Consider the following 461373-nt stretch of genomic DNA (forward strand, 5'->3'; position numbering starts at 1 on the left):
CGACGAGCTGATGCAGGGCCGCTCGCCGGCGCTGGACCTCGACTCGGTCTACGGCCGCGGCCCGCGCGACAAGGACGACCAGGTCTTCTACGCCCAGGACGGCGTGAAGTTCAAGGTCGGCACCACGACGCCGGTGCCGTTCCCGGACGAGGGCACCAACGTCCCGTTCGAGGGCTTCGACCTGCCGCGCCGCGGCGGGACGGGCGGCACGGCGGCGGATCGGCGGCTGCCGCTGATCCCGGACGCCCGCAACGACGAGAACCTCGTGGTGGCGCAGACGCATCTCGCGTTCCTGCGCTTCCACAACCGCGTGGTCGACGAGCTCGCGCTCACCGGCCTCACGGGTGAGCGGCTGTTCCGCGCCGCCAAGGAGCTCGTGGTGCGGCACTACCAGTGGATGCTGAAGACCGACCACCTGCCGCGGATCATCGACCCGGCGATCGTGGAGGACGTCTTCACCAACGGCCGCAGGTTCTTCGAGGTGCCCGGCCGCAGCCGGCACGACTCGCCGACCATGCCGATCGAGTTCTCGGTCGCCTCCTACCGCTTCGGGCACAGCCAGGTCCGCGGCGCGTACCAGTGGAACCGCGTGTTCCGCAGCGGCGGTCCGGTGGGAGCGCCGGCGTCGTTGTTCCAGCTCTTCACCTTCACCGGGGTGAGCGGCAACTTCGACCCGTCGTCCGCGCTGCCGGGCGACCTCGACGACGTGACCAGGGGCGACTTCTTCACGTTGCCCAGCAACTGGATCGCGGACTTCCGCAGGCTCTACGACTTCACCGAAGCGGACCGCGACGACCTGGCCGCGCCGGCGGAGTTCGACGGCGGCAACGTCACGAAGCGGATCGACACGCTGCTGGTCGACCCGCTGACGCAGCTGCCGGCCGGCACGTTCGGCGGCCGCGGCACGCAGTTCCGGGAGATCGAGCGCAACCTCGCGTTCCGGAACCTGACCAGGGCCTCGATGATGGAACTCGCCACCGGTCAGCAGATCGCCGAGTTGTTCGAGGCCGAGCCGCTCACCGCCGAGCAGATCCTGGTGGGCAACGGCGGCGCGGTCCTCGACGGCCTGTCCGAACAGCAGAAGGCGCAACTCGTCGAGGCCACCCCGCTGTGGTTCTACGTCCTGCGCGAGGCCGAGGTCGGCAACGGGCGGATGGGCCCGGTCGGCGGCCGGATCACCGCGGAGGTCTTCCACCGCGCGATGGAGGGCAGCCGGATCTCGATCGTGCGCTCGCCGTACTGGCGGCCGACCCTCGGCCCGGACTCCGGCACGTTCCGCATGGTCGACCTGCTGCTGTTCGCGTTCGAGGGCAAGGCCGACCTGCTGAACCCGCTGGGAGATCCGATCAGCTGATCCTTCCTCGTTCGTCCTGTCTGACTGGGTGGTGGCAGTCAGACAGGAGAGGGAGATCATGTCGAGTCCGGAAACCACACGCCGTGCAAGCACGGAAGAACGCCTGACTCGTTTTGCGCGAGAGTCGGGAATTCCTCTGCTGCGCATTGGGCTGGGGGTCGTGTACCTCTGGTTCGGCGTGCTGAAGCTCTTTCCCGGTGGCAGCCCTGCCCAGGATCTCGTCGAACGCACGGTCTCCGTGCTGACGTTCGGGATCGTCCACGGGGATTTGGCCCGAGTGAGTGCCGCGATCACCGAGATCGGGATCGCACTGGTTCTGCTGAGCTTCCGCGCACCGCGATTGTGCGCGGTCCTGCTCGTCGGCCACGTCGTGCTGGTGTCGACACCGCTGGTGTTGTTCCCCGGCGAGATGTGGGCCGGTCCGCTGCGGGCGTCGTTCGAAGCCCAGTACATCCTGAAGAACCTGGTGACCGTCGCCGCCGCGGTGGTCATCGCCTCATCGCACCCGAGGGTGCGATGACCGGGAGCCGCTCGATCCTCGGGGTCGGGCGGCTCCCGCCGTTATAGGTTTTCCTGATGGGGGCATCACTCGCGCCGCTCGCGCATCCGGCTTTCCGCTGGCTTCTCGCGGGCCGCTTCACGACCATCGCGGGCAACGCCATGGCGCCGATCGCGCTGGCGTTCGCCGTTCTCGACCTCACCTCGTCGATCACGTCGCTGGGCATCGTCGTCGCTGCACGGTCGCTGACCAACGTGGTGTTCCTGCTGTGGGGAGGAGTGGTCGCGGACCGGCTGCCACGCCACCTCGTGCTCGCCGGGTCGTGCGCGGTCAGCTTCGCCAGCCAGGCCCTGATCGCCGTGCTCGTGCTGACCGGCACGGCGTCGGTGACCTGGTTCGTGGTGCTGTCGGCGGTCAACGGGATGTCGAGCGCCTTCTCCCTCCCGGCCTCCGCCGCGCTGGTGCCGCAGACCGTGCCCGCCGGCCTGCGGCTGCAGGCCAACGCGTTGCTGCGCCTGGGGTTGAACTCGGCGCGCATCGGCGGCGCGGCACTGGGCGGACTGCTGATCGCCTTCACCGGTCCGGGCTGGGGCCTCGCCGTGGACGCGCTCTCGTTCGCGCTGGCAGGCGTGTTCTTCGCGTTCGTGCGCGTCCCTGCCGCGCAGGCCGCCGCCGAGCACAAGCCGTCCGCGCTGGCCGAGCTGAAGGTGGGCTGGACGGAGTTCGTGTCACGGCAATGGGTCTGGGTCGTGGTCGTGGCCTTCACGTTCGTCAACGCGGCCCTCGTCGGCGGCGTGATGGTCCTCGGCCCGGTGCTGGCGGACACGACGTTCGGGCGCGAGATGTGGGGCCTGATCCTGGCCGCGCAGACCGCGGGCATGGTCGCCGGCGCGTTCGTCGTGATGCGGATCAGGGTGCGCCGGCCGCTGCTGCTCGGAGTGGCGTGCGTGGCGGGCTTCGCGTTGCTGCCGGTGGCCATGGTCGTGCATCCGGCGCCGTGGCTGTTGCTTCTCACGTCGTTCGCGTCCGGGCTGGGCCTGGAGCAGTTCGGAGTGGCGTGGGAGGTGGCGTTGCAGCACCACGTGCCTGCTGACCGGCTCGCACGCGTGTACTCCTACGACATGCTCGGCTCGTTCGTGGCGATTCCGCTGGCCCAGCTCGCGATCGGGCCGGTGTCGCACGCGTTCGGGACGTCGGCGGCCCTGCTCGGGTGCGCCGCGATCTACCTGCTCGCGACCGCGGGGATGCTCGCATCCCGGTCCGTGCGGTCGCTGGAGAGCGTGCCGGAGCCGGTTCGCTGATCCGTGCAACGTGACAGGAGTCCGAGGCGTCTATGTGGACGGATGCGCGGTGATGATCAGCACTCGATACAGTTCGACCGCGCTGGATCCACTTCAAACTGGGGAAGTGAATGAAACTGAAGCGTTTTGCCGTGCTGGGCACGGTTGTCGCGCTCGCGGGTGCGAGCCTCGCGCCGGCGGCGTCGGCCGACGAGTACCACCGCCCGCTGGCCGACCGGCTGCGTGAGGCGATCGTCGCGCAGAACTTCAAGGACGTCATCGACCTGACCCCGCCGGAGCCGGGCGCGCGGTCGGCGGGCAAGCGGGAGAAGTACGACGCCTCACCCGCCGAGCTGATGAACAAGGCCCGGTCGTTGACGGCCGCGGCGGCGGGCAAGCCGTTGCACCAGACGCCGAACATGGACGCGGCGATCATCGAGCTCGACGTCCTGGGCCGCCCGAAGTCCGTGGCGAACGTGCTGCTCAGCCCGCAGTACCCGAACGGCGTGGTCGTCCCGGTCACGCAGAAGGGGCTGTCCACCGACCAGGTGCGCTACCGCTGGTGGGACGACACCGAGTGGGACGTCAACGGCGGCAAGGGCACCGTCGACGTGCTGCCGGGCCGGGAGAACGCGGCGATCGACTTCTCCTCGCCGTACCCCGCGTCGGTGCTGAAGCTGATGGTGGGCTTCGGCGTCCTGCGCCTGGCCGACCAGGGCAAGATCGACCTCGACGCCGACTACGTCTACGCCCCGGACCCGGTGCGCCCGGCGTGCGGCGGCCCGTCGGTGAAGAAGATCCGGCAGCACTTCGACGAGATGATCACGAAGTCGCAGAACGAGTCGACCTGCTCGCTGATCAAGCTGATCCACGACCACAACGCGTGGGGCGAGGTCAACCAGACGTTCGCCGACCTCGGCATGCCGACCCTGATGGTCACCGGCACGCTGCCGGGCAACGGCGGCCAGTGGATCGGCTCCAACATGAGCGGCCTCGACACCGCGAAGCTCCTGCTGCTGGTCAACGGCGGCGCGGGCGTGCTGTGGACGACCGACAAGGGCAAGCAGGTCACCCGCAACGAACTCTCGTCCTCGTCGCGGAAGTTCTTCCAGGAGACGCTGGCGGGCCAGGGCCACAACGAGATGCTGTCCACGCCGAACTGGTGCGGCCGCGACTACCCGACGCAGGGCATCCCGCAGCAGGTGCCGTCGCGCTGGATCAAGCCGGACGGCACCGTGACCGTCGGCGACGCGGTCTACGACCGTGACGTCCGCCCGTGCAACGACGCCGCCGAGGTGACGTTCGCGCACAAGACGGGCTGGGTCGACACGACCGGTTCCGACGCGGGCATCGTGAAGTCGTTGCGGGGCAAGGACAACCGCAACTACATCGTGGTCGTGTTCTGCAACCTGGGCACCGACTACGTGGACGCGAACCGCCCGGCCGACCCGCCCGGCGTGTACCCCGTGCTGTACACGCAGAAGTACGCGCAGCTCGGCAAGGCGATCGACACCATCATGAAGAACCTGTAGTCAGCGGTGCGGCACCGCGGTCACACGGCCGCGGTGCCGATCAGCCCGTTGCGCGTCACCCGTTCCGCCAGCTCGGCTTCGGAGAGGTCTTCCGTGCCAGAGGGCCGGCGCGGCAGCACCATGTACCGCGACTCGGCGTTCGCGTCCCAGACCTCGATCCTGGTGGTCCCGGGCAGCGTCAGCCCGAACTGCTCCAGCACCTCCCGCGGGTGGCTGACCACCTTCGAGCGGTAGGCCGTGCTCTTGTACCAGGTGGGGGACGGCCCGAGCAGCGAGAGCGGGTAGCAGCTGCAGAGCGTGCAGACGATGACGTTGTGCACGTCCTCGGTGTTCTCGACGACGTGCAGCCGTTGCACCTGCAGGCCGCCGCCCATCGACAGGCCGAGCTCGGGCAGCGCCTCGTTCGCGTTCTCCAGCAGCCGCCTCCGGAAGCCGTCGTCGGTCCAGGCCCGTGCCACGACCCGGAATCCGTTGGCCGGTGAGGCCTTGTGCGCGAACGCCTCCAGCACCTGGTCCAGTTCCCTGGGGTCCAGCAGCCCCTTCTCCTCGAGGATCGCTTCCAGCTCCCGCACGCGCGCGGCGATCGGGGAGTCGTCGTGGTCGTCACTCATCGCTGAGGTAGTCCTCCCAGAGGGACAGCGTCACGTTGTGGTCGCCGTGGCCGAACAGTTCGCGTGCGGAGAACCGCACCAGGTACACCTGTTGTGGCTGCTGGACTCCGCGCGCGCTCAGGTCCGCCAGTGGGTGGACGCCGTCGCCGCCGATGACCGTGCCGAGGCGGCCGCGCGCGTAGTGCGGGAGCCGGGTGTGGTGATCCGGGTCCACTGTGGACGTCCGGACGCGGTCGCCGGTGCGGTAGCGCTCAGACAACGCCGCGCTCCTTCAGCAGGGTCTGGATCGCGCGGAACCAGTTCTCGTAGTACGACGACTCGTGCGACATGGTCCGTTCGACGGCATCGCGGAACTGGTCCAGGTTGTAGACGCCCTGCCTGATCAGCGCCCGGTTCATGGCCATCACGTGCGCTTCCCAGTCCGCGTGGAAGGGCGGCTCGTCGAGCTCCTCGATCACGGGCCCGAACCCGTCCTGCCCGCCGACGTCGTTGATCCTCGGCATGTCACCTCCTGCGCTCAGCCAGATTCTGCGCCGCCTCACGCCAGTTCGGGAAGTGGAACTCGAATCCGGCCTGCCCGAGCCTGCCCGGCACGACCCGGCGGCTCTTGAGCAGCAGCTCGGTGTCGGTGCGCAGGGCGAACGCCCCGAGCCCTGCCATCCAGCGGGTCGCGGGCAGGCCCACGGGCACGTTCCAGGCCTGGCGGAGGTCGCGCATGAACTCCCGCTGCGGCACCGGGTTCGGCGCGGCCAGGTTGACCGGCCCCGCGATCGGCTCCCTGATCAGCAGCGCGACCGCTCGCACGAAGTCGTCGTCGTGGATCCACGAGACGTACTGGTGCCCGCCCGCCACCGGGCCGCCCAGTCCGAGCCGGGCCAGCCACGACAGGTAGTCGAAGACGCCACCGCGGTCGGGGCTCATCACCATCGCGGACCGCAGCGCGACCTTGCGGGTGCCCGGAGTGTCGGCCTCGTCCAGCTCGGCCTCCCAGCGCTTGGCGATCTCGACGCTGTACGCCCAGTACCCCGGCACGTCCGGCTCGCGCCCGCCGATGATCCCGGTCTCCTCGTCGTTGGCCGCGTCGAACCGGTGCGCGTAGATCGTCGCGGTGCTCATCTGCAGCCAGACCGCGGGCGGGTCGTCCGCCTTCGCGATGGCCTCGCCGACGACCCGTGCCGAATCCACCCGCGACCGCATCATCTGCCGCAGGTTCTCCGCCGTGTAGCGGCAGCTCACGCTCCGCCCGGCCAGGTTGATCACGACGTCGGCCCCGTCGATCTCGTCGGCCCACCTGCCCAGCGTGTGGCCGTCCCACCGCACGCCGGCGTTGCGGCTGATGATCACCACGTCGTGGCCCGCCGCCCTGAGTGCGCGGGTCAGCACGCCGCCGACCTGCCCCGTACCGCCTGGAATCACGATCTTCATGTCTGGTCGTCCCCCTCGGTGCCGACGCTAGCCCCCGGTCGCTGAGAGGTGTTTCAGCTATGCTCCGGCAAAACGCTCAAACGAACAGGCGGTCGGTCATGCGGGAGTCCAGCGAGGCACGGCGGCAGCGGATTCTGGCCGTCACAGCGTCGCGGGGCACGGTCAAGGTGAGCGATCTGGCCGAGGAACTGGACGTTTCGATCGTCACGATCCGGCGGGACGTCGAGGAGCTCGCCAGGCTCGGCAAGCTGCGCCGCGGGCACGGCGTCGCGCGATCGCTCACCCCGGTCGAGCAGCCGGCGCCGAAACAGGCGACGAACGGCGCGATCGCGTTGGTCGTGCCGGAGCGCCACACGTACCTGTACGAGACGATGAACGGCGCCCGCAAGAGGCTCGAAGAGGCCGGTATGCGGGTCGTCCTGCACATCGCGCCGCAGGTCAGGGGTGCCGAACGGCCCATCGTCGAGAAGGCGCTGACCGAGCAGGTGCAGGGGCTGCTGATGGCGCCGCGCTGGCGCACGTCCGAGGAGGAGGCAGAGGACGACTGGCTCGCGGACACCGGCGTGCCGACCGTTCTCATGGAACGCCGCCCGAGCGGAGGCCTGCGGGCGATGAACTCCGTGTGTTCGGACCACTGGTACGGCATGCATCTGGCCGTGAAGCACCTGACCGACCTCGGCCACCGTCGGATCGTGCTGGCCGCACGCGAAGACAGTCCGACGGCGCGGGTGCTGCGCAGGGCGTTCCGGGAGATCTCGGCGGACCTGGAGGACGCCGTCACGGTGCGGAGCTCGCCGGACACCGGGCTCGTGGACGTGCTGCGGGAGCATCGCGCCACGGCGGCGGTGCTGCACGGCGACGAGGACGCGTTGATGCTGGTCCAGCAGATGATGCACGCCGGGATGGAGGTGCCGCGGATGTGCTCGGTCGTGTCGTACGACGACGTGGTCGCGTCGCTCGGCAGCATCCCGCTCACGGCCGTCGCTCCGCCGAAGACGGAGGTCGGCCGGGTCGCCGCGGAACTGCTGCTGCGGAAGCTGAAAGGCGAGGTCACAGCCTCCGAACGCATCGAGCTGCTGCCGACGTTGAAGATCCGCTCATCGACTGAGCGTTTGACCGTTTCTTGACGACAAACCGATCAGGCGATCAGGATGCGCTCCATGCGCCTGAGTCGTCGCACACTTCTCGCGGCGGGTCTCACGGCACCATTGGCGGCCTGCTCCACTCCGCAACGCCGCGGTGCCGGAGGTCCGGTAGAGATCACGTTCTGGTCGGCCCTGCGAGGTAGTCAGCAGGTCGTCGACGCGTTCAACTCCTCGCAGAACCGCATCAGGGTGGTCTTCCAGCAGATCCCCTCGGGTGGGCAGGGCGGCTACGCCAAGCTCAGCAACGCGGCTCGTGCGGGCAACGCACCGGACATCGCCACGATCGAGTACCCGCAGGTGCCGGGGTACGCGATCGACGGCGTCGCCAGGGACATCACCGACCTCGTGACCGAACGCGTCAAGCAGAAGCTCCTGCCGCAGGCGCTCAAGCTCACGACCTTCGACAACCGCGTGTTCAGCGTCCCGCTCGACATCGAGCCGATGGTCCTGCACTACCGCGAGGACCTGTTCCGGGCCAACGGTTTCGAGATCCCGGCGACCTGGGACGAGTTCGCCGATCTCGCCCGCACGGTCAGGAGCAGGTTCCCGGACAAGAAGCTCGCCCTGTTCCCCACCGACGGCGGCACGCAGTTCGCGTGCTTCGCCTGGCAGGCAGGCGGGCAGTGGTTCGACACCGGTGACGGCAGGTGGCGCGTGTCCCTCGCCGACGGGCCCACCCAGAAGGTCGCGGCCTACTGGCAGCGGCTCATCGACGAGGACGTCGTGTTCCGCAACGCGGGCGACAGCAAGCAGCACGACGCCCAGATCGGCCAGGACCGCATCCTCACCAGGCTCAGCGGCGCGTGGGACGCGGGCGCGCAGATGCGGGCGCGGCCCGGCCAGAAGGGCAAGTGGCGCATCGCCCCGATGCCGGTCTGGGACGAGCAGGTGGTCGGCACGCACGGTGGCTCCACCTTCGCGATCACCAAGGACTCCCGGGAGCCCGAGGCGGCCATGGAGTTCATCGAGTGGCAGACCACCCACCCGGACGCGCTCACCGCTCGCCTCAAGAGCGGCACCAGCAGCCAGTACCCGGTCGCGCCCGGTCTGGTAGAGGCGGGCGCCAAGGCGTTCCCCGGCGAGTACTACGGCGGTCAGGACATCTACCGGCTCTTCGAACGGGAGGCGAACAAGATCCGCGACGGCTGGGTGTGGGGGCCGCGGATGACCGCCACCCTGAAGGTGATGCAGGACGGGTTCGCGAAGGCGGGCGCCGGTGAGGGCACGCTGATCGACGCCGTGCGGACGGCCCAGAGCGGCACGATGCCGGACCTCAAGGCCCTCGGTCTGTCCACCGAGGAGGGTGCGCGGTGAAGGGCAGACTCGCCTGCGCCGTCCTGATGGCGCCGTTCTTCCTGTTGCTGGTCACGGTGTTCCTGATCCCGACCGGCACCGCGATCTGGCTCAGCTTCTTCGCCGCCGACCAGCCGGGACTGGGCTTCGGCCCGGAGAGCACGGTGTTCGTCGGCCTGCGCAGCTATGTGGCCGTGCTCAGCGACCCGACGTTCCTCAACGGCCTGCTGACCGTGGTCCTGTACTGCCTGCTCTACATCCCGCTGATGGTCGTCGGCGCGCTCACCCTCGCGCTGCTGCTGGACTCCGGGGTGGCGAAGCTCCGCGGCTGGATGCAGATGGGTCTCTACCTGCCGCACGCCGTTCCGGGCATCATCGCGGCCCTGATCTGGCTCTACCTCTACACGCCGGGGCTGAGCCCGATCATCGACCTGTTCGCCCAGGCCGACATCCAGATCAACTTCCTCGGCATCCACACGGTGCTGCCGTCGATCGTGAACATCGCCCTGTGGAGCAACCTCGGCTACAACATGGTGATCTTCTACGCCGCGTTGCAGGCCGTGCCGCGCGAAGTCCTGGAAGCGTCCGTCGTGGACGGAGCGGGCCCGGTGAAGCAGGCCTTGAGGATCAAGGCACCGCTGGTGCGCGGCGCGATCGTCACGGTTGGCATCTTCACGCTCATCTGGGCGTTGCAGCTGTTCACCGAACCCGTGCTGCTCAGCCAGTCCACGCCCATGATCAGCGCCCGGTTCTCGCCGAGCATGTACATCTACGACGCCGCGTTCACCCGCAACAACTACGGCCTCGCCGCGGCCGCTTCCGTGATCCTGCTGGCATTCACGGTCGCCCTGTCCTTCGGCGTCACCCGCTGGACGAACAGGAAGGCCGCCTGATGACCCTCCTCGGCCGGACCACGGTGAACGTGGTCATCGGCGTCGCGGTGCTCTACACCCTGCTGCCGGTGATGTGGCTGGTGCTCGCCGCCACGAAGAACGTCGACGCGTTGTTCCAGAGCAACTTCTTCTCGTTCAGCGACTTCAGCTTCTCCGAGAACGTCAAGAACCTGTTCGCGATGGACAAGGGCCTGTACGGGCGCTGGTACCTCAACAGCCTGCTGTACGCGGTGATCGGCGCCGCCGCCAGCGCGTTCATCTCGATCGCCTCCGGGTACGCGTTCGACAAGTACTCCTTCCGCCACAAGGAGAAGCTCTTCGGGCTCGTGCTCGCGGCGGTCATGGTGCCGCAGACCGTGCTCGCGCTGCCGCTGTACCTGATGGCGTCCGAGGCGGGCCTGGTGAACACGTTCTGGGCGGTGTTCATCCCGGCGCTGTTCAACCCGTTCGGCGTCTACCTCGGCCGGATCTTCTCCCAGGGCTACGTGCCGGACGAGGTGCTGGAGGCCGCCCGCATCGACGGCGCGGGCGATCTCGCCACCTACTTCAAGGTCGCGCTGCGGATGCTGGGGCCGGGCATGGTGACGCTGTTCCTGTTCCAGCTCACCACGATCTGGAACAACTTCTTCCTGCCCATGGTGATGTTGTCCGACCAGAAGCTCTACCCCGTCAGCCTCGGCCTCTACCAGTGGAACAGTTCGGCCACGGTGTCTCCCGAGTACTACCCGGTGGTGATCATGGGATCTCTCTTCGCGGTGCTGCCGCTGATCGTCGCGTTCATGTTGCTGCAACGGTTCTGGAAGGCCGGCATGACCGCGGGAGCCGTCAAGTGAGGGCCGCGGGCGTGATGTCGGAGGAGGCCGCTGCCGCCGTCCTCGCGCCCGTGCTCCACGATCTGAAGGCGCTGTGCGACTTCGAGGGCGTGAGCGAGGACTTCGCCGGCGTTCCCGACGTCGACCTGCTCGTCACGGGCTGGGGCTGCCCGCCGATCACCGCCGAGGTGCTCGATCGGCTGCCCAGTCTCCAGGCGATCGTGCACACCGCCGGGTCGGTCAAGGGCTTCGTCACCGACGCCTGCTGGGCCCGGGGGATCGCGGTGTCGTCGGCCGCCCAGGCCAACGCGCTGCCGGTCGCCGAGTACACCGTCGCGATGATCCTGCTGAGCGGCAAACGGGTGCTCGAACGTGCCCGCGAGTACCGCGAGACCAAGCGGATGTCGGTGTACGGGGTCTCGTCATCAGTGGGCAACTTCGGCGCCACGGTCGGCATCCTGTCCGCGTCGCTGATCGGCCGGCGGGTGATCGAGCTGCTCGCGCCCTACGATTTCCAGGTGCTGGTGCACGATCCGTTCGTGACCGAAGTGGACGGTGCCGAGTCCGTGAGCATCACCGAGCTGTTCGACCGCAGCGACGTGGTCAGCGTGCACACGCCGTTGCTGCCGGAGACCGTCGGGCTGGTCAGCGCGGAGCTGCTCGGCCTGCTGCGCGACGACGCCGTGCTGATCAACACCGCCCGCGGCGCCGTCGTCGACCAGGACGCGCTGGCGGGCGAGGCCGGTCGGATCCGGGCGGTGCTCGACGTGACCGATCCCGAGGTGCTGCCGGCGGACCACCCGTTGTGGCGCAACGACCACGTGCTCATCACGCCCCACCTGGCGGGCTCACAGGGCAACGAGTGGGGCCGCCTCGGGCAGCACGCGCTCGGAGAGGTCCGCAGATGGGCGGCCGGCGAGCCGTTCGAGACACCCGTACCCGCGGAACGAAGGGAACACATCGCGTGAGCCACAGCCGCGAACAGTGGGTGGACACGGCGGACGCGCTGCTGGGCTCCGCCTGGCGGTACGCGTCCCCGGACCAGGCGTTTCTGGATCTGCCGGGCAGGCCGTCGCGCAGCGGTGTCCGGTCGGACGGGCTGGAGGGGTACGCCCGCACGTTCCTCGCCGCCGCCTTCCGCACCGCGCACGGCGAGGACCCGCACAACTGGCTGGAGCGCTATGCCGCGGGGCTGGCGGCCGGCACGGCGGGGGAGTGGCCCGCGATCTTCGACGTCGGCCAGCCCATGGTCGAGTCGGCCTCGGTGGCACTGGGCCTGCGCCTCACCAAACCGTGGCTCTGGGACAAGCTTCCCGAGGCCGTGCAGGACCGGGCGGAGGCCTGGCTGCGGGAGGCGCTGCGGCACGTTCCCGCCGCCAACAACTGGTACTTCTTCCCGTACACCGTGGCGTCGTTCCTGGAGTCGGCTGGACGCGGTGACGACGAGACCCGTCAAGCTCAGGACCGCGCCATGGAACTGCTCCAAGGCTGGTACGTCGGCGACGGCTGGTACTCCGACGGCGACGGCCGCGCGTTCGACCACTACAACGGCTGGGCGCTGCACCTCTACCCGGCGCTGGACGCGCACCTGAACGGCCGCCCCGTCACCACCCACCTGCGCGAGCACCTGGAGAGCTTCCACCTGATGTTCGGCGCGGACGGCGCGCCGCTCTACTTCGGACGATCGCTCACCTACCGCTTCGCCGCCGCGTCGGCCGTGGCACTGGGCGCGCTCACCGGTGAGACGCCGCTGAGCCCCGGCCACTCCCGTCACCTCATCGGCAAGACCCTCCAGTACTTCCTCGACCGGGGATCGCTCACCGACGGCCTGCTCAGTCTCGGCTGGCACGGCCCGCACGAGGCCGGTCTCCAGGTCTACTCCGGACCGGCCTCGCCGTACTGGGCGTCGAAGGCGTTCGTCTGCCTGCTCGCCGGCCCCGACCATCCACTGTGGACGGCACCGGAGGAGAGCCCGGACGAGGACCGCACGCTCGCACTGCCCGGCCCGGGTTTCCTGATCCAGCGGCACAACGGCGTGACGCGGCTGCACAACCACGGCAGCGACCACGTCCGTCCGTTCGAGGGCGAGTACGCGACCGAGGACGACCCGCTGTACAGCCGCTTCGCCTACTCGACGGCCAGCGGCCCGACGGCGCGGCACAACGTCGCCGACAACCACATCAGCCTCGTCGTCCGGGGCGACCGCAGCGTGCGCAGGCGGATCCACCCGCTGGGCGCGGCGGACAACTGGGCCGCCTCCTGGCACCGGCCGGTGTTCGACGCGAACCAGCACATGGTGCCGGGCCTGCGGATCGAGAGCGTCACGGCCGTCTGGGACGACCAGGAGCTGCGCATCCACCGCGTGATCGGCGCACCGCCCGGCACGAGGGCCGAGCTCACCGGCTGGGCCACGGACCTGCCGTCCTCGCTGGTCGGCGTGCGGGGCTGGACCGGCGAGGAGTCGCGGACCGCGCCGCAGGGCACGGCGTTCACCACCACGGCGAAGGTCCCCGTGCTGACCGCGGACGTCGAGGGCACCGTGACGCTCGCGGCGGTGGCGGTGCTCAACGGCACCGTTGCGGAAGTCGACTGGAATGCCCGTGTCGACGAGATCCTGCGGCTGACCCTGGACGCCTGAACGGGGTACGACGGCGGGGGTGAGGCTCGCCGGCCGCGCCTGAACGGGGTAACGCGGCGGCGGCAGGCCCGATGAAGGGATGTGCGCATCACCCTTCTCGCCGCCGCCGCGTTCCTGCTCGCAGCCTGCACCTCCACCCCGGAGGCCGCGCCGTCGCAGGTGCCGCCGGCCCCGACGACCGTCGAGCAGCCCGCGGGCAACGGCCCCAACTGCGCGAACGCCAACTCCTCCGTCGTGGGCAAGGCTCTCGGGCTGCGCCTGCAGGGCCAGCAGGAGACCGTCGACAAGGCGGTCACGACCTGCCGGTACGTGGGCGCGGGCATGCCGGTCGAGGTGCGGTTCACGGCGAACGCGACCGCCACCACGTTCGCCAAGGGCAAGCCCGAGAAGGCCAAGGCGCTCGAGGGCCTGTTCGACGAGGCCTACGAGGCGACTGCCGGCGGTGCCGAGACCGCGCAGCACACGGTGGCCGCGCGCAAGGGCAAGACCCAGATCGAAGTGATGTCCCCGGCGGGCGTCGAGCCGTCGAAGAAGCTGATCACCGACCTGTTCGGCCGCATCTAGACGGGGATGTCGAAGAACGAGAGCACGCGCGCGCCGGGTGCCAGCCACGGTTCCAGCAGCGCGTTCGCCCGGCCGGGATCGCGGTGGAACAGCCCGACCCGCACCGCGAACACCAGGTCGAACCGACGATCGCCGAGGTTCATGTCCTCCAGCGACGCGATGAGGAACTCCGCCTTGCCCGACGCCACGTACGACGCGTTGCGGCGGGTCGCGGCCTCGATCATCCTGGTGGAGCGGTCGATCGCGGTGAGCGTGCCGGTGGACAGCAGTTCGCACACCAGGGTGGCGGCCACGCCCTGACCGCAGCCGATCTCCAGCACCCGGTCACCGGGCCGGATCGCGAGTTGGCCGACCACACCCCGCAGACGCTCGCTCATGGTCCACATGATGCGTCAGCACGGCGGGCGGGGCTACTCCCGCAGCCCCTGCCCGAAGTGATCGAGTGCTGCGACGGTCAGCCCAGGCCGCCCAGGTTGACCATCCAGCTGACGCCGAACCTGTCGACGAGGTCGCCGTACTCGTCGCCCCACATCTGCTTCTCCAGCGGGGTACCGACCTTGCCGCCGTCGGCGAGCGCGTTGAAGTAGTCGCGCAGCACTTCCTCGTCGCCCGACAGCGACACCGTGATGCTGGAGCCCGACCTGTGCTCCATGCCGGGAGGTGTGTCGGCGGCCATGATCGTGTAACCGGCGTCGGTCTCCAGCTGCGCGTGCATGATCTGGTCGGCCTGCGGCGTGTCCTGCATGCCGAACTCGCCGAAGGTGTTCATCTTCAGTTCGCCGCCGAAGACCGACTGGTAGAACTCCATCGCCTGGCGAGCTTGACCGTCGAAGCTGATGTACGGGTTGAGGCGAGTGGCCACCGGAATCGCTCCTTCTCCGAAGATGGACACGCATCCTCGCAAACCCTTGGCACACCTACAACTTGAACTTCATCGAAGAAGAATTCTATTCAGTGACTCCCGGGTCACCCTGTGCGACTTTGCCCGTGTACATGAGTGTGGCTTCGGGTGTGAGCGGGTGGAACGTTCCGGCGCGCACGTCGCGGTAGGCGCGTTCCAGCGGCGACCGCTTGAAGAACGACCGTCCACCCAGGACCTCCATCGCGATGTCCACGACCTCGATCGCCTCCACGACGGCCTGCCGCTTGGCCAGCATCACGGTGACGGTCGACTCGGCGTTGGCCGTGTAGTCGTCGCCGAGCTCCTCGATCGAGCCCATCAGCGACCACCACGCGGTGCGCAGCTTGTAGTCCATCAACCCGATCTGCCTGGTGGCGTTCTTCGACGTCGTCCGCACGGCCACGTCCCGCGCACCCGACGCGATGCCGAAGTACGTCGCCCCGCAGACCGGTGCGAAGTGGACGACCGCGGCGAACAGGGGCGCGCCGAACTCGCCGTACGGCCGGCGGGCGGCGATCTTCTCGGCGGGGATGAACACGTCCTCCAGCACGACGTCGTGGCTGGCCGTGCCGCGCATGCCGAGCGTGTCCCACGTTTCCTCGATGCGCACGCCGTCGGCGTTCAGCGGCGCGCTGAAGTGCAGCACCTCGTCGCCGAGAACAGCGGACGTCGCCACGACGTTCGCGCGCGGCGACTGGCTGCAGAACGCCTTGCGGCCGTTCACCAGGAAACCGCCGTCCACCGGTGTCGCCGTCGTCGTGGGCCACAGCCAGTCCGAGCCGCCGCTGGTAGCGATGACCAGGCCTTCCGCTGCCACGCGCCGCAGCACGCCCTCCGCGTCCGGCGCGCCCTTGCGTCTGCGATATCCCTGCATCAGCGTCAGGTACAGGTGCATGGTGACGGCCAGCGCGGTCGCGCCGTCGTGCCGGGCGAGCTCGGCCTGGGCGTAGCAGACCTGGCGCATCGTGGCGCCGAGCCCGCCCAGTTCCTCGGGTACGGCCAACGCCAGATAGCCCTCCTCGCGCATGGCCTCGTACGCCTCGCTCACGAACGTGGCGTCGCGGTCGTGCTCGGACGCGTGGGCCGCGGCGATCGTGCCGATGCGGGCGGCCATGTCCGCGAACTTCGCGTCGTCGTCTCTGGTGACGGTGGGGAACGTGCTGGTCACCCGCGGTGTCTCAAGTGTTGTCATGCGACAAACGTAAGAACGCGCAAGCCCCGCAGGTAGTTCTGAAAGTGAACCGGACGGCGGTAACGAAACGCCGCCGGCGACGGAGACTTTCCCTGTGAGGACGTATGCGCAGTACTGCCCGATCGTCCGCGCCGTCGAGGTGCTGGGCGACCGGTGGACGTTGCTGATCGTGCGGGACATGCTCGTCGGTGCCACGCGCTTCAACGAACTCTCCCGCGGCCTGCCGGGACTCTCGCGGGCCCTGCTGTCCCGGCGGCTGCGGCAGCTCGCGAACGCCGGACTGGTGCAGCGCAACGGCGACGGCTACACGCTGACGCCGCCCGGGCTGGCGTTGCGCCCCTTGGTGTTCGGCCTCGCCGACTGGGGCGCCCGCTACGCGTTCGGCGATCCGCGCGCGGACGAGCTCGACCCCGAGGTGCTGATGTGGTGGATGCACGGCCGCGTCGACACCGGCACGCTGACCAAGCGCGCGAACATCGAGGTCCGCATCCAGGACCGCCGCCGCACGTTCTGGCTCGTCGTCGAACCCGGTGACGCCTCGATCTGCTACACCGACCCCGGCCTGGAGGTCGACGCCGTGCTGGCGTCCGACATCGCGACGCTCTACCGGATGTGGGAGGGCGAGGTCGGCCTGCTCGACGCGGTGCGCGCGGGCACGATCGAGCTGACCGGGTCGCGCTGGGTGGTGCGCGGCCTGCCGGGGTGGCTGAAGCTCAGCCCGGTCGCTGAGCACGTGCGCGCCGCCAAGGCGGACGCCTGACCAGCGGCGACAAGAATTTCGAAGATTTTCTGGGCGGTCGTGTCGATCCGGGCTGGTGCCCGTTCGACGCATCAGTGGAAGGACACGACAGCCCAGGAGGAACTCGACATGACCGCCACGATCACCAGCCCCGCCGTTGTTGTTCGCAAGTCGGCCGCCGCCCGGCACGCCACGCTCGTGACCCGCGTGCTGACCGGTCTGCTGTTCACCGTCACCGGCCTGAACGGGTTCCTGAACTTCATGCCCGCACCGGACCCCAGCACGATGGCGCCCGCCGGGGTCGCGTTCACGACCGCCTTGTACGCCACCGGTTACATGCTGCAGCTGGCCTCGGGTGTGCAGCTCGTCGCCGGTGTCCTGCTGGTGGTCGGCCGGTTCGTCCCGCTGGCGCTCGCGATCCTGGCTCCGATGGTCGTGAACATCTTCCTGATCCACGTCTTCCTGGAGCCGTCGGGTCTCGGCATCGCGATCCTGGTGGTGCTGGCCGAGATCGGTCTCGCGTGGGCGTACCGCGACAAGTTCCGCCCGATGCTTCAGGCCCGCTAGACCCCTACCGCGCCATGAACGCGGCGAGCAGCGCCTGCACCTCGTAGACGTCGACGCCCTTGCCGAACTGCTTGGAGATCGGGGCGTCGGCGCTGGAGACCCAGATCTTCAGTTCCGCGTCCATGTCGAAGTGGCCGGCCGTCTCGACCGAGAACTGCGTGATCGCCTTGTAGGGCACGGAGTGGTACTCGACCTTCTTGCCCGTCATGCCCTGCTTGTCGACCAGGATCAGCCTCCGGTCGGTGAACAGGAACGAGTCGCGCACCAGCTGGTACGCCGCGTGGATCTGTTCGCCCTGCGCCAGCAGCCGCCCGAACTCCTTCGCGGCGTCCCGCGGGTCGAGCTTCGACGCGTTCCCCATCATTCCGCTGAGAAGTCCCATACGTCCACGTTTACCAGGCTTTCCGAAACCTTGTCCCGGTACTGGGCTTCTACTGTCCGAGCGCTTCCCGTCGTAGCCCGAAAGTGGATCTCAACAGCCACTCGATCGGGGAGAACGACACAATGCGCAAGCACCTCATCGGCGCCGCCGGACTGGCGGGGGTCACCGCCCTGCTCGTCGGATGTTCCAGCGCCCCAGCGCAATCCGCCACCACGGAGGCGGCGCCGACGCCCGAGCAGATCAAGGCGTTGTTCGCCGACTGGAACACCGCCCTCGCCACGGGGGACGCCCAGAAGGTGGCCGATCGCTACGCTCCGAACGCGGTTCTGCTGCCCACGGTGTCGAACCAGGTGCGGTCCACGCGGGCCGAGATCGTCGACTACTTCGAGCACTTCCTGCTGAACAGGCCGAGCGGGGAGATCCTCGACTCGCACGTCGCCGTCCTCGACGCCGACGACGCGATCGACGCGGGCACCTACCGGTTCTCGCTCACCAAGGACGGCAGGCCGACGACCGTGGACGCCCGCTACACGTTCGTCTACGAGAAGATCGGCGGGAAGTGGCTCATCGTGAACCACCACTCGTCGGCGATGCCGGAGCAAGCCTGATCCGCACGCACAACCCGCCGCTGGACGAGGCCTCCAGCGACACCGCGCCGCCGTCGTCGGTGACGAGCTGCTTGACGATCGCGAGGCCCAGGCCCGATCCGCCCTTGCCGGTGAGGCCCTGACCGCGCCAGAACCTGTCGAACGCCCGCGCCCGGTCGGCCTCCGGCAGGCCGGGGCCGGCGTCGATGACCTCCACCAGGCCCGGCCGCGTGGTGCGGACGAGGATCGTGGCGCCGTCCGGGGACACCTCCAGCGCGTTGGACAGCACGTTGTCCAGCACCTGCTCGAGGTGTCCCGGCGTCGCGAGGACGCGGATGTCGAAGCCCTCGCTGACCAGGGAGATCGAGCGTTCGTCCGCGGCGGCGCGCCACGCGGTGAACCGTTCCGCGACGACGTCGAGCACCTGCACCGGTTCGGGGTGGGGGACGTCCGCCTCGGCGCGTGCCAGCGCCAGCAGGCCGTTGACCAGCCTCGACATCCGCACGACCTCGGCCGTCGCCATGTCGACGTCCTCGCGGACCACCGGGTCGTCGACGCCGTCGGCCACGTTGTCGAGCGAGAGCCGCAGCGCGGTCAGCGGGGTGCGGAGCTGGTGCGAGGCGTCGCCGATGAACGCCCGCTGCGAGCCGACCAGCGTGCCGATCGTCTCGGTGGCGGTGTTCAGGGTCCTGGCGAGCGTGCGGGTCTCCGGCGGTCCCGTCTCCTCGGCCCGCGCGGACAGGTCGCCGTCGCGCAGCCGGCCCGCCATCGCGTTCAGTTCGCGCAGCGGCCGGGTGACCCTGCGCGCGAGCCACAGTCCCAGGAACGCCGCCAGGATCAGCACGCCCACGGCGAGCGCGGCCCGGAAACCCCAGATCTGCCAGAGCCGTTGCGTGATCCGATCGTCCGGATAGGACAGGCGGATCGCGCCGACGACGGTGCCGTCCGGTGTCTTCGCCGGAACCGTGAGCTTCAGTCCCTCGTCGTCCCAGACCGTCGACTCCGCCTGGGGTTCGAGGACGTCGATGCGGCCGGGCGTCTGGCGTTCGTAGGCGTCGACCAAGGCGTTCAACGACCTGGTGTCGCCCGACGCGAGCAACAACGCGGCGGTGTCGGCCTCGCGGCGCGCGGTGTTCTCGGCGTCGCCGTAGATCTGAGCGTTCAGCGTGAACGCCACCGGCACCGTGAACGCGGCGATCGCCACCGCCACCAGGAGCAGGTAGCTCCAGGCGAGCTGGCGGATCACGGGAGCACCAGCCGGAATCCCACGCCCCGCACGGTCTCCAGCGAGGCCGCGTCACCGAGCTTGCGGCGCAGCACCCCGACGTGCACGTCGAGCGTCTTGGTGGGGCCGAACCAGTTCTCGTCCCACACCGCCTCCATGATCTGCTCGCGGGTGAACACCGCGCCCGGCTCCTCGGCGAGGAACGACAGCAGGTCGAACTCCTTCGGTGTCAGCTCGACCTCGTCCCCGTCGAGGTGGACCCGCCGCCCGCGCCGGTCGATGCGCACCCGCCCTTGCACCTCCGGCTCGGGTTGAGCAGGCTGCACGCGCCGAAGAACCGCACGCATCCGTGCGACGACCTCGCGCACCCCGAACGGTTTGGTGACGTAGTCGTCGGCGCCGATCTCCAGTCCGACCACCCGGTCGACCTCGTCGGACCGTGCGCTGATCACGATGATCGGCACGTCCCCGCGCGCACGCAGTTCACGGCAGACGTCGAGGCCGTCCATGTCGGGCAGCCCCAGATCGACGAGCACCAGAGCGAAGTCTCCGGCCGTCAGCGCTTCCGCACCTGTGCGCACCCACGTGACCTCGAACCCGTAGCGGGACAGACCTCGCGTGAGCGATTCCGCGATCGGCTCGTCGTCCTCCACCAGCAGCACCCGCATGGGCGCTGATCATTCCACTGAACGAGGCAGGGCGTTGCGCAGGCGGATGCCGCTGAACTCCAGCGCGCTCGCCGTGACCTCGTCCCAGAACGGCCAGAGGCTGGGCAGCACGCGCAGTTCGATCCCTGCCTCCTCGTGCAGCGCGAACAGGTCGCCGACGCGTTCGGCCGGACCCAGCGGCACCACCGGTTCGGTCGCGACGTGGGCGTGCGCACCGCCGGCGCCGTCCTCTCCGAACGGCCGGAACATGCTCGCGGGCAGCCGGTACGCGTACAGCTCGACGGTCCGCATCCGTTCCAGCCACCCGTACTCGATCGCGTGCACCCTGCTCGTGCCGTCGCTCGTCCACGCCATGGCCCGCGGGCACTGCCGGGGAAACCAGTAGTCGGGGGAGCGTGCGGCATCCACGGCCCACACGTACTCGCCGGGCTGCCGCGCGGTCGCCGCCAGATGCGGGACGAACCGGGTGATCGAAGGATCTTCGGAGAAGTGCAACACCTGACCGTGTGCGGGCCGCATGTGGTCATACTGGCCCGCATGCGGAGGTTGACGCTCGTGGTTTTGCTGGTCCTCGCCGGCTGCTCTTCAGGCGGTGCGGACAACGCGGTCGGCTTCACCGCCGTCGACCTCACGGCCCCGCCCGAAGCGTTGGCGACGCACGGCGACATGCTGGTCATCGGTACCCGCCCGGCCGACCACCCCGAGCTGGTCACGCGGACGAAAGACGGCGCGCTGAACAACTCCAGGCTGACCCCGGCGACCCCGTACGGCAAGGAAGCGCACTGGTACGGCATCACGTCCGACGGCACCACGATCACCGGTGTCGGCGGGGAACGAGGTGGCGCGCACGGCAACGTCCGCTGGAGCGCCTGGACCGGCGACACCCGTGCCATCGACGAGAAACCGCAGGCCTTCAGCACGTTCGGCGGCTACGGCGCGGGCGAGCTGATCGGCCCGGTGCGCACCGCGAAGGGCCCGTTGATCATCGGCACCTGGCAGAGCGCCAAGGCGGGCCTCGACCTCGCGGCCTGGACGTTCGCGGACGACACCTGGACCCGCCAGCCGTCCGAAGGCACCGCGCTGGAGAGCTCGCAGGAGCTCCTGCGGTTCCCGCTGGCCGTCACCCCGGACGGCGACGGCGCCATCGTCGTCGGCTGGCAGATCGCGAAGGGTGTGGTGAGCGCGGCGATCTGGCGGTTCGACGGCACCACCTGGACCACCGCGACCCTCCCGGACGGCGACGCCGCGCTGGCCGCTCGCTGCTGGAACGGCACCTGCCACGTCGTGGGCCGCAGCAAGGGCAAGCTCGCCTGGTGGTCGGGCCCGGACTGGAAGAGGCTGACGACCCCGGACGTCCCGGTGGGCGACGACGACACCCTGGCGGCCCCGGTCGACGTCAACGGCACGCCGACGCTGCTGGTGGACCACGGCGGGGTGAAGCTGGTGTCCGAAAAGGACGAACGCCCCGCGGCGGGCCCGTCCGGCAAGGTCGTGGCGGCGGAGAAGGTCGGCGACCAGGTGTTCGTGATCGCGGGCGGCCGCTTGTGGCGCCTCACCTAGAAAGCAAGGCCCGCAACGTCTCCAGCCCGTCCAGCACGGCCTTGCGCTCCGCGGGGGAGGCCGCGTCCAGAGCTCGGGCGAGCCGTCCGTACGGGCCTTCGGAGATCTCCCGCGTGTAACCCCGCACAGGCTCGGTCACCTCGATCCGCGTGTACCGGCGATCGTGCGGATCGGGTTCCCGGGTCAGGAGCCCGCGCGCCTGCAGCCGATCGACGATCCCGGACGTCGTGGAGTGCGACAGGCTCAGCCGCCGCGCCAGTTCGGTGACCGTCGCCGAGCCCTCCACCACCAGCGACCTGATCAGCTCGACCTGGGGCGCGGTCAGCCCTTTGCGGGCCTGGTCTCCCGACGGGTCGACGGCCGTCGTCAGTAGCTCCTGCCGCAACGCGCGCAGGTGCGCCATCACCGACTCCGCGTCCTCGAAAACCTCAGCCACAGAACGCAGTCTAGAGGTACGTTGCACACGACGCGTCGCATACGACGGATCAAAGGGGCAAAGATGGCGATCACACGCGTACCCACGCCTGCCGGTGACGAGGCCTGGCTGATCACCGGTTACGACCAGGTCAAAGCCCTGCTCGCGGACCGCAGGCTCGGCCGCGGCCACGCCGACCCGGACAACGCGCCGAGGTTCAGCACCTCCGCGATCCTCGGCAGGCCCCAGAAAGCCACCGCGCAGGAGGAGAACGAGCGGCACGCGTGGATGCGCGGAATGCTCGCGCCGGAGTTCTCCGCGAAGCGCGTGGAGACGATGCGCCCACGCGTGCGTCATCTGCTGCACGACCTGCTCGACGACCTGGTGGAACAGGACCAGCCGGCCGATTTCCACGAGGCGGTGTCGTTCTCCCTGCCGGTGCTGGTGATCTGTGAACTGCTGGGTGTCCCCGTGGAGGACCGGGAAGAGTTCCGCCACTGGTCGGAGGCCATGAGCACGCTCAACGACGAGCAGAAGTCGCTGCAGGGCTATGCGAGGCTCTGGAAGTACATGAGCGAACTCGTCGCGCTGAAGAAGGCAAATCCGGGCGACGACGTCATAACCCGCATGATCGAGCAGAATCCGGACGCCCGTGAACAGGAAATAGCCCAGCTCAGCGCCGGTCTGCTGTTCGCGGGTCACGAGACGACGGTCTCCGCGATCGACCGCGCGGTGATGCTGCTCAGCCTCCACCCCGGTCATTGGGACGTGCTCAAACGAAATCCGGAGAGCATCCCGGGCACCGTCGAGGAGGTCCTGCGTCACCGCTCACCCGTGTCGACGCGTTCGGAAGACTCCGGGCTGCCCCGGTACGCGATGGAGGACATCGAGGTCGAGGGCACGACCATCCCCGCGGGCGACCTGGTGCTGCTCGGCATCGACCAGGCCCACCGCGACGAGCACCGGTTCCCCGACCCGGCGGCCTTCGTCCAGCGCGTGCCCAACCCGCACCTCGCGTTCGGGCACGGCTTCCGGTTCTGCGTCGGCGCCCCGCTCGCCAGGGTCGAACTGACCGAGACCCTCGAAGCCCTTGTGACGCGCTTCACGACGTTCGGCCTAGCCGGAGACCTCTCCGCACTGAGCAGGAGGACGGAACAGCTGGTGGGCGGGGTGGTCCAGCTCCCGGTCCGCTGGACGGAGGCCTGACCTGCTCCTTATCGATGCAGTAACCGTGCAGTCACAAGAGGCTCCACAGCGTGATGCCCGGTTTCTGATCACATTGCGCTGCTTGTCCCACATCTTCTGGTCAATGCATTCACCCGGATGCGTCACATCCATCCGTGGTGAGACAGAACTTCACGGTGAATACGGCGATCCGGCCGCACAATGGTCACGCTTCGGCACACAATTGGCGAGAGTCAACTGTTGATGTGGCAGTTCGGCCGACCTTTCCTCCACGCATGGGTGACTATGGCCCGGTCAGTGGGCCCCCGCGTATTGGTGGGGTGGGCAGCGGTCCGCCAGATCGGCGGTTAATCTCTTGCAACTCGTCCACTGCAATCCAGTGTGCCGATGTCGCAACCACCGGGGAGAGGACTGAACACGGGTGGCCGGATTTCTGTTGCGGCGGTTGGTCAACTACGTGGTGCTCGCCCTAGTGGCGACGTTCCTCGCGTTCACGTTGGCCTCCGCCACCTTTGACCCGATCGGGGTGCTGCAACAGCGCAACCCACCGCCACCGGCGGCGACGATCGAGGCGAAGAAACGAGACCTGCACCTCGACCAGCCGATTCCGCAGCGGTTCGTCACGTGGATGGGCGGGGTGGTGCAGGGCGACTTCGGCCGCACGATCACCGACCGCCCGATCACCGACGAGCTCGGCAGGCGCATCGGCGTGAGTTTGAGGCTGTTCCTGCTGGGCATCACCATCGGCATCCTGTTCGGCGTGCTGCTCGGTGTGGTGAGCGCGATCCGGCAGTACAAGTTCAGCGACTACTTCGCGACCCTGTTCAGCTTCATACTGCTGTCCACGCCGGTGTTCGTGCTGGGCACGCTGCTCAAGATGGGCGCACAGGGGATCAACGACTCGATCGGCTCGAACGTGCTGATCTTCGTCGGTGAGACGACGCCCGGGTTCCAGGGCAACTGGTTCGAGCACCTCGGCGACCGGCTGCAGCACCTGGTCGTGCCGACGCTCGCGATCGCGCTCGGTCAGATCGCCTACTACAGCCGCTACCAGCGTTCGTCGATGCTCGACGTGCTCGGCAGCGACTTCCTGCGCACCGCCCAGGCCAAGGGACTGACTCGCCGCAAGGCGCTGTTCAAGCACGGCCTGCGCACCGCGCTGATCCCGATGGCGACCCTGTTCGCGTTCGGTTTCGGCCTGCTCGTCGTCGGTGGCACGTTCACCGAGCGGATCTTCGGCTGGTTCGGCATGGGTGACTGGCTCATCACCGGCATCTCGGCGCAGGACACGAACATCACCGCCACGGTGACGCTCTTCGTCGCGGTGTGCGTGCTGTTCTCCGGCTGGCTCGCCGACGTGCTGTACGCCGCGCTCGACCCCCGAATCCGTGTGAACTAGGCAAGGTGACGACGACGTGACCGTGATCCTCAACGAGGGCGACTCCGCGGGAACCGCCGGCGCCGCCTCCGGCAGCCCCGCCGACGCGGCGCCCGAACCGGGCAGGGCGATGACGCGTGGGCGTCTGGTGTTCATCCGGTTCCTGCGCAACAAGCTGGCGCTGGTCGGCCTCGGCCTGATCGTCGCGATGTACCTGATGGCGTTCCTCGGCCCGCTGTTCTCGCAGTGGACCTATGACCAGCAGGACTACGAGGCGTTCCTCCAGCCGCCCTACGCCGACCACATCTTCGGCACCGACAAGATCGGTACCGACCTGTTCGCGCTGACCATGCGCGGACTGCAGAAGTCGCTGCTCATCGGTCTGCTGGTGGCGCTGATCTCGACGACGGTGGCCGCTGTCGTCGGTGCGACCGCCGGGTACTTCCTCGGCCTCGCCGACAAGACGCTCATGTGGGTCGTCGACCTGCTGCTCGTCCTGCCGTCGTTTCTGATCATCGCGATCCTGAGCCCGTGGTTCCGGGGCAAGTCGTGGTGGCTGCTGGTGATCATGCTGGCGGCGTTCCAGTGGATGATCACCGCGCGCATCGTGCGCGGCATGACGCTGACGCTGAAGGAACGCGAGTTCGTGAAGGCGGCCAAGTTCATGGGCCAGCCCTCGGGCACGATCATCCGCAAGCACATCGTCCCGAACATGGCGTCGCTGCTCATCATCGACGCGACCATCAACGTCGGTTCCGCCGTGCTCGCCGAGACGGGCCTGAGCTTCTTCGGGTTCGGCGTGCAGTCGCCCGACGTGTCGCTCGGCACCCTGATCGGCCTGTACGCCGAGTCCGCGACGACCTTCCCGTGGCTCTTCCTGTTCCCGGCGAGCTTCCTCGTCGTGTTCGTGCTGGCGGTGAACTGGGTCGGCGACGGTCTCAGGGACGCGCTCGACCCCACCTCCACGCGCGTGCGCCGCAAGGAGAAGAAGGACATCAAGGAGAAGGCCGCGTCATGACCAGTTCGGAGATCCTGTTCGACGCGCCGGCCGACCCGCTGGCCTCGGGACCGGTTCTGCAGGTCGAGGACCTTCACGTGTCCTTCCCGAGCGAGGCCGGCCGCGTGCAGGCCGTGCGCGGCCTGAGCTACCACGTCTCGCCGGGCGAGGTGCTCGGCATCGTGGGCGAGTCCGGCTCCGGCAAGTCCGTGTCCTCGCTCGCGGTCATGGGCCTGCTGCCGCCCTCGGCGCGCATCACCGGTTCGATCAAGTTCCAGGGCCGTGAGCTCATCGGCCAGAGCGACACCGAGCTGTCGAGGATCCGCGGCCGCCGCATCTCGATGGTGTTCCAGGACCCGCTGTCCGCGCTGACGCCCGTCTACACCGTCGGCGACCAGATCGCCGAGGCGATCCTGGTGCACCGCAAGGTGTCCAAGGCCGCCGCGGCCAAGCGCGCGGTCGAGCTGCTCGACCTCGTCGGCATCCCGAACGCCGTCGAGCGCGCCAAGGCGTTCCCGCACGAGTTCTCCGGCGGCATGAGGCAGCGCGCGGTGATCGCGATGGCGATCGCCAACGACCCCGACCTGATCATCGCCGACGAGCCGACCACCGCGCTCGACGTGACGGTGCAGGCGCAGGTGCTGCAGCTGCTCGAGACCGCGCAGGAGGTCACCGGCGCGGGCATCGTGATCATCACCCACGACCTCGGCGTCGTCGCCGGGTTCGCGGACCGGCTGATGGTCATGTACGCGGGCCGTGCCGTCGAAAAGGGCAAGGTCGACGACATCTACCAGCAGCCGCGCATGCCGTACACGCTCGGCCTGCTCGGCTCGATCCCGCGTCTCGACGTCAGCGAGAAGCAGGCGCTGGTGCCGATCAAGGGCCAGCCGCCGTCGCTCACGGACCTGCCGGACGGCTGTCCGTTCGCGCCGCGCTGCCCGATGGTCGTCGACGCCTGCCACACCGCCGAGCCGCCGCTGGTGGACGTCGACGGTTCGGCCGAGCACCAGGCCGCCTGCATCCGCACCAACGAGATCGCCGAGACCGACGCCGAGGGCGCCGAGGCGGCGGTCGAGATCTTCGGTGCCGAGGTGGCCGACGCGCCCGAGGTCGCGAAGATCCCGCGTGAGCAGCGCGAGATCGTGCTGGAGCTCGACCAGCTCGTGAAGGAGTACCCGGTCAACAAGGGCGTGGTGTTCAAGCGCCGCGTCGGCACCGTGCACGCGGTCGCGGGCATCTCGTTCGACGTCCGCGAGGGCGAGACCCTGGGCCTCGTGGGCGAGTCGGGCTGCGGCAAGACCACGACGCTGATGGAGATCCTCGGCCTGCAGAAGCCCATGGGCGGCGGGATCTCCGTGCTGGGCACGAACGTGTCCGATGTGGACAACAAGCGCCGCTTCGAGATCCGCCGCGACATGTCGGTGGTCTTCCAGGACCCGATGGCGTCGCTCGACCCGCGCCTGACGATCTTCGACTGCATCGCGGAGCCGATGCAGGTCCACGGCTACGCCAAGGACGTGATCGGCCGGCGCGTGCCGGAGCTCATGCGGCTCGTCGGCCTGCGCCCCGAGCAGCTCTCGCGCTATCCCGGCGAGTTCTCCGGCGGTCAGCGGCAGCGCATCGGCATCGCGCGGGCGCTCGCGCTCGAACCGAAGCTCGTCGTCCTCGACGAGCCGGTGTCGGCGCTCGACGTCTCCATCCAGGCGGGTGTCATCAACCTGCTGGAGGAGCTGAAGGCCAAACTGGGCCTGGCCTACCTGTTCGTGGCACACGACCTCTCGGTGGTGCGCCACATCGCGGACCGGGTGGCCGTCATGTACCTCGGGAAGATCATCGAGATCGGCGAGGTGGACGCGGTGTTCGAAGCCCCGCGCCACCCGTACACGCAGGCACTGCTGTCCGCGATCCCGATCCCGGACCCCGTGAAGGAGCGTCAGCGGGAGAGGATCCTCCTCACCGGCGACCTGCCGAGCCCGGCGAACCCGCCGTCCGGCTGCCGGTTCCGCACGCGCTGCTTCCTGCACGCCTCGTTGCCTCCCGAGAAGCAGCGCAAGTGCATCGAGGTCGAACCACCGCGCGAAGTCCAGGCCCCCGATCACGAGGCCGCCTGCCACTTCGCCCAGATCCGTCAGGTCCTCTGATGCATCCGTCGCCTCAGCAGACCTGCGAGCAAGAGGAACAGTGTCCCCGGCAACTGGTGTCCGGGCACGAGGGAGGTTCACGACAGTGAGTCGACGTACCAAGGTGGGAGTGATCGCCATTGCCGCGGTCGCGCTCACGCTTACCGCGTGTGGGGGGCCGAGCAAGACCGACTCCGGGCTCAAGGGCGCGGACAACGCGGTCGGCCAGGCGGACATCAACCCGCAGGACGCGTCCAAGGTCAAGGACGGCGGGGAGTTCCGCTGGCCGGTCGACCAGTTGCCGGACAACTGGAACTACTACCAGGTCGACGGCACGAACGCCGACGGCAGCCGCATGATCAACACGATGATGCCGCAGCTGTTCAAGCAGAACGCGGACTCGACCATCGAGGTCAACAAGGACTACCTCGAGGAAGCGAAGCTCGCGTCGAGCGACCCGCAGGTCCTCGAGTTCAAGCTCAACCCGAAGGCCAAGTGGTCGGACGGCACCGCGCTGTCGTGGCAGGACTTCGAGGGCATGTGGAAGTCCCTCAACGGCACCGACAAGTCCTTCGACGTCGCCGGCACCACCGGTTACGAGGACGTCGAGAAGGTCGAGAAGGGTGCGACCGACCAGGACGTCAAGGTGACGTTCAAGAAGAAGTTCGCCGAGTGGAAGGGCATGTTCTCGCCCCTCTACCCGAAGTCGGTGTCGGCGTCCGCCGAGGAGTTCAACAAGGGCTGGGCCGACAGCCCGAAGATCACCGCCGGTCCGTTCAAGGTCGGCACGATCGACCGCACCGCCAAGATCGTGACCGTCGTCCAGGACCCGGCCTGGTGGGGTGACAAGCCGAAGCTGGAGAAGATCACGTTCCGCCAGGTCGACCGCACCGCGCTCGCGGACGCGCTCGCCAACGGCCAGATCGACTTCTTCGACATCGGCGCGAGCGTCGAGAACTTCCAGCGGGCGAAGTCCATCCAGGGCGTCACCGTCCGTCAGGCGGTCTCGCCCGACTACTCGCACATCACCTTCAACGGCGCGGACTCCTCGATCCTCAAGGACCCGAAGCTGCGCCTCGCGCTGATGCGCGGCATCGACACCAAGTCGATCACGCGTGCGATTCTCGGCCCGATGGTGAAGGGTGAGCCGCAGGTCACCGGTAACCACTTCTTCCTGCTCGGCACCAAGGAGTACAAGGACAACTCCTCGGTCGCGTCCTACGACAAGGAAGCCGCGAAGAAGGCGCTCGACGACCTGGGCTGGAAGCTCGAGGGCGAGACCCGCAAGAAGGACGGCAAGGAGCTCGTCGTCCGCCTGGTCATCCCGACGCCCAACCCCATCTCGGACAGCCTCGCGAAGCTCGTCCAGTCGCAGATGAAGGACATCGGCGGCAAGGTCGACATCGTGGCCGTCCCGTCCGCCGAGTTCTTCAAGCAGTACGTCAACGTCGGCAACTTCGACCTGACGTTCTTCCGCTGGCTGGCCTCTGCCACGCCGATCTCGGACAGCAAGGGCATCTACTCGCTCGACCCGGCCAGCACCAACCAGAACTACGGCCGCATCGGCTCCGAGGAGATCAACAAGCTGCTCTCCGACGCCAACTCCGAGCTGGACGACGCCAAGCGCGCCGCTCTCGCCAACGAGGCCGACGTGAAGATCTGGGAGCTGGGCCACCAGCTGCCGGTCTACCAGCTGCCCGGCGCGGTCGCGGTGAAGAGCAACGTGGCGAACTTCGGTGCCGTCGCGTTCGCGAACCGTCCGTACGACTACATCCACATGGGCTTCACCGCGTGATGTAGTTCGCTGACAGTTGCACAACGGCCCAGCAGGCTCAACGCCTGCTGGGCCGTTCGCTGTTCAAGTGCGTGTGACCGGTGCGCCGAACGGCTGTACGTTCACTGTGTGCCAGAGGAAAGGCACGCAGAGTTCAACTGGTTGCTGGGGGTAACTTTCACATGTCCAAGACGCGCACTGTGCTCGGCGGACTGGCGTTCGCCGCGGCGTTCGCCGGCGTGGTCACGGCCGCACCTGCGTCCGCTGCTCCGATTCCGGGCTGTGCCACCTCGGTCTGCATCGGCCTCGACTGGCGGGACGGCAACTTCTACCAGGTCACCGGGTACCACGACGTGGCACTCAACCCCGAGATCTACGGGCACATCCATCTGACCGGGCCGGGCGGGCTCGACCTGAACACCAACGACAAGGTGCGCCCGATCATCACCGGTAGTGGTGTCGGACCGGGTCGTGCGTGTGCCGAACTGTGGAAGGCCCTGGGTGGCGGCCAGTACAGCCTGGTGAACACCGCCTGCATCGACATCTGATCCTGAGGTGAGAGCCGTGCCCGCGCAGATGGCGCGGGCACGGCCTTTTCGTCTCGTGGTTACGATGACCGGGCGATGACCTCCCAGACCTCCCAGCCTGTTCGCGCTCTGCGTCACGGGTTCGCCGTGACCGCTCTCGTGCTCCTCGTGTCCCTCGTGGTCGCCCTGCTCTCGTGGCTGTCCTATTCGGATGGTCGCGCTCTCCTGTCCTCCCTGACCGCACGCGAGGTCGGCTCGGTGGTCTCGTTCGCCGACGACGAGGTCGAGGTGCGCTGGCCGTCCGGCACCGCCCGAATCGCCTACGAGGACGGCGATCGGATCGTCGGCAAGCAGACGCAGGTGGCGTTCGACCCGGCGAACCCTTCGCGCGCCGTGATTCCCGGCGCGGACCTGCTGGTGGAGACCGACCGGGCACTTGGTGGCGTGACGTTCGCCGTCGCGGTGGTGCTGCTGGTGCTCGTCGCCGGCGCGGTTAGGGTTCTGCTCGCGGTACGGGCAGTGCGCGCGCCGCCCGTCATCGTGTCCGTGCGGCGCATCCGGCTGCAGTCGGGCCTCATGGTGCGGTCGTGGCTGGAGATCGAGGGCCCGGCGGAGCGCTGGCTACCCGTCTACTACGACCCGGTGCTCGTGACGCTGCCGTCGCCGGCGTCGGTCGAGCTGCGCGGCGGGCGGGTCGCCGTCATCGACGGCGTGACCGTCTACCCGTCCGGCCGCCCGGTGACGAAGCATCCGCGTGGCCGTCGTCTCGACAACCCCGCGCAGCCCGATTCGGAGACGCGCGCGCCGCGCGGACTGCTCACCCAGCTGCGCGTCGACTCCGTGTTCATCGTGCCCGCGCCGTTCGCCGGCCTGTTCTGGGCCTACGTCGACAACAGCGGCTTCACCGGCTGGATCACGGCCACGGTGATCGCCGCCGCACTCGGCCTGTGGTGGGCGGCTTTGCGAGGTTCCGACCCGTCGTAATGCTTCGTGCTCGGTGAGCGACCTCTCCGTAGGAGGCCGTTATGACCCACGTCACACTGCGCGTGCACGAGAACGGGGCCGACGACGAGCGCATCGAGCAGCTGACCGCCTTCCTGCGGTCCGAGCTGAGTGAACTCGTCCCCGTCTCCGGTGTCACCGGCGAGGCCCCCGAAGGCGCCAAGGCCATCGACCTGGCGGAGCTCGGCACGCTGCTGACCACGGTCTCCCAGTCCACGGTCCTGGCCGCGCTGATCAACGCCGTGTCGTCGTGGCTGGGCCAGCGCCGCGAGCGTTCCGTGACGGTCGAGGCGGAGGGCGAACCCCTGGAGCTCACCGGCGCGCCGACCGAGGCGGAGCTGGCGGAGCGTTCCGCGTGGCTGGGACGCCACCTGCACCGTTACGCCCTGATCATCGCGAGCTACGAGTTCGCTGATCCCGGGCTGTCGTCGCTGCGCGCCCCCGCCCACGACGCCGCACGCCTGGGGGAGGTGCTGGCGGATCCGCGCATCGGCGGCTTCCACGTTCGCACGCTGATCAACTCCCGGGCCGCCGAGGTGAACGAGGCCGTCGAGGACTTCTTCGCCGACCGCGATCCCGACGACCTCCTGGTGCTGCACTTCTCCGGTCACGGCGTCAAGGACGAGGCGGGCGAACTCCACTTCGCCACCTCCGGCACCAAACTCTCCCGTCTCGCGGGCACGGCCGTGGGCGCGGACTTCGTGGCCCGCCGCATGAACCGCTCCCGGTCCCGCCGCATCGTGCTGCTGCTCGACTGCTGCTACTCCGGCGCGTTCGGCAGGGGCATGGTCGCCCGCGCGGGCGGCACCATCGGCCTGGAGGAACAGTTCGGCGGCAGCGGCCGGGCCGTCATCACGGCCTCGTCGGCCATGGAGTACGCCTTCGAGGGCGCGGCGGTGGCCGACTCGTCCGAGGGCGAACCGTCCGTCTTCACCTCCGCCCTGGTGGAGGGCCTGGAATCGGGCGACGCCGACCGCGACCAGGACGGCCACGTGGGCCTGGACGAGCTCTACGAGTACGTCTACGACCGCGTCCGCCGCGCGACCCCGCACCAGACTCCCGGCAAGTGGATGCTCGACGTGCGAGGCGACCTGCGCATAGCCCGCCGCGCCCGCCCGGTCTCGGTGCCGGCTCCGCTACCCGCGGAACTGCGGGACGCGATCGACCACTCGCTGCCGGGCGTGAGGGCAGCCGCGATCCCGGAACTGCGCCGCCTGCTGTCGGTGGCGCACGAGGGACGGGCGCTGGCGGCGAGGCTCGCGTTGCGGCGGCTGACGGACGACGACAGCCGCATGGTGGCGAGAACGGCCCGCGAGGCCCTGGGAGAAAAGCCCGCCCTGCCCACCCCACCCGCCCTGGGCACGGCTTCAACGCCGACCACCGCACCGACCGCCCCATCGGCTGCGACCGCCGCTCCGAAGACCGCGTCGGCTGCGACGGCCGCTCGAACTACCGCATCCGCTACGACCGCCCCACCCGCTCCGGTCACCGCTCCAGCTGTGACCACCGCACCGACTGCCGGATCCGCGCCGACTGCCGGGTCCGCGCCGACCACCGCTCCGGCTTCGGCCACCGCATCGGCTACCGCACCTCCTTCGGTCACTGAGACTGCCTCGACGCCCGCGTCGGCGACCACCGCACCCGCAACGACGTCCAAGTCGCCGACCAGGGACGACCTCACCGCGCGAAAACTGTCGGTGCCTCCTGAGACGATGGGAGTGGGGGATTCTGCCTCCCTGGGGGCCGACGAGGCGGAATCGATTCCGAAGGAGCCGAGCCGAACCTTGTTCACCGCGTCAGGCTCCGGCTCGGCTCGCTCTGGCTCGGTTCCCAAGCGGGCACCGGACTCCGCAACTGGTGGCACCACAGCTGGTGACTCCACGGTTGGCAGGTCCGCAGCAGGCCACGCCACCGTTGGCGACCCCGCGCCTGGCGACTCCACACTCGGCGGCTCTGCAGCGGATAGCGCTTCTGCTGGCAGCTCCGCATCCAGCGGCTCCGTAGTCGCAGGCTCCGCAGCCCATAGCGCCGCAGCCGGCAACTCCGCACCCATCTCACTCGCCACCGTGCTGCCCCGCCTCGCCGCGGGCCTCGCCCTGGTGCTCCTGGTCGTCGGCCTGATGGAGATCCCCGGCGGCATCCTCAGGGGCCTCGACACCGGCCCCAACAGCTTCGTGTTCGCCGCGGTCTGGCCGTGGGCGCTGGCAGCGGCGCTGTTCGTGATCACCTGCCGGGACCACCCGTGGGCGCCGGGAGCCGCGCTGGGCCTGCTGGCCGGCACGACGGGCCTGTTCAGCGGAGGCGACACCTTCACCTGGGTTCCGTTCGCGCTGGCGGCTACCGCACTGGCCGTCGCCTGCACGACGACGACCCCGTGGTGGCTGGCGGCGGCGGGAGGCGGGCTGGGAGCGGTGGGCGTCTACGTGATCGCGTCGATGGGCCACGACCTGACCTCGATCAACGGCGACGGCGTGGACGCGACGCTGATCGGCACGGCCGCCGCTCTCACCTGCCTCGCGGCCTACCGCGTCTGGCGCGACCGGTGGTGGCCCGCCGCGGTCGCGCCGGCCCTGCTCGTGCTGGACGCGGTCCTGATGCTGTCGGAGGACGTCCCGTCGTTCGTCACCCACGCGAGCCTGGCGGGCCTGGTCGTCATCCCGCTGGTCGCCACGCTGACGACCGGCCCGGCCAGGCTGGCCGCCTACATCACCATCGCGGCCGGACTGCTGGTGCGCGCCAACGACTACGTGTCCGCGAGCGAGCCGACGTTCACGAGCGTCGCCCACGTGACGCTGCCGCTCGCGGCCGCGCTCGTCGCCTACTTCTCGCGCTCCCGCTGAGCCTTGCGCCGCTTGCCCTCGTGCATCGCTACGACGCGGGCGACCGGGATGGTGTGCCCTTCGGCGATCAGGTCGTCGGGCAGGCGTTGCGGCTTCGGCATGAGCGACGCCCACGGGTCGCCCTCGAAGCGGGTCTTGATCGTGAAGTCGGCCGGCGTGACGTCCTTCAACGACTCCCACGGCACGGGGAACGAGATCGGCAGACCCTCGCGCAACCGTGGGCTGTAGGCGGCGACGACCGTGGCGCCCCAGGCTCGCGTCGAGTCCAGGAACACCTTCCCGCCCCGCTCGGCCCGGATGTACGCGGTGGTCGCGAGCGAGGGATCGAGCTTCTCCGCCCGCACCGCCACCGCGCGCGTCGCCGCGGCCACGTCGTCGGGGGAGTGCTCCTCCAACGGCACGAAGATGTGCACGCCCTTGGCGCCGCTCGTCTTCACGATGCTTTCCAGACCGGCGTCGACCAGCGCCTCGCGGATCAGCAGCGCCGAGCCGACCACGACGTCGAAACCGGCGCCCTCGGGTGGGTCGATGTCGAGCACCATGTGGGTCTGGTGGTGGTCCTCGCCGAAGTGGTCACCGAGGTACAGCGGCACGTGGTACTCGACCGCCCGCTGGTTCGCGAACCACATGAGCGTCTGCTCGTCGTCGCAGATCGCATACTTGATCCTGCGATGCGACGCCTCGGCCCAGACCTCGACGGTCTTCACGTACGAAGGCGTGTACTTGGGGACGTTCTTCTGCATGAACGGGTCCTGACCATCCTTGGATCCTTTTCTGGGCAGGATCCGCCACACCGACAGCTGCCGCCCGGCGAGCACCGGCACGAACCTGTCCGCCACGAAGTCCAGGTACTCCACCAGGTCACCCTTGAGCAGGCCGCCGAACAACGGCTGGTCGAGCGACGAGAACTTCAGCGGGCTACTGCTCATCGGGGACCTCGAGTTCGTCGCGGGCGGCCCACTCCAGCAGCGGTTCGATCGACCACACCGCGTCGTCGATCCCGGCGTGCAGGTCGCCCAGTTCGGCATAGCGCTTCGGCACGGTGGCGATGGTGAAGTCGTGCGGGTCGACGTCCGGGATCTCGTCCCACCGGATCGGCGTCGACACCGTCGCCTCCGGATAGCCGCGCACGGAGTACGCGCTGGCGATCGTCCTGTCGCGCGTGTTCTGGTTGTAGTCCACGAACACCAGCGACGGGTCGCGGTCCTTGCGCCACCACGTGGTCTCGACGTCGTCGGGCGCCCGTCGTTCGACCTCGTGCGCGAACGCCAAAGCCGCCTTGCGCACGTCCTGGAACCCGAAGTCGGGCTTGATCCGCACGTAGATGTGCAGGCCTTTCGACCCGGACGTCTTCGGGAACCCCGTCGCGCCCAGCTCGGCCAGCACCTCCTGCGCCACCAGCGCCACCCGTCGCACCCGGTCGAACGTGCACGTCGGGCCGGGGTCGAGGTCGATGCGCCACTCGTCGGGCTTCTCGGTGTCCGCGGCACGCGAGTTCCACGGGTGGAACTCCACTGTGGACATCTGCACCGCCCAGATGACGTCGGCGAGGTGCGTTACGCACAGTTCGTCGGCGTGCCGGTTGTAGCGCGGAAAATGCACCCGCACGGTCCGCACCCACGGTGGCGCGCCGTTCGGAAGCCTTTTCTGGTGCACTTTCTCGCCCGTGACGCCCTCGGGGAACCGGTGCAGCATGCACGGCCGTTCCCGCAACGCGCGGACGATTCCGTCGCCGACGGACAGGTAGTAGTTCGCGAGATCCAGTTTCGTCTCGCCGCGCGCGGGAAAGTAGACGCGGTCGGGGTTGGAGATCCGCACGACGCGGTCCTCCACCTCGAGCTCCACAGCCGGGGACTTGCCCATGCCGTCCAACCTAACTCTTCCGAGGCGTTTCCTCAGTGCAAACGGTGCTTGCATCGACGCCGTGGCCTCCACACTCGACACCGATCTCTGGTTCCGGCGGCTCTCCGAGGCGCCTCCTGACGCACCCCGGCTGGTGTGCTTCCCGCACGCGGGCGGCTCGGCGAGCTGGTACCAGCCGTTCGCCCAGCACTTCGAAGGACGGGCCGAACTGGTCGCGGTCCAGTACCCGGGACGGCAGGACCGCAGGTCAGAGCCGTTGATCGACGACATCCGCGTGCTGGCCGGCCAGATCGCGCCCCTGCTGACCCGCGATCGCCCGCTGCACCTGTTCGGGCACAGCATGGGCGCGATGATCGCGTTCGAGGTGGCGCTGCGCCGCGATCCGGACCACCTGTTCGTCTCCGGCCGCCGCGCGCCGCAGCTCGTCCGCGACGACCGCGTGCACCAGCGCGACGACGCCGGTCTGATCGCCGAGGTCCGCAAGCTCGCGGGCACGAACGCACGGGTGTTCGACGACGAGGAACTGGTGCGGATGGTGCTGCCGGCGATCCGCGCCGACTACCGGGCCGCCGAGACCTACCGCTACCGGCCGGGCCCGGCGCTGCGGTGCCCGCTCACGGCGCTGACCGGCGACGCCGACCCGAAGGCGTCGGTGGACGAGGTGGGGCGATGGCGTGAGCGCACGACCGGTGATTTCACGCTCAAGGTGTTCTCCGGCGGCCATTTCTTTCTGTCCGACAACAGAAGCGCGGTCGCGGCCTTCGTTTCCGGCGAATCCCCTAGTGCCTGAACCCCTAATTTTGCAAGGGATTCAGGTCCGTCCCGTGTCGGACCAAGCGGTAAGGCGATGAGAGGAAACGGGATGACCAAGCGGGCACTGATCACCGGGATCACCGGCCAGGACGGGTCGTACCTCGCGGAGCACCTGCTCAGGCAGGGTTACGACGTGTGGGGACTCGTCAGGGGACAGGCGAACCCGCACAAGATGCGGGTGTCGCGGCTCATGTCCGAACTGTCCTTCGTGGACGGTGACCTGATGGACCAGGCCTCGCTGGTGTCCGCTGTGGACCTGGTGCAGCCGGACGAGGTCTACAACCTGGGCGCCATCTCGTTCGTGCCGATGTCGTGGCAGCAGGCCGAGCTCGTCACCGAGGTCAACGCCATGGGCGTGCTGCGCGTGCTGGAGGCGATCCGCATCGTCTCGGGCCTGTCCAGCAGCCGCCACAACGGCGCCTCGGCCAAGCACATCCGCTTCTACCAGGCGTCGTCGTCGGAGATGTACGGCAAGGCCGCCGAGACGCCGCAGCGCGAGACCACGATCTTCCACCCCCGCAGCCCCTACGGCGTGGCGAAGGCCTACGGGCACTTCATCACCCGCAACTACCGCGAGTCGTTCGGCATGTACGCGGTCGGCGGCATCCTGTTCAACCACGAGTCGCCCCGCCGCGGCGCGGAGTTCGTGACCCGCAAGATCTCCCTCGGTGTCGCGAAGATCGCGCAGGGCCTGCAGGACAAGCTGGCGCTGGGCAACCTGGACGCGTTGCGCGACTGGGGTTTCGCGGGTGACTACGTCCGCGCGATGCACATGATGCTGCAGCAGGAGGAGCCCACGGACTACGTCGTCGGCACCGGCGAGATGCACTCGGTGCGCGACGCCGTGCGCCTCGCGTTCGAGCACGTGGGCCTCAACTGGGAGGACTACGTCTACATCGACCCGGTGCTGGTTCGCCCGGCCGAGGTCGAGATCCTGTGCGCCGACACCACCCGTGTGCGCGGCGAGCTCGGCTGGAAGCCCGAGGTCGACTTCTCGGCGCTGATGAAGATGATGGTGGAGGCCGACCTCAAGCACGTCGCCACCGAGCACCAGTACGGCGAACTGCTGGCCGCCGCCAGCTGGTAGATCCACCCTCCCGGGATCCACAGCCGTTGTAGTTTGCGGCTGTGGATCTTTTTTCGCGTTCCCTGGGGGAGCTGCTCGACACGGTCGCACGGCTCACGGACGACGATTTCGAGCAGCCGTCCGGATGCGCGGGCTGGCTGGTGCGGGACCTGGCGTGCCACTTCGTGATCGACGCGCAGGACGTGCTGATCACCCTCGTGACGCCGTCGTCCGAGGCGCCGACGCACGACGCCGTGACGTACTGGAAGGTCGCTCACGAGCCCGCTGACGATCCGCTGTCGGCGTTGATCGTCCGGCTGGCGGCCGCGTACGGCGAACCGTGGATGCTCAAGTTCCACGTCGACGACGTGGGCCGGGCGGCGCTGCGGGCCGGTCGGCTGGCCTCGCCCTCCGCCCGCGTCTCCACCCAGGACATGGTGCTCACCGCGGCCGACTACCTGGGCGCCTACGTCTGGGAGTGGACGCTGCACCACCTGGACCTGGTCGCGCACCTGCCGGACGCCCGCCGGCCACACTCCGACGCGCTCGCCCGGTGCCGGGAGATGCTCGAACAGATCGCCGGTGCCTTCCCCGCCTCGTGGCCGGACGAGGACGTGCTGCTGGTGGGAACGGGACGGCGCGCCCCGACCGAGGCGGAGCGCGCCGAGCTGGGGGAGCTGGAGATCCCGTTCGTCCTAGGCTGAGTACAGCCGGGCGTAGAAACCCCTGGCGGCCATCAGTTCCTCGTGCGTGCCGCGTTCCACCACGGCGCCCTGGTCCATGACGACGATCAGGTCGGCGCCCCGGATCGTGGACAACCGGTGCGCGATCACGAAGCTCGTCCGTCCCGCCCGCAACGACGTCATGGCCTGCTGGATCAGGACTTCCGTGCGGGTGTCGACGGACGACGTGGCCTCGTCCAGCAGCAGGATCGCGGGCTGGGCGAGGAACGCGCGCGCCAGCGTGATCAGCTGCCGTTCGCCCGCGGACAACCCGCCGTGCTCCTCGTCGAGCACCGTGTCGTAGCCGTCGGGCAGCGACCGCACGAACCTGTCCACGCACATGGCCTTCGCGGCCTCGATGACCTCTTCCCGCGTCGCACCGGGCCGTCCGTAGGCGATGTTCTCGGCGATCGTGCCCTCGAACAGCCACGTGTCCTGCGAGACGAGGCCGATGGCCGAGCGGAGCTCCTCACGGGTCAGGGTCGTGATGTCCGTGCCGTCCAGCAGGATGCGGCCGCCGTCGAGCTCGTAGAACCGCAGCAGCAGGTTGCCCAGCGTCGTCTTGCCGGCACCGGTCGGCCCGACGATGGCGACGAGCCGGCCGGGCGCCGCGGACAGCGACAGATCGTCGATCAACGGCTTGTCCGGCGTGTAGCGGAAGGAGACGCGGGAGAACTCGACGTGCCCGCGCACCGGCGAGATGGTCGCGGGCCTGGCGGGCGCCGGCGACTGCTCCGGTTCGTCCAGCAGCTCGAACACCCGCTCGGCGGAGGCGATGCCGGACTGCAGCTGCCCGGAGAAGTTCGCGACGTCGATGATCGGCCGCGAGAACATGCCGGAGTACTGGATGAACGCCTGCACATCACCGATCGACACAGAGCCCGACGCGACCCGCAGCGCGCCGACGACGGCGACGAGCACGTAGTTGAGGTCGGTGATGAACCGGGTCACGGGCCCGATCAGACCGGAGATGGCCTGCGCGCTGAACGATGATCGGTACATGGTGTCGTTGCGCCCGGCGAACTCCCGCGCGGCCTGCTCCTGACGGCCGAACGCGGTGATCAGCGCGTGGCCGCTGTACATCTCCTCGACGTGCGCGTTCAACGCGCCGGTCGACTGCCACTGCTCGGCGAACTTCGGCATGGCTCTCTTGGAGATCCACGCCGCCAGCAGCAGCGCGATCGGCACGCAGATCAGCACCAGCACGGCGAGTTGCACAGAGATCACCAGCATGATCGCCAGCACGCCGAACACCGAGATGACCGACGTGAGCATCTGCCCGATCGACAGCTGCACGGTCCGTTGCAGGTTGTCGACGTCGTTGGAGACGCGGGAGAGGATCTCGCCGCGCGGGTTGCGGTCGAAGTAGGCCAGCGGGAGCCGGGTCAGCTTCGCGTCGATCTCCTCGCGCAGCTTGAAGACCGCGTGCTGGACGATGTTGTTGACGACCCTGCCCTGCATGAGCATCGACATCGATCCGATGATGTACAGACCGAGGATCAGCAGCAGCAACTTGCCGAGCGTGTCGAAGTCGACGCCCTGGCCGGGCACGAAGTCGACGGTGCTGATGACGTTCGCGAGGGTGTCCTTGCCCTCGGCCCGCAACTGGGCGAGGACCTGCTCCTCGGTGGCGCCCGCGGGCAGGCCGCGGCTGACGAGGCCGGTGAAGATGAGGTCGGTGGCGCGGCCGAGCAGGATCGGGCCGAGCAGGTTGAGCCCGATCGTCACGACCGCGAGCAGTCCGATGACCACGAGCTTGCCCCGGTACGGCACCAGCAGCCCGAACAACCGCCTGGTGGTCCTGGGTTTCTTCGGTTCCGCGACCTCGGACCGGACTTCGGGATCGGCGAGCAGGGTCATCGGACGGTCCCTCCGACTGGCTGGGAGAGGGCGATCTCCCGGTAGGTCTGGTTGGTGCCGATCAGCTCGGCGTGCGTGCCGGAACCGACGACCCGGCCGTCCTCCAGCACGATGACCCGCGACGCCGCCTCGACAGTGCTGATCCGCTGGGTGACCAGCAGGATCGTCGCGTCGTGCAGCTCGCGGTCCAGTGCCGCGCGCAGCCGGGACTCGGTGCCGAGGTCGAGCGCGGAGAAGCAGTCGTCGAGCAGGTAGATCTCGGGCCGCCGCACCAGCGCCCGCGCGATGGCGAGGCGTTGCCTCTGTCCACCTGAGACGGTCGACCCGCCCTGCGAGATCGGCGCGTCGAGCCCGAGCGGCCGGACGAACTCGGCGGCCTGCGCGATCTCCAGCGCATGCCACAGCTCGTCGTCGGTCGCGTCCTCCTTGCCGTACCGGAGGTTCGACGCGATGGTGCCGCTGAACAGGTGCGCCTTCTGCGGCACGTAACCGATGATCCGGTGCAGTGCCAGCGGGTCGAGGTCGCGGATGTCGGTGTCGTTGACCACCACCTGACCGCCGGTGACGTCGTAGAGCCGCAGTGCCAGCGACAGCAGCGTCGACTTGCCGCTGCCGGTGCTGCCGAGGATCGCGACCGTCTCGCCCGGCCGGGCGGTGAGACTGACGTCCCGCAGCACCGGCTTCTCCGCGCCGGGATAGCCGAACGTGGCACCGCGCAGTTCCAGATGCCCGCGCGTGGCCATCTTCGTGATGGGCGTTTTCGGCCTGGCGATGCTCGACTCGGCCAGCAGAACCTCGTTCACGCGGTTCGCGGACACGGCGGCGCGCGGGGCCTCGGTGAACACGAGCATCGCCATGATGATCGCGACGATGATCAACGTGACGTAGGACAGCAACGCGAGCAGCGCGCCGAGCTGCATGGTCCCGTCGTCGATGCGATGACCGGAGAACCAGATGATGCCGATCGTCAGCACGTTCATCACGGTCATCACCATCACCGGCATCGTCGCCATGATCCGCCCGACCCGCCGCGATGTTCCGTACAGCTCACCGTTGGTGGCGTCGAACCGCCCGCGTTCGTGCTGGTCGCGGACGAACGCCCGGATCACCCGAACACCGATGATCTGCTCGCGCAGCAGGTGGTTGATGCGGTCGAGATAGCTCTGCATGGCCCGGTAGAACGGCGACAGCCGCTTGAGCATCAACGTCAGGCCGGCGATCACGACGACGACCAGCGCGATCAGGATCATCGACACCGGAACGTCCTGCACGAGGGCCAGCGCGACGCCGCCGACGCACATGATGATCGCCGACACGGCGACGTCGGCGGTCGTGAGCACGATGCTCTGGACCTGACCGACGTCGTTGACGGTCCTGGTGATCAGCGACGGCGCGCCGATCTGGTCGACCTCCCGCGCCGACAGGGTCATGACCTTGCGGAACACCTTGTCGCGCAGGTCCCGGCCGAGACCGGAGGACATGCGGGAGCTGAGCAGCATCGCGCCGCTCGCGGTGAGGATCTGCACCGCCGCGACCCCGAGCATCGTGAGGCCGGTGCCCCAGATGTAGCCGGCGTCGCCGAGCAGCACGCCGTTGTCGATGATCTGCGCGTTGAGCGTGGGCAGCAGCAGGGTCGCGGCGGTCTGGACCAGCTGGAGCACCACCAGGAGCACGAGTGTTCCCCGGTACGGCCGGAGGTGGTGGTTCAGGAATCGGGCGAGCACACGACCCAGCACACCTCAGCAGTGGCACCGGCAATCCCTAGACTTGCAGGGCTCGTTTCTCTCGGGCATTCCCTAGGGCCGGTCCTCCTACCTTGAGGTGCATGAGCGAAATCCTGAGCGCCATCGAATCCGACGACGCGGTGGCGCGGGACTTCGAGGCGCTACCGGTGCCGGAGAGCTATCGCGCCGTGGTGGTCGAGGAGAGCGACGCCGACATGTTCGCGGGCCTCCCGACCTGGGAGAAGGACCCGCGGCGGTCGCTGAAGATCCGCGAGGTCGCGACACCGGAGCTGGCGCCCGGTGAGGCGCTGGTCGCCGTGATGGCGTCCGCGATCAACTACAACACCGTGTGGACGTCGATCTTCGAGCCGGTGTCGACGTTCGGGTTCCTTCGCCGGTTGGGTGGCAAGCACCAGCTGCCGTACCACGTCGTGGGCTCCGACCTCGCCGGTGTCGTGCTGCGCGTCGGACCCGGCGTGACGGTGTGGAAGCCGGGCGACCGCGTGGTCGCGCACTGTCTGGACGTGCCGTTGGAACGTCCAGACGGCCACAACGACACGATGCTCGACCCGCAGCAGCGGATCTGGGGCTTCGAGACGAACTTCGGCGGCCTGGCCGATCTGGCGCTGGTCAAGGCGAACCAGCTGATGCCGAAGCCCGAGCACCTCACGTGGGAGGAGGCCGCCTCGCCCGGTCTGGTCAACTCCACCGCGTACCGCCAGCTCGTCTCCGCCAACGGCGGCAACATGAAGCAGGGCGACACGGTCCTGATCTGGGGCGCGTCCGGCGGACTGGGTTCCTACGCCACGCAGTTCGCGTTGAACGGCGGCGCGACCCCTGTCTGCGTCGTGTCCTCGCCGGACAAGGCGGAGATCTGCCGGTCCATGGGCGCGGAGCTGATCATCGATCGTTCCGCCGAGGGATATCGCTTCTGGAAGAACGAGCACGAGCAGGACCCGCGCGAGTGGAAGCGGTTCGGCGCGCGCATCCGCGAGCTGACCGGTGGCGAGGACCCGGACATCGTGTTCGAGCACCCCGGCCGGGAGACGTTCGGCGCTTCGGTGTTCGTGGCGCGCAAGGGCGGCAAGATCGTCACCTGCGCCTCCACCTCGGGATACCTGCACCAGTACGACAACCGCTACCTGTGGATGAACCTGAAGAGCATCGTCTCGTCGCACTTCGCGAACTACCGCGAGGCGTGGGAGGCGAACCGGTTGGTGGCCAAGGGGAAGATCCATCCGACCCTGTCCAGGGTGTACTCGCTCGACGAGACGGGGCAGGCCGCGCACGACGTGCACCGCAACGCCCACCAGGGCAAGGTCGGGGTGTTGTGCCTGGCGCCGTCCGAGGGTCTCGGCGTGCTGGACCACGAGCTGCGCGGCAGAAACATCGACGCGATCAACCGATTCCGCTCCTCTTAGTGAAGGTTCCCGCTATGACGGAAGAAGTAGTCGCGCCGGCTTCGGCGTGCCCGTTCCCCTTCGCCCGTGATCCGCAGAACCCGCTCGACCTGCCGCCGGAGTACGCCCGGTTGCGCGCCGACCGGCCGGTGCAGAAGGTGACGACACCGGCGGGCGACACCGCGTGGCTGGTGGCCAGGTACTCGGACGTGCGGGCTCTTCTCGCTGACACAGAACGGTTCTCCGCCGAGGTGATGAACCCCGGCTACCCGCGTTACCTGTTCCCGGTCGACCCGCAGCCGGGCGCGTTCGTCACCGTCGACCCGCCCGACCACACCCGGTACCGGCGCATGATCATGTCGATGTTCACCAAGAAACGGGCCGAGGAGGTACGTCCGTCGGTGCAGAAGCTGGTGGACGAGCGGATCGACGCGCTGCTGAAGGGCCCGCAGCCGGTCGACCTGGTCACGCACTTCGCGCGCCCGATCCCGTTGACCGTCGTGTGCGAACTGCTCGGCGTCCCCTACAAGGACCGCCTCGCGTTCGGCCGCTGGATCAACACCCTCGTCGAGACGACGTCGTCACAGGCCCACCGCAACGCCGCGGCGGGAGCCCTGTTCGGCTACCTGACGAAGCTCGTGGCGCAGAAGGAGAAATCGCCCACTGACGACGTGCTCGGCCGGTTGGTCGTGAACCAGATGGCCGCGGGCGAGCTGAAACGCGAAGAGGCCGTCGTCATCGGCATGATGCTGCTGTCGGCCGGTTACGACACCACGGCGTCGTCGATCGCGCTGAGCATCCTGACCCTGCTGGAACACCCGGAACAGCTCGTGAAGCTGCGTGAGAACCCGCACCTCGTGGTCGGCGCCGTCGAGGAACTGTTGCGGCATCAGAACGTGATGCAGTGCGGTGTCGGCCGGGTGGCCCGGGTGGACCTGGAGATCGCCGGGCAGCAGATCAAGGCGGGGGAGGGGATCATCGCCCTTCTCTCGTCCGCGGACCGCGACGAGAGCGTGTACTCGGATGCCGACAAGCTCGACATCACGCGTCAGGACTCGACGCCGCTGGCGTTCGGGCACGGCATCCACAGCTGCATCGCGAAGTTCCTGTCCCGCGTGGAACTCCAGGTGGCGTTGCTGACGCTGATCACCCGCATCCCGACTTTGGCATTGGCCAAGCCGGCGGAGGAACTCCGGTTCCGCGACGGTGCCATCGTCTACTCGCTGCGGGAGCTTCCCGTTACCTGGTAAGAGCTTCGTCGTTCAGGGGCACCCCTCGCCGCAGGGGTGCCCCTGTCCGTTTCTAGGGGTATGCCAGGCGCCCGGACGCGAGGATTCCTGACAGGTCGCGTCTCGAGATGGGTTGAGGGATGGACAACGAACAGAAGCTCCGGGACTACCTCCGCCGGGCAAGCACGGACCTTCAGCGCACCAAGAGGCGCCTGCAGGACATCGAGGCTGCCGCGGCGGAACCGATCGCCGTGGTCGGCATCGGCTGTCGTTTCCCCGGCGGGGTGCGCGGTCCCGAAGATCTGTGGCGGATGGTCGTCAACGGAGAACACGGCATCCGTGCCTTCCCCGACGACCGCGGCTGGGATCCCGAGATGCTCGCCCTGTCGTCGAGCGACCAGGGTGGTTTCCTCGAGGGAGCGGGCGAGTTCGACGCCGACTTCTTCGGCATCTCACCCCGCGAGGCCCTCGGCATGAACCCGCAGCAGCGCGTGCTGCTGGAGGTCACCTGGGAGGCCCTGGAACGCGCGGGCATCGACCCGCACGCGTTGAAGGGCACGCAGACCGCGGTCTTCGCGGGCGCGATGAACCAGGACTACCAGCTCGGCCCCGGCGAGGGCGGCGAGGGCATGGTCCTGCTCGGCTCCTCGAACTCGGTCATCTCGGGTCGCATCTCCTACACCCTCGGCTTCGTCGGCCCGTCCGTCACCCTGGACACGGCCTGCTCTTCTTCTTTGGTGGCAATGCACCTGGCGATGCAGTCCCTGCGCGCCGGTGAGTCCACTCTGGCCTTGGCCGGCGGCGTCACCGTCATGGCGAACCCGGCGACCTTCGTGGAGTTCTCGCGCCAGGGCGGCCTGTCCTCGGACGGCCGCTGCCGCTCGTTCGCCGACGCGGCCGACGGCACGGGCTGGTCCGAGGGCGTCGGCATGCTCGTGCTGGAACGCCTCTCCGACGCACGCGCGAACGGCCACGAGGTGCTGGCCGTCCTGCGCGGTTCGGCCGTCAACCAGGACGGCGCCTCCAACGGCCTGACCGCCCCGAACGGCCCGTCGCAGCAGCGAGTCATCAAGTCCGCGCTGGTGAACGCCCGCCTGACCAGTGACCAGATCGACGTGGTCGAGGCACACGGCACCGGCACCGTCCTGGGCGACCCGGTGGAGGCCCAGGCACTTCTGGCCACCTACGGCCGCAACCGCTCGCCCGAACAGCCCCTGCTGCTGGGTTCGGTGAAGTCGAACATCAGCCACACCCAGGCCGCGGCGGGCGTGGCCGGTGTGATCAAGATGATCATGGCTATCCGGGCGGGCGTCGTGCCCCAGACGCTGGGCGTCGACGCGCCTTCCACCCACGTCGACTGGGAGGCCGGCGCCGTTCAGCTGGTCACCTCGAACACCCCGTGGCCTTCCACCGGTCAGCCGCGCCGTGCGGCCGTGTCGTCGTTCGGCCTGTCCGGCACCAACGCGCACACGATCATCGAGGAAGCGCCCGCCCAGGAATTGTCAGACCTCCCTGAGATGATTGGGATGGGGGGTGGATCCCCCCAGGGGGCCGGTGAATCCGTATCGATTCCGAACAGGGCCGCCGCGTCTGACCAGGCCGAAGCCCTGCCGGTGGCGAGCGCGGGCGCCGTGCCGTTCCTCGTGTCGGGCCGGTCGCGTGATGCCCTGCGGGAACAGGCCGAGCGCCTGCTCGCCGTCGCCGGCGCCGACCCTCTCGACCTCGCCTACTCCCTCGCCACCACCCGCGCCTCGTTCGACCATCGCGCCGCGATCGTCGGCGACCTCCGCACCGGCCTCGAAGCCCTGCTCAACGGCACCCCCGCCCCCGGCCTGATCCAGGGCACCGCCGCCCGAGCCAAACAGGCCTTCCTGTTCACCGGCCAGGGCGCCCAGCGCCTGAACATGGGCCGCGACCTGCACGCCCGCTTCCCGGTCTTCGCCGAGGCGTTCGACGAGGTCCTGAACCACCTGGACCCGGACCTCCAAGCCGTCATCTGGGGCGACGACGAGGAAGCCCTCGACCAGACCCGCCACACCCAGCCCGCGCTGTTCGCCGTCGAGGTCGCCCTCTACCGCCTCGCCGAGTCCTGGGGCCTGAAGCCGGACTTCGTCGCCGGCCACTCCATCGGCGAGATCGCCGCCGCCCACATCGCCGGCGTGTTCAGCCTCGAAGACGCGGCCAAGCTGGTCCAGGCCCGCGCACAGCTCATGCAGAACCTCCCGGCCGGCGGCGTGATGATCGCCGTCCAGGCCACCGAGGACGAGGTCACCCCGCACCTGACCACGAACGTCTCCATCGCCGCCATCAACGGCCCTACGAGCATCGTCATCGCGGGCACCGAAGCGGAAACCCGCGAAGTCGCCAAGCACTTCGAAGACCGCAAGACCAAGCAACTGCACGTCTCCCACGCGTTCCACTCGCCGCTGATGGAGCCGATGCTCGACGAGTTCCGCGAAGCGATCGCGGACATCACCTTCGAAGCGCCGATCATCCCGCTGATCTCCCACCTCACCGGTGAACAGGCCCGCGTCGAGCAGATCACCACCGCCGACTACTGGGTCTCTCACGTTCGCGAGACCGTGAGATTCGCCGACGGCATCAGCTGGCTGAAAACCCACGGCGTCACCCAGTTCCTGGAGATCGGCCCCGACGGCGTCCTGTCCGCGCTGGTCGAAGAAGGCGCCATCCCGTTGCTGCGCAAGGGCCGTGACGAGATCGAGGCCATCACCACGGCGTTGGCGGGCCTGCACGTCCGCGGCACCAAGGTCGACTGGAACGCCTACTTCGCGCAGACGAACACGAAACGCGTCGACCTGCCGACGTACGCGTTCCAGGCGAAGCGCTACTGGCCCAAGGGCGGCGGCGGTTTCCACGACCCGCGCGCCGCCGGACTCGGTGCCGCACAACACCCGCTGCTCACCGCCACCGTCTCGTTCGCCGACCAGGACGGCGCGCTGCTCACCGGCCGCCTGACCCGGCAGACCCACCCGTGGCTGGTCGATCACGCCGTGCGCGGCGCGGTCCTGTTGCCCGGCACGGCCTACCTGGAACTGGCGATCCGCGCCGGTGACGAGGTCGGCTGCGACCGCGTCGAGGAACTGACGCTGACCGCGCCGTTGCTCGTCCCCGAACGCGGCGGCGTCCAGGTGCAGCTGTGGATCGGCAACGCCGACGCGAACGGCCGCCGCACCGTCAAGATCTACTCGCGCGCGGAGGGTTCCGACGACGAACCGTGGACGCAGCACGCGATCGGTCTGCTCGGCGCGCCCGCACGCGAACTCTCCTTCGACACCGCGGTGTGGCCGCCCGCCGGCACCACCGCGATCGACACCGAAGGCTGCTACGAGAACTTCGCCACGATGGGCTTCGAGTACGGGCCCGTCTTCCAGGGACTGAAGGCGGCCTGGCGCGGCGAGGACGGCGTCGTCTACGCCGAGGTCGCGCTGCCGGAGGGCGTCGACCCGGCCGGATTCGGGCTGCACCCGGCACTGCTGGACGCCGCCCTGCACGCCGCGATCATCTCCGGTGAGGGCGAGGCCGGGCTGCCGTTCTCGTGGGAGGGCGTGTCGCTTCACGCGACCGGCGCCTCCTCGCTGCGCGTCCGCCTGACCCGTTCCGGCGACAACGCCTACGCCATCGCCGCCGTCGACGGTGCCGGCGCACCGGTCGCGTCCGTCGACTCCCTCGTGGTGCGGCCGGTCGCGGTGCAGTCCTCCGTGGACCGCGACTCGCTGTTCAAGGTCGACTGGGTGCCGGTGACGGTGCCCGCGGCCGACGCGGACGCTGACGTCCTGATCGTTCCCCTGCAAGGGGATGAGGACGTCGTCGCGTCGGTCCACGAACTGACGGAGCGCGTTCTCGGCCTTCTGCAGGAAGAGCGCGACGAACGCATCGTGTTCGTGACGAGCAGCTCGGACCTCGCGTCCGCCGCGGTCTGGGGCATGGTGCGTTCGGCGCAGTCCGAGTCGCCGGGCCGCTTCTCGTTGATCGAGCTGGACGGCACGGAAGCCTCCCAGGCCGCTCTCGCCGCGGCCGCCGGATCCGACGAGCCGCAGCTGGCGTTGCGCGACGGTGAGATCTACGCGCCGCGCCTGGCCCGCGCCGAGATCGAGGAAACGCCGATCGACTGGGGCCGGCAGGTCCTGATCACCGGCGGCACGGGCGGCCTGGGCAAGGTCATCGCCCGGCACCTGGTCGCCGAGCACGGCGTCCAGAACCTCCTGCTGGTCAGCCGCCGCGGCACAGGCGACGTCTCGGACCTGGAAGCGTTGGGCGCCACTGTCTCCGTCGTGGCCTGCGATGTCGCAGATCCTGAGGCACTCGCTGCTCTCGTTGCGGCGCACGAGATCTCGTCGGTCGTGCACAGTGCGGGCGTGCTGGACGACGGCGTGATCTCGTCGCTGACCCCGGAGCGCCTGCACACGGTGCTGCGCCCCAAGGTCGATGCCGCCTGGAACCTGGCGCAGGCGCTGCCGGACGTGCCGCTGGTGCTGTTCTCGTCGCTCGCGGGCACCTGGGGCACGGCCGGCCAGGCGAACTACGCCGCCGGCAACCACTTCCTCGACGCGCTCGCGGAGCACCGCCCGAACACCGTCTCGCTGGCGTGGGGCGCGTGGGCCGTCGAGGGCATGCTGTCCGACGCGGACGCCGAACGCATGACACGCACCGGAATGCCGCCGCTCACCGTGGAGCAGGGTCTCAGCCTGTTCGATCGCGGTGTCACCTCCTCGGTGCCGGCGCTGGTGCCGGCACGCCTGGACCTGGCGACGTTGCGGCAACGCGGCGAAGTGCCGCCGCTGCTGCGCGGCCTGATCCGGATGCGCACGCGCCGCGCCGCTTCGGGTTCGGAGACCGCGGACACGTTGATCCGCCGCCTGTCGGTGCTGGGCGCGGAGGAACGGTCGGACGCCGTGCTGGAGCTCGTTCGCGGCCAGGTCGCGGCCGTGCTCGGCCACGCCTCCGGTGACGAGATCGAGCCGTCCCGCCAGTTCCAGGACCTGGGCTTCGACTCGCTGACCGCCGTCGAGCTGCGCAACCAGCTGACCGCGGTGACAGGCCTGCGCCTGCCCGCGACGATGGTGTTCGACTACCCGACGCCCGACGCCCTGTCCGCCCACCTGCTGGACGAGCTGTTCGCCGGCGACACGGATGTCGTTGTGCCGGAACAGGTGCGCGCCGCCGCCTCGGACGATCCGATCGTCATCGTCGGCATGGGCTGCCGCTATCCGGACGGCATCGGCTCGGCCGACGACCTGTGGCGGATGGTGTCCGAGGGCGGCGACGCCGTGTCGGGCCTGCCGTCGAACCGCGGCTGGGACCTCGAGAACCTCTACCACCCCGACCCCGACCACCCCGGCACGACGTACTCGCGCTCCGGTGGCTTCCTGCACGACGCGGGCGAGTTCGACGCCGGTTTCTTCGGCATGTCCCCGCGTGAGGCTCTCGGCACGGACTCGCAGCAGCGCATCCTGCTCGAGGTCGTGTGGGAGGCGATCGAACACGCCGGGATCGACCCAGTCTCGTTGCGCGGTACGCAGACCGGCGTGTTCGCGGGCGTCATGTACAACGACTACGGTGCGCGTCTGGCCGGTGGTGACTTCGAGGGCTTCCAGGGCTCCGGTACGTCACCGTCCATTGTGTCCGGCCGGGTCTCCTACACCCTCGGCCTGGAAGGTCCCGCGGTCACCGTCGACACCGCGTGTTCGTCGTCGCTGGTCGCGATGCACTGGGCGATGCAGGCCCTGCGCGCGGGGGAGTGCTCGCTGGCGCTGGCCGGTGGCGTGACGGTCATGTCGACGCCGACGGCGCTGGTCGAGTTCTCCCGGCAGCGCGGTCTGTCGCCGGACGGCCGCTGCAAGGCGTTCTCCGACTCGGCCGACGGCGTCGGCTGGTCCGAGGGCGCCGGTGTCGTTGTGCTGGAACGACTTTCCGATGCCGTGCGCAACGGACACCCCGTACTCGCTGTTGTACGAGGATCGGCCGTGAACCAGGACGGCGCCTCGAACGGCCTGATGGCGCCGAACGGCCCCGCTCAGCAGCGCGTGATCCGCGCCGCACTGGCGAACGCGGGCCTGGCAACGTCCGATGTGGACGTCGTCGAGGCGCACGGCACCGGCACGACCCTGGGCGACCCGATCGAGGCGCAGGCCCTGCTGGCCACCTACGGCCAGAACCGCTCGGAACCCCTGCTGCTCGGCTCGGTGAAGTCGAACATGGGCCACACGCAGGCCGCCGCGGGTGTCGCGGGCGTGATCAAGATGGTGCAGGCGATGCGTCACGGCGTGCTGCCGCAGACCCTCCACGTCACCACGGCCTCCTCACACGTCGATTGGACCGAGGGTGCCGTCGAACTGCTGACCTCGTCGCGTTCGTGGCCTGCCGTGGAACGCCCGCGCCGTGCCGGTGTCTCGTCGTTCGGCATCTCGGGCACCAACGCGCACGTCATCATCGAGCAGCCGCCAGCCGTTGAGGTCACGCCGTCCGAGCCTTCCTCGGTCGTCGTGCCGGTGGTGTTGTCCGGCCGCACTCGCCGTGCCGTGCGAGGACAGGCCGCGCGTCTGCGTTCCTACGTCGAGTCCTCTGACGTTTCGTTGCACGACTTGGCTTTCTCGCTGGCGACGACGCGTTCGGCGTTCGAGCAGCGGGCCGCTGTGGTGGCTTCTGATCGTGAGTCGCTGCTGCGGGCCTTGGGCGCGCTGGCGACGGAGAACCCCGACGCCGCCGTGATCGAAGGCGAGGTCGTGCCGGGCAAGGTGGCGTTCCTGTTCTCCGGACAGGGATCGCAGCGCCTGGGCATGGGTCGTGAACTCCACGCCCGCTACCCGGTGTTCGCCGCCGCACTGGACGAGGTGCTCGACCGGCTTCCCGTTCGTGACGTGATGTGGGGTTCCTCCGAGGAGGACCTGCGGCAGACCGGCAACGCCCAGCTCGCCCTGTTCGCCTTCGAGGTCGCGCTGTTCCGGCTCGTGCGGTCGTGGGGCGTGAAGGTCAACGCCGTGGTCGGCCACTCGATCGGCGAGGTCGCCGCCGCGCACGTCGCCGGTGTTCTGTCGCTGGACGACGCCTGCACCCTCGTGTCGGCCCGCGCCCGCCTGATGCAGGCGTTGCCGACCGGTGGCGCGATGGTGGCGCTTCAAGCGACGGAAGCCGAGATCGCCCCGCTGCTGACGTCCGGTGTCTCGATCGCCGCGATCAACGGCCCGGAATCCGTGACGATCGCCGGCGTGGACGACGAGGTTCGTAGGATTGTTGAACGATTCCACGAGCGCAAGTCCAAGCAGCTCGACGTCTCGCACGCCTTCCACTCGCCGCTGATGGAGCCGATGCTCGACGAGTTCCGCCAGGTCGTCGAGGGCCTTTCGTTCAACAATCCGACGATCCCTCTGTTCACTGGTGGGATTGTTCAACAATCCGACTACTGGGTGCGCCACGTCCGCGAGGCCGTCCGCTTCCACGACGCGGTCGAGGCGGCCCGCGACGCCGGCGTGACGACGTTCGTGGAGATCGGTCCGGAGGGCGCGCTGTCGGCGCTCGTCGACGGCTCGATCCCGGTGCTGCGCAAGGACCGTTCGGAAGCGGCGTCGGTCGCGCTGGCCCTGGGACGGCTGTACGCGTCGGGCGTGTCCGTGGACTGGAAGACCTTCTTCGGCCCGGCACAACGGGTGTCGCTGCCGACCTACGCGTTCCAGCACGAGTACTACTGGCCGCTCGGCTCCACCGCCCCGGCCGTGACCGACACGGACGCGGATCCGGCCGACGCCAAGCTGTGGGCGGCCATCGAACGCGGCGACGCCCGCGAACTCGCGGCACTGCTCAGGCTGGGCGAGGAGCAGAGCGCGTCGCTGGACTCCCTGATCCCGGCACTGTCGTCGTGGCGCGCGGGCAACCAGGAGAAGTCGCTGCTCGACTCGTGGCGCTACCGCGTGCTGTGGGCACCGGTCCGCGTCACGGGCACGCCGGTCCTGTCCGGTCACATCGCCGTGCTGACGACCCCGGCCGTCGACGCCGAGCCCTACCGCGCCGCCCTCGCCGCGCACGGCGCCGAGGTCACGGTCGTCACCTCGCTCGCCGACGTGCCCGAGTGCGATCTGATCGTGTCGCTGGTGGCGCTGGACGAGTCGCCCTCGGACGTCCTCACGACCGGCCTGGAGCAGTCGGTCCTGCTGGTCAAGTCCGTCGGGACGCCGATCTGGACGGTGACGTCCGGCGCGGTCGCCGCCGAGACCTCCGACGAGGTGCGGTCCGCGGCGCAGGCCGCGGTCTGGGGCTTCGGCCGCGCCGCCGCACTCGAACTCCCGCAGCGCTGGGCCGGTCTGATCGACATGCCCGCGGCGCCCGACGAGAACGCGTTGCGCCGCTTCGTGTCCTGCGTCGCCGGTCTCGACGGCGAGGACCAGTTGGCTGTCCGCTCGTCCGGTGTCCTGGGACGCCGGCTCGCACATCGCCCCGTTGACGCGCTGCCGTCCGACTACACCGCGCACGGCACCGTGCTGATCACCGGCGGCACCGGTGGGCTCGGCGCCACGACCGCGAAGTGGCTGGCGGAGCGCGGCGTTCAGAACCTCGTGCTCACGTCCCGTCGTGGCATGGACGCTCCCGGCGCCGCCGAACTCAAGGCAGCCCTGGAGGAACTCGGACCGCGCGTGTCCATTGTGGCCTGTGACGTCGCCGACCGCGACGCCCTGGCTGCGGTCGTCAACGACATCCCGGATCTGTCCGGTGTCGTGCACACCGCCGGTGCCGCGCAGCACGCCCCGCTCGAACTGACCGAGTTGCCGGAATTTGCGAACGTTTTGTCCGCCAAGGTGACCGGTGCGGCGAACCTCGACGCGCTGGTCGGCGAGGTCGACTTCTTCGTGTTGTTCGGCTCGATCGCCGGCGTGTGGGGCAGTGGCGGCCAGGCCGCCTACGGTGCCGCGAACGCCTACTGCGACGCACTCGCCGAAGCCCGCCGCGCCCGTGGTCTGCGCGCGACGTCGATCGCGTGGGGCCCGTGGGCCGAGGTCGGCATGGCCACGCACGAGGCGATGTCCGACAACCTGGCGCGCCGCGGTCTCACGTTCCTGAAGCCCGACCAGGCCGTCGTGGAACTGAACCGCGCCGTGATGCACGACGACACCTGCGTCACCGTCGTGGACATCAACTGGGACACCTACTTCCCGCTGTTCACCTCGGTCCGCCCCGCGCCGCTGCTGTCCGACCTGCCCGAGGTCAAGGCCCTCGCGGTCGTCGAGGAGGTCAAGCGCGACGACTCGGAGTTCGCGAAGAACCTCCGTTCACTGTCCGAAGAGGATCAGAAACGCAAGCTCGTCGAACTCGTGCGCGCCGAAGCGGCCGCGACGCTCGGCCACAGCTCGGTCGAGGAGGTGGGGGAGAACCGCGCTTTCCGCGACATCGGCTTCGACTCGCTGACCGCCGTCGAGCTGCGCAAGAAGCTGTCCGACGCCACCGGTCTGCCGCTGCCCGCGACCCTCGTCTTCGACTACCCGACCCCGCTCGTGCTCGCCGACCACCTGCTGGCCGAACTCCTCGGCTCGGCGGAGGAGGCGCTGACCTACACGGCGAACGTCGACTCGGACGAGCCGATCGCGATCGTCGGCATGAGCTGCCGCTTCCCCGGCGACGCGAACACCCCGGAGGCGTTCTGGGAGATGGTGCTCGCCGGCACCGACGCGATCACGGAGTTCCCGGCGGACCGCGGCTTCGACATGGCGCAGATGTACGACCCGGACCCGGACCGCCCCGGCACCACCTACACCACCGCCGGCGGCTACCTGCCGGACGCGGGCGACTTCGACCCGGCGTTCTTCGGCATCTCGCCCCGCGAGGCCACCGGCATGGACCCGCAGCAGCGTCTCCTGCTCGAAACCACCTGGGAGGCCGTCGAACGCGCGGGCATCGACCCGGCGGCGTTGCGCGGCAAGAAGGTCGGCGCGTTCATCGGCTCCTCCTACATCGAGTACGGCGGCGGTGACGGCGGCTCCGAGGGCTACCAGGTCACCGGCAGTTCGCCGTCGGTGCTGTCGGGCCGCGTCGCCTACGTGTTCGGCTTCGAAGGCCCGGCCGTCACCGTCGACACCGCCTGCTCTTCCTCTTTGGTGGCAATGCATCTGGCGTGCCAGTCGCTCCGCACGGGCGAGTCGGCGTTCGCCGTCGCCGGTGGCGCGACGATCATGCCGAACCCGAAGCCGCTGATCGCGTTCTCCCGCCAGCGCGCTCTCGCGAAGGACGGCCGCTGCAAGTCGTTCTCCGACACCGCGGACGGCATGACCCTGTCCGAGGGCATCGGCATGCTCCTGCTGATGCGCCAGTCCGACGCTCTCGCCGCCGGGCACCGCGTCCTGGCCGTGATCCGCGGTTCGGCAGTGAACCAGGACGGCGCCTCGAACGGCCTGTCCGCCCCGAACGGCCCGTCGCAGCAGCGCGTCATCATGCAGGCCCTCGCCAACGCCAGCGTGACCACAGCGGACATCGATGCCCTGGACGCGCACGGCACCGGCACATCTTTGGGCGACCCGATCGAGGCGCAGGCCCTGTTCAACACCTACGGCCGCGACCGCGACGCCGACCGCCCGCTGCTCCTGGGTTCGGTGAAGTCGAACATCGGCCACACCCAGTCCGCCGCCGGTGTCGCGTCCGTCATCAAGATGGTCATGGCGCTGCGGCACGGCGTCCTGCCCCGCACGTTGCACGCCGCCGAACCGTCCACGCACGTCGACTGGAGCCCCGGCACCATCTCGCTGCTGCAGGACACGACGGCATGGCCCGAGACCGGCCGCGCCCGCCGCTGCGCCGTCTCGTCGTTCGGCATCTCCGGCACGAACGCGCACGTGATCTTGGAATCCCCGAGTACGCCGGAATTGTCAGACCTGCCTGAGATGATTGGGATGGGGGGTGGTTCCCCCCAGGGGGCCGGTCAATCGGAATCGATTCCGCCGAACGGAGCAATGTCGCAGTCGGGCGCAGCGGTGCCGTGGCTCGTGTCCGCCAAGTCCGACTCCGCCCTGCGCGCACAACTCGAAGGCATCCGCGCGGTCGACGCCGACGCGGCCGACATCGCGTACAGCCTGAGCCTGCGCCCCCACTTCGACCACCGCGCCGTCCTGATCGACGGCACCGACACCAGGGGCATCGCCGACCTGGAGCGCAAGGTCGCGTTCATCTTCCCCGGCCAGGGCTCGCAATGGGTCGGCATGGGCGCGCAGCTCCTCGACGAGTCGCCGATCTTCGCCGCCCGCATGGCCGAGTGCGCCGCCGCCCTGCAACCCCACCTCGACTGGAACCTCCTCGACGTCCTCCGCAACGCGGGCAGCCTCGACCGCGTCGACGTCGTCCAGCCCGCGAGCTGGGCGATGATGGTGTCGCTCGCCGAGGTCTGGAAGCACCACGGCGTCACCCCGGACGCCGTCATCGGCCACTCCCAGGGTGAGATCGCCGCGGCAGCGGTCAGCGGGGCACTGAGCCTCGAGGACGCCGCCAGGGTCGTCGCCCTGCGCAGCCAGGCCATCGGCCGCGTCATGTCGGGCCGCGGCAGCATCGTGTCCATCGGTCTGTCGGCAGCCGAAGTACTGCCACACCTCGAAGAATGGGGCGACCGCCTCAGCCTCGCCGCCACCAACGGCCCGCGCGGCGTCGCCGTCTCGGGCGACCTGGAGGCGCTGGACGCGTTGTGCGGCAAGCTGGTCGAGCAGGGCGTGCGAGTCCGCCGCATCGAGGTCGACTACGCCTCGCACTCGGCCCAGGTCGAGGACATCCGCGAGGACGTCCTCAACGACCTCGCCACCATCACCCCGCTCACCCCGCACACGAAGTTCCTCTCCACGGTCACCGGCGAGTGGAACGACGCGAACACCGACGCCGAGTACTGGTTCACGAACCTCCGCCAGACCGTGCACCTCCACGAAGCCGTCGAGCAGCTGATCGGCACAGGACACCAGGTGTTCGTGGAGGTCAGCTCGCACCCGGTCCTCACGCCGGGCGTCCAGGACGCGCTCGAAGGCAAGCGCGGCGTCGTCACCGGCACGCTGCGCCGCGACATCGGCGGCCTGCAGCGCGTCCTGCAGTCACTGGCGGAGGTCTGGGTCCGCGGCTACCCCGTCAAGTGGCACCTCGACGGCACCCGCGTCGACCTGCCCACCTACCCGTTCCAGCACGAACGGTTCTGGATCGGCCCGCCGCAGCACCCCGTCGCGGCACCCGGCTCGGACCCGGCCGACTCCGCGTTCTGGCAGGCCGTCGAACAGTCCGACCTCGCCACCCTCACCCAGAGCCTGCACCTCGACGAGGCCACCCTCGCCGCCGTCCTGCCCGCCCTGAACACCTGGCGCCAGAGCAGTCGCGATCAGTCCACAACGGACTCCTGGCGCTACCGCACGACGTGGAAGCCGTTGCGCGGACTCGACAACGGCAGGCTCACCGGCACCACGACCGTCATCACCACCGACGCCATCGACGACACCGACGTGGTCACCGCACTCGGTGACGTGCACCGCGTCATCCTCGACGCCGACGACGACCGCGCCTCGATCGCGGCCAAGCTCAGCGAGACGGACCGCGTCGTCTCGCTGCTGCCCACCGACGAACGACCCGGAACCCTCGGCCTGCCAACAGGTCTGCTGCTGACCGTCCACCTGATCAACGCGCTCGGCGACGCCGGGATCAACGCCCCGGTCTGGAACGTCTCCCGCAACGCCCTCTCCACCGGCCGCTCCGACACCGTCGACCACCCGGTGCAGGCGCAGGCGATCGGCATCGGCTGGACCGCCGCGCTGGAGCACCCGCAGCGCTGGGGCGGCTCCCTCGACCTGCCGGAACAGCTCGACCAGCGTGCGGCGCAACGGTTCGTCTCGGCACTGGTCAACGCCGGCGACGAGGACCAGCTCGCGATCCGCGCGTCCGGCACACTCGCCCGCCGCGTCGTCCGAGCCCCGTCCAAGCCCACCGAGAGCGACTGGACCCCGCGCGGCACCACGATCATCACCGGCGGCACCGGAACGCTCGGCCCGCACGTCGCGAGGTTCTTCGCGCACAAGGGCGCCGACCACCTGGTGCTGACCAGCCGTCGCGGCCTCGACGCTCCCGGCGCCCGCGAACTCGTCGCGGAGCTGGAAGAACTCGGCACGCCCACCACGGTCGTCTCCTGCGACATCGCCCAGCGCGACGACGTCGAACGCATGCTGAACGACCTGCGCGCGGAAGGCCGCGAGATCCGTTCGGTCATCCACACCGCCGCGGTGATCGGCCTGCACTCCATCGACGGATCCACTGTGGAGGGTCTGAGCGAGATCCTCGCCGCCAAGGTCGACGGCGCCGCCCACCTGGACGCGCTGCTGACCGAGGACCTCGACGCGTTCGTGCTGTTCTCCTCCATCTCCGGAATGTGGGGCTCAGGCAACCACGCGTCCTATGTGGCCGGTAACGCCTACCTGAACTCGTTGGCCGCCAACCGCCGCGCGCGTGGCCTGCGATGCACCTCGATCTCGTGGGGCATCTGGTCCGACGACATCGGCCTCGGCCGCGTCGACACCGACCAGATCCGGCGCAGCGGCCTGGAGTTCATGAAGGCACGCCTGGCACTCGCCGGTCTGCAGCGCGCGATCGAGGACGACGACACCGAGATCGCCATCGCGAACATCGCGTGGGACCGCTACCACCCGGTCTTCACGGCGATGCGCCCGAGCACGCTCTTCGAAGAACTGCCGGAGGTGCGCGCTCTCGCCGTCGCCGCCGAGCAGGCCACGAGCTCGGACAACGACTTCGCGGCCAAGCTCAGGACCCTGCCGCCCGCCGAACGCGAGCAGCAACTGCTGGAACTCGTCCGCGCCGAAGCCGCGTCCGTGCTGGGCATGGCCTCGACCGACGCGCTGACCGAGCACCGGGCGTTCCGCGAGGTCGGCTTCGACTCGATCACCGCCGTCGACCTGCGCAACAAGCTCGCCGCCGCAACGGGTCTGACGCTGCCGACGACGATGGTGTTCGACCACCCGAGCCCGCTCGCGCTGACCGAGTTCCTGCTCGGCGAACTCCTCGGCGCCGACACCCCGTCCACCGCCCCGGTGATCGCCTCGGCCGCGTCCGACGAGCCGATCGCGATCATCGGCATGGCCTGCCGCTACCCGGGAGGCGTTGCCACACCGGAAGACCTGTGGAACGTCGTGATGAACGGCGTCGACGCGATCTCCGGCTTCCCCGCCGACCGCGGCTGGGACGGCGACTCCCTCTACAACCCCGACCCGGACGCCCCCGGCGGCGCCTACTCGGTGCAGGGCGGCTTCCTGCACGACGTCGCGGACTTCGACCCCGGCTTCTTCGGCATCAGCCCGCGCGAGGCCCTGTCGATGGACCCGCAGCAACGCCTCCTGCTCGAAACCGCCTGGGAGTCCATCGAACGCGCCGGCATCGACCCGCAGTCGCTCAAGGGAACCCTGACCGGCGCCTTCATCGGCGCCTCCTACCAGGACTACTCGGCGGGCGGCTCCGACCAGCCCGGCGACGAGGGCCACATGATCACCGGCACGCTCTCCAGCGTGCTGTCCGGCCGCGTCTCGTACCTGTTCGGCCTCGAAGGCCCCGCCGTCACCCTCGACACGGCCTGCTCCTCTTCGTTGGTGGCACTGCACCTGGCCTGCCAGTCACTGCGCGACGGCGAGTCGTCTCTGGCGCTGGCCGGTGGCGTCTCGGTCATGGCGACGCCCGGCGCGTTCGTCGGCTTCAGCCGGCAGCGCGCCCTGGCTCGCGATGGCCGCTGCAAGGCCTACTCCGACGCCGCCGACGGCATGACCCTCGCCGAGGGCGTGGGCCTGGTGCTGCTGGAGCGGGTGTCCGACGCGGTCCGCAACGGCCACCGCATCCTGGCGGTCGTGCGCGGCTCCGCGGTGAACCAGGACGGCGCCTCCAACGGCCTCACCGCCCCGAACGGCCCGTCACAGCAACGAGTGATCCGCCAGGCCCTGGCCAACGCGCGCCTCGAACCGTCCGAAGTGGACGCGGTCGACGGCCACGGCACCGGCACGGCTCTGGGCGACCCGATTGAGGCCCAGGCCCTGCTCGCCACCTACGGCCAGAACCGCTCGCAACCACTGCTGCTCGGCTCGATGAAGTCGAACATCGGCCACACCCAGATGGCCTCCGGCGTCGCGTCCATCATCAAGATGGTGTTGGCGCTGCGGGCAGGCGTGCTGCCGCGCACCCTCCACGTCGACCAGCCCTCGACGAAGGTCGACTGGTCGTCCGGCTCCATCAAGCTCCTCGCCACCGAGGAGTCGTGGCCGCAGACCGATCACGCGAAGCGCGCCGCCGTCTCGTCGTTCGGCCTCTCCGGAACGAACGCCCACGTGGTGCTCGAAGAAGCCCCGAGCGTTCCGGAATTGTCAGACCTCCCTGAGATGATTGGGATGGGGGGTGTTTCCCCCCAGGGGGTCAGCCAGTCGGAATCGATTCCGCCGAACGGAGCAGTGCCCGTGCTGCTGTCGGCGCGCGCGGACGAGGCCCTCAAGCAGCTCGCGGGTCGCCTCCTCGACGTCGACGCGGACCTCGGAAACCTGGCCGCCTCGCTCGCCACCCAGCGTTCGACGTTCGAGCGGCGTGCCGTCGTCATCGCGAGCGACCGCGACGAGCTGGTGCGCGGCCTGACGGCGTTGCGCGACGATCAGCCTGACAAAGCTGTCGTGCGCGGGCAGACCACGCGCGGCCGCACGGCGTTCCTGTTCACCGGACAGGGTTCGCAGCGGCTCGGCATGGGTCGTGAGCTGTACGAGCGCTACCCGGTGTTCGCCGACGCCCTCGACGCCGTCTGCGCCTACCTCGACGCGGACCTCGACCGCCCGCTGCGCGACGTGATGTGGGGCGAGGACGAGAGCGAGCTCAATCAGACCGGCTACGCCCAGCCCGCGATCTTCGCGGTCGAGGTCGCCCTCTACCGGCTCGTCGAGTCGTGGGGCGTCACCCCGGACTACCTCGCGGGCCACTCCATCGGCGAGATCGCCGCCGCGCACGTCGCGGGCGTCCTCAGCCTGGACGACGCGTGCGCGCTGATCTCCGCCCGTGCCCGTCTCATGCAGGCGCTGCCGACCGGCGGCGCGATGATCGCCGTGCAGGCGACGGAGGGCGACATCACGCCGTTGCTCACCGAGCGCGTCTCGATCGCCGCCGTCAACGGGCCGACCAGCATCGTGATCGCCGGCGACGAGGCTGAAGCCGAGGCGATCGCGGGCCGGTTCGAGAAGACCAAGCGGCTCAAGGTCAGCCACGCGTTCCACTCGCCGCTGATGGAGCCGATGCTCGACGAGTTCCGCGAAGTCGTCGACGGGCTTTCGTTCAACAATCCGACGATCCCGTTGTTGACTGGTGGGATTGTTCACCAATCCGACCACTGGGTCCGGCACGTCCGCGACGCCGTCCGGTTCGCCGACGTCGTCACGCAGCTGGAAACCAAGGGCGTGCGGGCGTTCCTGGAACTCGGCCCGGACGGCGTGCTCACCGGCATGGCCCAGGAGTCGCTCACCGAAGAGGTGGTGCTCGTCCCCGCGCTGCGCCGCGACCGAGACGAGGTCGTCACGCTGCTGACCGCACTCGCGGGCCTGCACGTGCGCGGCACGACCGTCGACTGGCCCGCGTACTTCGCGGGCGCCACGGCCGAGGTCGAGCTGCCGACGTACCCGTTCCAGCACCAGCGGTTCTGGCCGGAGCCCGTCACCGCGACCGCCACCGACGGGGACTTCGTCGACGACGACTTCTGGGCCGCCGTCGAACGCGAGGACTTCACCGCACTGGCGCAGTGGCGTTCACGCAAGCAGCAGTCCACTGTGGACTCCTGGCGCTATGCGGTCACCTGGAAACCGATCACCGCGCAGTCCGCACTCACCGGCCCGTGGCTCGTCATCACCGACCACGACGCGTCCGAACTGATTGGAGCACTGGGCGTCGAGACCGTCACGGTCAACGCCACCACAAGGACAGAACTCGCCGAACAGGTCCGCGGTGACTACGCCGGCGTGCTGTCGCTGCTCGCGATCAACGCCGAGGCCGAGGACGCACTGGTTCGCACTTCCGTTGTCGTGCAGGCACTCGGCGACGCCGGACAGGACGCCCCGCTGTGGGTGGCGACGAGCGGCGCGGTGTCGGCCGGCGGCGGCGAGCCGATCGCGAACCCGGACAGCGCCACGGTCTGGGGCCTCGGCCGCGTCGTCGCGCTGGAGCACCCGACGCGCTGGGGCGGCCTGATCGACCTGCCCGCACAGCTCGACTGGAACACCGCGCGCCGCATCCCCGGCGTGCTGGCCGGTACGGGCGAGGACCAGGTCGCGGTGCGGCCGTCCGGCGTCTACGGCCGCCGCCTCATCCACAGCACCCCGAGCGCGCTGCACCGCGACTACCGGCCGGGCCGCGTGCTCGTCACCGGCGGCACGGGCGCGATCGGCAAGCAGGTCGCGCAGTGGCTGCTCGACCACGACGCCGAACAGGTCGTCCTCGTCAGCCGCACCGGGACCGCGGACTTCGACGACCCGCGCGTGGTCGTCAAGGCCTGCGACGTCGCCGACCGCGACGCACTGGCGGCACTGCTCGCCGAGCACCCGGTCACGTCGGTGTTCCACGCGGCGGGAGTCGTCGAGGACGGCCTCGTCGAGTCGATGGACGCCACGTCGTTCACGAACCTGTTGCGCGCCAAGGTCCACGCGACCCGCAACCTGCACGAGCTCACGGACAACCTCGACGCGTTCGTGCTGTTCGCGTCGACCGCGGGCGTCATCGGCGGCGCGGGCCAGGGCAACTACGCCGCGGCCAACGCCTTCCTCGACACCTTCGCCGAGCACCGCCGCCTGCAGGGACTTCCGGCCACCTCGGTGGCGTGGGGACCGTGGGGCGGGGCCGGAATGGCGGTCGCGGGCGGCGTCGCGGAACGCCTGAAGCGCGGCGGTTTCACGCCGATGGAGCCCGCCCTCGCGTTGCAGGCGCTCCACCAGGCCATCGAACACGGCGACGCGGCCGTGCTGGTCGCCGAGATCGACTGGGAACGATTCCTGCCCGCGCTCGCCGGTCTGCGTCCGGCACCGCTGGTCGGCGACCTGCCTGAGGTCAAACGCTTCCACACCAAGGAAAAGGTCGTCGAGAACGAGCAGCCGCAGTTCCGCAAGGCGCTGGCGGGCCTGTCGAAGGCCGAACGCAACCGCGCCGTGCTGGACCTGGTACGCGGTCAGATCGCCGCGGTTCTGGGCCACGGCAACGCCTCCGACATCGATCCGGACCGCGCGTTCCTCGACCTCGGCTTTGATTCTCTGACAACGCTGGAACTCCGCAACCGCCTGCAGGTCGCGACCGAACTGACGCTGCCCGCGTCGTTGCTCTACGACTACCCGACCCCCTACGACCTGGCGGACTTCCTGCTGGGTGAGGTCGGTGACGTTCCCGCCGAGGTGGTCACGCAGCGGGTCGACGACGACCCGATCGCGATCGTCGGCATCGGCTGCCGCTTCCCCGGCGGTGTGACGTCGCCGGAAGCGTTCTGGGACCTGGTTTCCTCCGGCGGCGACGGCATCAGCTCGTTCCCGGCCGACCGCGGCTGGGACCTGGCCGCGCTGGGCGCCGGTGCGTCGGCGTCGCTGGAAGCCGGCTTCCTGAGCGGGGTCGCGGACTTCGACGCGCACTTCTTCGGCATCTCGCCGCGGGAAGCGCTCGCGATGGACCCGCAGCAACGTCTGGTGCTGGAAACCGCCTGGGAGGCACTGGAACGCACCGGCATCGACCCGCTGTCGTTGAAGGGCAGCGCGACCGGCGTGTTCGTCGGCACCAACGGCCAGGACTACGAGAACGTCCTGCGCCGCTCGCTCGACCCGGACATCCAGGGCTACCTCGCCACCGGCAACACGGCGTCGGTCATGTCCGGACGCCTGTCCTACGTCCTCGGACTAGAAGGACCCGCCGTCACCATCGACACGGCCTGCTCGTCGTCGTTGGTCGCAATGCACTGGGCGATGCGCGCGCTCCGCTCTGGTGAGTGCTCTCTCGCGCTCGCCGGCGGTGTCAGCGTCATGTCGAGCCCCGACTCGTTCGTCGAGTTCACCACCCAGGGCGGACTCGCGCCGGACGGCCGCTGCAAGGCCTTCGCCGACGGCGCCGACGGCACGGCGTGGTCCGAGGGTGCGGGCATCCTCGTGCTGGAACGCCTGTCGGACGCCATCGCTGCCGGTCACGAGGTTCTGGCCATCGTGCGCGGCTCGGCCGTCAACTCCGACGGTGCCTCCAACGGCCTCACCGCCCCGAACGGCCCCTCACAGCAGCGCGTCATCCGGCGCGCTCTCGCGGACGCCGGTCTGTCCGTGAGCGACATCGACGCCGTGGAGGCGCACGGCACCGGCACGACCCTGGGCGACCCGATCGAGGCGCAGGCGCTCCTCGCGACGTTCGCCGACCGCTCCGAGCCGCTCTACCTGGGCTCGGTGAAGTCGAACATCGGCCACTCGCAGGCGGCGGCGGGCGTCGCGGGCGTCATCAAGATGGTCGAGGCGATGCGTCACGGCGTGCTGCCCCGCACGCTCCACGTGGACGCGCCGACCTCGCACGTCGACTGGACGTCGGGCCCGGTCTCGCTGCTCACCGAGAACACGGCCTGGCCTTCCGCCGGCCGCCCGCGTCGCGCCGGAATCTCGGCGTTCGGCCTCTCCGGCACCAACGCCCACGTGATCTTGGAAGCGCCGGCTGCGGGGATCCCCCCAATTTCCAGCGTACCTGCCGAAAACGCAGGTCAGGGCGTCGCGCAGGAATCTGTGGACAACTCCGTGCCTGTGGACAACTCGGCAGTTGTCGATCTTGCCGGCCCGGAGTCGCCGGCCTCTCGTGCGACGATTGGAGTGGGGACTTCGCGTCCCCCCAAGGGGGCTCCCGTCGTTGTTTCGGCGAAGTCCTCCGATGCGCTGCGCGCTCAGATCGACCGCCTCCGCGGGGTCGAGGCCGATGAGCTCGACCTCGCGTTCTCTGCGGCCACGACGCGAGCGCAGTTCGCGCACCGTGCGTTGTTGATCGACGGCGTCGAAGTCACGAGCGGTGTGGCACGCAAGGCGGGCACGACGGCGTTCCTGTTCGCCGGTCAGGGCTCGCAGCGCCTCGGCATGGGGCGTGAGCTGTACGAGCGGTTCGACACGTTCCGGCAGGCCCTCGACGAGGTGCTCGCCCACCTCGACCCGAACCTCAGGAACATCATCTGGGGCGAGGACGGGGAGCGGCTCGACCAGACCGGCACCACGCAGCCCGCACTGTTCGCGATCGAGGTCGCGCTCGCCCGGCTCGTCCAGAGCCTCGGCGTCCTGCCCGACCACGTCGCCGGCCACTCCATCGGCGAGATCGCGGCCGCGCACATCGCCGGCGTGCTGACCCTCGAGGACGCCGCGAAGCTCGTCACCGCCCGCGCCGCGCTCATGCAGGCACTCCCGGCCGGCGGCGCGATGGTCTCCGTCCTCGCCACCGAAGCCGAGGTTCGCAAACAACTCGGCAAGTCCAAGAAGGTGTCGATCGCCGCGGTCAACGGACCGAACAGCGTCGTCATCGCCGGTGACAAGACCGCAGTGGCCAAGATCGCCAGGAAGTTCGAGAAGACCAAGCAGCTCACCGTCAGCCACGCGTTCCACTCGCCGCTGATGGACCCGATGCTGGACGACTTCCGCGCGGCGATCGCAGGCATCACGTTCACCTCGCCCCGCATCCCGATGGCCACCACCGGCGACGTCACGACCGTCGACTACTGGGTGAACCACGTCCGCGACACGGTCCGCTTCCACGACAACGTCCAGAGCCTCGGCAACGTGGACACGTTCGTCGAGATCGGCCCGGACGGCGTGCTCGCCGCGATGGTCGACGGAGCCGTTGCCACGCAACGCAAGGACCGCGACGAGGTCAGCGCGTTCGCTCTCGCCCTCGGCACGCTGCACGTCCGCGGCGCCGAAGTCGACTGGTCGGAGTACTTCGCCGGCACCACCGCGAAGCGCATTCCGCTGCCCACCTACGCGTTCCAGCGCGAACGCTTCTGGCCCACCACGACGCCGAAGTCCGTCACCGACGACTGGCTGTACGAGGTCGTGTGGGAGCAGCAGCAGGTCAGGACCACGACCGAAGGCACCTGGCTCGCGATCGGGGACACCACGGGCTTCGCGGGCGACACCGTCACGGAACTCGTGCCCGGTGACTACGCCGGCGTGATCGCGACGGGCGGCACCAGCCCGTTCGAGATCCTGAACACCCTGGCCGAGAACGACATCACGGCCCCGCTGTGGTGTGTCAGCGACGAACCCGCTGTCTGGGGTGAAGGCCGCGTCGCCGCGCTCGAACAGCCGGAACGCTGGGGCGGCCTGATCCGCGTCGACACCGACACGTGGGCGATTCCGTCGCAGGAACAGGAAGTCGCGTTCCACGACGAAGGCGTGTTCGTGCCACGACTGCGCCGCATCGAGGCCACCGCCCCGTGGGCGCCGACGGGCAAGATCCTGCTCATCGGCGCGGAAGGCCCGATGGGCGAGCAGCTCAGGGCGCTGGAGAACACCACCGACACCCTGACCGACGACGTCACCGCGGTGATCCACCTCGGCGGCGCCGACTCCCTGCGGCAGCTCGACGAGCAGCTGGGCGACCGGGACCTGGAAGCGTTCGTGGTCTTCGGTTCCGTCGCCGGGACCTGGGGTTTCCGCGGCCAGGCCCAGCAGGCCGCGCACAGCGCGATCGTCGAGGACTTCGCGCGGCAGCGGCGAACCCGTGGCCTCAAGGCGACCTCCATCGCGTACTCGCCGTGGGAGGGCACGACCGACCAGAGCATGACCGCACATCTGCGGATGAGCGGCATCCCGGTCCTCGACGCCCCGAACGCCATCGCGGCACTGCACAGCGCGGTCGCGAGTGGACGGACGAACGTCGTCGTCGCGAACGTCGACTGGAGCACGTTCCAGCAGCCCAACAAGCTGTTCAGCGGGTTCGTGCAGGAGAAGGCGGTCGTCGAGCCGGTTCTCAAGCAGGTGATCGAGCGGTTGCCCGAGTACGAACGACACGGCGCCCTGCTGACCCTCGTCCGGGAGAAGGCGGCGTTGGTCCTCGGCCACAACGGGACCGACGCGATCGAGCCGGACGTGCCGTTCCGCGACCTCGGTTTCGACTCCCTCACCGCCGTCGACCTGCGCAACCAGATCCAGACCGAGTCGGGCCTGCAGCTCAGCGCCGCGCTCGTGTTCGACTACCCGACACCGAACGAGCTCGCCGAGCACCTGCTCGCCGAACTCCTCGGCGGCGCGGACGAGGTCGAGTTCGTCACCAGGACCCTGACCGATGACCCGATCGCCATCGTCGGCATGGCCTGCCGCTACCCCGGTGACGTGCGGTCGCCGGAAGACCTGTGGAAGCTGCTGCTCGACGGCGTCGACGCCATCGGGGAGTTCCCCGCCGACCGCGGCTGGGACCTCGCCACCCTCTACAGTGGACAGAGCGTCACCCGCAGCGGCGGTTTCCTCTACGACGTGCCGAACTTCGACCCGGACTTCTTCTCGATCTCGCCGCGGGAAGCGATGGTCATGGACCCGCAGCAGCGCATCGTGCTCGAAACCGCCTGGGAGGCACTGGAACGGGCGGGTGTCGACCCGGCCACGATCCGCGGCAGCGTCACCGGTGTGTTCGTCGGTGGTGGCAGCGGCGAGTACCGGCCGTCGCCCGAGGAGACGGGCCTGGAGTGGCAGACCGCGCAGTCCGCGTCGCTGCTGTCCGGCCGCCTCGCCTACACGTTCGGCCTGCAGGGCCCGACGGTCTCGGTCGACACGGCCTGCTCGTCGTCGCTGGTCTCGCTGCACCTCGCGGCCCAGGCGCTGCGCACGGGGGAGTGCGAGATGGCGCTGGCCGGCGGTGTGTGCGTGATGTCGACGCCGGTCGGGTTCATCGAGTTCAGCGCCCAGGGCGCGCTGTCGGAGGACGGGCGCTGCAAGGCGTTCTCCGACGACGCCGACGGCACGGGCTGGGCAGAGGGCGTCGGCATGCTGGTGCTGGAGCGGCTGTCGGACGCTCAGCGCAACGGCCACGAGGTGCTCGCGGTCGTGCGCGGCTCGGCGATCAACTCCGACGGCGCGTCGAACGGCCTGACCGCCCCGTCCGGACCGGCCCAGCAACGGGTCATCCGGCGGGCGCTGGCCGCGTCGGGACTGCGTCCGTCCGATGTGGACGCGGTGGAGGCGCACGGCACCGGCACGAAGCTCGGCGACCCGATCGAGGCGCAGGCGCTGATCGGCGTCTATGGGCAGGATCGGCCGGCGCCACTGCTGCTGGGCGCGGTCAAGTCGAACATCGGCCACACGCAGGCGGCGTCCGGTGTGGCGGGCGTGATCAAGATGGTGATGGCGATGCGGGCGGGCGAGTTGCCTCGCACCCTGCACGCCGAGACGCCCTCGTCGCACGTCGACTGGACCGCCGGCGCGGTGCAGCTGCTGCAGGAGCGCACGGCGTGGCCCGCGGTCGACCGCGCACGACGCGCCGCTGTGTCGTCGTTCGGCGCCAGCGGCACCAACGCGCACGTGATCTTGGAAGCGCCGGGAGCGTCGGGGATCCCCCTAATTTCCAGCGTACCGGAAGAAAGTGCTGGTCAAGGGGCCGCTCGGCGATCTGTGGACAACTTCGCCGTGCTGCCGGTGCTGGTGTCCGGTCGGACGTCGTCTGCCCTGCGTGACCAGGCCGCGCGCCTGCTCGACGTGGACGCCGACCTGCTCGACATCGCCCGCTCGGCGGCCACCACGCGCGCCTCGTTCGACCAGCGCGCGGTCGTGCTGGCGAGCAGCCGCGACGAGCTGACCGGCGCGCTGGCCGCGCTGGCGTCCGACATCCGCAACCCCCTGGTCGTCCGCGACGAGGTGGCGCGCTCCGGCAAACTCGCGTTCCTGTTCGCCGGTCAGGGCTCGCAGCGGCTCGGCATGGGCCGGGAACTGCACGCCAGGTTCCCGGTGTTCGCGGCGGCGTTCGACGAGGTCCTGAGCCATCTCGACCCCGGCCTGAAGAACATCGTCTGGGGCGACGACCAGGACGCGCTCAACCTCACCGGCACCACGCAGCCCGCGCTGTTCGCCGTCGAGGTCGCGCTGTTCCGCCTCGCCGAGTCGTGGGGCCTCAAGCCGGACTTCCTGGCGGGCCACTCGATCGGCGAGATCGCGGCCGCCCACGTCGCCGGGGTGCTCAGCCTCGAAGACGCCGCGAAGCTCGTGACCGTGCGGTCGGCGCTGATGCAGGCGCTGCCCGAGGGCGGCGCGATGGTCGCGGTCCAGGCCGGCGAGGACGTCGTCCTGCCGCACCTCACCGACGGTGTGGTGATCGCGGCGGTCAACGGCCCCGAGTCGGTCGTGATCGCCGGACCGGAACAAGCCGTTGTCGCGATCGCGGAACGCTGGAAGGCCAAGCGTTTGCGCGTCTCGCACGCCTTCCACTCGCCGCTGATGGACCCGATGCTGGACGAGTTCAGGTCCACTGTGGAGTCACTGACGTTCCAGCAGCCGCGGATTCCCGTGGTGGCGGAAGGCGATGTGACCGACCCCGAGTACTGGGTGCGGCACGTGCGGGAAGCGGTCCGGTTCGCGGACAACATCAGGACCCTCACCGGACGCGGCGTCACCACGTTCGTCGAACTCGGCCCGGACGCCACGCTGTCCGGTCTGGTCGAAGGAATTCCGCTGCTGCGCAAGGACCGCGACGAGGAGCAGTCGATCGTCGGCGCACTCGCCCGCCTGCACACCCGCGGCGTGAAGGTCGACTGGGCCGGCTTCTTCGGCACCCAAGGCCGCAAGATCACGCTGCCGACCTACGCGTTCCAGCACCAGCGTTTCTGGCCTTCGACCATGGTCGGCTCCGCGAAGCCCGCCGCACCGGCGAGCGACGACACGGCGTTCTGGGCCGCGGTCGAGGGTGAGGACTTCGGGTCGTTGCAGAACGTCCTGAGCGTCGACACCGACGCGCTGTCGCAGGTGCTGCCCGCGCTGCTCGACTGGCGCAAGCAGCGCACCGACCACGCGCTCGTCGACAGCTGGCGGCACCGGATCACCTGGAAGTCGTTGGACACCAACAGGTCCGGTGAGCTGACCGGCACGTGGCTGGCAGTGACGACGGGTGCCGACGAGTGGAGCGACGCGGTCATCGACTCGCTCGGCGTGAGCGTGGTGCGGATCGACGTCACCGCGCCGGACCGCGAGGCCATCGCGGACGAACTGCGCTCGCTGGGCACGTCGTTCACCGGTGTGCTGTCGCTGCTCGGACGCGCGGACGCCGGTGAGGGCAGCGCGCCCGCCGGTGTGCTGCTGACCGCCGCGCTGATCCAGGCACTCGGCGACGCGGGTATCAACGCGCCGCTGTGGTGCGCGACCCGTGACGGAGCCGCCGTCAACGGAACGGCTCTCGAGGATCTGACGCAGGCCGCGATCCACGGCCTCGGCCGGGTCGTCACGCTGGAACACCCCGAACGCTGGGGCGGCCTGGTCGACCTGCCCTCCGTCATCGACGACAGGGTCGCGAACGGGCTCACGTCCGTCCTTTCCGGACTCGACGGCGAGGATCAGGTCGCGGTGCGGGCCAACGGGTTGTCCGGCCGGCGACTGGTCGCCGCACCGGCGCCTGTGCCGGCACAGGAGTGGCAGCCACGCGGCACGGTCCTGATCACCGGTGGTACCGGTGCGCTCGGAGGCCACGTCGCCCGGATGCTCGCCCAGAACGGCGCCGAGCACCTGGTTCTGGTCAGCCGCAGCGGCCTGAACGCGCCGGGTGCCGACGAGTTGCGTTCGGAACTCGTCGGCCTGGGTGTCGACGTCACGATCGCCGCGTGCGACGTGGCCGACCGGAAGTCGTTGCGGGCAGTGCTTTCCGCGCTCCCGCAGCCGTTGACGGGCGTCGTGCACACCGCCGGCATCATCGACGACGGTGTGCTGGACAAGATGACGCCGGAACGGTTCGAGGCGGTGTTCCGCAGCAAGGTCACCTCGGCACTGCTGCTGGACGAACTGACGGCTGACCTCGACGCGTTCGTGCTGTTCTCCTCCGCGTCGTCGTCGGTCGGCAGCCCCGGCCAGTCGAACTACGCGGCGGCCAACGCGATGCTCGACGCGCTCGCGGATCGCCGGCGGGGCCAGGGGCTCGCGGCGACGTCGATCGCGTGGGGTGCGTGGGGTGGCGGAGGAATGGCCGACACCGAAGATGCGCTGGCCAACGCCAAACGAGCCGGTATCGCCTCGATGGACCCGGTGCTGGCGTGTGTCGCTCTGCGGCAGCTCGTCGGCGAGGGCCTGTCCACGGCGGTTGTGGCGGCGGTCGACAAGGGCAGGTTCTCCGGTGGGTTCAGGCCGAACCCGCTGCTGCGCGAACTGGCCACCGAGGCCGCGGTCGAAGCCCCGGTCGCCGAGGGCGCGTTCCGCGAGAAGCTGCTGGCGTTGCCCGCGGCGAAGCGGCACGACGAGGTGCTGGAGCTGGTGCGGACACGGGCGGCGGAGGTGCTCGGACAGGCCGACGTCGATGCCGTGCGCCCCGATCGGCCGTTCCGCGACCTCGGGTTCGACTCTCTCGCGGTGGTGGAGCTGCGCAACCAGCTCAACGCCGCCACGGGCCTGGCGCTGGCGTCGACTCTCGTGTTCGACCACCCGTCACCGGAGGAGCTCGCGACGCACGTGCTGACCGAGCTGATCCCGGATGCCGCCGCGGTGGACACCGAGGAGTCGGAGATCCGCGGCCTGCTGGCACGGGTACCGCTCACCCAACTGCGCGAGATCGGCGTGCTGGAGCCGTTGCTGCAGCTCATCGGCAAGGGAACAGCTCAGTCTGACGAGGACATCGACGAGATGAGCGTCGACGACCTCATTCAGGCCGCGCTGGACGGCCACACCGACTGATCCGGGACTCCGGGCGGCCGGTCACTTCCCCGGAGGTGACCGGCCGCCGGTTTTTCTGAGGAATTCGCTACCGCTTCCGCTGCTCCAATTGCTGGCGGGATGACCGTGTCCGGCTGGACTGACGGAGCTGATGAATGAGTACCTCCAGCGAGAAGGTGGTCGAGGCCCTCCGCGCCGCGATGAAGGAGGCGGAGCGGCTGCGCAAGCAGAACCGGCAGCTCGTCGCCGCCGCCACCGAACCGATCGCGATCATCGGGATGGCCTGCCGCTTCCCCGGCGGCATCAGCTCGCCGGAGGACCTGTGGGAGCTGGTGTCGTCCGGCCGCGACGCGATCACCGGCTTCCCGGCCGACCGCGGCTGGGACATCGACGCGCTCCTGGGCGGCGGCGTTGACGAGCGCGGCCACAGCGTGTCCGTGCAGGGCGGCTTCCTGCACGGCATCGCGGACTTCGACCCGGCGTTCTTCGGCATCTCGCCGCGTGAGGCCGTGACGATGGACCCCCAGCAGCGTCTCTTGCTGGAGACGTCCTGGGAGGCCCTGGAACGTTCCGGCATCGATCCTTCTTCTTTGCGCGGCTCCCGCACCGGTGTTTTCGTCGGCACCAACGGCCAGGACTACGAGCACCTGCTGATCCGAGGCCTCGACGACGCCACCGGTGACGTTGGTACGGGTATCGCGGCGTCCGCGGAGTCCGGTCGCATCTCCTACGCCCTGGGTCTTGAAGGCCCGACGTTGACGGTCGACACGGCGTGCTCCTCTTCTCTGGTCGCACTGCATCTGGCCGTGCACGCTCTCCGCGCGGGGGAGTGTTCACTGGCTCTCGCGGGCGGCGTCAACGTCATGTGCACGCCGGGTTCGTTGGTCGAGTTCTCGCGACAGGGCGGACTCGCGTCCAACGGTCGATGCAAGGCCTTCTCCGACGACGCGGACGGCACGGGCTGGTCCGAGGGCGTCGGCGTGCTGGCACTGGCCCGCCTGTCGGACGCTCAGGCTTCGGGCTACCCCGTTCTGGCCGTGGTGCGCGGTTCGGCCGTCAACTCCGACGGCGCCTCCAACGGCTTTACCGCCCCGAACGGCCGCGCCCAGCAACGCGTCATCCGCGCCGCCCTCGACCGCGCCGGCCTCGGTCCGTCCGATGTGGACGTTGTGGAAGCTCACGGCACCGGTACACCGCTCGGCGACCCGATCGAGGCCCGCAGCCTGCTGGCGGCGTACGGCGCTGATCGTCCTTCGCCGCTGCTGCTGGGGTCGGTGAAGTCGAACATCGGCCACACCCAGGCCGCCGCCGGTGTCGCGGGCATCATCAAAATGGTGCAGGCGATGCGGCACGGCGTCGTGCCCGCCACCCTGCACGTGTCCCGCCCGTCCACCCACGTCGACTGGACCGCCGGCTCCGTCGAACTCGCCACCTCGGCCGTGGCCTGGCCTTCCACCGGCCGCGCCCCTCGCGCCGCCGTCTCGTCGTTCGGCGTCTCGGGCACGAACGCGCACGTGATCTTGGAAGCTCCGAGCGTGCCAGAACTGTCAGACCTGCCTGAGATGATTGAGATGGGGGCTCGCGACCCCCTGGGGGCAGGCCAATCCGAATCGATCCCGAAGAGCGGGCCGCCGTGGATCGTGTCGGCGAAGTCGGAGGCCTCGCTCGCGGCGCAGATCGAACGGGTGCGCGCGCTCGACGCCGACCCGGTGGACGTCGGGTACTCGTTGGCGACCACGCGCGCGTTGTTCGAGCACCGGGCCGTGCTGCTGGACGGCACCGAAATCGCGAGGGGCTTGGCGCGGCGGACCGAACTGGCACTGCTGTTCTCCGGTCAGGGCGCGCAGCGCGCCGGTATGGGCAAGGAGCTGTACACCGAGTTCGCAGTCTTCCGTGAAGCGTTCGACGAGGTGTTGCGGCACCTCGACCCAGGACTGCGCGACGTCATGTGGGGCGACGAGGAAGCGCTGAACCAGACGGGCAACACGCAGCCCGCGCTGTTCGCGTTCGAGGTCGCCCTCTACCGGCTGCTGGAGTCGTTCGGCGTCACCGCCGCGCACGTCACCGGCCACTCGATCGGCGAGATCGCCGCCGCGCACATCGCGGGCGTGTTCAGCCTCGAAGACGCCGCCAAGCTCGTCCAGGCACGCGCGAGCCTCATGCAGGCGCTGCCGGCCGGAGGCGTCATGATCGCGCTCCAGGCCACCGAGGGCGAGATCACCCTCACCCCCGGCGCCTCCATCGCGGCGATCAACGGACCGGATTCCCTGGTCATCGCAGGCGTCGAGAGCGAAGTCCGCGCGATCGTGGCGCGGTTCGAAGGCCGCAAGAGCAAGCAACTCGCCGTCAGCCACGCGTTCCACTCGCCGCTGATGGACCCGATGCTCAACGCCTTCCGCGAAGCCATCGGCGGCATCACGTTCCACAGCCCGGCGATCCCGATGACCGGCGACGTCACCAACCCCGAGTACTGGGTCCGCCACGTCCGCGACACCGTCCGCTTCCACGACGCCGTCACCGGCCTGGGCGACAGGACGCTGTTCGAAGTGGGCCCGGACGGCGTGCTGTCCGCGCTCGTCAACGCGATCCCCACCCAGCGCAAGGACCGTGACGAGTGCACCGCGTTGATCACCGCCCTCGCCCGGCTGCACGTCGTGGGCGTCGGAGTCGACTGGACACCGTTCTATCCCAACGGCAAGCGCGTCGACGTCCCCACTTACGCGTTCCAGCACGACCGCTACTGGCCGTCGGTGTCGGTGAGCGCGGGCGATGCCGCCGGACTCGGCCTCTCCCCGGCGGACCACCCGCTGCTCGGCGCCGCGATGACCGTCGCGGGCTCCGGCGAACTGATCCTCACCGGCACGCTGAGCAGGACGGGCTGGCTCGCCGACCACGTCGTGTTCCCGACCGCGGGCGTGCTGGAACTGGCGTTCCGCGCCGCCGACCTCGCGGGCTACGAGCGCGTCGAGCAGCTCACGCGGATCGCGCCGCTCGTGCTGCCCGACAGCGGCGCCGTTCAGGTGCAGTTCCACGTCGGACGCGACGGCGCGTTCCGGTTTCACGCGCGGCGCGGCGACGCGGACTGGGTCGAGCACGCGACCGGCCTCCTCGGAGCAGGCGTTCCGCTGCCGGCCAGGGAAAGCGAGTGGCCACCGAAGGGCGCGACGGTCGTCGATCTCGACGGCTTCTACGACGGAACCCCCTACGGGGAGGCGTTCCAGGGGCTGCGCGCCGCCTGGAGGCGGGGACAGGAGGTGTTCGCCGAGGTCGCTCTACCCGGTGACGCAAAGGGTTTCGGTGTCCATCCCGCGCTGCTCGACGCCGCCACGCACGCCGCCGCGTTCCTCGGTCTAGAAGGTGTGCCCACGAACTGGCAGGGCGTTTCCCTTTACGCGAACGGCGCTGAGGTCGTTCGGGTAAGTCTGTCCGTTGTGGACGGTGGTATGAAGCTTGTCGCCGTCGACGTGGCCGGGGACCCGGTGCTGTCCGCGGACACCGTGACCATCGAACTGTTGGGCGAACTGAGCACCCGAACCGGCGTCGACTCGCTGTTCCGCCTCGACTGGGTGCCCGTCACCTGCACACCCGCCGACGTCACCGTCGCGCACTTCGCCGGTGAGCAGACACCGGAGTCCGCGCACGCGCTGGCCGCGGCCGCGCTCGACGCACTTCAGCGGGCCACCGGAAAACTGGTCTTCGTCACCCGCGGAGTCGTGACCGGGGACGACGTCGCGGCCGCGGCCGTCTGGGGACTGGTGCGGTCCGCGCAGACCGAGGACCCCGGCCGCTTCCTGCTCGTGGACCTCGACGACGCGCCGGAGTCCGAAGCGCTGCTGCCCGGCCTCGGTGGACTGATCGACGCGGGGGAGACCCAGGTCGTCGTCCGCGCGGGTGAGGTGTTCGCGGGCAGGCTGGCGCGCGCCACCGACATCGTCGCGGGCGAATGGGATCGCGGCGGCACGGTGCTCATCACCGGCGGCACGGGCGGGCTCGGCGCCGTCCTCGCCCGCCATCTCGTGACGCGCGGCCAGCGCCGGTTGCTGCTGGTCAGCCGCCGCGGTCTGGACGCCCCAGGTGCAGCGGATCTGCGTGACGAACTCACCGCGCTGGGCGCCGAAATCGAAGTGAAGGCCTGCGACGTCACGGAACGCGCTGCTGTGGCCGACCTGCTGGCCGGCGAGCGGCTCACCGCCGTCATCCACACGGCGGGTGTGCTGGACGACGGCGTGATCGGTTCGCTGACACCCGAACGACTTTCCGCTGTCCTGCGGCCGAAGGTCGACGCCGCCTGGCACCTCCACGAACTCGCCGGCGACGCGCGGCTCGTCCTGTACTCGTCGGTGTCCGGCGTGATGGGCGCGGCCGGCCAGGGCAACTACGCCGCCGCCAACGCGTTCCTCGACGCCCTGGCTGCTCACCGGCACGGGCTCGGCCTCCCCGCGCTGTCACTGGCCTGGGGCGCCTGGGACACCGGCATGACGTCCACTTTGGACGAAGGCGATCTGCGCCGAATGCCGATGCTGTCGGTGGAGCAGGGCCTCGCGCTCTTCGACGCGGCCGTCACCTCCGGTGAGTCCCTGCTCGTGCCGCTGGCATCCGGTGGTGCGGCGCAGGGTGACGTTCCCGCGATCATGCGCGGCCTGGTGCGAGCGGGGCGGCGCACGGCCGCGCGCGAGATCGTGGCAGGCGGGCTGCTCGCGAAACTCGGCGGATTGTCTGGTCCTGACCGCGTGCGGACCATCGCCGACATCGTGCGCGTGGAGGCCGCGAAGGTCATCGGCTACGCCAACGCCGACGCGGTGGGAGCGGAGAAGGAGTTCCGCGCACTCGGTTTCGACTCGCTGACCGCGATCGAACTGCGCAACGCCCTCGCCTCGGCCACCGGCCTGACGCTGCCCGCGACGTTGATCTTCGACTACCCGACGCCGCTCGTGCTGGCCGAGCACCTGCTCGCCGAACTGACCGGCGAGAGCACGGACCTCGACGTCACCGCGCAGGCCGTCGCGGACGCGGACGACCCGATCGTGATCGTCGGCATGGCCTGCCGGTTCCCCGGCGGCGTCTCGACTCCCGAGGACCTGTGGCGCCTGCTGGCCGACGGCACCGACGCCATCGCGAGCTTCCCGGCCGACCGCGGCTGGGAGCAGGACGCGCTGGCCGCCGGTGGCACAGTCGAAGGCGGTTTCCTCTACGGTGCAGCGGAGTTCGACCCGGCGTTCTTCGGCATCTCGCCTCGTGAAGCGCTCGCGATGGACCCGCAGCAACGTCAGCTTCTCGAAGTCTCCTGGGAGGCAGTCGAACGCGCAGGCATCAACGCGGCCACGTTGCGCGGCTCGAAGACCGGCGTCTTCGTCGGCACGAACGGCCAGGACTACACGAACCTCGTGCTGCGGGCGCGCGGCGACATCGAGGGCCACGCCTCGACCGGCCTCGCCGCCGCGGTGATCTCCGGCCGCCTGTCCTACACGTTCGGCTTCGAGGGACCCGCGCTCACCATCGACACCGCCTGCTCTTCTTCCTTGGTGGCACTGCACCTGGCCGCGCAGTCGCTGCGCTCGGGGGAGTCGTCGCTGGCGCTCGTCGGTGGCGTGACGGTGATGTCCACACCGATGAACTTCGCCGGCTTCAACGCCCAGGGCGGCCTCGCGGCGGACGCGCGCTGCCGGGCCTTCTCCGACAACGCCGACGGCACCGGCTGGGCCGAAGGCGTCGGCGTGCTGGTCGTCGAACGCCGGTCGGACGCGATCCGCAACGGCCACACGGTGCTTTCGGTGGTCCGCGGCTCTGCGGTCAACCAGGACGGCGCTTCGAACGGCTTGACCGCACCGAACGGCCCCGCCCAGCAACGCGTCATCCGCCAGGCCCTCGCCAACGCCGGTCTGTCCACTTCGGACGTGGACGCCGTCGAGGCCCACGGCACCGGCACCCGCCTGGGCGACCCGATCGAGGCCCAGGCGCTGCTCGCCACCTATGGCCGCGACCGCGCTGGAGCACCGCTCCACCTGGGCGCGATCAAGTCGAACCTGGGCCACACCCAGGCCGCGGCGGGCGTCGCCGGCGTGATCAAGATGGTGCTGGCCTTCCAGCACGGCCTGCTGCCGCGAACCCTGCACGTCACCGAACCGTCCTCGCACGTCGACTGGTCCGCGGGCGCCGTCTCGCTGCTCACTGCGAACACCCCGTGGCCCGCCGTGGATCGCCCGGCCCGCGCCGGCGTCTCGTCGTTCGGTCTCTCGGGCACGAACGCGCACGTGATCTTGGAAGCTCCGAGCACGCCAGAACTGTCAGACCTGCCTGAGATGATTGAGATGGGGGCTCGCAGCCCCCTGGGGGCCGGGCAATCCGAATCGATTCCGACGGCTGGCGTGGTGCCGCTCGCGGTGTCGGCGAAGTCCGAGGCGGCGTTGCGCGCGCAGGTCGAGCGGATCAGCGCGGTCGAGGCGGCGCCCGTTGATATCGGGTACTCGTTGGCGGCCACGCGGGCGTTGTTCGAGCATCGGGCTGTGCTGCTAGACGGCGAGGTGCTGGCCAGCGGTGAGGCGTCGGGGAAGACGCTCGCCATGGTGTTCTCCGGGCAGGGTGCGCAGCGGCTCGGCATGGGGCGTGAGCTGTACGAGGCGTTCCCGGTGTTCGCCGTGGCGTTGGACGCGGTGCTGGAGCACCTCGGCGACGTCCGCGATGTCATGTGGGGTGACGACGCCGAGGCCCTGAACCAGACTGGCAGCACGCAGCCGGCGCTGTTCGCGGTCGAGGTGGCGCTGTACCGGCTGGTGGAGTCCTTCGGGGTCGTCCCGCGGCTGCTCGCCGGGCACTCGATCGGCGAGATCGCGGCCGCGCACGTCGCCGGGGTGTTCAGCCTCGAAGACGCGGCAAAGCTCGTCCGGGCACGCGCGCGGCTCATGCAGGCGCTGCCGCAGGGTGGCGTGATGATCGCGCTGCAGGCGACGGAGGCCGAAGTGGCACCGCACCTGACCTCGGGTGTGTCCATCGCGGCGATCAACGCGGCTGACTCTCTGGTCATCGCGGGAGTCGAGGACGAAGCCCGCGCGGTCGTCGCCCGCTTCGAGGGCCGCAAGAGCAAGCAGCTGAAAGTCAGCCACGCGTTCCACTCGCCGTTGATGGACCCGATGCTCGACGAGTTCCGGCGGGCGATTCAAGGACTCACGTTCACTCAGCCAAGCATCCCGATCGCGTCCACGGGCGATGTCACCGATCCCGAGTACTGGGTCGGCCACGTCCGCGACACGGTCCGCTTCGCCGAGAACGTCGGCAAACTCCGGGAACAGGGTGCGAGGGCGTTCCTGGAGATCGGCCCGGACGGAGTGCTGGCCGCGCTCGTCGACGGAGCGATTCCGGCGCTGCGCAAGGATCGTGGCGAGCACAAGGCGTTCGTGACGGCACTCGCGCGGCTGCACGTCAGCGGCACCGACGTCGACTGGTCTGGTTTCTACCCGGGCGGGCGCGTGATCGGCCTGCCGACCTATCCGTTCCAGCACGAGCGGTTCTGGCCTGAAGCGGCGACCGCGGCGGTGGCGGCGGATCCGGCCGACGCGGCGTTCTGGACGGCCGTCGAGCAGGAGGACGTCGCCTCGCTGGCCGCCACGCTCGACCTCGACGGCGAGACGCTGGCCGGTGTACTACCGGCGCTGTCGGCGTGGCGTGGCAAGCGGCAGGCTCAATCCACTGTGGACTCCTGGCTGCACAGGGAGAGCTGGCAGCCGATCGCCGGTCTCATCGCGAAACCGGGTAGGTGGCTCGTGATCGGCGAGGCCGGCGAACCGCTCCTGACCGCGCTAGGGGACGTGACGGTCCTCGCTGCCGGACAGGACCGGGAACAACTGGCCGAGCGGGTGGCCGAGTTCGCGCAGGTCCCGTTCACCGGTGTCGTGGCATTGCCGGCGCACGAGCCCATCATCAGCACGACCGCGCTGATCCAGGCGCTCGGCGACGCCGGAGTCATGGCACCGCTGTGGGTGCTGACGCGCGGCGCGGTGTCGACCGGGCGCGCGGACGCCGTCACCGACCCCTGGCAGGCCGGTGTGTGGGGGCTCGGCCGGGTCGCCGCGCTGGAGCACCCGAACCGCTGGGGCGGCCTGATCGACCTGCCCGCCGAACTGGACGAGCGAGCGGCGCAGCGGGTCACGGCGGTGCTGAGCGGCGACGAGGACCAGGTCGCGGTGCGGGCATCGGGTGTGTTCGGCCGGCGGATTCTCGTGGCACCACGGGCGACGGGCGAGTGGCAGCCGCGCGGAACCGTCGTGATCACCGGTGGCACGGGCGCGCTCGGCAAGCACGTCGCGCGGGACCTGGTCGCGCGTGGCGCGGAGAAGGTCGTGTTGCTGAGTCGTCGCGGCCTGGACGCGCCGGGCGCGGCGGAGATCGTGGCCGAGTTGGGCGTCGAAGTTGTGAAGTGCGACGCCGCGAACCGCGCGGAGCTGGCCGCGGTGCTGACGGACGACGTGAAAGCCATCGTGCACGCGGCTGGTGTGCTGGATGACGGTGTGCTCGACGGGCTCACGCCGGAGCGGTTCGCCGACGTGTTCCAGGCGAAGGTCACCTCGGCGTTCCTGCTCGACGAACTGACCCGCGAACGTGAGCTGGACGCGTTCATCCTGTTCTCGTCGGTCGCGGGCGCGATCGGCAACCCCGGCCAGGCCAACTACGCCGCCGCCAACGCCGTTCTCGACGCCATCGCGACGCAGCGCCGTGAACAGGGCCTGTCCGCGACTTCGATCGCGTGGGGCGCGTGGACCGGTGACGGCATGGCTGGTGAGGAACGCGTCGCGCGGACGATCAAGTCCGTCGGGGCGTCCACTTTGGACCCGCATCTCGCGGTCGCGGCGATGCGAGGAGTAGTGGCGGAGGCCGCGCCCACCGCGGTGATCGCGGACATCCACCACCCGCAGCTGCTCGGCGCGTTGCTGAGCCTGCGGCCCTCGCCTGTGCTGGCCGAACTGCCTGGCGCCCGCGAGGTGCTGGACGAGCTGGCGGCCGCGCGCCGCGACAGCGAGTCGGCCGCCGCGGAGTTGCGTCGCAGTCTGCGTGAACTGCCTGCCGCGGAACGGATCGAGCCCGTCCTGGACCTGGTCAGGGTGCGCGCCGCGCAGGTGCTCGGCCACTCCGGCAAGGAGGCGGTGGCGAGCGACAAGGCGTTCCGCGACATCGGGTTCGACTCGCTGACCGCCGTCGAACTGCGCAACCACCTGACCGAGGTCACCGGACTCGCGCTGCCCGCCGGCCTGGTGTTCGACTACCCGTCGCCGCGCGTGCTGGCCGAACACCTCCTGGCGTCGTTGCTCGGCGAGAGCGCCGACGTCGACGACGTGTCGGTCGTGCAGACCACCGACGACATCGCGATCGTCGGCATGGCGTGTCACTTCCCCGGCGACATCGACTCGCCGGAAGACCTGTGGCGGTTGCTGGTCGCGGGCGAGGACGCGATGTCGGACTTCCCCGCCGATCGCGGCTGGGACCTGGCCTCCTTGCAGAGCTCGACGTTGCGCGGCGGCTTCCTGACCGGTGTCGCGGACTTCGACCCGGCGTTCTTCGGGATCTCGCCGCGCGAAGCACTGGCGATGGACCCGCAGCAACGCCTGCTGCTGGAAACCTCCTGGGAGGCCGTCGAACGCGCCGGCGTCGACCCCGCCTCGTTGCGCGGCTCGCGGACGGGCGTGTTCGTCGGCACGAACGGGCAGGACTACCAGCACGTCGTCATGGCTTCCAACGAGGACCTGGAAGGCCACGCCGGCACCGGTCTCGCGGCGTCGGTGATCTCCGGTCGCATCTCCTATGCGCTGGGACTGGAAGGGCCCGCGGTCACGATCGACACGGCGTGCTCGTCGGCTCTGGTGGCGCTGCACCTCGCGGCACAGGCGTTGCGCGGCGGCGAGTGTTCGCTGGCGCTGGCCGGTGGCGTCACGGTGATGGCGACGCCGACGTCGTTCTCCGGCTTCTCGCGGCAGGGCGGGCTCGCTCCGGACGGGCTGTGCAAGGCGTTCTCCGAGTCCGCGGACGGCACCGGCTGGTCCGAGGGCGTCGGCATCCTCGTCGTGGAACGGCTTTCCGACGCTGTCGCCGCCGGGCACCCGGTGCTGGCGGTCGTGCGAGGCTCGGCGTTCAACCAGGACGGCGCGTCCAACGGCCTGACCGCGCCGAACGGCCCTTCGCAGCAGCGAGTCATCCGGCAAGCGCTTGCGTCCGGCGGGCTGGCACCGTCCGATGTGGACGCGGTCGAGGCGCACGGCACCGGAACCGTGCTGGGCGACCCGATCGAGGCTCAGGCGCTGCTGACCGTGTACGGACAGGACCGCGCCGAGCCACTGCGGCTGGGTTCGGTGAAGTCGAATCTCGGCCACACGCAGGCAGCGGCGGGCGCGGCGGGCGTGATCAAGATGGTGATGGCGTTCCAGCACGGCCTGCTGCCGCAGACCCTGCACGTGACCGCGCCTTCGTCGCACATCGACTGGTCGGCGGGCGCGGTCACACTGCTGACGGAGAACACCGCTTGGCCCTCGGTCGACCGGCCCTGGCGCGCGGGCGTGTCGTCGTTCGGCATCAGCGGCACGAACGCGCACGTGATCTTGGAGTCCCCGAGCTCGCCAGAACTGTCAGACCTGCCTGAGATGATTGAGATGGGGGCTCGCAGCCCCCTGGGGGCCAGCCAAGCGGGATCGATTCAGCAGGGTGGCGGGGTGCCGCTCGCGGTGTCGGCGAAGTCCGAGGCGGCATTGCGCGCCCAGGTCGAGCGGATCAGCGCGGTCGAGGCGGCGCCGGTTGACGTCGCGTACTCGCTGGTGAGGTCGCGGTCGTTGTTCGAGCACCGGGCCGTGTTGCTGGACGGTACCGAGATCGCGAGTGGGGTCGCGGGTGAGCACACGCTGGCCGTGCTGTTCTCCGGGCAGGGGTCGCAGCGGCTCGGCATGGGCCGGGAGCTGTACGCGCGGTTCCCGCAGTTCGCGGACGCGTTCGACGACGTGCTGGCGCATCTCGATCCGCAGCTCAAGAGCGTGATCTGGGGCGACGACGAGGAGAAGCTCAACCGGACCGGGTACACGCAGCCGGCGTTGTTCGCGTTCCAGACGGCGCTCTACCGGTTGCTGCAGGCCTTTGGGATCAAGCCCGCCCACCTCGCCGGGCACTCCATCGGCGAGATCGCGGCGGCACACGTCGCGGGCGTGCTCACCCTGGAGGACGCGGCGAAGCTGGTCAGTGCGCGCGCGAGCCTCATGCAGGCGTTGCCGCGCAACGGCGCGATGGTCGCCGTGCAGGCGACCGAAGAAGAGGTGAGCGAGCACCTCACGAGCAAGGTGTCGATCGCGGCCGTCAACGGGCCGGCCAGCGTCGTCGTCGCGGGCGACGAGGCCGAGGTCGAGGCCATCGCGAGCCGGTTCGAGAGGACGAAGCGGCTCAAGGTCAGTCACGCGTTCCACTCGCCGCTGATGGAACCGATGCTCGGCGACTTCCGCGACGCCATCAGCGCCATCACGTTCCACGCACCGAAGATCCCGATCAGCGCGACCGGCGACGTCACCGATCCCGAGTACTGGGTCAGTCACGTCCGCGACGCGGTCCGGTTCACCGACAACGTCGCGAAGATCCCGGCGACCAGGTTCCTGGAGATCGGCCCGGACGGCGTGCTCTCGGCGCTCGTCGACGGCGCGATCCCGACGCTCAGGAAGAACAAGCCCGAGCAGGCCGCGCTGGCCGCCGCACTCGGTCGGCTGCACGTCGACGGAATCGACGTCGACTGGACGCCGTGGCTCCAGGGCGGCCGGCTGATCGCGCTGCCGACCTACCCGTTCGACCACGAGCGGTTCTGGCCCAAGGCCACCGTCGGCGGTCGCGCGGGCGACCCCGCCGCCTACGGGCTCAGGTCCGGCGGGCACCCGTTGCTCAGTGCGGCGATCGCCGTCGCGGGCACCGACGAACTCGTGCTCAGCGGCCGTCTCAGCCTCGCGACGCACCCGTGGATCGCCGATCACGTCGTCGGTGGAGCGGTGCTCTTCCCCGGCACCGGGTTCCTCGACTTCGCGATCCGTGCCGGCGACATGGTCGGCTGCGACCGCGTCGACGGACTCACGATCGTCGTACCACTGGTGTTGCCCGAACGGGAGGCCGTCGCTGTTCAGGTGCGGGTCGGAGCGCCGGACGAGCACGGGCGCCGACTCGTCAGCGTGCACTCGCAGCACCCCGGCGCGGACGAGTGGATCCAGCACGCCAGTGGCACTCTCGCCGAAGGGCCGCACCAGGCCGAGTTCGACACGAGCGAGTGGCCGCCCGCGAACGCCGAAAGCCTTGAGCTCGAACGCTTCTACGAGACGCTCGCGGAAAGCGGACTGGCGTACGGGCCGATCTTCCGAGGCGTGCAACAGGCCTGGCGCAACGGTGACGAGGTGCTCGTCGAGGTCGCGTTGCCGGACAGCGTGGACGACGCGGCGACGTTCGGCGTGCACCCCGCGCTGCTCGACTCCGCGCTGCACGCCATCACCTTCGTGGAAGGCGCCGGTCAGGGGCTGCCGTTCGAGTGGAACGGCGTGTCCCTGCACGCCATCGGGCCGTCGCGGCTGCGCGTGCGGCTGAAGCACACCGGCGGCGACGCGGTCGAGGTCACCGCCGTCGACGTCGAGGGCGCGCCGGTGCTGTCGGTGAAGTCGCTGGTGGTCAGGACGCCCGCGGCCAGCGCGCCCAGCAACCCCGTGCAGGACTCGCTGTTCCGCGTCGAGTGGGTGCCCGTGCAGGTCGGCGAGGCGACCGAGATCGACGCACGGGTCGTGGAGATCAACGGCGAGTCCGCGCACGAGACGACCCAGCGCGTGCTGGAGATCCTGCAGAACGCCGAAGAACGCGTCGTGTTCGTGACGCGCGGCGCCGCGGCGATCGGGGACGAACCGATCAGCGAGCTCGGCGCGGCGGCGGCCTGGGGACTCGTCAGGTCCGCCCAGGCGGAGAATCCCGGCCAGTTCCTGCTCGTCGACCTGGACGAGCACAGCGAACTGACGCCCGGCATGCTCGTCACCGAGGAACAGCAGCTGATCGTCCGTCGCGGCACTGTCCACGCTGGACGGTTGGCGCGTCTGCAGACCGGACCGACGCTGGTGCCGCCGACCGGAACGCCATGGCGTCTCGACACGACCGCGAAAGGCAGCCTGGACAACCTCGTTCTGGCGCCGTGGACGCCAGAACCGTTGCAGGGCAAGCAGGTTCGTGTCGCGATCCGGGCGGCCGGGCTCAACTTCCGCGACGTCCTGAACGCGCTCGGCATGTATCCGGGCGAGGCGGGCTCGTTCGGTGCCGAGGCCGCCGGTGTGGTCGCGGAGATCGGGCCCGAGGTCGAGAACCTGAAGGTCGGCGATCGCGTGTTCGGCATGCTGTTCGGCGGCATGGGACCGGTCGGCGTCATCGAAGAGCCCTACCTGACCAGGCTTCCGGACGGCTGGACGTTCGAGCAGGGCGCGTCGGTGCCGCTGGTGTTCCTCACCGCCTACTACGCGTTCATCGAGCTCGGGAACGTGCGGCCGGGGGAGAGGGTCCTCGTCCACGCCGGTGCCGGTGGTGTTGGTATGGCGGCGATCCAGGTTGCCCGGCACCTCGGCGCGGAGGTGTTCGCCACCGCCAGTGAGGGCAAGTGGGACGTGCTGCGCGGCCTTGGCCTCGACGACGACCACATCGGCAATTCCCGCGACGTCAGCTTCGCCAGCAGGTTCCCGCAGGTCGACGTCGTGCTGAACGCGTTGACCGGCGAGTTCATCGACGCCTCGCTGCGACTGCTCGGCGAGGGCGGCCGGTTCCTGGAGATGGGCAAGACCGACCTGCGGGAGGACGTGCCGGGCATCTTCTACCGGCCGTTCGACCTCGGCGAGGCGCATCCGGACCACGTCCAGCGCATGCTCGTCGCGCTCGTGGACCTGTTCGAACAGGGTGTGCTGACCACGTTGCCCATCGCGGCCTGGGACGTGCGGCGGGCGCGCGACGCGTTCCGGTTCATGAGCCGTGCCCAGCACATCGGCAAGATCGTGATCACCGTGCCCGCGGGCTGGGACCCGTCCGGCACCGTCGTGATCACCGGCGGCACCGGTGGTCTGGGCGCGGAGCTCGCCCGGCACCTCGTCGCACAGGGTACGAAGAAACTCCTGCTGCTCAGTCGTCGTGGCCTCGACTCGCCGGGCGCGGAGGAGCTGCTGACGCTGGACGCGGACGTCACGATCGCCGCTTGCGACGTGGCCGACCGGGACGCGCTGGCGGATGTCCTCAATGGACATGAGGTGACCGCTGTCGTGCACACGGCCGGTGTGCTGGACGACGGCGTGATCGCGTCAATGACGCCCGAACGCCTGGAGAAGGTGTTGCGGCCCAAGGTGGACGCGGCCTGGAACCTGCACACGCTGGTGCCGGACGCGCACTTCGTCCTGTACTCGTCGGTGTCCGGTGTGCTCGGCACCGCGGGTCAGGGCAACTATGCGGCGGGCAACGCGTTCCTCGACGCGCTGGCCCAGTACCGGCGTTCGCTGGGGCTGCCGGCGGTGTCGCTGGCGTGGGGTGCGTGGACGTCCGAGGTCGGCATGACGAAGACGATGGACGCGTCCGCGTTGGAGCGGCTGGAGAAGTCGTCCATGCCGCCGATCTCGCTGGAGCACGGACTGGCGTTGTTCGACGCGGCGATCGGCGTGGACGAACCACTCGTCGTGCCCGCGCGGATCATCACCGGTGCCGGCACGACCATGGTGCCGCCGTTGCTGCGCAACCTCCTGCGCGGCGGCCGCCGAACCGCGGCGCGTGCACAGGGAACCGTTGCTCTGCAGGGGTTGCAGGACGTTCGTCCGGCCGAGCGGGTCCGCACGCTCGTGGACCTGGTGCGGGGTGAGGCCGCCGCGGTGCTGGGACACGCCTCAGCCGACGCCATCGACGGCGATCGCGAGTTCCGGCAGCTCGGCTTCGACTCGCTGACGTCGGTGGAGTTGCGCAACCGGCTCGGCACCGCGACGGGGCTGACGTTGCCCGCGACGCTGGTGTTCGACTACCCGACCCCGCAGGCGCTGGCCGAGCACCTCGTCGCCGAGCTGTTCGGTGGAATGGTCGAGGTCGAGGACTCGGTTCGGGTGTCGGACGAGGCCATCGCGATCGTCGGTATCGCCTGCAAGTTCCCCGGTGGCGTGTCGTCGCCCGAGGAACTGTGGGAACTGGTGCTGGGCGGGCGGGACGCGATCGGCGGGTTCCCGGCCGATCGTGGCTGGGACGAGAACCTCGTCGGCGACGGCGCCGGGCAGTCCGTCACCGGGCAGGGCGGGTTCATCGAGGGCATCGCCTCGTTCGACCCGGCGTTCTTCGGGATCTCGCCGCGTGAGGCCGTGTCGATGGACCCGCATCAGCGGCTCGTGCTGGAGACGTCGTGGGAGGCGTTGGAACGCACGGGCATCGACCCGCTGGCGTTGCGCGGCTCGCGGACCGGCGTCTACGTGGGCGCGTCCGGGCAGGACTACGCGCACCTGATGCTCGCGTCCGAGCAGGCACTGGAGGGGTATTCGGGCACCGGGACCTCGCCGAGCGTGATCGCCGGCCGCGTGTCGTACGCGCTGGGGCTGGAAGGCCCGTCGATGACGATCGACACGGCGTGCTCCTCGGCGCTGGTCGCGCTGCACCTGGCGGTTCAGGCACTGCGCAACGGCGAGTGCTCGCTTGCGTTGGCCGGCGGTGTGCAGGTGATGTCGGCGCCGGGTGCGTTCATGGAGTTCTCGCTGCAGGACGGGCTGGCTCGTGACGGCCGGTGCAAGCCGTTCTCCGACACCGCCGATGGCACGGCGTGGTCCGAGGGCATCGGTGTGCTCGTGGTCGAGCGTCTGTCCGACGCGGTCGCCGCCGGGCACGACGTGCTCGCGGTCGTGCGTGGCTCCGCGGTCAACCAGGACGGCGCGTCCAACGGCCTGACCGCGCCCAACGGACCCTCGCAGCAGCGGGTGATCCGGCAGGCACTGGCCTCGGCGGGCTTGAAGTTCGCTGACGTCGACGCGGTCGAGGCGCACGGCACGGGCACCACTTTGGGTGACCCGATCGAGGCCCAGGCGTTGCTCGCGACCTACGGTCAGGACCGCTCGGAGCCGCTGCTGCTCGGCTCGATCAAGTCCAACATCGGTCACACGCAGGCAGCCGCCGGTGCCGCCGGTGTGATCAAGATGGTGATGGCGCTGCGCCACGGCCTGCTGCCGCGCACGATCAACTTCACCGCGCCTTCGTCGCATGTCGACTGGACTGCCGGTTCGGTGTCGTTGCTGCGGGAGAACACACCGTGGCCCGCCACGGATCGGGTGCGTCGCGCCGGCGTCTCGTCGTTCGGCATCTCGGGCACCAACGCGCACGTGATCTTGGAGGCCGCACCGGCCGTTCCGGAATTGTCAGACCCGCTTGAGATGATGGGAAAGGGGACCTCGCGTCCCCCCAAGGGGGCGCCTCTCGTTTTTTCGGCGAAGTCCCCCGCTTCGCTGCGCGCTCAGATCGAGCGGGTCAGCGCGGTCGAGGCCGACGCGTTCGACGTCGGGTTCTCGCTGGTGAAGCGCTCGCGGTTCGAGCACCGCGCGGTGCTGCTGGACGGCGTGGAGGTTGCTCAGGGGCAGGCGGGAAGGCGCAAGCTCGCCGTGCTGTTCTCCGGGCAGGGCTCGCAGCGGCTGGGCATGGGGCGTGAGCTGTACGTGCGGTTCCCGGCGTTCGCGAAGGCGCTCGACGAGGTGCTCGAGCACGTTGACGTCCGCGACGTCATGTGGGGTGACGACGACGCGGCGCTCGACCAGACCGGGAACACGCAGCGCGCGCTGTTCGCCGTCGAGGTCGCGCTGTTCCGGCTCGCCGAGAAGTTCGGCGTCGAGCCCGACTTCGTGGGCGGTCACTCCGTCGGCGAGATCGCGGCCGCGCACGTCGCCGGAGTTCTCAGCCTCGAAGACGCCGCGAAGCTCGTCAACGCGCGTGCCGCGCTCATGCAGGCACTCCCTGCCGGGGGAGCCATGATCGCGGTCGAGGCCACCGAGGAAGAGGTCACGACCACCGGGCAGGTGTCGATCGCGGCCATCAACGGGCCCAGGTCGCTGGTGCTCGCCGGCGAGGAGACGGCGGTCCAACAGATCGCTGACGGGTTCAGGGCGATGGGTCGCAAGACTAAGCGTTTACCGGTCAGCCATGCGTTTCACTCGCCGTTGATGGAGCCGATGCTGGACGACTTCCGCGCCGTGGTCGCGGCGCTGGACCTCGCCGCGCCGCGCATCCCCGTCGTCTCCAACCTGACCGGCACCGTCGTGGGTGCCGAGCTCGCCGAGCCGGAGTACTGGGTGCGGCACGTCCGGGAAGCCGTGCGGTTCGCGGACGGCGTCACGGCGCTCGAAGCCGCAGGCGTCACCGCGTTCCTGGAGATCGGGCCGGACGGTGTGCTGTCGGCGCTGGTCGACGGGGCGATCCCCGCGCTGCGCAAGGATCGCGACGAGACCACGGCCTGGCTCACCGCGCTCGCACGACTCCATGTCGCGGGCACGAACGTCGACTGGGCGGAGGCGTTCGAGGGCACCGGCGCCCGGCGCGTCGACCTCCCCACCTACGCGTTCGACCACGACCACTACTGGCCGACACCGATGGCCCAGGCCGCCGACGCCTCCGGGCTCGGCCTCGGCCCGGCCGACCACCCGCTGCTCGGCGCCGCGCTGAGCGTCGCGGGGGAGGACTCCGTCGTGTTCACCAACCGGCTCGCGGTGGCGTTCCCGGAGACGGCGTTCGCCGAGATCGCGTTCCGGGCGGCCGACCAGGTCGGGTACGGCACGGTCGAGGAACTCACCGTCACCGGGCCGCTCACACCCGGCGTGCTGCAGGTGTGGATCGGCGCGCCGGACAACGGAAGGCGTTCCTTCACCGTCTACACGCGACCGAACGACGAGCAGCCGTTCAGCAGGATCGCGAGCGGAACACTTGCGGAAGGTGAGTACCGGGCAGGATTCACGGTCAGCGAGTGGCCGCCGAAGGGCGCGACGGCGATCGGCGAGCAGATCTGGCAGTCGGGAGACGCGGTCTACGCGGAGGTCACGCTGCCGGAAGGCGCCACCGACGCCCAGTTCTACGGCGTCCACCCGGCACTGCTCGACTGCGCGACCCGGATCACCGACGACACCCAGGTTCCGTTGGAGTGGCGCGGTGTCAGCCTGCACGCGGTGGGCGCAGACACGGTGCGGGTCAGGCTGCGCGACGGAGAGTTCGCCGCCGTCGACACCAGCGGTTCGCCGGTCGTGTCGGCGCGGAACGTCGTCTTCGGCACACCGCTCGCGGCCCAGCACCACCAGGACTCGCTGTTCCGCCTGGAATGGGTGCCCGCACCCGAAACCCAGCCCGCCGCGGACGTGCGCGAGGTGCGGTTCACCGGCGAGAGCGTCGACCAGGCGCACGAACTGGCCGCCAAGGCGTTGGAGCTCCTCCAACAGTCCGAGGAACGGCTGGCGTTCGTGACGAGCGGCCTCGCGAGCGCGACCGTCGAAGGCCTGGTCCGCACTGCCCAGACCGAGAACCCGGGACGTTTCCTGCTCGTCGACACCGACGGCAGCACTCCGCTGCCCACCGGACTGCTCGACGCGGGGGAGACCCAGGCGCGTGTCCGCGAAGGCGAGACTTACGTGGCCCGCCTCGCCCGCGTCACTGACACGGTCGACACGGCCGAGTGGGACTCGGAAGGCACCGTTCTGATCACCGGCGGCACCGGCGGTCTGGGCGCGGAACTGGCCCGACACCTCGTCGCCGAGCGCAACGTCAAGCGCCTGCTGCTCGTCTCCCGGCGCGGTCCGGAAGCGCCGGAAGCCGTTGCATTGCAAGCAGAACTCACGGCGCACGGCGCGGACGTCACGATCGCCGCCTGCGACACCGCCGACCTCAAGGCGGTGAAGAAGGTGGTGAAGGGCGTCAAGCTGACGGCTGTCATCCACACCGCCGGTGTTCTCGACGACGGCATCATCGGCTCGCTCACCCCGGAGCGGCTCGCCACCGTCTTCACACCCAAGGTCGACGGCGCCTGGAACCTCCACGAGGCCACGAAGAAGCAGAACCTCCAGGCGTTCGTGCTCTACTCGTCGGTGTCGGGCGTGCTCGGCAGCGCAGGGCAGGGCAACTACGCCGCGGCCAACGCCTTCCTCGACGCACTGGCCGAACACCGGCGCGCGCAGGGCTTGCCGGCGACGTCGCTGGCGTGGGGTCCGTGGGCACAAACCGGTGGCATGACGGCACACCTGCAGGACGGCGCGATGGACCGCATCGGCCGCACCGGCATGCCGCCGCTGTCCGTCCGGCAGGGCATGGCGTTGTTCGACGACGCGACCTCACGCGAGGACGCGGTGCTCGTTCCCGCCCGCATCACCACCGGCCGCACGAACGGCCCGGTCGCGGCGGTGCTGCGTGGCCTCGTGCGCGGCGGGAAGCGCGCTGCGGGCACCGGAGAGTCGTCCACTGTGGACTTCGCGGCGACGCTCGACGCCGTGCCCGCCGAGGACCGGGTGAAGTACCTCGTCGACCTCGTGCGCGGCCACGCGGCAGGCGTCCTCGGGCACGCGACGCCCGCGGCGATCGACAACGACAAGCAGTTCCGCGACCTCGGTTTCGACTCGCTGACCGCCGTGGAGTTGCGCAACAGTCTCGCGTCCGCGACGGGCCTGAAACTGCCCGCCGGCCTCGTTTTCGACTACCCGACACCTGACGAACTCGCCGGCCACCTCGCGGGCGAACTGCTCGGTGACGACGCCGGGCCGTCGCTCGCGACCGAACTCGACAGGTTCGAGGCCGTGCTGGCCGCGAGCCCCGACGAGGACAGGGCCGGAATCGCCGCCCGCCTGCGCACGCTGCTCGCCCAGTACGGCGGCGCGAAGTCCGAGGAAGCCGTGAACGACCGCATCAACTCGGCGACCGTCGACGACGTGTTCGCCTTCATCGACAACGAACTCGGCCGACGCACCGAGCGCTGACCCCACCACGCGGACGGAAGGTTTCCGGCGATGCCGAACGAAGAGAAGCTCGTTGAGTACCTGAAGTGGGTCACCGCCGATCTCGCCCAGACCCGCCGGCGGCTGGAGGAGGTCGAGTCCGGCAAGCATGAGCCGGTCGCGATCGTGGGCATCGCCTGCCGCTTCCCCGGTGACGTCCGCTCGTCGGAAGACCTGTGGGAGTTGGTGTCGCAGGGCCGCGACGCCATCACCGGGTTCCCGACCGACCGCGGCTGGGACCTCGGCACCCTGGCCGGCGGCACCAGCGCGACGCTGCAGGGCGGATTCCTCTACGACGCCGCCGACTTCGACCCCGGCTTCTTCGGCATCTCGCCGCGTGAGGCGCTGGCGATGGACCCGCAGCAGCGACTCCTGCTGCAGGCCACGTGGGAGGCCGTCGAACGCGCGGGCATCGACCCGACGTCGTTGCGCGGCTCGCGGACCGGTGTGTTCGTCGGCACCAACGGCCAGGACTACGGCCACGTCCTGATCGCCTCGCAGGAGGACGTCGAGGGGCACGCGGGCATGGGCACCGCGGCCAGTGTCATCTCCGGCCGCATCTCCTACACGTTCGGTTTCGAGGGCCCGGCCGTCACCGTCGACACCGCGTGCTCCTCGTCGTTGGTGGCCCTGCACCTTGCTTCTCAAGCGCTGCGCAACGGCGAGTGCTCGCTCGCACTGGCCGGTGGCGTCACCGTCATGGCGACGTCTTCGAACTTCGCCGGATTCACCCGGCAGGGCGGCCTCGCGACCTCGGGCCGGTGCAAGGCGTTCTCGGACGACGCGGACGGCACCGGCTGGGCCGAGGGCATCGGTGTGCTGCTCGTGGAGAAGCTCTCCGACGCCCAGCGCAACGGTCATCCGGTGCTCGCCGTCGTCGCCGGCAGCGCGATCAACCAGGACGGCGCCTCCAACGGCCTCTCCGCCCCGAACGGCCCCGCCCAGCGCGAGGTGATCAAGGCCGCGCTGGCCTCGGCGGGCCTGTCGGCGTCCGATGTGGACGCCGTCGAGGCCCACGGAACCGGGACGGTGCTGGGAGATCCGATCGAGGCCGAGGCGCTCCTCGCCACCTACGGGCAGGACCGCGCGACGCCACTGCGGCTCGGCGCGATCAAGTCCAACATCGGCCACACCCAGGCCGCGGCCGGCGTCGCGGGCGTCATCAAGATCGTGGAAGCACTGCGTCACGACACCCTCCCGCCGACCCTGCACGTCAGCGAACCCTCGTCGCACGTCGACTGGTCGGCGGGCAGCGTCACCCTGCTGACGGAGACCACCGCCTGGCCGCGGGGCGGCAAACCCCGCCGCGCCGGCATCTCGTCCTTCGGGGTGAGCGGCACCAACGCCCACGTGATCATCCAAGAGGCCCCAGAACTGTCAGACCTGCCTGAGATGATTGGGATGGGGGAGGAAAGCCCCCTGGGGGCCAGCCAGCCGGAATCGATTCAGGGGCTGGCGGGCCGGCATCCGCTCGTCGTCTCGGCGAAGTCGGCGAACGCCCTGAAAGCGCGCGTCGAGCAGGTCAAGGCCCTCGAAGGAGAGCCGCAGGACATCGCGTACTCGCTGCTCACCACCAGGCCGACGACGTTCGACCACCGCGCGGTGCTCCTCGACGGTGACGTCATCGCGAGCGGGACCGTGCAGCGCAAGCCGTTCGCCGCGCTGTTCTCCGGCCAGGGTGCCCAGCGCGTCGGCATGGGCAAGGAGCTGTACGAGGCGTTCCCCGTCTTCCAGGAGGCCCTCGACGCCGCCCTCCACCATCTTCCCGCGGGCCTGAGGCAGGTCATGTGGGAGGACGAGACCCGGCTCGACCAGACCGGCCACGCCCAGCCCGCGCTGTTCGCGTTCGAGGTCGCGCTGTACCGGCTGCTGGAGAGCTACGGCTTCAAGGCCGACCACGTCGCGGGCCACTCGATCGGCGAGATCGCCGCCGCGCACGTCGCCGGCGTCCTGAGCCTCGAAGACGCCGCGAAGCTCGTCACGGCCAGGGCGAGCCTCATGCAGAACCTCCCGGCAGACGGCGTGATGATCGCGCTTCAGGCCACCGAGGCCGAGGTCGCGCCGCACCTCACCGCGGGCGTCTCCCTGGCCGCCGTCAACGCCGAGGACTCGGTCGTCGTCGCCGGTGTCGAGGAGGAGGCGCGGAAGATCGCCGCGCGGTTCGCCGACCGCAGGACCAAACAGCTGAAAGTCAGCCACGCGTTCCACTCGCCGCTGATGGAGCCGATGCTCGACGACTTCCGGGCCGCCATCAGGACCATCACGCTGAACCCGCCGAAGATCCCGTTCAGCGCCACCGGCGACGTCACGAACCCCGAGTACTGGGTCAGCCACGTCCGCGACACCGTGCGCTTCGCCGACAACGTCAGCCGCGTCAAGGAAGCCACCCACGTCGAGATCGGCCCCAGCGCCGTCCTGGCCGCCCTCGTGGACCGCGCCATCCCGACGATGCGCAAGGACAAGGACGAGGTCACGGCGTTCATCACGGCCCTGGCCACGCTCTACACCGCCGGTGCCAGGATCGCCTGGCCCACCGAAGGCCAGAAGACCGCGCTGCCCACCTACCCGTTCGACACCGAGCGGTTCTGGCCGCGGAGCACCATGGCCCCCGGCGCCCAGCCGAACGCCAGCCGCCCCGCGCTCTACGAGCTGAACTGGGTGAAGTCCACAGTGGACGCGCCGGGCATCACGGGCGCGCGCTGGGCGATCATCGGCGGTGACGAGTTCGACCTCGCCCACGTCCTGTACGCGGCGGGCCAGTCCGTCAGCGGCTACGGCGAAACCCTCACCGAGGCCGCCCAGAACACCACGCCGGACGTGTTCGTCGTGGCCGTCACGGGTGACAACACCCCGGAGACGACCCACGCGCAGACCCAGCGAGCGCTGAGCATCCTGCAAGAGGCGCTGACGTTCGAGAACTCGCGCGTCGTCTTCGTCAGCCGCGGCGCCGCGGCAGGTGAAGACCTGGCGGCGGCCGCTGTGTGGGGCCTGGTCCGCACCGCGCAGGCCGAGAACCCCGGCCGGTTCCTGCTCGTCGACAGCGACGGCCTCGACGTCTCCGGCGCCCTGCTCACCTCGCTCGTCAACGGCGACGAACCGCAGGTCGTCGTCCGCGAGGGCAAGGTCGAGGTCGCCCGCCTCAGGGAACTGCCCGAGAACCCGGACGCCAGGTACGAGTGGAGCGAGGACGACACCGTCCTGATCACCGGCGGCACCGGCGGGCTCGGCGCCGAACTGGCGAAGCACCTCGTCACCAGGCACGGCGTCCGGCACCTCCTGCTCGCCAGCCGTCGCGGCGAGGAGGCGCCCGGCGCCCAGAACCTGAAGCAGGAGCTGGAGAACAAGGGCGCCACCGTCACCATCGCGGCCGCCGACGTCTCGAACCCCAACGACGTCCAGACCCTGTTCGCCGCCACCGAACGCCCGCTCACCACAGTCATCCACACGGCGGGCGTGCTGGACGACGCCCTCGTCGACGCGCTCACCCCGGACCGCCTCCGAGCCGTCCTCACGCCCAAGGTCGACGCCGCGCACCTGCTCGCCCAGCGCGACCTCAAGCTGCTGGTGCTCTACAGCTCGGTCTCCAACGTCATGGGCGCGCCCGGCCAGGGCAACTACGCCGCCGCCAACTCCTACCTCGACGCCCTCGCGCAGACCAGGCCGAACACCATCAGCCTCGCCTGGGGCCCGTGGGCGCAGGACAGCGGCATGACCGCGGGCCTGAGCGACGCCGCCCTGGACCGCATCGCCCGTTCCGGCATGCCGCCACTCGCCGCCGAACAGGGCCTCGCACTGCTCGACGCCGCACTCGCCGAGAACAGGCGCGTCGTGATCCCCCTGCACGTCAACCGCAACCAGCAGCGCGTCGCCCCGCTGCTGCGCGACATCGTCGACGAGCAGCTCCTCCCGCAGCAGAGCCAGCTGGCGGCCGTGACCGTTCTCGACCGGCTGCGCAACCTCGACGCCGACGACCGCGTCGACCAGGTCCGCGAACTCGTCGTCGGCACGTGTGCCGCGCTGCTCGGCCACAACGACAAGTCCACAGTGGATGCCGAGAAGAACTTCCTGGAACTGGGCTTCGACAGCCTCATCGCCGTCGAACTGCGCAACCAGCTCAACGACATGCTCGCCCTCAAACTCCCCGGCAGCGCCGTGTTCGACAGCGGCACCCCGGCCGCGCTCGCCGCGAGGGTCGACGCCGAACTGGGCACCATCACCGGGCCCGCCACGAGCAACGGCATGACGGTCGCCACGCACGACACGGTGTTCGGGCTGTTCATGGACAGCGTCACGGGCGGCAAGGTCGTCGAAGGCCTGAGACTGCTCAAGGCCGTCGCCAACCTGCGCCCCATGTTCGACAGCCCGGCCGAACTGGAGGACCTGCCCGTCCCCGTCACCCTCGCCGACGGCCCGAAACTGCCGAAACTGGTCTGCGTCAGCGCACCCGGCGCCACCGCCGGCGTGCACATGTACGCGAGGCTCGCGGCCCATCTGCGCGGCAAACGCCACGTCTCAGCACTGCCGCTCATCGGGTTCAACGAAGGCGAAGCGTTGCCGCGCACCACCGAAGCAGCGGCCAGGTTCGTCGCGGAAAGCATCCTCAACGGCACCGACGGCGACCCGTTCGTCCTCGTCGGACACTCCTCCGGCGGCACCCTCGCCTACTTCGCGGCCGCCGTGCTCGAGGAGACCTGGGGGATCACCCCGGAAGCGGTGATCATGCTCGACACCCTGAGCATGAACTACAACTCCAGCGAGGGCATGGACTTCGGCGCCGTCACCACGAACTACTTCAACACCATGGACTCGCCCGCGGTGAACATGAACAGCACGCGGCTGTCCGCGATGGCGCACTGGTTCCCGCTCATCATCGACACCGGCCTCCACACGACGGTCCCGAAACTGCTCATCCGCTGCGCCAACGAGGTCAAGGGCACCGACCTCGTCACGACCAGCCAGGACGTCGACGTGCCCGCCGACGAGATCCGCGTCGTCGCCACCGACCACATGGCGATGGTCAAGGAGGACGCGGGCGTCATCGCGGACGTGATGGAGGACTGGCTCAGCACCCGTATCGAGAAACTGGAAGGCGTCCGATGACCACATCGCAGGAACTGCCCCTGATCGGGGTCGAACTGCCGTCGATCCTGACGTTCAGCGAACTCCGGCTGCGGTTGCGGGAACAGGCGCCGGTGTGCCGCATCCGGACGCCCGCGGGCGACGAGGGCTGGCTCGTCACCCGCCACGCCGAGGTGAAGTCGCTGCTGCAGAACCAGAAGCTCGGCCGCAGCCACAAGGACCCGGCCAACGCTCCGCGGTACTTCCGCAACCCGATGCTCGACATGCTCATCACCGCCGACGACATCGAGGTCGAGAAGGAGCGCCACGAGAAGAAACGCGTCCTCTACACCAAGAGCTTCGCCGCCCGCCGCGTCATCGAACGCCGCGAGCGCGTCGTCGGCATCGCGAACGAGAAGCTCGACGCGATCATCGCCGCCGGTCAGCCCGCCGACCTGCACAGCGCCTACTCGATGGACTACTCGCAGCAGGCGCTCTGCGACATGGTCGGCATCCCCGTCGAGGACCGCGCCAAGCTCCTGGAGATGATGGACACCGTCGGCGCCTCCGACCAGGAGTCCGCCGAGGCCGGCATGGACCCGCTGTTCGGATTCGCCGCCGACATCGGCGAACGCCGCAGGTCGGAACTCGGCGACGACGTCATCTCGCGGTTCATCGAGACCGGTCTGACCAACTCCGAGATCGGCCTCCACGTCGTCACGCTGCTGTTCACGGGCCTCGCGGGCCTCGCGAGCCACCTCGACTTCGGCGTGCTGCTGTTCCTGCGCAACCCCGAGCAGCGCGCGAAGGCCATGGCCGATCCGGAGATCATGGCGCGCGCCGTCGACGAGGTCATGCGCGCCACGATCAGCTCGCCCGTCCTGCCCCGCTACGCCAGCGAGGACATCGAGATCGGGGGCGTCACGATCAAGGAGGGCGACCTCGTGATGCTCGACTTCAGCCTCGCCAACTTCGACCCGCGCGCGTTCGAGAACCCGAACGACTTCGACGTCACCCGCTCACCGAACCACCACTTCACGTTCGGTCACGGCATGCGGCACTGCACCGGCGCCCCGCTCGTGCGGATCATCCTCGCCGTCGCCTACACCGCGCTGTTCGAACGCCTGCCCACGCTGCGGCTCGCGGTGCCGGAGTCGGAGCTGGAGTCCCACCCCGGCGGCAGGCTCGCGGGCGGTCTGGAGAGGTTTCCCGTCACCTGGTGAGCAGGGTCACTCCGCTTCTTCCTCGAGGCGCGCCTTCTCCGCCAGGCGCGCCTCTTCGGCCTTGAACTCCTTGTAGGTGGCGCGCTCGCGCACCAGCCAGTCCGGGTTCTCGTCCTTGATGGCGGTGATCTGGTCGGTGGTGAGCGCCTCGGTGATGCCGGCGCGCACCAGGCCCGACGCCGAGATACCGAGCTTCTGCGCGATGAGCTGCTTGGGGTGCGGGCCGTTGCTGCGCAGGTTCGCCAGCCACTCCGGCGGGTTGGCCTGCAGCTCGTTCAGCTCGTCGCGCGACACGACGCCGGCCTGGAACTCCTCGGGGGTGGCCTCGAGGTACACGCCGAGCTTCTTGGCGGCGGTGGCGGGCTTCATCGTCTGCTGCGACTTCATGCGGAAAAGAGTAACGGGCTCGTCCGGTAGCCTCAGCACGTGACCGGCTCTTTCACGCTCGCGTACGTCCCAGGTGTGACGCCGGGCAAGTGGGCACGGGTCTGGGAGGAACGCCTGCCGGAGACCCCGCTGACCCTCGTTCAGGTGACCGTCGCCGAAGCAGGGGCGAAGGTGCGGTCCGGTGAGGCCGACGCCGCACTGCTGCGGCTGCCCGGCGACCGCGAGGACCTGCACGCGATCCCGCTCTACACCGAGACCAGCGTCGTCGTGTTCCCGAAGGACCACGAGTTCGCCGCGGCCGACGAACTGTCCGTCGAGGACCTGGCGGAGCACGTCCTGTGGCAGCCGCTCGACGACCCGCTCGACTGGGACGAGCAGCCCGGTCAGCCGCCGGTCGAACGGCCCGAGACCACCGCGGACGCCATCCAGATCGTGGCCGCAGGCGTCGGCATGCTGGTCGTACCGCAGTCACTGGCGCGGCTGCACCACCGCAAGGACCTCAAGTACGTGCCGCTCTCGGACGCGCCGCAGTCCCGCGTGGCGCTGTCGTTCCCGATCCGCGACGAGAACCCCGAGCTGATCGAGCACATGATCGGCATCGTCCGCGGCCGCACGGTCAACAGCACCCGTGGGCCCGCGCCGGAGCCGGTCAAGAAGCAGGCGCCCCAGCAGCAGCGACGAGGCCCCGCGCCCCAGCAGAAGCGGCAGCCTGCCAAGCGGGCGAAACCCCGTCGCGGTCGCTGACGTCAGTCGTGCACCGTGATCGCCTGGGCCGGGCAGATGCCCCTGGCCGTCCTGGCGGCCGACTCCGCGTCACCCGAAGGGCTGGCGTCGAGCACCGTGACGAACCCGTCGTCGTCCTGGTCGAACACGTCCGGCGCGGCCAGCACGCACTGTGCCGAGCCGATGCACTTGCCGGTGTCCACACTGATCCGAGCCATGACGATCCCTTCTCACCAACGCACAGGTAGCGCGTGGAGTCCGAAGAGGACTCCGTCGTACTTGAACCGCAGCTCTTCGAGCGGCACCGCGACCTCCAGGGTCGGGATCCGCTTGAACAGGCCGCGGTAGGCGACGTCCATCTCCAGCCGCACCAGGTTCTGCCCGAGGCACTGGTGCACGCCGTACCCGAACGCCACGTGCCCGGTGGCCGAGCGGGACGGGTCGAACTCGTCCGGCCGCTCGAACATCCCCGGGTCGTGGTTCGCGCCGGCCACGAGCGGCACGATGCCCTCGCCAGCCCTGACCAGCTGGCCGCCGATCTCGACGTCCTCGACCGCCACCCGCAACGCCACCAGATCCGCGACGGAGTGGTAGCGCAGCAGTTCCTCGATCATGCGGTCGTCGTCGATCCACTGCTTCTGCTGCAACAGCGTGACGACGCCGAGCGAGATGTTGTTCGCCGTCGTCTCGTGGCCCGCGATGAGCAGCAGCATCGAGACGCCCGAGAGCTCCTGCGGCGTCAGCAGACCGCCCTGCAGCAGCTTGCTGATCAGGTCGTCACCGGGACGCTTGGACTTGATCGTGATCAGCCGGTTGATGTAGCGCAGCAGGTGCTCGGACGCCTTGTCCCGCTGCTCGTCGGTCGAGGTCAGCGTCACGAGGACCTTCGTCTTCTCCTCGAAGAAGTCGCGGTCCACCTTCGGCACGCCCAGCAGGGCCGAGATCACCAGCGACGGCACCGTCAGCGAGAAGTCCTCGACCAGCTCGGCCGTGTTCCCCCTGGCCAGCATCTGGTCGATGGCGTGGTCGACGATCTGCTCGACCGCCGGCCGCAACGCCCTGATGCGGCGCACCGTGAACTCGGGGATCAACGCCTTGCGGAACCTGTTGTGGTCCGGCGGGTCCAGCGACACGAACCAGCCAGGCACGTCGTCCGCGGACGGTGCGCCCACGGTGCGCGACGGACGTGGAAACCCCTCGTGCGTCGGGTTGGAGCTGATGCGCGGATCGGTGAGGACCGCGCGCACCTCCTCGTGCCTGGTCACCAGCCACACCGTCTCGCCCGACGGCAACGCGGCCTTCGTCAGGCCGGGTTTCGTGCGGAACCCCTCGTACTCGGGAGGAGGGAACGGCACGCCGGGGCGGCGCATCATGAACGGGACCAGGTCAGTGCTCGTCATGTCTCATCCCTCGTAGAACCGGCGGACCTGCGCCACGATGTGGTCCTGGTCGTCCTCGGTCAGCTCGGCGTGGGTGGGGAGGTACAACCCGTCCTCGGCGAACCGGTTCGCGTTCAGCGTCGGCCACACCGGGTCGAGATAGCCGGGCTGCCTGCTCATCGGCTTGAAGAAGAGACGGGTCTCGACACCGTTGTCCGCCAGGAAGGTCCTGAGCTCCTCACGGCGTTCCGCGCGCAGGTCGTACATCCACAACACGTCCCGCGGCGGCATGAGGGTGATGCCGGCGATGCCACGAAGACCCTCGTCGTACCGCTTCTCGATCTGTGCGCGCGTCGCGATGATCTCGTCGAGGCGTTCGGTCTGCGCGAGCGCGACCGCGGCCTGCAGGTTGGTCATCCGGAAGTTGTAGGCGAGCTTCTTGTGCAGGAAGCTGTGGTCGCTGGTGAACGCCATGCCGCGCAGGTGCGCCATCTGCCGCGCCAGGTGGGGGTCGTTCGTGACGCAGACGCCGCCCTCGCCCGAGGTGATGACCTTGTTGGCGAACAACGAGAACGCGGCGATGTCACCGGTCGGCTTGACGCCGTGCGCCTCGGCCGAGTCCTCGACGACGCGCAGGTTGTACTCGTAGGCCAGTTCGAGGATCGGGTCCATGTCGCACTGCCGGCCGTAGACGTGCACCGGCATGATCACCTTGGTGCGCGGGGTGATCTTCTCCTCGATCTTCGTGACGTCGATGTTCAGGTCGTCGGCGCAGTCCACGAAGACGGGGGTGGCGCCGGTGTAGGTCACGGCCCACGCCGACGCGATCATCGTGAACTCGGGCACGATCACCTCGTCGCCGGGACCAACGCCCAGAGCCCTCAGCGCGAGCGTCAGAGCAGTTGTGCCGGAGGAACACGCGACGCCGTACTTGACGTCGTTGTAGGAGGCGAAGGCCTCCTCGAACTGCGGCACGTACGGCCCCTGCGAGGAGATCCAGCCGTCCGTCACGGCCTTCGTCGTGTACTCGAGCTCGTTGCCGCGCAGCGAAGGCATCGAGACGGGATAGCGGTAGCTCATCGTCAACTCACTTCGAGGCCAGTGCGGGCAGAGAGAGGATCAGGTCGGCGGCGGTCTTGCGGCCGCCGGCGGAGTGCTGCAGCGCCGCGAGACGTTCGGCGTTCTCGGTGAACCCCGGGTCGTCCAGGACGCGGGTCAGCTTGTCCACCACGTCGTGCGGGTCGACGGTGTGCGGCTTGTCCAGCGTCAGCCCGACACCGAAGCTCGTGGCGCGGATCGCCTGGTCGTAGCAGTCGACCCACAACGGCCGTGAGACCATCGGCTTGCCGAAGTAAATGCTTTCGGTGTAGGCGTTTCCGCCCGCGTGCGTGAAGAACAGCTTGACGTTCGGGTGCGCCAGCACGTCGAGCTGCGACGGCACCCAGGTCTCGATGCGCAGGTTGCCGGGAAGCGTGGAAGGCAGGAACTTCTGCTGGTCGCGCGGCAGCTTCCACAGGACCGAGTGCTTGCCTTCGAGGCTGTGGGCGACCTGGACGAACGCCTCGACCTGGTCCCGGGTGAGTCGCGTGATCGTGCCGAAACCCATGTACACAACGGACTTCTGCGCGTCCAGCCAGGTGCCGAGTTCGCCGGGTTCTGCCTGGGGGAGCGGCGGCACCAGCGCGCCGACGGTGCGGATCTTCTCCGGGACGTCGAACGGGTAGTCCATCTCCGGGATCGAGTAGCACAGCACCATTTCGGCCTGCTCGACCCGCGCGAACTGACCGGACGCCTTGGGGGAGATGCCCAGCTCGGCGATCACCTTGGCGTTGCGCGCGTTGCGGTCCTTGTTGTCCTTGGTGAACGCGGTCGCGAGCGTGCGCCAGCCGAAGAGCCTGTTGGCCCAGCGCTGGGTCCAGGACATGCCGGCGGGCAGGCCGGTGTGCGGGCGCGGGAAGTCCTTCGGCGTGTAGGAGGGACCGATCGGGATCGCGGACGTCACGAGGTTCGACGCGACGAACGGGTTGCTGATCACGTACGGCACGCCCTTGGTGATGGCGACCTCGTAGCCGAACATGCACATGGACTCGACGATCATCAGCGCCGGCCGGATCTCGTCGACCAGCTCCGAAAGCTTGCGGTACTTGGGAATCCGCTGCTCGGGACGGTTGGTCTGGGCGATGACGGCCTTGCGCGCCTTGAACCGCGACCGCTGGGTCACCTTCGCGTAGACGTCGTCGGGCCAGGTGACCGAGGACATCTCCGGGATCACGTCCCCCAGCGAGAAGAACTCGATCGGCGAGCCGACCGCGGCCGCCTCGACCTCCTCGCGACCCTTGTCGTCGGTGGCGAACCACAGGTCCTCGACGCCGCGGCGCGACAGTTCCTCCGCTAGCACGAGCATCGGGTTCAGCAGGCCGCTCTCCGGCAGACTGACGAACAGGATCGGCCGCTGGCTCATGGACTTCACCCTTCGGACTGACGCCTGATGACCGCGAGCCTGCCGGACCCCGAGGTGCCCTGTCCCAGGGCGGCGGCCTTCTCCAGAAGAAGACCTAGTGTTCGAAAGCACCGGTACTCCAGGAGAACACCTAGAACTGGCGCGTATCGATTTGATGGGGATGCGTCCGCCTGCGACGCTCGATGCCTCCTGGCGAGAGGTACATCATCATGACCGGGACGTCTGACAACGGCATGACCAAGGCGAGGCTCGCGGGCCTGATCGAGCGGGACGACCAGTGGGCCACCTTGGAGACGTTGTTGACCGACTCCCTGTCAGGATCTGGAAGGGTCGCTCTGCTCACCGGCCCTGTCGCTTCAGGCAAGACCGAGCTGCTGCACGCGTTCGGCGAGGCCTCCGGCGCCGGCTTCGTCAAGGCCACCTGCTCGGCGTTCGAGCGCGATCTGCCGTTCGGGGTGGCGAGCCAGATCTTCCACCCCCTGGACGCGCCGGACGAGGTCGGCGAACTGCTCGACGCCGCCGCCCGCAGCGCTGACGGGCCGACCGCGCGCCAGTTGCACGCGTTGTGCCTGGCGCTGCTGGATCTCACGGCCGAGACGCCACTGGTGATCGGCATCGACGACGTGCAGCACGCCGACTCGTCGTCGCTGCACTGGCTGCTGTACCTGATCCGCCGCATCGGCCAGGCGAAGGTGCTGCTGATGCTCACCGAGACCGCCTCGCCGCGCGCCGCGCACACCGCCCTGCACACCGAGTTGTTGCGCCACCCGCACTGCCGCGACGTCCAGCTGGCGCCGCTGGGATCGTTGGACGAGCTGTTCGAGGCGTCGGTGCACGCCGTGGACGCGATGGCGTTGTCCGGCGGGAATCCGTTGCTGGTGCGGTCGTTGCTCGACGACCAGCGGCTCTGCAAGCCGCGCGACGACGGCGGTCTGGTGATCGGCCCCGGCTACCGGCGAGCGCTGGTCAGCTGCCTGCACCGCAGCGACCACCACGTGCTGCCCGTCGCGCGGGCGCTGGCCGTGACAGGGGAGCAGGCGACGCACGAGTCGCTGGGGCGGCTGGCTCGCACCGACACCGACACCGTGGCGTCCGCGCTGGACGTGATGAACGAGGCCGGGCTGCTGCGCGACGGCTGGTTCCGCGACCCGGCCGCGCGAGGTGCCGTGCTGGACGATCTGTCCACTCAGGACCGCAAGGAGATGTATCTCGGGGCGGCCCTGCTGCTGCACGACGAAGGTGCGCCCGCCACGGAGGTCGCTCCCTACCTGGTGATGGCCGACCACTCCGAGAACCCGTGGATGGTGCCGGTGTTCGTGGAGGCCGCCGAGCACGCCCTGCGCGACGAACAGATCGACACGGCGTTGCGCTACCTGGAACTGGCCCATCGGGCGTGCGTCGAGGTGCACGGACGCGCGGCGATCGCGGCGAAGCTGGTGCGGGTGGAGTGGCGGGTCAACCCGTCCGCGGCCGGCAGGAGGCTCGGCACGGTCGTGCCGGCGATGCGGGCCGGGCAGCTCTCCGACCGGGACGTGACGTCGCTGGTGCAGCCGATGCTGTGGAACTGCCAGGTCGACGAGGCCACCGAGGCGATGGACCGGGTCCGGCGCACCACCACGTCGAGCAACGGCCTGCGCGCCATGGAACTGTGGCTCGCCTGCTCGCACCCGACCCTGGCCCGGCGGGCGACGTCCACCCCGGAGGCCGTGAAGACCCGGACGGTGAGCCTGACCTCCGGACCGATGCTGAAGGCCGTCACCGCGCTCGCGAACGTGCTGACGTACGGCAACAACGACGCTTCGGCCACCGACGCCGAGCACGTTCTGCAGGCCGCGCGGCCGTCCGACAGCGGCTGGTGGGGGCCGGAGTCGGCGATGCTGGCGTTGCAGGCCCTGGTCTACGCGGACCGGCTCGACGTGGCGGCGCAGTGGTGCGACAAGCTCCTGGACGAGGCGCGGACCAAGAACCTCGCGGTCGCACGCGCCTTCTTCTCCTGCGTGCGCGCCGAGGTGTCGCTGCGGCGCGGCGACCTGACCACCGCTTTCGAGCACGCCCAGAACGCCCTGGACCTCATGCCCGCCGGTGGGTGGGGCGTGGCGCTGGGCATGCCGCTGGGGATCCTCATCAACGCGGCCACCAAGATGGGACGGCACGAGGACGCGGCGTCGTTCCTGGAACAGCCGGTGCCCGAGGCGATGTTCCAGTCCCGGTACGGGTTGCACTACCTGTACGCGCGCGGCCACCACTACCTGGCGACGTCCCGGCACTACGCGGCGCTCGCGGACTTCCTGTCCTGCGGCGAGCTGATGACGTCCTGGGGTGTGGATCAGCCAGGCGTGGTGCCGTGGCGGACGTCGGCCGCGGAGGCGTGGCTGCTGCACGGGGCGAACCGGGACGAGGCCAAGCGGCTGATCAACGAGCAGCTCGCCCGGCTGGGCCCGGACGCCTCGCGCACCCGAGGGGTGGCGTTGCGGTTGCTGGCCGCCACCAACCAGCCGCACAACCGGCCGCAGTTGTTGCAGGACGCCGTGGTGATCCTGGAGGAGTGCGGGGACCAGTACGAGCTGGCCCGCGCTCTGGCCGATCTGTCCAAGGCACATCAGGCCTTGCGGGAACATCGGCGCGCGTGGACCGTCGCCCGGCGGGCGTGGCACGTGGCGAACGTCTGCGACGCCGCCGAGTTGTGCGAGGAGTTGCTGCCCTCGCGCGGGAAGGCCGACGGCGAGGACGCGCCGGCCGAGGAGAAGCCGGCCGATCCGATCGCGACGCTGACGGACGCGGAACGGAGGGTGGCCGCGCTGGCCGCCGTGGGGTACACGAATCGGGAGATCGCGTCGAAGCTCTACATCACGCCGTCGACCATCGAGCAGCATCTGACGCGGGTGTACCGGAAGCTGAACGTCAAGTACCGCAAGGATCTCCCGGCGGATCTGCACTCGTACCTGCCGAGCACGGCGTGATCCTCCACTGAGGACGCCACGCTTTCACTCGATCGTGTTCGCGCTGGCCCGTTATCAAAACGTGATCTTGCGGTAGTGTCGAACACATGAGCGAACCGGACCCGTGCCTCCTCTCGACTGACGAGCTGCTCAGCAGCGTCGTCAGCGAGGTCGTGGAGATCAGGGTTCGTGAGCACGCGGTGCTGCGGAAGCTCGCCGAACTGGACCGTCGCGGCGCCGCCGAGGAACTCGGTTACAAGGACCTGCCGCAGGTGCTGCGGCACGCGGTCCGCTGGGACCTGAAGACCGCTCGGCAGTGGCTCGCGAACGCGCACGCCCTGAGTCACGACATCACCCCGACGGGCAGCAGGCTGGAACCGGATCTCCCGGTGACCGCCGCCGCGGTCGCGGAGGGCACGCTGTCGGCCGACCACATCTCCGCCGTCGCCGAGGTGATGAAGAAGCTTCCCGCCGCGGCCGAAGCCCCGGTGGTGGAGTTCGCGCAGGCCCACGAGCCGAGCGCGGTCCGCTCCTTCGGCAAGGAACTGGCCTACCGCCTCTACCAGGACGACCCGGAGCCCCGCGACACCGAGCCCGCACCGCCGACGAACCAGCACGTGATGCGCTGGAAGGGCGAGTGCCTGGAGATCTGGGCGAAGCTCGACAAGATCACCGGCGCGAAGTACGAGGCGCTGATGGACCCGTTGGCCAAGCCGCGCCCGGAGACGCCCGAGGAAGGCCCGGACCTCCGCACGCGCTCCGAACGCGAGGGCGACGCACTGGCCGAGCTCGTCGACCTGATGCTGCGCGCCGACCAGCTGCCCGAACACGGCGGCGAACCGGTCAGCCTCACCCTGACGATGCGCTACGAGGACCTGGTGAGCCAGGCGGGCCAGGCGATGCTCGACAACCGCGAGCGCATCCCGGCCGCCGAAGCCCGTCAGCTCGCCTGCAACGCCGGCATCATCCCGCTGGTCCTGGGCGAACGCTCCCAGCCGCTGGACATCGGCCGCAAGGCCCGCACGTTCCCCGCCGCGATCCGCCGAGTGCTGGTGGCCCGCGACCAGGGCTGCGCCTTCCCCGGCTGCGAGCGCCCGCCGAAACACTGCGACGCCCACCACGTCCGGTTCTGGTCCAACGGAGGCGGCACCTCCGTCGACAACGCCGTGCTGCTGTGCCGCAACCACCACCGCATGATCCACCACAGCGAGTGGGAGATCAGGATGGTGCACGGCCTCCCGCGCTTCTACCCACCGGGCTGGCTGGATCCGGACCGCGCCGCCCGCCGCAACGTGCTCCACGCTGAGAGCCCGGGCACGCTGACGCCCAGCTGGGTGTTGCCACGACCACGTCCTCGACCGGCTCCGGCCTTGGTCTAGCGCACCAGCGGCAACTGCGCCTTCAAATCGTTCACCAGCGCGGGCAGGTCGGCCCGGTCCGCTGCGAACCCGAACACGTAGTAGTCCGGCCGCACCAGCGCCGCCACCTTCTTGTACCCGGCCAGCCAAGGGAGATAGAGGCGCTCGACGTCCACGACCTCGTGCGCACGGGCGATCTTCGGCGGAATCCCGGCCGGCATCACCCGCACCAGGTGCGTTCCCAGCGACTTCAGGAACTCCAGCTCGTCCTCACCCAGCGCCTCGTACGGGTCGAGCGTCGTGATCAGCTGCCACCCGCGTCCGACGACGTCGTCGAACCGGTCCCGCTGGGTTCCCCGCGCCACCACGCCCTGGGGCGACAGTTCGCCGTGCGGCAGGGCGATGTCCGGAGTGCGCCGGACGATGCCGTCCTCCAGTGCGTAGGCGGACGGCGCGAGGTCCACGCCCTCGGGCTTGGCCTGCATGGCGATCAGGAACGCGTCCCGCCGGGCCGCGGCCACCGGGTCGAGCTCCGACACGATCTTGCCCACCTCGATCGACATCTCGATCGTGTGCCGTACCTGCAGGGCGCGCTCGGCCTGGTACGCGTCGAGCAACGAGTCAGAGGCCAGGTCCCGCAGCACCAGGTCGAGCTTCCACGCCAGGTTCACCGAGTCGCGGATGCCGGAACACATGCCCTGACCGGCGAACGGCGGCATCAGGTGCGCCGAGTCCCCGGCCAGCAGCATCCTGCCGTTGCGCCACTTGTCCGCCATCGCCGCCTGGAACGTGTAGACGATGTTGCGCGTCAGGTCGGCGTTCGCGGGGGTCACGTCGTAGGGCGCCAGAAGCTCCCACATGCGCTCCACAGTGGACATCTCTTCGATCGACTCGCCGGGCAGCCGCATGAACTCCCAGCGCCGGTGCCCGCGGCCGGACGCGACGATCGTCGTCGGCCGGGCCGGGTCGCACACCTGCACGTCGTTCGGCCGGAACGCGCGCTTCTCGTGGAAGACGACGTCGACCAGCAGCCAGTCGTGCTTGAAGTTCAGGTCGATCATCCGCGAGCCCATGACGTCGCGGACGAAGCTGTTGGCGCCATCGCAGCCGATGACGTAGGACGCCGTGACGTCACCCTCGTGGTCAGGGCCGGGCGCGGTGATCGACACGTGCGAGCCGTGGTCCTCGACCGCCTCCACCTTGTGCCCGAACAACGTCGTGATGTTCGGCAAGGTCAGCACGTGTTCGCGCAGCGCCCGTTCGAACGTCGGCTGGTGCATCACGGTCGCGATCGGCCAGCCGTCGCGGCCGGGCTCGTACGGCGCCTCGAAGCTGAACAGCTCGCGGCCCTCGGCGTTCTGGAACATGTACTGGCCCAGGGGTTCGCCGAGCTCCATCAGGTCGGCGCCGATGCCGGCCGAGGCGAACGAGCGCGCGGTCTCGCCGTCGAACGCGACGACGCGCGGGAACGGGTACTGGCCGCGGTACTTCTCCAGCAGGACGACCCGCCATCCCCTGTGCGCGAGGAGGATGGACAGAACGAGGCCGACCGGGCCGCAGCCGACTACCGCGACGTCGGCGGTGTGTGACTTCATCAGTTTCCCTGTCTGCCTGGGGGAATCAGTACACCGAGTCGATCACTCCGAGCGCCTGTCCGGGGTTCAGCCGCGGGTCGCAGAGGGTCTCGTAGCGCGCGGAGAGAGCGTTCTCGTCGGGGACGGACCCGCCGACGCACTCCGTCACGTCCGTCGCGGCCACTTCCAGGTGCAAGCCGGCCGCGTGCGCGCCCTCGGTCTCGAGGATGTGCCGGAACGCCGTGGCCTCCTCGATGATATGGGTGACATGTCGAGTCTTTCGCCCAGATTCGGTGGTGACCGTGTTGCCGTGCATGGGGTCCGAGATCCAGACGACGGGGTGGCCGGCGCGCCGGACCGCGCGCACGATCGGCGGCAGGGCGACGTGGATGTCCTCGCGGCCCATGCGGACGATGAGCGTCAGGCGGCCGGGCGTGTGGTGCGGGTCGAGCAGCTGGCACAGCCGCACGACGGTCTCGGGGTCGGCCGTCGGGCCGACCTTCACGCCGACCGGGTTCGCGATCGCCGAGAACATGCTGACGTGCGCGTTCTCGAGCTGGCGGGTGCGCTCGCCGATCCACGGGAAGTGCGTCGAGGTGAGGAACTGCTCACCGGTGCGCTCGTCGGTGCGGATGAGCGCGTTCTCGTAATCCAGCACCAATGCCTCGTGAGCGACCCACGGGCCACCGGACAGTTCCTCGACACTTCCCGACCAGTGGGCGCGCACTTCTCGGATGACGGCGGCCGATGCGTCGTAAGCCTGCAACATTCGCTCCGGATCGTGCCTGCGGGCGAAAACGTCAGGCTCGAACGAATTGACCAGCTCACCGCGGAACGACGGCAGATCGACTCCGTCGATCGTTTCGAAGTTGCTCGAACGGGGCTTCGCGTACTGCCCGGCCATGCGTCCGAAACGAGCCACCTGCTGCCCGGTTCGTTCCGCCAGCCGGGACGCGATGCGCCCGATGTTGCGCACCTTTCCGGAAGTTGTCACCGGGTCGACGTCTGAAAACGATTCCGCGCAGTCCCCGAGCTGCAGGACACGCGCCTCACCGAGGGCGGCGAGACCCAGAGCGCGTTTCGCCTCGCGAATTTCGGAATGCGCGACCAGGGGGAGCGCGCCGGACAGTTCGGCCTCGATCAGGTCGTAGTCGGGGTGGTGGTGCCAGTGCGGCTGCTGCGTCGCCGGCAACGTCATCCACGGGGCCGCCGTCTGCGTCTGCGTGAACTCGGTCAGCTTCACCGTCTGAGGCATTGTTCTCGCTCCTGTATCTGGTTCGGCCGGACGAGTCAGGCGATGATGCCCTCGATCTCCACGAGGAGATCGGCGCGGCAGACGTCGACGTTCAGGTACTGGACGCGGGCGTTCGGGGAGAAACGCTCCTCGCACATCCTGCGGACCGCCGGGATGTCGGAACGGTGACGGACGTACACCTTGATGTTGTCGAGGTTCAGCAAGGAATTGCCCTGCGTGATCTCGTAGTCCGCCAGGTTCTCGTCGGAGATGAGGTGCTCGATGTTGTCCAGTGACAACTTCACCTGCGCCTCGACGTCGCCGTCGTGCAGGGTCTCGTGGCCGCGGATGCTGGCGGTGCCGGCCACGTAGATCTGCCCTGACCTGCGGTCGGTGTGCGTGCCGGCGAGGTAGGTGGCCCGCGCGAACTTGGGCGGGCGTGGGCCGTACTGCCGCGGGTAGTGGTAGGCGGCCATCTGCTTGGAGTTCTCGACCGACGTCAGCGCGGCGGAGCGGGAGGCGAGGAAGTAGAACGCGATCCCGCCGCCCTGCGACCCGATTCCGGTCGCGCTCGGGACCTCCTTGTCGCCGAAGTGGAAGAGTTCGAACGCCTCGGCGCGGCCCTTGCAGAAGTCCCGGTAGATCTCCAGGCCCTCGGCGTTGTCGCCGTTGATGTCGTTCAGGAAGTTCCACATGCGGAAGCAGTTCTTGTAGCCGAGGCCGTCCATCAGGTCGAGCGCGGCGACGTAGGCGGCGCGGGTGTCCTCGGTGTAGCGGCCCGTCGGGGCGATCCGCCCGGCGACGAGGAGGTACTCGCCGTCGTGGGCGTAAACGACGCCGTGGTGCTCGCCGGTCTCGACGGTGCCGGTGGTCGTCCACACCTCCGCGAATGCCTCGCCGAGGTCGCTCGCCATGTGCAGGTCGAGCGTGAGGAGGCCATTCTCGACGCGCGGGTCGGTGCACTCGGTCGTGTAGTTGACGACTCCGAGAACGTTTCCGGTGGCCGCTGCGTGGCTGACTTCGGTGAGGCCGGTGAACACCGAGCTGGGAAGGTTCACCGTCTGCTGCGCCTGAGTCATTGGAATGCCCCTCCGAGGAGTAGGTAAAGAATTTTGCGGAGTGGAGCTGAATTATTGTTTCCGGCTGCTCTTCCGGGCCGGTGATCAAAGATTAGCCACCGGGCGGGCTTCGCAAAACTCCTGCGCCAGGAGAAAGCACTTTCGGCCGGATGATAGGGGGATCGTAGGGGGGTGCTAGGGGATTTCCTACTTACCGGCTCGATGAGGCCGAGGCTAGCATCGCTCGAGGTGCAGGCCACGTCTCCAGTAAGCCGGTAAATAGGGAGCGACGTCGGGATGTTTCGAACCGAACTGATCCGGCCGTTGTCCGAACTGCTGCGTCACCACGCCGCGAACCAGCCGGAGAAGGTCGCGTTCGCGGACTCGCGCCGCGCGGTCACGTACGCGGACCTGGAACTGCGCACCCGGCGGCTCGGCGGGCATCTCGCCGGCCTGCGGCTGCAACCAGGAGACCGGGCGCTGATCTTCCTGGGCAACAGCGTCGACATCATCGAGAGCTACCTGGGAGTCACGCGCGCGAACGCGGTCGCGGTGCCGTTCAACCCGCACTCCGCCGACGCCGAGCTCGCCTACGTGCTGGACGACAGCGGCGCCCGCGTCGTGATCACCGACTTCGCGCACCTCGACCAGGTCCGCAAGCTCCTGCCGGGCCGCCCCTACCTCCAGGTGGTGGTGAGCGGCGACGAACCGCTCCCGCGCGGCGGTTCCGTTGTGTCGTACCAGGAACTGACCTCGACGGACCCGGCTGTTCCCGCGCGGGACGACCAGGGCCTCGACGACGTGGCGTTCATGCTCTACACCTCCGGCACCACCGGCAAACCGAAGGGCGTGCTGTCGACCCAGCGCAGCTGCCTGTGGTCGGTCGCCGCCTGCTACGCCCCGGTCATCGGCCTGAACCACGAGGACAAGGTGCTGTGGCCGTTGCCGCTGCACCACTCTCTCGCCCACGTGCTGTGCGTCGTCGGCGTCACGGCGGTCGGTGCTTCGGCCCGCGTCCTCGACGGGTTCGCCGCGGACGAGGTGCTGACCGCGCTGGAAGGCGACGACTACACGTTCCTGTGCGGTGTTCCCGCCATGTACCACCATCTTCTGGAAGTCGCGCGCACCCGCGAGGTCTCCGCGGGCACGGTGCAGCGCTGCCTGACCGCGGGAGCCGCGTGCCCGCCGGCGTTGCGCGTCGAGTTCGAGGCCCTGTTCGGTGTCGCGCTGCTCGACGGCTACGGCAGCACCGAGACGTGCGGCCTGATCGCGGTGAACTGGCCGCAGGGCACCAGGGTTCCGGGTTCGGTCGGCCTGCCGGTGCCGGGTCTCGCGGTGCGGCTGGTCGACCCGGACACCTGCGTCGACGTCGACGTGGAGGCCGAGGGCGAGGTGTGGGTGCGCGGCCCGAGCCTGATGGCGGGTTACCACAACCAGCCGGAGGCGACGGCGCAGGCGATGCCGAACGGCTGGTACCGCACCGGCGACCTGGCCAAGCGCGACCTCTACGGCTACGTCACGATCACCGGCCGCGTCAAGGAGCTCATCATCCGCGGCGGCGAGAACATCCACCCCGGTGAGGTGGAGGAGGTGCTGCTCAAGGTCCCCGGTGTCGCCGACGCCGCCGTGGTCGGCAAGCCGCACGACATCCTCGGCGAGGTGCCGATCGCGTTCGTCGTGCCCAGCAGGCAGGGCCTCGACCCGGTGCGCCTGTACGACGCCTGCCGCGAGCAGCTGTCGAACTTCAAGGTGCCGGAAGAGCTGTACGAGATCGACCACATCCCGCGCACGACCTCGGGCAAGATCACCCGGCACGTGCTGCTCGACCGCCCGGCCCGGTTGCGGGCCGCGAGCGGCGGGCAGCACGAGTCGTTGCTGCGCATGGACTGGGCGCCGATGACGTCGGTCCGCACCGCCGGGCTGGAACTGGCGAAGCGCTGGGCGGTCGTCGGCCCGGACATGGTCGGGTTGACGGCGTCCCTGGCCTCTGCCGGTGTGCACGTGGCCACCTACCCGGACGCGGCCTCGCTGCACGTGTCCGTTGTGGACGGCGAGCCCGCGCCGGACGTCGCGGTGCTGTGCTGCCCCGACGACATGGACACCGGCGGCAAGCTCACGACGGCCGCGCAGGAGGCGTTGCGCAAGGTCGGCGGTGTGCTGCGGACGTGGGTGAACGACGACTGGTTCGCGCACTCCCGCCTGGTCGTGCTGACGCGCGGCGCGGTCGCGGCCGGTGTCGAGGACGTGCGCGACCTGGTGCACGCGCCGGTGTGGGGACTGCTGCGGTCGTTGCAGGTCGAGTTCCCGAACCGGTTCACGCTGATCGACGTCGACGACCAGGCGCCGTCCATCGGCGTGCTGCCGCGCGCGGTCGCCGCCGGCGAACCGCAGCTCGCGATCCGCTCCGGCATCGCGTTGATGCCGCGGCTGAAGCGAGTCTCGGCGTCGGTCGACAGCGACGAGGTGCTGCGCATCGACCCCAAGCGCACCGTGGTCGTGACCGGCGCGGACGGCACCATGGGCGCCGCGCTGACCCGGCATCTCGTCGCCGCGTACGGCGCACGCCACCTGCTGCTGATCAGCCCGCGCGGCCGCGCCGACGAGGCGACGGCCCAGCTGGAGTCGGAACTGTCCTCACTGGGCGCGAAGGTCGCGGTCGCGGCCTGCGACGTGGCGGATCGCGCCGCGCTGGCCGAGGTGCTCGGCAAGCTCAAGCGACCCGTCACCGCGGTCATCCACGGCGAGGGCGAGCATCCGGCGAAGCCTTCGGTCAACCTGCCGCGGCCGGACGTGTTCCGGTCCGTTGTGGACGGTGCGGTGAACCTGCACCAGCTCACCAAGAGCGGCGACGTCACCGCGTTCGTGATGCTCTGCACGGTCGCCGGCGCGCTGGGCCTGGTCGGGTCCGGGGAGCAGGCGGCGGCGAACTCGTTCCTCGACGCGCTGGCCCGCTACCGCCGCAAGCGCGAGCTGGCCGCGACCTTCCTCGCGGTCGGGTCGACGGACGCGCCGACCACGGCGTCGCGGGTGGGCGAGCTGTCGGCGCACGAGTTCAGCGCGATGTTCGACGTCGCGACCTCGGCGGGGCTCGCGCAGGCCGTCATCATGCGGATCAACAGTGCGGCGCTGCGGGAGCAGACGTCGTCGACCGAGGTTCCGGCATTGCTGCGCGGCCTGATCGACGTCTCCGCGCGGCTCGCCACCCCGGACGAGCGCGACCTCTCCGCCTTACGCCAGCGCCTGGTCGCGATGTCGCCGGAGGAGCAGGACATCTTCCTGCTCAACCTGGTGCGCACCGAGGTCGCGGGCGTGCTCGGACTGACCGGTGCCGAGCGCGCCGAGGCGAAGAAGACGTTCCGCGAACTCGGCCTGACCTCGGTGACCGCGGTCGACCTGCGCAACAGACTGACCGCCGCGACCGGCCTGCACCTGTCCGCGCCGGTCGCGTTCGACTACCCGACTCCGGCCGTGCTGGCCCGGCACCTGCGGGCGGAACTGCTGGGTGAACGGGCTTCCGCCGTGCCGCTGGAGATGGTGCGGTCGGCGCCGGACGAGCCGATCGCGATCGTTGGCATGGCCTGCCGTTATCCCGGTGGGGTGTCCTCGCCGGAAGACCTGTGGCGGCTGGTGATGACGGGCGGCGACGTCGTGTCGCCGTTCCCCGCCGATCGCAACTGGGACCTGGAGAAGCTGTTCGACGGCGCCTCGCACACGCGCGCCGGCGGGTTCCTGCACGACGCCGCCGACTTCGACGCCGAGTTCTTCGGGATCTCGCCGCGGGAGGCGCTGGCGATGGACCCGCAGCAGCGGTTGCTGCTCGAAGTCTCCTGGGAGGCCCTGGAACGCGCGGGCATCGACCCCGCGACGTTGCGCGGCACCAACGGCGGTGTGTTCGCGGGTGTGATGTACCACGACTACGGCGCCGGACTGCTGGACGCGCCCGCCGGGACCGAGGGGTACTGGACGACCGGCACCGCGGGCAGCGTCGTGTCCGGCCGAGTCGCCTACACGCTGGGACTGCAGGGGCCGGCCGTCACCGTCGACACCGCGTGTTCGTCGTCCCTGGTCGCCCTGCACTGGGCCGCGCAGTCGCTGCGGTCGGGCGAGTCGTCGATCGCGCTGGCCGGCGGTGTGACGATCATGTCGACGCCGCAGACGTTCGTGGAGTTCTCCCGGCAGGGCGGGCTGTCGGCGGACGGCCGCTGCAAGGCCTTCTCCGACTCCGCCGACGGCACGGGCTGGTCCGAGGGCGCCGGTCTCGTCGTGCTGGAGCGGTTGTCCGACGCTCGCCGCAACGGTCATGCGGTTCTCGCGGTGCTGCGCGGTTCGGCGATCAACCAGGACGGCGCGTCGAACGGCCTGACCGCGCCGAACGGCCCGTCGCAGCAGCGCGTGATCCGGCAAGCGCTTGCGTCCGCTGGATTGTCCACTTCGGACGTCGACGCGGTGGAGGCGCACGGTACCGGCACGACTCTGGGTGACCCGATCGAGGCGCAGGCGTTGCTCGCGACCTACGGCCAGAACCGCACCGGGCCCGATTCCTCCGGGCCGCTGTGGCTGGGCTCGGTGAAGTCGAACATCGGCCACACGCAGGCCGCGGCGGGTGTCGCGGGCGTGATCAAGATGGTGATGGCGTTGCGGCACGGCACGTTGCCGCGCACCCTGCACGTGACGTCGCCGTCGGCGCACGTGGAGTGGGGGAGTGGCCGCGTCGAGCTGCTGACCTCGGAGCAGCCGTGGCCGTCGGTGTCGCGGGAGCGCCGGGCCGCCGTGTCGGGCTTCGGTGTCTCCGGCACGAACGCGCACGTGATCCTGGAGGAGGCGCCCGAGGTCGAGGTGACGCCGGAGGAACCGTCGTCGGTGCTCTCGGTGGTGCCGTGGGTGGTGTCGGCCAAGAACGCCGCCGCGTTGGACGCGCAGCTGGAGCGGTTCCGGGCGGTGCAGGCTCCCGTTCTGGACGTCGCGGCGTCGCTGGTGTCGACGCGGACGCAGCTGGAGCACCGCGCTGTGGTCGTGGACGGCACGGAGATCGCGCGCGGCGTGGCCTCCGAACGTCCGCTGGCGGTGTTGTTCTCCGGGCAGGGTTCGCAGCGGCTCGGCATGGGACGTGAGCTGTACGAGCGGTTCCCCGTGTTCGCCGCGGCGTTCGACGCGGTGCTGGAGCACCTGGACGGCTCGCTGCGCGATGTGATGTGGGGCCACGACTTCGACGCGCTGAACGAGACCCGGTACACGCAGCCGGCGTTGTTCGCGATCGAGGTGGCGCTGTTCCGGCTCGCCCGGTCGATCGGTGTGCGGCCGGACTTCGTGGGCGGGCACTCGATCGGCGAGATCGTCGCCGCGCACGTCGCGGGTGTGCTTTCCCTGGAGGATGCCTGCCGGCTGGTCGACGCGCGGTCGCGGCTGATGCAGGCGCTGCCGCCGGGCGGGGCGATGGTCGCGGTGCAGGCCACGGAGGAGGAACTGCTGCCGCTGCTGGGGTCCGGGGTGTCGATCGCGGCGGTGAACGGGCCGCGTTCGGTCGTCATCGCGGGTACCGAGGACGGCGTCGAGGCGGTCGTGGCCCGGTTCGCTGATCGCAAGACTAAGCGTCTCCCGGTCAGCCATGCGTTTCACTCGCCCTTGATGAACCCGATGCTGGACGACTTTCGCGCGGTCGTCGAGGGACTGTCGTTCTCCGAGCCGCAGATCCCGGTCGTGTCGAACGTGACCGGGCAGCTCGCCGTGCGCGAACAGCTGACCTCGCCGGAGTACTGGGTGCGTCACGTTCGTGAAGCCGTGCGGTTCTCCGACGGCGTGCGGGCGCTGGGGCGTCAGGGAGTCTCGGCGTTCCTGGAACTCGGGCCCGACGGCGTGCTGTCGGCGCTGGTCGCGGAGATGACCGAGACGGGCGCGGTACCGCTGGACACCGCTGTCGTGCCGATGCTGCGCCGCGAACGACCGGAGGAGGCGTCCGCCGTGTCGGCGTTGGCGCGCCTGCACGTCGTGGGTGTGCCGGTCGACTGGTCCGTGCTGTTCGAGGGCACCGGAGCAGTGCGCGTCGACCTGCCGACCTACGCGTTCCAGCGGTCTCGTTTCTGGCCGGAGCCCGAGGTCGCGGTCGGCGGGGCCGATCCGCTGGACGCGGCGTTCTGGCAGCTGGTCGAGAACGATGAGCTGGCGTCCGTGCTGGAGCTGGATCCCGAGGTGGCGGCGGCGGTCGTGCCGGCGTTGTCGTCGTGGCGAACACGGCAGCGGTCGCAGTCCATTGTGGATTCGTGGCGGTTCCGCGAGTCGTGGAACCGGCTGTCGCTGTCCGGTGCCTTTTCCGGATCGTGGCTGGTCGTCGTGCCGCCGGGGGAGCGGGACACCTGGACGCGGGACGTCGTGGAGATCCTCGGCGGTGTCGCCGTGTCGCTGGACAAGGTCTCGGGTTTGGCGGGCCGGGAGTTCACGGGTGTCGTGTCGCTGCTCGGTGTCGCGGATGACTCGGGTGACGTGCCTTACCCGCTGTCCGGAACGTTGGAGCTGCTGAAGGCTCTCGAAGGCGTCGAGGCTCCGTTGTGGACGGTGACGCGCGGTGCCGTGTCGACCGGTCACGGGGACATCGTGACGTCGCCGGTGCAGGCCGCGTTGTGGGGCATGGGCCGGGTCGCCGCTCTGGAGATGCCGCGCCGGTGGGGTGGCTTGATCGACCTTCCGGGCGGCGTGGACAACCAGATCGCGCAGGGCCTGCAGGCCGCGCTGAGGAACTCGCTGGGCGAGGACCAGATCGCGGTGCGCGGCAACGGTGTGTTCGCCCGTCGCCTGGTGCCCGCGCCGCGCGGGGAGCACGGCGAGGACTGGGAGCCGTCCGGCACGGTCCTGATCACCGGCGGCACCGGTGCGCTGGGCGGGTTCGTGGCTCGCGCTGTTGCCGCGCGGGGTGCTTCGCGCATCGTGCTGACCTCGCGCCGGGGCTCGCTCACCCCGGGGATCGAGCACCTGGTGGCCCAGCTCGAAGGCTTCGGCGCCGAGGTCTCCGTCGAGGCCTGCGACGTCGCCGATCGTGCTGCTCTCCAGGAGTTGCTGGACGACCTGCCCGATCTGACGGCGGTCGTGCACTGTGCCGGAGCCGACAGCGGTGACGCACCTCTGCGGGAGTTGACCGCCGACCAGCTCGGAGAGCTGTTGCGCGCCAAGATGGTGGCCGCGCGGAACCTGCATGAGCTGACCGGAAGCCTCGACGCGTTCGTGCTGTTCTCGTCGGGCGCGGCGGCGTGGGGCAGCGGCGGCCAGCCCGCCTACTCGACCGCGAACGCCTACCTGGACGGTCTCGCGCAGTTCCGGCGGGGCCAGGGCCTGGTGGCGACGTCCGTGCAGTGGGGCGCGTGGGCCGAGGCCGGCATGGCGACCGACCCGCACGCCTACGACCAGTTGCGCCGCCACGGCGTGCTGCCGATGGATCCCGAGCTGGCGCTGACCGCGCTGGTGCAGGCGGTGTCGGACGGCGAGACCGTGCTGACCGTCACGAACACCGACTGGGCCCGGTTCGCGCCTGGCTTCACCGCGTCGCGCCCGTCGCCGCTGTTCTCGTCGATTCCCGAGGTCGTCGCGGCACTGGTGCCCGATGCCGACGTGACCGGCGCCGAGGTGGCGTTGCAGGAGAAGCTCGCGGGCCTGTCGGAGGCCGATCGTTCGCGGGTGCTGCTGGACCTGGTGCGTTCCGAGGCCGCCGCGGTGCTCGGCCACTCCGGCGTCGAGTCGATCCACGCCGAGAAGGCGTTCCGCGACCAGGGTTTCGACTCGCTGACCGCCGTGGAGATGCGCGACCGCCTGAAGTCCGCGACGGGTCTGCCCGTGCCGTCGGCCCTGGTGTTCGACCACCCGACGCCGCGCCTGGTCGCCGAGCACCTGCTGACCGGCCTGTCCGCCGCGACGGACGGTTCGGCGCTGGCCGAGCTGACCCGGCTCGAAGCCGCGGTGGTTTCGTCGTCCGCTGATCACGACGCGATCCGCGAGCGCCTGGAGAAACTGCTCGGGCGCCTGAAGAAGCCGGTGTCCACTTCGGACGACGACATCCGCAACGTCTCCGTCGAGGACCTCCTGAACATCATCGACGACGAGTTGCTCGACCTCTCGTAGAAGCAGTTGCCCGCACGAAATGAGGACGGACCAGTGCAGGAAGAGCAGCAGGACAAGGTTGCCGACTACCTGAGGCGAGTCACGGTCGAGTTGCGCCGGTCTCGCGAACGCGTCCTCGAACTGGAGCAGAAGCACAGCGAGCCCATCGCGATCGTGGGCATGTCGTGCCGCTTTCCCGGCGGGGTGACCACACCCGAGCAGCTGTGGGAGGCCGTGGTCTCCGAACGGGACCTGGTCTCCCCGTTCCCGGCTGACCGCGGCTGGGACCTGTCCTCGCTGCGTGATCAGTCGCTGGCGCAGGAAGGCGGGTTCCTGCGCGACCTGGCGTCGTTCGACGCCGGCTTCTTCGGCATCTCGCCGCGCGAGGCCCTGGGCATGGACCCGCAGCAGCGCATGATGCTGGAGCTGACGTGGGAGGCCCTGGAACGCGCGGGCCTGGACCCTGCCGCGTTGCGCGGCTCGCAGACCGGCGTCTTCGTGGGCACGAACGGCCAGGACTACGCGGACCTGGTGTCGGTGGACGGCGACGGGCACGCCTCCACCGGCCTCATCGCGTCCGTGCTGTCGGGCCGTCTCTCCTACACGTTCGGCTTCGAGGGTCCCGCTGTCTCCGTCGACACCGCCTGCTCCTCTTCCTCTGTCGCCATGCATCTCGCGATGCAGGCCTTGCGCGGCGGCGAGTGCTCGCTGGCACTGGCGGGTGGCGTGACGATCATGGCCACGCCGAGCTCGTTCATCGAGTTCACCCTGCAACGCGGCCTCGCCTCCGACGGCCGCTGCAAGGCCTTCTCCGACTCGGCCGACGGCGTCGGCTGGGCGGAGGGCGCCGGCCTGCTCGTGCTGGAGCGGCTGTCGGACGCCGTGGCCGCCGGCCACCAGGTGCTGGGGCTGCTGCGCGGTTCGGCCGTCAACCAGGACGGTGCCTCCAACGGTCTGACCGCACCGAACGGCCCGTCGCAGCAACGCGTGATCCGCGCCGCGCTGGCCTCCGCCGGTCTGGCGCCTGCCGACGTCGACGCAGTGGAAGCGCACGGCACCGGCACCACCCTGGGCGACCCGATCGAGGCCGCCGCCCTGATCGCCACCTACGGCCAGGACCGCGCCGTCCCGCTCTACATCGGCTCCATCAAGTCCAACATCGGTCACACGCAGGCGGCGGCGGGCGTCGCCTCGGTGATCAAGGTCGTGCAGGCGATGCGGCACGGTGTCCTGCCACGCACCCTGCACATCACCGCACCTTCGTCCCACGTCGACTGGACGGCGGGCTCGGTCTCGCTGCTGACCTCCGCGACCCCGTGGCCGCCCGTCGACCGCCCGCGCCGCATCGGCATCTCGTCGTTCGGCGTCTCGGGCACGAACTCGCACCTGATCCTGGAAGCGCCGCCCACCCCGGAATTGTCAGACCTGCCTGAGACGATAGAGATGGGGGCCGAAAGCCCCCTGGGGGCCAGCAAGTCGGAATCGATTCCGAGCGTGCCGTGGCTCGTTTCTGCCAAGTCCGAGGCGGCGCTCACCGCTCAGATCGCCCAGCTGCGGGAAGTCACCGCGGACGCGAAGGACATCGGCCACGCCCTGTCCGTGCGGACGCTGTTCGAACACCGCGCGGTCCTCCTCGACGGCGCTGAGATCGCGCGCGGCATCGCCGGCGAGAAGCAGCTCGCGATGCTGTTCAGCGGCCAGGGCTCCCAGCGTCTCGGCATGGGCCGCGAACTGTACGAGGCGTTCCCCGCGTTCCGCAGCGCGTTCGACGAGGTCGCGCAGCACCTCGACGTGAGCGCGATGTGGGGTGACGACGCCGACGCCCTGGACCAGACCGGTACCGCGCAGCCCGCGATCTTCGCGCTGCAGGTCGCGCTCTACCGTCTGTTTCAGGAGTTCGGGGTCAAGGCAGACCACGTCGCCGGTCACTCGATCGGCGAGATCGCCGCCGCGCACGTCGCGGGCGTGCTCAGCCTCGAAGACGCCTGCACCCTCGTCCAGGCCAGGGCCCGGCTCATGCAGGCCCTGCCCACTGGCGGCGTGATGATCGCGCTCCAGGCCACCGAAACCGAGGTGACCCCGCATCTCACCGCGGGCGTGTCCATCGCCGCGATCAACGGCCCGGACTCGCTCGTCGTCGCCGGTGCGGAAGACGAAGCCCGCGCGGTCGTCGCCCGGTTCGAGGACCGCAAGTCCAAGCAGCTCCAGGTCAGCCACGCGTTCCACTCGCCGCTGATGGACCCGATGCTGGACGACTTCCGCGCCGCCATCGCACACCTGACCTTCAACGCGCCCACCATTCCGGGCCTGGGCGACGTCGCGAACGCCGGCTACTGGGTCCGCCACGTCCGCGCCGCGGTCCGCTTCCACGACACCGTGCAAGCTCTGGGCGACAGGAGGTTCCTGGAGATCGGCCCCGACGGCGTGCTGTCCGCGCTGGTCGACGGCATCCCCTCACTGCGCAAGGACCGCCCCGAAACCCAGACCCTGATCACCGCGCTCGCCCGCCTCCACGTCGCGGGCACCGACGTCGACTGGACGCCGTTCTACGAAGGCGCCACCAGGATCGACCTGCCGACGTACGCGTTCCAGCGCCAGCGTTTCTGGCCGTCGACCCCGAAGAACGCCGACGCCTCCGTACTCGGCCTCACCGCCGTCTCCCACCCGCTGCTCGGCGCGGCGATGGAACTGGCCGACGGCCAGGGAGTCGTGTTCACCAGCAGGCTCTCTGCCACCACCCACCCGTGGCTCGCGGACCACGTCGTCGGCGGCCGGATCCTGTTCCCCGGAACCGCTTTCGTCGAACTCGCGTTGCGCGCCGCCGACGAACTCGGCCTCGACCGTCTGGACGAACTGACCCTCTCCGCGCCGCTGGTGCTCAACGATCCGGTGCAACTCCAGGTCGCGGTCGGCGCCCAGGACACGACAGGACGCCGCTCCCTCGCCGTCTACTCACGGCTCGACCCGGACACGCCGTGGCTCGAACACTGCACCGGCTACCTCACGTCCGGCACCGCGACCGCCCCCGACACGTCGGTGTGGCCGCCACAGGGAGCGGAACCCGTTTCTCTGGAAGAGTTCTACGAGCGGTTCGCGGACAACGGCTTCGCGTACGGCCCGGCATTCCAAGGCCTCCAGGCGGTCTGGCGAGTCGGCGACGACGTCTACGCCGAGGTCTCCATCGCAGCCGAGGCCGACCGCTACGGCCTGCACCCCGCCCTGCTGGACGCCGCGCTGCACGCCGCCGACCTCAGCACGTCCGAGGGAGGCATGCCGTTCGCGTGGCAAGGAGTCTCGCTGCACGCGACCGGTGCGTCCGCGCTGCGCGTGCGGATCCGGCCTCAGGGCGAGTCGTTCGCGATCACCGCGACGGATCCCCACGGCACCCCGGTCATCTCGATCGACTCGCTCGTCACCCGCCCGATCCCCGCCGACGACTCCGGAATCGCGCGCGAAGCCCTGTTCCACGTCGACTGGACCCCCGTCGCCCTTCCCACCGAGACCGCCGCGGCCGAGGTCGAGCACGTCGTCTCCGAGAGCACTCCGATCGAGTCCGCGCACGCCCTGACTTCGCGGGTGCTCGCGCGCCTGCAGCAGTGGATCGCCGACGAACGACAGGACCGCCTGGCGTTCGTCACGCGTCCCGGCGACCTGGGCGCGGCGGCCGTGTGGGGCCTGGTGCGGTCGGCGCAGACCGAACACCCAGGCCGTTTCGTGCTGGTGGAGGCGGACGGCGACGTTCCGGCGGAGGTCTTCGCGCTGGACGAGCCGCAGATCCGGTTGCGCGGCAACGAGGTGTTCGTGCCGCGCCTGGCCCGCCTGACCCCGGCCGGCGAGTTCTCCTGGCAGGGCAAGGTTCTCATCACCGGAGGCACCGGCGGACTTGGTCTCGTGATCGCCCGCCACCTCGTTGCCACGCACGGCGTCCGCGACCTGCTGCTCGTCTCCCGGCGCGGCGAGGCCGACGTCACGGAACTGGAAGCGCTGGGAGCACAGGTCACCGTCGAGACGTGCGACGTCTCCGACCGTGCCGCCGTTGGCGATCTGCTGGCACGCCACGAGGTTCGCGCGATCGTGCACACCGCGGGCGTCCTCGACGACGGTATCGTGGAGGCCCTGACGCCCGACCGCCTCGGCACCGTGTTGCGTCCCAAGGTGGACGCCGCCTGGCACCTGCACGAGCTGGCCACGAACGTCGACGCCTTCGTCGTGTTCTCCTCGGTCGCGGGCACGATCGGCACGGCGGGCCAGGGCAACTACGCCGCCGCCAACGCGTTCCTCGACGGCCTCGTGGAACACCGCCGCGCGAACGGCCTGCCCGGCACGTCGCTCGCGTGGGGCCCGTGGATCGCGGGCATGCTGTCCGGTGCCGACGCGGAACGCATGGCGCGCAACGGAATTCCGGGCTTCACCGTCGAGCAGGGCGTCGAGCTCTTCGACGCGGCCATCACCGCCGGCAACGCCGTCCCCGTGCGCCTCGACCTGCCCGTGCTGCGCGGCCGCGGTGACATCCCGCCGATGCTGCGCGGCCTGATCAAGACCCGTCCGCGCCGTGTCGTCGCGGGCTCGGACACCGCCGTCTCGCTCACCGGACGCCTGGCGTCGCTCGACGGCACCGCGCGCCTGGAAGCGTTGCTGGACCTCGTGCGCGGCCAGGTCGCCACCGTCCTCGGGCACGCGGGCACCGACGAGATCGACCCCGGACGCGCCTTCCAGTCACTGGGTTTCGACTCGCTCACGGCCGTCGAACTCCGCAACCAGCTCACCGCCGTCACGGGTCTGCGCCTGCCCGCGACCCTGATCTTCGACTACCCGAACGCCGGCGTGCTCGCCTCCTACCTGTGCGACGAACTCTTCGGCGCTGACACGATCGTTCCTCTGGCACAGGCGCGTTCCGCGGTCTCCGACGACCCGATCGTGATCGTCGGCATGGCCTGCCGCTACCCCGGAGGCGTGTCGTCGCCGGAAGACCTGTGGCGCCTGGTGGTCGACGGTGTCGACGCCGTCACCGACATGCCGTCCAACCGCGGCTGGGACGTCGACGCGCTCTACCACCCGGATCCCGACCACATCGGCACCTCGTACACCCGCTCCGGCGGCTTCCTGCACGACGCACCGCTGTTCGACCCGGCGTTCTTCGGCATGTCCCCGCGTGAAGCCCTCGCGACCGACTCGCAGCAGCGCCTGCTGCTCGAAACCGCCTGGGAGTCCCTGGAACGCGCCGGCATCGACCCGGTTTCCCTGCGCGGCAGTGCGACCGGTGTCTTCGCGGGCGTCATGTACACGGACTACTCGGTCGTGATCAGCGGCAGCGAGTTCGAGGGCTACCAGAGCATGGGCAGCGCCGGAACGTTCGCGTCCGGCCGCGTCTCCTACACCTTCGGCTTCGAGGGCCCGGCCGTCACGGTCGACACCGCCTGCTCTTCGTCTTTGGTGGCACTGCACCTGGCCTCACAGGCCCTGCGCAACGGTGAGTGCACCCTTGCTCTCGCCGGCGGCGTCACGGTGATGTCGACCCCGTCCACGTTCATCGAGTTCTCCCGCCAGCGCGGCCTGTCCGCCGACGGCCGCTGCAAGTCCTTCTCCGACACCGCGGACGGCGTGGGCTGGTCCGAGGGAGTGGGCCTCCTCGTCCTGGAACGCCAGTCCGACGCGATCCGCAACGGCCACACCATCCTCGCCGTCGTGCGCGGCTCCGCCATCAACCAGGACGGCGCCTCGAACGGCCTGACCGCCCCCAACGGCCCCTCCCAGCAACGCGTCATCCGCTCGGCCCTGGCCTCCGCGGGCCTGTCGGTCGCCGACGTCGACGTGGTCGAAGCCCACGGCACCGGCACGACCCTGGGCGACCCGATCGAGGCCCAGGCACTCCTCGCCACCTACGGCCAGGACCGCGCCGAACCACTTCTACTCGGCTCCATCAAGTCGAACATCGGCCACTCCCAGGCCGCCGCGGGTGTCGCAGGCGTGATCAAGATGGTGCACGCGATGCACCACGGCCTCGTCCCCGCCACCCTGCACGCGGACGAGCCCTCCACCCACGTGGACTGGGAAGCCGGCGACATCACCCTGGTCACGACCTCCACCGAGTGGCCGGCCGCGTCCCGCCCGCGTCGCGCCGGCGTCTCGTCGTTCGGCGTCTCGGGCACGAACGCGCACGTGATCTTGGAAGCTCCGAGCGCGCCAGAACTGTCAGACCGGCCTGAGATGATTGAGATGGGGGCTCGCAGCCCCCTGGGGGCCGGGCAATCCGAATCGATTCCGCAGAGTGGCGCGGTGCCGTGGTTGCTCTCGGCGAAGTCCGCGGCGTCGCTGGACGGGCAGATCGACCGGGTGCTCGCGCTGGAGGGCGATGCGCGGGACATCGGGTACTCGCTCGCGCTGAAGACGACCTTCGACCACCGGGCCGTGGTGCTCGGTGGCCAGGTCGTGGCCCAGGGTGCGGCGAGCGGGAAGCCGCTCGCGTTCGTCTTCTCCGGGCAGGGGTCGCAGCGGCTGGGCATGGGCCGCGAGCTGTACGAGGCGTTCCCCGCCTTCGCGCGGGCGCTGGACGACGTGTTGGAGCATCTCCAAGGCGTCCGCGAGATCATGTGGGGCGACGATGCCGAGGCGCTGGACCAGACCGGGGTCGCGCAGCCCGGGATTTTCGCGGTCGAGGTGGCGTTGTTCCGGTTGCTGGAGTCGTTCGGGGTGCGGCCCGATCAGGTCGCCGGGCACTCCATCGGTGAGATCGCCGCGGCGCACGTCGCCGGAGTGCTCAGCCTTGAGGACGCGGCCAAGCTGGTCCAGACGCGGGCCGCTCTCATGCAGGCGCTGCCGTCCGGTGGCGCGATGGTGTCGGTGATCGCGTCTGAGGAAGAGGTGCGCGCTCAGCTGATCGACGGTGTGTCCATTGCCGCCGTCAACGGACCTCGGTCCGTGGTCATCGCCGGCGTTGAGGCAGAGGTCCTGGCCCTCGCGGAGAACTGGAAGAACAAGCGGCTGAAGGTCAGTCACGCGTTCCACTCACCGCTCATGGAGCCGATGCTCGATGACTTCCGTGAGGCGATCAGTGGGCTGACGTTCCACGAGCCTGTTGTCGGAATGTCGACATCCGGGGATGTCACGACCGTCGACTACTGGGTCAATCACGTCCGTGACACCGTGCGGTTCCACGACAACGTCACGCGGTTGGGTGACGTGACGCTGGTCGAGGTCGGGCCGGACGCGCAGTTGACGGCGATGGTTGACGGGTTGATTCCGACGTTGACGCGGGTCAAGTCTGATGTTGAATCAATGTTGACCGCACTCGGTCATGTACATGTCAACGGAATCAATGTTGATTGGTCGCAGCTGTACACCGGCGGTCGACGCGTCGACGTGCCGACGTACGCGTTCGAGCACCAGTCGTACTGGCCGGAGAACACCGCGAAGTCCGACGTCAGGTCGGCCGGGCTCGGCGCGGTGGAGCACCCGCTGCTCGGTGCGGCTGTCGAGCTCGCGGGTGGCGCTGGCTACCTGTTCACGGCTCGGCTGTCGCGCCGCTCCTGGCTCGCTGATCACACCGTGCACGGCGCTGTGCTCGTGCCGGGCGCGGCGCTGGTCGAGCTGGCGGTCCGGGCGGCCGACGAGGTCGGGCTGGATCGCGTCGAGGAGCTCACGCTCGCCGCGCCGCTGGTGCTGCCGGAGAGCGGCGGCGTCCAGGTTCAGCTGATCGTGGGCGTCGAGGAGAACGGCCGCCGCTCGATCACCATCTACTCACGCGCTGAGGCCGCGGCCGACGAGCCGTGGACGGAGCACGCCACCGGTGTGCTCGGATCCGGCGGAACCGTCGCTGAGGTCGGCGAATGGCCGCCGCGCGCCGATGCGATCGACATCGCGGACGCCTACGAGCGGTTCGCGGAGAACGGGTTCGAGTACGGACCCGCGTTCCAGGGACTGCGGGCGGCGTGGCGTAGCGGCGACACCGTGTTCGCCGAGGTCGCGTTGCCCGAGGGCGTGTCGGTGAGCGGCTTCGGGCTGCACCCCGCGCTGCTCGACTCCGCGTTGCACGCGGCGTTGCTCGTCGACGACAGTGCCGGGCTCCCGTTCTCGTGGGAGGGTGTCCAGCTCCACGCGACGGGCGCGACGGCGTTGCGCGTGAAGCTGACCCGTGACGGCGACAGCCTCGCCATCGCGCTCGCCAACACCACCGGCGCACCGGTCGCGTCGGTGGACGCGCTGGCGGTGCGCGCCGTCTCGGCCGAGCAGCTCAGCACGAGTGACCGCGACTCGCTGTTCCAGCTGGACTGGGTCGAGGTCGGTCTGCCCGCCGAACCCGCCGCGGACGTCGTGGTGGAGCACGTCGTCGCCGACGGCGAGGTCGTCCAGGCCACGCACGCGCTCGTGGCGCAGGCACTGGCGCGGCTGCAGGAGTGGATCGCCACCGAACGGCCCGAGAAGCTCGTGTTCGTCACCGGCCAGGGATGCCTGGCGGGCGCGGCGGTGCGGGGCCTCGTGCGGTCGGCGCAGACCGAGCACCCCGGCCGGTTCGGCATCATCGACACCGACTCCGGCGAGTTCGTCGCACGGGCGTCGGGCATCGACGAGCCCGAGCTGATCATCCGCGACGGCGTGGTGAAAGCCGCCAGGCTCGCGCGGGCGGCCGGTGTGCGGAGCGAGGTCACCTGGCAGGGGCCGGTGCTGATCACCGGCGGCACCGGTGGACTGGGCGGCGTCATCGCGAAACACCTCGTCGCACAGGGCGTCGAGGACCTGGTGCTGGTCAGCCGACGCGGCGAGAAGCCCGAATGGGTCACCGAACTGGACGCGCGCGTCACCGTCGCCAAGTGCGATGTGTCGGACCGCAAGGCCGTGCGGAAGCTGGTGAAGAAGTACCCGGTCCGGTCGATCGTGCACGCCGCCGGCGTGCTGGACGACGGCGTGATCGAGTCGCTGACGCCGGAGCGCCTCGCGACCGTGCTCAAGCCCAAGGTCGACGCCGCGTGGCACCTGCACGAACTGGCGGGCGACCTGGACCGGTTCGTGCTGTTCTCGTCCGTCGCCGGAACGCTCGGCAGCGCCGGCCAGGGCAACTACGCGGCGGCGAACGCGTTCCTCGACGCGCTCGCAGAACTCCGGCCGAACACCGTCTCGCTCGCCTGGGGCGCCTGGGAAGGCGGCATGGCCGGGCATCTGTCCGAAGTGGACGTCGAACGCATGCGTCGCGCCGGCATGCCGCCGATTTCGGTGGAGCAGGGCGTGGAGCTGTTCGACACGGCCATTGCACACGGCGGCGGCGCGCTGGCACCGTTCCGGCTCGACCTCGCCGTGCTGCGGGCCAAGGGCGAGGTGGCGCCGGTGCTGCGCGGCCTGGTCCGGACGCGCTCGAAGCGTTCGGTCGCCGGCTCGGACACCGCTGTCACCCTCGTCGCGCGGCTCTCCGCACTGTCCGAGACCGACCGGTTCGAAGCGCTGCTCGACGTCGTCCGCGTGGAGGTCGCCGGGGTTCTCGGCCACGTCAACGCCCAGGTGATCGACCCGGCGCAGCAGTTCCGCGACCTCGGTTTCGACTCGCTGACCGCCGTCGAACTGCGCAACCGCCTCACCGCGTCGACCGGCATCCGCCTGCCCGCGACGCTGATCTTCGACTACCCGACGTCCGGCGCGCTGGCGTCCTACCTGCGCGACGAGTTGCTCGGAGCCGTCGCCGTCACGCCGAACCTGCCCGCGCTGGTGTCCACTTCGGACGATCCGATCGTGATCGTCGGCATGGCCTGCCGCTATCCCGGCGGCGTCACGACTCCGGAAGAGCTGTGGCGGCTCGTGATGGACGAGGTCGACGCCGTCACCGGGTTCCCGTCCGATCGCGGCTGGGACCTCGAAGGCCTCTACCACCCGGATCCCGACCACATCGGCACCTCCTACACGCGGTCCGGCGGTTTCCTGCACGACGCGGCCGAGTTCGATCCGTCGTTCTTCGGCATGTCACCGCGGGAGGCGCTGGCGACCGACACCCAGCAGCGCCTGCTGCTGGAGACCGCCTGGGAGGCCCTGGAACGCGCGGGAATCGACCCGGCGTCGTTGCGGGGCAGCGCGACCGGCGTGTTCACCGGCCTGATGTACAACGACTACCAGTCCGTAGTCGGTGGCGGCGACATGGAGGGACACCAGGGCCAGGGCAGCGCGGGCAGCGTCGCCTCGGGCCGCGTGTCCTACGTGTTCGGGCTCGAGGGCCCCGCCGTCACGGTCGACACGGCGTGCTCGTCGTCACTGGTCGCGATGCACTGGGCGATCCAGTCGCTGCGGTCGGGGGAGTGCTCGCTCGCGCTGGCCGGCGGCGTGACGGTGATGTCCACACCGTCGACGTTCATCGAGTTCTCCCGGCAGCGCGGCGTTTCCGAGGACGGGCGCTCGAAGGCGTTCTCCGACTCGGCGGACGGTGTCGGCTGGGCCGAGGGCATCGGCCAGGTCGTGCTGGAACGCCAGTCCGACGCGCTGCGCAACGGCCATCGCATCCTCGCGGTCGTCCGTGGATCCGCGGTCAACCAGGACGGCGCGTCCAACGGCCTGACCGCCCCGAACGGCCCGTCACAGCAACGAGTCATCCGCGCCGCCCTGGCTTCCGCCGGTCTCACCGTCGCCGATGTCGACGCCGTCGAGGCGCACGGCACCGGAACGCCGCTGGGCGACCCGATCGAGGCTCAGGCCCTGCTCGCCGTGTACGGCCAGGACCGCGACGAACCGCTGCTGCTCGGCTCCGTCAAGTCGAACATCGGCCACTCGCAGGCCGCCGCCGGTGTCGCGTCGGTGATCAAGATGGTGCAGGCGCTGCACCACGGCGTGCTGCCGCGCACCCTGCACATCACCGAGCCGTCGTCGCACGTCGACTGGGAGGCCGGCGCCGTCGAACTGCTGACCTCGACGCGCGAGTGGCCTTCCGTCGCCCGCCCGCGTCGCGCCGGTGTCTCGTCGTTCGGCGTCTCGGGCACGAACGCGCACGTGATCCTGGAAGCGCCGAGTCTTCCCGAAGCCCGGCCGGTGCAGTCACCGGCTGGTCCGGTGCCGTGGCTGGTGTCGGCGAAGTCCGCGGAGGCGTTGGAAGCCCAGGTCGAGCGGATCCGCGCGGTCGAAGCCGACCCGGTCGACGTCGGGTTCACGCTGGCCGCGCGGACGGCGTTCGAGCACCGCGCGGTCGTCCTCGGCGAGGACGTCGTCACCGGCCAGGTCACGACCGCGGGCAAGACCGTGTTCGTGTTCCCCGGCCAGGGCTCGCAGTGGGTCGGCATGGGTAGCGAACTGCTCGCCACCAACGAGGTGTTCGCCCAGAAGATCGCCGAGTGCGACGCGGCGCTGCGGCCGTTCGTGAACTGGTCGTTGATCGAGGTCCTCCGCGACGAACTGCCGCTGGACCAGGTCGACGTCGTGCAGCCCGTGCTGTGGGCGGTCATGGTGTCGCTGGCCGAGGTCTGGCGTTCGCACGGCGTCGAGCCGCAGGCGGTCGTCGGCCACTCGCAGGGTGAGATCGCGGCGGCGGCCGTCGCCGGGGCGCTCACCCTCGACGACGCGGCACGGGTGGTCGCGCTGCGCTCGCAGGCCGTCGACGAGGCGTTGTCGCGCAAGGGCGGCATGCTGTCGGTGCCGTTGCCGGTGGACGAGGTGCGGCCGCGGATCGCGCGCTTCGAGGACCGGGTCGCGGTCGCGGCCGTGAACGGGCCTCGCGCCACGGTCGTCGCGGGCGAGGTCGAGGCGCTCGCGGAGATCGTGCTGGAGTGCGAGACGCAGGGCATCCGGGCGCGCATGATCGCGGTCGACTACGCCTCGCACACCCCGCAGGTCGAGGCGATCCGTGAACGCGTGCTGGCTGATCTGGCGGAGCTGCGGCCGCGCACCGGCACGATTCCGTTGTACTCCACGGTGACCGGCGAACCCATCGACACCACGATCATGGACGCCGGCTACTGGTTCACGAACCTGCGGCAGACCGTCGAGTTCCAGAACGCCACCAGCGCCCTGCTGCGCGACGGTTTCCGGTTCTTCGTCGAGCCGAGCGCGCACCCGGTGCTGACGTTCGGTGTCGAGCAGACCGTCGAGCACCACGACACCGAGGCCGTCGTGCTCGGAACGTTGCGGCGCAACGAAGGCGGCCACCTGCCCATCGCTCTCGCGCAGGCTCACGTGCGAGGGCTCGACGTCCGGTGGGACTTCCCCGGCGGTGAGCTGATCGACCTGCCCACCTACGCGTTCCAGCGACGGCGGTTCTGGCCGTCCCGGCAGGTACGGCCCGGCGAGCACCCGCTGCTCGGAGCCGCGGTCAGCGTCGCGGGCAGCGAGGACGTGCTGTTCACGTCGAGGCTGTCGGCGCACTCACACCCATGGCTCGCGGATCACGCCGTCAATGGGACTGTTCTGTTGCCTGGCACGGCATTCGTCGAACTCGCGGTCCGGGCGGGTGACGAGGTCGGCTGCGAGCAGCTCGACGAGCTCACGATCTCCGCACCGCTCGTCCTCGACGGATCAGTGCAACTGCAGGTCGCGGTGAAGGCCGAGGACGCGAGCGGACGCCGCCAGATCGCGATCTACTCGCGCATCGAGAACGACGCGCCGTGGACGCAGCACGCGTCCGGAACGGTGTCGACTGGCAGCGCTACCAGCGACTTCGATGCGTCCATCTGGCCGCCTCAAGCCGAAAGCGTTGACGTCGAAGGAGCTTACGAGCGCTTCGCGGACATGGGCTTCGAGTACGGGCCCGCGTTCCAGGGCCTGCGGGCGGTGTGGCGTTCCGGCGACGACGTGTACGCCGAGGTCACCACGTCCGAGGAGACCACGGGCTTCGGCCTGCACCCGGCGTTGCTGGACTCCGCGCTGCACGCCGCGTTGCTCGCGAAGGACGGCGCCGGGCTGCCGTTCTCGTGGGAAGGCGTGTCTCTGCACGCCACCGGTGCGACGGAGCTGCGGGTTCGGCTGCGCTCCCACGGTGACGCGATGGAGATCGCGCTCGCCGACACCACCGGTCAGCCGGTCGCGACCGTCGAGGCGCTCGTCGTGCGGCCCGTCGCGTTGCCGCGCAACGAGGTCGACCGCGACTCGCTGTTCCGCATCGAGTGGACGCCTGCCGCGTTGCCGTCCGACGCCGCGGAGAACGTCGTCATCGAGCACGTCGCAGGCGACGGCGACGTCATCGAGTCGACGCGCACGCTGACGACGCGAGTGCTCGCCAAGCTCCAGGAGTGGATCTCCGGCGAACGCACCGAGCGGCTGGCATTCGTGACCCGCGAGGGGGATCTGGCCGGGCAGGCCGTGTGGGGCCTGGTGCGGTCGGCGCAGACCGAACACCCCGGCCGGTTCGTGCTGGCCGACATCGACGACGAAGCCGTTCTGCCGCAGGCGCTTGCCACGGACGAACCGCAGGTGCGCATCAGGCAGGGTCAGCTCTTCGCGCCACGGCTCCAGCGCGTCGCGGCGGCCCAGGAGACCGTCTGGGAGAGCCCGGTGCTGATCACCGGTGCGGGCGGGCTCGGTGGCGTGATCGCCCAGCACCTCGTCGCCGAGCACGGCGTCACGGAGCTGATCCTGGCCAGCAGGAGCGGTCGCAGGCCCGACTGGGAGGTGGACGCGGCCGTCAAGGTCGTCAAGTGCGATGTCAGTGACCGCAAGGCATTGCAGCGTCTGCTGAAGAAGCACCCCATCAAGTCGGTCGTGCACACCGCCGGAGTGCTGGACGACGGCGTGATCGAATCGCTCACACCCGAGCAGTTCGACACGGTGTTGCGGCCCAAGGTCGACGCCGCGTGGCACCTGCACGAGTTGCTGCCCGACGCCAGGATCGTGTTCTTCTCCTCCGCCGCCGGCATTCTCGGCGGCGCGGGCCAGGGCAACTACGCGGCGGGCAACGCGTTCCTCGACGCGCTCGCCGAGCACCGCGGCAACGCCGTCTCGCTGGCCTGGGGCACGTGGGAGGCGACGGTCGGTCTCACCGGTTCGCTGACCGACGCCGACCGGGAACGCCTGGTGCGCGCCGGAATGCCACCGATCACACCGGCGCAGGGCACCGCGTTGTTCGACGCGGCGCTCGCGACCGGGGAAGCGGTGCTGCTGCCCGCACGCCTCGACCTCGCGGCGCTGAGGGCACAGGGTGAGGTTCCCGCGTTGCTGCGCGGCCTGATCCGGACACGTGCTCGCCGCGCGGTCGCCGGTTCGGACGCGGCGACGGGGCTGGCCGCGAAGCTGCGCCCGCTGGGCGACGCCGAGCGCCTCGACGCGGTGCTCGACCTGATCCGCGCGCAGGTCAGCGCTGTGCTGGCGTTGGAGGGCTTCGACGCCTCGCGGGCGTTCCGCGACCTCGGGTTCGACTCGTTGACCGCCGTCGACCTGCGCAACCGCCTCACCGCGGTCACCGGACTGCGGCTGCCCGCGACCCTGGTGTTCGACTACCCGACCGCTCACGTGCTCGCGACGTTCCTGCGTGACGAACTGTTCGGCGCGGACGGCGGCGGTGTCGTCACGACGCGGACGGTGTCGGACGACGACCCGATCGTCGTCGTCGGCATGGCCTGCCGGTTCCCCGGCGGGGTCAGCACGCCCGAGGACCTCTGGCGGCTCGTGCTGGACGGCACGGACGCGATCTCCGAGTTCCCGTCCGACCGCGGCTGGGACCTCGACACCCTGTTCTCCGGCAACGACATCGGCACCTCCTCGACGCGTCTCGGCGGCTTCCTGCACGACGCGGGCGAGTTCGACCCGGCGTTCTTCGGCATGTCGCCGCGGGAGGCCCTCGCGACGGACTCGCAGCAGCGCCTGCTGCTGGAGACCGCGTGGGAGGCGTTCGAACGTGCCGGGATCGACCCGGTCTCGTTGCGCGGCAGCGACACCGGCGTGTTCGCGGGCGTCATGTACAACGACTACGCGCAGCTGCTCGGCGGTGAGTTCGAGGGCCATCACGGCACCGGCTCGTCCCCGTCGGTCGCGTCCGGCCGAGTGTCCTATGTGCTCGGTCTGGAAGGTCCGGCCGTCACGATCGACACCGCCTGTTCTTCCTCTTTGGTGGCAATGCATCTCGCGGCGCAGTCGCTGCGGACGGGGGAGTCGTCGCTGGCGCTCGCCGGTGGTGTCGCGGTGATGTCGACGCCGGCGACGTTCGTCGAGATCTCCCGGCAGCGCGGCGTCTCGCCGGACGGCCGCTGCAAGGCGTTCTCCGAAGGCGCGGACGGCACCGGCTTCTCCGAGGGCGTCGGCCTGCTGGTGCTGGAACGCCAGTCGGACGCCCTGCGCAACGGTCACAACGTCCTCGCCGTGCTGAAGGGCACCGCGGTCAACCAGGACGGCGCGTCCAACGGCCTGACCGCGCCGAACGGCCCGTCGCAGCAGCGGGTGATCCGCGCGGCACTCACGTCCGCCGGTCTGACCCCGCTGGACGTCGACGCCGTCGAGGCGCACGGCACGGGCACCTCGCTGGGCGATCCGATCGAGGCGCAGGCGCTGCTCGCCGTCTACGGGCAGGACCGCGCCGAGCCGCTCTACCTGGGCTCGATCAAGTCGAACATCGGCCACACCCAGTCGGCGGCCGGTGTCGCCGGCGTGATCAAGATGATCATGGCGCTGCGCCACGGCGTGCTGCCGCGGACGTTGCACGTGTCCGCGCCGTCCTCGCACATCGAGTGGGACGCGGGTGCCGTCGAACTGCTCACCTCGTCCCGCGAGTGGCCCGCGGTCGACCGGCCGCGTCGCGGCGGCGTGTCGTCGTTCGGCATCAGCGGCACGAACGCCCACGTCATCATCGAGGCTCCGGAATTGTCAGACCTCCCTGAGCTGAGTGGGATGGGGCCTCGCAGCCAGGTCGGCGCGGTGCCGCTCGCGGTGTCCGCGAAGTCTTCTGGTTCGCTGCGGGCGCAGGTCGAGCGGATCAAGGCGCTCGTGGCCGGCGGGCGTGACCCGATCGACGTCGGATTCTCGCTGGCCGCCCGTAGCAGGTTCGACCAGCGCGCGGTGATCGTCGGCGACGAGGTCGTCGAAGGCGCGGTCGCGGACGCGGGGCCAGGGCCGGTGTTCGTGTTCCCCGGCCAGGGCAGCCAGTGGCACGGCATGGCGGTCGCGCTGCTGGACGAGGACGAGACGTTCGCCCGGTGGATGGCCGAGGCCGACCGGGCGATCGCCGGGCACGTCGGGTGGTCGGTCATCGACGTGCTGCGCGGTGAGGCCGAGCTGCTCCAGAGCATCGAGGTCCTGCAACCCGCCCTGTTCGCGATCATGATCTCGCTCGCTCAGACGTGGCGCGCGAACGGCGTCGAGCCCGCGGCGGTCGTCGGGCACTCGCAGGGGGAGATCGCCGCCGCCTACATCGCCGGTGCGCTCACCCTCGACCAGGCCGCGCGGATCGTGGTCAGGCGGTCGCAGCTGTTCGCGGACGAACTCGTCGGCAACGGCGCCGTCGCGAGCATCGCGTTGCCCGCGCCGGAAGTCGAGAAGCTGCTGCCGCCGGAGCTGGCGATCGCGGGCGTCAACAGTCCGCACGCCTGCACGGTCGCCGGCGACGTCCCCGCGCTCGAGAAGTTCGTGGAAAGCTGTGTCGCCCAGGACATCCGGGCTCGCGTGATCGGCTCGACCGTCGCCTCGCACTGCGCACAGGTCGACCGCCTGCGCGGCCAGATCCTCGACCTGTTCGCGGACATCACGCCGCAGCCCGGCACCGTGCCGTTCTACTCGACCGTCACGGCCGGGCGCATCGACACCACGACCCTCGACGCCGAGTACTGGTTCCAGAACGCCCGGCAGCCCGTCAGCTTCGCGAAGGTGGTCGAGAAGCTCGTCGCGGACGGCCACCGCGTGCTGATCGAGTCGAGCGCGCACCCCGTGCTGATGCTGCCCGCGCAACAGACAGCGGAAGCGATCGGCACCGAGATCGTCGCCATCGGGTCGCTGCGCCGTGACCAGGGAGGCAACCGCCGGTTCACCACCTCGCTCGCCGAGGCGTGGGTCGCGGGTCTCGACGTCCGGTGGCGGTACCCGGGTGGCCGAACCGTCGCGCTGCCGACCTATCCGTTCGACCACCAGAGGTTCTGGCCCGAACCGCTCGTCAAGGACACCTCCGACCCGGTCGACGCCGAGTTCTGGGAACTCGTGGACAACGGCGGCCTGGAGGACATGGGCGTCGGGCAGGGCGTCGCGCACACGCTCGCTCAGTGGCGCAACCGCCGCAAGTCAGAATCCACAATGGACACCTGGCGGTACCGCGACCAGTGGACCCCGGTCACCGTCAGCGGAACGCCGACCGGCTCCTGGCTGGTCGTCACGTCCGGCACGGTCGCTCAGGACGTGATCGACGCGCTCGACGCCGTTCACCTCGACGTCGACGAGCAGATCACCCGCGCCGACCTCGCCGCGTGCCTGCCCGAAACGATCGACGGCGTCATCGCGATGACCGGCTTGCAGGCGACGATCACGCTGGTCCAGGCACTGGCGGAAGCCGGTGTCAGCGCGCCGATCTGGGCCGTCACCCGCAACGCCGTCGCGGTCGGCGGCGAGCAGGTTGACCCGGCGCAGACCGCGATCTGGGGCCTCGGCCGTGTCGCCGCACTCGACCTGCCCCGCCGCTGGGGCGGCCTGATCGACCTGCCCGCTTCGCTGGACGACAAGGCCGCACAACGGTTCGCGGCCGCGTTGACCGGCACGGAGGACCAGGTCGCGATCCGTGAGAACGGCGTGTTCGCCCGCCGTCTCATCCGCACGAACGCTCACCACAGCCCGGACTTCCAGGCGTCCGGCACCGTGCTGATCACCGGTGGCACGGGCGCGCTCGGCGGCCACGTCGCCCGCTGGATGGCCGAGGCCGGCGCCGAGCACCTGGTGCTCACCAGCCGCCGCGGCCTCGACGCACCCGGTGCGGCCGAACTCAAGGCAGAGCTCGAAACGACCACCCGCGTCACGATCGCGGCCTGTGACGCGGCGGATCGGGACGCCCTGGCGGCTCTGCTGGCGGGCATCGACGACCTCACGACGGTCGTGCACGCGGCGGGCATCGGCACCGGCGACGCCCCGATCGACGAGATCCAGTACGGGAACGTCACCGCGTTGCTCGACACGAAGATCACCGCGGCCCGACATCTGCACGAACTCGCGCCACAGGCCCGTTTCATCCTGTTCTCGTCGGGTGCGGCGAGCTGGGGCAGTGGTGGCCAACCCGCGTACGGCGCGGCCAACGCCTACCTCGACGGCCTCGCTCACCTGCGCCGGTCGCAGGGTCTGAAGGCGACGTCGATCGCCTGGGGCGCCTGGGCGGAAGCCGGTATGGCGGCCGATCACGGCATGTACGAGGCGCTGCGACGGATCGGCATCGACGCGATGCCACCGGAGCTCGCGATGAAGGTGCTGCGCCAGGCCGTCGCCGACGATCAGACCCAGCTCACCGTCACCAACATCGACTGGGCCAGGTTCGCGCCGAGCTTCACCGCGGAACGCCCGAGCCCGCTGCTCAGCGGCATCGCCGAGGTGCGTGCGGCGCTGGCCGACGAGGTCGTCGAGGAGTCGGAGCTCAAGCAGCGCCTCTCCCGGTTGACCGAGGCCGAACGCGACCGCGCACTGCTCGGCCTCGTTCGCACCGAAGCGGCGAAGACGTTGGGCTACCAGGAAAGCGAGCAGGTCCCGGTGGCCCGCGCGTTCCGCGAGCTCGGCTTCGACTCGGTCACCGCGGTCGAGATGCGCAACCGGTTGAAGACCGCGACCGGACTCGCACTGCCCGCCACCCTCGTCTTCGACTACCCGACCGCGACCACTCTGTCGCAGCACCTGCGTGACGAACTGTTCGGTGGAACGCACCAGATCGAGGTCCGCGCGGCCACGATCGCCACCGACGACCCGATCGCGATCGTCGGCATCGGCTGCCGCTACCCCGGAGGCGTGACTACGCCGGAAGCGTTGTGGGAACTGGTCTTCGAGGGACGGGACGTGATCTCGCGGTTCCCTGCCGACCGCGGCTGGGACCTGGAGCGGCTCGCCAGTGCGACGTTCGAGGGTGGTTTCCTCGACGCCGTCGCCGACTTCGACGCGGGCTTCTTCGGCATCTCGCCACGCGAGGCCGTCGTGATGGACCCGCAGCAGCGCCTGCTCCTGGAGACCTCGTGGGAGGCGCTGGAACGCGCGGGCATCGACCCGACGTCGTTGAAGGGCAGCCTGACCGGCGTCTTCGTCGGCACCACCGGCCAGGACTACGAGTCGCTGCTCAACCGCTCGCTGGAGGAGACCGGCCCGTACGCGACGACGGCGTTCTCCGCGTCGGTGCTGTCCGGCCGCATCTCCTACCTGCTCGGCCTCGAAGGCCCGGCCGTCACGATCGACACGGCCTGTTCGTCGTCGCTGGTCGCGATGCACTGGGCCGCACAGGCTCTGCGCAACGGTGAGTGCGACCTCGCGCTGGCCGGTGGTGTCGCGGTGATGACCACGCCGAACGCCTACTCGGCGTTCACGGCGGCCGGCGGACTCGCGCCGGACGGCCGCTGCAAGGCGTTCGCGGAGTCCGCCGATGGCACCGGCTGGTCCGAAGGCGCCGGTGTGGTGCTGCTGGAACGCTTGTCGGACGCTCGTCGTCACGGCCACGAGGTGCTGGCCGTGCTGCGCGGTTCGGCGGTCAACCAGGACGGCGCCTCGAACGGCCTGACCGCGCCGAACGGCCCGTCGCAGCAGCGCGTCATCCGGCAGGCGCTGGCGAACGCCGGACTGGCACCGTCCGAAGTGGACGCCGTCGAAGCGCACGGCACGGGCACGACCCTGGGTGACCCGATCGAGGCTCAGGCCGTGCTCGCGACGTACGGGCAGAACCGGGAGACCCCGCTGCTGCTCGGCTCGATCAAGTCGAACCTCGGCCACCCGCAGTCCGCCGGCGGTGTCGCCGGTGTCATCAAGATGATCATGGCACTGCGCAACGGCGTGCTGCCGCGGACGCTGCACGTCGACGCGCCGTCGTCCAACGTGGAATGGCGGACCGGCAACGTCGAACTGCTCACCGAGCGCCGGGACTGGCCCGCGAACGGCCACGTGCGCCGTGCTGGTGTCTCGTCGTTCGGTGTCTCGGGCACGAACGCGCACGTGATCATCGAAGAGGCGCCGGAGTTCGCGGCCGTGGCCCCCGAGGTCACGGCGACCGCCTCGGTGGTGCCGCTCGTGGTGTCGGGCCGGTCGGAGGAGGCGCTGGCCGATCAGCTCGCGGGCCTCGGTGCGGTCGACGCTTCGCAGCTCGATCTGGCCTATTCGCTGGCGGTGTCGCGCAGTGCGTTCGAGCACCGGGTGGTGCTGGTGGACGGCGTGGAGATCGCCAGGGGAGAGGCGGGCGAGCGCGACCTGGCGCTGCTGTTCACGGGGCAGGGATCGCAGCGGCTCGGCATGGGCCGGGACCTGTACGAGCGGTTCCCCGTGTTCGCGGACGCCTTCGACGCCGTGCTCGCGCACCTCGACCCGGCGTTGCGGTCGATCATGTGGGGCGAGGACGCGGACGCGCTGGACCAGACCGGCAACGCCCAGCCCGCGATCCTCGCACTGGAAGTGGCGTTGTACCGGCTCGCGGAGTCGTTCGGCATCAAGGCCGACAGGCTCGCGGGGCACTCGATCGGCGAGATCGCGGCCGCGCACGTCGCCGGAGTGTTCAGCCTCGAGGACGCGTGCACGCTGATCTCCGCGCGCGCCTCGCTGATGCAGGCACTGCCGACCGGCGGCGCGATGGTCGCGATCGAGGCCGCCGAGGAGGAGATCACCCCGCTGCTCACCGAGGGCGTGTCCATCGCTGCGGTCAACGGCCCGAACGCCGTGGTCATCGCGGGCGTTGGACAAGAGACCCGTAGGATTGTTGAACAACTCAACGATCCTACGTCCGGATCTGGTCCGCGCAAGGTCAAGCAGCTTCAGGTCAGCCATGCGTTCCACTCGCCGCTGATGGAGCCGATGCTGGACGCCTTCCGTGCGGCCATCGCCGGCATTTCGTTCAACAATCCGACGATCCCGTTGTTGACTGGTGGGATTGTTCAACAATCCGAGTACTGGGTGCGGCACGTGCGGGAGACCGTGCGCTTCCACGACACGGTGCGCGCGCTCGACGGCAGCACGTTCCTGGAGATCGGACCGGACGGCGTGCTGTCGGCGATGGTCAGCGGCATTCCGCTGCTGCGCAAGGACCGCGGCGAGGAGCAGGCGTTCGTCGGCGGGCTCGCCCGCCTGCACGTCAGCGGCGCGACCGTGAACTGGGGCGCGCTGTTCGAAGGCACGGGCGCGCGGCGGATCGACCTGCCGACCTACGCGTTCCAGCACGAGCGCTACTGGCCGACCGTGCTCGACGCGACACCCGTCGACCGCGCCAAGTCCACTGTGGATTCGTGGCGGCACCGCGAGTCGTGGGAGCGGATCACTCCGCGTGGCGCGATCTCCGGGACCTGGCTCGTGCTCGGTGCCGAGGACGACTTCGCCCGCGAAGTCGCGACGGCCGTCAACGGCACAGTGGTGAGGGAGGTGCCGGAGAGGCCGTTCGACGGCATCGTGTCGCTGCTCGCGTTGGACGGCGACGCCGACGAGAACGGCGTACCGCACGGCGTGATCGCGACGATGGAGCTGATCCAGTCGTTGGCGCGCAAGGGTGTGAGCGCACCGATCTGGGCGGTCACGCGAGGTGCGGCGACCAGCGCGACGCAGAGCGCGGTCTGGGGCCTCGGGCGCGTGGCGGCGCTGGAGCTGCCCGCGCAATGGGGCGGTCTGGTCGACGTGACCGGTGACGTCGCCGAGTTGGCGGCGGTGCTCGCCGGCGACGAGGCCGAGGTCGAGATCCGGTCTGAAGGCGTGTTCGCCAGGCGCTACGACGCTGCTCAGCCTACCGAGGCGAGGTGGGAGCCGCACGACACCGTGATCGTCACCGGTGGCACGGGCGCGCTCGGCACGCATGTCGCCCGCGACCTCAAGCAGCGCGGCGTCGAGAAGATCGTGCTGGTCAGCAGGCGCGGTCTCGACGCACCGGGAGCCGCCCAGCTCCAGGAGGAACTGGGCGCGGAAATCGTGGCGTGCGACGTCGCGGACCGCACGGCCGTTGCCGACCTGCTGAACACGTACTCGCCGAACGCCATCGTGCACACCGCCGGTGTTTTGAGCGACGGCGTGCTGGAAGGCCTTGCGCCGGAACGGTTCGCGGACGTGTTCCGCTCGAAGGTCGCCTCGGCCCTGGTGCTCGACGAGCTGACGCGTGATCGTGAACTGGACGCGTTCGTGCTGTTCTCGTCGGTCGCGGGCGCTCTCGGCAACCCCGGTCAGGCCAACTACGCGGCCGCCAACGCCGTGCTTGACGCCATCGCACGCGACCGGCGCGCGCAAGGGCTCAAGGCGACATCGATCGCGTGGGGCGCATGGGCCGGTTCCGGGATGGCGGACGGTGTCGGCGCCGACCTGAGCGCGATCACGATGCGGCCCGATCTGGCGGTGGAGTCGATGTGGCGGGCCGTCGCGGAGGACGCGCCGACCGTCGCCATCGCGATCCTGCCGGACAAGAAACCCAAGGCGCGCAAGAAGATCGAGGTCAGCGGTGACGTGCTGGAGGTCGTCCGCACGGCCGTCGCGTCGGTGCTCGGCTATGCCGGACCGCACGCGGTGGGCGTGGACAAGGAGTTCCGCGACCTCGGGTTCGACTCGCTGACCGCGGTCGAGCTGCGCAACCAGCTGTCGGCGGCGACCGGCCGGACGTTGCCCGCGTCGCTCGTCTACGACTACCCGACGCCGCGCCGGCTCGCCGGCCACCTGCGCGGGGGAGCGGCCGAGTCGCAGGAGAACGTCGTCGCGCGTAACGACGAACCGATCGCGATCGTCGGCATGGCCTGCCGCTTCCCCGGTGACGTCACCACGCCGGAACAGCTGTGGCAGCTGCTGGTCGACGGACGGGACGGCATGGGCGCGTTCCCGGCCGACCGCGACTGGGACGTCGAGTCGGTGCTGTCGATGTCGGTGACGCGCGAGGCCGGATTCCTCGCCGGGACCGCGGACTTCGACCCGGCGTTCTTCGGGATCTCGCCGCGTGAGGCGATGGCGATGGATCCGCAGCAGCGGTTCCTGCTGGAGACCACGTGGGAGGCGCTGGAACGGGTCGGCGTCGACCCGCTGTCGTTGCGGGGGTCGCAGACCGGTGTCTTCGTCGGCACGAACGGCCAGGACTACGCGACGCTGCTGACGTCGTCGGCCGAGGACACCGAGGGCCACGCGGCCACGGGACTCGCGGCGTCGGTGATCTCGGGTCGCCTGTCCTACACGTTCGGCTTCGAGGGACCGGCCGTCACCGTCGACACGGCATGCTCCGCCTCTCTCGTGGCGATGCATCTCGCGGTGCAGGCGCTGCGCGGTGGTGAGTGTTCGTTGGCTGTGTCCGGTGGTGCGACGATCATGACCACGCCGTTCGCCTTCGCGGAGCTGACCCGGCAGGGTGCTCTGGCGGCGAACGGCAGGTCCAAGGCGTTCTCCGACGACGCCGACGGTGCCGGGTGGTCCGAAGGTGTCGGCATGGTCGTCATGGAGCGGCTGTCCGACGCGGTGCGCAACGGCCATCAGGTGCTCGCGGTGATCCGCGGTTCTGCGGTCAACCAGGACGGCGCGTCCAACGGCCTGACCGCACCCAACGGTCCTTCGCAGCAGCGCGTGATCCGTGCCGCTCTCGCGAACGCCGGTCTGTCCGTGGGCGATGTCGACGTCGTCGAGGCACACGGCACCGGCACCGCCCTGGGTGACCCGATCGAGGCGCAGGCCCTGATCAACACCTACGGCGCGGACCGGTCGTCACCGCTGTGGCTGGGTTCGGTCAAGTCGAACATCGGCCACACGCAGGCGGCGGCGGGTGTCGCGGGCGTGATCAAGATGGTGCTCGCCCTGCGGAACAACCTGCTGCCGCAAACGCTGCACGTCGCCGCGCCGTCCTCACACGTCGACTGGTCCGACGGCACGGTCGAGTTGCTCACCGAGGCCCGTGGCTGGGAGACCAACGGCCACCCGCGCCGCGCGGGCGTCTCCGCGTTCGGCATCTCGGGCACGAACGCCCACATGATCCTCGAAGAAGCCCCAGTTCAGGCCAGTCGGCCGGAGTCCATTCATCAGGTCGGCGCGGTGCCGCTGGTCGTGTCGGCGAAGTCGCCGGCCTCGTTGAAGGCGCGCATCGAGCAGGTGCGCGCGCTGGAGAGCGATGCGAACGATCTGGCGTTCTCGTTGCTGACGACGAGGTCGGTGTTCGACCACCGTGCGGTGCTCATCGGGGACGAAGTGGTCCAGGGCGTCGCGCAGGAGAGTGCGCCGGTGTTCATCTTCCCCGGTCAGGGCAGTCAGTGGCACGGCATGGCGGTCGCGTTGCTGGACGAGGACGAGACGTTCGCGCACTGGATCACCGAGTGCGACGCGGCGATCGGCAGGCTCGTCGGCTGGTCGGTGATCGACGTGCTGCGCGGCGAGGCTGAACTCCTCGAACGCATCGAGGTGCTGCAGCCGACGCTGTTCGCGGTCATGGTGTCGCTGGCCCAGACGTGGCGCGCGAACGGCGTCGAGCCCGCCGCGGTCGTCGGGCACTCGCAGGGTGAGATCGCCGCCGCCTACGTCGCCGGGGCCCTCGGCCTCGACGAAGCGGCCAAGATCGTCGTGCTGCGGTCGCAGCTGTTCGCGGACGAGCTCGTCGGGAACGGTGCCGTGGCGAGCGTCGCGTTGCCGGTCGAGGAAGCGCGAAAGCTCATCGAGCAGTGGCCGGTGCTGTCCATCGCGGGCATCAACAGCCCCAACGCCTGCACGGTCGCCGGTGCCCTGCGGGAGCTCAACGAGTTCGTGGAACTGTGCCAGGCCAGGGAGATCCGGGCACGGGTGGTCGCCTCGACGGTGGCCTCGCACGGCCCGCAGGTCGAACCGTTGCGCGAGAAGCTGATGAGCCTCCTCGGCACGATCACACCGCGCTCGACCGACATCGCGTTCTACTCGACGGTCAAAGCCGAACGCGTCGACACCGCGACCCTCGACGCCGACTACTGGTACGAGAACGCGCGCCGTCCCATCGAGTTCGTCGCGGTCACGAGGAAGCTGATCGAGGACGGCTACCGCGTGTTCGTCGAAGCGAGCCCGCACCCGGTGCTGACGATGTCCGCGCAGGCCACGGCCGAAGCGGACGGCACAGAACTCGTCACGGTCGGCTCGCTGCGCCGCGACCAGGGCGGAAGCCACCGGTTCACCACCTCGCTCGCCGAGGCGTGGGTCGCGGGCCTCGACGTGCGGTGGAAGTGCGAGGGCCGCAGGATCGACCTGCCGACGTATCCGTTCAGCCGCAGCAGGTTCTGGCCCAAGGCCGGTGCCAAGACCGTCAACGCCGAGGACAGCGCGTTCTGGCAGCTCGTCGAGAACGGCGAGCTCACCGGCGCTCTCGGCGTCGACGCGGAGAACGTCCTGCCCGCGCTCAGGGAATGGCGCGCGAAGCAGCTGACCCAGTCCACTGTGGATGGCTGGCGCTACCGCGACTCGTGGCAGCTCCTGCGCGGCGTCCAGGCCACCGGCATCAACGGCACCTGGCTCGCGGCCGTTCCCGAGCACGTCGACGAGTGGACCGAGTCGGTGCTGCGGACGTTCGGCGACGACCTCGTGCGGGTCACGGTCCGCGCCAACGCCGAACGCGCGCTGCTCGCCACCGAACTGATCGGCATCGAACCGGTCGGCGTGATCTCGTTGCTCGGCACGGAGAACACCCCGCACCAGGAGTTCACCGCGACGCCGCTCGGTCTCGCGCTGAACGTCCTGCTCCTGCAGGCACTCGGCGACGCCGGCAGCACCGCGCCGTTCTGGGCGGTCACGAAGCAGGCGATCTCGACCGGCGCGACCGATCCCGTGCACCACCCCGAGCAGGTGGCGTTGTGGGGCCTCGGCAGGGTCGCGGCGCTCGACCTGCCGCGCCACTGGGGTGGCCTGGTCGACCTGCCGGGGACCATCGACGGCCAGATCGAGCAGGGCCTGGTCGCCGCCATCACGAACGGCGGCGGCGAGGACCAGCTCGCGGTCCGCGACACCGGCGTTCACGGCCGCAGGCTCGTCCCGGCCCAGCGCGCGCCCCAGTCCACGGAGTGGATCCCGCGCGGCACAGTGTTGATCACCGGCGGCACCGGCGCGCTGGGCGGCCACGTCGCCCGCTGGGTCGCCGGACGCGGCGCCGAGCACGTGCTGCTCACCAGCCGCCGCGGTGATCAGGCCCCCGGAGCGGCGGAGTTGCGTGAAGAGCTGGAAGCGTTGGGAGCGCGCGTCACCATCGCGGCCTGCGACGCGTCGGATCGGGAGAGCCTGAAGTCGGTGATCGACACGGTGCCCGACCTGCGGGCCGTCGTGCACGCGGCCGGCGTCGTCGAAGGCAACGCGGCCACCGACGCGGTGGGCATCGATCAGCTGGATCGCTTGCTCAAGGCCAAGATGACGTCGGCCTGGCTCCTGCACGAACTGACGAGCGACCTGGACGCGTTCATCCTGTTCTCGTCCGGTGCGGCGAGCTGGGGCAGCGGCGCACAACCCGCGTACGCCGCCTCGAACGCCTACCTCGACGGCCTCGCGCACTTCCGGGCCTCCCAGGGCCTCAAGGCGACGTCGATCGCGTGGGGTGCCTGGGCGGACTCCGGAATGGCGTCGGAGAACGAGGAAGGCGCCGAACAGCTGCGTCGCCGCGGCGTGCACACGATGAAACCCGACCTCGCGATCACCGCGCTGCAGCATGCGGTCGAGGACGGCCACACGTCGCTGACGATCACCAACATGGACTGGCAGAAGTTCGCGCCGAGCTTCACGGCGTCGAGGCCGAGCCCGTTGCTGATGGGCATCCCGTCGGTCCGGGAAGCCCTGGAAGAGCCCGAAACGACGGACTCAGGGCTCAAGGAACGGCTCCTGGCGTTGCCTGAGGCGGAACGCGCACGCACGTTGCTCGACCTCGTCCGCACGGAGGCCGCGGCGACACTGGGCTTCGAGGGCGCGGAGGCGTTCGGGCCGGCCAGGGCGTTCCGCGACGTCGGCTTCGACTCGGTGACAGCGGTGGACCTGCGCAACCGGCTCAAGGTCGTCACCGGCGTGGCGCTGCCCGCGACGCTGGTGTTCGACTACCCGACGCCCGCCGCGCTGGCCCAGTTCATCCGCACGGAACTGCTCGGCGAGGCCGCGAGCACCACCAACGACCCCGACGCGCCGATCCGGGACGCGCTGGCGGCGATCCCGATCAGCCGTCTGCGGCAGGCGGGGCTGCTGGACCTGGTGCTCCAACTTGCTCAGGACAGTGGGGAAAACAACAGCGCCGGAGATGTTGTGCTTGCAGCCGAGGCGGAATCGATCGACGACATGGACGGCGAAGCCCTCCTGCGTCTGGCGATCGGGGACGCCATGGACTAGCGGGCGATCCGAGAAGGAAGCGCGATGACCACCTCTGCTAACCAGTACGTCGAGGCTCTGCGGTCGTCACTGAAGGAGATCGACCGGCTGCGCAAGCAGAACCAGCAGCTGATCGCGGCAGCGGTGGAACCGATCGCGATCGTGGGCATCGGCTGCCGGTACCCCGGCGGGGTGGCCTCGCCCGAGGAACTCTGGCAGGTCGTCGCGGAAGGCAGGGACGTGATCGGCGGATTCCCCGCCGACCGCGGCTGGGACGTCACCGATCTCGACTCCGCCACGATCGAAGGTGGTTTTCTCGAAGACCCGGCGTCGTTCGACGCCGGGTTCTTCGGCATCTCGCCCCGCGAAGCCGTCGTCATGGACCCGCAGCAGCGCCTCCTGCTCGAAACCGCCTGGGAGGCCCTGGAACGCGCGGGCGTGAACGCGCAGTCGTTGCGCGGCACCAAGACCGGTGTGTTCATGGGCACGACCTCGCAGGACTACGCCGATCTGCTCTCGCGCTCGGGCGAGGACGTCGGCCTGTACGCCACGACCGCGTTCGCCGCTTCCGTTCTCTCCGGTCGCATCTCCTATCTGCTGGGCCTGGAAGGTCCCGCTGTCACCGTCGACACGGCTTGTTCTTCTTCTCTGGTGGCACTGCACCTCGCCTCGTCCGCGCTGCGTGCCGGTGAGTGCGATCTGGCGCTCGCCGGTGGTGTCGCGGTCATGACGACGCCCGCCGGGTTCGCCGCCTTCACCTCGCAGGGCGGGCTCGCCGGAAACGGGCGCTGCAAGGCGTTCTCGGACGACGCGGACGGCACCGGCTGGTCCGAGGGCGTCGGCGTGCTGGTGCTGAAGCGACTCTCCGACGCGCAACGCGCCGGCGACAAGATCCTCGCCGTGGTCCGCGGTTCCGCCGTCAACCAGGACGGCGCCTCCAACGGCCTGACCGCTCCGAACGGGCCCTCACAGCAGCGCGTCATCCGTCAGGCACTGCAGAACGGCGGCCTCGCACCGTCCGATGTGGACGCCGTCGAGGCGCACGGCACCGGAACCACGCTGGGCGACCCGATCGAGGCGCAGGCCATCCTCTCGGTGTACGGGCAGGACCGCGCCGAGCCGCTCTACCTCGGGTCGATCAAGTCCAACATCGGCCATCCCCAGGGCGCCGCCGGTGTCGCCGGTGTGATCAAGGTCGTCATGGCGCTGCAGAACGGACTGCTGCCGCGGTCCCTGCACCTCGGCACGCCCTCCACCCAGGTCGACTGGACCAAGGGCAACGTGTCGCTGCTGCACGACGCGCGGCCGTGGCCCTCGGTCGACCGCCCGCTGCGTGCCGGTGTGTCCGCGTTCGGCGTCTCGGGCACGAACGCGCACGTGATCCTCGAACAGGCTCCCGCGCTGGTCGTCGAGGGTGCTCCTGTCGTCTCCGCTCCCGCTGTGCTGCCGTGGGTTCTGTCCGGTCGCACCGCCGCTGCCCTGGACGCGCAACGGGATCGGCTGCAGGCGGTCGTGGACTCCCTGTCACCGCTGGACATCGCGTTCACCCTGGCGACGGCGCGGGCGTCGTTCGAGCAGCGTGCCGTGGTGCTGCCGGACGGCACCGAGCTCGCCCGCGGGGTGGCCGCCGACGAGACCACACTCGCGTTCCTGTTCTCCGGCCAGGGATCGCAGCGTCTCGGCATGGGACGTGAGCTGCACGCCCGGTTCCCCGTGTTCGCCGCCGCGTTCGACGCCGCGCTCGACCACCTCGACCCTGCTCTGCGTTCGGTGATGTGGGGCGACGACGCCGCCGCGCTGGACCAGACCCGCTACACGCAGCCCGCGTTGTTCGCCTTCGAAGTCGCCCTGTTCCGGTTGCTGGAGTCGTTCGGACTCGTGCCGGAGCAGGTGGCGGGCCACTCGATCGGTGAGATCGCGGCCGCGCACGTCGCCGGTGTGTTCTCGCTGGAGGACGCCTGCACGCTGGTGACCGCGCGTGCCTCGCTGATGCAGTCGCTCCCGGCCGGTGGCGTGATGATCGCCGTGCAGGCCACGGAGGACGAGGTCCTTCCGCTCCTCACCGGTGGCGTCTCGATCGCCGCGATCAACGGCCTGACCTCGCTGGTCATCGCCGGCGTGGAAAGCGAAGCACAAAGGATTGTTGAACAACTCAACGATCCTACGTCCGGCGTCGCGTCGCGCAAGTTCAAGCAGCTGCAGGTCAGCCACGCGTTCCACTCGCCGCTGATGGAGCCGATGCTGGACGACTTCCGCGCGGCGATCTCCGGCATTTCGTTCAACAATCCCTCAATTCCCTTGGTGACTCATGGGATTGTTGAACAATCCGAGTACTGGGTTCGGCACGTTCGCGACGCCGTGCGGTTCCACGACACCGTGACCGCGCTGGGTGACAAGACGTTCGTCGAGGTCGGCCCGGACGGCGTGCTCGCCGCGATGGTCGACGGCGCGATCCCGACCGCGCGCAAGGACCGCGGCGAGGAACTGGCGTTCGTGACGGCGCTGGCGCGGCTGCACGTCGCGGGCGTTCCCGTGGACTGGACCCGGCTGTTCGAGGGTTCCGGGGCACAGAAGGCAGACCTGCCGACGTATGCGTTCCAGCGGCAGCGGTTCTGGCCGCGTCCGAAGACGCAGTCCGGCGACGTGCGCGGCGCCGGCCTCGGCTCGGTCGGTCACCCGCTGCTCGGTGCGGCCGTGGAACTGGCGGGCTCGTCGGGCCACCTGTTCACGTCCCGGTTGTCGCTGGCGACGCATCCGTGGCTCGCGGACCACGTCGTGATGGGACGGGTTCTGTTCGCCGGCACCGCTTTCCTGGAGCTCGCCGTTCGCGCCGCGGACGAGGTCGGCTGCGACCGCGTCGAGGAACTCACGCTCGCCGCGCCGCTCGTGCTGACGCCGGACACCGCCGCCCAGGTGCAGGTCTCCGTCGGCGCGGCCGACTCCGAGGGCAAACGCAGCGTCGCGATCTTCTCGCGGGCCGAGGGTTCCGTTGACCTGCCTTGGCTTCAGCACGCTTCCGGTGTGCTCGGCTCCGGTACCGACGCGGTCTCGTTCGACGCCTCGGTGTGGCCGCCCGCCGGTGCCGAGTCCGTCGACATCGCCGGATCGTACGAGCGCTTCACCGACATGGGCTTCGACTACGGCCCGGTCTTCCAGGGCCTGCAGGCGGTGTGGCGTGGCGGCGACGGTGTCGTCTACGCCGAGGTGTCGCTGCCCGAGGGCGTCGACGGCGGTGCGTTCGGGCTGCACCCGGCTTTGCTGGACGCCGGCATGCACGCCGCCGGGTTCGGTGACCTCGGCTCGATCAGCCGCGGCGGGCTGCCGTTCTCCTGGCAGGGCGTGTCGCTGCACGCGTCGGGCGCTTCCGCGGTGCGGGTGCGGCTGTCGCGCGGCGAGGACGGCTCGATGGAGATCGCCGTCGCCGACGCGACCGGCGCTCCCGTCGCGTCCGTGGAGGCTCTGCAGACGCGGCCTGTTCCCGTTGACGAGCTGGGGTCCGGGGTCGAGCGCGACTCGTTGTTCCGCCTGGAGTGGGCGCCTGTCGAACTGCCGGCCGGGTTCGCGGAGCAGACCGTCGCTGTGCTCGGGCCGGACGTGCTGTCGCTGGCCGCCGGCCCGGTCGTCTCCGAGTTGACGGACGCCGACCTGACGCTGGTTCCTGTGGTCGGCACGGATGTTCGCGAGACGTGCGCGCGAGTGCTGTCGCTGATCCAGGAGTTCGTGGCGCGACCTGAGGGCCGGCTCGCGTTCGTGACGCGCGGCGCGGTGGACGGCGACGATCTCGCCGGAGCCGCCGCGCGTGGCCTGGTGCGGTCGGCGCAATCAGAGCACCCCGGCCGTTTCGTGCTGGTGGACCTGGACTTCTCCGATGCCTCCGTGGGCGCGGTGCTGCACGCGTTGACGACCGACGAACCGGTGCTGGCGATCCGTGACGGTGTCGTTCTCGCGGCCCGCCTTGCCCGTGCCGCGCTGCCCACTTCGCGGTTGTCCTGGTCGGGTCGCGTGCTCGTCACCGGTGGCACCGGCGGGCTCGGTCAGCTGGTGGCCCGGCATCTCGTTGTGGAGCATGGTGTTCGCGAACTGCTCCTGGTCTCGCGCAGTGGCTCTGCCGACGTCTCGGCGTTGCGGGAGCTCGGCGCGGACGTGATCGTCGAGGCATGCGATGTCTCCGATCGTTCGGCGCTCGAATCGTTGCTGTCGCGGCACTCCGTCGGCGGCGTCGTGCACACGGCCGCGGTGCTGGACGACGGTGTCGTTGAATCGTTGACGCCGGAGCGCATCGCCGTGGTGCTGGGCCCGAAGGCAGATGCGGCGCTGCACCTGCACGAGCTGTTGCCTGACGTGCCTTTCGTGCTGTTCTCGTCGGCCGCGGGCACGTTCGGTGGCGCCGGGCAGGCGAACTACGCCGCTGCCAACGCTTTCGTCGACGCTCTCGCCCGCGTGCGCCGCGCATCCTGTCAGCACGCTGTCGCGCTCGCGTGGGGAGCCTGGGAGCAGACGTCGGGCATGACCGCCGCGATGTCGGACGCGGACATGCGGCGCATCGCCCGATCCGGCATGCCTCCCTTGAAGGTCGCCGAGGGTCTGGCCCTGTTCGACGCTGGTGCCGCCGGATCGGACGCGTTCCTGCTGCCGCTTCGGTTGGATCTTCCCGCGCTGCGCGCCCAGGGCACGCCGCCGCCGTTGCTGCGTGGCCTGATCAAGACTCCGAAGCGCCGTGCCGCCGCGCAGTCCGTTGCGGCGGAAGGGCTTGTCGCCGAACTGTCGCGGCTTGGCTCCGATGCCCGGCTGGAAGCGTTGCTGGGCCTGGTCGCCACCGAGGTCGCCGCCGTGCTCGGCCACGGCAGCGCGTCCGAAGTGGACAGGACTCGCACGTTCCAGGGGCTCGGGTTCGACTCGCTGACCGCTGTCGAGCTGCGCAACCGCCTGACCGCGTCGACCGGCATCCGCCTGCCCGCGACCCTGATCTTCGACTACCCGACCGCCGGCGCCCTCGCCTCCTATCTGATGGACGAACTCTTCGGTGCGGACGTCTTCGTGCCGGAAGTGATCACCGGAGCGGTGTCCGACGACCCGATCGTGATCGTCGGCATGGCCTGCCACTACCCGGGTGGTGTGGCGTCGCCGGAAGACCTGTGGCGCCTGGTGTTCGAGGAGCGTGACGGCATCACCGGCTTCCCGTCGAACCGCGGCTGGGACCTGGACGGGCTCTTCGATCCGGACCCGGACGCCGCGGGCAAGACGCACGTGATGCAGGGAGGTTTCCTGCACGACGCCCCGTCGTTCGACCCGGACTTCTTCGGCATGTCCCCGCGCGAGGCGCTCGCCACGGACGTGCAGCACCGGCTGCTGCTGCGGACCGCGTGGGAGGCCTTCGAGCGTGCGGGCATCGACCCGGCTTCCGTTCGTGGCTCCAAAACGGGCGTGTTCGCGGGCGTGATGTCCAACGACTACTCGACATTGGTGTCCGACGACATCTTCGAGGGCTACCAGGGCACCGGCACCGCGCAGAGCGTGCTGTCCGGCCGTGTCGCCTACACCTTCGGCCTCGAAGGCCCTGCGGTCACCGTCGACACGGCTTGCTCTTCTTCTTTGGTGGCACTGCACCTCGCGTCCTCGGCCCTGCGCAACGGCGAATGCTCACTGGCACTGGCCGGTGGCGTGACCGTCATGTCGACGCCGGGTTCGTTCGTCGCGTTCTCCAAGCAGCGCGGCCTCGCGATGGACGGCCGCTGCAAGTCCTTCGCCGACGCCGCCGACGGCACCGGCTGGGGTGAAGGCGTCGGCCTCCTCGTGCTGGAACGCCAGTCCGACGCGCTGCGCAACGGCCACACCGTGTTGGCGGTCGTGCGAGGTTCGGCGGTCAACCAGGACGGCGCCTCGAACGGCCTGACCGCCCCGAACGGGCCGTCGCAGCAACGCGTGATCCGCTCCGCTCTGGCTTCGGCCGGTCTTGCTGTGGCCGATGTCGACGTCGTCGAAGCGCACGGCACCGGCACCACCCTGGGCGACCCGATCGAGGCGCAGGCACTGCTCGCGGTGTACGGCCAGGACCGGCCGTCGCCGCTGCTGCTCGGCTCCATCAAGTCGAACATCGGCCACACCCAGGCCGCCGCGGGTGTCGCCGGCATCATCAAGATGGTCCACGCGATGCGCCACGGCGTCGTGCCCGCGACGCTGCACGTCGACCAGCCGTCGACCCACATCGACTGGACCGCGGGCGAGGTCTCCCTGGTCACGACCGCGACGACGTGGCCTTCCGTCGCCCGCCCGCGTCGCGCCGGTGTCTCGTCGTTCGGCGTCTCCGGCACGAACGCGCACGTGATCTTGGAAGCTCCGATTCAGCAGGCCGAGGCGGCTCCGGTGTCCGCGCCCCCTGCGGTGCCAGTGCCCTACGTGGTGTCGGCGCGCTCGGCGGACGCGTTGGCCGGGCAGGTCGAGCGGATCAAGGCGTGGCCGGGGGACACGGCGGACATCGCGTTCTCGTTGCTGACCACGCGCGCGTTGTTCGACCACCGGGCTGTGCTGCTCGACGGCGAGGTGTTGGCTCGCGGTGTCGCCAAGGCCAGCGATTCGGCGTTCCTGTTCAGCGGGCAGGGGTCGCAGCGGATCGGCATGGGCCGTGAGTTGTACGGGGCGTTCCCCGTGTTCGCCGAGGCGCTCGACGTGGTGCTGGCCAACCTCGATCCGGCTGTCCGCGAGGTCATGTGGGGCGACGACCAGGAGGCGCTCAACCAGACCGGGGTCGCGCAGCCCGCGCTGTTCGCGTTCCAGGTCGCGCTGTACCGGCTGTTCGAGTTCTACGGCGTGAAGCCGCGCCACATCGCGGGTCATTCCATCGGCGAAATCGCCGCCGCGCACGTCGCCGGTGTGCTCAGCCTCGAAGACGCCTGTCAGCTCGTTACGGCGCGTGCGTCGCTCATGCAGCCGTTGCCCGCCGGTGGCGCGATGGTGTCCGTGGTCGCTTCCGAGAAGAAGGTGCGCGAGCACCTGACCGATGGCGTGTCCATCGCGGTGGTCAACGGGCCTCGGTCCGTGGTGATCGCCGGCGTCGAAGAAGAAGTGCTCGCCATCGCGCAGAAGTGGAAGAACAAGCGGCTCAAGGTGTCGCATGCGTTCCACTCGCCGTTGATGGAGCCGATGCTGGACGACTTCCGCGAGGCGATCAGCGGGCTGACGTTCCACCAGCCTGTTGTCGAAATGTCGACGTCCGGCGATGTCGCCACTGTCGACTACTGGGTGAACCACGTCCGCGACACCGTTCGCTTCCACGACAACGTCACCGCATTGGGTGACGTCAAGTTCGTGGAGATCGGGCCGGACGGCGTGCTGTCCGCGATGGTGGACGGCTGCGTGCCCGCGGTGCGGCGCAACGGTGACGAGGTCAAGTCAATGTTGACGGCGTTGAGTCGAATCAATATTGACGGCGTCAATGTTGATTGGAACAGGTTCTGTCAACATGGCCGGAAGATCGACCTGCCGACTTACGCGTTCGAGCAGCGAACGTTCTGGCCAGAGGTGTCCACGCGCTCGGATGTCCGGTCGGCCGGTCTCGGGGCGGTCGAGCATCCGCTGCTCGGCGCCGCCGTCGAGCTCGCCGGCGGAGAGGGCCTGCTGTTCACGAGCAGGCTGTCGCTGCGCACTCACCCGTGGCTGCGGGACCACTCACTGCACGGCAAGGTCCTCCTGCCGGGTGCGGCACTCGTCGAGCTCGCGCTGCGTGCCGCGGACGAGGTGGGCCTCGATCGAGTGGACGAGCTGACGATCGCGGCGCCGCTGGTGCTGCCCGAGTCCGGTGCCGTGCAGGTGCAGATCCGGGTCGGCGTGGGCGGTGACCGGCGGGCGGTGGCGATCCACAGCCGTCCGGAGGACAGCGACCTGCCGTGGACCGAGCACGCGTCCGGTTTCCTGGCGTCCGGCGCCACGACCGCGGACTTCGACACCTCGACGTGGCCGCCCGCGGGCGCGGAGGCCGTGCAGATCGACGGCGCGTACGAGCGGTTCGCGGAGCTCGGGTTCGACTACGGGCACGCGTTCCAGGGCCTGCGTGCCGCGTGGAAGCTGGGCGACCAGGTGTTCGCCGAGGTCGCGCTCCCCGAGGACGTCACCGCGACCGGTTTCGGCATCCATCCGGCGCTGCTGGACGCGGCGCTGCACGTCGTGGCGTTCGCGGACCAGCGGACCGAGGGCGCGGTGCCGTTCTCGTGGGAAGGCGTCGCGCTGCACGCGGTCGGCGCCACGTCGTTGCGGGTGCGGCTGCGGACCACCGGCGACAGCTCCATGGAGATCGCCCTCGCCGACGCCGCCGGTACGCCGGTCGCGACGGTCGGCTCGCTCGTCACGCGGGCCGTGTCGGCACAGCAGCTCAGCGCCGCGCAGGACGCGTTGTTCGGGCTGGACTGGGTGCCGATCACGCTCACCGAGGCGGTTCCGGCGGCTCACGTCGTCGAGCGCGTCGAGACGGAAGGGTCTCCGGTCGAGGCCGCGCACGCGGTGACGGCTCAGGCGCTCGCGAAGATCCAGGAGTGGATCGCCGCCGAACGCGCCGAGAAGCTTGTTTTCGTTACGCGACAAGGTGATCTGGGTGCATCGGCGGTCTGGGGGCTCGTGCGGGCCGCGCAGTCGGAGCACCCCGGCCGGTTCGCGTTGATCGAGACCGACGGCGACCTGCCGGACGCGGCGCTCGCGAGCGCCGAACCGCAGCTGCGGGTGCGGGGCGGCGAGGTCTTCGTGCCGCGCGTCGCCCGTGTCGCCGCCGGTGACAATGTTGTGCTGGAAGGACCTGTGCTGATCACCGGCGGTACCGGTGGGCTCGGCCAGGTCATCGCGCGGCACCTCGTGGCCGCACACGGTGTCCGCGACCTGGTGCTGGTCAGCCGGCGCGGTGAGACGCCGGACTGGGTGGCGGAGCTGGACGCGTCGGTCACGGTCGCGGCCTGCGACGTCGCCGACCGGCACGCCGTCGCCAACCTCCTTGCAGGCCATCAGATCCGTTCCATCGTGCACACCGCCGGCGTGCTGGACGACGGCGTCATCGAGTCGCTCACGCCAGAACGTCTCTCGAAGGTGTTGCGTCCCAAGGTCGACGCCGCGTGGAACCTGCACGAGCTCGCCGGCGACGTCTCGGCGTTCGTCGTCTACTCGTCCGGTGCGGGCATCTTCGGTTCGTCTGGCCAGGGCAACTACGCGGCGGGCAACACGTTCCTCGACGCGGTGGTCGAGCACCGGCGTTCGCTGGGCCTGCCAGGCGTGTCGCTGGCGTGGGGCGCGTGGGCGGAGACCGGCATGCTGTCCGGCGCGGACGCCGAGCGGCTCGCCAAGTCGGGCATGCCGCCGATCACGCCCGCGGAAGGTGTCGAGCTCTTCGACGCCGCACTGTCCTCCGGTGCCGCGCTGGTGTTGCCGCTGCGGCTCGACCTGCCGGTGTTCCGTGCGCGTGGCGAGGTTCCGGCTGTGCTGCAGGGGCTCGTGAAGGTCCGTGCTCGTCGGGCGGCGGCGTCCAGCACCTCGTCGTCGCTGGTGCGGAAACTGACCGGTCTCGACGCCGCCGGTCGCCTGGAGGCGTTGCTGGACCTGGTGCGGGCCGAGGTCGGTGCGGTGCTCGGACACAGCGGTGGCGAGACGATCGACCCGTCGCGCGCCTTCCAGTCGCTGGGATTCGACTCGCTGACCGCGGTCGAGCTGCGCAACCGCCTCGGTGAGGTCACCGGGCTGCGCCTGCCCGCGACGCTCACGTTCGACTACCCGACCGCCGCCGTGCTCGCCGGTTTCCTGAAGGACGAGCTGTTCGGCGCTGTCGACGCGGGGGCGTCTCTGCCCGCTTTGGTGTCCACTTCGGACGATCCGATCGTGATCGTCGGCATGGCCTGCCGCTATCCCGGAGGCGTGTCGTCGCCCGAGGACCTGTGGCGGCTCGTGGCCGAGGGCGCCGACGCGATCACGGAGTTCCCGGTCAACCGCGGCTGGGACGTCGACGGCATCTACCACCCGGACCCCGACCACGCGGGCACGACCTACTCGATCGCCGGTGGCTTCCTGCACGAGGCGGGGGCGTTCGACCCGGCCTTCTTCGGGATGTCGCCGCGCGAGGCACTGGCCACGGATTCACAGCAGCGCCTGCTGCTGGAGACCACCTGGGAGGCGCTGGAGCGTTCCGGGATCGACCCGGCTTCGTTGCGGGGCAGTGCGACCGGCGTGTTCACCGGTGTCATGTACAACGACTACGCGTCCATTCTGGACGGTGCCGAGTTCGAGGGACACCAGGGCCAGGGCAGCGCGGGCTCGATCGCTTCGGGCCGCGTCTCCTACACGTTCGGCTTCGAGGGCCCGGCCGTCACGGTCGACACCGCGTGCTCTTCTTCCTTGGTGGCGCTGCATCTGGCGTCGCAGGCGCTGCGGTCGGGGGAGTGCTCGCTGGCTGTGGCAGGTGGCGTGACGGTGATGTCGACGCCCACCACCTACGTCGAGTTCTCCCGTCAGCGTGGACTTTCCGTCGACGGACGGTGCAAGGCGTTCTCCGACGACGCGGATGGCACCGGCTGGGGTGAGGGCGTCGGTCTGCTGGTGCTGGAGCGCCAGTCTGATGCGGTTCGCAACGGCCACACGGTGCTGGCGGTCGTGCGCGGTTCGGCCGTCAACCAGGACGGCGCTTCCAACGGCCTGACCGCGCCGAACGGCCCATCGCAGCAACGCGTGATCCGTTCCGCGTTGGCTTCGGCCGGGTTGTCGCCGGCTGATGTCGACGCGGTCGAGGCGCACGGCACCGCCACCAGGCTGGGTGACCCGATCGAGGCGCAGGCGCTGCTGGCGGTGTACGGGCAGGACCGCTCCGAGCCGCTCTACCTGGGTTCGATCAAGTCGAACATCGGCCACACGCAGGCGGCCGCCGGTGTCGCGGGCGTGATCAAGATGGTGCAGGCGCTGCGCCACGGCGTGCTGCCCGAGACGCTGCACGTCGGCACGCCGACCACGCAGGTCGACTGGGAGTCCGGCGCCGTCGAGGTGCTGACCTCGTCCCGCACGTGGCCTTCGGTGTCGCGCGCCCGTCGCGCCGGTGTCTCGTCGTTCGGTGTGTCGGGCACGAACGCGCACGTGATCTTGGAAGCTCCTGGCGCTCCGGAATTGTCAGACCTGCCTGAGATGATTGGGATGGGGGCTCGCGACCCCCTGGGGGCCGGCCAGTCCGAATCGATTCCGCAGGTCGGCGCGGTGCCGTTGGCGGTGTCGGCGAAGTCGGCGGCGGCGTTGCGGGCGCAGGTTGAGCGGATCGCGGCGTTGGTGAGCAGTGGCGTGTCCGCTGTGGACGTTGGGTTCTCGTTGGCCACCACGCGGGCGTTGTTTGACCACCGGGCCGTGGTGCTTGGCGGTGAGGTCGTCGCTGAAGGGGTGGTGGCAGGGAGGCCGTTGGCGTTCCTGTTCTCCGGGCAGGGGGCGCAGCGGATCGGGGCCGGGCGTGAGCTGTACGAGGCGTTCCCGGTGTTCGCGGAGGCGTTCGATGCCGCGCTGGTCAACCTCGATCCGGCGGTGCGCGAGGTCATGTGGGGCGATGACCAGGAAGCGTTGAACCAGACCGGGGTGGCGCAGCCGGCGTTGTTCGCCGTTGAGGTGGCGCTGTACCGGTTGATCGAGTCGTTCGGGGTACGGCCGGACCATCTGGTCGGGCACTCGGTCGGGGAGATCGCGGCAGCGCACGTTGCAGGTGTCTTGAGCCTTGAGGATGCGTGCTTGCTGGTTACGGCGCGGGCGGCTCTCATGCAGGCGTTGCCGACTGGTGGCGCGATGGTGTCCGTCATTGCTTCCGAAGAAGAGGTCGCCCCACACCTCACCGCGGGCGTGTCGATCGCGGCGGTCAACGGGCCGCGCGCGGTCGTGATCGCCGGCGTGGAAGACGAGGTGCTGGCTGTTGCGGAGCGGTGGAAGAGCAAGCGGTTGAAGGTGTCGCACGCGTTCCACTCGCCGTTGATGGAGCCGATGCTGGACGACTTCCGCGAGGCGATCAGCGGGATCGAGTTCCGTGAGCCGGTTGTCGGAATGTCGACATCCGGCGATGTCACGACCGTCGACTACTGGGTCAATCACGTCCGTGACACCGTGCGGTTCCACGACAACGTCACTCGGCTGGGTGACGTCACGCTGCTGGAGGTCGGGCCGGACGCGCAGTTGAGCGCGATGGTGGACGGCTCCACGGCGGTGTTGAGGCGTGACCGCGGTGAAGTCACGTCAATGTTGACTGCACTCGGTCAAGTACATGTTGACGGAATCAATGTTGACTGGACGCCGCTGTACACAGGTGGACGGAAGGTCGATCTGCCCACCTACGCGTTCGAGCACCAGATGTTCTGGCCGAAGGCGGCGCGCAAGGCCGGTGACGTCGGTGCGCTCGGGCTCACGCGGGTGGAGCACCCGCTGCTCGGGGCGGCGGTCGACGTGGCCGGTGCGGACGGGGTGCTGTTCACGAGCCGGTTGTCGCTGGGCTCGCACCCGTGGCTCGCGGATCACCGGGTGTTCGGGCAGGTGCTGCTGCCCGGCACGGCGTTCCTGGAACTCGCGGTTCGGGCGGGGGACGAGGTCGGGCTCGACCGCGTTGACGAGCTGACGCTGGCCGCGCCGCTCGTGCTGCCCGAACAGGGTGCTGTGCGGGTTCAGGTCGCGGTGGGCGAGGAAGAGAACGGACGTCGTACGGTCGGAGTCTTCTCACGGCCGGATGGCGAGAACGCGCCGTGGACGCAGCACGCCACCGGTTTCCTGGCGAGTGGCACGACTGCCAGTGACTTCGATGCGACCGTCTGGCCGCCGGACGCGGAAAGCGTTGACGTCGAAGGGGCCTACGAGCGGTTCGCGGAGAACGGCTTCGAGTACGGGCCGGTGTTCCAGGGGCTGCGGGCGGTCTGGCGCGGGGACGGCGAGGTGTTCGCCGAGGTCGCGCTGCCCGAGGACGTGGACGGGGCGGCGTTCGGGCTGCACCCGGCGCTGCTCGACGCCACGCTGCACGCCGGCGGGTTCTTCGGCGGGGCCGAGGCGGGGCTGCCGTTCTCGTGGGAAGGCGTGTCGCTGCACGCCACCGGCGCGGCGTCGGTCCGGGTGCGGCTGCGGCGTAACGGGGACGCGTGGGTGATCGCGGTCGCCGACACCACGGGTGCTCCGGTCGCGACGATCGGGTCGCTGGTGACGCGGGCGGTGTCCGGGCAGCAGATGAGCGCGGTGGACCGCGACTCGTTGTTCCGGCTCGACTGGGTGCCGGTGTCGCTGCCCAATGCCGGTGCGGCCGCCGTGTGTGTGGAGGAGTTCGTCGGCGACGGGGACGTCGTCGCGCAGACGCACGCTCTCGCCGCCCGTGCGCTGGAGTTGGTGCAGCGCTGGATCGCTGAGGAACGTGCCGAACGGCTCGTGTTCGTGACGCGGCAGGACGACCTGGCCGCGAGCGCGGTGCACGGCCTGGTCCGGGCCGCGCAGAACGAGCACCCCGGCCGGTTCACGCTCATCGACACCGATGCCGAGGTGTCCGAGCAGGTTCTCGCGATCGACGAGCCGCAGCTGCGGGTGCGCGATGGTCAGGTGTCCGTGGCGCGGCTCGCGCGGGCCGAGGCGGCGGAGCAGGGCGAGTTCACCGGGCCGGTGCTGATCACCGGCGGCACCGGTGGGCTGGGACGGGTGATCGCGAAGCACCTCGTCGAACGTTACGGCGTCCAGGAACTGGTGCTGGTCAGCCGCACCGGCAAGGCCGACGTGTCCGATGTGGACGCCAAGGTCACCGTCGTCGCGTGCGATGTCAGTGACCGCAAGTCGCTGCAGAAGGTGTTGAAGAAGCACAAGGTCCGCAGCGTCGTGCACACCGCCGGTGTGCTGGACGACGGCGTGATCGAATCGCTCACTCCGGATCGGCTCTCGGCCGTGCTCAAGCCCAAGGTCGATGCCGCCTGGAACCTGCACGAGCTCACCAAGAACCTCGACAACTTCATCGTCTTCTCCAGCGCCGCCGGCACGTTCGGGGCCGCGGGGCAGGCGAACTACGCGGCGGGCAACGCGTTCCTCGACGCGCTGGCGCAGCACCGGCGTTCGGCCGGACTGCCGGCGGTGTCGTTGGCGTGGGGCGCGTGGAACCAGACCGGCATGCTGTCCGAGGCCGACGCCGAACGCATGGCACGAGGCGGAACTCCGCCGCTGTCGGTGGAGCAGGGGCTCGCGCTGTTCGACGCGGCGATCGCAGGTGAGGACGCGGTGCTGTTGCCGTTGCGCCTGGACCTCGCGACGTTGCGCGGCCACAACGAGATCCGCCCGCTCTTGCGCGGACTGATCCGCACGAAGGCGCGTCGCGCGGCGGCCCAGGCCGACTCGGGGCTGGTGCAGCGGCTCACGGCGGTGTCCCCGGAGGCACGGCTCGCCGCGCTGCTCGACCTGGTGCGCACCGAGGTCGCCGCGGTGCTCGGCCACGACGGTGTCGCCGCGGTGGACCCGGCGAAGGCGTTCCAGGACCTCGGGTTCGACTCGCTGACCGCGGTCGACCTGCGCAACCGCCTGACCGGAGTCACCGGGCTGCGCCTGCCGAGCACGCTGATCTTCGACTACCCGACGTCCGCGGTGCTCGCGGGTTTCCTGCGCGACGAACTGTTCGGCGCTTCGAACGCGGTGTCCGAGCTGCCCGCACTGATGTCCACTTCGGACGACCCGATCGTGATCGTCGGCATGGCCTGCCGCTATCCCGGCGGTGTCGCCACGCCGGAACAGCTGTGGGATCTCGTAATCGACGGGCGCGACGCCATCACGGAGTTCCCGTCCAACCGCGGCTGGGACCTCGACTCGCTCTACCACCCGGACCCCGACCACGCCGGCACCTCGTACACGAAGTCCGGTGGCTTCCTGCACGACGCCGACCAGTTCGATCCGGAGTTCTTCGGCATGTCGCCGCGTGAGGCGGTGTCGACCGACGCGCAGCAGCGTCTGCTGCTCGAGGCGTCGTGGGAGGCGCTGGAGCGGTCCGGGATCGACCCCGTCGCGTTGAAGGGCAGCCCGACCGGCGTGTTCGCCGGTGTCATGTACAACGACTACTCGCTGCTGCTCGAAGGCGATTCCGAGGGCTACCAGACGACCGGCGGTTCGCCTTCGGTGGTGTCGGGCCGTGTCTCCTACACGTTCGGCTTCGAGGGGCCCGCGGTCACACTCGACACGGCGTGCTCGTCGTCGTTGGTCGCGATGCACTGGGCGATGCAGGCTCTCCGCGCCGGTGAGTGCTCGCTGGCGTTGGCCGGCGGCGTGACCGTGCTGGCTTCTCCCGGTGCGTTCATCGGGTTCTCACGGCAGCGCGGGCTCTCGCCGGACGGCCGCTGCAAGGCGTTCTCCGACTCCGCCGATGGTGTGGGCTGGTCCGAGGGTGTCGGTGTGGTCGTGCTGGAGCGGCTGTCTGATGCTGTTCGCAACGGCCACGACGTGCTGGCCGTCGTGCGTGGTTCGGCGGTCAACCAGGACGGCGCGTCCAACGGCCTGACCGCGCCCAACGGTCCCTCGCAGCAGCGGGTGATCCGTCAGGCGCTGGCGTCCGCCGGTTTGTCCCCTGCGGACGTCGACGTCGTCGAAGCGCACGGCACCGGTACGTCTTTGGGCGATCCGATCGAGGCGCAGGCGTTGCTCGCGACCTACGGCCAGGACCGGCCGTCGCCGTTGCTGCTCGGGTCGATCAAGTCCAACATCGGTCACACCCAGGCTGCGGCCGGTGTGGCGGGCGTGATCAAGATGGTGCAGGCGTTGCGGCACGGCGTCGTGCCGCAGACGCTGCACATCGACGCGCCGTCGTCCCACGTGGACTGGGAGGCGGGGTCGGTCCAGCTGCTGACCGGCAATGCCTCGTGGCCTGAGGTCGCCCGTGCCCGCCGCGCCGCGGTCTCGTCGTTCGGTGTCTCCGGCACGAACGCGCACGTGATCTTGGAGGCTCCGAGCGCTCCGGAATTGTCAGACCTGCCTGAGATGATTGAGATGGGGGCTCGCGACCCCCTGGGGGCCAGCCAGGCGGGATCGATTCAGGTCGTGGGTGCGCCGCTGGTGGTGTCGGCGAAGTCGGCGGCGTCGTTGCGGGCTCAGGTCGAGCAGGTCGGCGCACTCGTGGCGAGTGGTGTGTCCGCTGTGGACGTCGGGTTCTCGCTGGCGACCACGCGGGCGTTGTTCGACCACCGGGCGGTCGTGTGGAACGGCCTTGAGCTTGCCGCTGGTGTGGTGCGGAACCGGCCGCTTGCCTTTGTGTTCTCCGGTCAGGGGTCGCAGCGCGTTGGCATGGGGCGTGAGTTGTACGAGGCGTTCCCGGTGTTCGCGGAGGCCTTGGACGCCGCACTGGTCAACCTCGACCCCGCGCTGCGCGAGGTCATGTGGGGCGACGATCAGGAGGCGCTCAACCAGACCGGCTGTGCGCAGCCTGCGATCTTCGCGGTCGAGGTGGCGTTGTTCCGGCTGCTGGAGTCGTTCGGGGTGCTGCCCTCGCGGCTCGCCGGGCATTCGATCGGTGAGATCGCCGCCGCGCACGTCGCGGGTGTGCTGAGTCTGGATGACGCGTGCTTGTTGGTGACGGCGCGTTCGGCGCTCATGCAGGCGTTGCCGTCCGGCGGTGCGATGGTGTCCGTCATCGCGTCCGAGGACGAGGTGCGTGAGCACCTGACGGATGGTGTGTCTGTCGCTGCCGTCAACGGGCCGCGGTCTGTGGTGATCGCTGGTGTTGAGGCAGAGGTGCTGGCCCTTGCGGAGCTGTGGAAGAGCAAGCGGCTGAAGGTCAGTCACGCTTTCCACTCGGCGTTGATGGAGCCGATGCTGGATGACTTCCGTGAGGCGATCGGTGGACTGACGTTCCACGAGCCTGTTGTCGGAATGTCGACATCCGGGGATGTCACGACGGTCGACTACTGGGTCAATCACGTCCGTGACACCGTGCGGTTCCACGACAACGTCACGCGGTTGGGTGACGTGACGCTGGTCGAGGTGGGGCCGGACGCGCAGTTGACGGCGATGGTTGACGGGTTGATTCCGACGTTGACGCGGGTCAAGTCTGATGTTGAATCAATGTTGACTGCACTGAGTCAAGTACATGTCGACGGAATCAACGTTGATTGGGCGCGGTTCTACGGCGGCGGTAAGCGCATCGAGCTGCCCACCTACCCGTTCAACCGGCAGCGGTACTGGCCGGCGAGCGCCGGGAAGGCGTCGGACGCCTCGGGGCTCGGACTGGTCAGCGTCGGGCACCCGTTGCTCGGCGCGTCGGTGGAGCTCGCCGAGGGCGAAGGTGTGGTGTTCACCAGCCGGGTGTCGCTGAGCACGCACCCGTGGCTCGCCGACCACGTGATCATGGGTCGCAACCTGGTGCCGGCCGCCGTGCTGATCGAGCTGGCCATGAGGGCAGCGGACGAGGTCGGGCTCGACCGGGTCGACGACCTCACGCTGGCAGCGCCGCTCGTTCTGCCGGAGCGCGGTGCCGTGCAGGTGCAGTTGAAGGTCGGTGCGGAGAGCAACGGTCGTCGGCAGTACGCGATCCACTCACGGCTTGAGGACGCGCAGGACGTGCCGTGGACGCAGCACGCGACCGGTTTCCTGGCGAGTGGCACGACCACGGGCAGCTTCGACGCTTCCGTCTGGCCGCCTGCCGGGGCCGTGGCGATGGACTACGAGGAGTGCTACGAGCGGTTCGCGAGCGCCGGGTTCGCCTACGGGCACGCGTTCCAGAACCTCAAGGCGGCCTGGCGGGTCGGCGGGGAGATCTACGCCGAGCTCGCGTTGCCGGAGGGCGTCGACGGGGCCGCATACGGTCTGCATCCGGCGTTGCTCGACTCGGCGCTGCACGCGGCGTTGTTGGACGAGACGCTCGACGCCGGTCTGCCGTTCTCGTGGGAAGGCGTGTCGCTGCACGCGACCGGGGCGAGCGAGCTGCGCGTCAAGCTGACCCGCGACGAGGGCGGCATGCGCAGGACGATCGCGCTGGCCGACGTCACGGGTGCGCCGGTCGCCACGGTCGAGGCCGTGATCGTGCGTGCGGTGAACGTCGAGCAACTCGGCGAGGCCAGGCAGAGTGAGCTGTTCGGGCTCGAGTGGGTGCCGGTCACCCAGGAGGACGTCGCCGCGCCCGCGTCGGTCGCGGTGCTCGGGCCGGACGTGCTCGATCTCGGGTTCCCGGTCGTCGGCACGATCACCGACGCCGACGCGGGACTTGTGCTGGTACCGATCGTGGGATCGGAGGACGTGCTCGGCAGCACGCACCGCAACACGGCGCGCGTGCTGGGGCTGGTGCAGGAGTGGATCAGCAGCGGCAAGGACGGCAGGCTCACGTTCGTCACGCGGGGGGCGACCACCGGTGAGGACATGGGTGCCGCCGCGGTCTGGGGTCTGGTGCGGTCGGCGCAGTCGGAACACCCGGAACGCTTCGGGTTGATCGACCTGTGCGGCAACAACCTTTCCACCGCGATGGTCTCAGTGGCGTTCGGGGTCGACGAGCCGCAGCTCGTGGTGCGTGACGGCGAGGTGCTGGCCGCACGGCTGGCGCGGGTCACCGGCGAGTCCGAGGTCCGGTGGGAAGGCAAGGTCCTGGTCACCGGCGGCACGGGCGGACTGGGTGCTGTCGTCGCAAAGCATCTCGTCGAGGCGCACGGCGTTCGGGAGCTGCTGCTCGTGAGCCGTCGCGGCCAGGCCGACACGGCGGAGCTGGAAGCGTTGGGAGCACAGGTCACCGTTGCGGCGTGTGACGTGACCGATCGGGATGCTGTCGCGGAACTTCTTGCACAGCACGAGATCCGGGGTGTCGTGCACGCGGCCGGTGTGCTGGACGACGGCGTGATCGAGTCGATGACGCCGGAGCGCCTCGCGACCGTGCTCAGGCCCAAAGCTGATGCCGCCTGGCATCTGCACGAGCTGACGTCCGATCTCACCGCGTTCGTGGTGTTCTCGTCGGCGGCCGGTGTGTTCGGCAACGCCGGGCAGGCCAACTACGCGGCGGGTAACGCGTTCCTCGACGCGCTTTCCGCGCGCCGCAAGGCGTCCGGGCTGCCCGCGACGTCGATGGCCTGGGGCGTGTGGGCCGGTGTCAGCGGCATGACCGGCGAGCTGACCGAGGCCGAGGCCGCGCGGATGGCCACCGCCGGCATGCCGCCGATCACGGTCGAGCAGGGGCTGGAGCTGTTCGACGCGGCCGTGACGAGCGGGGCGGCGCTGACCGTTCCGGTGCGGCTCGACCTCGCGACGTTGCGGGCACGCGGTGCGGTGGCGCCGTTGCTGCAGGGGCTGATCCGGGTCAGGGCACGGCGGGCGGCTGCTGGTTCCGGCACCGCTTCCGGGCTGGTGCAGAAGCTCGGCGCGATGGACGTCACCGACCGGCGCTCGGCTCTCGTCGACCTGGTGCGCACGCAGGTGTCCTCGGTGCTGGGCCACGCCTCGATCGACGCCGTGGACGCGACGCGGGCGTTCCAGGACCTCGGGTTCGACTCGCTGACCGCCGTCGAGCTGCGCAACCAGCTGACCGAGGCGACCGGGCTGCGGCTGCCGGCGACGCTGGTGTTCGACTACCCGACGGCGATCGCGCTGGCCGATCACCTGCACGCCGAGCTGTTCGGCTCGGCGGACGTGGTGGCGGATCTGCCCGCGTTGGTGTCCACTTCGGACGATCCGATCGTGATCGTCGGCATGGCCTGCCGGTTCCCCGGTGGCGTGACGTCGCCGGAGACGCTGTGGGACCTGGTGGCGTCGGGCACGGACGCGATCACGCCGTTCCCGGCGAACCGCGGCTGGGATCTCGACTCGTTGTTCCACCCGGACCCCGACCACCTCGGCACGTCCTACGCGCGCGCCGGTGGCTTCCTGCACGACGCGGACCAGTTCGATCCGGCATTCTTCGGGATGTCGCCGCGGGAGGCGCTCGGCACGGACGGGCAGCAGCGCATCCTGCTGGAGACGACCTGGGAGGCGCTGGAACGGGCCGGGATCGACCCACAGGCGTTGCGCGGCAGTCGAACCGGTGTGTTCGCCGGTGTCATGTACTCGGACTACGCGCAGATCCTGGAGTCCGACTCCGAAGGGCACCAGGGGGCCGGGACCTCGCCCTCGGTGGTGTCGGGCCGGGTGTCCTACACGTTCGGGTTCGAGGGGCCGTCGGTGTCGATCGACACCGCGTGCTCGTCGTCGCTGGTCGCGATGCACCTTGCGGCGCAGGCACTTCGGGCCGGTGAGTGCTCGCTGGCGCTGGCTGGCGGTGTGACGGTGATGTCGACGCCGGGTGCGTTCGTCGGGTTCTCCCGTCAGCGGGGGTTGTCGGAGGACGGGCGGTGCAAGGCATTCTCCGACTCCGCCGATGGCGTTGGTTGGTCTGAGGGTGTGGGTCTGCTCGTGTTGGAGCGTCAGTCTGATGCGGTGCGTCTTGGCCACACGGTTCTTGCTGTCGTGCGCGGATCGGCGATCAACCAGGACGGCGCTTCTAACGGGCTGACGGCGCCCAACGGGCCGTCGCAGCAGAGGGTGATTCGGCAGGCGCTGGCGTCTGCTGGACTGACCACTGCTGATGTCGACACGGTTGAGGCGCACGGCACGGGTACGACTTTGGGGGACCCGATCGAGGCGCAGGCGTTGCTCGCGACCTACGGGCAGGATCGTGCGGTGCCGCTGCTGCTCGGTGGCATCAAGTCGAACATCGGGCACACGCAGGCCGCCGCGGGTGTGGCGGGCGTGATCAAGATGGTGCAGGCGATGCGGAACGGCGTTGTGCCGCCGACCCTGCACGTGACTTCGCCTTCGTCGCACGTCGACTGGAACGAGGGGGCGGTCGAACTCGTCACCGAGGCGACGCCGTGGCCTGCGGTTTCGCGGCCGCGTCGGGCCGGTGTCTCGTCGTTCGGGCTTTCCGGCACCAACGCGCACGTGATCTTGGAAGCGCCGGAAGCCCCGGGGATCCCCCCAATTTCCAGCGTACCGGACGAAAATGCTGGTCAAGGGGCCGCTGGGCGATCTGTGGACAACTCGGCGCCTGTGGACAACCTGGTGCCGTTCGTGGTGTCGGCCAGGACCGCGGAGGCGTTGCCCGGGCAGATCGAGCGGGCCAAGGCCGCTGAAGGGGCACCTGAGGATGTGGCGTTCTCGTTGTTGAACACTCGGGCGCGGTTCGATCATCGGGCCGTGGTGCTCGGGGACGAGGTGCTGGCGTCCGGGGTCGCGCTGTCGCAGCGGTCGGTTGCGGTGCTGTTCAGCGGGCAAGGGGCGCAGCGGGTTGGCATGGGGCGCGAGTTGTACGACGCGTTCCCGGTGTTCGCCGAGGCGCTTGACGCCGTGTTGATGTACCTCGACCCGGCTGTTCGGGACGTCATGTGGGGTGACGACCAGGAGGCGCTGAACCAGACCGGGGTGGCGCAGCCGGCGTTGTTCGCCGTCGAGGTGGCGCTGTACCGGCTGCTGGAGTCGTGGGGTGTCCAGCCCGATCAGGTTGCCGGGCATTCCATTGGAGAGATCGCGGCGGCGCACGTTGCCGGTGTGGTGAGCGTCGAGGACGCGTGTCTGCTGGTCACCGCGAGGTCCGCGCTCATGCAGGCGTTGCCTGAGGGTGGCGCGATGGTCTCGGTTCAAGCTTCTGAGGACGAAGTTCTGCCGCACCTCACGGATCGCGTGTCAATCGCGGCGGTCAACGGGCCCAAGTCAGTGGTGATCGCGGGTGCGGAAGACGACGTGCTGGCGATCGCTGAGCGGTGGAAGAGCAAGCGGCTGAGGGTGTCGCATGCGTTCCACTCGCCGTTGATGGAGCCGATGCTGGACGACTTCCGCGAGTCGCTCGCGGAGATCACCCTGCGAGAGCCGAGCATTCCTGTGGTGGCCAGCGGGGACGTCACGACCGTTGACTACTGGGTGAACCACGTTCGGGACGCGGTGCGGTTCACGGACAACGTGCGCGGGCTTCGGGATGGTGGCGCGACCACGTTCGTCGAGGTGGGGCCGGACGGAGTGCTCAGCGGGTTGGTCGAGGACTCGATTCCCCTGCTGCGCAAGGACAAGGGTGAGCGCGTTGCTGCTCTGACGGCGTTGGCTCGTCTGCACGTTGAAGGGGTGAAGGTCGACTGGAGCGGGTTCTGCGCCGGTGGCGAGAAGATCGACCTGCCCACCTACGCGTTCGACCACCAGCGGTACTGGCCCTCGGTGCGGATCGGCGGAGACGACGCGTCCGGCATCGGCATGGTCGCGGTCGGGCACCCGTTGCTGATCGCGTCGGCGGAACTCGCTGACGGGGAAGGGTTCCTGTTCACGAGCAGGCTGGCGGCGCGCACGCATCCGTGGATTCGCCACCACACGATCATGGGACGCGTGATGGTGCCGGGTGCGGCGCTCGTCGAGCTCGCGCTGCGGGCCGGGGACGAGGTCGGGCTGGACCGGCTGGAGGAGCTGACGTTGTCGGCACCGGTGATCCTGCCGGAGCACGGTGGGCTCGCGCTGCAGATGAAGGTGTCCGCCGGCGATGAGCGCCGGACGTTCACCATCCACGCGCGGCCTGACGAGGTGGCTGACGCGCCGTGGACCCAGGTGGTCAGCGGTGTGCTGGCCGGAGGAGAGCAGCGCGTCGAGTTCGACGCATCGGTGTGGCCACCCAAGGCTGAAGTTGTTGACGTGGAAGGGTGTTACGAGAAGTTCGCGGAGGCCGGGTTCGCCTACGGCGGGCTGTTCCAGGGGTTGCGGGCGGCCTGGCGTGACGGCGACACCACGTATGCCGAGGTGGCGCTGCCGGACGACGTCAACGTCAAGCCGTTCGGGCTGCATCCGGCGTTGCTCGACACCGCGCTGCACGTCTCGCTGCTCGACGAGAGCGGGGTCGCCGGGCTTCCGTTCGCGTGGGAGAACGTGTCGCTGCACGCGACCGCGGCTACGGCGTTGCGGGTGAAGATGACGCGCGACGGCAACGGGCTGCGGATCGCGCTCGCCGACCCCGCCGGCAACCCGGTGGCGTCGGTCGAGTCGCTGGTGATGCGGGCCGTCGCGGCCGAGCAGCCGGCTGAGCTGGACGCTTTGTTCGCGGTGCGGTGGACGCCTGTCGCGGTGCCGCCGGCCGAGGCGGGCAAGACGGTCAGCGTGCTCGGGCCGGACGTGCTCGGGTTGTCCGTCGGACGGGTCGAGGGCCTGCTTTCGCTGGCGGACACGGACGTTGTGCTCGTGCCGGTCGCGGGGGAGCAGAACGCCGAGTCGGTGCGGGCCGTGACGCACCGGGCGTTGGAGCTGGTCCAAGAATGGATTCGCGAGGACCGGGACGGGCGGCTCGTGTTCGTCACGCGCGGCGCGGTCGAGGGTGATGATCTGGCCGGTGCGGCGGTGTGGGGGCTGCTGCGGACCGCGCAGACCGAGCACCCGGACCGGTTCGGGTTGATCGACCTGGACGCCGAGGAGTCGTCGCTCGCGACGCTGCTCGGGGTGCTGGACCTGGACGAGCCGCAGCTGGTCGTGCGGGACGGTGAGGCTCGGGCGGCGCGTCTGGGACGGGTCGCGGGCCGGACCGCTGAGGGCGGCTGGGAGAGCCCGGTGCTGATCACGGGCGGCACTGGCGGACTTGGGCGGATCGTGGCACGGCACCTGGTGGAGACGCACGGGGTCACCGAGCTGGTGCTGGTGAGCCGCAGCGGTTCCGGTGATGTGAGTGAGCTGGAGGCGTTGGGTGCGAAAGTTTCTGTTGTCGCCTGCGATGCCGCTGATCGGGCCGCGTTGTGGGAGGTGTTGAAGCAGCACAAGGTTCGTGGTGTCGTGCACGCGGCCGGTGTGCTGGACGACGGTGTGATCGAGTCGCTCACGCCGGAGCGGGTCGACGATGTGTTGCGCGCCAAGGTGGATGCGGCACTGAACCTGCACGATCTCGCGACCGAGACGTCCAGGTTCGTGATGTTCTCGTCGGCGGCCGGGGTGTTCGGCAACGCCGGGCAGGGCAACTACGCCGCCGGCAACGCGTTCCTCGACGCACTGGCCGCGCACCGGCAGCTCAACGGGTTGCCCGGCGTGTCGCTGGCGTGGGGTGCCTGGGACACCGGCATGGTGTCGGCCGAGGATGCCGAACGGATGCAGCGCTCCGGCATGCCGGCCATCTCGTCCGAGCTGGGGCTGCGGTTGTTCGACGCGGCAGTCGCCGGAGCGGAACCCGCGGTGGTTCCGGTGCGGCTCGACCTGGCGGTGCTGAAGCAGAACGGCGACGTGAAACCGTTGCTGCGCGGGCTGATCCGGGTCAAGGCACGGCGCAAGGTCGCGGGGTCGGAGACGGCCTCCGGGCTGGTGCAGCGACTGTCCGTTCTGGACGAAGCCGGGCGGAGTGAAGCGCTCGTGGACCTGGTTCGCGGCGAGGTCGCGGCGGTGCTCGGCTACGACACGATCGCGGCGGTCGACCCGGCGCGGGCGTTCCAGGAGCTCGGGTTCGACTCGCTGACCGCGGTCGAGCTGCGCAACCGGCTCACGGCGGTCACCGGGCTCAAGCTGCCGGCGACCGTGGTGTTCGACTACCCGTCGTCGGCGCAGCTGGCCGGGTACCTGAAGGACGAGCTGCTCGGAGCGGTCACGGACGTCTCGGACCTGCCCGCACTGGTGTCCACTTCGGACGATCCGATCGTGATCGTCGGCATGGCCTGCCGATACCCCGGCGGTGTCTCCTCGCCGGAGGACCTGTGGGACCTGGTGGCTTCCGGCGTCGACGCGATCACGCCGTTCCCGGCGAACCGCGGCTGGGATCTGGACACGTTGTTCCACCCGGACCCTGACCACCCCGGCACGTCGTACGTGCGTGCGGGCGGCTTCCTGCACGACGCGGACCAGTTCGATCCGGAGTTCTTCGGGATGTCGCCGCGGGAGGCCGTCGCGACGGACTCGCAGCAGCGGCTCATGCTGGAGACCGCGTGGGAGGCGTTGGAGCGTTCCGGGATCGCGCCGGCATCGTTGCGTGGCAGCTCGACGGGTGTGTTCGCCGGTGTGATGTACAACGACTACACGCAGCTCATCGGCGGTGCGGACACCGAGGGCTTCGGCTCGACCGGTGCTTCGCCTTCGGTGATCTCCGGGCGCGTGTCCTACGCGCTCGGGCTTGAGGGGCCGTCGGTGTCGATCGACACCGCGTGCTCTTCGTCGTTGGTGGCGCTGCATTGGGCCATGCAGGCTCTTCGGGCCGGCGAGTGCTCGTTGGCGTTGGCCGGTGGTGTGACCGTGATGTCGACTCCGGGGTCGTTCGTCGGGTTCTCCCGTCAGCGTGGTCTGTCAGAGGACGGGCGGTGCAAGGCGTTCTCGGACACGGCAGATGGTGTCGGTTGGTCTGAGGGTGTGGGTCTGCTCGTGTTGGAGCGTCAGTCTGATGCTGTGCGTCTTGGCCACACGGTTCTTGCGGTCGTGCGTGGTTCCGCGATCAATCAGGATGGCGCGTCCAACGGGCTGACGGCGCCTAACGGGCCGTCGCAGCAGAGGGTGATCCGTCAGGCGTTGGCGTCGGCCGGGTTGTCCGCTGCTGATGTCGATGCCGTCGAGGCTCATGGCACCGGTACGTCTTTGGGCGACCCCATCGAGGCCCAGGCGCTGATGGCGACGTACGGGCAGGATCGGGACGTGCCGCTGCTGCTCGGTGGCATCAAGTCGAACATCGGGCACACGCAGGCGGCGGCCGGTGTCGCGGGCATCATCAAGATGGTGCAGGCGATGCGGCACGGGGTGTTGCCGCGGACATTGCACGCTTCGACGCCTTCGTCGCACGTCGACTGGAGCGAGGGCGCGGTCGAGCTGCTGCAGGAGAACACCGCGTGGCCCTCGGTGGAGCGGGCGCGGCGGGCGGCGGTGTCGTCGTTCGGCATCAGCGGCACGAACGCACACGTGATCTTGGAGGCGCCGGGAGCGTCGGGGATCCCCCCAATTTCCAGCGTACGCGATGAAAATGCTGGTCAGGGGGCCGCGCGGGAATCTGTGGACAACTCGCGGCCTGTGGACAACCTCGTGCCGTTGGTGGTGTCGGCCAAGACAGACGCGGCGCTGGACGGGCAGGTCGAGCGGATTCGGCAGGCCCAGGGAGCGGCCGAGGATGTCGCGTACTCGTTGCTGACGAGCAGGACGTTGTTCGATCACCGGGCCGTGGTGCTCGGCGGTGAGGTCGTGGCTCGTGGGGCGGTGAGCAGGAAGCCGGTGGCGTTCCTGTTCAGCGGGCAGGGGTCGCAGCGGATCGGCATGGGGCGTGAGCTGTACGAGGCGTATCCCGTGTTCGCCGAGGCGCTCGACACCGCGTTGCAGCACCTCGACCCCGGGCTGAAAGAAGTCATGTGGGGTGAGGATCAGGAGGCGCTGAACCAGACCGGGTTCGCGCAGCCGGCGCTGTTCGCCGTCGAGGTCGCGCTGTACCGGCTGGTCGAGTCGTTCGGCGTCAGGCCGGATCACGTTGCCGGGCACTCGATCGGTGAGGTCGCGGCGGCGCACGTCGCCGGTGTGCTGAGCCTCGAGGACGCTTGTCAGCTGATCACGGCGCGGGCCGCGCTCATGCAGGCGTTGCCGCGAGGGGGCGCGATGGTGTCGGTGATCGCCTCGGAGGAGGAGGTGACGCCGTACCTGACGGGCAACGTGTCGATCGCGGCCATCAACGGGCCGCGGACCGTGGTGCTGGCGGGCGAGGAGGACGAGGTCCTCAAGATCGCCAAGCAGTGGAAGTACAAGCAGCTCAGGGTGAGTCACGCGTTCCACTCGCCGTTGATGGAGCCGATGCTGCCGGACTTCCGGGAGGCGATCAGCGAGATCACCTTCACCGAACCGGCGATCGCGTTCCAGACCGCCGGTGACCCCACCACGGTCGACTACTGGGTCGGCCACGTCCGGGATGCCGTGCGGTTCCACGACAACGTGACCGCGCTGGGAGACAGGACGTTCCTGGAGATCGGGCCCGACGCGGCGCTCACCCCGCTGGTCGACGGAGCGATTCCGACGATCAAGCGGAACGAGAACGAGGTCACGCGGTTCCTCACGGCGCTCGGCCAGGCTCACGTCGAGGGCGTCAAGGTCGACTGGACACCGCTGCTCGGCCACGCCAAGAAGATCGACCTACCCACCTACGCGTTCCGCCGGCAGTCGTACTGGCCGAAGGTCGTGGAGGGCGCGAGCGATGTGAAGGCGGCTGGTCTGGGCAGTGTCGGGCACCCGTTGCTCGGCGCGGCGGTCCAGCTCGCCGGGCAGGACGGGCACCTGTTCACCAGCCGGATCTCGCTGCGGACGCACGCCTGGCTCGCCGACCACGTGATCATGGGACGGGCGCTCGTGCCCGGTGCGGCGCTGGTCGAGGTCGCGCTCAAGGCCGGTGAGGAACTCGGGCTGGACACGCTGGACGAGCTCACGATCGCGGCGCCGCTGATGCTGCCCGAGCAGGGCGGCGTGCAGATCCAGGTCGCGATCGGCGCCGAGGAGAACGACAGGCGTGCCGTCACGATCTACAGCAGGCCCGAGGACACCGACCTGCCGTGGACCGAGAACGCCGGCGGCACGCTCAGCACCAGCGAGAGCCGCGGAACCGCGCTGACCGAGTGGCCGCAGGGCGAGCCGATCGAACTGGACGGCGTCTACGACAAGTTCGCCGAGATCGGGTTCGCGTACGGGGACACGTTCCAGGGCCTCAAGAACGCGTGGCGCCACGACGGCGCCATCCTCGCGGAGGTCGCGCTGCCCGACGGCGTCGAACCCGGCGCGTTCGGCATTCATCCGGCGCTGCTCGACGCCACGCTGCACACCGCGTTGCTGCAGGAAGGCGACGGGGGAGCGGGGCTGCCGTTCAGCTGGGAGGGCGTGAAGATCCACGCCACCGGTGCGGCAGCGGTCCGGGTCAGGATGACCAGGGACGACAGCGGCGCGATGCACATCGTCGTCGCCGACCCGCAGGGCAACCCGGTCGCCGAGGTCCGGTCGCTCGTGGTCAGGGCGGTCAACACAGGGCAACTCAACGAGAACACCACCCGCGACGCCCTGTTCACGCTCGACTGGAATCCGATCACCGCCACCGAACCCGTCAACGCCACCGTGGCCATCGCGGGCGAGGACCACTTCGGACTGGTCGACCACTTCGTCGCCGGGCGCGTCTACGACACCATCGAGACCGCCGACGCCGAGGTCGTCCTCACCGAGATCAGGCCCTGCTCCGACGACGTCGTGGACTCCGCGCACGCCGCCGTGAGCGATGCCCTGATCAACGTCCAGGAGTGGATCACGGCGAACCGGCCGGGAAGGCTCTGGTTCGTCACGAAGAACGCCATCGCGGCGAGCGGCACGGAAGCACCGGATCCCGTCGCCGCGGCGGTCTGGGGCCTTGTCCGGGTCGCGCAGTCCGAGCACCCCGGCACGTTCGGGTTGCTCGACATCGACGACGAACGCTCCAGCCTCGCCGTGCTGCGGCAGGCGATCCAGGCAGAGGAACCGCAGATCGTCATCCGCGACGGAGAGATCCTCGGCGGCCGCCTCACCAGGGCGGAACGCGGCGAGGCCACCACCGACTACGGCAAGGTGCTCATCACCGGTGGCACGGGCGGTCTCGGCCGGATCATCGCGAAGCACCTCGTCGAGAACCACGGTGTCCAGAACCTCGTCCTCGCGAGCCGCACCGGCCAGGCAGACGTCAGCGACCTCGAAGCGAACGTCACAGTGGCGGCCTGCGATGTCAGTGACCGCGACGACCTCGCCGCACTGCTCGACGCGCACAACCCGGCGACGGTCATCCACGCGGCGGGCGTCCTGGACGACGCCACCATCGAGACCCTGACGCTGGACCGCATCGACCCGGTGCTCCAGCCGAAGGTCGACGCCGCCTGGTACCTGCACGAACTGGCGCCGGAAGCCACCCTGATCCTGTTCAGCAGCGTCGCCGGCACGTTCGGCAACGCGGGCCAGGCCAACTACGCGGCGGCCAACGCCTTCCTCGACGCCCTTGCCGCACAACGCAAGGCGCACGGCCAGAAGGCGATCAGCCTGGCGTGGGGCGCCTGGGACACCGGCATGCTCAGTGCCCAGGACGCCGAACGCATGGCCCGCTCCGGAATGCCGGCGATCACCGAGGAACTCGGCGTCACCCTCTTCGACGAGGCACTCCAGACCGGCGCGGCGGCACCCCTTCCGGTGAAGCTGGACTTCGCGGTCCTGCGCAACCACGAGGTCGCACCGCTGCTGCGCGGCCTCGTGCGCACCAGGTCGAAGAAAGCCGTGGCAGGCCAGGAAACGGCGGACTCGCTGATCGCCCGCCTGACCGCGCTCACCGACCAGGGACGCACCGACGCGTTGCTGGACCTGGTGCGAGGCCAGGTCGCCGAGGTGCTCGGCCACGGCGAGAACGAGCAGATCGAGGGCGACCGGCAGTTCCAGGATCTCGGCTTCGACTCGCTCACCGCGGTCGAACTGCGCAACCGCCTCGGCGGCGCGACGGGGCTGAGGCTGCCCGCCACGCTGGTGTTCGACTACCCGACGCCGAACGACCTGGTGGCACACCTCAGGACCGAGCTGCTGGCCGACGCGCCGGAGGCCGGGCTCCCGAGCGTGCTGGCCGACCTCGACGCGTTCGAGAAGGCGCTCGCCGCGGCCAGCGTGGATCCCGCGCTGCACCGGCAGATCGCCGGACGGCTCGACGTCCTGCGCACGAAGTGGGCCAAGAACACCAGCACCGAGAAGGACTTCGAGTCGGCTTCGGACGACGAGATGTTCGCGATGCTCGACGAAGAACTCGGTCTCTAGGCTAGGAGACGGACATGCTCGTGATCGGTGTGGTGGGGCTCGGCAGCCTCGGGGAGGGCCTCGCGAAGGTCCTGCTCGAGAACGGGGCCGAGGTGATCGGCGTGGACAGCGATCTCGGTGTGCTGGCGCGCGTCCACGACAGGCTCGGCGGTCCCCGGCTGGGCCTCGCGACCGAACTCGTCGACCTCAAGCGGGCCGACCTCGTCATCGAGGCGTTGCCGGAGGACTTCGGCGTCAAGGAGACCGTGCTGCGGCAGCTCGCCGACCAGTGCGCGCCGGGCACGGTCTTCCTCACCGCCACCTCGACGCTGTCCGTGGCGAAGCTCGCCATCGCGTCCGGCGCGCCGGAGCGCGTCGTCGGACTGCGCTACTCCATCCCGCCGCCGTACGGGCGGCACGCGAGCCTGATCGGCACGTCCATGGCCTCCCCGGAGGCGTTTCACCTGGCACGCAAGGCGGTCCGGCTGGCAGGGACCGAGCTCGTGAGCCTCGGCTGCCGGCCCGTCGAGGCCGCCACCGCGCTGCTGTACGCGTGCATGAACCGCACGATGAACCTCGCCGACGAGGGCCACGCGACCGTCGAAGACCTTGACGCCGCCCTGAAACTGGGCTGTGGACTCAAGTTCGGCCCGCTGCACCTGCTCGACCTGATCGGACTCGACACCGTCCGCAAAGCTCTCCACCACCTCCACGACAGCACCGGTTCCGACTCCTACGTCCCGTCTCCGCTGCTGGTCCGCAAGGTTGAGGAAGGCCACCTCGGGCGGAAAACGGGCCGGGGCTTCCACCGGTACGACGACCGCGGCGAGATCCAGCCCCCGCCCCGCCACCGGGTCAGCGACGGCGAACCACGTGAGATCCGCCGTGCCGGCGTCGTCGGCGCCGGGCTGATGGGCCGGGGAATCGCGGAAGTCCTGATCGTCGCGGGCATTCCCACCACTCTCGTCGCCCGCACACCGGACAAGGCCGAGGACGCGCGGCAGCGGATCTGTTCGTCCCTGACCAGACTCGTGCAGAAAGGCAGGATGTCCGAACAGGACCGTCAGGACGTTCTCGCGAGGCTCACCACCGGCACGGGCTACGAGGCGCTCGCCGAGGCCGACATCGTCATCGAGGCCGTCGCCGAGAACATGGCCGTGAAAAGCGCTGTGCTGCAGGGCATCGACGTCGCCGTCAAACCCGGCGCCATCATCGCCACCACCACGTCGAGCCTTTCCGTCACCGACTGTGCGAACGCCACGAGCCGTCCCCAGGACGTCATCGGGCTGCATTTCTTCAACCCCGCCCCGGTCATGAAGCTCGTCGAGATCGTCCGCACCGGCCACACCGCCGACGACGTGCACGCCACCGCCCACGCGCTGGTGAAGTGGCTGCGCAAGACCGGCGTGGACTGCGCCGACCGGGTCGGGTTCATCGTGAACCACGTGCTGTTCCCGTACCTCAACGACGCCATTCGCCTGCTCGGCCGCACCGACGTCACCGTCGACGAGATCGACACGGCGATCGTCACGGCGTTCCACCACCCGATGGGCCCCTTCACCCTCCTCGACACCATTGGCCTCGACATCTCGCTCGCCATTCTCGAGACGCTCAGCGCCGCCTCTCCCACAGGAGAACCCGCACCCGCCGAGGAACTGCGCCGGCTCGTCGCCTCCGGTCACCTCGGGCAGAAAACGGGCCGCGGATTCCGGCTCGGGAACAAAGGAAAGTGAGGCATTCTCCTGACATTGAACGCGGTACAACGGCATCAGGCAGCACGTCGTTCGCAGAGAGGTGGTCATCAACGATGGCCGAGGAGGTCGGCACCCGACGGCGGCACGTGGCGATCTTCGCCAACCCCGCGCAGGGCCAGGCACTACCGGCGCTCGCGGTGATCGAGGAACTGGTGCGCCGCGGCTACCGCGTCACCTACGCCACCTCGTCCGAGGTCGCCGCCCGTCTCGCGCTGAGCGAGGCGACCGAGGGCAGGTGGGACGTGGTGGGGTTCCTCGACGACAGCTCGTCGCCGATCTCGCTGGCCCGCGGCTACTTCGCGGGCGACCTGCCCGACCTCGTCGTCTACGACAGCACCGCCGTCGACGTCGCGAGGGCCGCCGCGGAGACCTGGGACGGCCTGCCCGACGACGACTTCGTGGACGCGGCCTTCCGCGAGTTCCTCACCCGCTTCGGACTCGCGTTCCTCCCGGAGAAACCGAGCCTCTACCGGGTTGTGCCGGGCCGCGTTGTGGCGTATTAGTTCACTGACTGGAACCGGCGGTGGATTCGCCACCCGCACAATGCGGAATCACCGTGCCAGACTTTGACACTTGCCTCGCGGAGTTTGCGGTCCGGTCACCTGGGGCATTTATCCTCGGCGCAGGGTCACTCTTCGAGCCTGAGGCGGTAGGCGGTGGACGACCAGTCGGAGCTCTTCGGTCGTGAGAGCGTGCTCACCGCGGTGGCGCACCACACGACCGCGGCTCGCCGTGGCAGAGGCGCGCAGGCCGTGCTCGTGCGCGGGGGCCGTGGCTCCGGCAAGTCCGCCGTCCTGCGCCTGGCCGCCGCGACCGAGACTCGTGCCGGGACAACGGTGCTGAGCGCGGGCGGCCGCGGCGAACGTCTGCCGCTCACCGTCGCCCGCCGGTTGCTCGCCCAGGCCGGCACGGGAGTTCCGGAACTGACGGACACCTCTGCCGCCTCCTTCTACCGCGCGTACCGGGGCATGTGGCGTGATGTCGTGACGCTGGCGCGAAAGTCGCCCGTCTGTCTCGTCCTCGACGACCTCGACGCGTGCGACGACGCGACCGTCCGCTGGGTGGACTTCGTGCTGCGCAGGCTCGGCGACGAACCGGTCAGCCTGGTGCTGTCGCAGAACTCGCCGCTGCACGTGGATCTGGCCAGCGCGCACGTGGTCGACCTGCAGCCGCTCACCACGCCGCAGGTCGCCGACATGATCTCCACGACCCTGCACTTCCCGCCGGACGCGGTGTTCACGAACCTGTGCCTGCGCCTGTCCGGCGGCATCCCGAGTCACCTCACGACCGTGCTCGCGGACATCCGCGCCGCGCAGGCGTTGCGGCAGGAGTCCGTCGAACTCGTCGCCGCCAGGAGGCTGCGCGACCTGCCGGAACACCTGCGTGCCATCGCCACCGCGCTCGTGGTCGTCGACCGCGAGGAACTCGTCGGGCCGCTCGCCGGGGTCTCCACGCGGGTGGCCGAGAACGGGATCTCCACCCTGCGCCGCCACCACCTGCTCGGCGACGGCCTGCCCGACCACGTCCGCGCCTGGTACCGGGCGGGAGTGCTCGACGTGCTCGACCCGGCCGAGGCCGCCGAACTGCGGCACCGCGCGGCCGTCGTGCTGGACGAGTTCGGGCACGACGCGGGCGCGGTCGCCGACCAGCTCGTCCACCTGCCCGCCGTCGACGCGCCCTGGATGTCGCAGGTGCTGCACGAGGCGGCCGCGGGAGGGCAGCCCCGCGACGCGTCCCGCTACCTGCGCCGGCTCGTCGAGCTCAGCCCGGACGACGTCGAGTTGCGGGTCACCCTGGCGACCGAGCTGTCCCGGCACGATCCCGCACAGGCGTGCGAACACCTCGCCGCCGCGTTCCACCGCACCACCGACCCGGATCTGCGGGCCGCGCTCGCCGTGAAGCACGCGCTGACCGGGCGCACCCGCACGTTCCTGCGGCTGGCCAGAGACCCCGCGCTGTCCGCGGACCTGGTGACGCTGCTCGACGCCGTGCAGCTGTCGATCGACCTCGACGACGCCCGCGTGGCCGCGGCGGCCGTCGCCAGGGCCACGCCACCGCCGGCGGGAGACACGACGGCGCGACGGTGTCTGCTCGGCGTCGTCGCGGAGGCCGTCATGCGCGGCGGGGGAACGATGGACGCCGCCGTCGGGTACGCGCGGGCCGCCCTCACCGACTCGGAGGCGCTCACCGACTGGTCGATGCTGTCCGCCGCGACGGTTCTGCGCGTGGCGGGCCACACGGGGGAGGCGCTCTCCGTGCTGGACCGGGCCGTGGACGCCTTCTCCGGCAACGGGGATTCGCTCGCCCGCTGCCGATCACTCGTGCAGCGCGCACTCGTCCACATGTCGCTGGGTGATCTCCCGCGCGCCACCCAGGACGCGGCGACGGCGGTCCAGGCGATGCGCGACGGCGGCTGGCGGCTGCCCCGCGCGATCGTCCTGCTGGCCTGGCTGTCGTTGCAGACCGGCAACACCCCGCTCGCGGAGAAGCTGCTCGACGAGGTCGACGAGGACGACGTCCGGCACCTCACCCCGGTCCACCGCGAGTACCTGCGCGCGTCCGGCTGGCTCGCGGTCGTGCAGGACGACCTCCCGCTGGCGGCCGAACGGATGACGGCCTGTCAGAAGGTGATGATCGAGGTCGGGCTCAGCGACCCCGGCGCGCTGCCGACGTGGATCGACGTCGTGCAGGTGATGACGCTGGCCGGACGGGACGCCACCGAAGCCATGCGTGAGGCGGACCGGCTGGCAAAGGCGTGGCCGACCAGGGAGTCGGCCGCGTTCTCCCTGCTGGCACAGGCTTATGCCACGACCGGGCTCGGCGCGATGGACATGGCCAGGGCCGCCGCGGACGGGTTCGCGGCGGTGCCGTCGCTCATCCAGCAGGCGCGGACCGAACTGCTGCTGGGCCAGCGGTGGGCCGGCTTGGACGATCTCCGGCAGGCACGGGCGCACCTGCGGGCCGCCGTCGGGCTGGCGTTGCGGGCCGGAAGCAGGGCACTCGCCGACTCGGCCAGGACGGTGCTGCTCGGCGTCGGCGGGCGGATGCGCGTGCCGTCCACTGTGGACGGCCTGGCGGTGCTGACGGCCAGTGAGCGCAAGGTCGTGGACCTGGCGGCGGCCGGTGTGACGAACCGGGCGATCGCCGACCACCTGTTCGTGACGCTGCGGACCGTCGAGGTGCACCTGACCCGCGCCTACCGCAAACTCGGGATCTCCAGCCGTGCGGAGCTGGCGGACTACCTGGCCTCGTGATGATCCTGCTCGAACGCACCGGCGAACTGCTCCGGCTCACTCAGGCGCTGCACCGCGCCCGCGAGGGGAACGGTGGCCAGGTCGTCATCACCGGACCGCTCGGCTGCGGCAAGTCCGCGCTGCTCGACGCGATCCGGACGCGGGCCACCGGCTTCCGCGTGCTCACGGCCACCTGTTCCGCGCTGGAGCGGGACTTCGCGTTCGGCGTCGCCCGCCAGTTGCTGGATCCCGTGCTGGCGCAGGACAGCGCCCGCCTGCTCAGCGGCCCGGCAGGGCTGGCGAGACCCGTGTTCGAGGAGGACACGCCGGTCGACTCGGTGTTCGCCGTGCAGGAAGCGGCGATCAGCGGACTCACCGCGCTGGTGCGGGCGATCGGCGCGGAACAACCGGTGTTGGTGCTGATCGACGACCTCCAGTGGGCCGACGACCCGTCGCTGCACTGGCTGGTGACGCTCTCCGCGGTGCTGGAGAGCGAGCCGGTGCTGCTCGTCGCGGCCACCAGGGACTGCGCGCGCGGACTGATCGGGAGCACCGAGATCCGGCCGGAACCGTTGTCGCCGCGGGCGATCGCCGAACTCGTCGAACGCCGCGTCGGCAGGCGCCCCGACGAGGAGTTCGTCGCCGCGTGCCACGCCGTGACCGGCGGCAACCCGTTGTTCCTGTGCGCGGTGCTGCACCACGTCACCAGCCCCACCGCCGACCAGGTCCCGCACGTCCGGGAGCTGCGGCCCGCGCGGCTCAGGGAACGGCTCGTGCGCGACCTCGCCACCCAGCCGCGGTTCGCCCAGGACTTCGCCAAGGCCGCGGCCGTGCTCGGGGAGGACGAGCTCGTCGGCCGGCTCGCCGGGCTCACCGACCGGCAGGCGCGCGAGGCCCAGCGCGTCCTCGACCAGGCCGGTCTCGTGCTCGGCAGGCCGGTGATCAGGGACGCGATCGAGGAGTCGATGCCCGTCGCCGAACGCGACGACTGGCAGGCGAAGGCCGTGAAGCTGTTGCACGACAACGGCAGGCCCGCCGAACAGGTCGCGGCCCGGCTGCTCACCGTCACCTCCGCGCAGGGCCCGTGGGCGATCGAGGCGCTCGGCGAAGCCGCCGCGACGGCGTTGCGCAGAGGCGCGCCCGAGGTCGCCGCCCGCTACCTGCGCCGCGCGTTGCGGGACGTGGCAGGGGATTCCGAGCAACGCGCCCGGCTGCTCGTCGATCTCGCCACCGCCGAACGCCTCTTCGACCCCGCCGCGTCCGTCCGGCACATCTCCTACGCCGTGCCGTTGTTCCGCGAGGTCGAGGAACGGGCGGCCGCGCTCGTGCGGATCGCGCCGACCGCCCTCGGCTCGGCACCACGGCCCGTGCGCGACCTCATCGACCACGTCGCCGCCGGTCTCACCCACAACCCGGAGCTCGCGTACCGGCTCGAGGCACGGCAACGGTGTGCGTGGCACTCCGATCCCGCGTCGCTCGCCGACGCCGCGCACCGCCTCCGGCAGATCAGCGGCGCCACCCCCGGCGAACGCGAACTGCAGATCGTGCTGCTCGACGCCGCCATGCTCACCGCCCGCATGCCCGCGCACGAGGTCGCGGCCATCGCACGGACCGTGTTGCGACAGGAACCGCCACACCCCAAGCACGTGCACACCGCGTTGCCGTTGCTCATCAAGGTCCTCGCCGCCGCCGACGCCGCGCACGAGGCCGTGCCGTGGCTCGACCAGGCGTTCGGGCAGGCGACGACCACCGTCGAGCAGGCCCTGATCCGCGCCCAGCAGTCGTTCGTCCTCATGCACCTGGGCAAACCGGGGGAGGCGCGCGCGGCCGCCGAACACGCCGTCGACCTCGCCGTGCTGGACTGGCGCGGCGACACCACGACCGCCGCGATCGGGCTCATCGCCGTCGCGATGGACCTGCGCGATCCCGGGCTGATCGCGAAACTCCTCGCCTCCCGGCCCGATCGCGACGAACCCGCGGGCGTGGAGGCGGTGTACCGGATGCTGCACGCGATGGGTGAGGCGCTGGCGGGGGAGCACGCGCAGGCGCTCGAACATCTCCAGGACTGCGGTCGCGTGTTCGACGCCGCGGGGTGGCGCAATCCCGTGCTGCTGCCGTGGTGCGTGTACGTCGCACGGCTGCATGCCCAGCTCGGAGACTTCGCGGCCGCGAGAGAAGCCGCGGCGGCCGGCTGGGACCGCGCCGTCCAGTGGGGCGCTCCGCTCGGCATCGGACGGGCGCTCACCGTGCTCGGCCGCTACACGCCCGGCGGCCAGGGCCTCGAGATGCTGCGCGAGGCCGTCGAGGTCCTGCGCGCCAACCCGTTCGAACGGGCCAAGACGCTGCTTCACCTCGGCGCGCGCGAACGCGCGGATGGCGACCCCCAGGCACAACGCCGTCTCAGCGACGCGTATCAGCTCGCGGTGGAAAGCGGCGCCGAAAGACTGGCTCAGAGAATCGCGAAGGAACTCGACGGTAATTCCCCCGGCATCGTCGTGGCACTGACCCGCGCCGAGTTCAAAGTCGCCGGGCTCGTGGTCCGCGGTCTCACCAACGCCGAAATAGCGGACGAACTCGCCGTGACCTCACGCGCGATCGAAAAGCACCTCACGAACTCGTTCCGCAAGCTCGGCATCCGCCGCCGCACGGAACTGGCCGGCGCACTCGCCAGGGCCTACCCGCCCGACGCGTAACACCGGCGACACATCTACGAATTTCTTGTGCGCATGTGCCGCACAGTTGAGCTGTGCCTCAGTTACCGCGCGGTGGCGTCTCGATCGGTCGCGCGGCATCCTCGCAGTTCAGAGCTGTATCGCGCCATCAGGTGAGACGCAGCCGAAACGCCCTACCGAAATACGCGGACGCCTCCCCGAACCCCCAGCCCACCCCTACCACAACATTAGGGGCCACCCCTCACACCTCGTTGACCGGGTTCGGCAGATCTTCCTACGATTCAACGTGTCAAGGTGAGATTCGGGAAATAGTTCTAGATCGCCTCGATGCCGCCTCAAGTTTCATTTCTGCACGAGAGGGATTCTCTCTGATGCACACTGTTGCCGCTGGTTCTCTCGCCACCGACCAGATCGCCGTTCCGGACGCGGACGTGTTCCGCTCCCTGCTCGAACGCTCCGGTCTCTGCCTCGCTCGTCTCGACCTGCAGCTGCGCGTGGTCGAGGCCAACGACGACTTCGTGACCCAGTTCGGCCACTCCCGCGAGTCACTGCTCGGCCGCAGCTTCTACGAGCTGCTGCACCCCGGCGTGCACGGCCCGATGCGCAAGCAGTTCGACCGCCTCGTCGAGGGCCGCCGCCAGCGCTTCGTCGAGCACCTCGCCGGCATCGGCCCGCGCCACGCCGTCTTCACCGGCGACATCACCGGCATCGCCGTCCACGACGTGCACGGCGGCCTGGTGCAGTTCGTCGTCGTCGTGAACCCGGAGAAGGGCGAGCAGCCCAACGCCGTCGTGGTCGACCGCAACCGCATCCTCACCGACCTCGACGCCCGCATCCTGGAGGGCATCGCCACCGGCGAGTCGACCGTGCGCCTCGCGTCGCGGCTGTTCCTGTCGCGTCAGGGCGTCGAGTACCACGTCGGCACGATGCTCAAGAAGCTCAAGGCCCCCAACCGCGCCGCGCTCGTCTCGCGCGCCTACAGCCTCGGCGTGCTCAGCGTCGCCAGCTGGCCGCCCCGGGTCTCCGCCGACTACATCAAGTAGGCCGTCGTGGAGGAGATCCTCGACCGGGCGGCGGAGGCCGCCCGTGAATGGGGCACGACCCGGCCGGACGAGCGGGCGGCGGCACTCGACGCCGTCGCCGAGGCGCTCGACCGCGAGACCGGCGACCTGGTCGCGCTGGCCGAGTGGGAGTGCAGGCTCCCCGGCGAGGGCCTGCGCGCGGAGGTGGCCCGCACCACCTTCCAGCTGCGCTCGTTCGCCGCCCACCTGCGCTCGGGCGCGGTCGACGGGGTCGTCGTCGACCGCGAGGACCCGGCGTGGCCGGCCGGACCGAGGCCGGACCTGCGCCGCATGCTGGTGCCGCTCGGACCGGTCGCCGTCTTCGGCTCCACCTCGTACCCGTTCGCGTTCTCCGTGGCCGGCAGCGACACCGCGTCGGCACTGGCCGCCGGATGCCCGGTCGTGGTCAAGGCGAGCCACAGCTACCCCGATCTCGCCGACCGCACCGCCGAGATCGTCGAGGCAGTGCTGCCCAAGGGCGTGTTCGCGCTCGTGCACGGGCAGCGCCGCGCTCGTCAGCTCGTGCTCGACCCGCGGATCAGGGCCGTCGCGTTCATCGGCAGCAGCCGCGTGGGCCGCGAACTGCACCACCTCGCCGCGACCCGGCCCGAACCGATCCCGTTCTACGGCGGGTTCGGCAGCGTGAACCCCGTGTTCGTGACCGCTCAGGCCGCTCGCAGGCGCGGCCGGGAGATCGCGCGAGGGTTCGCCGGCGCACTGGCGCAGCAGAGCGGGCAGCTCTGCACGAAGCCCGGACTTCTCGTCGTACCAGAGACTTTCGCCGACGACGTCGCCGCCGAGGTGCGCGCGTTGCGGGCGGAGCCGTTGTTCAACAAGCTCGTGGCGAAGCGGTTCGAGACCGGTGTGGAGGCGTTGACGGAGTTCCTCGACGTGCTCGTCGAGGGTGGCTCCGTGGCGGGTGGGCACGCGCCGACCCTGTTGCGCACCACCGCGACCGACGTCCTGAACGGCCACGACGAGGTGCTCAGCGAGTGCTTCGGGCCCGTGTCCGTCGTGGTGACCTACCGCGACAGCCACGAACTGCTGGAGCTCGCCGCCACGTTGCCGGGACAGCTGACCGCGACCGTGCACGGCGAGGACGACGACGTCCTGCCCGAGCTGGTCAGCGAACTGACCGGGCGGGCGGGGCGGATCGTGTGGAACCAGTGGCCCAACGACATCGCGACGACCCCGGCCATGCACCACGGCGGTCCCTGGCCCGCGACCACGTCGCCGTTCCACACCTCCGTCGGCGTGCGAGCCGTCGAACGGTTCCAGCGTCCCGTGGTGTTCCAAGGGTTTCCCAGCCGCTTCCTCCCGGAAGTCCTGGCTGACGAACGGTGAGGAAGGTCGGAGAATGCGCGCAGCGGTGGTCGCGGGACTCGGGTCATGGCTCCCGCCGCGGGTGGTCACCAACGACGAACTGACAGCCAGACTCGACACGACCGACGAGTGGATCAGATCGCGGATCGGGGTCGCCACGAGACACGTGGTCGAACCCGGCATGGCGACCTCGGACCTGTCGGTCGAGGCGGCGCGGCGGGCACTGCGGTCGGCGGGCGTGCCGGGCGCGGGAGCGGTGATCCTCGCGACGACGACACCGGACAGGCCCTGTCCCGCGACGGCTCCGGAGATCGCGTCGCGGCTGGGACTGATCGACGTCCCGGCGTTCGACATCGCGGCCGTGTGCACTGGATTCGTGTACGGGCTGGGCGTCGGCGCCGGGCTGATCACGGCCGGCATCGTGGACAGCCTCGTCATGATCGGCGGCGACGCCTACTCGACGATCCTCAACCCGCAGGACCGCACCACGTCCGTCATCTTCGGCGACGGCGCGGGCGCGGTGGTGCTGCGGGCGGGATCGCCGGACGAACCGGGCGCGCTCGGGCCGTTCGACCTCGGCTCGGACGGCGAGCTGTCCGACCTGATCACCGTGCCGGCCGGTGGGTCGCGGCAGCGGTCGTCGCGCGACATCGTGCCGCACGGCGACAAGTTCTTCCAGATGGAGGGCCGGGAGGTCTTCGCGAACGCGGTCGCGCGCATGTCCGCCGCGTCGCGCAACGCTATCAAGCGGCAGGGCTGGGTCGCGTCCGATGTGGACAGAGTGATCGCGCACCAGGCCAACACCCGCATCCTGGACGCGGTGTCGGCGGAGCTCGGGGTGCCGCGGGACAAGTTCATCTCCAACATCACCGACGTCGGCAACACCTCCGCCGCCTCGATCCCGCTGGCCCTCGCGCACGGCGTGCGGTCGGGGGAGCTGGAGGCGGGGCAGAAGGTGCTGCTCACGGCGTTCGGAGGCGGCCTCACGTGGGGCGCCACGTCGCTGGTGTGGCCGGAGCTCAGTCTCTCGGAGTGAACGCGGAAAAGGCCGGGAGGGCATGCCCTCCCGGCCTTTTCGTTGCTGCTAGACGGGAAGCACTCGCCGGAAGATCGGCACGGACACCGCGGCCACGACGACGTGCATGACCATCAGCGCGAACACGCCGACGAGGTTCGCACCCGGCAGGAAGAAGACCGGGACGTCGGCGAGGAACGACACCACGACCACGATCGGGACCAGCTTGCCGAGCGTGCGTGCGGGATCCTTGGCGCGCTTGCGGATCGTCGCCCACGCGATCGCGGCGATGATCACTCCCAGCGCGGTCAGCACGACGTAGCCCTGGGGTTTCAGGCCTTCGACGGCGTTCGGGTCGGCACCCAGCGCCTGCGCCAGGTACGACACGACGGCGTTGCCGATCGAGGCCACCACGATCGCGGCCACGACTCCGAGCACGACCTTGCCCGTGCCGGCCCTGGTTTCTGTTGTCATTGGAGGATCTCCCTGCGTTGGCGGTTGGGTCAGCGCTGCGAAGGCACAGCGGGCATGCCCACGCGGACCCGGCGGGACAGCTGGGCGGGGTCGGTGAGGAAGATGCTCTTGCGCTCGATCGAGATCCAGCCGCGCTGGGCGAAGTCCGAGAGCGTCTTGTTGACGGTGTCACGGCGCGACCCGACGTACTGGCCGAGCTCCTCCTGGGTGAGGTCCTCGATCATCAGCACCGCGCCGCGGCGGTCGGTGCCGAACCGTCCGGCCAGGCGCAGCAACGCTTTCGCGAGCCGCGCGGGGGCGTCCATCTGCACCAGGTCCATGCGCATCTGGTGCGACTCGCGCTGCCGGCGGGCGATCTGGCCCAGCAGCCGTTCGGTGATCTCCGGGCACAGCGCGAGCCACTGCGTCAGGTCCGCCCGCGAGATCCGGCCGGCCCGCACGTCGGTGATCGCGACCGTCGTCGACACCGACGGCGCCGCGTCGAACAGCGTCGGCTCCACCAGGAGATCGCCCGCGCAGTGGAAGTCCAGCACCAGCTCGCGGCCGTCGGGGGAGACGCAGCAGGTCTTCGCCTTGCCCGACCGCAGGACGATCAGGTCGTCGGCGGGCACACCGAGCCGCAGCAGCACGTCGCCGCGGCCGAACTCGACGGGGGCGAGGGCCTGCGCGAACTGGCGCCAGGCCTCGTTCGACGGCGTGAGGATCGGCGGCCGCGCCGGGGCGAGCAGCTGAGGTGCCATGCACCCGACGTTAGGGTCGCGGGCACTGGCATACCGCTGGAGAACGCTGGGGGTTTCCCCACTGCCCGCGCTGAAATCCTTCAGCGGCGCGAAAGAGGGGAGGGACCCGTGCTCTTCGACGTCGGTCGTCTGCTGCACGAGGAGTTCCTCGCCGTCTATCGAGCTGCCGCCGCTGACGCCGACGGCTGGGAGGACGCCGCCGTGGCCGTGGCGCATCGCGTCGGCTCACGGTTGCGTTCGGCGAAGGTCCCGGTCGCGCACGTGGTCGTGGCCCTGCGGTCCACCGACAGGTTGCTGACCGAGGCCATGCTGGACGACGGCGGTGACTGCCGTGCGCTGGCCGCCGCCGGAACCGCGCTGGCCGCCGAGCTGATGTCGTCGTTCTGCGCCGCCGACGACGGGCTGGCGGACGCGGTGCTGGCCGGTGGCGCACCTGATGGCGCGGCCGCGTTCTACACCGTCGTCTCGGTGCGCGGAGCGTTGGTGGACAGGGTGGTGAACGCGTTCCGCCGACGCGGAACGGTGCTGCGGGCGTCGTCCGGTCATCTGCTGTTGCCGGTCTCCGAAACGGCCGCGCTGGCGTCGTGCCGGGAGGTGTGCGCCGAGATCGGTGGCGAGGTGTGGCTGTGCGTCGCGGAACGGCCCGCCGCCCGCGTTCCCCTGGCGCGCAAGGAGGTGGACGAGATCGATTCGCTCGTGTCGTCGCTCGGCCGGCCGCCGGGTGTCTACCGGATCGACGACGTCCTGTTCGAGAGCGCGATGATCCAGACCCCGGAGGTCCGCGACGAGCTGGACAAGGTCGTCGCGCCGCTGCTGGCGAACCCCGTTCTCGTGGAGACCGTGCTGGCGTTGCTGGAGGCCGACGGCAACCGGGCGGTAGCTGTCAGGAAGCTGTTCATCCACCGCAGCACCATCGACTACCGGTTGTGGCAGATCGAGGAGCTCACCGGACTGAGCCCCGTCAACCCGCGTGACCTCGCGGTTCTGGGCACGGCGATCGGGACGAGCCGCGCGAACGCCTGGGGCTGAACGGATTCAGCTCATCACGGTGAACGTCAAGACTCCCTCAAGCCTCCTGTGCCGACTGTCGGCAGTTCCCTACCGTTCGGTGCGACATCGCAGGCCCCCCGAGGAGGCGACGCGTGACCACCGTGCTGGACAGCAGGCTGCTGGGAGACGTGCTGCGTGACATCCTCCGCCCGTTCGACCTTCCCCCGGTCGAGGACGTGGCGACCCGCCGCCGGCTCGCCAGAACCCTGCTCTCCGGCCGTGACAACGGTTCCTTCGACGGACTGGCGCTGGCGTACGCGGTGATCGCGTTCTGCGCGTCCACTGAGGACGACACCGCTCGCGTGCTGGAAGCGTTGCGGGACAACGCCGACGCGCTGGTGCTCGACGGCGTTCTCGGCGGCTACGTGCTGTTGCCCTGTGCCCAGGACGGTCAGCTCGCGCTGGCCCGTGACCTGTACGAGCAGCTGGGTCTCGACGTGTGGATGGGCGTCACCTGGGCTCCCCGGCGTGATCTCGCGGCTGCCCGTGCGACGGCGCAGGACGTCCTGAGGATCGCTTCCCGCCGTGCGCCGGGCGTCTACGAGCTGCGCAACGTCCTGGCGGACTTCGCGGTGCTGCGCCAGCCGCACGTCGCCGAGCGGCTGGCCCGCGTGATCGAACCCGTGGTGGCGCAACGGCCGTTGCTGGACGCGTTGCGGGCGTTCATCGGCGAGGACGGCAACCGCACGGCGGCGGCGCGGCGGCTCGACATCCACCGCAGCACGCTCGACCACCGCCTGCGGCTGATCGAACGGCTCACGGGCTGCCGTCCGACCTCGCCGCGTGCGTTGCTGACCCTGAGCGTCGCGCTGACCGCGCACTCAGCGCCCGACGTGCCGCTGCCGCCCACTCACTGACTCTGGGAGGCGATCTGCTCGCGCAGCCGGTCCTCCTGCGCCTTGATCTCGGGCGTCAGCACGTCACCGAACGCCTCGTCGCCGTGGACCTGGCGGATCTCGACCTCGCCCTCCTGGAACGGCGCCTTCTTCAGCCACTCCACGGCGTCCTGCAGGCTCGGCAGCTCCCAGATCCAGAAGCCCGCGATCAGCTCCTTGGACTCGGTGAACGGACCGTCGATGACCGTCGTCGCGCCCTTGCCGTCGAACCGGACGCGCGCACCCTTGTCGCTCGAGTAGAGGCCGTCGCCCGCGAGCATCACTCCGGCCTTGACGAGCTCCTCGTTGTAGTTGCCCATGGCGGCGAGCTCGTCGGACGTCGGCATCACGCCCTGCTCGGTCTCCGGGGTGGACTTGACGATGACCATGAAGCGCATCTCGGGTCTCCTCTGCCTGGTGTCTGGTGCGGTTCTACCCAGGCGTCGATCGGGGACCCCGGCGTTTCGACCAGCTTCCGTCAATTGTGACCGGGGTCACAAGGTTAGTGTGGAGGGCATGCGCGAAGACGTCGACTGGATCCTCGAGAACTGCCAGGTCTGGGCCATCGTCGGGCTCTCGGACAACCCGTCCCGCGCGGCCCACGGCGTCGCCCGGTTCCTGCAGCAGCGCGGCAAGAAGATCGTGCCGGTGCACCCGTCGGCCGAGACCGTGCACGGTGAGCAGGGCTACGCGACCCTGGCGGACATCCCGTTCGCCGTCGACGTCGTGGACGTGTTCCGCCGCTCGGAGGACGCCGGCCAGTTCGCCGACGAGGCCGCGGAGATCGGCGCCAAGGCCGTGTGGTTCCAGCTCGGCGTGGTGGACGACGCGGCGTACGCGCGCGCTCGTGAGGCCGGCCTGCGCATGGTGATGGACGTGTGTCCCGCGATCGAGTGGCGCTCCCGTTGAACGACTAGCTAACCTGGCGTGGTCGTCACCGGGTACCTGGGGGTCCCGGGGGACAATCAGCCTGGGGGGCTTGATTTCGCATGCTCGTCGACATCACCGCTTTGCGGTCCGCCGAATCGCCGCGGCTTCGCGGCTGCAGCGACGACTTCGTTCGTTCACTGGCGTCGTCCGGCGCCCAGCTGCCACCGATCGTGGTGCACCGCCCGACGATGAGGGTCGTCGACGGCATCCACCGCCTGAAGGCCGCGGTGCTGCGCGGCTGCCGCTCCGTCGAGGTCGAGTACGTCGACGGACCCGTCGAGGACCTGTTCGGGTTGTCGGTGACGCTGAACCTGGCGACGCTGCCGACCGCCGATCGCGAGGCCGCGGCCCGGCGGCTGCTGCGGTCGCATCCGCAGTGGTCGGACCGCGCGATCGCGGCCTCCACCGGCCTCGCCGCCAAGTCCGTCGGCGTGCTGCGCCGGGCCGTGGGCGGGCAGGCCCCGGTGCGGGTGGGCCGCGACGGCAAGGTCAGGCCGGTCAACTCCGCCGCCGGGCGCAGGCTCGCCGGCCGGATGGTGACCGAACGGCCCGACGCCTCGTTGCGCGACATCGCCCGCGCCTCCGGGGTGTCACCGGGGACCGTCCGGGACGTCCGCCGCCGCCTCAGCGCCGGGCTGGATCCGGTGCCCGAGCGGATGCGGGCCTCCGAACGGGCCGACGCGGTGCTGCCCGCCGGGCGGACCGACGTCCGCGATCCCGACGCCACCCTGCCGATTCTGCGCCGAGATCCGTCGTTGCGGTTCAACGAGCACGGGCGGCTGGTGCTGCGGTGGCTGGAGACGCACGCGGTGTCGTCCGGGGAGTGGGCCACCGTGGTGTCCGGGGTGCCTTCGCACTGCCGGGAACTGGTGGCGGACATGGCCCGCGGGGTCGCGGAGGCCTGGGTGGAGATGGCCGAGGCGCTGGAACGCGAGGACCGGGCCGCCGTCTAGGTGGCGAACAGGATGTCGCCGATCTCTCCCGCCACCTCACGCCCCGCCGCGGGACGCAGGCGGGACAACAGCTTGCTGAACGCCGTCAGGTCTATGTGGACGGTCGCGGACCGCACCTGGCGGATGTCGTCCAGCAGGCCGGCGACCAGGTCGCAGGCGTGGTCGACGTCGCCCGCCTCGGCGTGGGCCAGGGCTCTGCGCAGGCCGAAGCGGGTGCGGGCGCGCAGGGCGGTGGGGGCGATCAGCGGCATCTGGTCGTCGAGGATCGCGGCGGCCTCGGCGTGGCGGCCCAGGTCGTGGAACGACCAGGCGCGGGCGATGGCCACCTGGTCGACGACGCTCGTTGTGCCGTAACGGGATTCGCTCACGGCTCGCTGCAGTTCGGCGGCGCGGTCGAGGGCGGCCTGGCAGCGGTCGGCGGCGCCGGCCAGCGCGTAGCCCTGGGCTTCCCGTTGGGCTGCCACGGCTTTGACGGCGATCGAACGGGATTTGCCCGCCTTGCGGGCGAAGTGGACCGTGGCGTGGGCGTCGCCGCGGTACAGGGCGAACTCCGAGGCCCTGACGTAGGCGTAGGCCTCCAGGTCCGGGTCGCCGCCTCGCGCGGCGTACTGGACGGCGCGCCGGGTGAGTTCGGCCGCCGAGGCGTCGTCGCCGCGTTCCTGTTCCATCCAGCCCGCGTACTCGGCGTAGCGGGCGGCCAGCAGCCAGAGGCCCCTGCCGAGGCCGGGGTCGTCGGCGGAGCGGGCCATCGAACTCAGCGCGTCCACCTGGGGGCGGAGACTGGACAACACCACCTCGGGGCTCAGGCGGTGGCCCAGAGCGCGGTGGTGGTCGAACATCGAGTCGAAGGTGAGGAGAGTCGTGTGGTCGCTCGGGATCGGACGGGCCGGCGCGTCCGCTAGTTCGATCAGGTGACCGTCAGCCTGAAGGACGTTGTCGAAGAGCCTGGCCATTTCGGGGTTCGGGTGAACCTGGCCGTTCTCGATCTTGCTGAGGTGTCCCTTGCTGTACGGTACGAGGCCGGTCATCTGACTGAGTGAGAGCCCGCGCTCGTTGCGCAGGCGGCGAACCTCCTGGGCGAACGTGGGCGACAACGGCTTCACCCCCCTCCCCCCGGAAGTGTGTACGCCGCCAAACACCCGAATGCCGAATGTCCACTTATTGGCCGTTGATTGACGATCAACTGGGGCTATCTGGAACGGTCGGCGATGGTTCCATGTGAGTCATGGTGATGACGCGGCTCGACGAGGCGGCTGGTGTGGTGATGGTCTGGCAGCGCTTGGCGACCAACGTGGTCCACCGGTCGCAATGGTTCGAGGTCCGTTCCGACAGGGTCGTCAGACCCGATGGCGGGCATGGCACCTACACGCACGTCGTGGCGCCGGGATCGGTCACGATCCTCGCGATCCAGGACGACGACGAGGTCGTGCTGACCCGGCAGTGGATCTACACGCACGGCGGCACCGAATGGCGGCTGCCCGGCGGCGCCGTCGACCACACGGACGCTGATCCGCTGGCCGCGGCACGTCGTGAGCTCGCGGAGGAGACCGGGCTGCGGGCGGCGAAGTGGGAGCGGCTCGGCCAGATCCACGGCGCGGACAGCCTGAGCAACCACGTCGACCACATCTTCCTCGCTACCGACCTCACCCAGGGCGAGGCGGCGCTCGAACCCGGTGAGGCGGACCTGCGCGTGCGGACGATGCCGTTCTGCCACGCGCTCGACCTCGTCCGGCAGGGCATGCTCCCGCACGCCGGCAGTTCGCACGCGCTGCTCGTGATGGCGTTGCGCCGCACGAACCAGAAATAGTATTCCAGGGTTTCCTCGTGTAGCTGGAAACAGGAAACCCGTTCTCATTCGACTGGCGAAAAGCCACTCTTGGTGCATCGGCGAGAACAACAGCCCGAAAGCCAGTCAGAATGAGAAGGTGAATTCTTCCATGAGAATGATCTGCTCACTCGCCACCGTCATGAAGGTTGCCGTTGTCTGCCTTTTTCTTGGATTCATGGCAGGTAGCGTCTTCATCGCAGCGGTGATCTGACTTCGTTTCGGACTGCGGTTCTCCCTGACCATCAAAGGGAGGTGTCAGCCGTGGAACCGCACTTCTGCATCGACACGATCTGAACCCGCACGGCTTCTAGCGTGGCGTCCACTGCACGCCGTAGCCGCGGCCCTGGCGGGGATGGGGGAACTGCACGTCGATCTCCCCGATCTCGTCCAGTGGCAGCGTCTGCGGCCAAGGCGTCAGATCGTCGGTGTCGCGTGCCAGAGCCTCTTCGACGCGCCACACCGACTCCGGCAGGTCGTCCCGGTCGAATCGCACCCGCAACCGGAACGACTCGCACATCCGCTCCGGCCAGAACACGTAGGTCGGACGCATCGATTGTCCCCGCGGCACGCGCACTTCGAGCGCGAACTGGTGCGTTTGTCCCGCGTTGAGGGGTCGGGGCAACCGCAGTTTCATCAGGAAGCGTCGCGGGGACGGACGTTCGTGGCCGATGAGCTCGACCCCGTGCAACACCTCCACGTCCAGGTCACCTGGAGCACCTTCTGGCGTGGGTGAGGGGATCGTGATCGACCACGCGATCTCGTTGACACCATCGGTGTCGGCCACAACGGTCCGGCGTTCCGTGCACGCGGGCGTCGGACCGTCCAGCTTCAGCAGCGCGTCGAACTCCTTGACGTGCCACAGTTCCGACGGCGCCACGTGCGTCGTCGAAGGAGCCGGCTGCAGCGCCACCTCCACCAGGCGCTGCAGTCCGGCGTCCATCCGTCTGCGCACCGTGCGCGCCCCGCGGTCCTGTTGCTTCGCGAGCCACTCGATGCGTTCGTTGAGGAACCGGAACTGCGCGTCGTCGTGCAGGCCGAGGGGCGCCAGAACGGCGTTGCGGACCTCGACCGGGAAACCGCGCGTCGCGTTCAGGACCCAGTCGCGCAGTTTCGTCCGCACGGCTTCGGCGCCGTCCGTCTCGACGATGCCGCACACCTGGCGCAGCGCCGGTCCGACGTGCAAGTCGATACCGGGAGTCTGCACACCGCGCCCACGGCACAAGGTGCGCAGTTCTTCCATCAGCTGCTCAGGTGAGACTGGCATCCGTCCTCCGCGCGGAAATGCTTTGCCGGGCATGTCGGGCTTACCCGATCGGACGTTACTCCGGATGCACCATCCGGGTGAACGAATTGGGCGGCCGAACGGATTCTTCTACATCGTCCCGCTAGATGATCACCGCCGAACGACTGATGTCCTGACCTGGTCTTTGCCGGTAACGTGCTGGTCACGGGCGGTGACTTCCTCCGGTCGCCGCCACCCCTGCCGATGGAGGTTGTCTTCGTGCTGCGCACAATATTGTCCGTTGCCGCCGTGTTCTCGCTGGTCAGCGGCGTTCCTGCCGTCGCTGCCCCGGCGGAGGGCGCTTTCCTGCTGCAATTCCGCACCACCCTGAACGACGGCCAGCGCCACCAGCTCCAGGGCCTCGGCGTGCGGCTCGGCGCGTTCGTCCAGGACGGCACCTACCTCGCCCGCATGACGAGCACCGCGCGCGTCTCGCGGCTGAGCTACGTGCGCGAGGTCCGCCCGTTCCAGGCCCAGCCGCAGATCATGGCGCTGGGCGGCGCTTCCGGCTACCTGATCACGCTCGTCGAGCAGGACGAGCGCGACCAGAAGGCGGTCGCCGCCAAGGTGAAGTCCTTGGGCGGCAAGGTGAACGTCATCTCCGCGAGCCGTGAGCACATCATGGCCACGTTGGACGCCGCACAAGCCGCGCAGCTCGCGAAGCTGCCGGCCGTGATCGCGATCGACCCGGTGTCCGCGCCGGAGACCGACATGGCGATCTCGCGCGAGTCGTCCGGCGCCAACTACATCGAGAGCGTCGGCGGCTACAAGGGCCAGGGCGTGCGCGGCGAGGTCATGGACGGCGGGTTCCGCCTGACGCACCAGGAGTTCCGCACCCGGCCACCGTTGCAGCACACCGCCAACACCACCAACACCTCGCACGGCACCTCGACGTACGGGCAGATCTTCGCGTCCGGCGTCTCGTCCGCGCACCGCGGTCTGCTGCCGGAGGGCCAGGGCATCACGGCCGTCTACAACACCGGCGACCGCTACGCGCACACCAAGCAGCTCGTCGACCCGGCGGGCCAGTACCGGGCGGTCTTCCAGTCCAACAGCTGGGGTGACTCGCTCACCACGGCGTACAACTCGATCTCGCAGCAGATGGACCGGATCGTGTTCGACCACGACCTGCTGATCTGCCAGTCGCAGAGCAACGCGGGCACCAGAAGCTCGCGCCCGCAGGCGTGGGCGAAGAACGTGCTGTCGGTCGGCGGCCAGTACCACTACAACACCCTCGACCGCGCGGACGACAAGTGGAACGGCGGAGCGTCGATCGGCCCCGCCGCCGACGGCCGGATCAAGCCGGAGATCTCGAACTACTACGACCGCATCGACACCACGACGTCCACCAGCGACACCGCCTACACGACGTCGTTCGGCGGCACGTCCGGCGCGACGCCGATCACCTGCGGCAACGCCGGTCTGCTGTTCCAGATGTGGGCCGACGGCGTGTTCGACGGCGCTCCCGGCAAGGGTCGTGACGTGTTCACGTCCCGCCCGCACGCGGCGACCGCCAAGGCGCTGCTGATCAACACCGCCAACCAGTTCACGTTCACCGGCACCACCCACGACCAGACGCGCACGCACCAGGGCTGGGGCACGGCGTCGGTCCGCAACCTCTACGACCGCGCGAAGGCGGGCGGCTGGAAGCTGCCGGTGCTGGTGAACGAGACGGATCTGCTGGCCACCGGTCAGTCGCGCAAGTACACCGTGGCGTCCACCGGGCAGACGCCGCTGCGCGCGACGCTGGCCTACACCGACCCGGCCGGTTCGCCGACGGCGGCCAAGGCGACCGTCAACGACCTGACGCTGAAGGTCACCGCCCCGAACGGCACCGTCTACTGGGGCAACAACGGCCTTCTGGCCGGCAACTGGTCCACGTCCGGCGGCGTCGCGAACACCGTCGACACCGTGGAGAACGTCCTCGTCCAGACGCCCGCCGCGGGCAACTGGACGGTCGAGGTGATCGCGACCTCGGTCAACGTCGACGGGCACGTCGAGACGGCCGCGACCGACGCCGACTACGCGCTGGTCGTGTCCTAGTCATTCGAACCTGGTCGGGTCGCCCGCGCCGTAGCGGATGATCTCGGCCTCGCCGCTCGAGAAGTCCACCACCGTGGTGGGCGTGGTGCCGCACTCCCCGGAGTCGATCACCGCGTCCACCACGTGGTCGAGGCGTTCCTTGATCTCCCAGCCCTGCACCAGCGGCTCGGCCTCGTCGGGCAGCAGCAGGGTGCTGGTGAGCAGCGGCTCGCCCATCGCCTCCAGCAGCGCCTGCGTCACGACGTGGTCGGGGATGCGCGCGCCGACCGTCTTCTTCTTCGCGTGCATCATGCGGCGCGGCACCTCCTTCGTCGCGGGCAGGATGAACGTGTAGTTGCCCGGCGTGGAGGACTTGATCGCCCGGAACACCGCGTTGTCCACGACGACGAACTGACCGAGCTGGGCGAAGTTCTCGCACATCAGCGTGAAGTGGTGCTTGTCGTCGAGCTTGCGGATCTCCCGGATGCGGTCGATGCCGTCCTTGTTGCCCAGGCGGCAGCCGAGCGCGTAGCAGGAGTCGGTCGGGTAGGCGATCAGGCCGTCCTCCCGCAGGATCTTCACGGCCTGGTCGATGGCGCGCTTCTGCGGGTTGACCGGGTGGACGTCGAGGTACTTGGCCATGGCCGGTGAGCTTAGGCCGATCACCGAGGGGCCAGCATTTCGGCTCGCGCACGTTGATAACCTGGGGGTACTTCTTTCCCTGGTTTGGAGACCCCTAGCGATGCTCGACCGTGCCGTCGTCGACGCCCTGTTCCCCTCGGACCTGCCTGAACCGGCCTTCTGGGAGGAGCAGTACCCGCCTCGCGGGCTGGCAGAAGGCGCGAAGGTCACCCGCCTGGGCCCGTCGCCGACCGGGTTCCTGCACATCGGCGGCCTGTACGTCGGCATGATCGACCGCGACCTCGCGTCCCACTCCGGTGGTTCGTACATCGTCCGCGTCGAGGACACCGACCAGGCGCGTGAGGTTCCCGGCGCCGTCGAGCAGTTCAACAGGGCGTTCAAGTACTTCGGCATCGAGCCCGACGAGGCCGACGAGGTGGGCTCGTACGGCCCGTACCACCAGTCGCAGCGCGAACAGGTCTACCTGACGTACGTGCGTGAGCTGGTGCGTTCCGGTCACGCGTACCTGTGCTTCGCGACGAAGGAAGAGCTCGCGGACATCACGGCCCGCCAGCAGGCCACCAAGCTGCCGACCGGCTACTACGGCCGCTGGGCGATCTGGCGCGACAAGGCCGCCGAGGACGTTCAGGCCGCTTTGGACGAGGGCCGTCCGTACGTCGTGCGTTTCCGCTCGCCGGGCAAGGCGGGGGAGCGGACGTCGTTCGTCGACGCGATCCGCGGCCCGCTCGAGCACGACGCGAACCGCAACGACGTGGTGATCCTCAAGGCGTCCGACCAGTCGCCGCGCCTGCCCACCTACCACTTCGCGCACGCCGTCGACGACCACCTGATGCGCGTCAACCTGGTGATCCGCGGCGAGGAGTGGATCTCGTCGGTCCCCACCCACCTGCAGCTGTTCGACGCCCTGGGCTTCGAGCGCGTCGAGTACGCCCACATCGCGCCGCTGATGAAGCAGCAGGGCGGCTCCCGGCGCAAGCTCTCGAAGCGCAAGGACCCCGAGGCGTCCGTCGAGTTCTTCATCGAGGCGGGCTTCCCGGCGCCGGCCGTCCAGTACTACCTGCGCGGACTGGTGAACGCCCGCCTGGCCGAGCTGCCGCTGGCGGAGGCCCTGGAGACCCCGATCTCGCTCGCCGAGTGCGGCGTCGCGGGTCCGCTGGTCGACCTGGTGAAGCTCGACGACATCTGCGCCGACTACGTGGCCACGCTGTCCGGCGAGGAGATCATCTCGCTCGTGTCGGAGTGGGCCGAGACCTACGACCCCGAGCTCGTCACCGTGCTGGCCTCGGAGCGGGACGCGGCGCTGGCGGCGTTGCGCGTCGAGCGCGGCCCGGAGGTCGCGAACCCGCGCAAGGACCTCCGCAAGTGGGCGGACTTCCGCACCGCCTACGGCTTCTTCTTCCCGTCGCTGTTCCCGCTCGTGTCCGACCGGACCGACGAGCGCCTCGGCGGCCTGTCGCCCGAGCTGATCTCCGCGTTCGCCGCGGACTTCGCGGACGGCTACGCGGACCTGGAGGACGGCCAGGAGTGGTTCGGCCAGATCCGGGAGCTCGCCGCGAAGCACGGGTTCGCCCCGAACCCCAAGGAGCTCAAGAAGAACCCGGACGCCTACCCCGGCTCCATCCGTGAGGCCGCGCAGCTCATCCGCGTGGCGCTGACGGGGTCGAAGGCGAGCCCGGACCTGCACGCCGTGGCCCGGACGCTGGGCACCGACGAGGTGCTGCGCCGGGTGCGCGCGCTCGCCGGCTGACGCGTCGCTCGACGGCCCCTGGTTCCCGCGGGAGCCGGGGGCCGTTCGCTGTCCGGACCCACTTCGAGCATGTGAGGCCGATCGGCGTCGTCCATCCGGACCACCACAAAACTCCACACGAACGCACAAGCCTGATAAGCGAAATTCGTCCAGGAAGTTTCCGGAACAAAGTCGTGAGAGCGTTCCCATTGACGTGGACGTAACACGCCGTTGAGGATCGCGGCATGCATTGGAGAAGCACTCTCGCCGCGGTGCTGGGGCTGACACTGGTCGCCGGCACGACATCGGCGGCCGTCGCGCAGGAAGCGCAGCACTGGCCGCCGAAGCAGCCGGTCATCGGGCAGCCGAAGACGGAGCACGGTTGTGCTCGCATCGAGAAGTCCCTGCCGACGCTCAAGGACTGGCCGAAGGTCGAGAGCCAGCTCACGGGTGACCGCAAGGACGAGGCTCGGATCAAGGCGATCCTCAAGGACATGACGCTGGCCGAGAAGGTCGGCCAGATGACGCAGCCCGAGATCGGCGCGATCACGGCCGCGGACGTCACGACCTACGGGTTCGGGTCCGTCCTCAACGGTGGTGGCAGCTGGCCCGGCGCCAAGAAGAACGCGACGCCGCAGGAGTGGCTGGCGCTGGCCGACGCCTACTTCGAGGCGTCGAAGCAGTCGCGCACCAAGATCCCCGTCATCTGGGGCATCGACGCGGTGCACGGCAACAACAACGTCTACGGCGCGACGGTCTTCCCGCACAACATCGGTCTCGGCGCCGCGCACGACCCGTGCCTCATCCGCGACATCAACGAGGCCACGGCCGAGCAGATTCGCGCGACGGGCCAGGACTGGGCCTTCTCGCCGACGCTCGCCGTCGTGCAGGACGACCGGTGGGGCCGCACGTACGAGGGCTTCTCCGAGGACCCGCGGATCACGCGCGCCTACGGGTTCGAGGCCATCAAGGGTCTGCAGGACAACGCGAAGAAGCGCATCGGCGAGGACGGCGTGATCGCCACCGCCAAGCACTTCCTCGGTGACGGCGGTACGACCGGGGGCAAGGACCAGGGCATCAACCCCTCCTCCGAGCAGGACATGATCAACATTCACGGTCAGGGCTACTACGGCGCGCTGGCCGCGGGTGCCCAGACGGTGATGATCTCGTTCAACAGCTGGACGAACGACGTCATCAACGAGGGCAAGGTGCACGGCAGCAAGTACGTGCAGACCGGCATCCTCAAGGAGAAGATGGGCTTCGACGGCCTGCTCGTCTCCGACTGGAACGGCATCGGCCAGGTCACCGGCTGCACCAACGCCAGCTGCCCGCAGGCGATCAACGCCGGCATGGACATCATCATGGTGCCGCAGGACTGGAAGGCGTTCATCACCAACACGATCGCCCAGGTCGAGTCGGGCCAGATCCCGATCGCGCGCATCGACGACGCGGTGACCCGCATCCTGCGCGTCAAGCTGCGCGCCGGCACGTTCGACGCCCCCAAGCCGAGCCAGCGTGAGCACGCCGGTGAGCAGGAGGCGTTGCTGCACAAGGAACTCGCCCGCGAGGCCGTGCGCGAGTCCGCCGTGCTGCTGAAGAACGACAAGCGCGTGCTGCCGTTGTCCAAGCGCAGCAAGGTTCTCGTCGTCGGCAAGAGTGCCGACAACATCGGCAACCAGACCGGTGGCTGGACGCTGTCGTGGCAGGGCACCGGCAACACCAACGCCGACTTCCCGAACGCCACCAGCATCCTCAAGGGCATCCAGGACGCTGTGGGCACCGCGAACGTCACGTTCGCCGAGACCGCGGACGGCGTCGACCCGGCGCAGTTCGACGCCGTCATCGCCGTGATCGGCGAGACGCCGTACGCGGAGGGCGTGGGCGACCTCGGCAAGCGGTCGTTCGAGTCCGCCCGCCTGCAGCCGCAGGACCTCGCCGTGCTGGACAAGGTGTCCGGCAAGGGCAAGCCGGTCATCACCGTCTACGTCGGCGGCCGCGCGCTGTACATGAACAAGGAGATCAACCGCTCCGACGCGTTCGTGGCCGCCTGGCTGCCGGGCTCCGAGGGCGGCGGCATCGCCGACCTGCTGATCAAGGGCCGCCACAACGGGTTCAGCGGCAAGCTGTCCTACTCGTGGCCGGGCGAGGCCTGCCCCGCGCTACCGGGTGAGCCCGCCAAGAAGCCGCTGTTCAAGCTCGGCTACGGCCTGCGCGACTGGGAGACCGGCCGCGTCGGCACGCTCGACGAGACCAGCCCCGGCGTCCTGTGCTCCGGCGGTGGCGGCGGCACGGCCACCGAGGACCTGGAGATCTTCAACCGCACGGACATCGCGCCGTACCAGTCGATGATCGGGTCGGCGGAGAACTGGGGCGGCACCGTGGTCGGCCCCGACGGCCAGGCCTCGCACGCCGAGATCAACGTCGTGCAGTCCGACGTCAACGTCCAGCAGGACGCGCTCAAGACGACGTGGACCGGCACCGGCCCCGGCCAGGTGTACCTGCAGAGCGCGGCGGTCAGCGACCTCCGCGGCTACGGCAACGCCAACGCGGCCATCCAGTTCGACGTGATCGTGCACCAGGCCCCGGCCAACCGCACCGTCATCAGCTCGCACTGCCAGTACCCGTGCATGGCGGAGATCGATGCCACGCAGGCGTTCCGCGACCTCCCCGTCGGACAGAAGGCGACCGTCAAGATCCCGGTCTCCTGCTTCTCCAACAAGGGACTGGACCTGGAGAGCGTCAACACGCCGTTCCTCGTCTACACCGACGGCGCGTTCCAGGCCTCGTTCGCGAACATCCGGTGGGTGCCCAAGGCGGGCGCCGATCCAGATGCTCTGCCCTGCACGTAAGCACTGACGGATAGAACGCGGCGCGCTTCAGGCTGTTTTTTCCAGCAGGAAGCGCGCCGCTTTCTGTGCCTGCCGGGCCGGCTCCGACGACACCGTGATCGCCGTGTTCGTCATCGCGCCCTCGAACAGCAGGAAGATCGAGTCCGCCACCCACTCCGGCCGCCCGCTCGCCGCGACCAGCGCCGCGATCGCGCCCCGCACGCCGAACTTCTGGTGGCGCACCACGGCCGTCACGCGTTCCGAGGACGGACCCAGCTCCGCGTAGGAGTTGATGAAGGCGCACCCGCGGAAGTCCGTTGTCCCGGACGAGTCCGCCATCCAGTCGAAGACCGCCAGGATCTGCTCCTCCGGCGTCGACGCGCGCAGCACGTACTTCATGGTCGCGGCGGTGATGGCCTCCTCCCGCCGGCGCAGCACCTCCTCGACCAGCGCCTCCTTGCCGTCGAAGAGGCTGTAGAGCTTCTTCAGCGAGACCCCGGCCTCCGCGCGCAGCTCGTCCATGCCGACCGCGTGCGCGCTCTTCGCGTAGAACAGCCGGTCAGCCGCCTCCAGAACCCTCTCTCGGGTCTCTGTGTCCGTGGTCACCCTGGTTACCCCTTGCTGTGGAGAACGCTCGTTCTCTACTGTAGCAAACACACCGGAGAACGAGCGTTCTCCGCCACTGAGGGAGACGGAAATGTCGAAGATCGTGCTGGTCCACGGACTGTGGCTCACCTCCGCCAGCTGGAAGAACGTCGCCGAGCGGTTCGAGGCGGCCGGCCACGAGGTGCTCACCCCGACCTGGCCCGGCTACGGCGAGGTCGCCGAGATGAGGGCCCATCCCGAGGTCGCGAACGGCCTGGGCGTCGTCGAGATCACCGACCACGTCGAGAAGTTCATCCGCGAGCACCACGCCGAGGACGCGATCATCATGGGCCACTCGTTCGGCGGCCTGATCACGCAGAAGCTCCTCGACCGGGGCCTCGGCAAGGCCGGCGTCGCGATCCACTCGGCGCCCGCCAAGGGCACGCTGGGCCTGCCGTTCTCCTCGATCAAGGCCGCGTTCCCGGTGCTCAAGAACCCGGCGAACGCCAAGCGCAACGTTGCCCTGTCGGCCGCGGAATGGCACTACGCGTTCACGAACACCCTGCCGGCCGACGAAGCCGAGGCGCTGCGGCAGCGGTTCGCCATCACCGCGCCCGGACGCCCGCTGTGGCAGGCCGCGACCGCGAACTTCACCACGCACAACGCGACCAAGGTCGACCTGAAGAACCCGGACCGCGCGCCACTGCTGTTCATCGCGAGCGAGGGCGACAACGTCGTGCCCGCGTCGATGAACCGCGAGAACGCCCGGCGCTACCAGGGCCCCGCGATCACCGAGATCAAGGAGTTCCCGAACCGCCCGCACTTCGTCCTGGGCACGCCGGGCTGGGAAGAGGTCGCCGACTACGCCCTGACCTGGGCGGCAAAGTTCTAACCGTCGAGGTCCACGGGCTCGCCCCTGATGGCGGTGACAGCGCCGCCCGTCTGAGCGGCGAGCCAGACCTCGAACGCCTCCGGGTCCTTCGTGAGAACGGTGAAGGTGACGTCATGACCGTATTCGGTGTCCGCGACGTGGTGCCCGGCCGCGCGCAACGCGTTCTCCAGCTTCCCGGCCTGATCGTGGTCCACGGCCAGAAGCACGCTCTCGTGCCGTTCACGGGTGAGGGTGCCCAGCGAGTCGATGGCCTCGGACACGGCCCGTCCGTACGCACGGACCAGTCCACCGGCACCGAGTTTGATCCCGCCGTAGTAGCGGGTGACGACGACAGCGGTGTCCACGAGATCCCTGCGCGTCAGCACTTCCAGCATCGGAACACCAGCGGTGCCGGCCGGTTCGCCGTCATCGGACGAGCGCTGGGTGTCCGCGGTTCGAAAGGCCGTGCAGTTGTGCGAGGCCTGCCAGTGCTCCTTGCGAACGCGAGCGAAGAACTCGGAAGCCTCGGCGTCGGAGGTGACGCGGGCGACGTGGCACAGGAAACGCGACCGCTGGATCTCGATCTCGTGCGTGCCGTCCCGCTTGATCACCTTCACGGCTCGATTGTCCGCCTGCGTTGTTCGGCCTCACCGAACAGGGCGTCCAGTTCGGCCGGCGCCACCTCGTCCAACTGCCCGTACGTGCACTCCAGAGGCGTCTTGTCCGGACGGAACCGCACCAACCGCGCGGTGTGCCGGAACCGTCCACCCTGCACGTGTTCGTACCGCACCTCGGCCACCCGCGTCGGTTCGAGCAGCACGACCTGAAGCTGCTTCTCGGGATTCCAGCGGCTGTTCATGCCAGGACCCTCGTACGTCGCCCACGCGCTCCACGGATGCTCGGCGGGATTCAGCAACGGTTTGAGCTCCTCGACCAGCTCCCGCCGCCGCGCCGCGGTGAAACTGCTGGCCACGCCGACGTTGTGCAGCTCGCCGTCCTGGTAGAGCCCGAGCACCAGCGACCCGACCGTCTCGCCGTCCTTGTGCCACCGGTAGCCCGCGACCACGCAGTCGGCGGTCCGCTCGTGCTTCACCTTGAACATCACGCGCTTGTCGGGCTCGTAGACGCCGTCCAGGGCCTTCACCATCACGCCGTCGAACCCCGCGCCCTCGAACCGGGTGAACCAGTCCTGAGCCACGTCCGGGTCCGCTGTGGACGGTGTCAGGTAGACGCCGGGGACCTCGGTGACGATCTCCTCCAGCAGCTTGCGCCGCTCGCGCAACGAGAGCCCGGTGACGTCCTCGGAGCCGCACGCCAGCAGATCGAACGCCACGAAGCTCGCCGGCGTCTCCACCGACAACTTGCGCACGCGCGACGCCGCCGGGTGCAGGCGCAACTGGAGGGTGTCGAAGCTCAGCCCGTCCGGCGTGACCAGCACGATCTCGCCGTCCACCACGCATCGCGGCGGCAGCGCCTCCCGCAGCAGCTCGACGACCTCGGGGAAGTACCGGGTGAGCGGCTTGTCGTTGCGCGAGCCCAGCTCGACCTCGTCGCCGTCGCGGAACACGATGCAGCGGAAGCCGTCCCACTTGGGCTCGTACGCGAGTCCGTCCCCGCGCGGCAGCACGGGCACGGACTTCGCGAGCATCGGCTTCACCGGCGGCATCACGGGCAGGTCCACACCGGGACCATAAGCTCAGCGCAACGCCACCGCGAGCTTTTCGAGTTCCCGCACGTCCGCGTCCATGCCGTCGTCCTCGGGAATGGCCAGAGCGATCGGCCGCCGCATCGTGACCGCCCCCGACCTGCGCGTCTCCAGCCCGGCCCGCAGCCGTTCGGACAGCGGCAGCTCGTCCGGCGTCTCGGCGACGTACGGGCTGATCCGAACCAGCCCGTCCCGGCACTCGATCACCCGCCGGTAGTAGCGCCGGTGCACGCCCCGCAACGACAACGTGTCGCGCCTGGACGGCACGCGGTGCAGGGCGTCCTCGGGGAACGACTGGTTCAGCAACGTCCACAGTGGAGAGAGCCGGTGGTACGCGCGCAAGTGCCGCAGCCACAAACGAGTCGCCGCGAACCGCATCGCGGCGATCGGGTAGATCACGCCGACGACGCACAGCAGCACGCCGGGCAGCAGGAACCACACGGCCACCGTCAGCAGCCAGCGGGGGAGCGGCTCGCCGAAGTAGCGGGAGACGTTCGACGACACGAAGATCGCGTCCGCGGGCACCAGCAGCGCGAGGCCGGTCGAGGTGATCCGCAGGCCGCGGCGCAGCCGGGGTTCGGCGCCGCGGGCGTAGCGGCGGGCCCACACGAACATCGCCGCGAACCCGTAGAGCAGATAGCCGTTGCCCAGCGCGTAGAACACCGTGATGGCGAGGACGCCGGTCGGGCCGCCGCCGAGCGAGTTCGGCACGCGGGCCGCCGCCACCCGCAGGTCGTCCGGGATCGCGAGCACGGCCCAGGTCATGAAGCTGATGCACAGGGCGAGCGGGATCAGCTGCAGGAGAGCGTGCCTGCGGGCCTTCTCGTCGTCCAGCGCCGAGAAGATGAAGAAGCAGATCAGGCCGTACACGCCGACCTGCAGCATCGAGTGCTGGATCAGCTGGCAGACCATCGGGTCGAGCCCGAGGAACCACCGCCCGTTCGCCGCCGCGCGTCCGAACGGATACCCGATCGCCCAGCCGGCCACCAGGCCCGTCACCGAACGCAGCCGCGGGTCGTGCGGGCGGCGCACCAGCAGGTACAGCACCACCGCCAGCGCCGAGAACGCGACGATGCCCTGGGTCTCCTTGAGGTACTCCACCTACAACCACCCCAGGCGGTCCGCGAGCGACTTCGACATGCGGCGGGCGGGACCCTCCGACGCCCGCGGCGCCACCTTGTCCAGCACCGACGCCCATTCCAGAATGATCGTCGCGACCGTCTCGGCCTCGCGCTCGTGCTCCGAGTCGTAGGACGTGCGCCGCAGCGCGCGCCGCACCGCGTCCGGTTCGAGGTCGGGGTACAGGCCCGCGAGCAGGTCGTCGTCCTGCTCGTCGCTGGTGTGACCGGCCAGCAGGTGGCCGAGTTCGTGCAGGATGATGTGGTTCTGGTGCGCCTTCGACGTCTCCTGCTGGTACAGGATGTAGTCGGCCTTGGCGGTGGCGATCCACACGCCGTACGGGCCGGGCACCGGAATCGGGTGCGCGATCAGCCGGATGGGCTTGCCGCGCTGGTCACCGACCCGGCGGCAGAGCTCGCCGACGTCGAGCGGCGGCTGGATGTCCAGCTCGTTCAGCAGGCGGCGGCACCGCTTGCGCAAATCTCGTTCGGCCACGAGTCATCCTTCGCCGCGCTCGGCCTGTTCCTGTCGGTAGACGACGTCGAGCAGTTCCATGACCAGGCGGCGGCGGTCCGGCGACAGTTCCCCCGCCCGCATCGCCATGAGCTGCGCGTCGCTGCCCGAGGCGATCTCGTTGAGGCGCGACTGCTCGTCCTGCAACGATTTCAGCTGCTCGTCGACGCGGTCGGTGACCTCGTCGTCGAAGAAGTAGCTCACGGGCACACCGAAGAAGCCTGCCAGTGCCTGCAAGTGCTTGAACGTCGGGTTGTCCTTCTTGGCCTTGCGCAGCTGCCAGATGTAGCTCTGGGAGATGGTCACGCCCGTGTCGGCGATGGCCGCCGCGACCTGCTCGTTGCTGTACTCCTGGCCTGACCTGGCGGTATGCCGGGCGAAGAGGTGGTTGAGCTTGTCAGCCAGGGACCGTTGCACCGCCATGCCGCCTCCCCGGTCGCGCGCAGTGAGCGTCTCCACCCATGGAAAGGGCTATCTGGGTGACTGGATTTTCACCAGTTGAAAGCCCTCCAATGGCCAACATAGACTCCCCCCGTGTCTGTCTCAACTGCGGAGGGTGTCCGCGCGGTCCACGACAGTCATGACAGTCCACCTGATCGCCACTTCGCGGAGGTTCCGGGACATGGCGCTTGCTGAACGACAGGGGTCGTTCCACCGCTCGGTGATCGACGTCGTCTACAAGACCATGAACCAGCTCGCGCAGACGGACTCGCCCAACGAGGTGTTCGAACTGCGTGAGCAGCTTCGTGCCGCCCTGCCGTGGTGGCGGGGGCTGCTGCGGATGCACGAGCCGGACGAGCGGCACCGGTGCAAGTCGTGTCACGCCTGGTACGGGCGGCATCGCGCGTGGCCCTGCCCGGTGTGGCGGGACGCGGTGCAGGCGTTGCACCAGCTCAACGACATGTACGGGTTCCTCGGAGCACCGCACCCGACAGACCCGCTTCCGGGGGAACGGGTGGTCGTGAGCGGTTCCGGCCGCCTCGACGACCAGAACCACTCACGATCCTCCTAGGCCCGAAGAACTAGCCCAGTTTGAAGCTCTGCGCGGCCGACCCGTTGCAGGTCGCCTGGATCAGCTGCACGCCGTCACCGGACCCGGCCGGCGCTGACAGGCACTTGCCGGAGTGGCGTGCCGTCAGCGTCGAGTAGCCGTCGGAGCCGGTGGTGACCCGCCACTGCTGGTTGGTGCCGCCACCGAAGTCCCACAGGTGGATACCGGCGTTGTCGGCGGTGGACACGTTGCTCACGTCCAGCACCTTGGCCGGGTCGTTGCGGTACTCGACGCGGGAGTAGCCGTCGGTCGTCGCCACCGCGCGGAAGTTCTGCGCCGTGGTGCCGTTGCACGAGTACTGCTGGATGACGGTGCCGTTGCTCAGGCCCGCGGCGGCGGCGTCGACGCACTTGCCGTTGCCGCGGTTGACGACCGTCTTCCACTCACCCTGCGGCGGCGGGGTGCCGCCACCGCCCAGCCACAGCAGGCTGTCGATGAGGAAGTTGTTCTGCGTGGCGCTCGCGAACGTGGACGACAGCGGCTTGTTCGCCGCGTAGTCCATGGCGTTGTGCCCGAAGTTCGCGTAGATCATCTTGTAGTTCTTGTTCGACCACATGATCGGGTAGTAGCCGCTGCGCCACTGCTGGTTAGGGTCGGTGCCGAGCGGGAAGCTCGACGGGTCGACGCTCGCCAGGATCTGGATGTTCGGGTTCTGCCGCAGGTCGCGGTCCCAGCTGTACCACTCGCTGACCGCGGAGGTGAACTTCTCCGGCAGCCGCAGCGTCGACGGGTGGGTGCGGGTCTCGACCTTCAGCACCGCGGTCGTCGGGCCCCACGTGTTGCTGACGAAGTTCCCCTTGGCCAGGAACGTGTTGTGGTACCAGGGCCACTCGTTCGCGTTCTGGGTAAACGCGCTGACGTGGAAGCCGAAGAACCCGCCACCGGCCTCGATGTAGCGCTGGAAGCCGGTGCGCGCGGCCGCCCCGGTGGGCGCGTCGTCGAGGAAGATCACGACCTGCGCCTGGGCCGGGGTGAGGGTGTTGAGCCGGTTCCAGTCACGGGTCGACTCGTAGGTGAAGCCGTTCTCCTGGCCCGCGCGGGTGAGCCACGGGTTCGCCTCGTTCACGAACGCGATGTGCGCCGCGTCCCAGGTGCCGTTGTAGAAAGCGAGGACTTTGAACGGTGCCGCCTGTGCCGTGCTCGTTGCCGAGAGGGAAACCGGGACGAGGGTGGCGGCGAGCATTGCCAGCAATGCCAACAGTTTTCGAGCCATTCGGGTACACACCTTCGTGTAGCAGGGGTTGCGCGCCCGAAGATCATCGTAGAGAAGGTCTAGACCTGTTGGGGACCGGGACGTTCACAGAATTCTTTTGCGCCACAACATGATCCCGCCGAGAACGGCGAGCCCACCCAGCGCGGCGACCACGGCCGATATGCCGAACCTCGTTGCGTTGGAAGGAGGTTGTTCGGCGCTCGACGCAACGGGAACAGGTCGCGGGATGCTCGACTTCGGCGCGGACGGCGTGGTCGACGGCGCCGCGGAGCTCGGGGGCGCGGCCTGCACCGGGGGTGCGGCGACGGGTGCGGGCTGGGCCGCCGGTGGCGCGGGCTTCACGGCCGCGGCGATCTCGACGTCCGTGCACGAGTAGTAGGTGTCGGGTGTGTCCGTGTTCTGCCAGACCGTGTAGATCAGGTGGCGTCCGGTCCGGTCCTTCGGCAGCTGCACCTTGAACTCGTAGGAGCCGTTGACCAACGGGGGAGAGGGCACGTTGAGGAACTGGTCGAGGTCCGCCCACCGCAGCGGCGCGGCGGGCGAGTAGCCGTCGCGCGTCACGTAGAACCGGAACGAGCCCTGGTGCGGGATCGTGGCCTTGTACGTGAAGTCCGTGCTCTTCAGCTTCGTGGCCGGCCACTGCGCGCTCGGCAGGTCGAGACCGGCGTACTTCGGCAGCCCGGCGCTGCACAACCGGCCGTCCGGAACCTTGGCCTCGTCCTGGCCGCGCACGTTCGGGAGCCGGATGTTGTCCCACTCCTTGGACGGCAACCCCGCCGCGATGGCGCTGCGGCAGAGCGGGGATGATGCTGTGGGCTGACCTGGCGAACACAGGAAAGCCCTGCTCGCGGGGTCAGTGGGCGCGCCATGGGCGTGCGCCGGAACCGCGGAGAGCATCATGAGCAGCGATAGCACGCCCACAAGGCGAAACACAGGCACCGCCCCCTTCCTTCTAGGGGTACGCGTGCCAGACCCAAGTCGTTCACGGAAGATGTATTGACATGTCCTTCGCTGATGAGGTGTCCGCGGCCGCAGCCCGGCTCGGCGGTGTCGCACGCACGACCCCGCTGGAGGTCAACCAGCGGCTGTCCGAGAGGACCGGGGCGCGCGTGTGGTTCAAGCGCGAGGACCTTCAGGTCGGCCGTTCCTACAAGCTGCGTGGCGCCTTCAACCTGCTCTGCCAGACCGAGTTCGCGTTCGGTGGAGCGGTCTGCGCGTCGGCCGGCAACCACGGCCAGGGCATGGCGTACGCCTGTCGCCGCCTCGGCATCGAAGGCCGCGTGCACGTCCCGCGGACCACGCCGCGCCAGAAACGCGACCGCATCCACGCCCTCGGTCAGGGCATGGTGCAGCTGGTCGTGGACGGCGACACCTACGACGACGCGGCCGCGCTGGCGAAGGAGTACGCGCAGCAGACGGGCGCGACCCTCGTCCCGGCCTTCGACGACCGCCGCACGGTCGCCGGTCAGGGCACAGTCGGCCTGGAGATCGTCCAGCAGCTCGGCGGCGCGCCCGACGTGATCGTGGTGCCCGTCGGCGGTGGCGGCCTGCTCTCCGGCGTCGGCACGTGGTTCAGGGAACGCTTCCCGCGCACCAGGATCATCGGCGTGGAACCGGCCGGTGCCGCGAGCATGATCGCCGCCATCCAGGCCGGTGGCCCCGTGACGCTGCCCGAGGTGGACTCGTTCGTCGACGGCGCCGCGGTCCGCCGCGCCGGCGAGGTGACGTTCCCGATGGTGCGCGACAGCGGCGCCGAGCTCCTCACCGTGTCCGAGGGCGCGGTCTGCACGGAGATGCTGGAGCTGTACCAGATCGACGGCATCGTCGCGGAGCCCGCCGGAGCGCTGGCCTCGGCCGCGTTGCTGGAGGAGATCTCCGTCGCGCCGGACTCGACGGTCGTGTGCCTGCTGTCGGGCGGCAACAACGACGTCTCGCGCTACGCCGAGATCGTCGAGCGGTCGATGATCCACCGCGGCCTGAAGCACTGGTTCCTGGTGGAGTTCCCGCAGGAGCCGGGCGCGCTGCGGCGGTTCCTCGACGACGTGCTGGGCAAGGACGACGACATCGTGCAGTTCGAGTACATGAAGCGGGACAACCGGGAGACCGGGGCCGCGCTGGTGTGCATCGAGCTGGGCCGCCGCGAGGACTACGACCTGCTGTGGGGGCGGATGAAGGAGTCCCCGCTCAAGATCCAGCACGTGGAGCCGGGGTCGACGGCGTACCGCTTCCTGATCTAGGGGCGTGCCGGGCACCCCGTTCGCGGAATGCCCGGCACCTAGCGGGTACTACGGCTTGGGCGGGCAGATTTTCCAGGCGAAGTGGTAGGTCGTCTCGATGGACCCGTCGGTCGAGTCCATCGCGATGAAGCTGGTGACCTTCTTCGGGTCGGACGTGCCCGCCATGACCCGCAGCTCCGTGTTGATGTTGAAGTTCCGCTTCTCGCCACAGGGGTGGTAGACGATGGCGGCCACGTCGGTCGTGTCCGTCGCCTGCCAGTCGTCGCTGAGCGGGCCCTTGTAGTTGTGTTGCTTGTACTCGGTCTGCGACATGCCCTGGAAGTAGTAGTTGGCCTTCTCCAGGGCCGTGGCGCCGCGTTCGAGGTGCGCGAAGCCGCGGTAGTCGGTGGACGCGATGCCGTAGGTGAAGCCGGACGGCACGTTGACGCGCAGGTTCAGCTGGCAGTTCTTGCGGAAGTCGGTGGGCAGGGCCTGAGGGCCGACCTGCGCCATGAACTCGCTGTAGGTGACGGTGAAAGCCTTGTTGTCGGGGCTCACGGCGACGGCGGCCGTTCCCGCCCGGCAGCCTGAACCGTTGATCGTCACGACGTCGATGGTGATGTTCTCCGGCGGGGGCGTGTCGCCGGGGGCGCCACCGGGGGGAATGATGATCGTCGACATCGCGAGCGCGGCCGCGGCGAGTGTGGTGAGCATGGGGCACCTTTCCGTCTGGGGTTCAACGAAATGAACGGGCGGCGGCAATCGGTGCCTGGATCAGCAACGCTTCCAGGAGAACTGGTACTTCGTGCTCACGCTGCTGTCCGTGGAATCCATCGTCATGAAGCTGTTGGCCTTCGACGCGGTTCCCGCGTTCACGCGCAGTTCGGTGTTGATGTTCAGGTGGCGGACCTCCCCGCACGGCGCGTAGATGATTTCCGACACCGTCGCGCGGTCGGTGGCCTGCCAGTTGTCGCTCTTCGGGCCGTTGAACGTGTGGGTGCGGCTCGCGGTCTGCGACATGCCCTGGAAGTAGTAGTTGCCCTTCTCCGTGCCCGTGGCGCCCTGCTGCAGGTTGGCGAATCCGCGGTAGTCGGCCTGGGCGATGCCGAAGGTGAAGCCCTGCGGATAGCTCACTCTGATGTTGAGCTGGCAGTTCTTGCGGAAGTCGGTGGGGCCTGAGCCCTGTCCGGCCTGCGCCAGGTACTGGCTGTATGTGACCGTGAACGCCGTGCGGTCGTCCGCGGCCGCAACAGCCGCGGTGCCGGCGGGACAGCCGGAACCGTTCACGGTGACGACGTCGATCGTCACGAAATCAGGAACATCGGATGCTGCGTTCGCGGCCGGCGCGGTCAGGACCGCGGACAGCGCGAGGGCAGCAGCCGCCACCGTTTTCAGCATGGTCAGCCTTTCCAAACATGACTGCGGTAGCGGCGGCGGAATTCAGACGATATCGGAAACTCTGCGTGGTGACGGGCCGCCGAATGGGTGACTGAATTGATCGGCAATGTCCGCATGAATTCATGACGAATTGCACGCCCGAAATCTTCGGCCGTGCGCGAACTATGTTCACTCACCGTGCAGGGAATTGACCTGACGATTGTCTGACGATCGCCTGCGGTTGCGCCGTTCGAGTGGCGCGCGGCACAGCGGCACCCCGGGAAGAAGTGCTCCTCGCCGAACGTTGACACTGACGACGATGTCCAACCCCGACGATGGAGTGCGCCTGATGGCTCCCGACCAGCTGACCGTCTACTCGACCTCGTGGTGCGGCTACTGCCGGATCCTGAAGAGCTCGCTCGACCGCGAAGGCATCGCGTACGTCGAGATCAACATCGAGGAGACGCCGGGCGCGGCCGACTTCGTGATGGAGGTGAACGGCGGCAACCGCACGGTGCCGACCGTCCACTTCCCGAACGGCGCGGCGCTCACGAACCCGTCGCTGGCGCAGGTCAAGGAACAGCTCGCGGCCTGATCACTCGTACAGGAACGCCGTGGTCGACTGACCGTCCAGCGTCTCCCGGAGGATGTCGGCGTGACCGGCGTGCTGCGCGGTCTCCCGGATCAGGTGCAGCACGATCCGCCGGATCGACATGGGACGGGGGTTCTGATCCCACGGCGCGGACGGCAGCGGCACCAGCTTGTCGAGCGAAGCGGTGCGCACGGCCTCATCGGTCGCGCGCACCGCTTCGTCGTAGGACTCCAGCAACGCGTCGAGGTCGTCGCCGGTCCACGTGTACTGATCCCAGTCGAGCATGCCGGGCGGAGTGCCGGGCTGCTCGGTCAGGATGTGGGTCCAGCCGCGCTCACACCAGGTGAGGTGCTTGAGCAACCCACCCAGCGTGAGCTCGCTGACGGTCGTGCGCTTCACCGCGTCTGCGGCGGTGAGACCTCGCACTGTGACGCGGAAGGTCCTGCGCTGATCGTTCAGCTCGTGCAACAGGTCGTTGAGCTCCATGGTCATGAATTGAAGCTACGACCGAACTAGGACCACTCAAGTCCTAGTCAGGGCGACCACTAGCAGTAGAGGTTGCCGCCAGGGTTCACACCGATGATTCCGGTGATCTGCTGGTACTTCGAGACTCGGCTCTGGACCTGCGCCGGGTTGCGGCCGTCGCACTCCAGGGAACCGTTGATGCTGCGGATGGTCTGGCCGAAGCCGGCGCTGTTGACCATCGCGTTGTGCGCGGTCATGCTGCCGGGTCCGTTCTGGGTCATCCAGTACCAGATCGCCGTCCGCCACGCGGTCGTGGAGTTCTGCGCCACCTGGTACGGGTTCTGCAGCAGGTTGAGACCCAGGTAGTCGCCGGCCGCCTTGTAGTTGAAGTTCCACGACAGCTGGATCGGACCGCGGCCGTAGTAGGCGTAGGTGCCGGCCGGGCAGCCGTAGGACTGGCTCTCGTCGCAGAGGTCGTTGTTCTTGTTGATCTCTTCGATGTAGACGAGGCCACCGGTCTCGTGCGACGCGTTCGCGAGGAACGCCGCGATTTCCTGCTTCTTCACCGTGTCGCTGCCGGTCGTGGCGAACCCGGCGACCGTGCGCGTCGCGTCGACGAAGCCCTGGAAGGTGTAGAAGCTGTTGCGGCCGGGGAACATCTGGTTGAACTGGGCCTCGGTGATGAGGAAGTCGCCCCCGCCACCTCCGCCGCCGCCACCGCAGTTGTGCGGCTCCCAGAACCAGGTGGAGACCGTCGGGTCATAACCTGGGTTGTCGTGCTCGGCGATGTAGTAGGAGCCGTTGTACCGCACGATGTTGCCGGTGTAGTACTGCCGGCCCGCGACCCAGTCCGCGGCGCTGGTGCAGGTGCCGCCGCCGCCACCTCCGCCACCACCGTCACAGCTCGTCGGCTCCCAGTACCAGGTGGAAACCGTCGGGCTGTAGCCCGGGTTGTCGTGTTCCGCGATGTAGTAGTTGTTCTCGAACTTCACGATCGAACCGGTCGTGTACCACTGACCCTGCACCCAGTTCGTGAAGGTGCAGGCCTGTGCGGACACTTCCGCCTGGGATGACGCGGTCGGCGCGATGACGGCCACGGTCGCCGCCATCGTCACCGCCGCGAGAGACGCCAGAATTCGTTTTCTCAGCAAGGTCACTCACTCCTGGAGTCTTCGCGCCCGGAGGATCAGGTATGTGAACAGCGCTGAGATTGGCACCAATGGTCCAGACCAGTCAAGGGTCTAGACCTGTTTTGTCACTAGCAGTAGAGGTTTGATCCCGTTGCGACGCCGATGATGCCGGTGAACGAGCGGTACTTCGAGACCCGGCTCTCCACCGTGCCGGGGTTGCGGCCGTCGCACTCCAGGGATCCGTTGATGCTGCGGATGGTCTGGCCGAAGCCGCGCGAGTTGACCATCGCGTTGTGCGGGGTCATGGTGCCGGGGCCGTTCTGCGTCATCCAGTACCAGATCGCGGTCTTCCACGAGGTGGTGGCGTTCGTGGCCACCTGGTCCGGGTTGTTCAGCAGGTTGATGCCGAGGTAGTCGCCGGCCGCCTTGTAGTTGAAGTTCCACGACAGCTGGATCGGGCCGCGGCCGTAGTACTGCCTGGTCCCGGCGGGGCAGCCGTACGGCTTGCTCTCGTCGCAGTAGTCGCCGCTCTGGTTGATCTCGCGGATGTAGTAGAGGCCGCCGGTCTCGTGGGAGACGTTGGCGAGGAATGCGGCGAGTTCCTGCTTCTTCACCGTCTCGCTGCCCTGGTTCGCGAAGGAGCCGGACCAGTTGATCGCGTTCTTCAGGCCCGTGTAGGTGTAGAAGGCGTTGCGGGACGGGAACATGCGGTTGAACTGCGCTTCGGTGATGATGTACGGCGCTGCCGTCGCCGGCTGAACGAGCGTGAAGACGCCGATCAGCGCGACGATCAGGGCGGCGGCGCGTGTCCGGAACATGGGACCAACTCCTCGGAGCATCTGCGCGCCCACGGTGTGTTACCGCTCTCACGGTGGCAGGCAAGAACTCCGAGCACAAGAGGTGGTCTATACCTTTTAGATACGTGAACCGGTTCGTCAGCTGCCGGAGCCGTACGGCCGCGTGATGATCTCCAGGGCGTGGCCGTCCGGGTCGTTCCAGTAGACGCCGCGGCCGCCGTCGTTGCGGTTGATCTGCTGGGGCTGGGAGTGGAACGGGTCGGCCCAGTGGTCGAGGCCGCGTTCCTGGATGCGGCCGAAGATCTGGTCGAACTCCTCTTCGGTCACGAGGAACGCGTAGTGCTGCTCGGTGATCGGGCCGCGGGCCGTCATGTAGTCGAGCGAGACGCCGTTCGCGACCTCGACGACGAGGAACGGGCCGTAGCGCACCGGGTCGGGCAGGCCGAGCAGTTCGGTGAGGAAGCGGGCGGAGTGGTCCTGGTCGCTGACGTGGACGATGGTGTGGTTGAGCTGTACGGGCATGCCTCCTGCTTACTCGGGTGTCAGTGAGTTGTCAGCGCGAACGGCGATGATCACCCGCATGAAGAGGGCCATCATCGCCGCCGTGTTCGTGCTGCTCGGTTTCGTCTCTCCCGGTGTCGCCAACGCGGAGACGCCGCCCGGCTGCGCCAGCGCCGCGCAGATCGGGTCGACCGGGTACGTCAAGTGGCGTGGCAACAACATCGCGTCCGTGAAGCAGTTCGCCGGGTGCGGGGCGAACTACTCCTACGTCTACGTCTGGGAAAGCTTCCGCGCCACCGGTCGTTACTGGGGCACGCAGACCGCGATCGCCGTCTACAGCAGCTCCGGCGACAGCACGCCGAACTCCTACAAGGGCGGCAACAGCAGCCAGTTCGCCCCCGTCGAGCTGTGGGGCAAGCCGGCCTCCACCCTGTCCCAGTGCACCGCCGCCTACGGCATGATCAGCGTCCAGCAGGACGACAACTTCACCGCGTTCTCCAGCAAGCGCTGCTAGTTCCTGGACAAAACGAGACAGGAATCGGCGCCACCGCGACCAATGCGCGCCGCCCCGCCTCCGATGGGTGTCGGGGCGGCGACGATCGGGCAATACTGCCTCCCATGCGGACACTGGTTGTAGTCGGGCTGTTACTGGGGTTAACAGTCCCTGCTCAAGCGGCACAGGCGGACGAGGATCCTTCGTCGTTGGTCAACCCCTTCGTGGGCACGCAGAACTTCGGCAACACCTTCCCCGGTGCCTCGGTGCCGTTCGGGATGGTGCAGGTCAGCCCTGACACGGGAGGTCAGGGCGGGTACGACTACAAGGCCACCTCCATCTACGGCTTCTCGCAGACACACCTGTCGGGCGTGGGCTGCGGCGTCATGGGCGAGCTGCCGGTCATGCCGACAGTCGGGTCCGTTGACAACGTTGACAGCAACGCTTACAAGTCCGAGTTCAGTCATTCGGACGAAGCCGCGCAGCCCGGTCACTACCGCGTCGGGCTGTCCCGGTACGGCGTGAACGCCGAGCTCACGGCCACGCAGCGGACCGGCTGGCAGCGCTACACGTTCCCGTCCTCCGGCGCAGCGAACGTCCTGTTCAACACCGGGCGCTCCAACCAGACGGTGCTGGACTCGGAGATCCACGTCGTCGGTGACCGGACGATCGAGGGCCGGGTGCGCAACGGCCGGTTCTGCGCGGGCAAGGACGAGCACACCGTGTACTTCACGGCCTCGTTCGACCGCCCGTTCGCCTCCTTCGGGGCGTGGCGAGGGAGCGTTCCCACGGCGGGCGTCCGCGACGCGGCTGGCGCCGGCGGGAACGGCGCCTGGGTCACGTTCGACGCCACCGCGGACCGGGACGTCGTGCTGAAGCTCGGCCTGTCGTACACCGGCGTCGAGGGCGCGCGGAAGAACCTCGCGGCGGAGGCTCCTTCCTACGACTTCGACGGCGCGGTCGCCGCGGCCAAGGACGTCTGGAAGAAGCAGCTGGACGCCGTGCGGATCTCCGGTGGGACACGGGACCGGCAGGTCGCGTTCTACACCGCGCTCTACCACTCCGTGATGCACCCGAACCTCGCCGGTGACGTCGACGGCAAGTACATGGGCTTCGACGGCAAGGTGCGCACCGCGTCGGGCTACACGCCGTACCAGAACTTCTCGTTGTGGGACACGTACAGACCACAGAACCAGCTCCTGCAGATCCTGGAACCGAAGGTCGCCCGTGACGTCGCACTGTCCGTCGTGGCCAGCGGGCGGGACGGCGGATGGTTGCCGCGCTGGGCTTTGGCGTCGTCCGAGACCAACATCATGACCGGCGACCCGGTGACGCCGTTCCTCGTGGAGGCCTGGTCGAAGGGACTGCTCAAGGGCTACGAGGAGGAGACGTACAAGCTGTTGCGCGCCAACGCGACGTCGTTGCCTCCCGCTGACTCGCCGTACAACGGGCGATCCGGTGTCACCTACTACAACGACCGCGGCTACATCCCGTCCGGCCTGGAGCTGGGCAAGGACTGCGCGCACAAGGGCGGCGACAACGACTGCGTGCACCCGGCCTCCGCGACCCTGGAGTACTCGGCGGCCGACGCGTCGCTGGCGCTGATGGCCAAGGGGCTGGGCAAGAAGGCCGACGCGCGCCTGTTCGCCGATCGCGGCCAGTGGTACCGCAACCTCTGGGACTCGTCGATCGGCCAGTTCCGGCCGCGCACCGCCGCGGGCACGTGGCTGACGCCGTACAACCCGGTCGACGCCTCGCACCAGTTCCACGAGGGCGGCGCCTACCAGTACCAGTGGCTCGTGCCGCAGGATCCGGCCGGGCTGGTGTCGCTGATGGGCGGCCGCAAGGAGACCGAGAAGCGGCTCGACTCGTTCTTCGCCTACGAGAAGCTGCTCGCCGACCCGGCCGGCACCGCACGGCACGACTGGATCACCGAGCCGTACGACTACTACGGCAAGCCCACCTACAACCCGAACAACGAACCGGACCTGCTCGCGCCGTACATGTACCTCTGGTCGGGCACGCCGTCGAAGACCGCGACGGTCGTGCGGGCGGCGATGACGTTGTTCACCACCGGCCCGGACGGCATGACGGGCAACGACGACCTGGGCACGATGTCGGCCTGGTACGTCTTCTCGTCGCTGGGCATCTACCCGACGTTCAACGGCGCGGACTTCCTCGCGTTGTCCTCGCCGCAGTTCGAGTCCGCGACCGTCCGAATCGGACAGTACGGCTCGCAGGGCGGCACGCTGACCGTGACGGCGCCAGGGGTCTCGGACACCAACCGGTACGTCAAGAGCGTGTCGTTCGGTGGCCGTGACGTCCGCAAGACCTGGCTCTCCTGGTCCTCGTTGCAGCACGGTGGAAAGCTCGCCCACCAGGTGTCGTCCAAGCCCTCGTCGTGGGGAACCGCGAAGGGTGACGAGCCGCCATCGCTGAACGATGGCAACGAGGACTCGCGTCGCGCGCTGTCGGCGTCGTTGCGCAACACCGAGATCGTCGTGCCGACCTCGGACTCCGCGCAGTCGCTGACGGTGCAGCTCGACGTCCTGGTCCAGTCGCCCGGCGCGACGTCCGTGCGGCCCCAGGCGACCGCGCCCGCGGGCTGGAAGGTGAGCGGCGCCAAGCCGTTCGTCATCGTGTCGCGGCATCTGCCGACGCAGAGGACGGTGCCGTTGACGCTGACGGTGCCCGCCGGGGTGGCTCCGGGCTCGTACGAGGTCTCGGTGCAGGTGGAGTCGGTGGCGCTCAAGGCCGTGGTCGAGGTCAAACCAGCCGCGCTGTGCGCGTTCTCGACGTGTTCGGTCGATGTGACGCCGGAGCTCAACCACGACGGCACGGCGACGGTCGCCGACTCCGCGTCCGGCGACTTCGACGGCGGCGGCTGGAGCTACGACGCGGCTCTGCTGCCCCCGGCCGGGCCCGTCACGTGGGGCGGCATCACCTACCAGGCGCCTGACCCCACCGGCACGAAGCCGAACTTCGTGGAGGCGCACGGGCAGGGGCTTCTGCTGCCCACCGGCCAGTTCTCGTGGCTGCACGTCGTGGGCTCGTCGCACAACGGACCGGTGCCGGCCGCCTTCACCGTCTGGTACACCGACGGCACCTCGGCCGAGGTCGTGGCCTCGGTGGCGGACTGGGCGGGCGGCGGCCCGACCGTGCTGGAGATGCCGCACCGCATCAAGGCCGGCCAGGGCGTGGACGGCCCGCCGGTCCGGTTGTTCGGTCAGTCGCTGAGGCTGGACGCCGCGAAGACGGTCCGTTCGGTCACGCTGCCCGACGATCCGCGGGTGGAGTTGTACGCGCTGACGCTGGCGTGACCGGTGCTGGTCGAGGTGCCCCTTTGAGGAACCGTTCCGCGGGCACCTCGACCAGCCGGTACAGCAACCACGCCGCGACCATCGACACCACGAACATCCCGAGCGCCGCGACCAGCGGGAACGCGTGCACGTCGAGGAGCTTCCCGCTCACCCGGATGACGATCTGGTGGACCATGTAGAACGCGAACGACACGGTCCCCAGCCACACCATCGGTTTCGAGCGCCACGGCGAGGGCCTGCCGGTGAGGTCGGCGACCGCCGCGGCCGGGATCAGCAGCGCCAGCGGGACGACCGTGCCCGCGACGTACGGGAACGAGGCCGGCAGGTAGCCCGACCCGACGTACGCGGCGGCGAACAGCGCGCTCGCGGGCCACAGCCCCAGGCCGATCCACTTCCCCTGCTGCACGACCCGCGCCATCGCCATGCCGAGCACGAACTCCAAAGCGCGCACCGGCGGGAAGACGAAAACGAACCAGTATTCGATCGGACCAGGCATCGTTAGTGCGATTGCCGGAACGATCATAATCGCGATCGCTGTTGCCGATGCGATCAACCACGGTCTACGCATTCGCCACTTGATGAGCAACGGGAAAGCGAGGTAGAAGGCCATTTCGCACGACAATGACCACGAGGGCGTGTTCAGGCTGAAGTAGACGCTCTCGCCGGGGAACCACGCCTGGATCAGCGACAGGTTCACGAGCGCCGTCGCAGGCGTCACCGCGGCGGCCGCGACCAGCACGACGAGCCAGGTCGCGACGTGGTTGGGGAAGATCTTCGCGGCCCGGCGGCGCCAGACCGCGGGAGCACCGGTGCCCGGCCTGGCAGACCACGTGAGCACGAATCCGGACAGGATGAAGAAGAAACTGACCCCGGTCGCGCCCTGCCGGAATCCGATGTCCAGATACGGCCACAACCCTGCCGAGCTGATGTGGAATCCGAACACGACGAACGCGGCGATGAATCTCATGCCGGTCAGCGAAGGCAACCGCCCCGGCTTCGCTCCCGCCCCATGGTTCTGCACGACGGTGAATTCGGCCGGACATCTTCCTTTGTTACAGCATTGCGCCGAATGGAAGATTGTTTCGTGGCGTATTCTTTATGGGTGTGGAATAGTCGTTTCCGTGCAGCGACTCGCGAGCGGTGTCCGGTCCCGCGTCTGGGCGGACGGTGACCGGATCGTCAAGCAGGTGGTCGGCGACCAGGTGGCGTTCGAGCGTGAGGTCACCGCGCTCAGGCTCGCCGAGCACACAGGTGTGGTGCCGCGCGTCCTCGACGTCGACCACGAGAAGCGGACCGTGGTGCTCGAACGGCTGCGCTCCGAGAAGTTCGGGGAGGACTGGGTGATCGACTACGCCCGCGGCCTCGCCCGCCTCCACAGGGCCACCGGGCCGGAGCACGCCGGGCTGCTGCCGCGCCAGGCGGTCCCGGACCCCGCCCCGTTCCTGCGGTTCGTGCGGGCGATGGAGGTCGAGATCGGGGGCGCCGAGAACGAGCTGGTGTTCGAGGACTCCGGGAAGTTCGACCTGGTGCACGGCGACCCGTGCCCCGGCAACGACATGTACACGCCGCAGGGCGCGAGGTTCGTGGACCTCGAAGGAGCGGCGCTGGGCGACGGGCTGACCGAGGTCGTCTACCTCCGCATCGGCTTCCCGACCTGCGCGACCGTCACCGAGACGCCCCGGGAACTGCGGGAGGCCGCCGAGCGGGCCTACTTCGAGGAACGCGGCTTCACCGCGGGGCTCGAAGACGCGTGCGTGCGGTGGTTCGTGAACGGCGACGCGCTGGTGCAGCGCTCCGAGCGGGACGGCACCGACCACCTCGCCAAGGTCGTCGACGAGGACTGGTTCTGGTACAGCACGACGGCACGCGGCCGGCTGATGTTCCGGGCGCGGGTCGTGGCGACGTTCACCGAGACCCACCCGCAGATGAGCGCGCTCGCCCAGCGGTTGCTCGACCGGATGGGCCAGGTCTGGACGCCGCAGCCGATCGGAACCCTCCGCACGCACGTCTCATGACCAGGCGGACAGCGTCAACCCCGAGGTGAACGAGCGGTCGACGCCCGACACGGGATCCACGAAGGACAACGTGCGGGCGAGGAGCTGGAGCGGTGCCGAGAAGTCGTCCAGCGGACGTTCCTTCAGCACCGGGTAGAAGTCGTCGTTCACGATCGGCAGGCCGAGCCCGGACATGTGCAGCCGCAGCTGGTGGGTGCGGCCGGTCACCGGCTTGAGGTGGTAGCGGCCGAGAGGACCGCGATGCTCCACAAGGGACACGTGGGTCTCGGCGTTCGGCTCGCCGTCCTCCTCGAACGCGGTGATGATGCCGCGTTCCTTGATGATCCGTGAGCGCACCACGCGGGGCAGCTCCAACGCCGGGTCGTACGGGGCGATCGCCTCGTATTCCTTGCGCACCAACCGATCGCGGAACATCGTCTGGTACTTGCCGCGCAGCTCGCGGCGCACCACGAACAGCACGAGCCCGGCCGTGACGCGGTCCAGCCGGTGCGCGGGCGAGAGCTCCGGCAGGCCCAGCGAGTCGCGGAGCTTCACCAGCGCGGTCTGCATGATGTGCTGGCCGCGCGGGATGGTCGCGAGGAAGTGCGGCTTGTCCGCCACCACTATGTCGTCGTCCTGGTACACGACGCCGACCTCGAACGGCACCGGCACCTCGACGGGCAGGTCGCGGTGGAACCAGATGTAGGAGTCGGGCACGAACGGCGCGTCGACGCCCAGCGGCCCGGAGACGCTCCAGATCCGTTCCTCGGCCAGCATCTCGTCGATGCGCTCGGCCGCCACCCGCGGCAGGCGTTCCACGAGGTGCTCGCGCAGGGACAGCCACGGGCCTTCCGGCGGCAGCTTCAACCGCGCCGCGTCCAGGCCGTTGCGCTGGGGGAGAGGGGAGGAGGGTTTGCGTCTCATCGCACCGGACAGTCTAAATGTTCGGGAAAACCGAACGATATCGCTCGCAAACATTCGCTGTACTGAAGGGACGGCGGAAACAACACTGGGCGCATGTCGGTCTTCCTCGTCCTCGGCTCGGTCGTCTCACTGCAGTTCGGCGCGGCGTTCGCGAACCAGCTCTTCGGCCAGATCGGCGCGCCCGGCGCCACGGCCCTGAGGCTGGGCATCGCGGCGTTGATGCTGGCCGTGGTCGTGCGGCCGAAGTTCCGCCAGGAGACGCTCGTGCTCGGGATGACCATGGCCAGCATGAACGGCACGTTCTACCTCGCGATCGACCGCATCCCGCTCGGCGTCGCGGTGACGATCGAGTTCCTCGGGCCGCTCGGGCTCGCGGCGGCGCTGAGCCGGCGGCCCAGGGACTTCGTGTGGGTCGGGTTGGCACTCGCCGGTGTCGTCGTCCTGGGCGTGCACGAGTACACCGGCGCGAAACTCGACCTGATCGGTGTGGTGCTCGCGTTGATCGCGGCCGCGTTCTGGGCCTGCTACGTCCTCGCCGGGCGCAAGCTCGCGACGGCCGGGCTCGGCACCGGCGGTCTCGCGGGGGCGAGCCTGATCGCGGCGGCGCTCACCCTGCCGTACGGGCTGTCGACGGCCGGTGCCACGTTGTTCGAGCCCAGGATCCTGCTGCTCGGCACGCTGGTGGCGCTGCTCGCGTCCGCGATCCCGTACACCCTGGAGATCAGGGCGCTCAGGACGTTGCAGCCCAGCACGTTCGGCGTCGTGCTCGCGCTCGAACCCGCCGCGGCCGCGCTGGCAGGCGCGTTGCTGCTCGGCCAGCACCTGAGCGTGATCTCGTTGTGCGGCATCGCCCTGGTGATCACGGCAGGGGTCGGAGCGGCGCTACGGAAAGCGCCAGCGCCTCCCGGAACGCCCGCACGGCGGGATGCTGACCTCGTCCTGCCCGTGCCGCAGTGAACAGCAGCCGCGACATCGGCACCGGCAGCTCGTGCAGGTCGACGGTGATCTCGCGGTCGTACCAGATCAGGTCGGGCAGCAACGCGACCGCGAGACCCCTTTCCACGAACCGCAGCTTCACCAGCACGTCGGTGGAGGAGAAGCGCACGTCCGGCTCGAAGCCGTTGTGGCGACACCAGTTCACGTTGAAGATCCGCTGCGGGAAGCCCTCGGTCTCCATGATCCACGGGTAGGAGCCGATCTCGGCGACCGGAAGTCCACGTGGGACGGCCAGCCGGATCGGGTCCCGGCACAGTTCCCGGTACTCGAGGCCGGTGAACCTGGCCTCCGGCTGGTCCGGCCACTCCTCCACGAAGACGAGGTCGAAGTCCCTGGCGTTCAACGCGGAAAGCGCTTCCGCTGGGTCGAGGACCTGGAACTCGATCCGAAGTGACGGATGCTCGTCTCTCATGCGTGCCAGCGTCGCCGGGATCAGCGCGAGCGCCGCGGTCTGGAACGTCGCGACCCGCAGCGTGCCGGTGATCTCGTGCAGCGACGCGGCCACCTCCGACTCGGCCTGGTCGAGCCGCGCGAGCACCTCTTCGGTGTGCCGCACCAGGATCTCGGCCTGGGGCGTGAGCTTCACCCGCCTGCCGACCGGTTCCAGCAGGGGCACGCCGACCTCGGACTCCAGCAGGGAGAGCTGCTGCGACACCGACGACGGGCTGTAGTTCAGCGCCTGCGCGACGGCGGCGAGCGTCCCCCGTTGGGAAAGCTCACGCAGCAGTCGCAGACGATGGAGGTCGAACATTCGATCAGTATCGGCTACTCTCCCGATACCGCCCCCTGAGAAAACGTGCTGTCCTCAGCACGCTTTGAGGAGGTATCGGTATGTCCAAACGACTCCGCGGTGTCGCGGGGATCGCGCTGGCAGCCGGTCTGCTCGTGTCGGTCTCACCGGCGCGGGCACAGGTCGAGACGGGTCCGTGGACCAGCTACTCGCCGTCGTTCACCGTTCAGGAACGCGGCTGTGGCAACGTCGACAACCTCACGTTCCAGCTCACCTGCTCGACCGCGAGCGGTGACCAGCGTGCCGAGCGGCGTTACGCCACTTACACCGGCGGCACGCGTCAGTTCGAGGGGAGCTTCCGGATCACGAGTCTCGGCGGCACCCGCATCAGTCTCAAGCAGACGTTCCGGGAAGCTCCCAGCGCGGGACCGTTCTGGATGCTCGCCGTGGAACGCGGCGGCCGGCTTTACGCCGTGCACGGGGGCGACACCATCGCCACCGGCGCGACCGTGGGGGCGACCGTGCGCGTGAACACCGTGCACAACACGGCCACGGAACACCGCACGTACATCAACGGCTCGCGTGCGCACACCTACGCGAGCTCGGGTTCGAGCTTCTACGACAAGTTCGGCGCGTACAGGACTTCCAGCGGCCAAGGACCTGCCACGGTCGTCTGGAGCAACATCAAGTTCTGGCGCAAGTGATCCGACGCCCGACTGCTCTGGTGCTCCTGCTGTTCTTGGCTGCCTGCGGCCAGGAACAGCAGGAGCCCGTGCTGACGTCCGAGCTGACCTCGCCGATCGACGTGACGCTGCACTGGCGTCCGGAGGCGGGGTCGGCCGGGCAGGTCGTCGAGTACGCGAACGCGGCCGACGGCGAATACACGATCCTGGAGTTCGCCGCACCGGCGAAGGACACGTACGAGCATCCGGACCTGATCCCGGAAACCCAGTTCTACTACCGGGTCCGGCCGTTCGTCGGACCTGCTTCGGCCACTGTGGACGTCGCGCTGCCCCCAGGGGAGGACGTGCCGGAGATCGAGGGGCCGGACTGGACCGCGCCGGTCAAGCGCGGTGGGGGCGCGACGCCGGTGGCCTCACCCGAGGCGGCGGCGACGAGCCTGAAGGCGGAGGTGAAACACGCCAACGGGATCCTGTTCACCTGGGAGGACCACGCGTCCGACGAGGACGGGTACCTGATCGAGGTCAGGCCGGCGGGCGCGGCGGACTACCGCGTCGCCGTGCAGCTCGACCCGGACACCACCTCGTACGGGGTGATCACACTTCCAGACGAGAAAACCGCGACCTATCGGGTGCGCGCGTTCCGGTTCGGATCACCGTCGAACCTGACGCATCAGACGACGGGGAAGGTCTGAGCGCCTGTCTGGCACTCCACGCGCTCGCGGCGAGCAGCAACGCCGCGAGCGCGTAGGGCCAGGTCGTTCTCTCCGTGACGGCCAGTGCGACGTTGATCGCCGCCAGCAGGCCGAACACGCTGGTCAGCAGCCACCAGGTCAGTTGATCTTCACGTGCGAGAGCGGTCATTCGGGTGGGCTACCCGTTATCCAGCTCCCTCACACCTTCTTCCTCTTCTTTTTTCTCGCCGCGGCGGCGCATGAACCCGAAGCCGGGGATGCCGAGGATCGCCTGGCGCATGTCGCTGGTGACCTCGAGCAGCTGGTGCACCTCGGGACCGACCTTGTCCAGGGTCGCGAGGATCGGCAGGATGTCGCTGGTCAGGTGCTCCGTCAGCACCGGCAGCTCGTCGACCAGCTTGATCGCGGCCTCGACCTCGTGCGGCGAGAGCTCGTCCACGAACCGCTTCGCGAGCGGCTGGGCCTGCTTGGCGAGCGGTTCGTACATGCCGATCAGCTCGTTGGCCGTGTTCGCGGTGTGGCCCGCCGTCGTGACGACCAGCCCGGCCCGTTCGGCGACGTCGCTCGCGCTCGCCGTGATCGCGCGGACCTCGTCGACGGCCTTCTCCGCGTCGGCCACGACATTGGCCGTGCGATCGACCAGGTCGCCGGCTTTCACGACGATGCCGTCCACGGCGTCGATCGTGCCGTTGACCTTGCGGACGAGTTGCTCGACCTCGCCGATCAGGCTCAGCACGCGGGCCGGAACGGCCGCGACGGCCACTGTCGTGCCGAGGGCGGTGTCGAGCGCCTGCTTGGCAAGTCCCATGCCGGGGATTTCCATGCGTCCACTCTGCCTTATGCGTTAGTCGAGTTGGGGGAACGCCATTCGGTTTTCAAAACTGCCGGTCGGCGTCCATCGCCATTCCTGATGTCTGCCAGTCGGCTGACCAGGCGAACCGGGAACCATGCGCCGCCCGAAGTTGTCAGAGCCGGGGGTTAGCATCCCCGGCGGGCGAGGGAGGGCGCGTTATGTCTTGGTGGCACCGGATCAAACGCATTATCTCCGGTGGAGGGCGGGAATCGGCGAGTTTCGTCGCGGCACTGCTGGGTGTTCTGGTGCTCGCGGGCGCCGCGCTCGGGCAGGGCATCTCGCGCACGTCGGTCTCGGTGTCGGACGGGCTCACCTGGCTGGGCGATGATCAGCGCGGCGAGGTCGTGCAGGTCAACCCGGTGTCGGGCAGGCCGCAGACGCGGTTGCAGATCAGCGGGCCCGACTCGCAGCTCGAGATCGCGCAGGAGGACGGCAGGCTGATCGTCCTGAACCGGCGCACCGGCGAGATCACCGTCATCGACCTGGCCACGCTGCTCGCCTCCGGCCGCCGCCAGGCGCCGCCCGGTGCGACGAGCAAGGTGCTGGTGGCGAACGGGCTGGTGTTCGTCGTCGACCGCGCGGCCGGCACCGTGCACACCGCCGATCCGCTGACGCTGGCCGACATCGGGCAGACGTGGCAGGCCGGGCAGCCCCTGGCCGACGCCGTCGTGGACGAGCGCGGTGTGCTGTGGCTGGTCGATCACGGCGGCACGTTGCGTTCCCTGGACTGGTCGGACGACGAGGAGCGGTTCCAGGAGCGCTCGCAGCGCCAGGTCACCGGTGCCGGGCCTCGCACCGTCCTGGTGCCGCACGACCAGGGCGTCACGCTCATCGGTCTCGACGGCGGTGTCGTGGTGCGCGACGGCACGGGTGAGGACGTGGACTCGTCCACCGCCCGCTCGGACGCCGAGGTGATCGCCGCGCAGACCTCGCCGCTGGACCTGGTGCCCGCGTCGGTGCCGTCGTCCTCGGTCGTGGTGCTGGTCGTCGGTCGTGAGGTCCTGCGCGTCGACGTCGGCGCGATGGGGTGCCCGAACCCTGGGCGGCCCGCTGTGTTCCGCGACAAGGTCTACGTGCCCTGCAAGGGATCCGGCAAGGTCATCATCCTCGACCGGAGCGGTCACCGCGGTGGCGACGACGTGCGCACGTCCGGCGGCTCCGACCCCGAGCTCGTGTTCGACGACGGCCGGTTGTTCGTCAACGTGCCCGGTTCCTCCACGGGCGTGCTGGTCGACGCGGACGGCGCGACGCGCACGATGACTATCCGCAGCCCCGAGGTCCCGGTGAAGGACCCGGACCGCTCGCCGCCGCCGTCCGTGCCGCCGCCCCCGCCGCCGAACCCGAACGAGCCGACCAAGCCGCCGCGCAACCCCGGCCTGGGCAACGGCCCGACCACCGAGGTGCAGCCTCCGCCGTCGACTCCGTCCACGCCGCCGTCCGCCGGTGGCACGGCTCCGGCCGCGCCCGCGGGCGTGACGGTGCGGGAGAAGTCGCGCAGCGCTTCGGCGCTCGTCGTGACGGTGAGCTGGAGCGCGGCCGCGTCGACCGATCCGGTCGTGGGGTACACGGTCGCGGGTTCCGGCTCGTTCAGCGGTGGTTCGGTGTCGGCTCAGTCGGCCGGTACGTCCACTGACCTGTCGGTGCCGTGCACGGGTTCCACGTTCTGCACCAGCGGCAGGCTCGACGTGACGGTGCGCGCCTCGACGGCGTCGACGGCCGGTGCCGCGGGCATGGGCGCGTTCACGGTGACGCCGCCCGCGAACACCCCGCCGCCCAACACACCCCCGCCGAACACGCCGCCTCCCAACACGCCCCCGCCCAACACCCCGCCGCCGACCACGACCACCACCACGCCGCCACCTCCTCCACCGCCTCCGCCGTCGCTGCCGACGGCGGGTGCGGCGGTGATCACCGGGTTCGTCGGTGGGCGCATGACGCCGAGCCGCACGGTGAACATGGCGCCTCCCGCGGACTGGGCAAGCCACAACGGCCGTTGCGAGGTCGTGAACAAGACGCAGGGGTACTCGGTCGGCATCGCGTGCAACGCCACCACCGCCCGGATCGACGTGGAGGAAGGCACCAACTCGATCGTCGTGCGCGCCTACGCGGCAACCGGTGGCGGTCAGGTCGACTCGGCGGCGAAGAACGTGATCTACGTGATCGACGAGTGTCAGGGCAAACCCGGCTGCATCCCGCGGCTGGCACCGGCGGGAGCCGGCACGGCGCCGATGGGCGCGGGTGGGCTCGGTCTGCTGGCGTGCGCGTTCCTGCTGCGCATCGGTGCTCGTCGTGGAGAAGAGGAAAAGTGATCGACACCGGTGAGGTTTCCGCCTTCCGCGACCTGCACACCCGTCTCGGCGACGCGGTCGAGAGCGCGGTGCGCGGCAAGCGCGACGTGATCGACCTGGTGCTGGTGGCGATGTTCGCGGGCGGCCACGTGCTGCTGGAAGACGTGCCCGGCACGGGAAAGACGACGCTGGCTCGTGCCGTCGCCGGTGCGCTGGGCGGCCTGTCGCGGCGCGTGCAGTTCACGCCGGACCTGCTGCCGTCCGACGTCACGGGCACCTCGGTCTACGACCCGCAGACGGGCCAGATCCGGTTCCGGCCGGGTCCGGTGTTCGCGAACATCGTGCTGGCCGACGAGATCAACCGCGCGGCCGCCAAGACGCAGTCCGCGCTGCTGGAGGTCATGGAGGAGCGGACCGTCACGATCGACGGCATCGGGCACGCGGTGCCGGACCCGTTCCTCGTGGTGGCGACGCAGAACCCGATCGATCTCGACGGCACCTACCGGCTGCCCGAGGCGCAGCTCGACAGGTTCATGCTGCGCACCTCCATCGGCTACCCGTCGGTGGAGGACGAGCTGGACGTGCTGCGTCCCGGCAGCGGCGCGGGCCGGGTGGCCGACGTGCGCACGGTGTCGTCGCCGCGCGAGATCAGCTCGTTCAGCGGACGGTTGCAGTTGCTGCACGTCGCCGACCCGATCCTGCAGTACATCTCGTCCGTGGGCACCGGTACCCGCACCGACGAACGGTTGCGGCTCGGCACGTCGACGCGTGGTCTGCGGACCCTCGTGCGGTGCGCGCAGGTCTACGCGGCGTCGAAGGGGCGGCATTTCGTGGTGCCGCAGGACGTTCAGGACATCGCCGAGCCGGTGCTGGCCCACCGCCTGGTGCTGACGCGGGAGAGCGTCCTGTCGGGCGTGACGACGGCCGAGGTGCTGTCCGACGTGCTGTCGCGCGTGGCGGTGCCCAAGCCCGCGGCGCCCAAGTCCGCTACCCCATGAGACTCACCCTGCGCGGCACCGGAACCGCGGTGCTGGGCCTGCTGATGCTCGGTGTCGGGCTGTGGTGGCGGTACGCGGGGATGGCGGCGTTCGGCCTGGCGCTGACCGCGCTGGTCATCGCCTCGATCGTCTCCGTGCTGGTCGCCTCACCGCTGTCGGTCTCGCGCACGGTCCGCCCGCGCACCGTGCCCCGGCTGGCCCGCTGCACCGGCCGGCTGGAGCTGTCGGCGACCGGGCGCTGGCCGGTGGCGCTGGACGCCGTCGACATGGTCGCGGGCTCGCCGATGGACGTCGACGTGCCCTTGCTGGCACCCGGCGCGGTCGAGGCCGTCGACTACGCGATCCCCACCGAACGCCGCGGCGTGTTCGACGTGGGCCCGTTGACGTTGCGGCGCAAGGGCTTGGCCGGTCTGGCGCAGGCGCGCACCGTGCTGGGCGAGGTCGTCCAGGTGCGGGTCGTGCCGCGCGTGCTGCCGGTCCGCGGCCTGCCGTCCGGTGCCCGCCGGGGCCAGGTCGGCGCCGACGAACGCGTCGAGCGCGGCGGCACGGACCTGGTGGGACTGCGCGAGTACGTGCCGGGTGACGATCTGCGCCGGCTGCACTGGGCGACGTCCGCGCGCACCGGCACCCTCATGATCCGCGAGGACGCCGACCCGGCCCGCCCGCACCTGGCGGTGCTGCTGGACGACAGTGCTTCCTCGTACGCCGAGGAACAGCGCTTCGAGGAGGCCGTCGAGGTGGCGGCGTCGCTCATCACCTCGGCCCTGGAACAGGGGCACCCGGTGCGGCTGCTGACGTCGTCCGGCGGCACCGACATGGAGGAACAGCAGGACTCGGCACCGATCCTGTCCGCCTTGGCGGACCTGGAACTCCAGGACGTCGACGGCCGCCCGACCGTGCCGGTGCGCGACCTCGACGTGGTCGCCGTGATCAGCGGCAAGAGCGTTCCCGCGCTGGTGCTGGAGGCCGGGCGGGCCGCGTTCGGCGCGGTGCTCGTGGTGGACGAGAAACGGCCGGTCGGCGCGGCGGGGTCGGTGCTGGTGATCAGCGGGGCGCGCGCGGAGGACCTGGTCGACTCGTGGAACGCGGTGGTGGCCCGATGAAGTTCGCGTGGGTCGCCGCCATTCTTCTCGTCGGTTCGCTCCAGCTCGCCCAGGCCTGGGACGGCGCGTTCGTCTACTTCGGACTCGCCGCGTTCGCGGGTTTCCTGGCCCTGCCGCTGAAACGCCTCGTCCCGGCCGGCCTCGCCGCTCTGGCGGTCATGGTGCTCGCGATGACGGGCGGGTTCTTCCTGGCCCGCGGCGCGTCCCCGGACCGCGACCCGACCTGGGTGCTGCTCGACACCGTGCCGAGGCTGCTCACCGCCGCCCGGCCCGCCCCCGCGACGCCCGAACTGCTCGTGCCCGGACTGCTGCTGATCATCGGCATCTCCACGGGAATGGTGCTGTCGGTGACCAGGCGCGGGACGGCGTTGTTCGTGCCGGCGCTCGGCGCGGCCACTCTGTACGTGTCGGCGGCGCTGCTCACCACGGGCCGTGCGGACCGTTACGGGCTGGTGGCGCTGACGCTGGTCGTGGTGCTCGCGCTGGGATGGCTGATCATCGACCGGCGCGGGCCCGTGGTGCCGCCGGCGGTGCTCGCCACCACGCTGGCCGCGCTGACGTTGCTGACCTTCGTGCTGCCCACCAACGGGTTCGAGCCGCGCAAGCTCGTCACGCCGCCCGTCACCGACCTCGCCCTCTCGAACCCGTTGCCGCAGCTCGCCTCGTGGGCGGCGCAGGGGGACACGGAACTGTTCCGGATGCGCGGGCCCGAGGTGCCGGTGCGGCTGGTGACGCTGAGCCGGTACTCGGGGGCGTCGTGGGAGGCCGCGTCGACGTACGGGCCGCTCGGCGTGGTGGACGCGCCGGACCTGCCGACCGGCGGGAAGTTCCAGGACGCCAGCGTCGAGCTGCGGATCACCGGGCTGACGGGGGAGTGGCTGCCGGGCGTCGGGAAGCCGCAGGCGGTGTCCCTGAGCGACGCCATGGTGGATCCGGACACCGGCTCGCTGGTCGTGGCCGAAGGACTCAAGACCGGGCTGAGCTACACGGTGCGCGGCGTCGTCGAGACGCCGGCCGACACCGATCTCGCCGAGGCCCAGGTTCCTTCCAGCGCAACGAGGTACACGGCGTTGCCGCGCCTGCCGTTCACACTGGCGGACTACGCGCGGCAGGCGACGCAGAACGCGCGCACGCCGTACGAGAAGGCCGTTGCGCTGGAACAGGTCGTGCGGCTGGGCCGCAGGCCGGACGCCGAGGCGCCGGTCGGGTCGTCCTACGCGCGGCTGGAGACGTTCCTGTTCGGCGCGGCGGGCGAGTCCGGCGCGGGAGCGGGGACGGCGGAGCAGTTCGCGTCGGCCTACGCGGTGCTCGCGCGGGCCGTCGGGCTGCCGACGCGGGTGGTGGTCGGGTTCCAGCCGGTGCCCGAGCAGAACGGCGAGCGGATCGTGCGCGCCGCCGACGCCACCGCGTGGCCGGAGGTGTACTTCAGCGGGTGGGGCTGGGTCGCGTTCGATCCCGTGTCCGGCAACGGAAGCGGGCCCAGTGCCGCCTCGAAGCGCGAGGTGCTGAACAGGCTCGCCTCCACCACCGCGAAGCCGACGCCGACCTCGCTCCAGTCGGTGCCGCCGCTGGTGCAGCCGACCGCGGTGCAGGGCGACCAGGTGGCCGCGCCCGAGACTCCGAAGGGATTCCCGTTCTGGGTGTTCACGCCGGTGCTGCTGCTCGTCGGGCTGTACGTGGCGCGGACTTCGCGGCGCGTCCGGCTGCGCGCGGCCGGACCGGTGGGAGCGTGGCACGAGGTGCTCGACGCGCTGCAGCTCGCGGGACTGCGGCCGAAGCCGAGCCGCACCGTGCCGGACGTCGCTCGCGAGTGGGGAGAGGCAGGCGCTCAGCTGGCCGTCCTGGTCGACCAGGCCGCGTTCGCACCGCAGCCGGTCGTGGACGAGAACAGCTGGCGGCTGGCCCGGCAGGTGAAGAAAGCGGTGCGGCGCAAGGCTTCCTGGTGGCGCAGGGTGGTGTGGGCGGTCGACCCGCGGCCGTTGTTCCGGCGCTGACGGATCAGCGCACCACCTGTGCCGGAATGCAGTTCTTCCCGATGACCTTGAACAGCGCCTCGCACAGCCCAGGCGCCGTGTCCGACGGGAACGGACCGAGCCACACGAACTTGGTGAAGCGCGGGTCGTCGGGCACGATGACAGGACAGACGTCGTCGCGCCTGGTCAGAAGAGCGGTTTGGCCGCGCAGAGCCGGGTTCGCGCTCTCACGATGCTGCACCCACATGGTTTCGTAGTCCAGCAACACTTTGACGTCCGCGTCCGGCATCGCGCCTTCCAGCGAGTGCAGCACGAGGACGGACGAGCCGGGGTCGCAGGGCATGTCCGTGTAGTCGAGCTGGTCGGGCACGGCCGGGGAAGTGGGCGAGGCACCCGTGTTCTGCTGGGACTCCGACTGCAGGTTGCCGCCGATCAGCATGCCGATCCCGATGCCGACCACGAGTGGAACGACCGCCCACACAATGAGAATGCGGCGCTTTCGTTGTCGAGCGAACATCGGTGGGCCGGCATAACGAGCGCTTTGCACCGGGGCAACCTACGCCAGTTCGTGCGTGCGCAACAACAACGGCCGGGAAATGGTCAGTTCTTGTTGGCACAGACCTTTGGGGAGCTGCCACGTTCGCCGTTGTAGCCGAACGCCGCGATCTGGAAGCACCGCCGGTCGCCGCCACCGTCCTCGATGACGTACTTCGTGCCGCCGCCCGTCACTCGCGTCACGGCGTTCGGCTTGGCGCCCGTCACGTCGACCACGACGAACTCGGCCTGGCCGTCGCTGGGATCGCTCCACTCCAGCTCGATCGCCCTGCCCCGGTACTCGGCGCGCTTGAGGACCGGGACGAACCTCGGGTCGGTGTTCGGCGACGGTCCCGCGGCGGCCGAGTCCGAGGTCGGCACGGGCGGTGTCGTTGTCGTCACAGGTGGTTGGGCCTGCTGACGGTCGTCGCCCCGGTTGAGGAAGATGCCCGCGGCGAGCCCGCCGGTCACCGCGATCACGGCCAGCAACGCCAGCACCACGCCGCGTTTGCTCTTGCGGACCGGCGCGGTCATCGGTTCGACGGGAGGCAGATCTACTGCCGGTAGCACCGCGACCGGCTGCGGCCGGGGAGGCGGCGGCGGGACGAGATCGTGCTGCCGGTAGGTCAGGTCTTCGAGCCTGCCCTGCCACGAGTCGTCGCGCTCTTGTTCCGGTTCGGGTTCCGGTTCCGGCTCGGGCCTGAACCCGCGCGGCCCGAAACCGGGCGCCTCGGTCGGGCCCTCCGGGTAGTAGTCGGGACGTTCGCCCAGCATCGCCGTCGCATCGGGGTCCACAGTGGACAGCGAGGTGCCCGGGTTCACGGCCATCAACGCGTCGCGCAGCTCCAGCGCTGAACCGAAGCGCTCGGCCCGGTCCTTGCGCAGGCAGCGCCCGAGCACGGCGACGAGCGGCGCCGGCACGTCGAACCGGGTGAGCGACCGGGGTTCGCCGCTGCCGACCCGGCCGACGTAGGAGAGCAGCGTGTCCTCGTCCGGGTTGTCCGAGGCGAACGGCGGCTTGCCCTCCAGCAACGTGAACAGCGTCGAGCCGAGCGACCAGATGTCGTCGGCGAACGACGGCGCGGCGCCCTCCAGCATCTGCGGAGCGGCGTGCCGGTAGCTGACCATCTGCAGTGACGCGGAATGCCCCGCGTCGGCGCCGCGCGCGATGCCGAAATCGGCCAGCACGTACGAAGTCGGGAGCACCAGGACGTTCTGCGGCTTCACGTCCCGATGCAGGATGCTCTGGCCGTGCGCGAACGCCAGCGCGTCCGCCACCGCGATGCCCGCCGCCACCACGTCCTGCACGGGCAACGGGCCCATGGCGCGCAACCGGTCGTGCAGCGAGCCACGTTCGTAGAACTCCATGACGATGCACGGGCGGCCGTCCGGGAGCGTGCCCGTGTCCAGCACCGTGACGATGTGGGGGTGCTGGCGGCCCAGCTCGACGGTGATGGCCAGCTCGCGGCGGAAGCGCGTCACCGTGGCCGGGTCCGTCACCTGCAGCACCTTGACCGCGACGTCGCGGCCCAAGCCGTCCTGGCGAGCGCGGTAGATCGTGCCCTCGCCGCCCTGCGCGATCACGCGGAAGCCGCTGTAGCCGGGCAACGCGATCTCCGGCGTCCGCGCGGCTCCCTGCGCGGGCGCCCAGGCCATCAGATCGTCTTCCACCGGCGGATCCTATCCCGGAGCGAGTGGGTCACCGCTGGACGTTCGCCGGGATCGGCCAGGAGGTTCAGTCGCCGACGACCTTCACCTGGAATCCCAGTGCCTGCAACATTCCCGTCAGCATCACGCGGGTGTTGTCCTCGGCCCGCTTGAGGATCTCGGACTTCTGCGCGGCCTCGGTGAGCTTGGCCTCCGCGGCGACGTAGAACCGTTGCTGGTCAGGAGGTCCCGCCAGGGCCTGCAGGTCGTTGATCAGGCCGCGTTCCTGGCTGAACACGTACGACCTGTCGTGGTGCAGGTTCGGTTTGTCCAGCTGGGGCTTCGGCACGCGCAGTTCGACGGTCTTGCCGTCCGGCGACAGGATCAGCCCGTCGTCCTTGAGCGTTCCCAGGTCCACGAAGGCGTTGACGGACCCGGCCGCGACGAACAGCGTGCGTTCGCCCGCCAGTGCGGCGGGCACCCACTTCACGTCGTTCTCGATGTCCAGCACGACCTGGAACTCGCCCGCGGCGGCGTGGTACTGGCTCAGGTCCCGCACCGACTTCAGCATCGCGGGCTGACTGCGATCGATCGATTCGTCACCGAAGGGTTTTATTTGTGTGAAACCGAACGCCGCCGCTCCGAGGAGAATGAGGACGGCCGCGACCAATGCTCCACGCGTCACCCAGCGCCTATACACCGCGATGGAGTACCCGTGGGGTGATGCGCGCACACGGTCCGTATGGGCTAATCGACCCGAGCGGAATCAGTTCCGTGTGCACGTGGTTGGCTTGGACGAGACGAGAGCGACAGTTCAGGAGGCGTGCGGTGGACCCGGAGAACCTGTACGAGGTGGACTCGGAGGTCCCGGACCTCACGGGTGCGGTGCTGCTGCACCACTTCGAGGGCTTCATGGACGCCGGTGCCGCGGGCCGTCTGCTCACCGAGCACCTGCTGGAGACCCTCGAAAGCCGTGTCGTCGCGCGCTTCGACATCGACGGCCTGATCGACTACCGGTCCCGCCGCCCGCTGATGACCTACGCGACCGACCACTGGGAGGACTACGCCGCCCCCCAACTGGTCGTGCACCTGCTGTGGGACAGCGCCGGCCACCCGTTCCTGCTGCTCACCGGTCCCGAGCCGGACCGCGGCTGGGAGGCGTTCATCCAGGCCGTGCGCTCGCTGATCGACCGCTGGGGCGTGCGTCTGACCGTGGGCTTCCACGGCATCCCGATGGGCGTGCCGCACACACGGCCGTTGAACGTCATCGGCCACGCCACGCGTCCCGAGCTCGTGTCGGAGTACCAGCCGTTCTTCAACCGCGTGCAGGTGCCCGGCAACGTGTCCGGGCTGCTGGAGTTCCGCCTCGGTCAGGCCGGCCACGACGCGATGGGCTTCGCCGCCCAGGTGCCGCACTACCTGGCGCAGTCGCAGTACCCGACCGCCGCCGTGACCCTGCTCGACGCCCTCGCCCGCGCCACTGGCCTCGCGTTGCCCATCGGGTCGCTGGTCGACGCCGCGCAGGCCGCCGACGCCGAGATCCACCGGCAGGTGGCGGACTCCGAGGAGGTCGCCCAGGTGGTGGAAGCGCTCGAGCGGCAGTACGACGCCTTCATCCAGACTGTGGGAAACACCGACCTCCCCAGCGCGGACGAACTGGGGGCCGAGTTCGAGCGGTTCCTGGCCGAGCAGCAGCGTCCGCCGGACCACCTGTAGGAGCAAGCGATGGCCACCTGGGACGACGTGCACCGGATCGCCACCTCCATGCCCGATGTCACGGAGCGGGTGCGCGAGGGCGTCGTCGACTGGAGGGTCAAGGACAAGCTGTTCGTCTGGGAACGGCCGCTGCGCAAGACGGACTTGTCGGCGCTGGGCGCGGCGGCCCCGTCCGGACCGATCCTGGCCGCCCGCGTCCCGGACCTCGGGGCGAAAGAGGCGTTGCTGGCCTCGGACCACTCGGTCTACTTCACGACGCCGCACTTCAACGGGTATCCGGCGATCCTGGTGCGGCTGGAACACATCGAGGTGGGGGAGTTGGAAGAGTTGATCGTGGAAGCGTGGCACGCGAGGGCACGGCGCCGGTGACGCTGACGAAGTGGATCCGCGAGGTCGCGGACGAGCCGTTGCTGCTGAAAGGTGATCTCTTGGCCCAGGCGGAGGAGAACACCTGGACGCTGGGCAGGGCCAAGGGGGAGACACCCGTGGTGGCGGAGGTGGTCGCCGCGTTCGAGGAGACCGCGCGGCGGCTCGGTGAGCGCGTGGCCGCGATGGAGCGGACAGCGACCTTCTACGTCTGGTGCGACGTGCGGGCAGGACACCTGAAGTGTTCGACGAGCTCGGCGAAGAAGGACGCGCTGCCGTTCGACGCCAAGGTCGATCCGGACGCGACGCTCACGGCCGTCGTCGGCGGCTATCTCGCTGACGCCTGGCCGGAAACGGACGAGGACTTCGTCCTTCCCGTGTGGACCGCCGAAGTGGGGCTCTAGTGGAGTTCCTGTGCTACCACCGGGATCGGCCCGGTTCGATGCCGGTGCGTTCCAGACTGGTCGAAGAGCACTGGTCCTACATGGACGGGTTCGAACTCATCGCCCGAGGCCCGACGTTCGCAGGCGATGTGGTCACGGGCAGCGTGCACGTCGTCGACGTGCCGGACGCGCGGGCGGCTCGTGCGTTCGCGTTCGACGAGCCCATCTACCAGGCCGGTGGCTACCGGGACGTGCTGGTGCGCAGGTGGCGCAATGCCCTCGGACGCACGATGTGGGACTTCCCCGGTGGCCGCGAGGGTGGCGGCCACCTGGTGCTCGGGTTCGGCTCCGGAGAGCCCGCGGACCTCGTCCCGGCGCGGCCGGAGGAGCTGATCGCGTACGGGCCGTTGCTCTCGGACGACGGCAACGCCTGGCTGGGCACGGCGGCGCTGGTCAGGTCGGCGGATCCGGCGGGGGTGCTGACCGCGGACCGCTACGACGCGGTCGAGGTGCACGAGTGGGAGTTCGGCGGCCGTCGCTAGTAGCTGACGAACCGGTAGTGCAGGCCTGAGCTGGACTCCAGCCACTCGCCGACGCTGACTGGCTCCCGTTCCACGGCGGGGGCGAAGGTGTCGCCCTCGAACGTCTCGCGGATCTCGGTCACCTCGACGCGGTCGGCGAACGGCAGCGTCGCCGCGTACACCGCCGACCCGCCCATCACCCACAGGTCGCCGGTGACGTCGGCCAGAGCTTTCTCCAGGCTGTCGAACGTCTCCGCGCCTTCCTGCCCGGTGCGCGACAGCACCAGGTTGCGGCGGCCCGGCAACGGGCGGAAGCGCGGGGGCAGAGACTCCCAGGTGCGGCGTCCCATGAGGACGGCCGAGCCCGCGGTGATCTCCCGGAAGTGCTTCATGTCCTCGGGAACGCGCCAGGGGATGGCGTTGTCGCGGCCGATCACGCGGTCGGCGGTCTGGGCCCAGATCAGCCCGATCACACCGCCACCGGAGCCTTGATGCCGGGATGCGGGTCGTAGCCCTCGATCGTGAAGTCCTCGTACTCGTAGCCGAACAGCGAGGCCGCCGGAGCCGTCTTCAACGCGGGGAACTCGCGCGGCTCACGGCTGAGCTGGAGTTCGACCTGCTCGACGTGGTTGTCGTAGATGTGGCAGTCGCCGCCGGTCCAGATGAAGTCGCCGACACCGAGGCCGGTCTGCGCGGCGATCATGTGCGTCAGCAGCGCGTAGGAGGCGATGTTGAACGGCACGCCGAGGAACAGGTCCGCGCTGCGCTGGTAGAGCTGGCAGGAGAGCTTGCCGTCCGCGACGTAGAACTGGAAGAACGCGTGGCACGGCGGCAGCGCCATCTGCGGGATCTCGCCGACGTTCCAGGCGGAGACGATGATCCGGCGCGAGTCCGGGTTCGTCCGCAACGTCCTGAGCACTTCGGCGATCTGGTCGACGTGCCCGCCGTCCGGGGTCGGCCACGACCGCCACTGCACGCCGTAGACCGGGCCCAGCTCGCCCTCGGGGGAGGCCCACTCGTCCCAGATGGACACGCCGTGCTCCTGCAGCCAGCGGACGTTGCTGTCGCCGCGCAGGAACCACAGCAGCTCGTACGCGATCGACTTGAAGTGCACGCGCTTCGTCGTGATCAGCGGAAAGCCGGCGGCGAGCGGATAGCGCAGCTGGTGGCCGAAGATCGACCGCGTGCCGGTGCCGGTGCGGTCCTCCTTGCGCACGCCCTCCTTCAGGACGTGGCGGAGCAGGTCTTCGTACTGCGTGTCGGGCATGAACGCACCCTAACTAATTCCAGCGGTCGAACGACGTCACCTCCGCCACGTCGCGTCGCACGGCCACGGAGAACTTCTCGGCGGGGTGGCCGAGCGGGACCATCGCGGCGATCTCCCAGCGCTCCGGCACGCCGAGCAACTCCAGCGTCTCCGCCTGACGCACCCTGATCACCGTGGTCAGCGTGGTGCCGAGCCCCAACGCGCGTGCCGCCAGGCAGAAGTTCTGCACGGCCGGGTAGACCGACGCGTGCACCGGCCCGATGTCGATGCCCTCCACCAGCGACGGCAGCCGCGGCATGAGGAAGAACACGATCACCGGCACGGACGCGAGGGTGTCGGCGAAGTGGTTCGCGGACCGGCCGATCCGCAGGCCGACCGCGTCAGTGCGTTCCGGCGCCATCTCGGCGTAGCGGGTGAACGCGCTGCGGTACAGCCTGCCCACCTCGGCGCGCACGTCCGGATCGGTGACGACCAGATAGCGCGTGGGCTGGACGTTGCCACCGGACGGCCCCTGCTGGGCTGCCCGCAGACACGTCCACACGTCGTCGACGGCCACGGGCTCGTCGGTGAACCGGCGGATCGCCCGCGTGGTCATGATCGCTTCGAGGGCGTCCATCAGAACCTCGTCATGTCCGGGGCGAGCCCGAGCTTGAGCATCGAGTAGGTCTCCAGCATCCGCCGCGACACCACCGTGTGCTGCGCGGCCACGTGCACGTCGCGCAGGCAGCGTTGCAGCGCGGACGACTCGAACACCGAACTGCCGCCACCCGCCGCGAACGCCTTCTGCGCCACGTCCGTCGCCTCACCCGAGGCGAACGAGCAGGCCAGCCGCAGCCGCGCCTTCACCGGGTCCGCGGCGGCGGCACCGGTCAGCGCCGCGTCCCAGGCCGCGCTCAGCGCCTCGTGCAGGAACGCCGTCGCCGACGACAGCCGTGCCTCCATCAGCGCGAGCTCGATCTGCACGCCGGTCTGTTCCGCGAGGCGGGACGTCGCGTACTGCGGCACCTTCTCGACGGCCAGCGCCTCGATCTCGTCGATCGCGCGGCGGGCCACGCCCAGGCACACGGACGCGACGCCCACGGCCAGGAAGCTGAAGTAGGGGAACACCGTGATCGGGCCCTCGATGCCGGGCGTGATGCCGATCGGCCACACCGCACGACGTGACGGCAGGAAGGCGTCCGTGAGAGAGAACTCGTGCGAACTGGTCGCGCGCAGGCCGGCGGCGTGCCACGTGTCGTGGATCGTCACGTCCTCACGCGGATACACGGCCAGACGCGGGCCCACGGGCGTGAGCGTGCCACCGATGACCCACGACGCGTGAGTGACGGCGCTGCCCCAGCCCCAACGGCCGGTCACGCGGTAACCGCCGTCGGTTTCCACGGCCTTCCCCAACGGCGCGGCGGTGCCCGCGATCAACGCGCGCGGATCGCCGAACACCTCATCGGCGGCGTCGACGGGCAGGTACCAGGCCAGCGACGACGAGATGGTGGTCGTCATCGCGGTCCAGCCGGTCGAGGCGTCGGACCGCGACAGCTCCTGGACCTCCCGGCTCCAGTCGGGCAGCCCGAGTTCGGAGCCGCCGTAGCGTTTCGGGGCGATCAGGCGGTGCACGCCGTGGTCGACGAGCGCGGCCAGCACCGGTTCGGTGAGGGCGCGCTGCTGCTCGGCCAACGGCGCCTCGGCGCGGATCAGGGCGTGGAGATCCATGCGCGCGATCTTGCTCCAGCGGCTACAGCTTGGCGAGCGCCTCAACGAGTGGCTTGAGCTCCGGAACGTCCCCGGCCTCCGACAGCGACGCGGAGAGCACCTCGTCGTGCGTGGGCCGGGCGAGCGCGAGCAGCTCGTGGCCCTTCTCGGTGACCTCGGTGTAGATGCCGCGCCGGTCGGTCGGGCAGAGGTAGCGGGCCAGCAGGCCGCGGTCCTCGAGTCGCGTGACCAGGCGCGTTGTAGCTGACTGGCTGAGCACCACGGCGTTGGAGAGCTGGTTCATCCGAAGGTGGAACCCGTCCTGGCGATTGAGGACGTCCAGAACGGTGTACTCGCTGACGGAGAGTCCGTGGCCCTTCTGCAGCGCTCGTTCGAGGCGGTCCTCGATGCGCGCGTGCAACGCCGCGAGCGTGCGCCATCCCTGTGCGCGCGCCTGGACGGCGTCGTCGTCCAGTGACATAGGTCAACCCTTCTCGAATAGACAGCGTGTGCAACTATTGCGTACGCTTGTAATCGTCTTCAACAAGTCTACCGGGGAGAGACATGGATCTGTCGGGACGCACGGCACTTGTGACGGGCTCCACCGCCGGCATCGGCTTCGCCACCGCCGAAGGGCTGCTCAAAGCGGGGGCCGCCGTCGTCATCACCGGCCGCGCCGAGGACCGCGTGGCCGAGGCGGTCGGCAAGCTCAGCGCCCACGGTGACGTGCGCGGTGTTGCGGCGGACCTCGCGACCGCGCAGGGCGCGGCCGAACTGACCGGCCAGGTGCCCGACGTGGACGTGCTCGTCAACAACCTGGGCATCTACGGCGCGAAGCCGGTCTTCGAGATCGACGACGCCGAGTGGCAGCGGTTCTTCGACACCAACGTCATGTCCGGCGTGCGGCTCGCCCGGCACTACACGCCCCGCATGGTCGAACGCGGCTGGGGCCGGGTCATCTTCGTGAGCAGCGAGTCCGGCGTCTTCACGCCGACCGAGATGGTCCATTACGGCATGACGAAGACCGCGCAGATCGCCATCTCGCGCGGCATGGCCCAGGAGGTCAAGGGCACCGGCGTCACCGTGAACTCGGTGCTGCCCGGCCCGACACTGACGCCCGGTGTCGAGGAGTTCATCCGCGAGCGCGTCGGCGACGGCGGGGAGGCGGAGTTCGTCCGCACCGAACGGCCGACCTTGTTGCTGGGCCGCCTGATCCGCCCCCACGAGGTCGCGAACCTCATCACCTACGTCGCGTCGGACCTGTCGTCCGCGACCACCGGAGCCGCGTTGCGCGTCGACGGCGGCACCGCTCCGACGCTGCTCCCTTGATCGAACACAGTCCTGACCACAGTGAGGATTCCGCTTTGAACACCGTGAAGCTCAACAACGGCGTCACCATGCCCCAGCTCGGTTTCGGCGTCTGGCAGGTGCCGGACGCGGAGGCCACCCCCGCCGTCGTGGAGGCGCTGAAGGCCGGGTACCGCAGCATCGACACGGCCGCGGCCTACGGCAACGAGGCCGGCACGGGTGCCGCCATCGCCCAGTCCGGTGTGGACCGTGACGACATCTTCGTCACCACCAAGCTCTGGAACGACGACCACGGCTACGACGCGACGAAGCGTGCGTTCGACGAGTCGCTGCGCAAGCTCGGCCTCGACGTCCTCGACCTGTACCTGATCCACTGGCCGACGCCGGCGCGCGACAACTACGTCGACACTTGGAAGGCGTTCGTGGAGCTGCAGAAGGAGGGCCGCGTCCGTGCGATCGGCGTGTCCAACTTCCAGCCCGATCACCTGTTGCGGCTGATCGACGAGACCGGCGTCGTGCCGGCGGTCAACCAGATCGAGGTGCACCCGTACTTCCAGCAGAACGAGGTGCGCGCGTTCAACGCCCAGCAGGGCATCCAGACCGAGGCCTGGTCGCCGCTCGGCCAGGGCGGCGAGCTGCTGAGCGACCCGGTCGTCCAGAAGATCGCGCTGGCGCACGGCAAGTCGGCCGCGCAGGTCGTGCTGCGCTGGCACCTGCAGATCGGCAACGTCGTGATCCCGAAGTCCGTGACGCCGTCCCGGATCCGGGAGAACATCGACGTGTTCGACTTCGAGCTGCCGGACGCCGAGATCGAGGCGCTGTCCACTCTGGACCGCGGCGGCCGCATCGGCCCGAACCCGGACGAGCTCAACTAGTCGCCGAAATACGAAGCCCCGGCCCGCATGATCGCGGTCCGGGGCTTCGTCGGCGACGGGCCGAGGACTAGGCCCGCATGACTGTGGCGATCGGGATCCGTGCCGCCCGGATGGCCGGGATGAGCCCGCCCAGCACACCGGCGACGAGGCCCGCGATCACACCGGCGACACCCGCCTCCCACGGGAAGGCGGTGCCCACCAGCGACGGGAAACGGCTGCCGAACATCATCAGCGCCACCTGCAAACCGGCGGCGCCCGCGCCGATCGCGAGCGCGGCGGTCAGCAGACCGGTCAGCAACGTCTCCGCGAGCACGATGCCCGCCAGCAGCAGCCGGGACATGCCGACCGCGCGGCGCAGCGCGAACTCCTCGACGCGCTCACCGACGGTGGCGAGGCCGACGTTCAGGATGCCCGCGACACCGATCAGCAGCACCAGGAACGCCATGCCGAGGAAGATCAGTTGCATGATCCGCAGCTGGGACTCCATGCGCTCCTTGGACTTCACCGCCTGGAACTGCATCTGCTCCTGCGGCAGGCCCGCGCCGACGAGCTTGGCCTTGAGCAGCTGCTGCAGGTCGTCCGTGCCCGGCTGCATGAACAGCTCGAGGCTCGTGCCGCCGCCGCGGAACTGGTTGGCGTTGCTGGTCGCGGTGGCCGACGGCATCCACGTGCGCAGCTCGTCGAGCCGCATGTAGACGCGCGGCTGCATGTCGCCGTCCTGCACCACACCGATGATCTGCGGCGTCACGTGGTGGGTGGCGCCCTCGATCGTCATCTCGCCGGGGACGCGGTACTGCCGCAGGCCCTTGGCGGCCTCCTCGTTCAGCACGATCCGGGGAGCGAGCGACGGCGCGGTCCCGAAGTCGAGCCAGCTGCCGGAGACCGCACGGAACGGCTTGAACGGGCGGATGTCGCCGGTCAGCGCGACCATGCTGACCTCGATGGCCTGACCGTCCGGCTTCTTCTCCGGCTCCTTCTGCTCCTGGCACGTGCCGTCGGCGTCGCAGATCATCCGCGGGCCGTAGTAGTTCCCGCCGCGGCCGGCGTACTCGAACGGCATGCCGCCCTCGTTGATCGGCCGCACACCGGGCTCGCCGATGATCGCCTGCGAGCTGATCATCGCGACGGCGTCGATGCGGCCCTTGAACGTCGACTCGACGATCGCCGGCGCGCCCTTCTCACCGGGTACGTAACCCCGGATCGTGCCGTCCTTGCCCGACTGCAGTTCGACGTCGGTGAGCATCGCGCGTTCGGCGATCTCCGACCCCGCCTGCACGGCCACGACGGCGAGAACACCCAGGAACAGCGAGACCATCGAGAGGAACGTGCGCAGTTTTCGGGCGCGGATGCCCTGTCCGCCGATGACCAGGGCGGACCGGAACTTGCCGGAAAGCATCAGTTGAACCGCCCGTCGCGGAGCTCCATCACGCGGCCCATCTTGCGCGCGTGGTCGTGGTCGTGCGTCACCAGCACGAGGCCACAGCCCTGCCTGGTCGTGTTGAGCAGCACCTCGACGACGAGGTTGCCGGTCTCGGTGTCGAGCGCGCCCGTGGGCTCGTCGGCGAGGATGATCCGCGGCTGCCGCACGAGTGCGCGGGCGATCGCCACGCGCTGCTGCTCACCACCGGAAAGCCTGGTGGGCTTGGACTTCGCGAGGTGCGCGATGCCGACCTGCTCCAGGGCCTCCATCACCAGCTGCTTGCGCTTGCGCCGCGCCGACCAGCCCTGGCCGTTCACCAGAGCCATCGCCACGTTCTGCGCCGCGGTGAGGTGCTTGAGCAGGAAGAAGCGCTGGAACACGAACCCGAACTCCGCGCTGCGCAACGCCGCGGCCCTGCGTTCGGGCAGCTTGGTGATGTCGTTGCCGTGCAGGAAGTACTGGCCCTCGTCGGCGCGGTCGAAGAGCCCGATCAGCGACAGCAGCGTCGACTTGCCGGAGCCGGACCGGCCGAGGATCGCCACGCTCTGTCCAGGATGGACGGTGAAGTCCACGCCGGACAGGATCGTGCGCGGTTCCCCTTGCCCCTTCAGGACCTTCGTGATGCCGTTGAGCTGCAGCAGCGGTGCCTGCACCTGAACCGTGGGTTGATCGAAGGACTGCGTCATCACGGACCCGTCGGCTTGGTCTGGTCGCCGCCCTGCTGCTGACCCTCTGGCAGGTTCGGGCCCGGCACGGCCAGTTCCTCGTCGCCGGTGAGGCCCGACTTGATCTCGATGACCTTGCCGTCGGTCAGCCCCAGCACCACGTCGGTGGTGCGGCGCGAACCGTCACCCGCGATGACGTCGACCTTGCCCTTGCCCTGCGCACCCGCGACGGCCTCGACCGGGACGACCAGCGCCTGCGCCGACTTGCCGGTGGTGACCTCGATCGACGCGCTGGCGCCGTTGATCATCTGCACGTCGGCGGGCGCGGTGCACACGATGCGCAGGCCCGTGGAGCCGCTCGGCTGCTGCGTCTGGTCCTTGGGCTGCTGCTGTTGCTGCGGCTGGTCCTTCTTGTCGTCCTTGGTGTCCGGCGTGACCGGCGGCTTCTCCGGGATCGTGCCCTGCGGCAGCGCGGCGATCGTGCCGAGCACCGCGCACGGGAACGGGCCGGGACCGTTCTTGATCTGCACCACCACGTCGGTGAGCGCACCGTTGATCTTGTACGCCTGCTGGCCGTCGATGTCGCCGACGATCGCGTAGCCGACGTGCTTGGCCGACGCGATCGGCATGCCCGCCGTCACCGTCGCCTTGTCGTCGACGAGCCTGCCGCTGAACGTGGATCCCGGCGGCGCCTCGACGTAGTTCGGCGTCTGGTCCTTCCACACCGTGGCGACCCGGATGGGCCTGGTCGGCGTGCCGTTGGGCGCCGGGACGTCGAAGTACCGCACCTCGCCCGCGACCGGTGCGACGAGCCCGAACGTCGGGTTCATCTCGACCTTGCCGGTGATGCTGATCTTGGTGCTCAGGTCCTGCCTGGTGGGCTTGACCTTGGTCATCGGCGTGCCGCGCGGCGCCAGCTCCGGATTGGTCTGGTCCGGACCTGACGGACTGCACGCCGCCACGGTCACCGTGACCAGCGCGCACAGCGGCGCGAGAACAATTTTGCGCACGAACGTCCCCCATGTCGTTTCGACCAACCTACCGATAAGGACACCTGATAGGTCCCGGAGGTTGCATCAGTCTTTCGGCCGATGTCCCTCGACGTTTCGGCCCTGATCGAAACTAGCGGCTCAGCGTGGCCGCATAGGTGGAAAGCGCTTCACGGTCCGGCTGGCCGGTCTTCGCGATGAGCGAGGCGACGTGCTTTTCCACCGTACGCGGCGAGATGTGCAGCCGGGTCCCGATCGCCTTGTTGCCCATTCGGTCGGCCAGCAGCACGAACACCTCGAACTCGCGCACCGTCACGCCGCGCCCGCGCAACTGCCGCGGCACCTGTTCCGTGCCGTTGCGGCGTTGCTGGACGGGTGCACCGGCCTGGCGCAGCAGGCCGCGGCACGCCGACGCCACCGCCGGGATCGTGGCCTGGTGGAAGTACTCCTCGGCCGAACGCAGCCAGGACACGGGATCGCCCCAGCCCGTCGCCTCCGCCGCGATCAGCCGCCGGCCCAGGTGTCCGGCCAGCGGATACGGCTCCGAGGCTTCCTGGGCGTGCTGGAAGGCTTCCAGGGCCTCGGCGAACCGGTTGTCGCGACCGAGGAGCACGGCGCGCGCCAGTTCGGTGAACTGCCGGTTCCACCGCATTCCCGAGGCGGAGGCGGCGGTCAGCTCCCAGTAGTCCGGCCAGCCGAACCGGCCGTCGAGCACGCCGAGCAGCACGCGCATTCCGCGCGTGCCGGAAAGGTGGAACGTGGTGGGGTTCTGCGATTCCAGCGCGAGCGCGCGGTCGAGCTCCGCCATCGCCAGCGCGTGGTTCTCCTCCAGCAGGGCGCAGAACGCGCGGGCGAGCCCGAAGCACAACGGATACTCCTGCGCCCCGTTCTTCGCGACCGCCTCGAACTCGCTGATGGCGTCGTCGGTCTCGGCGCGGTTGCCCCGGTGCGCGGCCAGGGTCGCCTTCGCCATCAGCAGATAGCGGGTCAGCGCGTGGAACCGCAGGCGGGTCGTCGTGCGCAGGCACCGTTCGATCTCCTCAGCCGCCACCGCGTAGTCCCCGGTCAGCACGGACTGCAGCGCCAGGATCGCGTCCACGTTGTGCGCCACCGTGATCGCGCCCGCCCGGCACGCCTCGGCGTGCGTGCGGCCGAGTGACGCGGTGGTGCCGTGCTGCAGCCAGTCGTTGCCCGCCAGGCGAACCAGCGCGTAGACGTGCTGGATCGGCATCTGGTGCGTGTCCGCGAGCGCGAGAGCCTTGCTGAAGCAGGTGTTCGCCTCGTCGATGTCCTGCTCGCGCGCGATGATCCCGAGCAGTTGCCACGCCTCGCACGCGACCGTCGGCAGTTGCGCCCGGTCCGCCGCCAGCGCGGCCTGTCTGGCGAGGCCCGCGGCCGAGGAGATCCGGTCGGGGCTCGGGATGTTCAGCGTCAGGTAGGCGGAGTTGACGTCCAGTTGCGCGACCAGTTCGTCGGGCGCGTCCGGTCCGAGCAACGTCCGCGCGAGGCGCACCTGTTCCACGCCTTCGGTGAACCAGCCGGCGAGGTAGGCGACGCGGGACAGTCGCGTGTGGAGCTTCGCGCGCAGCGGCCCGTCCAGGCCCTGGAGGTCCTTCATCTCCAGGGCGAAGGCGCGTTCGAAGTCGCCCGTCTCGGCCAGCGCCGGCAGCAACGTGTCCAGAACGCCGGCGCGCGCGTCGCCGGTGAGCAGGCTCTGCGCGCGGTCGAGCAACGTGACGGCCGATTCCGCCGCACCACCCGCCAACGCCCGTGTGCCCGCCTCGGCGAACAGAAGTCCTGCCTGTGTCGGCGATCCCGCGTCGAACCGCAGCTTGGCGACGAGCGGGCACCAGTCGCCGGGCAGCCCGGCGTGCAGGTCCTCGATCGCGTCGGCCGTGCGCCACGACAGGTCCACGCGTTCGGCCGGCGTCAGCTGGGCCAGCAACGCGTCCGCGGTGAGCGGGTGCCGGAACGCGTACCAGTCCGGCGCGGGCTCGTCCGGCGTCACGAGCTGCGCGGCCACCCCGGCGTGCAGGTGGCTGAGCAGCGCGCGGTCGTCGGTGCCGGTCACCTTCTGCACCACGGAGAGCGGGAACCGGTGGCCCAGCACCGCCGCGATGGACAGCACCTCGCGGCCCTGCGGCCCCAGCCTGTCCGTGCGGTGCGCGACGCTGCGCACGAACGCCGCCGGCACCGGCAGTTTCAGCTCGCCCAGCACCTGCCAGCCGTGCGCCCCGGCCACCAGCAGGCCGCCACTGACCATGCCGTGCAGCAGTTCCTCGATGACGAACGGGTTTCCGGCGCTGTCCGTCCACAGGCGATCGACGAGTTCCGCCGGGATCAGCTCGCTCTCCAGACACGCGGCCGTCATCTGCCCGACCTCGTCCTGTGACAACCGGTGCAGCTCCACCAGCCGGCCGGAGCCGCGTTGTCCCATCCGGTGCACGAGTTCCAGCGCGTGGCCGGGTTCGGTGCGGATCGTGGCGAGCAGCAGGACCGGCTGGTCCTCCAGGTTGTCCGCCAGGTACTCCACGACGGCGAGCGTCTCCGCGTCCGCCTCGTGCAGGTCTTCGAGCACGAGCAGGCACGGCGTCTTGCGCGCGACCGAGGCGAGCAGCCGGAGCACCGCTTCTGCCAGAACCACGACAGATTCCGTCGTGGACCGGTGGTCGTGCCACTCCGGGATCAGCGTGCCCAGCACGGGTTTGTACGGTCCCAAGGCGGAGTCGTCCGGCGGTTCGCCGCGAAAAAGACCCAGAAGTGCTTCCGCGATTGGACGAAACGGCACCATCGGCCCGATCGTCGTGCCGCGTCCTTTGAGCACCCGCATGCCCTCGTCGTACGCGTGGCCCGCCGCGTACCGGGCGAGCCTGGACTTGCCGATCCCCGCCTCCCCGGTGAGGAAGACGGCGCCGCCACGGGACTCGCGCGTGTGTCCGAGTGCCCCCGTGATGGCCGTGACCTCGCGGTCACGACCGACCACGTGGGGCGCTCTGGTCTGCATGTCTGGGACCCTAACGGTCCTGTGCAGTTCTCCGTATCGGCTGCCCAGGCGTATTAGGGGTGAAAGTTTCCTACTTGTCGCTCACCGTGGTGTCCGAGATCGCGGGTGTGATGGCCACGAACGCGCTCATCGCCATGGTCACACCCATCAACGCACGCGCCCGCGCACCCGCGAAGGTCTTCGGCGCGAGTTCCATCTCCCCGATCGCGTGCTCGGCCGGGTCGGGCTGGTCGGCGGTGCGGTGCAGGGACTCGTTCATCAGGTGCACTCCTCTTTGTCAGGTGACGATTGCAGTAGCAGGACCGACGGGACCGGGAACCCCTGGCGCAGCAGGCCGTGACCGATGCCGGCCAGACCTGTGAACAGGCCGGGTGACGGCACACCGCCCGGGGTGGCGCAGTGCGCGCCGTGTTCCTCCAGTGCTCCCAGCAACAACGCCGTGCGACGGGTCGCCGCGCTGGGGTGGTGCGCGGCCAGTGCTTCGACGACACCCAGTTCGCCGTGGCAGAGACTCATGTCCCGCAACGGTTTCCTGGACGCCAGCAGACCGGCCAGGCGCTCGTCGTCCCTGGCGAGCGCGGCACCGGCCAGGCCCGTGCACCAGCCGGTGTCGGTCGGGTCGATGGCGTCGCTCTCCAGGAACGATCGTGCGGTCACGTCAGATAACTCGTCGCGGACCGTGGCCGCGTAACGCCTCAGCGCCCATCCGATTCCCGCATGGCCGCGGGCGAAACCATTCGCGGGACAAATAGCACCACGCAGAGCGGACGCGTAGTGATCGGCCAGCGCGAGTGCGTCCGGCGTGCCGACGGCGAGCATCGCGGCCAGCGAGCCCGCGACGCCGTCCACGACGGTGAGCGACGAATCTTCTTTCGGCATCAGCCGCACGGCCTGGGTCAACAGCTCGTCGTCCAGGCCGAGCAACGAAGTGAGACGCGCGAGCCCGTAGCAAATGCCGCCCAGGCCGTGGATCCCGCCGCCGGCCGCCGTGACGAGTTCAGGCTCCCCGGCGAACATCTCCAGCAGCGCCGGCAACGGCCGCAGGGCGTCGCGCGCGAACTCCTCGTACCGCGCGGCGCCGGTCAGCGCGCCCAGTTCGGCCAGGAACAGCGCCACCCCCGTGTAGCCGTTGGACAGGCCGGCGCCGAGCGGCTGCACCGTCCAGTGCCGGTCGTCGACCAGTTCGAGCCCGAGCCAGTTGACGCGGTCCTTGCCGGTGACGGCGTGCGCGAGGATCTGGTCGGCGATCCCGCACGCGGCGACCAGCAGCCGGGCCGGATCCGGATCGACCGGCGCGACGTGCCCAGACACCGCGACGCCGCTGTGGTGCGACACCGGCCGCGGCCGTGACGCCAGCAGGGCCGTGATCACCCACTGCTGGTCGTGCCGGTCGACCTCGCTCATCGCCAGGATCTTGCGCGTCACGGCGTGCAGTCCGGGCTCCGGCAGCATCCCCGGCAGCCGGAGCCCGGACGCGGTCCACAGGTCGGTCGACCCTGGCCGGCACGTGAACAGCGGCACGTCACCGCGCCACAGGTCGGAGACCTCGAACGGCACCAGCCGGTCGAGCAGCGGATCGTCGACCACCAGCACGCCGAACGCCAGGTCGCGGTCGAGCGCGTCGGCCAGCACGGACGGATGCGTCGACTCGTCCAGCAACCGCGCGTACTGCCGTGTCGCGCGTGCCACGAACCGCACTTCTTCGTTCACACAGGCCTTCACGAGCCGCAGAAGCTCGTCGCGATGCGTCACGATCGCGTCGTAGCCCGCGCGGAACCCGGCCAGCAGCGAGTCCTGGTAGTCGGCTGGTTCGGCGGGCTCACCCTGCAACAGCGGCCGGTTGAGCGCCCCCGACGACGTCTTGGGGCGCCTGACCAGCCGCATCCGGTCGGTTCCCGCGTCGGCCCAGTCGACCGCGTCCAACGGCGACAGCACGCCGTGGTCACCGCCGACCCCGGACACGTCCGCGACGCCGTTGTCGCCCAGCAGCACGTGGGGGAGCAGCGCCGTGCGGTGCACGGAACGCACCAGGGCGAGCGTCGCGGGATCCGTGCCCGGTGTGAGCGTGGGGTGGAACAGCGTCTCGACGTCCACGAGCACCGGCTGGTCGCCGCACGCGATGAGGTTCTCGTAGTGCATGTCGGTGCCGTCGACCGCGTAGAGCAACGCGAGCAGCGCGCCGAGTCTCTTGTAGAACTCGGCGACCCCGGCGACGTCCGCGCACGGCACGTACGGGATGTGCTCCAGCCAGCCATAGCCGTCGCGGGGGAGCAGTCGCGGCGTGCGGAACTCGATCCCGGTGCGCCGGGAAAGCCAGTCGAGCTGGTCCTGGAACCGCGCGTGCAGCCCGACCGGTCGTGGCCGGTAGATCAGCCTCTGGCCGGACTCGAAGGTCAGGACGGCCACGGTCCGGCCCTGCCGGTGTGCGTCGCCCTGGCCCATGTCGATGGAGATCAGCGCGCCGGGATCGGTGTTCTCGAAGATCGTCCGGATGATCTCCCCGCGGTCGCGGGTGAACCGCGACGACAGCTCGTGGTGCGTGGAAACCGCCTGTTCACAGGCCTGCGCGAGCAACCGGGCCAGCACCGGGTAACGGTTGAAGACCGACGACAGGCTCAGCGTCCTGGTGAACTCGGTGAACCGCTCGGAACTGGTGGGCGCGGTCAGCGCGTCCCGCGCGTTGTGCAGCTCCAGCACGAGCGTCCGCGCCGCGATGGCCACCAGCCGGCGACCGAGCTGCTCGGCGAACGCCGCGTCGAACGGCGGCGCGACCTCCGTGCGGGACGCGTCGATCAGCGGGCGCAGAGCGTGCGCGAAAGCCGCTGTCCAGCTCTCGCCGGTGCTGGTCTCGGCCGCGGAGGTCACGCGGCCAACCTCGCACGCGCGGGCGGGCGGCACATGGGGACCAACCCCCCAGATTTGCGGGCGGACGTGAATATGGGGGATCGCCACCCATGTTTCGGCGGCCGATTCACCCGAGACTCGATGTCCGAGGGAGGGGAACGGGATGAGGGAGTTCGGAGAACTGCTGCGCACGCACCGCATCGGCGCGGGCCTCACCCAGCAACAGCTGGCTGACTTCGCGATGGTGAGCGTGCGGGCCATCCGCGACCTGGAATGCGGCCGCACCCGCTCACCGCGGGCCGAGACGGTGCGCCTGCTCGCCGACGGGCTGCGGCTCGACGAGGCCGGCCGCGCGGACCTGCAACAGGCGGGAGGCCGGGCAGCGGGCCGCACCGCCGTGGCGCCGCCCGCACCGGCCGGGCAGGCGGGCCTGATCGTGGGACGGGAGGCGGAGGCCGCGGCGCTGTCGGCGTTGCTGACGGAGGGACGGCCGGACGCGGGAGGCTACGAGTCCCGGCGGCTGGTCACCATCACCGGCGTGAGTGGTGTCGGCAAGACCCGGCTCGCCTTGGACGTCGCGGGCGAGCTGCACTTCCGGCACGGCTGGTCGGTCCTGTGGCACCCGGCGCAGGCGAACCCGTCCGTCGACGACGACCAGGACACCGTCCTCGTCACCGACCGCCTGCCGGACCCGAGTCTGCTGGAGGCGCACCCGAGGCTGCGGATCGTCGTCACGGCACTCGCGCCGACCGGGCTGGCCGACGAGCACGTGTTCCCGCTGGGAGCGCTGGCCGACGACGCCGCGATGCGGGTGCTGCTCACGCACGTGCACCGGGTGCGGCCCGCGTTCAAGCCCGAGCCGGCCAACCAGGCCGCGCTCATGGGTCTCGTGCACGAGCTGGACGGGCTGCCGTCCGCACTCGAGTTCGCGGCCGGGTGGTTCATGGTCTACTCGCCGCAGCACCTGCTGGACCGGCTGCGGACCAACCCGCTCGACCCGACCTCGGCGCACCTGCGCGACTCGCTGCGCCGCTCGCTGTCCACCGTGGACGACGAGGGGCGGGAGCTGCTGGTGCGGATGGCCGGGGGAGACGACGCCGAGCCTGGCCGGTCCCTGCGGGACCTGTGCGTGCGCGGGCTCGTCCGCCGTGCCGGATCCCGGCACGAGGTGCTGAACCTCGTCCGCGCGGCGGTGCTGGAACCGATGTCGGGGCCACACCTCGCGGGAGGGGTGGCCCTGACCGGCCCCTGCTAGAACGCGGCGGTCAAGCACGCGAGGCGGTCACCGGCGGTGCCCGCCTTGCCGTGCTCGGTGCTGGTGTGCGCGGCGTGCACGATGACGGCGTTCGCCTCGCCCTTGCGGAACTCCCACTTCACCGTCGCCGTGCCGGTCGCGGCGCCCTGCGCGTCGGTGGTGAAGTCCAGCCAGATCTCGTTCTGCGCGTTGGCGTACTTCGGGTCGACGCTCGGCGACACCGGGTCCTTCTCGTTCTGGTAGTGCGGGCCCGAGTCGGCCGGCTTGGCGCCGCACGGCTTGGTGTGCACGTGCGAGCCGTACTTCGTGTTCGGCAGCAGGCCGGACACCTTCAGCTCGACCGTCGTCTGTCCATTCGCGACGGACGATCCGGTGGAGAGCTTGGCACCCAGCGGGATCCGCGTCACGTCGTAGGTGATGCCCTTGGGCTGGTCACCGGACGCCGCGGGCGCCGCCACGTCGGTCTCCGCCACCGGCTTGACGGCCTGGGTCTGCGGTGCGGACGGGGGTGCCGGCTCGCTCGAACAGGCGGCCAGTCCTCCGGTGAGCAGTACGGCTCCCGCGAGGGTCGCCACAGTCGTGCGCATGTTTCTCCTTGAGTCAGCTGCGTTCCAGGTTCCCATCCCCTTCACGTTCACGATCGGGTGACTGGTTCAGATCGGCCGAGACGAGGTCCGTGAGCGCGTCTCGATAGGCCGTGCACAGGTGGTAGTCGCTGTGAGTCTCCACTTTGTCCGGTGACCCGTTCGTCTCGCCGGCGCGCCGGTCGAGGTCGTTGGGTTCCCAGCCGTGCACGGGAAAACCCAGGTAGTCGGTGCGGCGCCACAGGTTGATCCAGTTCTTGCCCATCAGCCTGGTGAGTCCGCGTTCCGGTGTGCTGCCGGGATTTCGGTGCCACGGATCGCACGAGAACAGTGCGCCCGCACGGACTTCCGGTGTGCCCAGGACCGAAGGACCCAGCAGTTCGGGGAAGATCCGCCCGAAGTACGGCCGCAGCTGCACGCCGTAGGTGAGCAGCCGCACGCGCTGGAGATACCCCTCCGGCAGCGCGAACAGCGCCGCCACCGCCAGCACGGCGCCCAGGCTGTGCGCGGACAGCACCACCCGGTGATCAGGCGACTCGTCCAGGAACTCGCGGGACCTGTCCGCGATCTCCGGCACCGCGCGCTCCGCGTAGCAGGGCGGCGCGAACGGGTGGGCGGTGCGCGGCAGGAAGCACATCAGGTCCCACACCAGGCCGAGCGGCCGGCGGTTGGTCAGCATCCCCGCCCCGACGAACGACCCGATCACCGCGACCCCGGCGAGCCCGGTGACCCAGTCGCCCTTGCCCACCACCCACGTCACGCCCGACCACTGCGACCACGAAGGCGAGGCGAACGTCAGGTAGCAGGTCAGCACCAGGGCGAGCACGCCCAGCGTCGACAGCACACCCGCCGCGGTCTCCGCCCGGTGCGTCACCGCGACCACGTGCCGCGTCCGCACGACGAGCACCTCGGCGTCGTCGTCGAGCACGGCGGGCTTGGTCACCCGCGGCAGCAGCACGACGGCCTGCGCGATCACCAGCAGCACCAGCGGAACCAGCGCGACGGCGAACGCGGCGCTGAACCACGAGTAGAACGGCGGCGCCTGAAGGCCCGTGCCGACCCAGCCCCGGAACGTCAGCACCAGCACGGTCGCCATCGTCACCGACGACGTCAGCGACAACCCCAGCAGCACACCGGGACCGGCGCCACGCCAGGCCTGCCACTGGTCACCGTCCCGCGGCCGGGCGCGCCACGCCAGCGCCCCGCCGACCACGGCCGCACCGATCCAGGCGAGCGGAACCCAGTACGTGGCGACCATGAAAGCCACGAACAGCACGAGCAGGACCAGCGGCCCCTTGGCGTCGTTGCGCCGCCACGACCACGCCGCCAGCACGGACCCGAGCAGCGCGACCGTGACGACCGGCGGTCCCCACGACGTCAGCCACAACGGCCCGTCGAACGCCGGCTCGATCGCGTACAGACCGAACCCGTGCGCCACCAGCAGGAGCACCGCCGAGATCATCAGCAGCCACGACCACAGGCCGCCCTTCTCGGTCGACGGCACGTCCGGGCAGTCGGTCGCCGTCACGACCACCCGCGCCATCACGACCGCCAGCACCCCGGCCGCGAGCACGGTCAGCACCAGGAAGAACCCGTGCCGCCACAACTGGGTGCTCGTCACCAGCACCACCACGCAGCACCCCGCCGAGATGTGCAGCCGGGTGAGCCGCCGGATCCGCGGGCTGCCCTCCCACATCGACGCCCTGCTGAGCATCACGCCCGGCCGCCGCACGGGCTTGCGCCGCATCGCCGCCTGCTCGTACCTGTTGCGCGACAACGAGGTCAGCGCCACCAGTCCGAGCAGCAACAACACCGGCACGACGGACGCGGCGAGCACCCTGACGTGCCGCGCGGGATCGCCCAGCACGTCCAGGAAGTCCGGCAGACGCTTGCACGTGGTGCCGGGCAGCGAGCACTGGATCGCGTAGACGTCGATCGCCACCTCGCACACCGAGAGCACCAGCAACACCGTCAGCCCCAGACCGAAGAGCCGTGTCGAGGCCGCGCCGCGCCCGGCGTTCCACCAGACCATGTGCCTGGTCGTCGGCGTCGAGTCGTCGGGGAGTTTCCGCGACCAGTAGGCGACGTTCGCCAGTCCGAACGGCAGCAGCAACGCCCATCCGACGCGCCCCAGCACGTTCGCGAGCACCGACGGCACGCCGCTGCCCGGCACACCCGGACTGCTGCGCGCCATGCCGCCCCACGAGTACGCCTCGCGCCGCACGGCCGCGGGCACCTGCCCGGCGTGATCCGGCGGCAGCTCGGCGAGCCTGTCCGGCTTCGGCCGCCAGAAGCTGCCGAACCGGTCGCCGCGGAACTGTTCGACGGCGTGCTCGGGGAGGGCCAGCATCGCGTCCGGGGGCGTGTTGTTGACCCCGTGGATGCGCAGTTCCAAGAACCGTGGGTTCATGACCGGCCTCCCCTTTACTCCAGTTGTCGTCCTGAAAACTGCTCCAGTTAGCGGCCGAACGGGTGAAACAGGTGTATCCAGGCGCCCTGGAAAGCCTCTACTGGACAAGGAGGCCCCACCATGACCACAACCGCTCACCCGAACGTCGCAAACTCCGTCGGACTCGCCGAGTTCCTCGCGACGGCGGGCACCCTCACCCTGGCGCAGCGCAAGCTCATCGTCGACCAGGCGCTGATCCTGCTGGAGCAGAACTACGCGCACCTGCCCCTCAAGGTCGCCATGCACGCGGTGAACCCTGTGCAGAGACTCAGGGTTCTCCGAGCCAGACTCGAACGGCAGACCGACGCCACGGCCGAGGCCGAGTGGCAGTTCCACCGCGAGCTGTCGAGCACCTTCCACTCGGTGCGCGACCTGCACACGAACTACCTGCTGCCCGCGCCGTTCGCGGGCAGGATCGCCTTCCTGCCGTTCCAGCTGGAGCGCTGTTTCGCCGCCGACGGCACCGAGCAGTACGTCGTCGCCCGCACGGTCGCGGACTTCGACGGTCTCGCGATCGGCGCTGAGGTGACGCACTGGAACGGCACGCCGATCGCCCGCGCGGTGGCGTTGAACGGCGCGGTCTTCGCGGGCAGCAACACCGCCGCGAACCTGGCCCGCGGCCTCGAGTCGCTCACGTTGCGCCCCTTGGTGATCCAGCTCCCGCCCGACGAGGACTGGGTCGTCGTCAGCTACCGCGACGAGACCGGCGCCGCCGGGGACATCCGGGTCGACTGGCAGGTCACGGAGAACCTCCCTCCGATGACCGACGTCGACGCACTGAGCCCGGCCGCGGCCGCCCAGGGTGTCGACCTGGACTCGGACGAGAAGGCGCGCGCCAAGAAGTTGTTGCACGCGCCCAAGGTCGTGCAGGCCGAGGCCGCCGGTGGCGCGGTCGCGATGGCGTCCCAGGACGTCGCGACGACGATGCCCGGCGTGTTCCGGGCGCGTCCGGTCGCCACGCCGTCCGGCACGTTCGGGCACCTGCGGATCTTCACGTTCAGCGTCGACGACCCGCAGGCGTTCCTCGCCGAGTTCGTCCGGCTCGCGAACCTGCTGCCGCAGAACGGACTCATCGTCGACGTCCGCGACAACGGCGGCGGCCACATCTTCGCCTCGGAGTTCCTGCTGCAGACGATGACGCCGAGGTCCGTGCAGCCGGAGCCCGTGCAGTTCCTGAGCACGCCGCTGAACCTGCGGATCTGCCGCCGGCACGCGGAGGACCCGACCGGCCAGATCGACCTCGGCCCGTGGTTCCCGTCGCTCGACAGCTCGACGGAGACGGGCCAGGCGTTCTCCTGCTCGCACACGATCACACCGGTCGACGGCGCGAACGCGGTGGGCCAGACCTACCACGGCCCGGTGCTGCTGATCACCGACGCGCGCTGCTACTCGGCCACGGACATCTTCGCCGCGGGCTGGGCCGACCACGACCTGGGCCCGATCCTCGGAGTGGACGACAACACCGGCGCGGGCGGCGCGAACGTGTGGACGCACGGTCTGCTGAAGACGCTGCTGACGATCCCGGCGCCGGGTGACGCCGAGTCACCGTACAAGCCGTTGCCCAACAGGGCGAACATGCGCGTGTCGATCCGCCGCACGTTGCGCGTCGGCAAGCTCGCCGGAACGCCGGTGGAGGACCTGGGTGTGCGCCCGACGCACCAGCACAAGGTCACGCGCGCGGACCTGTTGCAGGGCAACGTGGATCTGCTCGCACGGGCGGGAGAGCTGTTGAAGGCGCTGCCGGTGCGGCGGCTCGGAGTGGCGGTCGAGGGAACGACCGTCTCCCTGGACACCGTGAACCTCGACCGGGTGGACGTCTACGTCGACGGCCGCCCCGCCACCTCGCTGGACGTGACCGACGGCGCGCACACCGCGACGTTGACCGCGACCGGGCGCGAGGTGCGCGTCGAGGGGTTCGCGGACGGGCAGCTGGTGGCCGCGCGCAAGGTCGCCAGCTGATCGAGCGGGCGCTTCCGGTGACTCCATGACCGGAAGCGCCCGCTCTCTCTTCGAGCTAGCGCGTGAACGTGTACGCGCGGTCCGACGCCACCGCCGCCAGCTGTGCCTCGGTGCCCGGCGTCCAGCTCTGCACGTAGACCACCTCACCGTTGCGGCGGAAGTTCCACGCGGTCGCGGTGCCGTACAGGTCGTTCTTGGTGAAGACCGTCACGCCACCGCGGTGGTCGCTCTCCCTGCCGGTGCACGTGTTCTGCTCGCAGACCTGCGCCGGCGAGTTCGAGAAGAAGCCCGGCGCGTTGACCTGCATGAACACCGTGTTGCCCTGGCCGCCGACGGTGAACTCGGTCCAGTTGGTCATGTACTGCATGTCGTCGAACACGCCCTCGGCCTCGCCACCCCAGTTACCGGGCTCGACGTTCTGCGCGCCGCGGAAGACCTTCGGGAAGGTCTGCTGCAGGCGAGCGGTGAACCCGGCCGCCTGCTTCTCCAGTTCCGCCTTGGTCTTGTGGACCGGCGTGACGTCCTTCGGCGGCCACGTCAGGCCGGTCTGAGCGGACGCCGTGCCCGCGAGACCGAGAAGTGCCAAGCCCGTCAGGGCAGCCGCCATCACGTTGCGCATGCGCATAGTTCCCCCTGGTGATCGTTCGCTTGCGAAGGGAAGACGCCAGGTGATCACCGGAGGTTGCGTGCGAGATCGTTTCTACAGCCAGCCTCGCCGCATCGCCTGAACACCTGCCTGGAACCGGGTCTGCGCCCCGCACCGGTCCATCAGCTGCCGCACCCGGCGCTGCACGGTCCGCGGCGCGAGCCCGAGCTGCCGTGCGATCGACTCGTCGGTCAGCCCGGCGGCGAGCAGGCCGAGCAGGTTCGGGTCCACGTCGGCCGCCGCCGCGTAGATGCCGCCGGGGCTGAACGGGATTCCCTTGTCCCAGTACAGCTCGAACGTCGACCGCAGCACGTCCAGCAGCGCGGACGGCCGGATCAGCAGGACCTTGTCGATCACGTCGCCGGACGCCACCGGCAGCACCGCCGCGTGCGCGTCGATCACGGCGAGCTTGAACGGCAGCGTCGGCGTGACGCGGGCCCGTTCGCCGGCCGCGACCAGTTCGATGATCTCGGTGACGCGGCCCGGCAGGTCGACGGCCGACCTGTCGTAGACCACGCGCCACTGCACGTCGCGCTGCCGCGTCGAGTCCTCCAGCTCGGCGTGCTCCTCCTGCGGCGACAGGTACGGCGGCTGGTCCAGGACGCAGACCTCCTCGCGCGCGCCGCCCAGCAGGGTGCGCCACAGATCGCGCACGGCGTCCTTTCCGGACACCACCTCGACGAACGCGTTGTCCGCCAGTTCCTCGTCGCGGTTGCGCAGGTACAGCTCCATCAACGGGCCGATGTCCGCGCGAGCCCGGCGGTGGGCCTCCTCGCGGGCCGCGATCAGCGCCTCCACGGCGAGGTCGGGCGGGACGGCCTGCCACACGTCGCCGGGCAGGTGCCGGACCATGCCGAGCTCCCGCATCGACTCCAGCAGGGCGGCGGACGCGCCGATCTCGCCGGTCGTGCGGCTGCCGCCCGTTACCAGAAGCTCGTAAACAGCGGTCTGTTCCGCGTTGACGCCCAGGTGTCCCAACACGGCCACATTGTGCGCCATTCAGAGCAGTACCCCTGTCGTGAACACGCCAGTGTCGTCAAACGGCCTCATCTAGACCTGTTTTCGCAGCTGTGACCCGGCTTACGGTCCCTCCACCTCCGCAGCCGGTTCAGAACACTGACGCCCTCAACGGCACGCGAAGGCCCTGCGTGGAAGGACCTCACGTGAACGGATTGCGACGCACGACCCTGTGCGCCGCGGCAGTTTCCGCCGCCGTGTTCAGCGTTGCCTCACCCGTCAACGCCGCTCCAAGCCAGATCCAGTCCCAGCCGGACTCGACCCAGGTGAACCGTCCGTTCGAGCGGCTGATCGTCGGCTACAAGCCCGGCACCGCCGAAGCCTCGTCCGACACCGCTGCCTCGGACGACGCCCGCAAGAAGGGCAAGTCCCTGCACCGCCGCACGGCGAGTGGCGCGGTCGTCGTCGACCTCGGCGCGAAGACCACGAACGCCGACAGCACGATCCAGGCGTTCAAGAACGACCCGAAGGTCGCCTACGTCGAGCCGGACCTGCTCATGCAGCCGTTCGCCGACCCGAACGACACCGAGTACTCCCGGCAGTGGGACCTCTTCGAGGCCACCGCGGGCATGAACGTGCCCGGCGCGTGGTCCAGCACGACCGGCTCCGGGGTGACCGTCGCGGTCATCGACACCGGCTACGTCACGCACAGCGACCTGGCAGGCAAAGTCGTCGCGGGGTACGACTTCGTCTCCGACGCCGCTCGTGCCCGTGACAACAACGGCCGCGACTCCAACCCGGCCGACGAGGGCGACTGGACCGCACGCGGTGAGTGCGGCACCGACGCCAACGGCAACCCGGTGCCCGCGCAGGACAGCGCGTCGTCCTGGCACGGCACGCACGTCGCCGGCACGATCGCCGCGGCCACCAACAACGGCAAGGGCATCGCGGGCATCGCCTACGACGCCAAGATCCAGCCGTTGCGCGTGCTCGCCAAGTGCGGTGGCGCCACCTCGGACATCGCCGACGCGATCACCTGGGCGTCCGGCGGCACGGTGAGCGGCGTCCCCGCGAACGCCAACGTCGCCAAGGTCATCAACATGTCGCTGGGCGGTAAGTCCTCCTGCTCCACGACGTACCAGAACGCGATCAACGGCGCCATCAACCGCGGCACCACGGTCGTCGTCGCGGCCGGCAACTCGAACGACAACGCGTCGCTCTACACCCCGGCCAACTGCAGCGGCGTGATCACCGTCGCGGCGTCGTCCCGTGAGGGCAACCGCACGTTCTACTCGAATTACGGCACCCGCATCGACATCGCGGCGCCCGGCGGCGAGACCCGTCGCGGCACCGACACCCCCGGCACCATCACCACGCCGGAGAACGGCATCTGGTCGACGCTGAACGCGGGCGCCACCACCCCCGGTGCCGAGAACTACAAGCCCTACCAGGGCACGTCGATGGCCGCACCGCACGTCGCGGGCCTCGCGGCGCTGCTCGTGGCCAAGAAGCCGTCGCTCACCCCGGCCCAGGTCAAGGACCTGATCAAGACCAACGCCCGTCCGCTTCCCGGCACCTGCTCGGGTGGCTGCGGCGCGGGTCTCGCGGACGCCGCCAAGACCGTGGCCGCCGTCGACACGACTCCGCCGCCCTCCGGTGGCCTGGAGAACACGACCGACGTCGCCATCCCGGACCGCGGCACCGCGATCACCTCGTCCATCACCTCCACGGTGACGGGCAACGCCTCCTCGGCCACCAAGGTCGGCGTGGACATCGTCCACACCTACCGCGGTGACCTGGTGATCGACCTGATCGCGCCGGACGGCACCGCCTACCGGCTGAAGAACTCGTCCTCTTCGGACAGTGCCGACAACGTGGTGGCGACCTACACGGTCAACGCCTCGTCCGAGGTCGCGGCGGGCACGTGGAAGCTGCGGGTCCAGGACGTGTACTCCGGTGACACCGGGTACATCAACTCCTGGAACCTGACCCTGCAATAGCTCCACGGGTTCGCCGAGGGGCGGCGCCTTCCATCCCTGAGATCTGGGGGAGGCGCCGCCCTTTCACATGCGCACGAGTTTCCGGTTGCGGTGCACGATCCGTTCCAGGTAGTCGGCGACGTCCCGGATCGACGGCAGCCCGAGCACGTGCCGTTGCGCCCGCCGCACGCCCGCCCGGATCCCGTCGTCCGTCAGCGCCCGCTGACAGGCCTGAGCGACCGCGTCGGAGCAGAAGTCGTGCACCCGCACGCCCAGCTGGAGATCGCTGACCCGATGAGCGTTGTGCATCTGGTCGTGCAGGACCGGCAGCACGGCCGACGGCACCCCGGCCCGCATCGCCTCGCGAACGGAGTTGTACCCGCCGTGCGACACCAGCAGATCCGCGCTCTGCAACAGCAACGCCTGAGGCAGCGACTCGACCAGGTGCACGTTCGCCGCCGTGGCCTCCACCGGCAGCCCGCCCGTCAGCACCACCGCCTCGCACTCCACAGAGGACAGTCCGGCCACCATCGCCTCCAGGTGGGCCAGCGGCGAGCGGTCCAGGGCCTGCGGGGGCAGCGCGTCGAAGTCGAACAGCTCCAGCGACGACTCGGACTCGAACACCCCGCCCGACGTGGAGGTCGACGCCACCACCAGCGGCCGCGACGGGTCCAGGTCCGCGAGCCACTGCGGCAGCCGTTCCCCGGCGCTGTGGTGCGACGGCTGCTGGAAGGCGAACGCGGGAGGCATCGGCTGGCGGGCGAACGAGAAGCCCGGTGGGACGGCGTCCAACCGGCCGTACCGGTGCGCCGAGTCGAGGGACTCGTGCAGCGGCGTGCGCAGTTCCGCGCGGCGTTCGTTCAGAGCGTTCAGCAGCGTCAGGCGGTCCATGTACTGGCCAACACCGGACGGCGTGGTCACGTGCGGCACGCCCAGATGCTCGGCGACGAGCAGGCCCGCGAACTCGATTCCGCCGCGCAGCACCAGTTCGGGCCGGAACTCGGTGGCGACCGGCAGCAGTGCCTGGACGGCCGCGGCGATGTGCGGGCCCGCCGCGAACTCGACGATCATCTCGTCGGAGAACGGGTCGTAGTCCGGTGGGAGCGTGAGCACTTCGCCCTGCAACAGGTCCGCGAGCTGGTCGGCGACCTCGGGGAACACGGCGGCGACGCGAACCGGCTCGTCCGCGAAGCCGCGCAGCACCGACGGCGGGCCCGCCACCAGCACCTCGTGGCCGAGTGACGTGAGCATCGCCACCAGCGGCAGGGTGGCCCTGGCGTGGGCGGCCGAGAACGCGACTGTGCACAGCACGCGCACGGCGTCCTCCCCGCGGCCGAGGGTTTGTTCCCCAGCTTAGGGAGCGGCGGGGGCGCGGGGGAATGGCGAAGTTCCATTCACAGGTAACGTCGCGGACATGGCGACATTGGTGACGTTCCACGCCCACCCCGACGACGAGTGCATCGTCACGGGTGGCGTGATGCGCAAGGCGTTCGAGGAGGGACACCGGGTCGTGCTCGTGGTCGCGACGCGCGGGGAGGCCGGAGAGGTGCCGGACGACCTGGCGGAGGGCGAGGAGCTCTGGCAGCGCCGCGTCGTGGAGACGCACGCGTCGGCGGACCTGCTGGGGGTCGCGCGCGTGGAGTTCCTGGGATATCGCGACTCCGGGATGATGGGCGACGAGCTCAACGGGCAGCCAGGGTCGTTCTGGACCGCGGACGTCGAGGAAGCCGCCCAGAAGCTCGCGGCGATCCTCGTCGAAGAGGACGCCAAGGTGTTCACCACCTACGACAGCTTCGGCGGCTACGGCCACCCGGACCACATCCAGACGCACCGCGTGGGCATGCGGGCCGCGGAGATCGCGGGCACGCCGGCCGTCTACCAGGCGATGGTGCGGGAGTCGGAGTTCCGCGAGGCGTTCCGGCGCTCCGGGATCGAGGAACCGCCGCCACTGGGCGAGGACGCGGTGCCGGAGTCGCAGATCAACGTCGGCGTCGACGTCACGAAGTACCTGGAGGTCAAGCGGAAGGCGATGCGCGCGCACGCCTCGCAGATCCCCGAGCAGTCGTTCTTCCTGTCGCTGGACGAACCCACGTTCGCGCACGCGTTCGGCACGGAGTGGTTCATCCGCGAGGGCCACGGTCCGGCGACCGAACTGGACCTGTAACGCGAAAAACGGGGCGGTCCTCTTCGGACCGCCCCGTTTCAGTTCAGCTTGTTCAGGCGCTGCGACGGCGCAGGAACAGCAGGGTGCCGGCACCGGCGCCCACGAGCCCCAGACCCGAGAGCAGCAGCCACATCGGGGACGCACCGGTCGCCGCGAGGGGCGGCTCGGGAGCGCTTCCACCAGGAGCGGCCGGGGTGGACGACGGCGGGACCTCGGCGGAGGACGAGGGCACCTCCGGAGCCGTCGTGGTCGGCTTGGTGCTCGTCGTCTCCGACGGCTTGGTCGGCGGCGTCTTCACACAGGCCTCGGTCGTGCGGGTCTCGACCTTGCTCCAGCCCCGCTCGAACTTGAGGTCGTCGTAGGCCGTGATCGTCGCCTCGTAGGTGTGCTTGACGTTGCCGTCGCGCTCGAACTTCTGCTCTCCGAGCTTGCCCTTGAAGGTGGTCTTGAACGCCTCGACGCCGTCGATCTTGACGACCAGCGTGTTGTCCTTGTCCTTGCCGTAGTCCTTGAGAGACACGGTGAACCAGGACTTCCCAGCCTTCTCGTCACATCCCTTGTTCACGACAGGGGTGTGCGCCTGCGCCGTGCCGGTCAGTGCCAGCGTGGCCAATGCGGCGGTCACGGTCACCGCGAACGCACCGAGAACTCTCCTTGCCAACGAATCTCTCCTGCTCTGCTTGATGCGTGGCGGATCGAGCAAACATTCATGATCTGAATCACCCGACCGGGTGAACCGCGCCACGCTAGCAACCGAGCGGGGTCGAAAGGTCACCGTATGACAACGCTACGGTGTCACCACGGATAGATCCTCATGTTTTCTGTTAGGCCGATCGTGCCTGCGACGAGTCGCATCTGCTCGACGCCGCGAACGTCAGCGTCCAGCAGCCGGGGCGAGCAGATCATCACGGCGAGCACCTGGGCACGGGACAGGGCCACGTTCAATCTGTTGCGTGACAAAAGAAAGTCCAGGCCACGCGGCAGGTCCACGGTGGACGACGACGTCATGGACATGATGACGGCGGGTGCCTCCTGGCCCTGGAAGCGGTCCACAGTGCCCACCCGAGTTTCGCCGAACCCCGCATCGGCCAGCCGTCGCCGGATCACCCGCACCTGCAGGTTGTAGGGCGCCACCACGAGAATGTCCGCATCGGTCAGTTCGCGCGTTTTGCCGTTGTCCGTCCACGTACGACCCACGATCGCGCGCACGGTGTCGACCACGGCTTCGGCTTCCTCGACCGACGACGTGATGTTGTGCCGGTGGTCGACCTCGCGCAGGTAGATCCCGGGCTCGATGCCGGAGATCGACCGATGCGCGGCCGATTCGTGCGAATGGAGCAGACCGGCATAAGAAAGTTCGGACACCGGAAGGCACACCGCCGGATGCATGCGCCGCGTCTCGGCCAGGAAGTAGCCCAGATGCGCGGGGATCACGTCCGCTTCGCCGAGCAGATGGCCCAGTGCGGAGGCGTCCGAACCGGGCGGGTGCACACCCTGCACGACCTGTGGCAGTTGCTGCGGATCGCCCAGCAGCACCAGGTTGCGCGCCGCCGTCGCCACGGCCACCGCGTCGGCCAGTGCGAACTGCCCGGCCTCGTCGATGATCATCACGTCGAACGGCTGCGCCTTGATCACGGCGTTGGAGAACGTCCAAGCGGTGCCGCCGACCAGGTGGCCCTGCGGGTGTTCCTCACGCCACCTGGCCAGCGCACCGTTGTCCTTGGGCTGGTCCCATGGCAGGCCCTCGACGGGCTTCTTCTCCTTGGAGCGCTTGGCCATCGGGATGTCGGGATCCACTGAAGACAGCACGTTCTCGACGGCCTTGTGCGACGTCGAGGTGACCGCGACGGTCTTGCCCTGGTCGATCAGGTGCCGCACGAGCTTGGTCGCGAGGTACGTCTTGCCGGCGCCGGGCGGCCCCTGCACGGCCAGGGTCCCGCCGTCGAGCTGGTCGACGGCCTTGATCACGGCCTGCACCACGTCGTCGTGCTGCGGCAACGGTTGCGCGGGCGGCGTGCGCAGCAACAGGTCGATGCCGGGGTTGCGGGGGAGCAGCGGCAACAGGCCGACGGCCTGCTCGGCCAGGTCCGCGACGGCCTCGTCCTTCGGCGACGCGGGCACCGGACTGCCCGGCAGCACGGCGATCGGCAGCTCTGAATGCTCCTGCGAGTTGCTCTCCGTCAGCACCAGCTCGTACGGGTTGTCGTCCGCCACCACGGCGTTGCGCGTCACGTTGCCGGGGTAGAGCAGCCGCACCTGTTCCCCGGAGCCGAACGGATGCGGCCGCTCCGGATCGATCCGCGCGCGCACCTGCCGTTTGTGCGTCCGGACCCGTCCGGCCGGCGGCACCCAGTCCTCGGCCTTCAGCGTGATCGGCACCGCGCAGTTCGAGTCGGTCTCCAGATCCGAGATGGGCGCGAGGGCCTGCCGGAAGAAGTCGCCCCACGCCGGACTCGCCTCCCGCCGGTGATACCCGACCGTCGCCGCGAACAGGTCGTGCCCCTCGGCGAGCAACGGCTCGGTCAGCGCCGCCAGCCTGCGCGCCCGCTCGGCTGCCTTCTCGCGAGCCGCTTCGTCCTGCTCGTGCGGCGGCGCGGTCTCGATCTCGCGCTCGAGCTTGATGGCGTGCAACAGATCCCGCAGACCACGAGTGGGAATCTCGTCGTCCAGCAACGGTGTCAAGGCCGGCAGCGTGTACTCCCGGGTGGACACCCGCAGCACCCGCCGCGTCAGCGCGCCGAGATCGACGCACCGCCGCACGAGCTCGTCCACTTCGGACTCCTTCGTCGCCGTCCGCGCGGCCCGCCCGGCCAGATCGTGCGGCGTGAAGTGGTAGACCGTCCCGGCGGGCGTCCGGTCGACGAACTCCTCGAACGTCCCCTCCCACCCCGGCGTGCGGAACGTGTCGCCGTCGACCTCCAGGAACACGTCGTCCTCGGCCGGCTCCGGCAGGTTCGCCAGCGCCTCGGGCGCCACGACCTCGTAAGTCGTCACGCCCGTGCGTTCCTGTTGCACCTGAAGCCGGGCCTGCGCGGTCAACGCCGTGAACGAGGCGGGCGACAGAGTGGCGGGCCGCTCCTCGGTCGCCGCAAGCGCGTCGATCGTGTCAATGCCGACCGAAACCAGCTTCCGCCGCTGGTCAGCCCTAAGACCCGCCACGAGCGAGAGGTCCCGCGCCTCCTCACGACCAGAAGCGCAGTGACGAGCGAACCGGCACCCGTTGCACGCGGCCCGCACATCACCCCACGACCGCTGGGGCGCGGGTGAGGGCTTCGCGAGCCGCGTGCGGAGGCGCCCGAGCAGGGGAAGGAAGTCGGCGACGCGGAACGACGTCCGCCGCCCGTCGACGATCAGGTGCCCCCGCGCGGCCCCCAGCGCCTCGGCAGCCGCGACCAAGGACAACACGGCCAGGGGAGTGGCGTCCGAGGCCTCGTCGCACGGCTCGTAGCCCTCGGCGGTGCGCACGAGAGTCTGAGCCGAGCAGTGGAACACGCCGTCGAAGAACACCGCGTTCTCGACCAGGTCCGCGCCGGACCGCATCTCCTCGGCCGTCCGGGCGGCCAGACGGTGCAGCTCGGCGGGGTCACCACGCCGAACGTCCCGAGCGAGGAAGCTGCGGTGCTCGCATTCGAGCAGGTCGACGAGATCGGACGGGCTGGCGAGCATGGCTGCCGACTCTAGCGCCGCCCCCTGACAGAACGGGCGCGCGACCCGCGTTCATCCCCGAGACGCGGGTCGCGCACCCGCACCATCAGGAGCCGGTCACACGTTGGCCTCCACCAGGTGCAGCAGGGCTTCGTGGTGCGTGTTCGGGTAGTCGTGCGGCCGGAACGGACGCGTCTGCGCCCGCACCAGCGCCGCCGCGGCGGCCAGTTCGCCGGTCCGCACCTCGGTGTCCCGGTGCAGGAACGCGAAGTGCGGCTCCCGCACCTCGTCCGGCCACAACAGCGTGTGCAGCACCAGGACGCCCTGCTGCGGCCGCAGCGCCGCCAGTGTTTCCTTGCCCCGCAACGCGAACTTCACGATCGCCGCGGCCTTGGTGCGCTCCAGCGTCTCCCGCAGCAGCACGTAGGACCGCACGGCCAGGTCGTCCGGCTCCACGTAGTAGCTGCGGTGCAACGCGACCGGGTCCAGATCGACCTGCGGCGCGAACTGCTGCACGTCGATCACGCCGTCCTCCGGCGCCGGCAGATCGCCGGGATCGATCTGCACGATCCGGCCGTCGTCGAGCTCGTAGCCCCGTCCGATGTCCTCCGGCGTCAGCCGCAGCGAGCACTCGCCGCACACCTGTTGGTGACGCACACGGCCACTGTCCTCGCGGTGCACCAGATGCACCTTGCTGCGATGTTCGGTGGCGGCCGACACCAGCCGCACCGTCATCGTCGACATCCCGAACCGAAGTGCTCCCCGCCACACAGTCCTCATGACAAATGAGTACTCGAACAGGTGTTCAACTAAGCATAACGCCTGATGAAAGACCTCGTTCGGGCGCGTCCGACAGGTACCTCGGACGCGTGTTTCCGACGAAAGTCACTCCGAAGGCCTACTGTGACATCACCAAGGGCTGGGTGCGTAGTCCTTCAGGAAGCAGCCGTACAGGTCCTCGCCGGCCTCGCCGCGCACGATCGGGTCGTACACCCGCGCCGCGCCGTCGACCAGGTCCAGCGGGGCGTGGAAGCCCTCCTCGGCGAGCCGCATCTTCATCGGGTGCGGCCGCTCGTCGGTGATCCAGCCCGTGTCGACGGCGGTCATCAGGATGCCGTCGGCCTGCAGCATCTCCTCGGCGCTGGTGCGCGTCAACATGTTCAGCGCGGCCTTCGCCATGTTCGTGTGCGGGTGCCCGGAACCCTTGTAGGCGCGGGAGAACTGGCCCTCCATCGCCGACACGTTCACCACGTACTTGCGGCGGTACGAGGACTTCGCCATCGACGACCGCAGCCGCGAGATCAGCAGGAACGGCGCCGTCGAGTTGCACAGCTGCACTTCCAGCAGCTCCACCGGGTCGACCTCGTCGACGTTCTGGATCCACGAGTTGACCGGCGCGGTGTCCGGCACGAGGCCGCCCGCGTCGATGTCCTTCGAGCCCGCCATCAGCGCCAGCGTCGTCACCGAGTGCGCCTCGGGAACGGCGGTGCCGGGCAACGCCAGCTGTCCGTGCCCGCCGAACGAGATCAGCTCGGGACGGCGGGCGTCACCGGTCAGCTCGTCGTGCTCGGCCTGGGCGAGCGGCGTGTAGGCGTTGGCGGAGCGGCGCACGGTCTGGGCGGCGTTGTTGATCAGCACGTCCAGCGGGCCGCGCGACGCCACCTCGTCGGCCAGCGCCAGCACCTGGGACGGGTCGCGCAGGTCGATGCCGACGATCTTGAGCCGGTCGATCCACTCGGCGGCGTCCGGCATCGTGGCGAACCGGCGCGCGGCGTCCTTGGGGAACCGGGTGGTGATCGTGGTGTGCGCGCCGTCACGCAGCAGGCGCAGCGCGATGTACATGCCGATCTTCGCGCGCCCGCCGGTCAGCAGGGCGTTGCGGCCGGTGAGGTCCGTGCGGGCGTCGCGCTTGCTGTGGTTGAACGCGGCGCACTCGGGGCAGAGGTTGTGGTAGAACGCGTCTACCTCGACAAACCTCTTGCGGCACGTGTAGCAGGACCGCGCGCGCAGCAACGTGCCGGCGGTCGCACCGGCGGCGTTCGACACGAGCGGGAGGCCCTGCGTCTCGTCGTCGATGCGGTCCGGCGATCCGGTGGCCGTCAGCGCGGTCACGGCGCGGTCGTTGGCCGTGATGGCGGCCTTGCGCTCGGTCTTCCGGAACTTCTTCGCGGCCTTGAAGATCTTCGCGGTGGCCCGGCGGACGCGCACGGCGTCGTCGTGTTCCGCCGGCAGGTCCTCGACCTGGGCAAGCACGCGCAGGCAGACTTCCAGCTCTGCGGGGTCGATCGAGGTCATGAGCAGGCATTTTACGGGGTGAGGGGGTGCTCGGAGTGACCGGGCCCGAACTGCTGGTGCTGTGGGACATCGACAACACGCTGATCGCCGCGCGCGGCTTCGGCGGACTGATGTACCGCGAGGCGTTCCGGACGGCGTTCGGCCGGGAGATCGCGGGCCCCGTCGACCTCGGCGGACGCACCGAGCTGGACATCATCTCCGAGACCCTGCGGCAGCACGGCATCGAGCACACCGAGGAGGCGTCGCGGCTGCTGGCCGACGCGCTGGCGGACTCCTTCGAGACGCGCCGCGCCGAGCTGCCCGGCCACGGCGAGGTCCTGCCCGGCGCGCTCCAGGCGCTGGAACACTTCGCGAACGACCCGCGTGTGCACCAGGGCGTGCTGACCGCGAACCTCCGCAGTGTGGCGAGGATCAAACTGGAGGAGTTCGGCCTGGCGCACCTCGTCGACTGGGACGCGAGCGCGTTCGGCGACGACCACGCCGACCGTGCCGAGCTCGTGACGTTCGCCCGTGAACGCGCACAACGCATCCGGCCGTTCGCACAGGACGAGGTCGTGCTCATCGGCGACACCCCGCACGACGTCTACGCGGCGACGAAAGCCGGTGTGCGGCTCGTCGCCGTGGCCACCGGGCGCAGTTCGAGACAGGATCTCCACCAAGCTGGAGCCCAGATCGTGATCGACGACCTGAGCGACCTGTCGCGGCTGGCCAGGAGCGTGTGGGCCACCTGAGACGGGTCTGAACGGCTCTGGCCGACGGTCGATCACGGCGTTATGGTGCGCGGCATGCCCACAGCAGGCGGCCCGACAGTCAAACGGCTGTCCCAGCCGGACGCCGACATCAAACCGAAGGCCCTCGGACTTCCCCGAGGCCGCACGGTGATCTCGGTCTTCGGCTCTACCCAGGACATTGAGACGGATCTCGCCGCGAAGTTGTTGCCGGTGCTCAGATCCGTGGTCGTGACGGCGGCGCGCAACGGCGCCGTGTTCGTCACCGAAGGCACCGACCGAGGCGTTGTCCACTTGCTGGGCATGGCTTTGCAGGCGTGCGAGCAGCGCTGGCCCGTCGTGATCGGGGTCGCGCCGAGCAGCAAGGTGCACGACCTCACCGAGAGCTCCACCAACGGTCAGGTCCCGCTGGAACCCAACCACAGCATCGCCGTCATCGTGCCCGGTTCGGAGTGGACGGACTCGACACCGGTGCTGTTCCGCACGATCGACGCGGTGCGCCACAAGAAGCCCGTCGTCGCTCTCGTCGTCGGAGGCGAGAACGAGCGCGAGGTGATCGACCACCTCAGCGGCGACAACCCGCTGCTGGTGCTCGCCGGCACCGGTGGTCTCGCGGACCGCATCGCGACGGGTGACCTCACCGGCGACCTCGCGGTGCTCGTGCGCAGCGGCAAGATCTTCATCATCCACGTCGACGAGGGCGCCGGTAAGGCCGTCACCGCGCTGGAACGGCTGCTGGGCAAGGAGAAGCCCGTCAAGCCGCCGCGGATCCTGCCCAAGGTCCGGTACAAGGCGCCGGAACCGCGCCCGCTCGTCGATCCCGGCTTCGTCGTGGCCTATCCGACGCTCGCCGACGCCATCCACGACGCGAACCAGGTCGTCGCGCCGGCGTTCCAGGAGCTCGACTCCGAGGCCGAGGTCGAGCAGAACCGCTACCGGCTCACGGCCGTGCTCGCGATCGCGGGCGGCCTCACCACGACGGTGTTCGCCGGGCTGCAGACCTGGCTCAAGGACACGCCGTGGCCGGGCGTGCTCGTCGTGGCGGGTGGCGCGTTCGCCGCGGCCATCACGATCGTGGCGCGCAAGCGGGAGTCGCTCGACAAGTACCTCACCGCCCGGTCGCGCGCGGAACGCCTGCGGGCGCTGTACTTCGCGCACCTCGCCTCCGTCGCCCCGGCCACGGAGGAGGAGCGCCTGGACAAGGTGGCGGACCTGGAAGCCGCGGTCAGCAACCGCAAGCACGAGGTGGTACGGACATGAGCGACAAGCAGCGCCAGGCCCAGTTCGTGGAAGCCTATCTGCGCCACCGCTTCCAGGACCGGCTCGACCACTTCGAGCGCGCCCGCAAGCGTTACTCCCGTGCTCGCACGTGGACGGTCGCGCTCGCGGCCGCGTTCTTCATCGCCGCCGCTGCCGCCGCGGCCGTGGGGATGGCGGACGGGCCGCGCAGGGCCATGTGGGGTTTCGTGGCAACGGTTCTGGCCGCTTTGGGCACCGCGATGTCGCTGTACGAGGCGACGTTCGGGTTCCGCCGCCTGGCGCGGGAGAGCGCCACCACTTCCGTTGCGCTGCAACGACTCGCGGTGGACGGTCCCACGCCGGACGACGTGGACGACGAACGACTGGTCGCATTTGTGACCGAAGTGGAATCGGTGCTCAGGTACGGCAGGTGAAGTCGAATCGTGGCAAAATGATCAGGGATTCGTTCGAAGAAAGCGCTCCCACGGCTACCACGCAGCGTGGGTGATCGATTACGGTAAGCGTCGGTTCTGGTGTTTTCGTCACCCAGTTGCCATGATGACCACATCCCCCGATGCGGAAGCAGGCACGAGATGACTTGGGCGCGTCCCGCGATCGCCGAGCCCGAAACCGGCACCTTCGCCGAGGCCAAGGCTCTGGAGAAGGAGCACAGCACGATTCAGAACAGCAAGGCGGCACGCACCGTGGCCTGTCACGCCACGGACGCGCTCGACTGCGCTGACCTGCTGGAAATGCTCGGTTTGAACGCCACGGAGGGCAAGGTCCGGGTGTAACCCCGAGACTGGATCCACCACTCGGCCACCAGCAGGTTCACCACGAACGACAGCCAGTTCGCGGTGGCGAAGATGAGCAGCCCGTCCCCGTCGGGCATCACAGCGCCGAGAGCAAGACCCCAGAGGCGACCCGTCACGGCGGCGCCGGTGAGTGCGAAACCGCGGATCATCCAGATGCGGTGCTCGCCGAACTGGCGCCGCCGTGCCGTCTTCAGGCCGTAGAGCGCCGTCACGAACCACAGCACTGACAGAACCGTCAGCGGCGCGGACGAGGCCAGCCCGGCCAGCGACAGCTGGGCGCACACGACGCCGAGCAACGACGACGGCAGGACGGCCGCGAAGTACACGCGACCCATGACGCGGTGCACCCGCGGATGCCGGCCGCGCAGGCGTGGCCAGAACTGCGAGACACCCGCGAGGACCGCGACCGTTCCGGTGAAGATGTGGGCGACCAGAAGGCCGTAATGGGCCGGTCCGTGCAACGGCGGTCTCGCCTGATCCATGTCCAGGGTGACGTACGCGCTCGCGGCGAAGATCGTTATCGCGACGCAGACGAATCCCGATACCGCCAACCAGGCGGCGTACCCCCACGAAGTTTTCATACTTCAAGCGTGTCAACGCCTTCACTCGAACGCGCTGGTGTGGCCCCCCGAGCGAGCGGTGGGGACCGCCCTACTGGGATGATGGGACTCATGCGGACGGTCGAGATCTCCGAAGAGCCGATCAGGCTAGGACAGTTCCTCAAGCTGGCGCAGCTGGCCGAGGACGGCGCACACGCCAAAGGGCTCATCGAGGACGGGGAAGTCCACGTCAACGGCGCTGTGGAGCTCCGGCGTGGAGCACAGCTGCGGCACGGTGACGTAGTGGTTGTCGAGAGTGACGAAGTGCGCATTTCCGTTCGGTCGTAGCGCATTACTCCGTTCAGCGGTAAGCGCATGCACAGTGGTAGTCGATCAGACTAGGGCCTGAAGACCTGTTCTGAGCCATTACCTCGCGGCATACGTATCCAATTATGTCCCTTGTGGACATCTGGAAACGTGTTACGTCGTCACGGTTTCCAGGTGGTGAGACGCGCGTCACGTCCGGTATTCGGACTTCGGAAAAGTTTTTTCCAGGGTCTGTAACGCCGATGCCGGTACGTGCGAATCACCGGTTGCGAGCTTCGGGCGCCAATCCAGTTTGACGTCGTGCCGAAGATCGCGAAGCTGGAAGTTTCCAAGGTCCTCGGGGTGACCTGTGCCTGTGCGTGTCCAAAATCGCCGCTGAGCCGGGGAGATCAGAACGATGAGTGAGCAGGTCCGCGCTGCCCGTGACGTCGCTGCCCGTGACGCCGACGGGGTGCGCTCCACGCTCAATCCTCTGTCGGAACACAGACAGACGCACCCACCCGTCGCCCGCTGGGAAAGCCGCTACCGCTATGCCGTGATCACCGCCGACGTGCTGACCGTTGCCCTGGTCGTCATCGCCGTCGGTGCCGTCATGAGCATCCGCCACGCCGCTTTCGGCCCGCTTTCCCTTGCATTGCTGGACATACTCACAGTAGTTGTCGTCGTCGGCTCGCTCGCGATCAACCGCGTGTGGACGCCGACCGTTCTCGGCCAGGGTGCCGAGGAGTTCCGAAGACTCGGCCGGGGTTTGTTCGGTGCCGTCGTGGCGCTCGGCCTCGGAGCGCTCGCCGTCGACATCCCCGGCGCCCGCCTGTGGATCTTCGTCGTAGTCCCCGCGATCGCCCTGGTCGCGTTTCCCATGCGCTACCTCCTGCGCCGCCCGCTGCACCGCGGCCGCAGTGAAGGACGTTTTCTGCTCTCGGTCCTCGCCGCCGGCAATCTGGACACGGTCGAGGACCTCATCCACCGCACCAAGCGCGTCGCCCACCTCGGCTGGCGCGTGGACGCGATCTGCACGATCGACGGCCGCGGCCGCTCCGGCACCGACGTCGAGGGTGTTCCCGTCGTCGGCCAGCTGCGTGAGCTCGCCGAGCACGTCCGCCGCGGTGGGTACCGCATCGTCGCCGTCACGCCCGACGCCTACTGGACGCCTCGCCGTCTCCAGCAGCTCGCGTGGGCGCTCGAAGGCTCCGGTGCCGAAATGGTCGTGTCGCCCGGTCTCATGGAGGTCGCAGGCCCGCGACTGCACATGAGCGCCGTACTCGGCATGCCGCTGCTGCGCGTGAGTGAACCGGCGCTGAGCGGATTCCGCCGTCTGGTCAAGGAAGTCGTCGATCGCGTCGGAGCGTTCGTCCTCCTGGTCCTGCTGGCACCGCTCATGTTCGCCGTCGCCGCGTTTGTGATGATCGACAGCCGTGGTCCCGTCTTCTACCGCCAGAAGCGGGTCGGCAAGACGGGCGTGCCGTTCACGATCATCAAGTTCCGCACGATGGTGACCAACGCCGACGCGTTGCGCGCCAGGCTCGCCAGTGTCGACGAAGGCAACGGCGTGCTGTTCAAGATGAAGAAGGACCCGCGCATCACCAAGGTCGGCACGTTCCTGCGCCGCTACTCGATCGACGAGCTTCCGCAGCTGTTCAACGTCCTCGCGGGCAGCATGTCGCTCGTCGGCCCGCGCCCGCCGCTGCCGGAGGAGACCGCGAAGTACTCCTCGGACGTGCGGCGCCGCCTGCTGGTGAAGCCCGGACTGACCGGCCTGTGGCAGGTGAGCGGACGGAGCGATCTCTCGTGGGAGGAGTCGATCCGGCTCGACCTGCGCTACGTCGAGGACTGGTCGCTCGCCCTCGACCTCGTGATCATGTGGAAGACCTTCCGCGCCGTCTTCGGCGGCCAGGGGGCCTACTGATGGGGAACTGCGAATTGTTCACGCTCACCGGCAAGGGTGACCTGAGCTCGACTGATGGGGACAGCCGCCATGAATGACGCTGCGATCGGCCTTGCTGTCATCGGAGCCGGGTACTGGGGACCGAACCTCGTTCGCAACGCCCAGGCCACCCCGGAGCTCCACCTGCGCTACCTGTGCGACCTCGACGTCGAGAAGGCCCAGCGCGTGCTGGGTCAGTACTCGACCGTGCGCGCCACGGCGTCGCTGGACGAGGTCCTCGCCGACCCCGACGTCCACGCGGTCGCCATCGCGACCCCCGCGGCCACACACCTGCCCGTCGCCCTCGCGGCACTGGAGGCCGGCAAGCACGTCCTCGTGGAGAAGCCGCTCGCGGCGAACTTCGAGGACGGCCTCAAGCTCGTCGAGACCGCCGAACAGCGCGGCCTCACGCTGATGCTGGACCACACCTTCGCCTACACGTCGTCGGTGCAGCACCTGCGCAAGATCATCCGCGGCGGCGAGCTCGGCGACATCCAGTACATCGACTCGGTCCGCATCAACCTCGGGCTGGTGCAGCCGGACGTCGACGTGCTGTGGGACCTCGCCCCGCACGACCTGTCGATCTTCGAGGCGATCCTGCCCGACGACGTCCACCCGGTGGAGGTCGCGGCGCACGGCTCCGACCCGATCGGCGCGGGCGTCGCGTGCGTCGGCCACCTCACGGTGCGGCTGTCCAACGGGGCGATCACGCACGTGCACGTGAACTGGCTGTCGCCGACGAAGATTCGCACGATGGTCATCGGCGGTTCGCAGCGCACGGTCGTGTGGGACGACAACAATCCCGCACAGCGACTGTCCATTTACGACCGGGGCGTTGACAAGTCCCCGGAGCAGCAGAAGATCTCCTACCGCACCGGCGACATGGTCGCGCCGGCGTTGGTGGAACGCGAGGCGTTGCGCACGATGATGGCGGAGTTCGCCGCGTCCATCACCGAGAAGCGGGCGCCCCTGACCGACGGCCGCGCGGGTCTGCGCGTGCTGGCGGTGCTGGAGGCGGCGTCGGAGTCGCTGCGCGCCGGCGGAGTTTTCGTTCCTGTTCAACAAGTCGAAGGCAAGGTGTCCTGATGTCGGCCAAGGAGTGGGGTCAGCCCATCGCCGGTCAGCGTGCGCTCGTCACCGGTGGTGCGGGCACGATCGGTTCCTCGGTGGTGGACCAGCTCGTCGAGGCCGGCGCGGCCGAGGTCGTCGTGCTGGACAACTTCGTGCGCGGCCGTCGCGAGAACCTGGCGTCCGCCCTGGAGTCCGGTGTCGTCCGCATCGTCGAGGGCGACATCAACGACAAGGCCCTGGTGCGCGAGCTGACCGAGGGCATGGACCTCGTCTTCCACCTCGCCGCCATCCGCATCACCCAGTGCGCCGAGGAACCGCGGCTCGCGCTGGAGTGCCTGGTCGACGGCACGTTCACGATCCTGGAGGCCGCCGCGGCCGCCGGGGTGAAGAAGGTCATCGCGTCGTCGTCGGCGTCGGTGTACGGGCTCGCGGAGTCGTTCCCCACCAACGAACGGCACCACCCGTACAACAACGACACCTTCTACGGCGCCGCGAAGGCGTTCAACGAAGGCATGCTGCGCAGCTTCAAGGCCATGTACGACCTCGACTACGTGGCGCTGCGCTACTTCAACGTGTACGGCCCGCGGATGGACGTCCACGGTCTGTACACCGAGGTGCTCATCCGCTGGATGGAGCGCATCGTCGACGGCAAGTCGCCGCTCATCTTCGGCGACGGCGCCCAGACGATGGACTTCGTGCACGTGCACGACATCGCACGCGCCAACATCCTCGCGGCCAAGGCGCCGGTCACGGACACGGTGTACAACATCGCGTCCTCCCAGGAGACATCGCTCAAGGAGCTCGCCCTCGCGTTGCTTGCCGCGATGGACTCCGACCTGCCGCTGGAGCACGGCCCCGAACGCAAGGTGAACGGCGTCACGCGCCGGCTCGCCGACATCAGCCTCGCGGCCACCGAGCTCGGGTGGAAGCCCGAGATCGGGATGGACGGCGGTCTGCGCGACCTCGTCGCGTGGTGGCGTGCCGAGAAGGCCGCCGCCGAGCAGAACGCCTGATCCCCGCAGGACCGCGAACGAACCAGCAACAGCGTTCGCACCGCACCGCCAGCAAGGCCGCGGATGCGGCAGCCCCGCCAGGCCGCCGCATCCGCGTCGCAGAACCGCAGTACCGCAAGATCCGCACGTTCGTTCGTGCGCCCCAGACCGCGGGCGCGGCCGACACCCCCAGGTCCGCCGCGTCCGCACCCCCTTCCGCGGTCGTCGCTCTGCTCCACCCGCCGTCGAGCAGAGCGGCGGCCGCGGACACCAACTCCGCCAGCGAAGAGGTAGAGCCTTGATTCCGGTTATGCGGCCGTTGCTCGGCGAAGAAGAGGCGCTCGCCGCCGCCGAGGCCGTCCGGTCCGGCTGGGTGGCCCAGGGTCCCCGAGTCCGGGAGTTCGAAGAAGCGTTCGCCGCCTCGGTCGGCGCGCAGCACGGTGTCGCGGTGTCCTCCTGCACAACGGGTCTGCACCTCGCCGTGCACGTTCTCGGCATCGGCCCCGGCGACGAGGTCGTCGTGCCGTCGCTGTCGTTCATCGCCAGCGCCAACGCCGTGCGCTACACCGGCGCCACCCCCGTCTTCGCCGACGTCGAGGTGGAGACCGGAAACCTGAGCACGTCCACAGTGGAACCCGTGCTCACCGGACGAACACGCGCGGTCATGGTCGTGCACCAGGCCGGCGTGCCCGCGGACGTCGACGCGCTCAAGGCGTTGTGCGAACCGCGCGGCATCGCGGTCATCGAGGACGCGGCCTGTGCGGCGGGCTCCACCTACAAGGGCAAGCCGGTCGGCACGGACGCGCTGCTGGCCGCCTGGTCGTTCCACCCGCGCAAGCTCCTCACCACCGGTGAGGGCGGCATGGTCACCACCGACGACCCCGAGTGGGCCGTCCGGCTCAAGCGCCTGCGCGAGCACGGGATGAGCGTCTCCGCGGCGGACCGCCACAACGGCGGAAGCGCCGTCATCGAGCAGTACCTGGAGACGGCGTTCAACTACCGGATGACCGACATCCAGGCCGCCGTCGGCCTGGTGCAGCTGTCCAAACTGGACGCGATCATCGCCCGTCGCCGTGAGTTGGCCGCGCGCTACCACGAGTTGCTGGACGGCGTCGTCGAGACCGTTCGTGACCCTGAGTACGGAACGACGAACTACCAGTCGTTCTGGGTCTGGCTGCCCGAGGGCACCGACCGTCAGGAAGTCCTTGCGGGCCTTGCCGAACGTGGTGTGAGCGCACGGCGCGGAATCATGGCGTCACACCTCGAACCCGCCTACGAGGGTCATCCCAGCGTCGAGCTGCCGGTGACGGAGGCCTTCACGGCCCGGACGCTGATCCTTCCGCTGTTCCACGACATGACCGAGTCCGAACAGGACACCGTCGTGTCAGCGTTGTCGGAAACTCTCCACACATCCCAACTGACCGTGCGTGGTTGAAAGATAAAGATTCAACCCCCACTGGAACATTTTTGTGTTGACACGTAACAGTTCTAACCAGATCGCCGACGTTCGGAGTAGCAGCCCTGTGCTGTCCAGCGTAGTGCGCGGATCACACACGGTAACTCCGTCCGAGAGGTAGAACCCAATGGTGGCTCAGCAGTCGCGTCTCGTGCGGGTGCTTGTGATCACGGCATTAATCGCATCGACGATGTTCGTGATGGGGGTCTTCAACGCCCCCAACGCCAACGCAGCTCCGTGTGACTTCCCCGTCACCAACAAGGTCGCGTGTGAGAACACGCAGACCGGTGCGGACAACTGGCAGGCCCAGTACCGGGACGACACGATCCTCGGGTACACAACGGACATCAGCTACAACATCGGCCAGACCGTCAGCTTCAAGATGCTGACGTCGGCCTCCTCCTACAAGCTCGACATCTACCGGATGGGCTGGTACGGCGGCAAGGGCGCCCGGTACATGGGCACGGTCAACCGCAACACCCCGCAGAACCAGCCACCCTGTCTGCGGGACGCGCCGACCGCGCTCATCGACTGCGGCAACTGGGCCGTGTCGGTCACCTGGAACATCCCCTCCACCGCGGTCTCCGGCATCTACTACGTGCGCATGACGCGCAACGACACCGGCGCCGAGAACGAGATGGCGTTCGTCGTCCGCGACGACGCCTCCACCTCGAAGGTGTTCTTCCAGACCTCCGACGCCACCTGGGTCGCGTACAACCGCTACGGCGGCAACAGCCTCTACTTCGGTGACGGCCCCGGCCAGGGCGGCAGCTCGTACAAGGTCAGCTACAACCGCCCCTACACCGGCGGCGACGGCGACGAGAACTTCATCTTCAACGCCGAGTACCCGATGCTCAGGTTCATGGAGCGCAACGGGTACGACATGAGTTACACGACCGACGTGGACTCGGCCCGGCGCGGCAACCTGATCAAGAACCACAAGGTCTTCATGGCGGTCGGCCACGACGAGTACTGGTCGAACGAGCAGTGGAACAACGTGATGGCCGCCCGTGACGCCGGCGTGCACATGGCGTTCCTGACCGGCAACGAGATCTTCTGGAAGACCAAGTGGGAGAAGAGCATGGACTCCTCCCAGACCGACTGGCGCACCATCGTCTGCTTCAAGGAGACGAAGGGCACCCAGAACGACGGCACGAGCACATGGACCGGCACCTGGCGAGATCCTCGCTACAGTCCGCCCCAGGACGGCGGCAGACCCGAGAACGCGTTGCTCGGCAACATGTTCACCGTCAACGGCCGGCGTGACGACTCGCTGCAGGTGCCTGCCGCGTACGGCAAGATGCGGCTCTGGCGCAACACCGACCTGGTGAACCTCGCCGCGGGCACCACGTACACGTTCCAGCCCGGCACGCTCGGCTACGAGTGGAACACCGTCTACGACAACGGCTTCCAGCCCGCCGGTGTCGCGCAGATGTCCCGCACGACGGTGAACCTCGAAGGCTATTACGGCCTGAAGAACTACGGCGACGAGTACGGCGGCGGTCCAGAGACGCACGCGATCACCTATTACCGTGCGCCTTCCGGAGCGCTGGTGTTCGGTGCCGGCACGGTGCAGTGGGCCTGGGGCGTGGACGACGAGCACGCGTTCCCGACCAACACGCCGACGTCGGACAAGCGGATCAAGCAGGCGACGGTCAACTTCCTCGCGGACATGGGCGTGCAGCCCTACCAGCTGTGGGGCGCGGACCAGCTGACGATCTCCGGCGCCATCAACGACAACGCGGCGCCCGGCGTGCAGATCTCGACCCTGCCGGCGCAGTCGACGGTCGGCCAGGCCTACACCTTCAGCGGCACCGTGATCGACGCGTCCGGCAAGGTCGCGGGCGTCGAGGTCTCGACCGACGGCGGCACCCGCTGGCACTACGCCAACTGGCAGGCGGGCCAGACGTCGTGGAGTTACACGTACACGCCGAACCAGTCCGGCACGGCACAACTCAGGGTCCGCGCGGTCGACGACTCGCTGAACCTGTCCACGCCGGTGAGCGCGACGCCGAACGTCACCGCCAAGACCTGCCCGTGCGGCATGTTCGCCGGCACGGAGGTCCCGAAGGTCGCTTCCGCCGACGACAGCTCGCAGCTGGAGCTCGGCGTGAAGTGGAAGGCCGAGAGCAACGGCTACGTCCGGGGCGTGAAGTTCTACAAGGGCACCGGCAACACCGGCACGCACACCGGCAGCCTGTGGTCCTCCACCGGTGATCTGCTCGCCACCGGGACGTTCACCAACGAGAGCCCGACGGGCTGGCAGACGCTGCTCTTCCCGTCGCCGATCGCGGTGAACGCGAACACGACCTACATCGTGTCGTACTACACGCCGACCGGGCACTTCGCCTACGACACCGGCGGGTTCTACCAGCAACAGGCGTACATGCAGCCGATCACCGGCCTGCAGTCCGGTGTGGACGGACCGAACGGCATCTTCCGCTTCGGCGCCGGCTTCCCGAACCAGACGTTCGACAACACGAACTACTGGGTCGACGTGGTGTGGGCGACGGACCCCGGTCCCGACACCCGCGCGCCGATCCAGAACGCGAACTCGCCGGTGACCAACGCCGGGTCGGTCGCGCTGAACACCACGGTGTCCGGCACGTTCGACGAGAACGTGACGCTCAGCTCGGCTCAGGTCACGGTGACCGGCCCGTCGGGCGCGGTCACGGGCACCAAGTCGATCTCGAACGACGCCCGCACGATCACGTTCACACCGTCCGCGCCACTGGCGGCCGCCACCGCCTACACCGTCACGATGAGGGCGGCCGACGCGGCCGGAAACCTGTCCTCGCAGTCGAACTGGACGTTCACGACAGGCTCGCCGCGCCCGGCGACCTGCCCGTGCACCGTCTGGGACGACTTCGCGGCACCGGCGGTGATCGACTCCGGTGACACGAGCCAGGTCGAGGTCGGCACCAAGGTCCGCTTCGACGGCAAGGGCGAGGTGCTCGGCGTCCGCTTCTACAAGGGCACCGGCAACACCGGCACGCACACCGGCTCGCTGTACACCTCCACGGGTCTGCTGCTCGCGACGGGCACGTTCACCGCGGAGACCACGTCCGGCTGGCAGAAGCTGATGTTCAACTCGCCGGTCCAGGTGCAGGCGAACACGACGTACATCGTCTCGTACAACGCGCCGAACGGCCGGTACTCGGTGACCTCCGGCTACTTCAACGGCCAGGAGGCGAGCTACCAGTCGCTGCACGCGTTGCAGAACGGCGCGGACGGCGGCAACGGCGTCTACAAGTACGGCACTGGTTTCCCGAACAACTCCTACAACGCGACGAACTACTGGGTCGACGTCATCTACCGCAACGGCCTCAACGGTGACACCACGCCGCCGACGATCACGAACCGCGCGCCGGCCGTGAACGCGACGAACGTGGGCCTGCAGAGCGCCCTCACGGCGACGTTCAGCGAGCCGGTCGACCCCGCGTCGGCGCAGATCTGGCTGAAGGACCCGAAGGGCGCCAAGCTGTCCGGCTCGGTGTCGCTGTCCGGCGACCAGAAGACGGTCACCTGGACGCCGTCCGCCAAGCTCGTGTCCGGTACGCAGTACCAGGCGCACGTGGGCATCGCGGACGTCAACGGCATCGCGATGACGGCGGCCGCGGAGTGGAACTTCACGACCACGACGACGCCGACCTGCCCGTGCTCGCTCTTCAGCACGGCGACGGTGCCGGACGAGACGTCCGCGGACGACTCGGGCGCGTACGAGCTGGGTGTCAGGATCACCCCGACCCAGTCGGGCCAGATCACCGGTGTCCGCTTCTACAAGGGAACCGGCAACACCGGCACGCACACCGGTAGCCTCTGGAACGCCAGCGGTCAGCGCCTCGCGACGGGCACCTTCACGGGTGAGACCGCGACGGGCTGGCAGACGCTGACGTTCTCGCAGCCGGTGGTCGTCAGCTCCGGCCAGACCTACACCGCCTCGTACACGACGACCACCGGGCACTACGCGGTGAACGCCGGGTACTTCGGGACGGGTCCGGTCAACTCCGGTCCGCTGTCGGCGCCGCAGGAGCTCAACGGCGTGTTCGTGCCGGGTGCGGGCTTCCCGACGATGACGTACGGCTCCGGCAACTACTGGGTCGACGTGATGTACCAGCCCAACGCCGACAACGTCGCTCCGGTGGCGCAGTCGCACACGCCGCTGACCGGCGCGAGCGACGTGGCGTTGAACTCGACGGTCACCGTGTCGTTCGACGAGCCCGTGGATCTCAACTCGGCGCAGTTCGACGTCACCGACCCCGGTGGCGCGAAGATCGCCGGCACGCGGGCGCTCTCGCCGGACAGCAGGATGATCACGTTCACGCCCGCTGCCAGGTTCGCCGCGTCCACTGTGTACTCGGTGACCGCGAAGGCCGCGGACACGTTCGGCAACATGATGGCCAACCCGGTCACGTGGTCGTTCACCACGACGACGACGCAGACCTGCCCGTGTTCGCTGTTCAGCGCGGCGACCGTTCCGACGGTAACTTCGGCTGATGACAACGGCGCGTACGAGCTGGGCGTCAAGTTCACGTCGAGCACGAACGGGCAGATCACCGGCGTGAAGTTCTACAAGGGCGCGGGCAACACCGGCACCCACACCGGGTCGCTCTGGTCCGCGGACGGCCAGCGCCTGGCCACCGGCACGTTCTCGAACGAGACCGAGTCGGGCTGGCAGACGCTGACGTTCTCGTCGCCGGTGTCGATCACGGCGAACACCACCTACACCGCCTCGTACACGACCACCACGGGTCACTACGCGGTGAACGCCGGCTACTTCGGCTCGGTGACCTCGCCGCCGCTGGGTGCCGCGCCGTCCGCCGGTGTGTTCACCGCCGGGTCCGGGTTCCCGACGTCGACCTACAACGGTGGCAACTACTGGGTGGACGTGATGTTCCAGTGATGCGCCTGTGACTGCTCGGCCACTGCTGTTCCTCGGGGCAGGTGGACTGGCTCGCGAGACTCTCGCGGCGGTCCGCCTCCTCCCGGAGACGTGGGACCCGATCGGGGCTCTCGACGACTCCACCGCCCTGCACGGCACCCTGATGGACGGGGTGCCCGTGCTGGGCGGGCTCGACACCCTGGCCGATCATCCGGACGCGGCCGTCGTGCTCTGCATCGCGAGTGCGCGGCGGTCGCTGGTCCGGCTGGACGTGGCCAGGAGGCTCGATCTGCCGGACGAGCGGTGGGCGACCATCGTGCATCCGGCGGCTGTGACCTCAGGTGCTTTTGCAGGCGCCGGAACGATTCTGCTCGCGGGTGTCGTCATCACGACCCCGCTGTCGATCGGCAAGCACGTGGTGGCCATGCCCCAGGTGCTGATCACCCACGACGACGAGGTCTCGGACGGCGTCACGTTCGCCGGCCGCGCGTCGCTCGCGGGTTCTGTGCACGTCGGGGAGGCCGCGTACCTGGGACAGGGAGCCCTGGTGCGCGAGGGCGTGAAGATCGGCGCCGGTGCCGTCATCGGCATGGGAGCCGTTGTCCTGCGGGACGTTCCCGCGGGAGAGACGTGGGCCGGCGTGCCGGCCCGCCCGTTGCGTGGGGAGAGCGCGTGATCGAGATTCCACTGGTGGACCTGCGTGCCCAGCACGAGCAGGTGGCCGACGAGGTGGCCGACGGCTGGGCCGAGGTGCTCAAGACGACGGCCTTCATCAACGGCCCCCAGGTCGCCCGGTTCGAGTCGGAGTTCGCCGCCTACCAGGAAGTCGCGCACGCGATCGGTGTCGGCAACGGCACCGACGCCATCGAACTGGCGTTGCGCGCGCTGGGTGTCGGCCACGGCGACGAGGTCGTGCTGCCCGCCAACACCTTCATCGCCACCGCCGAGGCCGTCGCCCGTGCCGGCGCGACTCCGGTGCTCGTCGACTGCGTGGACGACACGCTGCTGATCGACGTCGACCAGGTGTCCTCAGTGGTCACTTCACGCACCAAAGCCGTTGTGCCGGTTCACCTCTACGGCCAGGCCGCGCCGGTCGAACTGCTGCCGCTCGGCCTGCCGGTCGTCGAGGACGCCGCCCAGGCCCAGGGAGCACGCCGCAACGGCGTCGCCGTCGGTGGCCTCGGTGTCGCCGCCGCGACCTCGTTCTACCCCGGCAAGAACCTCGGCGCGTACGGCGACGGCGGCGCGGTGCTGACGACGTCCGACGCGATCGCCGAGTCGGTGAAGCTGCTGCGCGAGCACGGTTCGCCGCGCAAGTACGAGCACCCGGTGCTCGGCTTCAACAGCCGCCTCGACACGCTGCAGGCCGTGGTGCTGTCCGCGAAGCTGCGCCGCCTGGAGGGCTGGAACCAGGCCCGCCGCGCCGCCGCCCAGCGCTACACCGAGCTGCTCGCCGACGTCGAACGGGTGCGCGTGCCGGTCGTGCTGGACGGCAACCTGCCCGTCTGGCACCTCTACGTCGTCCGCGTGCCGGACCGCGACCGCGTGCTCTCCGCCCTGCACGCCGCGGGAATCGGCGCCGGCATCCACTACCCGACGCCGCTGCACAGGACGGGCGCGTTCGCGCACCTCGACGGCTCGTTCCCGGTGGCGGAGACCTCGGCCGCGGAACTGCTGTCGCTGCCGCTGTTCCCGGAGATCACCGAGGCCCAGCAGACCCGCGTGGCCGACGCACTGAAGGAGGCGCTGCGATGACCGGCGTTCGCGTGCACCCCAAGGGTTTGTGCGAGTCCGAGGACGTGGGCGACGGCACGCGCGTGTGGGCCTTCGCGCACGTGCTGCCAGGCGCGCGCATCGGCCGTGACTGCAACATCTGCGACGGCGCGTTCGTCGAGTCACGCGCGGTGCTGGGCAACAACGTGACGGTGAAGAACGGCACGTTGGTCTTCGACGGCGTCACGTGCGAGGACGACGTGTTCCTCGGCCCGAACGTGCTCTTCACCAACGACCTCCGCCCGCGCGCCCACGTCAAGAAGACGGGCGACGCGCTGGAGACCACCCTGGTGCGGCGCGGCGCGACTCTCGGCGCCGGTGCGATCGTCGTGTGCGGCACGGAGATCGGCGAGCATGCGTTCGCCGCGGCCGGTGCGGTCATCACGAAGTCGGTGCCCGCGCACGCGTTCGTCGCGGGCAACCCGGCGGTCGTGAAGGGCTGGGTCTGCGCCTGCGGCGTGCGCCTCTCAGACGATCTGTCGTGTCCGGAGTGCGGCATCCGGCACGAGGAGACCCCGGACGGCCTGAAAGCCGTCTGACGGTCTTTCCGGCCATGCGGGCCGACGCCTCGACCGAGGTGTCGGCCCGCGTCGTTTCGGGTACAGTCCGAGCCATGATCAAGCGAATCGAGTTCTTCTCCGCCCTGTGAGCGGCGGATGGCCGGACCTCCTCGACGTGGGGTTCGAGGAACGCCGGCAGGCGTTGACCGCACTCCTGCGGGATCCGGCTCTGTCAGCCGAAGATCTGCACGACAGGTGCACGCAGCTCGCATTCTACGACTATGACGTGAGAGCTGTACTGCGCGACCTGGACCCGCCAACACGGCTGTTGTCCGCGGCCAGACAGTTGATCACCAGCACCGACCAGCGGGCGGTCCTGCTCGGGCTCGCCCTGCTGACTGGCCGTGCCGCTCAGGACGACGTCCCCGCGATCAGGACGCTCGGGCTGCGGCAGTTCGCCGCCCCACAGGCCGTGCGCGTGCTGCTGGCGATTCCTGGTGCGGAGCCCGACGCCATCTGTGTTGCCGGCCAGGTACCCGGTGTCCGCGGTGAGGTGGGCGATGCCTTGCGCGGGCACCCGGACCCGGCTGTCTGCGGCTGGGCGTGCCGGAACTCGTCGGGGTATATGCAGCACGTGCGCGAGAGGGCGGGCAAACACGAACTGCGTGTGCTGCTCGACCGAGCGCACGTGGACGACGAGCTGTGGGACCGCATGGGGAAGCGTTTGCACCGCATGTGCACCAACGATCTGTCGTCCGAGTTCGGCTACTACCCGCACGACACGACAGCCTTGAGACGCTGGGTGTCACTCGCCTCGACCCGACCGGCCACAGTGGACCGTGCCGTGCTGCTCTGCTCCGTGGCGGAGGAGTTGGTGTCCGGGTACGCGGCCGTGGTGGTGGGCGACCTGCGCAACGGTCTGCTGAGCGAGATCAGGAGGGTGCTGTCCCGTTGGAGAGGCGTGTTGGCACGCGAAGCGGCGAGTGACGGCCGTGCGGCCTGGGTGCTGCGCGAACGCCGGGGGCTGCGTGTGCCGTCGAGACGGTTCGCGGTGCGGATCGTGACGCACGCGCCCGAACCCACCGGCGGTGTGGAGGCCAGGATCCTCCTCGACCACATGCCGATCTACGCGACCTTGTTCGAGGGCGGACTCTCCGGGCCGCCGGAACGGGTGGTCGACGGCGGCCGGCTCCTGGCCTCCGACGAGCCCCGGGAGGTGCTCCTCGACGACTACGACGGCACCAACCTGTACGTCACGATCGTGCGCGAGGGCGCGGAGGTCGTGTGGAAGGACTGGCGCTGGAACATGCACAGCGACCGGCTGCCGGGCGAGTTCCGGTTCGACGCAGGGCAGTACGACCGCGAGCTGGCGTTCACGGAGTCGGACCGCAGCTGGGAATGGCCCGCGCGCACGGTGGCCCGGCTAGTCGAGCAACGGTTGCGGGCGGATCCGGCGATCCTGGGCCGCTGGGACTGCGGACCCGGCTACTGCGGCAGCGCGCGAGACGTCCACGACGCCGCTGTGCTGGACTTCAGGCATCCCGCTGACGCGCCGTGGGACGCCGTGTCGGTGACGTTCCGGCTGGGCATCGACGTCGGTGACCGAGTTCCGGAACTGGTCGCCGACGAGGTCATCGCACGGTTGCGCGCCACCGATCCGAAGGACTGGGTCGGGATGGTGGGGGCCGACAGCGTGGCCTCGGCCGAGCGGCTGGGCCTTGTGCACCGCCGGTCGGCCGTCACGTTCTACTGACTCAGGCGGGCTCCCAGGCCACGAGCCGGCCGAAGGTGCGCTGGTCGCCCTCGACCTTCAGGTCGTCCGCGGTCTTGCGGCCGTAGAAGGAGAGCACGAGGTCGCTCGCCGTGCCGCTGAACGTGGTGTCGGCCGTGCCGGGGACGTCACCCAGTCGGGCGCCGTCGGCGTCGAGCGTCACGCGCCAGGAGCGGCCCTCGGAGGCGTGGTAGTCGACGAGCACGGGCTCGTGCGGCCACGGTGACTTCGTTGCGACGCAGGTCGTCTGGAACTCCTCCACGCCGTCGAGCGCGACCTCGGCCGGCAGCGGCTGGGGCGCGCCGATGGTGAGCTGGGCGTCGTAGGTGTGGACCGCGATCTCCTGGAGCTGGTGGCGGGCGGCGGTGCCGGTGGTCCGCGGCGACTGGAAGTCGCTCCACCACGCCCAGCAGGCGCGGTCGGGGCCGGACTCCTTCAGCGCGTCGATCAGCAGCCGCGACGACTCGGTCATCCATGCCACCAGGTCCTCGCGCGGCGCCTCGACCGGCGTGCGGACCGGGGGAGCATCGGCAGGGCCCGCGGCGACGATCTCCGCCCACTTGCGACGGCCGTCGCCCAGGTGCTGGACCAGGTCGTACAGCGTCCAGCCGGGGCACGACGGCACCGGTGCGTCCAGATCGGGGGCGGCGGCGACGGCGGTGGTGAAGGCGGCGGTCCGCTCCTCGATCAGTCGCAGAAGGTCGGAGAACGCCAGGTTGTTGTGCACGCGCGCTGTCTATCACCGTGCCGGGGTGGCCGCCCACTCATTTTGTGCGGAGAGCAGGTGTGCCAGGCGGCGAAGCCGTTCGTCGTCCTGGCTGCCCGGCTCGACGGTGTACACGATGAGCACGGGCCCCGGCGCTCCCGGCATCGGGTAGGCGTCCCAGTCCAGGTTCAGCTCCCCGACCAGCGGGTGATCGACGCGCATCCGGCCGCGGGTCGTGTCCTCGACGTCGTGACGCGCCCACAGCGTCGCGAACTCGCCGCTGCGCGCCTTCAGCTCGTCGACCAGCTCCGTCGCACGCGGGTGCCCCGGCTCGGCGGAGACCTGGGCCCGCAGCATCCCGGTCAGTTCGGCGACCGTGGCCGCCCGGTCCGGGCATGCCTGGTCTGCCTCCGGGTGCAGCAACAGCGCCAGCAGGTTCCGTTCCGCCGCAGGCACCTCGGTGAACGCGCCCAGCAGGCCCCCGGCCAGCGGATTCCAGGCCAGCACGTCCAGGAAGCGCCCCACGACCAGCGCGGGCGAGGTCGTTCCGCGTAGCAGCCTCAGCGTGGTCGGCGGCACCTCCTCCGGCTGGTACCGGCGGCCGGCCCGCGCGGGGGTGCGCGCGGCGGCCGCGAGGCTGTGCAGGTGCCGGGACTCCTCGGCGGTGAAGTTCAGTGCCCCGGCGATGGCGTCGAGCACCTGGTCGGACGGCCGCACGTCACGGCCCTGCTCCATGCGCTGGTAGTAGTCCGGGCTCACCCCGGCCAGCAGGGCCAGTTCCTCCCGGCGCAGCCCCGCGACGCGCCGCCGCGGCCCCGGCTCCAGGCCGACGTCCTGCGGCCGCACCCTGGTGCGCCGGGTCCGCAGGAACTCGGCCAGCTCACGGCGGGGATCGTCGGTCATCGGGCCAGTATGCCCGCGGCGCGAGCGACGAAGGTGGGTCTGGCAGACCCAGGACGAAGCGAACGACCGTGATCACGCGAGGGGAGCCCAGGATCGGTGCCACACCAGCCGATCACAGGAGGAAACACGACATGAAGGCCGCACAGATCACGAGCTTCGGAGCACCGGACGTCCTGCGGGTCGTCGAGATCGACCGGCCCGCTCCCGGTGCCGGCGAGGTCCTGGTGCGGGTCGAGGCCGCCAGCGTGAACGGGCACGACACGATCGTGCGCGCCGGTGGGCTGAAGATGGTGTCGGGCCGCACTTTCCCGATCGGCGTCGGCCTGGACTTCACCGGCGTCGTCGTCACGACCGGCTCCGGCGTCGAGGACTACCGCGCCGGGGACCGGGTGTGGGGCATGGTGCACCCCCGCGAACGCCACACCGTCGCGGGAGCGGCCGAGTTCGTCGTGGTCACCGCCGACCGCATCAGTCCGGCTCCGGCGGGTGTGTCGGCGGTCGAGGCGGCGTCCCTGGTCGTCGCGGGCAGCACGGCGCTGATCGCGTTGCGCGACAGCGTGGAACTGGCCGAAGGCGAGCGGGTCCTGATCCGGGGTGCGGCCGGTGGCGTGGGCACCGCGGCCGTGCAACTGGCCCACGCGATGGGCGGCCACGTCACCGCACTGGCCCGCGACCGCCACGCCGGGGCCCTCAGCGCTCTGGGCGCCGACGTCGTCCTCGACCACAGCACCACCACCCCGGACCAGATCGGACCGTTCGACGTCATCGTCGACACGGTCGGCTCCGAGTTGGCGCGCTATCGCCGCAGGCTGACCAAGGGCGGCCGGATGGTCACCATCGCGCTCTCCGGTCCCGCCCTGGCCGCGATCGCGGTGTCGAGCGTCCACGGCTCCCGGCGCATCCGCACGTTCAGCGCCAACCCCGGTTACGCGGTGCTGGACGACCTGGCCGACCACGTCACCTCTGGCGCACTCCGCCCGGTGGTGCACAGCGTGTATCCGCTGACCGACATCGCGGTCGCGCACGAGGCCTTCGAACGCGGCGGCGTACTGGGCAAGCACGTCATCTCGGTTTCCAGCTGAGGTGGGCTGTGGGCGGCGGGGTCGGTCGGGCGGCACAGCTCGGCTGGGCGGGCTGGGTGTGGGTCAGGCGACCGCGTGGATCTGGTTGTGGCGTGGTGTGCGGTGAGGGTCTATGTAGGCCGGTGGTCGGTAGGTCGGTATGCCGCCGGCCATGTGGAGTTGCCAGTCGGAGTGGTGAACCAGGTCGTGGTGGCGGCGGCAGAGCAGGGTCAGGTTGGCGAGGTTGGTTTCGCCGCCGTTCGACCAGTGCTGGACGTGGTGGGCTTCGCAGTGACTCGGCGGGCGGTCGCAGCCCGGGAAGGTGCAGCCTCTGTCCCTGGCCACGAGGACTCGGCGCAGGCCCGCGTTGATGGTCCTGGTCTTGCGGCCCACGTCGTGGACCTGGGAGCGGGTGCCCAGCACCATGGGGATGACGGCCGCGTCGCAGGCGATCTTGCGGACCTGGTGCATCGGGATCTGCTCGCCGTTGTCCAGGCGGGCGGCGCCGATGCCGGCTCGGAGCTTGTCGTAGTCGACGGTGACGGTCAGCTGGACGCGTTCGCCGCCGGCGATGTGGTGGTGGCTTGCGCGCATCGCCAGGTCGATCACCTCGCAGAACGCGTCGCCTTCTCGCTCCGGTGCGAAGCGGAGATCGGTCGGCGCGGGCTTGGCCAGCGGGGTGATCAGTGCGTCCAGCTTCGCGCCGGTCTCGGCGTCCACGTCGGCGAAGAGGTGGTAGCGGCCGCTCTTCCACTGACGGCGCACCACGTTGCGCGGCTGCGCCGGCTCGGGATCCTTCGGTTCTGGGCCGTCCTGATCCAGGCGGTAGGCGAGTTCCCTGCAGAACGCCTTGGCCGATCGGGGTTCGTGCTGCTGGGCGTAGCCGACGAGGTGGACCTCGGCGATGGCGGGCAGGCCTGCCATCGCCTCCGCCACCACGTCGACGTGGTCCTCGGACAGATCTCCGGTGGCCATCGCCGCCGCCGCCAGCGGAAGCAACGGCTCCACCTTCGCCCCGCTCGGGGTGACGGTGGGGCACAAAGCCTTGGCCTGGGCGAGTTTGCGGCGAGAGAGCCTGGGGTCCCAGCGCAGCGAGTGCTTGAAGAGCTCGATCAGATCCTTGTAGCCCAACGACTCCGCCGCACCCTGCTGATCCAGCGCGCCGACGATCTCCAGCACCTGGAACTGCAGCTGGTGCAGCGCGCGAACCTTCCGCTTGAGCTCGTCGAGGAGCTCCAGCGGGGAGGCGAGACCGAGGGCTGACATGTGTCCATCGTGGCATGAACATGTGTTCGAATTCCATTCCACGATCAGGTGAAAGAGCAGGTCAGGCCCTATGGCGCTATTTGCGTGCCGTATCCCTCTGAATGCGTGACGCATCTGCTCCGTTTTCACCCGAACGAGCCGTTCTTTGGAGTTACTTCAACGGTTACGGTCCAAGAGCATGACTGCGATCTTCTCCACCGCGTACAGCCGGGATCTGGGCGACGAGCTGCGCAGGTTGCGCGAGGACAACACCAGCTTCGGAGGCCGGTCCATGGCCGTCCAGCTCGGCTGGGACCCGAGCAAGGTGTCCAACATCGAGACCGGCAAGGCCCGCCCCACCGAGGTCGATCTCGCCCAATACCTGGCGACGTGCGGGAAGGGCATCGAGTTCCTGCAGGACTTCACCAACCGGTACCGCCATGCCTTCGATCTGTACTTCGTTCAGGCGCCGACCAACCTGCGCACGCTCGCCATGGTCGAGGCCATGGCGAAGAAGATCTTCGTCTACGAGATCTTGTCGATCCCAGGTCTTCTGCAGACGGAATCCTTCATGCGCGCGTTGTTCACGGAGGCAGGTTTCGAGTCGCCGGAGGAAATCGAGAGGGGTGTCGAACGCCGCATGGCGCGGCAGAACATCTGGCAGCGGCCTTACCGCCCTGAATGCGTGTTCTACGTGCACGAACTTGCGCTCCAGATGCGGGTCGGGGACGCCAAGGTCATGGAAGACCAGTACCTGCGCCTTCTCTTCAACGCGCACATCCTCCGAGTTGTACCGGCCAACATCAGGGGCCTCGCGTTTCGCTCGAAGTGCACGTTGTTCGAGTTCGCCAAGGCGTCGCCCCTGGCCTACACGGAGACCGATCTGGCCAAGGTGTTCGCCCAGGACGAGGCAGCCGTCACGTGGAGCAGGTCGCTCTTTGAGCGGCTGGATGCGGTCGCGTTGAATGAGGAACAATCGAAGAACAAGCTGGCGGAGTACGTCAGCGGACTTCGAGAGGACTTTCATGACCCGCGAACGGACCTGGCGTAAGAGCTCCTACAGCGCCGAGACGACCGACAGCGACTGCGTGGAGGTCTCCCTGTCCCAAGACGCCCTCGTGCGGGACTCGAAGAACGCGAGCGGCGACGTCCTCGCGTTCTCCGCCCCTGCCTGGCAGAGCCTGCTCAGCTGGCTGGGCTGACCTCGGCCGCCCTACGTTCGGCGGCCTCCTGTCTGGCTATGCGCAGCAACGCGCCGGAGACGCCGATCAGCATGAACGTCATGCCGGTGGCGACGCTGAACGCGAGCTCGTCGAACGTGGCGGCGCCCAGCGCGGACGTCAGCATCGCGGCCACGAGGCACATGGCGATCCCGCGCACGCCCTCGTCGCGGGACAGCGCGCGGGCCCGCAGCGCCGCGAAGATGCCGGCGAGGAACAGCAGCGCGAAAGCGATCAGGCCCAGGTAGCCGTTCTCGATCATCGTCAGCAGGTACTGGTTGTCGAGGATCGTGTACTTCGACGGCAGGAACGTGCCGAAACCGCGGCCCAGCCACGGGTGTTTGGCGATCTCCAGCCACGCGCCGTCGTAGTCCTTGGTGCGGCCCTGGAACGACGGGTCGTCCTCGATGTTGGAGAACATCGAGGTGACCGTCCCGAACAGACCCGGCACGACGACGGAGGCGCCGCCCAGGAACACCGCGCCGACGCCGAGCAGCGGCAGGCCTCGTTCGCGGGGGAGCAGGATCGCCATCACGATGCCCGTCACGACGAGGCCGATGATGGCCGTGCGGGACAGCGACAGGATCGCCATCAGCGCGAGCAGCGACAGCGCCATCCACCAGCGGCCGACGGGTTCACCCTTGTCCTTCGCCTGGAACACGAAGTGCGCGGCGAACGGCACGCCCAGCACGCAGACCAGGCCGAACTCGATCGGGTGGTTCACGGTGCCGGCCGGGCGGAAGAAGATCGACCTGGACTCCAGCGCCGAGTAGCCGTTGTCCTGCACGCGCAGGCCCGGCAGCGTGATGTACGAGGCCAGGTCGAGGCCCAGGCCGAACTGGAACAGGCCGACGAACGCGCTGACCGTCAGACACGCCACCATCACCCGCAGGGCGCGGCTCAGGCGCTCACCGCTGCGGACCGCGTCGACGACGAACACCGCGAGCGCCGCCATCGACACGACCCTGATCAACGCCGAGTCCGACACCGACAGCTCGTCGATCGGCAGGTAGCGCCGCGTCGCGAGGGCGTACGTCATCAGGTGCAGCATCACGTAGATCGCGAGGACCGTGCGGACGGCGTTGCGGCCCTTGGCCATGCCCAGGTGGTCGACGAGGTGCGCCGCGAACCACACCACGGCCAGGCACATCGCCACGAACAACGCCGGCGGCAGCGTGATCGGGACGAACGCGATGGTGAACCGGGCGGGGACGACGAGCAGCGCCACCATGTAGAAGATGAGCAGAGTGGCGCCGTCGGCTCGCTGGGCGGTCAGTCGTCTTTCGTCGGCCATGCTGGGTCTGGCTTGGGTGCGGCGATGATGACGGTCTTCTGGTGCGCGTTCGGCACGCCCTGGGGCATCGGCCGCTGAGGTGCGCCGCCGTTGCCGTTGTGCTGCGGACCAGGCCGGACCGGCGGAACGGGCTGCGGCGTCGTCTCCTTTTCGGACGGTGCGGGGTCCTTGCCGTCCTTCGCCTCTTTGTCCTTGCGGCGCTTGGCCTTGAGCATGATCGAGTCGGCGGCGAACGTCGAGGCGAGCGTCAACAGCAGCAACACGACGGTGGCCGCGCCGACGTACCGGACCTTGCCGCCGATCTTGGCCGAGGCCGTCGTCGGCTTCACCAGGATCTGCGCGGTGATGAACGTCTGTTCGGGCGCGTTCAACGCCTTCTGCTGCGCCGCGAGCTCGGCGACGGTCTTCTCGAGCACCTTGCCGACGAGGCCTTCCGCCGACTCGGCCGAGTCCGACTCGGTCGTGATGAACAGCAGCGGGCCGCCGACCGGGCCGGTGTTCGCGGTGTAGACGGACGTCGAGCCCTTGCCCGCCAACTCCTCCGCCGTCATCGGGTCGCCGAGGACCTGCGTGAGGATCTGCGCGGTGGTCGTGAGGCTGCCGTCGAACTGCAGCAGCGGGTTGACCCTGACGACGTCCTCGGGCTTGGTCTTCTCCGAGTACCGGCCGCCGGCCGCGGGGGAGGTGAGCACCAGCACGCCGCTCGACTCGTACCGGGTGGGCACGGAGATGTAGACGAACAGCGCGAGGATGCCCGTGAGCAGCACTGCGGGGAGGGCGATGTACCACCGCCGCCGCAGCACTCGTACGGTTCCCCAGAAGTCCATCAAAATCCCCGATCCGCGGCTCGGTATTGCGAACGCAATGTTCGTAGGGTATCGCCTGCTTTGAAAATCGGGGTGAGCTGCCAACTGTTACAGGCCGTAGCTGTACGGCGATGAACAGGTGGAAACCAGGAGGCAGCATGCGTGCAGGACGTCTGACCGTGACCGTCGCGGCCATTCTCGTGGTCATCGGCGGGACAACGGCTTACGTCGTCACGGCGGCCACCGACGCGAAGCAGTCGGGCGGCACCGAACAGGTGACGCAGGCCAAGGTCGGCGATCTTCTCTTCGTCGATCTCGCCGGAGGCCAGAACCGTGTCGAGAAGCTCGCCGACGGCGGCACCCGTACCCAGATGGAACTCGCCTGCCAGCGGTTTTACGCCGCCGGCGGCACCAGTGTGTGCCTCAAGCTCTCCGGTCCCGGCCCGACCTACGCGGCCGAGGTGAGCCGCGGCGGCAAGCCGATCAAGACCGTTCCGCTGCCGGGCATCCCGAGCCGTGCGAAGGTGTCGCAGTCCGGGAACGTGGTGTCCTGGACGAGTTTCGTCACCGGTGACTCGTACTCGGTTCCCGGCGGCTTCTCCACCCGGACGGGCTACTTCGACGTGCGCACCGGCGAGACCGTCGAGTCGCTCGAACACTTCGCCGCCACTGTGGAGGGTGCTCCGCTCACCGCGAGTGACGCCAACTACTGGGGTCTGACGGTGGGTTCGAACGACCTGACCTTCTACGCGACGCTCGCCAGCGGTGGTTTCACCTGGCTGGTGAAGGGCGATCTGGTGAGCAAGTCCGTGACGTCGTTGCGCCGTGACGCGGAGTGTCCGTCGCTGTCGCCGGACGGCACGAAGGTCGCGTACAAGAAGCGCATCGGCCGCCTCGGGCCGTGGGACCTCGCGGTGCTCGACCTCGCCACGAACACGGAGAAGCGGCTGCCCGGCACGGCCGGTGTCGACGACCAGGCGACGTGGCTCACCGGGACGGAGCTCGCGTTCGCCGCGGTGCCCAAGGACGCCAAGTTGCCCGCCGTTCACGTGGTTCCCGCCGACGGCTCGCAGGACGCTCGGGTGCTGATCCAGGACGCCACGTCGCCGTCCCCGGTCATGTAGCGAGTTCGCGGCGGAGCACCTTTTCCAGCTCATGTCCTGCCGCATCCCAAGAACGTCCCTCCACACTGGACGCGGCCGCACGGGCGACCGCGTCGAAGTCCGGCGATGTGACCACTTCGGACAAAGCACGCGCCAGTGAGTGCGGGGTGGGTGTCGCGTACCGGACGTGGTCGTTGTCCAGGACTACGCGGTTGAAGTGCGCGTCGTTCACCACGGGGATGCATCCGGCCGCGAGCATCTCGTGCGGCACGAGGGACACGTTGGTCATCGACAGCGACAACCCGGCGAAGCACCGGTTGTAGATGGCGTTGAGGTCGTCGGGCGTGACCAGGCCGTGGTCGTGGAACTGCGGTCCGAGCTGCCCGACCTTCTCGCCGTAGACGTGGATCTTGAGGTCCGGGTGCTTCTCGGCGAAGACCTCCAGCGCCAGCACGCCGAGTTCGAACGCCCTGCGCGGTGCCTTGCGGCGGGCGTAGAAGACGATGCCGTCGCGCCTGTCGTCGCCGAGCCTGTACCTGTCGGCGTCGCAGCCGAAGTCGAAGTGGTCGGCGGGCATGCCGTGCTCGTCGAGGAGCTTGTCGGCGAGGAACCGGCCGGCGGTGAAGCCGTGCATGCCCATCCGGTACGTGTTCTCCGCGAGCGCGTAGAGGCCGCCGGACGGGTAGAACCACGGTTCGTAGTCCTGCACGAGGTAGAACCTCTTGCCCGCGCAAGGGTCGTTGAACGCCGGGTACGCGGTGATCCACGCCGTCGCGAAGACCGCGTGCGCGTCCGCCATGCCGTCCGTCACGTCGTGGATCGAGCCCCGGAAGAACGGGAACGCCGCCCTGACACCGGGTTCGAGGTCGGCGACCGTGTTGCCGAACGTGTCGTACAGGTAGAGCCTGCACTCGTGGCCGAGCGACTCCAGGTGCCGGATGAGCCGGAACATGGTGGTGTGGCCGCCGGATCCCTTGGACGGGGGAGTGGTGACCCAGTTGATCGTGAGCCTGCCGTCCGGCGGGATCGGCGGGATCACCACGGGCTTGCGTTGCTCGACGTCGGCCTTGCGGACGTCCTCGAGACGCACCGGCAGTTCTTCGCCCTCGGCGCCGAGTCTGCGGGTCGCGGCGGTGAGCAGGCGGACGCCGAGCTGTTTCGCGCCCTGCTCGCGGACGATCTTCGTGACCTGCCTCAGTCGCCTCACGCGTCGGCCCTCTTCTTCAGCACCGCAAGGATCTCGTGTCTCATCGGGAACACCACGAGCAGGTAGGCGAGGCAGGACAGCGCGCCGCCGACGAGGATCTGCAGCACCTCGCTGTCGACCACGTTCCGGACCACGAGCACGACCGCGACCATCAGCACACCGCCGAGGAACGGCCGCAGCAGCCTGGTGCCGAGCGCGCCGGCCCGGATGCCGTAGGGCTTGAACGTGACCAGGTACGCGGGTGTGATGATCAGGACGGCGACGATCACGTGGGCCGCCGCGACGCCCCGGATGCCGTCGAGATGCGCGCCCAATGCCAGCAACGGCACCAGCGCGACGAGCCAGACCACGTGGATCACGAGGATCGCTCGCGATCGGCCGGCCGAGGCGAGGAAGTCGTAGCCGAGTTCGAGGGCGACCCTGACCGCGCCGAGCAGCACCAGCAACGCGAGCGCCGTCGCCGCGGGGGACCAGCGCTCGCCGTAGACGACGCGGATGAGCGGCTCGGCCAAGGCGGCCAGGAGCACGCACGCGGGCACCGTGACGAGCGCCAGCAGGCCCAGCGCGCGGCCGAACGCCTTCTGGAACAGGTCGGGATCCTCGCGGACCTTCGAGAAGGCGGCCAGCGACACGCTTCTGACCGGGGCGCTGAACGCCGCCACCGGCCAGCTCGCGAGGTTGAACGCCAGCAGGTAGAAGCCCAGCGGGATGGTGCCGAGCACCGCGCCGACGACGATGTAGTCGACGTTCATCACGCCGAAGATCAGCAGGCTCGATCCGGCCAGCGGCAGGCCGAACGCGAGCAGTTCCCTGGCCTGCACCCGATTCCAGCCGGGCCGGAACCTGTCCTTGGTCAGCCAGAACATGATGACCGCGGCGGAGAGGTTCTGCGCGATCCGCTGCCACGCGAGGCTCCACGCGCCGAAGCCCATGAGCGCCAGCACGACCGCGACGGCCGTGCCCGCCACGAACGCGGCGGTGTCGGCGTAGAACTTGTGGTCCTGCCGGAAGTTCCGCTGCATCATCGCGCCGGGCACCGCGGTCGCGCCCGCGATGATCAGGGCGACCGACATCAGCTGGATGACCCCGGCGGCCTCCGGCGCGTCCATCGCGTTGGAGAACCACGGCGCGCCGACCGCGCAGATCAACGCCAGCAGCGTGCCGGACGCGAGGGACAGCGTCGTGACCGTCGGCGCCATCTCCTCGATCGGCCCGTTGTGGCGGACCAGGGCGGCGCTGACGCCGAGCTCGGACACGCTCAGCACGATGTTGAGCACGACCAGGGCGACCGCGAAGACACCGAACTGCTCGGGCGCGATCAGGCGCGCGAGCAGGACGCTGATGCCGACGGCGGCGAGTCGTTGCAGGAGTGAGTTGACGGCGCTCCAGCGGATCGCCGAGGAGACCTCGCCTTCGAGCCGGCCGGTGTCCGTGCTCACCACTCGCCCCGCCACTTCCAGCGCTGCGTGCCGATCCACAGCTTCGCGCGCTTGACGGCGTGGGGTGCGAGGAACAACTGAGTACGGCTCAGGAAACGCGGGCTGAACTTCTTGCGCCGCAGCAGTGCCTTGTACTCCGGCAACTCTTCGAGCCGCGAGTAGGTCTCGCGGGCGAAGTCGAGGAGTTCCTGCTCGGTGCCGTCGAGCTGGTTCCTGTCATGGAGCCGGACCGCGCGCCACAGCGCGTCGCTCGCGATCGCCTTGTGCGCCAGCGTCTTCAGTCGCGCGGGCAGGCTCGGGTTCTGCTCCAGAACCAGGTCGAACACGTCCCGGCGCTGCTCCAGGTCGGCGAACACCGACTTGAACGTCGTGCGCATCATCGAGTTCTCGTGCACCCGGTAGTACGCGCCGGGCCTGCCGCTGACGTACCCGATGTCGGACACCGCGGCGATGCGCAGCCACATCTCCAGATCACCCGCGTGGGGGAGGTCCGAGCGGTAGCCGCCGACCTTCTGCTGGATCTTGGTGCGCACCACGACCTCCGGCGAGGAGATCACGTTGCGGCTGCTGCGGAAGCGGTTCTCGATCCAGTCGTCGCCGCGCCAGACCCTCGACGTGGCCGGAAGCTGAGCGACCCTCGGCAACGCGTCGTGGTCGCTGTAGTAGACGACGCGGCCGTAGACCATGCCCACTTCGGGGTTCTGCTCGAAGACCTCGGCGGCACGCTGGAGTGCTCCCGGCGCCAGCAGGTCGTCCGCGGACAGCAGCACCGTGTAGTCGGCGCTCGCCCAGTCCAGCAGGCCCTCGTTGTAGGTGGCGATGTGCCCCTTGTTCACTTCGTGCCGGTAGCCCTCGACGCGCTTGTCCGCGGCCATCAGCTCGGCCATCACCTCAGGCGTGTTGTCCGACGACGTGTCGTCGATCACAAGCACTCGGACGTCCACGCCAGGCTGGTCGAGGACGCTGCGGACGCAGGCCGGTAGGAAGTGGGCGTAGTTGTAACAGGGGATCACGACGTCCACTGTGGGAAGCGTTGGCACAACCTCACTATCGGTGTGGGTTCGCATTCGTTAGCCCCGCAACGTTTTGGGCCCATCAGGCGATGTAGGGATGACCGGAGTAAGGGGAGTCATGGCCGACCACGTCATCCTGACGCGCTTCAACCTGCCTTCGAAGGGTGCCGAGAGTTACGTCCGGGCAAAGGAAGGGTGGCTGACCGAACGCGTTGCGCTGTTCGAGCGCTACTGCCTGCCATCGGTGCTCGCTCAGACGGACGAACGGACGCGTTGGCTCATCTATTTCGACCCCGAATCACCGCAATGGCTCAAGGACAAAATCGCCTCACACGGTGACGCGTACACGCCCGTTTACCGTGCGGAAGTATCGCGGGAAGAACTGAGATCGGACATCCGATCGCTTTACGGTCAGGTCGGCGACGAGCTCATCACCACGAACCTCGACAACGACGACGGCCTCGCCGTCGACTTCGTGGAACGCCTCTGCGCCGCTCCCCGCCCCACCACGACCGCCGCGTACTACCTGGTCAACGGCCTGATCAAGTCTCCAGGCGGGCTGTACCACCGGGTCGACCGGCACAACGCCTTCGTCTCGGTGCGGGAGTCCTGGGACGAGCCGGTCACGTGCTGGGCGCACTGGCACAACCACATGCACCTGCACTTCCCCGTCGTGGAACTGGACGGGGCGCCGGGCTGGCTGCAGGTCGTGCACGGCGGCAACGTGTCGAACCGCACACGCGGCCGGTTGGTCTCGCCCGAGCCGTACAAGGCGTCGTTCGGGGACTCGCTGGACGACGTGGCGGCGCCGGGCTCGCTCGCCGTGGCGCAGGACCGCCTGGTGGATCAGCCGGTCCGGTTCGTGCGCGACTCGGGACGCGTGGCCGCGAAGAACGCGGCCATGAAGGTGCTCGGCAAGGGCGGCTTCGAGAAGATCAAACAGAAGCTGGCGTCTCGCGGTTGATTCCGTAGGCCGCGATCAGCGTCACGGTGAGCGCACACACCGCCACCGTGACGCTCGTCCCGAAGCTGGAGAACTGCAGCAACAGTCCGAACGCGACGGACGAAACGAGACGCCCCAGCGCCTGTCCGGTCTGCACCACGGAAAGTCCGGACGCCCGCAACGACTCCGGAGCAGACTCGCTCACCTTGGCCGACAGCACGCCGTCCGTGGCCGCGTAGAAAAGGCCGTGCAGCAGCAGAGCCGCGATCGCGACACCCCTGCCGCCCTCGGGGATGAACAGCAGCGCGTACACGCCGAGCAGCAGTCCGTGGCCGGCGAGGAACATCCGCCAGCGCCCCACCCTGTCCGACAGCTTCCCGAGCGGCGCGGCGGCGGCGAGGAACACGACCGCCGTGCCGAGCGGCAGCAGCGGCAGGAAGCCGAGCGAGATGTTCGTGGCCTTCTGCACCAGCACGTAGACGAACGCGTCCGACACCGTCGCCAGCCCGAGCATCCCGGCGGAGATGGTCGTGCGGCGGAAGTGCTTGTCGGTGAGCAGGTTGAGCCCGGCCCGGAACGACGGCCGAGGCCCCTTCGGCTTCTCCGCGGCCGGCTTCTCCCGCACGAACGAGACGAGCACGATCAGGCCGATGACCGCGAACGCCGCGGACACCGCGAAGATCGGCCCCGGCACCATCCCGATCTGCGTGAGCAGCAGGAACGTGATGAGCGGGCCCAGGAGCGCGCCGAACGTGTCCATGCTGCGGTGCACGCCGAACGCGGCACCGAGCCGATCCTCCGGCGTGGCCAGGGAGATCATCGCGTCGCGCGGGGCGGTCCGGATGCCCTTGCCGGCCCGGTCCGCCGCCATCAGGGCGCCGATGCCGAACGGGGAGGCGCCGACCAGGGGGAAGAAGACCTTGGTGAGCGCCGAGAGCCCGTAGCCGGCCGCGGCGACGGCCTTGGGCCTGCGGAACCTGTCCGAGACGCTGCCGCCGACGAGCCGCAGCAGGGCCGTCGCACCGGTGTAGACGCCGTCCAGCAGACCGAACTGCGCGTAACCCAGGTGCAGCGTGAAGAGCAGGTACACCGGCAGGAACGCGGTGATCATCTCGGCGGAGACGTCGGTCAGCAGGCTGACCGTGCCGAGCGCGAACACCGTGCCGGGCAACCGCTTGCGGAAGTCGGTCTTGGCCGGGCGGGAGGAGGCGACGTACACGGGTCACCCACCTGCCCCGGAAACGAAATCCCTGTTCATGGACCGTCCTACCAGCTGAGCGTTTGGTGCCACACCTCAAGCGACAGCAGCGTCCAGATGCGCGGCTGCTCGTTGCGGTCACCGGAGTCGTGGTCGTCGAGCAGTGAGCGCACCGCGGCTCGGTCGAAGGTCTTGCCCACGAACGACGTGGGCCCGGTCAGCAGGTCGTAGGCCATGTCGCGCAGGCCGTCGCGGAACCAGGCGTCGAGCGGCACCTTGAAGCCCGACTTCGGCCGGTCGACGATGTCGGCCGGCAGGTGCTGGCGCGCCACCTCCTTCACGACCCACTTGGTCGTGCCGCCGCGCACCTTCACGTTGCTGGGCAGCGAGAACGCCAGCTCCGCGACGCGGTGGTCGAGGAAGGGAGGTCTGAGTTCCAGCGACGCGGCCATCGACATCCGGTCGCCGCGTTCGAGGAGGTTGTCCGCGAGCCAGGTGTGCGAGTCGGCGTAGAGCATGCGCCGCAACGCGTCCCCGCGCCCGTTCTCGTACGGCGCCAGCACGGACCGGGTGGCGGGACCGCCCAGCAGCGTTGCCCGTTCGGACACGGTGAAGGGCGCGAACCAGCCGCGCATGCGTTCGGCGTAGGAGGGTTCGGAGATCGCCCGCAGGGCGACGCCCAGCCGTGCCTTCGAGGCGGGCAGGGCCTTCTCCAGGCGCTTCAGCGCGAACGACGGCGCGGCACCGGCGAGCCGGGTGGCTGTGGCGAAGCGGTACTTGGGGTAGCCGCCGAACAGCTCGTCGCTGCCCTCGCCGGACAGCACGACCTTCACGTCCCTGCGGGCGAGTTCGGCCAGGCGGAACACGGCCACGTCGGCCGGTTCGGACAGCGGCGCGTCGCGGTGCCAGGAGAGCTTGGCCCAGCTGTCGCGGAAGTCGTCGGCCGTGACGATGACGTTGTGGTGGCGGCTGCCGACGAGGCGGGCGACCTTCTCGGCGTGGTGGATCTCGTCCACGCGCGGGTCGCCGAAGCCCGCGGAGAACGTGTGCAGCTCCGCGTCACCCCGTTCCCGCGCCACCAGAGCCGTGATGAGCGACGAGTCGACGCCACCGGACAGGTAGGCGCCGACCGGCACGTCCGCGACCAGAGCGTCGCGCACGGAGGCCGTGAGCGCCTCGTCGACCAGACGGACGGCCTCTTCTGGCGTCACCTGCCTGATCTCCGACTCGCGCGGCAGCTCCCAGTACGCCTCGGTCCGCACCTCGCCCTTCGCGGTGACGACCAGGTGGTGGCCCTGCGGCACCTTGTGGACGCCTCTGACGAGCGTGTGGGGCGCTGGGACGGACCGGTGCGCCAGGTAGTCGTGCAGCGACTCGTGATCGACCTCGGCCGCGCCGATCGCCGGCAGCAGCGCCTTGATCTCGGACGCGAACGCGAACATCTTCGAGTCCGCGTAGTAGTACAGCGGCAGGATGCCGAGCCGGTCGCGGAACAGGTGCGTCTCGCCGGTGCGGGCGTCGTGGATCGCGTAGGCGAACTGGCCGCGCAGTTTGGCGACCGCCGACGGCCCGTGCTGTTCGTACAGCGCCAGCAGGACCTCGGTGTCGCCGTTCGTGCGGAACGGGTAGCTGAGGGTCTCGCGAAGCTGCCGGTAGTTCAGGATCTCGCCGTTGAACGCGATCTGCGTGGTGCCGGACGCGCCCGCCATCGGCTGCGGCGACCCGGCCAGGTCGATGATCGACAACCGGGTGTGCGCGAAGCCGATCGAGCCGTCCGAGAAGAAGCCGCTGTCGTCGGGGCCGCGGTGGTGCAGCCGCTTCGCCATCTCGGCGAGCAGCTCACGGGAGACGGGTGCGCCGTCGAACCTTCTGATGCCTGCGATGCCGCACACGTCTAGCGCTCCCCAGAAGAGGATTTTTCAGAGATCTGCATGAGCTCGCGGGCGCGGGAGTCCCAGGAGGCGGTGAGCACGGCCGCACGGCGTTCGGCCGGGGTCTTCAGGCCGCCGTCCTTGAGCGTGAGCCGGATCTGGTCGATGAAGTCGGCCTCGCCCTGGGCGATCCGGATGACGTCGGAGTAGCGCTCGACCTCGGGGAAGTCCGTCGACACGACGGCCAGGCCCAGGGCCAGGTACTCCTTCATCTTGATCGGGTTCGCGTGCTTGATCCAGTCGTTGTCCAGCCACGGCATCAGCGCCACGTCGAACCCCGAGCCGTAGCCGGGGATCTGGTCGTAGGACCGGAAGTCCAGCCAATGGACGTTCGGGTACTTGTCGTAGCGCTCCATCGAGCAGGTCGCGTCCCCGATCAGCACCACCGACGCCTCGGGGAACTCCTGCGCGACCTTCTCGATCAGGTCGAAGTCGACGAGGTAGTCGTCGAGGCTGCCGAAGAACCCGATGCGCGGGCCGGAGATGCTCGCGATGTCCGCGGGCAGTTCGGTGCGGCGGGTGAAGTGGTCGACGTCCACGCCGTGGTCGAGGAAGTGCGCCCGGTTTCCCGTCAGCGCGGATTCCTCTTCTTGGAGGGCGCGCGAGACGTAGAGCACGGAGTCCGAATTGGACAGCAGCTGGTTCTCCAGCCCGGCGATGGTGCCCTGGTCGGCCTCGGGGAACGCCGAGTGCCGGTCGGAGCGGTTGAACACCAGGCCCTTGGTCTTCATGGGCTTCACGACGTCCCACGCGGTGGGGATCGTGGCGACCACGACCGGCGTGCCCATCCTGAGGAAGAAGCAGACCGCCTTCACCTGCGTGCGGACGAGGACCGAGTTCAGCTTGCGCAGCCACGGCTTGCCGTAGAACGGCAGGGGAGCGGGCGTCATCACGTAGAAGTTCGGCGTCTCCGGGATCGGCTGACGCACCAGCATCGCGACGCTCTTGGCCTTGCGGAGGATCCGGCGCAGGAACTGCGTGCTCTTGCCGGGCGACGGCATCCGCAGGCCGATGCTGTTGACCAGCAACACCTTGCGGTGCTTCGCGACGCGGCGCAGCAGCTGGAAGTCCGAGTGGGCGCGGTTGTGGTACCACCAGTCCTGAGCCGAGAAGCACAGGTAGCTCGGGCCCTCGGAGGCCACTTCCTCCGGCCAGCGGCGCATGCGGAAAAGCCCCTTCAACGCGGTGCGGTGCTTCGGCGAACGCGCGCGAAGCCCTTCGTTCACGACCATGGCGAGCCACATGAAGAGTGCCGCGAACCGGCCGTGCAGCTCGCGGTGCAGGCGGACCTTGTTCTGGGTGAGCATCGACCACAGCCGGGCGTTCGTGGAGACCTCGCCGCCGATGTGCGTGGCTGTGGCGCGCGGTTCGAACCAGACGCCGCCGGCGCGCAGCATGTAGTCGGTTTCCTCCGAATAGAGGAAGTAGCGTTCGTCCAAAAGGCCGTGCTGTTCGATGACTTCCCGTTTGATCAGCCACGCGCAGCCTGTCGCCCAGTCGGCGGCGTGCGCGCCCTGGTAGGCCTTGTCGTCGGTGACCGTCTCGCCCAGGCCGATCCGCCCGGCGCGGCCGCCGCCGATGAGGGCTTCCGCGAACGCTCCGGCGGCGCGTGGCCTGCGGCGCAGCGAGTGGGACAGCTCACCGGAATCGTCCACCAGCCGCGGCACGACGATCGGCCTGTCGGCGGCGCGGAGTGTCTCCACGGCTCCGGGGTGCAACCGGATGTCGGCGTTCAGGACGAGAACGTCGTGGCCCTCGGCGGCTTTGATCCCTGAATTCACACCGGCCGCGAATCCCGCATTCACAGGGTTTCGCACGATGTGCACGCCCGGCCGAGTGGCGGAGGACACAGTGCCGTCGGTGGAAGCGTTGTCGACGACGATCACCTTCACACCGTCGGGCAACGAGTTCAGGCATCCCTCGATGACCTGTTCGCTCTGGTACGTGACGATGACCACCGCGACAGGTGACCGTTCCACAACCGCTCCTCGCATTTTGGGGCTCTGCGCGCTACATCGAGCCGTTTGCAACCTCCGTTACGAGAATCGGCCAAGGTGTAACCGTTTTGCCCTCCGGAACGAGAACCAGAGCGTGACGTCATCGCCTCACGTGTTGATCATCGTGCAGAACCTCCCCGTGCCGCTGGACCGGCGGGTGTGGCTGGAATGCCGTGCCCTGACCGCCGCCGGGTACGAGGTTTCGGTGATCTGCCCCAAGGGTCCGGGTGACCCCGCCTACCAACTTCTCGACGGAGTGCACCTGTACAAGTACGCTCCGCCGCCCCAGGCCGAGGGGGCGCTGGGCTATGCGTGGGAGTTCCTGTACTGCTGGGTGCGCACGGCGTTGCTGAGCGTGAAGGTGCGTGCCCGCAGACGCTTCCACGTCATGCAGGCGTGCAACCCGCCGGACACGTACTGGGCTCTCGCGCTGCTGTGGCGGCTCGGTGGCGTGAAGTTCGTCTTCGACCACCACGACCTCAACCCCGAGGTCTTCCTGTCTCGTTTCGGTGAGCCCACGGGGTTCGCGGGCAAGCTGCAGTACCGGATCCTGAAGTGGCTGGAGCGCCGGACGTTCCGCACGGCCGACCGGGTGACGTCGACCAACACCTCGTACCAGAAGATCGCGTGGACGCGGGGCGACGTTCCGCCCGAGCACACCACCGTCGTGCGCTCCGGCCCGGACACCACCGTGATGCGGCCTGTCGAGGGCGTGGACGAACTCCGACGCGGCGGCAAACACTTGGTGGCGTATCTCGGAATCATGGGACCGCAGGACGGCGTCGACGGAGTCCTGGAAGTCGCACGGAGAGTTGTTTTCGACCGCGGGCGCACCGATGTCCGCTTCGCGCTGCTGGGCTTCGGCGACTGCCTCGAAGACCTGAAGAAGCAGGCCACGGCCTGGGGGCTCGATCCGTACGTGGAGTTCACCGGACGGGTCGGGCCCGAACAGATCACCCGTTACCTGTCGACTTCGTCCGTCGGACTGGGCCCGGATCCGTTGTCGCCTTTGAACGACGTGTCCACTATGAACAAGACCATGGAGTACATGGCCTACGCGCTGCCGGTCGTCACGTACCGGTTGCAGGAGACCGTGGTGTCCGCCGGCGAGTGCGCCGTGCTGGTCGAACCGGGTGACGTCGAGGCGTTCACGACGTCGCTGCTCGACCTGCTCGACGACGCGGAACGCCGCGCGCGCCTCGGCTTCGAAGGCCGTCGCCGCTGTGAGGCCGTGCTCGACTGGCGCCCGCAGGCCGAGAACTACGTGGCCGTGTTCGACGGGCTCACCGGCTTCGCCTCGCGCGGCCCGTTCCCCGACGGCAGGCCGGAGCTCGGCGCCGGCACCGACCAGTGGGGCAACAAGATGATCGACGTGAGCGACGACGCCGTGCTCCGCGCGTTCGCCGTGACCCGAACGGGAGAATGATGTTCGTCAGAAGGATCGCTGTCGTCGGCACCGGCTACGTCGGTCTGACCACCGGTGCCTGCCTCGCCTCGCTGGGCCACCGCGTGGTGTGCGCGGACGTCGACGCGGGCAAGGTCGAACGCCTCTCGCGGGGCGAGGTCGACATCCTCGAACCGCGCCTCGCCGAGCTGGTCGCCGAAGGCCTGGCCTCCGGTCGCCTGTCCTTCGTCCTGGGTGCGTCGGCCGCGGTGGCCGACGCCGAGGTCGTGTTCCTGTGCGTGCCGACGCCCATGGGTGTCGGCGGCATCGCGGACCTGGCCGCGGTCGAGTCCGTTGTGGACGAGACGCGCGACCTGCTGCCGTCCGGCACCGTGATCGTCAACAAGTCCACGGTGCCGGTGGGGACCTCGATCCGCACCGCCGAACTGCTGCGCCGTGACGACGTCGCCGTCGTCTCGAACCCGGAGTTCCTGCGCGAGGGCTCGGCCGTGCACGACTTCCTGAACCCCGACCGCATCGTCGTCGGCTGCGACCAGCAGGACGCGGCCGAGCGCGTGGCGGCGCTCTACGCACGCCTTGGTGCGCCCACGGTGCTGACCGACGCGGCCTCGGCCGAGATGGTCAAGTACGCGGCGAACTGCTTCCTGGCGATGAAGCTCTCGTACGTCAACGCGGTCGCGGAGCTGTGCGAGCGGCTCGGCGCGAACATCACCGACGTCACCGAGGGCATGGGCTACGACAAGCGCATCGGCCAGGCGTTCCTCAACCCGGGCCCCGGCTGGGGCGGCTCGTGCCTGCCCAAGGACACGCACGCGATGCTCCAGGTCGCGGACGCCGCCGACTTCGAGTTCCGGCTGCTGCGCGCCACGATCGACACCAACGAGCGCCAGCGCCAGCGGATGGTCGAGAAGGTCCGCCTGGCCGTCACCGGCAAACGCGGCGGCTCGCTGTCCCACGTGCGCCTGGGCCTGCTGGGCCTGACGTTCAAGGCCGGCACGGACGACCTGCGCGACTCCCCGGCGCTGGCCGTGGCGGCGTTGCTGAAGCAGGCGGGCGCCGAGCTCGTCGGCTACGACCCGGCGCTGGCCGGTGGCACGGACCTCGGTCCGGTGTCCGTTGTGGACGATCCGTACCAGGCGGCGAAGGACGTCGACGCCCTCGTCGTGCTCACCGAGTGGCCGGAGTTCAGGTCTTTGGACTGGTCTCGCCTGGCCGAGACCGTGCGGCAGCCTGTCGTCGTCGACACGAGAAACATCCTGGACCCGGACGTGATCCGGCGCGCGGGGCTGACCTGCACGTCACTGGGTCGCCGCTAGTCCACTTGAGACTGTCCATTTAGCTCAATGGTGTGACAGGGCGCGCGCTCTTGTTGTGCTAGCGCTTTGATTCCGGCAACACCCGGTGGGAACGGCCCGCCGGGACTTGCCGGGAGGTTCTCGCCGTGGCTGGACTCATGAACATGATCAGCGGTCTTGTGCACCAGGCTTCCAGCCTGCTGGCCCAGGCGAGCGATCTCGCGAGCAGCCTGCTGTCCGCACTCCCGCTGTAGCGGCTTCTGAGGGGCGTTCGTCTTCAGGACGAACGCCCCTCGGCTTTCACCACCGCGGCAGATCCGGCCCGTGGTGGGTGATGCCGGCGAAGAGATCGGTCTCCGGCAACGGCGCGCCGGTCGTGTCGATCGCGCGGATGTACGACTCGGCCGCGAACCGTTGCTGCGCCGTCAGCTTTCCGATGAGCGACTGGCTCTCGTAGCAGTACAACGCCTTGCGCTTCACGTCGGCGACCGCGGACGTGTCGACCGTGGTCGTGGCGAGGCTGTCGTGCGCTTCCAGGTACAGCTTCGCCGGAATGCCGGTCTCCTTGACCGCGTGCTGCGCGACGCGCGCGGCGTGGACGTGGTCACGGTGCTGGTGTGGATTGTGGTGGTCGTGCGTGACGACCACCTGCGGCCGGAAGTGCTCGATCAGCGCGGCCACCCGTCCTGCCGCCGTCTCGACGGGGATCGAGCAGAACGCGCCGGGCGGCACCTCGCCGGTCTCGCCGGAGTCGTGGTACCCCAACAGTTCCAGGTCTGTGATGCCGAGCACATCGCACGCGGCGTTGAGCTGCGCCCGCCTGCGCGCCGCCACCGCCTGCGGGTGGTGGTTCAGCTCGCCGGGCTTGATGCCACCGGGCATGTCGCCCAGCTCGCCACCGGTACAGGTGACGAGGACGATCCGGACGCCCTGACGGGCGTAGTGGGCCAGGATTCCTCCGGTCGACCGCGACTCGTCGTCGGGGTGAGCGTGGACGGCCAGCAAGGTTCTCGGTCCATCGAACTGCACGCGGGGAAGCTACCTCGAAACTATTGTCTTGCCGGTGACCGACTTGCCGTCCGGCCTGAAGCCGCACGAACTCGCACAGCACCTGCTCGGGCAGATCGAACGAGGACACGCGTACGCGCGCGCCCGCAAGCAGCGGTTCAGGTGGAAGTCCGTAACTGTCCGACTGACCACTTTGGTGCTTTCGGCGGTGTCGACGATCATTCTCGGCCTGCAGAACCTCGACCCCTGGACGGGAACGGCGTTCTCGCTCGTGGCGGTGGTGACCGTGGTGTCCGCTTTGGAGCCGTTCTTCGCGTGGCGCTCGCTGTGGGTGCTGATGGAGGAGGCCAGCTACCAGTTCCACCGGCTGGAGGACGACCTCGCCTACTACGTGGCGTCCACCCCGGCCGCGGACGTGGATCCCGAGCGGGTGCGGGAGATGTTCGAGCGGTACCAGGAGATCTGGGACTCGCTCAGCGGACGGTGGCTGAAGTTCCGCGACAACGGCTGAGCGGGTGTGCCGCGGCCGGTAGAGTCGATCTCCGCTGTCCCAGGATCAGGGGGTTCTCATGTCGGGCGCTTGGGCTTTGCTGATACCCGTCACCGCTCTCGTGGTGATCGTGCTCGGTGGGATGGCCGTGATGAAGCTGCAGAAGTCCTTGTTCGGCGCGCTGGGCACACGCACGTCGGACACGGCACCCGGTGCTTCGCCTTTCTCCGGGTTCCAGCAGTCACCGCAGGAGAGCCGGGAGGACTTCGTGCGCAGGCACTGGCAGCGCCCCGGCGTGGTGGCCGACGGCGTGACCCTGGTCGATCTCTACGACCGCATTCGGGCCCTCGAGGAACGCCTCGCCGAGGCCGAGCGCCGTTCCGGCACCGCCTGACGGAGCTCACGCACCGCCTGCGCCGCCGGCGAGGGCTCGGCGGCGCAGGCGGTCACGGGACTACGGGGTGCCCGCGGGCTTGCCCTTGGCGTCCGGCGCGTTGGCGTCGTGCAGGAAGTTGTCCTGCCACACCGCCCACTTGTACGAGGCGCCCTTCTGGCTCACGTAGGCCGCGCCCCATCCGGTGCCGCTGAAGCGGTTGTTGATGGACTTCATGTTGCGGCCGTAGAGGTTGTCGAAGCCCGACTCCAGGCCGAGCTGGTAGCCGCCGCCCTCCAGCAGGTTGCCCTCGACGGTGACGTTGTCGATGTCGCCGCCGTAGGTCTGGATGAACAGCGCGCCGGTGTCGTTGCCGGTCGAGCAGTCGATGCGGTTGTTGCGGAACGTCAGGGTGCGGCCCGCGTTCTTGTCGAGCGGGAAGTCGCGGACGGTGGCGCCGTCGTTGTGGGACTCGCCGTCCGAGCGCAGGCCGCGGACGTAGTTGCCCTCGGCGAGGCCGCTCAGGGAGCTGCCGGTGTTGTAGAAGCAGATGCCGGAGCCCATGCCGCTGATGTAGTTGCGCTGCAGGGTGCCGACGCCGAGGAACGCGCAGGAGCCCGCGATGGTCTTGGCCGAGAGGGCCGAGCCGTCGATGTTCGAGTCGCGGATCGTCACGGGGGCGCCGGTGACCTGGCAGGAGTTGCTGCCGCACGGGCCGTTCGTGGTGATCAGCGGGGCGGTCTCACCGAGGTTCTTCGGGCGGATGCAGGACTTCTCGACGGTGATGTTGCCCGCGAACAGCGTGAGGGCCTGCTCGACGCGCTTGCCGGAGATCACGGTGCCCGCGGCGGGGGCGCCGGGACCGGTGTAGAGCGGCAGCGAGTCGCAGTTCAGGCCGTGGGCCGCGAGGCCGGTGTTGGCCTGGGTGAGCTTCCAGCCAGGGGAGCCGGCCGGGGCGGGGGAGTTCGCCGGGGGCTTCACGGGGCCGTTGGTGGCGGTCTGCGTGGTGGAGCTGCTGGGTGCCGCTGAACTGCTCGGGGCGGCGGACGAGCTGCTGGCCGCGGTGCTGGTCGAGGTGGCGCTGGTGCTCTCCGCCACCGGTGTCGGTTGGGCCGCCTTGGTCGGGGAGCAGGCGGCCAACACGATGACACCACCGGTCAGCAGTAGGGCCAATCTGGGTCTCACGGCTGGTTCTACCTCCACGCGCGTTCACGACGGGGGACCGTGAACTCGCTAATTGTGTCGTCGGCCGTTGCGGAATGTGTACAAATCTCGTGCGACGGAGTTCGTACGGGGCCGTTGAACGGTCAGCACGATGCCTGGGACGACAGGAGGAGTCAAGCGGATCTCGTTGCGGCGCAACATCATCTTCCGCCTGGCGGGGAATGCTCCATCCGTGTGAGCAGGTAGATCACGGTTTAATCACCGAGCCATATGATTCTTTGATGTGTGAGATCAGCGACCCGTGAATGTCGCGCGACCGGGACCGTCCGTGAGGAAGCTGTGCACAGCGCGTGGCAGGTCCTCGGTCTCGAACAGCGCCGACGCGATCGTCGTGACGTGGGCGTCGGCCTCCGGCACGCCCCCGTTCTCGAAATGTGCGAGCACCTGTTTGGTCGCAAAATGTGCCTGCGTCGGACCGGCCGCGAGACTCAGCGCGAACTGCTCCGCGGCCAATGCGAAACCTTCGTCGGGAAACACCCGGTTGACGACATTCCACCGTTCCAGCGTGGCCGCGTCGTAAAGGTCGCCGGTCATCACGAACTCCTTCGCGCGACCCACGCCCGCCCGTGCGGCCAAACGCTGCGTGCCGCCCATCGTCGGCGTCAGGCCCACGACCTTCTCGACCAGCCCGAACCGGGCCTTCTCGGAGGCCAGGATCAGGTCGCACGCCACCGCCAGCTCGAAAGCCCAGGTCAGGCACAGGGCGTGCGCGGCGAAGACGGTCGGGATCGGCAGTGCGGCGAGGCGTTGCGGCAGGAGCAGCATGCGGTCGAACAGCTGCTGCGCCTCGTCGCGGTACTCCTGCGCGGCGAACAGCGACACGTCGACACCGCCCGACACGACCCGGCCCGTAGCGTTGACCAGCAACGCCCGTGCGTCACCGAGCTCGTCCAGGGCCTCGTGGAACTCGGCGTCGAGGTCGAGGGAGTACAGGTTGAGCGGCGGCGCGTCGATCGTGATGATCGCGAGCTCGTCGCGGCGGGTCAGGTGGATCTTCACAGGTGGTTCCTCACAACCAGTCGCGGCGCTTGAACATCAGGTACAGGAAGTAGGAGAGGCTGAAGATGGCCAGCGTGGCCAGCCAAAAGCCCCATTTCTGCCCAAAGCCGAGGTACGGGACGTTCATACCGTAATAGCCGGAGATCGCCGTCGGCACGGCGATGATCGCGGCCCAGCTGGTGACCTTCTTCATGATCGAGTTGAGGCGGTTGCCCTGCATCATCGCCTCGGCCTCGCGCAGGTTCGTGACCAGCTCCCGCATCGACTCGGTCAGCTCGGCCGTGAACAGCGTGTGGTCCTTCACGTCCAGGTAGTACGGCATCATCGCGTCGTCCACGATGTCGTGCTCGCGGTGCGTCAGCGAACCCAGCACCTCCCGCATCGGCAACGCGACACGCCTGAGCTGCACCAACGCGCGCCGTAGCTGCAACGCCCTGCGGCCGACGTGCGGCTTCTCGTCGTAGATGTGGTCTTCCAGGGTCTCTATGTCGTCGTCGAGCTTCTGGGCCGCCGCGTAGTGGCCGTCCACGACGTCGTCGAGCAGGCCGTGCAGCAGGAATCCGACGCCCGACGACGCCAGCGTGTGCGCGCTGTCCCACCGGCGTTGCACGCCCGCGAGGTCGTAGTCCTCACTCTCGCGCACCGTCACGAGCACGTTCTTGCCCACGAACACGTCGACCTCGCACGCCTTGATCTCGTGTTCGGAGTACTTGACGGCGTAGACGCTCAGGAACAGGTGAGTGGGGTAGCGGTCGACCTTCGGGCGTTGCCGCTCGGTGAACGCGTCCTCGATCGCGAGCTCGTGCAATCCCAGTTCGTCGCGCAGCAGACCTATCTCGTCCTGAGACGGCGCGCAGAGGTCGAACCACACGACTGCGGAGTGATCTTTGACGTGCTTCGTGATCTCGGAGACCGGGAAGTCCCTGTCCACGAGTTCGCCGTTGCGGTACAAGCGGGTCTTGCCCATGGACGACAACGATACGTAGATCTACTCAGATGTGAGGTTTCGGCCCGAGTTCCCGCTACCCTCGATCCGGTGAAGGTGGACCAACCACAGCGCATTGGGGACTACCTGCTCTTGGGCAGGCTTGGTCGTGGTGCCATGGGAACGGTCTACCTGGGACAAGGCAGCGACGGACGCCAGGTCGCCGTCAAGGTCGCCCGCGCCGAGCTCGCCGACGACCCGCGCTTCCGCGAGCGGTTCCGCCGCGAGGTCCAGATGGCCCGTGCGGTCGGCAGCGCAGGCACGGCGGCGGTCGTGGACGCCGACACGCGCGCGCCCCGGCCGTGGATGGCGACGGAGTACGTGCCCGGCCCGACGCTCCAGGAAGCGATCGAACGGCACGGTCCGTTGCCGGAGCACCATTTGAGACGCCTCGCGGAAGGTCTGGCAGAGGCGCTCACCGCGATCCACCGGGCCGGCCTGGTCCACCGCGACCTCAAGCCGTCCAACGTGCTGCTGGGCGCCGACGGGCCCCGCGTCATCGACTTCGGCATCTCGCGCGCGATGGAGCACACGGCGCTGACCGAGACCGGCATGGTCTTCGGCACGCCCGGCTTCCTGTCGCCCGAGCAGATCACCGGACAGGACGTCGCGTCCCCGTCGGACGTGTTCGCTCTCGGCGCCGTGCTGGTCTACGCGGCGACGGGCAAGGGTCCGTTCGGCGAGGGGCCGACGGCCACGTTGCTCTACAAGGCCGCGCACGGCGAGCCGGACATCGACGGCGTGCCCAAGCCGTTGCGGCCGCTGGTGCAGAAGTGCATGCACCGCGACCCGGCCAAGCGTCCCGAACCGGCCGAGGTGACGCGCCTGCTCAGCCAGGTCGTCACACCCAAGGCGCCGACCAGCAAGCTTCCCGCGCCGATGACGCCCGCCGCCGCGACGTTCTCGACGTCGCGGTTCGTGCCGATGGCGTGGGGCGCGCTGAACCTCGCCGTGGCCCTGCTCGCGGCCGCGATCGCCGACCCGGCCGCACAGGCCAACGGCGCCACGCAGCTGCTGGCCCTGGCCGCGTTCTGCGTGCTCGTCGTGCGCGCGGTGCGGTACTTCAGCGCCGCCGCCCGCCGCAAGGTCGTCATCGAGATCAGCCGCGAGGGCATCGCCACCACGCGCAACGGCAAGTTCCACCAGTACTGGTGGTACGAGCTCGCACGGGTGCGCGTGGTGCCGCACAAGAAACGGCCGTGGGTCGTCGTCTGGCTGAAGGACCCCGCTCCGCGTCGCTTCTTCGGCGCGCACCACGGCGGAGTGCGGGTGTTCCCGGTCGCCCACGAGCGCACCAGGCGGCGGCGCGAGCGCGACGTCGCCGAGCTGCGCGCCGCCCTGGCCTGGTACCTGCCGCGCAGCTACGACGGGCGCTGATCGCTCCACTCGCGGGTGACGATGACGCTCAACGTCAGCGTGCCACCGGGCAACCTGGTGTCGGGCGGCGCCTCCACGTCCATGCGCGTCACCTGACCCGTGGCGGGATCGATCTGGTAGGCGAACCGGCTGCCTTCGGCGAACACCCTTCCGCCGTCCCAGCGGATCCCGGGCCCCTCGGCCAGCCTGCGGTAGAGCGCGGCCGTCTCCTCGGTGGTGGTGTAGGGGGAGAGCAACGCCGGCGCCGCGGCCTCCAGCCTCTCCCGGTCGTCGGCGGGCAACGGCTTCGAGAGGCTGTCCTCCTGGCACGGTGTGGCCGCGCAGAACGAGTTCCAGAGGACCGCGCCGGTGGTCCGGTCCTCGATGTCCTTGATCGGCCGCTGCGGACCGGTGACCGCTCGGTGCTCGCCGGTGAACCTGCGGTAGATCACCACCATCTCGCCCGGTGCGGTGGGCAGCCACACGTCGTACTCGAACTTGACCGAGGTCGCGTCGAACGGCGGCGCGGCATCCGTGACCAGCTGCCACACCTGGTACTTCACGTGCTGGTACTTCGCGGTCGGCTGCCCGATCCGCTCCAGCATCGCCGCCGCCTCCACCAACGAGGTGGCGGGCGCGACCGGCATCGTCGCGGGCGCGTCGCGCGAGACCGGCCGCAGCGTCACCACGAGCCCGGTGATCACCACCACCGCCGCGGCCGCCGCCGCGATGCCCGCCCAGCGCCGCGAGCGGGGCTGGGGCTTCTCGGCGAACAACTGCTCGCGCAACCGTGCCAGCCGCACGTCGTCGGCCGGCCGCACGGAGTAGAGCTCGGCGAGGTCGTCGTCCAACGCGTCACGCATGTTCCACTTCCTTCAGCTTCGCGCGCAGGCGGTGCAGACGCGACCGGGCGGTGCCGGGGTTGAGGTCGAGGGCTTCCGCCGCCTCCTGCACGGACAGGCCGGCCAGCGACACGAGCAGCACCAGGTCGCGGTCGACCGGGGTCATCCTGGCCAGCTCGCGGGCGATCCGGCGCAGGTGTGCGCGGGAGTCGATGCGGGTGACCACCGTGTGCTCCAGCGACTCGGCCACACCGAGGTCGACGCCGTACCGTTCGGCGGTGCGCAGCAGGCGGCTCTCGCGCTTGGCGTGGCCGCGCAACTGGTTCGTGGCTATGCCGTAGAGCCAGCCGACGACGCTGCCCCTCTTCGGGTCATAGCCCTCCTCTCCGCGCATGGCGGCGAGAAAGGTCTCGCTCACCAGGTCGTCAGCCACGTCGACGCCCACCCGCCGCGCCAGGTATCTGTGCAGTGGATGGGCGTGCTCGTCGAACAGCTCCGCGAACATCACGCCCCCAGTTGGCTTCCCGCGGTACCAGTGTTGCAGTGACCTGAATCACAGTGGACGGGCTTTCGATGATGGTGGCATGACCAACTGGACCGTGACGGCCACCGACGCCGCGCGTTCGCCGCTCAACCGCGAGTACAACGCGGAGATGATCAGCCGCTACTGGGGGCGTCCGACGAACGACGCCGAGATCGACGCCTACGAGCGCGACGAGCAGGACCACGACGTGCCCGTGTTCCTCGTGGTGTCGTGCGATGGCAACGATGTCGGCTGTCTGGGGATGCGCTTCCTCGACAACGGTGTCGGCGAGCTGACGCGGATGTTCGTGCGGACGCCGTTCCGCGGGCAGGGCGCCGCGTCGGCGTTGCTCGTCGCGATGGAGGCCGAAGCTCTGAAGCGCGGCGTCACCGTGCTGCGGCTCGACACGCGCAATGATCTCGTGGAGGCGCGGAGCCTGTACGCCAAGCACGGGTTCGTGGAGATTGCTCCGTACAACGCAGCCGAATACTCCGATCACTGGTTCGAGAAGAGGCTAACGTCCGCTCATCCGGTCGCGATGTCCTGAAGGGTCGGGATGACTCGCGCCAGGAGGCATTGAACATGCGGTTGCGTCCACTGGTGATGGCTGCTGCCGTCACCACGGCACTGGTGGTGACTCCGGCCTCGGCGGCTCCCGCCGGCCGGGTGCTCGGATACGTCGCCAACAACGGCGGCGGGGTGTCGGTGATCGACACGGCCACGAACGCGGTGTCCGCGACGATCGCCGACAGCGGCGGTAACTCGCCCTACATGGCAGCGGTCGCGTTCGACGGAACCCGTGGCTACGTCACGAACTCCGTGCAGAACACGCTCACGGTCATCGACACGCCGACCAACACGGTCGACAAGTCCGTTCCCGTCGGGACCCACCCGGCGGGCGTCGCGGTCGCCCCCGGTGGCGGCTTCGTCTACGTCACCAACTATCTGGACGGCACGGTGTCCGTGGTCGACACGGCCACGCTGACGGTCACCGCGACCGTCACGGTCGGCTCGAACGCCGACGGCGTCGTCGTCACGAAGGACGGCAAGTCCGTCTACGTCACGCACGACCTGCCCGGACCGGGCAAGGTCTCGGTCATCGACACGACGTCCAACACCGTCGTCACCACGATCGCCGTCGGCAACGCGGCGACCGCGATCGCGGCGTCGGCGGACGGCACGCGGATGTACGTGGTCAACAAGGGTTCGGACAGCGTCTCCGCCATCGACGTGGCCTCGCGCACCGTCGTCGGCACCGCGTCCGTCGGCTTCACGCCGCACGGCATCGCGTTGGCGCCCAGCGGAACCAGGGCGTACGTGACGAACAGCGAGTTCGACTCGGTGTCCGTCGTGGACCTCACGACGATGACCGAACTGCAGAAGATCTTCGTCGGCGACCGCCCGATCAGCGTGGCCCTCACGCCGGACGGCGCCTCCGCCTACGTGACGAACTTCAACAGCAACACGGTGTCGGTCATCGACACGGCGTCCAACACGGTCACCGGCACCATCGCCGTGGGCCAGCGCCCGGTGGGCATCGCGATCAACTTCGTGCCGCCCGCCGCGTCGAAGCTCGTGTCCGGTTCCGCGCAGTTGCAACTGCGGCTCCTCGGCTTCACGGTCCGCTCGCTCGACGCGACGCTGACCGACAAGCACACCGGGGCGCCGATCGCCGGTCAGCCGGTCGTCTTCCGCACGGTGAAGGGCAACCCGCTCTGCACCGCGACGACCAACTCGTCCGGCAAGGCCACGTGCGACGCCCAGGTGGCGTTGCTGGTCGGCCTGTCCACCCTGCTGCAGGGCTTCACGGCCTCGTACGCGGGCGACAACGAGCACGGCGGGGCCTCGTCGCACGGGTACATCACCCTGCTCTAGGCCTGTCATGGCTTGTCGCATCCCTCGGCTCGGACGAGATGTCCGGGTCGGGGGATGTTCTTCGCGGTGAGCATCGAGTCCGATGTGGACGGACGCTCGGTGGATGTCGTCGGGGTGAGTGTCGCTGACCTGTCAGGCAGCCAGGGGAAGGTCGTTGCGGAGAGCCTGGACGTAGTCCTCGCAGGACTGGCGGCAGGCGACTCCGTGGACGACCTGCCACCCTGCGGGCACCTGCAGCACCGCGGGCCAGATCGAGTACTGGCCCGCCGGGCTGACCAGCACCAGGAACATGGTGTGAGCCTGAGCGAACGGGGAAGTCATGCCCCTAGGGTGACCTGCGACACCTATGGTCCGGCTATCTCTACGCTCAAGCTCACTCGTCCGCGTGGTTCCCGATCTTGGCCCGCGTGTGATTACGTGGTGCCCGTGACTGTGGAACAGGTGGTCCTCCTGGCCGAGGACGGTTCGGCCATCGGCGTCGAGGACAAGGCAGTGGTGCACCACGCGGACACCCCGCTGCACCTGGCGTTCTCCAGCTACGTCTTCGACTCGGCGGGCAACACGATCCTCACCCGCCGCGCCCTGCACAAGAAGACCTTCCCAGGCCTGTGGACCAACACCTGCTGCGGCCACCCCCTGCCGGAGGAGGACATGGCCCAGGCCGTTCTCCGCCGCCTGCGGGACGAACTCGGCATGAAGACCCCCGATCCCGAACTGCTGCTGCCGGCCTTCCGCTACCGCGCGGAGATGGACGGCGTCGTCGAGAACGAGATGTGCCCGGTGTTCCGCGTGCTCTCCGACGACGAGCCCGTGCCGAACCCGGACGAGGTCGACTCGACCGAACGGGTGGCGTGGAGCGAGTACGCGTCCGGTGTGCTGGACGGGACGCGCGCGGTCTCGCCGTGGTCCCGGCTGCAGGTCGCCGAACTGGTGAAGCTGGGGCCGGATCCGCTGGCGTGGCCGGTGGCGGGCCCGGCAGGACTCCCGAAGGCCGTGAAGCTCGGGTCCTGATCACCAGCCGGCGATCAGCGTCACCCCGAGGGTGATCATCACGGCCGCGATCAGGCCGTCCAGCACCCGCCACGCGCGGGGCCTCGCGAACAACGGGCCCAGCAGCCGCGCGCCGTACCCGAGCGCGACGAACCACGTGATGCTCGCGGTGACCGCGCCGACGCCGAACAGCCAGCGGCCGGCCGCGATCGAGCCGAGCAGCAGCAACGTGTCGAGGTAGACGTGCGGGTTGAGCCACGTCAGTGCCAGCGCGGTCAGGACGGGGCGGGTGTTCACGTCGTCTCCCGCCCGGAGCGCTGACGGGTGGAACGCCCGGCGGGCCGCCAGGAAGCCGTAGCCCAGCAGGAACACACCGCCCGCGATCGCGGCGACGGTGATCGCCGCCGGGAACATCCTCACGATCGCCCCGAACCCGGCGACGCCCGCGGCGACCAGGATCGCGTCCGAGATCGCGCAGACGGCGACGACCTTGGCGACCGCGTGCTTGCGAAGTCCCTGGCGCAGCACGAAAGCGTTCTGCGCGCCGATCGCGACGATCAGGGTCATCATGGTGCCGAAGCCGAGCAGCAGGTCAATCACACGGTCCACGCTATTGACGCCGTCTTGATGAGGCCAGCTACAGATTCTTACGTATCATTAGCAGCCGTGATGGATCTGGATCTGGTGCGGACGCTGCTCGCGGTCGTGGACGCGGGCACGTTCGACGCGGCTGCCGCCGTCCTCCATGTCACGCCTTCCGCTGTCTCGCAACGCATCAAGGCGCTGGAGCAGCGGACCGGGCGTGTGTTGCTGGTGCGGGCGCGGCCGGTGCGGCTGACGCCGTCCGGCGAGGTGATCGTGCGCTACGGTCGGCAACTGCTCGCGCTGGACCAGGATCTCGACGCGGCGCTGGGCGAGGACGCCGTCGTGCGGGTGCCGATCGCGGTGAACGCCGACTCGCTCGCCACCTGGTTCCTGCCCGCGCTGCAACGGGTTTCGCCGTCGCTGCGGATCTCGTTCGACCTGCACCGCGAGGACCAGGACCACACGACGGCGTTGCTGCGGCAAGGGGTGGTGATGGCGGCGGTGACGTCCTCGCGCGAGCCGGTCGCGGGCTGCTCGGTCACCAAGCTGGGGGAGATCCGTTACGCGGCAATGGCCTCGCAGCCGTTCGTGGACCGGCACGAGGACGGACCGCTGAAGTCGTGGCTGCCGGACGCGCCGGTGGTCGTGTTCGACCGCAACGACGACCTGCAGGACCGGTTCGTGCGCACGCTGACCCGTGGCCGCGGCGCCTCGGAGCACCGCCACTTCGTGCCGTCGTCCGAGGTGTACGTGCGGACGATCGTGGCGGGACTCGGCTGGGGAATGGTGCCGCCGCAACAGCTCCAGGACGGCCTGGTCGACCTCGCGCCGGGCCGCACCATCTCCGTGCCGCTGTACTGGCAGCAGTGGAAGCTCGACTCGCCGGCGCTGAACGCCGTGGCCGGGGCGGTCGCGGAAGAGGCGAGTGCCGCTCTGCGCGGTTAGCCTCGACGCCATGACCGGCGAACCGATGAACCTCGACGGGAAGACCGCGGTCATCTACGGCGGCGCGGGCAACGTCGGCGGCGCGATCGCGGCGGCGTTCACCAGGGCAGGTGCCGACGTGCACCTGGCGGGCCGCACCGAGGCGACGCTCAAGGCGAAGGCCGACGAGCTCCACGCCCGTTACGCCGTGGTCGACGCGCTGGACGAGGAGGCGGTGGACCGGCACGCCGCCACGTTCGACCGGATCGACATCTCCGTCAACGTCACCACCGACAACGACGTCCAGGGCACGCCGATGATCGAGATGAGCGTCGAGGACTACCTCAGTCCCGTCGTGTCGGCGGTCCGCTCGAAGTTCCTCACCGCGCGGGCAGCGGCCCGGCACATGACCCGGCAGGGCGAGGGCGTCATTCTGTTCTTCGGCGGCACCGGCGAGCCGTCGGCGCACCGGAAGTGGCAGCTCGGCGGCCTGCTCGCGGCGTTCGACGCGGTCGAGTCGATGCGCCGCCAGCTCGCGGCCGAGCTCGGCCCGCACGGCGTCCGGGTGGTGACGCTGCAGACCGGCGGCATCCCCGAGTCGGTTCCCCAGGAGCATCGCGCGCCGATCGAGGAGGACATCGTCGGCGCCACGCTGCTCGGCAGGGCCGCGACCCTGGAGGACGTCGGGCGCACGGCCGTGTTCGTGGCCTCGGACTGGGGGCGCACCCTCACGGGATCGCAGGTCAACATCACCTGCGGCAGCGTCTTCGGCTGAAGCTGGTGAAAGCCTGTGCGTGAGCTGTCGGGTTCCTGAACCCAGGAACCCGGCACGCTCACCGGGGCGTTGTCCGTTATGTGCTGATACCTCGACTAGCCGCCACCGGCGGTTCACTCGCCGTCGTCGCGACGGTGGCCATGGTCGGCCTGCTCGACCTGACCGTCGGCCCGCTGCGCCGCACGATCAGCGAGTACGCGCTGGGCGACTACCGCACGGTCTTCGACATCGCGGTGGTGTCGCTGGCCGTGGGCTCGCTCGCGATCCTCGCCGTTTTGGTCCACAAAGGACTGACGAGGTGGCGGTCGGGAGGCGCGATCGCGCTCACCCTGTGGTCGATCGGCCTGTTCCTCGTCGTGGCGTTCCCCAAGACGAACTGGGCCATGGGCACCAACGAGCTGAGCGGCAGCATTCACCGGTTCGGCAGCATGATCGCGTTCGTCAGCCTGCCGATCGCCGTCATCCTGCTGGCGCGGCCGTGGATCCGGGATCACGTGTGGGGCAAACACGCCAAATGGACTATGGCGTCCGGTTTGTTGAGTGTCGTCGCATTCATGCCCATCCTCTACGCCATTGTGATGGGCATGGCCTCCGACGTTCGGTGGTGGCGCGTGTTCCCGTTGGGCTACATAGAGAGGATCTTGCTCATCGCCGAGGTGACGGCTGTTCTGGTCGTCGGGCTGTGGGCCATCGCGGCCAGTAGGGTTGCGCCATGGCGAGTTGGGGAGACCTCGCGGATTACGTCCGCGCCGAGTACGACGTCATCCACGACGAGGACGAGGAGCTGAGGATCCTCTTCACCTTCGGGGACGAGGACGAAGGCGACGATGAACGCACGCAGGTCGTGATCATCGTCAGGGAAGTGCTCGACAAGATGCACGAGTGGGTGCAGATCGCGTCCCCGTGCGGGCTGGCCAAGGACGTGGACCTCCGCGCGGTGCTGGCGGAGGTGGGCAACTCGACCGTCGCGTGCGGCCTCGCGATCATGGGGGAGCACGTCGTGGTCCGGCACTCGTTGCCGCTCAAGGATCTCGACATCCACGAGTTCACCGATCCGCTCCAGTTGCTCGCCGGTACCGCTGACACGCTCGAGGAACAGTTCTGGGGAGGCGACGGCTACTGATGTTCGACCTGACTCCCGCGGCCGACCGGCTCGCGGGTCTGGTGCGCAACGTGACGGACGGCGATCTGAAGGCGCCGACTCCGTGTCCCGACTACACGGTCGGCGACCTGCTCGACCACGTGAACGGCCTGTCGGTCGCGTTCACGGCGGCGGCGCTGAAGACCCCGCTGGAAGGCTCGGGCACCGGCGACGCGGCCCGGCTGCCGCTCGACTTCCGCGAGTCCGTACCGGCGAGGCTCGAAAAACTGGCGAAGGCCTGGCGTTCGCCGGAGGCGTGGGAGGGCATGACCCGCGCCGGCGGCGTCGACCTGCCCGGCGAGGTCGCCGGTGCCGTGGCACTGGACGAGATCGTGCTGCACGGCTGGGATCTCGCCAAGGCGACCGGGCAGCCGTTCGAGGTCGAGGAAGGCCTGCTCCAGGTGGTGCACGGCTTCGTGTCTTCGATCGGACCTGACGACCGCGACGGCTCGCTCTTCGGGGCCGCGGTGGAGGTCAGCTCGAACGCGCCTCTGCTCGACCGTGTCCTGGGACTCAGTGGGCGGAACCCGGAGTGGACCTAGGTTAGGCTCTCCTAATGTGAGAGCCATTACGGTGCAGGTTCGGGCAGGGCTGGGCGTGGGACGTCTCGCCGCCGCCATGGATTCCCTGGTGGAACTGCATCCTGAGCTGTGTCGCTCCGGCTTCGCGCATCACGAGGTCGCGGACCCCGTCGCCGCCACCCCCGCCGCCCTCGCGGAGGCGGAGGCGGGGCTCGACCTGCAGACCGGCGTCCTGATGCACGTGGTGTGGCTGGACGCCGGTCCCGCGCACTCCGGCCGGATGGTGCTGGTGCTGCACGACATCGTGGCCGACCGGCTGCCACGCGTCCTGCCGTGGCTGGTGCGGGCCTGGAAGCAGCCCGCGCTGGTCAGTTGACCCTGCGCGCCACGAACACGTGCTCCCGGCCAGGCCGGTCGGGTGCGTCGCGCACGTCGACGACCTCGAAGCCGCAGCGCGTCAGGCTCTGCTCGATCTCGGGACGCGACCGGAACCGCAGCGTCGAGTCCGAGGAGATCACCGAGCCGTCCGGGAACTGGTAGGTGTGCCGGAACGACACGAACGGCAGGCTCACGTTGAGCAGTTCGAGCTGCTCGCGCACCCCGACCAGCACCCGCGGCTTCGCCCGCGACCAGTCCTCCCAGGCGCGGTGCTCCGGGCGGCGCGTCTCGAACACGAAGTGCCCGCCCGGCTTGAGCGCCCGGCGCACCCCGCGCAGCGTGGCCTCCCAGTCGTCCCCGAGGAAGACCTGCGCCACGTTCCCGGTCATCGTCGCGAGGTCGACCGACAGCGCGGGCAGCGTCGTCGCGTCGCCGTGGATCCAGGTGACCCTGGACTCCTTGGCGCGCGCGATCTCCAGCGACGCCAGCGCCGGATCCACCCCGACGACGGTGCGGCCGGACGACGCCAGCATCACCGCCAGGCTGCCCGTTCCGCAGCCGACGTCGAGCACGCTCGCCGCCTCCAGTTCGGCCGCGATGCCGAGATACAGGTTCAGGTCCACGCGCGGCCCGTCGAAGGCGTCGTAGAGCCGAGCCAGTCTTGGGTCGGCGAAAATCGCGTCAGGCATGCCACATCCTAGGTCCGACCACGAAGGGCATCAGCAACTCGATCACCTCGCGGTCAGGTCGTCCGTTGAGTTCTTCCTCGGCGACCCGTCGCGCGATTCCGGCCAGGAAGTCGGCAACCTGCACGCGGGCGTCGTACTGCGAGTCGACCAGCGTCAGGCTTTGCAGCCGTGGCGCGAGTTTCTTGAGCTGCCGGATCCGTCCATCGGTGAGCGACAGCTGCTGGTCGTGCACGATCGACACCGGCCCGCCCCCTGAAGTCTGCCACTGCGCCACCGCGCGCAGGATGGCGGGGAACAGTGGGTCGAGATTCCCGCGCGGGCCACGGGCCCGCAGCAGGTCGTTGTAGAGCTCCAGCGGCCCCGTCACGCCGCCGAACTCGACACGTACCCGCGAGGCTAGGTACCGCCGTTTGTCCACGAGTTGCACGCGCGCCTTGCCCGCCAATGGGCCGTCTGGCCCCAAGAACCACAACAGCACCCACCTGTTCTTCTGTCGCAGCAGGTGGTTCGCCTTGTACTCCAGCGCGGGCGACTTGATCATCTCGCGCAGCGTCTCGACGCACGCCGAGGCCGCCTCCCGCGAGAGCAGCACGCCGGCATGGGCGAAGACCGCGGTGACCCCGCCGACGAGCTTCTCGCCCTCGGACCCCGACTCGTCGCAGGCGATCTCCATCAGGACATCCGGAGGACGGGGCCGCGAGCGCGGAACGGCAGATGCGCGCCCGCCGGAATCAGGAACGCGTGCTCGCGCCGGATCCTCAGCACGTCGCACCCGGCGTCGGTGATGATGAGAATCGGACCGGCCTCGGGAAAGTCGGAGGCGCGTTCGAGCAGGTCGACACCGGGCTGCAGCACCGTTCCGCCGCGCCCGCGCACCGTCACCCGGCCCGCGATGTCCTCCACGGGCACGTATCCAGCGTCATATGCCATCGCGTCACAGAAAACCACGCGTGCGGCGGGCACGTCACGTGCCGCGGCATAAGAAGCGATCGCGCCGAGTGCCTTTCCCAGCAACTGGGGGTCCATCGAGCCGGACGTGTCGAGCACCACACCGAACGTCGGCCGCGCCTCCAGCGACTCCGGCCGCACCCAGCCGGGCCGCGGAATGTCCGGAGTGGACGCTTGCCGCCGTGACGCGCGGGCGTAGGTGCGGCGCTTCTCCACGGCCGGAACGAACTCCTCGAACCACCGCGCCAGCTGGGCGTCCCACGACAGCGGCGGGTGCTCCAGCGCCCGGATCTCCTCGACCAGTCCGGCGGGCAGGAGTCCACGAGACGACGTGTGAAAGCTCAGCCCCGTCAGCAACGCGCGCCGGTAGAACTCGTCGAGGTCGGCCACGTCCGAAGGCCCGCGAAGAGGGTCACCGAGCAGGTCGCCCTGATGGTTGCCGCGCAACGTGAGCAGCTTGCGGTACCGGCGCAGGTCCACCGCGATCCGGTCGTAGACGGACTCCGCCGAAAGGCCGCGCAGCTCCGGGTCGTGCAGGACTCCGGAGGGCGGGGAGCCGACGCCCATCTCGACCAGCCAGCCGTTCACCACGAAGTCGGCGGCGATGTTCCACAGGTACGGATCCCGCCCGCCGACCCGGTCGCCGTGGCGCAGCGCGGCGTGCAACATCTCGTGCGCGAGCACGAACCGCCATGCGGGCTTCGTCAAGCCCGCCAACGGGTTCACGTAGATCTCGGCCGAGGCCGCGGACACCGCCGCGATCGAGATGTCCCAGCCCCGCGCCAGTTCCGCGTCCGCCACGACCGTCATCGTCGACGCCAGCGCGCCCAGCAGCGGGTAGTTCGACACGAACCAGCTCAGCGCCAGGTCCCACTCGCTGCGCACCGGCCGTGAGTCGGACAACGACGACCGCGCGCCGCCCGCCACGTCGATCGCGGCCACGGCGGCGTTGGACAGTCCGGCGGCGAACCGATCGGCCCAGCGCTTCGGGTCGCTGGCAGGTCCGCCGCGCACGCACCGGCCCGGCTCCCACGAGAACGGGCGGGTGCCGAGCCGGATCGCGGGCTGGAAGTCCAGCACCTCGTCGCACGAGCCGGTACCGAAACCCAGGTGCAGCAGGCAATGCGCGAACACCCACACCCATTCGGCCTCACCGGCCTTGCGCGTCGGGTGCGCGCGCATCGATCCGTCCAGCGAGATGTCCGCCCAGGGGTGGTCGGAGCTCCGGCTCTCGTAGCTGCTCAACGGCGCGAACAGCGGGTGCAGGCGGATCTGCGCGTGTGCGGCCTCGAACGCCATCGCTGCCGGGTCGGGCGTGCGGGTCCGGCGGCTCATGCGCGTGCGGCGACCAGCCGGGGCAGGTCGCGGGTGACCTCGACGAGGAACCACGCGGGCAGCACGGGGTTGCCGTCGTCGTCGGCCGCGATCACCATCTGCGCGATCTCCAGCGCCAGCTCGGCCAGTTCCAGCAGCAGCGCCTTGCCTCGGTGCGCCAGTTGCTTGCCCGCCGCCGGCGCGTGCGCCTTGTCGTGGGGGAGTTCCTTCACCAGCCGCGCGCGGAACGCCTCGGCCAGGAAGTACAGCAGGTCGCGGTCCTGGGGAGCGGACGGCCAGCGGGCGTCGCCGCGCAGCACGGCCTCCAGCCCGTACGCGTGCCGCACGGTCTTCACGTAGGCCTTGAACATCGACGCGTGGTTCGCGGTGACCGTGCCGAACGCCAGCACCTCCAGCAGGTCGTCGGAGATGCCGTCGCCGAACGAGTGCAGCGCGTCGGAGAGCATGTGCCAGCCACGCGGCGTGGAGAACGACTCCTCGACCTTCGGCGCCGCGCTCCACAGGTGGTCCGGGCGCTGCGTCAGGTACTCCAGCACCCACGGGTGGATGTCGCTCTCACGCGCCCATGCCAGCCAGTCCTTCGAAGACGCCGTGAGATGCACGTGGATCATGCGGTTCACGAGCGCGGACGCCATCGGGCGCGCCAGGGCGTTGTCGACCGCCCGGTTGCCTGCGCCGATCACGATCGAGCCCTTCGGCAGCTCGTAGGAGCCGATGCGCCGGTCGAGGATCAGCGAGTAGAACGCCTTCTGCACCTCGGGGGAGCTGGCGTTGAGCTCGTCGAGGAACAGGCAGTACGGGTCCTGCCGCGCGATGGACTCCGGCGGGGCGAACCGGGAACGGCCACCGACCAGTTCCGGAACTCCGATGAGGTCCTCCGGCGCGAGCTGCGTGCCCAGCAGCGTCACGCACTCCAGGCCCAGCTCGGCGGCGAACTTGCGGACGAGCGAGGACTTGCCGATACCCGGTGCTCCCCACAGGAAGACCGGCCGGACGACGGCGACGTGCAGCAGCACCTCCGGGAGCTGCGCTGGGGTCACGGTGACTTTGGATCGCATCAGGTGGTCGAGGATGCCTCATCCCACTTGTTCCGGTCGCCCGAATTTGTTGACACGAGTACTGGTCTGGTGCTGTGATTCAAGCCACCACTGATAGGAAACCTTCTTAACTAAATCGCCGCCGCGCCCTGCTGTTCCCCTCACACAGGAGGCACCTGTGGCCAGATCCCTGTTCCTGGTCCTACCAGCAGCTCTCGCACTCGCTGTCGCTCCGGCCGTCGCGGTCGCCGCCCCGGTCCAGTACCAGGCGGAGAACGCGACGATCGCCAACGGCCTCGTCGAGTCCAACCACGCCGGCTTCACCGGTTCGGGCTTCGTCAACTACGACAACGAGGTCGGCAGCTCCGTCGAGTTCACCGTGAACGCGGGCACCGCCGGTCTGGCGGCACTCACGTTCCGGTTCGCCAACGGCACCACGGCGAACCGCCCGATGGACATCTCGGTCAACGGCACCGTGGTGGCGTCGAACTTCTCGTTCCCGGGCACCGGCGCGTGGACCACGTGGACGATCAAGTCCGCGACGGTCACCCTGAACGCGGGCTCCAACACGATCAAGACGGTCGCGACGACGGTGAACGGCGGCCCGAACCTGGACCGAATCGACGTCGACGCCCAGTCGGCCACGCCGGACACCGTGGCCCCCTCAGTGCCGGGCGACCTGCGCTCGACGGGCACCACGTCGACCTCGGTGTCGCTGGCGTGGAACGCGTCCACCGACAACGTGGGCGTCGCCGCGTACGTCCTGTCCAACGGGCAGACCACGACCGGCACCACGCACACCGTGACCGGCCTGACCCCGGACACCGCGTACACCTTCACCGTGCAGGCGCGCGACGCGGCCGGCAACCTGTCCGGCGCCTCGAACTCCGTCTCGGTGCGCACGCAGCCGGGCACGCCCGGCGGCACCAGGCCGCACGACATCAACGGCCTGCTGCGCGTGTGCGGTGTGCAGCTGTGCAACCAGTACGGCAAACCGATCCAGCTGCGCGGCATGAGCACGCACGGCATCCAGTGGTACCACCAGTGCGCGAAGTCCCAGTGGTGGGACGCGCTGGTGAACGACTGGAACGCGGACTTCATCCGCGTCGCCATGTACATCCAGGAGGACGGGTACGAGACCGACCCCCGCAAGTTCACCGACATGATGCACGGCTACATCGAGGAAGCCACGCGTCGCGGCATCTACGTCCTCGTGGACTGGCACCAGCTCTCGCCCGGTGACCCGAACTACAACCTGTCCCGCGCCAAGACGTTCTTCACGGAGATCGCCAACCGGCACAAGGACAAGACGAACATCATCTACGACATCGCCAACGAGCCCAACGGCACGTCGTGGGCGAAGGTCAAGTCCTACGCGGAGCAGATGATCCCGGTCATCCGCAACATCGACCCGGACAGCCTCATCGTCTCGGGCACGAACGGCTGGTCGACGTTCGGCCACTCCGACGGCGAGGACCCGTCGGTGGTGCTGAACAACAAGGTCAACGCGACCAACTTCATGTACTCGTTCCACTTCTACGCCAACTCGCACAAGCAGGCGTACATCGACGTCCTGAACCGCGTCTCCAGCGCTGTTCCGGTGTTCGTGACCGAGTTCGGCACGCAGACGGCTTCCGGCGGCGGCTCGAACGACTTCACGACGTCGCAGAAGTACATCGACCTGATGGCCCAGAAGAAGATCTCGTGGGCCAACTGGAACTACTCCGACGACGGTCTGTCGGGCGCGGTGTTCAAGACGGGCACCTGCTCCGGCACGAACTTCTCGGGTACCGGTGTGCTGAAGGAAGCCGGTGTGTGGGTGCGCGAACGCGTCCGCACCCCGGACAACTTCCCGACCAGCTGAACGAAGGGGGTGTGGCCGCTGGCGGCCACACCCCCTCTTCTCATGTCAACGGCCAGGTGTGCACGGGTTCGTTGGCGTGCATCAGGTCCACATAGGTCCGCAGCATCGTGCGCAGCGCGTCCGCTCGGTCCATGTGCGAGTGGTCGTAGTGCCGGTGGAACTCCCGCGCCTGCCAGGTGGCTCCGTTCACGCCGCTCAGGCACCGCTGCTCGATCACCCCGAGCAACCGGTCGCGTTCCGAGGAGTCGACGCCCCACCGGATCAGACCCTCGTGCGCCAGCGGCAGCAACCGGCGCAGCACCAGCTCGACCACCGGCACGGTACCGACGCCGGGCCAGTACATCTGCGCGTCCATCCCGTTGCGCGAGGCGGCGTTGAAGTTCTCCTCCGCCGCCTGGAAGCTCATCTGCGACCACAGTGGACGCTCGTCCTCGGCCAGCGCGCGCACCAGCCCGAAGTACAGCGCGGCGTTGGCCAGGGTGTCCACGATGGTCGGCCCGGCGGGCAGCACCCGGTTCTCGACGCGCAGGTGCGGGCGGTCGCGGACCACGTCGTACACGGGCCGGTTCCAGCGGTAGATGGTGCCGTTGTGCAGCTTCAGCTCGCTCAGCGCGGGCGTGTCGCCCTTGTCGAGCACGGCCAGCGGGTCCTCGTCGTCGGTGATGGGCAGCAGCGCGGGGAAGTAGCGGACGTTCTCCTCGAACAGGTCGAAGATCGAGTTGATCCACCGCTCGCCGAACCACACGCGCGGCCGCACGCCCTGGGCCTTGAGCTCGTCGCCCCTGGTGTCGGTGGCCTGCTGGAACAGGGCGATGCGGGTCTCGCGCCAGAGCTCCTTGCCGAGGAAGAACGGCGAGTTGGCGCCGACGGCGACCTGCACGCCCGCGATGGCCTGGGCGGCGTTCCAGTAAGCGGGGAACTGCTCCGGCGACACCTGCAGGTGCAGCTGCGTGCTCGTGCAGGCGGCCTCGGGGACGATCGAGCTGGCCGTGAGGTGCAGCCGCTCGACGCCGTCGATGGAGATCTGCAGGTCCTCGCCCCGCGCGGCCAGCACCTGCTCGTTGAGCAACGCGTAGCGCGGGTTGCCGGAGAGCAGGCCGGGGGAGATGTCCTTGGTGCGCAGGGTCGGCAGGATGCCGTTGATGACCATGTGCGCGCCGACCGCCCGTGCCTTCTCCTCGGCGTCGTTGAGACTGCGGCGGACCGTCTCCTCGAACGACGTGATGCCGCCGCCCGCGAGCCGGCGCGGCGCCACGTTGATCTCGATGTTCCACTGGCCTAGCTCGGTCACGAAGTCCGGGTCGTCGATGACGTCCAGGGCCTCGTGGTTCTTCATCGCCGGATCGCAGTTCTCGTCGATGAGGTTGATCTCGATCTCCAGGCCGGTCATCGGCCTTTCGAAGTCGAAGCGCGCTTCACGCAACATCCGCGCGAACACGTCGAGACATCGCCGCACCTTGGTGCGGTACCGCGTGCGGTCCTCGCGCGTGAACTCGTGCTTCGCGACGTCCTCGCCCATGGTGGCCTCCCGGCGGTCGAGGGTCCACCCCACCACTCCGCACCATGATTGATCAAGCCGACACCCGTGTCTTGTCGCGGAAGAGCGGGCCGCCCCTGGGGTGACGGCCCGCTCTACCCCCAGCGCTGTCCGTCAGGGGCGGTCGTACTGCTCGCAGGTGAGCCAGTTGTCGGCCCCGTCCTGGAGACAGGCGATGACGTGAGCGGGACCGCCGGCGATGTCCACAGCGAGGTTCAGGGTGCCGGTCTTGGTGGTGTCGCAGTGCAGGCTGGTGCTCTTGGAGGGGTACTCCTTGTAGTTGGCGTCGTAGGGCGTCACGTAGAGCCGGCGGCAGTAGCTGGCCTTCAGCGTGAAGTCGACGTCGACGGACCGTGCGTGCCAACGCACGGTTCCGGACGCCTTGGTGGCGCCGTAGACGAGGTCCCACGGCTCGGACGGGTCGGCGGTGATGGATGCCGGAACCGCGTCGGCGGGCGCCGCGGTGGCCGTGGTCGGCGACATCAGCACCGCGCCCACGGCCGCGAGTGCCAGCCCCGCGCCGGCGATTCGGCGCAGCATTCCCCTGAAGTTCATGGTGTCCCCTCTGTCAGAACCGCGGACCTTCGCGGTCTGAAAAGGACGCTATGGAGCCCATCTACACGGCTCCTACATGCCGCCCACACCCATCTGCCGGCAAAGGCAACCTTCGACCCGTGTCCAAGCGTGAATGCACTGCTACGCTCCGAAGTCGTCGACTGGACCGGGTGGGGGAGCCTTGGTTACTACAGCGACGTTCGCGGTCCTCGGGCCGCTATGCGTCATGAACAACGGACAACAGCTGCCCAACACGGGGCAGCGGCGGCGGGCTTTGCTGGCCGCGTTGCTGGTCAGGGCACGGCAGCCGGTCGGCCTGACCGCCATCGTCGAGGCGCTGTGGGGCGAACGGCCGCCCGTGTCGGCCATTGCGAACGTGCACACCCATGTAAGTCGACTCAGGCGTGAGCTGGCCGCCATCGGACTGGCGGACCGGCTGGTCACCGACAGCGGTGGCTACCGGCTGCACGTCGAGCTGGACGAGCTCGACAGCTTTCTCTTCCAGAGTTCCGCCGAGGAGGCACGGGCGGCGCTGGCGTCGGGGGACGTCGTGAAGGCCGTGACGGTCTGGGAGGACGCGTGGTCCGGCTGGCGGGGTGCGCCGCTGGAGGACGTGCCGCGCTGCGGGTGGCTGGAGGGCGAGGTGGTGCGCCTCGAGGAGATGGCCGCCGCCGCGCGGGAGGACTTCGCCGAGGCGCGGCTGGCGGCCGGGCAGTTCGGCACCGTCATCACGGAGCTGAGCGCGCTGGTGCGGCAGCTGCCGTTGCGGGAGGGGCTGTGGCGGCGGCTGATCCTCGCCCAGCACCGGGCCGGGCGCAGGGCCGAGGCGCTGGAGACCTACCGGGCGCTGCGGGTCGTGCTGGTCGAGGCGCTCGGGGTCGAGCCGTGCGACGAGATCCAGCGGCTGCACCAGGAGGTGCTGCGCGGCACGTCCTCGGCGCCGCGGGCGGTGCGGCCGATGCAGCTGCCGCCCGGCCCGGAGGACTTCGTCGGGCGCGCTGACGAGACGGCGGAACTGGCCAGGATTCTGACGGAGGAGCGAAGACCCGCCGTGATCATCGGCAAGGCGGGCGTCGGCAAGACCTCGCTCGCGGTGCGGGTGGCGCACGCGGTCGGGCCCGAGTTCCGCGGCGGGCAGCTCTACGTGCGGCTGGGCGGCACGTCGCCGTCGCCGCGCGATCCGGCGACCGTGCTCGCGGAGCTGTTGATCGCGCTCGGCGTGCACCCGCACGCGGTGCCGGACGACCTGGACGCCCAGGCCGCGCTGTACCGCTCGCAGCTCGCCGCGCGGCAGGTGCTCGTCGTGCTGGACGACGCGGCGGGCATGGCGCAGGTCCGGCCGCTGCTGCCGGGGTCGGCCGGGTCCGCGGTGCTGATCACCAGCCGGGTGCAGCTCGTGGAGACGGCGCACGCGGTGCACCTCGACGTGCTCGGCCCGCAGGACTCGGTGCGGTTGCTGGCGTCGATCGCGGGGCCGGACCGGATGACCGCGGAACCCCTCGCCGCCGCCGAGGTCGCCCGTTACTGCGGCAACCTGCCGCTGGCGTTGCGGATCGCCGGATCACGGCTGGCCAGGCGGTCCCACTGGACGGTCGGGCGGCTGGCCGACCGGCTGGCGTGCGAGGGCACCCGCCTCAACGAGCTGCGCATCGACGACCTGGAGGCGCGCGCCAGTCTGGCGTTGAGCTACCAGGCGCTCGCCGAGGATCAGCAACGGGCGTTCCGGCTGCTCAGTCTGCTGGACGCGCCGGACTTCCCCGGCTGGGTCGCCGGTCCACTGCTGCGGGTCGCGGTGCCGGACGCGGAGGAGATCGTCGACAGCCTCGCCGACGCGCACCTGCTCGAGTCCGCGGGTCCCGGCCGCTACCGGTTCCACGAGCTGCTGCGGGTGTTCGGGCGCGAGCGGGCCCAGGAGGACGGGGACGAGGACACCGAGGCGCTGCGCAGGGCGTTCACCGCGTGGCTGGACCTGGCCGTGCGGGCGGAGGTCGACCTGCCGTGCCGGTTCCTCAAGGTGCGGCTGACCGATCACGGCTCGGTGGCGGACGTGCCGGTCGGCGATCCGCTCACGTTCCTCGAGACCGAGCGCGACTCGCTGGTCGCGACGGCCGTGCAGGCGATCTCACTCGGCATGACGACGCTGGGCTGTGCCATCGCCGGCGTGCTGACCACGTTGTTCGACCTGCGCGGCCACTACGACCTGTGGCGGCGGACCCACACGCTCGCGCTGGAGGCCGCGGACCGGGCGGGGGACCGGCACCACCGGGCGGTCCTGAACCAGGGCCTCGGTGCGCTGGCCTTCCACCGCGACCACTTCCACGAGGCCAGCGAGCACTTCCTGGTGGCGCAGGGGGTGTTCGCCGATCTGGGCGACGCGCACGGCCAGGCCTATGCCGATCTCGGCGTGGGCAGCGTGCACATGTTCCACGGGCAGCACGACGACGCGGCCGTGGAACTGACCCGCGCGCTGGCGGTGTTCCGCGACTGCGAGGACGCCTGCGGTGAGGCGTTCTCGTTGCAGGGACTGGGAGTCGTCCGCCGCAACCAGGACCGTCTCGACGACGCGGAGTGCTTCCTGACCGAATCGCTCGCGATCTTCGACGAGCTCGGGTGCGCGTACGGACGGGCGTGCACGCTGTTCAGCACGGGCCTGCACCACAACGCCCGCGGCGACCTGGTGGCCACCGAACGCGCCCTGGTGGAGGCCATCGAGCTGTTCGGCGCGGCCTCCTGCCCGCGCGACGAAGCCCTGGCGTTGCACGTCCTTGCGGCCATCCACGCCCAGCAGGGCGACGCGGGCAAGGCGTCGGCGTTGATGTCCGAGTCGCAGACCGCCTTCTCACCGGAGGACGAGAGCGTCGGCAAGGCGGAGACCCTGTACAGCCTCGGCTGGGTCGAGTACCGCAACGGGCGCTTCGACAAGGCGGAGGAGTGCTTCCTGCACGCGTGGCGGCTGTTCGACCGGCTCGACCTGCCGCTGCACCTCGACAGGACCGGGATGGCACTGCGGAGCCTGGGGGTCACCGTCCCCGTCCGGTGAGTGTGCTGACGAGGTGTCGTTGCACCAGCCAGAAGACGAGCAGGCACGGCAGCGCGGTGATGGTGGCGGCGGACATCAGCTCCGCGGGGCCCGTCCGAGCGGAGTCCATCGTGGACAGTCCGAGGGTCAGCGTGCGCATCTCGGTCGAGTTCGTGACCACCAGGGGCCACAGGAAGTCGTTCCAGTGCCACAGGAACACGAACACCGCGAGCGTCGCGAGCACCGGGCGGCACAACGGCAGCACGACGTGCCAGTAGGTCCGCCAGTCGCCTGCGCCGTCGACCCGCACCGCGTCGAAGACGTCGTCCGGCAGCGCGCGAATGAACTGCCGCAGCAGCAGGACGGCCTGGGCGTTGGCCAGCGTCGGCGCGATCAGGCCCCAGTACGTGTCGACCCAGCCCAGTGCCGCGACCAGCAACAACAACGGCACGACCAGCGCGTGGAACGGCACCATCAACGTCGACACGATCGACCACAGCAGCACGTCCCTGCCGGGAAAGCGCTTGCGGGCGAACACGTACGCGGCCATCGACGCGGACAACAGCACCACGACCACGGATACCGCCGCGTAGATCATCGTGTTGGCCGTCCAGAGCAGCAGGTCCTCGGTGGCGAGCACGGAGACGAAGTTCCGCAGGGTCAACGACTCCGGCCATCCGTACGGCAGCGTGCGCGTGCCGGGCGGGGAGAGGGCGACCAGCACCATCAGCACGAAGGGCGCCGAGGCCAGCAGCGTCACGACGGCCAGCGCGACGGCGGGAAGTACCTTCCTGGACCGCATCACGGACTCCGGTCCAGCACCCGGCGCTGAGTGAGCGACACCAGCAGCACCACGGCCCACAGCACGATGCCCGCGGCCGCGGCGTGACCGAGGTCGAACTGCCGGAAGGCGTAGTCGTACACCGCGTACGCCAAGGTGTAGCTGGCGCGCACGGGGCCGCCGGCGGTCAACACGTAGACCGTGTCGAAGACCTGGAACGAGCCGATCGTCTCGATCACGACGACGAAGAACAGCGCCGGCCGCAGCGCGGGCAGCAGCACGTGCCGGAACCGCTGCCAGGTGCTCGCGCCGTCGCTCCTCGCCGCGTCGAGGCGTTCCGCCGGGACGTTCTGGACGCCGGCGAACAGGACCAGCATCGAGTAACCGAACCCCTTCCACGTGCTCACGACGGCGAGCGCGGGCAGCACCAGCGCCGGGTCTCCCAGGATTCCCAGCGGTTCGAACAACCGGCGCCAGAGCACGGCGGAGAGCACCAGACTGGTGACGTACGGCGCGAGCAGGGCGGCGCGGAAGAACCCGCGACCCCACCGGACCTGGTCGAGGAGCAGCGCGGTGCCCAGCGCGACGACGACCGTGAGCGGCACACAGATCGCGACGTAGCCGGCCGTGGTGCGCAGGCTCTCCAGGAATCTCGGGTCCGCGGCGAGGTCCGCGAAGTTCGCCGCGCCGACGAACTCGCGCCCGCCGTCCAGGTCGTGGTCGCTCAGGCTCAGCCCCGCCGCACCCACCAGCGGCACGAACCGGAACAGGCCGAACAGCACCAGCACCGGCAGCAGGAACAGCAGGATCGTGAGCTTGGCGCGCATCAGCGTCCGCCGAGCATCCCGTCGACCTCCGCCGCGGCGTCGGCCAGCGCCCGCTCGGGTGTCGCCCTGCCCAGCAGCGCGGCCTGCAGGTGAGGTGCGAGCAGGCTCATCACCTTGCGCGCCTGGGGATGCGCGTCACCGGCGGACGCGAACGGCAGCGCCTGCGCGAACTTCCGGTCCACCTCGTCACCCGAGGGCGGCGACGCGTCCATCCACGGCGCGAAGAAGCCGGACTCGGCGCACAGCCCGTCGACGACCTTCGGTGAAGTGAGGTGGGCGAGCACCTTCCACGCGGCATCCTTCACCTTCTTCTCCTTGCGCACCAACGACAACGCGCCGGGCTGGCCGAACGTCGCACGCACCTTCTGCTGCAACGGCAGGCCTATCACCGTGTCCTCCGCGCCGATTCCGGCCATGATGTTGCGGGCTTCGGCGGCGGTCGTGACGTGGCTCATCGCCGCCCTGCCCGCGGCGACCGGATCGTCCTTGAGATCGCTCTTGCGGGTCGTGACGTCGCGAGGCAACCCGTTCATCGCCCCGAGGTCGGTCAGGAACCGCAGCGCGGCGACACCTTCCGGCGACGAGAAGGCGCTCTTCTTCCCGTCCGCGCTGAACACGGAGCCGCCCGCCTGCCACAGCAACGGGTAGAAGGTGATGTTGAGCGTCTCCTCGGCCGAACCGGGGTAGTCGAGCACGGGGATGCCCCTGGCCGCGAGCCTGGGCGCGGCCGCCCGCACCTCGTCCCACGTCCGCGGCAGTTCGGTGATGCCGGCCTCCGCGAACAATCTGCGGTTGTAGACCGTGGTCGTGACGGTCTGGTAGATCGGCACGCCGTACGCCTGGCCGCCGACGCTGAGCTCCGAGATCACCGACGGCCGGAACGCGCGTCCGCTGCCGGTGACGACGTCACCGACCGGCTGGAGCGCACCCTGGGCGACGTACTGCGGGATCATGTCCGGTTGCAGCAGCACGAGGTCCGGTCCGCTGCCCGACATCAGGGCGGTGCCGATCTTCTCCTGCCGCCCCGCCCACGGCTGGAGCTCGACGCGGAGGTCGATGTGGTGCGTGGCCTCGAAATCGGCCTCGACCTGCTTCCAGAACGCCTTGCTCTTCGCCGCGTCGTCGATGACCGGGTACATCCACAGCGTCACGCTGTCCGGCCCGGCGCTGGTCGTGGCACACCCCGAGAGTGCCACGACCAGTGCCGTCAGGAGCCACCTCCTCATGCCGCGAGCCCCGCCGTCGTCTCGATGCCGAAGAGCGCGGCCGCGTTGCGCCACATCACGTGCTCGTACTCCCGTTCGGTGAGATGCGCGTCCAGCACCACGCCCAGCGCGATCGCCGGGTCGACGAGCGTGCTGTCCGTGCCGAAGAGCATCTGGGCGAGCGGCACCCGGTCGAGCGCGTACCGGAACCTGTCGCGATCGGTGATCGAACAGCACGGCTCCAGGTAGAGGCGGTCCGTGCGGCACGCCGCCTCGACCGCGGTCCGCCACGCGGGTCCGCCCATGTGTCCCGCGATGATCCGCAGTTCCTGGTGCCGCTCCAGCACCTTCACCAGGCCCAGCACACCGTCGTCCCAGGTGTGGATCAGCACCGGCAGCCCCGCCTGTGCGGCGAGCCTCAACGCCTCCGCGGTCGCCTGGGACGTCAGCGGCAGGCCCGGATAAGTCGTGTGGATCTTCACCCCCACGAACCGCCCGGTCGCCTGGTGGCGTTCCAGTTCCCTGGCCGCCTCGTCGAGCTCGTTCGGGTTGATCACCAGGTAGCCGAGCAGACGCGGATGCACGGCCAGCACGTCCGCCATCCACCGGTTGCCGCTCACCATGTCGTACGTGACTGCCTCCGACGCCGACACGATCTGCCGGTCGATGCCGTACCGGTCCATCAGCTCGATGTTCTGCTCGACCGCACCCACCTCGGTCGAGAAGAACCACGGGCCGGCGTGCGCGTGCACGTCGATGATCACGATCCGTCCCCCAGCCATCCCGTCGCCGTTCCCCCGGCCACCTGCCGCCATTCCCGCTCGTCCAACCTGGCCGTCCGCAGGCGCAGGGCCGACGGCATCACGTCGTGCAGCGGTGCTCGCGACCCGTACGCCAGCCGGTCCGCGCCCACCTCTCCCGCGATCCTCTCGATGTTGTCCGGGCCGACCAGCATGCGGGTCGACGCCACGAACCCCGGCTCCCGGCGGGCCAGGATCACGAAGTCCGCCACCCGGTACGAGTGCACGTCCAGGAAGCACACCCGCGTCCCGCTGAACGGCGCCCAGAACCGGCTGACGTCCCCGCTGGTGAGCAACGTGAGCCCGTTCGCCGCCGCGACGTCGATGACGTACGCGAGGCCGGGCGAGTCCGGCTCCACCCACTGCTCGACCGGGAAGAGCCGCAGCAGCCGCACTCCGCTCGCGGCCAGCCGGACGATCTCCTCCTCCGCCGTGAGCGCGTCGCGGATGTCGACGGTTCCCACCGGCACGTGCCCCGTCCGCTCCGCCGCCCTGCGCGTCTCGTCGTTGCCGGAACACGCGTCGAACAGCCCGCCCCGCAGCGAGCAGAGCAGCCCGCGCCTGATCCCGTGGCCGCTCAGCTGCTCGTCCACCGCGCCGATCGACGCGTCGAGGTCCCGGCTGGGCACCGCGCCGAACAGGACGTCGACGTCGAGACCGATCTCCTGCCGTTCGAGCGGCACCGCGGGGAGGAGAGGCCTGAACACCATGGTGATCAGCTTGCCGACCGCCCCTACACGCGCCCTACACGCGCGCGGGCACCGCGATCACGGTGAGCAGGAGGTCGCCCTGCACCAGCCAGCGGCCGTCGAACCCGGCGATCGGGGTGTCGGCCAGCAGGATGCGCGAGTGGAACGTGCCGTCGGCGTTGAGCGTGATGTCCGCGTCCTCGAACCCGAGCCACCGCCGCGTGACCGGGTACCAGGCCTTGTAGGTGGACTCCTTGGCGCTGAACAGCAGCCGGTCCCAGCAGATCTTCGGGTCGTCGACCTTCAGCCCCGGCATCCTGCGCAGCTCGGCCGGGATGGCGATCGCGCCCAGCACGCCGTCCGGCGCGGGCTTGTGCGGTTCGGCGTCGATGCCGATCGTCTCGAAGTCGCCCGCGCGGGCCAGTGCCGCGGCCCGGTACCCGGCGCAGTGCGTGAGGCTGCCGACGATCCCCGCCGGCCACAGCGGCTCGCGCTTCGGGCCCGGCAGGATCGGGGCGGGCTCGACGCCCAGCTGCCGCATCGCCTCGCGGGCGCACGCGCGGACCGTGCCGAACTCGAACCGGCGCTTGGGCACGGCGTTGCCCAGCAGCGCCTCCTCCTCGGGGAAGAGGTCGGCCGGCTGCTCGTCGTCGTACCGCTCCACCGCCGCGATGGGCGGGGGGAGAACCTGCTCCAGCACGGTCATGCCTCCCGGAGCACGTCGTGCAGCTTCACCTGGGTGGTGCCGCGTGGTTTCCACTCGCGCGGGTAGCCGAGCGAGACCTCGTCGAAGCGCACGCCGTCGTAGTGCGTCGTGCGGGGGATGTGCAGGTGGCCGTAGACCATCTCGACCACGTTGAACCGCTTGTGCCAGTCGGCGGTCAGTGTCGTGCCGCACCAGAGCGCGAACTCCGGGTAGCGCAGCACGAACGTGGGGTCGCGGACGAGCGGGTAGTGGTTGATCAGCACCGTCGGGCCGCTGATCTGGGCGAGCCGCTTCTCGGTCTCCTCGACGCGCGCCTGGCACCACGCCTCACGGGACGGGTACGGGTCGGGGTGCAGGAAGTACTCGTCCGTGCACACCACGCCCGCTTCGTGCGCGATGGCGAGCGCCGACTTCACGTCCGTGGCGCCGTGCGGCCTAAAGGAGTAGTCGTAGCCGAGGAAAAGTGGACAGACGGTGACCGGGCCCTGGGCGCCGTCGAACGTGACGTACGGGTCTTCCGGCGTCACGACGTCGAGGCTGCGGCACAGCTCCACGAGCTGCTTGTAGCGCATCTCGCCGCGGGCCTGGTTGGGGTCGTCCTTGGTGGTCCACAGCTCGTGGTTGCCCGGCGACCAGATCAGCTTCGCGAACTTCGGCCGGAGGGTGGCGAGCGTCCACTCGATGTCGGCGAACTTCTCGCCGATGTCCCCGGCGATGATCAGCCAGTCGGTCTCGTCCGGTGAGGCGATCGTCTCCACGACCTGGCGGTTGTCCTGGTAGGAGACGTGCAGGTCGCTGGTGGCCAAGAGCTTCACAGTTCGAACGGTATCTGTGGCGTCAACGACCGGATCATTACCGTCCGGTGGGCCACCCGATCGTGAGAGCGGTACCACGACCGGTTATCCGTTCGTCGCAGACAGTGCGCCACTCGTCTCAACAGGGCGAGCCGCGTATCGCCGCCGCACGCCCGTTCACCGCCTTTTATGGCCTACGTACTTACCTGTTTTCTGGCCTCCTTCCTACTGTGAGCGCTGTCACCTGACGGAAAAGTCCTGGCGGAGGACCCCATGACCGACTCACAGTTCGCTCGCACCCCGGACCCGCGACTCTCGCGACAGGTCCCGCCCCGTCAGGTGCCAGGACGCCCGGTGCCCCCACGCCAGGCGCCCGCGGGCCAGATCCCGCCACGTCAGGCGGCGGTGAGCCAGGTCCCCACCCGCTACGGCCAGCCGGTCGACCCCCGCCTCGCGGGCAACCCGTCGTTCCGCCGCACGGTGGGCGCCGAGATCGCCCGCCACGCCCAGCAGCACCAGGCCTACGCCGTCCCCCAGCGCCGCACCACGGCCGAGGACACGGCCCTGGCCACCCTGCTCCGCTCCCGTCAGCGCGCCGAGTCCGCCCGCCAGGACCAGCGGCCCGCCGACGTGGCGCAGCGCCCCGACGCGTGGATGCGCACGTCCGCCTGGCCCGAGTCCGGCATGGAGTCCGGCCGCGGTGACGTCATCGACCAGCTCTCCGCCCGTCTCGTCTCGGCGAACCTCTGGGCCGTCGTCGAGCCGCTCATCCCGCCGGCCAAGGTCCGCCGTCAGGGCGGTGGCCGCGGCCGGGTGTGCAGCCGTTCGGTGTTCACCGCGATCGTGTTCGTGCTGTCGTCCGGATGCGCCTGGCGGCACCTGCCGGCGTCGTTCGGCGTGACCGTGCCGACCGTGCACCGGCGGTTCCAGGAGTGGACCGACCTGGGGCTGTGGGTCCGGCTCCGGCGTGCCGCGGCTGAGGGCGCGTGCGGGACCGACGAGATCGACTGGATCCGCGCGGTGCTGGACGCGGCGGACCGCAGGGCCGCGAAGGCCGCCAGCTGATCTCTCCCCTCGAGCTTCGCCGGAGTCACCCTGAGGAAGGGTGGCTCCGGCGTTTTCATGCGCTCACATGCCGTTGATGCCCGCGTGGTACTTCGGCACCCGCACGGTGATCTTCGTGCCCAGCCCGCAGGCGGTCTCCACGACCAGCCCGTACTCGTCCCCGTACACGCGCCGCAGCCGTTCGTCGATGTTGCCGAGCCCGATGCCGGCCGACTCGTCCACCTGCCCGGCCAGCGTCCGGCGCAGCTTCTCCGGGTCCATGCCGATGCCGTCGTCCTCGATCGTGATGTGCGCCTCGGCGCCGCCGTCGTTCGCGTAGATCTGGATGTGGCCCGGCTCGACCTTGCCCTCCATGCCGTGCCGGACGGCGTTCTCGACCAGCGGCTGCAGGCACAGGAACGGCACGGTCACCGGCAGCACCTCGGGCGCCACCTGCAGCGTCACCTTCAGGCGTTCGCCGAAGCGCGCGCGTTCCAGGGCCAGGTACTGGTCGATCGACCGCAGCTCCTCGGCCAGGGTCGTGAAGTCGCCGTGGCGGCGGAACGAGTAGCGGGTGAAGTCCGCGAAGTCCAGGAGCAGGGTCCGGGCGCGCTCCGGGTTCGTGCGGACGTAGGAGGCGATGGCGGACAGCGAGTTGTAGATGAAGTGCGGCGAGATCTGCGCGCGCAGGGCCCGCACCTCCGCCTCGACCAGCCGGGTCCGGGAGCGGTCCAGTTCGGCGAGTTCCAGCTGGCCCGCCGCCCAGCGGGCCACCTGGTTCGTCGCGCGCACGAGGCCGGCCGAGGCTTCACGGGAGTAGGCGGCCAGGGTGCCGACGACGCGGCCCTCGACGGTCAGCGGGGCCACGACCGCGCAGTTGATCGGGCAGTTCGGTTCGGTGCAACCGATGTCGAACGCCTGGGTGCGGCCGGTCAGGAACACGTCCTCGGCCTGGGCCATGGCCTCGGCCGCGTGGTGGTCGGAGACGCCCTCCCAGGCCACGACCTCCGTCTCGTCGGTCAGGGCGAGAGCCGGGGTGTCGAGCAACGTGCGCAGGTGCCGGGCGGACTTCTTCGCCGCGTCGGGGACGAGACCGGCGCGCAGCGGGGGAGCGGCGGACCAGGCCGTGTGCAGGGTTTCGTAGGTGACGCGCTGGGCCTCGGTCGAGAGCGACTGCTTGTTGCGCGTGCCCCGCCACAGGACGAGCACGGCCGCTCCGCCCACGAACAGGATCGCGGCGGCGGTGAGGAAGTCCTGCATGTCACACCCCTAGCTTCGCTCTTCGCCCGAGTTCGAGCTCGAGCTGTCCAGCCCGAGGTTCTCGGGCGCGTGGAGCTTGACCATCGTGCGCTGCACCCCGGCCGGCACGTGCCGCTGGGTGAGCAGGGAGACGACGTACATGACCGAGAAGCCGAGCGGGACCGTCCACGCGGCGGGGCGGGAGAGCAGGATCTCGTACCAGGCGTCGCCGGTGTCGGTGAACATCGTGACCAGACCCGCGGTCAGCGCGGGCACGCCGCCCGCGAGCATGCCGGCGATGGCGCCGACCGTCGTGATGCGACTCGACCAGATCCCCAGCATCAGCAAGGGGCACAACGAGGACGCGGCGACGGCGAACGCGAGGCCGACCATGTCCGCGACGGGCATGCCGGTCGACACGAACGTCATCGCCAGCGGCACGAGGCCCGCGAGCACCGTGGAGATCCGGAAACCGCGCACGCCGCCCAGGCGCAGCACGTCCTGCGAGAGCACGCCCGCCAGCGACACCACCAGGCCCGACGAGGTGGAGAGGAACGCCGCGAAGGCGCCGCCCGCCACCAGGGCGCCGAGCAGTTCGCCGCCGATGCCGTCGATCATCCGGGTCGGCAGCACGAGCACCACGGCGTCGGTCTGGCCGGTCATCAGCAGCTCGGGGGTGTAGAGCCGGCCGAGCGCGCCGTACATCGGTGGCATCAGGTAGAAGACGGACAGCAGGCCGAGCACGATCAACGTCGTGCGGCGCGCGGCGGTGCCGTTCGGGTTGGTGTAGAAGCGCACGATCACGTGCGGCAGGCCCATGGTGCCCAGGAACGTCGCGATGATGAGCGAATAGGCCCCGTACAACGGGAAGTCCTGGCCGCTCGACATCGGCAGCGACCACATCTCGTTGGTGTTGTGCGCCATTGTGGACAGATGCGGGACGGGCGCGTCCTTCGGGAACGTGAACTCCGCGCCCTGCCCGATGCGGTGGTAGCCCTCGGTCAGCACGATGCCGGTGTTCTCGATGCGCACGCCGTCGACCTCGCCGGTGCCCTTGATGAACAGGGCCTTCTCGGCGTGGATCGTGGTCTGGCGCTGGAACGTGACCTCGGTGTCCTGCCGGAACGTGGGGTACTCGGGCTTGGTCAGCGAGTCGGCGCCGTGCGCCTGCCAGACGACGATCAGGAACACGATCGGCACGGTGATCGCGGTGAGCTTGAGCCAGTACTGGAACGCCTGCACGAACGTGATCGACCGCATCCCGCCGGACATCACGTTCACCGTCACGACCACCGTGACCACCAGCGCGCCCAGCCAGTCCGGCGCGCCCGTCACCGTGTTCAGCGTCAGGCCCGCGCCTTCCAGCTGCGGCAGCAGGTACAGCCACCCGATCGCCAGCGCCAGGATCGACGCGACCGCGCGCACGCCGCGGGAACGGAAGCGGGCCTCGGCGAAGTCCGGCAGCGTGTAGGCGCCGGACCGCCGCAGGGGAGCGGCGACCATCGTCAGCAGCACCAGGTAGCCGGCGGTGTAGCCGACCGGGAACCACAGCATGTCCGGCCCGTAGGCGAAGATCAGCCCGGCGATGCCGACGAACGACGCCGCCGACAGGTACTCGCCGCCGATCGCGGAGGCGTTCCACCACGGGGAGACCGTGCGCGAGGCGACGTAGAAGTCGGACGTGGTGCGGGAGACGCGCAGTCCGTAGGTGCCGACCAGGATCGTGCCCAGTGCGACGACCAGCACCGCCACGATGGCGTAACCACTCGTCATGGACGTTCGACCAGCTCCGCGAACTCGCGTTCACTGCGTTCGGCCTGCCGCACGTAGAACCAGCCGGCCAGCAGCAGCATCGGACAGGTCGCCACGCACAGCAGGAACCACGGCAGGCCGAGCCCGAGGATCCGGAACTTGCCGAACTCCGGCTCGATCGCGAACAGCAGCGGCAGCAGGCCCAGCGCGCCACACGCCACCAGGCACACCGAGAGGCCCAGCCGCCGTTGCGCCCGGATCAGCGTGCGCATGTAGACGGCGCCGAGTTCGCTCTGCTCGTTGATCTCGCGCGTGCCCGAGTACGGGCGGCGCGCACGGGGCGCCCGCGTGCGCGGGCTCGTCACCACCACGCGCTGGGTCGGCCTCGGGTCCGGCCGCCGGGGTGGTGGCGTCGTCACGACCCGAGCCCGTTCCTCGGTTGCAGGACACCGGCGCTGCCCGGCACCGGAGTGGGCCGGGCGCGACGCACGAGCAGTTGCCGCAGGTGACGGGCGTGCCGGCGGCTGACCGGCAACACCGCGCCGCCGATCGTGACGCTCAGGTGCCCGTCCTCCAGCCGCAACTCGTCGATGTGGCCGAGCGACACCAGGTGGCTGCGGTGGATGCGGACGAACCCGGCGCTGCGCCAGCGTTCCTCGAGGCCGTTCAACGCCGCGCGCACGAGGCCGCTGCCGGTCGCGGTGTGCAGGCGGGCGTAGTCGCCGTGCGCCTCCACGTACCGGATGTCGGCGAGGCGGATGAACCGGGTGACGCCACCGAGCTCGACGGGGATGACCTCGTCACCCATCTCCGGCGGCGTGGAGTTCGCGGGCTGCGCGGGCGCCGGGGCGGCGGGTTCGGCAGCGGTCTTCGAGTCCCAGACCTCGTGCACGATGCGGTGCACGGACTCCGCGAGCCGTTCCGCGCGCACGGGCTTGAGCAGGTAGTCGAGCGCCTTGAGTTCGAACGCCTCCACCGCGGGCTGCTGGTGCGCCGTCACGAACACCACAGGCGGCGGCTGCGCGAACCGCGACAGCACACGGGCGAGGTCGAGACCGTCGAGCCCGGGCATGCGGATGTCGAGGAACACCGCGTCCAACGGCTGCCCGGCGTCCATCGCGCGGTGCAGCACCCGCAGCGCCTTGGTGGCGTCGGTGACCGCTTCCACGTGGGCGATGCGCGGATCGGAGCGCAACAGGTACGTGAGGTCTTCCAGCGCGGGCGCCTCGTCGTCGACGGCGAGCACCCGCAGCGAGCGCTCGAGGCTGCCACGTCGATCCGGCCCCTCGCAGATGGGGCAGGGCAGACCTGAGGTCATTCGAGATCGAGTCCAAACTGTGTACGGCCGATCCTCACGTGGCGGCGATTAGACCACGCTCGGTCATCGCGCGCCTGGTGAGCCGTGGGCGTCGGATACGCGATCATGCCCCCTCACGGAGGGTGACCCGCCGCGGGGGTCCGGTTGCGCACCGTGTGCACCACGAGTTCCCCTCCCGCCCTGAAACCCCGATCGGGCGCATCATCCGCCAGGGAGAGGAGGAGCGGGAACCCTCCGATCGGGTGTGTCTCGGTGACGAGGTGCGAACCCTCAGTGAACTCGGCCGTCAGCGGAGTGCGAAAGATCCCGTCAGGGCTGCCGGATCGCGCGAGGCTGGGCCGCCAGCGCGTCACCGAGCGTGATCTCCAGCTCGATGAACGACTCCTCGGCGCGGCGGGCTGCGACGCTCACGGAGGCGGCGGCGGCCGGGCCGACGAGTCTGCGGGTGGGCGCGCGCAGCGCCTGGATCGCCTCGGACCACTGGTTCGAGAGCTTGGCGAGACCGCTCAGCGTGTCCACCAGTTCCTCGGTGTTGTCCGGCGGTGACGCGACGATCTCCGCCAGCCGGTCGCGCAAGGCGTCCAGTGCCGGGTCCACGGATTCCTCCAGTCGTGCTGCGCCAGACATTTCCCCACTGGGCAACACCATATCTCGACCTCTGCGGTCCAGTGCAATGATGTTGCCCCAAGGGGACTACCCGGTCAATCGATTGCGCAATCCGTCTCATTTGGCGCTTGTCTCAACTGGCGGCCACTTATGGCCGTCGGCTGAAATGAACGGGTTTCGGCGTTTAGTCGATGTTTCTCGACACTATGTCGGTTCTACAGCCCTGGTAGACCAGGTGGCGCCGGAGGAGCTGGGCCGGGCCGGTGTGTCCTGGGTCGCATCAATCATGGCATTGCGTGCTCTTGCTGGAAGAGTTCTCGACAGGCGAATTAACTCTTTTGCCGCAGGGGTTGCGCGGTTTGTGTCAGGAGGCGTGAGCCGCTCTGCTATGACTGGGCTCGAGCTCGGCCGATCTGGGGGATCGCATGAAGTACTTCATCCTGCGCGACCGGCGCGACCACCCGTTCGCGGTGGTCAGGAAGACCGCGTCGGCGGAGGAGGCGTTCACCCGCGATCTGCGGTGGCAACCCTCCGACCTGCTCGGGCGCACCGATCTGCGGATCGAGGAGGTCGCCTACGAGTCGGACGCCGGTGAGGCGAGAGCCGCCATCGAGATCGCCGTGCGCACCCAGCGGCACCGCGGCTGGCCTCGGTACTCAGCGCTGTGGAAGAAGACCGAGTTCGAACCGCGCAACCTGCACTCCGTGCTCAGGCGGACACGGCCGGGCGGGGAGGAGATCCACACCGGGCACAGCGGCTGGGTGCCGTCGAGAGTGCTGCGGCGGATGGAGAAGGAGGACTACTCGTCGTACCGTGCGCTGCCCGTGAGCGAGGAGGAGGCCGAGACGATCATCGCAGGGAAGCCCGCGCAACGGTGCTTCCAGGTGCTGTCCGTGGAGGGGCCGAACCTGCCGTTCGCGGTGGTCAGGGCGAACGGAGAGCACGAGGAGGCGTTCACGCGCGAGCTGGTGTGGGGGCCGTCGACGCTGCTGGCCGAGGTCGCGGCCCACCGCGGCCGATGGGTCGAGGAGCTCTCACCGGACGCGACGGGTGACCTTGCCGCCTACCACCTGGCCCTGGCCCAGCGAAGGCTGTGGCAGCGCCTCCACTGGAAGGGAGCCGGATACTTCGCGATCTTCTCCGACGTCGTGGACGCACTCGACCTCGCGAACGCGTTCGCACTCGTCCAAGGAGACTCGTTCGAGGAGTACGCCTATCGCAAGGGGGTGTGGGAGCGGTGCTCGTTGCTCAGGGGCATCAGCAACGGCGGCAACACCTACGAGGAACTGCCGATCAGCCCTGACGAGGCGCGCCTGCTGATGGAGCGCCTCGACAACCGCTGAGTCAGAGGCGGCCGACGTCCGTGATCGTCACGACCGCCTCGCCCAGCTCGTCCGACGCCGCCAGGTCGACCTCGGCGTTGAAGCCCCAGTCCTTGTCCCCGGCCGGGTCCTCGAAGATCTGCCGGCACACCCAGCGCTCGCGCTCGACGTTGATGATCAGGAACGCCGGGCCGCGCGCGTTCGGGCCCGCGCCGATGTCCGAGTGCTCCTCGAAGTACGGCTCCAGCGCGTCCATCCACTCCTTGGCCGTCCAGCCCGACTCGTGGTCGAGCTCGCCCAGGGAGTACCAGTCGCGCTTGGCGGCCAGTTCGACGCGGCGGAACAGCGCGTTGCGGACCAGCACGCGGAACGCGCGGACGTTGCGGGTGACCGCCGGCGGCAGGTCGGCACGGACCTCCTCCACCGGAGCGTCCGGGTTGGTGAGCTTCTCCCACTCGTCGATCAGCGACGAGTCGACCTGGCGGACGAGCTCGCCCAGCCACGAGATCAGGTCGTTGAGCTCCTCGGTCTTCGCCTCGTCCGGCACCGTCTGCGACAGCGCCTTGTAGGCGTCGGCCAGGTACCGCAGCACGAGGCCCTCGGAGCGCGCCAGGCCGTAGAACGCCACGTACTCCGTGAACGTCATCGCGCGCTCGTACATGTCCCGCACGACGGACTTGGGGGACAGATCGTAGTCGCCGACCCACGGGTGACCACGGCGGTACGTGAAGAACGCGGCGTCGAGGAGTTCGGCGAGCGGCTTCGGGTACGTGACCTCGTCCAGCATCTCCATGCGCTGGTCGTACTCGATGCCGTCGGCCTTCATCGCGCCGATCGCCTCGCCCCGCGCCTTGTGCTCCTGCGCGCCCAGGATCTGTCGCGGGTTGTCCAAAATGGACTCGATCACCGACAGCACGTCCAGCTCGTAGCCTGGCGCCTCGCGGTCGAGCAGTTCGATGGCCGCCAGCGCGAACGGCGACAGCGGCTGGTTCAGCGCGAAGTTGAACTGCAGGTCGACCGTGAGCTGGAAGTCGTCGCCGTGGCGTTCGACGACACCGGCCGCGACCAGCGCCTTGTACATCGACAGCGCGCGGCGGATGTGCTTGAGCTGCTTCGGGCGGTCCTCGTGGTTGTCCTCCAGGAGGTGCCGCATGGCCTGGAACGCGCCGCCGAGGGGGCGGCCGATCACGTTCAGCAGCATCGCGTGCGAGACCTGGAACGACGACGTGAGCGGCTCCGGTTCGGCGCCGACGAGCCGTTCGAACGTCGCCTCGCTCCACGACACGAACCCGTCGGGAGCCTTCTTGCGGACGATCTTGCGGCGCTTCTTCGGGTCGTCACCGGCCTTGGCCAGCGCCTTGATGTTCTCGACCTCGTGCTCGGGCGCCTGCACCACGACCGTGCCGATGGTGTCGAAGCCGGCGCGGCCCGCCCGTCCGGCGATCTGGTGGAACTCACGGGCCTTGAGGATGCGGGTGCGCGTGCCGTCGTACTTCGACAACGCGGTGAACACGACCGTGCGGATCGGGACGTTGATGCCGACGCCGAGGGTGTCCGTGCCGCAGATGACCTTCAGCAGGCCGGCCTGCGCGAGCTGCTCGACCAGGCGGCGGTACTTCGGCAGCATGCCGGCGTGGTGCACGCCGATGCCGTGCCGGACCAGCCGCGACAGCGTCTTGCCGAACCCGGCCGAGAACCGGAAGTTGCCGATCGTGGCGGCGATCTGCTCCTTCTCCGGCTTCGTGGCGACGTTGACGCTCATCAGCGACTGCGCGCGTTCCAGAGCCGCGGCCTGGGTGAAGTGCACGACGTAGATCGGCGCCTCACGGCCGTGCAGCAGGTCCTCGATCGTCTCGTGCAACGGCGTGGAGACGTACTGGAAGTTCAACGGCACCGGGCGCTGCGCCGAACGGACCACCGCCGTCGGCCTGCCGGTGCGCCGGGTCAGGTCCTTCTCGAAGAACGAGACGTCGCCCAGGGTCGCCGACATCAGCAGGAACTGGGCCTGCGGCAGCTCGACGATCGGCACCTGCCAGGCCCAGCCGCGGTCGGGCTCGCTGTAGAAGTGGAACTCGTCCATCACGACCTGGCCGACGTCGGCCGTGTGGCCGTCGCGCAGGGCGATGTTCGCGAGGATCTCCGCGGTGCAGCAGATGATGGGCGCCTGGTCGTTGACGCTGGCGTCGCCGGTCATCATGCCGACGTTCTCCGGGCCGAACACCTCGCACAGCGCGAAGAACTTCTCCGAGACCAGGGCCTTGATCGGCGCGGTGTAGAAGCTGCGCTGGTTGGCCGCCATCGCGACCAGGTGGGCGCCGATCGCCACCAGGCTCTTCCCCGACCCCGTGGGGGTGCTGAGGATGACGTTGGCCCCCGAGACGAGCTCGATGACCGCTTCCTCCTGCGCCGGGTACAGCGCGAGGCCGCGCTCGGTCGCCCAGTGGGAGAAGGCGTCGAACAGTTCGTCTTCGTCGGCGATCGAGGTGAGCCGGTCCGTAAGTGCAGTCATCGCAGGTGAACTATAGGTGGTACGCGTATTCGGTGAACTCCCAGTCGGTCACGAACCGCTGGAACCGGGCCACCTCCTCCCACTTGAAGTCCACATAGGACCGCACGAAGTCCTTGCCCAGCACCTCGACCATCGCCGTGTCCTCCTCCAGATAGGCGAGGGCGTCGGGCAGCGTGGCGGGCAGCGTCGGGGCCTTCGACGGGTCGTAGCCGTACCCGGCGGACGGCCGCGGCGGCTCGATCCGCTCGCGAATGCCCAGGTAGGTGGCCGCGACGAGGCCGGCGATGCCGAGGTAGGGGTTCGCGCTCGCGTCACCGAGCCGCAGTTCGAGCCGGGTGGTCTCGCCGCGCTCGGCGGGCACCCGGAGCATCGAGCTGCGGTTGTCGAGACCCCAGTCGATCAGCCACGGCGCGAGCGAGTCCGGGCCGAAGCGCTTGTAGGAGTTGACCGTGGGGTTGAGCAGCGCGGCCAGCGCCGGGGCGTGCTTCAGAATCCCGCCGATGGCCCACCGCGCCTCGTCCGACAGGCCGCTGGAGTTCCCCGGCGCCTGGAACGCGTTGCGGCCGTCCTTCTCGTGGCACGACAGGTGCAGGTGGAACCCGCTGCCGCCGCCGTCGTTGAACGGCTTGGCCATGAACGTCGCCAGCCGGCCCTCGCGCCTGGCCAGCTCCTTCACGCTCGTTTTGAAGCGGAACGCGCGATCGGCCGCGTCCATGGCGGGCGAATGGACGAGGTTGATCTCGAACTGGCCCCCGGCGTATTCGTGGTTGCCGCCGGTCGTCTGCAGGCCTGCCGAACTCAGGGTGCGCAGAGTTCTCAGCAGATGACCGTCCGAATCGCCCCTGCGGCCGGTCGCGTAGACGTTTCCAGGCTCGTCGCAGTACGGCCGCCACCCGTTCGGGCGATCTTCGTCCGGTTCGCAGAGAAAATATTCCAGCTCGGGCCCGATCACCGGGGACAGCCCGGTGGTCTCGAACACCTCCAGCGCTCTGCGCAGCACCTGTCTGGGAGATTCGTCGACGGGCCTTTCGTCGGACGGGCTCACCGCGTCGCCGATGCACCACGCGACGCCCGGCTCCCACGGGATCGGGAGCAGCGTGTCGAGGTCGGGGACCACGATCACGTCGGGCAGCCCGGCGTCGAGCACACCGCCGGTCTCGGTCGTCTTGCCGCCGGGAGTGGTGCTGTACACGGCCCGGCAGAACGACAGTCCGCGCTGAATAACCGCAGGTAGGTGCTCTACGAGGACGTCACGGCCCCGGTCGGTGCCGAGCAGGTCGGGGAAGACGACGCGCACCACGTCGATCCCGTCCTCGCCGAGTCTTGCCGCGAGTTCCCGAGTCACCTGTTCACCGACCACGTCGAACTACCTTTCCGGCACAGTGTGTCGCTGACGCGGAGGGGATAACGTTGAGGGGCAAACGCTATCGACCCGTCCGTGGAGCAAAGACCGCCATTGGTCCCCGTTCGGTGCTCCACACTCATCGTCCACCACGGGGCAACAGTCCGTAACTGGACGGGTGGCGACCGTCACGAGATCATGCACGATGTGGGATCGTGATCAAAGTGGTTGCGGACCGACTCGCACCACATCACAGACATAGTTCGGAACCGCAAGTATTGTGCCGGGAACACCTGAGCTCGAGCACGGGAGACTTTCAGTTGTCTGGTCACCACACGATTGCCGAGACCGAGAAGGCCGTCCAGGCCAAGCTCGGTGCGGTGCCGCTGCATCGCGAGCAGATGGCGGCGGTGTCGAACATCCACCGCGCCGCGACCGCGATTCGCCAGCACCTCGAGAACTCGGTGCTGCGCACCAGCGATCTGACCTGGACCGGCTTCGTCGTGCTCTGGGTCGTGTGGATCTGGGGCGAGATGGAGACGCGCTACGTCGCCGAGGAGGCGGGCATCTCCAAGGGCACCCTGACGGGCGTCGCCAAGACGCTGCAGTCACGGGGCCTGCTGGAGCGCCTGGGCCACCCGACCGACGGGCGTCTGGCGGTCCTGCGACTCACCCCTGAGGGTGAAGAACTGATGGCCGACCTCTTCCCCAAGTTCAACGAGGAGGAGGTCTTCGTCAGCGGTTCGCTGGAGTCGTCGGAGGCCCAGTCGCTGGCCGAGATGCTGCGCCGCATGGTGACGCACCTCGAGGCCAACGGCGAGCAGCGCCGGCTCGACCTGCGCGGAGACACGCCGTTGCCGCCGCGCCGATCCGGTCGGCGCGCCAAGCACGGCTGACTCGACGCCCTTGGGCGACTCACCGGGGGTGAGTCGCCCAATTCGGCGTTGAATCGGGGTCTGACCGGTCAGAGGGCAGGCCCCTGACCAGCGCTCAGAGCAGGCTCAGCACCCGCGCGTGCAGGGTGTCGAGGTAGTCCTCGGACTCCGGCTTCATCAGCACGCTGCGCAGCACCCGCGCACCGTCCACATCGGCCTCCACCTCGGGATGCCGGGCGGCGAACGCGGTCTTCGAGGCCCGTGCCACGCTCAGGAAGATCGGGTCGACGGCCGCGTTCATGCCCGTCTCCATCACGCGGTGGGAGGCGGCGTCCACCGCGGACAGGGTCAGCGGGTCGGTCCGCGGGAAGTACGTGACGATGTCGAGTTCGGGCTCCTGGTAGAGCTCCAGGGAGTCCGACTCGCGGATGATCGACGCCCACCGCACGGCCGCCCGCCGTCCGGCCGCCAGCACCTCGCCCAGACCGTCGCGCGTCAACGGCAGCAGCCGCAGCGTCAGCCAGAGCCCGGCCGCCGCGGCGCCCGCGCGGGAGCACTCCAGGCTGATCTCGCCCAGGTGCATCTCGTCGGACGTGAAGTACGTGTAGGGGGAGTCGTGCAGGTAGAAGTGGCCCACGGACGGGTCGCGGAACAGGACCGCGCCGCAGCCGTAGGGCTGTAGACCGTGCTTGTGCGGGTCCACCACCACGGAGTCGCACGAGCCGATGGCCTCCCACGGCTCAGGCGCGAGATCGGTGCCCGCGAGCAACGTGAAGAAGCCGCCGTACGCACCGTCCACATGCACCCGTGCGTCGTATCGGCGTGCGACGTCCAGTACAAGATGCACCGGTTCGATGGCACCCAAAGCGGTAGTTCCCGGGGTGACGACGACGGTTCCGACCTTGCCGGTCTTCAAGAGGTCTTCGAGCGCGTCCAGATCCATGCGGCCCAGGCCGTCCACGGCGACAGGGAAACCCTCGATGCCGAGCACGCCGCACATCCGTGAGTGGGTGTAGTGCGCCTCGGAGGAGTACGCGACGCCACGGGTCGGATGCAGCGAACGGGCCACGAAGAGCGCTTCGAGGTTCGCGATCGTGCCGCTGGAGGTCAGGTGGCCGAGGTGCTGGTCGCCGTAGCCGAACATCGTCGCCAGGTCCGAGACGACCTCGCGTTCCATCGCGGCGGTCGCGGGACCGCCGTCGAGGGCGTGGTTGTTCGGGTTGATCAGCATCGCCGACAGGTAGCCCACGACGGCCGCGGGATGCGGCGGCTTGAGCATCTGGCCCGCGTAGCGCGGGTGGAAGAACGGGTAGTTGTCGCGCAGCCGGTCCTGCAGCTCGGCGAGCGCCGAACCGAAGAGCGCCGGGTCGACCTGCAGGGACGAGTGGGGTGTGAAGGTGCCGTAGTCGGCCGTCCACTTCTCGTGGTTGGCCAACGCCTCGTTGAGCCAGTGCTGAAGATCCACCGCACACTCCACTCGTCCACACGCGCAATCCGAATGTTCGAATTTGGACGTTACGGCAGACCCCAGCGCGAAGACGAGCCGTTCGCTTTCACATCACGTGCTGAGACGTCAGGGCGTGTGCCGCGACGTGCCACCACGGCGCTCTGACCTCGGCGAAGCGGGATCTCGATGGCCGAGCCACGCGTCTTGTAGTCGAGGCGTCGTCCCCACGTGTCGCGCACGTCGATGTCACCCGCGATCCCGTGCTCCAGAAGCAAAGGCGAGCCCGCCTCCGAATGGACCTTGATCCAGTCCGTCCGTCCGGAGGAACGGGAAGCGTCCACAAGGAACGCTCCTTGCGTGCGCAACGACGAGATGGACGCATCGGCCCATGTGGACGAAACGGACGGGAAGACGCGCACGACGTTGTTGTGAGACTGGACCATCATTTCCAGCACGGCCTGGCCGGACATCAGCGGCGACTCGATCGCGAGGTTGCCTCCCTCGCGGTAGAAGGAGTTCTCGGTCAGCACGGCGTTCGTGCCGACCTGTTTGCGGTCGAGGAAGTAGCGCAGGAACTGGAGCGCCTCCTCCGGCCGGCCCATCGCCGACGCCATCGCGGACGCGGCCCCGTAGCTGTAGCCGGCCCACGCCTGCTGCCGCGACACCCAGTGGTCGAACGTCTTGTTGATCAGGTCGCGGTGCTCCGGCATGTCGTAGGTCAGCTCGCGCAACGGGTAGAACCAGAGCATGTGCGAGAAGTGCCGGTGCGAGTCGTTGAGCGACACGTCCTTGCCGATCAAAGCACCGTTCGGGCCCAGGTGGTAAGGCACGAGCCGATTGGCGATGTCCCGCCAGCGCGCGTTCTCCTCGATGGACAGCAACGTGCGCACGCCCCAGCGGATCAGCGAGAGGTCGTACGTCGTGTCCGTGGCGTTCGCGTACTCGGGTGAACGGGTCTCCGGCAGATGCAGCTTGCCGTCCGTTCCCTCGACGAGGAAGCGGGCGTAGTAGTTGACCGCCTTCGTGAGGATCGGGAAGAGGACGTCCTTGAGGATCTTCTTGTCCATCGTGTGCCGGTAGCCCAGCCAGACGTTGTGACAGGCCCAGAGAAGATTGCCCGTATGGTCGTTCGGCGCGACGCCAGGAACGCCGCAGTAGCGCGGCCCGGACCGCAGCGTGCGGTCGCCGGGGTGGCAGATGGCGTACGAGTTCCCGTCGCGGTACGCCGGGTTCACGTTGAGTTCCAGGTTGTGCTCGAACCGCTTCAACGTCGTCGTCACCGCGTCGAGCTCGTGGTGGTTCGAACCGTTGATCAGTGGATACGAGATCTGGACGTTGAGGTTCCACCACACGGCCGTCCAGCTGTTGCCCTGCTCGGGGAACCACGGGCCCCACTCGGAGATGACGGGCGCGTCGTTCCTCGTCGCCGCGGCCATCTTGTAGAGCTGCAACCAGTAGAAGCGCTGCACGAGCTTGTCCGGCACGGACACCAGCGACTTCGCGAAGTAGGCGTTCCACCAGCGGCGATGCTGCAGCGTCAGCACCTCGGACGGGATCGCGAGCGCCTGCCGCACCTCACGGATCGCGTCGGACGTGTGCGTGTCCGCGGGGTGTGTGTACGCCACGTGGGCCGCGAACCGGCCGTTGCGGCTCTGCCAGGCCGTTGTGTAGCCACCGCCCGCGAGCAGCGGCTGAGCCGCGTAGAAGACGCCGTTGGCCGTGCCCAGGGTCGCGGCGGGGTTGGCCGTGTAGTCGGCCGGCCTGCGGATCTGGCGGGTCGTCGACGACTCCAGCGGCTGGAAACCCCAGGTCGCCTCCCCTTTGACGGAGGCGAGGAACGTGCTGCGCGAGTTGTGCACGAGCATCGTGAACGTGGCGCTGCCCTGCGTGGTGGTGACCGAGCCGGTGAGCTCGGCGTTCCACAGGTCGAACGTCCAGTCGACGGCGGTGATCGCTCCAGCGAACTGCAGGGTCAGGTACCCGATCGGCAGCCGGGACAGGCCGACCGCGGCCTCCCAGTGTTCGCGCTGGTCCTGGACCTCCGAGTGGCTGAGCATGAGCTTCAGCTCGTTCGCGGTGCGGCCCGCGTAGACCTGGACGCCCAGGAATCCGTTGGCGAGGAACGGACTGTCGCCCCAGTTCTGCGGCAGTTTCCTCCACTCCATGCGGGCATCGCGGACCACGTCCCGGTGCACGTTGTGACCCGATGTTTCCGGCGCTGCGACGGCGGAGCCCACCCCGAGCGCTGAGGCCCCCACGGCCGCGCCCGTCCCGTACAAAAAGGTTCTACGCGACAGCTCTGTCACTGTTCGTCCCTCCGTGCCGTGCCGTGGCGGCGGCGGAACGGATCTAACCGCAGAAGTCATCCGATGACTAGCGAGCGTGTGACGATCAACGCCCTTCTTGCCTCCAAATCGTTGTTGCACAGTTCTAGCCATAGCCGAGGTCGGGCAATTAGCGTGACGGTTCATGTCACCTGTTGCCATGCACATGAGCGACGGTCTGCTGAACGCGCCGGTGTCGGTCGCCTTCCTCGTCCTCGCGGCGGTGGGCGTCGGGTTCGCGTTGGTCAAGGCCCGTGCGGACCTCGACGACCGCACGGCGCCGATGGCGGGCCTGGTGGCCACGTTCATCTTCGCCGTCCAGATGATCAACTTCCCGATCCTGCCCGGCGCGTCCGGACACCTGCTCGGCGGCGCGCTCGCGGCGATCCTCGTCGGCCCGTGGGTCGGCGCGCTGTGCGTGACGATCGTGCTGGTGGTGCAGGCGCTGCTGTTCGCGGACGGCGGCCTCACCGCGCTGGGCGCGAACGTCACCAACATGGCGCTGATCGGCACCGCGACCGGGTTCCTGGTCGCCGTCGCCCTGCGCAAGATCGCCGAACGGGGCAAGGGCGGGCTGTTCGCCGTCGCGTTCGTCTCGGCGTTCGTCAACACGGTGGTCGCCGCGACCGGCTTCGTCGTCGAGTACGCGATCGGCGGCGCGGGCGGCGTGGAGATCGGCAAGGTCGCGCTGCTGATGTGGGGGCTGCACGCGCTGATCGGCATCGGCGAGGGCCTGATCACCGCCGTCACCGTCACCTCGGTCGCGTCGATCCGACCTGATCTCGTCTACCTGCTCAAGGGTCGCAACACCGCATTTGGCCGCAAGCCGCTGGAGGTCCGGTCGTGAAGAAGTTCGCCATCGGGTTCGTCTTCGTGTCGCTGCTGATCGCCGGGGTGCTGTCGTACTTCGCGTCCGGCGACCCGGACGGCCTGGACAAGACCGTCGAGGACACCGGGATCGCCGAGCACGCGCAGGAGCACCCGTTCTCCGGCAGCACGTTCGCCGACTACGCGCTCGGCGGTGACGACAAGTTCACCGGCCTCGCGGGCGTGCTCGGCGTGGTCGTGGTGCTGGGCCTGTCGTTCGGCCTGTTCTGGGTGTTGCGCAAGAAGTCCGACGCCTGATGAGCGGCGGCCACGACGTCCTGCACCACGCCGGCGACTCGCCGGTGCACCGCCTCGCACCTCACGTGAAGATCCTCGTGGCGTTCGGGGCGGTGCTGGGTGTCGTGGCGACCCCGCGCACGCTGTTCCCGTTGTTCGGGCTGTACCTGCTGGTGATCGTCGCGGTGTGGTTCGCCGCGCGGGTCCCCGTGCTGTGGTTTCTCAAGCGCGCGGTGATCGAGGCGCCGTTCGTGGTGCTCGCGTTCCTGCTGCCGATCTTCGGCACGGACCCGCGCACCGACGTCCTCGGCTTCTCGGTGTCGATCGAAGGCTCGCTGGCGGGCTGGAACATCCTGGCCAAGGGCACGCTGGGCGTGCTGATCAGTCTGACCCTGGCGGCCACGACCGCACCGGGGGAGTTGTTGCGCGGCCTGCAGACGTTGCGGGTGCCCGCGCCGTTGATCATGATCGCGACCCTGATGCTGCGGTACGGCGAAGTCGTCGTGGGCGAGGCGAAACGCATGCGCGTCGCCCGCATCTCGCGCGGCGACGACCCGCGGTTCCTGTGGCAGGCGGGCGCGGTGGCCCGGTCGGTCGGCACGCTGTTCATCCGGTCCTACGAACGCGGAGAGAGGGTGCATCTCGCGATGGTGTCGCGTGGCTGGACGGGCCAGCCGGGAGGTTCGGCGACGATCGTTCCCGAGACGGTGGCGGCTCCCGCTCTGGAGGTCTCGAAGCTGGCCTTCGCCTACCCGGACGGGCACCAGGCGTTGTTCGGCGTCGATCTGCGCGTCGACCGCGGTGAACGCGTCGCGGTGCTCGGTCCGAACGGCGCCGGCAAGACCACGTTCGCGTTGCACCTCAACGGAGTTCTCGGCGGCGGCTCCGGCTCGATCTCGATCGCCGGGCTGGAGGTCCGCAAGCAGAACCTGCGCGAGATCCGCCGCCGCGTCGGGCTCGTCTTCCAGGACCCCGACGACCAGCTGTTCTGCCCGACGGTCGCCGAGGACGTCGCGTTCGGCCCGCGCAACTTCGGTCTGTCCGATGTGGACGCGCGCGTGCTGAAGGCGTTGAGCGCGGTGGGAATGGAGTCGGTCGCGGACCGCTCCCCGCTGCACCTGTCCGGCGGCCAGCGCCGCCGCGTCGCGCTCGCCTCGGTGCTGGCCTGCTCGCCGGAGATCCTGGTGCTGGACGAGCCGTCGGCGAACCTCGAACCGGTGGCCCGCCGCGAACTGGCCGAGCTGCTGCTCTCGTTGGCCCCCACCATGCTCATGGTCACGCACGACCTGCCGTTCGCGTTGCAGATCTGCCCCCGCAGCGTGCTGATCGACGACGGCGTGGTCGTGGCGGACGGCCCCACCCGTGAGATCCTCGCCGACGCCGCTCTGCTGGCGCGTCACCGCCTCGAACTGCCCTACGGCTTCCGGCTCGACTGAAGTCCTTTCAGCACGATCTCCAGCAGCACGGCGGGATTCGCCCCGTCGTGCATGCTCTGCAACATCCCCTTCATCAGCACCACGAGGTCCGTGGCCGTGACGTCGGCTCGGACCGTTCCCGCTTCCTGGGCGCGGTGAAGAAGCCCGCCCAGCGCTTTGTGCAGGCTCTTGCGCAGCTCGGGTGACACGGTGATCGCGTCGGACATGTCCCGCTTCACCGCAGCCTCGTCCGCCATCTTGGTGAGGAACGCGAACAGCGCTTTTCGCGCGTCCTCCGCGGGCTCGTCGGCCGACGCGATCATGGCCGACACCCGCGTCTCCGTGACGGCCTGGAACAACGCCTGCTTCGTCGGGAAGTGCCGGTAGACCGTGCCGGGCCCGACCCCCGCCCTGCTCGCGATCTCGTCCAGCGGCACCTCGAAGCCCTGGGCGGCGAACAGCTCCCGTGCCGCGTCCAGCACCTTCTCGCGATTCCGCGCCGCATCGGCCCTCATCGTTGCCAACCGGGGCGTGCGTTCCGTATCGTCATAACCGGGGTCACCGTTCCGATTCTACTTTGGGGATGAAGCCATGACGCGCACGCCCGAACAGATCGTCGACCACGTCCGCCGCATGGTCGCGGGGGAGCAGACGCACAGCCAGTTCGCCGACCTCTTCGCCGAGGACGGGATCATGGCCTACCGATTCCCGACCCACTACCAGCCGGAGGAGATCAAGGGACGTGAGGAGATCCGCGCGTACTTCGGCCAGGTCCGCGGCGCCGCCGTGCGCGACAGGATCGAGATCCAGAGCGTCGAAGCCCAGTGCTGGCGCACCAACGACCCGTTCGTCGCGGTCGCCGAGATCACCCACCGCGGCTGGTCGAAGGTGAAGCAGGACCACTACACGTTCACCGCCGTCGCGATCATCCACTTGCGCGACGGCGAGATCGTCCGCTACGACGACTACATGAACCCGTTGCTGCTGACCGAGCTGCTGGGCGTATGACCTTCGACCTCGCTGGTTGGTGCGCTTCGGAGCTGGGCAGCCCGGTGTCCGAGGTGCTCTACGAGCGGGTGTCGATCTCGTCGGTCCACGGCCTCCTCCTGGCCGACGGCCGCGAGGTGTACGTGAAGGCCCGCGAGGACGACGGCCGAGCCGTGTCGTGCCTGGCCGCGCAGGCTTCTTTGGCGGAGCGGGGGTTTCCGTGCCCCCGCCCGCTCACGCCGGTCGTGTTCGCGGACAGGTTGGCCGTGCACGCTGAATCGTCGTTGCCCGGCGGGGAGATGCTCCTCGGCTCTTCGCCCGACATCGCCCGGCGCTACGCCGCCGTGTTCGCTTCCTTGATGGCGTTGCTGGCCGACGTCTCCGTCCCGCCGCCGCTACCGTCGCCGCGTTGGGCTCGTTGGGACCACACGGATCCCGGGGTGTGGCCGGCGATCGACTTCCTCGACGCGCGGGACCAGAGCGTGGTGCCGCCGTTCGTCGTGGAGGCGGCTTCTCGTGTGCGTGCGCGGCTGCTGGGTGCCGACCTGCCGTGCGTGCTGGGCCACGCCGACTTCGAGGCGCAGAACCTCCGCTGGCAGGACGGCTCGGTGCTGGCCGTGCACGACTGGGACAGCCTGGCGTGGCAACCCGAAGCCGTCCTCGTCGGCGCGGCCTCGGGAGCGTTCGCCAACGCTTCGCCGCCCAGTCTTGTGCCCCTGGAGAGTTCTTCGGCGTTCATCGAGACCTATCAGCAGGTCCGTGGGCGTGCGTTCTCCGTGGAGGAGAGGGAGATCGCGTGGGCCGGGAGCATGTGGACCGCCTTGCACAACGCACGCTGGGAGGTGCTGCACGGCGATCCGACGCCGTCCGGTGACGCCGTGCGGGAGCAGGGGGCCGAACGCCTCCGGCTGGCGAACGCCTAGATCGCCGCCCGGCGCCGGCGTTCCGCCAGCACCGCCGACAGGTACGGATGCGGGTGCGTGTACTCCAGACGCGGCGACCGGATAGCGGTCCCGACGTCGTCCGACAGCCGCGACCCCAGATCCTGCCGCGCCTGTTCAGTCAGCTCGTAGTACCGGCTCAGGTACTGCCGCACCGCCAGCACCAGCTCGTCCGGCAGCTGCGACAGGTCCAGGCCGGACGCCCAGTCGGCGAGCTGCGGTGGCATCGTGGCGAGTTCCACCTGCTGCTTCGGCACGCGCGTGTGGATCACGACGGTGCCCGCGAGGTAGTCGCCGACGCGCTTGCCCTGAGGGGAGAACAGCGACACGAACAGCGCGACCGCGCCGCCCAGGCCGAGCGCCCAGAAGTCCACGAAGAAGCCGCCGAGCGCGCGCACCAGGGCGTGCCGGAAGCGGATGGCGCCGCCGTCGTCGCGCACCACGCGCAGGCCCATCACGAGTTTGCCCAGCGAGCGGCCGCGGGACAGCGACTCGACGGCGGTCGGATAGCCGATCAGGACCAGCACCGTCAGGGACAGCGCGAGGGCTGTCTGCAGCGCGTCGTCGAAGCCGATCGGTACGAGCAGTGACACGAGCAGCAGCAGGCCGAACTGCGCGGCCACGTCGAACGCGAACGCGACGGCCCTGCTCGCGAGCTGTGCGACGCGCAGGTCCAGAACTACGGCTTCACCGGTGACGAGGTCCCCCACGCCGATAGTGTGACTCATCGTGGATCTGGACGTGTTCATCGATCGCCACCGCGAGTCGTGGCAGCGGCTCGAGAAGCTGGCCAAACGCTCCGGCAGGCTCACCGGTGCCGAGGCCGACGAGCTGATCGAGCTCTACCAGCGCGTCACGACGCACCTGTCGATCGTGCGCAGCCAGACCCCGGACCCGGCCACAGTGGAACGGTTGTCGTCGCTGGTCGCGCAGGCGCGGTCGGCGCTGACGGGCACGCACACGCCGGCCTGGCGGGTCTTCACGCGCTTCTTCACGCATCGGCTGCCCGCCGCCATCTACCTCGGCTGGCGCTGGTGGGTGCCGGCCGGCGTCGCGTTCTACCTGGTCACCGGCATCATCGCCGCGTGGATCGCCTCCAACCCGGACGTGCAGGCCGCCATCGCCGCGCCCGATGAGCTGCGCGAGATGACCAAGGTCGGCGGCGGCTACGAGTCCTACTACTCCAGCGATCCCGCCGGGTCGTTCGCGGCGAAGGTGTGGACCAACAACGCGTGGATGACCGCCGCGTGCCTGTTGCTCGGTGTGTTGTTCGCGATTCCGCCGATCTACCTGCTCTTCACCAACGCCGTGAACGTCGCCGTCGGCGTCGGGCTGATGTTCGGCGCGGGGCGCGGTGAGTTGTTCCTCGGGCTGTTGGCGCCGCACGGGCTGTTGGAGCTCACGGCCGTGTTCGTGGCGGCGGGCATCGGCATGCGGCTCGGGTGGCAGGTGATCGACCCCGGCAAGCGCACACGGGCCCAAGCCCTTGCCGCGGAAGGACGATCGGTCGTCGCCGTGGCGCTCGGGCTGGTCGTGGTGCTGCTGGTCTCCGGTGTGCTGGAAGGCTTCGTGACGCCGTCCGGACTGCCCACGTGGGCGCGCGTCGGCATCGGCGTGGTCGCGGAGGTGCTGTTCCTGTTGTACGTCTTCGTGATCGGGCGGCGGGCCGCGCAGCAGGGCGAGACGGGCGACGTGGACGCGAGCGAACGTGAGGACGTCGCGCCGGTCTCTGTCTAGAGCTTGCCCGCGGCCTTCAACGAGAGATAGCGGTCCGCGAGAGCGCGTGGCAGGTCATCGGGCAGTGCGTCGACGACGTCGACTCCGTACCGTGCGAGCAACGCGGTGAGACGGCGTCGTTCGGCCAGCGTGCGTTCCGCGGCAGCAGCCGTGTAGACGGCCTCCAAATCGCCACGTCCCGCGGCCATCGCGTGCACGGCCGGGTCGGACACGGAGGCGATCAGCAGGTGGTGCCGCGAGGCCAGTGTCGGCAGCAGCGGCAGCAGGCCGTGCTCGATCGACGGCTCCAACGACGTCAGCAGCACGACCAGAGAGCGGCGGCCGGCGCGGCGCAGGACCTCGGCCACGGCGGCGCGGGCGTCGAACTCGACCAGTTCGGCTTCCAGCGGTCCCATGGCCTGCACCAGGACCGGCAGCGTGGCGCGGGGGACCGAGGCGCGGACCTTGTGGCTGAACGCCAGGAAGTCCACCTGGTCGCGGGCCTGCGACGCCAAGGCGGACAACAACAACACCGCGTCCATCGACGTGTCCAGGCGCGGCAGGCCGCCCAGAGCGCCCTCGACGCGGCTCGCGGACGTGCGGGCGGTGTCCAGCACGATCGTCACCTGGCGGTCGCGTTCCGGGCGCCAGGTGCGCACCACCACGTCCGACGAACGAGCCGACGCACGCCAGTCGATGGAACGCACGTCGTCACCGATGACGTACGCGCGTAGCGAGTCGAACTCCGTGCCGGCACCACGGATCAACGACGCACGGCGGCCGTCCAGTTCGCGCAGGCGTTCCAGCAGGGGCGGAAGGTGACGGCGGCTGTGGAACGGCGGCAACGCGCGCACGGTCCACGGCACGGCGTGTGAGCCTTGTCGTGCCGCGATACCCAACGGGCCGAGGGAACGCACGGTCACACGGTCCGCAGTGCGATCGCCGCGACGCACAGGCCGTAGCTCGAAAGACAACACACGCGAGCCACCAGCGGGCACATCGACCGGAACGCGATCGGAGACCACACCGGCAGAAGGCGCCCACGCGTCACGAAGAACGCCACGCAGCCGACGGCCCGGGTTGTGCACGGTGAGCTGAACAGAGCACAACTCGCCCGTGCGCACAGAGGTCGCCCCAGCGCGTGAGAACGTCAACGGCCGGACGCCGGCAGCCAGCAACAGGTCAGCCGCCACGCACAGCACCAAGACAGCGAACACGACGAGAATCCCCTGCCAGGACGGCAGTAGAAGACCGACGATGAGAACCCCGATGAGCGCGAGCAGGCCCGCGCGACCCGTGAGCGCCACGTCAGCGCGGCACCTGAACCGCGCCGAGCACGCCGTCCAGCACGCCGTCGGCCGTCACGCCCTCCAGTTCGGCCTCCGGGCGGAGCTCCAGGCGGTGCCGCAGAGCAGGGCGGGCCAACGACTTCACGTCGTCCGGCGTCACGTAGTCACGGCCCGAGAGCCACGCCCACGCGCGTGCGGCAGCGAGCAGAGCCGTTGCGCCACGAGGAGAAACGCCCAGACGGACGGCCGGAGACTGACGAGTCGCACGGCACACGTCCACGACGTACTCGATCACCTCAGGAGCCACGGTCAACGCGCGCACAGCCGCCCCACCGGCATCCAGGTGCGCGGCACTCGCCACCGGCCGCAACGAGGACAGGTCACGCGGATCGAACCCGGACGCGTGTCGTGTCAGCACGTCGATCTCGTGCTCCCGCGCGGGAATCGGCATGGTCACCTTGAGCAGGAACCGGTCCAGCTGCGCCTCGGGCAACGGGTAGGTGCCCTCGTACTCCACCGGGTTCTGCGTCGCGACGACGATGAACGGCGAGGGCAGCGGCCGGGTCTTGCCGTCGGCGGAGACCTGCCGTTCCTCCATCGCCTCCAGCAGCGCGGCCTGCGTCTTCGGCGGCGTCCGGTTGATCTCGTCGGCGAGCAGCAGGTTCGTGAAGACCGGGCCTTCGCGGAACGAGAACGCGGCGTTGTGCGAGTCGTAGACCAGCGAACCCGTCAGGTCGCCGGGCATCAGGTCCGGCGTGAACTGCACCCGCGTCGTGGACAGGTCCAACGCGCGCGCAAGGGCACGCACGAGCAACGTCTTCGCGACGCCCGGTACACCCTCCAACAGCACGTGTCCCTTGCACAGCAACGCGAGGATCAGCGACGTCACGGCGGCGTCGTTGCCCACCACGGCCTTGCCGATCTCCGCGCGCAGCGCCACCAGTGCCGTGCGGGCTTCCTCGGTGGTGACCACAGCCGTCATGCCTTGCGCACCTCGTCCTCCAGAGCGTCCAGATCAGTTGCCAGCGCGACCAGCCCCCGGTCGTCCACCGACCCCTCGTCGTACAGCAGCGCCCGCACCGAAGTGACGGGACGCGAAGTCCTGCGGGCGATCTCCTCGGACGGATCGTCCCCCACCGGCACCCCCAGCAGCGGCGCCAACCGGTCCCGAGTCGCCTGCCGCAGCACCGAAGCGGCGTGTGCGGCGGCGTGCGACCGGCGATACAGCCGGGCGCGGCCTTCCACGGTCTCGGCGGCGCGCACCACGACCGGAAGCCGTTCGGGCACCACCCGGCCGAGCCTGCGCGCCCGCCACAGGGCGATCAGCACGGCCGCGACGCCGAGCTGCAGCGCGGCGAACTTCCAGCCGTCCGGAACCAGGTCCGTCAGCGACTTCTGCTGCGACCTGTCCGCCGCCGACGGCACGTACCAGACCAGCCGTTCGTGCTGGCCCAGCAACGACAACGCGAGCGCCGCGTTGCCCTCGGAGTCGATGTCGCGGTTGGTGAAGATCCCGCCGTAGCCGATCATCGTCACGGTGCCGGTGCGCACCAAGGTCGAGTCGTAGCAGCGCTGTTCGCCCTCGTAGACGAACCCGCCGGTGGTCGCCGCGCCCGCCCTGGCCGCCAGTGGGCAGCCCGGTTGCCGGGTCTCGGGCGCCAGCCGGCTGACCCCGGCCGCGGGCGCGAGGAGCACCGTCGCGGAGGCCCGCCTGCTCAGGTCCGCGAGCCGTTCCGGGTCGATCAGGTTCGGCTGCGTCACGAACAGCGTCGCACCGTCCACAGAGGACGCGTCGTCGGTGAGTTCGACGCGCACACCGTTCTGCTCCAGCAGGTCGGCGACCGCGTGGCTGCCCTCCGGCCGGAACGAGCGGGGGTCGAACGACCCGCCCTCGCCGCCGCCGCGCAGCAACGTGATCACGACCGCGGTGAACAGGATGATCACGCCGATCAGCAACGGCCCGCGCGCGGCCGTCCAGATCCGCCCGGCGTCGGGGGAGACCGCCGTCATCTGCACACCTTGCCGTCCACGGAGACCAACGCCTGATACCCCTCCGCGGTCGCGGTCCTGCCGCCGTACCAGACGTCGTCGAACTGGACAGCGGCACCGCGCAGGTCGACCGCGAGCGCCGGAAGTGCCTGGCCCGCCTCGAAAGCGACCTCGTCCACGGTCCGTCCGGCCCGTGCGTCGAGCACGCCGCGTTGCTCCAGTTCGCGCACCACGGCACGAAAACGTTCGCGCACGGCCTCGGCCAGGTCACCGGCGGCCGCGGCCTTCTCGGCGGCGGCCCGGTGTTCCGCGGCGGTCATGACGGTGGATCCGAACACCTTGGCGCCCGATCGCAGCGCACGGCCCGTGCGCCCGGTGCGGAGCCGGATCACGATCACGATCAGCACCACCAAGGCCACGATGATCACGATCGCGGTGAGGCCGCTCATGCCACCCGCCCCGGCGAAGAGCTCGCCGAGGCGGTCGAGGATCCACTCGATGGCGCGTTGCAGCGGGTTGGGGTCGTCGGAGACGTACGCCGGATCGCTGAGCTCCCGGACGGCCGCCTCCCTCGCCTCGTCGCGGCCGAGATCTACCGGTACGTCAGCTGCCGCCATGCCCCGCGGCCCGCTGGAGTTCGATGTCCATGCCCTCGGACCGCATCCGGCGGTCGACGTAGAGCAGCACGGTCACCGCCGCGCTGAACGGCAGCGTGATCGTCGAGGCGATGACCCCGCCGATCGTCGACAGCGTCAGCGATCCCGCGCTCAGCGCCGCCGCGGGGGAGTCGGAGAACCCGGTCGTCGCCGCGCCCAGCAGGCCGAACGGCAGGCCGATGATCCATTCGATCACGATGGTGATCAGGAAGGCGAGCAGCAGGATGCCGAACGTCCGCCACCACGCGCCGCTGACGAGCTTCTGGGAGCGGCCGAACGCGGTGCCGACGCCGCAGCGCTCCAGCACCAGCGCGGGCGTGACCAGCGCGAACCTCACCCACAGCCAGATGACCAGCGGGATGCAGATGACGATGCCGAGCACGACGGTGGGACCGGAGCCCATCGCGATGCCGGGCAGCAGGAACAGGATCGGCAGGAGGGTGAACGCGAGACCGAGGAGCAGTGTCGCGCCGAGCAGCGGGAGCAGCCGGGGTTTGAACTCCGCCCACGCCTCGCCGAACGTCACCTGCTTGCCGAGCACGGCGTGGCCCACGACGACGGTGATGTAGCCGGACAGGAACACCGTGCCGATCAGCGCCAGGACGACGCTGAGCAGCGCGCCGGTGAGGAAACCGGTGATGGCGCTGGTGAACTGGTCGGCCACCTGTTCCGGCGTCATCGTGTTCGGATCGAGCGACACGACGGCGGTGAGGTCGTCGAGGAACGGCAGCTGCACCAGCAGGCCGACGATCTGCGTGACCGCGGCGACGACGGCGGCCACACCGATGATCTGCTTCGGGTAGCGGCGCATCGTCGTGATGGCGCCGTCGACGATCTCACCGACCGCCAGCGGGCGCAGGGGGATGACACCCGGCTTGATCGTCGGCTGCACGGGCGGCGGCGGCGCGTTGTAGCCGTACTGAGGCTGCTGCGGCGGCTGCTGGTTCGGCTGGTCCGGTGAGGACCAGCCGGGCGTTTCGGACATCTCGGCTACCCCCGGTCGTGGTGTGAGCGGCATCCTGCCAGATCAGCGCCCACGCCACCGGCGAACCCGATCACGAAACGAGCTCGGTCCGCGCCTTGGACGGTGTCGTGCGCCGCATGCCCGCGCTGACACACCGCTTGACCACCTGCGGCTGCTCGCGCATCAGCCGCAACCCGCGCCTGACCAGCGTCGGCACCGGCTTGCGGGCCTCCGCGACGTCACGGGCGAACCGGCGCACGAACGTGACGGGCGGACTCGGCGCGAGCACGATGGCGTCCCGCAGCACCCCCGCCTCCCGCGCGCCCTGGACCAGCAGGTCCGCGAACAGCCCCTCCGCGATGAACGCGGGCGCGTCACCGAGCTCGATCGTCTGCGTGCCGACCGCGCGGTCCTCGCTGATCGAGTAGACGGGCGCCTCGACCCTGCCCGTGTTCGACAGCTCGATGATCGCCTGGAGCGCCTTGTCCGCGTTCCACGAGCCGATGTCGTCCCAGTCGGCCCTGCCGTGCTCGTCGCGGGGCAGCAACGGGTCGTCGCCGTCGCGGTAGAAGTCGTCCAGGCGCAGCACGGGCCAGCCGAGGTGGGCGGCGAGTGTCGACTTGCCTGAGCCGGAGGGTCCGGCGAGCAGCACGGCACGAGGGATGGGCACGGAACGCGATCCTCGCACATGACTTAGGCTCGAACGCATGAGCGAAGGTCTGTTCGACGAGGGCCTCTTCGGCGCGACCGACGAGGAGAAGGCCGAGCGCATCGCGGCCAACGCCCCGCTGGCCGTGCGGATGCGTCCGGTCACGCTGGACGAGGTCGTCGGCCAGGACCACCTGCTCGGGCCGGGCGCGCCGCTGCGCCGCCTGGTCGAGGGCGCCACACCGGCCTCCGTGATGCTCTACGGCCCTCCCGGCACCGGCAAGACCACCCTCGCGACGCTGGTGTCGAAGGCGACCGGCCGCCGGTTCGTGGCTTTGAGCGCACTGTCCGCCGGTGTGAAGGAGGTGCGGTCGGTCATCGACGAGGCCCGGCGCCGCCTGGTCCGCTCCGGCGAGTCGACCGTCCTGTTCATCGACGAGGTGCACCGGTTCTCCAAGACGCAGCAGGACGCCCTGCTCGGCGCGGTCGAGGACCGGATCGTGCTGCTGGTCGCGGCCACCACGGAGAACCCGTTCTTCTCGGTCGTGTCGCCCTTGTTGTCGCGTTCGCTCGTGTTGCAGCTCAAGTCGTTGACCGACGACGGGGTGCGTTCGGTCATCAAGCGCGCGGTGTCCGACGAACGCGGCCTGGGCGGCTCCGTGGTGCTGGAACCCGAGGCCGAGGACCACCTGATCCGCCTGGCCGGCGGTGACGCCCGCCGCTCCCTGACGGCCCTGGAGGCGGCGGCGGACTCGGCGCTGGCGTCCAACGAGGGCGTGATCACGCTGTCGCTGCTGGAGTCCACTGTGGACAAGGCGGCGGTCCGCTACGACCGCGACGGCGACCAGCACTACGACGTGACGTCGGCGTTCATCAAGTCGATCCGCGGCTCGGACGTGGACGCGGCCCTGCACTACCTCGCGCGCATGATCGAGGCGGGCGAGGACCCGCGCTTCATCGCGCGCCGCCTGGTGATCCACGCCAGCGAGGACGTCGGCATGGCCGACCCGACAGCGCTGCAGACGTGCGTGGCGGCGGCTCAGGCCGTGCAGCTCATCGGTCTGCCCGAATGCACCCTGAACCTCGCGCAGGCCACGATCCACCTCGCCACCGCGCCGAAGTCGAACGCCGTCACCACCGCGATCTACGCCGCCATCGAGGACGTCCGCAAGGGCGCCATCGGTTCTGTGCCCGCACATCTGCGCGATGGTCACTACGCGGGCGCGGCGAAGCTGGGCAACGCCCAGGGCTACCGGTACCCGCACGACGTGCCGGACGGCGTGCTGACGCAGCAGTACGCGCCGGACGACCTGGTGGGGCGCGACTACTACGAGCCGACCGGGCGCGGCAACGAACGTGCTGTGGCGGAACGGCTACCCCGGCTGCGCCGCGTGATCCGGGGCGAGTGAATCGTCTCCGAGTGCGGCCCCGGTTCGCGTAGCTTCGGCGAAGTGACGATCAGAGAAGACTTCCTGGCCACCGCCCGCATCGCCCTGGACCTCCTGCGCCACCAGCAGGTCGCGGAGAACTGGGACCGGCCCAGCGCCCTGCCGGAGTTCGGGGTCAGCGGCCTCGCCGGGCACGTCGCCTACCAGGCACTGCCGCTGCCGGGCATGATCGGGACCCCCGCGGGAGACGAGCCGGTCGTCGGCCTGATGGAGCACTACGAGCGGGCGAAGTGGACCGATCTCGACGTCGACTCCGAGTTCCACACCCGCATCCGCGCGGGCGGCGAGAAGCTGGCGGCGGAGGGACACTCGGCCCTGTGCGACCGGTTCGAGCAGACCCTCGACGAGCTCGCGAAGACGTTGCCGGGACAGGAGAACCGGGGCGTCCGGATGCCGCACTGGGGGCCGTGGGCGGTGCCGCTGGACGAGTACCTGCTCAGCAGGCTGATGGAGTTCGTCGTGCACTCCGACGACCTCGCGGTGAGCGTCGGGCTGGAGACGCCCGAGTTCCCGCGCCCCGTCAACGAGGCCGTCATCGACCTGCTGACCCGCATGGCGCTCAACAAGCACCGCGCCATCGACGTGGTGCGCGCGCTCAGTCGTAAGGAACGCGCACCGCAGGACATCACCGCGTTCTAACGTCGGCAGACCATCAGCAGTGCGAGCTTGCCCGGCAGCATGATCTCGTCCGCGGCCACGAACCCGCCTGCCTCGAACGACCTGATGGCGCGGGTGTTGCGCACGTCCGGTTCCAGCACGATTCGCGTGCAGTGCGGGTCGGCCTCGAACAGCGCGTCGGTGAGCCGGGGGAGCAGCGACCGCACGAGTCCGCGGTCGGTCATGGCCAGGTCGCCGACCGCGAGGTTCAGGCCGAGGTCGTGCGGCCGGGCCTGGTAGCAGCGGGCGACGGCGTGCCTGGCCGCTCGGTAGATCTCGGCGTAGATCACTGGGCGGCCGTGCCAGCTGATCAGCAACGGCCGGTCGTCGTCTCCCGAGAGCTGTTCCTCAAGCCGGCGTTCCCACTGCGGCAACGTCCACGCCTGCCGCCAGAACGCCGCCACGTGCGGTGCCTGGTTCCAGCGGTGCACGAGGTGCAGGTCGTAGCCGTCCGCACGGGCGACACGGGCCTCCCACGGCATCGACAGGTCCGGAACGGGCGGTGGGCCCGCCGTGATCTGGGGCCGATAGGAGTCCAGGTGCGACACCGGCTTCACTGGGCCTCCTGCACGGTCAACTCGGGGTGGCCTGACTTCACGCCGCAGGACCGAGCCGTCAAGCCCTGTGTGACGGGTATTTCACAGGCTGTGACGGCCGTGAGTCAATGAGTGGTCCGTCCCAATTGGATGTGCGTAGGTTGACCGCCATGCCGGAGACCCAGCGCGAGCCGGTGCCGCGCGTCGACACGGGTGAGCTCGACGTCGCGCACGAGTTCCTCAAGTTCCAGCGGCACTGCGTGCTCAAGAAGGCGGAGGGGCTGACCGACGACGAGCTGCGGAGGCCGATGGTCGCCAGCGGCACGTCGATCCTGGGCCTCATTCAGCACCTGGCCGAAGCCGAGCACTACTGGTTCGGCCACCACCTCGCGGGCGCCGAGTGGTCCGCGGACACTGAGTTCGGCATGACCGTGCCCGCCGACCGCGACGCGGCGACGGTGATCGCGGACTACCGCGCGGCGATCGCCGGCAGCGACGGGGCGATCGAGGCCGCCGGTCATCCCGAGGCGCTGATGGTGACCCCGGTCGAAGGCGTGTCGAAGACGCTGCGCTGGGTACTCGCGCACATGACCACCGAGACCGCCCGGCACGCGGGCCACGCCGACATCATCCGCGAGCAGATCGACGGCGCCACCGGTCGTTGAAGATCAACAAATGGTGCCCCTCGGTCGGGTGTCGGACCTACCCGGTAATCTCACCCGCAACCAAGCCCGAACGCCTGTTCACCAGGAGGATCCGTGTCGCCAGGGTGGCTCGCCGCCGGTGCCTTCGTGCTGCTCGTGCTCATCGTGGGGATCGTGGCGATCAAGGCGGCGCGTTTCTTCGACGAGGCCACGATCGCGATGCGCAAGGCCCACGAGAACACGGACCCGTTGTTCGTCGAGGCCAACACGACGCTCACGCACGTGAACACGCAGCTTGAGCGCGTCGACGGCATCACGGCCAACGCGCGCGCCGTCACCGGCAACGTCTCCGCGCTCACCAGCCTGTTCACCGCCACGCTCGGCGGGCCGCTGGTCAAGGCCGCCGCGCTGTCCTACGGCGTGAGCAAGGCCGTCAAGGCCCGCCGCAAGGCCGCCGAGCAGCCGAACAAGCACGCCAAGCGCCGCCTGAAGCGGGGTGCCAGGTGAGCCGTCTCTTCTGGTTCGGTCTGGGCGCCGCCGCGGGGCTGTTCGCCGCGAAGAAGGCCGCCGAGGTCGCAAAGCAGGCGACTCCGGCCGGTATCGGCACTAACGTGGGTGAAGGCCTGCGCGAACTCGCCGGCGCCATCGGTTCCTTCGGGGCCGAGGTGCGCGCGGGGATGGCCGAACGGGAACAGGAGTTGCAGGACACCGTGGAACGTCAGACGGGATTCACGCCAGGGCGCCGAGCGCCCAGGGCGAACGGGAAGCACTAGCGCCGTTCGCCTCGTGACCATGCCCTGACTGTCCCCAGCAACACACTTAGGAACTTCCCGTGCAGACCCACGAGATCATCAAGCGTTTCCGCGAGCACTTCGAGAAGGCCGGGCACAAGTACATCCCCAGCGCCTCGCTGCTGCTCGACGACCCCAACCTGCTGTTCGTCAACGCCGGCATGGTGCCGTTCAAGCCGTACTTCCTCGGCGAGGCCCCGCCGCCCGCCCCGCGGATGACGAGCATCCAGAAGTGCGTGCGCACCCCCGACATCGACGAGGTCGGCAAGACCACCCGCCACCTCACGTTCTTCCAGATGGCCGGCAACTTCTCGCTCGGCGACTACTTCAAGGAAGACGCCATCCGGCTGGCCTGGGAGCTGATCACCAACTCCCAGGACAACGGTGGCTACGGCTTCGACCCCGAGCGCATCTGGGTGACGGTCTACCTGGACGACGACGAGGCCATCGAGCTGTGGCAGAAGGTCGCCGGCATGCCGCTGGAGCGCATCCAGCGCCGCGGTGTCGAGGACAACTTCTGGTCGATGGGCGTTCCCGGCCCGTGCGGCCCGTGCTCGGAGATCTACTACGACCGCGGCCCCGAGTACGGCAAGGAGGGCGGCCCGGTAGTCGACGAGGACAGGTACCTGGAGATCTGGAACCTCGTCTTCATGCAGAACATCCGCGGCGAGGGTGGTGCCAAGAAGGACTACCCGGTCATCGGTGAGCTGCCGTCGAAGAACATCGACACCGGCATGGGCGTCGAGCGCGTCGCCTACCTGCTGCAGGGCGTCGACAACGTCTACGAGACCGACCTGGTCCGCGCCGTCATCACCAGGGCCGAGGAGCTCTCCGGCCGCAAGTACGGCGCCAACGAGGTCGACGACGTCCGCTTCCGCGTCATCGCCGACCACGCCCGCAGCGGTGTGCTGCTGGTCGGCGACGGCGTCACGCCCGGCAACGAGGCCCGCGGCTACGTGCTGCGCCGCCTGCTGCGCCGCATCGTCCGCTCGTCGCGCCTGCTGGGCGTGAACGAGCCGGTGCTGCAGCAGTTCGCCGAGGTCGTCCGCGACTCGATGGGCGAGGCCTACCCCGAGCTGGTCAGCGGGTTCGCCCGCATCCAGCAGGTGCTCAAGGCCGAGGAGGACACGTTCCTGCGCACCCTCGACGCCGGTTCGCGGATCTTCGAGGGCGCCGCCGCCGAGGTGAAGTCCGACGGCCGCGCCATCCTGCCGGGTGACAAGGCCTTCCAGCTGCACGACACCTACGGCTTCCCGATCGACCTCACGCTGGAGATGGCCTCCGAGGCCGGCCTGTCCGTGGACGAGGACGGGTTCCGCAAGCTGATGGCCGAGCAGCGCGCCCGCGCCAAGGCCGACGCCGCCGGCAAGAAGACCGGCCACGGCGACCAGTCGGTGTACCGCGAGCTGCTGGAACAGGGCCCGACCGAGTTCACCGGCTACACCGAGCTCGCCTCCGAGGCCACGCTGCGCGGCATCGTGCACAACGGCGCTCGGGTGAAGAGCGCCAAGGAAGGCGACATCGTCGAGGTCGTGCTGGACCGCACGCCGCTCTACGCCGAGTCCGGTGGCCAGGAGTCCGACGCCGGCACGATCGTCACGGCCAACGCCGAGCTGGAAGTGCTCGACGTGCAGAAGGTCGCCCGCAAGCTGTGGGTGCACCAGGTGCGCGTCCGCTCCGGCGAGGTCAGCGAGGGCGAGCACGTCGAGGCCCGCGTCGACCCGGAGTGGCGCGTCGGCGCCCGCCAGGGCCACTCGGGCACGCACGTCGTGCACGCCGCCCTGCGCCACGTGCTCGGCCCGTCGGCCCTGCAGAGCGGTTCGTACAACAAGCCCGGTTACCTGCGTCTCGACTTCGCCTGGACCGGTGGCCTGTCCGCCGAGGCCCGCAGCGAGATCGAGGAGGTCTCGAACCTCGCCGTGCGCAAGGACCTGCCGGTCAGCGTCGTCTACACGGACATGGCCGGTGCCCAGGAGCTGGGTGCCGTCGCCCTGTTCGGCGAGACCTACGACGAGACCGTCCGCGTCGTCGAGATCGGTGGCGAGTGGTCGCGCGAGCTCTGCGGTGGCACCCACGTCGAGCACTCGTCGCAGATCGGCCCGATCACCCTGCTGGGTGAGTCTTCGGTCGGTTCCGGCGTGCGCCGCCTCGAGGCCTACGTCGGCATCGAGGCCATGCGGTTCCTCGCCAAGGAACGCGCCATCGTGCAGAACCTCTCCGACATGCTCAAGGTCGGCTCCGACGGCCTGCCCGAGCGGATCGAGTCGCTGGTCGAGCGCCTGAAGTCCGCCGAGAAGGAGCTCGAGAAGGTCCGCGCCGCCGAGCTGCTGGGCAACGCCGGCGCCCTCGCCGACAAGGCTCTGGACATCCGCGGGCTGTCGCTCGTGGCCCTGGGCCTGGAGGGTGTGTCGGGCAACGACCTGCGCACCCTCGGCGGCGAGGTCCGCAACCGCCTGGGCAGCAGGCCCGGTGTGGTGGCCCTGTTCTCGGTCGACGGCGACAAGGTCAGCTTCGTGGTGGCCACCACGGCCGCCGCCCGCGACCTGGGTCTCGCAGCCGGCAAGCTCGTCCCGGTGTTCGGCCCGGCCATCGCCGCCCGTGGTGGCGGCAAGCCGGACCTGGCCCAGGGCGGCGGTACCAACCCGGCCGGCGTTCCCGACGCCATCACGGCCCTCACCAACGAACTGGACAAGGTGCTTGAACAGCGCTGATTCCACTGATGTCGGCGACCCGGGCCTCGGCAGGAGGCTCGGCGTCGACGTCGGATCGGTTCGTGTGGGTGTCTCCCTCAGCGATCCATCCGCATTTCTGGCGACGCCGCTGGTGACCCTGCAGCGGGACGAGAAGCGCGGCTCGGACCTCACCGAGCTCGTACGTCTCGTGGCCGAACATGACGTCGTCGAGGTCGTGGTCGGCCTGCCGAAGACGCTGGCCGGTCGGCACGGTCCCGCGGCGGACTCGGCGACCGCGTACGCTGCGGCCCTGGCCGGCCGCATCGCCCCGGTGCCGGTACGGCTCAGCGACGAACGACTGACGACGGTTGTGGTGAGCCGGGTGCTGGCACAGCGCGGTGTGAAGGGCAAGAAGCAGCGTGCCGTGGTCGACCAGGCTGCCGCTGTCGAGATCCTGCAGTCTTGGCTGGACGCACGGGCACGGGTTGTGTCCGCCCGAAAGGACGAGGTGTGAGCGGCGACGATCTCGGGTTGTTCACCGACCCCGAAGCGGATGAGCGACGGCCGGTCAAGCGCGACCGCAGCCGGGACAACGCCCGTGCCAAGGCGAAGAAGCGCAAGAAGACGGTCCTGTGGCTCGTCGTGGCGCTGATTCTCGCCGTCGGCATGGGCGGTGCCTACTACGGCTACAAGGAGCTGCGCGGCATCGGCTCGTTCGAGGACTTCGCCGGTGCCGGCGAGGCCGACGCCATCGTCGAGGTCCAGGACGGCGACGTGGTCAGCAAGATCGCGTCGACCCTGTACGACAACGGCGTCATCGCCTCCGCGCGCGCCTTCACCGAGGCCAGCAAGACCGACGCCCGCGTGACGTCGATCCAGCCCGGCTTCTACCTGATGAAGACGAAGATGTCGGGCCAGAACGCCGTGGCCCGCATGATCGACCCGAAGACGCGCGTCCCGGCCGTCCAGGTCGTCGGTGGCCTCAAGCTCACCGACATCCAGGCCAACGGCAAGACCGTCAAGGGCATCTACTCCCTGCTGGCCGACGCGAGCTGCACGGAGAAGGACGGCGCCAAGGTGTGCCTGACCGGCGACGAGATCAAGGCCGCCGCGGAGCAGACCGACCCGGTCGCCCTCGGCGTGCCGGACTGGGCGCTGGCCGACGTGAAGCGCGCCGAGCCGCAGTACCGCCTCGAAGGCCTGATCATGCGCGGCGTCTACCAGGTCAAACCGGGTGTCAGCGCGGTCGAGTTGATCCGCAGCGTCATCGTGTCCTCTGCCCAGAAGCTGCAGGGCGCCGGCATTCCCGGCGGCACCATGAACACCGGCTTCCGTCCCTACGAGGTCCTGGTCATCGCCTCGCTGATCGAGAAGGAGGCCATCGAGAAGGACTTCTCGAAGGTCTCGCAGGTCATCTACAACCGGCTCAAGAAGAAGCCGCAGTCGATGCCCCTGCAGTTCGACTCGACCATCAACTACAAGAACAACCAGCCCCACATCCGCACGTCGGACGCGGACCGCGACGCGCAGGGGCCGTACAACACGTACCTCAACCAGAACCTGACGCCGACGCCGATCGGCTCGCCGTCGCAGCAGGCGATCGCCGCCGCGATCAAGCCGGAGGGCGGCGACATCCTGTACTTCGTGAAGTGCCAGACGGACGGCACGTCGTGCTTCGCGACCACGTTCGACGAGCACAACGCGAACGACCAGAAGGCACAGAGGGACGGCGTCTACTAGTGGTGCGCAAGGCCGCGGTGATCGGTTCGCCGATCGAGCACTCGCTTTCCCCTGTGCTGCACAACGCCGCGTACGCCGCCCTGGGCCTCGACTGGGAGTACACGCGCCTGGAGTGCTCCGAGGCCGAGGTTCCCGCTCTGGTCGCCTCTCTGGGGCCGGAGTGGGTCGGCCTCTCGTGCACGATGCCCACCAAACGCGCCGCGCTGGCGTTCGCGTCCGTCGTGACCCCGCGTGCTTCGGCGGTGGGGGCGGCGAACACGCTGGTGCGCAACGGTTCTGAGTGGCACGCCGACTGCACCGATGTGGACGGCGTGGTGGGTGCGTTGCGGGAGAAGGGTTTCTCCGGCGGTTCGCACGGCGTCGTGCTCGGTGCCGGTGGTACGGCGACGGCCGCCCTGGCCGGGTTCGCCGCGCTCGGTATTTCTTCCGCTTCCCTTGTGGTGCGCGATCCTTCGCGTGCGGGAGAGGCGCTGGAGACCGCCTCCAGGGTCGGCATCACCGTCGAGGTCCTGGAGCTGTCCTCTGTGGATCTCGGGGTGCTGGCCGGCGCGTCGGACGTCGTGGTGTCGACGGTGCCCGCCGAGGCCACCGTGCCGCTGGCCGCCGACCTGGCCCGTGCGCCCTACGTGCTGGACGTGATCTACCACCCGTGGCCCACGCCGGTCGCCGCGGCCGTGGAGGCGTCCGGGACGCGGCTGGCCACCGGGCTGGACATGTTGCTGCACCAGGCTTTCGGACAGGTGGAGCAGTTCACCGGGAAGCCCGCGCCGCAGGACGTCATGCGTTCGGCGCTCGACGCCGCCCTGGCCGCCCGCGCGTAACTTTCGTCTTGATCTTCGGCTGTTCGATTCCGGTGTGCGCGAGGCCCGTGGTTGCCTACGGCTGACTCGTTGGCTGCGGACGATGTGCCACTCGGCCGGAGCCATCGCATGCCGGTGTTCCTCACCTTGGGAGGGCCGGCCGGTGGGACGCACGGCCTACGGCCGCCGCTGCGTCCCGCCTCTTTTTCAGGACGACCCGTTGACGTCACTGCGATCCCGCGGCGACCAGCTTCGCGGTGATGGGGTCGAGCACGGCGACCAACTCGTCCAGTTCGGTGGGGGAGAGGGCGTCGTAGGGCGCCGCGGCGAGCTCGTCGGTGAGGGCCTCGATGCCCTGCTGGGTCTCGCGACCGGCGTCGGTGAAGTGGCCTTCGGTGTCGATGAGACCGCGTTCGCGCAGGCCGTCCATGACCGCGGCCAGTCGCTTCTTCGGCAGGTGGTGGATGCGCCCGAACGTCTCCGCCGGGTGGATGCCCATCGCCAGCGCGGAGAGCACGTGGGCCTCGGTGCCGCCGATCCGTGCGCTGACGAGAGCGGCGACGTGCCCGTCGCCGCGGTGCTCGCGCAGCATGGTCGCGGAGTGCCACAGGCGGGCGACCGGGTCGCCGGGCACCGGAAGAGTGCGCATCCCGGCGTACATCACCCGGCCTTCCATCGATGCGCTCGTCGCGGCCTTGGTGACCAGGTCGGCGGCGCGCACCAGACCGGGGGAGCCGGCCTGCTCCTCGCCGAGGATCCGCCGCAGGGAGGCCGCGCTGCCCCGTTCCCGTGCGGCGACGGACGCCTCGGGCGGGATCGTCTCCCACGCGCCCGGGATGTGCCGCGCGGCCTCCCCGTCGGCGAAGTTGTAGAACGCCGCGTGCACGACCTCCGCCGGCACCCGTCCCAGCGGAGCGGCACGGCTCGCGAAGTAGCCGTCCCAGTAGGTGCGGTGGCCGAGCGCGGCCAGCTCCTCGCCGCACTCGCGGGCGAAGAAGGTCACCAGGCAGATCGGTTCCAGGAGCTCGAACATGCGACGGGCGGTGTGAGCCATGACCGACATGATGCCTACGGGCAGTTCTCGTCGGGGAGCGACTCCACTCCCGCGACCTTCGCGCGGCTCGCCAGCGCCGTGCAGTGCACCTGGAACACCGCCCACTTGGACGTCGGCGGTTCGATGCCCTCCGGCATCACGATCACGTTCAGCACGGCGACCGCCTTGTCGTTCGTGGTGGGCAGCTCGGTCACCAGGCCGAGCTTGCGCTCCTCGTCGGTAAGCCCGGCCAGCAGCACGTTCATGGCCGTCGTGATGTCGACGGTGCCGGTGTAGTCACGGGTCCGGCGCACCAGGCCGTCCCGTTGCGGCGTCACGAGGTAGATGGTCAGCGTGTGCGACGAGACCGTCGGCGCCTCGGCCCCGGTGAGGATCGAGGTCGGGCGGATGCCGCAGGCCGCGAGGGTCACCAGGGCAAGCGCAAGGTGAAGACCGCGCCACCCGAGGGCGCGTTGGCCGCTTCGATGGTGCCGCCGTGCAGGCGTGCGTTCTCCCATGCGATCGCCAATCCCAGTCCGCTGCCCTCGGAACGGGAGCGGGCCGTGTCTGCCTTGTAGAAGCGGTCGAAGATGTGAGGAAGGGCCTCAGGAGAGATACCGGGGCCGTGGTCGGACACCTCGATCACACCCGGCCGCACGCTCACGCGCACCGGCACGCCGCCGTGCTTGAGCGCGTTGCCCACCAGGTTGGCCACGACGACGTCCAGCCGGCGCCGGTCCACCCGGCCCACCACGCCCTCCGGCAGCGAGGCCTCGACGGACGCGGCCCAGCCGCGGGCGGCCAGCGTGTCGCGCACCGCCGTGCCGATGTCCCAGTCGTCCAGTTCCAGCAGGTTGCGGCCCTCGTCGAAGCGGGAGATCTCCATCAGGTCGTTGACCAGACGGGTGAGCTTGCGGGTCTCGGCCGACACCAGCCTGGCCGCGACGGCCGTGTCGGGCGGCAACGTGGCCGCGTCCTCGTCCAGGACGGCGGTCACGGCGTTCATCGCGGTCAGCGGCGTGCGGAGCTCGTGGGACACGTCGGCGACGAAGCGGCGGGACGCGGCCTGGGAGGCTTCCAGTCGTTCGGCGGCACGGTTGAACGTGCGCGCCAGGTCGGCGAGTTCGTCCGAGCCGCGTTCGTCGACACGGGTGTCCAGCCGGCCGGACCCCAGCGCGCGGGCGGCGGTGCCGAGGCGCCGGACAGGGCGCAGCACGCCGCGGGCCGTGAAGAGCGCGAGACCCAGCGCCAGGGGCAGCACCAGGCTGACGCCCACCCACGCGGCGGTCGAGAAGCTGTCGATGGCGGTCTGCGGGCCTCTCAGGTACAGCAGCGACCACACCTCCACGCCGGTCGGATCGCCGTCCGGGCGCAGCAGCGGGATGCCGATGACGACGTACGGGTCGGCCAGGTCGGTGCGACGCTGCCAGAGGATCGTCCTGCTCGTCCTCAGCATCTCGCGCATCTCGGCGGGGATGAACGCCGGATCAGGGCCGGTGCTGGAGCGCAGGCCCTCGTACAGCACCACCCCCGAGCCGCGCAGGTACGTGCCGAACTCGTCCAGGTCCCGCTGCGCCGGCGGCACGGTCAGCCGGGGCGCGTAGTCGCGGACGTCCTTCACCAGCGGGTTCATGAAGTCGTCCTGCGCGTTCGCCAGCAGCAACGTCCGGGCGGTCGCATAGGAGGCGCCCGCCGCTCCCACCGCGCCCAGCACCGTCAGGAGCAGGAACGCGGCCATCAGCCTCGGGCGCAGGCCGCGGAACAGCGACCTCATCGTGGGCCGAAGCGGTAACCGAAGCCGCGCACGGTGTGGACGTAGCCGGGGTCGGAGGGCACGTCCTCGATCTTCGCGCGCAACCGCTGCACGCACGCGTCGACGAGCCGCGAGTCGCCGAGGTAGTCGTGCTCCCAGACCGCTTCGAGGATCTGCTGGCGGGTCAGCACGCGGCCGGGGGTGCGGGAGAGTTCGAGCAGCAGCTTCAGCTCGGTCGGGGTCAGCGCGACCTTCACGTCGTTCTTGAGCACCTGCAGGCCTGCCCGATCGATCACCAGCGAGCCGTGGCGTTCGAGGCTGGACGGCTCGGCGACGGTGCGTCGCAGCACGGCGCGGATGCGGGCCTCCAGGACGCGCGGTTCGACGGGCTTGACCACGTAGTCGTCCGCGCCCGCCTCCAGGCCCGCGACCACGTCGAAGTCGTCGCCGCGCGCGGTGAGCATGATGATCGGCACCTCGGCGTGCGTGCGCATCCGGCGGCACGTCTCGAAGCCGTCGATGCCGGGCAGCATGATGTCGAGGACCACGATGTCGGGGCGGGACTCGCGCAGTCTCTCGACGCCTTCCTCGCCCGTTCCCGCCGCCCGGACGTCGTGTCCCTGCCGGCGCAACGCCAGTCCGAGTCCTTCACGCACCGCGGGGTCGTCCTCGACCAGCAAGACCATCGCCACGAGAGCCATTATCGGCAGGAGACGGCACCGGCGCCGGTTCTGTAGCGGAACCATGACATGCCGTGCACGTTCCCATGGAGCGGCGCGCGGACTCTCGAAGTCATGGCCGGAAGCTTGCTGGGATTCCTCTTCACGTACTTCGCGCTGGTGTGGACGTCGTTCGGGCAGAAGGCGGAGAACGCCGCGTTGCCCGAACTTTCGCTCCAACGCTCGTGGGCGTCCAACGTGGACATGGCGATCCTTGTCGCCGCTGTCCTCGTGATTCTCTTCGCACGCAAGAAGTCGCTGACACCGTTGCTGCTGCTCGGAGGTTCGGTGCTGGGCGCGCAGGTGCTGAAGCTCTACGTACTGGTGCGGCCACCGCTGGACGACGACGCCGTGCTGGTGCACAACAGCTTCCCGAGTGGACACACGACGGCCGCGGTGGCGTCGGTGATCGCGGTGACGATGGCAGTGCCTAAGCGGTTCGCGCTGGTCGCGGCGGTGCCGGGGGCGATCGGCGCGGGGGCGGTCGCGGCGGAGACGGTGTCGCTCGGCTGGCACCGGTTCAGCGACACGCTCGGCGCGGCGCTGCTGGTCTCGACGCTCGCGTTCCTGTTGCTGCACAAGTGGACCGCGGGACTTCTCGTGCCGCCCGTGCTGGCCGTGGGCGGGGTCTGGCTGATGGTGAGCTACCCGCAGGCCACGCCGCCGACCTTGGCCGGCGTCGTGACCGCGGGTGTCGTGCTGCACTTCGGGTGGGTCGTGAGTGGTCTCGGCCATCGGGGCGACCAGGACCACTCACGACCCGGCTCACTCGTCGTGATCGGTGGCGATCAGTTCGGCGATGGCGTCCAGAGCGGCATCCGCTCCGTCCCCGTCGGCGCTGAGCACCACCTCGTCACCATGCATAGCGCCCAGGGTCATGAGTCCCAGGACACTCGCCGCGTCAACGGCTTCGCCGCCGTCCTTGCTGATGGTGACCGTCACCGGTTGGTCGGCGGCGGCCTTCGCCAGCAGTGCGGCAGGCCGGGCGTGCAGTCCGACCTTGCTGGCCACGGTGACCCGTCGCTCGGCCATGATGGTTCCTCCCGGTAGTACTGGTTGCGCTTACTGCTTGTCGTTCCTAGGACGCTTCTCGCGCACGACTGTGTCGCCGGTGCGCACCTCCGTGTCACCGCTGCTGCCGACGACACTCTCGTCGGCCTCCGGCGACTCGTCGTCTTCGCGGCCGGGCGTCTTCAGGTTCCACTTGGTGATGACGAAGCGGAACAGGAAGTAGTAGATGGCCGCGTAGACGAGACCGATCGGGATGATCAGCAACGGCCTCGTCGCGATGTTGAAGTTGAGCAGGTAGTCGATCACACCCGCGGAGAAGCCGAAACCGTCGTGCACACCCAGCGCGTTGGTGATCGCCAGCGAGGTGCCGGTGAGGAACGCGTGGATGACGTACAGCGGCCACGCGACGAACATGAACGCGAACTCGAGCGGCTCGGTGACACCCGTGATGAACGAGGTGAGGGCCGCCGAGCCCATGATGCCGGCGATGATCTTCTTCTGCGACGGCTTGGCGGTGTGGATGATCGCCAGCGCGGCCGCGGGGAGCGCGAACATGAAGATCGGGAAGAAGCCGCTCATGAACGTGCCGGCGGTCGGGTCGCCCGCGAAGAACCTCGGGATGTCACCGGTCTTGGTGGCGCCGTCCACCTGGTACTCGCCGAAGACCTGCCACATGAACGTGTTCGGGATGTGGTGCAGGCCCAGCGGGATGAGCAGGCGGTTGATCACGCCGTAGACGCCGGCGCCGAGGATCGTGCTGCCGGAGACGGCCTCGCCGACCGCGGTCAGACCCTTGTCGAACCACGGGTAGATGAGGCCCATGACGACCGCGACCGGGATCATGACGGCCGCGACGATGATCGGCACGAAGCGACGGCCACCGAAGAACGCCAGGTACGGCGGCAGCTTGATGCGGTGGTACTTCTGCCACAGAACGGCGGAGATCAGGCCGACCACGATGCCCGTGAGCACCGAGTAGTTGATCTGCTCCTGCTTGGCGGGATCCTCGGCGAGAGGAAGCACCATCGGAGACATGGCCTTGAACACGGCCTGGGTGACGACGAAGCCGACCACGGCGGAGAGTGCGGTCGAGCCGTCGCCACGGCGGGCGAAGCCGATGGCCACACCCACGGCGAACAGCAGCGGCAGGTTGCTGAACAGGGCGTCGCCCGCACCGCCGATGACGGCGGCGACCTTGTTCCAGCCCAGGCCGTCCTTGCCGAGCAGGTCAGGCTGACCGAAACGCAGGAGAATCGCGGCGGCGGGCAGTGAGGCGATCGGCAGCATGAGGCTGCGGCCGAACCGCTGCATACCGGCCAGGCCCTTGAACCCGCGACCGCCTGTCGCCTCTGGGGCGCTGGCGCTCATTTGGTACCTCCCTTGGCGGAGTTAGGTCCGGAACCCGGGACGGTCCGGTCCAGTTGCATGGTCACCTGGTAGAGATCGCCCCGGTACCAGGAGGTCACGTCTTCGCAGGGCCGCCCGTCGGAGCTGGCGACCCTCCTGAACACGAGGAGCGGGCTGCCCTTGCGGACGTCGAGCGCCTTCGCGGTCTCCGCGTCGGCGGTCTCGGCCCACACGGTCTGCCGCGCGTGGTCGAGCTGAATTCCGTACCGGGTCGCGATGATCTCGTAGATCGATCCGGTCAGGTCACATCGGTCGAGCTCGGGAAGCATGTGCGGGCTGTACCAGCCGGCCTCGAGCGCCAACGGTGCCCCGTCGGCCTTGCGCAGCCGCACGACGCGGTACGCGTACTCGTCGGCCTCCAGGCCCAGTGAGGCCTTCGAGCCCGGTGCCGCCTGGGCGCAGCTGATCACCTCGGTGCTGGGTTCGACCCCGCGCGCCTTCATGTCCGAGGTGAACGAGGCCAGGAAGAGCTGCAGGTCGTAGCGCCGCTTGGCGGTGAACGTCCCACGTCCCTTGGCCCGCGTGAGCAGGCCTTCCGCGACCAGTTGGCCGACCGCCGCCCGCACGGTGATTCGAGAGACTCCGTACCGCTCGGCGAGGTCGCGCTCCGACGGAATGGGTGAGCCGGGAGCGAGTTCCTGTTCGGCCAGCCGTCGCAGGATCTCCCGCAACTGCGCGTGCTTGGGCTTGGGCCCGTCCACGATCTCGTTCACTCGACTCACCTCCCTCGCCGCTAGTGGTACTTTCCGGTCTAGACCAGTTGGTGCGGGAGAATGCTCCGCGCACCGAGCGGGTGTCAACCGCTGTTACGGGAACGAGAGGTACGAACGTGGCTGACGAGAAGGCTCAGAAGATCCTCGCCGCGCTGGGCGGACGGGACAACATCGTCGAGATCGAGCCCTGCATCACCCGTCTGCGGTGTGAGCTCGAGGACGGTTCCGTCGTGGACGAGAAGGCCCTGAAGGCGTTGGGAGCACACGGAGTCATGCGCTCCGGCAACGTCGTCCAGGTCGTCGTCGGACCCGAGGCGGACACCATCGCGTCGGACATCGAGGACCTCCTGTGAGCCTCCGCGTCGGCAGCCCGGTCGCCGGTCGGGTGGTCGCGCTCTCCGCCGTTCCGGACCAGGTCTTCGCCGAGGCGATGGTGGGCCCCGGTGTGGCCGTCGAGCCGGTTCGATCGAAGTCCGATGTGGTTTCGCCGCTCGACGGGACCATCGTCACGTTGCACCCGCACGCGTTCGTGGTCGCCAACGGTGACGGGGCGGCCATCCTGGTCCACCTCGGCATCGACACCGTGAAGCGCAAGGGCGAGGGCTTCGAGCTGCACGTCGTCAAGGGCGAGCAGGTCCAGGCCGGTCAGCGGATCGTGACGTGGGACCCGGCCGAGGTCGAGGCGGCCGGGTTCGCGCCGATCTGCCCGGTGATCGCGCTGGACGCGTCCGCCGAGGCGCTGGCCGGCCTCGCGCTGGACGTCGACGTGGCGGCGAACGACGCCCTGTTCGACTGGTCTCGCTGAACCGCTGTTCCGGGCGTTCTCCCAGCCCTTTCTGAGGCACCGTGAAGCCTGTGCGTGAACGGACCGTTCACGACGGGCCGAAATTTGTGCCAGGTCGTGCCGAGCAGGACCGTGGTGTCATGACCACGGTCCTGCTCTCGTTCGCGCTGGGTTCCCTGTGGACGGTCGCCGCCGTCCTGGACGCTCCACCCTCGTCGTTCCTGCTGGCCTGGTTCGGCATCGTGCTCGCCATGATCGATCTGCGGCACCACCGGTTGCCGGACGCGCTGACCCTCCCGTTGGGCGCCGCGCTGTTGCTCCTGCAGTTCCACGGACTGGGAGCGGCGGTGCTCTCGGCGCTCGTCTTCGGTGGCGCGCATCTCGCCGTCCGGCGCTTCCGGCCCGCGCTCATGGGCGGCGGGGACGTGAAGCTCGCTCTCGGCCTCGGCGCGGCGCTCCCGTTGCCGTCCCTCTTACCTGCGGCGATCCTGTCCAGTGCGGTCACGCTCGTCGTCGCCGCGCTCCGCCGCAGCCGTGCCGTGCCGCACGGACCGGGGCTGCTGGCCGCCACCTGGGCGTTGACGACGCTGTGAAAGGATTGTGAACGTGCTGCGCTGGATCACCGCTGGAGAGTCACACGGCCCCGCTCTCGTCGCCGTCCTGGAGGGCATGCCCGCAGGAGTGGAGGTGACCACCGAGGACCTGGTCGCCCAGCTCGGGCGCCGCAGGCTCGGTTTCGGTCGCTCGCCCCGCATGGGCTTCGAACAGGACGAGGTCGAGATCCTCGGCGGCGTGCGCCACGGCAAGACCCAGGGCGGTCCGGTCGCGGTCACGATCGGCAACTCCGAGTGGCCCAAGTGGCAGACGGTCATGTCGCCGGACCCGGTCGACCCGAGCCTGCTCAAGACGACGGGCCGCAACGAGGCCCTCACCCGCCCGCGCCCCGGTCACGCCGACCTGCCGGGCATGCAGAAGTTCGGCTTCGACGAGGCCCGTCCGGTGCTGGAGCGTGCGTCAGCACGTGAGACGGCCGCCCGCACCGCGCTGGGCACGGTCGCACGGCAGTTCCTGCAGCAGTTGCTCGGCGTGCAGATCTTGAGCCACGTGGTGTCCATCGGCAAGGCCGTGACGCCCGAGGACTCCGCGCTGCCGACGCCGGACGACCTGCCCGCGATCGACGAGTCGCCGGTGCGCTGCTTCGACGCCCGCGGCACCGACGCGATGGTCGCCGAGGTCGAGGCCGTCAAGGAGGCCGGTGACACGGTCGGCGGCGTCATCGAGGTGCTCGCCTACGGGCTCCCACCGGGCCTCGGCTCGCACGTGCACTGGGACCGCCGCCTCGACGCGCGCCTGGCCGCCGCCCTCATGGGCGTGCAGGCGATGAAGGGCGTGGAGATCGGCGACGGCTTCACCTCCGCGCAGCGCTGGGGTTCGCAGGCGCACGACGAGATCGACCGCGGCAGCGGCCCGGTCGGCGTGACGCGCCGCTCGAACCGCGCCGGTGGCCTCGAAGGCGGCATCACCAACGGCGAGATCCTGCGCGCCCGCGTGGCGATGAAGCCCATCTCGACGGTCCCGCGCGCACTGTCCACGGTGGACGTGCGCACCGGCGAGCCCGCCGTCGCGATCCACCAGCGTTCGGACGTCTGCGCCGTGCCGCGCGCCGGTGTCGTGCTGGAGTCCGTGGTGGCGCTGGTGCTGGCCGAGGCCGCGCTGGAGAAGTTCGGCGGCGACTCGCTCGACGAGACGCGCCGCAACGCCCACGCGTACCTCAAGGCCCTGGAAGCCCGCTGGGAGGGCATGTGAGCCCGCGCTACGTCGTGGTCGGCCCGCCCGGCGCGGGCAAGACCACGGTCAGCGAACTGCTGGCGGCACGCCTGGGCCTGCCGTTCCGCGACGCCGACGCGGACGTCGTCGCGCTGGCCGGCAAGCCCATCTCGGACATCTTCACCGACGACGGCGAGTCCGTTTTCCGTGCCATGGAAGAGGAAGCGGTCGCCAAGGCACTGGTCGAGCACGAGGGCGTGCTGGCGCTGGGCGGGGGAGCCGTGCTGTCCGCGGCGACCCGCGAGCGCCTCCAGGAGCACACCGTCGTGTTCCTGAACGTGGGCATGGCCGAGGGCGTGCGCCGCACCGGGCTGTCGTCCTCGCGGCCGTTGCTGTCCGGCATCAACCCGCGGGCCACGTTCAAGGCACTGCTGGACGCGCGCCTGCCGCTGTACCGCGAGGTCGCGACGATCGAGGTCCTGACGGATTCGCTGGACCCGGAACAGGTCACCGACGCGGTGATCGAGGGAGAGCAAGCATGACCGAGCCCGTGCGCATCCGGGTCGCCGCGGAGAAGGCCTACGACGTGGTGATCGGCCGCGGCCTGCTCGGCGACATCGTCGAGTTCCTCAGGAACACGGCGAAGATCGCGATCGTCCACCAGCCGACGCTGGCCGAGACGGCGAAGGTGCTGGTCGACGAGCTCAAGGCCGTGGGCGTCGACGCGCACCGCGTCGAGGTCCCCGACGCCGAGGACGGCAAGGACCTGGCCGTCGCCGGTTTCTGCTGGGACGTGCTGGGCAAGATCGGCCTGTCGCGCTCCGACGTCGTCGTGGGCCTGGGCGGCGGCGCGGTCACGGACCTGGCGGGCTTCGTCGCGTCCACCTGGATGCGCGGCGTGCGGCTGGTCAACATCCCGACGACGCTGCTCGGCATGGTCGACGCGGCCGTCGGCGGCAAGACCGGCATCAACACCGACGCCGGCAAGAACCTCGTCGGCACGTTCTACGAGCCGGACGCGATCTTCGTCGACCTCGCGACGCTGGAAACGCTGCCGCGCAACGAACTCATCGCCGGCATGGCCGAGATCGTGAAGGGCGGCTTCATCGCCGACCCGGTCATCCTCGACCTGATCGAGGCCGACCCCGCGCTCGCCCTCGACCCGACCGGCGAGGTGCTCGCCGAACTGGTCCGCCGCAAGATCCAGATCAAGGCCGACGTCGTCACCACGGACCTGCGCGAATCGAACCTGCGCGAGATCCTGAACTACGGCCACACCCTCGGCCACGCCATCGAACGCCGCGAGCGCTACCGCTGGCGTCACGGCGCCGCCATCAGCGTGGGCCTCGTCTTCGCCGCCGAACTGGCTCGCCTCACGGGCCGGCTGGACGACGAGACGGCCGACCGCCACAAGCGCGTGCTGCAGCTGCTCGGCCTGCCGACCTCCTACGACCCGGACGCCCTCCCGCAGCTCATGGAGGGCATGAAGGTCGACAAGAAGAACAAGGCGGGCGTGCTCCGCTTCGTCGTCCTCGACGGTCTCGCCAAGCCCGGCCGCCTCGAAGGCCCGGACCCGGCCCTGATCGCCGCCGCCTACTCGGCCGTCGCCGCCGAGCCGACCACCGGCTCCGGAAAGGTGCTGCTGTGAGGGTCCTCGTCCTCAACGGTCCGAACCTCGACCGCCTCGGCACCCGCGAGCCGGACGTCTACGGCCGCACCACCTACACCGACCTCGTCGACCTGTGCGTGGCCGAGGGCAAGGAACTCAACTTCGAGGTCGAGGTCCGCCAGACCGCCCACGAGGGCGAGATGGTCGCGTGGCTGCACGAGGCCGCCGACGCCTCCATCCCCGTGGTCCTCAACGGCGCCGCCTGGACGCACTACTCGATCGCGGTCCGCGACGCGTGCTCCCAGCTCACCGCGCCCCTGGTCGAGGTGCACATCTCGAACATCCACCAGCGCGAGGAGTTTCGGCACCACAGCGTCATCTCGGCCGTCGCGAGCGGCGTGATCGTGGGCCTGGGCGTCGAGGGCTACCTGCTGGCACTGCGCTGGCTGGCGCTCAAGCGCTAGTTCCGAGTCACGCCACCAGTTCAGCGGTGGCGCGTCCAGAGGTTCGTCTCCTCGTAGAGGCCCTGGTCGCGCTCCCGGTCGATCGCGACCAGGTCCAGCCCTCCCGCGACGACGTAGCGGCCGGTCTGCGGGAACGCCATGCCCGTCCACCGCTCCCACTGCGCGACGGTGCCGGTCACGACCATCGACCGGGGTGCCGAGCCGCTGGTGGGTGCGGATCCACGGGCGGAGGTGCAGGCCGTCCTCGCGGGTCCACCGCTGGAAGTCCTCCATCGGCGTCAGCGGGCAGGTCGCCTTGAGCGTCGGCCGGACCCCGCCGCCGGTGCGGCCGGTCCGCACAGGGTGTCCGGCTCGATCCCGGCCTCGTGCTCGGTGACCGCCGCGGCCAGGGCGCCGTCGTACCCTCCGTCCGGCAGCGTCGAGGTCTCGCCGTCCCGGCTCGGCGCCACCGCGAGCACGGTGTCGGCGTCATCGAGCAGCAGCGCGTCTTAGCGCGGGAAGTACTCCGCCACGGCGTCGCGGGGATCTGGCCGCGCAGGACGAACGGTGGCCAGCCGTCCCGGAGCGAGGTCTGGGCAGGGCTCTGGAGGTCGGGCCGCCCGCCGTTCGAGACGATCTTCACGAGCCGATCGCAGGAGCCAGGGGAGCGCGGAATGCTGCATCACGTCGAACTGTGGGTGCCTGATCTCGCGCGTGCGGAGGCCACGTTCGGGTGGATCTTCACCGAACTGGGCTGGACCGAGCACCAGCGCTGGAGCGCCGGCGTCAGCTGGAAGCTCGGCGAGACCTACGTCGTGGCCGAGCGGTCCCCGGCCATGACCGGCCCGCACGACCGGATGAAGGCGGGACTCAACCACCTCGCCCTGCACGCCGGCACCCGCGAGGACGTCGACCGGCTGACCCGGGAATCCGAGGCGCACGGCTGGAGACTCATGTTCGCGGACAGGCACCCTCACGCGGGAGGACCGGACCACTACGCGGCGTTCCTGGAGAACCAGGACGGCTTCGAAATCGAGCTGGTCGCCACCTGAACGTGTCTGACAGACATCTGAACGTGTCAAGATGCTGATCGTGCCGAGACTGTGGATCGCCGCGTTCGCCCTGCTCCTGGCCGGGTGTGCCACCGCGCCGGAGCCCGCGCCCGTCAGCAGCGAGACGACGACGGCCGGCGGCGAGCGGCTGTCCGATCAGGACCTGCAGGCGAAGTGGTGGACGTGGGCGGCGTCGAGTCCGGAGAACCGCAACCCCGTGGTCGACGACACCGGGCAGTGGTGCGCGGAGAACCAGCCGCAGGACGTGTGGTTCTTCGCCGGCACGTTCGGCGGCGCCGTGGACCGCAGGTGCCGGGTGCCCGCCGGTCGCCCGCTCGCCGGTCCCGCGATCACTCTCGCCTCCACGGACGCGAACTGCGCGACGTTCATGGCGGCAGCCAAGGGCTCGGTGACCCTCGACGGGCAGTTGGTGGAGCTGCGCCGGATCGCGCCGGTCGCGATCACCTACCAGGCCGCGCGCGACAACGTGGTGGGACAGCGCGAGGGACGCGTGCCTGCGCAGGGCTGCGGACTGTGGGCGTGGATCCCGCCGCTCAACCCTGGTGAGCACGAGCTGCTGGTCAAGGGCGAGTCGGGCACCTTCAGCAACTCGGCGCGCTACCTGCTGCTCGTCAGCTCCTCGGACTAGCCGGGTCCTTGCCGGCCAGGAACCCGCCCAGCAGCATTCCCAGCCCGGCGGGGGCGAGCACGAGCAACGCCGTGAACGCCGCTCCGCCCGTCAGCGCCACCCACAGCGCCTCCTGCCCGGTCTGGTCGACCAGCAACGCCGACCCGATCACGCCCAGCGCGCCCGCGAACGGGCCCGCGATCAGCGCCGCGATGAACCACTGCATGCCGCGCCCCTCCATCTCGCGCGCCGTGTCGACGGCGCCCCAGATGACCGCGGCGGCGATCAGAAGCCCGATCGCGATCGGGCGGACCGAGGAGGCCTCGGGGCTGCGCACGCCCACGGCCGCCACGCCGGTCTGCACGGCTCCATGGAGGAGCCCCATCCACAACGCACGGACGAACCAAGGACGCATGCGGACAGCTTAGGACTGGCCGTACGCTGCGAGACATGTCGTCGTACGCCGCACGCCGAACCGCCCTCCGTCAGGAGCTCCAGGCCACGAACCTGGACGCGCTGCTCGTCACGAACCTGTTGAACGTCCGGTACCTCACCGGGTTCACCGGATCCAACGCCGCCGTCCTGGTCGACGCGGCCGGCGACGACACCACGGTGTTCTGCACCGACGGCCGTTATCTCACCCAGTCGGCGAAGCAGGTGCCCGACCTGGAACGGCTGATCGACCGGCCGTGCGACACCGCGCTGGCCCAGCGCGCGAAGGGCAGGCTCGGGTTCGAGAGCAACCAGGTGACGGTCGACGGCCTGGACGAGCTGACCGCCGCCGCGGGCAAGGCGGAACTGGTGAAGGCCGGAGGCCTGGTCGAGAAGCTGCGGCTGGTCAAGGACGAGGTCGAGATCGAGGCGCTGCGGATGGCGTGCGCGGCGGCAGACCGCGCCCTCGGGGCGTTGATCGGCCACGGCGGGTTGCGCGCCGGCCGCACCGAACGCGAAGTCGCGCGCGAGCTGGAGAGCCGCATGCTCGACCACGGCGCGGAGGGCCCGTCGTTCTCCTCGATCGTGGCGTTCGGCGCGAACTCGGCCGTGCCGCACCACTCGCCGACGGACGCGACCCTGCACGTGGGCGACCTCATCAAGCTCGACTTCGGCGCACTGGTCGACGGCTACCACTCCGACATGACCCGCACGCTCGTCCTCGGCAAGCCCGCGGACTGGCAGCGCGACCTGTACGACCTGGTCGCGCGGTCGCAGGCGGCGGGCCGCAACGCGCTCACGCCGGGCGCGCGGGTGAGCGACGTCGACCACGCGTCCCGCGAGGTGATCGAGAAGGCCGGGCACGGGAACGAGTTCCTGCACGGCCTCGGCCACGGGGTCGGGCTGGAGATCCACGAGGCACCGGCGTTGTCGAAGGCGGGTGCCGGTACACTTTCGGCCGGTATGGCGGTCACCGTCGAGCCCGGCGTCTACTTGTCGGGGCGGGGCGGGGTCCGCATCGAGGACACCCTCGTGGTCCGCGAGAGCGGGCCGGAGCTCCTCACCCTGACCACGAAAGAACTCGTGGTCGTCTGACACCCCCGTCCTACACAGGAGAAATCCCACCGTGGCCACCACGAACGACCTGAAGAACGGCCTGGTGCTGAACCTCGACGGCCAGCTCTGGACCGTCACCGCGTTCCAGCACGTCAAGCCCGGCAAGGGTGGCGCCTTCGTGCGCACGACCCTCAAGCACGTGCTGACCGGGAAGGTCGTCGACAAGACCTTCAACGCGGGCACCAAGGTCGAGACCGCCACCGTGGACAAGCGCGGCATGACCTTCCTGTACAAGGAAGGCACCGACTTCATCTTCATGGACGGCGACACCTACGACCAGATCCCGGTCTCGGCCGAGACGGTCAGCGACGCCGCGAACTACCTGCTGGAGAACCAGGAGGCGATGGTCGCCACGCACGAGGGCGTCCCGCTGTTCGTCGAGCTCCCGACGTCGGTCGAGCTCATCATCGAGCACACCGACCCCGGCCTGCAGGGCGACCGCTCCACCGGTGGCACCAAGCCCGCCCGCCTGGAGACCGGCGCCGAGATCCAGGTCCCGCTGTTCGTCACGACCGGCGAGAAGATCAAGGTCGACACCCGCGACGGCCGCTACCTCGGCCGCATCAGCGACAAGTCCTGATGGGTGCTCGGAGCAAGGCCCGCAAGCGCGCGGTCGACTTCCTCTACGAAGCCGACCTGCTGGGCAGCGACGCGGTGACGTTGCTGGCCTCGCGCGTCGGGTCTCCCGACGTGCCGCCGGTGAACGACTACACGGTGACGCTCGTCGAGGGCGTCACCGCACACCGGTCGCGCATCGACGACCTCATCTCGGAGCACGCCGAGGGCTGGACCCTGCAGCGCATGCCGGCGGTCGACCGCGCGATCCTGCGCCTCGGCCTGTACGAGCTGCTGTGGGCGACCGACGTGCCGGACGCGGTCGCGATCGACGAGGCCGTGGAGCTCGCCAAGGGCCTGTCCACGGACGACTCGCCGCGGTTCGTGAACGGTGTGCTCGGCCGGATCGCGGTCATCGCGGACCAGTTGCGCGCGGTTCTGTAAGTACTGCCACCTCGGGGGTCACATCAACGATGTTGATGTGACCCCCGAGGTTTTGGCATTGGACGTCATACGAGCGCTGCCCCAGGCTTCAGGTCATGAACCTGCAGACCTTCCTCGGCGACGTGGCGTCGATCGTGGCCGCCTCCGACGACGAGCACGAGATCACCAAACGGGTCGCGGACCGACTGTCCGCGTTGCTGGACAGCGGGTATCGCCTCCCGCCCGAACTCACCCGCCCGTCGCCCGACCACCACGTCAACTACCCGCTGCACCTCGCAACCGGCTGGTGCGTCGCCGTCGTCGTGTGGGCGCCGGGTCAGCGCACGCCCGTGCACGGCCATGAGACGTGGGGCGTCGTCGGCATCTACTCCGGCGCCGAACGCGAGATCCGCTACGCCAAGCCCACCGGACCAGGCCCCCTGGTCGAGCTGGGCGAACAGGTCTTCCGGCGCGGCGAGGTCACCGTGTGCTGCACGACCGACGACGATGTTCACTCGGTCGTGGCCGAATCCGACGAACCGACCATCGGCATCCACGTCTACGGCGCCGACATCGGCACCGTCGAACGCCGCCGCTACGACCCGGCGACCGGCGAGGTGCAGTGGTTCGCCGGCGGCTGGCACACCCCTTAGGACCGGGCCCAGCCGCGCCGCTCGCCCTCGTTGATCAGCTCCAGCGCCGCTTCCCAGAGCTTCGTCGAGCCCTCGCCGATCACGGCCTTGCGCGCACGCACGTCCTCCGCGGTCACGCCGGGCGTCCGCCAGGTGCCGCCCTTCGCCATCCAGTTGAGCAGCAACGGTTGCAGCCGGTCCATGGCCTTCGCGAACCGCGCCTCGGGCGTCGACCGCGCCTCGAACTCGTCCCACAACGCCCTCAGCGCGCGGCCCGAGTCCTCGGGCAGGATGCCGAACAGCCGGTCGGCGGCGGCCTCCTCGCGTTCCTGCTGGCTCTCGCCCAGTTCGGTGTCGTAGATCGGCGTGTCACCCGCGTAGATCTCGACCAGGTCATGCACGACCACGAGCTTCATCGTGTGGCCGACGTCGATCGGTTCGTCGGCGTACTCGGCGAGAGTCAGCACCATCAGCGCGAGGTGCCACGAGTGCTCCGCGTCGTTCTCCCGCCGGTCCACCGCCGCCAGAGGGGAGGCGCGCAGCACGGTCTTGAGCCGGTCGACCTCGATCAGGAACGTGAGGTGCTCGCGCAGCGGTGAGTCCACACCGGACGGCAGCGGGTTCTGATCGGCGAGAAGTCCTGCGTCGGAAGGGGTCACGTTGCCGGGATTCTACCGATCGGCCAGGAACTCCTCCCACGTCCGGGCGCCGTGGTCGCCGTCCAGCGTCAGGTTCTGCCCGGCCCGGTAGGCCTTCCCGGCCTTGCCCGGCAGCGGCATCGGCACGGTGAGGCGGCACTTGCCCGTGGCCGACAGGTAGTCCCGCACGAGCTGCCCCATCTCGTAGACCGCGGGTCCGGCGATGTCCGTGACGCGTCCGGCGGGCGAACCGAGCGCCAGCTCGACGATGCGCGCGGCCACGTCGCGAGCGTCGACCGGCTGCAGCCGCATGCCCGGCACCGGCACGATCGGCAGCTTCACCAGGCCTCGCACCATGGTCAGCGTCAGGTCGTGGAACTGGGCCGCGCGCAGGATCGTGAACGGGATTCCCGAGTCCGCGATCGCCTGCTCGCAGGCGAGTTTCGTGCGCAGCCACGCCAGCGGCACGGTGTCCGCGCCGATCACCGAGATGTAGACGAGGTGACGGACGCCGGCGCACGCCGCGAGCAGGTTGCGGGTCGCCACGTCGTCGCCCTTCTGCCCACCGGCCAGGTGCACCACGACGTCGGCGTCGATCTGCGGGACGTCACCGGCGAGCAGGTCGCAGGCGATGTCCCCGTGCCTGCTCAGGGTCACGACGTCCGCGCCGGTGTCGCGCAGCGACGCGACCACGTGCCTGCCGAGGGTGCCGGTGCCGCCTGTCACGAGGATCTTCATGATTACTCTCCCGAATGAGTCGTTGCCCGGTCGACCCGGCAGCGCTCGGGAACGTGACAGGGTGTGTGCCAGGCCACAGGGGAAGTCGTGATCGCGCAGTTCGAGCAGGAGCGCACGAGGTTGCGCGCCATCGCCCACCGCATGCTCGGGTCGTTCGCCGAGGCCGACGACGCGCTGCAGGACGCCTGGCTCCGCGTCGAGCGCGCCGACACGAGCGAGATCGACAACCCGGCCGCGTGGCTCACGACCGTCGTCGGGCGGGTCTGCCTGAACATGCTGCGCGACCGGCGGGAGCACGCGTTCGAGATGCCCGATCCCGTGATCGAGACGGGGGAGGAGCCCGAGCAGCAGGCCGTCGCGAAGGACCAGGTCGGGCTCGCGATGCTGATCGTGCTGGACTCGCTCAAGCCCGACGAGCGGCTGGCGTTCGTGCTGCACGACCTGTTCGCCGTGCCGTTCGACGACATCGCGCCGTTGATCGACAAGACCCCGGCCACGGCGCGTCAGCTCGCGAGCAGGGCCCGCAAGCGCGTGCAGGACCGGCCGCAGCCGAACGTCGCCCTGCCTCAGCAGCGCGAGGTGGTGCGGGCGTTCCTCAGGGCGTCACGGGAAGGCGATCTGGAAGGCCTGGTCGCGGTGCTGCACCCGGACGCCGTGTTGCGCGCGGGCGACCTGCGGATCGTCGGCGGGCGGACGGTCGCGGGCCGTGCGAGCCTGTTCCGGAAGTACGCCTCGATGGCGGCCGTCGAGTTCGCGGTCGTCGGCGATGAGATCGGCTTCGTCACGAGGGTGGACGGCGTGCCGTTCTCGATCATGGCGTTCACGGTGCGCGACGACCGGATCGTCGCGATCCACGTGATCCAGGACCAGAAGCAGCTCGCCGCGCTTGTTCCGTGAGCGATACCACTGCTGTCACTGGTCACGTCGAACGCCCGCCAGGTGTCCAGTGGAACTGGGCGCTCGAGTGAAGGGGACCAACGATGATCGGGGAGTTGGACCAGGGGGACGGACTCGCCTACCGGATGCTCGGTCGGTTCGCCGAAGCGGCGGACGCGGTGAGAGAGGCGCGACGCAAGATCGAGAAGTCCGGTGAGCCGGGCTGGCTGGGCACGGTCGTCGCACGGGTGAGCCTCACGATGCTGCGCGTGCGCGCCAAGAACGGCTTCGAGATGCCGGACCCGGTCGTGAGCACGGGACCGAACCACGAACCCGGCCTCGGCGTGCTGACCGCACTCGACGCGCTGACCCCCGACGAACGCGTCGCGTACGTCCTGCACGACATGTTCCAGGAGCCGTTCGAGCAGGTGGCGCCGCTGATCGGCCGCACACCGCTCGGTGCGCTGCAGGTGGAGGCACGGGCGCGCAAACGGGTGGCGGGCAGACCGGTGTCCGATGTGGACCTGGCAGGGCAGCGCGAGGTCGTCGACGCGTTCATGGCGGGCAAGGACGTGCTGGACGCGGACGTGACGCTGCGCTCGGAGGAGATCTGGCTGCGGGGCGCCGGCATGGTCGCGCCCAAGATCGCGGCGATGCGGGCGGCGCCGTGCATGGACCCCGCGGTCGTCGGTGGCGAGGCCGGACTGGTGTCGACAGTGGACGGTCAGCCGGTCGCACTGGTGGCGTTCACGGTGCGCGAGCGGAAGATCGCGGCGATCCACGCGATCACCGACCGGGAGCACGTCCGGCGGCTGTTCTCACCCGAATGACCTGAAGAACGCACATGGCTCCCTCGAACGTCCTCAGGGCGACAAGCAGGACGTCGGGGAGCCATGAACGGCGTGTGAAGCTCAGTCTTCCTTCGCGGGACGGGCCTCGGGAGGCAGCACGCCCCAGTCGATGAGCTGCTCGGTGAGCTCGCCCGGCGTCATGTCGTAGATGATCGCGAGCGAACGCAGGTCCTCGGTGCGGATGGAGAGCACCTTGCCGTTGTAGTCACCGCGCTGCGACTGGATGGTCGCCGCGTAGCGGGCCAGCGGACCGACCTTCTCGACCGGCAGCTGCTGCAGCCGTTCGAGGTTGATCACGATCTTGGTGGCCGGCTCGGCACCGGAGGGCACGCGGCCCTCGGGCAGGAGCTCAGCGACGGGAACGCCGTAGAAGTCGGCCAGCTCGGCCAGCTTCTGCACGGTCACCGCGCGGTCACCGCGTTCGTAGGAGCCGACGACCACGGCCTTCCAGCGACCGCCGGACTTCTGCTCGACGCCGTGCAGGGACAGACCCTGCTGCTGGCGGATAGCGCGGAGCTTGGCCCCCAGCGCCTTGGCGTAGTCGCCCATGTGGCGGTTCTCCGTTCATTCGCCCCGTCAGCTGTACCGGCGTGCTGCGGGGAGGCTTCGATCGATACGCAGAGTAATGATTACTCGCCGTGGTCGGCAGGTCAAGCTGATCTCAAGGAGAGACGCGCGCCACGCCTGGCCTACCACTCGGATGGTTGACCGTCCGTAGGTGATACCGTGCAGGTCAGCCTAGTTGTCACTAGGTGTCCGACGTCCTTTAAGGACCCGTCCAGTGAGGCGGGGAAGGAGGTCCAGCCGTGGCGTCACGTCAACGTGGCGCGACGGATCCGGCCGGGGATCGCGAGATTCTCTCGGCCGGTGACGTCGCGCGCACTGTCGCCCGAATGGCCCATCAGATCATCGAGAAGACCGCACTCGATGCACCCAGCGCACCCGACGTCGTCTTGATGGGTATTCCCAGCCGGGGAGCCCCCCTCGCACGACGTCTAGCCGCTAAGATCGCCGAATTTTCCGGCCGGACGGTGCACGAGGGCACGCTCGACATCACCCTCTACCGCGACGACCTGCGCAGAGGCCCCACGCGGCCGCTGGAGGCCACGAAGCTGCCCGAGGGCGGCATCGACGACAGGCTGGTCGTTCTCGTGGACGACGTGCTGTTCTCCGGCCGCACGATCCGCTCCGCCCTCGACGCGCTGCGCGACCACGGCCGGCCCCGTGCCGTCCAGCTCGCCGTGCTCGTCGACCGCGGCCACCGCGAACTGCCGATCCGGGCGGACTACGTGGGCAAGAACCTGCCGACGTCCAAGACCGAGGACGTCGTCGTGATGCTGGAAGAGTTCGACGGCCGCGACGGAGTGGTGCTGAAGTGAAGCACCTGCTCTCCACCGACGGCCTCGACCGCGACCAGGCGATCGCGATCCTCGACACCGCGGACCGGCTGAAGCAGGCGCTGCTCGGCCGCGAGGTCCGCAAGCTGCCGACGCTGCGCGGCCGCACGGTGATCACGATGTTCTACGAGAACAGCACGCGCACGCGGGTGTCGTTCGAGATCGCCGGCAAGTGGATGTCCGCGGACGTGATCAACGTCAGCAGCTCTGGTTCCAGCGTCAGCAAGGGCGAGTCGCTGCGCGACACCGCGCTGACCCTGCAGGCCGCGGGCGCCGACTGCGTGATCGTGCGCCACCCGGCGTCCGGTGCCGCGCACCGCCTCGCGGGCTGGCTCAAGCACACCAGCACCTCTGTGGTGAACGCCGGCGACGGCATGCACGAGCACCCCACGCAGGCGTTGCTCGACGCCGCCACGCTGCGCGACCGCCTGGGCAGCCTCGACGGCCGCCGCGTCGCGATCGTCGGTGACGTCCTGCACAGCCGCGTCGCCCGGTCGAACGTGCACCTGCTGACCACGCTCGGTGCCGAGGTCACGCTGGTCGCCCCGCCGACCCTGCTGCCCACCGGCGTCGAGAAGTGGCCGGTCACGGTCTCGCACGAGATCGACTCCGAGCTCGCCTCGCAGGACGCGGTGATGTTGCTGCGCGTGCAGGCCGAGCGGATGACCGGCGGGTTCTTCCCGAGCTCGCGCGAGTACTCGATCGCGTACGGGCTCAACGAGCGCCGCCTGAAGCTCCTTCCAGAACACGCCGTAGTGCTGCACCCCGGCCCGATGCTGCGCGGCATGGAGATCGCCTCCGTCGTCGCCGACAGCCCGCAGGCCGCGATCACCGAGCAGGTCCGCAACGGTGTCCACGTGCGCATGGCCGTGCTGTACCACCTGCTTGCCCACGAGGAGGAAACCGCGTGAACCCCTTGCTTCTCAAGGGAGTACGGCCCTACGGCGAGGGTGAACCGATCGACCTGCTGATCCGCGACGGCGTGATCGCAGAAGGCACGGACGAGAACGCCGAAGTCATCGAAGGCAACGGGGCGGTTCTGCTGCCCGGTTTCGTCGACCTGCACACCCACCTGCGTGAGCCGGGCCGCGAGGACACCGAGACCATCGAGACCGGCTCCAAGGCCGCCGCACTCGGTGGCTACACGGCCGTTTTCGCGATGGCCAACACGGATCCGGTCGCCGACAACGCCGTCATCGTCGAGCACGTCGCCCGCCGCGGCCAGGAGGTCGGCCTGGTCGACGTCCACCCGGTCGGCGCCGTCACCGTCGGCCTCAAGGGCGAGAAGCTCGCCGAGCTCGGCACGATGGCGAAGTCCAAGGCGAACGTCCGCGTCTTCTCCGACGACGGCCATTGCGTGCACGACCCGCTGATCATGCGCCGGGCCCTCGAGTACTCGAAGTCGCTCAACGCCGTGATCGCCCAGCACGCCGAGGAACCGCGCCTCACGGTCGGTGCCCAGGCGCACGAGGGCGAGAACGCGTCGCGCCTCGGTCTGCAGGGCTGGCCGGCGGCGGCCGAGGAGTCGATCGTCGCCCGCGACTGCATCCTCGCGAAGCAGGTCGACGCGAGGCTGCACGTCTGCCACGTCAGCACCACCGGCACGGCGGACGTCCTGAAGTGGGCCAAGGCCCGCGGCACCAAGGTGTCCGCCGAGGTCACCCCGCACCACCTGATCCTGACCGACGACCGGCTCAGCACCTACGACCCGGTCAACAAGGTCAACCCGCCGCTGCGCACCCAGTCCGACGTGGACGCGTTGCGGCAGGCGCTCGCGGACGGCACGATCGACTGCGTCGCCACGGACCACGCCCCGCACGCGATCCAGGACAAGGACTGCGAGTGGTCGGCGGCCCGTCCGGGCATGCTCGGCCTGCAGACCGCGCTCGGCATCGTCGTCGAGACGATGGTGCGGACCGGCCTGCTGGACTGGCGCGGCGTCGCGCGGGTGATGAGCGAGAAGCCCGCCGAGATCGCCGGCCTGACCGACCAGGGCCGCCCGATCGCGGTCGGCGAGCCCGCGAACCTCGTGCTGGTCGACCCGGACGCGTCTTGGACGGTGAACGGCGCACAGCTCGCGAGCATCGCGGGCAACACCCCGTTCGAGGGCATGGAACTGCCTGCCGCGGTGACGGCCACCATCTTGCGTGGCCGGGTGACCGCACTGGCGGGGAGGATTGCGGAATGACGCGCATTCTCCTTTCCCTGGCGGTTTTCGTCTTCTTCGCCCTGTGCGTCTACGGCATGTGGCACGGCTGGAGGCGACGCCAGCGCGCGCAGGCCGACCTCCCCGCGTTCCCCTCGACCCCGGCCGCCCTGGGCACGCCGACGCTCACGACCACGGGCGTCTACATCGGAACGACGAACGCGGGCAACTGGCAGGACCGCGTCCAGGTCGGGGACATCGGCTTCCGCGCGGAGGCCGCGCTGAGCCTGGTTCCGGAGGGCGTCGCCATCGAACGCGTCGGCGCGTCACCGATCTTCATCCCCGCCGGGTCCATCCGGGACGCCCGCACGGACCGCGGCCTGGCCGGGAAGGTCATGTTCAGCGAAGAGGGCCTGCTGGTGGTCCAGTGGGAGAACGAAGGCCACCTCTTCGACACCGGATTCCGCGGTGACGACAAGGACGTTTACGACGAATGGGTCGCGGCTCTGAGCCAGAACCCGATCAACACGGAGGGCAAGGCGTGACGAACGCGGCATTGGTGCTGGAAGACGGACGTGTCTTCCGCGGTGAGGCGTACGGAGCGACCGGCGTCTCGCTCGGCGAGGTCGTGTTCTCCACGGCCATGACCGGGTACCAGGAAACCCTGACCGACCCCTCCTACCACCGCCAGATCGTGGTGCAGACCGCGCCGCAGATCGGCAACACCGGCTGGAACGACGAGGACGACGAGTCCTCGAGGATCTGGGTCGCCGGCTACGTGGTCCGCGACCCGGCGCGCACGCCGTCGAACTGGCGCTCCCGGCGCGGCCTCGACGAGGAACTGACGAACCAGGGCGTGGTCGGCATCGCGGGCCTCGACACCCGCACCCTGACCCGCCACATCCGCGAGCGGGGCGCGATGCGCGCCGGGGTGTTCTCGGGTTCCGGGCTCACCGACGACGCGTCGATGGTCGAGCAGGTCAAGGCCTCGGCGGAGATGGTGGGCGCGAACCTCGCGGTCGACGTCACCACGTCGAAGCCGTACGTGGTGGAAGCCATCGGTGAGAAGAAGTTCACCGTCGCGGCGCTCGACCTGGGCATCAAGTCGAACACCCCGCGGATGATGGCGGCGCGCGGCATCGAGGTGCACGTGCTGCCGCTCACCAGCTCGTTCGAGGACATCCTCAAGGTCGGCCCCGACGGCCTGTTCCTCTCGAACGGTCCTGGCGACCCCGCCACGCAGGATCACGCGATCGCGCTGACGAAGGAGGCGCTGGGTCGCAAGCTGCCGCTGTTCGGCATCTGCTTCGGCAACCAGATCCTCGGCCGCGCGGTCGGCCGCGGGACGTACAAGATGCGCTACGGCCACCGCGGCATCAACATCCCGGTCATCGACGTGACCACCGGCAAGGTCGCCATCACCTCGCAGAACCACGGGTTCGCGCTGGAGGGCACGCCCGGTGAGGAGTTCTCCTCGGAGTTCGGCCGCGCCGTGCTGTCGCACTACTGCCCGAACGACGGCACCGTCGAGGGTGTCCGGCTGCTCGACGCGCCGGCGTTCTCCGTGCAGTACCACCCCGAGGCCGCGGCGGGCCCGCACGACGCCGCGCCCCTGTTCGACGACTTCGTGACGCTGATGAATGAGGCCCGCTGATGCCGAAGAGGACTGATCTCAAGCACATCCTGGTCATCGGCTCCGGTCCGATCGTCATCGGTCAGGCCTGCGAGTTCGACTACTCCGGCACCCAGGCGTGCCGGGTGCTGCGCGAAGAGGGCATCCGGGTCAGCCTGGTGAACTCCAACCCGGCGACGATCATGACGGACCCCGAGTTCGCGGACGCCACCTACATCGAGCCGATCACGGCCGAGTTCGTGGAGAAGGTCATCGCGCAGGAGCGCCCGGACGCGATCCTGGCGACGCTGGGCGGCCAGACGGCGCTCAACACCGCCATCGCGCTGCACGAGCGCGGTGTGCTGGAGAAGTACAACGTCGAGCTGATCGGCGCGGACATCGACGCCATCCAGCGCGGTGAGGACCGGCAGATCTTCAAGGACCTGGTGCGGGGCATCGGTTCCGAGGTCCCGCGCTCCGCCGTCTGCAAGTCGATGGACGAGGTGCGCAAGACCGTCGCCGACCTCGGCCTGCCGGTCGTCATCCGCCCGTCGTTCACCATGGGCGGCCTGGGTTCCGGCATGGCGTACACGCCAGAGGAGCTGGAGCGGCTCGCGGCGATCGGCCTGGAGGAGTCCCCGGTCACCGAGGTGCTCATCGAGGAGAGCGTGCTCGGGTGGAAGGAGTACGAGCTCGAGCTGATGCGCGACCGCAACGACAACGTCGTCGTCATCTGCTCGATCGAGAACATCGACCCGATGGGCGTCCACACGGGTGACTCGGTGACGGTCGCGCCCGCGATGACGCTGACCGACCGCGAGTACCAGCACATGCGCGACGTCGGCATCCAGGTCATCCGCGAGGTCGGCGTCGACACCGGTGGCTGCAACATCCAGTTCGCGATCCACCCGGACACCGGCCGCATGGTCGTCATCGAGATGAACCCGCGGGTGTCGCGGTCCTCCGCGCTGGCGTCCAAGGCGACGGGCTTCCCGATCGCCAAGATCGCCGCGAAGCTCGCCATCGGCTACACGCTCGACGAGATCACCAACGACATCACGGGGGAGACCCCGGCGTCGTTCGAGCCGTCGCTCGACTACGTGGTCGTGAAGGCGCCGCGGTTCGCGTTCGAGAAGTTCCCCGGCGCTGACCCGACGCTGACGACCACGATGAAGTCGGTCGGCGAGGCCATGTCGATCGGCCGGAACTTCGTGGAGGCACTGGGTAAGGCGCTGCGTTCGCTGGAAACGAAATCGGTCGGTTTCTGGACCCAGCCGGACCCGGAGGGCACTACTCTGGAGTCCACTCTGAAGCAGTTGGAGCGCGGCCACGACGGGCGCCTCTACACGGTCGAGCGTGCTCTTCGGCTCGGCGCGTCCATTGAGGACGTGTACAACGCGTCGAAGATCGACCCGTGGTTCATCGAGCAGATCGCGTGGCTCGGCACGTTGCGGCAGGAGCTGCTGGACGCTCCTGTCCTCGACGAACCGTTGCTGCGCAAGGCGAAGCGCGCTGGACTCTCCGACCGGCAGATCGCGGTGCTGCGGTCCGAGCTGGCCGGTGAGGACGGCGTGCGCACGTTGCGGCACCGCCTGGGCGTGCGGCCGGTCTACAAGACGGTCGACACGTGCGCGGCGGAGTTCAAGTCCGAGACGCCGTACCACTACTCCGCGTACGAGCTCGACCCCCAGGCCGAGACCGAGGTCGCGGAGCAGCGCGAGAAGCCCAAGGTGCTGATCCTCGGCTCCGGGCCGAACCGCATCGGCCAGGGCATCGAGTTCGACTACTCGTGCGTGCACGCGGCGATGGCGTTGCGGGCGGCCGGGTACGAGACCGTGATGGTCAACTGCAACCCGGAGACGGTGTCGACGGACTACGACACGTCGGACCGCCTGTACTTCGAGCCGCTGACGTTCGAGGACGTGCTGGAGGTCGTGCACTCCGAGCAGCGCTCCGGCACCGTCGCGGGCGTGATCGTCCAGCTCGGCGGCCAGACGCCGCTGGGCCTGGCGCAGCGCCTGTCCGACGCCGGTGTGCCCGTCGTCGGCACGACGCCCGAGGCGATCCACCTCGCCGAGGACCGCGGCCAGTTCGGCAAGGTGCTGAACGAGGCCGGCCTGCCCGCGCCGAAGTTCGGCACGGCCACGTCCTTCAGCGAGGCCAAGGAGATCGCGGACGAGATCGGCTACCCGGTCCTCGTGCGCCCCTCCTACGTGCTCGGCGGTCGCGGCATGGAGATCGTGTACGACGAGGAGTCGCTGTCGGGCTACATCGCCCGCGCGACCGAGGTGACGCCCGAGCACCCGGTGCTGGTCGACCGGTTCCTCGACGACGCCATCGAGATCGACGTCGACGCGCTGTGCGACGGCGAGGAGGTGTTCATCGGCGGCGTGATGGAGCACATCGAGGAAGCCGGTGTGCACTCCGGCGACTCGTCGTGCGCGCTGCCGCCCATCACCCTCGGCGCCTCCGACATCGAGAACGTCCGCCGCTCCACCGAGGCCATCGCCAAGGGCATCGGCGTGAAGGGGCTCCTGAACGTCCAGTACGCGCTCAAGGACGACGTGCTGTACGTCCTGGAGGCAAACCCGCGTGCGTCGCGCACGGTGCCGTTCGTGTCCAAGGCGACGGCGGTGTCGATGGCCAAGGCCGCGTCCCGCGTGATGCTCGGCGCCACGATCGCGGAACTGCGCGTGGAGGGCATCCTGCCGGCCACCGGTGACGGAGCCCGGCTGCCCGAGCACGCGCCGGTCGCGGTGAAGGAGGCGGTCATGCAGTTCCACCGCTTCCGCACGCCCGAGGGCCACGGCGTGGACTCGTTGCTGGGCCCGGAGATGAAGTCCACCGGCGAGGTCATGGGCATCGACTCGTCGTTCGGCAAGGCGTTCGCGAAGTCGCAGACGGCCTCGTACGGCTCGCTGCCGACGTCGGGCAAGGTGTTCGTGTCGTTCGCGAACCGCGACAAGCGCGCGATGATCTTCCCGGTCAAGCGCCTGGCCGACCTCGGGTTCCAGATCCTCGCGACGTCCGGCACCGCGGAGGTGCTGAAGCGCAACGGGATCGCGTGCACCGAGGTGCGCAAGCACTTCGAGGGCGAGGGCAACGTCGTCGACATGATCCTGGCCGGCGAGATCGACATGATCTTCAACACGCCGTACGGCAACAGCGGCCCGCGCATCGACGGCTACGAGATCCGGACCGCCGCCGTGGCGAAGGACATCCCTTGTGTGACCACGATCCAGGGCGCCGCCGCGGCCGTGCACGGCATCGAGGCGCTCATCCAGGGGGACATCGGCGTCCAGCCGCTGCAGGCCCTCCAGGCCGCTCTGCGGGGTGACAAGTGACCTTCGGCGACAAGCTCGCGAAAGCCGTTGAGGCGTACGGACCTCTGTGCGTCGGGATCGACCCGCACCCGAGCCTGCTGGAGGCGTGGGGCCTGTCCCCGACCGCCGAGGGCCTCGAACGGTTCGCCCTGACGGCCGTGGAGGCGTTCGGCGGCAAGGTGGCGATGGTGAAGCCGCAGGCGGCGTTCTTCGAGGCCTACGGGTCGCGTGGGGTCGCCGTGCTGGAGCGGGTGATCGCGGAGCTGCGCGGCTCGGGCACGCTGGTGCTCGTGGACGCCAAGCGTGGCGACATCGGCTCGACGATGGCCGCCTACGCCCAGGCGTACCTGGGCGACGGCTCGCCGCTCGCCGGTGACGCCGTCACGGTCTCTCCGTTCCTGGGCTTCGGGTCGCTGCAGCCCGCGCTCGACACGGCGCGGGCGACGGGCAGGGGCGTGTTCGTGCTCGCCCTCACCTCGAACCCCGAAGGCGCGCAGGTCCAGCGGTCGGTTGCGCCGGACGGGCGAACCGTGGCGCAGACGATCATCGATTTCGCCACCGCTCGGAATTCAGGCATTTCCCCGTGCGGCGATGTTGGTCTCGTCGTGGGTGCCACGATCGGGGAAACGGATGTAGACCTCTCCGGGTTCAACGGACCGATCCTGGCGCCCGGTTTCGGCGCTCAGGGCGGCTCCGTGGCCGATCTAAAACGGCTCTTCGGACCCGACATGCGCAACGTCTTTCCGACTTCTTCACGAGATGTTCTCAAGCACGGCCCGGACGTGTCGTCGCTGGTCAGCGCGGTGCAGAGGGTCCAGCGGAGCCTCTGAGGAGGGGCGCGCCACGCCTTTTGGGGTGTGGCGCGCTCACCAGGGCAAACATGTGTTGGTAGGGTCCACGCCACCGGCTGCCCCGCTGGTCACCGGCCTCATAGCACACCTAGAGTGGGCGATGAGTTGCCGGAGGGCGGTGATCAGGCCGCCGGAGGGTTTGGTACTACTACCACCCGCCGCAATCATGACCGCTGAAGATTTACCTGACTGGGTCACGTTGTACTCAGGCAATTGCGGTCGGTACGGTCGCGGCACCGATCCGAAAAGAATCCACACCACGGAGGAAATCGTGGCTCTTCCCCAGCTTACCGAGGAGCAGCGGGCCGCAGCGCTGGAGAAGGCTGCTGCCGCTCGTCGCGTTCGGGCTGAGCTCAAGGAGCGCCTCAAGCGTGGCGGCACGACCCTGACGGACGTGCTGAAGTCCGCCGAGAGCGATGAGATCCTTGGCAAGATGAAGGTGTCCGCGCTGCTTGAGGCCCTGCCGGGTGTCGGCAAGGTGCGTGCTCAGCAGATCATGGAGCGCCTCGAGATCGCTCCCAGCCGTCGCCTGCGCGGTCTTGGTGACCGTCAGCGCAAGGCCCTGCTCTCCGAGTTCAGCGGAGAGTGATTGGCAGCGAGGCGGGAACGGGTGCTGCCCGTTCCCGCCTCACCGTCTTGTCCGGGCCGTCCGGCGTTGGCAAGTCCAGCGTTCTGACGGAGCTGCGCAGTCAGCAACCCGATATCTACTTTTCCGTCTCGGTGACCACCAGGAAGCCGAGGCCGGGCGAGGTCGACGGAGTGCACTACCACTTCGTGGACCACGAGAAGTTCCAGCAGATGGTCGAGGCGGGCGAGTTCCTGGAACACGCCGAGTTCGCCGGAAACCACTACGGAACCCCTCGCAGGCCCGTCGAAGAAGCTTTGGCCGCGGGCCGCCCCGCGCTCCTGGAGATCGAACTGCAGGGCGCGCGGCAGGTCCGCGTGGCCATGCCGGACGCCCAGCTGGTCATGCTGGCGCCCCCGTCCTGGGAGCACCTGATCGACCGGTTGACCGGCAGAGGCACCGAACACCCGGACGTCGTCGAACGCCGGCTCGCCATCGCCCGTGAGGAGTTGGCGGCCGAAAAGGAGTTCGACGAGGTCGTCGTGAACGCCGACGTGAAGTCGGCTGCGTCCGATTTGCTATCCTTGATGGTCGGACCACGAATTTCAGGAGATTGACGAGTGATCACCCACACCGAGCTCGGTCACCTGACCGGTTCTCCGGAGGGCATCACCAACCCGCCGATCGACGACCTGCTTGAGCAGGTGAGCTCGAAGTACGCGTTGGTGATCTACGCCGCGAAGCGTGCCCGCCAGATCAACGACTACTACGCGCAGCTCGGCGAGGGCCTGCTCGAGTACGTCGGCCCGCTCGTCGAGCCGGGCCCGCGTGAGAAGCCCCTCTCGATTGCTCTTCGCGAGATCCACGCGGGTCTGCTTGAGCACACCGAGGGCGAGTGACCGATTCGGGGTGAGGTCTGTCTGCGGAAAGCGCAGACCAAGCTCATCGGTCAGTGTCTTGTGGGGGCCGAGCCCCCACACCCCACGCCGGGGGCGAGCCCCCGGACCCCCAGCGGGGTTCCTCGGCTCGTGAGGACGTGACCTTCGCTGGTCCAGTCTCACGGGAGAAGGCTTGAATTCCGCTGCATCTGACGCTGGTGCCCCTGTTCGCCCCAAGATCGTTCTTGGGGTTGGCGGGGGCATCGCCGCGTACAAGGCCTGTGAGGTTTTGCGGCGGTTGACCGAATCCGGTCACTCCGTGCGGGTCATCCCCACCGAGGGCGCGCTGAAGTTCGTGGGAGCCGCCACTTTCGAGGCGCTGTCCGGTCAGGTGGTGTCGGCGGACCCGTTCGACGACGTGCACGAGGTGCCGCACGTCAAACTCGGGCAGAACGCCGACCTCGTCGTGGTCGCCCCGGCGACGGCGAACCTGATCGCGAAGGCCGCGCACGGCCTCGCGGACGATCTTCTGACGAACACCCTGCTGACCGCGCGCTGCCCGGTCCTGCTGGTGCCGGCGATGCACACCGAGATGTGGGAGCACCCCGCCACCCAGCACAACGTGCACCTGCTGCGCAGCCGTGGCGTGATCGTCGCCGAACCCGCGTCCGGCCGCCTCACCGGCAAGGACACCGGCAAGGGCCGCCTGCCCGACCCCGCCGAGATCGTCGAACTGGCCCGGCTGCTGCTGGTGCGCCGAGACGCCCTCGCGAGGACACTCGAAGGCGTGCACGTCGCGATTTCCGCCGGTGGCACGCGAGAACCACTCGATCCGGTCCGGTTCATCGGCAACCGCTCGTCCGGCAAGCAGGGCTATGCACTCGCACGGGTGGCCGCGCAACGCGGTGCCCGAGTGACATTGGTCGCGGGCAACACCGCGGACCTGGCCACGCCGGCCGGTGTCGACCTGGTCCGGGTGGGCTCGGCGATGGAGCTGCGCGACGCCATGCACAAGGTGTCGGCGGACGCGGAGGTGGTTGTGATGGCCGCCGCGGTGGCCGACTTCCGGCCGTTGTCGCTCACCGGGCACAAGATCAAGAAGACCGACGGCGACCCCGATCCGATCGCGCTGACGAAGAACCCCGACATCCTCGTGGAGCTCGTTTCCGCACGTAGGACGGGCCAGCTGATCGTCGGGTTCGCCGCGGAGACCGGCGACGAGACGACGTCGGTGCTCGACTACGGACGGGCGAAGCTGCGGCGCAAGGGCTGCGACCTCCTGGTGCTGAACGCGGTCGGCGACGGCAAGGCGTTCGAGCAGGACGACAACGCCGGCTGGCTGCTGTCCCCGGACGGCGCCGAGACGCCTATACCGCACGGCCCCAAAACACAAGTGGCGTCCGCGGTGTGGGACGCGGTTACCGTTCGCTTGACTGATTCTCAGTAGAATTTTTCCCTGTGAGCCCCTCGAACAAGGAGTGTCCGTGAGCCAGCACAGCAGCAGGCTGTTCACCAGTGAGTCGGTGACCGAGGGACACCCCGACAAGATCTGTGACGCGATCAGTGACTCGATCCTGGACGCGTTGCTGGCCAAGGACCCGCGCTCGCGCGTCGCCGTGGAGACGATGGTCACCACCGGCCAGGTCCACGTCGCGGGTGAGGTCACCACCGAGGCGTACGCGGACATCCCCACGATCGTCCGCGAGAAGATCCTGGAGATCGGCTACGACTCGTCCGCGAAGGGCTTCGACGGCCACTCGTGCGGCGTGAACGTGGCGATCGGCGCGCAGTCCCCGGACATCGCGCAGGGCGTCGACACGGCGTTCGAGAACCGCGTCGAGGGTGCCGACGACGAGATCGACAAGCAGGGCGCCGGCGACCAGGGCCTGATGTTCGGCTACGCGTGCACCGACACGCCCGAGCTCATGCCGCTGCCGATCGCGCTGGCCCACCGCCTGTCCCGCCGCCTGACCGCGGTCCGCAAGGACGGCACCGTGCCGTACCTGCGCCCGGACGGCAAGACCCAGGTCACCATCGAGTACGCGGGCGACCAGCCCGTGCGCCTCGACACCGTCGTCATCTCCACCCAGCACGCCGACGGCATCGACCTGGAGAAGCTCCTCGGCGTCGACCTGCGCGAACACGTCGTGGCCCCCGAGATCGCCGAACTGGGCCTCGACACCTCCAGCGTCCGGCTGCTCACCAACCCGACCGGCCGCTTCGTCATCGGCGGCCCGATGGGTGACGCCGGTCTCACCGGCCGCAAGATCATCGTCGACACCTATGGCGGCATGGCCCGTCACGGCGGTGGCGCCTTCTCCGGCAAGGACCCGTCGAAGGTCGACCGTTCCGCGGCGTACGCGATGCGCTGGGTCGCCAAGAACACCGTCGCGGCCGGCCTCGCCACCCGCGTCGAGGTCCAGGTCGCCTACGCCATCGGCAAGGCCGCCCCGGTCGGCCTGTTCGTCGAGACCTTCGGCACCGAGACCGTGGACCCGTCCAAGATCCAGCAGGCCATCTCGGAGGTCTTCGACCTCCGTCCGGCCGCGATCATCCGCGACCTCGACCTGCTCCGCCCGATCTACGCCCCGACCGCCGCGTACGGCCACTTCGGCCGCACCGACGTCGACCTGCCCTGGGAGTCGACGGACCGCGCCGAGGCCCTGCGCAACGCCGCCGGCGCCTGATCACCCAGCACGCCCGACGGCCCGCTTCCCCCAGGAGGCGGGCCGTTTCGCGTATTTCGGGTCTCTCGCGGGCCTCCGCAGTGAGTGGGGGACGACCAGACAGGCTTGCACGCGGTACCGCGCCCGCTCGACGTCGAGCTGGCCCGCCCGCGCCTGGTCGACCGCCTGAGAGGCCGCTGGTGCCGCCCGGTCACGCTGGTGACCGCCGGTGCGGGCTTCGGCAAGACCACCGCGCTGGCCCAGGCGGTCCGAGCGAATCTCCTGGAACCACGCGGCATCGACGCCTGGGTCACCTGCGGCCCCGGCCACGAGGACGCGACCCGGCTGGCCGCGGCGATCCTGGACGCCCTCGCGGCGGAACACGGATCCCAGGCCGGCGCGGCGGAGATCCTCCAGGCACTGCACCGGAAAGCTCCGCTCGACGTGTGCCTGCTGCTCGACGACGTGCACGAGGTCCCGGACGGATCGCCCGGAGCGGAGCTGCTCGCCACCCTCGCCCGCGCGCTGCCGGCCACCGCGCACCTCGTCCTGTCCGGACGTGTCGTGCCGGGACTTCCGCTGGCGCGCAGGGAGGCGGCGGGGGAGGTGGCCACGATCGAGACCGCCGACCTCGCCTTCACCGACGCCGAAACGTCCGCGCTGGCCAGGAGATTCGGCCGTGAGCTCACCGAGGACCTGCACGGCTGGCCCGCCCTGATCAGGCTGTCCCTCACCGCGGGTCCGGCCGCGTCCTGGCGCTACGCCGCCGAGGAGGTGCTGAGCCGTCTGCCCGCACCGACGCGGGACACGCTGGCAGCGCTGGTGATCCTCGGAACCGCGACCGCCGCGGAGGTCGGCACGGTGGCGGGCGTAGACGCCGACGTGGAACACCTCGTCCGGAGCGTTCCACTGGTCGACCGGCTCGACGACGGCCGCTACCGGGCTCACGACCTGTGGGCGAGCGTGCTGCCCACCGGTCACCTGCGGGCCGAAGCCGTCGAAGTGCTGGTCCGGCGTGGTGAACTGGCAGGGGCCGGACGGGTCGTGTGCCGGGCCGGCGACTGGACGCTGCTCGCGCGCCTGGCGGTCGAGCTCGTGCGGACCACGCTGTCGGTCCTGCCCAGCGCGACGGCCAGGAGATGGCTCGACGCCGTTCCGGCACACCGGCTCCAGGAGCCGGCGTTCCTGTTGCTCACCGCCGCGGTCCGGCATGCCGACGACTTCACCGACCCGGCCATCGACTGCCTCGTCGACGGGGCGTGCGCGCAGTGGCTCGACACCGGCGACCACGACGGTGCGGCGGTGGCGCTGGGACAGGCCGTGATCACCGCGCATTCCCGGGGAGACCTCACCAGACTGGTCGCCGTCGCCCAACGGGCACAACGACTCGAAGCGCGGTCACCCGTGCTGAGACTGCTCCGGCACAGCGTCGCCGCGGTGGTCGCCGAGCTCGCCGGTGACCCGGAGACCGCGCTCACCCACCTCGCCCAGGCACCCACGAGCGAGGTGCCCCAAGCGCTTGCGGTGTCCACGACGCGGTTCCACGTGCACTGCCTTGCACTGTGCGGGCGTGGCCAGGACGCGGTCGAGCTGGCCGAAAGGATGCTGACCGGCGACCTGTCCCGCCGTCACGTCGCCACAGCGCGATGGTTCGACGGTGAACCCGTTGTGTTCCAAGGAGGCAGCGAGGACGGCACCGCTCGCGACGAATTCGTGGCGCGGGCTTTTCACGCGGTCATCGCCGCGTCGTTCGGCGAGATCACCGCTGAGCTGCCGGCCGAGCAGGACAATCCGCGCGACGCGGTTCTGACGTGTGCGGCGCAGGCGGCGGCCGCCGTCACCCGCGGTGACGAGGAGCTGGCCCGCGACATCTACAAGCAGCATCTGGCCAGGTGGCCCGTGGACGTCAAGGTCGCCGAACGGCACCTGCGCCGGTTCCTGACGCTGGGCTACGTGCTCAGCGACGAACTCAGGGAACGCTGGGACAGCACCGATCTGGGCCCGTCCCACCGCAGGGCCCGAGCGGCAGGACGCGCGTTCCTGCAAGCCAGGCAAGGAGATCTCCGCACCGATCTGCCGGTCGAACACGCCCTCTGCTTCCTGCCCCTGCCGTGGTCGGCGGAACTCGCCGCCCGCCAGGCCGCGAGAGGCAGGACCGCGTTGGGCACCTGGCTGGCGGACCGCGTCGGACCGGCCGCGCACCGCCAGTTCCGTGAGCTCGCCAGAGATCCCGGCCTCGCCGCCGGTGCCCTGAAGCTCCTGGCCACCGTGCCCGCGCCACCGGATCACCCGATCGGCATCGAGGTCATCGGGCCGATGCGGGTCACGAGAAACGGCCTCACCGCACAGGTGCCGGAACTGCGCCGCGTCCGTGTCCGCCAGCTCCTCGGACTCCTCGTGGTGCGCACCGTGATCACCCGCGCCCAGGCGATCGACCTGCTGTGGCCCGACCTGGACCCCGCGAGCGCCGCGAGAAACCTGCGCGTGACGATGACCCACCTCCGGCGGCTCCTGGAGCCGGGCCGGACCGGCGGCGAGGCCAGTTACTTCCTGCGCAGCGACAGCGAGTCCCTCCGGCTCGTCCGCAGCGACCGGCTGACGGTGGATCTCTGGTCGTTCCACGAGCTGAGCGACACGGCCAGGCCGGGTGAGGCGGCCGCGTTGTGGCGAGGCGAGCCGCTCCCGGACCTGACCGACCTCTGCGAGGCGGAGATCGCCCAGATCAGGGAACGGCACGTCGGCAACCTGCTGGCGCTGGGCGAACTCCGGCTCGTCACCGGAGATCCGGCGCAGGCACGTCACCTCGCCGACCAGGCGCTGGAGCTGGAACCGTTCGAACCGCGAGGACACCGGCTGGCGCTCGCCGCCGCGTTGCGCGCACGGAATCCACAAAGGACCGAGGAGGTCCGTGCGCGCGTGCTGGACTCGTTGCGGCAGCTCGGGGTGAGACCCGACCCGGCCACGGAGATCCTGTTGCGGCAGGCGGTCACACGCAGCTGACGGTGACCTCCGTCGACGCCGGGCAGAAGTCGAAGCCGAGCTGGCCGTCGCCGCGGTCGAAGTTCGCGTCACCGGACAGCAGGTCCATGCCGTCGCCGCCGAGCATGTCGTCGTCGCCGGCCTCGCCGTAGATGGTGTCGTGCCCGTCGCCGCCCTGGACGTTGTCAGGGCCCCAGCCGGCGCAGACCAGGTCGTTGCCGTCGCCGCCGAAGATCGTGTCGTCGGCGCCGAGCCCGAGGATGATGTCGTTGTCGCCCAGCCCGAAGATGGTGTCCGGCCCGTTGCTGCCGACGATCACGTCCGGTCCCGGCCCGCCGACGATGAAGCCCGCGCCGACGATCGTGGGCACGGCGTTGTAGCAGTTCGCGGGCGTGGGTCTGTTCTGGAACTCCGGCGGCACCTCGTCGGCCTGGGCGACACCGGCGGTGCAGAGCCCGATGGCGAGCGCGGCGGCGGCAATGCGCAGTCTCATGGTCGTTTCCCCTCTTCTGTGTCTTGCCTGGGGAGAGAGTCACAACCGGCCGTTGCCCGAACGCTAACCAAAGGTTGGTTCCGCGACACCTTCCGAGGCTACAAACTCCGTTCATGTCGCTCTCTCGTCGTGGGTTCATGGCTGCCGTCGCCGCAGCCGGTGCGGGCACGCTGCTGCCGCCGTCGGTGTACGCCGCGTTGGCCCGTGAGCCTCGTACGGGAGGGTTGCGCGCGATCAAGCACGTCGTGCTGTTGATGCAGGAGAACCGTTCGTTCGACCACTACTACGGGACCCTCCGTGGTGTGCGCGGGTTCTCCGACCGCAACGCGCTGAAGGGTGTGTTCAACCAGTCGGGCGTGCTGCCGTTCCCGGTGCGTGAGGCGGCGTCCGGCCGTGACATCCAGTACATCGGTGACCTGGACCACAGCTGGAACGGCGGGCACTCGGCGTTGCGCGGCGGGTGGAACGACAACTGGGTGCCGGCGAAGACCGGGGCGACGATGGCGTTCTACACGCGCCAGGACATCCCGTTCCACTACGAGCTCGCGGACACGTTCACTCTGTGCGACGCCTACCACTGCTCGGTGCCGTCGTCGACCTCGCCGAACCGGAACTACTGGGTGTCCGGCTACACGGGCTTCGAGCCGTCGGGCGGCCGTGCGACCGGCAACGCGGCCTACAGCGAGGACACCCACACCGGGTACACGTGGAAGACGTACCCGGAACGCCTTGAGGCGGCCGGCAAGTCGTGGCGGGTGTACCAGGAGTGGGACAACTTCCAGGACAACAACCTGGAGTTCTACGCGCGGTTCAAGGAGATCGCGCGCAAGGTGCTGCCCGCCGGGTTCAAGTCGCTGGACAAGCTGTACGGGACCGGCGACCCCGCGCTGATCGGCTCGCTGGACCTCTCGAAGCTCTCCGCCGCGGAGAAGTCGCTGTACTCGCGCGGACTGCACCGGGTGAAGCCCGGCGGGCTGGGGGAGACGTTCCGCGCGGACGTCGCCGCGGGCCGGTTGCCCGCCGTGTCGTACCTGGTTCCGTCCTCTGTGGACTCGGAGCACCCCGGCGCGTCGTCGCCCGCCGCCTCCGCCTCGATCACCTACCAGGTGCTGGACGCGCTGGCGTCCAACCAGGAGGTGTGGGAGTCCACGGTCCTGTTCATCACCTACGACGAGAACGACGGCTTCTACGACCACGTGCCGCCGCCGCGCCCGCCGTTGTCCGTTGCCGACGAGTACGTGGGCGACCGGCCGTTGGGGCTGGGTGCGCGCGTGCCGATGACCGTCGTCTCGCCGTGGTCCGTCGGCGGTTACGTGAACTCGCAGGTGTTCGACCACACGTCGATGACCCAGTTCCTGGAGAAGTGGACCGGGGTTCGGTCGGAGGAGATCTCCGCGTGGCGCCGGACCGTCGCCGGTGACCTGACCTCGGCGTTCGACTTCGACCGGCGCCGGACGTGGCCGGAGGTGGGTGAGCCCGCCGCCGTGCCGCCCGCGACGCCGCGCTGGCGTCCCGCGCCTCCGTCCGACCAGAAGATGCCGGAGCAGGAAGCCGGACGGCGACGTGCGCGCGCTCTGCCGTATCAGCCCGACGCGTCGTTGCGCGGGTCGTCGCTGGAGATGTCGAACTCCGGATCGGCGTCCGTGCACTTCGCGCTGTACCCGTACTCGGGCCAGTTCGCGCTGCCGCAGCACTTCGACGTCGCGTCATCGGCATCGCTGGAGATCACGGGTGATCACGATCTCGTGTTGCTGGGGCCCAACGGCTTCCGCCGTGAGTTCGCTGGGTCTTCCTCCGACCGTGCGCGCGTCTCGTCGTCGGTGCGCGGATACAGCCGTGTGCTGACGCTGACGTTCGAGAACAGCGGATCGTCGCGGCTGACGTTCGTGCTGGGGCGGCGTCGTTACGTTGTGAGGCCAGGACATCGTCACGTCATCCCATGGCTGACGGTCATGAACTCCGGCTGGTACGACCTGACGGTGACCGTGGAGGAGGAGCCCCGGTTCCGCCGCCGTCTGTGCGGGCACATCGAGAACGGCCAGGAGTCGATCTCCGGATAACGTTGCCCCCGTGGAGATCAAGGGGGACGAGATCCGGCGGCGGATGATCGAGCACGACTTACTCGATCCCGGCGGGTTCGTGCTCGTCGGGGCCAAGATCACCGGTCAGCTCGACCTGTCCGACGTCGTGGCGAAGAAACCGCTGGTGCTGCGCGACTGCACGACCGAGCAGCCGGTGCTGCTCGACCGGGCGCAGTTCTCGCAGCTGGACCTGCGCGGCCTGACCGCGCCCGCCGTGCACGCGCGGGGCCTGACCGTGGACCACAACCTCGGCCTGAGCGGCGCCCGTCTGTCCGCCGCGGAGTCGGTCGACGCGCTGCACATGCGCATCGGCGGCAGCGTCTACCTGGACGACGGCTTCCACGCCGCGGGTTCGGTGACGCTGAGCGGATCGCAGATCTCGGCCGTGCTGATGTGCGCCGGCGCCCGTTTCGAGGCGGGGCTCGTGCTGGTCGACCTGAGAGTCGGCGACGGGATCTTCCTGTCCCAGGGGTGCGACGTCTCGGGCGGCGGCATCCACGCGTCGGTGCGCCTGCGCGGGACACGGGTCGACGGCCAGCTCATCTTCCGGGACGGCCGGGTCAGCTCACCCGATGTCGCGCTGGACCTGCGGCACGTGCGTGTGGGCAAGGAACTGTTCCTGCCGTTCGACGGCGTCGAGGGCAAGGCGCAGCTCGAAGGCCTCACCTACGAGGGCCTGCCACGAGACGCCACTGTGGACGAATGGCTCTCGTTCCTGGCGACCCGCACCCTGCGCTACTCGACACAACCGTGGACCCAGCTCGCCGCCGCCCACCAGGCCGCCGGCCACGAACGCGACGTGCGGCGGATCCGGGTGGCCCAGCAACGCGACCTGCGCCGCCGCGGCCAGCTCTCCCGGTGGGGCCGGGCCTGGCACCTGATCCGGGGCGTGACCGTCGGCCACGGCTACCGCCCCGGCCTCGCACTCGTGTGGCTGGCCGGCGTTCTCACCGTGTCCGTGGGTGTGGTGTTGATCTCCGGCGCCGTCCGCTGCTCGACGGTGGAACAGGTCGGCTATGCCCTGAACGTGGCGACACCGCTGGTCAAGGTGGACGCCGCCCGCTGCACGGTCGACGCGGGCGAGGCCCCGGGCCAGGTGGTCCTCGCGACGACGTGGCTGCTGCAGATCCTGGCCTGGGCGTTCGCGACCCTGTTCGTGGCGGGCTTCACCGGTTTGGTGAGGCGCAACGCGTGACTGTCGGGGGTGTCTGATACACCAGGAGGCATGAACGCGAAGACCGGAGCGAGAAAAGGGGAGCGGGTCCCCGCGGAGTCGCTGCCGGTCGCCCGGATCGTGGTGGACGTGCCCCTGGCCCACCTGGACCGACCCTTCGACTACTCGGTTCCGTCCGAACTGGACGAAGCCGCCGTTCCCGGCTGCCGGGTGCGGGTGAGGTTCGCGGGCCAACTGGTCGACGGCTACCTGCTGGAGCGCGCCGAAACCTCGGAGTACGGCAAGAAACTGGCCTTCATCGAGAAGGTCGTGTCACCCGAACCGGTCCTCGCACCCGAGATCGCCACCCTGGCCCGCGCCATCGCCGACAGGTACGCGGGCGGCATGATCGACGTGCTGCGCCTGGCCATCCCGCCCCGGCACGCCCGAGCGGAAGCCGCAGCCTCGGTGGAGCCGCCGCCGCTGCCCCAGTTGCCCGCGTGGGTGGGGCAGCCGCGGGCCGAGGTGGCACAGGCCGAAGCCGCCCCGCAGGCCGTGGCGGCCTCGCAGACTGCAGCGGACTCACCTGCCGAAGCCGCGCCGCAGGCCGTGGTGGCCGCACAGCCTGGGGTTCCGCAGGCCGCAGCGGATTCACCTGGCGAAGCCATCTCACATCCCGAAGGCGGCCCTTCGGCCGGAACCGTTGCCCTAGCCGAAGCTGCCTTGCGTGCCGAGGCCGCCCCACCGGCCGAGGTCCCGCAGCCCGGAGCGGACCCGCAGCCCGGAGCGGACCTGCAGACCGGAGCGGACCTGCAGACCGGAGCGGCGCGTCCCGCTGCGGCCTCACAGACCGAGGCCGCGGTGCAGTCCGAGGCCGCCGTGCAGTCCGGGGTTGTCTCTCCGGTCGGGGCCGTCCCCCGTTTCGAAGCTGCCCCGCAGACCGGGGTTCCGCGAACCGTAGCGGGCTCGCAGGCTGCCGTGCCGCATCCCGAACCCGCCGCGCATCCCGAACCCGCCGCGCATCCCGAAGCAGTCCCGCCGGCCGAAGCCGCCCCGCAGACTGGAGCCGCCCCGCAGGCAGGGGTCCCGCCGACCGCAGCGGCCTCGCAGCCCAAAGCAACCCCGCTGGCAGAAGCCTTTCCGCCGTCCGAGGCTGCGGCCGGGCGTTCGCGGCTGCCGCCCGTCCCCGCGGACGCCTGGGCGCGTTATCCCCGCGGCCCCAAGTACCTGGAGGCCCTGCACGAGGGCCGGCCCGCCCACGCCGTCTGGCAGGCGCTGCCCGCCGAGGACTGGCCCGCGCGGCTCGCTGAGGCCGCTGCCGCCGTCGCGTCGTCCGGGCGTGGGGTGGCCATCGTCGTTCCCGACCACCGCGACCTCGCCCGAGTCGCGGAGGCGTGTGGCGAGCTGATCGAAGGCGTGGTGACGCTGTCGGCCGATCTCGGGCCGTCGGAGCGCTACAAGCGTTGGCTGGCCGTGCGCCGGGGCGTGGCGCGGGTGGTGGTCGGCACGCGGGCCACGGCGTTCGCGCCGGTCAAGGATCCCGGGCTGCTCGTCGTGTGGGACGACGGTGACGATCTGCACGTCGAGCAGCGGTCGCCGTATCCGAACGTACGTGACGTGTTGGTGCAGCGTGCGCACATGACGGGGGCCGCGCTGCTCATCGGCGGGTTCGCTCGCACTGCCGAGGCGCAGTTGCTGGTCGAGACGGGCTGGGCGCACGAGATCGTGGCGTCGCGCGAGACGCTGAGGTCCGTCGCGCCGCGGGTGGTGTCGGTGGGCGACAACGAGTGGCAGGACGTCAAGGACCCCGCTGCCCGCACGGCTCGGTTGCCGTCCATCGCGTTCGACGCGGCCCGGTTCGCCCTCACCGACTCGCCGGTGCTGATCCAGGTGCCGCGCCGTGGTTACGTGCCGTCGCTCGCCTGCGGTCAGTGCCGTGGGCCCGCCCGGTGCCGCCGGTGCGCGGGGCCGCTGGCGTTGCCCGGCGGGACCCAGGACGGGCTGCCGAAGCCCGCCTACTGCCGGTGGTGCGCGGCGACGGAGGCCGCGTTCCGGTGTCCCACGTGCGGGTCGCGCAAGCTTCGCGGGCAGATCATCGGAGCCCGGCGCACGGCGGAGGAGCTCGGGCGGGCGTTTCCCGGGATTCAGGTGCGGACCAGCGGCGCGGACGAGGTGCTGACCAAGGTGCCGGGCAAGCCCTCCCTGGTCGTCGCGACGCCGGGCGCCGAACCCGTCGCCGAGGGCGGCTACGGTGCCGTGCTGCTGCTCGACGGGTGGGCGTTGCTGGGCAGGGCCGACCTGCGCGCCGCCGAGGAGGCACTCAGGCGGTGGATGACGGCGGCGGGCCTGGTGCGGCCCGGCAACGGGCGGGTGGTCGTGATCGCGGACTCGTCACTGACGCCGGTACAGGCTCTGGTGCGCTGGGACCCGGTGTGGCACGCCGCCACCGAACTCGCCGCGCGGACCGAGCTGGGCTTCCCGCCGGCGGTCCGGATGGCGACCATCGACGGCACCCCGGACGCGGTGAACGCCATGCTCGACGAACTCCGGCTGCCGCCCACCGGCGAGATCCTCGGCCCGGTGCCACTGGGCGACGACGAAACCAAGGAACGAGCACTGGTGCGGGTCTCGCGCGCCGAAGGCCGTCAGCTGGCCGCCGTGCTGGCTGACGCGCAGGCCGTGCGGACGGCGCGCAAGGAACAGGAACTGGTGCGCATCAAGCTCGACCCGCTGGAGGTCCTGTAGGCGCTCAGTTCGCGAAGTGGGAGCGCAGGCCGGCGATGTGTTCGCGGATGTCCTCGTCGGTCAGCTTCTCGTACTCGAGGTACTCGCTCATGTAGGTCATGAGGTCGCCGCGTTCGGGGTGCTCCTCACCCGCGATCACGTGCGCCGTCGTGCCCGCGATGCCCGCGGGGAACAGCAGGAAGCCGTCGAGGCCCGCCATCGTGTCGAAGGAGGCGTTCTTGGCCTCCCACAGGGCCCAGACGTCCTCCTCGCGGCCGCACTCGGCGAGCAGCAGGGCGGCGAGCACCAACGCCTCGCGCACGCCCCAGCCCTCCTGGTGCGCGGCGGTCTCCTCGGCCAGCAGGTGGCGCAGCAGGCCGGCGTCCTCGTCGCGGCGTTCGCGCAGCAGGAGGTGCAGCGCGTCCTCGCGGTCGGCCTCGTCGAGCGGGGTGTTCGTGAAATCGGTTCGCAACTGATCAAGATCGATCGACACGCCCGCACCTTAGGCCTTCCTCAAGGGGTGTTGCCATCCGGTCACAACGGAGTAGAAGTTTCCGCATGTTGCGAACGGTTGCCGCACTGACGCTCTCCGTCGTACTGGTCGCTCCCGCCCCGGCAGGAGCGGCGGAGTCATCGCCACGCGTGCCCGAGCAGGTGGGCTGGGGAGGCGCCGTCTCGAGCGTCGACCCCGACGCGTCCCAGATCGGCATCGACGTGCTCCGCCGCGGTGGCAACGCCGTCGACGCCGCCGTCGCCACCGCCGCCGCGCTCGGCGTGACCGACCCGTTCAGCGCGGGCATCGGTGGCGGCGGGTTCTTCGTCCACTACGACGCCCACACCGGCCGCGTGTCCACTTTGGACGGCAGGGAGACCGCGCCGCGGTCCGCGACCGACCAGCTCTTCGTGGAGAACGGCCAGCCCCTGCCGTTCGCCGAGGCGATGACCAGCGGCAAGTCCGTCGGCGTCCCCGGCACGCCCAAGACGTGGCAGCAGGCACTGCGCAAGTGGGGCACGCTCAACCTGCGTGAGGCCATGGCGCCCGCGGAAGCGTTGGCACGCCGCGGTTTCGTCGTCGACCAGACGTTCAACTCGCAGATCACGAACAACGCCGCCCGCTTCGCCGACTTCACCTCGACCCGCGACCTCTACCTGCCCGGCGGCCAGGCGCCCGCGGTCGGCAGCACGTTCCGCAACCCGCAGCTCGCCGACACCTACCGCGAACTCGCCCGCACCGAACTGGCGTCGCTGTACGGCGGCGCGGTCGGCCGCGATCTCGTGAAGGCCGTGCAGAAGCCGCCGGTCGTGCCCGGCTCGACCCGCAACGTCCGCGCCGGCGACATGCAGCTCTCCGACCTGGCCCGCTACCAGGTCGAACGCCGCGACCCCACGCGCACCAGCTACCGCGGCCTCGGCGTCTACGGCATGGCGGCGCCGTCGTCGGGCGGCACGACCGTCGGTGAGGCGCTCAACATCCTCGAGTCGACCGACCTGTCGAAGGTCTCCGACGTCGAGTACCTGCACCGCTTCATCGAGTCGACCAAGCTCTCCTTCGCCGACCGCCTGCGCTGGGTGGGCGACCCCGCCTTCTCCCGCGTGCCGACCGAGGGCCTGCTCTCGCAGAAGTTCGCCGACAGCCGCGCCTGCCTGATCAGGCCCGACGCCGTGCTGCCCGCCCCGCAGCCCGCCGCCGACCCGCGCGACCCGAAGGCCTGTGAAGCCACCGCCGGACTCTCGGCGCTGCGCGAGGACGCCGAACGCACCACGCACCTCACGACGGCCGACCGCTGGGGCAACGTCGTCGCCTACACACTGACCATCGAGGCGGAGGGCGGCAGCGGCATCGTCGTGCCGAACCGCGGCTTCCTGCTCAACAACGAGCTCACCGACTTCGAGTTCGTCGCCCCGACCGCCGGCGTGCCGCACCCGAACCTCCCCGGCCCCGGCAAGCGCCCGCGCTCGTCGATGGCCCCGACGATCGTCCTCGACCACGGCAAGGTCGTGCTCGCCGTCGGCTCACCGGGCGGTTCCACCATCATCACCACGGTCGCCCAGATCCTGACCGCGCGCCTGGACCGCAAGATGTCCCTGCTCGACGCCGTCGCGGCCCCGCGCGCCTCCCAGCGCAACGCGGCCAGCACCCCGGCGGAGGCCGCGTTCCTCGCCGCCTCGACCACCGCGGGCCTGCAGGCCATCGGGCACAGGTTCAGCCAGAACGCCGAGATCGGCGCCGCCACGGCCGTCGAACGGGCGAAGGACGGCCGCTGGCGCGCGGTCGCCGAGCCGACGCGGCGCGGAGGTGGCGCGGCCCGCGTGGTGAAGGTGGGCTGAGTCCGCAGCACCAGCACGCTGAAGGGACGGGTCGCGTGACGGCCCGTCCCTTCGCCGTGGGCGGCGCTGTCAGTTCGCGGAGTGAGCGCGGACGGCTAGTTGTTGGTGCGTCCGTCGATGCGTTCGCGGAGGAGGTCGGCGTGGCCGTTGTGCTGCGCGTACTCCTCGATCAGGTGGATGTAGAGCCAGCGCACCGAGATCTCGCCCGCCCGTTCGTGCGCGAAGACGTCGTCGAGGTCCCGCGTGGCAGCCGCCGCGCGGCACTCGGCCATCTCAGCCACGAGCTCCGCGTACTCGGCCTCGGCTCGGGCCGGATCGAGGCCCTCGAAGGCGCCGTCCCAGTCGCCCGGCACGCTGTGCCGGGCCTTCACGTCCTGGCCCGCCAGACGGACGCGGAACCACACGCGCTCCACGTCCGCGAGGTGGCGGATCAGGCCCAGCAGGCTCATGTTCGACGGCGGTGCGGACTCCTCGGCCAGCTGTTCACCGGTGAGTCCGGCGCAGTTCTGCAGGAACGTGGCTCGATGGCGGTCGAGCCACGCCTCCAGCATCGGGCGTTCCGCTCCGAGGAGCGGTTCGTCGGTCACGTCTACTTCGGGTGCCGTCCAGGTCATGGCTCCATGATCACTCGAACCCGCCCTCGTAGACGACCTCGTTGTCGGAGTCGCGGCCGACGACGTGCAGGCGCTTGGAGTAGTCGATCCTGTTCTGAGTGGCGGAGACCGGGATCGTGGCGATGAAGTAGCCGTCGACGACGTCCGCGGTCACCGCTTGCTCGTCATCGACGGACACCTCGACGGTGTCGACCGAGCGCTTGATGCGCCCGACGGCCATGAGCGCCGACTCGTTCCCGTGAATGGTGACCAGCACGGGCTTCTCGGGTTTCTTCGTGACGGCGGGCAGATGCTCCCAGTGCACGCCGGTCATCACACCGGGGCCGAAGACGCAGGTCGCCCACGCGTCGTGCTCACGATGGGCGATGAGCACACCCCCTCGCTGGTCGAGACCCGACACCAGCAGCGGCTCCCAGTTCTGGAGGTCGCTGGCGTTCGCTCCGTTCCGGTACGAGGTGTCGGTGCACCTGGCGATGACGTTCACCAGCGTCCACGGGTCGGGATCCCCGCTCTCGAAAGTCTGCGATTCGGTGACCGCCCCCTCGGGGATGTCCGGCACCGGGTTGGCCCGGTCATCGAAGACGAGATCGAAGTACGAGTTCTGGTACCGAGTGTCGACGACGAAGAAGTGTGGCGTGACGACGCCGTCGCTGGACTTGAAGTCCTGGTCGCGGAACTCCGGCTTCGGGCCGGTCTTCAGCGTCCGCGCGTCCTTCGGAGGAATCCCCGCGATGATCCCGTAAGAGCGGAAGGTGACCGTGCCCTCCCGCAGGTCTGTGGGCCGGAAGCTCTGCGACGCCACATAGGCCTTGGTACGGGTGAGTTCGCAGAAGCGGCCGTCCTGGCCGACCAGGACCTTGCTCAGGCCGAGCTCCACCATCTCGGAGGACTGCCAGTTCTGGTCGCCCAGTGCGGTGCGGCACCGCGCGAGGTCCATGCCGGAGGGCTGGACGACGCGCTCGTGGCCGGGGCGGGCGTTGTGGATGAACGGCTGCGCCACGACCTGGGCGGCGGCGACACCACCCGCGATCAGAAGCACCACGGCCGCCACCGCCAGCGGCGCGCGGCCGCGGCGCTCGGGGGACTCGCGGGACTCGGCGAAGTCCGGGCGCATGCGCTCCTTGACGTCGGCGGGGAGTTCGCGGCGGGGCGGCAGGTCGAAGGCCATCACTCCACCTCCAGGGTGTCGTAGGAGAGTTGTTTGCGCAGGCGGGCGCGGGCACGCGAGATGCGCGAGCGGACGCTCACCTCGGCGACCCCCAGGGCCTCGGCGGCCTGTGCGGTGGACAGTTCGCCGAACAGCACGAGTTCCACGGCCTCTCGTTCGGCGCGGGGAAGACGTTCGACCACCTCCAGCACCTCGCGCAGCCGAGCCTCGTGGTCGAGCGACTCCGCGACGTCGTCGGCGTGGTCGCGCTGCACCTCGTTGCGCGGCACGCGGTGCAGGAGCCGGGTGAACCGCGCTTTGCGGCGGAACTCCGAACGCGCCAGGAAGCCCGCGACGGTGAACAGCCACGGCAGCGCGCTGTCCCGCACGAGCGTCATCTCGGCCCGGCGGCGCCACGCGGTCATGAACGTCGCCGACGTCAGGTCCTCCGCCGTCGACCACGACGCCGTCAGGCGGTACGCGTGGTTCCACACCGCCTCGGCATAGCGGTCGTAGAGCTCGCTGAACGCGTGCTCATCGCCGCGGGTCCACAGTTCGGCGTCCGACGGGGCGTCGTCGCGCACGCCGGCCGCCCCCTCCCAGATCGGTCGCATCAGCCTCATGACCTGGAGGTGTCCACCTTCCGGCCGAGTGTTGCACCCGATCTTCCTACCTCGGGCTGACGCACGGTCGATACTCCGAGCCGATGTGAGCTGACCTGCGCGAACGGCACAGTTGACGCCATGACGACGACCACAGCCACCAGCGTCCCGGCAGCCCACATCGACTTCCACGCGTTGCTGCGCCCCGTGCTGACGGCGCTGCGCTTCACCGGCCACTTCGTCGTGGCGCTGGTGGGCGTGATCTTCCTCGGCAGCGCGTCCGAGCACTGACCGCGCTCCTCGTAGACTGGCCTCCAGTCCACACGAGGAGCATTGCGTGACCGTCCAACCCATCCGCCTGTTCGGCGACCCAGTGCTGCGCACCGCGGCCACCGAGGTCACCGACTTCGACAAGGAACTGCGCACCCTGGTCAAGGACCTGTGGGACACGATGCAGGACGCCGGCGGAGCAGGACTCGCCGCGCCTCAGCTCGGTGTTGGACTGCGCGTGTTCACGTACCACTGCGACGGTTTCGCGGGTCACCTCATCAACCCCACGTGGGACGTGGTCGGCGAGGAGATGCAGGACGGCTCCGAGGGTTGCCTGTCGATCCCCGGCATGTCGTGGGACTGCAAGCGCCACCTGCACGTGGTGGCCAAGGGCTGGAACATGCACGGTGAGCCCGTCGAGGTCGAAGGCACCGAGACGCTGGCCCGCTGCATCCAGCACGAGTCGGACCACCTCGACGGAGTGCTGTTCCTCGACCGCCTCGACGCCGACACCCGCAAGCTGGCCATGCGGGAAATCCGGCAGTCCGAGTGGTTCGACGGTACGGTCCCCACCTTGAAGCAGAGCCCGCACCCACTCTTCGGCAGGTCCAGCTGACCATGCGACTCGTGTTCGCCGGTACGCCCGAGGTCGCACTGCCCTCGCTGCGCGCCTTCATCGACTCTTCCCGCCACGACGTCGTCGCCGTGGTCACCCGCCCCGACGCCCCCTCCGGTCGCGGCCGCAGGCTCGAGCGCTCCCCGGTCGGCGCGCTCGCCGACGAGCACGGCATCGAGGTCCTCACCCCGGCCAAGGCCGGGGAACCCGAGTTCCTGGAGCGCCTGCGCGCGCTGGAACCCGACCTCTGCCCGGTCGTCGCCTACGGCAACCTCCTTCCACAACGGACGCTCGACGTCCCCAAGTTCGGCTGGGTCAACCTCCACTTCTCCGTGTTGCCCGCGTGGCGCGGCGCCGCGCCGGTGCAGGCCTCTGTGCGCAACGGCGACGACATCACGGGCGCCTCGACGTTCCGCATCGTGAAGGAACTCGACGCGGGCCCGGTGTTCGGCGTGGTGACCGAGAAGGTGCGCGACCGCGACACCTCCGGCGACCTGCTGACCCGGTTGTCCCTCTCGGGAGCCGACCTGTTGCTGTCCACTGTGGACGGCATCGAGGACGGCACCCTGCGCGCCGTCGACCAGCCCGACGACGGCGTGACCTACGCCGCGAAGATCTCCGTCGAGGACGCGCGCCTCGACTTCACCACGCCCGCCACGGCCGTCGACCGCCTGGCGCGCGCCGTGACACCGGAGCCCGGCGCGTGGGCCGAGTTCCGGGGAGAGCGACTCAAGCTCGGTCCCGTCACACCGGTCGCCGACGTGACGCTGCCGGCGGGCGAGGTGCTCGTCGAGCGCAAACGCGTGCTCGTGGGCACCGCCACCACCGCCGTGGCCCTCGGTGAGGTCCAGGCGCAGGGCAAGAAGCGCATGGCCGCCACCGACTGGGCGCGCGGCGTGCGGATCGAATCAGGGGAGCGCATCGCATGACGCGCTCCCGGACGAGCTCGGCAGGCGTCGCCTGTGAGCGGCAGGACAGGAACGTGGCGCGCGTGATCCGCGGCGCCGCAGGGGAGCCAGAGACAGTGGAGTACAACGCATGACCGGCCACCCGCGAGGCGCTTCCAAGCCTTCCCGCCCGAGCAGGCCCCACCCGCCGAAGCGGCGCACCGGACCCTCCCGGCCACCCGTGGAGGACCCGGCACGCCTCGCCGCGCTGGAGACCCTGCGCGCCGTGCGGCAGCGTGACGCGTACGCGAACCTGGTGCTGCCGCAGATGCTGCGCGACCGCCGCATCACCGGCCGTGATGCCGCGCTCGCCACCGAACTCACCTACGGCGCGTCCCGGGCCCAGGGCCTGCTCGACGCCGTCATCGAGGCGTGCTCGGACCGCCCGCTGTCCGAAGTGGACGGCTCGGCGCTCGACGCGTTGCGGCTGGGCACGTATCAGCTGCTGCGCACCCGGATTCCGTCCCACGCCGCGGTCGCCTCGACCGTCGACCTCGTGCGGGCCGAGCTCGGGTCCGGCGTCGCGGGCTTCGTCAACGCCGTCCTGCGCCGGGTGGCCGAGCAGGACGAGGCCGCGTGGGTCGACGAGCTCGCACCCGACCCGGACACCGACCCGATCGGCAACCTGGCCTTCACCCACGCCCACCCGCGCTGGATCGCGCAGGCGTTCGCGGAGGCCCTCGGCAGCCGCGAGGAAGCGCTGAAGCTGGCTCTCGCCGCCGACGACGCACGCCCGGCCGTGCACCTGGTGGCACGTCCCGGCGAGGTGAGCGCCGACGAGCTCGCCGCCATCACCGGCGGCGACGTGGCGCCGTACTCGCCCTACGGCGTGCACCTGGAGCCTGGCGCGGGCGACCCGGGCGATCTCGAGCCCGTCCGGGAACGCCTCGCCAACGTCCAGGACGAGGGCAGCCAGCTGTGTGCCTTGGCCCTGACGCGCGCGTCGCTCCAGGGCGGTGACAACGGTGGTACGGACGACCGCTGGCTGGACCTCTGCGCAGGCCCCGGCGGCAAGGCCGCCCTGCTGGCCGCGCTGGTCGGCATCGAGGGCGGCGAGCTGATCGCCGTCGAGAAGGCACCCCACCGCGCCGAGCTCGTGCGCAAGCTCACCTCAGGCCTGCCGGTCACCGTGGAGGTGGCCGACGGCCTGGAGACCGGCTTCGTCGAAGGAGCGTTCGACCGCGTGCTGGTCGATGCGCCCTGCACCGGTCTCGGCGCGCTGCGCAGGCGCCCGGAGGCGCGGTGGAGGCGCCAGCCCACCGACGTCGGCACGCTCACGAAGCTGCAGCGCGAGCTGCTCACCGAGGCGTTGCGACTGGTGCGGCCAGGCGGCGTCGTGGCTTATGTCGTGTGCTCACCTCATCTCTCCGAGACCGTAGGGGTGGTGACGGACGTCGCGCGGCGGACCGGGGTCGAGGTGCTGGACACGCGGGAGCTCTTCCCAGGAGTTCCGGACCTCGGGGAAGGACCGCACGTTCAGCTGTGGCCCCATCTGCACGGCACCGACGCGATGTTCTGCGCGGTGCTGCGACGCCCTGTTTGAGCGCTCGTGAAGGACGCTAGCGACGGGGTCCGACAGTTCTCGGGCCTCGTCGCCCGCAGGCCGCACAACGGGTCCGGAGTTCACCTGTCCGAGTGACGGGGCGGGGGTGCGGTGTGGCGGTGGTCCTGGTGACCGGCATGTCCGGCACGGGCAAGTCGACGGTCCTTACCCTGTTGGCGCACAACGGATATCGCACGGTCGACACCGACCAAGGCGACTGGATCGACCGCACCGGAGAGCCGATGTGGCGTGAAGACCGGATCGACGAGCTGATCGCGCAGCACGAACGGTCCGGTGAGCCGCTGTTCATCGCGGGCACGGTCGCGAACCAGGGGGCGTTCTACGCCAGGTTCGCCGAGATCGTCCTGCTGAGCGCGCCGATCGACATCGTCCTGGAACGCGTCGCGAGCAGGACGGGCAATCCGTTCGGCAAGACGGCAGAAGAGCGGAACCGGATCATCGCGGACACGCGCGAGATCGAGCCGCTGCTGCGCGAGTCGGCCACCGTCGAGATCGACACCAGACAGCCGCTGGACGCCGTGCTCGACCAGCTCGCCGCACTGGCGGGGGCGCCCGACCTAAGATCGTCCACATGACACGTGGGCTGCTCGGACTGGTCGCGTCAGGCTGCGGCGGGGTCGAAGGCTGGTTCCGCACGGAACTCGCCGAGCCCGCCGTGCGACGGGGGTGGCGGTTGGCCATCACGTTCACCCCGGCCGTCGTCCCGTGGTTCGAGGAAGCCGGGGAACTCGACGAGCTGCAGGCGCTCACCGAACTCCCGATCCGCTGGGAGCCCAGGATGCCGAGCCAGCCCAAGCCCTACCCCACGCCTGACGCGTTCATCTTCGCCCCCGCCAGCGCGAACTCGGTGGCCAAGCTGGCCCTGGGCATCGGCGACAACCAGGCGCTGACGGCGTTGAACGAGGCCATCGGCGTGCAGGACTGCAAGGTCGTCGTCCAGCCCCAGGCCAACGCGGACAAGCGCCGTCACCCGATGTGGGAGACGCACGTCACGACGCTCACCAACGCGGGTGTCGTAGTGGTCACCGACGAGCCTCCCGGCAGGCTGCTCGACCTGCTGGACACCTAGACTTCACCCTTGTGGTCCACACGCCGATGATCGCCCCCAGCATCCTGTCCGCCGACTTCGCGCGCCTCGCCGACGAGCTCGCCGCGGTGCCCACCTCGGACTGGATCCACGTCGACGTCATGGACAACCACTTCGTGCCGAACCTGACGCTCGGCCTGCCGGTGGTGAAGTCGCTGCTCAAGGTGACCGACATCCCGATCGACTGCCACCTGATGATCGAGAACCCGGACCGCTGGGCCATCGGCTACGCGGAAGCGGGCGCGTACAACGTGACCGTGCACGTCGAGGCGGCCGACGACCCCATCGCGCTGGCCAGGAACCTCAAGGCGGCCGGATCCAAGGCGGGGCTGAGCATCAAGCCCGGCACGCCGCTGGAGCCGTACGTCGACGTGCTGAAGCACTACGACACGCTGCTGGTGATGTCGGTCGAGCCGGGCTTCGGCGGCCAGAGCTTCATGGCCGACGTGCTGGGCAAGGTGCGCCAGGCCCGTCACCTCGTCGACACCGGGCACCTCAAGCTGGTCGTGGAGATCGACGGCGGCATCAACGCCGACACGATCGAACAGGCCGCGGAGGCCGGAGTGGACTGCTTCGTCGCCGGGTCCGCCGTGTACGACGCCGCCGACCCCGGCAAGGCCGTCGAGGCACTGCGCGCCCAGGCAGCCGGCGCCCAGGGAACCAGGACCACGTGACGCCCGAGGACGCGATGGCGCTCGCCATCGCGGAGAGCGAGCGGGTGCGGGGCATCACCAGCCCCAACCCGCCGGTCGGCTGCGTCATCCTCGACGAGAACGGCAACGCGGCGGGGTTCGGCGGCACGCAACCCGTCGGCGGCCCGCACGCCGAGGTCATGGCGCTCAAGGCGGCCGGATCGAAGGCCCAGGGCGGCACCGCCGTGGTCACCCTCGAACCGTGTTCGCACCACGGCCGCACGCCGCCGTGCACCGACGCGCTCATCGAAGCCGGCATCAAGCACGTCATCCACGCGGTCAGCGACCCGAACCCGAGAGCGGCGGGCGGTGCGAACCGGCTGAAGGAAGCCGGGATCACCGTCGAGAGCGGACTCCTCGCGACCGAGGTCAGCCACGGCCCCCTCAGGGCGTGGCTGCACTACGCGCGCACGGGCCGTCCGCACGTCACGTGGAAGTACGCGGCCTCGCTCGACGGCCGGATCGCGGCGAGTGACGGCACCAGCCAGTGGATCAGCTCGGAGACCTCCCGCAACGAGGTCCACGAGATGCGCGCGAAGCTCGACGCGATCATCGTCGGCACCGGTACGGTCCGGAAGGACGACCCCGCGCTGACGGCCAGGGACACCGGTGGAATGCCGTTGCCCCGCCAGCCGTTGCCGGTGGTCGTGGGCATGAGCGACCTGCCGGTCGGGGCGAAGCTCCAGCACACCGCGCTGCACCTGCGCACGCACCACCCGGACGACGTGCTGACCGCACTCGCCGAACAGGGGGTGGTCGACGTGCTGCTGGAAGGCGGACCGACGCTGGCCGGCGCGTTCTGGCGCGCGGGCAGGATCGACCGCGTGCTCGCCTACATCGCGCCGGTGCTGCTCGGGGACGGTCCCGCGGCGGTGCTGGGAGCGGGCGTGTCAACCATCACGGACGCTGTCCGGTTGACCGTGCAAGACGTCACCATGAGCGGGCCGGACGTGCGGATCAGCGCGGTTCCGGAAAATTAGGAGGAGCGGTGTTCACCGGGATCGTCGAGGAACTCGGCCACGTCGTAGCGACGGAGGACCTGCCGGACGCGGCACGGATCCGCATCGCCGGGCCGATCGTGACCAGCGACGCGAAGCACGGCGACTCCATCGCGGTGAACGGCGTCTGCCTCACCGTCGTGGAGGTCGAGAACGACTCCTTCACCGCCGACGTGATGCGCGAGACCCTTCTGCGCAGCAGCCTCGCGAAGGTCGCTCAGGGCGACCGGGTCAACCTGGAGCGCGCGGCCGCGGTCGGCCAGCGCCTCGGCGGCCACATCGTGCAGGGCCACGTCGACGGCACGGGCACGATTCTCGCGCGGGAGAAGGCCGAGCACTGGGAGATGGTCCACATCGGACTCCCGCCGACCCTCGCCCGCTACGTCGTGGAGAAGGGCTCCATCACGGTCGACGGAGTCTCGCTGACGGTCGTGACCGTCTCCGAGGACCAGTTCACCGTGAGCCTCATCCCGACGACCCTCGAACTCACCACGCTCGGGCGGCGCATGCCCGGCGACCTGGTGAACCTGGAGGTCGACGTGCTGGCGAAGTACGTTGAACGACTGGCGATCCCGCACCTGCGGGCCATCGCGGGCGAGGAGGCCCAGTGAGCACCGACTTCGCCGACATCGAGCGCGCGATCAAGGACGTCGCCGCCGGACGGCCAGTGGTCGTGGTGGACGACGAGGACCGCGAGAACGAGGGCGACCTGATCTTCGCCGCCGAGAAGGCGACGCCGGAGCTGCTCGCGTTCATGGTCCGTTACACGTCCGGGTACGTCTGCGTGGCGCTGACGGACTCCGACTGCGACCGCCTCGACCTGCCGCCGATGTACCACACGAACCAGGACCAGCGCGGCACCGCGTACACGGTCACGGTGGACGCGCGCGACGGCATCAGCACCGGCATCTCGGCCGCCGACCGCGCCCGCACGATCCGGTTGCTCGCCGACCCGACCTCGAAGGCCACCGACTTCAACCGGCCCGGCCACGTGGTTCCGCTGCGCGCCAGGGACGGCGGCGTGCTGCGCCGGCCCGGTCACACCGAGGCCTCCATCGACCTCGCGCGTCTCGCTGGTCTGTCGCCCGCCGGCGTGCTCTGCGAGATCGTGTCGCAGAAGGTCGAGGAGGACATGGCCCGCCGCGACGAGCTCGAGGTCTTCGCCGCGGACCACGACCTCGCGATCATCACGATCGCCGACCTCATCGCGTACCGCCGCCGGGTCGAGACCCAGGTCGAACGCGCCGCCGAGGCCCGCATCCCGACCGCGCACGGCGTGTTCACCGCCTTCGGCTACGACAGCCTGCTCGACGGCATCGAGCACGTCGCGCTGGTGTACGGCGAGATCGGCGACGGCGAGGACGTGCTGGTGCGCGTGCACTCCGAGTGCCTCACCGGCGACGTCTTCGGCTCGCTGCGGTGCGACTGCGGCCCGCAGCTCGACGCGGCGCTGGAAGCCGTTGCGGCACAGGGCCGTGGCGTCGTGCTGTACATGCGCGGTCACGAGGGTCGTGGCATCGGCCTGATGCACAAGCTGCAGGCCTACCAGCTGCAGGACCAGGGTGCGGACACCGTGGACGCGAACCTGGTGCAGGGCCTGCCCGCCGACGCGCGCGACTACGGCACCGGCGCGCAGATCCTCGTGGACCTCGGCATCAAGTCCATGCGGCTGCTGACGAACAACCCGGCCAAGCGCGTCGGCCTGGAGGCCGGATACGGTCTGCGGGTGATCGATCGGGTGCCGTTGCCGATCTCCCCGAACCCGGAGAACCTCCGGTACCTGCGCACCAAGCGCGACCGGATGGGCCACGAACTGCACCAGCTCGAGCAGTACGAGACCGTTGTTTCCGCTACGGAGGACCAGGAATGAGCGGCGAGGGCCGTCCGGATCAGACCAGGCTCGACGGCAAGGGCCTGAGCGTCGCGATCGCGGCGACGCGCTGGCACACCAAGATCACCGACCAGCTCGTCGAGCGCGCCCTCAAGGCCGCCGAGGACGCCGGTTGCGTCGACACGACCGTGGTGCGCGTGGCGGGAGCGATCGAGCTTCCCGTTGTGGTGCAGGAACTCGCGCGTCACCACGACGCCGTGGTCGCGCTGGGCGTGGTCATCCGCGGTGGCACCCCGCACTTCGAGTACGTGTGCGACTCGGTGACGGACGGGCTCACGCGCGTCGCGCTGGACGAGTCGACGCCGGTCGGCAACGGCGTGCTGACGACCAACACCGAGGAGCAGGCACTGGCTCGCGCCGGCCTGCCGGACTCGGTGGAGGACAAGGGGTACGAGGCGACCGTCGCCGCGATCGACACGGCACTGGTGCTGCGCGGCCTGCGTCAGCCCTGGACCGAGCGGGGTTTCGAGTGATGACGTCCATCGTGTTGCGTCCCAAGAAGATCCGCCGCGTCGCGTGGGCGTGCGCGGTCGGTCTCGTCGTCGTGTTCACGATCGTGGGCCTGCTGCTGGGTGACACCCCGACCGGCGTGATCTTCCGGACGTCCGACCAGGTCGCCATGATCGTGCTGGGCTTCCTGCTGGCGGGCGGGGTGCTGCTGCTGACCCGTCCCCGCGTCACCGCTGACGCCGAGGGGGTCGACGTGCGCAACGTCGTGACGTCCCACCACTTCGACTGGAACGACGTGCTGTCGGTCAGCTTCCCGGACGGCGCCGCGTGGGCCCGCCTGGAGCTGCCGGAGGACGAGTACATCTCGGTGATGGCCGTGCAGGCCGTGGACCGCGAGTACGCCGTTTCGTCCGTGCGCGCGTTGCGTGAGTTGCACAAGGCGGCGCGCGTCTAGCGTTCGTAAGAAGCCGAACAAACCGCTACGCTCAGTGGCGGGGTGGTGCCGGTGGACGAGACGCACAACGAGGTCGCGGCGGGCACGATCGCCGCCGTCGTGCAGGCGGGGTCCATCGGCTCGTTGCACCTGCCCGAACAGCGGCGTCCGGTGCCCAAGCAGTTGCCCGACGCACCGAGGCACTTCGTCGGCAGGGGCACTGAGCTCGCGCTGCTGGACGAGGTGCTGGGCGGCACGGCGGTGATCGGCGGTGCGGGCGGGGTCGGCAAGACCTGGCTCGCACTGCGGTGGGCGCACTCGCGGCTGGACGCGTTCCCGGACGGCAGACTGCACGTCGACCTGCAGGGTTTCGCGCCCGGCGGTGATCCGCTACCGCCCGCGGTGGCGGTCCGGTTGTTCCTGGACGCCCTCGGGGTCGCACCCGGTTCGCTGCCGGTGAGCCTGACCGCCCAGGCCGCGTTGTACCGCAGTCTGGTGGCGGGCAGGCGCATGCTCGTGGTGCTCGACAACGCCGCCGAGGAGGCGCAGGTCGAACCGCTGTTGCCGGGAAGCCCGTCCTGCACCGTGCTGGTGACCAGCCGCCGTTACCTGCGTGGACTGGTGACGAACCACGGCGCGGAACCGGTCGGGCTGGACGTGCTGTCCGAAGAGGACTCCCGCGCGGTGCTGACCGGCAGGCTGGGGGAGGACCGGGTCGGCCGTCACGACGACGCGGTGGCCGAACTGGTGAGCTGGTGCGGTGGGTTGCCGCTGGCGCTCGCGACAGTTGCCGCACGAGCTCGGCAGCACGGGGACTTCCCGTTGTCCGTTCTCGCGGAAGAGCTCCGCGCGGATCGGCTGGACGGACTGCGTTCGGTGTTGTCCTGGTCCTGCAGGCTGCTCTCGGATCGTGCATCGATCTTGTTCGGTCTGCTCGGTCACGCACCCGGACCGGACATCGGGTTCGAAGCCGCGGCCAGTCTCGCCGGTCTGCCTGGACCGCGGGCGCGTGAAGTGTTGCGGGAGCTGGAAGACGCGCATCTGGTGCACGAGTACGTGCCGGGCCGCTATCGGATGCATGACCTGGTACGCGGGTACGCCGCCGAACAAGCGGTGGACCACGAGCGGGGACTGCGCCGGCTGACCGACTTCTACCTGCACACCGCCCATGCCGCCGACTTCCACATCTATCCGCATCGGCGGCGCGTGGTGCTCGGCGAACCCAGCCCCGGTTGCGTGCCGTCGAGTCCTCCTGACTACGCGTCGGCACTGGCGTGGTTCGACGCGGAACATCGCTGTCTGCTGGAAACGCAACGGACCGTGCTCGCCCTGGGCTGGTGTCCGGAGGTGGGCCAGCTCGCGCACGTGCTGAACTCGTTCCACTACCGCCGCGGACATCTGCGTGACCAGGTGACGTCGTGGGAGCGCGGCCTGGCCGCCGCTGAACGACTGGGCGACGTGAGCCTGGAGGCCAAGGCGCTGAGGTTGCTGGGCACCGCGCACACCCAGACAGGCGACTACACGGCCGCGACGGCATCGTTGCGTCGCGCGTCGGAGATCGGGGACGACCTGTTCGCGCAGGGACAGGCCGGCATGACGCTGGCGGTGCTGCTGGAACTCCAGGGCAGTCTTGCCGAGGCGGTGGAGCACGGGGAGCGGGCTGTGCGGTCGTTCGCCGAACTGGGGGATCCGCTCTGCGAGGCGGACGCACTCGGGGTGACGAGCTGGCTGCACGCCCTGGCAGGCCACCACGACACGGCACTGCCCATGGCGCTGCGCGCTCTCGCCATGCATCGCGAACTCGGCAACGGAGCGGGGGAGGCGGTGGCGCACAACAGTCTCGGCCAGCTCGCTCAGGCGACCGGCAGGTATCGGGAGGCGTTGGAACACCACGAGCAGGCGTTGGCCTGGTACAGGCACATCGGCAGTGATGCGTGGAACGAACCCAGCACCCTCGACCTGATCGGCCAGGCGCACGCGGCGCTCGGCAACCGCGATGAGGCCCATGCAGCCTGGCGGCGGTCGGTGGAGATGTACGAAGAGCAGTCCCGGCTGGATCTCGCAGCCAAGGTCAGGAACCGCCTGGATGCGCTCTAGACCCAGAAACCGAGGATCGCGCCCGCGAGCGTGAGTCCTACGACGTGATAGCCCGCTCCGATGGCCGCGAAGGTGATCGGAGCGGGCTTCGTCATGTCGTAGGCGCCCGTCACGAACCGCACCGGCAACGCGATGCCGACACCGATGAGGAGCCCGAGCAGGATGCCTTCCATGATGTTGTCGGTGTTCGACGCCGCCCCGAGCATCGCGGTCACGAGCGTGAGCACGAAACACGTGGCCAGCGGCACGACGAAGACGGTCGGGCTGATCTTCTCGGGCTCGTTGAGGTCCCACCCGGACGCCCGCTGGTAGGCCCTGCCGAAGGCGTACTCGGCGTACCAGACCACGCCCAGGGCGAAGTAGGCGATCGTGGCTACGAGGACGGCCAACCAGTTCAGGTCGCCGAGCACGGTCAAACTCATGAAGGGTCTCCCGCGGTGATCAGGGTGACTTGGCATCGCGAGGGGACAGTTAGCTGTTACCGGTGGTTCGGGTTTCGACATTACGGCGACGAATGGACCGCTCGTCCCCCGAGAACGAGCGGTCCAGGTCGTCACGTCACTTCGGCGGTGGCGGGACGTTGCACCGCACGGGCGCCGACTCGTTGCCGGACGCGTCCTTCGCGCTCACCAGCGCGTCGCCCTTGAGCGTGATCTTCCAGTTGATGTCACCGGTGCCGGGCTTCTGCGTCGGCGTCGCTCCCGGCGCCTGCACCAGCTTGATCTTGGTGCCGCTCGGGAAGCTGCCGAACACCGCGGAGCTGGCCGTGTCTCGGACGTAGATCTGCGGGTTCGGGTCGACGGCGTCGGTCGCGCTCAGCTCGTAGAACCCGTCCTCGTTGTTCGCGGGCGGAACGGTGCCGCCGCTCGGGTTGTTCGTCGGCGTGCACGTCACGACCGGTGGCGTGGTGTCCACCCAGTCCTTCGTGACGTCGTCGCACACCGCTGTCCCGTTGGCGTGCGTGAAGCAGCCGCGGATCGTGTCGGTGCCGAGCCCGGCAAGCCCCTGCGTTCCAGGGTAGGTGAAGCCGGTCAGGCCCGTGGCGGCCGTCGTGCCGTTGCCGGCGGCTCCCGTGTTGGGGCCGGTCAGCACGCCGAACGTGACGCCGACGCCGGACACCGGGTCACCGAAGTCGTCCGTGACCTTCGCGGTGACGGTGTGGGTCTGGCCGGGCGTGCCCAGCTCGTTCACCGCGTGCTCGGGCTCGACGTCAATGTGCGCCGCGCACCCGTGCACCTTCACGGTCGGGTTGGGGAACGCGACGGTGTGGCCCTGCGCGTCGCTGTAGACAACGGTGGGGTTCACGGCGAGCGTGCCACCACCGGCAGCTGGCAGGTGCGTGGCGGTGAACGTCAGCGTGACGCTCTCCGTGCGCAGCTCGTCGAGCGTCCACGTGAGCTGATTGCCGCTCTGGGACACGCCGCCCTTGGACACGGCCACGCCACTGATCGAGAACGGCGCCCCGACGGTGTCGACGACCTTCACGCCGGTCGCGGCCGGCACGACGATCGCCGCGCCGATGGTCCCGAAGATCTGTTGCAGCTGGCCGGAGTCCGGCGCGAAGAAGTAGTGCACGCCGTCGTCGGGGTCGGTCGTCCAGTCCCTGATCTCGTTCTGGAAGCCGGTCGCGCCCAGGCCGATGCCGAAGATCTCGGTACCGGCGGCGCGGACGGCCGCGGCGGCGGGACTCGCGTCACCGCCGACCGTGGTCTCGCCGTCCGTGATGATGATCATCTTCTTGGCGTTGCCCGGCACCGATCCGGCGAGCTGGGACTGGCCGGTCGAGAAGGCGTCGGAGTGGTTGGTGTTGCCGTTCGCCGACAGCGAGTCGATGGCCGATTTCACCGCCGCGGCGTCGCTGGTCAGTCCCATGTCGACCGAGGCGCTGGTCGCGAAACTGGTCATGCCCACGCGTGAACCGTTGGCGATCACGCCGTTCAGTGAACCGTCGGTCGCCTGGTCGATGATGTCGACGAAAGACTTCGCCGCGGCTTTCAAATCGACGATCGGTTGTCCCTGCATGCTGCCCGACCGGTCGAGCACGAGCTCGATGTCGGCGGGATTGCCCGCGAGGCCGGTCTCGGCGTTCAGTGTGACCGTGACGGGGACGGTGCCGCCGCACTGGATGTCGTTGGCGCCCAACGACTTGTCGCCGATCACGGTGCCGTCCGCAGCGGCGCCGGCCTGCCCGGCGAACGGAACGGCCATGGCCGCGACGAGTGCCACGACGGTGGTTCCGGCTCTTCGTCTGAGTTTTCTCGCTTCCACTGGAATACCTCCTCTTGGCCCACTGGTGATGGGTCAGAAGAGGCTAAGTCCGACTAAAACAAATGGCGAATAAATTCACCCGTGCGCAGCAGTGAAAAACGTTAGCCGGGTTTATTCAACCGTGACGAAAGGCCCGCCCGGAACGTGTCCGGACGGGCCTTTTCGCATTGATCGGCTACTAGCTGCGGACCATCTTGCGCAGCACGTACTGCATGATGCCGCCGTTGCGGTAGTAGTCGGCCTCACCGGGCGTGTCGATGCGGACGACCGCGTCGAACTCGACCTTCGAGCCGTCGGTCTTCGTGGCGACGACGTGCACCGTCGACGGCGTGGTGCCGTTGTTCAGCTCCGTGACGCCGGTGAAGTCGAACGTCTCGGTGCCGTCGAGGCCCAGCGACGACGCGTTGTCGCCCGCCGGGTACTGCAGCGGCAGCACGCCCATGCCGATGAGGTTCGAGCGGTGGATGCGCTCGTAGGACTCGGCGATGACGGCGCGGACGCCGAGCAGCGAGGTGCCCTTGGCCGCCCAGTCGCGCGACGAGCCGGAGCCGTACTCCTTGCCCGCCAGCACGACCAGCGGAACGCCGGCCTCCGCGTACGACACGGACGCGTCGTAGATGGTGGTCTGCGGGGCGCCGTCGGCCAGGAAGTCGCGGGTGAAGCCGCCCTGGACGTCGTCGAGCAGCAGGTTGCGCAGGCGGATGTTCGCGAACGTGCCGCGGATCATCACCTCGTGGTTGCCGCGGCGGGAGCCGTAGGAGTTGAAGTCCTTGCGCTCCACGCCGTGCTCGGTCAGGTACTTGCCCGCGGGCGAGTCGGCCTTGATCGAACCGGCGGGGGAGATGTGGTCCGTGGTGACCGAGTCGCCCAGCAGCGCCAGCACGCGGGCACCCGAGATGTCGGTGACCGGCTTCGGCTCCATCTCCATGCCCTCGAAGTACGGGGGCTTGCGCACGTAGGTGGACTCGCTGTCCCACTCGAACGTGTTGCCGGTCGGCGTGGGCAGCGACTGCCAGCGCTCGTCACCGGAGAACACGTTCGTGTAGCCCTTGGTGAAGCCCTCCGCGGAGATCGAGGTCGAGATGACCTCGGCGATCTCGGCCGGGGTCGGCCAGATCTCCGACAGGTACACCGGCTTGCCCTCGGGGTCGTACGCGAGCGGCTCGGTGGTGATGTCCTTGTCCATCGAACCGGCCAGCGCGTACGCCACGACCAGCGGCGGCGACGCGAGGTAGTTCATCTTGATGTCCGGGTTGATCCGGCCCTCGAAGTTGCGGTTGCCGGACAGCACCGAGACGACGGCGAGGTCGCCTTCCTGCACGCCCGCCGAGATCTCCTCCTGCAGCGGGCCCGAGTTGCCGATGCAGGTGGTGCAGCCGTAGCCGACCAGGTGGAAGCCGAGCTTCTCCAGGTACGGCATGAGGCCGGCGCGCTCGTAGTAGTCCATGACGACCTTCGAGCCCGGCGCCAGGGTCGTCTTGACCCACGGCTTGCGCTCGAGACCGCGCTCGACGGCCTTCTTCGCGAGAAGGGCCGCGCCGAGCATCACGGACGGGTTCGAGGTGTTGGTGCACGACGTGATCGCGGCGATCGCCACGGCGCCGTGGTCCAGCTCGAACTCGTTGCCGTCGAGGGTGACCTTGACCGGCTTCGACACGCGGCCGGTGGCGCCCTCGGCGGCGGACTGGAACACCTTCGGCGCGCCCGAGCCGTTCTCGCCCTCGTGGACGGCGACCGGGTCGCTGGCCGGGAACGTCTCGTCGACGGCCTCGTCCACACCGGACAGCGCCGGGGACTCGGTGTGCGCGACGTAGGCGCCCAGCGCCTGGCGGAACGACTCCTTGGCGTTGGTCAGCTCGATGCGGTCCTGCGGGCGCTTCGGGCCGGCGATGGACGGCACGACCGTCGCCAGGTCGAGCTCCAGTGTCTCGGAGAACACCGGCTCGTGGGACGCGTCGTGCCAGAGGCCCTGTTCCTTGGCGTAGGCCTCGACGAGCGCGATCTGCTCCTCGGAACGGCCGGTCAGGCGCAGGTAGTCGATGGTCTCGCCGTCGATCGGGAAGATGCCGACCGTGGAGCCGAACTCCGGCGACATGTTGCCGATCGTGGCGCGGTTCGCGAGCGGCACCGCGCTGACGCCCTCGCCGTAGAATTCGACGAACTTGCCGACGACGCCCTGCTTGCGCAGCATCTCGGTGATCGTGAGCACGAGGTCGGTGGCGGTGGCACCGGGGGGCAGCTCGCCGGACAGCTTGAAGCCCACGACGCGCGGGATCAGCATGGAGACCGGCTGGCCGAGCATCGCGGCCTCGGCCTCGATGCCGCCGACGCCCCAGCCCAGCACGCCGATGCCGTTGACCATCGTGGTGTGCGAGTCGGTGCCGACGAGGGTGTCCGGGTACGCCTGGCCGTTGCGCACCATCACGACGCGCGCGAGGTGCTCGATGTTGACCTGGTGCACGATGCCGGTGCCGGGCGGGACGACCTTGAACTCGTCGAACGCAGTCTGGCCCCAGCGCAGGAACTGGTAGCGCTCGCGGTTGCGCTCGTACTCCAGGTCGACGTTCTGCTCGAACGCGTCCGGGCGGCCGAAGATGTCGGCGATGACCGAGTGGTCGATCACGAGCTCGGCGGGCGCGAGCGGGTTGACCTTCTCGGCGTCGCCGCCGAGCTGGGTGACGGCCTCGCGCATGGTGGCGAGGTCGACGACGCAGGGCACACCGGTGAAGTCCTGCATCACGACGCGGGCCGGCGTGAACTGGATCTCGGTGCTCGGCTCGGCGGCCGGGTCCCAGTTGGCGAGAGCGCGCACGTGGTCGGCGGTGATGTTCGCGCCGTCCTCGGTCCGCAGCAGGTTCTCCAGCAGGATCTTCAGGCTGAACGGCAGACGCTCGGCGCCCTCCACGGCGCTCAGCCGGAACACCTCGTACGAGGCGTCGCCGACGTTGAGCGTGCCGCGGGCGCCGAAGCTGTCCTTGCTAGCTGGTGCAGTCACGTGCAACTCCATAACTGGTGACAGCGCGGTGGTCAGTTCGGGATGGGGGAGAGTCTTCCTCACCTGGTTGACCCCTGCCCCTCGACCCCAAACAGTACGCTTGTCCTGTAAGCCGGTTCAACCCAGGTTGCCCTAAGTCACGAGCCGAGTCCGGTACTCACCCGGCGAGCGGCCGGTGAACCTCTTGACCGCGGCGCTGAACGCGCTTTCGGTGCGGTGTCCGGCGATCGAGGCGACCGTGTCCCGGAGTGGTCGCGCGGGACCTGGAACAGGAGGACCTGGCAGAGCCGGTCGGGGACTGTCGCGCGGTGTGCCGTGCTCGTCCCTGTGGTGGTGCGCCACGTCGGTGGTCCACCTGCCGAGCGCGTCCGGTTCTCCGGCGCTCGGCGTGCGGGGAGACGCCGAGGCGGTGCGGGAGGCGCTGGAGGGCTTGGACGGACCGGTGACCGTACTTGCCCATTCGTGCGGGGGCGAGGCGGCAAGGTCCGCGGACCGCCTCATCTTCCTGGCGGCGCACCTGCTGGGTCCCGGCGGGCCGGGCCGGTCGAGTCGATCTGCGAGGTCGCCGAGGGGTAGCCCGGCTGGGGGCTGGGGGAAGTCGCCGGGCTACCCGCGGGAGGGCGGCGTTGGCTACGCGCCGCCGTGTTCCTTGACGACTCGGCGGGCCGAGGCGAAGAGCATGCCGATGTTCACCGACTTCGGGCACACGACGACGGCGACGACGTCCTCGTTGTGGTTGTTGCGGATGAACAGGTGTGTGAGGTTGCTGCTGTTGACCAGGACTTCCTGGAAGTAGTGCTCGGCGCTCGCGACGCCGCGCCGCTCCTTGAAGACGTCCTCGATCATGGTCACCGTGCGGCCCTGGAAGAGGTCGAGCGTCGCACCGGCGAGCAGGTCGAGCACCTCGGACGGATGGCTGTCGGTCGTCTCGAACGAGAGCAGCATGCCGGTGGCCATGTCGACGACGCCGGCGGCCAGGCAGCCCGGCACCTCCTGCCGCAGGTGCCGGACCATCGCGATCATCTGGTCGGCCATGACTCTGTTGCTCGTGTTGGGTTGCGTCATTTCACATTTCTGTTCAGGCGGCGGAGAGGACGGAGTTGATGCGTTCGATCGCGGGCTGAGACTCCTGGTGGAGCCGGGTCACGTTGAGGCCTTCGTCGCCGAGCACGACCATCAGCGCCAGTGACCCGACTGCGTAGACGGCCATGCACCCGCCACTGCTGTAAACGACGGTCTGCCGGAATGAACCCTGTCCGGCCACCTCGCTGGTTCTTCGGGCAATTCCGAGATCTGCGGCCGCCAACGCGGAGATGACTTCCGTGTCGAGCCTCTCGGACGTGTCCGCGAGAATCAGGATGCCGTCATTCGCGGCTATCAGGGTGTCCGTTATCCCGGTGACTCGTTCGCGCAGACCGTGCAGTTCGGCGGCCAGCACGTCGTGATTCACGGCTTTTTCCTCTCGGGTTGTTTGAACAGTTTTGGTAACAGTTGGCGCCGCAGAGACCGGGGCAGCGGCGTGTCGTCGCCGGCCATCGGGTCAGGCGGCGGGTGGTGGGGTGCGGAAGGTTGCTGCCTGGGGCGAAGCGGAGCAGCGAGATGCGGCGTCGCGGCGATGATCGCGGTGCCGGGCACGACGGTCAGCAGTCCGTCCATCACCATCCGGCAGGCCTCGATGGTCACCGGGTAGACGCTGCGGCCTGACGCGAACGCGATGTCGCGCGTGGTGCGCCTGCCGGTGGCGTGCGTGAGGATCTCCCCGCGCACCGGGCCGTGCTGCAGCAGGTGGGCTCCGGGGGTCGGGGCCAGGCGTTCGCGGTGCGGACAGAGCGGGTGCTTCAGCGCGAGCAGTGACGAGATCCGGCGCGAGGTCTCCTGAAGCAGGCTTACCGGATCGATCGCCGTCCTCATGGCGACGGCGACGTCGAGCGTCTGCGGGCTGAACGCGCAGTCCTCGATGTCGCCGGCCACGATGGAGAACGCGGCGTCCTGCGTGGACATCATGGCGACGACGTGCAGTTCGGTGTCGCCGATGTTGCCGCGGGTGCCGGTGGTGAGAGCGGCGGTCCACTCGGATTCACTGATGCGCCCCGTGCGCAACAACAACGCATCCGGTCCGGGTGAGCCCGGACTTTCCACGCAGATGATGCCACCGTTGCGCAGGTGAATTCGTCCACCCGGATTCCCCGGGATGTGCAACGTGCCGGTGGCGTTCGTCGCATCTCGTCCGGTCAACGCGCCCGCGAGCAGATCGAAGGGGACTTGCTTGCTGCTAATCAGGGGGTGTCACCGCATTCCGTGCTGACCGAGCCGCGCGGGTCCGTTCATCGCGCTTCCGTGAACTCATCTTTGTTGCTCGGGTGACGGTTTGTCGCCGCTGTTCACTCGATCGTGTGAAATGCGACGTGGTTGTATTGATTGGACATCTATGTGGCGCGACGCAGAGTTTCCTCAGGCGAACATGAGAATGATTCCGAAGGCGCCCAGCATCAGCAGTTTCGCGCATTCGAGCGCGATGTACGCGAGATGAATGCGGGACGGCGGAGGCGTCCCTCCTTCGATGATGTTCTGGGCCCTGGCCTCGAGTCGGGGGCGCAGCACCACGACCTGAACCGCCAGTGTCGCGGTGAGGGCGACGAGGAGCACGGTCGCGGGGACCGGGTGCGGGGCGAGCGCGAACGTGAGCGCTGTGGCGGCGACGAGCACGATCTCCGAGGCGTTGAGGGCCCGGAAGACGAGCCGGCCGATACCGAGTCCCAGCGGCAGCGTGATGCCGGGCGCGCGGAACTTCAGCGGTGCCTCGATCGAGATCGCCAGCACCATGCCGAGCCAGATGCACGCCAAAGCGAGCGGAAGCGACGTCATGGGTGGTTATCTTGGCGTGGTGCTCCTCGATCAGGTTTCCAAGCGGTACGGGCGCGGGCCCTGGGTGCTGCGCGACCTCACCCTGGAGGTGTCCGGTCTGACCGTGCTGACCGGCGCGAACGGCACCGGCAAGTCGACGTTGCTCAAGATCGCCGCCGGGGTGCTGAAGCCGACGTCCGGACGTGTCTCGCGACCTGCTTCGGTCGGCTACGTGCCCGAGCGCTTTCCCTCTGACGTCAAGATGTCCGCTTCGGCGTATTTGGCGCACATGGGACGGATCCGGCGCGCTGAGTCCGGTGATGTGCTGGAACGACTCGGTTTCGTCGGCTCGATGACGGCGCCGATGTCGGAGCTGTCCAAGGGCAACGCGCAGAAGGTCGCACTGGCGCAGGCTTTTCTGGCCTCGGACGTGCTGGTGCTCGACGAGCCGTGGACCGGTCTCGACGCCTCGGCGGCCGCCGAGCTGGTGTCGTTGCTGGAGGAACGGACGGCGCTGGTGTCCGATCACGAGGGACACCTCGCTTCGGCGACGCGCGTGGACCTCGCCGGAGGGCACGTGACCATCGATCTCAGCCGCGTGTCCGCTTTGGACCTCCTGGAAGCGTTGGAAGGCGTGCGGTCGGTGCAGGCTCGCGGGTCGTCGGTGCGGGTGGTCGTGGCGCCGGACCGCAGTGATCAGGTGCTCGCCGAGGCGTTGCGGCTCGGATGCTCGGTGCGGAGTGTGCGGTGATCTCTCTCGTTCGGTACCTCGCCGCTGATGTCTTTCGCGGGCAACGGTATTTGGCGCCCCTGCTGGTGTTCCTCGGTGTGATGGGGATGCTGTTCTCCTCCGACGCCGGACAGCCGCTGGAGGCGTACTCGGGGTCGTCGGCGTTGCTCTACCCGATCGCGGCGTGGATGGCCGTCGTGGTGGCGACGTCCGAGGACGTGGTGCGGCGCGAGATCACCGTGGTGTCCGCCGGTGGGTGGTCGCGGGTGCTGACGGCGGCCGCGCTGGTCTCGGTGTCGATCGCGCTGGCGATGGCACTGCTGGCGGCGGTGTGGCCGGTGGTGACGAACCCGCACCCGTACACGGCGGGCGAATTTTTTGTCGGACTCGCCGCGCATACTGGATGTGCGTTGCTCGGCGTCGGTGTGGGCCTGATGTTCGCCCGCCCCGTTCTCGACTCCATCGGGCGCACCGTGCTGGCGGTGTTCTCGGTGGTGGTGCTGACCTATCCGCTCGGGCGGGCCACTCCGCTCGGGTGGGTGCTGGACGCGCTGGGGCACAACAGGGCGTCGCTGTCCTTGCTGGGGACGGTGGCGGTCGGTGCCGTCCTGGTGTCGGCCGCGGTGGTGGCCGGGGTGCGGCGGGCCTGATGCGGGTCAACGTGCTCGGGCCGCTGCAGGTCGTGGCCGCGGACGGCGCACCGGTCGAGGTGCGCGGCAAACGGCTGCGCTGGTTGCTGATCCGGCTGGCGATGGAACCCGGCCACGTCGTGGCGGCGGACCGGCTGATCGCCGACCTGTGGCCGGACGAGCCACCGGTGGACGGTCCCGCCGCGTTGCAGTCACTGGTGTCGCGGCTGCGGCGGTCGGTCGGCGCCGAGGTGATCTCGTCGCACGCGTCGGGGTACCGGCTGGAGGCGTCGACCGACGTCGAGGCCTTCGAACGGACGCGGGACGCGGCGTTGTGGCGCGGGGCGGCGTTCGAGGAGGCGCCGTTCGCTCTCGACGAGGCCGTGCGGCTGGCGTCGCTGCGCGACGACCTCGCGGGGCTGGAGGCCTTGGCGGCCGCGCATCCGTTGCGCGAGGACGTCCAGGCCCGGTTGATGCTGGCGCTGAACGCCGCCGGACGGCGGTCGGACGCGTTGGCGGTGTTCGCGCGCGTTCGTTCGGCGTTGGCCGACGAACTGGGCGTGGATCCTGGTGAGGCGCTGGCGGCCGCCCACCTGACGGTGCTACGCGAGCGCGTCTCGCGGGGCAACCTGCCGGCGCCGGTCGGGTCGTTCGTCGGGCGGGCCGGCGACCTGGCCACGTTGGCGGAGCTGTTGCGGGACAACCGGTTGGTGACGCTGACCGGGTTCGGCGGCGTGGGCAAGACGCGCCTCGCGCTGACGCATGCCGCGTCGGTGCCGCAGGCGTGGCTCGTCGAGCTGGACTCGGCGGCCGAACCGCTCGCGGCGCTCGACGCCGCCCTGGGGCCGAACCCGTTGGCGGCGCCGCTGTTCTCGCGGCTCGGATCGTCGCTGGTGGTGCTCGACAACTGCGAGCACGTCGTGGACGCGGCCGCCGCGTTGTGCGTGCGGCTGCTGGCCGAGGCGCCGGACGCGCGCGTGCTCGCGACCTCACGCGAGCCGCTGGGGATTCCGGGCGAGGTCGTGCACCCGGTGGCGCCGCTCGGCCTCGACCACGCGGTCGGCCTGTTCTCCGCACGGGTCGGCTCCGCGCTGGATCCCGGAGTCGTGCGGCGGGTTTGTGCTGCCCTGGACGGGATTCCGCTCGCGCTGGAGCTCGCGGCGGCACGGGCCCGGTCGCTGTCGGTGGCGCAGCTGGAGTCGCGGGTGGACAGCCGGCTGCGGTTGCTGGACCGCGGCGCGCGGACCGGACCGGCGCGGCATCGCACGTTGCGCGCGGTGATCGACTGGAGCTGGGAACTGCTGGACGACGCCGAGCGCACGCTGCTGGCGCGGTTGGCCGTGTTCGTGGGCGGGGCAACGGCCTCGGCGGTGCATTTCGTGTGCGGAGCAGGCTCGCGCGGGGCCACTCCCTCGCCGGGAACCGCATTTGAGCCTGGGGCAGTGCTTCCGGGCGAGCGCGAAAGCGTCATCGAGGAGCCTGCGGGCCCCGGTTCCGTTGCTCTGGCCGGAGAGGCGGCGCAGGACACCTCAGCCCGGCACGAGGCGTCTGCAGGCAATGCCGCGCCGGTGCGTTTCGAACCCGAGGCAGGCTCGCGCAGGGGTACCCCCTTGCCGGGAACCCCTACATCTCAACGTACTCAGCAGGTCCGACAAGATCAGGACCTCTGGGACACCGAGGACCTGCTGGCCGCGCTCGTCGAGAAGTCGCTGGTCGTGCGCTCGGGCGAGCGCTACCGGTTGCTGGAGACCGTGCGCGAGTACGCGTTGGGGCAGGGCCGGACCGATCCCGCCAGGCACGCCGCTTACTACGTCGCGCTGGCCGAGCGGAACGAACCGCTGCTGCGAGGCCCTGAGCAGCTGGACGCGTTGAAGGTCTTCGACGTGGAACGGTCCAACCTCGACGCGGCGCAGGCGTGGGCTGTCCGGAACGACGTGACCGTCGCACGGCGCATGATGGCCGCGCGCACGTGGCATTGGCTGGTGATGACCAAGCGGTTCGAGGAGATCCGCCGCTGGGCCTCGCTCACGCCGGACGACCCGCTCTCGGAGGTGCTGGCCTCCCTCGGCACGCCGGCCTCCGTCGCCGCGGCGGAGCGGTTGTGGCAGGAGGACCTGCCGACGGCGCTGTGCGCGTTGATGCTGACGAGCGGTCAGGTCTGGGGTCAGAGGGCACTGGCGGAACGGCTCGAGGTGCTCGCCGGTCGGCTGGAACGGTCGCCGGACGCGTGGATGCGCGCGTTCGCGGCGCTCGTGCGCGGGCTGGTGGCCGGTGAGTTCAGCGAGGGCTCCGCGCCGCGGGCGGAGGCGGCGTACCGGGAGGCGTTGCGCGGGTTCCGGGAGGTGGGGGACCGGTGGGCCGTGGTGTTCGGGCTGTCCTGCCTGGTCATGGTGCTGATCAACCGGGGTGCGTTCGCCGACGGCCTCCAGGCGGTGTCCGAGGCTAGGCAGGTGGCCGCCGAGCTGGGCGAGCCGGAGTCGGTGCTGGTGCCGATGTCCGTGCTCATGCAGGCGGCGCGCATCAAGATCAGGATCGGCGACCTCGCCGGCGCCCGTGCGGACCTGGAACTGGTGCCGGCCTCGCCTTTCGGCCTGGACCGGGCACGGGTCACGCAGGCCTACGGTGAGATGGCGTACTTCGGCGGTGACTACGAGCAGGCCGTCACGCTGTACCGGCAGGTGCTCGACGCCACGGAGGACTCGCCCGCGAACCAGTTCCGCGCCACCGTCCACGCCGGACTGGGACTGGCGCTGACCCGCCTCGGCCGGCTCGGCGAGGCGGGCGAGCACCACGGCCGGGCGCTCGACACCGTCAACAGGAGCGCCGACGGCCCGGCCCGCGCGATGGTGCTGGAGTGGTACGCGGACTGGTTGTGCGCCCAGGGCGACGCACGCGCTGCGCGGGACGCCCTGGGCGAGGCGGAACGGCTACGCGGCGGTCCGAGCAGCGACCCGGCGGTGGTGCAGCTGCGTGACCGGGTTCGCGCCGAAGTAGTCGTCGATCGCTGACCTGCCGATCGCGGCGACGTACCCGTCGGGGCGCACCAGGACCGGGCCGTCCGGGAAGTCGAGCGTCACGAAGTCGGGGCCCCGCAGCAGGTCGAAGATCCGGCCCTGCTCGGTGATCCCGTCCGGCAGGCGGTCACCCGCCCGCAGCCCCTCGCCTTCCTCCGTCCGGTACGACAGCGAGAGCTGCAGCGTCTCGTCGTCACGACGCTCGAACGGGTTGCCGGACATCATGAGTGCGGTCGTCATGCCGAGCAGCCACTCCGCGACGGGCTTGCGCTCGGCCTCGTAGGTGTCGAGCAGCGTCTCCATCGCGAGCTTCCAGCCCAGGTTGTAGGCGTCCTGGATGCCGGTGTTCATGCCCTGCGCGCCGGCGGGGGAGTGCACGTGCGCGGCGTCGCCCGCGAGGAACACCCGGCCGACGCGGAACCTGTCGACCATGCGGATGTTGGTGCGGTGCAGGGACATCCACGTCGCGTCCTGCAGGATCACGTCGTCCAGACCGGTGCACTCGCGGACGATCCGCTGGTACAGCTCCAACGACGGTTCGCGGTCGCCGTCGGCGGTCGCCTGGAACTGGAAGAGGTCCGTGCCGGGCAACGGGCACAGGGCGAGCCACTGGTCGGCGCGGCTGCCCCACTGGTGCCAGTGGTCGCGGTCGAGACCGGAGACCCGGACGTCGCCGACGAGCATCCGGAGGTCGTCGTGGGTCTCGCCGACGAACGAGACACCGAGTTCCTTGCGCACGAACGACTTGCCACCGTCGCACCCGACGAGATACTTCGCCCGCACGGTCTCCGTGCCCACCACCGCGGTGACCCCGGAGTCGTCCTGGGTGAACGACGTCAGCGGCATCCCGTACTCGACGGACTGGGGGAGCGCGTCGCGCAGGATCTGCTCGACCCGGAACTGCGGGATGAGCATCGTGCGGGAGTAAGGGCGCTCGGTCGTGGGGTGGCGGCCCTCGTGCACGTCCCACTCGCGCAACACCTCGCGGCCCCGGTAGGCGCGCATGGTGAGGTCGAGCCGGCCGGACGCCAGCACCGGCTCGATCACGCCCAGGTCGTGGAAGACCTCCATGCTTCGCGGCTGCAGGCCCTTGCCGCGCGAGCCGGCGAACGGCGCCGGGGAGGCGTCGACGATGCGGAACGGGACGCCGCGGCGGGAGAGGTCGAGCGCCAGGGTGAGGCCGGTCGGGCCGGCGCCGATGATCAGAACCTGAATGTCCATGAGCAGAGACTCGGCCTGAGAACTGCCACGGCCCTGTCACCGCGCTGTTGCGGGTGACAGGGCCGTCGATGAGCAGCGAGAACTTACTTCTTGAGCAGCTCGATCAGCGCGTCGACGTCCTTGGGCTCGAAGCCGCGGAACAGCGTGAGCGCCAGCTCGTAGTACGAGCGGACCGGGCTGACGTACCACTTGCCGTCGACCTCGGTGGAGACGACGCCGACGCCGGACTTCATGACCGACCCGGCCACCCGGCCGATGATGTCGATGGCCTCAGCCGGGATCTGCTTGCCGCCCTGCTGCTTGAGCAGCTGCGTGATCTCGCTCGCGCACAGCTTCTGCGAGCCCTGACCGGGCACGTCGGCCGCGTAGCAGTCACCCTCGCGGGTGATCGTCATGGTCTCGCCCTCGGCGGTGATCGACAGCTTCTTGACCGTGACCTGCTTGCCGCCGGTCACGTCCTTGACGTCGGTCTCCAGCGCGTTGAGCTTGGCGCCGGTCGGCTTCTGCTTGCCGGCCTCGGCCAGCAGCAACGGGCCGAGGTCCTGCAGCACACCGGCCTCGTCGGGCGGCAGCAGCGCGATGACCTTCGTCAGGTCGGCGTCGAGCGCGGCGTTCACCATCTGCTTCGCGGCGTCCTCCGCCGAGCTCGCGCCCTGCGCCGCGATGCCCTGCGCGGGCCACTTCTTCTTGTCCTCCTCCAGGACCGCGTTGGCGATCGTGTAGAAGGCGCTCGGGTACCACTTGTCGCCGACCTTGATCGACGCGATGCCGATCGGCATGCCGCGCTTCTTCACCTCGGCGGTGATGTCGACGGTCTCGGACTTCGACGTGGTCGTGCTGAACTCGGTGCCGAGCGCGTCCACGAGCTTGTCGGTGAGCGGGATCTTCGACGCGTCCGAGGTGATCGTGATCTTGCCCTCGACCAGCTTGTTGATGGTGAGGTGGTCGTTGATCTTCTCGGCGGCCGCCTCGTCGAACTTGATGTTCTCGCTCTTGAACTCGACGCCGGTCAGCTTGTTCGGGTCGGCTTCGGGCTTGAGGATCTCGAGACGCTTCATCTCCTTCGTCATCGAGTCCATGTAGTCCTTGGACAGCGCGGCCTCGGCGGGCGCCAGCGACGCCATGATGCCGACGACGTCACCGCTGCCCAGCTGCTCGACGAGGTTCTTCGCCGCGACGGCCGGGGTGTCCTGGCCCGCGTTCGTGCCGGGGTCGGCCTTCTTCAGCGCGAAGAACGTGACACCGCCGCCGATCAGCAGCAGCACCGCGACGACGGCCGTGACGACCAGGCCGGTGCGCTTCTTCTTCGGCGGCTCGCCGCCCATCGGCGCGTAGCCGTACGGCTGCTGGTCGAAGCCCTGCTGCGGAAAGCCCTGCGGACCCGTCTGCGGGTAACCCTGCTGCGGGTAGCCCTGCTGGGGATACCCCTGCGGCCCGGTCTGCGGCTGCTGCGGGAATCCCTGCGGACCGGTCTGGGGGTAGCCGCCCTGCTGCGGGTATCCACCCGGCTGCTGCGGCTGCTGCGGGTAGCCGCCCTGCTGGGGCTGCTGCGGCTGCTGGCCGTACGGGTTGTTCTGCGGCTGCCACTGGCCGCCGCCGCCACCTGGGTAGCTCACGGTTTTCCTCCCGGAGTAATCACTGCGCTGCGCCTGTTGGAGGTGAGCACCGTGATCGCCCCCACGATCGTCAGTACGGCACCGGCAAGGGTCGTCATCGGTCCGGAGATGCTGATTCCGACCAATGCGCCCTTGCTATCCCCTTGGACTGTGGCTAGTAGGGCCACGGTTCCCCCGATCGTGCCAAAGAGAAGGCCGGCGCACGCGGCAAACCGTGGAAAACGGACCACGTAGAGACCAATCGCGACCATGGCCAGTGGCGTTAGCCCCACCCAGATCGACGTCATGACGGTGCCCGCCACCCCGTCCAACCCGGCGAGATCACGGAGCGAGAGCACCTCGTAACTGTCCCTCGTGGTCGATCCGGATTTCAGCCACGGCAAGAACGTCCCGGTGATGGTGGTGACCAAGCCCACTGCCGCGATCGCGGCTCCCACAGCGCTGCGCACGGGGACTAGTGTGAACCGATGGCCTCGGAGGCGTGCGCAGCGGCACGGGCGCTGGTCGCGTCCGCCCACCGGATCACCGTGCTGACCGGGGCCGGAGTCTCCACGGATTCGGGCATCCCCGACTTCCGCGGTCCGGACGGGCTGTGGACGCGCGACGCCGACGCGGGCCTCGGGGCGTCACTCGACGCCTACCTCTCCGATCCTGAGGTGCGCAGGCGCTCCTGGCGGGCGAAGCTCGACAGTCCCGTGTGGACCGCGAAGCCGAACGCCGCGCACCGGGCGTTGGTGGAACTGGAACGGTCCGGCCGGTTGCGCACCGTGGTCACGCAGAACATCGACGGCCTGCACCAGAAGGCGGGCTCCGATCCGCATCGAGTGCTGGAGCTGCACGGCACGTTGCACGCCACCGTGTGCCTGGGATGCGGTGCCACGGGTCCGATGCGGGACGCGTTGAAGCGCGTCGCCGAGGGCGAGCAGGAGCCGGACTGCCCGCGCTGCCGGGGAATCCTCAAGTCCGCGACGGTCTCGTTCGGGCAGGAACTCGACGGCGAGGTGCTGCGCCGCGCCCGTCTCGCCGCCCTGGACTGCGATGTGCTGCTGGTGGCGGGAACATCGCTGTCGGTGCAGCCCGCCGCGGGCCTCGTGCCGCTGGCGGCCAAAGCCGGTGCCCAGGTCATCATCTGCAACGCCGAACCCACGCCGTACGACTCCGTGGCGGCCGTTGTGCTGCACGAACCCGTCGCCGACGTGCTTCCCGACCTCAGTTCCGTTCCTCCATCCGGGGGAGGCCGATTCTCGTCCTGGGGAGATCCGAGCACCTGGTCGTAGGGTCGCTTCATGCGCGTACCGCTGATCACCACGGACTTCCTGGACCGCGCGTCGTTCGCGTTCGGAGCGACGACGGCGGCCATCGACGAACCGGACCAGCCCGCGAAGCCGGTCGCGACGACGACGTACGCCGAGATGGCGACCCGCGTGCGCGCGTGGCAGGCCGGGTTCGACGCACTGGGCGTCGGCGAGGGCGAACGGGTCGCCGTCGTCAGCCACAACTCCGCGCGGATGCTGGAGCTGCTGCACGCGCTGCCCGGCAGCGGGCGCATCTGCGTGCCGGTGAACTTCCGCCTGCGCCCCGACGAGGTGAAGTACATCGTCGAGCACAGCGGCGCCTCGGCGTTGTTCGTCGACCCCGAGCTGGAACTGGACGACGTCGTGGCACGCCACCGGTTCACGCTCGGCGAGGAGTCCGAGTCTCTGCTTCGGTTCGATGTGGAGCCACGGCCGTGGAGCGCTCCCTCGGAGGACGCGACGGCGACCATCAACTACACGTCCGGAACGACCGCGCGCCCCAAGGGCGTGCAGCTGACGCACCGCAACATCTGGCTGAACGCGGTCACGTTCGCCATGCACACCCGTGCGTGGGAAGGCGACGTGTACATGCACGTGCTGCCGATGTTCCACTGCAACGGCTGGGGAATGCCGTTCGGGCTCGCGGGCCTCGGTGTGCCGCAGGTGGTGCTGCGCAAGGTCGACGGCGCCGAGATCCTGCGCCGTGTGCGCGACCACGGCGTCACGCTCATGTGCGGCGCACCGGCCGTGTGGAACGCCGTGCTGGACGCCGCGCAGGCGTGGGACGGCGAGATCCCCGGCCGTGACACCGTACGGATCGTGTGTGCCGGTGCGCCGCCGCCCTCGCGCACGATCCAGCGCGTGACCGAGGAACTCGGCTGGGAGTTCCTGCAGATCTACGGCCTGACCGAAACGGCGCCGCTGCTCACCTTCAACCGGGCCCAGACGGGTCCGGAGGGGGAGGAGAAGGCGAAGAAGCAGTCACGGGCGGGCGCGCCGGCCCTGGGCGCGCAGCTGCGGATCTCCGAGAACGGCGAGGTGCTCGCGCGGTCGAACGTGGTCATGGAGGGCTACTGGGAGAACCCGGAGTCCACCGCGGACGCGATCGAGGACGGCTGGTTCCGCACCGGCGACGGCGGCTACTTCGACGACGACGGCTACCTGACGATCTCCGACCGCAAGAAGGACGTGATCATCACCGGCGGCGAGAACGTCTCGTCCATCGAGGTCGAGGACTGCCTGTTCTCGCACCCGGCCGTCGCCGAGGTCGCGGTCATCGGCGTGCCCCACGAGAAGTGGGGTGAAACGATCAAGGCGCTGGTCGTGCTCTCCGGTGAGGCCACCGAGGCCGAGCTGATCAAGCACTGCAAGGAGCGGCTCGCCGGGTACAAGGCGCCGACGTCGATCGAGTTCCGCGACTCGATCCCGCGCACGGCGACCGGCAAGATCCAGAAGTTCAAGCTCCGCGGGCCGTACTGGGCCGGCCGGGGCCGCGGCGTCAACTAGGCCATTCGGCGACACGCCGAGACTTCGATCGTCCCAAAAGGACCACCGACCGTGTTCCACTGTGACACGTGTGGTTGACGGTGCGTTAGTTCCTGATGCGCCGGATGCGTCTGATTGGTCTAATGCGGTTGGAGGTGATGTCCCGTGTTGACACGACTCTCCGCCGTGGTCGCGGTGTTGATGACGGCCGTCCTCACGGGGACGGCCGCTGCCGTGCCGCCTCCTCCGCCGAACCCCAGTGACTCGGAGATCTCGGCGTCACGGGCAGAGGCGGACGCGAAGGCGGCCCGCGTCGGCGAGCTGACCGGGCGGCTCACGCAGGCGGAGTCGCGCCTGCAGGAACTGCTCGACGACGTCTCGTACAAGCGCGAGCTCGCCAACAAGGCCCGCGTGGACCTGGAAACGGCGATCTCCGAGGCCGAGGCGGCCCGCCGCGAGGCCACGGCCGCCCGTGTCGAGGCCGACGCGGCCTCCAAGGCCGTGGAGAAGAGCCGCCTCGAACTGGACGAGTTCGCGGCCGCGTCCTACGCGCAGGGCACGACCGTCGGGTCGTTCTCCGCGTACATCGGCGCCAAGTCGCCAGAGGACCTTCTCGCCCGTGCCCAGATGCTGGAGGCGGTGTCCGCGTCCAGCCTGAACCGGCTCGACCAGGTGACCCGCGACCAGGGCACGGCCGCGAACCTCGACTCCGCCGCCCGCGCCGCGCTGCAGAAGGCAGAGGCGAAGCAGGCCGCGGCCGACGAGGCCAAGAAGGTCGCCGAGCAGGCCCAGCAGGTGGCCGTGGACGCGCACTCGGCGCAGGCCGCGGCGACCGAGGAGTTGCAGTCCGACAAGGACGCCGTCGAACGTGAGCTCGCCTCGGCGCGCGGCGCGGTCAACGGGCTGGAAGCGCAACGCCAGCAGTACGACCAGTGGACCGAGGCCAAGAAGCGCGAGGACGAGGAGAACGCCCGCAGGGCCGCCGCGGCAGCCGCTGCCGCCGCCGCTCCGCAGGCTCAGGCACCCCGCCCGGCCGCCGCGGCGCCCGCGCCGTCCGGCAACCGCGTGCAGACCGTGATCAACCGGGCGTTGGCTCAGCGCGGTGTCATCTACGCGTGGGGCGGCGGCAACCACTACGGCCCGACGTACGGCGTGCGCGACGGCGGCGTCGCTGACTCGTACGGCGACTACCGCAAGATCGGCTTCGACTGCTCCGGCCTGATGATGTACGCCTTCGCGGGCGCCGGCGTGTACCTGCCGCACTACAGCGGCTACCAGTACAACTCCGGCCGCAAGGTGCCGCTGTCGCAGATGGCCCCCGGCGACATGATCTTCTGGGGCCCTGGCGGCGGCACACACGTGGCGTTGTACCTGGGCGGCGGGATGATGGTGGAGGCGCCTCATTCCGGTGCCGTGGTGCGGATTTCCCCGGTGCGGTACGGCGGCATCATGCCGTACGTGACCCGGATGCTGTGATCGGATCGGTGGCCCGCCGGGAGCGGGCCACCGGGTCTGTCGCTCAGAGGTCACGTGCCCAGAGCTGGCCGGTCACGTCGTGGCCGAAGCTGTGCTGGGGTGTCTCCTCGACCAGTTCGAACCCGTGCGCCTCGTAGATCTTCCGGGCGGACGCGAGGCCTGCGACCGTCCACAACACCATGCTTTTGTAGCCCGCGTTCTGGGCGAACTCGATGCACGTGCTGACGAGCTTGTTGCCCGCGCCGTGGCCACGCGCGTTCGGATGTACGAGCAGCACGCGCAACTTCGCTGTCGTGTCGTCCTCACGAACGCAGAGCACGCATCCGACGCGTTGGCCGTCGAGTTCGGCGATCCACGCGCCCTCTCTCGCGGGGTCGTGGTCGGCCGCGTAGTCGCCGACGATCTTGGCGACCAACGCCTCGAACGAGGTGTCCCAGGCGAGTTCGGACGCGTAGAGCTCGCCGTGCGCCTGGACCACCCAGCCGAGGTCGCCGGGCCGGCCGAGCGGGCGGATCAGCATGGTCGCCTCCACTGACACGACTGTTTCAGTCATGTCAAGATACCGCCATGCCGTCCGCCCGGGAGACCGAACTGCTCGAAGCCGCCTACCGGTACGTGCTCACCCACGGCCTCGCCGACGTGTCGCTGCGGCCGTTGGCGGCGGCCATCGGATCGAGCACACGCGTGCTGCTCTACCTGTTCGGCAGCAAGGAAGGCCTGGTCAGGGCGTTGCTGGCGCGGGCGCGTGCCGACGAACTGGAGCTGCTCGCCGACATCGGCACCGGTCCCGGCGTCGTCGCGCGGCTGTGGGAGTGGCTGTCCGCGCCCGCACACCGGCCGTTGCTGACGCTGTGGCTGGAGGCCTACGCGCGCTCTCTCGTGGAGCCTGACGGGCCGTGGGCGGGCTTCGCGCGTGCGACCGTGGAGGACTGGCTGGAGGTGTTGCGCGCCGCTCAATCCGAGGACGTGCGCGACACCGCTGGCGGACTGGCGTCGCGCACGCGTGAGCTCGCGTTGCTGCGGGGCGCGTTGCTGGACCTGCTCGCGACGGGGGACGGCGAGCGCGTCACCGCGGCGGTGGGGTCTAGTTTTGCGGTGTGAAGATCGTGGTGTTCGGTGCGTCCGGAATGGTCGGTCAGGGTGCGTTGCGGGAGTGCCTGCTCGATCCGGCCGTCGACTCCGTGGTCACGGTCGGGCGTTCGCCGTCGGCCGTGGCGGATCCCAAGCTGCGGCACGTGGTGCACGCCGACTTCGGTGACCTGTCGCCGATCGCGGCGGACCTGGCCGACGCCGACGCGTGCTTCTACTGCATGGGCGTGACGTCCGCGGGGCTGAGCGAGGCCGAGTACACGCCCGTGACGCACGACTACGCGGTTGAGGCCGCACGCGTTGTCGGTGGCACCTATGTGTACGTGTCCGGCGAGGGCGCTGATGCCGAGAGCAAGACGATGTGGGCGCGGGTGAAGGGGCGCACGGAGAACGAGCTGCTGGCGCTGGACCGGCCGGTGTTCGTGGTGCGGCCCGGGTTCATCCAGCCACGGCACGGGATCACGTCGCGCACCCGCATCTACCGCTACCTCTACTCGTGGTCCTCGTGGCTGTTCCCGCTGCTGAAGAAGGTGGCGCCGAAGTTCGTCACGAGCACCGACGAACTCGGCCGCGCGATGGTGGCGCTGGCCAAGGGCGCTCAGGCGACGCGGGTGTTGCGCAGCGACGAGATCAACCGGATCGCGGGATGACGCTCGAGGAGGCCATCCGCGAGTACCAGGAGGACGGCTACGAGGTCACGCACGTCGTGGAGTCCGTGTGCGGCGGGTGTGGCGAGAAGTCGTTCCACGTGCAGATGACCGAGGACCAGGCGATGTGCCGGACCTGCCTCGGCTGCGGCCTCGCGGAGTTCATCGCCGACTCCGAGGAGCACTGGGACGACGAGGACGCGGAGGAGTGCGAGTGCACCTGTGGCGGCGAGGAGTTCGCCGCCGCTCTCGGGTCGTCGTGCCGCCCGGACGGCGAGGTGCGCTGGCTGACCGTCGGGCTGCGGTGCCTGAAGTGCGGGCTGTGCGGTGTGTACGAGGACTGGAAGATCGACTACATGCCGAGCAGACACCTCATCACGCGGGCCTGACCGCGTCCCGACTGGGAGATGCCGGTGTCGGACCTCGTCGTTACGATCGGGTGCCATGGGCGATTTCAAGATCGGCGACACCGTTCAGATCACCGGCACGACGATGACGGGCAACGTCGGCACCGTCGTCCACTTCGACGACGAGCGCGGGAAGATCCTCGTGCGCATCAGTGCCGACACGCAGAACTACTTCCCGGCCGGTGAGCTGAAGAAGTTCTCCGCCTAGGACTTGAACGCGTCCTCGGTCTTCACGACGCCCGCGGTGCGACCCGGCGCCGTGTGGTTCTCCCAGTACAGGTTCGTGTGCGCGATGACCTTGTCCGGGGTGGGCGCGCCGTACTCCGACAGGTCCTCGGTCGTGTGCGCGTCGCTGACCAGCAGGGCGTCGTAGCCGCGCACGACGGCGCCGTGCAGGGTCGAGCGGATGCACTCGTCGGTCTGCGCGCCGGACACCACGAGGCTGCCGATTCCCTTGCCCGCCAGCACTTCCTCGAGGTTCGTCGCCTCGAAGGAGTCGGCGTAGGTCTTGTGCACCACGGGTTCGCCGTCGGCGACCTTGAGCTCGGGCACGAACTGCCAGCCGTCGGACTCCTTGGGCATGTGCTCGGCGTTGCTGTGCTGCACCCACACGACGCCGACACTGGCCGCGCGCGCCTTGTCGACGAGGGCGGCGACGTTGGCGACGACCTCGTCGCGGTTGTGGGCGTGGTTCACCACGCCGTTCTGCACGTCGATCACGAGCAACGCTGTGTTGGGGCGGTTCGCCAGAGTCGTCACGCGGCCAGCTTAGGCCGCTTCCGGTGGCGTGCGAGGGTGTTCCGTCGACTGTGGACGGCCGCACGCGTGCGGCTCAGCGGGAACGCAGCCGCCGCAACATCCGGGCGTCCTCGAAACCGACGTTGCGCGCGGCGGTCTCGACCGTGGCGCCTTGACCGATCAGGTGTTCGGCCCGTTCGACGCGCAACGCCTGCTGGTACTTCAACGGCGTCATGCCCGTCGCACGGCCGAACAACCGCGTCACGGTCCGTTCGCTGCAACCGGCGTGGACGGCGAGTTCCGCGAGCGAGAGACGGTCGGCGAGGCGTGACTCGATGACGTCCTGAACGCGGTGCACGGTCTCGTTGATGTGCGAGCGGTGCCGCAGCAGCACACTGGCTTGCTGGTCGTCACCGTTCCTGCGCGCGTAGATGACCATCGTGCGTGCGATCGCGGCGGCGACCGTGGGCCCGTGGCGCACGGCGACGAGATGCAACGCGAGGTCGATGCCGCTCGCGATGCCCGCGGACGTCACGACCCTGTTGTCCTCCACGAACAAGACGTCACGCACGACGTGTGCGGCGGGATAGCGCCGTGCGAGTTCCTCTTGCAGTTCGTGATGCGTGGTGCAACGCCGTCCGTCGAGCAAACCGGCGCGCCCCAACGCATCCGCGCCGGCACACACACTCGCCACCGTGCCGCCGTTGTCGTGGTGAGCGCGCACCCACGCCAGCGCGCGTTCGCTCAGATGTCCGGTGCCCACGATCTTCGGCGACCGCCACCCCGGCACGAACACGAGGTCGTCCACCTCAAGAGAGGGCAACTCACGCGACGCGCCCAGCGGCACGCCCTGATGACTGAGCACGGTGTCCATGTCACCGACGTAGGACAGCGCGTACCCGTCCACCAGGTCGGCAGCGCTGGAGAACACCTGCGCCGGCCCCGCGAGGTCGAGCAGGTGCACGGAAGGTGCGAGCAGGAAGACGACTCTGGTCACGATCCGGTCAGCGTAGCGACATCCGAGATCCGCGCGAACCGGCCCGCCAGCACATATTCGGTCCGCTCGATGATCTCCTCGACGCCGAGCACCTTCCCGGTCCGCCAGTGCGGCAACGGCGTGGTGGCGGTCGCGTCCGTCACGAACGTCATGTCGAACCCGAGATCCGACCCGACCCGCGTGGTCGTCTCGCAGCACTGCTCGGTCCGGATGCCGCTGATCAGCAACTCCCGCACACCCCGCGTCGTGAGCGTCTGCTGAAGGTTCGTCGTGGTGAACGCGTTGTGCGCGGTCTTCGTCAGCACCGGTTCGTCGTCGAGCGGCTTGAGGCCGTCGATCAGCCGCACGTGACCCAGCGCGGGGTCGAACACGTCGCCGGAGCCGGGCTCGGAGTGCAGCACCCACACCACCAGGTCGCCGGCGTCGCGACTCAGATCGACCAGCTGGTTCACCTTGCCGACCACGTCCGGGTTGGACACCTCGGCCCAGTTGGGGCGCTGACGGAACGACTCCTGCACGTCGATGACGATCAATGCTCGCTTCATGACCACCAGCCTGCCGGGCTCGAAGATCGCGGAACAGGCACGGGCCGGGCAAAGGGCGGACGGATCTGGTCACCCGTGCGAAGATCACGGACGTGAAGCTGCGCGTGCTGGCGGGCGATCCCGCGGATCCGGGCATGGGGGCCGAGGTCGAGGTGGCCGCGGGCGCCGGCCCGAGAAGCGGCCTCGCCGTGCCGTACCTGCGCCTGGTCGGCCGCCACGGCAGCCGGGAGATCCTGGTCGGCGAGGCACGGGTCACCGCGACGCGCGTCGAGATCGCGGTCAGCGCCACCTGGACCGAGACCGGCGGCTGGCACCGGGAACCCTGGAACGGTGAGGCGCTGGGCGAGACCCTCACGCACCCCGCTCACCCGATCCGGCCCAACCAGCGGGACGTCTCCATCGCCAAGGGCATCGCCGAGGGATCGCGCAACACCGTCGGCGAACTGCGGCAGCTGCGCTACGAGATGGAACGCCAGGTCGCCGACCTGCTGACCCAGCGCACGAACGCGAAGCTCCGGCTGATCATGGCCCAGCTCGTCGAACTGTCGATCGCGTTCAGCCGTGCCCGTGACTTCGCGCGCGAGGCCATCCGTGAGCAGCTCTGGATGCGCGACGGTGGCGCGTTACCGCACTGCCAGGCGATGGACACCGAGCTCGGTGACGAGATGACGCGCCTGCAGTCGTTGCTGGGCAGCGTGTCGACGCTCGCCGTGGCCCAGGACGGCGAGGCGCAGCAACGGTTCAACACGCTCGCTGCCGCCGCCGCTGCCGGACTGGGTCTGCCCGCCCTGATCCTGTCGCTGTACGGCGCGGACGAGTACCTGCCGTTCACGTGGGACAAGGCGTGGCGCGCGCTGACCCCGATCGCGGGCGTCCTGACGGTGGCAGCCGGGATCATCCTGAGCCGCATGCCCGGACGCACCACCGGGAAGCACCACCTGGTGGCCGCCGGACTCATCACCGGCCTGATCGCGGTGCTGCTGATCGCCGGATTCCTCGCGCCGGGCTAGATCCGGCGGCGGCCCGCGAACCCCAGATCCGTCCGGTGGTACCAGGCCAGCTCGCGGTCGCCTTCGAGCCAGCACAGCAGCACCGGCACACCGTCCCTCTCCGACGGGAAGTCCACCAGCAACGGCGCGAAGCCCTTCAGCTCCGCCCCGCTGTGCTGCACGGTCTCCATCAGCTCGTCGAGCCGGGCCTGCGCGGCCTTGAACTCCGGCAGTCCGCCCAGGGCGGACTCGCCGGCGGCGAGTTCGGCGGCGTCGGCCCGCAGGCGCACGATCTCGTCCAGCGACGGCAGCAGGCGTTCGAGTTCGGTCCTGGCTTCGGAGAGGGTGAACAGTGGCACGGCGCCAAGGCTGGCACAGTGGTGGGAATGACGTGGCGACTGGGTGACCTCACCGTGAACCGGATCGGGTTCGGCGCGATGCGGCTG

At 69.6% G+C, this 461373-nt stretch carries 340 protein-coding genes and 5 pseudogenes (2 of these 345 running past the window's edge); 190 read left to right on the forward strand and 155 right to left on the reverse strand.

Translation table 11 applies throughout. The annotated features are described in order from the left end of the window. The 4 genes from ACIRG5_RS07280 to ACIRG5_RS07295 form a co-directional block, all read left to right on the forward strand. A protein-coding gene (locus ACIRG5_RS07280) for a heme peroxidase family protein (RefSeq protein WP_402901543.1) crosses the window boundary here: on the forward strand, positions 1-1354 show its 3' portion. Its footprint begins 320 nt before the window's first position; 1354 of the gene's 1674 nt are visible here — the last part of the coding sequence; its start codon lies off the left edge, out of view; it ends in the stop codon at positions 1352-1354. A gap of 160 nt (positions 1355-1514) precedes the next feature. Further along, positions 1515-1874: a hypothetical protein gene (locus ACIRG5_RS07285; RefSeq protein WP_402901546.1), complete on the forward strand. Its 360-nt coding sequence runs from the start codon at positions 1515-1517 to the stop codon at positions 1872-1874. Positions 1875-1930: 56 nt separating this feature from the next. After that, positions 1931-3154, forward strand: a complete 1224-nt coding sequence (locus ACIRG5_RS07290; RefSeq protein WP_402901549.1) for an MFS transporter — start codon at positions 1931-1933, stop codon at positions 3152-3154. A gap of 131 nt (positions 3155-3285) precedes the next feature. Next, complete coding sequence (locus ACIRG5_RS07295; RefSeq protein WP_402901552.1) at positions 3286-4665, forward strand: serine hydrolase; 1380 nt, start codon at positions 3286-3288, stop codon at positions 4663-4665. 20 nt (positions 4666-4685) lie between these two features. Here ACIRG5_RS07295 and ACIRG5_RS07300 read toward each other — a convergent pair whose 3' ends face one another. From ACIRG5_RS07300 to ACIRG5_RS07315, 4 genes are read right to left on the reverse strand one after another with little or no spacing between them, the layout of a single operon-like run. Continuing rightward, on the reverse strand, positions 4686-5276 hold the full coding sequence (locus tag ACIRG5_RS07300; RefSeq protein WP_402901554.1) for a nitrile hydratase subunit alpha: 591 nt from the start codon (positions 5274-5276) through the stop codon (positions 4686-4688). Further along, positions 5269-5535 (reverse strand): SH3-like domain-containing protein, encoded by a 267-nt coding sequence (locus tag ACIRG5_RS07305; RefSeq protein ID WP_401023883.1) that lies wholly within the window; start codon positions 5533-5535, stop codon positions 5269-5271. Before ACIRG5_RS07305 ends, ACIRG5_RS07300 begins: the two co-directional genes overlap by 8 nt. Continuing rightward, positions 5528-5779, reverse strand: a complete 252-nt coding sequence (locus ACIRG5_RS07310) for a hypothetical protein (protein ID WP_402901557.1) — start codon at positions 5777-5779, stop codon at positions 5528-5530. Before ACIRG5_RS07310 ends, ACIRG5_RS07305 begins: the two co-directional genes overlap by 8 nt. Before the next feature lies 1 nt (position 5780). Then, entirely contained in the window at positions 5781-6701 is a 921-nt protein-coding gene (locus ACIRG5_RS07315; protein WP_402901559.1) for a TIGR01777 family oxidoreductase, read from the reverse strand. A gap of 98 nt (positions 6702-6799) precedes the next feature. On the opposite strand from ACIRG5_RS07315, the gene ACIRG5_RS07320 reads away from it, so the two are divergent. From ACIRG5_RS07320 to ACIRG5_RS07350, 7 genes are all read left to right on the forward strand, one after another. Beyond that, entirely contained in the window at positions 6800-7828 is a 1029-nt protein-coding gene (locus tag ACIRG5_RS07320; protein WP_402901562.1) for a substrate-binding domain-containing protein, read from the forward strand. A 33-nt stretch (positions 7829-7861) separates the two neighbouring features. Then, positions 7862-9160, forward strand: a complete 1299-nt coding sequence (locus ACIRG5_RS07325) for an ABC transporter substrate-binding protein (protein ID WP_402901565.1) — start codon at positions 7862-7864, stop codon at positions 9158-9160. Further along, entirely contained in the window at positions 9157-10032 is an 876-nt protein-coding gene (locus tag ACIRG5_RS07330; RefSeq protein ID WP_402901567.1) for a carbohydrate ABC transporter permease, read from the forward strand. Before ACIRG5_RS07325 ends, ACIRG5_RS07330 begins: the two co-directional genes overlap by 4 nt. Then, a complete protein-coding gene (locus ACIRG5_RS07335) occupies positions 10032-10865 on the forward strand; it encodes a carbohydrate ABC transporter permease (RefSeq protein ID WP_402901570.1) in 834 nt (277 codons plus the stop codon). The genes ACIRG5_RS07330 and ACIRG5_RS07335 overlap by 1 nt, the downstream gene beginning before the upstream one ends. Then, positions 10862-11812: a hydroxyacid dehydrogenase gene (locus ACIRG5_RS07340; RefSeq protein WP_402901572.1), complete on the forward strand. Its 951-nt coding sequence runs from the start codon at positions 10862-10864 to the stop codon at positions 11810-11812. Before ACIRG5_RS07335 ends, ACIRG5_RS07340 begins: the two co-directional genes overlap by 4 nt. Next, positions 11809-13482: a DUF2264 domain-containing protein gene (locus ACIRG5_RS07345; protein ID WP_402901575.1), complete on the forward strand. Its 1674-nt coding sequence runs from the start codon at positions 11809-11811 to the stop codon at positions 13480-13482. Before ACIRG5_RS07340 ends, ACIRG5_RS07345 begins: the two co-directional genes overlap by 4 nt. Positions 13483-13563: 81 nt before the next feature. Then, a complete protein-coding gene (locus ACIRG5_RS07350) occupies positions 13564-14046 on the forward strand; it encodes a hypothetical protein (protein ID WP_319973477.1) in 483 nt (160 codons plus the stop codon). Here ACIRG5_RS07350 and ACIRG5_RS07355 read toward each other — a convergent pair. The 3 genes from ACIRG5_RS07355 to ACIRG5_RS07365 form a co-directional block, all read right to left on the reverse strand. Next, a complete protein-coding gene (locus ACIRG5_RS07355) occupies positions 14043-14423 on the reverse strand; it encodes a class I SAM-dependent methyltransferase (RefSeq protein WP_402901578.1) in 381 nt (126 codons plus the stop codon). The two genes, ACIRG5_RS07350 and ACIRG5_RS07355, sit on opposite strands and share 4 nt — an antisense overlap. 77 nt (positions 14424-14500) lie before the next feature. Then, positions 14501-14908: a VOC family protein gene (locus ACIRG5_RS07360; RefSeq protein WP_402901581.1), complete on the reverse strand. Its 408-nt coding sequence runs from the start codon at positions 14906-14908 to the stop codon at positions 14501-14503. Between the two features lie 85 nt (positions 14909-14993). Beyond that, entirely contained in the window at positions 14994-16139 is a 1146-nt protein-coding gene (locus ACIRG5_RS07365; RefSeq protein ID WP_402901584.1) for an acyl-CoA dehydrogenase family protein, read from the reverse strand. 94 nt (positions 16140-16233) lie between these two features. Between ACIRG5_RS07365 and ACIRG5_RS07370 the strand changes: the two genes are divergently transcribed. Continuing rightward, entirely contained in the window at positions 16234-16899 is a 666-nt protein-coding gene (locus ACIRG5_RS07370) for a winged helix-turn-helix transcriptional regulator (RefSeq protein WP_402901587.1), read from the forward strand. Between the two features lie 108 nt (positions 16900-17007). After that, a complete protein-coding gene (locus ACIRG5_RS07375) occupies positions 17008-17445 on the forward strand; it encodes a DoxX family membrane protein (protein ID WP_402901590.1) in 438 nt (145 codons plus the stop codon). 4 nt (positions 17446-17449) lie between these two features. Here the strand turns inward: ACIRG5_RS07375 and ACIRG5_RS07380 are convergent, their stop codons facing one another. After that, positions 17450-17827: a PH domain-containing protein gene (locus ACIRG5_RS07380; protein ID WP_319973472.1), complete on the reverse strand. Its 378-nt coding sequence runs from the start codon at positions 17825-17827 to the stop codon at positions 17450-17452. A gap of 122 nt (positions 17828-17949) precedes the next feature. On the opposite strand from ACIRG5_RS07380, the gene ACIRG5_RS07385 reads away from it, so the two are divergent. Beyond that, on the forward strand, positions 17950-18435 hold the full coding sequence (locus tag ACIRG5_RS07385) for an SgcJ/EcaC family oxidoreductase (protein ID WP_402901594.1): 486 nt from the start codon (positions 17950-17952) through the stop codon (positions 18433-18435). Here ACIRG5_RS07385 and ACIRG5_RS07390 read toward each other — a convergent pair. From ACIRG5_RS07390 to ACIRG5_RS07400, 3 genes are read right to left on the reverse strand one after another with little or no spacing between them, the layout of a single operon-like run. Then, positions 18392-19660, reverse strand: a complete 1269-nt coding sequence (locus tag ACIRG5_RS07390) for a sensor histidine kinase (protein ID WP_402901597.1) — start codon at positions 19658-19660, stop codon at positions 18392-18394. The genes ACIRG5_RS07385 and ACIRG5_RS07390 overlap by 44 nt on opposite strands. After that, complete coding sequence (locus tag ACIRG5_RS07395; protein WP_402901600.1) at positions 19657-20307, reverse strand: response regulator transcription factor; 651 nt, start codon at positions 20305-20307, stop codon at positions 19657-19659. Before ACIRG5_RS07395 ends, ACIRG5_RS07390 begins: the two co-directional genes overlap by 4 nt. Before the next feature lie 9 nt (positions 20308-20316). Beyond that, on the reverse strand, positions 20317-20826 hold the full coding sequence (locus tag ACIRG5_RS07400) for a DUF6886 family protein (protein ID WP_402901603.1): 510 nt from the start codon (positions 20824-20826) through the stop codon (positions 20317-20319). An 18-nt stretch (positions 20827-20844) separates the two neighbouring features. On the opposite strand from ACIRG5_RS07400, the gene ACIRG5_RS07405 reads away from it, so the two are divergent. After that, complete coding sequence (locus ACIRG5_RS07405) at positions 20845-21867, forward strand: hypothetical protein (RefSeq protein ID WP_402901606.1); 1023 nt, start codon at positions 20845-20847, stop codon at positions 21865-21867. Here the strand turns inward: ACIRG5_RS07405 and ACIRG5_RS07410 are convergent. Beyond that, positions 21860-22303, reverse strand: coding sequence for a MarR family winged helix-turn-helix transcriptional regulator (locus ACIRG5_RS07410; RefSeq protein WP_402901609.1), 444 nt, complete (start codon positions 22301-22303; stop codon positions 21860-21862). The two genes, ACIRG5_RS07405 and ACIRG5_RS07410, sit on opposite strands and share 8 nt — an antisense overlap. Positions 22304-22366: 63 nt before the next feature. On the opposite strand from ACIRG5_RS07410, the gene ACIRG5_RS07415 reads away from it, so the two are divergent. The 8 genes from ACIRG5_RS07415 to ACIRG5_RS07450 all read left to right on the forward strand — a co-directional run bounded on the left by ACIRG5_RS07415 (position 22367) and on the right by ACIRG5_RS07450 (position 34105). Further along, positions 22367-23488, forward strand: a complete 1122-nt coding sequence (locus ACIRG5_RS07415) for a cytochrome P450 (protein WP_402901612.1) — start codon at positions 22367-22369, stop codon at positions 23486-23488. A gap of 400 nt (positions 23489-23888) precedes the next feature. Then, positions 23889-24866 carry an ABC transporter permease gene (locus ACIRG5_RS07420; protein ID WP_402901616.1) on the forward strand — a complete coding sequence of 326 codons (978 nt, stop codon included), beginning with the start codon at positions 23889-23891 and terminating at the stop codon, positions 24864-24866. 16 nt (positions 24867-24882) lie between these two features. After that, entirely contained in the window at positions 24883-25863 is a 981-nt protein-coding gene (locus ACIRG5_RS07425; protein ID WP_402901619.1) for an ABC transporter permease, read from the forward strand. Beyond that, entirely contained in the window at positions 25860-27983 is a 2124-nt protein-coding gene (locus tag ACIRG5_RS07430) for a dipeptide ABC transporter ATP-binding protein (protein WP_402901622.1), read from the forward strand. The genes ACIRG5_RS07425 and ACIRG5_RS07430 overlap by 4 nt, the downstream gene beginning before the upstream one ends. Before the next feature lie 85 nt (positions 27984-28068). Continuing rightward, complete coding sequence (locus tag ACIRG5_RS07435; protein ID WP_402901625.1) at positions 28069-29757, forward strand: ABC transporter family substrate-binding protein; 1689 nt, start codon at positions 28069-28071, stop codon at positions 29755-29757. A gap of 161 nt (positions 29758-29918) precedes the next feature. After that, a complete protein-coding gene (locus ACIRG5_RS07440; RefSeq protein ID WP_402901628.1) occupies positions 29919-30284 on the forward strand; it encodes a hypothetical protein in 366 nt (121 codons plus the stop codon). Positions 30285-30359: 75 nt separating this feature from the next. Then, positions 30360-31247, forward strand: a complete 888-nt coding sequence (locus ACIRG5_RS07445) for a hypothetical protein (RefSeq protein WP_402901631.1) — start codon at positions 30360-30362, stop codon at positions 31245-31247. Positions 31248-31288: 41 nt separating this feature from the next. After that, a complete protein-coding gene (locus ACIRG5_RS07450; protein ID WP_402901633.1) occupies positions 31289-34105 on the forward strand; it encodes a caspase domain-containing protein in 2817 nt (938 codons plus the stop codon). On the opposite strand, the gene ACIRG5_RS07455 is transcribed toward ACIRG5_RS07450, so the two are convergent. Beyond that, positions 34084-35034, reverse strand: a complete 951-nt coding sequence (locus ACIRG5_RS07455; protein ID WP_402901636.1) for a DNA polymerase domain-containing protein — start codon at positions 35032-35034, stop codon at positions 34084-34086. The two genes, ACIRG5_RS07450 and ACIRG5_RS07455, sit on opposite strands and share 22 nt — an antisense overlap. After that, on the reverse strand, positions 35024-35968 hold the full coding sequence (gene ligD, locus ACIRG5_RS07460; RefSeq protein WP_402901638.1) for a non-homologous end-joining DNA ligase: 945 nt from the start codon (positions 35966-35968) through the stop codon (positions 35024-35026). Before ligD ends, ACIRG5_RS07455 begins: the two co-directional genes overlap by 11 nt. Positions 35969-36029: 61 nt before the next feature. Between ligD and ACIRG5_RS07465 the strand changes: the two genes are divergently transcribed. From ACIRG5_RS07465 to ACIRG5_RS07475, 3 genes are all read left to right on the forward strand, one after another. Continuing rightward, positions 36030-36758 carry a thioesterase II family protein gene (locus tag ACIRG5_RS07465; protein ID WP_402901641.1) on the forward strand — a complete coding sequence of 243 codons (729 nt, stop codon included), beginning with the start codon at positions 36030-36032 and terminating at the stop codon, positions 36756-36758. A gap of 72 nt (positions 36759-36830) precedes the next feature. Then, entirely contained in the window at positions 36831-37868 is a 1038-nt protein-coding gene (locus ACIRG5_RS07470) for a GDP-mannose 4,6-dehydratase (protein ID WP_402901644.1), read from the forward strand. Positions 37869-37909: 41 nt separating this feature from the next. Further along, positions 37910-38551, forward strand: coding sequence for a maleylpyruvate isomerase N-terminal domain-containing protein (locus tag ACIRG5_RS07475; RefSeq protein ID WP_402901647.1), 642 nt, complete (start codon positions 37910-37912; stop codon positions 38549-38551). Here ACIRG5_RS07475 and ACIRG5_RS07480 read toward each other — a convergent pair. Continuing rightward, positions 38543-40429 carry an ABC transporter ATP-binding protein gene (locus ACIRG5_RS07480; protein ID WP_402901650.1) on the reverse strand — a complete coding sequence of 629 codons (1887 nt, stop codon included), beginning with the start codon at positions 40427-40429 and terminating at the stop codon, positions 38543-38545. The genes ACIRG5_RS07475 and ACIRG5_RS07480 overlap by 9 nt on opposite strands. Next, positions 40426-42153, reverse strand: coding sequence for an ABC transporter ATP-binding protein (locus tag ACIRG5_RS07485; protein ID WP_402901653.1), 1728 nt, complete (start codon positions 42151-42153; stop codon positions 40426-40428). The genes ACIRG5_RS07480 and ACIRG5_RS07485 overlap by 4 nt, the downstream gene beginning before the upstream one ends. 101 nt (positions 42154-42254) lie before the next feature. On the opposite strand from ACIRG5_RS07485, the gene ccrA reads away from it, so the two are divergent. The 6 genes and pseudogenes from ccrA to ACIRG5_RS07515 all read left to right on the forward strand — a co-directional run bounded on the left by ccrA (position 42255) and on the right by ACIRG5_RS07515 (position 97900). Beyond that, positions 42255-43574, forward strand: coding sequence for a crotonyl-CoA carboxylase/reductase (ccrA, locus tag ACIRG5_RS07490; protein ID WP_402901656.1), 1320 nt, complete (start codon positions 42255-42257; stop codon positions 43572-43574). A gap of 14 nt (positions 43575-43588) precedes the next feature. Then, a complete protein-coding gene (locus tag ACIRG5_RS07495; RefSeq protein ID WP_402901659.1) occupies positions 43589-44803 on the forward strand; it encodes a cytochrome P450 in 1215 nt (404 codons plus the stop codon). A 119-nt stretch (positions 44804-44922) separates the two neighbouring features. Beyond that, a complete protein-coding gene (locus tag ACIRG5_RS07500) occupies positions 44923-71655 on the forward strand; it encodes a type I polyketide synthase (protein ID WP_402901662.1) in 26733 nt (8910 codons plus the stop codon). A gap of 134 nt (positions 71656-71789) precedes the next feature. Beyond that, the gene (locus ACIRG5_RS07505; RefSeq protein ID WP_402901665.1) at positions 71790-91601 is read left to right on the forward strand and encodes a type I polyketide synthase; all 19812 of its coding nucleotides are present in this window, start codon (positions 71790-71792) and stop codon (positions 91599-91601) included. 30 nt (positions 91602-91631) lie between these two features. Next, a pseudogene (locus ACIRG5_RS07510) lies at positions 91632-96719 on the forward strand (SDR family NAD(P)-dependent oxidoreductase); the annotation flags it as partial. Then, complete coding sequence (locus tag ACIRG5_RS07515; RefSeq protein WP_402901668.1) at positions 96716-97900, forward strand: cytochrome P450; 1185 nt, start codon at positions 96716-96718, stop codon at positions 97898-97900. The pseudogene ACIRG5_RS07510 and the gene ACIRG5_RS07515, both read left to right, overlap by 4 nt. A gap of 6 nt (positions 97901-97906) precedes the next feature. Here the strand turns inward: ACIRG5_RS07515 and ACIRG5_RS07520 are convergent, their stop codons facing one another. Beyond that, positions 97907-98269: a DUF5997 family protein gene (locus tag ACIRG5_RS07520; protein ID WP_360031271.1), complete on the reverse strand. Its 363-nt coding sequence runs from the start codon at positions 98267-98269 to the stop codon at positions 97907-97909. A 57-nt stretch (positions 98270-98326) separates the two neighbouring features. Between ACIRG5_RS07520 and ACIRG5_RS07525 the strand changes: the two genes are divergently transcribed. Further along, positions 98327-99031, forward strand: coding sequence for a LysR family substrate-binding domain-containing protein (locus ACIRG5_RS07525; RefSeq protein ID WP_402901671.1), 705 nt, complete (start codon positions 98327-98329; stop codon positions 99029-99031). A 2-nt stretch (positions 99032-99033) separates the two neighbouring features. Here ACIRG5_RS07525 and ACIRG5_RS07530 read toward each other — a convergent pair whose 3' ends face one another. The 4 genes from ACIRG5_RS07530 to ACIRG5_RS07545 are packed head-to-tail and all read right to left on the reverse strand — an operon-like array spanning position 99034 to position 102850. After that, positions 99034-99228: a ferredoxin gene (locus tag ACIRG5_RS07530; protein ID WP_319973444.1), complete on the reverse strand. Its 195-nt coding sequence runs from the start codon at positions 99226-99228 to the stop codon at positions 99034-99036. Between the two features lie 12 nt (positions 99229-99240). After that, complete coding sequence (locus tag ACIRG5_RS07535) at positions 99241-100410, reverse strand: cytochrome P450 (protein WP_402901674.1); 1170 nt, start codon at positions 100408-100410, stop codon at positions 99241-99243. A 3-nt stretch (positions 100411-100413) separates the two neighbouring features. Then, positions 100414-101469, reverse strand: a complete 1056-nt coding sequence (locus ACIRG5_RS07540) for a DegT/DnrJ/EryC1/StrS family aminotransferase (RefSeq protein WP_402901677.1) — start codon at positions 101467-101469, stop codon at positions 100414-100416. 7 nt (positions 101470-101476) lie between these two features. After that, positions 101477-102850 (reverse strand): glycosyltransferase, encoded by a 1374-nt coding sequence (locus ACIRG5_RS07545; RefSeq protein WP_402901680.1) that lies wholly within the window; start codon positions 102848-102850, stop codon positions 101477-101479. 209 nt (positions 102851-103059) lie between these two features. Here ACIRG5_RS07545 and ACIRG5_RS07550 point away from each other — a divergent pair, with 209 nt between their 5' ends. Together ACIRG5_RS07550 and ACIRG5_RS07555 are read left to right on the forward strand one after the other, a co-directional pair. Beyond that, a complete protein-coding gene (locus ACIRG5_RS07550) occupies positions 103060-105810 on the forward strand; it encodes an AAA family ATPase (protein WP_402901683.1) in 2751 nt (916 codons plus the stop codon). 86 nt (positions 105811-105896) lie between these two features. Next, positions 105897-107168, forward strand: coding sequence for a DUF222 domain-containing protein (locus ACIRG5_RS07555; protein WP_402901686.1), 1272 nt, complete (start codon positions 105897-105899; stop codon positions 107166-107168). On the opposite strand, the gene ACIRG5_RS07560 is transcribed toward ACIRG5_RS07555, so the two are convergent. Genes ACIRG5_RS07560 through ACIRG5_RS07570 form a run of 3 tightly spaced genes read right to left on the reverse strand, consistent with a single transcriptional unit; the run spans position 107165 to position 111034 of the window. After that, complete coding sequence (locus ACIRG5_RS07560) at positions 107165-108742, reverse strand: bifunctional 3-(3-hydroxy-phenyl)propionate/3-hydroxycinnamic acid hydroxylase (RefSeq protein ID WP_402901689.1); 1578 nt, start codon at positions 108740-108742, stop codon at positions 107165-107167. The genes ACIRG5_RS07555 and ACIRG5_RS07560 overlap by 4 nt on opposite strands. A gap of 25 nt (positions 108743-108767) precedes the next feature. Beyond that, positions 108768-109976 carry a 3-deoxy-7-phosphoheptulonate synthase gene (locus ACIRG5_RS07565; protein WP_402901692.1) on the reverse strand — a complete coding sequence of 403 codons (1209 nt, stop codon included), beginning with the start codon at positions 109974-109976 and terminating at the stop codon, positions 108768-108770. Between the two features lie 35 nt (positions 109977-110011). Next, a complete protein-coding gene (locus ACIRG5_RS07570) occupies positions 110012-111034 on the reverse strand; it encodes an FkbO/Hyg5 family chorismatase (protein WP_402901694.1) in 1023 nt (340 codons plus the stop codon). Positions 111035-111310: 276 nt separating this feature from the next. On the opposite strand from ACIRG5_RS07570, the gene ACIRG5_RS07575 reads away from it, so the two are divergent. From ACIRG5_RS07575 to ACIRG5_RS07620, 10 genes are all read left to right on the forward strand, one after another. Further along, positions 111311-119116 carry a type I polyketide synthase gene (locus ACIRG5_RS07575; RefSeq protein ID WP_402901697.1) on the forward strand — a complete coding sequence of 2602 codons (7806 nt, stop codon included), beginning with the start codon at positions 111311-111313 and terminating at the stop codon, positions 119114-119116. A gap of 33 nt (positions 119117-119149) precedes the next feature. Then, the gene (locus ACIRG5_RS07580; protein ID WP_402901700.1) at positions 119150-146437 is read left to right on the forward strand and encodes a type I polyketide synthase; all 27288 of its coding nucleotides are present in this window, start codon (positions 119150-119152) and stop codon (positions 146435-146437) included. A 24-nt stretch (positions 146438-146461) separates the two neighbouring features. After that, positions 146462-176098: an SDR family NAD(P)-dependent oxidoreductase gene (locus ACIRG5_RS07585; protein ID WP_402901703.1), complete on the forward strand. Its 29637-nt coding sequence runs from the start codon at positions 146462-146464 to the stop codon at positions 176096-176098. Between the two features lie 14 nt (positions 176099-176112). Continuing rightward, entirely contained in the window at positions 176113-177810 is a 1698-nt protein-coding gene (locus ACIRG5_RS07590; protein WP_402901706.1) for a 3-hydroxyacyl-CoA dehydrogenase family protein, read from the forward strand. Positions 177811-177884: 74 nt separating this feature from the next. Then, positions 177885-178334, forward strand: a complete 450-nt coding sequence (locus tag ACIRG5_RS07595; RefSeq protein ID WP_319973431.1) for a hypothetical protein — start codon at positions 177885-177887, stop codon at positions 178332-178334. Positions 178335-178487: 153 nt separating this feature from the next. Then, positions 178488-181085 carry a LuxR C-terminal-related transcriptional regulator gene (locus tag ACIRG5_RS07600; RefSeq protein ID WP_402901710.1) on the forward strand — a complete coding sequence of 866 codons (2598 nt, stop codon included), beginning with the start codon at positions 178488-178490 and terminating at the stop codon, positions 181083-181085. After that, on the forward strand, positions 181085-183757 hold the full coding sequence (locus tag ACIRG5_RS07605; protein WP_402903073.1) for an ATP-binding protein: 2673 nt from the start codon (positions 181085-181087) through the stop codon (positions 183755-183757). Before ACIRG5_RS07600 ends, ACIRG5_RS07605 begins: the two co-directional genes overlap by 1 nt. A gap of 350 nt (positions 183758-184107) precedes the next feature. Next, positions 184108-184779, forward strand: a complete 672-nt coding sequence (locus ACIRG5_RS07610) for a PAS domain-containing protein (RefSeq protein ID WP_402901713.1) — start codon at positions 184108-184110, stop codon at positions 184777-184779. A 6-nt stretch (positions 184780-184785) separates the two neighbouring features. Continuing rightward, complete coding sequence (locus tag ACIRG5_RS07615; protein WP_402901716.1) at positions 184786-186141, forward strand: aldehyde dehydrogenase family protein; 1356 nt, start codon at positions 184786-184788, stop codon at positions 186139-186141. Between the two features lie 13 nt (positions 186142-186154). Then, complete coding sequence (locus tag ACIRG5_RS07620) at positions 186155-187156, forward strand: beta-ketoacyl-ACP synthase III (protein ID WP_402901719.1); 1002 nt, start codon at positions 186155-186157, stop codon at positions 187154-187156. 48 nt (positions 187157-187204) lie between these two features. Here ACIRG5_RS07620 and ACIRG5_RS07625 read toward each other — a convergent pair whose 3' ends face one another. Then, positions 187205-187609, reverse strand: coding sequence for a DUF6069 family protein (locus ACIRG5_RS07625; protein ID WP_402901722.1), 405 nt, complete (start codon positions 187607-187609; stop codon positions 187205-187207). A gap of 29 nt (positions 187610-187638) precedes the next feature. Beyond that, complete coding sequence (locus tag ACIRG5_RS07630) at positions 187639-188349, reverse strand: Crp/Fnr family transcriptional regulator (RefSeq protein WP_402901725.1); 711 nt, start codon at positions 188347-188349, stop codon at positions 187639-187641. A 108-nt stretch (positions 188350-188457) separates the two neighbouring features. Between ACIRG5_RS07630 and ACIRG5_RS07635 the strand changes: the two genes are divergently transcribed. Both ACIRG5_RS07635 and ACIRG5_RS07640 read left to right on the forward strand, forming a co-directional pair. After that, entirely contained in the window at positions 188458-189378 is a 921-nt protein-coding gene (locus ACIRG5_RS07635; protein WP_402901727.1) for a PucR family transcriptional regulator, read from the forward strand. A 113-nt stretch (positions 189379-189491) separates the two neighbouring features. Further along, positions 189492-190256: a PucR family transcriptional regulator gene (locus ACIRG5_RS07640; protein WP_402901730.1), complete on the forward strand. Its 765-nt coding sequence runs from the start codon at positions 189492-189494 to the stop codon at positions 190254-190256. On the opposite strand, the gene ACIRG5_RS07645 is transcribed toward ACIRG5_RS07640, so the two are convergent. Continuing rightward, positions 190250-190672, reverse strand: coding sequence for a YciI family protein (locus tag ACIRG5_RS07645; RefSeq protein ID WP_402901732.1), 423 nt, complete (start codon positions 190670-190672; stop codon positions 190250-190252). The genes ACIRG5_RS07640 and ACIRG5_RS07645 overlap by 7 nt on opposite strands. Before the next feature lie 118 nt (positions 190673-190790). Here ACIRG5_RS07645 and ACIRG5_RS07650 point away from each other — a divergent pair, with 118 nt between their 5' ends. Together ACIRG5_RS07650 and ACIRG5_RS07655 are read left to right on the forward strand one after the other, a co-directional pair. Further along, entirely contained in the window at positions 190791-191183 is a 393-nt protein-coding gene (locus ACIRG5_RS07650) for a CoA-binding protein (RefSeq protein WP_319973421.1), read from the forward strand. Between the two features lie 80 nt (positions 191184-191263). Further along, positions 191264-192157: a ParB/RepB/Spo0J family partition protein gene (locus tag ACIRG5_RS07655; protein WP_402901734.1), complete on the forward strand. Its 894-nt coding sequence runs from the start codon at positions 191264-191266 to the stop codon at positions 192155-192157. Here ACIRG5_RS07655 and ACIRG5_RS07660 read toward each other — a convergent pair. Beyond that, positions 192154-193296, reverse strand: coding sequence for a helix-turn-helix domain-containing protein (locus ACIRG5_RS07660; RefSeq protein ID WP_402901737.1), 1143 nt, complete (start codon positions 193294-193296; stop codon positions 192154-192156). The two genes, ACIRG5_RS07655 and ACIRG5_RS07660, sit on opposite strands and share 4 nt — an antisense overlap. An 86-nt stretch (positions 193297-193382) precedes the next feature. Here ACIRG5_RS07660 and ACIRG5_RS07665 point away from each other — a divergent pair, with 86 nt between their 5' ends. Beyond that, complete coding sequence (locus tag ACIRG5_RS07665) at positions 193383-193964, forward strand: NUDIX domain-containing protein (protein WP_402901740.1); 582 nt, start codon at positions 193383-193385, stop codon at positions 193962-193964. A 328-nt stretch (positions 193965-194292) separates the two neighbouring features. On the opposite strand, the gene ACIRG5_RS07670 is transcribed toward ACIRG5_RS07665, so the two are convergent. Continuing rightward, positions 194293-195249, reverse strand: a complete 957-nt coding sequence (locus tag ACIRG5_RS07670) for a hypothetical protein (RefSeq protein ID WP_402901743.1) — start codon at positions 195247-195249, stop codon at positions 194293-194295. Positions 195250-195486: 237 nt separating this feature from the next. Between ACIRG5_RS07670 and ACIRG5_RS07675 the strand changes: the two genes are divergently transcribed. Beyond that, a complete protein-coding gene (locus tag ACIRG5_RS07675; protein WP_402901746.1) occupies positions 195487-197310 on the forward strand; it encodes a S8 family serine peptidase in 1824 nt (607 codons plus the stop codon). Here ACIRG5_RS07675 and ACIRG5_RS07680 read toward each other — a convergent pair whose 3' ends face one another. Then, positions 197311-197931 carry an L-threonylcarbamoyladenylate synthase gene (locus ACIRG5_RS07680; protein WP_319973411.1) on the reverse strand — a complete coding sequence of 207 codons (621 nt, stop codon included), beginning with the start codon at positions 197929-197931 and terminating at the stop codon, positions 197311-197313. A 100-nt stretch (positions 197932-198031) separates the two neighbouring features. On the opposite strand from ACIRG5_RS07680, the gene ACIRG5_RS07685 reads away from it, so the two are divergent. Next, complete coding sequence (locus ACIRG5_RS07685) at positions 198032-199678, forward strand: glutamate--tRNA ligase (protein ID WP_402901750.1); 1647 nt, start codon at positions 198032-198034, stop codon at positions 199676-199678. A gap of 224 nt (positions 199679-199902) precedes the next feature. Further along, positions 199903-202506 carry a glycoside hydrolase family 3 protein gene (locus ACIRG5_RS07690; RefSeq protein WP_402901753.1) on the forward strand — a complete coding sequence of 868 codons (2604 nt, stop codon included), beginning with the start codon at positions 199903-199905 and terminating at the stop codon, positions 202504-202506. A gap of 27 nt (positions 202507-202533) precedes the next feature. Here the strand turns inward: ACIRG5_RS07690 and ACIRG5_RS07695 are convergent, their stop codons facing one another. Then, on the reverse strand, positions 202534-203091 hold the full coding sequence (locus ACIRG5_RS07695; protein WP_402901756.1) for a TetR/AcrR family transcriptional regulator: 558 nt from the start codon (positions 203089-203091) through the stop codon (positions 202534-202536). Between the two features lie 91 nt (positions 203092-203182). Between ACIRG5_RS07695 and ACIRG5_RS07700 the strand changes: the two genes are divergently transcribed. Further along, positions 203183-203962, forward strand: coding sequence for an alpha/beta hydrolase (locus ACIRG5_RS07700; protein WP_402901759.1), 780 nt, complete (start codon positions 203183-203185; stop codon positions 203960-203962). On the opposite strand, the gene ACIRG5_RS07705 is transcribed toward ACIRG5_RS07700, so the two are convergent. The 5 genes from ACIRG5_RS07705 to ACIRG5_RS07725 are packed head-to-tail and all read right to left on the reverse strand — an operon-like array spanning position 203959 to position 207701. Further along, positions 203959-204558 carry a YigZ family protein gene (locus tag ACIRG5_RS07705; RefSeq protein WP_402901762.1) on the reverse strand — a complete coding sequence of 200 codons (600 nt, stop codon included), beginning with the start codon at positions 204556-204558 and terminating at the stop codon, positions 203959-203961. The genes ACIRG5_RS07700 and ACIRG5_RS07705 overlap by 4 nt on opposite strands. Continuing rightward, entirely contained in the window at positions 204555-205622 is a 1068-nt protein-coding gene (locus ACIRG5_RS07710; protein WP_402901765.1) for an ATP-dependent DNA ligase, read from the reverse strand. Before ACIRG5_RS07710 ends, ACIRG5_RS07705 begins: the two co-directional genes overlap by 4 nt. Before the next feature lie 15 nt (positions 205623-205637). Next, a complete protein-coding gene (locus tag ACIRG5_RS07715) occupies positions 205638-206747 on the reverse strand; it encodes an MAB_1171c family putative transporter (RefSeq protein WP_402901768.1) in 1110 nt (369 codons plus the stop codon). Further along, positions 206748-207260 (reverse strand): ImmA/IrrE family metallo-endopeptidase, encoded by a 513-nt coding sequence (locus ACIRG5_RS07720; protein WP_319973403.1) that lies wholly within the window; start codon positions 207258-207260, stop codon positions 206748-206750. Positions 207261-207263: 3 nt separating this feature from the next. Further along, a complete protein-coding gene (locus tag ACIRG5_RS07725) occupies positions 207264-207701 on the reverse strand; it encodes a helix-turn-helix domain-containing protein (protein WP_360030588.1) in 438 nt (145 codons plus the stop codon). A 199-nt stretch (positions 207702-207900) separates the two neighbouring features. Between ACIRG5_RS07725 and ACIRG5_RS07730 the strand changes: the two genes are divergently transcribed. Then, the gene (locus ACIRG5_RS07730; protein ID WP_330277587.1) at positions 207901-208290 is read left to right on the forward strand and encodes a hypothetical protein; all 390 of its coding nucleotides are present in this window, start codon (positions 207901-207903) and stop codon (positions 208288-208290) included. 10 nt (positions 208291-208300) lie between these two features. Here the strand turns inward: ACIRG5_RS07730 and ACIRG5_RS07735 are convergent, their stop codons facing one another. Together ACIRG5_RS07735 and ACIRG5_RS07740 are read right to left on the reverse strand one after the other, a co-directional pair. Continuing rightward, positions 208301-209542, reverse strand: a complete 1242-nt coding sequence (locus ACIRG5_RS07735) for a ThuA domain-containing protein (protein WP_402901773.1) — start codon at positions 209540-209542, stop codon at positions 208301-208303. Positions 209543-209626: 84 nt separating this feature from the next. Further along, positions 209627-210457 carry a lytic polysaccharide monooxygenase gene (locus ACIRG5_RS07740; protein WP_402901776.1) on the reverse strand — a complete coding sequence of 277 codons (831 nt, stop codon included), beginning with the start codon at positions 210455-210457 and terminating at the stop codon, positions 209627-209629. An 86-nt stretch (positions 210458-210543) separates the two neighbouring features. Between ACIRG5_RS07740 and ilvA the strand changes: the two genes are divergently transcribed. After that, positions 210544-211779 carry a threonine ammonia-lyase IlvA gene (ilvA, locus tag ACIRG5_RS07745; protein WP_319973398.1) on the forward strand — a complete coding sequence of 412 codons (1236 nt, stop codon included), beginning with the start codon at positions 210544-210546 and terminating at the stop codon, positions 211777-211779. Between the two features lie 48 nt (positions 211780-211827). Here ilvA and ACIRG5_RS07750 read toward each other — a convergent pair whose 3' ends face one another. Then, a complete protein-coding gene (locus ACIRG5_RS07750; RefSeq protein ID WP_402903076.1) occupies positions 211828-212439 on the reverse strand; it encodes a DUF4360 domain-containing protein in 612 nt (203 codons plus the stop codon). A 93-nt stretch (positions 212440-212532) separates the two neighbouring features. Beyond that, entirely contained in the window at positions 212533-213156 is a 624-nt protein-coding gene (locus ACIRG5_RS07755; protein ID WP_319973395.1) for a DUF4360 domain-containing protein, read from the reverse strand. A gap of 298 nt (positions 213157-213454) precedes the next feature. On the opposite strand from ACIRG5_RS07755, the gene ACIRG5_RS07760 reads away from it, so the two are divergent. Continuing rightward, positions 213455-213730: a mycoredoxin gene (locus tag ACIRG5_RS07760; protein ID WP_402901780.1), complete on the forward strand. Its 276-nt coding sequence runs from the start codon at positions 213455-213457 to the stop codon at positions 213728-213730. On the opposite strand, the gene ACIRG5_RS07765 is transcribed toward ACIRG5_RS07760, so the two are convergent. The 4 genes from ACIRG5_RS07765 to ACIRG5_RS07780 form a co-directional block, all read right to left on the reverse strand. After that, complete coding sequence (locus ACIRG5_RS07765; protein WP_402901783.1) at positions 213731-214219, reverse strand: DinB family protein; 489 nt, start codon at positions 214217-214219, stop codon at positions 213731-213733. 53 nt (positions 214220-214272) lie between these two features. Continuing rightward, positions 214273-215349, reverse strand: a complete 1077-nt coding sequence (locus ACIRG5_RS07770) for a glycoside hydrolase family 19 protein (RefSeq protein WP_402901786.1) — start codon at positions 215347-215349, stop codon at positions 214273-214275. Positions 215350-215450: 101 nt separating this feature from the next. Further along, a complete protein-coding gene (locus ACIRG5_RS07775) occupies positions 215451-216140 on the reverse strand; it encodes a chitinase (RefSeq protein ID WP_402901789.1) in 690 nt (229 codons plus the stop codon). Positions 216141-216257: 117 nt separating this feature from the next. Further along, the gene (locus ACIRG5_RS07780; RefSeq protein WP_402901792.1) at positions 216258-216641 is read right to left on the reverse strand and encodes a VOC family protein; all 384 of its coding nucleotides are present in this window, start codon (positions 216639-216641) and stop codon (positions 216258-216260) included. A 58-nt stretch (positions 216642-216699) separates the two neighbouring features. Here ACIRG5_RS07780 and ACIRG5_RS07785 point away from each other — a divergent pair, with 58 nt between their 5' ends. Then, positions 216700-217134, forward strand: coding sequence for a hypothetical protein (locus tag ACIRG5_RS07785; protein ID WP_402901795.1), 435 nt, complete (start codon positions 216700-216702; stop codon positions 217132-217134). A 104-nt stretch (positions 217135-217238) separates the two neighbouring features. Next, entirely contained in the window at positions 217239-220433 is a 3195-nt protein-coding gene (locus ACIRG5_RS07790) for a GH92 family glycosyl hydrolase (RefSeq protein WP_402901798.1), read from the forward strand. Here the strand turns inward: ACIRG5_RS07790 and ACIRG5_RS07795 are convergent. After that, positions 220381-221400 carry an acyltransferase family protein gene (locus tag ACIRG5_RS07795; RefSeq protein WP_402901801.1) on the reverse strand — a complete coding sequence of 340 codons (1020 nt, stop codon included), beginning with the start codon at positions 221398-221400 and terminating at the stop codon, positions 220381-220383. The two genes, ACIRG5_RS07790 and ACIRG5_RS07795, sit on opposite strands and share 53 nt — an antisense overlap. A 154-nt stretch (positions 221401-221554) precedes the next feature. On the opposite strand from ACIRG5_RS07795, the gene ACIRG5_RS07800 reads away from it, so the two are divergent. Beyond that, positions 221555-222448 (forward strand): phosphotransferase, encoded by an 894-nt coding sequence (locus tag ACIRG5_RS07800; protein ID WP_402901804.1) that lies wholly within the window; start codon positions 221555-221557, stop codon positions 222446-222448. Here ACIRG5_RS07800 and ACIRG5_RS07805 read toward each other — a convergent pair. After that, on the reverse strand, positions 222443-223351 hold the full coding sequence (locus ACIRG5_RS07805) for an RluA family pseudouridine synthase (protein ID WP_402901807.1): 909 nt from the start codon (positions 223349-223351) through the stop codon (positions 222443-222445). The two genes, ACIRG5_RS07800 and ACIRG5_RS07805, sit on opposite strands and share 6 nt — an antisense overlap. Positions 223352-223444: 93 nt before the next feature. On the opposite strand from ACIRG5_RS07805, the gene ACIRG5_RS07810 reads away from it, so the two are divergent. After that, positions 223445-224308: an EamA family transporter gene (locus tag ACIRG5_RS07810; RefSeq protein WP_402901809.1), complete on the forward strand. Its 864-nt coding sequence runs from the start codon at positions 223445-223447 to the stop codon at positions 224306-224308. On the opposite strand, the gene ACIRG5_RS07815 is transcribed toward ACIRG5_RS07810, so the two are convergent. Next, positions 224211-225098, reverse strand: coding sequence for a LysR family transcriptional regulator (locus ACIRG5_RS07815; RefSeq protein ID WP_402901812.1), 888 nt, complete (start codon positions 225096-225098; stop codon positions 224211-224213). The genes ACIRG5_RS07810 and ACIRG5_RS07815 overlap by 98 nt on opposite strands. An 80-nt stretch (positions 225099-225178) precedes the next feature. Between ACIRG5_RS07815 and ACIRG5_RS07820 the strand changes: the two genes are divergently transcribed. Beyond that, a complete protein-coding gene (locus ACIRG5_RS07820) occupies positions 225179-225781 on the forward strand; it encodes a hypothetical protein (protein WP_402901815.1) in 603 nt (200 codons plus the stop codon). Between the two features lie 20 nt (positions 225782-225801). After that, entirely contained in the window at positions 225802-226452 is a 651-nt protein-coding gene (locus ACIRG5_RS07825) for a fibronectin type III domain-containing protein (RefSeq protein WP_402901818.1), read from the forward strand. 178 nt (positions 226453-226630) lie between these two features. On the opposite strand, the gene ACIRG5_RS07830 is transcribed toward ACIRG5_RS07825, so the two are convergent. Next, positions 226631-227275 (reverse strand): hypothetical protein, encoded by a 645-nt coding sequence (locus tag ACIRG5_RS07830; protein ID WP_402901821.1) that lies wholly within the window; start codon positions 227273-227275, stop codon positions 226631-226633. Between the two features lie 188 nt (positions 227276-227463). On the opposite strand from ACIRG5_RS07830, the gene ACIRG5_RS07835 reads away from it, so the two are divergent. Genes ACIRG5_RS07835 through ACIRG5_RS07850 form a run of 4 tightly spaced genes read left to right on the forward strand, consistent with a single transcriptional unit; the run spans position 227464 to position 233688 of the window. Next, entirely contained in the window at positions 227464-229614 is a 2151-nt protein-coding gene (locus ACIRG5_RS07835) for a hypothetical protein (protein WP_402901824.1), read from the forward strand. Beyond that, on the forward strand, positions 229611-230591 hold the full coding sequence (locus ACIRG5_RS07840) for an AAA family ATPase (protein ID WP_402901827.1): 981 nt from the start codon (positions 229611-229613) through the stop codon (positions 230589-230591). Before ACIRG5_RS07835 ends, ACIRG5_RS07840 begins: the two co-directional genes overlap by 4 nt. Then, the gene (locus ACIRG5_RS07845) at positions 230588-231694 is read left to right on the forward strand and encodes a DUF58 domain-containing protein (RefSeq protein ID WP_402901830.1); all 1107 of its coding nucleotides are present in this window, start codon (positions 230588-230590) and stop codon (positions 231692-231694) included. Before ACIRG5_RS07840 ends, ACIRG5_RS07845 begins: the two co-directional genes overlap by 4 nt. Beyond that, positions 231691-233688 carry a transglutaminase domain-containing protein gene (locus ACIRG5_RS07850; RefSeq protein ID WP_402901833.1) on the forward strand — a complete coding sequence of 666 codons (1998 nt, stop codon included), beginning with the start codon at positions 231691-231693 and terminating at the stop codon, positions 233686-233688. Before ACIRG5_RS07845 ends, ACIRG5_RS07850 begins: the two co-directional genes overlap by 4 nt. A 4-nt stretch (positions 233689-233692) precedes the next feature. On the opposite strand, the gene ACIRG5_RS07855 is transcribed toward ACIRG5_RS07850, so the two are convergent. The 3 genes from ACIRG5_RS07855 to ACIRG5_RS07865 form a co-directional block, all read right to left on the reverse strand. Next, positions 233693-234127 (reverse strand): hypothetical protein, encoded by a 435-nt coding sequence (locus tag ACIRG5_RS07855; RefSeq protein ID WP_402901836.1) that lies wholly within the window; start codon positions 234125-234127, stop codon positions 233693-233695. A 140-nt stretch (positions 234128-234267) separates the two neighbouring features. Next, positions 234268-235872 carry a serine/threonine-protein kinase gene (locus ACIRG5_RS07860; RefSeq protein WP_402901839.1) on the reverse strand — a complete coding sequence of 535 codons (1605 nt, stop codon included), beginning with the start codon at positions 235870-235872 and terminating at the stop codon, positions 234268-234270. Between the two features lie 64 nt (positions 235873-235936). Then, positions 235937-236419 carry a DUF4230 domain-containing protein gene (locus tag ACIRG5_RS07865; protein WP_402901842.1) on the reverse strand — a complete coding sequence of 161 codons (483 nt, stop codon included), beginning with the start codon at positions 236417-236419 and terminating at the stop codon, positions 235937-235939. Positions 236420-236676: 257 nt separating this feature from the next. Here ACIRG5_RS07865 and ACIRG5_RS07870 point away from each other — a divergent pair, with 257 nt between their 5' ends. From ACIRG5_RS07870 to ACIRG5_RS07885, 4 genes are read left to right on the forward strand one after another with little or no spacing between them, the layout of a single operon-like run. Beyond that, positions 236677-237564: a proteasome assembly chaperone family protein gene (locus tag ACIRG5_RS07870; protein ID WP_402901845.1), complete on the forward strand. Its 888-nt coding sequence runs from the start codon at positions 236677-236679 to the stop codon at positions 237562-237564. A 9-nt stretch (positions 237565-237573) separates the two neighbouring features. Further along, positions 237574-237933, forward strand: a complete 360-nt coding sequence (locus ACIRG5_RS07875) for an MmcQ/YjbR family DNA-binding protein (protein WP_093588201.1) — start codon at positions 237574-237576, stop codon at positions 237931-237933. After that, positions 237906-238334 (forward strand): hypothetical protein, encoded by a 429-nt coding sequence (locus ACIRG5_RS07880; protein ID WP_402901848.1) that lies wholly within the window; start codon positions 237906-237908, stop codon positions 238332-238334. The genes ACIRG5_RS07875 and ACIRG5_RS07880 overlap by 28 nt, the downstream gene beginning before the upstream one ends. Next, positions 238334-238855: a YciI family protein gene (locus tag ACIRG5_RS07885; protein WP_402901850.1), complete on the forward strand. Its 522-nt coding sequence runs from the start codon at positions 238334-238336 to the stop codon at positions 238853-238855. Before ACIRG5_RS07880 ends, ACIRG5_RS07885 begins: the two co-directional genes overlap by 1 nt. Here ACIRG5_RS07885 and ACIRG5_RS07890 read toward each other — a convergent pair. Genes ACIRG5_RS07890 through ACIRG5_RS07910 form a run of 5 tightly spaced genes read right to left on the reverse strand, consistent with a single transcriptional unit; the run spans position 238852 to position 242268 of the window. Then, positions 238852-239307 carry a dihydrofolate reductase gene (locus tag ACIRG5_RS07890; protein ID WP_402901852.1) on the reverse strand — a complete coding sequence of 152 codons (456 nt, stop codon included), beginning with the start codon at positions 239305-239307 and terminating at the stop codon, positions 238852-238854. The genes ACIRG5_RS07885 and ACIRG5_RS07890 overlap by 4 nt on opposite strands. Continuing rightward, the gene (locus tag ACIRG5_RS07895; protein WP_402901855.1) at positions 239304-240101 is read right to left on the reverse strand and encodes a thymidylate synthase; all 798 of its coding nucleotides are present in this window, start codon (positions 240099-240101) and stop codon (positions 239304-239306) included. Before ACIRG5_RS07895 ends, ACIRG5_RS07890 begins: the two co-directional genes overlap by 4 nt. Before the next feature lie 13 nt (positions 240102-240114). Beyond that, complete coding sequence (locus tag ACIRG5_RS07900) at positions 240115-240717, reverse strand: nitroreductase family protein (protein ID WP_402901858.1); 603 nt, start codon at positions 240715-240717, stop codon at positions 240115-240117. Beyond that, positions 240717-241808 carry an acyl-CoA dehydrogenase family protein gene (locus ACIRG5_RS07905; RefSeq protein WP_402901861.1) on the reverse strand — a complete coding sequence of 364 codons (1092 nt, stop codon included), beginning with the start codon at positions 241806-241808 and terminating at the stop codon, positions 240717-240719. Before ACIRG5_RS07905 ends, ACIRG5_RS07900 begins: the two co-directional genes overlap by 1 nt. A 22-nt stretch (positions 241809-241830) precedes the next feature. Next, positions 241831-242268 (reverse strand): MarR family winged helix-turn-helix transcriptional regulator, encoded by a 438-nt coding sequence (locus ACIRG5_RS07910; protein ID WP_402901864.1) that lies wholly within the window; start codon positions 242266-242268, stop codon positions 241831-241833. 83 nt (positions 242269-242351) lie between these two features. Between ACIRG5_RS07910 and ACIRG5_RS07915 the strand changes: the two genes are divergently transcribed. Both ACIRG5_RS07915 and ACIRG5_RS07920 read left to right on the forward strand, forming a co-directional pair. After that, positions 242352-243116, forward strand: a complete 765-nt coding sequence (locus tag ACIRG5_RS07915; RefSeq protein ID WP_402901867.1) for an SDR family NAD(P)-dependent oxidoreductase — start codon at positions 242352-242354, stop codon at positions 243114-243116. Between the two features lie 68 nt (positions 243117-243184). After that, positions 243185-243970 carry an aldo/keto reductase gene (locus ACIRG5_RS07920; protein ID WP_402903079.1) on the forward strand — a complete coding sequence of 262 codons (786 nt, stop codon included), beginning with the start codon at positions 243185-243187 and terminating at the stop codon, positions 243968-243970. A 67-nt stretch (positions 243971-244037) separates the two neighbouring features. On the opposite strand, the gene ACIRG5_RS07925 is transcribed toward ACIRG5_RS07920, so the two are convergent. The 6 genes from ACIRG5_RS07925 to ACIRG5_RS07950 form a co-directional block, all read right to left on the reverse strand. After that, positions 244038-245366, reverse strand: a complete 1329-nt coding sequence (locus tag ACIRG5_RS07925) for an ABC transporter permease (RefSeq protein ID WP_402901870.1) — start codon at positions 245364-245366, stop codon at positions 244038-244040. After that, positions 245366-246076, reverse strand: a complete 711-nt coding sequence (locus ACIRG5_RS07930; RefSeq protein ID WP_319973364.1) for an ABC transporter ATP-binding protein — start codon at positions 246074-246076, stop codon at positions 245366-245368. The genes ACIRG5_RS07925 and ACIRG5_RS07930 overlap by 1 nt, the downstream gene beginning before the upstream one ends. Then, the gene (locus ACIRG5_RS07935; protein ID WP_402901873.1) at positions 246076-247065 is read right to left on the reverse strand and encodes an efflux RND transporter periplasmic adaptor subunit; all 990 of its coding nucleotides are present in this window, start codon (positions 247063-247065) and stop codon (positions 246076-246078) included. The genes ACIRG5_RS07930 and ACIRG5_RS07935 overlap by 1 nt, the downstream gene beginning before the upstream one ends. Positions 247066-247177: 112 nt before the next feature. After that, complete coding sequence (locus ACIRG5_RS07940; protein WP_402901876.1) at positions 247178-250048, reverse strand: ATP-binding protein; 2871 nt, start codon at positions 250046-250048, stop codon at positions 247178-247180. Positions 250049-250118: 70 nt separating this feature from the next. Then, positions 250119-250307 (reverse strand): hypothetical protein, encoded by a 189-nt coding sequence (locus tag ACIRG5_RS07945; RefSeq protein ID WP_402901879.1) that lies wholly within the window; start codon positions 250305-250307, stop codon positions 250119-250121. Then, entirely contained in the window at positions 250307-252913 is a 2607-nt protein-coding gene (locus tag ACIRG5_RS07950; RefSeq protein WP_402901881.1) for a type 2 lanthipeptide synthetase LanM family protein, read from the reverse strand. The genes ACIRG5_RS07945 and ACIRG5_RS07950 overlap by 1 nt, the downstream gene beginning before the upstream one ends. A 142-nt stretch (positions 252914-253055) precedes the next feature. Between ACIRG5_RS07950 and ACIRG5_RS07955 the strand changes: the two genes are divergently transcribed. After that, positions 253056-254147: a helix-turn-helix domain-containing protein gene (locus ACIRG5_RS07955; RefSeq protein WP_402901884.1), complete on the forward strand. Its 1092-nt coding sequence runs from the start codon at positions 253056-253058 to the stop codon at positions 254145-254147. On the opposite strand, the gene ACIRG5_RS07960 is transcribed toward ACIRG5_RS07955, so the two are convergent. After that, the gene (locus tag ACIRG5_RS07960; RefSeq protein ID WP_402901886.1) at positions 254144-254734 is read right to left on the reverse strand and encodes a superoxide dismutase family protein; all 591 of its coding nucleotides are present in this window, start codon (positions 254732-254734) and stop codon (positions 254144-254146) included. The genes ACIRG5_RS07955 and ACIRG5_RS07960 overlap by 4 nt on opposite strands. Before the next feature lie 13 nt (positions 254735-254747). Further along, on the reverse strand, positions 254748-257141 hold the full coding sequence (locus ACIRG5_RS07965) for a hypothetical protein (protein ID WP_402901889.1): 2394 nt from the start codon (positions 257139-257141) through the stop codon (positions 254748-254750). 120 nt (positions 257142-257261) lie between these two features. On the opposite strand from ACIRG5_RS07965, the gene ACIRG5_RS07970 reads away from it, so the two are divergent. Then, positions 257262-259139: a S41 family peptidase gene (locus ACIRG5_RS07970; RefSeq protein ID WP_402901892.1), complete on the forward strand. Its 1878-nt coding sequence runs from the start codon at positions 257262-257264 to the stop codon at positions 259137-259139. A 55-nt stretch (positions 259140-259194) separates the two neighbouring features. Here ACIRG5_RS07970 and ACIRG5_RS07975 read toward each other — a convergent pair whose 3' ends face one another. Further along, positions 259195-259758, reverse strand: a complete 564-nt coding sequence (locus ACIRG5_RS07975) for a hypothetical protein (protein ID WP_402901895.1) — start codon at positions 259756-259758, stop codon at positions 259195-259197. A gap of 81 nt (positions 259759-259839) precedes the next feature. Beyond that, the gene (locus tag ACIRG5_RS07980) at positions 259840-260766 is read right to left on the reverse strand and encodes a LuxR C-terminal-related transcriptional regulator (RefSeq protein ID WP_402901898.1); all 927 of its coding nucleotides are present in this window, start codon (positions 260764-260766) and stop codon (positions 259840-259842) included. A 182-nt stretch (positions 260767-260948) separates the two neighbouring features. On the opposite strand from ACIRG5_RS07980, the gene ACIRG5_RS07985 reads away from it, so the two are divergent. Next, entirely contained in the window at positions 260949-262742 is a 1794-nt protein-coding gene (locus ACIRG5_RS07985; RefSeq protein ID WP_402901901.1) for a S8 family serine peptidase, read from the forward strand. Between the two features lie 63 nt (positions 262743-262805). Here ACIRG5_RS07985 and ACIRG5_RS07990 read toward each other — a convergent pair whose 3' ends face one another. After that, positions 262806-264038: a glycosyltransferase gene (locus ACIRG5_RS07990; RefSeq protein WP_402901904.1), complete on the reverse strand. Its 1233-nt coding sequence runs from the start codon at positions 264036-264038 to the stop codon at positions 262806-262808. 97 nt (positions 264039-264135) lie between these two features. On the opposite strand from ACIRG5_RS07990, the gene ACIRG5_RS07995 reads away from it, so the two are divergent. Then, positions 264136-264885, forward strand: a complete 750-nt coding sequence (locus tag ACIRG5_RS07995; protein ID WP_402901906.1) for a PIG-L family deacetylase — start codon at positions 264136-264138, stop codon at positions 264883-264885. Positions 264886-264937: 52 nt separating this feature from the next. Here the strand turns inward: ACIRG5_RS07995 and ACIRG5_RS08000 are convergent, their stop codons facing one another. From ACIRG5_RS08000 to ACIRG5_RS08015, 4 genes are all read right to left on the reverse strand, one after another. Continuing rightward, positions 264938-265546, reverse strand: a complete 609-nt coding sequence (locus ACIRG5_RS08000) for an LPXTG cell wall anchor domain-containing protein (RefSeq protein ID WP_402901909.1) — start codon at positions 265544-265546, stop codon at positions 264938-264940. A gap of 134 nt (positions 265547-265680) precedes the next feature. After that, positions 265681-268551, reverse strand: a complete 2871-nt coding sequence (locus ACIRG5_RS08005; RefSeq protein WP_402901911.1) for an AAA domain-containing protein — start codon at positions 268549-268551, stop codon at positions 265681-265683. Between the two features lie 96 nt (positions 268552-268647). Then, complete coding sequence (locus ACIRG5_RS08010; protein WP_093588179.1) at positions 268648-269310, reverse strand: Ku protein; 663 nt, start codon at positions 269308-269310, stop codon at positions 268648-268650. Positions 269311-269439: 129 nt separating this feature from the next. Next, positions 269440-270825: an SDR family NAD(P)-dependent oxidoreductase gene (locus ACIRG5_RS08015; RefSeq protein ID WP_319973348.1), complete on the reverse strand. Its 1386-nt coding sequence runs from the start codon at positions 270823-270825 to the stop codon at positions 269440-269442. A 26-nt stretch (positions 270826-270851) separates the two neighbouring features. On the opposite strand from ACIRG5_RS08015, the gene ACIRG5_RS08020 reads away from it, so the two are divergent. The 3 genes from ACIRG5_RS08020 to ACIRG5_RS08030 are packed head-to-tail and all read left to right on the forward strand — an operon-like array spanning position 270852 to position 273226. Beyond that, the gene (locus ACIRG5_RS08020) at positions 270852-271556 is read left to right on the forward strand and encodes an HAD family hydrolase (protein ID WP_402901915.1); all 705 of its coding nucleotides are present in this window, start codon (positions 270852-270854) and stop codon (positions 271554-271556) included. 54 nt (positions 271557-271610) lie between these two features. Beyond that, positions 271611-272813: a DUF4231 domain-containing protein gene (locus ACIRG5_RS08025; RefSeq protein WP_402901918.1), complete on the forward strand. Its 1203-nt coding sequence runs from the start codon at positions 271611-271613 to the stop codon at positions 272811-272813. After that, complete coding sequence (locus ACIRG5_RS08030; protein WP_093588176.1) at positions 272810-273226, forward strand: SLATT domain-containing protein; 417 nt, start codon at positions 272810-272812, stop codon at positions 273224-273226. The genes ACIRG5_RS08025 and ACIRG5_RS08030 overlap by 4 nt, the downstream gene beginning before the upstream one ends. Positions 273227-273504: 278 nt before the next feature. On the opposite strand, the gene ACIRG5_RS08035 is transcribed toward ACIRG5_RS08030, so the two are convergent. Then, a complete protein-coding gene (locus tag ACIRG5_RS08035; RefSeq protein ID WP_402901921.1) occupies positions 273505-274188 on the reverse strand; it encodes a DUF2306 domain-containing protein in 684 nt (227 codons plus the stop codon). Positions 274189-274278: 90 nt separating this feature from the next. On the opposite strand from ACIRG5_RS08035, the gene ACIRG5_RS08040 reads away from it, so the two are divergent. The 10 genes from ACIRG5_RS08040 (at position 274279) to ACIRG5_RS08085 (ending at position 288824) form a co-directional block, all read left to right on the forward strand. Next, on the forward strand, positions 274279-274494 hold the full coding sequence (locus tag ACIRG5_RS08040; RefSeq protein WP_402901924.1) for an RNA-binding S4 domain-containing protein: 216 nt from the start codon (positions 274279-274281) through the stop codon (positions 274492-274494). Positions 274495-274870: 376 nt separating this feature from the next. Continuing rightward, on the forward strand, positions 274871-276379 hold the full coding sequence (locus tag ACIRG5_RS08045) for a sugar transferase (protein ID WP_402901927.1): 1509 nt from the start codon (positions 274871-274873) through the stop codon (positions 276377-276379). 69 nt (positions 276380-276448) lie between these two features. Next, positions 276449-277483, forward strand: coding sequence for a Gfo/Idh/MocA family protein (locus ACIRG5_RS08050; RefSeq protein ID WP_402901930.1), 1035 nt, complete (start codon positions 276449-276451; stop codon positions 277481-277483). Continuing rightward, positions 277483-278481 (forward strand): NAD-dependent epimerase/dehydratase family protein, encoded by a 999-nt coding sequence (locus ACIRG5_RS08055; protein ID WP_402901933.1) that lies wholly within the window; start codon positions 277483-277485, stop codon positions 278479-278481. The genes ACIRG5_RS08050 and ACIRG5_RS08055 overlap by 1 nt, the downstream gene beginning before the upstream one ends. A 277-nt stretch (positions 278482-278758) precedes the next feature. After that, positions 278759-279895, forward strand: coding sequence for a DegT/DnrJ/EryC1/StrS family aminotransferase (locus ACIRG5_RS08060; protein WP_402901936.1), 1137 nt, complete (start codon positions 278759-278761; stop codon positions 279893-279895). Between the two features lie 220 nt (positions 279896-280115). Then, the gene (locus ACIRG5_RS08065; RefSeq protein WP_402901939.1) at positions 280116-284819 is read left to right on the forward strand and encodes a DUF4082 domain-containing protein; all 4704 of its coding nucleotides are present in this window, start codon (positions 280116-280118) and stop codon (positions 284817-284819) included. 7 nt (positions 284820-284826) lie between these two features. Next, positions 284827-285474, forward strand: coding sequence for a NeuD/PglB/VioB family sugar acetyltransferase (locus ACIRG5_RS08070; protein WP_402901942.1), 648 nt, complete (start codon positions 284827-284829; stop codon positions 285472-285474). Beyond that, entirely contained in the window at positions 285471-286553 is a 1083-nt protein-coding gene (locus ACIRG5_RS08075; protein ID WP_402901945.1) for a DegT/DnrJ/EryC1/StrS family aminotransferase, read from the forward strand. Before ACIRG5_RS08070 ends, ACIRG5_RS08075 begins: the two co-directional genes overlap by 4 nt. Continuing rightward, positions 286550-287110, forward strand: coding sequence for an acyltransferase (locus ACIRG5_RS08080; RefSeq protein WP_319973335.1), 561 nt, complete (start codon positions 286550-286552; stop codon positions 287108-287110). The genes ACIRG5_RS08075 and ACIRG5_RS08080 overlap by 4 nt, the downstream gene beginning before the upstream one ends. A gap of 106 nt (positions 287111-287216) precedes the next feature. After that, positions 287217-288824: a hypothetical protein gene (locus tag ACIRG5_RS08085; protein ID WP_402901948.1), complete on the forward strand. Its 1608-nt coding sequence runs from the start codon at positions 287217-287219 to the stop codon at positions 288822-288824. 1 nt (position 288825) lies between these two features. Here ACIRG5_RS08085 and ACIRG5_RS08090 read toward each other — a convergent pair whose 3' ends face one another. After that, positions 288826-289569: a maleylpyruvate isomerase family mycothiol-dependent enzyme gene (locus ACIRG5_RS08090; protein WP_402901950.1), complete on the reverse strand. Its 744-nt coding sequence runs from the start codon at positions 289567-289569 to the stop codon at positions 288826-288828. A gap of 12 nt (positions 289570-289581) precedes the next feature. Continuing rightward, positions 289582-290451, reverse strand: coding sequence for a helix-turn-helix domain-containing protein (locus ACIRG5_RS08095; protein WP_402901953.1), 870 nt, complete (start codon positions 290449-290451; stop codon positions 289582-289584). Between the two features lie 131 nt (positions 290452-290582). Between ACIRG5_RS08095 and ACIRG5_RS08100 the strand changes: the two genes are divergently transcribed. Next, on the forward strand, positions 290583-291533 hold the full coding sequence (locus tag ACIRG5_RS08100; RefSeq protein ID WP_402901956.1) for an NADP-dependent oxidoreductase: 951 nt from the start codon (positions 290583-290585) through the stop codon (positions 291531-291533). 63 nt (positions 291534-291596) lie between these two features. Here the strand turns inward: ACIRG5_RS08100 and ACIRG5_RS08105 are convergent, their stop codons facing one another. After that, positions 291597-292778, reverse strand: coding sequence for a DUF222 domain-containing protein (locus ACIRG5_RS08105; protein ID WP_402901959.1), 1182 nt, complete (start codon positions 292776-292778; stop codon positions 291597-291599). Between the two features lie 178 nt (positions 292779-292956). On the opposite strand from ACIRG5_RS08105, the gene ACIRG5_RS08110 reads away from it, so the two are divergent. Beyond that, positions 292957-293808 (forward strand): helix-turn-helix domain-containing protein, encoded by an 852-nt coding sequence (locus tag ACIRG5_RS08110; RefSeq protein WP_402901962.1) that lies wholly within the window; start codon positions 292957-292959, stop codon positions 293806-293808. Then, the gene (locus ACIRG5_RS08115; protein ID WP_402901965.1) at positions 293783-293959 is read left to right on the forward strand and encodes a DUF397 domain-containing protein; all 177 of its coding nucleotides are present in this window, start codon (positions 293783-293785) and stop codon (positions 293957-293959) included. Before ACIRG5_RS08110 ends, ACIRG5_RS08115 begins: the two co-directional genes overlap by 26 nt. On the opposite strand, the gene ACIRG5_RS08120 is transcribed toward ACIRG5_RS08115, so the two are convergent. After that, positions 293943-295271 (reverse strand): O-antigen ligase family protein, encoded by a 1329-nt coding sequence (locus ACIRG5_RS08120; RefSeq protein ID WP_402901967.1) that lies wholly within the window; start codon positions 295269-295271, stop codon positions 293943-293945. The genes ACIRG5_RS08115 and ACIRG5_RS08120 overlap by 17 nt on opposite strands. After that, positions 295250-296098, reverse strand: a complete 849-nt coding sequence (locus ACIRG5_RS08125) for a hypothetical protein (RefSeq protein ID WP_402901970.1) — start codon at positions 296096-296098, stop codon at positions 295250-295252. The genes ACIRG5_RS08120 and ACIRG5_RS08125 overlap by 22 nt, the downstream gene beginning before the upstream one ends. Positions 296099-296235: 137 nt before the next feature. Between ACIRG5_RS08125 and ACIRG5_RS08130 the strand changes: the two genes are divergently transcribed. Then, positions 296236-297201, forward strand: a complete 966-nt coding sequence (locus ACIRG5_RS08130; RefSeq protein WP_402901973.1) for a TolB family protein — start codon at positions 296236-296238, stop codon at positions 297199-297201. On the opposite strand, the gene ACIRG5_RS08135 is transcribed toward ACIRG5_RS08130, so the two are convergent. From ACIRG5_RS08135 to ACIRG5_RS08145, 3 genes are read right to left on the reverse strand one after another with little or no spacing between them, the layout of a single operon-like run. Further along, positions 297194-298387, reverse strand: coding sequence for a glycosyltransferase family 1 protein (locus ACIRG5_RS08135; RefSeq protein ID WP_402901976.1), 1194 nt, complete (start codon positions 298385-298387; stop codon positions 297194-297196). The two genes, ACIRG5_RS08130 and ACIRG5_RS08135, sit on opposite strands and share 8 nt — an antisense overlap. Next, entirely contained in the window at positions 298384-299826 is a 1443-nt protein-coding gene (locus tag ACIRG5_RS08140) for a lipopolysaccharide biosynthesis protein (RefSeq protein WP_402901979.1), read from the reverse strand. The genes ACIRG5_RS08135 and ACIRG5_RS08140 overlap by 4 nt, the downstream gene beginning before the upstream one ends. After that, a complete protein-coding gene (locus ACIRG5_RS08145) occupies positions 299823-300848 on the reverse strand; it encodes a glycosyltransferase (protein WP_402901982.1) in 1026 nt (341 codons plus the stop codon). The genes ACIRG5_RS08140 and ACIRG5_RS08145 overlap by 4 nt, the downstream gene beginning before the upstream one ends. A gap of 109 nt (positions 300849-300957) precedes the next feature. Between ACIRG5_RS08145 and ACIRG5_RS08150 the strand changes: the two genes are divergently transcribed. After that, complete coding sequence (locus tag ACIRG5_RS08150; protein ID WP_402901985.1) at positions 300958-301803, forward strand: glycosyltransferase; 846 nt, start codon at positions 300958-300960, stop codon at positions 301801-301803. Here the strand turns inward: ACIRG5_RS08150 and ACIRG5_RS08155 are convergent. From ACIRG5_RS08155 to ACIRG5_RS08165, 3 genes are read right to left on the reverse strand one after another with little or no spacing between them, the layout of a single operon-like run. Continuing rightward, positions 301775-303001: an MFS transporter gene (locus ACIRG5_RS08155; RefSeq protein ID WP_402901987.1), complete on the reverse strand. Its 1227-nt coding sequence runs from the start codon at positions 302999-303001 to the stop codon at positions 301775-301777. The two genes, ACIRG5_RS08150 and ACIRG5_RS08155, sit on opposite strands and share 29 nt — an antisense overlap. Before the next feature lie 47 nt (positions 303002-303048). After that, positions 303049-304872 carry an asparagine synthase (glutamine-hydrolyzing) gene (gene asnB, locus ACIRG5_RS08160; protein ID WP_402901990.1) on the reverse strand — a complete coding sequence of 608 codons (1824 nt, stop codon included), beginning with the start codon at positions 304870-304872 and terminating at the stop codon, positions 303049-303051. Positions 304873-304874: 2 nt separating this feature from the next. Then, the gene (locus tag ACIRG5_RS08165) at positions 304875-306890 is read right to left on the reverse strand and encodes a glycosyltransferase (protein ID WP_402901993.1); all 2016 of its coding nucleotides are present in this window, start codon (positions 306888-306890) and stop codon (positions 304875-304877) included. A 112-nt stretch (positions 306891-307002) separates the two neighbouring features. On the opposite strand from ACIRG5_RS08165, the gene ACIRG5_RS08170 reads away from it, so the two are divergent. Next, positions 307003-308334, forward strand: a complete 1332-nt coding sequence (locus ACIRG5_RS08170; RefSeq protein WP_402901996.1) for a glycosyltransferase family 4 protein — start codon at positions 307003-307005, stop codon at positions 308332-308334. Continuing rightward, the gene (locus ACIRG5_RS08175) at positions 308334-309629 is read left to right on the forward strand and encodes a UDP-glucose dehydrogenase family protein (RefSeq protein WP_402901998.1); all 1296 of its coding nucleotides are present in this window, start codon (positions 308334-308336) and stop codon (positions 309627-309629) included. The genes ACIRG5_RS08170 and ACIRG5_RS08175 overlap by 1 nt, the downstream gene beginning before the upstream one ends. Before the next feature lie 279 nt (positions 309630-309908). Here the strand turns inward: ACIRG5_RS08175 and ACIRG5_RS08180 are convergent, their stop codons facing one another. After that, entirely contained in the window at positions 309909-310637 is a 729-nt protein-coding gene (locus tag ACIRG5_RS08180) for a PIG-L deacetylase family protein (RefSeq protein ID WP_402902001.1), read from the reverse strand. Between the two features lie 34 nt (positions 310638-310671). On the opposite strand from ACIRG5_RS08180, the gene ACIRG5_RS08185 reads away from it, so the two are divergent. After that, positions 310672-311127 (forward strand): SLATT domain-containing protein, encoded by a 456-nt coding sequence (locus tag ACIRG5_RS08185; protein ID WP_402902003.1) that lies wholly within the window; start codon positions 310672-310674, stop codon positions 311125-311127. Between the two features lie 58 nt (positions 311128-311185). Beyond that, positions 311186-311500 (forward strand): hypothetical protein, encoded by a 315-nt coding sequence (locus ACIRG5_RS08190; protein WP_402902006.1) that lies wholly within the window; start codon positions 311186-311188, stop codon positions 311498-311500. A gap of 60 nt (positions 311501-311560) precedes the next feature. On the opposite strand, the gene ACIRG5_RS08195 is transcribed toward ACIRG5_RS08190, so the two are convergent. After that, a complete protein-coding gene (locus tag ACIRG5_RS08195; RefSeq protein ID WP_402902009.1) occupies positions 311561-312460 on the reverse strand; it encodes a hypothetical protein in 900 nt (299 codons plus the stop codon). 22 nt (positions 312461-312482) lie between these two features. On the opposite strand from ACIRG5_RS08195, the gene ACIRG5_RS08200 reads away from it, so the two are divergent. Continuing rightward, a complete protein-coding gene (locus tag ACIRG5_RS08200) occupies positions 312483-312707 on the forward strand; it encodes a hypothetical protein (protein WP_402902011.1) in 225 nt (74 codons plus the stop codon). A gap of 227 nt (positions 312708-312934) precedes the next feature. On the opposite strand, the gene ACIRG5_RS08205 is transcribed toward ACIRG5_RS08200, so the two are convergent. Next, entirely contained in the window at positions 312935-313702 is a 768-nt protein-coding gene (locus ACIRG5_RS08205) for an enoyl-CoA hydratase/isomerase family protein (protein ID WP_330277498.1), read from the reverse strand. A 10-nt stretch (positions 313703-313712) separates the two neighbouring features. Continuing rightward, positions 313713-314669, reverse strand: a complete 957-nt coding sequence (locus ACIRG5_RS08210) for a magnesium transporter CorA family protein (protein WP_402902014.1) — start codon at positions 314667-314669, stop codon at positions 313713-313715. Between the two features lie 75 nt (positions 314670-314744). Between ACIRG5_RS08210 and ACIRG5_RS08215 the strand changes: the two genes are divergently transcribed. Further along, complete coding sequence (locus ACIRG5_RS08215; protein ID WP_402903082.1) at positions 314745-316064, forward strand: serine/threonine-protein kinase; 1320 nt, start codon at positions 314745-314747, stop codon at positions 316062-316064. Here ACIRG5_RS08215 and ACIRG5_RS08220 read toward each other — a convergent pair. Together ACIRG5_RS08220 and ACIRG5_RS08225 are read right to left on the reverse strand one after the other, a co-directional pair. Then, positions 316049-316906 (reverse strand): hypothetical protein, encoded by an 858-nt coding sequence (locus ACIRG5_RS08220; protein WP_402902016.1) that lies wholly within the window; start codon positions 316904-316906, stop codon positions 316049-316051. The genes ACIRG5_RS08215 and ACIRG5_RS08220 overlap by 16 nt on opposite strands. Beyond that, on the reverse strand, positions 316899-317390 hold the full coding sequence (locus ACIRG5_RS08225; protein ID WP_402903085.1) for an RNA polymerase sigma factor: 492 nt from the start codon (positions 317388-317390) through the stop codon (positions 316899-316901). The genes ACIRG5_RS08220 and ACIRG5_RS08225 overlap by 8 nt, the downstream gene beginning before the upstream one ends. Positions 317391-317469: 79 nt before the next feature. Between ACIRG5_RS08225 and ACIRG5_RS08230 the strand changes: the two genes are divergently transcribed. After that, entirely contained in the window at positions 317470-317955 is a 486-nt protein-coding gene (locus ACIRG5_RS08230; protein WP_402902018.1) for a GNAT family N-acetyltransferase, read from the forward strand. Positions 317956-317990: 35 nt separating this feature from the next. Further along, positions 317991-319283, forward strand: coding sequence for a beta-propeller fold lactonase family protein (locus ACIRG5_RS08235; protein ID WP_402902021.1), 1293 nt, complete (start codon positions 317991-317993; stop codon positions 319281-319283). Between the two features lie 132 nt (positions 319284-319415). Here the strand turns inward: ACIRG5_RS08235 and ACIRG5_RS08240 are convergent, their stop codons facing one another. Next, positions 319416-319604, reverse strand: coding sequence for an MbtH family protein (locus tag ACIRG5_RS08240; RefSeq protein ID WP_330277491.1), 189 nt, complete (start codon positions 319602-319604; stop codon positions 319416-319418). Positions 319605-319715: 111 nt separating this feature from the next. On the opposite strand from ACIRG5_RS08240, the gene idi reads away from it, so the two are divergent. Next, entirely contained in the window at positions 319716-320294 is a 579-nt protein-coding gene (gene idi / locus ACIRG5_RS08245) for an isopentenyl-diphosphate Delta-isomerase (RefSeq protein WP_402903088.1), read from the forward strand. Here the strand turns inward: idi and ACIRG5_RS08250 are convergent, their stop codons facing one another. Then, on the reverse strand, positions 320295-320843 hold the full coding sequence (locus ACIRG5_RS08250; protein ID WP_402903091.1) for a LysE/ArgO family amino acid transporter: 549 nt from the start codon (positions 320841-320843) through the stop codon (positions 320295-320297). Between the two features lie 99 nt (positions 320844-320942). On the opposite strand from ACIRG5_RS08250, the gene ACIRG5_RS08255 reads away from it, so the two are divergent. The 6 genes from ACIRG5_RS08255 to ACIRG5_RS08280 all read left to right on the forward strand — a co-directional run bounded on the left by ACIRG5_RS08255 (position 320943) and on the right by ACIRG5_RS08280 (position 324595). Beyond that, the gene (locus ACIRG5_RS08255) at positions 320943-321803 is read left to right on the forward strand and encodes a LysR family transcriptional regulator ArgP (RefSeq protein ID WP_402903093.1); all 861 of its coding nucleotides are present in this window, start codon (positions 320943-320945) and stop codon (positions 321801-321803) included. Positions 321804-321828: 25 nt separating this feature from the next. Continuing rightward, entirely contained in the window at positions 321829-322557 is a 729-nt protein-coding gene (locus tag ACIRG5_RS08260; RefSeq protein ID WP_402903096.1) for an SDR family NAD(P)-dependent oxidoreductase, read from the forward strand. Positions 322558-322637: 80 nt separating this feature from the next. After that, the gene (locus ACIRG5_RS08265) at positions 322638-323345 is read left to right on the forward strand and encodes a DUF998 domain-containing protein (protein ID WP_402902024.1); all 708 of its coding nucleotides are present in this window, start codon (positions 322638-322640) and stop codon (positions 323343-323345) included. Further along, a complete protein-coding gene (locus ACIRG5_RS08270; protein ID WP_319973304.1) occupies positions 323270-323680 on the forward strand; it encodes a hypothetical protein in 411 nt (136 codons plus the stop codon). The genes ACIRG5_RS08265 and ACIRG5_RS08270 overlap by 76 nt, the downstream gene beginning before the upstream one ends. Further along, positions 323680-324240 carry a TIGR03086 family metal-binding protein gene (locus tag ACIRG5_RS08275; RefSeq protein WP_402902027.1) on the forward strand — a complete coding sequence of 187 codons (561 nt, stop codon included), beginning with the start codon at positions 323680-323682 and terminating at the stop codon, positions 324238-324240. Before ACIRG5_RS08270 ends, ACIRG5_RS08275 begins: the two co-directional genes overlap by 1 nt. A gap of 16 nt (positions 324241-324256) precedes the next feature. Next, positions 324257-324595, forward strand: a complete 339-nt coding sequence (locus ACIRG5_RS08280) for a hypothetical protein (protein WP_402902030.1) — start codon at positions 324257-324259, stop codon at positions 324593-324595. Here the strand turns inward: ACIRG5_RS08280 and ACIRG5_RS08285 are convergent. From ACIRG5_RS08285 to ACIRG5_RS08300, 4 genes are read right to left on the reverse strand one after another with little or no spacing between them, the layout of a single operon-like run. Then, positions 324588-325286 (reverse strand): class I SAM-dependent methyltransferase, encoded by a 699-nt coding sequence (locus tag ACIRG5_RS08285; protein ID WP_093588135.1) that lies wholly within the window; start codon positions 325284-325286, stop codon positions 324588-324590. The two genes, ACIRG5_RS08280 and ACIRG5_RS08285, sit on opposite strands and share 8 nt — an antisense overlap. Next, complete coding sequence (locus tag ACIRG5_RS08290) at positions 325279-325959, reverse strand: NAD-dependent protein deacetylase of SIR2 family (protein ID WP_402902033.1); 681 nt, start codon at positions 325957-325959, stop codon at positions 325279-325281. Before ACIRG5_RS08290 ends, ACIRG5_RS08285 begins: the two co-directional genes overlap by 8 nt. Beyond that, positions 325959-327569, reverse strand: a complete 1611-nt coding sequence (locus ACIRG5_RS08295) for a hypothetical protein (RefSeq protein WP_402902036.1) — start codon at positions 327567-327569, stop codon at positions 325959-325961. The genes ACIRG5_RS08290 and ACIRG5_RS08295 overlap by 1 nt, the downstream gene beginning before the upstream one ends. Further along, on the reverse strand, positions 327566-328627 hold the full coding sequence (locus tag ACIRG5_RS08300; protein ID WP_402902038.1) for an AAA family ATPase: 1062 nt from the start codon (positions 328625-328627) through the stop codon (positions 327566-327568). Before ACIRG5_RS08300 ends, ACIRG5_RS08295 begins: the two co-directional genes overlap by 4 nt. A gap of 157 nt (positions 328628-328784) precedes the next feature. Between ACIRG5_RS08300 and ACIRG5_RS08305 the strand changes: the two genes are divergently transcribed. Further along, positions 328785-330470 carry a cellulase family glycosylhydrolase gene (locus ACIRG5_RS08305; protein ID WP_402902040.1) on the forward strand — a complete coding sequence of 562 codons (1686 nt, stop codon included), beginning with the start codon at positions 328785-328787 and terminating at the stop codon, positions 330468-330470. Positions 330471-330510: 40 nt separating this feature from the next. On the opposite strand, the gene ACIRG5_RS08310 is transcribed toward ACIRG5_RS08305, so the two are convergent. Together ACIRG5_RS08310 and ACIRG5_RS08315 are read right to left on the reverse strand one after the other, a co-directional pair. Continuing rightward, positions 330511-331989, reverse strand: coding sequence for a glutamate--cysteine ligase (locus ACIRG5_RS08310; protein ID WP_402903098.1), 1479 nt, complete (start codon positions 331987-331989; stop codon positions 330511-330513). A gap of 132 nt (positions 331990-332121) precedes the next feature. After that, positions 332122-332562, reverse strand: a complete 441-nt coding sequence (locus tag ACIRG5_RS08315; RefSeq protein WP_402902043.1) for a hypothetical protein — start codon at positions 332560-332562, stop codon at positions 332122-332124. A 226-nt stretch (positions 332563-332788) separates the two neighbouring features. On the opposite strand from ACIRG5_RS08315, the gene ACIRG5_RS08320 reads away from it, so the two are divergent. Further along, positions 332789-335602 carry a BTAD domain-containing putative transcriptional regulator gene (locus ACIRG5_RS08320; protein WP_402902045.1) on the forward strand — a complete coding sequence of 938 codons (2814 nt, stop codon included), beginning with the start codon at positions 332789-332791 and terminating at the stop codon, positions 335600-335602. Here the strand turns inward: ACIRG5_RS08320 and ACIRG5_RS08325 are convergent. Genes ACIRG5_RS08325 through ACIRG5_RS08355 form a run of 7 tightly spaced genes read right to left on the reverse strand, consistent with a single transcriptional unit; the run spans position 335583 to position 341404 of the window. Beyond that, positions 335583-336383: a carbohydrate ABC transporter permease gene (locus tag ACIRG5_RS08325; protein WP_402902048.1), complete on the reverse strand. Its 801-nt coding sequence runs from the start codon at positions 336381-336383 to the stop codon at positions 335583-335585. The two genes, ACIRG5_RS08320 and ACIRG5_RS08325, sit on opposite strands and share 20 nt — an antisense overlap. After that, the gene (locus ACIRG5_RS08330; RefSeq protein ID WP_402902051.1) at positions 336383-337189 is read right to left on the reverse strand and encodes a carbohydrate ABC transporter permease; all 807 of its coding nucleotides are present in this window, start codon (positions 337187-337189) and stop codon (positions 336383-336385) included. Before ACIRG5_RS08330 ends, ACIRG5_RS08325 begins: the two co-directional genes overlap by 1 nt. Continuing rightward, on the reverse strand, positions 337189-338415 hold the full coding sequence (locus ACIRG5_RS08335) for an ABC transporter substrate-binding protein (protein WP_402902053.1): 1227 nt from the start codon (positions 338413-338415) through the stop codon (positions 337189-337191). The genes ACIRG5_RS08330 and ACIRG5_RS08335 overlap by 1 nt, the downstream gene beginning before the upstream one ends. Beyond that, the gene (locus ACIRG5_RS08340; protein ID WP_402902056.1) at positions 338412-339158 is read right to left on the reverse strand and encodes an amidohydrolase family protein; all 747 of its coding nucleotides are present in this window, start codon (positions 339156-339158) and stop codon (positions 338412-338414) included. The genes ACIRG5_RS08335 and ACIRG5_RS08340 overlap by 4 nt, the downstream gene beginning before the upstream one ends. Beyond that, on the reverse strand, positions 339155-339904 hold the full coding sequence (locus tag ACIRG5_RS08345) for a hypothetical protein (RefSeq protein WP_402902058.1): 750 nt from the start codon (positions 339902-339904) through the stop codon (positions 339155-339157). The genes ACIRG5_RS08340 and ACIRG5_RS08345 overlap by 4 nt, the downstream gene beginning before the upstream one ends. Before the next feature lie 34 nt (positions 339905-339938). Then, positions 339939-340589, reverse strand: a complete 651-nt coding sequence (locus tag ACIRG5_RS08350; protein ID WP_402902061.1) for a 4'-phosphopantetheinyl transferase — start codon at positions 340587-340589, stop codon at positions 339939-339941. Further along, positions 340586-341404 carry a metallophosphoesterase family protein gene (locus tag ACIRG5_RS08355; protein WP_402902063.1) on the reverse strand — a complete coding sequence of 273 codons (819 nt, stop codon included), beginning with the start codon at positions 341402-341404 and terminating at the stop codon, positions 340586-340588. Before ACIRG5_RS08355 ends, ACIRG5_RS08350 begins: the two co-directional genes overlap by 4 nt. A gap of 663 nt (positions 341405-342067) precedes the next feature. Between ACIRG5_RS08355 and ACIRG5_RS08360 the strand changes: the two are divergent. Beyond that, a pseudogene (locus ACIRG5_RS08360) lies at positions 342068-342445 on the forward strand (transposase); the annotation flags it as partial. A 66-nt stretch (positions 342446-342511) separates the two neighbouring features. On the opposite strand, the gene ACIRG5_RS08365 reads toward ACIRG5_RS08360, so the two are convergent. The 5 genes from ACIRG5_RS08365 to ACIRG5_RS08385 form a co-directional block, all read right to left on the reverse strand. Beyond that, positions 342512-343687, reverse strand: coding sequence for a histidine kinase (locus ACIRG5_RS08365; protein WP_319973294.1), 1176 nt, complete (start codon positions 343685-343687; stop codon positions 342512-342514). A 9-nt stretch (positions 343688-343696) separates the two neighbouring features. After that, positions 343697-345439, reverse strand: coding sequence for a cation acetate symporter (locus tag ACIRG5_RS08370; protein ID WP_402902065.1), 1743 nt, complete (start codon positions 345437-345439; stop codon positions 343697-343699). Next, positions 345436-345837 (reverse strand): hypothetical protein, encoded by a 402-nt coding sequence (locus ACIRG5_RS08375; protein WP_319973292.1) that lies wholly within the window; start codon positions 345835-345837, stop codon positions 345436-345438. Before ACIRG5_RS08375 ends, ACIRG5_RS08370 begins: the two co-directional genes overlap by 4 nt. Next, positions 345834-346736 (reverse strand): LytTR family DNA-binding domain-containing protein, encoded by a 903-nt coding sequence (locus ACIRG5_RS08380; RefSeq protein WP_319973291.1) that lies wholly within the window; start codon positions 346734-346736, stop codon positions 345834-345836. Before ACIRG5_RS08380 ends, ACIRG5_RS08375 begins: the two co-directional genes overlap by 4 nt. A gap of 309 nt (positions 346737-347045) precedes the next feature. After that, positions 347046-347333 carry a hypothetical protein gene (locus tag ACIRG5_RS08385; RefSeq protein ID WP_093588124.1) on the reverse strand — a complete coding sequence of 96 codons (288 nt, stop codon included), beginning with the start codon at positions 347331-347333 and terminating at the stop codon, positions 347046-347048. Positions 347334-347767: 434 nt separating this feature from the next. Here ACIRG5_RS08385 and ACIRG5_RS08390 point away from each other — a divergent pair, with 434 nt between their 5' ends. Further along, complete coding sequence (locus tag ACIRG5_RS08390) at positions 347768-348685, forward strand: hypothetical protein (RefSeq protein WP_402902069.1); 918 nt, start codon at positions 347768-347770, stop codon at positions 348683-348685. Position 348686: 1 nt separating this feature from the next. Here the strand turns inward: ACIRG5_RS08390 and ACIRG5_RS08395 are convergent, their stop codons facing one another. Together ACIRG5_RS08395 and ACIRG5_RS08400 are read right to left on the reverse strand one after the other, a co-directional pair. Beyond that, complete coding sequence (locus ACIRG5_RS08395) at positions 348687-351173, reverse strand: DEAD/DEAH box helicase (RefSeq protein WP_402902071.1); 2487 nt, start codon at positions 351171-351173, stop codon at positions 348687-348689. Positions 351174-351183: 10 nt separating this feature from the next. After that, positions 351184-352533, reverse strand: coding sequence for a glutamine synthetase family protein (locus ACIRG5_RS08400; protein ID WP_402902074.1), 1350 nt, complete (start codon positions 352531-352533; stop codon positions 351184-351186). A gap of 302 nt (positions 352534-352835) precedes the next feature. Here ACIRG5_RS08400 and ACIRG5_RS08405 point away from each other — a divergent pair, with 302 nt between their 5' ends. Then, positions 352836-353411, forward strand: a complete 576-nt coding sequence (locus ACIRG5_RS08405; protein ID WP_319973287.1) for a MarR family winged helix-turn-helix transcriptional regulator — start codon at positions 352836-352838, stop codon at positions 353409-353411. Positions 353412-353505: 94 nt separating this feature from the next. On the opposite strand, the gene ACIRG5_RS08410 is transcribed toward ACIRG5_RS08405, so the two are convergent. Then, entirely contained in the window at positions 353506-354855 is a 1350-nt protein-coding gene (locus ACIRG5_RS08410) for a pyridoxal phosphate-dependent decarboxylase family protein (protein ID WP_402902077.1), read from the reverse strand. 50 nt (positions 354856-354905) lie between these two features. Beyond that, on the reverse strand, positions 354906-357032 hold the full coding sequence (locus ACIRG5_RS08415; protein ID WP_402902080.1) for a glycosyl hydrolase family 95 catalytic domain-containing protein: 2127 nt from the start codon (positions 357030-357032) through the stop codon (positions 354906-354908). A 274-nt stretch (positions 357033-357306) separates the two neighbouring features. Here ACIRG5_RS08415 and ACIRG5_RS08420 point away from each other — a divergent pair, with 274 nt between their 5' ends. The 4 genes and pseudogenes from ACIRG5_RS08420 to ACIRG5_RS08435 all read left to right on the forward strand — a co-directional run bounded on the left by ACIRG5_RS08420 (position 357307) and on the right by ACIRG5_RS08435 (position 359701). Further along, positions 357307-358008 (forward strand): energy-coupling factor ABC transporter permease, encoded by a 702-nt coding sequence (locus ACIRG5_RS08420; protein WP_402902083.1) that lies wholly within the window; start codon positions 357307-357309, stop codon positions 358006-358008. Next, positions 358005-358286 carry a PDGLE domain-containing protein gene (locus tag ACIRG5_RS08425; RefSeq protein ID WP_319973283.1) on the forward strand — a complete coding sequence of 94 codons (282 nt, stop codon included), beginning with the start codon at positions 358005-358007 and terminating at the stop codon, positions 358284-358286. The genes ACIRG5_RS08420 and ACIRG5_RS08425 overlap by 4 nt, the downstream gene beginning before the upstream one ends. Then, positions 358286-358924: pseudogene (gene cbiQ / locus ACIRG5_RS08430) on the forward strand (cobalt ECF transporter T component CbiQ); the annotation flags it as partial. The gene ACIRG5_RS08425 and the pseudogene cbiQ, both read left to right, overlap by 1 nt. Then, positions 358913-359701, forward strand: a complete 789-nt coding sequence (locus ACIRG5_RS08435) for an energy-coupling factor ABC transporter ATP-binding protein (protein WP_402903101.1) — start codon at positions 358913-358915, stop codon at positions 359699-359701. The pseudogene cbiQ and the gene ACIRG5_RS08435, both read left to right, overlap by 12 nt. Here ACIRG5_RS08435 and ACIRG5_RS08440 read toward each other — a convergent pair. Further along, positions 359680-360195, reverse strand: a complete 516-nt coding sequence (locus ACIRG5_RS08440) for a TetR/AcrR family transcriptional regulator (RefSeq protein ID WP_402902086.1) — start codon at positions 360193-360195, stop codon at positions 359680-359682. The two genes, ACIRG5_RS08435 and ACIRG5_RS08440, sit on opposite strands and share 22 nt — an antisense overlap. Before the next feature lie 76 nt (positions 360196-360271). Here ACIRG5_RS08440 and ACIRG5_RS08445 point away from each other — a divergent pair, with 76 nt between their 5' ends. Both ACIRG5_RS08445 and ACIRG5_RS08450 read left to right on the forward strand, forming a co-directional pair. Continuing rightward, a complete protein-coding gene (locus ACIRG5_RS08445; RefSeq protein ID WP_402902089.1) occupies positions 360272-360688 on the forward strand; it encodes a nuclear transport factor 2 family protein in 417 nt (138 codons plus the stop codon). Next, positions 360685-361590, forward strand: a complete 906-nt coding sequence (locus ACIRG5_RS08450; protein WP_402902092.1) for a phosphotransferase — start codon at positions 360685-360687, stop codon at positions 361588-361590. Before ACIRG5_RS08445 ends, ACIRG5_RS08450 begins: the two co-directional genes overlap by 4 nt. Here the strand turns inward: ACIRG5_RS08450 and ACIRG5_RS08455 are convergent. Further along, a complete protein-coding gene (locus ACIRG5_RS08455; protein ID WP_402902095.1) occupies positions 361587-362318 on the reverse strand; it encodes an RDD family protein in 732 nt (243 codons plus the stop codon). The genes ACIRG5_RS08450 and ACIRG5_RS08455 overlap by 4 nt on opposite strands. Positions 362319-362337: 19 nt before the next feature. On the opposite strand from ACIRG5_RS08455, the gene ACIRG5_RS08460 reads away from it, so the two are divergent. Beyond that, on the forward strand, positions 362338-363345 hold the full coding sequence (locus ACIRG5_RS08460) for a stage II sporulation protein M (RefSeq protein ID WP_402902098.1): 1008 nt from the start codon (positions 362338-362340) through the stop codon (positions 363343-363345). Here ACIRG5_RS08460 and ACIRG5_RS08465 read toward each other — a convergent pair. The 6 genes from ACIRG5_RS08465 to ACIRG5_RS08490 all read right to left on the reverse strand — a co-directional run bounded on the left by ACIRG5_RS08465 (position 363342) and on the right by ACIRG5_RS08490 (position 368892). Next, positions 363342-364631: a DUF58 domain-containing protein gene (locus tag ACIRG5_RS08465; protein ID WP_402902101.1), complete on the reverse strand. Its 1290-nt coding sequence runs from the start codon at positions 364629-364631 to the stop codon at positions 363342-363344. The two genes, ACIRG5_RS08460 and ACIRG5_RS08465, sit on opposite strands and share 4 nt — an antisense overlap. A gap of 1 nt (position 364632) precedes the next feature. Then, complete coding sequence (locus ACIRG5_RS08470) at positions 364633-365595, reverse strand: AAA family ATPase (RefSeq protein WP_402902103.1); 963 nt, start codon at positions 365593-365595, stop codon at positions 364633-364635. Further along, complete coding sequence (locus ACIRG5_RS08475) at positions 365592-366623, reverse strand: DUF4350 domain-containing protein (protein WP_402902105.1); 1032 nt, start codon at positions 366621-366623, stop codon at positions 365592-365594. The genes ACIRG5_RS08470 and ACIRG5_RS08475 overlap by 4 nt, the downstream gene beginning before the upstream one ends. Further along, positions 366620-367219, reverse strand: a complete 600-nt coding sequence (locus ACIRG5_RS08480) for a DUF4129 domain-containing protein (RefSeq protein WP_402902107.1) — start codon at positions 367217-367219, stop codon at positions 366620-366622. Before ACIRG5_RS08480 ends, ACIRG5_RS08475 begins: the two co-directional genes overlap by 4 nt. Further along, entirely contained in the window at positions 367206-368243 is a 1038-nt protein-coding gene (locus tag ACIRG5_RS08485; RefSeq protein ID WP_402902109.1) for a glycerophosphoryl diester phosphodiesterase membrane domain-containing protein, read from the reverse strand. The genes ACIRG5_RS08480 and ACIRG5_RS08485 overlap by 14 nt, the downstream gene beginning before the upstream one ends. Before the next feature lie 70 nt (positions 368244-368313). Further along, complete coding sequence (locus ACIRG5_RS08490; RefSeq protein WP_402902111.1) at positions 368314-368892, reverse strand: uridine kinase; 579 nt, start codon at positions 368890-368892, stop codon at positions 368314-368316. 37 nt (positions 368893-368929) lie between these two features. Here ACIRG5_RS08490 and ACIRG5_RS08495 point away from each other — a divergent pair, with 37 nt between their 5' ends. Further along, positions 368930-370279 (forward strand): replication-associated recombination protein A, encoded by a 1350-nt coding sequence (locus tag ACIRG5_RS08495; protein WP_402902113.1) that lies wholly within the window; start codon positions 368930-368932, stop codon positions 370277-370279. Positions 370280-370321: 42 nt separating this feature from the next. Beyond that, positions 370322-370957 carry a maleylpyruvate isomerase N-terminal domain-containing protein gene (locus ACIRG5_RS08500; protein ID WP_402902114.1) on the forward strand — a complete coding sequence of 212 codons (636 nt, stop codon included), beginning with the start codon at positions 370322-370324 and terminating at the stop codon, positions 370955-370957. Here ACIRG5_RS08500 and ACIRG5_RS08505 read toward each other — a convergent pair. Then, complete coding sequence (locus tag ACIRG5_RS08505; protein WP_402902116.1) at positions 370954-371532, reverse strand: GNAT family N-acetyltransferase; 579 nt, start codon at positions 371530-371532, stop codon at positions 370954-370956. The two genes, ACIRG5_RS08500 and ACIRG5_RS08505, sit on opposite strands and share 4 nt — an antisense overlap. Positions 371533-371681: 149 nt before the next feature. Here ACIRG5_RS08505 and ACIRG5_RS08510 point away from each other — a divergent pair, with 149 nt between their 5' ends. From ACIRG5_RS08510 to ACIRG5_RS08540, 7 genes are all read left to right on the forward strand, one after another. Next, positions 371682-372176 carry a DinB family protein gene (locus tag ACIRG5_RS08510; RefSeq protein WP_402902118.1) on the forward strand — a complete coding sequence of 165 codons (495 nt, stop codon included), beginning with the start codon at positions 371682-371684 and terminating at the stop codon, positions 372174-372176. Positions 372177-372269: 93 nt separating this feature from the next. Beyond that, entirely contained in the window at positions 372270-372662 is a 393-nt protein-coding gene (locus ACIRG5_RS08515; RefSeq protein WP_319973263.1) for a DUF948 domain-containing protein, read from the forward strand. Next, complete coding sequence (locus tag ACIRG5_RS08520) at positions 372659-372928, forward strand: hypothetical protein (protein ID WP_093588095.1); 270 nt, start codon at positions 372659-372661, stop codon at positions 372926-372928. Before ACIRG5_RS08515 ends, ACIRG5_RS08520 begins: the two co-directional genes overlap by 4 nt. A gap of 59 nt (positions 372929-372987) precedes the next feature. Beyond that, on the forward strand, positions 372988-375657 hold the full coding sequence (alaS, locus tag ACIRG5_RS08525; RefSeq protein ID WP_402902121.1) for an alanine--tRNA ligase: 2670 nt from the start codon (positions 372988-372990) through the stop codon (positions 375655-375657). Next, entirely contained in the window at positions 375644-376132 is a 489-nt protein-coding gene (gene ruvX / locus ACIRG5_RS08530) for a Holliday junction resolvase RuvX (RefSeq protein ID WP_402902124.1), read from the forward strand. Before alaS ends, ruvX begins: the two co-directional genes overlap by 14 nt. Beyond that, on the forward strand, positions 376129-377358 hold the full coding sequence (mltG, locus tag ACIRG5_RS08535) for an endolytic transglycosylase MltG (RefSeq protein ID WP_402902127.1): 1230 nt from the start codon (positions 376129-376131) through the stop codon (positions 377356-377358). Before ruvX ends, mltG begins: the two co-directional genes overlap by 4 nt. A gap of 2 nt (positions 377359-377360) precedes the next feature. Then, positions 377361-378179: a shikimate dehydrogenase gene (locus tag ACIRG5_RS08540; protein ID WP_402902130.1), complete on the forward strand. Its 819-nt coding sequence runs from the start codon at positions 377361-377363 to the stop codon at positions 378177-378179. 205 nt (positions 378180-378384) lie between these two features. On the opposite strand, the gene ACIRG5_RS08545 is transcribed toward ACIRG5_RS08540, so the two are convergent. From ACIRG5_RS08545 to ACIRG5_RS08560, 4 genes are read right to left on the reverse strand one after another with little or no spacing between them, the layout of a single operon-like run. Next, positions 378385-379212: a MarR family transcriptional regulator gene (locus tag ACIRG5_RS08545; RefSeq protein ID WP_402902133.1), complete on the reverse strand. Its 828-nt coding sequence runs from the start codon at positions 379210-379212 to the stop codon at positions 378385-378387. Positions 379213-379226: 14 nt separating this feature from the next. After that, a complete protein-coding gene (locus tag ACIRG5_RS08550) occupies positions 379227-379622 on the reverse strand; it encodes a hypothetical protein (RefSeq protein ID WP_402902136.1) in 396 nt (131 codons plus the stop codon). Beyond that, positions 379619-380965, reverse strand: coding sequence for a sensor histidine kinase (locus ACIRG5_RS08555; protein ID WP_402902139.1), 1347 nt, complete (start codon positions 380963-380965; stop codon positions 379619-379621). Before ACIRG5_RS08555 ends, ACIRG5_RS08550 begins: the two co-directional genes overlap by 4 nt. Then, positions 380962-381636, reverse strand: coding sequence for a response regulator transcription factor (locus ACIRG5_RS08560; protein WP_330277436.1), 675 nt, complete (start codon positions 381634-381636; stop codon positions 380962-380964). The genes ACIRG5_RS08555 and ACIRG5_RS08560 overlap by 4 nt, the downstream gene beginning before the upstream one ends. 231 nt (positions 381637-381867) lie before the next feature. On the opposite strand from ACIRG5_RS08560, the pseudogene ACIRG5_RS08565 reads away from it, so the two are divergent. Beyond that, a pseudogene (locus tag ACIRG5_RS08565) lies at positions 381868-382236 on the forward strand (phosphatase PAP2 family protein); the annotation flags it as partial. 192 nt (positions 382237-382428) lie between these two features. Here the strand turns inward: ACIRG5_RS08565 and ACIRG5_RS08570 are convergent. The 3 genes from ACIRG5_RS08570 to ACIRG5_RS08580 are packed head-to-tail and all read right to left on the reverse strand — an operon-like array spanning position 382429 to position 384794. After that, positions 382429-382695, reverse strand: a complete 267-nt coding sequence (locus ACIRG5_RS08570; protein ID WP_319973703.1) for an HPr family phosphocarrier protein — start codon at positions 382693-382695, stop codon at positions 382429-382431. A gap of 30 nt (positions 382696-382725) precedes the next feature. Beyond that, the gene (locus tag ACIRG5_RS08575) at positions 382726-384042 is read right to left on the reverse strand and encodes a PTS transporter subunit EIIC (RefSeq protein ID WP_402902144.1); all 1317 of its coding nucleotides are present in this window, start codon (positions 384040-384042) and stop codon (positions 382726-382728) included. After that, entirely contained in the window at positions 384039-384794 is a 756-nt protein-coding gene (locus tag ACIRG5_RS08580; protein ID WP_330277434.1) for a GntR family transcriptional regulator, read from the reverse strand. Before ACIRG5_RS08580 ends, ACIRG5_RS08575 begins: the two co-directional genes overlap by 4 nt. Positions 384795-384910: 116 nt before the next feature. Here ACIRG5_RS08580 and ACIRG5_RS08585 point away from each other — a divergent pair, with 116 nt between their 5' ends. From ACIRG5_RS08585 to aroQ, 7 genes are all read left to right on the forward strand, one after another. Next, a complete protein-coding gene (locus tag ACIRG5_RS08585) occupies positions 384911-385147 on the forward strand; it encodes a glucose PTS transporter subunit EIIB (RefSeq protein ID WP_093588084.1) in 237 nt (78 codons plus the stop codon). Next, entirely contained in the window at positions 385144-385599 is a 456-nt protein-coding gene (locus tag ACIRG5_RS08590; RefSeq protein ID WP_402902149.1) for a PTS glucose transporter subunit IIA, read from the forward strand. The genes ACIRG5_RS08585 and ACIRG5_RS08590 overlap by 4 nt, the downstream gene beginning before the upstream one ends. Before the next feature lie 119 nt (positions 385600-385718). Beyond that, a complete protein-coding gene (locus ACIRG5_RS08595) occupies positions 385719-386171 on the forward strand; it encodes a prepilin peptidase (RefSeq protein ID WP_402902151.1) in 453 nt (150 codons plus the stop codon). Positions 386172-386184: 13 nt separating this feature from the next. After that, positions 386185-387384, forward strand: coding sequence for a chorismate synthase (gene aroC, locus ACIRG5_RS08600; protein ID WP_319973250.1), 1200 nt, complete (start codon positions 386185-386187; stop codon positions 387382-387384). Further along, positions 387381-387887, forward strand: coding sequence for a shikimate kinase (locus ACIRG5_RS08605; protein ID WP_402902155.1), 507 nt, complete (start codon positions 387381-387383; stop codon positions 387885-387887). The genes aroC and ACIRG5_RS08605 overlap by 4 nt, the downstream gene beginning before the upstream one ends. Continuing rightward, positions 387884-388993: a 3-dehydroquinate synthase gene (gene aroB / locus ACIRG5_RS08610; protein WP_402902158.1), complete on the forward strand. Its 1110-nt coding sequence runs from the start codon at positions 387884-387886 to the stop codon at positions 388991-388993. The genes ACIRG5_RS08605 and aroB overlap by 4 nt, the downstream gene beginning before the upstream one ends. Then, positions 388990-389418, forward strand: coding sequence for a type II 3-dehydroquinate dehydratase (gene aroQ, locus ACIRG5_RS08615; protein WP_319973247.1), 429 nt, complete (start codon positions 388990-388992; stop codon positions 389416-389418). Before aroB ends, aroQ begins: the two co-directional genes overlap by 4 nt. Before the next feature lie 20 nt (positions 389419-389438). On the opposite strand, the gene ACIRG5_RS08620 is transcribed toward aroQ, so the two are convergent. Beyond that, entirely contained in the window at positions 389439-389597 is a 159-nt protein-coding gene (locus tag ACIRG5_RS08620) for a hypothetical protein (RefSeq protein WP_402902162.1), read from the reverse strand. A gap of 99 nt (positions 389598-389696) precedes the next feature. After that, positions 389697-389867 carry a hypothetical protein gene (locus ACIRG5_RS08625; protein WP_402902164.1) on the reverse strand — a complete coding sequence of 57 codons (171 nt, stop codon included), beginning with the start codon at positions 389865-389867 and terminating at the stop codon, positions 389697-389699. Between the two features lie 204 nt (positions 389868-390071). On the opposite strand from ACIRG5_RS08625, the gene ACIRG5_RS08630 reads away from it, so the two are divergent. Continuing rightward, positions 390072-390449, forward strand: coding sequence for a VOC family protein (locus tag ACIRG5_RS08630; protein WP_402902167.1), 378 nt, complete (start codon positions 390072-390074; stop codon positions 390447-390449). A 40-nt stretch (positions 390450-390489) separates the two neighbouring features. After that, positions 390490-391098 (forward strand): hypothetical protein, encoded by a 609-nt coding sequence (locus ACIRG5_RS08635; protein WP_402902169.1) that lies wholly within the window; start codon positions 390490-390492, stop codon positions 391096-391098. Here ACIRG5_RS08635 and ACIRG5_RS08640 read toward each other — a convergent pair. Continuing rightward, positions 391082-391492 carry a B-4DMT family transporter gene (locus ACIRG5_RS08640; protein WP_402902172.1) on the reverse strand — a complete coding sequence of 137 codons (411 nt, stop codon included), beginning with the start codon at positions 391490-391492 and terminating at the stop codon, positions 391082-391084. The genes ACIRG5_RS08635 and ACIRG5_RS08640 overlap by 17 nt on opposite strands. Positions 391493-391527: 35 nt before the next feature. Here ACIRG5_RS08640 and ACIRG5_RS08645 point away from each other — a divergent pair, with 35 nt between their 5' ends. The 4 genes from ACIRG5_RS08645 to ACIRG5_RS08660 all read left to right on the forward strand — a co-directional run bounded on the left by ACIRG5_RS08645 (position 391528) and on the right by ACIRG5_RS08660 (position 394256). Then, positions 391528-392604, forward strand: coding sequence for a M24 family metallopeptidase (locus ACIRG5_RS08645; RefSeq protein ID WP_402902175.1), 1077 nt, complete (start codon positions 391528-391530; stop codon positions 392602-392604). 31 nt (positions 392605-392635) lie between these two features. Then, the gene (gene efp, locus ACIRG5_RS08650) at positions 392636-393205 is read left to right on the forward strand and encodes an elongation factor P (protein WP_360032741.1); all 570 of its coding nucleotides are present in this window, start codon (positions 392636-392638) and stop codon (positions 393203-393205) included. Then, a complete protein-coding gene (nusB, locus tag ACIRG5_RS08655) occupies positions 393205-393624 on the forward strand; it encodes a transcription antitermination factor NusB (RefSeq protein WP_330277422.1) in 420 nt (139 codons plus the stop codon). The genes efp and nusB overlap by 1 nt, the downstream gene beginning before the upstream one ends. Before the next feature lie 95 nt (positions 393625-393719). Beyond that, positions 393720-394256 (forward strand): hypothetical protein, encoded by a 537-nt coding sequence (locus ACIRG5_RS08660; protein WP_402902179.1) that lies wholly within the window; start codon positions 393720-393722, stop codon positions 394254-394256. On the opposite strand, the gene ACIRG5_RS08665 is transcribed toward ACIRG5_RS08660, so the two are convergent. Both ACIRG5_RS08665 and ACIRG5_RS08670 read right to left on the reverse strand, forming a co-directional pair. Then, the gene (locus ACIRG5_RS08665; RefSeq protein WP_402902182.1) at positions 394253-394894 is read right to left on the reverse strand and encodes an HD family hydrolase; all 642 of its coding nucleotides are present in this window, start codon (positions 394892-394894) and stop codon (positions 394253-394255) included. The two genes, ACIRG5_RS08660 and ACIRG5_RS08665, sit on opposite strands and share 4 nt — an antisense overlap. A 12-nt stretch (positions 394895-394906) precedes the next feature. Then, the gene (locus ACIRG5_RS08670; protein ID WP_402902185.1) at positions 394907-395611 is read right to left on the reverse strand and encodes an SDR family oxidoreductase; all 705 of its coding nucleotides are present in this window, start codon (positions 395609-395611) and stop codon (positions 394907-394909) included. An 87-nt stretch (positions 395612-395698) separates the two neighbouring features. Here ACIRG5_RS08670 and ACIRG5_RS08675 point away from each other — a divergent pair, with 87 nt between their 5' ends. Continuing rightward, positions 395699-396508, forward strand: coding sequence for a sigma-70 family RNA polymerase sigma factor (locus ACIRG5_RS08675; protein ID WP_402902187.1), 810 nt, complete (start codon positions 395699-395701; stop codon positions 396506-396508). A gap of 83 nt (positions 396509-396591) precedes the next feature. Further along, the gene (locus ACIRG5_RS08680) at positions 396592-397317 is read left to right on the forward strand and encodes an RNA polymerase subunit sigma-70 (protein ID WP_402902189.1); all 726 of its coding nucleotides are present in this window, start codon (positions 396592-396594) and stop codon (positions 397315-397317) included. Between the two features lie 81 nt (positions 397318-397398). Here ACIRG5_RS08680 and ACIRG5_RS08685 read toward each other — a convergent pair whose 3' ends face one another. Beyond that, the gene (locus ACIRG5_RS08685; RefSeq protein WP_030471611.1) at positions 397399-397887 is read right to left on the reverse strand and encodes a transcriptional regulator; all 489 of its coding nucleotides are present in this window, start codon (positions 397885-397887) and stop codon (positions 397399-397401) included. 257 nt (positions 397888-398144) lie between these two features. Here ACIRG5_RS08685 and pyrR point away from each other — a divergent pair, with 257 nt between their 5' ends. The 13 genes from pyrR (at position 398145) to ACIRG5_RS08750 (ending at position 413776) form a co-directional block, all read left to right on the forward strand. Then, positions 398145-398717 (forward strand): bifunctional pyr operon transcriptional regulator/uracil phosphoribosyltransferase PyrR, encoded by a 573-nt coding sequence (gene pyrR / locus ACIRG5_RS08690; RefSeq protein ID WP_030481810.1) that lies wholly within the window; start codon positions 398145-398147, stop codon positions 398715-398717. Further along, a complete protein-coding gene (locus ACIRG5_RS08695) occupies positions 398714-399646 on the forward strand; it encodes an aspartate carbamoyltransferase catalytic subunit (RefSeq protein ID WP_382411871.1) in 933 nt (310 codons plus the stop codon). Before pyrR ends, ACIRG5_RS08695 begins: the two co-directional genes overlap by 4 nt. Then, complete coding sequence (locus ACIRG5_RS08700) at positions 399643-400923, forward strand: dihydroorotase (protein WP_402902195.1); 1281 nt, start codon at positions 399643-399645, stop codon at positions 400921-400923. Before ACIRG5_RS08695 ends, ACIRG5_RS08700 begins: the two co-directional genes overlap by 4 nt. Continuing rightward, on the forward strand, positions 400920-401426 hold the full coding sequence (locus ACIRG5_RS08705) for a transporter (protein WP_402902198.1): 507 nt from the start codon (positions 400920-400922) through the stop codon (positions 401424-401426). The genes ACIRG5_RS08700 and ACIRG5_RS08705 overlap by 4 nt, the downstream gene beginning before the upstream one ends. Further along, on the forward strand, positions 401375-402535 hold the full coding sequence (gene carA, locus ACIRG5_RS08710) for a glutamine-hydrolyzing carbamoyl-phosphate synthase small subunit (protein WP_402902201.1): 1161 nt from the start codon (positions 401375-401377) through the stop codon (positions 402533-402535). The genes ACIRG5_RS08705 and carA overlap by 52 nt, the downstream gene beginning before the upstream one ends. Next, entirely contained in the window at positions 402535-405837 is a 3303-nt protein-coding gene (carB, locus tag ACIRG5_RS08715; RefSeq protein ID WP_402902204.1) for a carbamoyl-phosphate synthase large subunit, read from the forward strand. The genes carA and carB overlap by 1 nt, the downstream gene beginning before the upstream one ends. Beyond that, on the forward strand, positions 405834-406646 hold the full coding sequence (gene pyrF, locus ACIRG5_RS08720) for an orotidine-5'-phosphate decarboxylase (RefSeq protein WP_402902207.1): 813 nt from the start codon (positions 405834-405836) through the stop codon (positions 406644-406646). The genes carB and pyrF overlap by 4 nt, the downstream gene beginning before the upstream one ends. A 292-nt stretch (positions 406647-406938) precedes the next feature. Beyond that, a complete protein-coding gene (mihF, locus tag ACIRG5_RS08725) occupies positions 406939-407256 on the forward strand; it encodes an integration host factor, actinobacterial type (protein WP_030481817.1) in 318 nt (105 codons plus the stop codon). Next, positions 407253-407849, forward strand: coding sequence for a guanylate kinase (gene gmk, locus ACIRG5_RS08730; protein WP_402902210.1), 597 nt, complete (start codon positions 407253-407255; stop codon positions 407847-407849). The genes mihF and gmk overlap by 4 nt, the downstream gene beginning before the upstream one ends. Before the next feature lie 3 nt (positions 407850-407852). After that, the gene (gene rpoZ / locus ACIRG5_RS08735) at positions 407853-408131 is read left to right on the forward strand and encodes a DNA-directed RNA polymerase subunit omega (RefSeq protein WP_045313812.1); all 279 of its coding nucleotides are present in this window, start codon (positions 407853-407855) and stop codon (positions 408129-408131) included. Positions 408132-408348: 217 nt separating this feature from the next. Continuing rightward, positions 408349-409557, forward strand: a complete 1209-nt coding sequence (gene coaBC, locus ACIRG5_RS08740) for a bifunctional phosphopantothenoylcysteine decarboxylase/phosphopantothenate--cysteine ligase CoaBC (RefSeq protein ID WP_402903105.1) — start codon at positions 408349-408351, stop codon at positions 409555-409557. A gap of 37 nt (positions 409558-409594) precedes the next feature. Continuing rightward, positions 409595-410797 (forward strand): methionine adenosyltransferase, encoded by a 1203-nt coding sequence (metK, locus tag ACIRG5_RS08745; RefSeq protein ID WP_402902213.1) that lies wholly within the window; start codon positions 409595-409597, stop codon positions 410795-410797. Positions 410798-410902: 105 nt separating this feature from the next. After that, a complete protein-coding gene (locus ACIRG5_RS08750; protein ID WP_402902216.1) occupies positions 410903-413776 on the forward strand; it encodes a hypothetical protein in 2874 nt (957 codons plus the stop codon). On the opposite strand, the gene ACIRG5_RS08755 is transcribed toward ACIRG5_RS08750, so the two are convergent. Next, the gene (locus tag ACIRG5_RS08755) at positions 413763-414248 is read right to left on the reverse strand and encodes a calcium-binding protein (RefSeq protein ID WP_402902219.1); all 486 of its coding nucleotides are present in this window, start codon (positions 414246-414248) and stop codon (positions 413763-413765) included. The genes ACIRG5_RS08750 and ACIRG5_RS08755 overlap by 14 nt on opposite strands. A gap of 113 nt (positions 414249-414361) precedes the next feature. Between ACIRG5_RS08755 and ACIRG5_RS08760 the strand changes: the two genes are divergently transcribed. From ACIRG5_RS08760 to ACIRG5_RS08775, 4 genes and pseudogenes are all read left to right on the forward strand, one after another. Further along, a complete protein-coding gene (locus tag ACIRG5_RS08760) occupies positions 414362-416308 on the forward strand; it encodes a phosphocholine-specific phospholipase C (RefSeq protein WP_402902222.1) in 1947 nt (648 codons plus the stop codon). A 10-nt stretch (positions 416309-416318) separates the two neighbouring features. Next, entirely contained in the window at positions 416319-417524 is a 1206-nt protein-coding gene (locus tag ACIRG5_RS08765) for a hypothetical protein (RefSeq protein WP_402902225.1), read from the forward strand. A 30-nt stretch (positions 417525-417554) separates the two neighbouring features. Next, positions 417555-417857, forward strand: a pseudogene (locus ACIRG5_RS08770) (primosome assembly protein PriA); the annotation flags it as partial. A gap of 348 nt (positions 417858-418205) precedes the next feature. Further along, positions 418206-420227, forward strand: coding sequence for a primosome assembly protein PriA (locus tag ACIRG5_RS08775; protein ID WP_402903108.1), 2022 nt, complete (start codon positions 418206-418208; stop codon positions 420225-420227). A 4-nt stretch (positions 420228-420231) separates the two neighbouring features. Here ACIRG5_RS08775 and ACIRG5_RS08780 read toward each other — a convergent pair whose 3' ends face one another. Further along, positions 420232-420699, reverse strand: a complete 468-nt coding sequence (locus ACIRG5_RS08780) for a hypothetical protein (RefSeq protein ID WP_330277405.1) — start codon at positions 420697-420699, stop codon at positions 420232-420234. Between the two features lie 65 nt (positions 420700-420764). On the opposite strand from ACIRG5_RS08780, the gene ggt reads away from it, so the two are divergent. After that, a complete protein-coding gene (gene ggt / locus ACIRG5_RS08785; protein ID WP_402902228.1) occupies positions 420765-422534 on the forward strand; it encodes a gamma-glutamyltransferase in 1770 nt (589 codons plus the stop codon). Positions 422535-422629: 95 nt separating this feature from the next. Here the strand turns inward: ggt and ACIRG5_RS08790 are convergent, their stop codons facing one another. Genes ACIRG5_RS08790 through ACIRG5_RS08800 form a run of 3 tightly spaced genes read right to left on the reverse strand, consistent with a single transcriptional unit; the run spans position 422630 to position 424909 of the window. Further along, the gene (locus tag ACIRG5_RS08790) at positions 422630-423148 is read right to left on the reverse strand and encodes a DinB family protein (protein WP_402902231.1); all 519 of its coding nucleotides are present in this window, start codon (positions 423146-423148) and stop codon (positions 422630-422632) included. A 10-nt stretch (positions 423149-423158) separates the two neighbouring features. Further along, positions 423159-424316, reverse strand: coding sequence for a hypothetical protein (locus tag ACIRG5_RS08795; RefSeq protein WP_402902234.1), 1158 nt, complete (start codon positions 424314-424316; stop codon positions 423159-423161). Continuing rightward, entirely contained in the window at positions 424316-424909 is a 594-nt protein-coding gene (locus ACIRG5_RS08800) for an RNA polymerase sigma factor (RefSeq protein WP_402903111.1), read from the reverse strand. The genes ACIRG5_RS08795 and ACIRG5_RS08800 overlap by 1 nt, the downstream gene beginning before the upstream one ends. Before the next feature lie 129 nt (positions 424910-425038). Between ACIRG5_RS08800 and ACIRG5_RS08805 the strand changes: the two genes are divergently transcribed. The 13 genes from ACIRG5_RS08805 to ACIRG5_RS08865 all read left to right on the forward strand — a co-directional run bounded on the left by ACIRG5_RS08805 (position 425039) and on the right by ACIRG5_RS08865 (position 435942). Then, on the forward strand, positions 425039-425188 hold the full coding sequence (locus ACIRG5_RS08805; protein ID WP_402902236.1) for a hypothetical protein: 150 nt from the start codon (positions 425039-425041) through the stop codon (positions 425186-425188). 46 nt (positions 425189-425234) lie between these two features. After that, positions 425235-425783, forward strand: coding sequence for a peptide deformylase (gene def, locus ACIRG5_RS08810; protein WP_330277399.1), 549 nt, complete (start codon positions 425235-425237; stop codon positions 425781-425783). Between the two features lie 2 nt (positions 425784-425785). After that, positions 425786-426712, forward strand: a complete 927-nt coding sequence (gene fmt, locus ACIRG5_RS08815; RefSeq protein ID WP_093588050.1) for a methionyl-tRNA formyltransferase — start codon at positions 425786-425788, stop codon at positions 426710-426712. 109 nt (positions 426713-426821) lie between these two features. Then, on the forward strand, positions 426822-428273 hold the full coding sequence (locus tag ACIRG5_RS08820; RefSeq protein ID WP_402902239.1) for an RsmB/NOP family class I SAM-dependent RNA methyltransferase: 1452 nt from the start codon (positions 426822-426824) through the stop codon (positions 428271-428273). A 113-nt stretch (positions 428274-428386) separates the two neighbouring features. Further along, complete coding sequence (locus ACIRG5_RS08825) at positions 428387-428869, forward strand: AAA family ATPase (protein ID WP_402902242.1); 483 nt, start codon at positions 428387-428389, stop codon at positions 428867-428869. Next, a complete protein-coding gene (locus tag ACIRG5_RS08830; RefSeq protein WP_402902245.1) occupies positions 428866-429363 on the forward strand; it encodes a flavoprotein in 498 nt (165 codons plus the stop codon). Before ACIRG5_RS08825 ends, ACIRG5_RS08830 begins: the two co-directional genes overlap by 4 nt. Positions 429364-429389: 26 nt before the next feature. After that, a complete protein-coding gene (rpe, locus tag ACIRG5_RS08835; protein ID WP_402902248.1) occupies positions 429390-430055 on the forward strand; it encodes a ribulose-phosphate 3-epimerase in 666 nt (221 codons plus the stop codon). 14 nt (positions 430056-430069) lie between these two features. Continuing rightward, a complete protein-coding gene (ribD, locus tag ACIRG5_RS08840; RefSeq protein WP_402903114.1) occupies positions 430070-431053 on the forward strand; it encodes a bifunctional diaminohydroxyphosphoribosylaminopyrimidine deaminase/5-amino-6-(5-phosphoribosylamino)uracil reductase RibD in 984 nt (327 codons plus the stop codon). Between the two features lie 8 nt (positions 431054-431061). Continuing rightward, complete coding sequence (locus tag ACIRG5_RS08845) at positions 431062-431682, forward strand: riboflavin synthase (RefSeq protein ID WP_402902251.1); 621 nt, start codon at positions 431062-431064, stop codon at positions 431680-431682. Further along, positions 431679-432941, forward strand: coding sequence for a bifunctional 3,4-dihydroxy-2-butanone-4-phosphate synthase/GTP cyclohydrolase II (locus ACIRG5_RS08850; protein WP_402902254.1), 1263 nt, complete (start codon positions 431679-431681; stop codon positions 432939-432941). The genes ACIRG5_RS08845 and ACIRG5_RS08850 overlap by 4 nt, the downstream gene beginning before the upstream one ends. Continuing rightward, positions 432938-433435: a 6,7-dimethyl-8-ribityllumazine synthase gene (ribH, locus tag ACIRG5_RS08855; RefSeq protein ID WP_090069097.1), complete on the forward strand. Its 498-nt coding sequence runs from the start codon at positions 432938-432940 to the stop codon at positions 433433-433435. Before ACIRG5_RS08850 ends, ribH begins: the two co-directional genes overlap by 4 nt. After that, positions 433435-433866 carry a PH domain-containing protein gene (locus ACIRG5_RS08860; RefSeq protein ID WP_093588044.1) on the forward strand — a complete coding sequence of 144 codons (432 nt, stop codon included), beginning with the start codon at positions 433435-433437 and terminating at the stop codon, positions 433864-433866. Before ribH ends, ACIRG5_RS08860 begins: the two co-directional genes overlap by 1 nt. Before the next feature lie 51 nt (positions 433867-433917). Continuing rightward, positions 433918-435942: a tetratricopeptide repeat protein gene (locus tag ACIRG5_RS08865; protein WP_402902257.1), complete on the forward strand. Its 2025-nt coding sequence runs from the start codon at positions 433918-433920 to the stop codon at positions 435940-435942. Here the strand turns inward: ACIRG5_RS08865 and ACIRG5_RS08870 are convergent. The 7 genes from ACIRG5_RS08870 to ACIRG5_RS08900 all read right to left on the reverse strand — a co-directional run bounded on the left by ACIRG5_RS08870 (position 435939) and on the right by ACIRG5_RS08900 (position 444070). Further along, positions 435939-436364 carry a DUF1761 domain-containing protein gene (locus ACIRG5_RS08870; protein WP_402902260.1) on the reverse strand — a complete coding sequence of 142 codons (426 nt, stop codon included), beginning with the start codon at positions 436362-436364 and terminating at the stop codon, positions 435939-435941. The two genes, ACIRG5_RS08865 and ACIRG5_RS08870, sit on opposite strands and share 4 nt — an antisense overlap. Before the next feature lie 136 nt (positions 436365-436500). Next, positions 436501-438210 (reverse strand): VWA domain-containing protein, encoded by a 1710-nt coding sequence (locus ACIRG5_RS08875; protein ID WP_402902263.1) that lies wholly within the window; start codon positions 438208-438210, stop codon positions 436501-436503. A gap of 178 nt (positions 438211-438388) precedes the next feature. After that, entirely contained in the window at positions 438389-441205 is a 2817-nt protein-coding gene (acnA, locus tag ACIRG5_RS08880) for an aconitate hydratase AcnA (RefSeq protein ID WP_402902265.1), read from the reverse strand. A gap of 630 nt (positions 441206-441835) precedes the next feature. After that, complete coding sequence (locus ACIRG5_RS08885) at positions 441836-442270, reverse strand: hypothetical protein (protein ID WP_402902268.1); 435 nt, start codon at positions 442268-442270, stop codon at positions 441836-441838. A 13-nt stretch (positions 442271-442283) separates the two neighbouring features. Further along, positions 442284-442643, reverse strand: a complete 360-nt coding sequence (locus ACIRG5_RS08890; protein WP_402902271.1) for a roadblock/LC7 domain-containing protein — start codon at positions 442641-442643, stop codon at positions 442284-442286. Positions 442644-442651: 8 nt separating this feature from the next. Further along, a complete protein-coding gene (locus ACIRG5_RS08895) occupies positions 442652-443440 on the reverse strand; it encodes a hypothetical protein (protein WP_402902274.1) in 789 nt (262 codons plus the stop codon). Between the two features lie 216 nt (positions 443441-443656). After that, positions 443657-444070 carry a hypothetical protein gene (locus ACIRG5_RS08900; RefSeq protein ID WP_402902277.1) on the reverse strand — a complete coding sequence of 138 codons (414 nt, stop codon included), beginning with the start codon at positions 444068-444070 and terminating at the stop codon, positions 443657-443659. Positions 444071-444089: 19 nt separating this feature from the next. On the opposite strand from ACIRG5_RS08900, the gene ACIRG5_RS08905 reads away from it, so the two are divergent. From ACIRG5_RS08905 to ACIRG5_RS08915, 3 genes are read left to right on the forward strand one after another with little or no spacing between them, the layout of a single operon-like run. After that, the gene (locus ACIRG5_RS08905) at positions 444090-444800 is read left to right on the forward strand and encodes an ATP-binding cassette domain-containing protein (protein ID WP_402902280.1); all 711 of its coding nucleotides are present in this window, start codon (positions 444090-444092) and stop codon (positions 444798-444800) included. Continuing rightward, positions 444797-445429, forward strand: a complete 633-nt coding sequence (locus ACIRG5_RS08910) for a hypothetical protein (protein ID WP_402902283.1) — start codon at positions 444797-444799, stop codon at positions 445427-445429. Before ACIRG5_RS08905 ends, ACIRG5_RS08910 begins: the two co-directional genes overlap by 4 nt. Continuing rightward, positions 445429-448416: a BTAD domain-containing putative transcriptional regulator gene (locus ACIRG5_RS08915; RefSeq protein WP_402902286.1), complete on the forward strand. Its 2988-nt coding sequence runs from the start codon at positions 445429-445431 to the stop codon at positions 448414-448416. Before ACIRG5_RS08910 ends, ACIRG5_RS08915 begins: the two co-directional genes overlap by 1 nt. Here ACIRG5_RS08915 and ACIRG5_RS08920 read toward each other — a convergent pair. The 3 genes from ACIRG5_RS08920 to ACIRG5_RS08930 form a co-directional block, all read right to left on the reverse strand. Then, complete coding sequence (locus ACIRG5_RS08920) at positions 448336-449643, reverse strand: FAD-dependent monooxygenase (RefSeq protein WP_402902289.1); 1308 nt, start codon at positions 449641-449643, stop codon at positions 448336-448338. The genes ACIRG5_RS08915 and ACIRG5_RS08920 overlap by 81 nt on opposite strands. Before the next feature lie 83 nt (positions 449644-449726). After that, a complete protein-coding gene (locus tag ACIRG5_RS08925) occupies positions 449727-451259 on the reverse strand; it encodes a proline-rich domain-containing protein (protein ID WP_402902292.1) in 1533 nt (510 codons plus the stop codon). Beyond that, complete coding sequence (locus tag ACIRG5_RS08930; protein WP_402902295.1) at positions 451256-451708, reverse strand: hypothetical protein; 453 nt, start codon at positions 451706-451708, stop codon at positions 451256-451258. The genes ACIRG5_RS08925 and ACIRG5_RS08930 overlap by 4 nt, the downstream gene beginning before the upstream one ends. 18 nt (positions 451709-451726) lie before the next feature. Here ACIRG5_RS08930 and ACIRG5_RS08935 point away from each other — a divergent pair, with 18 nt between their 5' ends. The 3 genes from ACIRG5_RS08935 to ACIRG5_RS08945 all read left to right on the forward strand — a co-directional run bounded on the left by ACIRG5_RS08935 (position 451727) and on the right by ACIRG5_RS08945 (position 455515). Then, a complete protein-coding gene (locus ACIRG5_RS08935) occupies positions 451727-452536 on the forward strand; it encodes an SIR2 family NAD-dependent protein deacylase (protein ID WP_402902298.1) in 810 nt (269 codons plus the stop codon). 9 nt (positions 452537-452545) lie between these two features. Beyond that, a complete protein-coding gene (locus ACIRG5_RS08940) occupies positions 452546-454060 on the forward strand; it encodes a class I adenylate-forming enzyme family protein (protein ID WP_402902301.1) in 1515 nt (504 codons plus the stop codon). Positions 454061-454204: 144 nt separating this feature from the next. After that, positions 454205-455515, forward strand: a complete 1311-nt coding sequence (locus tag ACIRG5_RS08945) for an NlpC/P60 family protein (RefSeq protein ID WP_402902304.1) — start codon at positions 454205-454207, stop codon at positions 455513-455515. A gap of 43 nt (positions 455516-455558) precedes the next feature. Here the strand turns inward: ACIRG5_RS08945 and ACIRG5_RS08950 are convergent, their stop codons facing one another. After that, entirely contained in the window at positions 455559-456068 is a 510-nt protein-coding gene (locus ACIRG5_RS08950) for a GNAT family N-acetyltransferase (RefSeq protein WP_402902307.1), read from the reverse strand. Positions 456069-456082: 14 nt separating this feature from the next. Between ACIRG5_RS08950 and ACIRG5_RS08955 the strand changes: the two genes are divergently transcribed. From ACIRG5_RS08955 to ACIRG5_RS08970, 4 genes are read left to right on the forward strand one after another with little or no spacing between them, the layout of a single operon-like run. Then, the gene (locus ACIRG5_RS08955; RefSeq protein ID WP_402902310.1) at positions 456083-456616 is read left to right on the forward strand and encodes a TetR/AcrR family transcriptional regulator; all 534 of its coding nucleotides are present in this window, start codon (positions 456083-456085) and stop codon (positions 456614-456616) included. Next, complete coding sequence (locus ACIRG5_RS08960) at positions 456613-457254, forward strand: epimerase (RefSeq protein WP_402902313.1); 642 nt, start codon at positions 456613-456615, stop codon at positions 457252-457254. Before ACIRG5_RS08955 ends, ACIRG5_RS08960 begins: the two co-directional genes overlap by 4 nt. After that, complete coding sequence (locus ACIRG5_RS08965; RefSeq protein ID WP_402902316.1) at positions 457251-457640, forward strand: hypothetical protein; 390 nt, start codon at positions 457251-457253, stop codon at positions 457638-457640. Before ACIRG5_RS08960 ends, ACIRG5_RS08965 begins: the two co-directional genes overlap by 4 nt. Before the next feature lie 55 nt (positions 457641-457695). Then, positions 457696-457866, forward strand: coding sequence for a hypothetical protein (locus tag ACIRG5_RS08970; protein ID WP_330277372.1), 171 nt, complete (start codon positions 457696-457698; stop codon positions 457864-457866). Here ACIRG5_RS08970 and ACIRG5_RS08975 read toward each other — a convergent pair. From ACIRG5_RS08975 to ACIRG5_RS08985, 3 genes are all read right to left on the reverse strand, one after another. Further along, entirely contained in the window at positions 457863-458417 is a 555-nt protein-coding gene (locus ACIRG5_RS08975; protein WP_402902319.1) for an isochorismatase family protein, read from the reverse strand. The genes ACIRG5_RS08970 and ACIRG5_RS08975 overlap by 4 nt on opposite strands. 73 nt (positions 458418-458490) lie before the next feature. Beyond that, on the reverse strand, positions 458491-459393 hold the full coding sequence (locus tag ACIRG5_RS08980) for a GlxA family transcriptional regulator (RefSeq protein ID WP_402902322.1): 903 nt from the start codon (positions 459391-459393) through the stop codon (positions 458491-458493). After that, positions 459390-459938 carry a cysteine hydrolase family protein gene (locus tag ACIRG5_RS08985; RefSeq protein WP_093588544.1) on the reverse strand — a complete coding sequence of 183 codons (549 nt, stop codon included), beginning with the start codon at positions 459936-459938 and terminating at the stop codon, positions 459390-459392. Before ACIRG5_RS08985 ends, ACIRG5_RS08980 begins: the two co-directional genes overlap by 4 nt. A gap of 92 nt (positions 459939-460030) precedes the next feature. Here ACIRG5_RS08985 and ACIRG5_RS08990 point away from each other — a divergent pair, with 92 nt between their 5' ends. Further along, positions 460031-460948, forward strand: coding sequence for a hypothetical protein (locus tag ACIRG5_RS08990; RefSeq protein WP_402902326.1), 918 nt, complete (start codon positions 460031-460033; stop codon positions 460946-460948). On the opposite strand, the gene ACIRG5_RS08995 is transcribed toward ACIRG5_RS08990, so the two are convergent. Continuing rightward, complete coding sequence (locus ACIRG5_RS08995; protein WP_402902329.1) at positions 460945-461286, reverse strand: DUF2203 domain-containing protein; 342 nt, start codon at positions 461284-461286, stop codon at positions 460945-460947. The two genes, ACIRG5_RS08990 and ACIRG5_RS08995, sit on opposite strands and share 4 nt — an antisense overlap. A gap of 27 nt (positions 461287-461313) precedes the next feature. On the opposite strand from ACIRG5_RS08995, the gene ACIRG5_RS09000 reads away from it, so the two are divergent. Continuing rightward, positions 461314-461373 carry the beginning of an oxidoreductase gene (locus tag ACIRG5_RS09000; protein ID WP_402902332.1) on the forward strand. Its footprint extends 813 nt past the window's final position, so only the first 60 of its 873 coding nucleotides appear in the window; its start codon is at positions 461314-461316; its stop codon lies beyond the right edge, outside the window.

It is taken from the genome of Lentzea sp. NPDC102401, assembly GCF_044765805.1.
Taxonomy (GTDB): domain Bacteria; phylum Actinomycetota; class Actinomycetes; order Mycobacteriales; family Pseudonocardiaceae; genus Lentzea; species Lentzea sokolovensis.

Coding starts and splice junctions, on each gene's coding strand:
- ACIRG5_RS07960 (WP_402901886.1), bottom strand. CDS start 254,734: ATGCGCACGACTGTGGCGACCCTCGCGGGAGCCGTACTGCTCACCGGA.
- ACIRG5_RS08110 (WP_402901962.1), top strand. CDS start 292,957: ATGACTGCGATCTTCTCCACCGCGTACAGCCGGGATCTGGGCGACGAG.
- ACIRG5_RS08915 (WP_402902286.1), top strand. CDS start 445,429: ATGCGGGTCAACGTGCTCGGGCCGCTGCAGGTCGTGGCCGCGGACGGC.
- ACIRG5_RS07920 (WP_402903079.1), top strand. CDS start 243,185: ATGCCCCAGCTCGGTTTCGGCGTCTGGCAGGTGCCGGACGCGGAGGCC.
- ACIRG5_RS07830 (WP_402901821.1), bottom strand. CDS start 227,275: ATGGAAATCCCCGGCATGGGACTTGCCAAGCAGGCGCTCGACACCGCC.
- ACIRG5_RS07625 (WP_402901722.1), bottom strand. CDS start 187,609: ATGACAACAGAAACCAGGGCCGGCACGGGCAAGGTCGTGCTCGGAGTC.
- ACIRG5_RS07915 (WP_402901867.1), top strand. CDS start 242,352: ATGGATCTGTCGGGACGCACGGCACTTGTGACGGGCTCCACCGCCGGC.
- ACIRG5_RS08190 (WP_402902006.1), top strand. CDS start 311,186: ATGTCGGGCGCTTGGGCTTTGCTGATACCCGTCACCGCTCTCGTGGTG.
- carA (WP_402902201.1), top strand. CDS start 401,375: ATGGGTCGCGGCTCTGAGCCAGAACCCGATCAACACGGAGGGCAAGGC.
- ACIRG5_RS07965 (WP_402901889.1), bottom strand. CDS start 257,141: ATGAACCCACGGTTCTTGGAACTGCGCATCCACGGGGTCAACAACACG.
- ACIRG5_RS08860 (WP_093588044.1), top strand. CDS start 433,435: ATGACGTCCATCGTGTTGCGTCCCAAGAAGATCCGCCGCGTCGCGTGG.
- ACIRG5_RS07905 (WP_402901861.1), bottom strand. CDS start 241,808: ATGGATCTCCACGCCCTGATCCGCGCCGAGGCGCCGTTGGCCGAGCAG.
- ACIRG5_RS08100 (WP_402901956.1), top strand. CDS start 290,583: ATGAAGGCCGCACAGATCACGAGCTTCGGAGCACCGGACGTCCTGCGG.
- ACIRG5_RS07290 (WP_402901549.1), top strand. CDS start 1,931: ATGGGGGCATCACTCGCGCCGCTCGCGCATCCGGCTTTCCGCTGGCTT.
- aroB (WP_402902158.1), top strand. CDS start 387,884: ATGACCGAGCCCGTGCGCATCCGGGTCGCCGCGGAGAAGGCCTACGAC.
- ACIRG5_RS08950 (WP_402902307.1), bottom strand. CDS start 456,068: ATGACTGAAACAGTCGTGTCAGTGGAGGCGACCATGCTGATCCGCCCG.
- ACIRG5_RS07445 (WP_402901631.1), top strand. CDS start 30,360: ATGACCTCCCAGACCTCCCAGCCTGTTCGCGCTCTGCGTCACGGGTTC.
- ACIRG5_RS08275 (WP_402902027.1), top strand. CDS start 323,680: ATGTTCGACCTGACTCCCGCGGCCGACCGGCTCGCGGGTCTGGTGCGC.
- ACIRG5_RS07545 (WP_402901680.1), bottom strand. CDS start 102,850: ATGAGCCAGCGGCCGATCCTGTTCGTCAGTCTGCCGGAGAGCGGCCTG.
- ACIRG5_RS08105 (WP_402901959.1), bottom strand. CDS start 292,778: ATGTCAGCCCTCGGTCTCGCCTCCCCGCTGGAGCTCCTCGACGAGCTC.
- ACIRG5_RS08220 (WP_402902016.1), bottom strand. CDS start 316,906: ATGCGTGACGCGTTGGACGACGACCTCGCCGAGCTCTACTCCGTGCGG.
- ACIRG5_RS07665 (WP_402901740.1), top strand. CDS start 193,383: ATGGTGATGACGCGGCTCGACGAGGCGGCTGGTGTGGTGATGGTCTGG.
- ACIRG5_RS08370 (WP_402902065.1), bottom strand. CDS start 345,439: ATGACGAGTGGTTACGCCATCGTGGCGGTGCTGGTCGTCGCACTGGGC.
- ACIRG5_RS07750 (WP_402903076.1), bottom strand. CDS start 212,439: ATGTCGACGATCATCATTCCCCCCGGTGGCGCCCCCGGCGACACGCCC.
- ACIRG5_RS07380 (WP_319973472.1), bottom strand. CDS start 17,827: ATGGGACTTCTCAGCGGAATGATGGGGAACGCGTCGAAGCTCGACCCG.
- ACIRG5_RS08575 (WP_402902144.1), bottom strand. CDS start 384,042: ATGAGCGCCAGCGCCCCAGAGGCGACAGGCGGTCGCGGGTTCAAGGGC.
- ACIRG5_RS08225 (WP_402903085.1), bottom strand. CDS start 317,390: ATGTTCGCGGAGCTGTTCGACGAGCACGCCCATCCACTGCACAGATAC.
- ACIRG5_RS07540 (WP_402901677.1), bottom strand. CDS start 101,469: ATGAGCTACCGCTATCCCGTCTCGATGCCTTCGCTGCGCGGCAACGAG.
- ACIRG5_RS07320 (WP_402901562.1), top strand. CDS start 6,800: ATGCGGGAGTCCAGCGAGGCACGGCGGCAGCGGATTCTGGCCGTCACA.
- ACIRG5_RS08380 (WP_319973291.1), bottom strand. CDS start 346,736: ATGACCTCAGGTCTGCCCTGCCCCATCTGCGAGGGGCCGGATCGACGT.
- ACIRG5_RS08900 (WP_402902277.1), bottom strand. CDS start 444,070: ATGACGTCGCTTCCGCTCGCTTTGGCGTGCATCTGGCTCGGCATGGTG.
- ACIRG5_RS07575 (WP_402901697.1), top strand. CDS start 111,311: ATGTTTCGAACCGAACTGATCCGGCCGTTGTCCGAACTGCTGCGTCAC.
- ACIRG5_RS07495 (WP_402901659.1), top strand. CDS start 43,589: ATGACGGAAGAAGTAGTCGCGCCGGCTTCGGCGTGCCCGTTCCCCTTC.
- ACIRG5_RS07550 (WP_402901683.1), top strand. CDS start 103,060: ATGACCGGGACGTCTGACAACGGCATGACCAAGGCGAGGCTCGCGGGC.
- ACIRG5_RS07810 (WP_402901809.1), top strand. CDS start 223,445: ATGTCGGTCTTCCTCGTCCTCGGCTCGGTCGTCTCACTGCAGTTCGGC.
- ACIRG5_RS07765 (WP_402901783.1), bottom strand. CDS start 214,219: ATGACCATGGAGCTCAACGACCTGTTGCACGAGCTGAACGATCAGCGC.
- ACIRG5_RS08705 (WP_402902198.1), top strand. CDS start 400,920: ATGACGCGCATTCTCCTTTCCCTGGCGGTTTTCGTCTTCTTCGCCCTG.
- ACIRG5_RS07945 (WP_402901879.1), bottom strand. CDS start 250,307: ATGAACGAGTCCCTGCACCGCACCGCCGACCAGCCCGACCCGGCCGAG.
- ACIRG5_RS08435 (WP_402903101.1), top strand. CDS start 358,913: ATGGTGTCGCGTGGCTGGACGGGCCAGCCGGGAGGTTCGGCGACGATC.
- ACIRG5_RS08480 (WP_402902107.1), bottom strand. CDS start 367,219: ATGGCGGCAGCTGACGTACCGGTAGATCTCGGCCGCGACGAGGCGAGG.
- ACIRG5_RS08670 (WP_402902185.1), bottom strand. CDS start 395,611: ATGAAGATCCTCGTGACAGGCGGCACCGGCACCCTCGGCAGGCACGTG.
- ACIRG5_RS08130 (WP_402901973.1), top strand. CDS start 296,236: ATGCGTGCAGGACGTCTGACCGTGACCGTCGCGGCCATTCTCGTGGTC.
- ACIRG5_RS07480 (WP_402901650.1), bottom strand. CDS start 40,429: ATGACCCTGCTCGCCGATCCCGAAGTCCGGTCCGAGGTCGCGGAACCG.
- ACIRG5_RS07900 (WP_402901858.1), bottom strand. CDS start 240,717: ATGGACGCCCTCGAAGCGATCATGACCACGCGGGCGATCCGCCGGTTC.
- ACIRG5_RS07760 (WP_402901780.1), top strand. CDS start 213,455: ATGTCCAACCCCGACGATGGAGTGCGCCTGATGGCTCCCGACCAGCTG.
- ACIRG5_RS08555 (WP_402902139.1), bottom strand. CDS start 380,965: ATGAGGTCGCTGTTCCGCGGCCTGCGCCCGAGGCTGATGGCCGCGTTC.
- ACIRG5_RS07355 (WP_402901578.1), bottom strand. CDS start 14,423: ATGAGCGAGCGTCTGCGGGGTGTGGTCGGCCAACTCGCGATCCGGCCC.
- ACIRG5_RS08475 (WP_402902105.1), bottom strand. CDS start 366,623: ATGACGGCGGTCTCCCCCGACGCCGGGCGGATCTGGACGGCCGCGCGC.
- ACIRG5_RS07630 (WP_402901725.1), bottom strand. CDS start 188,349: ATGGCACCTCAGCTGCTCGCCCCGGCGCGGCCGCCGATCCTCACGCCG.
- ACIRG5_RS08300 (WP_402902038.1), bottom strand. CDS start 328,627: ATGCGATCCAAAGTCACCGTGACCCCAGCGCAGCTCCCGGAGGTGCTG.
- ACIRG5_RS08485 (WP_402902109.1), bottom strand. CDS start 368,243: ATGTCCGAAACGCCCGGCTGGTCCTCACCGGACCAGCCGAACCAGCAG.
- ACIRG5_RS07650 (WP_319973421.1), top strand. CDS start 190,791: ATGCGCGAAGACGTCGACTGGATCCTCGAGAACTGCCAGGTCTGGGCC.
- ACIRG5_RS07590 (WP_402901706.1), top strand. CDS start 176,113: ATGCTCGTGATCGGTGTGGTGGGGCTCGGCAGCCTCGGGGAGGGCCTC.
- ACIRG5_RS08800 (WP_402903111.1), bottom strand. CDS start 424,909: ATGCGACCGATCTGGGAGGGGGCGGCCGGCGTGCGCGACGACGCCCCG.
- ACIRG5_RS08310 (WP_402903098.1), bottom strand. CDS start 331,989: ATGGGCGAGGACGTCGCGAAGCACGAGTTCACGCGCGAGGACCGCACG.
- ACIRG5_RS07520 (WP_360031271.1), bottom strand. CDS start 98,269: ATGAAGCCCGCCACCGCCGCCAAGAAGCTCGGCGTGTACCTCGAGGCC.
- ACIRG5_RS07730 (WP_330277587.1), top strand. CDS start 207,901: ATGGCGCTTGCTGAACGACAGGGGTCGTTCCACCGCTCGGTGATCGAC.
- ACIRG5_RS08390 (WP_402902069.1), top strand. CDS start 347,768: ATGAAGTACTTCATCCTGCGCGACCGGCGCGACCACCCGTTCGCGGTG.
- ACIRG5_RS08940 (WP_402902301.1), top strand. CDS start 452,546: ATGCGCGTACCGCTGATCACCACGGACTTCCTGGACCGCGCGTCGTTC.
- ACIRG5_RS07670 (WP_402901743.1), bottom strand. CDS start 195,249: ATGCCAGTCTCACCTGAGCAGCTGATGGAAGAACTGCGCACCTTGTGC.
- fmt (WP_093588050.1), top strand. CDS start 425,786: ATGCGACTCGTGTTCGCCGGTACGCCCGAGGTCGCACTGCCCTCGCTG.
- ACIRG5_RS07910 (WP_402901864.1), bottom strand. CDS start 242,268: ATGTCACTGGACGACGACGCCGTCCAGGCGCGCGCACAGGGATGGCGC.
- ACIRG5_RS08260 (WP_402903096.1), top strand. CDS start 321,829: ATGAACCTCGACGGGAAGACCGCGGTCATCTACGGCGGCGCGGGCAAC.
- ACIRG5_RS07975 (WP_402901895.1), bottom strand. CDS start 259,758: ATGCGCAACGTGATGGCGGCTGCCCTGACGGGCTTGGCACTTCTCGGT.
- ACIRG5_RS08290 (WP_402902033.1), bottom strand. CDS start 325,959: ATGGAGATCGCCTGCGACGAGTCGGGGTCCGAGGGCGAGAAGCTCGTC.
- ACIRG5_RS07385 (WP_402901594.1), top strand. CDS start 17,950: ATGCGCAAGCACCTCATCGGCGCCGCCGGACTGGCGGGGGTCACCGCC.
- ACIRG5_RS08595 (WP_402902151.1), top strand. CDS start 385,719: ATGACCACGGTCCTGCTCTCGTTCGCGCTGGGTTCCCTGTGGACGGTC.
- ACIRG5_RS08935 (WP_402902298.1), top strand. CDS start 451,727: ATGGCCTCGGAGGCGTGCGCAGCGGCACGGGCGCTGGTCGCGTCCGCC.
- ACIRG5_RS07655 (WP_402901734.1), top strand. CDS start 191,264: ATGCTCGTCGACATCACCGCTTTGCGGTCCGCCGAATCGCCGCGGCTT.
- ACIRG5_RS07325 (WP_402901565.1), top strand. CDS start 7,862: ATGCGCCTGAGTCGTCGCACACTTCTCGCGGCGGGTCTCACGGCACCA.
- ACIRG5_RS07440 (WP_402901628.1), top strand. CDS start 29,919: ATGTCCAAGACGCGCACTGTGCTCGGCGGACTGGCGTTCGCCGCGGCG.
- ACIRG5_RS08235 (WP_402902021.1), top strand. CDS start 317,991: ATGCGGTTGCGTCCACTGGTGATGGCTGCTGCCGTCACCACGGCACTG.
- ACIRG5_RS08795 (WP_402902234.1), bottom strand. CDS start 424,316: ATGGCCTTCGACCTGCCGCCCCGCCGCGAACTCCCCGCCGACGTCAAG.
- ACIRG5_RS07700 (WP_402901759.1), top strand. CDS start 203,183: ATGTCGAAGATCGTGCTGGTCCACGGACTGTGGCTCACCTCCGCCAGC.
- ccrA (WP_402901656.1), top strand. CDS start 42,255: ATGAGCGAAATCCTGAGCGCCATCGAATCCGACGACGCGGTGGCGCGG.
- ACIRG5_RS07530 (WP_319973444.1), bottom strand. CDS start 99,228: ATGGCTCGGATCAGTGTGGACACCGGCAAGTGCATCGGCTCGGCACAG.
- ACIRG5_RS07400 (WP_402901603.1), bottom strand. CDS start 20,826: ATGCGGCCCGCACACGGTCAGGTGTTGCACTTCTCCGAAGATCCTTCG.
- ACIRG5_RS07790 (WP_402901798.1), top strand. CDS start 217,239: ATGCGGACACTGGTTGTAGTCGGGCTGTTACTGGGGTTAACAGTCCCT.
- ACIRG5_RS08630 (WP_402902167.1), top strand. CDS start 390,072: ATGCTGCATCACGTCGAACTGTGGGTGCCTGATCTCGCGCGTGCGGAG.
- ACIRG5_RS08255 (WP_402903093.1), top strand. CDS start 320,943: ATGGATCTGGATCTGGTGCGGACGCTGCTCGCGGTCGTGGACGCGGGC.
- ACIRG5_RS08125 (WP_402901970.1), bottom strand. CDS start 296,098: ATGGACTTCTGGGGAACCGTACGAGTGCTGCGGCGGCGGTGGTACATC.
- ACIRG5_RS08820 (WP_402902239.1), top strand. CDS start 426,822: ATGACCGGCCACCCGCGAGGCGCTTCCAAGCCTTCCCGCCCGAGCAGG.
- ACIRG5_RS08240 (WP_330277491.1), bottom strand. CDS start 319,604: ATGACTTCCCCGTTCGCTCAGGCTCACACCATGTTCCTGGTGCTGGTC.
- ACIRG5_RS08030 (WP_093588176.1), top strand. CDS start 272,810: ATGAGCGACAAGCAGCGCCAGGCCCAGTTCGTGGAAGCCTATCTGCGC.
- ribH (WP_090069097.1), top strand. CDS start 432,938: ATGAGCGGCGAGGGCCGTCCGGATCAGACCAGGCTCGACGGCAAGGGC.
- ACIRG5_RS08150 (WP_402901985.1), top strand. CDS start 300,958: ATGGCCGACCACGTCATCCTGACGCGCTTCAACCTGCCTTCGAAGGGT.
- ggt (WP_402902228.1), top strand. CDS start 420,765: ATGTTGCGAACGGTTGCCGCACTGACGCTCTCCGTCGTACTGGTCGCT.
- ACIRG5_RS08270 (WP_319973304.1), top strand. CDS start 323,270: ATGGCGAGTTGGGGAGACCTCGCGGATTACGTCCGCGCCGAGTACGAC.
- ACIRG5_RS07795 (WP_402901801.1), bottom strand. CDS start 221,400: ATGAGATTCATCGCCGCGTTCGTCGTGTTCGGATTCCACATCAGCTCG.
- ACIRG5_RS07595 (WP_319973431.1), top strand. CDS start 177,885: ATGGCCGAGGAGGTCGGCACCCGACGGCGGCACGTGGCGATCTTCGCC.
- ACIRG5_RS08885 (WP_402902268.1), bottom strand. CDS start 442,270: ATGACGCAACCCAACACGAGCAACAGAGTCATGGCCGACCAGATGATC.
- ACIRG5_RS08025 (WP_402901918.1), top strand. CDS start 271,611: ATGCCCACAGCAGGCGGCCCGACAGTCAAACGGCTGTCCCAGCCGGAC.
- ACIRG5_RS07500 (WP_402901662.1), top strand. CDS start 44,923: ATGGACAACGAACAGAAGCTCCGGGACTACCTCCGCCGGGCAAGCACG.
- ACIRG5_RS07450 (WP_402901633.1), top strand. CDS start 31,289: ATGACCCACGTCACACTGCGCGTGCACGAGAACGGGGCCGACGACGAG.
- carB (WP_402902204.1), top strand. CDS start 402,535: ATGCCGAAGAGGACTGATCTCAAGCACATCCTGGTCATCGGCTCCGGT.
- ACIRG5_RS07820 (WP_402901815.1), top strand. CDS start 225,179: ATGTCCAAACGACTCCGCGGTGTCGCGGGGATCGCGCTGGCAGCCGGT.
- ACIRG5_RS07585 (WP_402901703.1), top strand. CDS start 146,462: ATGACCACCTCTGCTAACCAGTACGTCGAGGCTCTGCGGTCGTCACTG.
- ACIRG5_RS07395 (WP_402901600.1), bottom strand. CDS start 20,307: ATGCGGGTGCTGCTGGTGGAGGACGACGAGCCGATCGCGGAATCGCTC.
- ACIRG5_RS08755 (WP_402902219.1), bottom strand. CDS start 414,248: ATGAGACTGCGCATTGCCGCCGCCGCGCTCGCCATCGGGCTCTGCACC.
- ACIRG5_RS08955 (WP_402902310.1), top strand. CDS start 456,083: ATGCCGTCCGCCCGGGAGACCGAACTGCTCGAAGCCGCCTACCGGTAC.
- ACIRG5_RS07895 (WP_402901855.1), bottom strand. CDS start 240,101: ATGCCCGACACGCAGTACGAAGACCTGCTCCGCCACGTCCTGAAGGAG.
- ACIRG5_RS07565 (WP_402901692.1), bottom strand. CDS start 109,976: ATGCCTCAGACGGTGAAGCTGACCGAGTTCACGCAGACGCAGACGGCG.
- ACIRG5_RS08470 (WP_402902103.1), bottom strand. CDS start 365,595: ATGACGGCTGTGGTCACCACCGAGGAAGCCCGCACGGCACTGGTGGCG.
- ACIRG5_RS07725 (WP_360030588.1), bottom strand. CDS start 207,701: ATGGCGGTGCAACGGTCCCTGGCTGACAAGCTCAACCACCTCTTCGCC.
- ACIRG5_RS08040 (WP_402901924.1), top strand. CDS start 274,279: ATGCGGACGGTCGAGATCTCCGAAGAGCCGATCAGGCTAGGACAGTTC.
- ACIRG5_RS08440 (WP_402902086.1), bottom strand. CDS start 360,195: ATGAGGGCCGATGCGGCGCGGAATCGCGAGAAGGTGCTGGACGCGGCA.
- ACIRG5_RS07535 (WP_402901674.1), bottom strand. CDS start 100,410: ATGACGAGCACTGACCTGGTCCCGTTCATGATGCGCCGCCCCGGCGTG.
- ACIRG5_RS07505 (WP_402901665.1), top strand. CDS start 71,790: ATGAGTACCTCCAGCGAGAAGGTGGTCGAGGCCCTCCGCGCCGCGATG.
- ACIRG5_RS07560 (WP_402901689.1), bottom strand. CDS start 108,742: ATGAAGTCACACACCGCCGACGTCGCGGTAGTCGGCTGCGGCCCGGTC.
- ACIRG5_RS08870 (WP_402902260.1), bottom strand. CDS start 436,364: ATGAGTTTGACCGTGCTCGGCGACCTGAACTGGTTGGCCGTCCTCGTA.
- ACIRG5_RS08445 (WP_402902089.1), top strand. CDS start 360,272: ATGACGCGCACGCCCGAACAGATCGTCGACCACGTCCGCCGCATGGTC.
- ACIRG5_RS08015 (WP_319973348.1), bottom strand. CDS start 270,825: ATGACCTCGATCGACCCCGCAGAGCTGGAAGTCTGCCTGCGCGTGCTT.
- ACIRG5_RS08420 (WP_402902083.1), top strand. CDS start 357,307: ATGTCACCTGTTGCCATGCACATGAGCGACGGTCTGCTGAACGCGCCG.
- ACIRG5_RS08115 (WP_402901965.1), top strand. CDS start 293,783: ATGACCCGCGAACGGACCTGGCGTAAGAGCTCCTACAGCGCCGAGACG.
- ACIRG5_RS07405 (WP_402901606.1), top strand. CDS start 20,845: ATGCGGAGGTTGACGCTCGTGGTTTTGCTGGTCCTCGCCGGCTGCTCT.
- rpe (WP_402902248.1), top strand. CDS start 429,390: ATGATCGCCCCCAGCATCCTGTCCGCCGACTTCGCGCGCCTCGCCGAC.
- ACIRG5_RS07850 (WP_402901833.1), top strand. CDS start 231,691: ATGAAGTTCGCGTGGGTCGCCGCCATTCTTCTCGTCGGTTCGCTCCAG.
- ACIRG5_RS08330 (WP_402902051.1), bottom strand. CDS start 337,189: ATGCGCGCCAAGCTCACGATCCTGCTGTTCCTGCTGCCGGTGCTGGTG.
- ilvA (WP_319973398.1), top strand. CDS start 210,544: ATGTCCTTCGCTGATGAGGTGTCCGCGGCCGCAGCCCGGCTCGGCGGT.
- ACIRG5_RS08065 (WP_402901939.1), top strand. CDS start 280,116: ATGGGGGTCTTCAACGCCCCCAACGCCAACGCAGCTCCGTGTGACTTC.
- ACIRG5_RS07780 (WP_402901792.1), bottom strand. CDS start 216,641: ATGCCCGTACAGCTCAACCACACCATCGTCCACGTCAGCGACCAGGAC.
- ACIRG5_RS07685 (WP_402901750.1), top strand. CDS start 198,032: ATGCTCGACCGTGCCGTCGTCGACGCCCTGTTCCCCTCGGACCTGCCT.
- ACIRG5_RS07335 (WP_402901570.1), top strand. CDS start 10,032: ATGACCCTCCTCGGCCGGACCACGGTGAACGTGGTCATCGGCGTCGCG.
- ACIRG5_RS07970 (WP_402901892.1), top strand. CDS start 257,262: ATGACCACAACCGCTCACCCGAACGTCGCAAACTCCGTCGGACTCGCC.
- ACIRG5_RS07690 (WP_402901753.1), top strand. CDS start 199,903: ATGCATTGGAGAAGCACTCTCGCCGCGGTGCTGGGGCTGACACTGGTC.
- ACIRG5_RS07315 (WP_402901559.1), bottom strand. CDS start 6,701: ATGAAGATCGTGATTCCAGGCGGTACGGGGCAGGTCGGCGGCGTGCTG.
- ACIRG5_RS07930 (WP_319973364.1), bottom strand. CDS start 246,076: ATGACGCAGTCCTTCGATCAACCCACGGTTCAGGTGCAGGCACCGCTG.
- ACIRG5_RS08230 (WP_402902018.1), top strand. CDS start 317,470: ATGACCAACTGGACCGTGACGGCCACCGACGCCGCGCGTTCGCCGCTC.
- ACIRG5_RS08570 (WP_319973703.1), bottom strand. CDS start 382,695: ATGGCCGAGCGACGGGTCACCGTGGCCAGCAAGGTCGGACTGCACGCC.
- ACIRG5_RS08350 (WP_402902061.1), bottom strand. CDS start 340,589: ATGACCGTGCTGGAGCAGGTTCTCCCCCCGCCCATCGCGGCGGTGGAG.
- ACIRG5_RS07735 (WP_402901773.1), bottom strand. CDS start 209,542: ATGGCTCGAAAACTGTTGGCATTGCTGGCAATGCTCGCCGCCACCCTC.
- ACIRG5_RS08685 (WP_030471611.1), bottom strand. CDS start 397,887: ATGGGCGACTACGCCAAGGCGCTGGGGGCCAAGCTCCGCGCTATCCGC.
- ACIRG5_RS08325 (WP_402902048.1), bottom strand. CDS start 336,383: ATGCGGTCCAGGAAGGTACTTCCCGCCGTCGCGCTGGCCGTCGTGACG.
- ACIRG5_RS08005 (WP_402901911.1), bottom strand. CDS start 268,551: ATGCTCGCCAGCCCGTCCGATCTCGTCGACCTGCTCGAATGCGAGCAC.
- ACIRG5_RS08760 (WP_402902222.1), top strand. CDS start 414,362: ATGTCGCTCTCTCGTCGTGGGTTCATGGCTGCCGTCGCCGCAGCCGGT.
- ACIRG5_RS08055 (WP_402901933.1), top strand. CDS start 277,483: ATGTCGGCCAAGGAGTGGGGTCAGCCCATCGCCGGTCAGCGTGCGCTC.
- ACIRG5_RS08985 (WP_093588544.1), bottom strand. CDS start 459,938: ATGAAGCGAGCATTGATCGTCATCGACGTGCAGGAGTCGTTCCGTCAG.
- ACIRG5_RS08495 (WP_402902113.1), top strand. CDS start 368,930: ATGAGCGAAGGTCTGTTCGACGAGGGCCTCTTCGGCGCGACCGACGAG.
- ACIRG5_RS08285 (WP_093588135.1), bottom strand. CDS start 325,286: ATGCCTGACGCGATTTTCGCCGACCCAAGACTGGCTCGGCTCTACGAC.
- ACIRG5_RS08450 (WP_402902092.1), top strand. CDS start 360,685: ATGACCTTCGACCTCGCTGGTTGGTGCGCTTCGGAGCTGGGCAGCCCG.
- ACIRG5_RS08080 (WP_319973335.1), top strand. CDS start 286,550: ATGACCGGCGTTCGCGTGCACCCCAAGGGTTTGTGCGAGTCCGAGGAC.
- ACIRG5_RS07645 (WP_402901732.1), bottom strand. CDS start 190,672: ATGCGCTTCATGGTCATCGTCAAGTCCACCCCGGAGACCGAGCAGGGC.
- ACIRG5_RS08010 (WP_093588179.1), bottom strand. CDS start 269,310: ATGAGGACTGTGTGGCGGGGAGCACTTCGGTTCGGGATGTCGACGATG.
- ACIRG5_RS08295 (WP_402902036.1), bottom strand. CDS start 327,569: ATGAGCCGCCGGACCCGCACGCCCGACCCGGCAGCGATGGCGTTCGAG.
- ACIRG5_RS07300 (WP_402901554.1), bottom strand. CDS start 5,276: ATGAGTGACGACCACGACGACTCCCCGATCGCCGCGCGCGTGCGGGAG.
- ACIRG5_RS08830 (WP_402902245.1), top strand. CDS start 428,866: ATGACACGTGGGCTGCTCGGACTGGTCGCGTCAGGCTGCGGCGGGGTC.
- ACIRG5_RS08510 (WP_402902118.1), top strand. CDS start 371,682: ATGCCGGAGACCCAGCGCGAGCCGGTGCCGCGCGTCGACACGGGTGAG.
- ACIRG5_RS07605 (WP_402903073.1), top strand. CDS start 181,085: ATGATCCTGCTCGAACGCACCGGCGAACTGCTCCGGCTCACTCAGGCG.
- ACIRG5_RS08660 (WP_402902179.1), top strand. CDS start 393,720: ATGAACCTGCAGACCTTCCTCGGCGACGTGGCGTCGATCGTGGCCGCC.
- ACIRG5_RS07995 (WP_402901906.1), top strand. CDS start 264,136: ATGGCGACATTGGTGACGTTCCACGCCCACCCCGACGACGAGTGCATC.
- ligD (WP_402901638.1), bottom strand. CDS start 35,968: ATGGGCAAGTCCCCGGCTGTGGAGCTCGAGGTGGAGGACCGCGTCGTG.
- ACIRG5_RS07940 (WP_402901876.1), bottom strand. CDS start 250,048: ATGCAGACCAGAGCGCCCCACGTGGTCGGTCGTGACCGCGAGGTCACG.
- ACIRG5_RS07875 (WP_093588201.1), top strand. CDS start 237,574: ATGGCCACCTGGGACGACGTGCACCGGATCGCCACCTCCATGCCCGAT.
- ACIRG5_RS07620 (WP_402901719.1), top strand. CDS start 186,155: ATGCGCGCAGCGGTGGTCGCGGGACTCGGGTCATGGCTCCCGCCGCGG.
- ACIRG5_RS08680 (WP_402902189.1), top strand. CDS start 396,592: ATGATCGGGGAGTTGGACCAGGGGGACGGACTCGCCTACCGGATGCTC.
- ACIRG5_RS07515 (WP_402901668.1), top strand. CDS start 96,716: ATGACCACATCGCAGGAACTGCCCCTGATCGGGGTCGAACTGCCGTCG.
- nusB (WP_330277422.1), top strand. CDS start 393,205: ATGGGTGCTCGGAGCAAGGCCCGCAAGCGCGCGGTCGACTTCCTCTAC.
- ACIRG5_RS07310 (WP_402901557.1), bottom strand. CDS start 5,779: ATGCCGAGGATCAACGACGTCGGCGGGCAGGACGGGTTCGGGCCCGTG.
- ACIRG5_RS08320 (WP_402902045.1), top strand. CDS start 332,789: ATGAACAACGGACAACAGCTGCCCAACACGGGGCAGCGGCGGCGGGCT.
- ribD (WP_402903114.1), top strand. CDS start 430,070: ATGGCGCTCGCCATCGCGGAGAGCGAGCGGGTGCGGGGCATCACCAGC.
- ACIRG5_RS08365 (WP_319973294.1), bottom strand. CDS start 343,687: ATGCAGGACTTCCTCACCGCCGCCGCGATCCTGTTCGTGGGCGGAGCG.
- ACIRG5_RS07455 (WP_402901636.1), bottom strand. CDS start 35,034: ATGAGCAGTAGCCCGCTGAAGTTCTCGTCGCTCGACCAGCCGTTGTTC.
- ACIRG5_RS08395 (WP_402902071.1), bottom strand. CDS start 351,173: ATGACTGCACTTACGGACCGGCTCACCTCGATCGCCGACGAAGACGAA.
- ACIRG5_RS07365 (WP_402901584.1), bottom strand. CDS start 16,139: ATGACAACACTTGAGACACCGCGGGTGACCAGCACGTTCCCCACCGTC.
- ACIRG5_RS07815 (WP_402901812.1), bottom strand. CDS start 225,098: ATGTTCGACCTCCATCGTCTGCGACTGCTGCGTGAGCTTTCCCAACGG.
- ACIRG5_RS07570 (WP_402901694.1), bottom strand. CDS start 111,034: ATGACTCAGGCGCAGCAGACGGTGAACCTTCCCAGCTCGGTGTTCACC.
- ACIRG5_RS08640 (WP_402902172.1), bottom strand. CDS start 391,492: ATGCGTCCTTGGTTCGTCCGTGCGTTGTGGATGGGGCTCCTCCATGGA.
- ACIRG5_RS07680 (WP_319973411.1), bottom strand. CDS start 197,931: ATGGCCAAGTACCTCGACGTCCACCCGGTCAACCCGCAGAAGCGCGCC.
- ACIRG5_RS07805 (WP_402901807.1), bottom strand. CDS start 223,351: ATGAGACGCAAACCCTCCTCCCCTCTCCCCCAGCGCAACGGCCTGGAC.
- ACIRG5_RS07470 (WP_402901644.1), top strand. CDS start 36,831: ATGACCAAGCGGGCACTGATCACCGGGATCACCGGCCAGGACGGGTCG.
- ACIRG5_RS07955 (WP_402901884.1), top strand. CDS start 253,056: ATGAGGGAGTTCGGAGAACTGCTGCGCACGCACCGCATCGGCGCGGGC.
- ACIRG5_RS08345 (WP_402902058.1), bottom strand. CDS start 339,904: ATGGTGTTCAGGCCTCTCCTCCCCGCGGTGCCGCTCGAACGGCAGGAG.
- ACIRG5_RS08045 (WP_402901927.1), top strand. CDS start 274,871: ATGAGTGAGCAGGTCCGCGCTGCCCGTGACGTCGCTGCCCGTGACGCC.
- ACIRG5_RS08035 (WP_402901921.1), bottom strand. CDS start 274,188: ATGAAAACTTCGTGGGGGTACGCCGCCTGGTTGGCGGTATCGGGATTC.
- ACIRG5_RS07755 (WP_319973395.1), bottom strand. CDS start 213,156: ATGCTGAAAACGGTGGCGGCTGCTGCCCTCGCGCTGTCCGCGGTCCTG.
- ACIRG5_RS08645 (WP_402902175.1), top strand. CDS start 391,528: ATGTCGTCGTACGCCGCACGCCGAACCGCCCTCCGTCAGGAGCTCCAG.
- ACIRG5_RS08335 (WP_402902053.1), bottom strand. CDS start 338,415: ATGAGGAGGTGGCTCCTGACGGCACTGGTCGTGGCACTCTCGGGGTGT.
- ACIRG5_RS07610 (WP_402901713.1), top strand. CDS start 184,108: ATGCACACTGTTGCCGCTGGTTCTCTCGCCACCGACCAGATCGCCGTT.
- ACIRG5_RS08250 (WP_402903091.1), bottom strand. CDS start 320,843: ATGATGACCCTGATCGTCGCGATCGGCGCGCAGAACGCTTTCGTGCTG.
- ACIRG5_RS08790 (WP_402902231.1), bottom strand. CDS start 423,148: ATGACCTGGACGGCACCCGAAGTAGACGTGACCGACGAACCGCTCCTC.
- ACIRG5_RS08965 (WP_402902316.1), top strand. CDS start 457,251: ATGACGCTCGAGGAGGCCATCCGCGAGTACCAGGAGGACGGCTACGAG.
- ACIRG5_RS07865 (WP_402901842.1), bottom strand. CDS start 236,419: ATGCTGAAGTCGGTGCGGGACCTGAGCCAGTACCACGCCGCCGCGGGC.
- ACIRG5_RS07430 (WP_402901622.1), top strand. CDS start 25,860: ATGACCAGTTCGGAGATCCTGTTCGACGCGCCGGCCGACCCGCTGGCC.
- ACIRG5_RS08210 (WP_402902014.1), bottom strand. CDS start 314,669: ATGGGCAAGACCCGCTTGTACCGCAACGGCGAACTCGTGGACAGGGAC.
- ACIRG5_RS07835 (WP_402901824.1), top strand. CDS start 227,464: ATGTCTTGGTGGCACCGGATCAAACGCATTATCTCCGGTGGAGGGCGG.
- ACIRG5_RS07415 (WP_402901612.1), top strand. CDS start 22,367: ATGGCGATCACACGCGTACCCACGCCTGCCGGTGACGAGGCCTGGCTG.
- ACIRG5_RS07775 (WP_402901789.1), bottom strand. CDS start 216,140: ATGTTCCGGACACGCGCCGCCGCCCTGATCGTCGCGCTGATCGGCGTC.
- ACIRG5_RS07845 (WP_402901830.1), top strand. CDS start 230,588: ATGAGACTCACCCTGCGCGGCACCGGAACCGCGGTGCTGGGCCTGCTG.
- ACIRG5_RS08805 (WP_402902236.1), top strand. CDS start 425,039: ATGACGACGACCACAGCCACCAGCGTCCCGGCAGCCCACATCGACTTC.
- ACIRG5_RS08175 (WP_402901998.1), top strand. CDS start 308,334: ATGTTCGTCAGAAGGATCGCTGTCGTCGGCACCGGCTACGTCGGTCTG.
- ACIRG5_RS08970 (WP_330277372.1), top strand. CDS start 457,696: ATGGGCGATTTCAAGATCGGCGACACCGTTCAGATCACCGGCACGACG.
- ACIRG5_RS08120 (WP_402901967.1), bottom strand. CDS start 295,271: ATGGCCGACGAAAGACGACTGACCGCCCAGCGAGCCGACGGCGCCACT.
- ACIRG5_RS08545 (WP_402902133.1), bottom strand. CDS start 379,212: ATGGCTCACACCGCCCGTCGCATGTTCGAGCTCCTGGAACCGATCTGC.
- ACIRG5_RS07925 (WP_402901870.1), bottom strand. CDS start 245,366: ATGCTTTCCGGCAAGTTCCGGTCCGCCCTGGTCATCGGCGGACAGGGC.
- ACIRG5_RS07555 (WP_402901686.1), top strand. CDS start 105,897: ATGAGCGAACCGGACCCGTGCCTCCTCTCGACTGACGAGCTGCTCAGC.
- ACIRG5_RS08050 (WP_402901930.1), top strand. CDS start 276,449: ATGAATGACGCTGCGATCGGCCTTGCTGTCATCGGAGCCGGGTACTGG.
- ACIRG5_RS07375 (WP_402901590.1), top strand. CDS start 17,008: ATGACCGCCACGATCACCAGCCCCGCCGTTGTTGTTCGCAAGTCGGCC.
- ACIRG5_RS08315 (WP_402902043.1), bottom strand. CDS start 332,562: ATGAACTTCAGGGGAATGCTGCGCCGAATCGCCGGCGCGGGGCTGGCA.
- ACIRG5_RS07785 (WP_402901795.1), top strand. CDS start 216,700: ATGAAGAGGGCCATCATCGCCGCCGTGTTCGTGCTGCTCGGTTTCGTC.
- ACIRG5_RS08920 (WP_402902289.1), bottom strand. CDS start 449,643: ATGGACATTCAGGTTCTGATCATCGGCGCCGGCCCGACCGGCCTCACC.
- ACIRG5_RS08095 (WP_402901953.1), bottom strand. CDS start 290,451: ATGACCGACGATCCCCGCCGTGAGCTGGCCGAGTTCCTGCGGACCCGG.